405 protein-coding genes, 4 other RNA genes, 12 pseudogenes, 1 CRISPR repeat array and 1 riboswitch are annotated in these 461,373 nt (G+C 34.7%); of the genes and pseudogenes, 206 read left to right on the forward strand and 215 right to left on the reverse strand.

Translation table 11 applies throughout. The features are described 5' to 3' along the window. Positions 1–23: 23 nt before the first annotated feature. From trhA to gap, 3 genes are all read left to right on the forward strand, one after another. Positions 24–653 (forward strand): PAQR family membrane homeostasis protein TrhA, encoded by a 630-nt coding sequence (gene trhA / locus P700755_RS00485; protein ID WP_015022793.1) that lies wholly within the window; start codon positions 24–26, stop codon positions 651–653. 214 nt (positions 654–867) lie between these two features. Further along, positions 868–1,767: a lipoyl synthase gene (gene lipA / locus P700755_RS00490; protein WP_015022794.1), complete on the forward strand. Its 900-nt coding sequence runs from the start codon at positions 868–870 to the stop codon at positions 1,765–1,767. A 2-nt stretch (positions 1,768–1,769) separates the two neighbouring features. Continuing rightward, positions 1,770–2,771 carry a type I glyceraldehyde-3-phosphate dehydrogenase gene (gene gap, locus P700755_RS00495; RefSeq protein WP_015022795.1) on the forward strand — a complete coding sequence of 334 codons (1,002 nt, stop codon included), beginning with the start codon at positions 1,770–1,772 and terminating at the stop codon, positions 2,769–2,771. On the opposite strand, the gene cmk is transcribed toward gap, so the two are convergent. Further along, entirely contained in the window at positions 2,752–3,459 is a 708-nt protein-coding gene (cmk, locus tag P700755_RS00500; RefSeq protein WP_015022796.1) for a (d)CMP kinase, read from the reverse strand. The two genes, gap and cmk, sit on opposite strands and share 20 nt — an antisense overlap. A gap of 1 nt (position 3,460) precedes the next feature. Beyond that, on the reverse strand, positions 3,461–5,503 hold the full coding sequence (locus tag P700755_RS00505; RefSeq protein WP_015022797.1) for an HD family phosphohydrolase: 2,043 nt from the start codon (positions 5,501–5,503) through the stop codon (positions 3,461–3,463). A gap of 183 nt (positions 5,504–5,686) precedes the next feature. Here P700755_RS00505 and P700755_RS00510 point away from each other — a divergent pair, with 183 nt between their 5' ends. Both P700755_RS00510 and P700755_RS00515 read left to right on the forward strand, forming a co-directional pair. Further along, a complete protein-coding gene (locus P700755_RS00510) occupies positions 5,687–6,862 on the forward strand; it encodes an acetyl-CoA C-acyltransferase (protein ID WP_015022798.1) in 1,176 nt (391 codons plus the stop codon). 16 nt (positions 6,863–6,878) lie between these two features. Continuing rightward, a complete protein-coding gene (locus tag P700755_RS00515) occupies positions 6,879–7,622 on the forward strand; it encodes a C40 family peptidase (RefSeq protein WP_015022799.1) in 744 nt (247 codons plus the stop codon). Here P700755_RS00515 and P700755_RS00520 read toward each other — a convergent pair. Further along, positions 7,619–11,347, reverse strand: a complete 3,729-nt coding sequence (locus tag P700755_RS00520; RefSeq protein WP_015022800.1) for a metallophosphoesterase — start codon at positions 11,345–11,347, stop codon at positions 7,619–7,621. The two genes, P700755_RS00515 and P700755_RS00520, sit on opposite strands and share 4 nt — an antisense overlap. A gap of 42 nt (positions 11,348–11,389) precedes the next feature. Between P700755_RS00520 and P700755_RS00525 the strand changes: the two genes are divergently transcribed. Next, positions 11,390–12,571, forward strand: a complete 1,182-nt coding sequence (locus P700755_RS00525; RefSeq protein ID WP_015022801.1) for a Pycsar system effector family protein — start codon at positions 11,390–11,392, stop codon at positions 12,569–12,571. A gap of 82 nt (positions 12,572–12,653) precedes the next feature. Here the strand turns inward: P700755_RS00525 and P700755_RS00530 are convergent, their stop codons facing one another. Continuing rightward, positions 12,654–15,032, reverse strand: coding sequence for a GAF domain-containing protein (locus tag P700755_RS00530; RefSeq protein ID WP_015022802.1), 2,379 nt, complete (start codon positions 15,030–15,032; stop codon positions 12,654–12,656). Between the two features lie 152 nt (positions 15,033–15,184). On the opposite strand from P700755_RS00530, the gene P700755_RS00535 reads away from it, so the two are divergent. After that, positions 15,185–16,294 (forward strand): TlpA disulfide reductase family protein, encoded by a 1,110-nt coding sequence (locus tag P700755_RS00535; RefSeq protein ID WP_015022803.1) that lies wholly within the window; start codon positions 15,185–15,187, stop codon positions 16,292–16,294. A 73-nt stretch (positions 16,295–16,367) separates the two neighbouring features. Here the strand turns inward: P700755_RS00535 and P700755_RS00540 are convergent, their stop codons facing one another. Further along, positions 16,368–17,663 carry an NAD(P)/FAD-dependent oxidoreductase gene (locus P700755_RS00540; protein WP_015022804.1) on the reverse strand — a complete coding sequence of 432 codons (1,296 nt, stop codon included), beginning with the start codon at positions 17,661–17,663 and terminating at the stop codon, positions 16,368–16,370. An 86-nt stretch (positions 17,664–17,749) separates the two neighbouring features. Between P700755_RS00540 and P700755_RS00545 the strand changes: the two genes are divergently transcribed. Beyond that, positions 17,750–18,244: an RNA polymerase sigma factor gene (locus P700755_RS00545; RefSeq protein WP_015022805.1), complete on the forward strand. Its 495-nt coding sequence runs from the start codon at positions 17,750–17,752 to the stop codon at positions 18,242–18,244. A gap of 2 nt (positions 18,245–18,246) precedes the next feature. After that, a complete protein-coding gene (locus tag P700755_RS00550) occupies positions 18,247–18,852 on the forward strand; it encodes a hypothetical protein (protein WP_015022806.1) in 606 nt (201 codons plus the stop codon). Positions 18,853–18,855: 3 nt separating this feature from the next. Here P700755_RS00550 and xerD read toward each other — a convergent pair whose 3' ends face one another. Beyond that, complete coding sequence (xerD, locus tag P700755_RS00555; RefSeq protein WP_015022807.1) at positions 18,856–19,752, reverse strand: site-specific tyrosine recombinase XerD; 897 nt, start codon at positions 19,750–19,752, stop codon at positions 18,856–18,858. Positions 19,753–19,781: 29 nt separating this feature from the next. Further along, positions 19,782–20,231, reverse strand: a complete 450-nt coding sequence (gene bcp / locus P700755_RS00560; protein ID WP_015022808.1) for a thioredoxin-dependent thiol peroxidase — start codon at positions 20,229–20,231, stop codon at positions 19,782–19,784. A gap of 30 nt (positions 20,232–20,261) precedes the next feature. Here bcp and P700755_RS00565 point away from each other — a divergent pair, with 30 nt between their 5' ends. Then, entirely contained in the window at positions 20,262–20,930 is a 669-nt protein-coding gene (locus P700755_RS00565; protein WP_015022809.1) for an endonuclease III domain-containing protein, read from the forward strand. Between the two features lie 30 nt (positions 20,931–20,960). On the opposite strand, the gene P700755_RS20220 is transcribed toward P700755_RS00565, so the two are convergent. Both P700755_RS20220 and P700755_RS00570 read right to left on the reverse strand, forming a co-directional pair. Continuing rightward, the gene (locus P700755_RS20220; RefSeq protein ID WP_015022810.1) at positions 20,961–21,110 is read right to left on the reverse strand and encodes a hypothetical protein; all 150 of its coding nucleotides are present in this window, start codon (positions 21,108–21,110) and stop codon (positions 20,961–20,963) included. 53 nt (positions 21,111–21,163) lie between these two features. Beyond that, the gene (locus tag P700755_RS00570; RefSeq protein WP_015022811.1) at positions 21,164–21,751 is read right to left on the reverse strand and encodes an RNA polymerase sigma factor; all 588 of its coding nucleotides are present in this window, start codon (positions 21,749–21,751) and stop codon (positions 21,164–21,166) included. 216 nt (positions 21,752–21,967) lie between these two features. Here P700755_RS00570 and uvrA point away from each other — a divergent pair, with 216 nt between their 5' ends. Next, on the forward strand, positions 21,968–24,760 hold the full coding sequence (gene uvrA / locus P700755_RS00575; RefSeq protein ID WP_015022812.1) for an excinuclease ABC subunit UvrA: 2,793 nt from the start codon (positions 21,968–21,970) through the stop codon (positions 24,758–24,760). Between the two features lie 110 nt (positions 24,761–24,870). On the opposite strand, the gene P700755_RS00580 is transcribed toward uvrA, so the two are convergent. Genes P700755_RS00580 through P700755_RS21440 form a run of 4 tightly spaced genes read right to left on the reverse strand, consistent with a single transcriptional unit; the run spans position 24,871 to position 30,314 of the window. Then, on the reverse strand, positions 24,871–26,337 hold the full coding sequence (locus P700755_RS00580; protein WP_015022813.1) for a lipopolysaccharide biosynthesis protein: 1,467 nt from the start codon (positions 26,335–26,337) through the stop codon (positions 24,871–24,873). Between the two features lie 6 nt (positions 26,338–26,343). Further along, the gene (locus P700755_RS00585) at positions 26,344–27,615 is read right to left on the reverse strand and encodes a glycosyltransferase family protein (protein WP_015022814.1); all 1,272 of its coding nucleotides are present in this window, start codon (positions 27,613–27,615) and stop codon (positions 26,344–26,346) included. A 2-nt stretch (positions 27,616–27,617) separates the two neighbouring features. Continuing rightward, positions 27,618–30,038 (reverse strand): YfhO family protein, encoded by a 2,421-nt coding sequence (locus P700755_RS00590; protein WP_015022815.1) that lies wholly within the window; start codon positions 30,036–30,038, stop codon positions 27,618–27,620. Between the two features lie 30 nt (positions 30,039–30,068). Further along, on the reverse strand, positions 30,069–30,314 hold the full coding sequence (locus P700755_RS21440) for a DUF4834 family protein (RefSeq protein WP_015022816.1): 246 nt from the start codon (positions 30,312–30,314) through the stop codon (positions 30,069–30,071). 103 nt (positions 30,315–30,417) lie between these two features. Between P700755_RS21440 and P700755_RS00600 the strand changes: the two genes are divergently transcribed. From P700755_RS00600 to P700755_RS00630, 7 genes and pseudogenes are all read left to right on the forward strand, one after another. Continuing rightward, positions 30,418–31,338, forward strand: a complete 921-nt coding sequence (locus tag P700755_RS00600) for a transporter (RefSeq protein ID WP_015022817.1) — start codon at positions 30,418–30,420, stop codon at positions 31,336–31,338. Between the two features lie 1,006 nt (positions 31,339–32,344). Further along, positions 32,345–32,614, forward strand: a complete 270-nt coding sequence (rpsO, locus tag P700755_RS00605; protein WP_015022818.1) for a 30S ribosomal protein S15 — start codon at positions 32,345–32,347, stop codon at positions 32,612–32,614. A gap of 159 nt (positions 32,615–32,773) precedes the next feature. Continuing rightward, positions 32,774–34,908, forward strand: a pseudogene (locus P700755_RS00610) (polyribonucleotide nucleotidyltransferase). A 243-nt stretch (positions 34,909–35,151) separates the two neighbouring features. Beyond that, positions 35,152–35,955, forward strand: coding sequence for a pyrroline-5-carboxylate reductase (gene proC, locus P700755_RS00615; protein ID WP_015022820.1), 804 nt, complete (start codon positions 35,152–35,154; stop codon positions 35,953–35,955). Positions 35,956–35,971: 16 nt separating this feature from the next. Further along, positions 35,972–36,742 (forward strand): glutamate 5-kinase, encoded by a 771-nt coding sequence (gene proB, locus P700755_RS00620; protein ID WP_015022821.1) that lies wholly within the window; start codon positions 35,972–35,974, stop codon positions 36,740–36,742. Positions 36,743–36,757: 15 nt separating this feature from the next. Next, complete coding sequence (locus P700755_RS00625; RefSeq protein ID WP_015022822.1) at positions 36,758–37,957, forward strand: glutamate-5-semialdehyde dehydrogenase; 1,200 nt, start codon at positions 36,758–36,760, stop codon at positions 37,955–37,957. 165 nt (positions 37,958–38,122) lie between these two features. Then, positions 38,123–38,986 (forward strand): sigma-70 family RNA polymerase sigma factor, encoded by an 864-nt coding sequence (locus P700755_RS00630; protein WP_015022823.1) that lies wholly within the window; start codon positions 38,123–38,125, stop codon positions 38,984–38,986. A 91-nt stretch (positions 38,987–39,077) separates the two neighbouring features. Here the strand turns inward: P700755_RS00630 and P700755_RS00635 are convergent, their stop codons facing one another. Continuing rightward, positions 39,078–42,089: a tetratricopeptide repeat protein gene (locus P700755_RS00635; protein ID WP_015022824.1), complete on the reverse strand. Its 3,012-nt coding sequence runs from the start codon at positions 42,087–42,089 to the stop codon at positions 39,078–39,080. Between the two features lie 152 nt (positions 42,090–42,241). Here P700755_RS00635 and P700755_RS00640 point away from each other — a divergent pair, with 152 nt between their 5' ends. The 4 genes from P700755_RS00640 to P700755_RS00655 are packed head-to-tail and all read left to right on the forward strand — an operon-like array spanning position 42,242 to position 46,906. Next, complete coding sequence (locus tag P700755_RS00640) at positions 42,242–42,934, forward strand: cell division ATP-binding protein FtsE (protein ID WP_015022825.1); 693 nt, start codon at positions 42,242–42,244, stop codon at positions 42,932–42,934. 12 nt (positions 42,935–42,946) lie between these two features. Beyond that, entirely contained in the window at positions 42,947–45,085 is a 2,139-nt protein-coding gene (locus P700755_RS00645) for a M3 family metallopeptidase (RefSeq protein ID WP_015022826.1), read from the forward strand. Between the two features lies 1 nt (position 45,086). Next, complete coding sequence (locus P700755_RS00650; RefSeq protein ID WP_015022827.1) at positions 45,087–45,977, forward strand: glycosyltransferase family A protein; 891 nt, start codon at positions 45,087–45,089, stop codon at positions 45,975–45,977. Further along, positions 45,974–46,906, forward strand: a complete 933-nt coding sequence (locus tag P700755_RS00655) for a glycosyltransferase family 2 protein (RefSeq protein WP_015022828.1) — start codon at positions 45,974–45,976, stop codon at positions 46,904–46,906. The genes P700755_RS00650 and P700755_RS00655 overlap by 4 nt, the downstream gene beginning before the upstream one ends. Here the strand turns inward: P700755_RS00655 and P700755_RS00660 are convergent, their stop codons facing one another. From P700755_RS00660 to P700755_RS00680, 5 genes are all read right to left on the reverse strand, one after another. Beyond that, the gene (locus P700755_RS00660) at positions 46,907–48,514 is read right to left on the reverse strand and encodes a sulfatase-like hydrolase/transferase (RefSeq protein WP_041758092.1); all 1,608 of its coding nucleotides are present in this window, start codon (positions 48,512–48,514) and stop codon (positions 46,907–46,909) included. Then, a complete protein-coding gene (locus tag P700755_RS00665; RefSeq protein ID WP_015022830.1) occupies positions 48,504–49,319 on the reverse strand; it encodes a glycosyltransferase family 2 protein in 816 nt (271 codons plus the stop codon). Before P700755_RS00665 ends, P700755_RS00660 begins: the two co-directional genes overlap by 11 nt. Then, positions 49,316–50,605 carry an O-antigen translocase gene (locus P700755_RS00670; protein ID WP_015022831.1) on the reverse strand — a complete coding sequence of 430 codons (1,290 nt, stop codon included), beginning with the start codon at positions 50,603–50,605 and terminating at the stop codon, positions 49,316–49,318. The genes P700755_RS00665 and P700755_RS00670 overlap by 4 nt, the downstream gene beginning before the upstream one ends. Before the next feature lie 126 nt (positions 50,606–50,731). After that, positions 50,732–51,784, reverse strand: coding sequence for a YncE family protein (locus tag P700755_RS00675; protein ID WP_015022832.1), 1,053 nt, complete (start codon positions 51,782–51,784; stop codon positions 50,732–50,734). Positions 51,785–51,794: 10 nt separating this feature from the next. Further along, entirely contained in the window at positions 51,795–53,630 is a 1,836-nt protein-coding gene (locus P700755_RS00680; protein WP_015022833.1) for a TonB-dependent receptor, read from the reverse strand. Between the two features lie 34 nt (positions 53,631–53,664). After that, positions 53,665–53,877, reverse strand: a riboswitch (cobalamin riboswitch). A gap of 110 nt (positions 53,878–53,987) precedes the next feature. Between P700755_RS00680 and P700755_RS00685 the strand changes: the two genes are divergently transcribed. From P700755_RS00685 to P700755_RS00695, 3 genes are read left to right on the forward strand one after another with little or no spacing between them, the layout of a single operon-like run. Next, positions 53,988–55,124: an ABC transporter substrate-binding protein gene (locus tag P700755_RS00685; RefSeq protein ID WP_015022834.1), complete on the forward strand. Its 1,137-nt coding sequence runs from the start codon at positions 53,988–53,990 to the stop codon at positions 55,122–55,124. Beyond that, positions 55,117–56,139 carry an iron ABC transporter permease gene (locus P700755_RS00690; protein ID WP_015022835.1) on the forward strand — a complete coding sequence of 341 codons (1,023 nt, stop codon included), beginning with the start codon at positions 55,117–55,119 and terminating at the stop codon, positions 56,137–56,139. The genes P700755_RS00685 and P700755_RS00690 overlap by 8 nt, the downstream gene beginning before the upstream one ends. Position 56,140: 1 nt before the next feature. After that, complete coding sequence (locus P700755_RS00695) at positions 56,141–56,950, forward strand: ABC transporter ATP-binding protein (protein ID WP_015022836.1); 810 nt, start codon at positions 56,141–56,143, stop codon at positions 56,948–56,950. Here P700755_RS00695 and P700755_RS00700 read toward each other — a convergent pair. Beyond that, on the reverse strand, positions 56,947–57,843 hold the full coding sequence (locus P700755_RS00700; protein WP_015022837.1) for a Brp/Blh family beta-carotene 15,15'-dioxygenase: 897 nt from the start codon (positions 57,841–57,843) through the stop codon (positions 56,947–56,949). The genes P700755_RS00695 and P700755_RS00700 overlap by 4 nt on opposite strands. 96 nt (positions 57,844–57,939) lie before the next feature. Between P700755_RS00700 and P700755_RS00705 the strand changes: the two genes are divergently transcribed. Then, a complete protein-coding gene (locus P700755_RS00705) occupies positions 57,940–58,671 on the forward strand; it encodes a bacteriorhodopsin-like (protein ID WP_015022838.1) in 732 nt (243 codons plus the stop codon). 718 nt (positions 58,672–59,389) lie between these two features. Here the strand turns inward: P700755_RS00705 and P700755_RS21165 are convergent. Both P700755_RS21165 and P700755_RS19785 read right to left on the reverse strand, forming a co-directional pair. Next, a pseudogene (locus P700755_RS21165) lies at positions 59,390–59,887 on the reverse strand (transposase); the annotation flags it as partial. 112 nt (positions 59,888–59,999) lie between these two features. Further along, entirely contained in the window at positions 60,000–60,209 is a 210-nt protein-coding gene (locus P700755_RS19785; protein WP_157609231.1) for a transposase, read from the reverse strand. Between the two features lie 464 nt (positions 60,210–60,673). Here P700755_RS19785 and P700755_RS18555 point away from each other — a divergent pair, with 464 nt between their 5' ends. Then, a complete protein-coding gene (locus P700755_RS18555) occupies positions 60,674–63,781 on the forward strand; it encodes an ice-binding family protein (protein ID WP_015022839.1) in 3,108 nt (1,035 codons plus the stop codon). 38 nt (positions 63,782–63,819) lie between these two features. Here P700755_RS18555 and P700755_RS20480 read toward each other — a convergent pair whose 3' ends face one another. Beyond that, positions 63,820–64,020, reverse strand: a complete 201-nt coding sequence (locus tag P700755_RS20480; protein WP_245535980.1) for a monothiol bacilliredoxin BrxC family protein — start codon at positions 64,018–64,020, stop codon at positions 63,820–63,822. A 637-nt stretch (positions 64,021–64,657) separates the two neighbouring features. Between P700755_RS20480 and P700755_RS00725 the strand changes: the two genes are divergently transcribed. Both P700755_RS00725 and P700755_RS00730 read left to right on the forward strand, forming a co-directional pair. Further along, positions 64,658–64,909: a hypothetical protein gene (locus P700755_RS00725; RefSeq protein WP_041758094.1), complete on the forward strand. Its 252-nt coding sequence runs from the start codon at positions 64,658–64,660 to the stop codon at positions 64,907–64,909. Positions 64,910–64,929: 20 nt separating this feature from the next. Further along, a complete protein-coding gene (locus tag P700755_RS00730) occupies positions 64,930–67,791 on the forward strand; it encodes an ice-binding family protein (RefSeq protein WP_015022840.1) in 2,862 nt (953 codons plus the stop codon). On the opposite strand, the gene P700755_RS00735 is transcribed toward P700755_RS00730, so the two are convergent. Both P700755_RS00735 and P700755_RS20485 read right to left on the reverse strand, forming a co-directional pair. Beyond that, the gene (locus tag P700755_RS00735; protein WP_245535981.1) at positions 67,770–68,021 is read right to left on the reverse strand and encodes a monothiol bacilliredoxin BrxC family protein; all 252 of its coding nucleotides are present in this window, start codon (positions 68,019–68,021) and stop codon (positions 67,770–67,772) included. The two genes, P700755_RS00730 and P700755_RS00735, sit on opposite strands and share 22 nt — an antisense overlap. Further along, complete coding sequence (locus P700755_RS20485; protein WP_245536064.1) at positions 67,991–68,191, reverse strand: hypothetical protein; 201 nt, start codon at positions 68,189–68,191, stop codon at positions 67,991–67,993. Before P700755_RS20485 ends, P700755_RS00735 begins: the two co-directional genes overlap by 31 nt. Positions 68,192–68,659: 468 nt before the next feature. Between P700755_RS20485 and P700755_RS20490 the strand changes: the two genes are divergently transcribed. Continuing rightward, positions 68,660–69,940, forward strand: coding sequence for a hypothetical protein (locus tag P700755_RS20490; RefSeq protein WP_015022841.1), 1,281 nt, complete (start codon positions 68,660–68,662; stop codon positions 69,938–69,940). 71 nt (positions 69,941–70,011) lie between these two features. Beyond that, entirely contained in the window at positions 70,012–71,709 is a 1,698-nt protein-coding gene (locus P700755_RS20495; RefSeq protein WP_015022842.1) for a T9SS type A sorting domain-containing protein, read from the forward strand. Between the two features lie 11 nt (positions 71,710–71,720). Here the strand turns inward: P700755_RS20495 and ytxJ (P700755_RS00750) are convergent, their stop codons facing one another. Further along, positions 71,721–71,999, reverse strand: a complete 279-nt coding sequence (ytxJ, locus tag P700755_RS00750) for a bacillithiol system redox-active protein YtxJ (protein ID WP_342626352.1) — start codon at positions 71,997–71,999, stop codon at positions 71,721–71,723. A 43-nt stretch (positions 72,000–72,042) separates the two neighbouring features. Here ytxJ (P700755_RS00750) and P700755_RS00755 point away from each other — a divergent pair, with 43 nt between their 5' ends. The 3 genes from P700755_RS00755 to P700755_RS00760 are packed head-to-tail and all read left to right on the forward strand — an operon-like array spanning position 72,043 to position 73,369. After that, positions 72,043–72,384, forward strand: coding sequence for an ISAon1 family transposase N-terminal region protein (locus P700755_RS00755; protein WP_015022843.1), 342 nt, complete (start codon positions 72,043–72,045; stop codon positions 72,382–72,384). A gap of 10 nt (positions 72,385–72,394) precedes the next feature. Continuing rightward, positions 72,395–72,523: a hypothetical protein gene (locus P700755_RS21170; protein WP_425357612.1), complete on the forward strand. Its 129-nt coding sequence runs from the start codon at positions 72,395–72,397 to the stop codon at positions 72,521–72,523. A 9-nt stretch (positions 72,524–72,532) separates the two neighbouring features. Next, positions 72,533–73,369, forward strand: coding sequence for an ISAon1 family transposase (locus P700755_RS00760; protein ID WP_051007913.1), 837 nt, complete (start codon positions 72,533–72,535; stop codon positions 73,367–73,369). A 96-nt stretch (positions 73,370–73,465) separates the two neighbouring features. On the opposite strand, the gene P700755_RS00765 is transcribed toward P700755_RS00760, so the two are convergent. Next, a complete protein-coding gene (locus P700755_RS00765; RefSeq protein WP_169314456.1) occupies positions 73,466–73,630 on the reverse strand; it encodes a hypothetical protein in 165 nt (54 codons plus the stop codon). Between the two features lie 306 nt (positions 73,631–73,936). Here P700755_RS00765 and P700755_RS00770 point away from each other — a divergent pair, with 306 nt between their 5' ends. After that, positions 73,937–76,804 carry an ice-binding family protein gene (locus P700755_RS00770; RefSeq protein ID WP_015022844.1) on the forward strand — a complete coding sequence of 956 codons (2,868 nt, stop codon included), beginning with the start codon at positions 73,937–73,939 and terminating at the stop codon, positions 76,802–76,804. An 11-nt stretch (positions 76,805–76,815) separates the two neighbouring features. Here P700755_RS00770 and ytxJ (P700755_RS00775) read toward each other — a convergent pair whose 3' ends face one another. Further along, a complete protein-coding gene (gene ytxJ, locus P700755_RS00775; RefSeq protein ID WP_015022845.1) occupies positions 76,816–77,223 on the reverse strand; it encodes a bacillithiol system redox-active protein YtxJ in 408 nt (135 codons plus the stop codon). A 325-nt stretch (positions 77,224–77,548) separates the two neighbouring features. Between ytxJ (P700755_RS00775) and P700755_RS00780 the strand changes: the two genes are divergently transcribed. Then, the gene (locus P700755_RS00780; RefSeq protein ID WP_015022846.1) at positions 77,549–78,238 is read left to right on the forward strand and encodes a phosphoadenylyl-sulfate reductase; all 690 of its coding nucleotides are present in this window, start codon (positions 77,549–77,551) and stop codon (positions 78,236–78,238) included. Between the two features lie 49 nt (positions 78,239–78,287). Here P700755_RS00780 and P700755_RS00785 read toward each other — a convergent pair whose 3' ends face one another. Both P700755_RS00785 and P700755_RS00790 read right to left on the reverse strand, forming a co-directional pair. After that, positions 78,288–79,700, reverse strand: coding sequence for an MBL fold metallo-hydrolase (locus P700755_RS00785; RefSeq protein WP_015022847.1), 1,413 nt, complete (start codon positions 79,698–79,700; stop codon positions 78,288–78,290). 117 nt (positions 79,701–79,817) lie between these two features. After that, positions 79,818–80,738 (reverse strand): AraC family transcriptional regulator, encoded by a 921-nt coding sequence (locus P700755_RS00790; RefSeq protein ID WP_015022848.1) that lies wholly within the window; start codon positions 80,736–80,738, stop codon positions 79,818–79,820. Between the two features lie 103 nt (positions 80,739–80,841). Here P700755_RS00790 and P700755_RS00795 point away from each other — a divergent pair, with 103 nt between their 5' ends. Continuing rightward, positions 80,842–82,341: an aldehyde dehydrogenase family protein gene (locus tag P700755_RS00795; RefSeq protein WP_015022849.1), complete on the forward strand. Its 1,500-nt coding sequence runs from the start codon at positions 80,842–80,844 to the stop codon at positions 82,339–82,341. Positions 82,342–82,472: 131 nt separating this feature from the next. Then, positions 82,473–82,832, forward strand: coding sequence for a DUF779 domain-containing protein (locus P700755_RS00800; protein ID WP_015022850.1), 360 nt, complete (start codon positions 82,473–82,475; stop codon positions 82,830–82,832). A gap of 258 nt (positions 82,833–83,090) precedes the next feature. Here P700755_RS00800 and yaaA read toward each other — a convergent pair whose 3' ends face one another. From yaaA to P700755_RS00820, 4 genes are all read right to left on the reverse strand, one after another. Continuing rightward, positions 83,091–83,852, reverse strand: coding sequence for a peroxide stress protein YaaA (gene yaaA, locus P700755_RS00805; RefSeq protein ID WP_015022851.1), 762 nt, complete (start codon positions 83,850–83,852; stop codon positions 83,091–83,093). A gap of 86 nt (positions 83,853–83,938) precedes the next feature. Continuing rightward, positions 83,939–84,976: an RluA family pseudouridine synthase gene (locus P700755_RS00810; protein WP_015022852.1), complete on the reverse strand. Its 1,038-nt coding sequence runs from the start codon at positions 84,974–84,976 to the stop codon at positions 83,939–83,941. Between the two features lie 32 nt (positions 84,977–85,008). After that, complete coding sequence (locus P700755_RS00815; protein ID WP_015022853.1) at positions 85,009–85,566, reverse strand: PASTA domain-containing protein; 558 nt, start codon at positions 85,564–85,566, stop codon at positions 85,009–85,011. Between the two features lie 70 nt (positions 85,567–85,636). Further along, positions 85,637–86,284 (reverse strand): rhomboid family intramembrane serine protease, encoded by a 648-nt coding sequence (locus tag P700755_RS00820; RefSeq protein WP_015022854.1) that lies wholly within the window; start codon positions 86,282–86,284, stop codon positions 85,637–85,639. Between the two features lie 53 nt (positions 86,285–86,337). Here P700755_RS00820 and P700755_RS00825 point away from each other — a divergent pair, with 53 nt between their 5' ends. Continuing rightward, entirely contained in the window at positions 86,338–87,219 is an 882-nt protein-coding gene (locus P700755_RS00825) for a lysophospholipid acyltransferase family protein (RefSeq protein WP_015022855.1), read from the forward strand. Positions 87,220–87,226: 7 nt separating this feature from the next. On the opposite strand, the gene glmM is transcribed toward P700755_RS00825, so the two are convergent. Beyond that, positions 87,227–88,612, reverse strand: a complete 1,386-nt coding sequence (glmM, locus tag P700755_RS00830; RefSeq protein WP_015022856.1) for a phosphoglucosamine mutase — start codon at positions 88,610–88,612, stop codon at positions 87,227–87,229. A 102-nt stretch (positions 88,613–88,714) separates the two neighbouring features. On the opposite strand from glmM, the gene P700755_RS00835 reads away from it, so the two are divergent. Further along, the gene (locus tag P700755_RS00835) at positions 88,715–89,311 is read left to right on the forward strand and encodes an acyl carrier protein phosphodiesterase (RefSeq protein ID WP_015022857.1); all 597 of its coding nucleotides are present in this window, start codon (positions 88,715–88,717) and stop codon (positions 89,309–89,311) included. Then, a complete protein-coding gene (locus tag P700755_RS00840; protein WP_015022858.1) occupies positions 89,308–90,009 on the forward strand; it encodes a hypothetical protein in 702 nt (233 codons plus the stop codon). Before P700755_RS00835 ends, P700755_RS00840 begins: the two co-directional genes overlap by 4 nt. Here P700755_RS00840 and P700755_RS00845 read toward each other — a convergent pair. From P700755_RS00845 to P700755_RS00865, 5 genes are all read right to left on the reverse strand, one after another. Next, complete coding sequence (locus P700755_RS00845) at positions 90,006–90,374, reverse strand: DoxX family protein (RefSeq protein WP_015022859.1); 369 nt, start codon at positions 90,372–90,374, stop codon at positions 90,006–90,008. The two genes, P700755_RS00840 and P700755_RS00845, sit on opposite strands and share 4 nt — an antisense overlap. A gap of 80 nt (positions 90,375–90,454) precedes the next feature. Next, positions 90,455–90,988 carry a DUF4252 domain-containing protein gene (locus P700755_RS00850; protein WP_015022860.1) on the reverse strand — a complete coding sequence of 178 codons (534 nt, stop codon included), beginning with the start codon at positions 90,986–90,988 and terminating at the stop codon, positions 90,455–90,457. 1 nt (position 90,989) lies between these two features. Then, on the reverse strand, positions 90,990–91,523 hold the full coding sequence (locus P700755_RS00855) for a DUF4252 domain-containing protein (protein ID WP_015022861.1): 534 nt from the start codon (positions 91,521–91,523) through the stop codon (positions 90,990–90,992). A 4-nt stretch (positions 91,524–91,527) separates the two neighbouring features. Next, positions 91,528–91,962, reverse strand: a complete 435-nt coding sequence (locus P700755_RS00860) for a hypothetical protein (protein ID WP_015022862.1) — start codon at positions 91,960–91,962, stop codon at positions 91,528–91,530. Beyond that, complete coding sequence (locus tag P700755_RS00865) at positions 91,949–92,458, reverse strand: RNA polymerase sigma factor (protein WP_015022863.1); 510 nt, start codon at positions 92,456–92,458, stop codon at positions 91,949–91,951. Before P700755_RS00865 ends, P700755_RS00860 begins: the two co-directional genes overlap by 14 nt. Before the next feature lie 97 nt (positions 92,459–92,555). On the opposite strand from P700755_RS00865, the gene P700755_RS00870 reads away from it, so the two are divergent. Continuing rightward, positions 92,556–93,971, forward strand: a complete 1,416-nt coding sequence (locus P700755_RS00870) for a S41 family peptidase (protein ID WP_015022864.1) — start codon at positions 92,556–92,558, stop codon at positions 93,969–93,971. 2 nt (positions 93,972–93,973) lie between these two features. Continuing rightward, positions 93,974–94,669 (forward strand): hypothetical protein, encoded by a 696-nt coding sequence (locus P700755_RS00875; RefSeq protein WP_015022865.1) that lies wholly within the window; start codon positions 93,974–93,976, stop codon positions 94,667–94,669. Here the strand turns inward: P700755_RS00875 and P700755_RS00880 are convergent. Next, positions 94,666–95,313 (reverse strand): response regulator, encoded by a 648-nt coding sequence (locus tag P700755_RS00880; protein WP_015022866.1) that lies wholly within the window; start codon positions 95,311–95,313, stop codon positions 94,666–94,668. The two genes, P700755_RS00875 and P700755_RS00880, sit on opposite strands and share 4 nt — an antisense overlap. A 177-nt stretch (positions 95,314–95,490) precedes the next feature. Between P700755_RS00880 and gcvT the strand changes: the two genes are divergently transcribed. From gcvT to P700755_RS00900, 4 genes are all read left to right on the forward strand, one after another. Then, positions 95,491–96,573: a glycine cleavage system aminomethyltransferase GcvT gene (gcvT, locus tag P700755_RS00885; protein WP_015022867.1), complete on the forward strand. Its 1,083-nt coding sequence runs from the start codon at positions 95,491–95,493 to the stop codon at positions 96,571–96,573. Positions 96,574–96,657: 84 nt separating this feature from the next. Further along, a complete protein-coding gene (locus P700755_RS00890) occupies positions 96,658–97,470 on the forward strand; it encodes a sugar nucleotide-binding protein (RefSeq protein WP_083858460.1) in 813 nt (270 codons plus the stop codon). A 48-nt stretch (positions 97,471–97,518) separates the two neighbouring features. Then, positions 97,519–97,806 carry a 4a-hydroxytetrahydrobiopterin dehydratase gene (locus P700755_RS00895; RefSeq protein WP_015022869.1) on the forward strand — a complete coding sequence of 96 codons (288 nt, stop codon included), beginning with the start codon at positions 97,519–97,521 and terminating at the stop codon, positions 97,804–97,806. Positions 97,807–97,897: 91 nt separating this feature from the next. After that, positions 97,898–98,521, forward strand: coding sequence for an NAD(P)H-dependent oxidoreductase (locus tag P700755_RS00900; protein WP_015022870.1), 624 nt, complete (start codon positions 97,898–97,900; stop codon positions 98,519–98,521). Between the two features lie 390 nt (positions 98,522–98,911). Here the strand turns inward: P700755_RS00900 and P700755_RS00905 are convergent, their stop codons facing one another. After that, a complete protein-coding gene (locus P700755_RS00905; protein WP_015022871.1) occupies positions 98,912–100,117 on the reverse strand; it encodes an NAD(P)-dependent oxidoreductase in 1,206 nt (401 codons plus the stop codon). A gap of 276 nt (positions 100,118–100,393) precedes the next feature. On the opposite strand from P700755_RS00905, the gene ssrA reads away from it, so the two are divergent. After that, positions 100,394–100,795, forward strand: a transfer-messenger RNA (tmRNA) gene (gene ssrA, locus P700755_RS18950). A gap of 690 nt (positions 100,796–101,485) precedes the next feature. Here ssrA and P700755_RS00915 read toward each other — a convergent pair. The 7 genes from P700755_RS00915 to aceB form a co-directional block, all read right to left on the reverse strand. Then, positions 101,486–102,025 carry a hypothetical protein gene (locus P700755_RS00915; RefSeq protein ID WP_015022872.1) on the reverse strand — a complete coding sequence of 180 codons (540 nt, stop codon included), beginning with the start codon at positions 102,023–102,025 and terminating at the stop codon, positions 101,486–101,488. A gap of 140 nt (positions 102,026–102,165) precedes the next feature. Further along, on the reverse strand, positions 102,166–102,879 hold the full coding sequence (locus P700755_RS00920; protein WP_015022873.1) for a hypothetical protein: 714 nt from the start codon (positions 102,877–102,879) through the stop codon (positions 102,166–102,168). 175 nt (positions 102,880–103,054) lie between these two features. Next, complete coding sequence (locus tag P700755_RS00925) at positions 103,055–103,984, reverse strand: hypothetical protein (RefSeq protein WP_015022874.1); 930 nt, start codon at positions 103,982–103,984, stop codon at positions 103,055–103,057. A 206-nt stretch (positions 103,985–104,190) separates the two neighbouring features. Further along, a complete protein-coding gene (locus P700755_RS00930) occupies positions 104,191–104,634 on the reverse strand; it encodes a hypothetical protein (protein ID WP_015022875.1) in 444 nt (147 codons plus the stop codon). Positions 104,635–105,096: 462 nt separating this feature from the next. Then, positions 105,097–105,474 carry an RraA family protein gene (locus P700755_RS00935; RefSeq protein ID WP_157609232.1) on the reverse strand — a complete coding sequence of 126 codons (378 nt, stop codon included), beginning with the start codon at positions 105,472–105,474 and terminating at the stop codon, positions 105,097–105,099. A gap of 28 nt (positions 105,475–105,502) precedes the next feature. Beyond that, positions 105,503–107,128: an isocitrate lyase gene (locus tag P700755_RS00940; RefSeq protein WP_015022877.1), complete on the reverse strand. Its 1,626-nt coding sequence runs from the start codon at positions 107,126–107,128 to the stop codon at positions 105,503–105,505. Positions 107,129–107,271: 143 nt separating this feature from the next. After that, positions 107,272–108,870: a malate synthase A gene (aceB, locus tag P700755_RS00945; protein ID WP_015022878.1), complete on the reverse strand. Its 1,599-nt coding sequence runs from the start codon at positions 108,868–108,870 to the stop codon at positions 107,272–107,274. Positions 108,871–108,989: 119 nt separating this feature from the next. Between aceB and P700755_RS00950 the strand changes: the two genes are divergently transcribed. Further along, positions 108,990–110,468, forward strand: coding sequence for a helix-turn-helix domain-containing protein (locus tag P700755_RS00950; protein WP_015022879.1), 1,479 nt, complete (start codon positions 108,990–108,992; stop codon positions 110,466–110,468). A 343-nt stretch (positions 110,469–110,811) separates the two neighbouring features. Here P700755_RS00950 and P700755_RS00955 read toward each other — a convergent pair whose 3' ends face one another. The 13 genes and pseudogenes from P700755_RS00955 to P700755_RS01010 all read right to left on the reverse strand — a co-directional run bounded on the left by P700755_RS00955 (position 110,812) and on the right by P700755_RS01010 (position 125,155). Further along, the gene (locus tag P700755_RS00955; RefSeq protein WP_015022880.1) at positions 110,812–111,513 is read right to left on the reverse strand and encodes a M48 family metallopeptidase; all 702 of its coding nucleotides are present in this window, start codon (positions 111,511–111,513) and stop codon (positions 110,812–110,814) included. Then, on the reverse strand, positions 111,513–114,635 hold the full coding sequence (locus P700755_RS00960; protein WP_015022881.1) for a type I restriction endonuclease subunit R: 3,123 nt from the start codon (positions 114,633–114,635) through the stop codon (positions 111,513–111,515). Before P700755_RS00960 ends, P700755_RS00955 begins: the two co-directional genes overlap by 1 nt. Positions 114,636–114,982: 347 nt before the next feature. Beyond that, on the reverse strand, positions 114,983–115,525 hold the full coding sequence (locus P700755_RS00965) for an REP-associated tyrosine transposase (protein WP_015022883.1): 543 nt from the start codon (positions 115,523–115,525) through the stop codon (positions 114,983–114,985). 122 nt (positions 115,526–115,647) lie between these two features. Further along, the gene (locus P700755_RS00970; protein WP_015022884.1) at positions 115,648–116,115 is read right to left on the reverse strand and encodes a type II CBASS E2 protein; all 468 of its coding nucleotides are present in this window, start codon (positions 116,113–116,115) and stop codon (positions 115,648–115,650) included. Then, a complete protein-coding gene (locus P700755_RS00975; RefSeq protein ID WP_015022885.1) occupies positions 116,105–117,193 on the reverse strand; it encodes a CBASS cGAMP synthase in 1,089 nt (362 codons plus the stop codon). Before P700755_RS00975 ends, P700755_RS00970 begins: the two co-directional genes overlap by 11 nt. After that, a complete protein-coding gene (locus P700755_RS00980; protein ID WP_015022886.1) occupies positions 117,194–118,219 on the reverse strand; it encodes a CBASS cGAMP-activated phospholipase in 1,026 nt (341 codons plus the stop codon). It abuts the gene before it with no gap. Positions 118,220–118,221: 2 nt separating this feature from the next. Beyond that, positions 118,222–119,547 (reverse strand): restriction endonuclease subunit S, encoded by a 1,326-nt coding sequence (locus P700755_RS18560; RefSeq protein WP_015022887.1) that lies wholly within the window; start codon positions 119,545–119,547, stop codon positions 118,222–118,224. Next, positions 119,540–119,890 carry a hypothetical protein gene (locus P700755_RS00990; RefSeq protein WP_015022888.1) on the reverse strand — a complete coding sequence of 117 codons (351 nt, stop codon included), beginning with the start codon at positions 119,888–119,890 and terminating at the stop codon, positions 119,540–119,542. The genes P700755_RS18560 and P700755_RS00990 overlap by 8 nt, the downstream gene beginning before the upstream one ends. A 1-nt stretch (position 119,891) precedes the next feature. Further along, on the reverse strand, positions 119,892–120,914 hold the full coding sequence (locus P700755_RS00995) for a virulence RhuM family protein (protein WP_015022889.1): 1,023 nt from the start codon (positions 120,912–120,914) through the stop codon (positions 119,892–119,894). Then, positions 120,907–122,424: a type I restriction-modification system subunit M gene (locus tag P700755_RS01000; RefSeq protein WP_015022890.1), complete on the reverse strand. Its 1,518-nt coding sequence runs from the start codon at positions 122,422–122,424 to the stop codon at positions 120,907–120,909. The genes P700755_RS00995 and P700755_RS01000 overlap by 8 nt, the downstream gene beginning before the upstream one ends. A gap of 1 nt (position 122,425) precedes the next feature. Next, positions 122,426–123,013: a restriction endonuclease subunit S gene (locus P700755_RS01005; RefSeq protein WP_015022891.1), complete on the reverse strand. Its 588-nt coding sequence runs from the start codon at positions 123,011–123,013 to the stop codon at positions 122,426–122,428. Positions 123,014–123,728: 715 nt separating this feature from the next. Next, positions 123,729–124,018 (reverse strand): annotated as a pseudogene (locus tag P700755_RS19795) (DUF4372 domain-containing protein); the annotation flags it as partial. Between the two features lie 393 nt (positions 124,019–124,411). Next, entirely contained in the window at positions 124,412–125,155 is a 744-nt protein-coding gene (locus tag P700755_RS01010) for a helix-turn-helix domain-containing protein (RefSeq protein WP_015022892.1), read from the reverse strand. A gap of 110 nt (positions 125,156–125,265) precedes the next feature. Here P700755_RS01010 and P700755_RS01015 point away from each other — a divergent pair, with 110 nt between their 5' ends. From P700755_RS01015 to P700755_RS18565, 13 genes and pseudogenes are all read left to right on the forward strand, one after another. Continuing rightward, a complete protein-coding gene (locus tag P700755_RS01015; protein ID WP_015022893.1) occupies positions 125,266–125,661 on the forward strand; it encodes a YbjN domain-containing protein in 396 nt (131 codons plus the stop codon). 23 nt (positions 125,662–125,684) lie between these two features. Then, on the forward strand, positions 125,685–126,383 hold the full coding sequence (locus tag P700755_RS01020; RefSeq protein ID WP_015022894.1) for a PspA/IM30 family protein: 699 nt from the start codon (positions 125,685–125,687) through the stop codon (positions 126,381–126,383). Between the two features lie 134 nt (positions 126,384–126,517). Continuing rightward, positions 126,518–127,066 carry a DUF4178 domain-containing protein gene (locus tag P700755_RS01025; RefSeq protein ID WP_015022895.1) on the forward strand — a complete coding sequence of 183 codons (549 nt, stop codon included), beginning with the start codon at positions 126,518–126,520 and terminating at the stop codon, positions 127,064–127,066. A gap of 40 nt (positions 127,067–127,106) precedes the next feature. Next, the gene (locus P700755_RS01030; protein ID WP_015022896.1) at positions 127,107–127,904 is read left to right on the forward strand and encodes a hypothetical protein; all 798 of its coding nucleotides are present in this window, start codon (positions 127,107–127,109) and stop codon (positions 127,902–127,904) included. 23 nt (positions 127,905–127,927) lie between these two features. Continuing rightward, positions 127,928–128,797: a DUF350 domain-containing protein gene (locus P700755_RS01035; RefSeq protein WP_015022897.1), complete on the forward strand. Its 870-nt coding sequence runs from the start codon at positions 127,928–127,930 to the stop codon at positions 128,795–128,797. Continuing rightward, positions 128,785–130,341 carry a polyamine aminopropyltransferase gene (locus P700755_RS01040; RefSeq protein ID WP_015022898.1) on the forward strand — a complete coding sequence of 519 codons (1,557 nt, stop codon included), beginning with the start codon at positions 128,785–128,787 and terminating at the stop codon, positions 130,339–130,341. The genes P700755_RS01035 and P700755_RS01040 overlap by 13 nt, the downstream gene beginning before the upstream one ends. 11 nt (positions 130,342–130,352) lie before the next feature. Continuing rightward, positions 130,353–130,661 (forward strand): S-adenosylmethionine decarboxylase family protein, encoded by a 309-nt coding sequence (locus P700755_RS01045; RefSeq protein WP_015022899.1) that lies wholly within the window; start codon positions 130,353–130,355, stop codon positions 130,659–130,661. A 143-nt stretch (positions 130,662–130,804) separates the two neighbouring features. Beyond that, a pseudogene (locus tag P700755_RS21060) lies at positions 130,805–131,029 on the forward strand (ion transporter); the annotation flags it as partial. Between the two features lie 119 nt (positions 131,030–131,148). After that, a pseudogene (locus P700755_RS01055) lies at positions 131,149–132,743 on the forward strand (IS5 family transposase). Positions 132,744–132,970: 227 nt separating this feature from the next. Further along, positions 132,971–133,192, forward strand: coding sequence for an ion transporter (locus P700755_RS20505; protein ID WP_425357616.1), 222 nt, complete (start codon positions 132,971–132,973; stop codon positions 133,190–133,192). Positions 133,193–133,377: 185 nt separating this feature from the next. Next, positions 133,378–133,911 carry a rhomboid family intramembrane serine protease gene (locus P700755_RS01065; RefSeq protein ID WP_015022901.1) on the forward strand — a complete coding sequence of 178 codons (534 nt, stop codon included), beginning with the start codon at positions 133,378–133,380 and terminating at the stop codon, positions 133,909–133,911. A gap of 552 nt (positions 133,912–134,463) precedes the next feature. Beyond that, a pseudogene (locus P700755_RS20510) lies at positions 134,464–134,843 on the forward strand (IS1595 family transposase); the annotation flags it as partial. 934 nt (positions 134,844–135,777) lie between these two features. Beyond that, a complete protein-coding gene (locus tag P700755_RS18565; protein ID WP_015022903.1) occupies positions 135,778–140,325 on the forward strand; it encodes a M36 family metallopeptidase in 4,548 nt (1,515 codons plus the stop codon). Positions 140,326–141,093: 768 nt separating this feature from the next. Here P700755_RS18565 and P700755_RS01080 read toward each other — a convergent pair. Continuing rightward, the gene (locus P700755_RS01080; protein WP_003435341.1) at positions 141,094–141,606 is read right to left on the reverse strand and encodes a VOC family protein; all 513 of its coding nucleotides are present in this window, start codon (positions 141,604–141,606) and stop codon (positions 141,094–141,096) included. A gap of 122 nt (positions 141,607–141,728) precedes the next feature. Here P700755_RS01080 and P700755_RS01085 point away from each other — a divergent pair, with 122 nt between their 5' ends. Next, positions 141,729–142,037, forward strand: coding sequence for a winged helix-turn-helix transcriptional regulator (locus P700755_RS01085; protein WP_015022906.1), 309 nt, complete (start codon positions 141,729–141,731; stop codon positions 142,035–142,037). A gap of 78 nt (positions 142,038–142,115) precedes the next feature. Next, positions 142,116–143,315, forward strand: a complete 1,200-nt coding sequence (locus P700755_RS01090; RefSeq protein WP_015022907.1) for an outer membrane beta-barrel protein — start codon at positions 142,116–142,118, stop codon at positions 143,313–143,315. An 81-nt stretch (positions 143,316–143,396) separates the two neighbouring features. Here P700755_RS01090 and P700755_RS01095 read toward each other — a convergent pair whose 3' ends face one another. Both P700755_RS01095 and P700755_RS01100 read right to left on the reverse strand, forming a co-directional pair. Further along, the gene (locus P700755_RS01095; RefSeq protein WP_015022908.1) at positions 143,397–144,068 is read right to left on the reverse strand and encodes a hypothetical protein; all 672 of its coding nucleotides are present in this window, start codon (positions 144,066–144,068) and stop codon (positions 143,397–143,399) included. Between the two features lie 339 nt (positions 144,069–144,407). Further along, positions 144,408–144,863, reverse strand: a complete 456-nt coding sequence (locus tag P700755_RS01100; RefSeq protein WP_245535984.1) for a gamma-glutamyltransferase — start codon at positions 144,861–144,863, stop codon at positions 144,408–144,410. A 690-nt stretch (positions 144,864–145,553) separates the two neighbouring features. Here P700755_RS01100 and P700755_RS01105 point away from each other — a divergent pair. Then, positions 145,554–146,315, forward strand: a complete 762-nt coding sequence (locus P700755_RS01105; protein WP_041758100.1) for a hypothetical protein — start codon at positions 145,554–145,556, stop codon at positions 146,313–146,315. A 123-nt stretch (positions 146,316–146,438) separates the two neighbouring features. Here the strand turns inward: P700755_RS01105 and ggt are convergent, their stop codons facing one another. Together ggt and P700755_RS18965 are read right to left on the reverse strand one after the other, a co-directional pair. Beyond that, the gene (gene ggt, locus P700755_RS01110) at positions 146,439–148,175 is read right to left on the reverse strand and encodes a gamma-glutamyltransferase (RefSeq protein ID WP_015022910.1); all 1,737 of its coding nucleotides are present in this window, start codon (positions 148,173–148,175) and stop codon (positions 146,439–146,441) included. Positions 148,176–148,347: 172 nt separating this feature from the next. Next, a pseudogene (locus P700755_RS18965) lies at positions 148,348–149,596 on the reverse strand (IS4 family transposase). Positions 149,597–150,323: 727 nt separating this feature from the next. Between P700755_RS18965 and P700755_RS01125 the strand changes: the two are divergent. Next, positions 150,324–150,890 carry a type 2 periplasmic-binding domain-containing protein gene (locus P700755_RS01125; RefSeq protein WP_015022911.1) on the forward strand — a complete coding sequence of 189 codons (567 nt, stop codon included), beginning with the start codon at positions 150,324–150,326 and terminating at the stop codon, positions 150,888–150,890. 68 nt (positions 150,891–150,958) lie between these two features. On the opposite strand, the gene P700755_RS01130 is transcribed toward P700755_RS01125, so the two are convergent. The 3 genes from P700755_RS01130 to P700755_RS01140 form a co-directional block, all read right to left on the reverse strand. Beyond that, positions 150,959–152,182 (reverse strand): Nramp family divalent metal transporter, encoded by a 1,224-nt coding sequence (locus P700755_RS01130; protein ID WP_015022912.1) that lies wholly within the window; start codon positions 152,180–152,182, stop codon positions 150,959–150,961. Beyond that, positions 152,179–153,285, reverse strand: a complete 1,107-nt coding sequence (locus P700755_RS01135) for a DUF2891 domain-containing protein (protein WP_015022913.1) — start codon at positions 153,283–153,285, stop codon at positions 152,179–152,181. Before P700755_RS01135 ends, P700755_RS01130 begins: the two co-directional genes overlap by 4 nt. 83 nt (positions 153,286–153,368) lie before the next feature. Next, positions 153,369–154,316 (reverse strand): calcium/sodium antiporter, encoded by a 948-nt coding sequence (locus P700755_RS01140; protein ID WP_015022914.1) that lies wholly within the window; start codon positions 154,314–154,316, stop codon positions 153,369–153,371. 102 nt (positions 154,317–154,418) lie between these two features. Here P700755_RS01140 and P700755_RS01145 point away from each other — a divergent pair, with 102 nt between their 5' ends. From P700755_RS01145 to P700755_RS01200, 12 genes are all read left to right on the forward strand, one after another. Further along, a complete protein-coding gene (locus P700755_RS01145; protein ID WP_015022915.1) occupies positions 154,419–155,171 on the forward strand; it encodes an SDR family NAD(P)-dependent oxidoreductase in 753 nt (250 codons plus the stop codon). A 1,119-nt stretch (positions 155,172–156,290) separates the two neighbouring features. Further along, complete coding sequence (locus P700755_RS18570; RefSeq protein WP_051007915.1) at positions 156,291–156,647, forward strand: TolB family protein; 357 nt, start codon at positions 156,291–156,293, stop codon at positions 156,645–156,647. An 84-nt stretch (positions 156,648–156,731) separates the two neighbouring features. Next, positions 156,732–156,920, forward strand: coding sequence for a type II toxin-antitoxin system HicA family toxin (locus tag P700755_RS01155; protein WP_015022916.1), 189 nt, complete (start codon positions 156,732–156,734; stop codon positions 156,918–156,920). A 4-nt stretch (positions 156,921–156,924) separates the two neighbouring features. Then, positions 156,925–157,320: a helix-turn-helix domain-containing protein gene (locus P700755_RS01160; RefSeq protein WP_015022917.1), complete on the forward strand. Its 396-nt coding sequence runs from the start codon at positions 156,925–156,927 to the stop codon at positions 157,318–157,320. A gap of 213 nt (positions 157,321–157,533) precedes the next feature. Continuing rightward, positions 157,534–157,758 (forward strand): hypothetical protein, encoded by a 225-nt coding sequence (locus tag P700755_RS01165; protein WP_015022918.1) that lies wholly within the window; start codon positions 157,534–157,536, stop codon positions 157,756–157,758. 492 nt (positions 157,759–158,250) lie between these two features. Next, positions 158,251–158,457, forward strand: a complete 207-nt coding sequence (locus tag P700755_RS01170) for a helix-turn-helix domain-containing protein (RefSeq protein WP_157609233.1) — start codon at positions 158,251–158,253, stop codon at positions 158,455–158,457. After that, entirely contained in the window at positions 158,457–158,780 is a 324-nt protein-coding gene (locus tag P700755_RS01175; protein WP_015022921.1) for a HipA N-terminal domain-containing protein, read from the forward strand. The genes P700755_RS01170 and P700755_RS01175 overlap by 1 nt, the downstream gene beginning before the upstream one ends. Positions 158,781–158,863: 83 nt before the next feature. Continuing rightward, entirely contained in the window at positions 158,864–159,766 is a 903-nt protein-coding gene (locus P700755_RS01180; protein WP_157609234.1) for a type II toxin-antitoxin system HipA family toxin, read from the forward strand. Positions 159,767–160,264: 498 nt separating this feature from the next. Then, positions 160,265–160,504 (forward strand): hypothetical protein, encoded by a 240-nt coding sequence (locus tag P700755_RS01185; protein ID WP_015022924.1) that lies wholly within the window; start codon positions 160,265–160,267, stop codon positions 160,502–160,504. Positions 160,505–160,740: 236 nt separating this feature from the next. Beyond that, complete coding sequence (locus P700755_RS01190) at positions 160,741–161,217, forward strand: DUF6155 family protein (RefSeq protein ID WP_015022925.1); 477 nt, start codon at positions 160,741–160,743, stop codon at positions 161,215–161,217. 860 nt (positions 161,218–162,077) lie between these two features. Then, positions 162,078–162,569: a DoxX family protein gene (locus tag P700755_RS01195; RefSeq protein ID WP_015022926.1), complete on the forward strand. Its 492-nt coding sequence runs from the start codon at positions 162,078–162,080 to the stop codon at positions 162,567–162,569. A gap of 552 nt (positions 162,570–163,121) precedes the next feature. Beyond that, on the forward strand, positions 163,122–164,585 hold the full coding sequence (locus tag P700755_RS01200) for an aminoacyl-histidine dipeptidase (RefSeq protein WP_015022927.1): 1,464 nt from the start codon (positions 163,122–163,124) through the stop codon (positions 164,583–164,585). A gap of 1,711 nt (positions 164,586–166,296) precedes the next feature. On the opposite strand, the gene P700755_RS01210 is transcribed toward P700755_RS01200, so the two are convergent. From P700755_RS01210 to P700755_RS01290, 18 genes and pseudogenes are all read right to left on the reverse strand, one after another. Continuing rightward, on the reverse strand, positions 166,297–166,602 hold the full coding sequence (locus P700755_RS01210; protein ID WP_015022929.1) for a GIY-YIG nuclease family protein: 306 nt from the start codon (positions 166,600–166,602) through the stop codon (positions 166,297–166,299). A 1,340-nt stretch (positions 166,603–167,942) separates the two neighbouring features. Next, a complete protein-coding gene (locus tag P700755_RS01215; RefSeq protein ID WP_041758554.1) occupies positions 167,943–169,085 on the reverse strand; it encodes a TonB-dependent receptor in 1,143 nt (380 codons plus the stop codon). A 91-nt stretch (positions 169,086–169,176) separates the two neighbouring features. Then, positions 169,177–169,833: a hypothetical protein gene (locus P700755_RS01220; RefSeq protein ID WP_015022931.1), complete on the reverse strand. Its 657-nt coding sequence runs from the start codon at positions 169,831–169,833 to the stop codon at positions 169,177–169,179. Beyond that, a complete protein-coding gene (locus tag P700755_RS01225; RefSeq protein WP_015022932.1) occupies positions 169,820–170,383 on the reverse strand; it encodes an RNA polymerase sigma factor in 564 nt (187 codons plus the stop codon). The genes P700755_RS01220 and P700755_RS01225 overlap by 14 nt, the downstream gene beginning before the upstream one ends. Positions 170,384–170,746: 363 nt before the next feature. After that, on the reverse strand, positions 170,747–171,526 hold the full coding sequence (locus P700755_RS01230) for an erythromycin esterase family protein (protein WP_015022933.1): 780 nt from the start codon (positions 171,524–171,526) through the stop codon (positions 170,747–170,749). A 700-nt stretch (positions 171,527–172,226) separates the two neighbouring features. After that, an RNA gene (gene rnpB, locus P700755_RS18930) (RNase P RNA component class A) lies at positions 172,227–172,544 on the reverse strand. Between the two features lie 149 nt (positions 172,545–172,693). Further along, positions 172,694–173,026 (reverse strand): annotated as a pseudogene (locus tag P700755_RS20520) (type II toxin-antitoxin system PemK/MazF family toxin). After that, the gene (locus P700755_RS01240) at positions 173,016–173,246 is read right to left on the reverse strand and encodes a hypothetical protein (RefSeq protein WP_015022935.1); all 231 of its coding nucleotides are present in this window, start codon (positions 173,244–173,246) and stop codon (positions 173,016–173,018) included. The pseudogene P700755_RS20520 and the gene P700755_RS01240 overlap by 11 nt, the downstream one beginning before the upstream one ends. 159 nt (positions 173,247–173,405) lie before the next feature. Then, on the reverse strand, positions 173,406–174,314 hold the full coding sequence (locus P700755_RS01245; protein WP_015022936.1) for an SMP-30/gluconolactonase/LRE family protein: 909 nt from the start codon (positions 174,312–174,314) through the stop codon (positions 173,406–173,408). Between the two features lie 108 nt (positions 174,315–174,422). Next, positions 174,423–175,343 (reverse strand): glycerophosphodiester phosphodiesterase, encoded by a 921-nt coding sequence (locus tag P700755_RS01250; protein ID WP_015022937.1) that lies wholly within the window; start codon positions 175,341–175,343, stop codon positions 174,423–174,425. After that, positions 175,343–176,299 (reverse strand): alpha/beta hydrolase, encoded by a 957-nt coding sequence (locus tag P700755_RS01255; protein ID WP_015022938.1) that lies wholly within the window; start codon positions 176,297–176,299, stop codon positions 175,343–175,345. The genes P700755_RS01250 and P700755_RS01255 overlap by 1 nt, the downstream gene beginning before the upstream one ends. Before the next feature lie 307 nt (positions 176,300–176,606). Next, a complete protein-coding gene (locus P700755_RS01260) occupies positions 176,607–177,500 on the reverse strand; it encodes an IS1595-like element ISPto10 family transposase (RefSeq protein WP_015022939.1) in 894 nt (297 codons plus the stop codon). A gap of 377 nt (positions 177,501–177,877) precedes the next feature. Next, positions 177,878–179,803, reverse strand: a complete 1,926-nt coding sequence (gene nagB / locus P700755_RS01265; RefSeq protein WP_015022940.1) for a glucosamine-6-phosphate deaminase — start codon at positions 179,801–179,803, stop codon at positions 177,878–177,880. Between the two features lie 307 nt (positions 179,804–180,110). Continuing rightward, positions 180,111–180,956, reverse strand: coding sequence for an N-acetylmuramic acid 6-phosphate etherase (gene murQ / locus P700755_RS01270; RefSeq protein ID WP_015022941.1), 846 nt, complete (start codon positions 180,954–180,956; stop codon positions 180,111–180,113). After that, complete coding sequence (locus P700755_RS01275; RefSeq protein WP_015022942.1) at positions 180,956–182,407, reverse strand: sodium:solute symporter; 1,452 nt, start codon at positions 182,405–182,407, stop codon at positions 180,956–180,958. Before P700755_RS01275 ends, murQ begins: the two co-directional genes overlap by 1 nt. Before the next feature lie 155 nt (positions 182,408–182,562). Then, entirely contained in the window at positions 182,563–183,621 is a 1,059-nt protein-coding gene (locus P700755_RS01280; RefSeq protein ID WP_015022943.1) for a DUF1343 domain-containing protein, read from the reverse strand. A 107-nt stretch (positions 183,622–183,728) separates the two neighbouring features. Then, entirely contained in the window at positions 183,729–185,036 is a 1,308-nt protein-coding gene (locus tag P700755_RS01285; RefSeq protein WP_015022944.1) for a RagB/SusD family nutrient uptake outer membrane protein, read from the reverse strand. A gap of 9 nt (positions 185,037–185,045) precedes the next feature. Beyond that, complete coding sequence (locus tag P700755_RS01290) at positions 185,046–188,132, reverse strand: SusC/RagA family TonB-linked outer membrane protein (RefSeq protein WP_015022945.1); 3,087 nt, start codon at positions 188,130–188,132, stop codon at positions 185,046–185,048. A gap of 207 nt (positions 188,133–188,339) precedes the next feature. On the opposite strand from P700755_RS01290, the gene P700755_RS01295 reads away from it, so the two are divergent. After that, positions 188,340–189,095 (forward strand): DeoR/GlpR family DNA-binding transcription regulator, encoded by a 756-nt coding sequence (locus tag P700755_RS01295; RefSeq protein ID WP_015022946.1) that lies wholly within the window; start codon positions 188,340–188,342, stop codon positions 189,093–189,095. Between the two features lie 1,130 nt (positions 189,096–190,225). On the opposite strand, the gene ald is transcribed toward P700755_RS01295, so the two are convergent. Both ald and katG read right to left on the reverse strand, forming a co-directional pair. After that, on the reverse strand, positions 190,226–191,311 hold the full coding sequence (gene ald / locus P700755_RS01300) for an alanine dehydrogenase (RefSeq protein ID WP_015022947.1): 1,086 nt from the start codon (positions 191,309–191,311) through the stop codon (positions 190,226–190,228). Between the two features lie 300 nt (positions 191,312–191,611). After that, positions 191,612–193,924, reverse strand: a complete 2,313-nt coding sequence (gene katG / locus P700755_RS01305) for a catalase/peroxidase HPI (RefSeq protein WP_015022948.1) — start codon at positions 193,922–193,924, stop codon at positions 191,612–191,614. 290 nt (positions 193,925–194,214) lie between these two features. On the opposite strand from katG, the gene P700755_RS01310 reads away from it, so the two are divergent. Further along, entirely contained in the window at positions 194,215–194,634 is a 420-nt protein-coding gene (locus P700755_RS01310) for an ABA4-like family protein (protein ID WP_015022949.1), read from the forward strand. A 517-nt stretch (positions 194,635–195,151) separates the two neighbouring features. Here the strand turns inward: P700755_RS01310 and P700755_RS01315 are convergent. Further along, on the reverse strand, positions 195,152–197,236 hold the full coding sequence (locus P700755_RS01315) for a M28 family peptidase (protein WP_015022950.1): 2,085 nt from the start codon (positions 197,234–197,236) through the stop codon (positions 195,152–195,154). A gap of 319 nt (positions 197,237–197,555) precedes the next feature. On the opposite strand from P700755_RS01315, the gene cas9 reads away from it, so the two are divergent. The 5 genes from cas9 (at position 197,556) to cas2 (ending at position 204,944) form a co-directional block, all read left to right on the forward strand. Beyond that, complete coding sequence (gene cas9, locus P700755_RS01320) at positions 197,556–202,085, forward strand: type II CRISPR RNA-guided endonuclease Cas9 (protein WP_015022951.1); 4,530 nt, start codon at positions 197,556–197,558, stop codon at positions 202,083–202,085. Positions 202,086–202,435: 350 nt separating this feature from the next. Next, positions 202,436–202,756, forward strand: a complete 321-nt coding sequence (locus P700755_RS01325) for a hypothetical protein (RefSeq protein ID WP_051007916.1) — start codon at positions 202,436–202,438, stop codon at positions 202,754–202,756. A gap of 263 nt (positions 202,757–203,019) precedes the next feature. Beyond that, positions 203,020–203,658, forward strand: a complete 639-nt coding sequence (locus P700755_RS01330; protein WP_015022952.1) for a hypothetical protein — start codon at positions 203,020–203,022, stop codon at positions 203,656–203,658. 21 nt (positions 203,659–203,679) lie between these two features. Beyond that, on the forward strand, positions 203,680–204,582 hold the full coding sequence (gene cas1, locus P700755_RS01335) for a type II CRISPR-associated endonuclease Cas1 (protein WP_015022953.1): 903 nt from the start codon (positions 203,680–203,682) through the stop codon (positions 204,580–204,582). Between the two features lie 56 nt (positions 204,583–204,638). Continuing rightward, positions 204,639–204,944: a CRISPR-associated endonuclease Cas2 gene (gene cas2, locus P700755_RS01340; RefSeq protein ID WP_041758104.1), complete on the forward strand. Its 306-nt coding sequence runs from the start codon at positions 204,639–204,641 to the stop codon at positions 204,942–204,944. A 95-nt stretch (positions 204,945–205,039) separates the two neighbouring features. After that, positions 205,040–206,904: direct repeats of the CRISPR family, unit length 46 nt; unit sequence CCTGTGAATTATCACTAAAAATACAATTTTGAAAGCAATTCACAAC. Between the two features lie 374 nt (positions 206,905–207,278). On the opposite strand, the gene P700755_RS01345 is transcribed toward cas2, so the two are convergent. The 3 genes from P700755_RS01345 to P700755_RS01355 form a co-directional block, all read right to left on the reverse strand. After that, complete coding sequence (locus P700755_RS01345; RefSeq protein WP_015022955.1) at positions 207,279–207,632, reverse strand: hypothetical protein; 354 nt, start codon at positions 207,630–207,632, stop codon at positions 207,279–207,281. Positions 207,633–207,668: 36 nt separating this feature from the next. Beyond that, positions 207,669–209,264: an IS5-like element ISPto9 family transposase gene (locus P700755_RS01350; protein ID WP_015022956.1), complete on the reverse strand. Its 1,596-nt coding sequence runs from the start codon at positions 209,262–209,264 to the stop codon at positions 207,669–207,671. Positions 209,265–209,353: 89 nt separating this feature from the next. After that, positions 209,354–209,950, reverse strand: coding sequence for a phospholipase D-like domain-containing protein (locus P700755_RS01355; RefSeq protein WP_015022957.1), 597 nt, complete (start codon positions 209,948–209,950; stop codon positions 209,354–209,356). Positions 209,951–210,136: 186 nt separating this feature from the next. Between P700755_RS01355 and P700755_RS20225 the strand changes: the two are divergent. Then, a pseudogene (locus tag P700755_RS20225) lies at positions 210,137–210,428 on the forward strand (IS1595 family transposase); the annotation flags it as partial. Positions 210,429–210,479: 51 nt separating this feature from the next. On the opposite strand, the gene P700755_RS01360 reads toward P700755_RS20225, so the two are convergent. From P700755_RS01360 to P700755_RS01380, 5 genes are all read right to left on the reverse strand, one after another. Then, entirely contained in the window at positions 210,480–210,767 is a 288-nt protein-coding gene (locus P700755_RS01360; protein ID WP_015022958.1) for a hypothetical protein, read from the reverse strand. Between the two features lie 587 nt (positions 210,768–211,354). Beyond that, positions 211,355–212,215: a DUF7281 domain-containing protein gene (locus P700755_RS01365; RefSeq protein ID WP_015022959.1), complete on the reverse strand. Its 861-nt coding sequence runs from the start codon at positions 212,213–212,215 to the stop codon at positions 211,355–211,357. After that, on the reverse strand, positions 212,215–215,913 hold the full coding sequence (locus P700755_RS01370; RefSeq protein WP_015022960.1) for an ATP-binding protein: 3,699 nt from the start codon (positions 215,911–215,913) through the stop codon (positions 212,215–212,217). The genes P700755_RS01365 and P700755_RS01370 overlap by 1 nt, the downstream gene beginning before the upstream one ends. Continuing rightward, positions 215,897–216,469 carry a condensin complex protein MksE gene (locus P700755_RS01375; protein WP_015022961.1) on the reverse strand — a complete coding sequence of 191 codons (573 nt, stop codon included), beginning with the start codon at positions 216,467–216,469 and terminating at the stop codon, positions 215,897–215,899. Before P700755_RS01375 ends, P700755_RS01370 begins: the two co-directional genes overlap by 17 nt. A gap of 5 nt (positions 216,470–216,474) precedes the next feature. After that, complete coding sequence (locus tag P700755_RS01380; protein ID WP_015022962.1) at positions 216,475–217,671, reverse strand: hypothetical protein; 1,197 nt, start codon at positions 217,669–217,671, stop codon at positions 216,475–216,477. An 816-nt stretch (positions 217,672–218,487) separates the two neighbouring features. Between P700755_RS01380 and P700755_RS01385 the strand changes: the two genes are divergently transcribed. Together P700755_RS01385 and P700755_RS01390 are read left to right on the forward strand one after the other, a co-directional pair. Continuing rightward, the gene (locus P700755_RS01385; protein WP_015022964.1) at positions 218,488–218,889 is read left to right on the forward strand and encodes a hypothetical protein; all 402 of its coding nucleotides are present in this window, start codon (positions 218,488–218,490) and stop codon (positions 218,887–218,889) included. After that, positions 218,886–219,083, forward strand: a complete 198-nt coding sequence (locus P700755_RS01390; RefSeq protein ID WP_015022965.1) for a helix-turn-helix transcriptional regulator — start codon at positions 218,886–218,888, stop codon at positions 219,081–219,083. The genes P700755_RS01385 and P700755_RS01390 overlap by 4 nt, the downstream gene beginning before the upstream one ends. Positions 219,084–219,278: 195 nt before the next feature. On the opposite strand, the gene P700755_RS01395 is transcribed toward P700755_RS01390, so the two are convergent. Beyond that, entirely contained in the window at positions 219,279–221,945 is a 2,667-nt protein-coding gene (locus P700755_RS01395) for a zinc-dependent metalloprotease (RefSeq protein WP_015022966.1), read from the reverse strand. Between the two features lie 272 nt (positions 221,946–222,217). Between P700755_RS01395 and P700755_RS01400 the strand changes: the two genes are divergently transcribed. From P700755_RS01400 to P700755_RS01410, 3 genes are all read left to right on the forward strand, one after another. After that, positions 222,218–223,033: an HAD family hydrolase gene (locus P700755_RS01400; RefSeq protein ID WP_015022967.1), complete on the forward strand. Its 816-nt coding sequence runs from the start codon at positions 222,218–222,220 to the stop codon at positions 223,031–223,033. Positions 223,034–223,704: 671 nt separating this feature from the next. Next, positions 223,705–228,069: a T9SS type B sorting domain-containing protein gene (locus tag P700755_RS01405; protein WP_015022968.1), complete on the forward strand. Its 4,365-nt coding sequence runs from the start codon at positions 223,705–223,707 to the stop codon at positions 228,067–228,069. Continuing rightward, complete coding sequence (locus tag P700755_RS01410) at positions 228,066–229,025, forward strand: PorP/SprF family type IX secretion system membrane protein (protein WP_015022969.1); 960 nt, start codon at positions 228,066–228,068, stop codon at positions 229,023–229,025. The genes P700755_RS01405 and P700755_RS01410 overlap by 4 nt, the downstream gene beginning before the upstream one ends. Before the next feature lie 438 nt (positions 229,026–229,463). Here the strand turns inward: P700755_RS01410 and P700755_RS01415 are convergent, their stop codons facing one another. Then, on the reverse strand, positions 229,464–230,342 hold the full coding sequence (locus P700755_RS01415) for a DUF808 family protein (RefSeq protein ID WP_015022970.1): 879 nt from the start codon (positions 230,340–230,342) through the stop codon (positions 229,464–229,466). A 266-nt stretch (positions 230,343–230,608) separates the two neighbouring features. Here P700755_RS01415 and P700755_RS01420 point away from each other — a divergent pair, with 266 nt between their 5' ends. The 4 genes from P700755_RS01420 (at position 230,609) to P700755_RS01435 (ending at position 235,514) form a co-directional block, all read left to right on the forward strand. Beyond that, positions 230,609–232,027: a glycosyltransferase family 2 protein gene (locus P700755_RS01420; RefSeq protein WP_015022972.1), complete on the forward strand. Its 1,419-nt coding sequence runs from the start codon at positions 230,609–230,611 to the stop codon at positions 232,025–232,027. A gap of 957 nt (positions 232,028–232,984) precedes the next feature. Further along, positions 232,985–234,463 carry a carboxypeptidase-like regulatory domain-containing protein gene (locus tag P700755_RS01425; RefSeq protein ID WP_015022974.1) on the forward strand — a complete coding sequence of 493 codons (1,479 nt, stop codon included), beginning with the start codon at positions 232,985–232,987 and terminating at the stop codon, positions 234,461–234,463. 128 nt (positions 234,464–234,591) lie between these two features. Next, positions 234,592–234,987: a nuclear transport factor 2 family protein gene (locus P700755_RS01430; RefSeq protein WP_015022975.1), complete on the forward strand. Its 396-nt coding sequence runs from the start codon at positions 234,592–234,594 to the stop codon at positions 234,985–234,987. Positions 234,988–235,205: 218 nt separating this feature from the next. Continuing rightward, complete coding sequence (locus P700755_RS01435; protein ID WP_015022976.1) at positions 235,206–235,514, forward strand: hypothetical protein; 309 nt, start codon at positions 235,206–235,208, stop codon at positions 235,512–235,514. Positions 235,515–235,699: 185 nt separating this feature from the next. Here the strand turns inward: P700755_RS01435 and P700755_RS01440 are convergent, their stop codons facing one another. Continuing rightward, a complete protein-coding gene (locus P700755_RS01440) occupies positions 235,700–235,996 on the reverse strand; it encodes a hypothetical protein (protein WP_015022978.1) in 297 nt (98 codons plus the stop codon). Between the two features lie 209 nt (positions 235,997–236,205). Here P700755_RS01440 and P700755_RS01445 point away from each other — a divergent pair, with 209 nt between their 5' ends. Further along, positions 236,206–237,240, forward strand: coding sequence for an IS630 family transposase (locus tag P700755_RS01445; protein WP_015022720.1), 1,035 nt, complete (start codon positions 236,206–236,208; stop codon positions 237,238–237,240). 24 nt (positions 237,241–237,264) lie between these two features. Here the strand turns inward: P700755_RS01445 and P700755_RS01450 are convergent, their stop codons facing one another. The 5 genes and pseudogenes from P700755_RS01450 to P700755_RS01470 form a co-directional block, all read right to left on the reverse strand. Further along, positions 237,265–237,582, reverse strand: coding sequence for a hypothetical protein (locus P700755_RS01450; RefSeq protein WP_015022979.1), 318 nt, complete (start codon positions 237,580–237,582; stop codon positions 237,265–237,267). A 183-nt stretch (positions 237,583–237,765) separates the two neighbouring features. Continuing rightward, complete coding sequence (locus P700755_RS01455; RefSeq protein WP_051007917.1) at positions 237,766–238,152, reverse strand: RHS repeat domain-containing protein; 387 nt, start codon at positions 238,150–238,152, stop codon at positions 237,766–237,768. Positions 238,153–238,472: 320 nt separating this feature from the next. Continuing rightward, a complete protein-coding gene (locus P700755_RS01460) occupies positions 238,473–238,973 on the reverse strand; it encodes a hypothetical protein (protein ID WP_015022980.1) in 501 nt (166 codons plus the stop codon). Positions 238,974–238,984: 11 nt separating this feature from the next. Then, on the reverse strand, positions 238,985–239,452 hold the full coding sequence (locus P700755_RS01465) for a hypothetical protein (protein WP_015022981.1): 468 nt from the start codon (positions 239,450–239,452) through the stop codon (positions 238,985–238,987). A gap of 3 nt (positions 239,453–239,455) precedes the next feature. Further along, positions 239,456–239,776, reverse strand: a pseudogene (locus P700755_RS01470) (hypothetical protein); the annotation flags it as partial. A gap of 157 nt (positions 239,777–239,933) precedes the next feature. Between P700755_RS01470 and P700755_RS01475 the strand changes: the two are divergent. Continuing rightward, complete coding sequence (locus P700755_RS01475) at positions 239,934–240,956, forward strand: sensor histidine kinase (RefSeq protein ID WP_015022982.1); 1,023 nt, start codon at positions 239,934–239,936, stop codon at positions 240,954–240,956. A gap of 100 nt (positions 240,957–241,056) precedes the next feature. On the opposite strand, the gene tnpA is transcribed toward P700755_RS01475, so the two are convergent. Further along, a complete protein-coding gene (tnpA, locus tag P700755_RS01480; protein ID WP_015022983.1) occupies positions 241,057–241,512 on the reverse strand; it encodes an IS200/IS605 family transposase in 456 nt (151 codons plus the stop codon). Positions 241,513–241,607: 95 nt separating this feature from the next. Here tnpA and P700755_RS01485 point away from each other — a divergent pair, with 95 nt between their 5' ends. The 5 genes from P700755_RS01485 to P700755_RS01505 all read left to right on the forward strand — a co-directional run bounded on the left by P700755_RS01485 (position 241,608) and on the right by P700755_RS01505 (position 245,198). Then, entirely contained in the window at positions 241,608–242,357 is a 750-nt protein-coding gene (locus tag P700755_RS01485) for a LytR/AlgR family response regulator transcription factor (RefSeq protein ID WP_015022984.1), read from the forward strand. Between the two features lie 158 nt (positions 242,358–242,515). After that, positions 242,516–242,779 carry a hypothetical protein gene (locus P700755_RS01490; RefSeq protein WP_015022985.1) on the forward strand — a complete coding sequence of 88 codons (264 nt, stop codon included), beginning with the start codon at positions 242,516–242,518 and terminating at the stop codon, positions 242,777–242,779. A gap of 37 nt (positions 242,780–242,816) precedes the next feature. Further along, positions 242,817–243,506 (forward strand): DUF2490 domain-containing protein, encoded by a 690-nt coding sequence (locus P700755_RS01495; RefSeq protein WP_015022986.1) that lies wholly within the window; start codon positions 242,817–242,819, stop codon positions 243,504–243,506. A gap of 11 nt (positions 243,507–243,517) precedes the next feature. Then, positions 243,518–244,123, forward strand: a complete 606-nt coding sequence (locus P700755_RS01500) for a hypothetical protein (protein ID WP_015022987.1) — start codon at positions 243,518–243,520, stop codon at positions 244,121–244,123. 322 nt (positions 244,124–244,445) lie between these two features. Then, positions 244,446–245,198, forward strand: a complete 753-nt coding sequence (locus P700755_RS01505) for a carbonic anhydrase family protein (protein ID WP_015022988.1) — start codon at positions 244,446–244,448, stop codon at positions 245,196–245,198. 162 nt (positions 245,199–245,360) lie between these two features. On the opposite strand, the pseudogene P700755_RS01510 reads toward P700755_RS01505, so the two are convergent. From P700755_RS01510 to P700755_RS01515, 3 genes and pseudogenes are all read right to left on the reverse strand, one after another. Continuing rightward, a pseudogene (locus P700755_RS01510) lies at positions 245,361–246,556 on the reverse strand (GTP-binding protein). A gap of 172 nt (positions 246,557–246,728) precedes the next feature. Then, positions 246,729–246,881 (reverse strand): hypothetical protein, encoded by a 153-nt coding sequence (locus P700755_RS20230; RefSeq protein WP_169314457.1) that lies wholly within the window; start codon positions 246,879–246,881, stop codon positions 246,729–246,731. A 97-nt stretch (positions 246,882–246,978) separates the two neighbouring features. Further along, positions 246,979–248,349, reverse strand: coding sequence for a TlpA family protein disulfide reductase (locus tag P700755_RS01515; RefSeq protein WP_157609236.1), 1,371 nt, complete (start codon positions 248,347–248,349; stop codon positions 246,979–246,981). Positions 248,350–248,519: 170 nt separating this feature from the next. Here P700755_RS01515 and P700755_RS01520 point away from each other — a divergent pair, with 170 nt between their 5' ends. Continuing rightward, complete coding sequence (locus P700755_RS01520) at positions 248,520–250,151, forward strand: ABC-F family ATP-binding cassette domain-containing protein (protein WP_015022990.1); 1,632 nt, start codon at positions 248,520–248,522, stop codon at positions 250,149–250,151. 73 nt (positions 250,152–250,224) lie between these two features. Here P700755_RS01520 and mltG read toward each other — a convergent pair whose 3' ends face one another. Genes mltG through dapF form a run of 3 tightly spaced genes read right to left on the reverse strand, consistent with a single transcriptional unit; the run spans position 250,225 to position 252,563 of the window. Next, positions 250,225–251,268, reverse strand: coding sequence for an endolytic transglycosylase MltG (mltG, locus tag P700755_RS01525; protein ID WP_015022991.1), 1,044 nt, complete (start codon positions 251,266–251,268; stop codon positions 250,225–250,227). Continuing rightward, complete coding sequence (locus tag P700755_RS01530) at positions 251,258–251,785, reverse strand: GNAT family N-acetyltransferase (protein ID WP_015022992.1); 528 nt, start codon at positions 251,783–251,785, stop codon at positions 251,258–251,260. The genes mltG and P700755_RS01530 overlap by 11 nt, the downstream gene beginning before the upstream one ends. After that, positions 251,772–252,563, reverse strand: coding sequence for a diaminopimelate epimerase (dapF, locus tag P700755_RS01535; protein WP_015022993.1), 792 nt, complete (start codon positions 252,561–252,563; stop codon positions 251,772–251,774). Before dapF ends, P700755_RS01530 begins: the two co-directional genes overlap by 14 nt. Positions 252,564–252,689: 126 nt before the next feature. Here dapF and P700755_RS01540 point away from each other — a divergent pair, with 126 nt between their 5' ends. The 4 genes from P700755_RS01540 (at position 252,690) to obgE (ending at position 256,387) form a co-directional block, all read left to right on the forward strand. Next, positions 252,690–254,096, forward strand: a complete 1,407-nt coding sequence (locus P700755_RS01540; RefSeq protein WP_015022994.1) for a trypsin-like peptidase domain-containing protein — start codon at positions 252,690–252,692, stop codon at positions 254,094–254,096. A gap of 142 nt (positions 254,097–254,238) precedes the next feature. Continuing rightward, a complete protein-coding gene (gene hpt / locus P700755_RS21065) occupies positions 254,239–254,778 on the forward strand; it encodes a hypoxanthine phosphoribosyltransferase (RefSeq protein WP_015022995.1) in 540 nt (179 codons plus the stop codon). Further along, positions 254,771–255,358: an adenylate kinase gene (locus P700755_RS21070; RefSeq protein ID WP_015022996.1), complete on the forward strand. Its 588-nt coding sequence runs from the start codon at positions 254,771–254,773 to the stop codon at positions 255,356–255,358. The genes hpt and P700755_RS21070 overlap by 8 nt, the downstream gene beginning before the upstream one ends. 9 nt (positions 255,359–255,367) lie before the next feature. Next, positions 255,368–256,387: a GTPase ObgE gene (obgE, locus tag P700755_RS01555; protein ID WP_015022997.1), complete on the forward strand. Its 1,020-nt coding sequence runs from the start codon at positions 255,368–255,370 to the stop codon at positions 256,385–256,387. On the opposite strand, the gene P700755_RS01560 is transcribed toward obgE, so the two are convergent. Further along, complete coding sequence (locus P700755_RS01560; protein WP_015022998.1) at positions 256,374–257,525, reverse strand: sensor histidine kinase; 1,152 nt, start codon at positions 257,523–257,525, stop codon at positions 256,374–256,376. The two genes, obgE and P700755_RS01560, sit on opposite strands and share 14 nt — an antisense overlap. Before the next feature lie 117 nt (positions 257,526–257,642). Between P700755_RS01560 and P700755_RS01565 the strand changes: the two genes are divergently transcribed. From P700755_RS01565 to P700755_RS01575, 3 genes are read left to right on the forward strand one after another with little or no spacing between them, the layout of a single operon-like run. Further along, on the forward strand, positions 257,643–258,803 hold the full coding sequence (locus P700755_RS01565) for a 5-(carboxyamino)imidazole ribonucleotide synthase (RefSeq protein ID WP_015022999.1): 1,161 nt from the start codon (positions 257,643–257,645) through the stop codon (positions 258,801–258,803). Positions 258,804–258,807: 4 nt separating this feature from the next. Further along, positions 258,808–259,287: a 5-(carboxyamino)imidazole ribonucleotide mutase gene (purE, locus tag P700755_RS01570; RefSeq protein WP_015023000.1), complete on the forward strand. Its 480-nt coding sequence runs from the start codon at positions 258,808–258,810 to the stop codon at positions 259,285–259,287. Between the two features lie 54 nt (positions 259,288–259,341). Next, positions 259,342–259,860 carry a DUF4136 domain-containing protein gene (locus P700755_RS01575; protein ID WP_015023001.1) on the forward strand — a complete coding sequence of 173 codons (519 nt, stop codon included), beginning with the start codon at positions 259,342–259,344 and terminating at the stop codon, positions 259,858–259,860. Positions 259,861–260,009: 149 nt separating this feature from the next. Here the strand turns inward: P700755_RS01575 and P700755_RS01580 are convergent, their stop codons facing one another. From P700755_RS01580 to pyrR, 8 genes are read right to left on the reverse strand one after another with little or no spacing between them, the layout of a single operon-like run. After that, the gene (locus P700755_RS01580; protein ID WP_015023002.1) at positions 260,010–260,903 is read right to left on the reverse strand and encodes a Ppx/GppA phosphatase family protein; all 894 of its coding nucleotides are present in this window, start codon (positions 260,901–260,903) and stop codon (positions 260,010–260,012) included. 9 nt (positions 260,904–260,912) lie between these two features. Next, positions 260,913–262,982 (reverse strand): polyphosphate kinase 1, encoded by a 2,070-nt coding sequence (ppk1, locus tag P700755_RS01585; RefSeq protein WP_015023003.1) that lies wholly within the window; start codon positions 262,980–262,982, stop codon positions 260,913–260,915. Further along, a complete protein-coding gene (locus tag P700755_RS01590) occupies positions 262,982–263,467 on the reverse strand; it encodes a SixA phosphatase family protein (RefSeq protein ID WP_015023004.1) in 486 nt (161 codons plus the stop codon). Before P700755_RS01590 ends, ppk1 begins: the two co-directional genes overlap by 1 nt. Position 263,468: 1 nt before the next feature. Then, entirely contained in the window at positions 263,469–264,116 is a 648-nt protein-coding gene (gene pdxH / locus P700755_RS01595) for a pyridoxamine 5'-phosphate oxidase (RefSeq protein WP_015023005.1), read from the reverse strand. 57 nt (positions 264,117–264,173) lie between these two features. Then, positions 264,174–265,082 (reverse strand): ribonuclease Z, encoded by a 909-nt coding sequence (locus P700755_RS01600; RefSeq protein ID WP_041758564.1) that lies wholly within the window; start codon positions 265,080–265,082, stop codon positions 264,174–264,176. A 4-nt stretch (positions 265,083–265,086) separates the two neighbouring features. Continuing rightward, positions 265,087–265,419, reverse strand: a complete 333-nt coding sequence (locus P700755_RS01605; protein WP_015023007.1) for a hypothetical protein — start codon at positions 265,417–265,419, stop codon at positions 265,087–265,089. Beyond that, positions 265,409–266,347 carry an aspartate carbamoyltransferase catalytic subunit gene (locus P700755_RS01610; protein ID WP_015023008.1) on the reverse strand — a complete coding sequence of 313 codons (939 nt, stop codon included), beginning with the start codon at positions 266,345–266,347 and terminating at the stop codon, positions 265,409–265,411. The genes P700755_RS01605 and P700755_RS01610 overlap by 11 nt, the downstream gene beginning before the upstream one ends. An 8-nt stretch (positions 266,348–266,355) precedes the next feature. After that, positions 266,356–266,895, reverse strand: coding sequence for a bifunctional pyr operon transcriptional regulator/uracil phosphoribosyltransferase PyrR (gene pyrR, locus P700755_RS01615; RefSeq protein WP_015023009.1), 540 nt, complete (start codon positions 266,893–266,895; stop codon positions 266,356–266,358). 137 nt (positions 266,896–267,032) lie between these two features. Between pyrR and P700755_RS01620 the strand changes: the two genes are divergently transcribed. Further along, positions 267,033–268,268: an Nramp family divalent metal transporter gene (locus P700755_RS01620; RefSeq protein WP_015023010.1), complete on the forward strand. Its 1,236-nt coding sequence runs from the start codon at positions 267,033–267,035 to the stop codon at positions 268,266–268,268. 50 nt (positions 268,269–268,318) lie between these two features. On the opposite strand, the gene dnaK is transcribed toward P700755_RS01620, so the two are convergent. Beyond that, the gene (dnaK, locus tag P700755_RS01625; protein WP_015023011.1) at positions 268,319–270,229 is read right to left on the reverse strand and encodes a molecular chaperone DnaK; all 1,911 of its coding nucleotides are present in this window, start codon (positions 270,227–270,229) and stop codon (positions 268,319–268,321) included. Between the two features lie 189 nt (positions 270,230–270,418). On the opposite strand from dnaK, the gene P700755_RS01630 reads away from it, so the two are divergent. Continuing rightward, positions 270,419–271,858, forward strand: a complete 1,440-nt coding sequence (locus P700755_RS01630) for an L-serine ammonia-lyase (protein ID WP_015023012.1) — start codon at positions 270,419–270,421, stop codon at positions 271,856–271,858. 59 nt (positions 271,859–271,917) lie between these two features. Here the strand turns inward: P700755_RS01630 and P700755_RS01635 are convergent, their stop codons facing one another. After that, a complete protein-coding gene (locus P700755_RS01635) occupies positions 271,918–272,853 on the reverse strand; it encodes a peptidylprolyl isomerase (RefSeq protein ID WP_015023013.1) in 936 nt (311 codons plus the stop codon). A gap of 751 nt (positions 272,854–273,604) precedes the next feature. Between P700755_RS01635 and P700755_RS01640 the strand changes: the two genes are divergently transcribed. Then, positions 273,605–274,522 (forward strand): T9SS type A sorting domain-containing protein, encoded by a 918-nt coding sequence (locus P700755_RS01640; protein ID WP_015023014.1) that lies wholly within the window; start codon positions 273,605–273,607, stop codon positions 274,520–274,522. Positions 274,523–274,528: 6 nt separating this feature from the next. On the opposite strand, the gene P700755_RS01645 is transcribed toward P700755_RS01640, so the two are convergent. From P700755_RS01645 to P700755_RS01670, 7 genes and pseudogenes are all read right to left on the reverse strand, one after another. Continuing rightward, positions 274,529–275,146: a Smr/MutS family protein gene (locus P700755_RS01645; protein ID WP_015023015.1), complete on the reverse strand. Its 618-nt coding sequence runs from the start codon at positions 275,144–275,146 to the stop codon at positions 274,529–274,531. Next, a complete protein-coding gene (locus tag P700755_RS01650) occupies positions 275,136–275,345 on the reverse strand; it encodes a hypothetical protein (RefSeq protein WP_015023016.1) in 210 nt (69 codons plus the stop codon). Before P700755_RS01650 ends, P700755_RS01645 begins: the two co-directional genes overlap by 11 nt. A 31-nt stretch (positions 275,346–275,376) precedes the next feature. Then, positions 275,377–275,580: pseudogene (locus P700755_RS19660) on the reverse strand (hypothetical protein); the annotation flags it as partial. Continuing rightward, on the reverse strand, positions 275,529–275,846 hold the full coding sequence (locus tag P700755_RS01655) for a hypothetical protein (RefSeq protein ID WP_041758107.1): 318 nt from the start codon (positions 275,844–275,846) through the stop codon (positions 275,529–275,531). The gene P700755_RS01655 and the pseudogene P700755_RS19660, both read right to left, overlap by 52 nt. Positions 275,847–275,874: 28 nt before the next feature. Next, a complete protein-coding gene (locus tag P700755_RS01660; RefSeq protein ID WP_015023017.1) occupies positions 275,875–276,582 on the reverse strand; it encodes a hypothetical protein in 708 nt (235 codons plus the stop codon). Then, positions 276,566–277,696 carry an acyltransferase family protein gene (locus tag P700755_RS01665; protein WP_015023018.1) on the reverse strand — a complete coding sequence of 377 codons (1,131 nt, stop codon included), beginning with the start codon at positions 277,694–277,696 and terminating at the stop codon, positions 276,566–276,568. The genes P700755_RS01660 and P700755_RS01665 overlap by 17 nt, the downstream gene beginning before the upstream one ends. Positions 277,697–277,749: 53 nt before the next feature. Beyond that, entirely contained in the window at positions 277,750–278,349 is a 600-nt protein-coding gene (locus P700755_RS01670) for an ankyrin repeat domain-containing protein (protein ID WP_015023019.1), read from the reverse strand. A gap of 235 nt (positions 278,350–278,584) precedes the next feature. Between P700755_RS01670 and P700755_RS01675 the strand changes: the two genes are divergently transcribed. From P700755_RS01675 to P700755_RS01685, 3 genes are all read left to right on the forward strand, one after another. After that, positions 278,585–280,636 (forward strand): helix-turn-helix domain-containing protein, encoded by a 2,052-nt coding sequence (locus P700755_RS01675; RefSeq protein WP_015023020.1) that lies wholly within the window; start codon positions 278,585–278,587, stop codon positions 280,634–280,636. Positions 280,637–281,328: 692 nt separating this feature from the next. Next, on the forward strand, positions 281,329–281,610 hold the full coding sequence (locus P700755_RS01680) for a hypothetical protein (RefSeq protein ID WP_041758108.1): 282 nt from the start codon (positions 281,329–281,331) through the stop codon (positions 281,608–281,610). 123 nt (positions 281,611–281,733) lie between these two features. Beyond that, positions 281,734–282,555 (forward strand): helix-turn-helix domain-containing protein, encoded by an 822-nt coding sequence (locus tag P700755_RS01685; protein WP_245535985.1) that lies wholly within the window; start codon positions 281,734–281,736, stop codon positions 282,553–282,555. A gap of 542 nt (positions 282,556–283,097) precedes the next feature. Here the strand turns inward: P700755_RS01685 and P700755_RS01690 are convergent. Both P700755_RS01690 and P700755_RS01695 read right to left on the reverse strand, forming a co-directional pair. Further along, positions 283,098–283,433 (reverse strand): protein adenylyltransferase SelO family protein, encoded by a 336-nt coding sequence (locus P700755_RS01690; protein ID WP_245535986.1) that lies wholly within the window; start codon positions 283,431–283,433, stop codon positions 283,098–283,100. Positions 283,434–283,651: 218 nt separating this feature from the next. Continuing rightward, positions 283,652–284,179, reverse strand: a complete 528-nt coding sequence (locus P700755_RS01695; protein WP_051007918.1) for a S8 family serine peptidase — start codon at positions 284,177–284,179, stop codon at positions 283,652–283,654. A 122-nt stretch (positions 284,180–284,301) separates the two neighbouring features. Between P700755_RS01695 and P700755_RS01700 the strand changes: the two genes are divergently transcribed. Further along, positions 284,302–284,826, forward strand: coding sequence for a T9SS type A sorting domain-containing protein (locus P700755_RS01700; RefSeq protein ID WP_245535987.1), 525 nt, complete (start codon positions 284,302–284,304; stop codon positions 284,824–284,826). A 78-nt stretch (positions 284,827–284,904) separates the two neighbouring features. On the opposite strand, the gene P700755_RS01705 is transcribed toward P700755_RS01700, so the two are convergent. From P700755_RS01705 to P700755_RS01715, 3 genes are read right to left on the reverse strand one after another with little or no spacing between them, the layout of a single operon-like run. Next, complete coding sequence (locus tag P700755_RS01705; RefSeq protein ID WP_015023022.1) at positions 284,905–285,450, reverse strand: Smr/MutS family protein; 546 nt, start codon at positions 285,448–285,450, stop codon at positions 284,905–284,907. Further along, positions 285,440–285,649, reverse strand: a complete 210-nt coding sequence (locus P700755_RS01710) for a hypothetical protein (protein WP_015023023.1) — start codon at positions 285,647–285,649, stop codon at positions 285,440–285,442. Before P700755_RS01710 ends, P700755_RS01705 begins: the two co-directional genes overlap by 11 nt. A 31-nt stretch (positions 285,650–285,680) precedes the next feature. Continuing rightward, positions 285,681–287,198 carry a GH3 auxin-responsive promoter family protein gene (locus tag P700755_RS01715; protein ID WP_015023024.1) on the reverse strand — a complete coding sequence of 506 codons (1,518 nt, stop codon included), beginning with the start codon at positions 287,196–287,198 and terminating at the stop codon, positions 285,681–285,683. Between the two features lie 71 nt (positions 287,199–287,269). On the opposite strand from P700755_RS01715, the gene P700755_RS01720 reads away from it, so the two are divergent. Next, positions 287,270–288,067, forward strand: a complete 798-nt coding sequence (locus P700755_RS01720) for a DUF2797 domain-containing protein (protein ID WP_015023025.1) — start codon at positions 287,270–287,272, stop codon at positions 288,065–288,067. A gap of 55 nt (positions 288,068–288,122) precedes the next feature. Here P700755_RS01720 and rpsU read toward each other — a convergent pair whose 3' ends face one another. Both rpsU and P700755_RS01730 read right to left on the reverse strand, forming a co-directional pair. Next, on the reverse strand, positions 288,123–288,317 hold the full coding sequence (rpsU, locus tag P700755_RS01725) for a 30S ribosomal protein S21 (protein ID WP_015023026.1): 195 nt from the start codon (positions 288,315–288,317) through the stop codon (positions 288,123–288,125). A 90-nt stretch (positions 288,318–288,407) separates the two neighbouring features. After that, on the reverse strand, positions 288,408–289,139 hold the full coding sequence (locus P700755_RS01730) for a biotin--[acetyl-CoA-carboxylase] ligase (protein WP_015023027.1): 732 nt from the start codon (positions 289,137–289,139) through the stop codon (positions 288,408–288,410). Positions 289,140–289,229: 90 nt separating this feature from the next. Between P700755_RS01730 and rsfS the strand changes: the two genes are divergently transcribed. From rsfS to P700755_RS01760, 6 genes are all read left to right on the forward strand, one after another. Beyond that, entirely contained in the window at positions 289,230–289,601 is a 372-nt protein-coding gene (rsfS, locus tag P700755_RS01735; RefSeq protein WP_015023028.1) for a ribosome silencing factor, read from the forward strand. Positions 289,602–289,617: 16 nt separating this feature from the next. Continuing rightward, the gene (gene ftsH / locus P700755_RS01740; protein WP_015023029.1) at positions 289,618–291,717 is read left to right on the forward strand and encodes an ATP-dependent zinc metalloprotease FtsH; all 2,100 of its coding nucleotides are present in this window, start codon (positions 289,618–289,620) and stop codon (positions 291,715–291,717) included. Between the two features lie 231 nt (positions 291,718–291,948). Next, complete coding sequence (locus P700755_RS01745) at positions 291,949–292,437, forward strand: LUD domain-containing protein (RefSeq protein ID WP_245535988.1); 489 nt, start codon at positions 291,949–291,951, stop codon at positions 292,435–292,437. Positions 292,438–292,440: 3 nt separating this feature from the next. Next, on the forward strand, positions 292,441–293,241 hold the full coding sequence (locus tag P700755_RS01750; protein ID WP_015023031.1) for a phosphatidate cytidylyltransferase: 801 nt from the start codon (positions 292,441–292,443) through the stop codon (positions 293,239–293,241). Further along, entirely contained in the window at positions 293,231–293,884 is a 654-nt protein-coding gene (locus P700755_RS01755) for a phosphatidylserine decarboxylase family protein (RefSeq protein ID WP_015023032.1), read from the forward strand. Before P700755_RS01750 ends, P700755_RS01755 begins: the two co-directional genes overlap by 11 nt. A 1-nt stretch (position 293,885) precedes the next feature. Beyond that, entirely contained in the window at positions 293,886–294,191 is a 306-nt protein-coding gene (locus P700755_RS01760; RefSeq protein ID WP_015023033.1) for an acyl-CoA-binding protein, read from the forward strand. Positions 294,192–294,248: 57 nt separating this feature from the next. Here P700755_RS01760 and P700755_RS01765 read toward each other — a convergent pair whose 3' ends face one another. After that, positions 294,249–296,876 (reverse strand): valine--tRNA ligase, encoded by a 2,628-nt coding sequence (locus P700755_RS01765; RefSeq protein ID WP_015023034.1) that lies wholly within the window; start codon positions 296,874–296,876, stop codon positions 294,249–294,251. 114 nt (positions 296,877–296,990) lie between these two features. Between P700755_RS01765 and P700755_RS01770 the strand changes: the two genes are divergently transcribed. Continuing rightward, on the forward strand, positions 296,991–297,362 hold the full coding sequence (locus P700755_RS01770; RefSeq protein WP_015023035.1) for a DUF1573 domain-containing protein: 372 nt from the start codon (positions 296,991–296,993) through the stop codon (positions 297,360–297,362). Positions 297,363–297,369: 7 nt separating this feature from the next. Here the strand turns inward: P700755_RS01770 and P700755_RS01775 are convergent, their stop codons facing one another. Then, positions 297,370–298,704 carry an aspartyl protease family protein gene (locus tag P700755_RS01775; RefSeq protein WP_015023036.1) on the reverse strand — a complete coding sequence of 445 codons (1,335 nt, stop codon included), beginning with the start codon at positions 298,702–298,704 and terminating at the stop codon, positions 297,370–297,372. Positions 298,705–298,847: 143 nt separating this feature from the next. On the opposite strand from P700755_RS01775, the gene P700755_RS01780 reads away from it, so the two are divergent. The 6 genes from P700755_RS01780 to P700755_RS01805 all read left to right on the forward strand — a co-directional run bounded on the left by P700755_RS01780 (position 298,848) and on the right by P700755_RS01805 (position 303,041). Further along, positions 298,848–300,041 carry a pyridoxal phosphate-dependent aminotransferase gene (locus P700755_RS01780; RefSeq protein WP_015023037.1) on the forward strand — a complete coding sequence of 398 codons (1,194 nt, stop codon included), beginning with the start codon at positions 298,848–298,850 and terminating at the stop codon, positions 300,039–300,041. After that, positions 300,042–301,058 carry a UDP-N-acetylmuramate dehydrogenase gene (gene murB / locus P700755_RS01785; RefSeq protein ID WP_015023038.1) on the forward strand — a complete coding sequence of 339 codons (1,017 nt, stop codon included), beginning with the start codon at positions 300,042–300,044 and terminating at the stop codon, positions 301,056–301,058. It abuts the gene before it with no gap. Positions 301,059–301,137: 79 nt separating this feature from the next. After that, positions 301,138–301,344, forward strand: a complete 207-nt coding sequence (locus P700755_RS01790) for a hypothetical protein (protein ID WP_015023039.1) — start codon at positions 301,138–301,140, stop codon at positions 301,342–301,344. A gap of 199 nt (positions 301,345–301,543) precedes the next feature. Then, positions 301,544–302,023, forward strand: a complete 480-nt coding sequence (locus P700755_RS01795; protein ID WP_041758111.1) for a glycosyltransferase family protein — start codon at positions 301,544–301,546, stop codon at positions 302,021–302,023. A 53-nt stretch (positions 302,024–302,076) separates the two neighbouring features. Next, positions 302,077–302,637, forward strand: coding sequence for an RNA polymerase sigma factor (locus P700755_RS01800; RefSeq protein ID WP_041758573.1), 561 nt, complete (start codon positions 302,077–302,079; stop codon positions 302,635–302,637). Continuing rightward, positions 302,634–303,041 carry a DUF4174 domain-containing protein gene (locus P700755_RS01805; protein ID WP_015023041.1) on the forward strand — a complete coding sequence of 136 codons (408 nt, stop codon included), beginning with the start codon at positions 302,634–302,636 and terminating at the stop codon, positions 303,039–303,041. Before P700755_RS01800 ends, P700755_RS01805 begins: the two co-directional genes overlap by 4 nt. Here the strand turns inward: P700755_RS01805 and P700755_RS01810 are convergent, their stop codons facing one another. Together P700755_RS01810 and P700755_RS01815 are read right to left on the reverse strand one after the other, a co-directional pair. Beyond that, complete coding sequence (locus P700755_RS01810) at positions 303,042–303,992, reverse strand: phosphoribosylaminoimidazolesuccinocarboxamide synthase (RefSeq protein WP_015023042.1); 951 nt, start codon at positions 303,990–303,992, stop codon at positions 303,042–303,044. A 3-nt stretch (positions 303,993–303,995) separates the two neighbouring features. Beyond that, positions 303,996–304,949: a PhoH family protein gene (locus P700755_RS01815; protein ID WP_015023043.1), complete on the reverse strand. Its 954-nt coding sequence runs from the start codon at positions 304,947–304,949 to the stop codon at positions 303,996–303,998. A 95-nt stretch (positions 304,950–305,044) separates the two neighbouring features. On the opposite strand from P700755_RS01815, the gene P700755_RS01820 reads away from it, so the two are divergent. From P700755_RS01820 to gldG, 4 genes are read left to right on the forward strand one after another with little or no spacing between them, the layout of a single operon-like run. Beyond that, entirely contained in the window at positions 305,045–305,875 is an 831-nt protein-coding gene (locus P700755_RS01820) for an SAM hydrolase/SAM-dependent halogenase family protein (RefSeq protein WP_015023044.1), read from the forward strand. 1 nt (position 305,876) lies between these two features. Beyond that, positions 305,877–306,173: a putative quinol monooxygenase gene (locus P700755_RS01825; protein ID WP_015023045.1), complete on the forward strand. Its 297-nt coding sequence runs from the start codon at positions 305,877–305,879 to the stop codon at positions 306,171–306,173. 1 nt (position 306,174) lies between these two features. Beyond that, the gene (gene gldF, locus P700755_RS01830; RefSeq protein WP_015023046.1) at positions 306,175–306,906 is read left to right on the forward strand and encodes a gliding motility-associated ABC transporter permease subunit GldF; all 732 of its coding nucleotides are present in this window, start codon (positions 306,175–306,177) and stop codon (positions 306,904–306,906) included. Then, positions 306,903–308,576 carry a gliding motility-associated ABC transporter substrate-binding protein GldG gene (gene gldG, locus P700755_RS01835; RefSeq protein WP_015023047.1) on the forward strand — a complete coding sequence of 558 codons (1,674 nt, stop codon included), beginning with the start codon at positions 306,903–306,905 and terminating at the stop codon, positions 308,574–308,576. Before gldF ends, gldG begins: the two co-directional genes overlap by 4 nt. Here gldG and P700755_RS21175 read toward each other — a convergent pair. After that, positions 308,573–308,680: a DUF5652 family protein gene (locus P700755_RS21175; protein ID WP_425357617.1), complete on the reverse strand. Its 108-nt coding sequence runs from the start codon at positions 308,678–308,680 to the stop codon at positions 308,573–308,575. The two genes, gldG and P700755_RS21175, sit on opposite strands and share 4 nt — an antisense overlap. 213 nt (positions 308,681–308,893) lie before the next feature. Here P700755_RS21175 and folP point away from each other — a divergent pair, with 213 nt between their 5' ends. Together folP and cdaA are read left to right on the forward strand one after the other, a co-directional pair. After that, positions 308,894–309,721: a dihydropteroate synthase gene (gene folP / locus P700755_RS01840; protein WP_015023048.1), complete on the forward strand. Its 828-nt coding sequence runs from the start codon at positions 308,894–308,896 to the stop codon at positions 309,719–309,721. 6 nt (positions 309,722–309,727) lie between these two features. After that, the gene (gene cdaA / locus P700755_RS01845; protein ID WP_015023049.1) at positions 309,728–310,504 is read left to right on the forward strand and encodes a diadenylate cyclase CdaA; all 777 of its coding nucleotides are present in this window, start codon (positions 309,728–309,730) and stop codon (positions 310,502–310,504) included. Here cdaA and P700755_RS01850 read toward each other — a convergent pair. Both P700755_RS01850 and truA read right to left on the reverse strand, forming a co-directional pair. Further along, entirely contained in the window at positions 310,501–312,270 is a 1,770-nt protein-coding gene (locus tag P700755_RS01850; RefSeq protein ID WP_015023050.1) for an ABC transporter ATP-binding protein, read from the reverse strand. The genes cdaA and P700755_RS01850 overlap by 4 nt on opposite strands. 21 nt (positions 312,271–312,291) lie before the next feature. Beyond that, positions 312,292–313,026 carry a tRNA pseudouridine(38-40) synthase TruA gene (gene truA, locus P700755_RS01855; protein WP_015023051.1) on the reverse strand — a complete coding sequence of 245 codons (735 nt, stop codon included), beginning with the start codon at positions 313,024–313,026 and terminating at the stop codon, positions 312,292–312,294. An 83-nt stretch (positions 313,027–313,109) separates the two neighbouring features. On the opposite strand from truA, the gene P700755_RS01860 reads away from it, so the two are divergent. Next, positions 313,110–313,625, forward strand: a complete 516-nt coding sequence (locus P700755_RS01860) for a metallophosphoesterase family protein (RefSeq protein ID WP_015023052.1) — start codon at positions 313,110–313,112, stop codon at positions 313,623–313,625. A 61-nt stretch (positions 313,626–313,686) separates the two neighbouring features. On the opposite strand, the gene P700755_RS01865 is transcribed toward P700755_RS01860, so the two are convergent. Beyond that, positions 313,687–314,097 (reverse strand): DUF4293 domain-containing protein, encoded by a 411-nt coding sequence (locus P700755_RS01865; protein WP_015023053.1) that lies wholly within the window; start codon positions 314,095–314,097, stop codon positions 313,687–313,689. Positions 314,098–314,268: 171 nt separating this feature from the next. On the opposite strand from P700755_RS01865, the gene rho reads away from it, so the two are divergent. Beyond that, positions 314,269–316,065: a transcription termination factor Rho gene (gene rho, locus P700755_RS01870; protein WP_015023054.1), complete on the forward strand. Its 1,797-nt coding sequence runs from the start codon at positions 314,269–314,271 to the stop codon at positions 316,063–316,065. Between the two features lie 302 nt (positions 316,066–316,367). On the opposite strand, the gene P700755_RS01875 is transcribed toward rho, so the two are convergent. The 7 genes from P700755_RS01875 to nadC all read right to left on the reverse strand — a co-directional run bounded on the left by P700755_RS01875 (position 316,368) and on the right by nadC (position 324,393). Then, positions 316,368–317,891 (reverse strand): SulP family inorganic anion transporter, encoded by a 1,524-nt coding sequence (locus P700755_RS01875; protein WP_015023055.1) that lies wholly within the window; start codon positions 317,889–317,891, stop codon positions 316,368–316,370. Positions 317,892–318,093: 202 nt separating this feature from the next. Further along, on the reverse strand, positions 318,094–319,047 hold the full coding sequence (locus P700755_RS01880) for a LysR family transcriptional regulator (RefSeq protein WP_015023056.1): 954 nt from the start codon (positions 319,045–319,047) through the stop codon (positions 318,094–318,096). A gap of 86 nt (positions 319,048–319,133) precedes the next feature. Next, a complete protein-coding gene (gene priA / locus P700755_RS01885) occupies positions 319,134–321,596 on the reverse strand; it encodes a replication restart helicase PriA (protein ID WP_015023057.1) in 2,463 nt (820 codons plus the stop codon). A gap of 17 nt (positions 321,597–321,613) precedes the next feature. After that, entirely contained in the window at positions 321,614–322,039 is a 426-nt protein-coding gene (locus P700755_RS01890; RefSeq protein WP_015023058.1) for a DUF2147 domain-containing protein, read from the reverse strand. 3 nt (positions 322,040–322,042) lie between these two features. Continuing rightward, positions 322,043–322,603, reverse strand: a complete 561-nt coding sequence (locus P700755_RS01895) for a chalcone isomerase family protein (RefSeq protein ID WP_015023059.1) — start codon at positions 322,601–322,603, stop codon at positions 322,043–322,045. A gap of 7 nt (positions 322,604–322,610) precedes the next feature. Then, the gene (locus tag P700755_RS01900) at positions 322,611–323,534 is read right to left on the reverse strand and encodes a YihY/virulence factor BrkB family protein (RefSeq protein WP_015023060.1); all 924 of its coding nucleotides are present in this window, start codon (positions 323,532–323,534) and stop codon (positions 322,611–322,613) included. Position 323,535: 1 nt separating this feature from the next. Next, on the reverse strand, positions 323,536–324,393 hold the full coding sequence (gene nadC, locus P700755_RS01905) for a carboxylating nicotinate-nucleotide diphosphorylase (RefSeq protein ID WP_015023061.1): 858 nt from the start codon (positions 324,391–324,393) through the stop codon (positions 323,536–323,538). 47 nt (positions 324,394–324,440) lie between these two features. Between nadC and rlmH the strand changes: the two genes are divergently transcribed. Beyond that, the gene (gene rlmH, locus P700755_RS01910; RefSeq protein WP_015023062.1) at positions 324,441–324,914 is read left to right on the forward strand and encodes a 23S rRNA (pseudouridine(1915)-N(3))-methyltransferase RlmH; all 474 of its coding nucleotides are present in this window, start codon (positions 324,441–324,443) and stop codon (positions 324,912–324,914) included. A gap of 51 nt (positions 324,915–324,965) precedes the next feature. On the opposite strand, the gene queA is transcribed toward rlmH, so the two are convergent. The 10 genes from queA to P700755_RS01960 form a co-directional block, all read right to left on the reverse strand. Then, positions 324,966–326,015 carry a tRNA preQ1(34) S-adenosylmethionine ribosyltransferase-isomerase QueA gene (gene queA, locus P700755_RS01915; protein ID WP_041758575.1) on the reverse strand — a complete coding sequence of 350 codons (1,050 nt, stop codon included), beginning with the start codon at positions 326,013–326,015 and terminating at the stop codon, positions 324,966–324,968. A gap of 96 nt (positions 326,016–326,111) precedes the next feature. Beyond that, entirely contained in the window at positions 326,112–327,341 is a 1,230-nt protein-coding gene (locus P700755_RS01920) for a 3-phosphoshikimate 1-carboxyvinyltransferase (RefSeq protein ID WP_015023064.1), read from the reverse strand. Beyond that, positions 327,338–327,595, reverse strand: coding sequence for a hypothetical protein (locus P700755_RS01925; RefSeq protein WP_015023065.1), 258 nt, complete (start codon positions 327,593–327,595; stop codon positions 327,338–327,340). The genes P700755_RS01920 and P700755_RS01925 overlap by 4 nt, the downstream gene beginning before the upstream one ends. Next, the gene (locus tag P700755_RS01930; RefSeq protein ID WP_015023066.1) at positions 327,596–327,922 is read right to left on the reverse strand and encodes a nucleotide pyrophosphohydrolase; all 327 of its coding nucleotides are present in this window, start codon (positions 327,920–327,922) and stop codon (positions 327,596–327,598) included. Positions 327,923–327,928: 6 nt separating this feature from the next. Beyond that, positions 327,929–329,902, reverse strand: a complete 1,974-nt coding sequence (locus P700755_RS01935) for a DUF3857 domain-containing protein (protein ID WP_015023067.1) — start codon at positions 329,900–329,902, stop codon at positions 327,929–327,931. Between the two features lie 310 nt (positions 329,903–330,212). Next, positions 330,213–332,174, reverse strand: a complete 1,962-nt coding sequence (locus tag P700755_RS01940) for a transglutaminase domain-containing protein (RefSeq protein ID WP_015023068.1) — start codon at positions 332,172–332,174, stop codon at positions 330,213–330,215. A gap of 34 nt (positions 332,175–332,208) precedes the next feature. Continuing rightward, positions 332,209–334,101, reverse strand: coding sequence for a DUF3857 domain-containing transglutaminase family protein (locus P700755_RS01945; protein WP_015023069.1), 1,893 nt, complete (start codon positions 334,099–334,101; stop codon positions 332,209–332,211). A gap of 43 nt (positions 334,102–334,144) precedes the next feature. After that, positions 334,145–334,597 (reverse strand): D-aminoacyl-tRNA deacylase, encoded by a 453-nt coding sequence (dtd, locus tag P700755_RS01950; RefSeq protein ID WP_015023070.1) that lies wholly within the window; start codon positions 334,595–334,597, stop codon positions 334,145–334,147. A gap of 1 nt (position 334,598) precedes the next feature. Then, positions 334,599–335,555 carry a ribosome small subunit-dependent GTPase A gene (rsgA, locus tag P700755_RS01955; RefSeq protein WP_015023071.1) on the reverse strand — a complete coding sequence of 319 codons (957 nt, stop codon included), beginning with the start codon at positions 335,553–335,555 and terminating at the stop codon, positions 334,599–334,601. A gap of 31 nt (positions 335,556–335,586) precedes the next feature. Further along, positions 335,587–336,666, reverse strand: a complete 1,080-nt coding sequence (locus P700755_RS01960) for a bifunctional 3-deoxy-7-phosphoheptulonate synthase/chorismate mutase type II (RefSeq protein WP_015023072.1) — start codon at positions 336,664–336,666, stop codon at positions 335,587–335,589. A gap of 145 nt (positions 336,667–336,811) precedes the next feature. Between P700755_RS01960 and gldA the strand changes: the two genes are divergently transcribed. The 4 genes from gldA (at position 336,812) to P700755_RS01980 (ending at position 340,466) form a co-directional block, all read left to right on the forward strand. After that, on the forward strand, positions 336,812–337,711 hold the full coding sequence (gene gldA, locus P700755_RS01965) for a gliding motility-associated ABC transporter ATP-binding subunit GldA (RefSeq protein WP_015023073.1): 900 nt from the start codon (positions 336,812–336,814) through the stop codon (positions 337,709–337,711). Positions 337,712–337,793: 82 nt separating this feature from the next. After that, a complete protein-coding gene (locus P700755_RS01970; RefSeq protein WP_015023074.1) occupies positions 337,794–338,738 on the forward strand; it encodes a DUF368 domain-containing protein in 945 nt (314 codons plus the stop codon). Then, positions 338,716–339,741 carry a DUF368 domain-containing protein gene (locus P700755_RS01975; RefSeq protein ID WP_015023075.1) on the forward strand — a complete coding sequence of 342 codons (1,026 nt, stop codon included), beginning with the start codon at positions 338,716–338,718 and terminating at the stop codon, positions 339,739–339,741. The genes P700755_RS01970 and P700755_RS01975 overlap by 23 nt, the downstream gene beginning before the upstream one ends. Next, on the forward strand, positions 339,738–340,466 hold the full coding sequence (locus P700755_RS01980; RefSeq protein ID WP_015023076.1) for a shikimate dehydrogenase family protein: 729 nt from the start codon (positions 339,738–339,740) through the stop codon (positions 340,464–340,466). Before P700755_RS01975 ends, P700755_RS01980 begins: the two co-directional genes overlap by 4 nt. A 5-nt stretch (positions 340,467–340,471) precedes the next feature. Here the strand turns inward: P700755_RS01980 and P700755_RS01985 are convergent, their stop codons facing one another. Further along, complete coding sequence (locus tag P700755_RS01985; RefSeq protein ID WP_051007997.1) at positions 340,472–343,648, reverse strand: cytochrome c biogenesis protein; 3,177 nt, start codon at positions 343,646–343,648, stop codon at positions 340,472–340,474. A 312-nt stretch (positions 343,649–343,960) separates the two neighbouring features. On the opposite strand from P700755_RS01985, the gene P700755_RS01990 reads away from it, so the two are divergent. The 8 genes from P700755_RS01990 to P700755_RS02025 all read left to right on the forward strand — a co-directional run bounded on the left by P700755_RS01990 (position 343,961) and on the right by P700755_RS02025 (position 352,501). Further along, complete coding sequence (locus P700755_RS01990; protein ID WP_015023078.1) at positions 343,961–344,716, forward strand: Rossmann-like and DUF2520 domain-containing protein; 756 nt, start codon at positions 343,961–343,963, stop codon at positions 344,714–344,716. After that, entirely contained in the window at positions 344,703–345,206 is a 504-nt protein-coding gene (locus P700755_RS01995; RefSeq protein ID WP_015023079.1) for a KdsC family phosphatase, read from the forward strand. Before P700755_RS01990 ends, P700755_RS01995 begins: the two co-directional genes overlap by 14 nt. Positions 345,207–345,279: 73 nt before the next feature. After that, positions 345,280–346,122: a geranylgeranylglycerol-phosphate geranylgeranyltransferase gene (locus tag P700755_RS02000; RefSeq protein WP_245535989.1), complete on the forward strand. Its 843-nt coding sequence runs from the start codon at positions 345,280–345,282 to the stop codon at positions 346,120–346,122. Beyond that, entirely contained in the window at positions 346,119–346,700 is a 582-nt protein-coding gene (locus tag P700755_RS02005) for a Maf family nucleotide pyrophosphatase (protein ID WP_015023081.1), read from the forward strand. The genes P700755_RS02000 and P700755_RS02005 overlap by 4 nt, the downstream gene beginning before the upstream one ends. 5 nt (positions 346,701–346,705) lie before the next feature. Then, positions 346,706–347,587: a hypothetical protein gene (locus P700755_RS02010; protein ID WP_015023082.1), complete on the forward strand. Its 882-nt coding sequence runs from the start codon at positions 346,706–346,708 to the stop codon at positions 347,585–347,587. Positions 347,588–347,590: 3 nt separating this feature from the next. After that, entirely contained in the window at positions 347,591–348,136 is a 546-nt protein-coding gene (locus tag P700755_RS02015; protein ID WP_015023083.1) for a mechanosensitive ion channel domain-containing protein, read from the forward strand. A 61-nt stretch (positions 348,137–348,197) separates the two neighbouring features. After that, positions 348,198–350,678, forward strand: a complete 2,481-nt coding sequence (locus P700755_RS02020; protein WP_015023084.1) for a PIG-L family deacetylase — start codon at positions 348,198–348,200, stop codon at positions 350,676–350,678. Between the two features lie 119 nt (positions 350,679–350,797). Next, positions 350,798–352,501: a sodium:solute symporter family protein gene (locus P700755_RS02025; protein ID WP_015023086.1), complete on the forward strand. Its 1,704-nt coding sequence runs from the start codon at positions 350,798–350,800 to the stop codon at positions 352,499–352,501. A 347-nt stretch (positions 352,502–352,848) separates the two neighbouring features. On the opposite strand, the gene P700755_RS02030 is transcribed toward P700755_RS02025, so the two are convergent. Beyond that, positions 352,849–353,691 carry a DUF2911 domain-containing protein gene (locus P700755_RS02030; protein ID WP_015023088.1) on the reverse strand — a complete coding sequence of 281 codons (843 nt, stop codon included), beginning with the start codon at positions 353,689–353,691 and terminating at the stop codon, positions 352,849–352,851. 140 nt (positions 353,692–353,831) lie between these two features. On the opposite strand from P700755_RS02030, the gene kdsA reads away from it, so the two are divergent. After that, positions 353,832–354,650, forward strand: coding sequence for a 3-deoxy-8-phosphooctulonate synthase (gene kdsA, locus P700755_RS02035; protein ID WP_015023089.1), 819 nt, complete (start codon positions 353,832–353,834; stop codon positions 354,648–354,650). Here the strand turns inward: kdsA and xseB are convergent. From xseB to P700755_RS02055, 4 genes are read right to left on the reverse strand one after another with little or no spacing between them, the layout of a single operon-like run. After that, on the reverse strand, positions 354,647–354,865 hold the full coding sequence (gene xseB / locus P700755_RS02040) for an exodeoxyribonuclease VII small subunit (RefSeq protein ID WP_015023090.1): 219 nt from the start codon (positions 354,863–354,865) through the stop codon (positions 354,647–354,649). The two genes, kdsA and xseB, sit on opposite strands and share 4 nt — an antisense overlap. Then, positions 354,852–356,252, reverse strand: coding sequence for an exodeoxyribonuclease VII large subunit (gene xseA / locus P700755_RS02045; protein ID WP_015023091.1), 1,401 nt, complete (start codon positions 356,250–356,252; stop codon positions 354,852–354,854). The genes xseB and xseA overlap by 14 nt, the downstream gene beginning before the upstream one ends. 7 nt (positions 356,253–356,259) lie before the next feature. Next, positions 356,260–356,781 (reverse strand): DinB family protein, encoded by a 522-nt coding sequence (locus P700755_RS02050; protein WP_015023092.1) that lies wholly within the window; start codon positions 356,779–356,781, stop codon positions 356,260–356,262. A 1-nt stretch (position 356,782) separates the two neighbouring features. Further along, entirely contained in the window at positions 356,783–357,976 is a 1,194-nt protein-coding gene (locus P700755_RS02055) for a proline dehydrogenase family protein (RefSeq protein ID WP_015023093.1), read from the reverse strand. 92 nt (positions 357,977–358,068) lie between these two features. Here P700755_RS02055 and aroB point away from each other — a divergent pair, with 92 nt between their 5' ends. Continuing rightward, positions 358,069–359,139, forward strand: coding sequence for a 3-dehydroquinate synthase (gene aroB, locus P700755_RS02060; protein WP_041758112.1), 1,071 nt, complete (start codon positions 358,069–358,071; stop codon positions 359,137–359,139). 60 nt (positions 359,140–359,199) lie between these two features. Here the strand turns inward: aroB and trxB are convergent, their stop codons facing one another. Continuing rightward, positions 359,200–360,183: a thioredoxin-disulfide reductase gene (trxB, locus tag P700755_RS02065; RefSeq protein WP_015023095.1), complete on the reverse strand. Its 984-nt coding sequence runs from the start codon at positions 360,181–360,183 to the stop codon at positions 359,200–359,202. Positions 360,184–360,391: 208 nt separating this feature from the next. On the opposite strand from trxB, the gene P700755_RS02070 reads away from it, so the two are divergent. Further along, positions 360,392–361,294, forward strand: a complete 903-nt coding sequence (locus P700755_RS02070; RefSeq protein WP_015023096.1) for a tryptophan 2,3-dioxygenase family protein — start codon at positions 360,392–360,394, stop codon at positions 361,292–361,294. A 73-nt stretch (positions 361,295–361,367) separates the two neighbouring features. Then, complete coding sequence (locus P700755_RS02075) at positions 361,368–361,817, forward strand: hypothetical protein (RefSeq protein WP_245535990.1); 450 nt, start codon at positions 361,368–361,370, stop codon at positions 361,815–361,817. 1 nt (position 361,818) lies between these two features. On the opposite strand, the gene P700755_RS02080 is transcribed toward P700755_RS02075, so the two are convergent. From P700755_RS02080 to P700755_RS02100, 5 genes are all read right to left on the reverse strand, one after another. Then, positions 361,819–362,661: a CvfB family protein gene (locus tag P700755_RS02080; protein ID WP_015023098.1), complete on the reverse strand. Its 843-nt coding sequence runs from the start codon at positions 362,659–362,661 to the stop codon at positions 361,819–361,821. 60 nt (positions 362,662–362,721) lie between these two features. Then, positions 362,722–364,470: a 2-succinyl-5-enolpyruvyl-6-hydroxy-3-cyclohexene-1-carboxylic-acid synthase gene (menD, locus tag P700755_RS02085; RefSeq protein WP_015023099.1), complete on the reverse strand. Its 1,749-nt coding sequence runs from the start codon at positions 364,468–364,470 to the stop codon at positions 362,722–362,724. A gap of 50 nt (positions 364,471–364,520) precedes the next feature. Then, positions 364,521–365,621 carry a chorismate-binding protein gene (locus P700755_RS02090; protein WP_015023100.1) on the reverse strand — a complete coding sequence of 367 codons (1,101 nt, stop codon included), beginning with the start codon at positions 365,619–365,621 and terminating at the stop codon, positions 364,521–364,523. Beyond that, on the reverse strand, positions 365,621–366,040 hold the full coding sequence (locus P700755_RS02095; protein WP_041758578.1) for a PaaI family thioesterase: 420 nt from the start codon (positions 366,038–366,040) through the stop codon (positions 365,621–365,623). Before P700755_RS02095 ends, P700755_RS02090 begins: the two co-directional genes overlap by 1 nt. Before the next feature lie 107 nt (positions 366,041–366,147). Then, a complete protein-coding gene (locus P700755_RS02100; RefSeq protein ID WP_015023102.1) occupies positions 366,148–367,170 on the reverse strand; it encodes a glycoside hydrolase family 113 in 1,023 nt (340 codons plus the stop codon). Between the two features lie 55 nt (positions 367,171–367,225). Here P700755_RS02100 and P700755_RS02105 point away from each other — a divergent pair, with 55 nt between their 5' ends. Beyond that, complete coding sequence (locus tag P700755_RS02105) at positions 367,226–367,876, forward strand: alpha/beta hydrolase (RefSeq protein ID WP_015023103.1); 651 nt, start codon at positions 367,226–367,228, stop codon at positions 367,874–367,876. Positions 367,877–367,879: 3 nt separating this feature from the next. Here the strand turns inward: P700755_RS02105 and P700755_RS02110 are convergent, their stop codons facing one another. From P700755_RS02110 to P700755_RS20235, 4 genes are all read right to left on the reverse strand, one after another. Beyond that, positions 367,880–368,374, reverse strand: coding sequence for a GreA/GreB family elongation factor (locus tag P700755_RS02110; protein ID WP_015023104.1), 495 nt, complete (start codon positions 368,372–368,374; stop codon positions 367,880–367,882). Positions 368,375–368,470: 96 nt separating this feature from the next. Continuing rightward, positions 368,471–369,007 (reverse strand): DUF4136 domain-containing protein, encoded by a 537-nt coding sequence (locus tag P700755_RS02115; RefSeq protein WP_015023105.1) that lies wholly within the window; start codon positions 369,005–369,007, stop codon positions 368,471–368,473. Positions 369,008–369,009: 2 nt separating this feature from the next. Beyond that, entirely contained in the window at positions 369,010–371,034 is a 2,025-nt protein-coding gene (locus tag P700755_RS02120) for a urocanate hydratase (protein WP_015023106.1), read from the reverse strand. Positions 371,035–371,036: 2 nt separating this feature from the next. After that, the gene (locus P700755_RS20235; protein WP_169314458.1) at positions 371,037–371,204 is read right to left on the reverse strand and encodes a C1orf53 family protein; all 168 of its coding nucleotides are present in this window, start codon (positions 371,202–371,204) and stop codon (positions 371,037–371,039) included. A 63-nt stretch (positions 371,205–371,267) separates the two neighbouring features. Here P700755_RS20235 and P700755_RS02125 point away from each other — a divergent pair, with 63 nt between their 5' ends. The 6 genes from P700755_RS02125 to P700755_RS02150 all read left to right on the forward strand — a co-directional run bounded on the left by P700755_RS02125 (position 371,268) and on the right by P700755_RS02150 (position 375,506). Further along, positions 371,268–372,218, forward strand: a complete 951-nt coding sequence (locus P700755_RS02125; RefSeq protein WP_015023107.1) for a 1-aminocyclopropane-1-carboxylate deaminase/D-cysteine desulfhydrase — start codon at positions 371,268–371,270, stop codon at positions 372,216–372,218. Further along, positions 372,215–373,042 (forward strand): glucosaminidase domain-containing protein, encoded by an 828-nt coding sequence (locus P700755_RS02130; RefSeq protein ID WP_015023108.1) that lies wholly within the window; start codon positions 372,215–372,217, stop codon positions 373,040–373,042. The genes P700755_RS02125 and P700755_RS02130 overlap by 4 nt, the downstream gene beginning before the upstream one ends. A gap of 3 nt (positions 373,043–373,045) precedes the next feature. Further along, positions 373,046–374,335, forward strand: a complete 1,290-nt coding sequence (gene hemL / locus P700755_RS02135) for a glutamate-1-semialdehyde 2,1-aminomutase (protein WP_015023109.1) — start codon at positions 373,046–373,048, stop codon at positions 374,333–374,335. Between the two features lie 68 nt (positions 374,336–374,403). Continuing rightward, a complete protein-coding gene (locus P700755_RS02140; RefSeq protein ID WP_015023110.1) occupies positions 374,404–374,727 on the forward strand; it encodes a CD225/dispanin family protein in 324 nt (107 codons plus the stop codon). Positions 374,728–374,759: 32 nt separating this feature from the next. Next, entirely contained in the window at positions 374,760–375,140 is a 381-nt protein-coding gene (locus P700755_RS02145; protein WP_245535991.1) for a DUF2752 domain-containing protein, read from the forward strand. A 6-nt stretch (positions 375,141–375,146) separates the two neighbouring features. Further along, on the forward strand, positions 375,147–375,506 hold the full coding sequence (locus P700755_RS02150; RefSeq protein ID WP_015023112.1) for a DoxX family protein: 360 nt from the start codon (positions 375,147–375,149) through the stop codon (positions 375,504–375,506). Here the strand turns inward: P700755_RS02150 and P700755_RS02155 are convergent. Together P700755_RS02155 and P700755_RS02160 are read right to left on the reverse strand one after the other, a co-directional pair. Beyond that, complete coding sequence (locus P700755_RS02155; RefSeq protein ID WP_015023113.1) at positions 375,503–377,299, reverse strand: SLC13 family permease; 1,797 nt, start codon at positions 377,297–377,299, stop codon at positions 375,503–375,505. The two genes, P700755_RS02150 and P700755_RS02155, sit on opposite strands and share 4 nt — an antisense overlap. A 70-nt stretch (positions 377,300–377,369) precedes the next feature. Next, the gene (locus tag P700755_RS02160) at positions 377,370–377,807 is read right to left on the reverse strand and encodes an RrF2 family transcriptional regulator (RefSeq protein WP_015023114.1); all 438 of its coding nucleotides are present in this window, start codon (positions 377,805–377,807) and stop codon (positions 377,370–377,372) included. A gap of 81 nt (positions 377,808–377,888) precedes the next feature. Between P700755_RS02160 and recQ the strand changes: the two genes are divergently transcribed. Beyond that, positions 377,889–379,973, forward strand: coding sequence for a DNA helicase RecQ (recQ, locus tag P700755_RS02165; RefSeq protein ID WP_015023115.1), 2,085 nt, complete (start codon positions 377,889–377,891; stop codon positions 379,971–379,973). Here the strand turns inward: recQ and P700755_RS02170 are convergent, their stop codons facing one another. The 14 genes from P700755_RS02170 to P700755_RS02235 form a co-directional block, all read right to left on the reverse strand. Next, positions 379,974–380,615, reverse strand: coding sequence for a hypothetical protein (locus tag P700755_RS02170; RefSeq protein WP_245535993.1), 642 nt, complete (start codon positions 380,613–380,615; stop codon positions 379,974–379,976). A 71-nt stretch (positions 380,616–380,686) separates the two neighbouring features. Next, positions 380,687–381,214 (reverse strand): 4'-phosphopantetheinyl transferase family protein, encoded by a 528-nt coding sequence (locus P700755_RS02175; protein WP_015023117.1) that lies wholly within the window; start codon positions 381,212–381,214, stop codon positions 380,687–380,689. Next, a complete protein-coding gene (locus P700755_RS02180; protein WP_015023118.1) occupies positions 381,211–381,465 on the reverse strand; it encodes an acyl carrier protein in 255 nt (84 codons plus the stop codon). Before P700755_RS02180 ends, P700755_RS02175 begins: the two co-directional genes overlap by 4 nt. 197 nt (positions 381,466–381,662) lie before the next feature. Further along, entirely contained in the window at positions 381,663–381,893 is a 231-nt protein-coding gene (locus P700755_RS02185) for a hypothetical protein (protein WP_015023119.1), read from the reverse strand. Continuing rightward, on the reverse strand, positions 381,874–383,160 hold the full coding sequence (locus P700755_RS02190) for a beta-ketoacyl-[acyl-carrier-protein] synthase family protein (protein WP_041758114.1): 1,287 nt from the start codon (positions 383,158–383,160) through the stop codon (positions 381,874–381,876). Before P700755_RS02190 ends, P700755_RS02185 begins: the two co-directional genes overlap by 20 nt. 2 nt (positions 383,161–383,162) lie before the next feature. Then, positions 383,163–383,600, reverse strand: a complete 438-nt coding sequence (locus P700755_RS02195) for a 3-hydroxyacyl-ACP dehydratase FabZ family protein (protein WP_015023121.1) — start codon at positions 383,598–383,600, stop codon at positions 383,163–383,165. A gap of 68 nt (positions 383,601–383,668) precedes the next feature. Continuing rightward, a complete protein-coding gene (locus tag P700755_RS02200; RefSeq protein WP_015023122.1) occupies positions 383,669–384,451 on the reverse strand; it encodes an SDR family oxidoreductase in 783 nt (260 codons plus the stop codon). 51 nt (positions 384,452–384,502) lie between these two features. After that, positions 384,503–385,555: a type III polyketide synthase gene (locus tag P700755_RS02205; RefSeq protein WP_015023123.1), complete on the reverse strand. Its 1,053-nt coding sequence runs from the start codon at positions 385,553–385,555 to the stop codon at positions 384,503–384,505. Then, the gene (locus P700755_RS02210; protein ID WP_015023124.1) at positions 385,552–386,262 is read right to left on the reverse strand and encodes a methyltransferase domain-containing protein; all 711 of its coding nucleotides are present in this window, start codon (positions 386,260–386,262) and stop codon (positions 385,552–385,554) included. The genes P700755_RS02205 and P700755_RS02210 overlap by 4 nt, the downstream gene beginning before the upstream one ends. After that, on the reverse strand, positions 386,259–387,374 hold the full coding sequence (locus P700755_RS02215) for an NAD(P)/FAD-dependent oxidoreductase (RefSeq protein WP_015023125.1): 1,116 nt from the start codon (positions 387,372–387,374) through the stop codon (positions 386,259–386,261). Before P700755_RS02215 ends, P700755_RS02210 begins: the two co-directional genes overlap by 4 nt. Before the next feature lie 66 nt (positions 387,375–387,440). Next, positions 387,441–388,136: a YiaD family glycine zipper/OmpA-like lipoprotein gene (locus tag P700755_RS02220; protein ID WP_015023126.1), complete on the reverse strand. Its 696-nt coding sequence runs from the start codon at positions 388,134–388,136 to the stop codon at positions 387,441–387,443. 3 nt (positions 388,137–388,139) lie between these two features. Next, positions 388,140–388,613 (reverse strand): lipocalin family protein, encoded by a 474-nt coding sequence (locus P700755_RS02225; RefSeq protein WP_015023127.1) that lies wholly within the window; start codon positions 388,611–388,613, stop codon positions 388,140–388,142. 305 nt (positions 388,614–388,918) lie between these two features. Continuing rightward, on the reverse strand, positions 388,919–390,895 hold the full coding sequence (locus P700755_RS02230) for an alpha-ketoacid dehydrogenase subunit alpha/beta (protein WP_015023129.1): 1,977 nt from the start codon (positions 390,893–390,895) through the stop codon (positions 388,919–388,921). Between the two features lie 42 nt (positions 390,896–390,937). Continuing rightward, a complete protein-coding gene (locus P700755_RS02235; protein WP_041758579.1) occupies positions 390,938–391,915 on the reverse strand; it encodes an IS30 family transposase in 978 nt (325 codons plus the stop codon). Between the two features lie 232 nt (positions 391,916–392,147). Here P700755_RS02235 and P700755_RS02240 point away from each other — a divergent pair, with 232 nt between their 5' ends. The 4 genes from P700755_RS02240 (at position 392,148) to P700755_RS02255 (ending at position 395,342) form a co-directional block, all read left to right on the forward strand. Continuing rightward, a complete protein-coding gene (locus tag P700755_RS02240; protein WP_041758115.1) occupies positions 392,148–393,098 on the forward strand; it encodes an isopenicillin N synthase family dioxygenase in 951 nt (316 codons plus the stop codon). A gap of 3 nt (positions 393,099–393,101) precedes the next feature. Continuing rightward, on the forward strand, positions 393,102–393,437 hold the full coding sequence (locus P700755_RS02245; protein WP_015023132.1) for a translation initiation factor: 336 nt from the start codon (positions 393,102–393,104) through the stop codon (positions 393,435–393,437). Between the two features lie 170 nt (positions 393,438–393,607). Continuing rightward, positions 393,608–394,480 (forward strand): nucleoside phosphorylase, encoded by an 873-nt coding sequence (locus tag P700755_RS02250; RefSeq protein ID WP_015023133.1) that lies wholly within the window; start codon positions 393,608–393,610, stop codon positions 394,478–394,480. A gap of 1 nt (position 394,481) precedes the next feature. Beyond that, positions 394,482–395,342: a substrate-binding domain-containing protein gene (locus P700755_RS02255; protein WP_015023134.1), complete on the forward strand. Its 861-nt coding sequence runs from the start codon at positions 394,482–394,484 to the stop codon at positions 395,340–395,342. Between the two features lie 270 nt (positions 395,343–395,612). On the opposite strand, the gene P700755_RS02265 is transcribed toward P700755_RS02255, so the two are convergent. Continuing rightward, complete coding sequence (locus P700755_RS02265) at positions 395,613–396,278, reverse strand: uracil-DNA glycosylase (protein WP_015023136.1); 666 nt, start codon at positions 396,276–396,278, stop codon at positions 395,613–395,615. A gap of 44 nt (positions 396,279–396,322) precedes the next feature. On the opposite strand from P700755_RS02265, the gene P700755_RS02270 reads away from it, so the two are divergent. Together P700755_RS02270 and P700755_RS02275 are read left to right on the forward strand one after the other, a co-directional pair. Beyond that, entirely contained in the window at positions 396,323–398,497 is a 2,175-nt protein-coding gene (locus tag P700755_RS02270) for an endonuclease MutS2 (RefSeq protein ID WP_015023137.1), read from the forward strand. After that, positions 398,494–398,910 (forward strand): thiol-disulfide oxidoreductase DCC family protein, encoded by a 417-nt coding sequence (locus P700755_RS02275; RefSeq protein ID WP_015023138.1) that lies wholly within the window; start codon positions 398,494–398,496, stop codon positions 398,908–398,910. The genes P700755_RS02270 and P700755_RS02275 overlap by 4 nt, the downstream gene beginning before the upstream one ends. Before the next feature lie 2 nt (positions 398,911–398,912). Here P700755_RS02275 and fahA read toward each other — a convergent pair whose 3' ends face one another. After that, positions 398,913–400,193: a fumarylacetoacetase gene (gene fahA, locus P700755_RS02280; protein ID WP_015023139.1), complete on the reverse strand. Its 1,281-nt coding sequence runs from the start codon at positions 400,191–400,193 to the stop codon at positions 398,913–398,915. 116 nt (positions 400,194–400,309) lie between these two features. On the opposite strand from fahA, the gene P700755_RS02285 reads away from it, so the two are divergent. After that, the gene (locus tag P700755_RS02285; RefSeq protein WP_015023140.1) at positions 400,310–401,593 is read left to right on the forward strand and encodes a serine hydroxymethyltransferase; all 1,284 of its coding nucleotides are present in this window, start codon (positions 400,310–400,312) and stop codon (positions 401,591–401,593) included. Between the two features lie 57 nt (positions 401,594–401,650). Here P700755_RS02285 and P700755_RS02290 read toward each other — a convergent pair whose 3' ends face one another. Continuing rightward, positions 401,651–403,201, reverse strand: coding sequence for a hypothetical protein (locus tag P700755_RS02290; RefSeq protein ID WP_015023141.1), 1,551 nt, complete (start codon positions 403,199–403,201; stop codon positions 401,651–401,653). Positions 403,202–403,239: 38 nt separating this feature from the next. After that, entirely contained in the window at positions 403,240–404,286 is a 1,047-nt protein-coding gene (locus P700755_RS02295; protein ID WP_041758580.1) for a glutaminyl-peptide cyclotransferase, read from the reverse strand. An 87-nt stretch (positions 404,287–404,373) separates the two neighbouring features. Here P700755_RS02295 and ffs point away from each other — a divergent pair. The 3 genes from ffs (at position 404,374) to fsa (ending at position 406,025) form a co-directional block, all read left to right on the forward strand. After that, an RNA gene (ffs, locus tag P700755_RS18975) (signal recognition particle sRNA small type) lies at positions 404,374–404,471 on the forward strand. A 73-nt stretch (positions 404,472–404,544) separates the two neighbouring features. Next, a complete protein-coding gene (locus P700755_RS02300; RefSeq protein ID WP_015023143.1) occupies positions 404,545–405,348 on the forward strand; it encodes an SDR family oxidoreductase in 804 nt (267 codons plus the stop codon). Positions 405,349–405,371: 23 nt separating this feature from the next. After that, on the forward strand, positions 405,372–406,025 hold the full coding sequence (gene fsa, locus P700755_RS02305; RefSeq protein ID WP_015023144.1) for a fructose-6-phosphate aldolase: 654 nt from the start codon (positions 405,372–405,374) through the stop codon (positions 406,023–406,025). Positions 406,026–406,297: 272 nt separating this feature from the next. Here fsa and P700755_RS02310 read toward each other — a convergent pair whose 3' ends face one another. Beyond that, the gene (locus tag P700755_RS02310; protein ID WP_015023145.1) at positions 406,298–407,317 is read right to left on the reverse strand and encodes a threonine aldolase family protein; all 1,020 of its coding nucleotides are present in this window, start codon (positions 407,315–407,317) and stop codon (positions 406,298–406,300) included. An 81-nt stretch (positions 407,318–407,398) separates the two neighbouring features. Between P700755_RS02310 and prfB the strand changes: the two genes are divergently transcribed. The 3 genes from prfB to P700755_RS02325 all read left to right on the forward strand — a co-directional run bounded on the left by prfB (position 407,399) and on the right by P700755_RS02325 (position 409,887). Then, a protein-coding gene (gene prfB, locus P700755_RS02315) for a peptide chain release factor 2 (protein WP_157609239.1) occupies positions 407,399–408,506 on the forward strand; the annotation gives its coding sequence in 2 pieces (ribosomal slippage) (positions 407,399–407,461 and positions 407,463–408,506; 1,107 coding nt in all). After that, positions 408,503–408,844: an arsenate reductase (glutaredoxin) gene (arsC, locus tag P700755_RS02320; protein ID WP_015023147.1), complete on the forward strand. Its 342-nt coding sequence runs from the start codon at positions 408,503–408,505 to the stop codon at positions 408,842–408,844. Before prfB ends, arsC begins: the two co-directional genes overlap by 4 nt. A 62-nt stretch (positions 408,845–408,906) precedes the next feature. Next, positions 408,907–409,887 carry a PCIF1 family methyltransferase gene (locus P700755_RS02325; protein WP_015023148.1) on the forward strand — a complete coding sequence of 327 codons (981 nt, stop codon included), beginning with the start codon at positions 408,907–408,909 and terminating at the stop codon, positions 409,885–409,887. Between the two features lie 52 nt (positions 409,888–409,939). On the opposite strand, the gene fumC is transcribed toward P700755_RS02325, so the two are convergent. Then, a complete protein-coding gene (gene fumC / locus P700755_RS02330) occupies positions 409,940–411,331 on the reverse strand; it encodes a class II fumarate hydratase (protein ID WP_015023149.1) in 1,392 nt (463 codons plus the stop codon). 583 nt (positions 411,332–411,914) lie between these two features. Then, positions 411,915–414,344 carry a TonB-dependent receptor gene (locus tag P700755_RS02340; RefSeq protein WP_015023151.1) on the reverse strand — a complete coding sequence of 810 codons (2,430 nt, stop codon included), beginning with the start codon at positions 414,342–414,344 and terminating at the stop codon, positions 411,915–411,917. A gap of 209 nt (positions 414,345–414,553) precedes the next feature. Between P700755_RS02340 and P700755_RS02345 the strand changes: the two genes are divergently transcribed. Then, positions 414,554–416,680: a DUF349 domain-containing protein gene (locus P700755_RS02345; protein WP_015023152.1), complete on the forward strand. Its 2,127-nt coding sequence runs from the start codon at positions 414,554–414,556 to the stop codon at positions 416,678–416,680. Between the two features lie 865 nt (positions 416,681–417,545). On the opposite strand, the gene P700755_RS02350 is transcribed toward P700755_RS02345, so the two are convergent. From P700755_RS02350 to P700755_RS02365, 4 genes are all read right to left on the reverse strand, one after another. After that, positions 417,546–418,907 (reverse strand): tetratricopeptide repeat protein, encoded by a 1,362-nt coding sequence (locus tag P700755_RS02350; RefSeq protein WP_015023153.1) that lies wholly within the window; start codon positions 418,905–418,907, stop codon positions 417,546–417,548. 79 nt (positions 418,908–418,986) lie between these two features. Then, on the reverse strand, positions 418,987–420,183 hold the full coding sequence (locus P700755_RS02355; RefSeq protein WP_015023154.1) for an aspartate aminotransferase family protein: 1,197 nt from the start codon (positions 420,181–420,183) through the stop codon (positions 418,987–418,989). Beyond that, positions 420,173–421,879, reverse strand: coding sequence for an OstA-like protein (locus P700755_RS02360; RefSeq protein WP_015023155.1), 1,707 nt, complete (start codon positions 421,877–421,879; stop codon positions 420,173–420,175). The genes P700755_RS02355 and P700755_RS02360 overlap by 11 nt, the downstream gene beginning before the upstream one ends. 109 nt (positions 421,880–421,988) lie before the next feature. Then, entirely contained in the window at positions 421,989–423,566 is a 1,578-nt protein-coding gene (locus tag P700755_RS02365; RefSeq protein WP_015023156.1) for an NADP-dependent glyceraldehyde-3-phosphate dehydrogenase, read from the reverse strand. Positions 423,567–423,872: 306 nt separating this feature from the next. On the opposite strand from P700755_RS02365, the gene P700755_RS02370 reads away from it, so the two are divergent. From P700755_RS02370 to P700755_RS02430, 13 genes are all read left to right on the forward strand, one after another. Next, positions 423,873–424,235, forward strand: coding sequence for a hypothetical protein (locus P700755_RS02370; RefSeq protein ID WP_245535994.1), 363 nt, complete (start codon positions 423,873–423,875; stop codon positions 424,233–424,235). Between the two features lie 36 nt (positions 424,236–424,271). Then, a complete protein-coding gene (locus P700755_RS02375) occupies positions 424,272–428,597 on the forward strand; it encodes a CusA/CzcA family heavy metal efflux RND transporter (RefSeq protein WP_015023158.1) in 4,326 nt (1,441 codons plus the stop codon). A 4-nt stretch (positions 428,598–428,601) separates the two neighbouring features. Continuing rightward, complete coding sequence (locus P700755_RS02380; RefSeq protein ID WP_015023159.1) at positions 428,602–429,753, forward strand: efflux RND transporter periplasmic adaptor subunit; 1,152 nt, start codon at positions 428,602–428,604, stop codon at positions 429,751–429,753. Between the two features lie 2 nt (positions 429,754–429,755). Beyond that, positions 429,756–430,433 (forward strand): response regulator transcription factor, encoded by a 678-nt coding sequence (locus P700755_RS02385; RefSeq protein WP_015023160.1) that lies wholly within the window; start codon positions 429,756–429,758, stop codon positions 430,431–430,433. After that, a complete protein-coding gene (locus P700755_RS02390; protein ID WP_015023161.1) occupies positions 430,433–431,812 on the forward strand; it encodes a sensor histidine kinase in 1,380 nt (459 codons plus the stop codon). The genes P700755_RS02385 and P700755_RS02390 overlap by 1 nt, the downstream gene beginning before the upstream one ends. An 82-nt stretch (positions 431,813–431,894) precedes the next feature. Further along, a complete protein-coding gene (locus P700755_RS02395) occupies positions 431,895–432,323 on the forward strand; it encodes a thioredoxin family protein (protein WP_015023162.1) in 429 nt (142 codons plus the stop codon). Beyond that, positions 432,313–433,293, forward strand: coding sequence for an FAD:protein FMN transferase (locus tag P700755_RS02400; RefSeq protein WP_015023163.1), 981 nt, complete (start codon positions 432,313–432,315; stop codon positions 433,291–433,293). Before P700755_RS02395 ends, P700755_RS02400 begins: the two co-directional genes overlap by 11 nt. Further along, entirely contained in the window at positions 433,290–433,502 is a 213-nt protein-coding gene (locus P700755_RS02405; RefSeq protein WP_003437259.1) for a DUF4266 domain-containing protein, read from the forward strand. Before P700755_RS02400 ends, P700755_RS02405 begins: the two co-directional genes overlap by 4 nt. Before the next feature lie 7 nt (positions 433,503–433,509). Continuing rightward, positions 433,510–434,805, forward strand: a complete 1,296-nt coding sequence (locus P700755_RS02410) for a DUF3570 domain-containing protein (RefSeq protein WP_015023164.1) — start codon at positions 433,510–433,512, stop codon at positions 434,803–434,805. A 44-nt stretch (positions 434,806–434,849) separates the two neighbouring features. After that, a complete protein-coding gene (locus P700755_RS02415) occupies positions 434,850–435,806 on the forward strand; it encodes an NAD-dependent epimerase/dehydratase family protein (RefSeq protein ID WP_015023165.1) in 957 nt (318 codons plus the stop codon). After that, the gene (locus P700755_RS02420) at positions 435,793–436,515 is read left to right on the forward strand and encodes a glycosyltransferase family 2 protein (protein WP_015023166.1); all 723 of its coding nucleotides are present in this window, start codon (positions 435,793–435,795) and stop codon (positions 436,513–436,515) included. The genes P700755_RS02415 and P700755_RS02420 overlap by 14 nt, the downstream gene beginning before the upstream one ends. Further along, on the forward strand, positions 436,509–437,138 hold the full coding sequence (locus P700755_RS02425; protein ID WP_015023167.1) for a lipid-A-disaccharide synthase N-terminal domain-containing protein: 630 nt from the start codon (positions 436,509–436,511) through the stop codon (positions 437,136–437,138). Before P700755_RS02420 ends, P700755_RS02425 begins: the two co-directional genes overlap by 7 nt. Further along, positions 437,131–438,738 (forward strand): ArnT family glycosyltransferase, encoded by a 1,608-nt coding sequence (locus P700755_RS02430; protein WP_015023168.1) that lies wholly within the window; start codon positions 437,131–437,133, stop codon positions 438,736–438,738. Before P700755_RS02425 ends, P700755_RS02430 begins: the two co-directional genes overlap by 8 nt. Here P700755_RS02430 and P700755_RS02435 read toward each other — a convergent pair. Genes P700755_RS02435 through P700755_RS02450 form a run of 4 tightly spaced genes read right to left on the reverse strand, consistent with a single transcriptional unit; the run spans position 438,735 to position 443,974 of the window. After that, positions 438,735–440,006, reverse strand: a complete 1,272-nt coding sequence (locus P700755_RS02435; RefSeq protein ID WP_015023169.1) for an adenylosuccinate synthase — start codon at positions 440,004–440,006, stop codon at positions 438,735–438,737. The genes P700755_RS02430 and P700755_RS02435 overlap by 4 nt on opposite strands. 3 nt (positions 440,007–440,009) lie before the next feature. After that, positions 440,010–440,471, reverse strand: a complete 462-nt coding sequence (locus P700755_RS02440; RefSeq protein ID WP_015023170.1) for a Fur family transcriptional regulator — start codon at positions 440,469–440,471, stop codon at positions 440,010–440,012. An 18-nt stretch (positions 440,472–440,489) separates the two neighbouring features. Further along, positions 440,490–442,709 (reverse strand): RelA/SpoT family protein, encoded by a 2,220-nt coding sequence (locus P700755_RS02445; RefSeq protein WP_015023171.1) that lies wholly within the window; start codon positions 442,707–442,709, stop codon positions 440,490–440,492. Positions 442,710–442,735: 26 nt separating this feature from the next. Beyond that, positions 442,736–443,974 (reverse strand): M48 family metallopeptidase, encoded by a 1,239-nt coding sequence (locus tag P700755_RS02450; protein ID WP_015023172.1) that lies wholly within the window; start codon positions 443,972–443,974, stop codon positions 442,736–442,738. A gap of 134 nt (positions 443,975–444,108) precedes the next feature. Between P700755_RS02450 and P700755_RS02455 the strand changes: the two genes are divergently transcribed. The 4 genes from P700755_RS02455 (at position 444,109) to rny (ending at position 446,464) form a co-directional block, all read left to right on the forward strand. Next, the gene (locus P700755_RS02455) at positions 444,109–444,399 is read left to right on the forward strand and encodes a hypothetical protein (protein ID WP_015023173.1); all 291 of its coding nucleotides are present in this window, start codon (positions 444,109–444,111) and stop codon (positions 444,397–444,399) included. Position 444,400: 1 nt separating this feature from the next. Then, entirely contained in the window at positions 444,401–444,691 is a 291-nt protein-coding gene (locus P700755_RS02460; RefSeq protein WP_015023174.1) for a cell division protein ZapA, read from the forward strand. 51 nt (positions 444,692–444,742) lie between these two features. After that, positions 444,743–444,856, forward strand: a non-coding RNA gene (ssrS, locus tag P700755_RS18980) — 6S RNA. Positions 444,857–444,901: 45 nt separating this feature from the next. Next, positions 444,902–446,464 carry a ribonuclease Y gene (rny, locus tag P700755_RS02465; protein WP_015023175.1) on the forward strand — a complete coding sequence of 521 codons (1,563 nt, stop codon included), beginning with the start codon at positions 444,902–444,904 and terminating at the stop codon, positions 446,462–446,464. A gap of 75 nt (positions 446,465–446,539) precedes the next feature. Here rny and P700755_RS02470 read toward each other — a convergent pair whose 3' ends face one another. Together P700755_RS02470 and P700755_RS02475 are read right to left on the reverse strand one after the other, a co-directional pair. Further along, positions 446,540–446,959, reverse strand: a complete 420-nt coding sequence (locus P700755_RS02470) for a nucleoside-diphosphate kinase (protein WP_015023176.1) — start codon at positions 446,957–446,959, stop codon at positions 446,540–446,542. A 65-nt stretch (positions 446,960–447,024) separates the two neighbouring features. Beyond that, positions 447,025–448,083, reverse strand: coding sequence for an alkaline phosphatase D family protein (locus P700755_RS02475; RefSeq protein WP_015023177.1), 1,059 nt, complete (start codon positions 448,081–448,083; stop codon positions 447,025–447,027). A gap of 67 nt (positions 448,084–448,150) precedes the next feature. On the opposite strand from P700755_RS02475, the gene P700755_RS02480 reads away from it, so the two are divergent. The 5 genes from P700755_RS02480 to P700755_RS02500 all read left to right on the forward strand — a co-directional run bounded on the left by P700755_RS02480 (position 448,151) and on the right by P700755_RS02500 (position 452,750). Beyond that, positions 448,151–449,164, forward strand: a complete 1,014-nt coding sequence (locus P700755_RS02480; protein WP_015023178.1) for a DHH family phosphoesterase — start codon at positions 448,151–448,153, stop codon at positions 449,162–449,164. After that, a complete protein-coding gene (gene gldI, locus P700755_RS02485; protein WP_015023179.1) occupies positions 449,161–449,703 on the forward strand; it encodes a gliding motility-associated peptidyl-prolyl isomerase GldI in 543 nt (180 codons plus the stop codon). The genes P700755_RS02480 and gldI overlap by 4 nt, the downstream gene beginning before the upstream one ends. A gap of 1 nt (position 449,704) precedes the next feature. Beyond that, the gene (locus P700755_RS02490; protein ID WP_015023180.1) at positions 449,705–450,754 is read left to right on the forward strand and encodes a peptidylprolyl isomerase; all 1,050 of its coding nucleotides are present in this window, start codon (positions 449,705–449,707) and stop codon (positions 450,752–450,754) included. 299 nt (positions 450,755–451,053) lie between these two features. Beyond that, positions 451,054–452,172: an esterase-like activity of phytase family protein gene (locus P700755_RS02495; RefSeq protein WP_015023181.1), complete on the forward strand. Its 1,119-nt coding sequence runs from the start codon at positions 451,054–451,056 to the stop codon at positions 452,170–452,172. After that, positions 452,169–452,750 (forward strand): histidine phosphatase family protein, encoded by a 582-nt coding sequence (locus tag P700755_RS02500; protein ID WP_015023182.1) that lies wholly within the window; start codon positions 452,169–452,171, stop codon positions 452,748–452,750. The genes P700755_RS02495 and P700755_RS02500 overlap by 4 nt, the downstream gene beginning before the upstream one ends. On the opposite strand, the gene P700755_RS02505 is transcribed toward P700755_RS02500, so the two are convergent. Beyond that, positions 452,737–453,486 (reverse strand): DUF6503 family protein, encoded by a 750-nt coding sequence (locus P700755_RS02505; RefSeq protein WP_015023183.1) that lies wholly within the window; start codon positions 453,484–453,486, stop codon positions 452,737–452,739. The two genes, P700755_RS02500 and P700755_RS02505, sit on opposite strands and share 14 nt — an antisense overlap. A gap of 86 nt (positions 453,487–453,572) precedes the next feature. Here P700755_RS02505 and smpB point away from each other — a divergent pair, with 86 nt between their 5' ends. Then, complete coding sequence (gene smpB, locus P700755_RS02510; RefSeq protein ID WP_015023184.1) at positions 453,573–454,037, forward strand: SsrA-binding protein SmpB; 465 nt, start codon at positions 453,573–453,575, stop codon at positions 454,035–454,037. A gap of 23 nt (positions 454,038–454,060) precedes the next feature. After that, the gene (locus P700755_RS02515) at positions 454,061–456,535 is read left to right on the forward strand and encodes a DUF5686 and carboxypeptidase regulatory-like domain-containing protein (RefSeq protein WP_015023185.1); all 2,475 of its coding nucleotides are present in this window, start codon (positions 454,061–454,063) and stop codon (positions 456,533–456,535) included. Between the two features lie 8 nt (positions 456,536–456,543). On the opposite strand, the gene P700755_RS02520 is transcribed toward P700755_RS02515, so the two are convergent. Then, positions 456,544–457,185 carry a protein-L-isoaspartate(D-aspartate) O-methyltransferase gene (locus tag P700755_RS02520; protein WP_015023186.1) on the reverse strand — a complete coding sequence of 214 codons (642 nt, stop codon included), beginning with the start codon at positions 457,183–457,185 and terminating at the stop codon, positions 456,544–456,546. A gap of 355 nt (positions 457,186–457,540) precedes the next feature. On the opposite strand from P700755_RS02520, the gene P700755_RS02525 reads away from it, so the two are divergent. From P700755_RS02525 to P700755_RS02540, 4 genes are read left to right on the forward strand one after another with little or no spacing between them, the layout of a single operon-like run. Next, the gene (locus tag P700755_RS02525; RefSeq protein WP_015023187.1) at positions 457,541–458,506 is read left to right on the forward strand and encodes a Gfo/Idh/MocA family protein; all 966 of its coding nucleotides are present in this window, start codon (positions 457,541–457,543) and stop codon (positions 458,504–458,506) included. A 19-nt stretch (positions 458,507–458,525) separates the two neighbouring features. After that, positions 458,526–459,416 (forward strand): 3-hydroxyacyl-CoA dehydrogenase family protein, encoded by an 891-nt coding sequence (locus P700755_RS02530; protein ID WP_015023188.1) that lies wholly within the window; start codon positions 458,526–458,528, stop codon positions 459,414–459,416. 2 nt (positions 459,417–459,418) lie between these two features. Further along, the gene (locus tag P700755_RS02535; RefSeq protein WP_015023189.1) at positions 459,419–460,657 is read left to right on the forward strand and encodes a DUF1015 domain-containing protein; all 1,239 of its coding nucleotides are present in this window, start codon (positions 459,419–459,421) and stop codon (positions 460,655–460,657) included. A gap of 11 nt (positions 460,658–460,668) precedes the next feature. Then, a complete protein-coding gene (locus P700755_RS02540; protein ID WP_015023190.1) occupies positions 460,669–461,325 on the forward strand; it encodes a YggS family pyridoxal phosphate-dependent enzyme in 657 nt (218 codons plus the stop codon). Positions 461,326–461,373 lie beyond the last annotated feature (48 nt).

Genomic DNA, 461,373 nt, shown 5'->3' on the forward strand with positions numbered 1-461,373 from the left:
GAGATCTAAGTCCACTGTATTTAATGGAGTACCAACTCACTCAAAAAGAAGAATTCTGGAACACCTTAACCCACGCTTTTGGATTTATTTTAGCCCTCTCTGGCGTTTGGTGGCTATGGTACAACATCGACTTTCATAACGATAAACTTTTACTTGGTCTTTCGCTCTATTCGGTTTCGCTTGTATTGCTATACACAGCCTCTACCTTATATCACTTTACAACAAAAATCCGTTTAAAGCATAAACTGAGAGTTTTAGATCATATCAGTATTTATTTTCTCATTGCAGGAACCTATAGCCCTATTGTATTAACAGTATTAGAAGATAGCTATGGGACTTTATTATTTTATCTCGTTTGGAGTATCGCAGCCTTAGGAGTGATTCTTAAGCTTTTTTTTACTGGTAGATTTGAAAAAATTTCTCTTCTACTCTACTTGGTAATGGGTTGGCTCATCACTTTAGATGGCTTCTCCCTTTTTGAAAAATTTTCAAGTTTAGAACTTGCAATGCTTATCGCTGGAGGCCTATTTTATTCTGTAGGCATCTATTTTTATGTCAAGCACTCTATGCCTTACAACCATGTGATTTGGCATATTTTTGTTCTTTTAGGAAGCTTCTTTCACTACCTGATGATTTACTTCTCCATCGTTTAATACAAAATAATTAAATTGAAGCTTAACAGTTTCTTCCCTTAAACCATCTACTTAAGATTCAGAATAAATAATAATCAATGAATTTCACCTTGCCTTTAGGTATAAATAAACCCAGGTTAAAATTATCTTAGAGTTTCTATAATTGAAGCATTGTGAGCCACAAACAAATGCTTAGCTACTCTTTATTTATTACATTTGTATAAAATTGCTAAATATGGATACTGCAGTATTAGAAAAAGAGAAATTAGCTACAGAAAATAAAACCAAAACAAGAAGCGGCAAGCCTAAATGGTTGCGTGTAAAATTACCAACTGGTGAGAAATACCGAAACCTTAGAAAGCTTGTAGATAAATATGATTTGCACACGATTTGCACCTCTGGGAGTTGCCCAAATATGGGTGAATGTTGGGGAGAAGGGACGGCCACGTTTATGATTTTGGGTAATGTCTGTACTCGCTCTTGTGGTTTTTGTGGTGTAAAAACAGGAAGACCTGAAGATATTGAGTGGGATGAACCAGAAAAAGTGGCGCGTTCTATAAAAATTATGAGCGTAAAACACGCTGTAGTCACTTCTGTAGATAGAGATGACTTAAAAGATATGGGTTCCATTATCTGGGCTGAAACTGTTAATGCCATCAGAAGAATGAATCCAACTACAACTCTAGAGACCTTAATTCCTGATTTTCAAGGAAATAAAAGAAATATAGACAGGATTATAGAAGTAGCACCTGAGGTTGTTTCTCACAATATGGAAACGGTGAGACGTCTAACAAGAGAAGTGAGAATACAAGCTAAATATGATACAAGCCTTGAGGTTTTAAGATACTTAAAAGCACAAGGCATTAAAAGAACTAAATCTGGTATCATGCTTGGTCTTGGTGAGAGAGAAGAAGAAGTCATCCAAACCATGAAGGACCTAAGAAGTGTAGACGTAGACGTTGTCACAATCGGTCAATATTTACAACCGAGTAAGCAACATTTACCTGTACAGGAATTTATTGTACCTGAGCAATTTGAAACTTATAAGCGAATTGGTAAAGAACTAGGATTCAGACATGTTGAAAGTTCTGCACTGGTAAGATCTTCTTACAAAGCTCACAAACATTTAGAATAAGAATGCAAAACCATATTAGAGTAGGAATTAATGGCTTTGGTCGTATCGGTCGAAGCCTTTTTCGTTTATTATACCAACATCCTAATATTGAAATAACAGCTATCAACGATTTATCAGATGCTAGAACGCTTTCTCATCTCCTTAAATACGATAGCGTTCATGGTCAATTTCCTTTTGAAGTGTCTTACAATAAAGAAGGCATTCTAGTAGAAGGTGAATTATTCCCTTTAACGAGTAGTTCTAAACTACAAGACTTAAAATGGTCGGACTTTGGAGTGGATACATTAGTAGAATGTACGGGTCAATTCAAAACTGGAGAAAAGCTAAAATACCATCTTTACGCGGGAGCTAAAAAAGTGATTTTAAGTGTTCCACCAAGTGATGACTCAGTAAAAATGATAGTGCTAGGCGTAAATGACCATGTTCTGGAAGAGGATGATATCATGATTTCTAATGCATCTTGCACAACCAATAATGCTGCTCCAATGCTAAAAGTAATCCATGATGCTTTTCAGGTAGAGCAAGCTTATATTACCACTGTACATTCTTACACATCGGACCAGAGCTTACAGGATAAGCCCCACCGAGACTTGCGAAGAGCTAGAGCTGCAACACAATCTATTATTCCTACTACCACAGGAGCCGCTAAAGCATTGACCAAAATTTTTCCAGATTTAAATAATGTTATTGGGGGTTGTGGCATACGAGTTCCTGTCCCAAACGGTTCGCTAACCGATATGACTCTGAATGTAAAAACATCTACAAGCATAGAAGAAGTCAATGAATTATTTAAAAAAGCTTCGGAAAATGAACTCAAAGGGATTTTGCAGTATACAGAGATCCCTCTAGTGAGCATCGATATTGTTGGCAATCCTTATTCCTGTGTTTTTGATGCCGAAATGACCTCAGTGATCGGTGGAAACCTCATTAAACTAATTGGCTGGTATGATAATGAACGAGGATATAGTAGTCGCCTAGTAGATCTTATTTTGAAGATGAATTAATTTGATTTATTTTTTGCTTAGCCAAGATAATTATTTTATCAAACTGCTCCTTCTGTGATAAATTACTATTATCAATTTTGATAGCATCTTCTGATTGTATTAAAGGTGAGTTTTTACGGTTTGAATCAATCTCATCTCTATGTTCCACGTTTTCTAACACCTCCTCAAACAAGATGTCTTCTCCTTTATCTTTTAATTCTGAATAACGGCGTTTAGCTCTTATTCCTGCGCTTGCCGTCATAAATATTTTTAGCTCCGCTTCAGGAAATACAACACTCCCAATATCTCGGCCATCCATCACGATACCCTTTTGGTCTCCCAGTTCTTTTTGAATTTGAACTAGCTTTTTTCTAACCTCATCAATTTTTGCTACACTACTTACATGTTCAGAAACTTTCATAGCTCTTATTTCTCGCTCTACATTTTCTCCATTTAAAATCACATCATTAGTCCCTTCTTCTGGATTATATTCAAAATTGATATCAATAGAAGGCAAACTATTTATAATGTGAGCTATATCCGCAGACCCTTCTTCAATCCAGTTATGCCTCATGCTATAAAGTGTAACCGCTCTGTACATGGCACCTGTATCCACGTATTTATATTCTAAAGCTTTAGCTAATTGTTTGGCAACTGTACTTTTTCCAGTTGAAGAATGGCCGTCTATGGCAATAACGATGGGTTTCATATTAATCTGGGTATTCAATTCTTAAATGGTAGATGTTATTCAATTTTGCCTTTAAAATCTTCTTAATAGATTGAATTTCTTTAAAGGTGATATTGGCGTTGATAAACTGATCTTCTTCAATCTGTTTGTTGATAATTTTTTCAACAAAATCATCAATCAATTGTGTGTTGGGTTCTTTTAAGGATTTACTAGCAGCTTCTACTGCATCACACATCATTAAAATAGCAGTTTCCTTGCTAAATGGAATTGGACCAGGATATCGAAAATCATCAATAGCAACCTCCCCATCTTCCTCCTCTTTTTGTTTAGCATAGAAATAATAAACAGTAGAGGTCCCATGATGAGTTCTTATAAAATCAATAATTCGATCTGGGAGATTTCTACGCTTGGCTATTTCTATACCTTCCAATCTATGACCAATAATAACCTCTGCACTTTCGGTAGGCGATAATTCGTCATGAGGCGAAACAGAAGTAGTTTGATTTTCTGTAAAATAAATTGGACTTTTCATTTTACCTATATCGTGATATAAGGCTCCAACTCTTATTAAGAGTGAATTGGCACCAATTTCGTTGGCTGCTGCTTCAGCCAGATTGGCTACGTTTAAGGAGTGGTGGAAAGTCCCCGGAGCAACATTGGATAATTCCTTCAATAATTTTGAATTCGTATCTGATAGTTCTAAAAGAGATAGGTCTGATACCAAACCAAAGACCTTTTCATAAGCGTAAATAAGGGGTTGAACGAATAATAAGCCAACGCCGCTCAATAAGAAATAAATAAAGTTGTTGTAATTAATCTCTGCAATACTAGCTTCTTTGATCATATTGAAAGCGAAATATGCAAAAATATATACTAAGGTGATCTGAACTACAGATATAAATAAGTTTGCCCGTTTATACAATTCTGAAACCGTCAAAATGGTTACAATTCCAGCAATGATTTGAAGAAACATATATTCAAAGCTATTAGGGACAACAAGTCCAAGAATAAGTACTGTGATCACATGTGTAAAAAGCCCTAGCCTCGCATCAAAAAAAGCTTTTAAAGTAAGGGGTAAAATACAGAGAGGAACTACATAAATATAATCTGTATCCAATCTCATAATCAATAAGGTGAGAAATACTAAAAACAAAATATTGAAAAATATAAAAGTGATCTTGTTGTTATTATCATAGATATCTGGTCTATACTGTCTTATGAAAAGCAACAACATCAAAAGAGACAAAAGTACCAAAAAGGTATAACCAGTGACAACTACTACAAAAGCTGAAGATTCTAGACTTTGAGACTCATATTCATTTTTAAGAGACCTCAACATTCTTAATTTTTCACCTTCAATAGTTTCTCCTTTTGCAATAATTTTACTGCCCTTACTCACCCTACCTCTAGTGTAAGAAATCTGGTCGAATTTGGATTGGATTTGATTTTTATTGAGCGCTTTGTCATACTCCACATTGACTTTGAAAACTTCAAAGAAAACTTCTAGTAAATCATTTCTAATCGATAAGAGATCTGACTCGTTAATTTTTAAATTCAAAAAAGGTTTTAAATCTTCTTGTGTGAGTATATCTTTATATAGAACTTCGTTGACGACTTTATCTTTAATTAAAAAAACGATAGTATAGTTGTTAACACTTTCATCTTTAATACGTATCCCATTTTCATAGACCTCATCTATAGTTCCAGAAATAAATTCTGAAATGGCTAGGTTGTTTATAAGTAAAGAATCCTGAGAGGTGTTTAATTGGTTTTGCCAGCTGCTTTTTACCTCCTTTCCCGTATTAACATCGTAGTTAAAATAAGGGATATGGGTTTCTATGATTTTAGATTTTTCTGCAGAAATTTCTTCGTTAGACTTTAAAATCGCAAAATCAAATGGCGCATACAAGTTTTCATATTGCCATGGTTTACTTTTTATGATTTCATATTTGAATTGACCACCAGTTGGAAAAAAGTAAACAATCAGGAAGACACTAAACGCTAGAAGAAAAGACTTGTAGATTATAGATTGATTTTTATAAAGATTGTCTAAAAGGTTCTTCATAACTTAAAGTTGCTCAAATTTAAAAAATAATATGGTGTAAGGCTCTATCTAAATTTAATAGTTTTTTGAAGTAACCAATTTGAAAAAAGAAAAATAAGACTGATAATTATAACTTAAGATCTCCTTTAACCTTATTGAATTAGCATAAAATTCATAAATTCGCTATAATTAAATAAAACTCTTATGTCCAAAGAAATCGTTATAGTAAGTGCAGTAAGAACTCCTATTGGAAGCTTTTTAGGAAGCTTAGCCAATATTCCTGCTACTAAATTGGGAGAAATTGCCATAAAAGGAGCTCTTTCCAAAATCAACTTAAAACCAGAATTGGTAGATGAAGTCCTCATGGGTAATGTTGTACAAGCCAATAATGGCCAAGCACCAGCAAGACAAGCAGCCATGGGTGCTGGTATTCCAAATACTGTCCCTTGTACCACCGTCAATAAAGTTTGTGCTAGTGGTATGAAAGCTGTAATGCAAGCCGCTCAAGCTATTGCGTTAGGTGATGCTGAAATCGTTGTTGCCGGTGGAATGGAAAATATGAGTATGATTCCTCATTACTTGCATTTGAGAAAAGGTCAAAAATTTGGACCAGCTCAAATGGTTGACGGCCTACAAAGGGATGGTCTAGTGGATGCTTATGACAATAATGCCATGGGAACTTGCGCGGACTTATGCGCCACAGAACACCAAATTTCTAGAGAAGAACAAGATGAATTCGCTAAAGAATCTTACAGAAGAAGCGCTGAAGCGTGGAAAGCTGGAAAGTTTGATGATGAAGTTATTCCTGTAGAAATTCCACAGAGACGCGGCGAACCTGTCATTATGAAAGAAGATGAAGAATTTAAAAATATCAATCTTGATAAAATTTCTAGCTTAAGGCCTGCGTTTAGCAAAGATGGCACTGCAACAGCTGCAAATTCCTCTGGTATAAATGACGGTGCTGGTGCCGTGATTTTGATGACTAAGGAAAAAGCTGAGGAATTGGGGCTTGAAATTTTAGCAACTATAAAAGGCTATGCTGATGCTGCTCAAGAGCCTGAGCGTTTCACTACTGCTCCTGCAAAAGCATTGCCTCTAGCACTTAAAAAAGCAAAAGTATCCAAAGAAGATATCGACTTTTTTGAATTTAACGAAGCCTTTTCTGTTGTTGGTATTGCCAATACTAAATTGCTAAGCTTAGACAGTAGTAAGGTTAACGTAAATGGTGGTGCGGTTTCTTTAGGACATCCATTAGGCTGCTCTGGGGTAAGAATACTGATTACGCTTATACATATTATGAAACAAAATAATGCTAAGCTTGGAGCTGCTGCTATATGCAATGGCGGCGGAGGTGCTTCTGCTATGATTTTAGAACGATAAATCTTAATACTTCAAAATGCTATACGGAATTTGTCCTCTAAGTGTTGTGCCTGTAAGAGCAGAAGCTAACGATACTTCAGAAATGGTTACCCAGTTGCTTTATGGGGATCATTTCGAGATTACTGAAATAAGACCAAAATGGATTAAAATTCGTATAGCTTTTGATAGTTATGATGGCTGGATAGATGAGAAACAAGCTTTCAAAATCGATGAATTGACATTTCAAAACCTTCAAAAGACATCGACTTATTCTACAGATTTAATTGGTTTAATGACCACCTCTTCCAGTCAATTGATGCCTGTTTGCATTGGTTCTGCGGTTCACGCTTCAGAACTCCTTAGTCATCACTTCGATGGCTCTACCAATGCGAACTATAACAAAACACAACTTGTAGATACAGCTATGCTTTATCTCAACTCTCCTTATTTATGGGGAGGTAAATCTCCATTTGGAATTGATTGTAGTGGATTTACTCAAATGGTTTATAAAATAAGCCTCATACATCTTCATAGAGATGCTTATCAACAAGCTAAACAAGGTCAAGCTCTTTCTTTTATCGAAGAAAGCGAACCTGGCGATCTAGCCTTTTTTGATAATGAAGAAGGAGACATTATACACGTTGGGATTATAATGAAAAATAATTATATTATTCATGCCCATGGCAAAGTGAGGATCGATAGGATTGATCATTCAGGTATTTTTAATGAAGATATCAATCGCTATTCACACAATCTAAGAGTTATCAAAAAAATAGTTTAAAAGCTTGTTCCAAAACCAAAAGAGAACCAAAATCCTTCTTCACTATGGAAAAAATTGAAGGTTCCCGCGAATAAATCAGCGCCATTCACCCAAAATCCAAGTCCATAATTATTTCTCCACTGGTTAGATTCTGGAACATCAGACCAAACCCTACCTACATCTAAACCGCCAAACACTCCAAACTGAAGAGGCATCACACTAGTCCTTATAGTATTGAAGCTATGTCTCAAATCGACATTACCTACTAAGCTTTGCTGACCTATAAATCGATCTCTTCGAAAACCTCTTAACCCATTATTTGCTCCCAATATAGCTGCTTGATAAAATTCATAATTATCATCGAAAAGAAGCTGAGAAGCTGCTTTGGTTCTCAGCACCCATTTCTTATCTAAAGAAATAGGATTATAAAATTCTAAATATGGATTCAAAAAGAAAAAATGCTGATCTGTATTTTCTACATTCATAGTCGCACCAGCTTCAATTTTAAAATCCATTCCACGCTTAGGGTTTAAGTTATCATCCAAGCTTTTATATTGATAGGAAGACCTGTAAGACACAAAATTTTGAGTATCAAAAAAATCAGGATTATTCGATAGTAATTCTGCACTAGCTTCGTCAATAAATCGACCTTCAGTTCTTTGGACTCTATAGTTTTGATAGCTCAATTTATGTTCAAAAATACTACCATAGGCAGATGCTTTTCTAAGACCGATTTCAGCTTCAATGCGTCTTATTTTAACCCTGTTATAGTCTTTACCCAACTCATCATCACGGTTTTCTGAATCATTTCCAATTCCAAAAAAGTTCCTAGCAAAATTTGGGCTTGTATAGTCTATACTAGTCACAAAATTATAATTCCCTATCACGTTAGCGAACTCCCCTTCATAACCAAGATCGAAACCACCCGTAGAAGTGTATAATCCTGCTCTTAATTTGTGCCGATATGTAAACGGATTGACTTGAAATCCGTTAAATGCATGTGTGGTTTGTAAACCAAAAAGCAATCCATCATCTGGGTTAAAACCTAGCCTTGGTAAAAACGTATTGGAAGAGGATATTTTTCTATTTTTGTTGAAGAGATTTTGTTCATAATCATCAGACTCTACAACTCTAGCCTTCGACTTCTTTTTTACTGTATTTTCAAAAGATTTATAATCGTAAATTATAGTTCGTTGACCAGAATTTATAGTATACTCATCCTCGTCATGCCCTCCAATTAATCTTACTTTTATTTTGCTTTTAAAATCGCCATTAACGTAAAACTCATCCGTTTCATCTAAACCATAAATCCATAATTCTTTGGTCTGTTCGGAGTCAAAAGTTTTATCAATCATCAAACTTTCACGATCTCCACCTTTGTTTCTATATACTCGAACTCGAGTCTTTCCATTTTCAAACCTGTCAACATCAATAATATCGTCTTTATCCGTAGCACTCAAAATAGCATATTCATTTAGGATATTGCTATAGCGTTTTGCTATAGACTCTAGATTTCCGAGTCTCTCTTTAAAGGTTTTGATTAAAACTTTAGTATTTCTTTTATTGATTTCTTTTGGGAAATGACTGAAGGCTTTTTGGATCACCTCCTCAGACAAGTGATTTTGAATATAAAGAGCTTCTTTTATCCAATCTTCTTCAGTTGCATTCCGTATGATAATTCTATCGAGTCCCAATCCAGAATTATTGAACCATCTTAAGTATTTAATATCACTAGTATAAGGATGATAAATTTTAGGAAAGCTACTAATAGTCCGAATCGCATCAAAAAAACCACCATCGAAATTGGCGAAAACTTGATCTCTATCTCTTGGAATAGGTTTGAAAGTATGATTTCCATCTTCATCTTCAAACTCAGACCAACGCCATTGATCTGAGTGCCTGTCCCAATCCCCTAATAGCATATCAAACAACCGAGCTCTTAAATAACCAGATTCATCGACACTGTATTTTTCATCACGACGAAGGCGTTCTATCAAATCTGCTGTACTAACTATATCGTGATTGGGGTTTCCAAACATACCTTCTGTTCCCATCCAGTTACTTTCTGGACGTTCCTCTATCATGTAAATTGCATCACCATGTTTAACATTAAACTCCCCTAAAGCTTTTTGTTTTGGAATGTAAACTAATTTTGGATTGGTGTGGTATATATCTAAAGCTTTTGCTAGATCTGGTACTGCCATAAATGAAAATGGGTGTGCCGAGGTTAGAAAATCTAGTAATAACTCTTCTACTGCAGTATCGTCAAATTCCCCAGTTAAGTTCTTATCTGGATAGACGAACTGCTGCAATAAACGTATAGGATTTTTCTTAATTTGCCTTATATTATATTGACGGCCTAAACTATCTTCTAACCTTAAAGAATTGGTTTGCATGCCGCCCCCTAATCGAATTGGAAGAAGACCTCCGTATGCAGAGTCCAAATTAAGAACTGGCATTTCAATAGATCTTCCGTACATATCTCTGTACCGCTCTCCCCATATACTTTCAAAAAAATTGGTTTGCTCTAGTTTAAACTCTTCATAAATAGAAGCTTTTACTGTTTCTGGAAACTTCTCTGAAAACTGATTTAAATCAAAAATCTCATCTGGACTATAAACCTCCTTCTGAAATATCAGTTGTGATTCATCTTCGTTAGCTGAGTAAAATTGTACCCAAGAGGAACCATCCTTGAAAACATCAAAAATAGCAAAACCATAACCAGGATAGGCGAACTCACCATCACTTCCTAGTTTGACATAAGACACTTTAGATCCAGAACCAGAAACAATCTGCTTTACCAAATCGTGCTCAATGTATTGCAGATTATGCTCATGGCCAGAAGCGAAAATGACTTTATTCCAACGACTTGCAATAGCAGAGATCCTATCTACCATCTCTCGATATTGATTATTTTGAGTGTCTTGTACAGAAATCCCCCCTGTGGCCCTTATCATATTAGCTAAAGATCCCAAAACAGGTAAAGGAACTTTGCGTTGAGAAGGAAACAAATGCTTTACAAATTCGAAAGTCCCCCCGTGAATTCCATTGGTATACAAGGGATGATGAAGTGCTACAAGTGTCGTTTTATTCTGATTTTTTTTGAGCTCGGTTTCAAATTCACCGTAAAATTGATCCCGCGTTTTAATGTCTTCACAATCTCTATTGATTTGTGGTGTGTTGTCCCAATTTTGTAAAACCCATTGAGAATCTAGAATAATAAGATGAACATCGTCTGAAATGTCTACGAAAGACATCCCACAGCCTGGCCTTGGCAACCAAGGTGAATCTTGGTTTGGCAAAGCGTCTTCAATTCGCTCCTTCTGGTTTTCTAAAGACTGAATACCTTCTGAATACCAATCGTGATTCCCTGGAATAAAATGAACATCCCCTTCAAAAAAGTCAAGACTTGACGTTTGCCTGTCGATAATTTGTTCTGCTTGCACCCTATCGTCTTCCCCTTCACTTGGCAAACCTGCAGGATAAATATTATCCCCCAAAATAATAAGCTTATCTGTTTGGGTATCTATTTCCTCTGCAAATTTTCGAAAAGCTTGAAGGCCTGGTGGAACAGAATCTAACTTTTCATATCCTGTATCCCCTATAAGATAAAAGCGCTGTAACCTAGTTTTATCCTCAGGATAAAAAATCGATTCGAATTTTTCTAAGTTTTTATACTTAACTTCGTAAGTTGCACAGGAAACAAAAACCAGGCAAAGCACAATCAATTGTATTTTTTTTCTCATTCTTAAATAAAACTTAAATTATAGTCTCTTAAATATAGAAAAATGGCAGATTTACTTTCTAAGGTTGAAACTTTTGTTTTGCATTTATTCAAAGATAAGTTATCTAATATATATGTATACCATAATTTCAATCATACTAAAAGAGTTGTTGAAAATGCTGAGTTTCTAGCGGAGAAAAAAAACCTAAGTCCTCAAGATAAAAACTTGCTCCTTCTTGCCGCATGGTTCCACGACACAGGACATACAAGGTCTAATGAAAATCATGAAAAAGAGAGCAAACTGATAGCAAGGAGCTTCCTGAAAGAGCATAACCTGTCTGAAGATGATCTTTCGATTATTGAAAAAGCTATTGGTATCACAAAACTTGGTGTGCAACCCACAACGGATATTGAGAAAATCCTAAAAGATGCCGACTGTTCTCATTTTGCTAGAGAAGACTTTAAAGAGATAAGCGAATTATTGAGACAGGAATTTTATTTACAAGGAAATTCATACAGTCCTAAAGAGTGGCTTGATCTTAATATCGATATGCTTTCAAGTCAGCATCAATTTTATACAGATTATGCCATTAAAAATTGGAATACTTTAAAGCAAAAGAATTTAATCGATCTTATTAAAGATAAGGACAAGAAGAAGAGAAAAGAGGAAAAAGGAAAATTAAAAGAAAAATTTAAGGCTCAGTACAAAAACAGCAATCCAGAAAGGAGTATACAAACCTTATTTAGGGTCACCTTAAGAAATCACATTAAGCTAAGTGATATCGCCGATACAAAAGCAAATATTCTCTTATCGGTAAATGCGATTATCATTTCTTTAGCTTTGGCTAATATCATCCCAAAATTAGATAACCCAAGTAACCAACATTTAATGATTCCTACTCTTATTTTGATCTGTTTTAGCGTAGCATCAATTATTCTGTCGATATTATCTACAAGACCCAACGTGACTTCTGGAGAATTCACCAAAAAACAAGTAGAAGATAGGGATGTGAATATTTTATTTTTTGGGAATTTTCATAAAATGAGCTTTAAAGACTATTTATGGGGAGTAAAGGAGATTATAAAAGACAAAGATTATGTCTATGAAGCTTTGGTAAAGGACCTTTACTTGCTAGGAAAAGTATTAGAAAGAAAATATCGCCTCCTAAGGTTGACTTACACAACATTTATGGTAGGTATTATTATCTCTGTAGTTAGTTTTTTTATCGCTTTTAATGTTTCTTGAATTCGAGCATAGAAACGAATTAACTTCAGACAATCTTTGATCTATTAAATTAAAGAATTTATTTTTTCAATTAATTTAAATTTTAACTCCTTAAAGATTCTATCAGATCTTCATAAGTTAAACCAGAAGCTTCGCTTTTGTCGGTATGGTATAAAATCCCAACCCTTAATGCTTTTAGACCTGAAACCCCTTGTAAATCTTCAACATTAAGCACCTCAACATTCTCATCTAGATACTTCTTCCTCTGCAAGTAATGAATATATTTCAGGTATTCTCTTTCAGATTCTTTTTGAGAGTAGACAATAGCTAGTTTCCCTTTGGAGGTAATACGCTCTTCGGTATGCTTTATAAAGGCTTTATCTATTCTTTTTTTGATGATTTCATAACGAGCATTATAGGATCCGTCGACATCAAAGTGCTTTTCATCCATTCTATAATTAATACTTAAGGTATTATTGAACGCTAAAATCAAAGATCTAGAACTTAACTTTAAGACATTAGAATCTTGCAATTTATAAAATTTGTTTTCCATCTCGCACATCACATTGAGTTGCCATAGTCTCAAATTTTGAAGCATTACTTCACTAAATTTTTGTTCCCGAGTAATGGATTGACCTATGTACATATTATGTTCAACACCATCAGTCTTGTAACGATCAAAATAATGCGGAAATATTTTTTGTGCTTCCACTTGCTTCAAATCGATATAGTTGGCCATGCAAGAGTTTAAGGTAGAAACCGTCTCATCAAACTCATCTCTTTGTTCATGAAAAGCTTTGGCACCTGCTTCTACTTTTTTTAAGTAAGTAGTGACTATAAGTTTGCAGTCTGGAACATTATTTTTGATGTGCTCCAAGATAGGTAGAATATCATTTTTTAAAAGGTTATCGGTTTTCTGCTCTGTTGAAGCTGTGATTCCCTCCATTAAACTTGAAAGATTATCTGTAATTCTATATCCCATTTGCTCGTAGACCGGAATAGGTTGAGCTTCAAAGGCTGAATTAATTATATTTAGAACTTGATTGAGTTGTTGAATTAAATCATTTTGAATCGCAGAATTTCTTTGGGTTGACGATTCTGCAATGTCTATTTGGCCAAAAAGTGGATAAACCTTTTTAAAGGTAATCTCATCTAAGTTAGCCTCTTCCTTATTTGCATAACCTTCTAAAAACTTTTCTGCTTCTTCTTGAAATTTCCATTCTACACTCGGGTGTATTGAGGTGTATTCACTTTGAATGACTGCCTTTATGCGGTTTTGCTTTTCTTGTTTGTAATTTTCTACGGTCTCAGCGATGTAAGGAACGATATCATCAAGCTTTGTAGCATTGATATTATTTAAATCATTTTTGGAATAGCTCACCAGTTCGAGAATGGCTAGAAGCTTTTCATTTTTAATCACCGGTGCTAGTATAGCTGATTTTATAGATTTTTGATGTAGATGATTTGCGAATTTATTAGTAGGATTTTTCTCAGCATAATTTTCCACATCTGGAATACTAAAATAAGCATGTCGAGTGACAATAGAATTATAAGCTCCTTCACAAAAAGCTTCTCTACATCCATTTTCAGAAACTGAATCTAAAATAAAACTTTCTATATATTTTATATTTATATGTTGAAATTTCTCTTCGACATCATCAAAAAGAGCAAAGCCAAATTTTAACTTGGGCAGACTAAAAATAGAGCTTAAAACATCTCTCATTTTCGTAGAAATAATCTTTGAATCTGAGAGTATATTGTTGTTTAATAACAGGGTTTTAATTTCAGAAATGCTATTGTCTGCTGTAACATCAGAAAGATTTAGAATTGCAAATCCTTTGAATATCCATGAGTTTGGAGGAAATTTTTCCTTCCAAAAATCAATATCATCATAACGATTTAAAAGCTCATCTATATCTTTATCTGTGATATCTAAAGCCTCTTTTGTGGGGATGAGTTCAATAAAATCAGCATTTATAAAAAGTCGATAATTCTTTAGGTTGCCATTTGCATCTGGTACATCATAATATTCTGGGCGGAAAAAATCAATATTATAGTTGTAATACGTATTTAAAATTATGATACAAGCTAAAATATAATCCTTTTCGATATTGAAATTTCTAGGTAGAAATTCAAAGTCTTTATCTTTTACTGAATTCAGTATGGATTCAAATCGCTTGGTTTTTCTAAACATTTTAGAGCGAAAAGGAACTGTAGCGACTTTTATCTCATTGTAAGTTAACACATCTGGAAACAGATCATCAAGAAGAATTTTTATTTGATCTTGGTAGACATCTAGGTTTTCAAAGTCTTCGATACCTTCAAATAACTCTGGGTAAGATTTAGAGTATTCTAAAACACCTTTTATATATGTTTTGGAAATAGGATTGGTTTCAGTTTCCAAGCGTTGGCTGAAGTTATCCAATATTTTTTGAAAACTCAATTTTATTCTAAAAGGATAAATATCTTTATAGTGATCCATAGTTAAATATACAAAAATACAATACTATTTATAACGGGAAGATTTGATAGTTCACTTAAGATACTTTTATAAGTTTTGGCTATTTTATTCTTAAGTAATTCTTCTACTCTTTTAGAGTTGTCTATTTTTGTACAAAATCAAAATTAAATTAAATGAAAATTTTATATGCCTTTTCGATCTTAGTTCTTCTTTTAGGATGTAACTCATCCTCTCCAAAACTCGAAGCATCTATTGATGAAGTTCCTGATGGAACCAATGTCTACTTGGCTCTTTTAGGTCCGCAAAATGTTCCTGTCCCGATAGACACGACTCAGGTGAATAACAATTCTTTTGAATTTGATTTAACTACCTCCAAAATTCAAGATATCAATCTTATTCAAATCGAAGGTGTGGACGGTAACATCATTTTTATTAATGATGCTGAAACAATAAAGATTGATGTTTCAAATGAAAATTTGAGAAATTCTAAAATAAAAGCAGGTGAACATAACATCTTATTAAAAAACTATATCAGCATCATCACCAATTTTGCAGAAAAGAAAAATTTCATTAAAAATCAGCATACACAGGCTACACAGAATCAAGAAGAAATTGCCATTCTAGATGCTAGATTAGATATGGATGCCTTGGCAGAAGAATCAAAAAAAGCTACTTTGGATTTCATTAAGTCTCACACCAACTCTATAGTGGGAATGATGGCTTTGTCTGATGTGATGAATTCTAAATCTGTTCCCTCTAATAAAATGAAATCCCTTTACGAAGGCTTTATTGATATTGTAAAGGATACCCCCCTAGGTAGAATGTTGGGCCAAAATATTGCAAAAATAGGCGCTACTGATGTTGGAGCAGAAGCTCCGAAATTTTCAGGACCAACACCAAGCGGAGAGGAGCTAACTCTTGATGAAGCAATGGGTAAAGTAACCCTTATTGATTTTTGGGCTTCTTGGTGTAGACCCTGTCGTGTCGAAAATCCTAACATTGTAAGTATATATAAAGACTATAAAGATAAAGGGTTCTCTGTAATAGGTATTTCTTTAGACAAGCCAAATAGCAAAAATTCTTGGTTAAAAGCTATTGAGGATGATCAATTGGAATGGAATCATATTTCAAACCTAATGTACTGGCAAGAACCAATAGCCCAAAAATATGGAGTAAAAGCTATCCCAGCAGCATTCTTAATTGATGAAAAGGGCGTTATTGTTGGTAAAGACCTTCGAGGTCAAGCTTTACGAGATAAGGTAAAAGAAGTTTTAGAAAAATAAATCTTATTAAACTTCCACTTAAAAAGGGACTTTTCACTATGGTGAAAAGTCCCTTTTTAAGTATTCATAACACCTAGTCGGGAGATCTTATTTTCTCCGCTTTAAAAGGCCTCACAATTAGGCGAGCCGCTCTATCGTAATTGATATAGCTGTAAGTCCAGTTAAAAAAAGTGACTATTCTATTCCTGAATCCAACTAGGAACCACAGATGAACAAACATCCACACAAACCAAGCAAAGGGACCACCAAATTGGATTTTACCTATGTCAACCACAGCTTTATTTCTTCCTACTGTTGCCATGGTTCCTTTATCGAAATATTCAAAAGGAGTAAGAGATTGCTTATTTATAGTTCTCAACAAATTTTTTGCCAAATGCGCACCCTGTTGAATAGCAGGTTGGGCAACCATAGGATGGCCTTTCGGATACTTTGCGCTTACCATTAAAGCAATGTCACCTATTGCAAATATAGTTTCATAACCTTCTACTTGGTTAAATACATTTACATTGTATTGGTTTGATTTATCCATCAAAGCTCCATTCTTAAGTCCTTCTACAGATGCTCCAGTTACACCAGCACTCCAGATAAAAGTTTCTGTAGGAAAAGAGAGGTCTTTGTTACTTGTCCTAACGATATGGTCGTCATAAGATTCAACGAAGGTATTGAGGTGAATTTCGACACCAAGTTCTTCTAAGTATTTCTTTGCATTTTTAGAAGATTTTGCACTCATTGGAGGTAGCACTTTATCCATCCCCTCTATTAAATGAATATGAATATCCTTAGGATCGATATCTTGATAGTCTTTAGGAATTACATTTTTACGAAGTTCTGCAATGGCACCACTAAGTTCAACGCCTGTGGGCCCTGCACCTGCAATAACAAAATTCAGTAAAGCTTTTTTTCTTTCAGGATCTTCTGCTATTGTAGCTTCTTCAAAATTTTCCAAAATCAAACTCCTCAAGTTTAGAGCTTGGGGTATTGTTTTCATCCAAATAGCGTTGTCCTCTACACTTTTATTTCCAAAGAAATTAGTCTTTGACCCAGTTGCAATCACCAAATAATCATAAGTAACCTCTCCTATGTTTGTATGGATTAATTGTTTATCGGAGTCGATATGCTCGACATCTGCCATTCTGAAATAAGCATCCTTATTATTTTTAAGAATCTTTCGTATGGGATATGCTATAGAGTCAGGCTCTAGACCAGAGGTTGATACTTGATATAATAAAGGTTGAAAAGTGTGATAATTCCTCTTATCTAGCATAACCACCTGAAATGGTTTTTTCTCTAGATCATTTACTAAGCTTACTCCACCAAAACCAGCCCCTATAATAACCACCCTTGGCAAATCTGTAATTGGAATGTTCATAACTTTTTTTTTTAAAATTACTATCTTTTCCTGTTTAGGATGTAACTTTCGGTAAATTTAACGACATATAAACGTAATGTATAGTTTTGAAGACCTCCTTAGAGAAAAAATTTATCGACCTATTAGAAAAGCATCAGAACATTGCTCATAAAATCTGTAGGATGTATACTTATGATGCTGATTCACATAAAGATTTGTTTCAGGAGATAACCGTTCAACTTTGGAAAGCTTACCCTAAGTTTCGGGAAGAATCTAAGTTTAGCACATGGATGTATCGTGTCGCTTTTAATACAGCGATAACTCTTTACAGAAAGAAAAAAAGAAGGGTGCAAACTTCGCCTTGGGAAGACTATGATTTTAAGATTTCTTCTGAGGGTTATGATTCAACTTTAGATGATAACTTAAAATTGATGTATGCAGCCATTAAAGAATTAAATGATATTGACAAAGCGCTGGTCCTGCTTTACCTGGAAGACAAACCTTATACTGAAATATCTGAAGCTTTAGGAATTTCTGAAGTTAATGCTAGAGTGAAAATGAATAGAGTGAAAACAAAATTAAAAAACATATTGAATCCTTAATTATGGATGAATTAGATCTTATAAAAAAGGACTGGCAGAATAGAACAAAAAATTTGCCCAACTACTCAAAAGATGAGCTATTTCCTATGATTCATAAGAAGTCTTCTTCTAATGTGAAGTGGATTTTGATTATCAGTATTTTAGAATTTTCATTTTGGATTATTGTAGAGTTACTAAGCTTTTCTCAAGATTATAATTCTGTTATTGAGAGCATTGGATTTAATTGGTTTCTAAGACTATCTTCGATCATTAATTATACAGTCCTTGTTGGATTTATTATTGTTTTTTTTAGAAATTACAAACGTATACAAGTCAATGATTCTGCTAGACAACTTATGAAGCAGATCATCAAAACACGCTCAACTGTAAAATACTATGTGCGCTATAACATTATATTTCTAGCTATTATTTTTATAATAACGTCCACAAAAATCATTTTAAGTCAAACTGAGTTAGATCCTACAGAAATATGGATTATAACAGGAACCATGGTTTTTATCTTGTTGATTATCCTCGCCTTCTTCTTGCTTCTCTATAGATTACTTTATGGGATATTGACCAAGCGTCTTTACAAAAACTATAAAATATTAAGTAAAATAGAAGTTTAGCAATTAAGCTCTTGGATGGTAATTTTCTAAAACTGACTTAAGGTGAGTTTTATCCAAATGCATGTAAATTTCTGTTGTTGTGATGCTTTCGTGACCTAGCATTTGTTGAATAACTCTTAAGTTGGCTCCATTCTCCAACAGATGAGTTGCAAAAGAATGCCTAAAAGTATGAGGGCTAATGTTTTTTTGAAGATTTATTTTTTTAGCCAATTGTTTTACAATCGTAAAAATCATAGCACGAGTTAACTGAGCCCCTCGCCTATTCAGAAATAAAATATCTTTAAACTCTGATTGCTGATTCAGATGTATTCTAAACTCCTCTTTATAAATACTGATGAATTTCTGTGTGTACGTATTGATGGGAACTAGTCTTTCTTTATTTCCTTTTCCAATTACTTTTATAAAACCTTTCTCAAAAAAAAGATCTGAAATTTTAAGTTCTACGAGTTCACTGACACGCAGGCCACAACCGTACAATGTTTCTATAATAGCTTTATTGCGGTGACCTTGCAGATGTGAAAGGTCTATAGCTTCAACAAGTTGATCTATTTCATCCGTAGACAGCGTATCTGGCAACCTCCTTCCTAATCGAGGGGATTCAATAAGCTCCAAAGGGTTGGTTTTTCTATAATCTTCGAAAATGAGATAATCAAAAAAACTTTTTAAACCTGAAATTAATCGGGCCTGAGATCGTTCATTGATAACTTTTGAAATAGAGTAAATGAAACTTTGAAGGGTCTCTTCATCAACGAGCTCTGGGGTAAGAGTCGCATTATATTCTGAAATATAGTTGGCTAGTTTTAAGATATCTAGCCGATAATTTTGAACAGTATTATCGGCTAGTCCTCTTTCTATTTTAAGGTAATATGTAAAATCTTGAATTGCTTCTTGCCATTTCATGAAGGCAAGTTAAGATGATTATTTTAAAATTACAGAATTTGTTCAGCGTGAGTTTTGGTTTTCACCTTTGTAATCACCTCATCTAAAACTCCATTTTCATCTATAATAAAACTGGTTCTATGAATACCGTCATATTCTTTGCCCATAAATTTTTTGGGTCCCCAAACTCCAAAGGCTTCAATAACCGATTTGTCTTCATCTGCGAGAAGTGGAAATGGGAGCTCATATTTATTTTTAAAATTTTGTTGGCGCTTCTGTGAATCTGCACTCACCCCTAATATATAATAACCTTGAGCTTGTAAAGCTTTCCAGTTGTCTCTCAAGTTACAAGCTTCTGCAGTACAACCAGGAGTACTCGCCTTGGGATAGAAAAAAACAACAAGTTTTTTTCCTTCATAATCTTTTAAGCTATGTATGTTTCCATCCTGATCTTTAGCTTCAAAATTTGGAGCTTTATCTCCTGCTTTTAATGTTGTCATAATTCCTATTTTTGTATAAAAGTAAAGCAAATGAAAAAATCTGAAAAAGTAGATTTTGTTATAAATACGTTAGAGGAAATTTACCCAGAAATTCCAATACCTCTAGACCATAAAGATCCTTATACTTTATTGATTGCTGTGTTGCTTTCTGCACAAAGCACAGATGTAAAGGTAAACCAAATTACTCCACTTCTTTTTGAAAGGGCCGATAATCCTTGGGACATGATAAAAATGAGTGCTGATCAAATACGAGAAATAATTAAGCCCGTTGGATTATCGCCTATGAAATCTAAAGGTATTTATGGTCTTTCTCAAATTATAATCGAAAAATACAATGGGAAAGTACCTCAAAGTTTCGAGGGTTTGGAAGAATTACCAGCTGTTGGTCATAAAACTGCTAGTGTAGTTTTAGCACAAGCTTTTGGTGTTTCCACTTTTCCTGTGGATACTCACATCCACAGATTGATGTACCGCTGGGGGCTTACTACTGGTAAAAATGTTCAAAAAACAGAAAAAGATGCTAAGCGATTGTTCCCTCAAGAGGTGTGGAACGATCTACATCTACAGATTATTTGGTATGGACGACAATATTCTCCTGCCAGAGCATGGGACTTGGAAAAAGATATCATCACAAAAACCATTGGACGAAAGTCTGTAATCGATGACTACAACAAAAAAAAGGCTTCTAAATTTAAATAAAGAAGTCTTTTCGATTTAAGGATTAATCCATTAATTTTGAACACTATCGAACTGAAGGTTTTTGTAGGTCACTACAGTAAAAGCTTTAGAAAAATCCAAAATTAATCTAACTGTTTTTGCTGAAGGTTTCATACTCTTTGAAGGAGTTCGAGATGCTTCGTTTAAGTAAATTTTTGCCATATCTGTAAATTTAAGATATTACAAAAACGCAATTTTTTACGAATTATTGTAGACTAATTGGTCAAGACGACTTGGTGCTTTTCTATAATTTTTCTCAAATTGATAAGGGCATAACGCATACGGCCTAATGCTGTATTGATACTAACATCTGTTTTAAAGGCAATTTCCTTAAAACTCATCTCTTTAAAAATTCGCATTTCCAAAACTTCTAGCTGATCTTGTGGAAGTTCTTTAATTAATTCATGCAAATCAGTTTCAATCTGAGTTTTTATAATTTGCCGCTCAGCGTTAAGATCACCATCGGTCATGAAATCTAAAATTTCAAAATCTCCTTTCCCTTCAAACTTTGGCATCCTGTTACTTTTTCTGAAATGATCTATGACCAAATTATGAGCAATTCTCATTACCCAAGGAAGGAATTTACCTTCTTCATTATACTTGCCGCGCTTTAAAGTTCTAATTACTTTAATGAAGGTATCTTGGAAAATATCTTCAGCTAAATCTTTATCATAAACTTTAGAAAAAATGAAACTAAAAATTTTTTGTTGATGCCTATTGATTAAAGTAGAAAGAGATTTTTCATCACCGTCTATGTATTGCTTTACTAATATAGCTTCCGAAGAAATTGGAGTTCTATTCATGTCCTTTACTTAAATAAACACCTATCCTGAAGTGGTGGCGTTAATAATTAAAAATATTTTTAAGTAAAAGTGTTATATAGGCTATTATTTATAGAGCTAATATATAAATATAAGTTAACACATCACACACCGTTAATAAATTTAACACATTATACGGTTGTATTCAACTCCAATTTGGAGTGACATATCTTTATATTTGCAACATTCCATTAGTCTATGAAACAAATAAATTTAGATAAATTCGATCCCAAAGAGTATATTATTATTAAAGGAGCGAAACTTCACAATCTTAAAAATATTGATGTTGTTATACCCAGAAATAAGCTAGTCGTTATTACAGGACTATCTGGCTCTGGAAAATCTACATTAGCATTCGACACTCTATATGCAGAAGGTCAAAGACGCTATGTAGAAAGCCTTTCAGCTTATGCTAGGCAATTTCTTGGCAGATTAGATAAGCCTAAAGTAGATTATATTAAAGGTATTTCACCCGCAATAGCTATTGAACAAAAGGTGAATTCCACAAATCCCAGATCTACAGTAGGAACCTCTACTGAAATCTATGACTACCTAAAGTTACTATATGCCAGAGTAGGAAAAACGCTCTCTCCCATTTCTGGCAATGAAGTTAAAAAACATAGAGTCACCGATGTGATTGACTTTGTAAAGTCACTCGAAGAAAAACAAAAATTACTACTTCTTGCTCCTGTAAGTTTAGAAAAGAATAGAACTATAGAGGAAAAAATAAAAATACTTCAGCAACAAGGCTTTAGCCGAATTAAGGTTGATCATAAGATCTTAAAAATAAGTGATGCTTTAGAGCAAAAAATATCTGAAAAGAGCGAACTTTCTATAGTTGTAGATCGAATTGTTGTCAAGCATGACGAAGATTTTTATAACCGATTAGCAGATTCAATTCAAAATGCTTTTTACGAAGGCAAGGGAGAATTGAATATCGAAGATGTAGCTTCTAGCCAACTCACCAATTTCAATAATAAATTTGAGCTCGATGGCATGCAATTCACAGAATCCAGTGTGCACCTTTTTAGCTTCAATAATCCTGTTGGGGCTTGTCCCAAATGCGAAGGTTATGGCGATATTGTAGATATTGATGAAGCTTTAGTTATTCCAAATACTGGCTTAAGTGTATACGAAGGATGTATTGCTCCATGGAATGGAGAGACTTTAGGTTGGTATAAAAAAGAGTTGATAAAAAATGCTCATAAATTCGATTTTCCAGTTCACACGCCTTATTTTGAATTGACAGACGAACAAAAAAATATAATCTGGAATGGAAATCAGTACATAACTGGTGTCAATGAGTTTTTTGTAGTGGTAAAATCCAAAGCCTATAAAATTCAAAATAGGGTTTTATTATCCAGATACCGAGGACGAACCAAATGTCCAGAATGTAAAGGAAGACGACTTAAAAAAGAAACCACCTACGTCAAAATTAACGACGTTAATATCACAGACCTAGTCGATTTACCTATTGATAAAGTCAGTGAGTTTTTTGAAAATCTAAAGCTTAACGAGCACGATACAATTGTTGCCAAGCGCTTATTGAGAGAAATCAATAATAGGCTTAAATTTTTAATAGATGTAGGTTTAACCTACTTATCGCTTAACCGAAAGTCCAACACCCTTTCTGGTGGAGAATCCCAACGTATTAATTTGGCTACCTCTTTAGGAAGTAGTCTGGTAGGTTCCATGTATATTCTTGACGAACCTTCCATTGGTCTACATTCTAAAGACAATAAACGCTTAATTGAAGTTTTAAAAAACTTAAGAGATCTGGGCAATACAGTTATTGTGGTAGAGCATGATGAAGATATAATGAAAGCTGCAGATTATATCATAGACATTGGCCCAGAAGCTGGAACTCATGGAGGGGATCTCGTCGGCAAGGGAAGTTATAAAGAGATTCTAAAAGGATCCTCACTGACGTCTTCGTACCTCAATGGAAAAAAAGAAATCGAAATCCCTAAAAAAAGGCGTAAGACGAAAGCTTTTGTAGAACTAAAAGGAGCCAGAGAAAACAACTTAAAAAACATCAATGTTAAAGTTCCTTTAGATTGTTTTGTAGCTATCACAGGAGTTTCTGGAAGTGGTAAAAGTACACTTGTTAAAAGAATTCTATACCCTGCTATGATTAAGCATAATGGAGGCTACGGAACCAAAGCTGGACAGTTTGATGGTATTGACGGAAACTTCAAGCACATCAAACATATAGAATATGTAGACCAAAATCCGATAGGGAGATCCTCTAGATCTAACCCTGTGACCTATATCAAAGCTTATGATGATATTCGGAATTTATTTGCCAAGCAAAAGCTTTCTAAAATCAGGGATTTCAGACCAAAACATTTCAGTTTTAATGTAGAAGGAGGTCGTTGCGACACTTGTGAAGGTGAAGGTGAAGTGACTATCGAAATGCAATTTATGGCAGATGTTCACTTAGAATGTGAAGCTTGTTACGGAAAGCGCTTTAAACAGCAAGTTCTAGATGTGAAGTTTGAAGGTAAAAATATAGATGACATCTTATCCATGACGATTGATGATGCTATGGAATTTTTCTCGTCTCATAATGAAACGAAAATTTCCAATAAGCTGGAAGCTCTACAAGAAGTAGGTTTGGGGTATGTCGCTTTAGGACAAAGTTCGTCTACTTTATCTGGTGGTGAAGCTCAGCGTATCAAATTAGCTTCATTTCTTACCAAAGGTAAAAATGCAGATAAGACCCTTTTCATTTTTGATGAGCCCACTACAGGACTTCATTTTCATGATATCAGTAAATTGCTGAAATCTTTTGAAGCACTTATAGAAAATGGCCATAGTGTAGTGGTTATTGAACATAACATCGACTTAATAAAATGTGCAGACCATGTGATCGATCTTGGTCCTGAAGGAGGAATAAACGGGGGTAAATTACTTGCCGAAGGAACTCCGGAACAAGTCGCCCAAGTAAAGTCCTCATTTACTGGTCAATATTTAAAGATGAAAGTGTAAAGATTCAGAAATTTTTACGACTCACTAATGGTTAGAGTGTATGTCGAGGCCTTATGCCTTAAAGTAATTTTTGGTTGATTAATTCGGAAAACTCCTTAGTCTTAAATAGGCTAAGGAGTTTTCTTTTTAAAGATCAAATGATAAAATTTGGACAAGTCTTTAGATAGCTCTCCCTTTAAACTTGCAATAAGATATAAGCTAGTAATCATAATAGATTTAAGGATAATATTGACTAAAGCGTGAACTACTGCAAAATCCCAGAAATAGAAGCTAAGGCTCAAAAGTGATATGATTATTGAGATATAAAGACTCTTCTTATTAAAAGGATGAATTCCAAAAGTGATTTTTACAAAAATTAATTTGAAAATATTATACACCATAAAAGAAATAAAGGTTGCATAAGCTGCTCCGTAAATTCCAAATGTTGGGATTAACCACATATTTAAAAGAAAAGCTATTCCAACAACGACAAGGCCAACTATCAGGATAGTTTTATAATATTTTGAATTAAAAATAATGCTGTTGTTATTCCCTAAAATATTGTCTGACAGCTTTACAAGACTGATCAAAAAAACAATACTCACTCCGATCCTGTAGGGCTCTGGAATGATTTGATAAAGCTGATGCACATTGGTGACGATAAGTGTAAAAATTAATCCACTAATTAAGAAAAGGGTATTAGAACTTCTTACATAAAGATCTTTCAAAAGAAGAAAATCTTGAGAATTTAAATATTTAGCAGTAATTGGATTTGTAATTTGATGCATTGCTTTAGAGGGTACTGCTATTACAGTAGCGATATAGATAGCAATTCCATAAATAGAAACATGTTCTATAGGCATAAAGTATTCAATCATAACTTTATCCAGATCGAAAAGCGCAACAGCTACTGTTCCTGCAATAAAAATAAGCAGGGAATAGCTAATTATATCCTTCAGTTCTCTAGGGAGTTCAAAGCTAAAGCGGGGAGTATACAATCTAAGCGCATAGACCATCATCACCAATGTTCTCAAGAAGAAAACAAGTATGAGTAGATAAATAAATAATGAAACGTCAATAAATTCAAAATAAAGAAAGATCAGTAAAATAGAAATAGCTATCCTATGAAACAATTCTCGCATCAAAGTTCCAAAGACACTTTTGTAGTAGACTTTTGCCCAAGCAAAAAAAATTTCAAAATAAGCAGTGGTCATAGCAATCACAAAAATACCCCACACATAAGGTTGGACTAAATCATTTTCACCTTCAAAATAATTCAACAAGCTATCGTAAACTAAGACTCCTACAAAAGCCAACAAAACTCCTAATCCCAAAGGCAGTAAAAGAGCAAAGTTAAAAAGCTTATCAACGTCTTCTTTTAAGCTATATCTGCTAAAGTATTTAACGATTGTGTTGTGAACACCAAGAGCCATAAATGGCCAGAATAAATTTCCAGCCGATAGTAAAAAAGCAACTAAACCGTAATATTCTACGGTTAAAAACATCGGGTAGAATATCAAAACATTAATCGCTCCAATCCCAAAACCCAAATAGGTTGAAATCAAGTTTCTGAAGGATTGTTTGGCGACTATTCCCATGGGAGATCATTTGATAAGTTTTACCAGCTTTTGAGTTAAATTCTTGCGGTGATATTGATCGATGTTTTTAGTATTAGATTTCAATTTACCATTTAAAAAAGCCTTAAAAGCCTCTTTGACATAGCTTTTTAGGCTTGTTTTTTCATCGTAGTTAAAACATTTGCCTGAATGGGTTTCAGAAATAATTTGGTTGACATCCCAACCCTTAGGACCAATGGCTAAAATAGGGCGTCTGGAGGCTAAATACTCGAAAATTTTGCCTGGGACAATACTCTTATTTTCTGGTTTGTTAATTTCAATGAGCAAGAGCATTTGAGAACTTCTTTGGCTCTCAACAGCATCTTTATGGTCCAAATAACCAATGATACTCACAAACTTTTTTAAACCAGATTGATAGGCCGATTCTAAAACACTATCACTGACTTTACCAATTAATTTTAGTTCAAAGAAGTCTTTAAAGACTAGATCCTCTTCTATCAATTCTGCAAAAACCTCCCACAAAACTTTTGGATTTCTATCATTAAGCAGTGAGCCTATATGAGAGATTGTAAAGTTTTCGCTAAGCTCAACATACATCGATGTATCTTCAAAGCCGTTTGTGATCACGTCTACAGGAGTTTTAGTTTTGGTTTCAAACTCGCCTTTAGTTTGAGAACTAGTCACTATAATTTGATCTGCTAAGTCTAATACTTCCTTTTCTAATGCTTTATGTTTAGCTTGAGAAGAGACGGTAAGTTTCAAGGCGGAATGGTAACCTATGGTTGTCCAAGGATCTCTAAAGTCTGCGATCCATTGAAGATGAGGATTGGCCTGTTTTAAAGCTTTCCCTATAAGGTGCATACTATGTGGAGGACCCGTTGTAATTATGGTGTCTATCTGACTATTTGAAAGAAACTCTTTCAAATAGTCAACAGAGGGCTTCACCCAAAACTTTCTTGCATCGGGGATAAAAAAATTACCTCTGATGTAAAGCATTAACTGCTCAGACCAGGATTGTCTAGCTTTTGATTTAATAATACCGCTACTAATTGTTTTAGTGTCATCTTTCGATAAAAGGTTGGCCATTGCATAGGGTTCAAAAATAGGTTTTTCAAGAACCACAACTTCTGAACTCACTTCCAAAGAAAAATCAAGAATAGGATAACTTGGATTTTTGGGTTTATAAATAATAGGCTGAATACCAAATTCTGGCAAATACTTGGAGAATTTAAGCCAACGCTGTACTCCTGGACCTCCTGCTGGCGGCCAATAATAGGTCACAATCAATACTTTTTTCATTGCTAAATTTGCTTGTACTTTACTCTATAAATGATTCCTCCTACTGCTACTAAAACTAAAATTATAAAGCTTACTAAAGATACTCTTCCGCCAAACTTTATGACATCTGGTTGAAAGCTAAAAGTGATTTGATGCTTTCCTGCAGGCAATTCCAAAGCTCTTAAGACATAATTAGCCCTAAAGTGTGGAACTTCTTCTCCATCGACGGAAATCTTCCATCCTTGTGGATAATAAATTTCTGAAAACAAAGCAAGACGCTCTCCTTGACTATCATAAGAATAAGTCAATTCATTTTCTGAATAGGATTCCAGTTGAATCTTATCTGACGATTGTACATCGTAAGTTTTAGCCGACTTAGAAAATTGATTGGACTCTACTATTGCTGTAGTACGAGGATTGATTGTATCTAAAGCCAAGATAGCTTGATTGGCATTTTCCACAGGAATCAATTGGTCAACAAACCATGCATTCCCTAAATGGTCTGGGTTAGGTTGAGCCTTTGGCTGACCTTCATCATCAAAAATAAAGTACTTCACATTCAACATATTCAAGATACTTTGCTTGCCTTCATAAATGTAAAAGTCAAACAACTCTTGTGTGCGTCCAGGCTTTGCTGCATGATAACCGCCAATAGACTTATGAAAATAAGAAGCCCTTGCAGAGTTTAAGGGATTGGAAGTTAAATCATAAACTCTGTAATGAGAATCGTCGGTAAGAATATCCCGATCTGCTTGAGTAGGCTGGAAAGGTCTTGCCATCACAGAAGCTGCTACAAAATCATCTTCATTCACATATCTAGAATTCACTCCAATCAAATCTACAAGTATAAAAATTCCTATAAGACCTAAGAGCATTGTTTGTTTTAAGTTTTTCTTTAGATATAAATAAAATACTGAAGCTAATAGCAAAACAAACACCAGAGATCTTATGGTGTCTGAGGTAAACATTGCCTTTCTATCTTCTTTAAGAGCTCTTACAAATTTTGCTCCATATTGTTCCAAAAACATAGAATCGGTGTTACCGCTGAAATCAAAAAGCATTGACTTAAGTAATAAAAACAGTAAACTTAATACTCCAAGAATAAGCGTGGTATTCTTTAGTGCATTCCATTTTGACTCATAAGACACTGTAGAACTTAAGAATTTGGAGAGTCCTAAAATTCCTAATACAGGTACGCAAAACTCTATGATAACTTGTATAGAAGATACCGCTCTAAATTTGTCATAAAAAGGAACAACGTCTACAAAGAACTTTGTCAATAGAGAAAAGTTATCTCCCCAAGATAAGAGCAAAGCAAGAATAGACCCTGCCACAATCCACCATTTAGTTTTACCCTTTATAAGAAAGAGGGCTAGAACAAATAGAAATAGTATGGATGCTCCAATATAGGCTGGTGCCCCAATAAAGGTTTGGTCTCCCCAATAAGTTGGCAAATTCTTACTAAACTCTAAAGCCTGAACTGGAGACGCTCCTAGTTGTATTATTTCATTATAAACTTCAGAGTCTTTGCCTAAAGACTCACTACTAGATCCTCCCATGAATCTAGGGATAAACAAGTTAAAGGTTTCCATAACACCATAACTATATTCGGTGATGTAGTCGTAATCTAAACCAGATTTCACTTTTTCAGTTCCGTTGGGTTCAATCGTTAGACCTGTTTCACCTCGCGTACTAAAATCGGCGTACTCTTGTGTCGCCAATAAATTGGTCATATTAAGCAAAACAGCCAATATGATAGCTGGGATAAAACTTACGGCAGCCTTGAAATAAGATTTCAATTGTTTGTTTTTATAGGCGTTTACAGCATACACAATAACCATAACAAAACACAGCAACATAAGATAATAGGTCATCTGGAAGTGATTGGTCATCAATTCAAAAGCCAACCCTACACAGAAAAGGAGGTTTCCCCAAAATAACTTTTGTCTAAAAACGAGAACCACACCACTTATAACTATGGGAAAATATGCAATAGCATGAGCTTTAGAATTATGACCAACTCCTAGAATAATAATAAGGTATGTGGAAAATCCAAAAGCAAGTGCTCCTAAAAAGGCCAATTTATAATTCACCTTGAAACACAACAACAAAATATACATACCTATAAAATACAGGAACAAATAATCTGCAGGTCTTGGTAAAAACCTAAGTTGACGATCGATTTCTTTTATAAAATTATAGGGATAGTTTGCACCTAATTGGTAGGTAGGCATTCCTCCAAAAGCAGAATTAGTCCAGTATGGCTCTTCTCCCTGACTTGCTCTAAAATCGTTTTGAGCCTTTGCCATTCCTGTATACTGCACAATATCACTCTGGTATATTGTTTTTCCCTTGAGAACAGGATAGAAAAAAGCTAAAGCAGCTACTATAAATAGGACAATCACCAAAAGGTGCTTCCAAGAGTTCTTAAACAAAGACTTCATAAATAGATTTAATTTGAAAAAACCTGAAAGTTAATCAATTTCTTCATAATCTACGTACTCTCCTACTTTGCTTTCTTTGGGTTTAGATTTAAAAGTTTTGGAAGTTTCAGTCTCTTTGTCTTGTGTTTGAGACTGAGCAGAATTGAATTTATCTTCCATATTTTTTCTGACTTTTTTGAAAACGTATTTCAGCAAAATCGGCCCAAGATACCTCGCCATCAATTTAAGGCCAAAAAAGACCAAAAGTATAATAAGTAAAGTCTTTAAAAATACCATAGTATTATATTGATTTACAAAAATACCACTATCTAACTGTAACCTGAGAAGTAAAGCTCAAAAAATCAGATTTTAACTTATATTTGGGCTACAAATTCTATCTATGAAACTGAAGCTAATTAGTCTTTTAACTTTTATCTCCTTAACTGTAAACGCACAATATACAGATGTGATTAATTCAAATAGACCAGGAGAATCCTTTGGAGCTTATTCCGTAGGCACTAATGTTTTACAATTCGAAACGGGATTGGCCTTTAGCAAAGACAATCACGTCTCCCCTTTAATTCCTGACCGAACTTTGTTGGAATATCAATATCAAATCAGATATGGATTATTAATGGAGCGCCTAGAAATCTTATTGGACGGAACTTTTGCTAACGTTGAAGATCAATTATTAAGAGGTGGAACTCAAACGACCTCAAACTTCAGTAATTTTGAAAGCAATACATTAGGAGTCAAATATTTACTATACGATCCTAATATTCAAAAAGAAATAGATGGGCCTAACCTATACAGTTGGAAGAAAAATAATCTTCCCCAGTGGAGTGATTTGATTCCTGCAGTATCTATTTATGCTGGATTAAATTTGAATTTTGGCGATAATCCCTTCAAATTTGAAGGAGAACCTAATGCTTCCCCGAAAGCAGCTATCATAACACAACACAATATTGGAAGCAAATGGGTCTTTGTATCCAATCTTATTGCCGATAAACCCACTACCGATTTTCCTGCTTATGCAGGAATCTTTACGCTCACCCATTCTATTTATAAGCAAACAGGAATTTTTGCTGAATTCCAAACTTACATCAGCGATCTCTACAGCGATGAAATTTTAAGGGGAGGTGTTGCCTTTTTAGCTGGTAAAAACCTTCAAATTGATGTTTCTGGACTTGTTAACTTCAAAGATTCTCCTGAACGTTGGAGAGCTGGCATAGGTGTTTCTTATAGAATTGATATGCACGATTCTGACGAATATATTTTCAAAAATGATAAAGAGCGTGAGCTTTACCTTGAAGAACAATAAAATCATAGAAAAGAAAAAGAACGAAGTCTACAAATTCAGTTTAATTGAAACTTTCAGTCAAAAAATTCCCCAATTATAAAATTGGGGATTTCAAGTTTGCTATATATCTGGATTTATTTTCAAAACCTTTAAGTATAGTTATAATCATATTCACACAATATATCAATTGTTCTTTGTTGATCAGTTAATGGTGGTAAAAGTATGATGTTACCATGTACCCGTTTTGCTAGTAAACCATTATTTTTAAAGCGTCACATTGGTTCCAAGCTTTAGGGCTGTCTTCAGAATCGTTGATGATCGATATAATTTAGAGAGTTTCAAAATATCATTGACATCTTTAAACTATTTCCTTTTTTATCAGTTTAATTTACCATTTGTTCTCGTGGTAAAATAGTTTGAACATAAAACTTTCACTTATGAATATTAGTTTCATAAGCAGGATAGTTGTGGTAGTCTATCTGTTTAAAATTTTTAATTCCACTGCTCTAGGTTAATACTCTTGATTTAGTTTACACTTACTTTCTACTAGTCGGGATTGTTCATCTTATACCAAATTAGACCTATAATTTGGTATAAGAATGGTATAAACTTAAATCAGGGTCTAAAGATGACTACAGTTTTGAAAAATTACTTTTATGCTAATTATTACTTGCGCCGTGACTTATATCACCCTCTTCATTATTATTCATCACATCAACTAAAAAAATAGAATTAGCCCCGTTCGCATTTGCCATTCATTCATCTCCAAAATCAATAGAATCCTGTAATACCAATTTAAACCTATAATGTCGCAATAAAGCTTTAAAAAAGGATATTAAAATTACTGGTTTAATGAGTACACACACCATTTTAAATCAACTGAGTTTATACTTGGATCTGATCTTGAATCCACCAGTGAGGGCTTATTTTTTATAAATTTGATATTTAGATTCAATATAAAAGGGTACTTTTGCACGATTGAATAGAAAATCTATTTTAGCATAAAAATTATTGAAATAATATTGGCATGTACTTAACACAAGAAGAAAAAGGCGAATTATTCGCCAAACACGGTAAGGATAGTAAAGATTCCGGATCTGCAGAAGGTCAAATCGCATTGATGACCGGAAGAATTGAATTCATTTCTCAACACCTTAAGACAAACAGAAAAGATTATAATTCTGAACGTTCACTAGTAAAACTTGTAGGTAAAAGAAGAAACCTATTGGATTATCTTATGAAGAAACATATTATGAGGTATAGAGCTATTGTAAAAGATTTAGGATTAAGAAAATAAATTTAAAGGGGCAATTTTGCCCCTTTTTTAGTTTAAAAGCGTTCCCTAGAACAACTTCCATTGGTTTATACCTTTTTTCTAAACAACAACACAACAACTATTTTCTAGAAAATGTATAACCTTAAAATCATTAGTTTATGATCCAAAACATTTAGTGAAATTATCGATCTCGGCGATGGTAGAGAATCAAGCTCGAGACAGGTAAATTAGCAAAACAAGCACACGGTTCTGTAGTCGTACAGATGGGTGACACTATGTTACTTTGTACAGTAGTGTCGTCTTACAAAGAAAGTAAAATGGATTTCTTTCCATTAACTGTAGACTATAGAGAGAAATTTGCAGCAGCAGGTCGATACCCAGGAGGATTCTTCAAAAGAGAAGCAAGACCAAGTGATGGTGAAGTATTAACAATGAGAATAGTAGATAGAGTTTTACGTCCACTTTTTCCTTCAGATTACAGAACTGAAACACAAGTTATGATTCAACTTATGTCTCATGATGAAGATGTAATGCCAGACGCCTTAGCAGGCCTTGCCGCTTCTGCGGCCATACAACTTTCAGATATTCCTTTTGAAACGGCTATTTCTGAAGCTAGAGTTGCAAGAATAAATGGGGAATTCGTTATCAATCCAAGCCGAAGTCAGCTTAAAGAATCGGACATCGATATGATTATCGGTGCTTCTATGGATTCTGTGATGATGGTAGAAGGAGAGATGAAAGAAATTTCTGAAGAAGAAATGGCAGAAGCCATTCAGTTTGCTCACGAGCATATCAAAAAACAAGTGGAAGCGCAATTGCGTCTAGCGGAAGCTTTTGGTAAAAAACCGGTTAGAGAATATGCTGTAACTGAAGATAATGAAGATTTTGAAAAGAAAATTCATGATTTAGCTTACGATAAAATATATGAGATTGCTAAGGGTGGTCACAGCAAAAAAGATCGTGGAGAAGCTTTTTCTGCAGTAAAAGATGAAGCCATGGCTTTGTTTTCTGAAGAGGAATTAGAAGGAAACGAAAAGTTGATTAAAAAATACTACAATAAAACCGAAAAAGCTGCAGTAAGGGAACTTACTCTAGCTGAAGGCTTACGTCTAGACGGAAGAAAAACAGACGAAATTAGACCTATCTGGTGTGAAGTAGCCTATTTGCCTTCTGTTCATGGTTCAGCTATATTTACTCGTGGAGAGACTCAAGCTTTGGCTACAGTAACTCTTGGAACTTCTAGAGAAGCCAGCACAATAGATATGCCAACTCACCAAGGTGAAGAGAAGTTCTATTTACATTATAACTTCCCTCCTTTTTGTACAGGTGAAGCTTACCCTATCCGCGGGACTTCTAGACGAGAAATAGGTCATGGAAATCTTGCTCAAAGAGCCTTAAAAGGAATGATTCCAGAAAGCAATCCCTACACGGTAAGAATTGTATCTGAAGTTTTAGAATCTAATGGATCGTCTTCTATGGCAACCGTTTGTGCGGGAACTATGGCTATGATGGATGCAGGAATAAAAATGAAAAAACCTGTTTCTGGAATAGCAATGGGATTGATTTCTGATGGAGATCGCCATGCTGTTTTATCCGATATCTTAGGAGATGAAGATCACCTAGGAGATATGGATTTTAAAGTGACAGGGACTGCAGACGGTATCACTGCTTGCCAAATGGATATTAAAGTAAAAGGTTTGCCTTACGAAATTCTTGTAAAAGCTTTACAACAAGCAAGAGCGGGTAGATTACATATTCTTGAGAAATTGACTGATACTATTTCACTACCAAATGAAAATGTAAAAGCCCACGCTCCAAAAATTATCACTAGAAGAATTCCAAATGAATTTATTGGTGCATTAATTGGACCTGGAGGTAAAGTTATCCAAGAACTACAAAAATCAACAGGAACAGAAATAGTTATAAATGAAGATCCTGTTACTGAAGAAGGAATTGTTGAAATCCTTGGTACAAAACAAGAAGGTATAGACAAAGTCTTAGCTAAAATTGATTCTGTAACCTTCAAGCCAGAGAAAGGGAGTGTTTATGAAGTCACTGTCGTTAAAGTTTTAGACTTTGGTGCAGTTGTAGAATATAACGATGCCCCTGGAAATGAAGTTTTATTACACATTTCAGAATTAGCTTGGGAGCGTACAGAAAATGTTGCTGATGTTATGAAACTAGGTGATGTTTTAGATGTAAAATACTTTGGAGTAGATCCTAGAACTAAGAAACCTAAGGTTTCTAGAAAGGCTCTTTTAAAAAAGCCCGAAAGACCTCAGAAAAATGAGGAAGATTCAAGTAAATCTGAATAATTCAGATAAGTTTTAAAAAACGGTTTAGAATACTCTAAGCCGTTTTTTTTGTTTGCTGACAACATAGCATCACTGACATATTTTCAGAGCTTGTTTTGTTGAGTATATTGATGAAAAATAGGTTTATTTCATAAAATAGGTTTAATAATTCAAAATAAAATAATAAAATAGGTATTTTAGTAAATGTGCATGATCATTGCACTTTACAAGTAAATCATTTTTATTAATCATTAAAAAAATAGAATGAAAGTATTAGTAATTGGAGCGGGTAACATGGGATTAACTTACTCTGAAGGAATGGCAAAATCCCCTTTATTAAATAGAAAAAATCTAATGATTCATGACGTCTCAGAAGACTTATTGAAAAAACTTAGTGAAGTGTCTTACTATGACACCTTCGATAATCTACAAGATTGTGTGCCTAACGCAGATGTCGTCTTTCTAGCGGTTAAGCCTTACCACAGTGAGGAATTGTTTGAAAGAATGAAACCGATGCTGGATGAACAACAAATCATTGTATCTCTGATGGCGGGCGTTACCATCGAAAACATTCAAAATGGACTCAATGTTAAAAAAGTAGTAAGGACTATGCCCAACTTACCTGCAAAGGTTGGTAAAGGGGTAACTTCTTATACGGAATCTAAGGAAGTCTCCAGAGTAGAGTTACTTATGATTAGAAACTTACTGGATACTACAGGACAATCAATTCGTGTAAAAAATGAAGATTTTATAAATAAATCCACAGGTATTTCTGGTAGTGGACCAGCTTATATATTTTACTTTATGGCTTCCATGTTGGATGCTGCTAAGAAAATGGGATTTTCAGATCATGATTCCAAAATATTGGTGAGCAATACCTTTGAAGGTGCCGTTCATCTATTTAATGAATCTGATTTATCTCCAGAAAAGTGGATGGATCGCGTTGCATCTAAAGGTGGTACAACTAGAGCAGCACTGGACTCTATGGACGATAATAATGTAAAACAGCTCATTCAGGATGCTGCCTACGCAGCCTTTAACAGAGCTGTAGAACTTGGGGATGAGTAATTTAAATCTTAAAAATATGCATTCAAAACGTATTGTTGTAAAAGTTGGAACCAATGTGATGACCAACAGAAACAATAGAATTGTAGGTCCAATTCTAAAAAACTTAGTGAGACAAATCGCTTATTTATATGAGCGTGATGTCATAACAGTTCTTGTGTCTTCTGGATCTGCCATAGCTGGAAAAGAAGTCTTAGGGTCATGTTCTTCAGACGATAAGTCTATTAGAAGACAAGTATATTCTTCTGTAGGACAACCTAGAATGATGAGACATTATTACACGATGTTTCATGATTTCGGGATGCGTTGTGGGCAAGTATTAGCCACTAAACGGGATTTTGCACCTGGGAAATATCGCGAAAATATGATCAATTGTTATGAAGGCCTTTTAAAAGAGGGCATCGTTCCAATTGCCAATGAAGATGATGCGGTATCCCTTTCTATGTCTATGTTTTCCGATAATGATGAGTTAGCCAGTTTAGTTTCAGAATTGGTTAAGGCAGACATGTTAATTATGCTTACTGATATCGAGGGCCTTTATACAGGTCATCCAGATCATGAGGATTCCAAAGTGTTAAGACATGTAAGAGTCCACGATAATGTTGAAAAATATGTTCAAGAAAATGAAAAAGGAGAAGGTGAAGGCCGAGGTGGTATGGAGTCCAAGCTAAAAATAGCTAAGATGACCGCAAGTAAAAATATTCCTACTTTCATAGCCAACGGAAAGGATGAGAATATCATTATAGATATATTAGAAGGTAGAGAAGTCGGTACTAAATTTACTGTTTAATCTTAAAAACAATTTATGAAGTTATTAGATACAAAAGTTAAAAACGACGTTCTTCAATCGATGATAACTATTATCGATAAAAGAAGAGATGAGATTATAGAAGAAAATAAAAAAGACTTAGAATCTTTCAATAGAAATGATCAGGCCCTTTACGATAGATTGGTTGTGAATCAAAGTAAAGTTGACGGTATGATTCAAGCTATTAAGGAAGTGAAAGAACAAGAGGATCCTGTTGGAAAAACTATTTCTGAAAAAACCTTGGATAATGGTTTAAAGATTGTCAACAAAACAGACCCCTTTGGTACTATCATGATCATTTATGAATCTAGGCCAGATGTAACCATTGAAGCAGCAGTTTTAGCCTTTAAAGCGAATAATAAAATATTCTTAAAGGGTGGGAAAGAAGCGAATCATAGCAATATCATTTTAGAAAAATGCTGGCATGAAGCCTTAGAAGAAAATGAATTGTCTACAGATTGGATTTCTCTACTTCACCTCAACCGTGAAGAGACAAGAGAGTTTTTAAGCAATCCACCAGAAAAAATAGATCTAGTAGTTCCTAGAGGTGGTGATAAGTTGATAGATTTTGTAAAAAGAACAGCTAAAGGAGCTGTACTGGTTAGTGGTAGAGGAAATAACTTTTTATACGTATCTCCCGATGCAGATTGGGATACCGCTAAAAAAGTAATCATCAATGCCAAAACAGATAAAATCTCTGGATGTAATGCTCTTGATAAAGTATTAATTGACTCTCACTTGCCAGATTTTGAAGTTAAGGTTAAGGACTTAGCAGAGACTCTAGAAAATGATTATAAGGTAGAAATTCTTGTCGATGGTAAAGTGGAAGATGTTTTAGATAAACCTACACTTCCAACAAAAGATACATGGACAGAGGAATTTTTAGCTTTAAAAATAGTTTTATCTTCCGTAGAATCGTTTGATGAAGCTGTAGAGAAAATAAATACTTACTCTGGAGGTCATTCTTCTGTAATTATCACTGAAGATGATAATAAAGCTTTAGAATTTATGCAACAAATTGATTGTGCTGCTGTATATCAAAATGCGTCTACTCGATTTACAGACGGTGGACAAATGGGAGTTGGTGCAGAACTGGCAATTTCTACAGATAAATTGCATCACAGAGGACCCTTAGGACTAAAACAACTGGTCACCAACAAATATTATATTTGGGGTAATGGACAAATCAGAGAATAAATATTAGAATTTAAGATACCTAACAGCCTGCTTTACAATCTAAAGCAGGCTTTTTTGTGAAAGATAAAGTAGGTTTTAAAAATAATTTGATGCCTCCGTGTAACATTTTCTCCTTTTAGCTCGTAAAATAATATGTAGATAAACGATAATTGAGGACATAGCTAAATGAGACAACTTAAAATTACCAAACAGGTTACCAACAGAGAAACTGCATCCCTAGACAAGTATCTTCAAGAAATTGGAAAAGTAGACTTGATTACGGCGGAAGAGGAAGTTGAGCTTGCACAAAAAATTAAAGCTGGAGATGATTTAGCTTTAGAGAAATTGACCAAGGCCAATTTAAGATTTGTGGTATCTGTATCAAAGCAGTATCAAAATCAGGGTCTTACCCTACCCGATCTTATTAATGAAGGAAATTTAGGGCTCATTAAAGCTGCAAAGCGCTTTGATGAAACAAGGGGTTTCAAATTTATTTCCTATGCGGTGTGGTGGATTAGACAATCCATCCTTTCAGCTTTAGCTGAGCAATCCCGTGTAGTAAGATTACCTTTAAACAAAATTGGTTCTATTAACAAAATCAATAAGACTTTTGCCATTCTAGAGCAACGCCATCAACGACCACCAAGTCCAGATGAAATTGCAAAAGAATTGGAAATGACCGTTAATGACGTTAAAGAGTCTTTAAAAAATTCTGGCCGTCACTTATCTATGGATGCTCCGTTGATTGAAGGTGAAGACTCCAATCTATATGATGTTTTAAAATTTGGAGAATCTCCAAATCCAGAAAACGATTTGCTACATGAATCGCTTCAAACAGAAATAGAAAGAGCTCTAGAAACATTAACCACACGTGAGGCTGATGTAATCCGCCTTTACTTTGGATTAGGAAATCAACAACCTATGACTTTGGAAGAAATTGGAGAGACTTTTGGACTTACTAGAGAAAGAGTAAGACAGATTAAGGAAAAAGGGGTTAGACGTTTAAAACACACCTCTAGAAGCACTATACTCAAAACATACCTAGGATAGGTTTAGGTTTAGGTTTAGGTTTAGGTTTTGAATTTTACTAAAAAAGCCCTCTAATTGAGGGCTTTTTTATAGTGATTTCTGAAAGAACCAATTAATTTTTATCGACCTCAATAGACGAATTGGTTTCTGCAGCTTTACTCTTGATTTGTTTTAGTAATTCTTCAGATTCAGAAATAATTTCAGGGTATGACTGAAAGTTTTTAATAATATTTTCTAAAATATAAGTGGCCTGATAGTCATCCCCTAAAGCATTAAAATTTTTAGCCATCAATAAAAGTCCTTTAACTCCAAATTCTCTATATCTAGAATAATTTTTTGTGAGATCCTGAATAACGAGTGTAGAGGCTTCGTAATTCTGTGACTTATTCTTAAAGTAAGCATCATAATATAAAGCCTCAGCTTTTAGTTTTCCTGTGGCCGTCGTTGACACTTCTCTATAAGCAGTTTCCGCTCTCTTTTCATCACCAACTTCCAAAGAAGCTCTAGCGATGAATATTTTTGCATCACTAAGGACCTCTTCGTCTATATTGTCTTTTGATAAGATCAATTCAGCATAAATGACAGTTCTATCAAAATTCTCAATTTCATAGTAGGCTTTCATTAGATTGGACTGAGCAAACACTACATTTTGAGAAAAATTGGCTTCTGTCTCTAACCTATTTAAACTGGTAATCGCTTGATCATAGTTCTTTTCAGATAAATAGATTTGAGCTAATCGCCTCAAGGATTCTTCTGTAAACTCACTAGATCGGCTATTGATGACTTCTTCGTAGTAAGGAACAGATGCTTGGCGTTGATCGCTGTTAAACAAAGATTGAGCGAGATAGAAATTGGACTTCAAACTGTTTTTTCCATTAGGAAATTCTTCTAAGTATTTTTTAAATCCTTCAATTGCTTTATCAGTTTCATTATCTAGAAATTTATTCTCTGCAGCTTCGTAAGTGGCTTCTTCAATATCAGAATCTGCAACTTCAACAAAATCTAAGCCTCTTACCCAAGTAGCATACTCGTCTGTTTGGCCAAGATCTATATAAATTAGCCTAGCAGTTTGAACAGCCTGGAGGGCCTCCTGAGAGTTTGGGTATTCCTTGATCAACTGTTTTAACCTCATTAAAGCCTCTTGATTTTCTCCTTTGTTGAAATAGATTAATGCCAGTTTTGACAAAGCTTTAGGGTAATATATGCTTTGCTTGTAATTGGTTAAAATGTTTTGATAAGTTGTAATTGCCGCTTGGTCTTCATTTTCTGCTACGTAGGTATTACCAAGCTCAAATAGAGCATCATCCTTGTAAATAGATTTCGGGTAACTCTGGACAAATAGATTTAAATTTTCTATTTTTTGTGCATTCCTATCCACAAATCCATAGCTATAAGCCTTTTGAAAAAAAGCATAATCACTATTGTAATTCTTCATTGCAATAGCGCTATTATAGGCCTCCATTGCTGGCCAATATTGTCCTAATGCAAATTGTGCATCTCCTAATCTTACATAGGCATCATGAAGTCGTTGTGATGGCCTTTCAATAGCAATAAAGCTTTCAAAGAAAGAAATAGTAGATCTATAATTTTTTATTTTAAAATATGCATACGCAATATTGTAGTCTGTAGAGTAAAACTCCGACAATTGCTTTGCCATGGGCATCCCTTTAAACTCTTTATAACCAATCAAGGCCATATCATAGTTTCCCAAGGCATAGTCCACTTCTGCCTTCCAATACGTAGCTTTCGCAGTAAACTCTGGATCTAAGCGTTCAGCTAAGGAACTATTGAAATAGTCTTTAGCGGCTTTAAGTTGGTTATCTCTAAATAATTCAACTCCATAATAATAGGTTACTTTTTGTAAAGCCAATTTATTTTTATACTCCCGACTTCCTTCTAGCATAGAAATCGCTTTCTCGTAATTTTTTGACGTTAAATAAGAATCGATCAATAAGTCTTTAATTAGATCAGATTCTTGAGACGTTGGGTAGTTTTCAATAAACGCCTGCAGCACTTCAGGAACAGATTGGTACGTATTTCCAATTTCATAACTCAACTTTGCATAATTTAAATAAGCATCTTCCTTTAGCTTGTCATCAAAGTTCATTTCTGTCACATTTTTGAAAGCATTTAGCGCTTGAATTTTCTTATCGGTTTTCAAGTAAGCCTTAGCCAGATGGTAATATGCATTTTGAGCTACAAAATCTTGACCATCTAAGATTTTAGAAAATTCATCAATAGCCAATTCATACTGTCCCGTTTGATAATAAGCGTAACCAAGTTGGTAATAATCTGTGTTATTCCACTTACCTCTATCCCCTTTATAGTCCTTTAAGTATTGAATAGCACTAGTATAATCCTTTAAATTGAAATAACTTTCTCCTATAATTTTATTGAGTTGAGAGCGTTCGCGAGTATTGGATTTTGGTAGCTTTTCCATACCTAGATCAATCGCCTTTTGAAAATTACCAAGTTTAAAATTCATATCACTTTGGAAATAAGATATGTTATTTCCCTGAATACCTTCACTCCTAGCCTCATCAAATAATTCTGAAGCAGACTCGTATTCGTTTTCTTCATAAGCTATAAAACCTATATAGTATTTGGCCTGAGCTCCATATTTTTTATCATTTCTAACTCTATTAAAGAGTTGCTCTGCTTGGTCATAGTTCTTACTTTTGAAACTTGTATACCCATAATTAAACTCATAAGTATTAAGTTCATCCCTCGATAAGGAACGAGTATTCACTTGGCTAAACCATTTATTGGCTTTTAAAAAATCTCTCTCTTGGAAATAATAATTTCCAACTTCAAGATAAGCCTTGTTGGTTTTTAAACTTGTAGGGTTTGCCTTTATAAAGTCTTCCATCTGCTCATCTGCAGTTGGTTCGCCTAGTTTAATGGCGCAATTCGCTAGATAAAATTTAATATTAGACTTTAACTGATCACTGTCCAAGGACCTATTTATTTGCTTAAAAGCCTTAACTGCAGCAGCAAATTGATTTTGATCATATAAATGAAGGGCGTCTTGATACTCTCCAAGGGCATCCTCAGAATATTGAGATTGCTGAGCTTGGACTAAAAAGGTTAAGAAAAGAAAACAAATGGTTAAAAACTTAGACATAAGTTGTGTGATTTTGATAACAGTCAAATATAAAGTTATATAGTCATATAACGTTCCAAGCTCATTTTAATTATAAGTAAAAAACAGTAGATTTTTCACGCTTCACAAATTAATCCTATCTTTATCATTAATAATTTTTTCTCTAAAAGCCAATGTCAGATACCATTCTAGAACTCAATAATGCCAGTATATTTCAACGAGAAAACCTTATACTTTCTGATGTAAACATAGAAATTAAAAAAGGAGAATTCGTTTATCTTATAGGTAAAACAGGAACTGGTAAGAGCAGCTTTATGAAAACACTCTATGGAGATTTACCTCTAAAAAGTGGATCTGGACAAATTGTCGATATTGATTTACAAAGCTTAAAAGAAAAGGAAATTCCTTATCTAAGGAGAAAGCTAGGAGTTGTCTTTCAGGACTTTAAGCTATTAAACGATAGAAATGTCAAGGAAAATTTAATATTCGTCTTAAAAGCTACTGGTTGGAAAGACAAGACTAAAATGGATCAGAAAATTGAGGACGTTTTGGATAAAGTAGAGATGAAAACCAAAAGCTTTAAATTTCCTTACCAACTTTCTGGTGGTGAACAGCAGCGTGTAGCTATAGCTAGAGCTTTACTTAATGATCCAGAACTCATCTTAGCAGATGAGCCTACTGGAAACTTAGACCCACAAACCTCTGTGGAAGTTATGCAAGTCTTACAAGACATAAATAAGAATGGAAATACGATTTTGATGGCTACTCACGATTATGCTTTGTTGCTAAAATACCCTTCAAAAACATTAAAATGTGATGGACAACGTCTTTTTGAAGTAGTTCAAAAGAAACAACAACAGCATTAAAAATAATTCACTATGAAACCTCTTAAACTCACTGCAATCGCCTTACTTATGACATGTTTTGCTTGCAACACTGAAGATAAATCAAAAGACAATATGATGGCAGATAATACTTTACTAAAGAAATGGGAAGGTCCGTACGAAGGTGTACCAGATTTTGATGCTATGAACCTAAAAGATCTTGAGCCTGCTATGGATGCTGCTATAGAAGAACACCTTAAGGAGATTGATGAGATCGCTAATGTTAAGGAGACCGCTACGTTTGAAAACACCATTAAAGCTATGGAACGTTCTGGTAAAACTGTAGATAGAGTCTATACCTATTACGGGATCTGGAGCAGTAATTTATCTTCTGAAGAATTTAGAGATATCCAACAGAAATTATCTCCAAAATTATCGGATTATCAATCTGAAATTCGTCAAAATGAAAAACTTTTCAATAGGATTAAGTCGGTTTATGAGTCTAGTCAAAAAAATCCTTTAGAGCCCCAAGCTCAAAGAGTTGTAGATTTAGTCTATAAATCTTTTGAGATGAATGGCGCCAATTTAGATGACGAAGGAAAAACACGTTATGCTGAAATCAATAAAGAATTAGCCAAGATTTATACCGATTTTTCAAACAACATACTTCATGATGAAGAAAACTATGTCACCTTTCTCAATAAAAATCAACTAAGTGGTTTATCGGACTCCTTCATTAAATCTGCTAAAAAAACAGCCGAAGAACAGGGGAAACCAGATCAATATGCCATTGTAAACTCAAGATCCTCTATGGATCCTTTTCTCACTTACTCGGATGAAAGAAAACTCAGAAAACAAGTTTGGGAAAATTATTATTCTAGAGGAGATAATAATGATGAATACGATAACAATGCTCTCATCAAAGAAATTCTGAAATTGAGAGACGAACGGGTCAAATTATTGGGCTACGATAACTTTGCAGAGTGGAGACTTCAAGACAGAATGGCTAAAAATCCTGAAAATGCGATGGATTTATTAATGGCAGTTTGGCCATCGGCCATTGCTAGAGTTGAAGAAGAAGTAGAAGATATGCAAAAGGTCGCCGAGCAAGAAGGAGCAGATTTTGAAATTGAAGCATGGGATTACAGGTATTATGCTGAAAAAGTTAGGCAAGAAAAATATGATTTAGATTCGGAGGAGGTAAAGGAATATTTAGTCTTAGAAAATCTAACAGATGCTATTTTTTATGTAGCTGGAAGACTTTTTGATTTTGAATTTTCTGAAATTACAGACGTTAGCGTTCCCCTATTTCATGAGGATGTTAAGGTTTTTGAAGTTACTGAAAAATCTAACGGAGAGCATGTTGGTGTGTTCTACCTAGACCCTTATGCTCGAAAAGGCAAACGGTCTGGGGCTTGGGCTACTACCTATAGATCTTACACAAATTTTGATGGAGAGACAAATGTTTTAGCGTCCAATAACTCCAACTTTGTGCAAGCAGCAGAAGGTGAACCAATTCTAGTATCTTGGGATGATGCAGAAACTTTTTTTCATGAATTTGGACATGCTCTACACTTTTTGAGTGCAGATGTAAAATACCCAACATTAAATGGAGGCGTAAGAGATTATACAGAATTTCAATCTCAACTTTTGGAACGTTGGATTTATACCGATGAAGTTATCAATAACTTTCTAAAACATTATAAAACTGGCAAGCCTATGCCGGCAGAACTTATAGCCAAGATTAAAAATGCTTCTAAATTCAACCAAGGTTTTGCAACCACAGAGTTTTTAGCATCAGCCATCATGGATATGAAATATCACACAACAGATCCTAAAACTATAAATCCAAAAACCTTTGAAAAGGAAACCTTAGACCAATTAAACATGCCAGATGAGCTTGTGATGCGTCATCGCTCACCACAATTTGGTCATGTGTTTTCTGGCGAAGGCTATGCTACAGGATATTATGGATATCTATGGGCAGATGTACTTACCTCGGATGCTGCAGAAGCTTTTGCGGAAGCTGAAGGTGGTTTTTATGATGAAACGCTGTCAAAAAACCTAGTGGACTTTCTATTTGCGCCCCGAAATGCTATAGATCCAGCCGAAGCGTATCGACGATTTAGAGGAAGAGATGCAGAAATTGACGCCTTGATGCGAGACCGAGGTTTCCCAGTCCCAAAAAAATAAAATGCTTTCTATACTTATCAGGTCTTTTGATAATCCATTGATTGATATTGTGTCTGTTTTATATACAGAATGTCAATTTTTGGATATTGAATTTGAAATTCTTATTTCTGATGATGACTCTAATGGCAAAAATTTAGACCACCATAAGCTTAGTCAATTTCCGATGGTAACCTATTGGAGAAACAAAAAAAACCTAGGGCGCTCCAACAATTTGAATAAATTGATACGTAAATCTAAATTCAACAGTGCATTACTCATGGATGCGGATGTAATTCCATTAAAAACTGATTTTATCAAGCTATACATGGAAGCCTTGAACACAAAGTGTGTTGTCGCCTATGGTGGACTTGCTTACGAAAAAAATCCTCCAGAAACTTCTGAACTATTAAGGTGGGTTTATGGCCACAAAGAAGAAGCAAAGCCAGCAAGCTTAAGACAATCTCGATATCCTTATAACATCTTAGTCTCTAACCTACTCATTAAAAAATCTGAATTTGAACAGCCCATTTTTAATACTGAATTAAAAACTTACGGGTATGAAGATTTGGTTTTCTCTGAGTTTTTGAGAGAACACCAAATTGATGTACTGCAAATTGAAAATCCAGTTATCCATAAAGGTCTTGAAACCTCTATGGTGTTTCTTCAAAAAACTGAAACAGCCTTAGACAATTTGGTCAGTTTAATTCAAAAAGGAACTTTAAGTCAGGAAGCCACAAGCCTTTCGACCTTATATTTTAAACTTAGAAGATACAAACTTAATAGTGTTATTTATAAATTTCTGAACGCTATTGAAAGAGCACTTAAGACTAATTTAGTATCTAAGAAACCGAGTTTAATTTATTTTAAACTTTATAAGCTTTACCATTTTTCAAAATCATATCAAAAACAATGATACAGTTTTCAGTCGTTATACCCTTATACAACAAGGCCAACTACATTCAAAACTGCCTAGAAAGCGTTTTAAAACAGACTCATAAAGAGTTTGAAGTTATCCTTGTAAACGATGGGAGTACAGATGGTTGCGAAACTGTAGTTGAAAGATTTCAAGACTCACGCATACGTCTGGTGCATCAAGAAAACAAAGGAGCTTCAGCGGCTAGAAATAAAGCTGTTTCTTTGGCTAAACACGGCTGGATTGCCTTAATCGATGCAGATGATTATTGGTACCCAAATCATTTAGAGGAATTGCAAAACACCATTGAACAATTTCCAAAAGCTGATGTGGTTTGCAACAACTATGAAATATTGCTTGAGAAGGATTATGTTAAACATCCTACTTTCTCTATTGAAAATCCTCTTAAAGCTCAATACATCAAAGATTATTTTAAAGGGAGTTTAATAGATCCCATCGCTTGTATGTCTTCTATATGTTTTAAGCCTTCATTTTTTAAACAAGTTGGAGGATTTGATATTGATATTAAATCGGGTGAAGACACCGATCTTATGATAAAATTCGGGTTAAAAGGCATTATTGCCTTTAATCCAAAAATTGGGGCGCGTTACATTATAAACAGTGAAAATAATTTAGCAAAATCTAATTTTTTCATAAACAGCATAGATTTTATTTCAAAATATAAAGCCCAAGAAGATAAAAATTCATCTTTAAAAACTTATTTAGACATCAACAGATATGCTTTAGTTATAAGATATAAATTAGATTCAATTCCTTTATGGAAAGAAATAATACATGAAATAAATCCTAAAAATCTAAACTATAAGCAAAAGATTTTACTTGGATTACCTGCAAAAATTCTAATATCAATCAAGAGATTCCAGAACTATTTAATAGATAGAGGACTTTATATAACTCCTTTCCGTTAATCAGTGCAGACTATCAATTTTAGATTTAAAATAGTTATCATAATCCAAGCGCTGTCCTATAATTCGCTTTACAGGTCTAAAATCCTTAGAAAATATACTTTTTTTGAATTCCTTTTCATTAAAATCTATTTTTGATAAATCAGAAATAGAATGCAATAAGTGTTCAATGGAAAAAGGGGTTTCTGGCTTAAAGTCAATAGTGTAATTTGACTTATACTGAGGGGATAGCCATACCACAAATGGAATTTCGAACATAGAGCGAGTAGGTTCTTCCAAATCATTATGCCCAAAAAAGTCACGATCTGTAAACACCTCTTCTCCATGATCTGAAAAGTAAACAACAAAACTATTTTTATTTTGGGAACTCACCTTCTTAATAACTTGATCTACCAGATAATCTACGTAAGAAATTGAATTGTGATAGGTATTTATTATTTCAAAATTGGCCTTTTTTGGGAACCGAGTTTTAGGTATATCTTTAAAAATATCAAATTTATCAGGATATCTTAACTTATATCTTCCATGAGTTGCCAAGAGATGAAGTACGATGAATTTATTTGGGGAGTCATCGTTAAGTGCGATGTCAAGGTGTGGTAACAGAACTTCGTCATAAGGTGTTTTGGAACCATAATCAGTTGTATTTGTAAACACATAGGAGTCTGATGCTTTTGCTACCTTACTTAATAAAGTATCATAAATACCTATCGGTATTTGATTCGATAACCAAAAGGTTTTAAAACCCGCCTGATTCATAAGTTGAATAAGGGTAGATTCGGTGTCTTTTTTAAAATTATCTAAAGATAAAGCTGCTTGTAAGGATTCTATAGTATGAGATTCTGAACTTATAACATCTTTATAAATTAATAGGTCCTCTTTAATCTGACTGAGTTTAGGAGTCGTAGACCTATAGAAATCATAAATACCAAGATGATGACGAGTTGTAGATTCTCCAATGATTAATACAAACGTATGAGAATCAGAATTTCCTTTAAATTCTACATTTCTAAAATTTCCAAAGGAACTTTTAATGTTGAATTTTTCATATTTTCTTATCTCATTAAAATACTCAGCCCCACCTTTAATAAATTGATAGGGAAAGTTTGCAAAATATAAACCGGAATATGTAAGTAGGAAAAAAGTTGAAGTAAGAAATAGGCATTTATATTTTGTTTTAAATGAGGGTGATTTGACTAAGACCGGAACATATCTTTTAATACTATAAGCTATAATAAAGACCAGATCAATAAACAAAAGAAGAATTATTTCGAAGCTTACATAGTTAAAGAAAAACTCTGAAGCTTCAGCATAATTAGTTTCTAAAATGATAAAAATAGCTGAGGCTGAAAAAAAGGTATCAAAAATGTAAAAATAGGCACTTTCTATGCCCATAGAAAAAACGAAGATCACATATAAGATTTTTGATAATACGCTTTTGATATTTTTTTTTGGGATTAAAGATATAAACCCAAGTATAAGTGATAGTGATAAGAAATTTTCAATACAATTTTTAAAATTATATCCTCTGAATTCTGAAGACAAAAACTCAAATATAAAGCTCACCAAAATTGGAGATACCCACATTAAAAGCGATTTATAGTTAACCTTCATGCTCTAGAGTTTTGATTTCATGTATGGCTTTAAACCCTATTTTAAATGCTCTTAGTTGTTCAAAAAAAGAAATAAAATCATACCTGTATAAGAAGAATACATATTTAAATAGCCATAAGTAAGTCCAATGCCGATGAGTTAAAAATTTTTGGGCCGTAATTGCCCTTATAAATCCTGGTGCTCCTTGATTGGAAGCAGATATTTTTCCACTATGTTTTAGTATGGGTTTAGCATGAAAAGCAACTCTTAAGCTATGTCTTAATAGTGAGTCTTTAAAAATTTGCTCTTCAGCTGAAGGAAATGAAGTTCCAAGTCCGAAATTTTCATTCATTCGTATTCCTTTTTCTCTAACATCTTTTACCCTAAATGTCATTTCCACTGAAGATAATGGTTGTTTTGTAGATGTCGTATACCCTTCAGATTTTGGATATTTTTTTTGAAGTTGATCGTTTTCATCCAAAAATTGAAATGAAATTAAACTTGCTTGATCATATTTTTTATAGGCTCGCAAGATCGTTTTATCAAAATCTGGTAAATACTCTATATCGTCGTCTGCAATGACTAGGATATCTCCGATAGCATTTTCAATTGCCAGATTTCTACTTTTACTCAATCCAAACTCTCTTGAATTGATCACTCGTATGCCTTCAGTAGTAGACACTAAATCCTGGTTTAATTTGGTCTGATTAACAATTAAAATGGAATATGAACTCAGATCCATCTCAGGAAAAATCCCTCCTAAAAAAGAAAGGTCACTCCTATTCATGGTAGATATCATTATTTCCAAGTTAGGTTCTATGATCATCGTTTATAAAAAATTAAACTCTTTCTAAAAATAAATAATATAATGAAAAAGTAAACTATATAGGTTAAAGCATGTCCCAAAACAACACCTTCAAGACCAATTTTTGGAACAAGATATATGGCACTTAAATATAGACTTAAAGCTAAAAATAAATCTGTAATAATATAATGCCAAAGCATTTTCTTAGCATGAAATTGATAAACCATCACCATTGCCAATACTCTAAAGAAATCTCCTACTATTTGCCAAAAAAATAAGTCGGCCGCTGGTAAAAAATCTTTTGAAAAAATTAGGGTCACTATCCAATCTCTTAGAACATATACCAAGATCAATCCCACTATAAAAAAAGGTAGAATCTGTTTATAGAAATTGAAAACAATAGCTCTAAATTCCGATGTTTTTTGAGCTTCAGCCATTTTAGGTAAAATAAATAAATTCAATAAAGACAAAATAAACAAAAGATAGTAACTAGATATTCTTACTGTAGATTCCCAAAAGCCTGCATTACTTTCTCCAAGCGAGTCGATAAGTAAGTTTCGAATCCCTAGAAAAACCAAAGGAAAACTCAAGCTTGAAATTAAGGTCATAAAGGCATACTGACCTAAATTTTTAAGAACTGGTGTTGAAAATTTGCTCCATTGAAACGAGGTGATTGCTCCAAACCAAGATTGAACATAGTACAAAGTAAAAATCAACATTGCAGAAGGAACAATCACAATGGTTAACAAAGCACCTTCAAGATTTAGCCAATACACCAGCAATGCAAAAGCTATGATATTCAAAAAATGAGAGGCAATATTGATTTTAATGACTTTACTAAACTCATTTAAGCCTTGTAAAATAGAAATCAAATACAGATTAATGACGTGAAGAGGTAAGACAAAGGCCAACAAACGAATAACCGACACGAAATTTCTAGAACCAAAGATTAGCGTGTTGATAAATTCTGAGAAAACAAGAATCACAGTTATGGTAAGCAAACACATCACCAATCCAGACCAGATCAAGGTGGATAAAAAAGAGGAAAATGCTTTGGGATCAGATTTGTGTTCTGCGGAGTATTTGACGACTGCATTGGCTAATCCTCCACTTGAAAACTTATGAAAAATTTCTAAAACATTTCTCAAGTTTCCTAATATCGCAATGCCTTGTGGACCAAGATAAATAGCTGTTAGCTTTGAAACGCCAAGACCCGTAATCATTTTAATAACAACGGATAGTCCATTGAAAGAACTCACCTTCAATAGAGTAGATTGTTGAATTACAGATTTTAAACGTTTAAGCACTTATATCATTCCTATACATAAATCGAAAGTACAATTTTTAAAAATTTTGAATATCATTTCAATTCACTTATAAACAACAAAAGCTTCTGTCGAAACAGAAGCTTTTGTTGTTAGTTAAAAATTTGATTACTGAAAGTAAAAACTGTTGGGTGAAATACCAACACTAAACTCTTTTACTAATTGTCCTTCCAAAGAATAGATGAATACAAATCCATTGGAGGTGAAGTCTCCTGCATCCCCAACATAAATCTGACCTTCGTTCACTTCAAATCCCCGAAAAGCACCAAAAGAAGAGTCACTCCCATAATCGAAAATAACTTCAGAAGATAATTCTGTTGATGAAATTGACGTGGTATAAGCAGCTGTACCTGAAGTGTAATAAAATTGATCATTTTCAATTCTCAAATTACTAACAGAGGTTAAAGCATCAGGTTTATTTATTTCAGTTTCCACACTAAAAGTTGCTAGATCAATTTGCTTTACTCCTTCAGAATCCAAAGCATAAAGCTTTTGGTTATAAACTTGTATAGAATTAATCCCCTCTCCTACTTCAAGGGTTTCTGTAATTGTATTGGACATTGGATTTAATTTTGAAATGGTATTACCAGATCCAAAAGAACCATTTTGTATAAATATCTGTCCGTTACTTTCAACAATCCTTTCAGCAATTAAACCAACGGGAATAGTTATATCAACATTTAAAGTTTCAAGATCTATAACGGCAACAAAATCATCTTTTGGATCGTTTGGATCTGATTCAAATTCACCTGAATTCGTTACATATGCTTTTCCATCAAAGGCTACACCATAACGAGGATTTTGAAGATCTAGATCAATCTCTTCAATCAGTTCGAAAGTGTATCTATTTACAACAGAAATGAGATCTGACCCCCCAGCAATTATATAAGCCTTTTCACTATCAAAAAATATGGATTGAAGAAAAAGACCTGGTCCTTGCCCATCATTGGCATCTGCGAAAATATCATTCATAACCTCTTGTTGATCAGTACCCAAAAAAGATACAGAACCTCCAGCACTTCCTCCTTCATTAAGAATTAAAACCCCGTTAAAATAGTCACCATCGGGAATAACTGGCTGTGGGTTGTCATCATCACTACTACAAGAGATAATAGCAAAAGCTGAAATGGCGATCACTAAAAATTTAAAATAAGTGTTCATTGATTTGGATTTAAAAGTTAATTAAAGTTTGAATAAAAAAATGCCTCCCCGGCATGGGTCTGTTTTCTATAGTTTGGTAAGCAACATCGGTTATGTTCCTGACTTGAAAGGATAACTTAAGATTTTGGATCTTAGGGAATTTATAAGATAGCCCTGAGTTCCAAAGCAAATAATCTTCAAGAATGTCACCTTCGCTATTGTTAGATCTTGTAAAGATTTCACTGATGTATTGATTTTGTATTTCAACTGAAAATCGGTTCCATGAGTATGTAAACCCATTTGTCAACTTATGTTTTGGAACATAAGTAAGTTGAAATCCTGTTTGTTTGTTTTCAGAAATAGTATACCCATATAAAGAGTTCAACTGGAATAAATGTTCTCCAAATTTAAATGTTGACTCTAGTTGTGCTTCAAGGCCATAGGTTTCTACTTCATCTACGTTTTCTGGCTCCCAGATATTATTTACATTGGGTATCCAACGGATTAAGTTATTGATATCGTTATAATATCCTGTCAATGAAAACCTATGATTTTTTTTAGCATTAGAAAAGATCAAAGAGCTCTCCAACTGATTAGAAGTTTCAGGCTGCAAGTCGGTTTGACCACTTCCCTCCCAGTATAAATCATTGAACGTGGGGATTCTAAAGTTCTTTGAAACCTTAGCTTTAGCCTCTACATAGTTTGAAAACACATAATTAAAACCTGTACTAAATAAAAATGGACTGTCATATACATTAGAATATTCCTGTCGAAAACTCACTTCAGATGTCAGTTGCTTCCATTGGTGTTTAGCGAGAAAAGCAAAACTCGCAATAGTTCGACTATCAGCTTGAACATTATCACCATCTGCTGTGCTATAATTATATTCACTTAAGGCATTAAAATCGAAGTCATTATAAGTATAAAACAAACTATATCTAGCTATAGCAGTTTGAGCTCCAGCACCGGTGGGATTTGGGTTATTTATATTGGCAGTATATTGAAAGTCCTCTCCAAAATAGGCCATTTTTAATACAGAAGTTAAGTTTGAAAATTCTTTCTCCCATTCCAACATATGCCGATGGTCTTCATTGAGATAATTTGATCGCGGATCTGATGGAAACAACAAGGAGAAATTTCTATCCCCATTAAAATACATTCCATGATAAGTTAGCCTATGTCCATTACCCAATTTTCTGGAAAGGCTCAAATTGGCATTGTAATGTTCGAAATCTCCATTCAGATTTTTCCGATTAGTCGTAGGCCAATCGTAATCATTTTCAGAAGAAAACCTAGATAAAGCTAGAGATAAACTCCAACGATCTGTGGATGTAGAAGCTTTTAATAAATTTTGAAAAGTTGAAAAACTTCCTGTTCTAGCACTTAATACCGCTGAAGTTTCACCGTCAAATCTTAACTGATTGCTGAGATGAATACTGCCTCCAATGGCCCCTGTTCCATAGATGATACTCCCTCCACCTGGCCTTACAGATAACTCATCGAAACCATCTACCAATAAAGTATTAAAATCGGTTTGACCATTGAACTGTGAATTGATATTAAAACCATTCCAAACCACAGCAGTCTGTTGAGCAGTTGTTCCTCTAAAAGTTGGAGAAGATACCATCCCGTACCCATTTTGCTTAAAAAATATAGTGGTTTCTTGTCCTAAAACATCGGTAAGTAAGCCAGGGGTATTTTGAAGAATCGAGCTGGAAATGTTTTGAACACGCTGCCCTGTGGAAAATCGACTGATTTGTCGATCCACAACGATCACCTCTTCCAGCTTTTGGATAGAGTCCAATTGAGCAACAGTTGGGGATGTCCAAAGACACACCAAAATGCATAAGTAAATATAATGCTTCATACACCACTCGACTTTTATCCCGAAAGTCTTCGTTTTTAAATTATACATTGAGGCAGGTCTCCTGGCTTGCGTCTTTACTTAACCTTCCCATCTTAACAGACAGTGGTTATAAAGTTTTAAAGTAAAGCATACGCACAAAGCGTACAAAGCGCACAGTTGCGGGAACAGCTTTCGATTTTAACGAAATTCCCTTTTAATCTTCAAAAGTTGAAATACACCTTTGAGAACCAAAATGCGTCGCAAAATTAGACATTTCTTAAAGAATGATAGCTTTTTCTGAATTTAATTTTAATAAGCTTGAATTGAGGAGTTTAAAATTTGGAATAATTAATCATACTTTTGTCAAAATTTGTAGTGATGAAAAAAATTCTATTGGCATTAATTCTTATCGGTTTACTTTCTTGTGTCGATAACACAAAAAAAGAAGAAGATCTAGGAAGCTTTACTGAAGTTGAGATCACTTACGCTGAAGGATTTTCAATATATCATTACAAGGACTTTACTAAAGTCATTGTCCATTCTCCATGGCAAGAAGCCGAAAAAGGGTTGGTCTATATTTTAAAAAATAAAGAGATTGAATTACCTAACTCATTGGTCTACGATGCGATTATTGATTTACCTATCGAAAAGCTAGTCACAACCTCTACGACCCACATCCCCTCATTAATCGCACTGAATAAATTAGAAAAACTTGTTGGTTTCCCCAATCTCGATTACATTTCTTCTAAAGCTGCTAGAGAATTTATAGATGAAGGAAAGATCAAAGAACTGGGTAAAAATGAAGCGATAAATACCGAAATTGTTTTAGAACTAAATCCTGATGTTATTTTTAGTTTTGCATTAGAAGGACAAAATAAAGCCTTAAGCAAATTACAAGAGTCTGGAATACCTGTGGTCTATAATGGAGACTGGCTTGAAAAAAGTGCCCTTGGCAAGGCTGAATGGATTAAATTTTTTGGTGTTTTTCTTGGAGAGTTAGACCAATCTATAAAAGCTTTTGAAGACGTTGAGCAATCCTATCACTCTCTAAAAGTCTTAGCCAAGACCTCCAGTAAAAAACCAACTGTTATATCGGGAGCTATGCATCAAGACCGCTGGTATCTTCCCTATGGAACTAGCTGGCAGGCTCAATTTTTTGAAGATGCTCACGCAGATTATATTTATAGTCACACTCAAGGAAAGGGCAGCGCTGCCTTTGCTTTCGAAACAGTCCTGCAAGATGCTAAACAAGCTGAATTTTGGATATCGCCAGGACAATATACCACTTATGAGCAATTGACGGAAAGCAATACCCATTATCAAGAATTTGATGCCTTTCAAGAAAAGAATATTTTCACAATGGCGAGAACTACAGGGGAAACTGGGGGAGTTCTTTTTTATGAACTAGGTCCAAATCGGCCTGATTTAATTTTAAAAGATCTAGTAAAAATTTTCCACCCCGATTTGCTCAAAGATGAAGATTTTACCTTTTTTAAGCCCCTAGCCATTGAATAGAAACATAGCAAATAGTCTAGGTCTTGTGGTTTTACTGCTTTTTGGAATTGGACTGAGTCTTTCTTTGGGCTCTGTCTCTATTCCCATAGATGAAGTCTTGAAAATTTTACTTGGCCTTACTACCGAAAATTCAACCTGGGAATACATCATAGTCAATTATAGACTACCAAAAACACTTACAGCTTTGCTTATTGGCTCTGGTCTCGCTATAAGTGGATTGCTAATGCAAACCTTATTTAGAAATCCTTTAGCTGGTCCTTATGTCCTAGGCTTAAGCAGTGGTGCAAGTTTAGGAGTTGCTATTCTATTGATGGGTGCAGGACTGTTTTCTGGTATTTTTGGAGAGTTTATGTTTTCAAAATGGTCCATTATTCTCGCCGCTAGTTTAGGGAGTATTCTAGTTATGCTTGCGGTGCTAGCGACGGCCCAGAAAGTAAAAGACACGATGACGCTTCTTATTATTGGGTTGATGGTAGCAAGCTTAACTTCTGCTGTGGTTAGTGTTCTTGCCTATTTTAGCAATGCAGAAGAACTTCAATTATATATTTTTTGGTCTTTTGGTAGTTTAGGAAATTTGGCTTGGGGAGAGGTAGGCCTATTAAGTCTTTGCTGGTGCATTGGACTTGGACTTGCTCTTATTTGTCTCAAAAACCTAAACGCTTTGCTTTTAGGGGAAAATTATGCCAAAAGTATGGGTGTGAAATTAAATAGAAATCGAATCCTGATTATCTTATCCACTTCCATTTTTGCAGGAAGCGCTACCGCTTTTGCAGGTCCAATTGCCTTTGTAGGCTTAGCAGTTCCGCATTTAGTAAGACAGCTCGTCACTACTAATGACCATAAAGTTTTACTTCCCAATATTATTTTTGGTGGTGCTTTTTTAATGATTCTTTGCGATATTATAGCCCAATTACCAGGTAGTGAAAGCACATTACCTATTAATGCTGTAACCTCTATATTTGGTGCGCCAGTTGTTATCTGGCTTTTGGTTAGAAAGCGTAAACTCAAATTTTAAAATGTCTTCTAAAGTTAAATCTACCCCCTCAATACTAACGGCAAATTCTTTAAGCATAGGCTATAAAGATAAGAGGGAGACTATTGAAATCGCAAGTCAAATAAATTTTGAAATTCAGCCTAGTGAACTTGTCGCTTTAATTGGAATTAATGGTTCTGGAAAATCCACATTATTAAAAACTTTATCTGGAATACTCCCAGTACTTACAGGTGATATTTTAATTGATAATACCCCTATTTCTAGTTTACAAAACAAAGATTTAGCTTCTAAGCAAAGTTTGGTATTGACCAATGAAACCGTATCTAAACAACTTTCTGTATTTGAACTAGTTGCCTTAGGAAGACATCCGTATACCAACTGGTTGGGACACTTAAGTCAAAAAGATTTAACTCTTGTAAATGAAGCCATAAAACAAGTTGGATTACTACAGAACCAACATAGAATCTGCGATGCTCTAAGTGACGGACAGTTTCAAAAAGTTTTAATTGCCAGAGCTTTGGCTCAAAATACACCTCTAATTTTGATGGATGAACCTACAACTCACCTAGACATGTATCATAAAGCTTATGTGTTGCAACTTCTAAAATCGATAGTGAAACGCTCTCAGAAAAGCATTCTTTTTGCTTCTCATGAAATCAATTTAGCGCTCCAACTATGCGACAAGATTGTTCTTATCGATCAAGGGAAAGTCACTTATGGAGCTCCTTCAGAATTAATTCAAAAAGGAACATTCAATTCTCTATTTCCAAAAGATTTAATTGTTTTTGATGAAGTAAGTCAAAGCTTTCGAATGAAAATCAATACAGATTAATTTTTATCAAATAGTTTTCTCATTATAAATACATGTGGAAAGGTAATAGCAGCTATAAAAGCAAAAAGAAGTGATAAAAAGTTTTTAGAATCCTTAAACAGCCATACAACAACGAGCATACCTATAATTGAGGCTAACCAATACGGAAAGGCTTTTTTAAAATAACTTAAAAAATTTTCAAAATTAAAGGTTCCGTATAGAGAATTAACCTGATCCTTTAAAGATGGTATGCTATGCCAAAGGACAAAATAACTAGCAAAACCCCAGACTACGTTGCTAACAGCGAATAAGGCCATAAATAAAATAAGATATATCACGTTTGGAAAAAGTGAAGACTTAAGTTTAGGGTTTGTTTTGGATAAAAATATAAATAAACCTATACTTCCTAGTGCTGAAATAAAAAGAACAATATTTAAAAACTGACTGTCAATAAGTAAACCCGTCATATCTTGTACAATGAGTATAACTTCTTTTGAATTTAAGCTTAAAATTAAAAATAAAACCAGTAATCCATAAAATAGAAAAAATAAGGAAGACCAAAAAGATTGAGTGTTTTGTAACTTATGGTGAAAGTGCTGTTCTCCAAAATGATAAGAACTTATAATGACAAATGCAGCGATAGCAAAAATGGGGATAAAATAAAACACAGCTACAAAGGACAAAACAACTCCCAAATAAGCAAATAACGACTTGTAAAAATTTGGTTTCTGGGAATTCGAGTTTAAATTTTCAATAACAAATAAGTCATTAGACCCGTGTAAAATACCTAAACTAAAAATACCCAAAAGAGCTATAACATATTGAATTTCTGATATAAGAAGTTCTGAGCCTAATATAGCAAGCAAACTAAAAAGCATTATGTAATCGTAAAATTTTATCCTGTAAAGTTTCATATTACGCAAAATTAATTGAAAAAATTTCTTAAAACTAAAATTTAGTGTTTAATTTATTACTACATTTGATTAAACAAACTTAAATTTTATAACGCTATGAGAACATTTATGTACTTTATGGCCGACGTATCAAAGCTCGCAAATGACGACTACGTTGGTTTCACTTTTTTTGTAGGTAGTATGGCCATGTTGGCTGCATCTGCCTTCTTCTTTTTATCATTAAGTCAATTTGATAAAAAGTGGAGAACATCAGTATTAGTATCAGGTTTGATTACTTTTATTGCAGCAGTTCATTATTTCTATATGAGAGATTATTGGGATGCATTTGGAGAATCACCTACTTTCTTTAGATATGTAGACTGGGTTTTAACGGTACCACTTATGTGTGTTGAATTCTTCCTTATCTTAAGAGTGGCTGGAGCAAAAGCTAGTTTAATGTGGAAATTGATTTTCTGGTCAGTGGTTATGTTAGTAACTGGTTACTTTGGTGAAGCTGTTCAACCAGATTTCTCTTGGCAGTGGGGTCTTGCTTCAGGTATAGCTTACTTTGTTATTGTCTACATTGTATGGTTTGGTGAAGCTAAGAAACTAGCAGTATCAGCTGGTGGAGAAGTTTTAAAAGCTCACAACATTTTATGTTGGTTCGTACTTGTAGGATGGGCTATCTATCCTTTAGGATACATTTTAGGAACTCCAGGTGGATTATTTGGATTTGATTTTGGAGTAGACGCTTCATTTATGGATGTTGTTTATAACATTGGTGATGCTGTGAATAAAATTGGATTTGGATTAGTGATTTTTGCTTTGGCAACTAAATCTTCTGAATAATTTTTTATAATTAAAATTATCAAGCCGAATCTTATGATTCGGCTTTTTTTATACCCTATATTGAAATAAACAGTGATTGAAGTAATTGCTGTATTCGTTTTAATCCAAGCTTTTTAGCTTGGATTTTTATTGTGAAACCATCTTTGCCTCCTAAAAAAAGTCAACAGCATAATTTAGTATTACATCCACTAACTCTTGATGCATAAAACTAAACGCATAAATTAATGCCATAACTCCTTCTGTATAAATTATACCAAATTAGACCTATAATGACGCAATAAATCGTTTTACCGATACGAATTCGGCACAGGCTTTTTTCACTTGCTTTTCATCAAAAATAATTACCGTAGCTAAGGCTATGCTAGTTATTTTTGATTTCAATCAATAAATCAAAAAACCTGTGCTGAGCTACGTCGAAGTGTAATTCAATTTATTCATACGGCATTATAAATATAATTTGGTATTAGATCTACATTAGCATTATCTTCTAGAAACGACTCTTAAGTTTCGGTATTACCTATATAACTCACTCCCATTAAACTTTATGAACTCTAACATGTTGAACCTCTATATTCTGATCTTTAGTAAGCAAGTAAAAATTGTTGCATAATAGAATGATTTCGCAATAATCTCTTTTTTATGCTGATTATTTTTGGTATTTTATATAGAATCTTCATTTTAAGCTCTATTTCTAGCCTTTGCAGTTACTTTTTTTTTCCTAAATTTTAAATTTATACGCAATTATCTCTGGACTTCTATACAAATTGTAACACATGGCTTCCATAAGATTTTGGGTATGCATTTTTTCTATTTCTCGATATCTTGCTAATCCTCCGTTAAACCATCTTTTTATTCCTCCAAATGTACGCTCTACCTTGAATCTTGTTTTGCCTATTAATTTATTGAACTTCCTTTCTCAACGTGTTAAAGGTTTGTTCTTGTAAGCTTTTCTTAGAATATGATTTTTTAGATTTCGCTTTTTGAGTAGTCCTGCATTTTTCTTTGACTGATACCCTTTATCTGCTTTTAATGGGATGCCTTTTGGTAAATCTATAGTTACTGTCTCTAGCACGTCTTCTAAATTGGCTATCTCATTTTTACTTGCCGTGGTGGTTGAGACTCTTATGACAAGTCCTTCGTTATCAGTTACATGATGTTTTTTTAATCCAAAATGATACTTCCCTCTTTTCTTTAGCCATGTTCCATCTTTATCTACACTGTCAGCATACTGCTTTTTTACCCTTACCTTTTCTTCGCTGTGATTTTGGTTACCTTATGGTTCGTTTTCCCTTTTGGTCAAAGTTGTGTATCAATACCACTAGCATCGACTATAATTCCCTTTTTAACAATGATGTTGTGAGCTTCCAATTGTGCATTAATGATGCTGAATAACTTCTCAAAAGTTTTAGTTTGGTTAATGCAGTTCTAAACCTACTAAGAGTACTATGATCTGGCGCAACTTCATCTATATTCATCCCACAGAAATAATCGAAAGAGATACTGTCGTTCAACCTATCTTCTACTTCATAATCACTCAATCCATACCAACTTTACAAAAGACACATTTTAAACACTAGTAGACCGCTATAGGAAGATTTATCTACAACACTTTTACCTCTAGAATAATCAGCGTCTATTAGCTCTTCGATGTTATCCCAATCGATTAACTCATTTATTTGGCTGAAAAACGTTCTTTTATTTTTCTTGATCGCAAATCACAAATCATGTCTGCAAAAGTAGGCTGTTTCTGTAGTTTCATATATTAAAAACAAGACTTAATACCTTTGTATACAGAAGATTAAGGTGATTTAAAAACTTTATTTATTTATTAGATTTCACCTTTCAACAGTCTGTCATCGGTAATAAAGTGCCTTAATTTATCATATATGCTGTTCATCTGCAAAATCCCACCCTCTAACGATCCTCTAATTACACTCAACGAATATTAAATTAATTTATCCTAAAGGTTTTTAGTTTTAAAAGATTATAAAATATAAAAACCATGAAAACAATTATTCTTTCAATCGCTATTATCGCATATAGTTTTAGTTCTATAGCGCGAGATGAACAGTCACCAATAGATATCTATCTTGGCACGGCGGCTGATTTTATACTATTTACAGGAGCCGAAGCAATCGCTAATACTGGAATTTCGGACATTACCGGTGATGTTGGATCACACGTAGGAGCGATAGCTGGGTATGGACCACCTACAATTTTAGATGGAACTATACAAAACACCAATTCTATTACTGCACAAGCTTTATTAGTTTTAGCATCAGGAAGTTCTTATGAAATTGCAACAGATATTTCTACGAGAAACATAAATGCAGCAGGATACAATCTAGTAGATGGAGATATTTGGGGATCTTTTAGTTCACCCGAAATGAAAGTATTACCTGTTTCTGATACAAATCCCGTTTTAAGTAATATTGAATTGTCCAGCAGTGAAACATTCTGTGCAACCCAAGCTACAGCGGATTTGATAACTTTATACAACGAATTAATAGCATATCCAGGCGGAGTAACTCACCCTCTAGTTTTTGGTAATGGAGAAGTTTTGTCTCCCGGAGTCTATGACATAGGTGGAGCACAATCTATTTCTGGAACACTTACAATGGATGGAGGTGGAGACCCAAATTCCTTGTTTATTATTAGAGGCCCTGGGGCATTCACTACAGTAGCGGGTTCAACTGTAGTATTGACAGGAAATGCAAAACCAGAAAATATATTTTGGGTGAGTAGTGCAGCCATGTCTACGGGCGCTAGTACCATAATGAAAGGTACATTGGTTGGTGGAGGTGGTGGTGCTGGAGCAGTGTCATTAGGTGCCAATACCAACCATGTAGGAAGGATGTTTACAAAGTTAGGTGCAGTAAGCGTAGGTGCAAGCTCTATTCTTGCTATCCCAACGGGTACTCCTTTTTTTAATTTAAGAAGTCTTTCCACATTTGTAATGTGGTCCTCTGGTGGTGCGCTTTCAGATTCTGCAAGTTCTGACATCACAGGAGATGTTGGTACTGCATCAGGAGCCCTTGCAATTGCTGGGACTCATAATGGAGCAGTGTATCATCCAGGTATAGACTATTGCGCGCTAAATCCTACCATTTGGATTGGTGAAGTTTCTACAGTTGCTGAAAATATAAATAATTGGACTAAGGGTTTCCCTAACAGAGATATTGATGTTGTAATTAATATCACACCAAATGATCCCATTTTTTCAGAGAATATAGAAATTCAAAATTTATCGATCGCTACCGGTGCCAGTGTCTCACAAGCCAATGAATCACAAATTGATGTTTATGGTGATTTTCAAAATAATGGCACCTATAATCCAGGAAATTCAACTTTGGCATTTAAAGGAGATGAAATTCAAAATTTTTCTACAAATAATACTATATCAGTGTATAACTTGACTATTGATAACGACAATAGCTTAAACCTATTATCTGGTAATGTTGATGTGTTCAATAGTCTAAATTTAACGACTGGTGATTTAATTACAAATTACGACCATACTATTCCTGGTAATAACCTAGTAACTTTTAAATCTAGTGCTACTAACACAGCTATTATTAGTGAAATTAAAAATAGTAATACTGTCGTTGGTGAAGTTATGATTGAGCGTTATATTCCTATGCGAAATAGAGCTTTTAGATTCATGACTACTTCTGTAACCACCACAACTTCCATAAAGGATAATTGGCAAGAAGGAGTTAACAATACAGTTAATGATTACGAACAGAATTTAAACCCAAATACTGGTTACGGCACACACATTACAGGTAGTACAACCGGCGATAATGGATTTGATGCCACCTTCACAGGAAATCCATCTCTTTTTGAATGGGAATCACAAAATGGAAGTTGGTCAACAATCTTAAACACAGATACTAACACTTTAGAAGCAGGTAAAGCCTACGGAATTTTGATTAGGGGTGATAGAGCTACAAATATTTATGTAAATAATAATTCTAGAGGTGGAGATACAAACTTAAGATCTTTGGGGATTATTTTAACTGGTGATGTAAACATAGATGCCGATTTAAATCCTAACCCAGATGGCTTTTCTTTAATTGGTAATCCATACCAAGCTGAAGTTGATATGAAAAAAACTCTAGCAAATAGTTCAAAACATTTGGACAAGAAGTTTTATTATGCTTACAGACCAAATTTGGGTACTAGAGGGGGTTTTGTCGCAGTTGATTTAAATGCTAATCCAGTAGAAGGCGTTCCTAATGATCCCACTGACGAGAATACAATTGCAGCAAAGTTCCGTTATTTACAGGTTAATCAATCTGTATATGTTCAGACTGATCAAAACATTCAACCAACCCAAGTCCCTTTATTGACTTTTAAAGAAAAATTTAAAACAGACCAATCTTCAACTAATGTAGTTTTCAGAGATGTTCCTACCTCAAAAGTAGATTTAAATATCTTCAGCAATTCTAATAATAAATTGATGGATGGTGTAAGATTTAAATTTGATGCTACTTACGATGAAGAAGCTGGTACTGATGACGCTTTAAAATTCTGGAATGATGATGAAACTATAGGAATTCAATCTGATGGAAATTATTTAGCTATCGAAAAAAGGCCTTTTCCTAAAGACGAAGATATATTTAGTTTTTGGATTGGCAATTACAGAGATATAGATTATATCATGAATGTTGAAGTTGAAAGTATGTCAGATTATGTTATCTTTTTAAAAGACACTTACACTGAAGTGGATCATCAATTGAATGAAGGTGAAAACGATATTGCTTTTAGCATTGACTCTTCAGTTCCAGCTTCAATAAATTCAGATCGATTTAAAATTCAGTTTGAGAAAACCACCCTAGGTACATCACAAAATGAGATGGCAGGAAGTTCACAAATTTATCCAAATCCTTCAAATTCTGGATTTGCTTATCTTTTACATAATCCAGATTTCAATAGTGAATTAAAGGTTTCTGTTTTCAATATACTAGGACAAAGTATAGCAATTCCAAAAGATCGCCTGTCTTCTTCAGAATTAAAATTGAACACTAGCAGTCTTAACTCTGGAATTTATTTGATTAAGTTGACCTATCAGACTCAGACTACTACCCACAAATTAATTATAGAGTAGCAAAACTCAGACTACGAGGGTAACAACTCTTTGATGTTTTATATTCCAATAGCTGAATGCGAAGCATGATGCATAGCCTCCTCATCTTGAATCACTAAAATTTGGGGAGATTGGTGCAAAACTTGAAAACGACGAGTAAGTTCATTGGAGGTGTCTCTATTTGCTATTAAATCGAGATACAACATTTCAATATGCTCATTGGTAAAATCTATGTTATTTTGAAACTGATACCAAACCATATTGCTGATTTCATAAGACACTGAATGCTTAAAATCACAACTAGTCTTTCTTTAGAAAGTTGTTCTACAGCATCGAGCTGGGAGAGGTCTTCTAGTTGACGCCTAAATAATACCAAATTAGACCTATAATGACGCAATAAATTGTTTCTTTTTCGCCTGCTTTTCATCAAAAATAATTACCGTAGCTAAGGCTATGCTAGTTATTTTTGATTTCAATCAATCAAAAAATAATTCAATTTATTCATACGGCATTATAAATATAATTTGGTATAACTCCCCATTAAAGCCGTATGACCTCTAATATGTTGAGCCTCCATTTTCTGGTCTTTAATAAGCAGATACTCTATCGTTTTTATCTCTCCAAAATATGGAGCAAACAATAAAAGATTAAAGCCTCATTCACCTTTAGAGTTAATCAATATTGCTTTTTTTCAACCTTATAAAACTTGTCAATCAAAGTAATTCGATATCATCTTACTAAGAATACGAAATAATAGAACAAGGACTACAAACAAAGCTATAGCAACGATATAATCGAAAAAACATTAACTTTATGAAGAAATAATAATGAATTATAAGCATTTATTAGTAACATGTATTTTCATCTTATCGATAAATTTGTGGAAAGTTTTTTATTATGAAAATTTTAATTTTTACTAGTGTTATTTTAATCTCAAATTTATTTTCAATAAATACTTATTCTCAGGATATAGATTTGGATTGCGACTGTGATTATGTCATTGATAGTTCTGATGAAAAATGGTCTAATGGTACTTTAAACTCCTATGATGGTGCAACAACAAATTTAATTGGTAGCAATACCAACTTTGACAGTGGTCTTATTAACGTTTCTATTGGTAGTGTCCATAGCGAGCTCTATTTTTTATAAAAGATTTATACATACAAATCATGAATAATTTACGATTTACAACAACAATTATTAGTTTTATAATAAGTCTTGCCTCACTGGAGGCATCAGTTATTAATTCTATCACTGAAGGTGATATTGTAACTAATAACCCTACTCATAATGTGTCGGTGTCAGAAATGACGATATTTCCTGTTTCTGGTACAGACCCCGTCTTATCTAATGCCGAATTGTCCAGCAGCGAAACATTCTGTGCAACCCAAGCTGCAGCGGATTTGATAACTTTATACAACGAATTAATAGCATATCCAGGCGGAGTAACTCACCCTCTAGTTTTTGGTAATGGAGAAATTTTGTCTCCCGGAGTCTATGACGTAGGTGGAGCACCATCGATTTCTGGAACACTTACAATGGATGGAGATGGAGACCCAAATTCCTTGTTTATTATTAGAGGCCCTGGGGCATTCACTACAGTAGCGGGTACAACTGTAGTATTGACAGGAAATGCACAACCAGAAAATATATTCTGGGTGAGTGGTGCAGCCATGTCTACGGGCGCTAGTACCATAATGAAAGGTACATTGGTTGGTGGAGGTGGTGGTGCTGGAGCAGTGTCATTAGGTGCCAATACCAACCATGTAGGAAGGATGTTTACAAAGTTAGGTGCAGTAAGCGTAGGTGCAAGCTCTATTCTTGCTATCCCAACGGGTACTCCTTTTTTTAATTTAAGAAGTCTTTCCACATTTGTAATGTGGTCCTCTGGTGGTGCGCTTTCAGATTCTGCAAGTTCTGACATCACAGGAGATGTTGGTACTGCATCAGGAGCCCTTGCAATTGCTGGGACTCATAATGGAAGAATCTATTTTCCAGGTGTAGACTATTGTGCATTAAACCCTACGGTTTGGACTGGTGATATTTCTACTGATGCCGAAAATGTAAATAATTGGACTAAAGGTTTACCTGACAGAGATATCGATGTTTTGATCAATATTTCAGTTAATTATCCCACTTTTTCTGAAGATGTAGAAATGAAAAATTTGTCAATAGCAACTGGCGCCATTGTCTCACAAACCAATGAATCACAAATTGATGTTTATGGTGATTTTCAAAATAATGGCACCTATAATCCAGGAAATTCAACTTTGGCATTTAAAGGAGATGAAATTCAAAATTTTTCTACAAATAATACTATATCAGTGTATAACTTGACTATTGATAACGACAATAGCTTAAACCTATTATCTGGTAATGTTGATGTGTTCAATAGTCTAAATTTAACGACTGGTGATTTAATTACAAATTACGACCATACTATTCCTGGTAATAACCTAGTAACTTTTAAATCTAGTGCTACTAACACAGCTATTATTAGTGAAATTAAAAATAGTAATACTGTTGTTGGTGAAGTTATGATTGAGCGTTATATTCCTATGCGAAATAGAGCTTTTAGATTCATGACTACTTCTGTAACCACCACAACTTCCATAAAGGATAATTGGCAAGAAGGAGTTAACAATACAGTTAATGATTACGAACAGAATTTAAACCCAAATACTGGTTACGGCACACACATTACAGGTAGTACAACCGGCGATAATGGATTTGATGCCACCTTCACAGGAAATCCATCTCTTTTTGAATGGGAATCACAAAATGGAAGTTGGTCAACAATTTCCAACACAAACGAAAACACTTTAGAAGCTGGTAAAGCCTACGGAATTTTGCTTAGGGGTGATAGAAATACAAATATTTATTCAAATAATTCAGTTGTGGGCGGTGATACAAGATTGAGATCTTTGGGGACTATTTTAACTGGTGATATGAACATAGATGACGATTTGAATCCTAACTCAGAAGGCTTTGCTTTAATTGGTAATCCCTACCAAGCTGAAGTTGATATGAAAGCAACTCTAGCAAATAGTTCAACACATTTGGGCAAAAGGTTTTACTATGCTTATAAACCAAATATTGGTGATAGAGGTGGTTATGTTACAGTTGACTTAGATTCTGAACCTGTAGAATACATTCCTGAAGTTTCTTCAAACAACAATACGAATTCAGAAAAATTCCGCTTTTTACAAGTCAATCAAGCAGTATTTGTTAAGACTGATGAAAATCTTCAACCAAATGAAGTCCCTTCATTGACTTTCAAAGAAGAATTTAAAACAGACCAAACTTCAACTAATGAAGTTTTCAGAGTCAATTCTAACTCAAAAATAGATTTAAATATCTTCAGTATCTCTAATAATGAATTGATGGATGGTGTGAGATTCAAATTTGATACTACTTACGATGAAGAAGCTGGTCCTGATGATGCTTTAAAATTCTGGAATGATGATGAAACTATCGGAATTCAATCTGATGGAAAGTATTTAGCTATCGAAAAAAGGCCTTTTCCTAAAGACGAAGATGTATTTAGCTTTTGGATTGGCAATTACAGAGATGCAGATTATATCATGAACGTTGAAGTTGAAAACATGCCAGATTATGATGTCTTCTTAAGAGATACTTATACTGAAGAGGATCATCAATTGAATGAAGGTGAAAACGATATTGCTTTTAGCATTGACTCTTCAATCCCAGCTTCTGTAAATTCAGATCGATTTAAAATTCGGTTTGAGCAAATCACCCTGGGTACTTCAAAAAATGAGATGACAGCTAGTTCACAACTTTATCCAAACCCTTCAAATTCGGGATTTGCTTATCTTAAGCATAATCCAGATTTCAACAACGAATTAAAGGTTTCAGTTTTCAATATGGTAGGACAAAATATAGAAATCCCAAAAGACCGTATCTCTTCTTCAGAACTAAAACTGAACACAAGCAGTCTTAACTCTGGAATTTACCTGGTTAAGTTGACCTATCAAACTCAGACTACTACTCACAAATTAATTGTAGAGTAAAAACTCAAACTAAGAGGGTAACAACTCTTTGATATTCGTATGGCTGAATGTGAAGCATGATGCACGACCTTCTTATTTTGAATCACTAAAATTTGAGGAGATTGGTGCAAAACTTGAAAACGACGAGTAATTTCGTTGGAGATGTCTCCATTTGCTATTAAATCGAGATACAACATTTCAATATGCTCGTTGGTAAAATCTATGTTATTTTGAAACTGGTGCCAAACCATATTGCTGATTCCACAAGACGCTGAATGCTTAAAATCACAACTAGTAGTTTTTCTTCAGAAAGTTGTTCTACAGCATCGAGCTGGGAGATGTCTTCTAGTTGACGCCTAAATAATACCAAATTAGACCTATAATGACGCAATAAATTGTTTCTTTTTCGCCTGCTTTTCATCAAAAATAATTACCGTAGCTAAGGCTATGCTAGTTATTTTTGATTTCAATCAATCAAAAAATAATTCAATTTATTCATACGGCATTATAAATATAATTTGGTATAACTCCCCATTAAAGCTGTATGACCTCTAATATGTTGAGCCTCCATTTTCTGGTCTTTAATAAGCAGATACTCTATCGTTTTTATCTCTCCAAAATATGGAGCAAACAATAAAAGATTAAAGCCTCATTCACCTTTATAGTTAATCAATATTGCTTTTTTTCAATCTTGTAAGACTTGTCAATCAAATTAATTCAAAACCGTCCCACTACGAATACGAAATAGAACTAGGACTACAAACAAAGCTATAGCAACGATATAATTGAAAAAACATTAACTTTAGTAAGGAAAATAATAATGAATTATAAGCATTTATAGGTGACATGTAATTTCATCTTATCAATAAATTTGTAGAAATCTTTTATTATGAAAATTTCAATTTTTACTATTGTTATTTTAATCTCGAATTTATTTTCAATAAATACTTATTCTCAGGATATAGATTTGGATTGCAACTGTGATATAGAAATTACTAGTAAGAATGATGAATTACCAGGAGGTGGTAATTCATACGATCTTACTAGAAATAAAACTATTTGCTTTATAGGTGAATTTGACTACAAAATAGATTGGGCCAAGCTTGGAGATAATGTAACACTATGTGTAGGCGAAGAAGTAAAATTTAAATCCAAAGGATTATATTTTGAAGGTTCTAAAACCATCTATAATTATGGTGAATTTGAATACGGCCAATCCTTAAAACTAGATGAAAACTCAGAAGTCGTCAACTATGGTGAGATGGAGTCTAAGTTTGGTTTTGAAGGAGGCTCTTTAAATAATTTAAATGGCGCTGAACTAAGTATTGAAGGTTATAGTCACTTCAGTTCTGGAAGTCTTTTCAATGATGACTCTTCTACCTTTGAACTGAAGCAAAAAGGATATATCAGTTTAGGAACAAACATGGTTTTTGAATCTCGGGGAGAATCTGAATTCGAAGGAGATATCGATAATAATGGTCGATTAACATTATCCGGAAAGACTGAATTCAAAAAAAAATTAATCAATAATGGATTCGCTACATTGTCAGGTGAATTAGAATTTGAAGAAGGTTACAATAGCAACAGTCCTCAAGCTGTGACAGAAGCCAATAGTTTTCTTGAAATTGATGGTGAAGTCAACTTATGGAAAGGACATCTAGAAGCCAGTGCTGGTTTAGAGTTTGGAGGTGAAACCACTGTTGATGAAGGGGCATCAATTCATTTCTTAGGAAGTGCTAAGTTTGATGAGCTTACTTTAAGAGGTGAACTATATACTGAGCTCAACTGTAACACCTTAGAAATTAAAAAAGCGAAAGGATGGGGTGGTAAAATCAGTGCAAATTCAGCAAGTACGATATCTGTAAAAAACTTGAACAAACTACCATCCGATTGGATACTTCAAGGTAATGTTACTTCAGAAAAGTGTAATACTAATGGAGAAATTGTGGTTTGGCTGGGAGCAAAATCCTCCGATGCAAAAGACAAAGACAACTGGTCAGCTAAAATAAAAAACAAAAGTGTCCTAATTCCAAAGACTAATTACAATCCTGTTTTCAGTAAAAATGCTAGTTTATTCAATGTTATCATTAAAGAGGGAGCCGTTCTTACCAATTTAGCTGAAATTGAAATCAAAGGCAACCTATTTTCTAAAGGAGATTTAACTCAATAAATGGAAACTTTTCTTTTAAAGGAGCTGGAATTCAGTATTTTTCTACAGATAGTACTACTTCAGTATACAACTTGACTATCGATAACAGCCACAGCTTAAATCTTGTATCTGGTAATGTTGACGTGTTCAATAGTTTAAATTTAACGACTGGTGATTTAATCACAAATTATGACCATAGTATTCCTGGTAATAACCTAGTAACTTTTAAATCTAATGCCACTAACACAGCTATTATTAGTAAAATTGAAAACGGTAATACTGTCCATGGTGAAGTTATGATTGAGCGTTATATTACTATGCAAAACAGAGCTTTTAGATTTATAACCACTTCTGTAAACACCACAACTTCCATAAATGAAAACTGGCAAGAAGGTGTCAACAATACTGTTAATGATTACACAGAAAATAAAGACCCAAATCCTGGTTACGGCACACATATTACAGGCAGTACAACTGGCGTTAATGGACTTGATGCCACACCCACTGGAAATCCATCTCTATTTTCTTGGGATTCACAAAATGGGAGTTGGTTAACAATTTCCAACACAAACACAAACACTTTAGAAGCTGGTAAAGCCTACGGAATTTTGATTAGGGGTGATAGAGGCACAAATATGTATTTAAATAATTTAGCTAAAGGCGATGATACAAGGTTGAGATCTTTGGGGACTATTTTAACTGGTGATGTAAACATAGATAACGATTTGAATCCTAACTCAGAAGGCTTTGCTTTAATAGGCAATCCATACCAAGCTGAAGTTGATATGAAAGCAACTCTAAAAAATAGTTCAACACATTTGGACAAAAGGTTTTACTATGCTTATAAATCAAGTATTGGTGATAGAGGTGGTTATGTTACAGTTGACTTAGATTCTGAACCTGTAGAACACATTCCTGAAGTTCCTCTTAACAACAATATGGGTCCGGAAAAATTTCGTTTTTTACAAGTCAATCAATCTGTATTTGTTCAGACTGATGAAAATCTTCAATCAAATGAAGTCCCTTCATTGACTTTTAAAGAAGAATTTAAAACAGACCAAACTTCAACTAATGAAGTCTTAAGAGTCAATTCTAACTCAAAAATAGATTTAAATATCTTTAGTATCTCTAATGAGAAATTGATGGATGGTGTGAGGTTTAAATTTGATACTGCTTACGATGAAGAAGCTGGTCCTGATGATGCTTTAAAATTCTGGAATGATAATGAAACTATCGGAATTCAATCTGATGGAAAGTGTTTAGCTATCGAAAAAAGGCCTTTTCCTAAAGACGAAGATGTATTTAGCTTTTGGATTGGCAATTACAGAGATGCAGATTATACCATGAACGTTGAAGTTGAAGGCATGCCAGATTATAATATCTTTTTAAGAGATACTTACACTGAAGTAGATCATCAATTGAATGAAGGTGAAAACGATATTGCTTTTAGCATTGACTCTTCAATCCCAGCTTCTGTAAATTCAGATCGATTTAAAATTCGGTTTGAGCAAATCACCCTGGGTACTTCAAAAAATGAGATGACAGCTAGTTCACAACTTTATCCAAACCCTTCAAATTCGGGATTTGCTTATCTTAAGCATAATCCAGATTTCAACAACGAATTAAAGGTTTCAGTTTTCAATATGGTAGGACAAAATATAGAAATCCCAAAAGACCGCATGTCTTCTTCAGAACTAAAACTGAATACAAGCAGTCTTAACTCTGGAATTTACCTGGTAAAGTTGACCTATCAAACTCAGACTACTACCCACAAATTAATTGTAGAATAGCAAAACTCAAACTAAGAGGGTAACAACTCTTTGATGTTTGATAGTCGTATGGCTGAATGTGAAGCATGATGCACGACCTTCTTATTTTGAATCACTAAAATTTGAGGAGATTGGTGCAAAACTTGAAAACGACGAGTAATTTCGTTAGAGATGTCTCTATTTGCTATTAAATCGAGATACAACATTTCAATATGCTCATTGGTAAAATCTATGTTATTTTGAAACTGGTGCCAAACCATATTGCTAATTCCACGAGACACTGAATGCTTAAAAATTGGGTCAAGATTTATTTTAGGGGGTTTCGTTTATCTTAGCCTTATAAAATAATAGAATTTGAGTCTAGATTTAGTTAGTTATTTATTGCCAGAAGGTATCTTAGAGTACTTTGATATTACAAAACATGAGTCTACTGAAGATAAGATTCATTTTTATTTGGAAGAGAAAAATACACTACCCCAAGACTATGAATCGGAACTCTCTCATTCCAAAGGTTTCTCCCCTGAAATAATAATTGAGGATTTTCCACTCAGAGGAAAATCAGTATTACTTCACATAAAACGTAGGCGCTGGACGCTTGTTGATACAGGTAAGATTGTAAAAAGGGATTGGGATTTAATAGCAAAAGGCACTCGTATCACCAGCAAGTTTGCCTCTTTTTTAAAAGGTATCGCTTGATACCCACGCTGTGAGTGCCAAGCGTTTTGGAGATTATTATAAAATCAATGGTAGGGTTCTTCAATATCATTACAAAAACCATCTTAGCGATTTTAAAGATTGGATACAAAAAGAACATGCACAAGATTGGCTACTCTAACCAGAGAATATCGGCACCTATTTAAGTCTAGACGAAACCTCTTTATCTAATGGTGAGCTATACACCATCTTAACCAACAAGAATGCTCAGGGTAAAAAAGGGAGTATAGTTGCTATTGTAAAGGGAACTAGAGCCATTGATGTCATTAATATACTCCATAAGATCCCTCTAGAGAGACGAAATGTGATAGAAGAAGTTACAGTTGATATGGCAGGTAGCGTGAATTTAATTGCTAAAAAATGTTTTCCTAAAACAGAACTAGTTACCGATAGATTTCATGTCCAAAAATTAGCCTCAGAAGCAGTACAAGAAGAGCGTATAAGATTAAGATGGGAAATCATAGAGCAAGAAAATAATGCTATACTAGAGGCTCGTAAGAAAGGACGTACATATAAGTATGAACTTCTGAGCAATGGAGATACGCACAAACAACTACTCGCTAGAAGCAGATATTTATTATTTAAATCCAAAACAAGATGGACCGTAGAACAGAGAGAAAGGGCTGAAATTCTATTTAAATTATACCCAAGCATTGAAAAAGCATACAATTTAGCGCAAGGATTAACCTATATCTTTGAAAACAATACACATAAAGATAAAGATATTGCCAGATTAAAGTTAGCACATTGGTATGATAAAGTTGAAAAATCTCAGTTCAAATCATTTAGTACGATTGCCAGGTCAATCCAAATGCATTATGTACCCATATTAAATTACTTTAACAATAGAAGCACTAACGCTTCAGCAGAATCTTTTAATGCTAAAATTAAAGAGTTCAGAGCGCAGTTTAGAGGTGTTAGAGATGTGAAATTCTTTCTATATAGATTAACTAAATTATTTGCTTAATGGGGACTGCTCCCCTAAAATAATGTTTGATCCTAAAAGTCACTACTATTTTTTCTTCAGAAAGTTGTTCTACAGCATCGAGCTGGGAGATATCTTCTAGTTGACGCCTACATAAAACCCCATTAAAGAGGTATGACCTCTAACATCTTGAGCTTCTATAATCGGGACTTTAGTAAGCAAGTACTCTATCATTTTTATCTCTCCAAAATATCGAGCAAACAATAAAGGAGTAAAGCCTCGCCCACCTTTAGAGTTAATCAATATTGCTTTTTTTTTCAACCTTGTAAAACTTGTCAATCAAATTAATTCAAAATCATCTCACTGCGAATGCTAAACTAGTAGAACAAGTACTACAAACAAAGCCATAGCATCGATATAATTGAAAAATTATCGACTTTATAAAGAAATAATAATGAATTATAAGCATTTATAGTAAATATGTTTTCTTACGTTATCGATAGATTCGCAAAAATTTTAATTATGATAATTATAAATTTTATTACTAGTGCCAATATTGATCTCTATACTTTCAATTCTTTTTTTACAAAAAATTAATACATACAAATAATGAAAAATTCACTATTTACAACAGCAATTATTAGCTTTTTAATAAGTTTTGTTTCACTGGAGGCATCAGTTATTAATTCTAATACTAAAGGTAATATTGTGAACACTACTTCTATTAGTCATATGTTAGTGCCAGAAATGATGATATTACCCGTTTTTGATACAAATCCCGTCTTATCTAATACACGACTGTCTAGCGTTGAAACATCTTGTGCAAATCAACTTGTTGCGGATTTGATAGCTTCACACGCCGAGTTATGGGGGCTAACAAGCACAGCATCTCACGGTGCAGCTTTTGTTAATGAAACTTTATCTCCTGGAGTCTATGATGTAATTACAGCAGCAACAATTTCTGGAACACTTACATTAGATGCAGGTGGAGATCCAAATGCTTTGTTTGTTATTAGAGTCGTTGGGGCATTATCTACAGCAGTTAATACAACTGTAGGATTGACAGGAAATGCAAGGCCAGAAAATATATTCTGGGTTGCTAACGGAGCTATTTCTACGGGCGCTGGTACCACAATGAAAGGTACTTTGATTGGAGGACCTCCGGGTGATGCAGCAGTGTCATTAGGTGCAAATACAAACCATGTAGGAAGGATGTTTACATTGGGAGGTGCAGTAACTTCTGGGGCAACCGGCACTATTCTTATTATTCCAACAGGTACTTCCGTTATTAATTTAAAAAGTCTTTCCACATTTGCAATGTGGTCCAACCTTGGTGCGATTGCAACTGGTGCGGATTCAAATACCACAGGAGACATCGGTACTTTTGCAGGAGCTATATCATTTGGTGCTAATAGTATTCATAATGGTACTGTATATAGTCCAGGTTCAGACTTTTGCGCATTAATCCCTACCGTTTGGATTGGTGAAGTTTCTACTGTTGCTGAAAATATAAGTAATTGGACTAATGGCTTCCCTGACAGAGATATTGATGTTCTAATCAATATCACACCAAATGATCCCATTTTTTCAGAGAATTTAGAAATGAAAAATTTGGTGATCGCTATTGGTGCTAGTGTCTCACAAACCAATGAATCTCAAATTGATATTTATGGTGATTTAGAAAATAATGGCACCTATAATCCAGGGAACTCAACTTTGGCATTTAAAGGAGATGGAATCCAGAATTTTTCTACAGATAATACAATTTCAGTCTATAACTTAACTATCGATAACGACAACAGTTTAAACCTATTATCTGGGAATGTTGATATATTCAATAGTCTAAATTTAACGACTGGTGATTTAATCACAAATTATGACCATACTATTCCTGATAATAACCTAGTAACTTTTAAATCCAATGCTACTCACACAGCTATTATTAGTGAAATTAAAAATAGTAATACTGTCCATGGTGAAGTTATGATTGAGCGTTATATTACTATGCAAAACAGAGCTTTTAGATTTATGACCACTTCTGTAAACACCACAACTTCCATAAATGAAAACTGGCAAGAAGGTGTCAACAATACGGTTAATGATTACACACAAAATAAAAACCCAAATCCTGGTTACGGCACACATATTACAGGCAGTACAACCGGCGTTAATGGACTTGATTCCACACCCACTGGAAATCCATCTCTATTTTCTTGGGATTCACAAAATGAAAGTTGGTTAACAATTTCCAACACAAACATTAATACTTTAGTAGCTGGTAAAGCCTACGGAATTTTGATTAGGGGTGATAGAGATACAAATATTTATTCAAATAATTTAGTCATGGGCGGTGATACTAGATTGAGATCTTTGGGGACTATTTTAACTGGTGATGTAAACATGGATAATGATTTGAATCCTAACTCAGAAGGCTTTGCTTTAATCGGCAATCCCTACCAAGCTGAAGTTGATATGAAAGCAACTCTAGCAAATAGTTCAACACATTTAGACAAAAGATTTTATTACGCTTATAAACCAAGTATTGGGGAAAGAGGTGGTTATGTTACAGTTGATTTAGATTCTGAACCTGTAGAACACATTCCTGAAGTTCCTCTTAACAATAATATGGATTCGGAAAAATTTCGTTTTTTACAAGTCAATCAATCTGTATTCGTTCAGACTGTTAGTGACCTTCAACCAAATGAAGTACCTACACTGACTTTTAAAGAAGAATTTAAAACAGACGATACTTCAACTAGTCAAGTCTTAAGGGTCAATTCTAACTCAAAAATAGATTTAAATATCTTCAGTAACTCTAATAATGAATTGATGGATGGTGTGAGATTTAAATTTGATGCTACTTACGATGAAGAAGCTGGTCCTGATGATGCTTTAAAATTCTGGAATGATGATGAAACTATAGGAATACACTCTGATGGAAATTATTTAGCTATCGAAAAAAGGCCTTTTCCTAAAGACGAAGATGTATTTAGTTTTTGGATCGGTAATTACAGAGATCTAGATTATACCATGAACGTTGAAGTTGAAGACATGCCAGATTATGATATCTTTTTAAGAGATACTTACACTGAAGTGGACCATCAATTGAACGAAGGTGAAAATGATATTGCTTTTAGCATTGACTCTTCAATTCCAGCTTCTGTAAATTCTGACCGATTTAAAATTCGGTTTGAGCAAATCACCCTAGGTACTTCACAGAATGAGATGGTAGCTAGTTCACAACTTTATCCAAACCCTTCAAATTCAGGATTTGCTTATCTCAAACATAATCCAGACTTCAACAACGAACTAAAGGTTTCAGTTTTCAATATAATAGGACAAAATATAGAGATCCCAAAAGACCTTTTGTCTTCTTCAGAACTAAAGCTGAATACAAGCAGTCTTAACTCTGGAATTTACTTGGTTAAGTTGACCTATCAAACTCAGACTACTACCCACAAATTAATTATAGAGTAGCAAAGTTCAAACTACGAAGGTAACAATTCTTTGATGTTTGATAGTCGTATGGCTGAATGTGAAGCATGATGCACGACCTCCTTATTTTGAATCACTAAAATTTGAGGAGATTGGTGCAAAACTTGAAAACGACGGGTAATTTCGTTAGAGATGTCTCTATTTGCTAATAAATCGAGATACAACATTTCAATATGCTCATTGGTATAATCTATGTTATTTTGAAACTGGTGCCAAACCATATTACTGATTCCACAAGACACTGAATGCTTAAAAATCACAACAAGTTTTTCTTCAGAAAGTTGTTCTACAGCATCGAGCTGGGAGATATCTTCTAGTTGACGCCAGATAAAATTAGATTCTGAAGTTGACTCTTCTTGTTGTGTTGACTTCGTATTAAATAGTTTATCAAAAAAACCCATTGAATGTATATATATATAAAATTAAAAGTTATTCAGTTTTTGACGAGTAATACCAATTTAGTTTTAAATGTTGCATTAAAAATTTGAATTATACTACGACGTAGCTCAGCACAGGTTTTTTACTTAGTTGATGAAAAAAATATAAGCATAACAGTAGCTATGGTTATATTTTATGACAATTATTAAGTGAAAAAGAAACTCATTTTATACGACATTTGAATGCTAATTTAGTATAAACCTCAATGTATTGAAGTTTACTCGTCAAATTTAAGACAAAAAGTAAACAGTTACTTATATTTGCAAAGTTAAAATATCTAGAGATAGAATGAGCGAAATTGCGGAGAAGAGAATCATTTCTGAAAAAGAAATACAGAAATTAAACAAAAAATATAAGACTTTAAATTTAATAGATCGCATCAAAGCTTTGTATGAAGATTTTGATGAATCAGAGATAATGCTAACAAGCTCTTTTGCAGCAACTTCAGCATTCTTATTGAAATTATTTTCTGAAGTAAATACAGATCAGATTATTTACTTTATTGATACAGGCTATCATTTTGATGAGACTATAAAATACAAAAAACAACTTTCTGAAACTTACAATCTCAATGTAAAATCTGTTAAAGCTTTGGCTCATGAACATGAATTTACGACCAAAGACAAGACCTGGTCCGAAAACCCAGACCTCTGCTGCTCTATTAATAAAGTAAAACCTCTAGAGGTGATTAAAAATAAATACACAGTCTGGGTATCAGGATTGATGGAATGGCAAAGTGACCATAGAAACTCACTAGATATTTTTGAACAAAGAGGTGACATCCTTAAATTTTATCCTCTTGTAGATGTGAGCAAACAACAAAGAGACGATTTTATAAAAGCACATGATTTACCCTTTCACCCTTTGGTGAGTAAAGGATATAATTCTATCGGTTGTCAACACTGCACTGTTCCTGGAGAGGACAGAAGCGGTCGCTGGAACAATAACCCTAAAACAGAATGTGGATTACACCTATAAAAAAAAAGCTTCATTTGAAGCTTTTTTTCTTTATAACCGAGTTTGTTTTTTAAAGTAAAGTTGTAGGACAAACATAGTTGCTTGTTGGTATCTCATCTTCTTCAAGGATTTCCTCAAAGCCACCTACAACATCCACAACATTGTCAAAACCTCTCTGCTTAAGAATAGATGCTGCTATCATACTTCGATACCCTCCTTCGCAATGCACTATAAATTCTCCTTTTGGAAATTCAGATAAATGCTTATTTAAAAGGTTTAAAGGTATGTTCTCAGCACCTACCACGTGTTGAGATTGGTATTCACTCGACTTTCTAACATCAAATACTTTAACATGATCAGCCATTTTTTTCTTCAATTCTGAAACTGTAAGTCTATTGATATGATCAACTTCTTTACCTGAATTAACCCAGGATTCTATTCCACCTTTCAGATAACCGATAGAATGATCATATCCCACGCGTGCAAGTCTTATGATGCTTTCTTCCTCATTTCCTGAATTGGTAACTAATAAAATCTGCTGTTTTATATCTGGAATCAACTCTCCGACCCATTGTGCAAAATTATTATCTAAACCGATATTTATACTGTTAGGAATAAAAGCCTTGTGGAAATCTTTAGCCTCTCTCGTGTCAAGTATTAAGGCCATAGTTTCGTTGGCGACAGCTTCAAAAGCATTAGGCTCTAAAGGCTTCTCTCCCCTCTCTATGATATCATCAATACTTTCGTAGCCTTGTATATTCATCAGCACATTTTTGGGAAAATACCCAGGAGGTGGAATTAATCCTTCAAGTAATTCTTTTATGAATTCCTCTTTAGTCATATCTGCTCTTAGTGCGTAATTAGTCTCTTTTTGATGACCTAGTGTGTCAGTAGTCTCCTTACTCATCATTTTACCACATGCACTCCCAGCACCATGATTAGGATAGACTATCAAATCATCTGACAATGGCATAATTTTATTTCTAAGAGAATCAAAAAGATGAGCTGCTAGTTTTTTTTCAGTAAGATCAGCAATCACATGTTGCGCTAGATCTGGACGACCTACGTCGCCAATAAATAAAGTATCTCCTGTAATAATACCATGATTCTTTCCGGTTTCATCTATGAGTAAATAAGTCGTCGACTCCATTGTATGTCCAGGGGTATGAATCGCTTTAATCGTATACTCTCCAACTTTAAATTCTTGATTATCTTCAGCAATAACTGCTTCAAAATTAGGTTGAGCAGTAGGACCAAAAATAATATTGGCTCCTGTTTTTTTAGCTAAATCTAAATGACCACTCACAAAATCAGCGTGAAAATGGGTTTCAAAAACATACTTTATTTTAGCAGCGTCTACGTTGGCCTTGTCGATATAAGGCTGGACCTCTCTCAACGGATCAAAAATCGCTGCTTCCCCATTACTTTCTACATAATAAGCCGCATGAGCTATACATCCTGTATAAATTTGTTCAACTTTCATAATTACAGTTTTAAAATTATACGGCTAAATTAAGAGATATCTGAAAAATTAAATGAAACAAAAGTTACAAATATACTGGAAATGAGTGAAGTATGATATATATCAGTTTCTGCGAAACTAATATAGAATTGATTTTCTAAATTGACTAGGCGTCATACCTTCCTGTTTTTTGAATTGAGTAACAAAATAGCTAGAACTATTAAAACCAGTAGAAAAAGCTATTTCAGATAGCTTGGATGAGGTTGTTCTTATAAGTTTTTTTGCTTGTTTTAATCGCTCACTATTCAAATACTCCATCGGGGTTTCACCCAGAGTGTTTTTGAAGCTTTTGTAAAAATGAGATTTGCTCATACAAGCCTTGTCAGCCAAATCCTCGACCGTAATATCATCTTTATAATATTCTCTAATATATTTTAGGACAAAAGCCATTCTATGGTTATCAAACAAATAAGAATTTTCATCTAGTAAGGCTCCTCGAGCATTGGTTTGGAGTAGACGGAGTATGAGCTCTTTTATCATAACATCCAATAGCGCGTCTTTAGACTTGTGCCCACTGCTAAAAGTTTGCAAAAGCCTCTCTAGAAGATGTTGTACTTGAGTATTATTATTTAGGTGTAACGGAGATAAGTTAAGGTTTGAGCCTAAAGTAAAACTTTCTTCTATTTCAGTTGCATTTTGGTATACATCTATAGTTTCTTGAATTTTTTGAGAATCAATTCCTAGCGCCATACATCGAGTAGGAGAATCTAAGGTTGCATCTGGGAAATCAATGATCATTTTCTTTTTAGCTGGAAGTACGACAGACTCTCCGGGTAAAAAATCAAAAGTAGCCTTGTTTTTTAAATGAATGATTTTTCTTCCAGAAATCATACTTGCAATAATAGGACATTCAAACTCTAGATAAACCTGTTTCGCTTTTTTATGTGTTTCATAAATATTCATTTCGGCAAATTCAGCAGAATAAACTGTTCTGTTTTCTACTAAAGTTTCAATCTTTCTATAATTTATATGATTGTGCAAAGTTGAATCTAAGGACATTTTAAATAAATAGATTAATGATATTTAAAGATAGTATTATTATATTTTAAATAAAATTTATAGTCTATTTTTAACTAATTCTAATTTTTAAACATATAATATTATGAATCACTCAAAACCAAAATTCAAAGAAAAGTATGGCAACTATATCAATGGAGAGTTTGTAGATCCTATTGGAGGTCAATATTTTGAAAACACGTCACCCACCAACAATCAATTGATTGCAAAATATCCACGATCTCAGAAAGAAGATGTAGAAAAAGCAGTAGATGCAGCCAATGCCGCAAAAGTGGCTTGGGGAAATACATCGGCAGCTCATAGAGCTTCTATTCTTCAAAACATTGCTGACGTTATAGAGGAAAATTTAAACGAATTTGCGGCAATAGATACTTACGATAATGGTAAAGCCATTAGAGAAACTGTGAATGCAGATATTCCCTTGGCTGTAGATCACTTTAGATACTTTGCTTCTGTGATAAGAGCGGAAGAAGGAAATGCTACAGAACTCAATGAAAATACACTTTCATTAATCATAAAAGAGCCTTTAGGTGTCGTTGCTCAAATTATACCTTGGAACTTTCCAATGCTTATGCTCGCATGGAAAGTAGCACCTGCACTAGCTTCTGGGAATTGTGTAGTTTTAAAACCCGCAGAACAAACACCAAGTTCAGCAACTTTCCTTATGGAAAAAATTGGTCATTTATTACCGCCTGGTGTTTTAAATGTCATCCATGGTTTTGGTCCTGAAGCCGGTAAACCATTAGCTTCAAGTTCAAAAGTTAATAAGGTTGCATTTACTGGCGAAACCACCACTGGTCAATTAATTATGCAATATGCATCCAAAAACCTCAACCCAGTGACTATGGAATTGGGTGGGAAATCTCCAAACGTATTCTTTAATTCTGTCATGGATCATGATGATGCGTTTTTGGATAAATGCATCGAAGGGGCTGTTCTTTTTGCCTTTAACCAGGGAGAAGTTTGTACATGTCCATCGCGACTTTTAGTTCAAGAAGACATTTATGACAAGTTTGTGGAACGTGTTGTAGAGCGTACAAAAGCAATTATACAAGGAGACCCATTCAACATGAATACTCAAGTAGGTGCTCAAGCGTCCAACGATCAATATGAAAAGATTTTATCTTATATGGATATTGGTAAAAAAGAAGGTGCCAAAGTGCTTTGTGGTGGAGAAGCTTTCAAAGCTAGTGGAGAATATGCTGATGGTTTTTATATTCAGCCAACTATCTTGGAAGGTCACAACAAAATGAGAATTTTCCAAGAGGAAATTTTTGGTCCAGTACTCGCAGTATGTAAATTTAAAGATGAAGCTGAAGCTTTGGAAATTGCCAACGATACACTTTATGGGCTAGGTGCTGGAGTATGGACACGAGATGCCCATCAACTATATCAAATTCCAAGAGCTATAAAAGCTGGTAGAGTATGGGTCAACTGCTACCACGATTACCCAGCTCATGCACCATTTGGAGGTTATAAAAAATCTGGATTTGGTAGAGAAAATCACTTGATGATGCTCAATCACTATCGCCAAGCTAAAAACATGCTTATTTCTTATGATAAAAATAAGCTTGGATTCTTTTAGATTTAATTTGGTATCAGTCAATTTAAAATCATATTCAACATGCGCCTTGACTTTTTAATTTATTCTAATTTTATTTGTGGAAATTTAAAAAGTTGAGATGTATGTTTTAATCCTATTAGAACAGAAATATTATGGCGTATACTAGAGTTGATATAACTGAAAATGCTGAAAAAGCATTAAAGGAGTTGAAATTAAAGCATGGGAGTGTTATTTTCCATCTAAGTGGTGGCTGTTGTGACGGCTCATCACCCATGCTTTTACCTAAAGAAGACTTTTACTTAGACGAATCTGATATTTTTATGGGCGAAATTGGAGGAGTTAAATTTTACATGAACGAAGCTCAATTTGAATATTGGAAACATACTCACCTTACCATTGATATAACAGAAGGTCGAGGTTCTAGCTTTTCACTAGAAATACCCGAAGGCTATAGATTTGTTGTTAAATCTAGATTATTGACTAAAGAAGAAGAGCACCATTTTAATAAATGACCTTGGTCTTTTTTAATACTTATACTTACTTCATCTTTTTAAAATAGTTTACAACTATTTTAAACGTGTTAGAAGTTCCATTGAGGTAAACAGAGAAATATCAAGTATTTCCACTAATTGGTAATTTAAGTTAAGGTTTAGCAAATAGCACCATCGACATTTATATTTACCAAATCAATTTGATAGATCAGAAAATAAATAATTTTGAAAAAAGTCTCTATTGATAGTAATGCTATGATCGTATTAAATCACTAACAATTACCTGATAAATACGGGATCATCCTCATTTTCCGTGTATTCTTCAGAGAAATGATAGTTATCGTAATTAAACCCTTTAATTCCTTCTAAAGTCTCCACATCCTTATCCAAAATATACCTTACCATAGAGCCTCTTGCTTTCTTAGCATAAAAACTGATTATTTTCAATTTTCCATTTTTGAAATCTTTGAAGACAGGAGAAATTAATTTTGCCTTAATTGTTTTGGTATCTAAGACTTTAAAATATTCTTGACTTGCTAAATTTACAAGTAACTCCCCTTCTGTCATTTCTGAATTTAGTTGATTTGTGACTTTTTCTTTCCACACAGCATACAAATCTTTGTCTTGTTCAATAGGCAACTTAGTGCCCATCTCCAATCTATAAGGCTGCATAAGATCTAAAGGTCTTAAGACTCCATACATACCTGATAAAATACGAAGAGATTTTTGTAAGGCCTCTATCTTATCTTTTGGAATTGTGTAAGCATCTATACCGCTATAGACATCACCATCAAACATATAAATAGCTGGTCTGGAATTATTCGAGGTATGAGAATCTTTAAAGCTTTGATAACGCCCATAATTGAGATCGGCAAGTTTATCACTTATACTCATCAATTCGGCTATCCCATCTTTGGTCATCTTAGATAGCTCATGATTGATTTGAGCAGCTAAGTCCTCAAAAATTGGTGTTGTATGTTTATGGGTTGGTAGCTTATCATTTTCATTTAATGATTTAGCTGGTGATACTATAAGTTTCATGTTTTATTTTAAAAATAATCGAAATCAAACAACTTGAGGATCTAGTTAACTAATTATTAAAAATACAGTTATCAAAGAAATTGATACTAAATATTTTCTTTGCTGTTTTTAGCATAATTTTTCCAACGCTCAATACATTGAGTCATGTCTTCGGGAATTTCTGAATTAAATTCCATCCATTCTTTAGTTGTTGGATGTTCAAAAGCTAATTTTTTAGCATGTAAAGCCTGCCGTGGTAGAACTTTAAAACAATTATCAACAAATTGTTTGTATTTAGTAAACGTGGTTCCCTTAAGAATTTTATCACCGCCATAGCGCTCGTCGTTAAATAAGGTATGCCCTATATGTTTTAAATGCACACGGATCTGGTGGGTTCGACCTGTTTCTAATTGACAAGAAATAAGAGTAACGTATCCTAAGCGTTCAATCACTTTATAATGAGTTACCGCAGGCTTACCTTGATCTGCATCATCTCCAAGATAAACTATGTTCTGAAGTCTGTTTTTCGGATTACGTCCAATATTTCCTTCAATAGTTCCCTCCTCTTCATTGAGATTTCCCCAAGCTATTGCCACGTATTCCCTTTTGCTGGTCTTATGAAAAAACTGTCTAGAAAGATAAGCCATAGCAGCTTCGGTCTTAGCAACCACAAGAAGTCCACTGGTATCTTTATCGATGCGATGAACAAGCCCCGGTCGATCACTACTATTGTTAGGTAGATTTTCAAAATGATAAACAAGAGCATTAATTAAGGTCCCTGAATAATTTCCATGACCTGGGTGAACAACCATACCAGCTGCCTTGTTCACCACAAGCAAAGCATCATCTTCATAAACGATATCCAAAGGAATATCTTCAGGAGTCAATAAATTCTCATAAGGAGGATAAGCTAAAAGAACTTTGACTTCATCCCCCGCTTTGACTTTATAATTTTGTTTTACAGGAATTCCATTTACATAAATGTTACCATCCTTAGCGGCCTGTTGCACTTTATTACGTGTTGCATTTTCAATGAAATTCATTAAAAATTTATCTACACGAAGGGGCTCCTGACCTTTGCTTGCTTTAAAGCTATGGTGTTCATAAAGTTCGTCGTTTTGGTCTAAGTCCTCCTGTGTTTGCATACTAATTATCTTGTAAACTCTTATTGATTATTTTATCTTAAACTACCATCTCCGACCACTAGGTCTATAGTACTGCTCTTCTGAAGAAAATCCCCAGCCTCTATGGTCTCTCCTTTATGTCTTAATTCTAATATAGCTCCCTTAGCAATATCGGGTCTCATTATAATCTTTCCAATTTTAAAACCCAAAGCTATTAAGGTAGGCTCTACCTGTCGCCTTGTTTTTCGAATTAAATTTTGAGGAATTTCAACATCGATATATCCTGAAGGATTAAGCGTAATGTATATTTTTCTATTTACTTTTACCCGTTTTCCTGGTTTTGGAACTTGATCCAGGACAGAAAATGGTGGGTATTTTGGATTAAAACTAGCTGAGTCTAATATTTCTCTTCTCAGATTCATTTCTTCAAGTTTCTTGTCTACGATGTCCAATTGAAACTTTGAAAGGTCAGGAACCTCAATCGTTTCGTTGTGATTGGTAGTTACATCAAGGTACTTTAAAGCTCCAAATATCAAAGCGACTAAAACAACAACTGCTAGAATCAATTGAACCAAAAAAGTCTTACTGAATATAAATTTAAAGAGTTTCATAGGTGAAATTAAATACAAATATAGATAAGCGAATTATAGAATGAAATGAACTAGACATATATTCTTAAAATTATAGTTTTCCCATCTTTTGTAAAACAAACAAAACTAAAATAGGAACCGCTAGCAGAATAACCATGAGTAGGTGTTCTTTTAATACCCAAGGCGATAGCAATAGAGTAATAAAATACCCTCCCATCGCTCCACCAAAGTGGGCATCATGACCTACATTATCTCTTCTAGCTTTCATTGCCCAAATGGAATAAAACAAATAGCCTATTCCAAATACATACGCTGGCATAGGAATAATGAAGAATAAACCTAACATCATATCGGGCTGGAGCAGAATGGCTGCGTAAAGGACTCCTACAACAGCGCCACTAGCTCCAACTGCAGTATACCCATAGTCATCTTTGTGAAAATAAAGAGACAATAGATTTCCTATAATCAAACTTCCAAAATAGACCAACAAGAATCCCGTTGTCCCTAAAAAACTTGTAACACTAGAAGCAAAAAAATAGAGGGTCAACATATTTACGAAAAGATGAGTAGTATCCACATGAAGAAATCCCGAACTCAAAACTCTTATTTTATCACCGGCCTTTATGGAAGACACGTCAAATTTATACTTATTGAAGAATTGAGAATCCTTAAATCCTTTAAAAGACATCAAAACATTTGCAGCAATAACCGCTATAATAACTAAATCGATTCCACCCATAATTTTAAATCAGTAAACGCCAAATATACCTATCTTTGGCGAAATTTTGAGTGATGCATGCACTGGTTTTTTATTTAGTTTATCCCTTTATTTGGTTGATTTCGATTTTACCCTTCAAGGTTTTATATTTCCTTTCTGATGTCTTTTTTATTGTGATTTTTAAAATCTTTAGATACCGTAAAACAGTCGTTCTTGGAAATTTGAATTTAGCCTTTCCTAAAAAATCGAAGCAAGAGAAAGCAAAGATTGCTAAAGAGTTTTATAAACATTTTTGTGATTTGATTTTTGAATCAATCAAATCTTTAACCATTTCTGAAGAAGAAATCAAAAGACGCTATTCACTTATTAATATTGACGAAATTCAAAAAATTGAGAACGAAGGGAAAAGCGTTGTTGTAATGATGGCTCATTATGGTAATTGGGAATGGATTTTTATTATGCAAAGACATCTAAAATCTAGAGGTTATGCTGTTTATAAAAGATTAAAAAATAAATATTTTGATAGACTCATTAAAAAAACTCGAGCTAAGTACAACAGTGATCTCATTACTACAAAAGAAATTATTCCAACTTTATTAAAGGCTAAAGCCGAAAATAAAACATCTATCAGTGGTTTTATTTCTGACCAATCTCCTAAAATCGATAAAGCGTATCACTGGCAAAAATTTATGGGCATAGAAGTTCCTGTTCATACCGGTGCAGAGATGATAGCTAAAAAATTAGACTCCAGTATTGTTTTTTGTAGTGTCAAAAAAATTAAACGCGGGCATTATGAAGCCACGTTTAAGACAATTGTCAAAGAACCCATAGGTGTTGCTGATTTTGAGATTACCGATCAATTTTTAAAATTCGTTGAAAATCAAATACTCGAAGCTCCAGAGTATTACCTCTGGACCCATAAGCGCTGGAAACACAGGCGAGTTTCCAGCGAATAGATTTAATTTAGCTACTAAGCTCCCTGAGTTCAAAAATAAAACGCTTGGCTAAATTATCAGCTTCGTCCTGACTTTTAGCTTCCGTATAAATTCTGATGATAGGTTCTGTATTGGACTTTCTTAGATGAACCCAGTTCTCTTTAAAGTCAATTTTCACACCATCAATAGTCGTTATATCTTCAGTTTGATATGTTTTAGCGATAGCCTCCAACACCTTATCGACATCCAAGTCTGGTGTAAGCTCTATTTTTTCTTTAGCCATAAAATAGGAAGTATAAGTCTGTCTGAGCTCCGATACTTTTATTTCTCGTTCAGCCAATAAACTTAAAAATAGGGCAACCCCTACCAAGCTATCTCTTCCGTAGTGAGACTCTGGGTAAATGACTCCTCCGTTACCCTCTCCACCAATCACCGCTTTCACTTCTTTCATCTTAGCGACTACATTAACCTCTCCTACAGCACTTGCAAAATACTCACAGCCATGCTTTTCTGTAACATCTCTCAAAGCCCTAGAAGAAGATAAATTGCTCACCGTCGCTCCTTTTTTACGACTTAAAACATAATCAGCTACGCTCACTAAGGTATATTCCTCTCCAAACATCTCCCCTTTTTCATCGACCAAGGCCAGTCTATCGACATCGGGATCTACAGCGATGCCCAAATCTGCATGTTCTTCCTTAACCAACTTGGATAAGTCTTGAAGGTTTTTAGCCAAGGGTTCTGGATTATGAGGAAACTCTCCCGTGGGCTCACAGTATAATTTCACGACCTCTACCCCTAGCATTTCCAAAAGAGGGGGTATAGAAATACCTCCCGATGAATTTACGGCGTCGACTACCACTTTAAATTTGGAATTCTTAATCCGGTCGACTTCTACCAAGTTGAGTTTTAGCACCTCTTCTATATGTAAATCTATGTAAGCATTATGAAATGATATTTTTCCTAAATCGTTAACCTCTGCAAAATCAAAATCTTCCTCTTCTACAAATTTTAAAATCTGTTCACCCTCTTCTGCATTTAGAAACTCCCCGTCTTTATTGAGTAACTTTAAGGCATTCCATTGTTTAGGATTATGGCTTGCCGTAAGAATAATGCCGCCGTCGGCATGTTCCATAGTCACAGCAACTTCTACAGTAGGTGTCGTAGACAGTTCCAAATCCACCACATGAATACCCATTCCGGATAAGGTCTGCATCACTAGTGATTGAACCATTTTTCCGGAAATTCTGGCGTCACGACCAACAACAACTTTGTAATTATCTTTTCTTCGTTGTGTTTTGATCCATTTTCCATAAGCTGCAGAAAATTTAACAACATCTAAGGGGGTTAAATTCTCACCCACTTTGCCGCCGATAGTACCTCGAATTCCTGAAATAGATTTGATTAATGTCATATTTGTTTGGATTTAAAAAGTTTTTAAGTGTAAATATACAAGTCCATAGATTTAACTCCATAATAATTTGCTAAAAGTGATAAGAAAATATACTTTAGAGCAATGAATTATTTAGCTCACATCTACCTTTCTGGAAATGATGATTTTTTAAAACTAGGAAATTTTATCGCCGATGAAATCAAAGGAAAGTCTTACAAAAAATTTCCAAAAGACATTCAAAAAGGGATCATACTCCATAGAGCTATAGACGATTTTACAGATCACCACCCTTTAGTCTCAAAAGGGTCCCATCGCTTCTTTGATGCTGTAGGACACTACAACGGTGTTGTTATCGATATGATTTATGACCATATATTAGCAAAAAATTGGAACACCTATTCCAAAATGGACTTAAACCTGTTTGCAGAGGATTTTTATCTGCTTCTAGACGCAAATATGGATACCTTACCTAAGAAAATATCCAGAGCTGTTCCATATATGATAGAACATAACTGGCTGGTGAGTTATGCAAGTATTGAAGGTTTACGCGAAATTTTAAAACAAATGAACAACAAGACTAAGCATGATACTGCTCTTCAAAAGGGAGTAGATATTTATATAGATCATCAAAAAGAATTTGAAGACGAATTTGAATCGTTTTTTGAAGACATAAGAGCGTTTTGTAAAGAAAAAATTAAAAGTATCAATCAGAATTTATGAAATGGATTTGGAAGACACTTAAGTATATTGGAATTATCATCCTCTGTATAGTTGTAGTACTAACAGCAATTGGAGTGATCATTTCTGAAGACTTGCCAGAAGGCACAGAAGGTGCTAAAGCCGATGAATTTGCCAAAAAGATTTTAAAAGAGCTTAACTATGATGCTTACAAAAACACCAAGGTGATTAGCTGGACGTTTGCGGGAATGCATTCTTATGAATGGCATAAAGATCAAAATTATGTGCTGGTAAAATCTGGTGACGAGGTGGTGAGGCTAAATTTAAAAGATTATGAGGCTAGTCAAATTATATCTCCTAAAGTTATGGACGACAAGATACGTCAGCAACACATCCAGAGGGCTATTAAGAACTTTAATAATGATTCCTTTTGGTTAATTGCACCTTATAAACTGATGGGTGATGAAGTAGAAAGAAAAATTGTGAATGTGGAAGGAAAAGAAGCCTTATTAGTAACCTATACCTCGGGAGGATCTACACCAGGTGATTCCTATCTTTGGATTGTCGATGAAAATTATAGACCTAAAGCTTTCAAAATGTGGGTTTCAATAATTCCTATAGGTGGAGTTACTTCTAAATGGAAAGACTGGGTAGAAACCCAGTCTGATATGATTTTGTCTAAGGAAAAAACGATTTTTGGTTTGCCCATTTCTATTACAAACCTTGAAACTTCAAACTAAAATAAAGCGATAATAGCGGACATCACAAGCATTAAAAAAGCGGGTAATGAACGCTTGAGAGTATCTTTAATTTTGACGTGCATACCAATAGCTCCTATCATTAAAACCCCCATACCTACGGCTCCAATAAGACCAAGATTTGCATCCGTTTTGAAAATACTTATAACTAAAAGTGCAGCAAAACCTATTTTAAGAAAACCAATTACAGGAACAAACCAACTAGGCAAGCCATAATTACTGAATTCTTCATTCATATTACTAGCTCCATTCCCTCTCCATTCCGTTTTAGTATTAAACCTTAATAACCAGACATTTAAAATGCCGATAATAATAATGATTTTTAAAATTATAATAAAAATATCCATAAATGTTTAATTTTTCATAAATATCTTAAATAAATTCAAAGAACAAGAACATATAACAAAATTTTAATCGCTCTTTAAGTTTATTGCATCGAATCTTCCATAAGACCTTCAAAACCAGAAATTGCTCCTAGATTAAGTTGATCTCCCATTTGGGTTATTTTAAATATATCGTTGGGTTCAATATTACTTCCCCTCATTCTCAGCAGCAACATCCCCATTTTGACATCGTATCCAAAAAAGACAATTTCTTGAATATCCCCTTCATTACCAGAATACAGAAATTTAGCCTCCCGGTCTGCTCCGTTAAAATTGATAAGAGACTTGTATTCTGTTTGGTTTAAGATGGTTCGCAATGCAGTCCTTTCTTCTTCTAATGTGAATTCTCCTTTATCTTTAAGAAGAGCAAGAACATTTATTTTTTCGATTTTCTGTACACTCTCCTTTTCCTCTAGACTTAAGCTGTCTAGGTTTTGAATAAGAAGATCCATTGATAAACTTGCTGAAATAAATTCAGGATTACTTTCTTTTTCAACTAAATACTTTTGAAGACTTGGGTTGGAATCACAAGCCAACAAAGTACTTAAAGCTACTAAACCTATTATGAATGATTTCATCTTACTTATTTTTTATGTTTTCTAAAGATTTTGCTCCAGGGATATTCATTTGACTGGTTAACTTTGATATGTTTTTCAAGTCAATATTTCCGTTGATGACCATCAAAACCGATTGCGTATCTGAAGCTTCTGATGAATTAATAAACATCAAGAGTTGACTCACATAGTCATCTGTTTTACCGGGTTTGATATAAAAGTTTACATTTTTACCATCATCTTTAATTCGCATCAATTCCTCTAAGTTATTCTTAGATTTTAAGATGTTAAAATCAGCTTGAAGCTGTTTTCCATAGTCAAGACTTTCGGTGGTATATACCTTTATGTCCTCTAGATTTTCTACTAGCTCCAAATAGGACTTCACGTCTTCATCATCACTGCCGAGATCGAGTTTACTCATTAATTTAAACATGCTTTTATTAACAACAATAGAGGTGATCTCTCTTACATTATCATATTTACTAAAATCCTGAGCCACTGCAGTTGTGCTCATACAAGCGACGGCCATTATTAGACCTAAAATTTTAATTCGTTTCATAGCTTTATTTTATTATTTTGTTTTTTTGAGTGTTGAATACTTCTATATATTCCAATTTTTCCAAACCTTCATTCATATTAAAGGACAGAAAGTTCAGTGCATTTTGTGTTTTTTCGAAAGCTATTCTAGCTTCTTGCATATCCTGTTGCTTTTCATAATATGTAAAAAACCATACAGCACCGATAACAACAACTATACTCGCCGCGATGTTGAGCCATAAGAACTTATTAGGCTTAGGAGATTCAACATCAAGTTTTACTTTTGAAGTGGTTTTTGATTCAGTTTCAAAATAGCTGAATAGAAGAGCGTAAGGCTCGAAGTCTTTATCGTAAAACTCACTAGCAAAGTAAGACTTTAAGTCGCGTTCTTGTTCTAAAGTTGTTTCTCCATCGTCATAAAGATCCAACAACTTGGTTATATATGCTTTACTGAAGTCCATAGGCAGACGTTTTTTTTAATTCGTTCATAATCTTTTTTCTAGCTCTCGATAAGGCCACTCTCACGGATGTAGAGTTCATTCCCATAATTTCTTCAATTTCTTTATTCGAAAATTGCTCGACGTCTCTTAACTGTATGATAGCTCTTTGCTGATCTGGCAAAGCATCAATAAATTTCTTGACCAAGTCAACTTCGTCTCTAGCTTCAATTTGAGATCCAAGTCCTGAGTCAGTTTCAGAATAAGAATTATGGACCAACTCGAGCGTTTTGTGGTGTTTCGATTTTAAAACATCGTAACATAAGTTTTTGGTCATCGTCATGGCATAAGCTTCCACATTGGTTACCGCCGATAACTTCGCTTTCATATTCCATAATTTCATAAGAACATCTTGGGTTGCATCTTTAGCTCCAGCTTCAGAAGACAACAAACGCAGTGAAAACCTAAATATTTTATCACTTACAGGCAGTATATGTTTGTTATAATCTTCAGAAGTCATATTGAGTCTGTTTTTAAAGAAGACGATGCAAGATATGTTTTGTTACATTCTTAAAGAACTTTCGCAAATTTGTTTATTTTTATCTAAAATTTGACAAATGAAAATATTAAAACTTTTTGTATTTGTAGGTCTATCCCTCTTATTCTTGAATTCTTGCCAAGATGACCGGGATGATAATATTACCAATATCAACGAGCTCGCAAATCAAGAAGATATAAAAGATTACATGTGGAAGGCTATGAATACATTTTATGTATACAAAAGCGATTCTCCAGATTTGGCAGACGATAGATTTGAAAACACTCCCGAGTATAGAGACTTTTTGAGCAGTATAAAACTACCAACAGAATTTTTCAATTCTCTATTGGCAGACCAGGATCGGTATAGTTTTCTGGTATCAGATTTTGTTACACTTGAGCAAAATTTAGATGGAATTTCTCTTGATAATGGAATGGCATTCGGTTTAATTAGATTTATAGGAACGAATACGGTTTTTGGCTATGTGAGATACGTTATTCCGGGTTCCCCAGCAGACTCTGCAGGTTTGGAAAGAGGGATGATTTTTAACCGTATAGATGGCATAATCTTTTCACCAGATACAGATTTCAATCCACTCCTAAATCCTGCAAGTTATACCCTTGGGTTGGCAGAACTTCAAGGTGGAGACCTCGTTCAACTTGATCAAGAAGTCGCATTAAACAAAGTTCAATTGACAGAAAACCCAATCCATGACCAACGTGTTTTGGATATTGAAGGCCTTAAAATAGGTTATCTGATGTATAATAACTTCAGGACGCCATTTAATACGGAGCTCAATGCTGTATTTGCAAATTTTGCTTCTGAAGGTATTAGCGACCTAGTTTTAGATTTAAGATATAATTCTGGTGGGAGTATCGAAACGGCCAAAGACTTATCGAGTATGATTACTGGACAATTTAACGACCAAGTTTTCGCTCAACAGCTTTTCAACGCCAATTTTGAACCCAGAAATCTCATCTTTGATAACCAAATCAATACAGGTGAAGCCATCAATAACTTAAACTTATCTCGCGTTTTTATCTTAACCACAGGCTCTTCAGCCTCTGCTAGTGAACTAGTCATCAATGCGCTAAACCCTTACATCGATGTGGTCCAAATTGGCGACACAACCGAAGGAAAGTTTGAAGGCTCTGCCACTCTTTATGATTCTGAAGATTATACCAGAAACAATGTAAGTTTAGAACATACCTACGCCATTCAGCCGCTAATTTTAAAGACAGCCAATAAGGATGGATTCACTGACTTTTTCGATGGTTTAGATCCAGATATTGAGTTAAATGAAAGTTTTTCAAATCTTGGTATACTAGGTGATCCTAATGAAACTTTACTCAATAGAGCTCTTCAGGAAATTATCCCTGGGTTTGCTCCGACGTCAAATGAATCAAAATCAATACACTCTATTGAACTTTTAGGGGAAGACGACATGAGTTCTCCAAGCTTTCAAAGAATGTATATAGAATATAAAAATAAATAATCTTGGAAGAGGAAAACCAGCTGATATTTAAAAATTTACAGCGGCAAGTTGAGATGTCACTCTTGTTCATAAATCTAAAAGCAGAATATAAATCGTTATTAAACAAAGTATCTCACGACTTAGCCTCTCCACTTAGTTACTTAAAATTTTCTTCGGAAATTCTTCAATCTCAAATCGGTAGTAAAAATCAAGAAGACTTAATAGAAACAGGCCGTGTTATTTCTTCCTCTACTACCATACTTAGCGATCAAGCCAAGCAACTAGTCACGGAAGGAAAGTCTATACTGCATCTAACTGGGTTACCGAAAACGAGCCTAATAGAACTCATGACTTCAAGCCTAGACTTGCTGAAGATAGACGAAAAATCCATAAACCTAAAAGGAAACCTGACTGCTAAAATTGTTAATTTCCCAGAGCTATATCATTATCTCTTATTTTCATTGATCAAGGAATTAACGAAGATTGAATTCCAATTAATATCAATTGAAGTGATGCCTTGTAAAAAAGATCTGAAAATTACTTTAAGTGGAGATTTAAGTCAGCCTTTAGATGACACAAAGATTGATATTATAATTAACGACTTAAAACACCAACCTCTAGTCGACTCGGTATTGAATGCAATGCAAGCAAAAATCAATTATACCAAAACTCTAAAACTGCTTTGTGTGGAAGTAGTGCTATCTAAGGCAATGTCTTAATCGACAAAGTTATTGAAGCCTGTTCTATACGCATCCACTAACCCAATATTATTATTGATATTTAGCTTTTGCATAATGCGTTTCTTATAAGTACTCACCGTTGATTTCTGAAGATTAAGCTCACCTGAAATATCTATGTTTGACTTCCCTTCTGCCAAAAGAGCTAATATCTGAAATTCCCGATGGGACAAAATATTAGATAAGGATAGATCATTTGCTCCATTATTGTTAAACACCTCATCTTCGATATTTTCATCTACAAACCGTTTATCGTTTTCTAAAACTTTAATAGCTAAGGCTATTTTTTGAAGTGGTTGTGATTTTCCTAAGTATCCATCTGCCCCATTTCTAATAAAATTGATGGCATATTGAGGCTCTTCATAAGCAGAATACATCAAAATTTTGGTTTCAGGATAATTAGCTTTTATGTTTTTTACAGTCTCCACAGTATTCCCACCAGGCATTTTGATGTCCAAAATGATAAGATGAATATCTTCATGACACAACATTTGATTTCTTAACTCGTTGACAGAAGATACCTTTATAATTTCTGGACCAGAGATAGTTTGTCGTAAAATAGACTCTACCCCATGCTTGACTACATCATGATCGTCTGCTAGAATAATTTTAGTAATTTTTTTCAAATTATTTAAATTGGGTATAAATTTATACTAAGGTATGAAAAGTAGTTTAAATACTACAACTTTATTCACGCTTAGATGCGAAAAAAATAAAACCAAGGTTTTATTTGATGAAATGAAAGATTTGCTGAGCTAAATCTTGATTTAAATTTTAAATTTGCAATTTCTAAAATAAGCGATATGAAATCAACTGCACTTACCGAAATTCATAAACAACTTGGAGCTAAAATAGTCCCTTTTGCAGGTTATGATATGCCCGTATCTTATACCGGAGTAAATGAAGAACATGAAACCGTAAGGCAATCTCTTGGTGTTTTTGATGTCTCCCATATGGGTGAATTTTTTATTGAAGGAAAAGAAGCTTTACAGCTTATTCAAAAAATAACCAGTAATGATGCCTCCATACTTATCGATGGTCAAGCACAGTACACGTGCATGCCAAACGAGACAGGAGGAATTATAGACGATCTCATCATCTATAAGTTTCACAACGAAAAATTTATGATGGTAGTAAATGCTTCCAACATAGAGAAAGATTGGAAGTGGGTAAACCAACACAACACATTTGATGCTATTCCTACAAATTTATCTGATGAGTATTCTTTGTTAGCTATACAAGGCCCTAAAGCTTTGGAAGCCATGCAAAGCATATCACCCCTAGACCTATCTGCTATCAAATTTTATCATTTTGCCGTAGGTGAGTTTGCGGGAGCTCAAGATGTGATTATTTCGGCCACGGGATATACTGGAAGCGGTGGATTCGAAATTTATTTTAAAAATAAAGATGCTGAGTTGATTTGGACTTCAGTATTTGCCGCTGGAAAAGACTTTGGAATTAAGCCTATTGGATTAGCCGCTCGAGATACGTTGCGTTTAGAAATGGGCATGTGTCTATATGGTAACGATATCGATGACACAACCTCTCCAATTGAAGCTAAGTTAGGTTGGATTACTAAATTCACCAAAGACTTTATCAACGCTGAGGCTTTGAAAGCAGAAAAGGAAAATGGTCCTTGCAGAAAGCTTGTTGCTTTTGAACTACAGGAAAAAGGTATACCAAGACATGGTTACGCTATTGTAGACGAAGAAGGCCATGACATAGGTCATGTCACCTCAGGTACAATGTCCCCTAGTCTTAAAAAAGCTATCGGTATGGGTTATGTTAAAACAGAACACTCTAAATTTGGAACTTCTATTTGTATCCAAATAAGAAAGAAAACAATAAAAGCGACTATTGTAAAGCCCCCATTTTACAAGGCTTAAGCCTGAATTTTATATAATCTTAGGCTATTTCTAAATTTCGGAAATAGCTTATTAAGTTTTAAGTATATCAAACACACCAAAAAAATATTAATTCTCGGTGCTAGTGGTTTTCTAGGCAATGCCCTCTTCAAAGAATTGTCTCCTTATTATGATGTCTATGGCACTTTTACAAGAGACCATGCTGACTTAGAAAAAAACAAACGCATGTTCCAATGGGATGCTGAAACGGAATCCGTAAATCTATTGTTGCAGGAATTAGCTCCAGATCTTATTATTACTTGTATTAGAGGTGATTTTACAGCCCAAACTCACGCCCATTTTGAGATTATTGCTTATTTAATCAAGTTTCAGAAGAAGTTGATTTTTTTATCGTCTGCCAATGTTTTTGATGTGTTTAGCAACTACCCTTCCTATGAGTACGACAAAACTCTATCTGAAAGTATTTACGGCAGATTTAAAATAAAGATTGAAAATGCCTTATTCAGAATTCCTAATCACCTTTATAACATTGTAAGGTTACCTATGATATACGGTCATAATTCCCCACGGGTAAAAGAATTGAAGCTTTTATATGACTTAAAAGAACCTATTGAGGTATTTCCAAATGTGGTCATGAATGCTACCACTCACGATAAGTTTTCTCAACAAGTCCATTACCTTATCAATCGCGATCTTGAAGGCGTCTATCATCTTGGCAGTCAAGACCTTATTCATCATAAAGAATTAGTACATGATATTTTAAAAGGTTTAGGTTTGGAAAATCCAATTTTTAAAAATGTATATAACTCCAACCAAGACCGGTATATCGCCATTATTCCTAAAACGCATATCTTACCAAAAAATCTACAAATCACCATTGAAGAGGTCGTTGAAAATTCAACAAAGCTTAAGTCGTAATAATCAGTTTTTTTTTGTATTTTAAGAATTCACAAAAAAAGAATTTTTATGACACCATTATCCCAAAAAGAAGTTGAAAGCCATTTAGAATCATTAGAGGGTTGGTCTTACAACGAAGACGCCATTCATACCACACTAGAGTTTAATGATTTTAAAGACGCATTTTCTGCCATGACGAGAATTGCTTTTGAAGCTGAAGCTCAACAACACCATCCCAACTGGTTTAATGTTTACAACACCTTAGAAATCAGTTTATCGACTCATGATGCAGGTGGCGTTACTGAAAAAGATTTTAAAATGGCTAAAACTATAGAATCTATTGTTTCTGAAAACTAGGATATTTAACAAAAGTTGAGTTAATTGTATTAAAACTTAAACACTTTACTAAGTTAAGTTTTACATTTGTCCTAATTAAAATATGACAACAATGATTGATGCCCTAGAATGGAGATATGCAACCAAAAAGTTTGATAATACCAAACGTATAGATTCCTCTAAAGTGGAAATGCTTAAAAAAGCTTTTAACTTAACGCCTACGTCTTACGGTTTGCAACCTTTAAGATTAGTAGTGATTAAAGAACAAGAACTTAAGGATAAACTTTTCGAGAATAGCTATAATCAAATTCAAGTAAAATCTGCCTCTCACGTTTTGGTAATATGTACCGAAAATATAGTTGATGAGCCATTTATCAACCATAATTTTGAACTGCAGAAAGAAATCCGAAATACAAAAGATGAGACCGTAAAATCTTTTCGAGAATTTTTGATCAAGGACTTTGGAAAAAAGTCTGATCAAGATATTAAAAAATGGGCGATTAATCAGGCGTATTTAGCCTTGGGTAATTTATTGACTATCTGTGCTGCAGAAAAGATTGATGCCTGTCCAATGGAAGGATTTGATAGTGCGGCTTACGATAGGATTTTAAACCTCAATGAAAAAGGTATTTCCTCAGCTCTAGTCGTACCCGTGGGTTACAGAGCAGAAGATGATAAATTTGCTGGTTTTCAAAAAGTAAGACGTCCTCAAACTGAAACGATTATTGAATACTAACTTTCAGCTATTTAGACTACTTTAAAAGACTTTTCAGACCCCTGAAAAGTCTTTTTTGGTTAGAACTGAAAATTAATTCCATCGAGATATTCTGGATTGATTCTTTACTCTGTTAGAAATTGAAACCGAATATAGTTCCAAATTAAATTTGTAATGTCCTATGAATAAATTGAATTAAACTACGACGTAGCTCAGCACAGGTTTTTTTATTGATTAAACTTAAAAATAAGTAGCATAGCCTTAGCTACGATAATTATTTTTGATAAAAAGCAGGCGAAAAAAATGATTTATTGCAACATTATAGGTCTAAATTCAATTAGATCATTGAATTTTAAAATTTATCAATGTTAGTGTCACTAACATTGATAAATGAATTCAGACCGTTTTAAATTATTCTTTTCCATCTACGAAATCCTGTAAATAGCTATAGCGAGGCGTAAGCTTTCCATCCTTAGTCATTCTAGCCCGTTCCAATACTCCATCAAGGTCTCCATTAAAAAACGCAGGAATCACATGTTTTGCAAACATATCGCCAAAGCCTTCACTAGCATCTTTAGGAAGCTCACAGGGTAGGTTATCGACTGCCATTACAGTAATTGCACCTTCAGCATCGAAGGCGACTTCCGACTCGGTTTGTGGATCATAACCATAAAACGGATCGGCAATAGTAGAAGGTCTTAAAGTGGACGCCACTGGTCCATCAATATCACAACTGATATCTGCAATAAGATTGATCTTAAAGTCAGATCGCTTAGCGTCTTCTCGTGTTATTAAATAGGGAGCATGATCACCGTAAAAGTGCCCTGCTATAAAAAAATCGGTTACTTGGGCAAAACGCATAAAAGTGGACTCATAAAACGTAGGATCAAAAAAGAAATCTGAGGTCTTTCCAAGTTTGCCATCTTTGCGCTGGTTATAGTCCATCACATGAATAACGGTGTATACTGGTTCATCAAAAGTTGTATTGAGGTACTGCTCTATCCCTACTTTTTTAATCTGAAGATAATCTAAAATTTCCTTGGCGCCTTTGGCGACTTTCCCTAAACCAGACAGACAAATCTTTAAGTTTGGAATTTTAATAGTGTCCAACTCTTGCTGAAGGGCTTTTAAGTCTTCAAGACCCTCTACTTTAGGTAAATTGAAAAGACCATCGCGTAAGCCTAAAGCCCGAAAACCATTATAAGCCCCAACCAGACCTGCATAGCGACCAAAGCCAATAAGACGTCCTCCTGTGGGACTGGTAATCACTTCATGATCGTAAAGCTCTATGTTTTTCTCTAAAACGGCTTTGAGTAAATCTCGGTTGTAAGGTTGTTTTTTGATAGTATGAGAAAAGAAAAAATAGGACGCCTTAGGAATTAAAGCCTCAATAGGAACTTCTTTGACTCCCAAAAGCACATCACAACTGGACAAGTCGTCCGTAATTTCAAGACCTTGCTGCTCATATGCAGTGTCTGGGAAAATACGAATGTTTGAAGATTCTACTTTAAATTCCAGATAGGGATATTGATTTTGGACTGTTTTAGCTTTCTCAGGAGAGAAGACCACACGACGATCTGGTGGCGTTTTGCGTTCTTTGATAAGTCCAAATTTCATAGGCTTTATTTTAAGATGTTTTTTGCTTCAAAGATAGTATTTATATCTACTTTTGCGCTTCAAGTTTGAGAGGTTACTTCTTTTTAATAATCGAAGTCGCTCGCGTTAGGGATAGAAGCGGCATCCCTCATTGCCGATAGGTATCGGAAATGAGGATATAGCATATAGCCCGACGCTTTGGAAGGCTAGAGTCGACCAAAGGGAAACGCCCAACTTAAGATCATTGACAGATAAAGTGATAGAAAATTTAAGTTCAATTACTGACTTTGTAAGTATGGGGTCGATTTGGTTTTGACAGCAAGGCCAATTGGATGGTAAGCACGTCGAGCGCTGGAATATAGCTCGTAAATCTCATGTTTCACACTTTTTTAAACGGCGAAGATAACTACGCCTTGGCTGCATAATCCGAATCACAGTAGGATATGTTTAACCGTTACCAGGTAACGGGCTAAGATGTCTCGCAAAAGCCTTGATTTACGGCGTTTGCACCAGAGGCACCGGTAAAGTAAATATAGCTAAAACAGGGTCTTGATGTTTTTGTGAAGCTCAATTGAGAATAAGGACACGGTAGGTGGTTTTCAGCCAGTCTTGTCTCGAAAATTCAAGAGAAAACTAAGCGTGTAGAAGACTATTGAATTGCTTGTTTGGACGGGAGTTCGAGTCTCCCCGACTCCACCATAAACCCTCATATACCCAGTGTATATGAGGGTTTTTTTCGTTTTTCAAATTAGTTAACAAAAATTCAGTTTCCCACTTTTGAAAGTTTGTGCATAATCGGTTAGTTATTATGTAGCTATATTTTTATAAACTGATTGAGTAAGATACAGCGTATTCAATTCGTTTTTTAATCCAAAAAAACTGATTCTATACTTATTTATATATATTTTTCTTGTGACTTTGTTTAATTGTTCTGTAAGCATTAAAGATCAAAAGGGTGTTTAAAAACCAAAACGCTTTAACTAACCAAACATTAATTGAATATCCAAAAAATATTTCAGGTTCCGAATTGAACATAGTATCAATAAATATTAATAATGATATTATTCCGCCAATCAATAAAAATATTTTTTTGCACATTTTTTTTATTTAATTAATTCTAGTTCAAAGTAAAATAGATTGCAACAACAAGTATGTTTTATGTATCCAGTAGAGTTTTCACACCAAGAAAGAGCTATCCCAATAAAAAGCACCTTATTTAGATAACCAACTGAAAAAAAAGGGATACAAAGCACTCTAAAAACAACCTTCTCCTCCTGTAAGGTTCTTGACAACTCCTCAAATTCCCCCTTATTTAAAAATCTCGGATCAGACAACAAATTATATAGCTTTGGCCTATCGACGAGCCATATGCTTAGTTATTGTGAAACGTTAATTATTCATTAGTGACACTTGCTTATTGATGAAGTTTTGAATTTGAAATTTATTTTGTATTCCTAAACTACCTCTGTGAAATAAGCCTTCCTCAAGCATAATGATTTCAGATTCTTTATGAGGGAAAGGAAACCTACCAGCCCAAACAGCGTGTGATTGAAAATTTTTTAATAATTCAATTTCTGACGAATCAAGTTTGATTTTATAATATTCAACGATTTGTAGATAATCATGGCCATTACTTTTGCCTTTCCATTTTTTCATAAAATCATAAAAAGTTTTTATTTGACCACTTTTAATATTTTCTTTTTCAATGAAAAGGGCGCGTGCCTTTATAATTAATTCAATTGATAGCGAATACAATAACATTATAGATCGACTTAATCCAAGAGTTTTTATTCTGTCATTTTCTGTAAACCAATTTTCAACAACTTCTAAGAATAAATCTAAATTTTCATCTGCTGCTAATTTTAGACTTTCAGCATGCTCAATATAGGTATAGAAGTGCAATGAATTTCTAGTATCAAAATCATCCATAATTTATTCTTAATTTTTTAAAACGTTGTTGTACTAGATTAGTTTTGTGATTAAGCAATAAATTTAATAAATAATAACTGTATAGAAAGTCCACAAGGACTTTCCTAAATAAGCCAAAACCAAGGCAATTAATTTTTAATTTACTTAATTATATATTCCATAAATCTTTTTCCTAATTCTGTCGTTTTAACTGAAGGTTTCTCGTATGTACTGTTATACAATATATAGTCATTAACTCCAAAATCTATTAAACCTCCATTTGTTGTAATTAGACCTTTATTCTCCAAGTCAAGACAATAAAACTTAAATTCAGATTGCTCAATTACTATTCTTTTATTATACTCATTGTATCTTGAAAAGAAATTGTCGTAGGTTTCAATTTTATCTAAAATTTCTTCACTGGAATTAATGTAGGAAATTATTATTATTTGAATTGGTGATAAATTCACTAAAAAATTGAGAAATAATCTATTTACACTTAATTCATAATTTTCTTGAGTCATAATAGAATCCATAAATACGTTTGCTAATGTGATTCTTATTTTTTCATCTCTAATTCTCATTGAGGATTTCCAAAAATTTATATTAAAATCATAAAAGTCATCACTTTCTATATATTTTTCAACTAATTCGTCATTTTCAATATTTCTTACTTTTTCTTGTAAAATCTGAACGGTTTCATTAATCCTCTTTTGTTGGATTCTGTTCGGAACTTGAATAAATATTTCATTCATTACTGAACCAAGCCAAGGAATTGTAGAAATTACCCCACTAATTATTCCGTCTTGCATTTCCTCAATTCCAGTTGCTTTTTTTAAAATTTCTGATGGTAATTTTCTTTCTTCTTTTCCCACTCAATTATTTTATTTTTTAATTTTCGGATTTTTTTTAAATTACAGATAGCGTTTAGTAAATAAAACTAGGCGATTTCGAGGCATTAAACTTTCCGTTAAACACAAAGTTTGATATGAAACAAAACTTTGATTTTATGATTACTTCGCCTGTTTTTTATATAAGTTGTTATGTCCTTTATTCTTTATAATTAATTCTACTGTAAACACATTCATTATATTTTGAAATCCAATTAGCAAGAACCCTGTTAAATATTCTGAAAATTTCTTCAATATCATTTGGGACATTTCCTAAATCTTTTCCAATTACAATGAATAAACCATCTGGATGGTCGTCATCACATACTATTGGTATTGTAGAAGACAATAAATAATATTCTTCGCCATTTATTTTGAATTTACCATTTTCAAAACGATTGTTATTAATTGACAAACGAAGAATATTTTGAATCTCCTGTTTTTCAGATTTTAAATCAGTTCTTTCTAACAAATCCCATATCAATGATTCTTTAATTTTAAGTTCATCTTTTAGGACATATATACCAGTATTGTATTCAACAATATCCTGTTTAGGTGTTTCACTAGCAATATTTTGTAAATAAGTTGCGACTGTAAATTTAGAGTTGAAGCTTTCTAGAACTAAATGTAAGTTAGTTATAAAAGGTCGAAGCAAATTTAATACACCATCTTCAATATCTTTCTCACACATCCGATTAGATATTTCTTCTTCAGTAGCATAATTTGGGACAGCTTTATTAGTTAATTTGCAAGTCTGGTCGTTTAGTCCAATTAAAGTTGATGCAATTGCATCATTAATTAGAGATTTTCTAGCAAAGCTTTTTGAAAGGGTATCCTCATTTATCTCGTTTTCAATATTTTCAATTAGCAGTTTTGGGAAATTCTTTTCGTTGAAATATTTAAAAATATTTATGGCAGTGAAGACAATAATTGAAAAAATTAAAATTCCAAACCAAAGAGAATCAATAGCCTTAATTTGACTCGAAGCGATGGCCATTATAGCGCCTATGATTACTTCAAAAACTATTATAAATGGGCCTAACTTTATAATAGTATCAATCCATTTTTTTAGTGCTTCAAGGTTTTTCATTTATTATTGGGCATAACAGTTTTGTATAAGATTAGTGTGGAAGGTAGGCAATCGAAGAATTGTCAACCGAGCCGCAAGCTTATACTTATTTTATGTTTTTACTTTGTCGATTTAAAAATAATCAAATAAGTATGAGCGACACTATTAACATGTACAAAACTTTGATTAAGCCAAAAACCCCACATTAATTTTATACGTTGTTGTACTTAGTTGTTTTCCATCATTGTCTTAATTTTATTTCTAAAACTAAGGTGAGCAAAAATTCTGGTTATTAGATTCCCTCCGAATCCTACGATAAAAAAATAATTTAAAATCATGAAATCAGTTTCATCAAATGTTGAGTATTCAGATTTTCCGAGTAGAATCAGAATTAAAAACGGTAAAGAGATTAGGAAAACCATCCAATTTCCATTTATTATTTCAATCACACCATTTGTTTTCTTTATTTTCACAACTCCACTAACAAGAAAAGATTTGAATTTCCAAGAAGTCCAACCGTCAGCTTTATGAAATATTATTTTATCAGATTTTCTCTTGATGTAAAAGAATCTTTCATCGTTCAAGTATTCTTCAATTATGTCAAGAATCTCTTCCTCTTTTAGGAGATTAGATTTAATTCTTGTCCGAAATTGTATAGGTAAGAATGTCATTTTTTTAATTAAGTACAACGTACGGATAAAACAATAATTTATGTTATATCCATTATTAAAATACTAATCTAAGGGATTTTTTATTGTTTTAAGAGTGTTTGTTCCCACATGAGTGTAAATTTTTGTCGTTTTAGTTGATAGGTGTCCTTATAAAACCTGTATTTGTCTTAAGTCAACTTCCCAGCCTTTGGCTAAAAGCTCGTTTAATTGCTGCTCTAGTAGGCTATCATTTGGTGAGGTTAAAACTTTTATATTCTCATAATCTCTTACTTAAAATGCTATTCGTATTAAATTCAATATACTGAAGGTTAAAGCTTAACATTACTGGAAGCCAATCGTTCCACTTTACATAATTTTCTTCGTTCCTAGTAACGTCCCTGAATTCAAAGCCCAATTTTCTAAACGAATTCACATAATCTGTAATACCTCAAACTCAATTGGACCTGGAATCATTAGTAATTTCTACCTTTTATTTTTTAATATTTTGTGAATCAAATCATATTTGCAAACAAGAATACCATCTAAATCTACATAGATATAATCACCAGAAATAAAATAAACAACACCAAGTTTTACTATAGAGTCTATTTCTCCACTATTGTGTTTAATGCTTTTAACTTGAGAAGTGTTTAGAGCTCTTATACCTATTTCCATAAAATTAATGAGTTGACTATCGCGAAGACACGCATTTATAGTAATGCCATTCCACTTGTTTTCTATCGCCAGTGTAACTAGCTGATCACTTAGTAATTGTAATATTAATAAATAGTGGCTGGTCGGAAATAGACAAATTTTATAAAATGAATTATTTTTAATTTTGCTGTATTTCCGTCCAGACACTACATACCACATTCATCACTACATGGAATTATTTATCTGTAACAAGTTCTCTTTTTTCAACCTTTTTATCAATTTCAAACTGATTACTTGTATTCTTTCCTCCTCCTGCTTTTATAGCTTTGTCTCCAGCAAAAAAACTTTTGTGATCGTCTCCTAAGTCAGATCCTGCCATACGTTGATGTTTAACACAAGAAACCTTATTACGGATTTCTTGTCTCTGTACCCCTTTTACATAAGCCAACATGCCTTCTTCTGAAAAATATCCTTTGGTTAAGTCATTCATATGAAGAGCGGTAGTATGATAGGTTGGTAAAGTAATTAGGTGATGGAAAATCCCTGCATCTCTTGCACTATCTGTTTGGAAGGTCTTAATTTTCTCATCTGCACGATAGCATAATTCTGTAGCATCATAGTGTGAATCCATTAGATTATTCCTATCATAAGCTGTCATATTTTCACCTTCTGCAAGCATTTCTTCATAGACTTGATGACGGAAGTTTAATGTCCAGTTAAAAGAGGGCGAGTTATTGTAAACCAATTTAGCCGTAGGAACCACTTCTTTGATTCTGTTTACCATATGTGCAATCTGTTTCACATTTGGAGTTGGCGTTTCAATCCATAAAAGATCTGCCCCGTTTTGAAGACTTGTAATACAATCTAATACAACTCTATCTATATTAGATCCCTCTTTAAATTTATACAACCCATTGGCTAGTCTTAAAGGTCTCACTAATTTGCCATCCCTTTTAAGAAGGACATCATCTTGTTTGGCCTCTTTTACATCAATTTCTTCGGCTTCTACAAAGGCTAAATATTGAGAAGCTAAATCTCCGGGTTCTTGACTAACGGGCAATTTTTGAGTTAAACCAGCTCCTTCAGAATCTGTTCTAGCGACTATAATTCCATCTTCTACACCTAATTCTAAAAACGCGTATCTAATCGCATTTAGCTTCGCAATAAAATCTTCATGAGGCACAGTTACTTTTCCATCTTGATGACCACATTGTTTGGCATCAGAAACTTGATTTTCAATCTGAATAGCACAAGCACCAGCTTGAATCATTTTTTTGGTTAACAAGTAGGTTGCTTCTTCGTTTCCAAAACCAGCATCGATATCAGCTATAATAGGAACTACATGGGTCTCAAAATTGTCAATTTGATCTTGCACATCTTCTCCTCTTTCAAGTCTTTTAAATAAATCATTTAACTCAATAGCATCGGCTTGGCGTAAGAAGTCATAAATTTCACTTATCAAAGCTGGAACTGCTGTTTTTTCGTGCATAGATTGATCTGGCAGTGGTCCAAATTCTGAACGTAACGCAGCAACCATCCAACCAGAAAGATATAAATACTTTTTACTGGTCGTTTTGTGATGCTTTTTAATAGCTATCATTTTTTGCTGCGCTACAAAACCATGCCAGCAACCAAGAGATTGAGTAAATTTAGACGAATCTGCATCGTAAGCTGCCATATCTTTTCTCATGATGGCTGCTGTATATATGGCGATGTCTAAACCTGTTTTAAAACGATTCTGAGTAGCCATTCTAGCTACGCTTTCAGGATGTATGGCGTTCCAACTCTCTCCGTACTTTTCTTTAAGGGTTCTTACAGTCTGTAATGCAGAGCTGTAATTTGTTTGTGGTAAATTTTTCATAGTTTTGTATTGATTATTAGGGTTATTCTAGATTTTGATAATTAGTGACTGGTCGGAAATAGAAACATTTTTAATTTTGCTGTATTTCCTTCCAGACGTTACTTAAGTCTCGTAAACTATTGCAGTAGTTGCGAGACATTTTTTTAAATGTGTTTATACGCTAAGAGGGTTAGAAACTCTACAAATTTTTCTGAAACAACTAACTCATCAAAAACATTGAAAGCCAATTCAAACTTGCTGTTCTTCATGTGTTCTTCACCAAATTCAGCCTTAATTTTTTCGACTTCATCGTTAAATAAGTCTTTATATAATTCCATATTAAATTTTCTACCATCTTCGAGTTTTACTTCATTTTTTAACCACTGCCAGACTTGAGTTCTTGAAATTTCTGCGGTCGCTGCATCTTCCATTAAATTATAGAGGGCGACAGCGCCATGACCTCGCAACCAAGCTTCTGTATAGAGTACCCCAACATTAATGTTTTTTCTAATTCCGGCTTCTGTTACAGTGCCTTTAGGAAGTTCAACTAAATCTTTTTCTGTAATGTTGATGTCGTCACGAGTGATATGTAATTGATTTGGCATTGGCATGTGTTTATTAAATTCCTCCATAGCGACTTCAACTAATGCAGGATGTGCAACCCATGTCCCATCATGGCCATTTTTAACTTCACGCTCTTTATCTTGACGAACTTTTTCTAAAGCAGCAGTATTGGCTTTTTCGTCATTTTTAATTGGAATTTGAGCTGCCATCCCTCCTATCGCAAGGATACCACGTTTATGACAACGTTGAATCACAAGTTTAGAATACGCATCCATAAAAGGGGTTGTCATAGTCACTTGATCACGGTTTGGCACCACAAAGTTTGGATGGTTTCTGAATTTTTTGATGTATGAAAATATATAATCCCAACGGCCACAATTTAAACCCACGATGTGATCTTTAAGTTCAAAAATGATTTCGTCTAACTGAAAACTTGCCGTGATAGTTTCTATTAAAACAGTTGCCTTAAATGTTCCGACAGGAACATCGAGGTAGTCTTGTGCAAATTCAAACACTTTATTCCACCATCGCGCTTCTAAATAATGCTCTAATTTCGGTAAGTAGAAATAGGGCGCAGTTCCATTTTCTAACATTGTTTTGACGTTATGAAATACATACAGGCCAAAATCAGTTAAACTTCCTGAACTTTCTTGATCATTGATTATGATATGTCTTTCGTTTAAATGTAAACCCCGAGTTCTTACCATTAAAACTGCTGTTTCTTGATTCAAATTATAAGATTTACCTCGTTTTGAATCTAGCAATGAAATGGTTTTATCATTAGCGTCTATTAAATTTTGTTGCCCTTCAATAGTGTTTTTCCAACTAGGTGCAGTGCTGTCTTCCAGATCTGCCATAAATGTTTTAGTTCCAGAATTTAAAGCATTTATTATCATTTTTCTGTCTACTGGACCTGTAATCTCCACACGCCTATCTTGTAGATCGTGCGGGATATTGCCAGCTGTCCATTCCCCTTTTCGAATAGCTTCAGTTTCTTTTGGGAATTCAGGAAAATGACCTTTGTCAAATAATTTTTGTTGTTCTAAGCGATTATTTAATAAGTCTAATCGCTCTGAATTAAATTTTTCATGAAGCAACGTTAAAAAGTTAAGCGCTTCATCTGTAAGAATGTCTGGATAATAATTAATTACATCTTTTGAAAAATTTAATTTGGGTTGTTTTAAGTGTGTGTGTTCCATAGTATTGTTGATTTACATTACAATAGTATAACAAAGATTCAAAATACACAAGCGAACGTTCGCTAAATGTGAATATTCGCAAAATAATAATAGTCGCAAAAAAGCCTATATTTGTTTTTATGGAAGAAGATTATATCAAACTCATATTTGGCTTAAAGCTAAAGCAGATAAGGACTGAAAAGAAATTATCTTTATTCGGATTGTCTAAACTTTCTGGTTTATCAAAGTCTTATTTGAATGAAATTGAAAATGGAAAAAAATATCCTAAGCCAGATAAAATCGCTACACTTTCAGAGAAACTGGAAGTTCCTTATGACCAAATGGTTTCTTTAAAGTTGGATAAAAATTTGGCCCCTATAGGTGAATTGTTGCAGTCTAAAATATTTAAGGAAATACCTCTAGAGCTTTTTGGAATTAAGGAAAGTAATTTAATAGATATTGTAGCCAATGCACCTGTAAAAGTAAACGCATTTATAAGTACTATAATTGAAATTGCACAGCACTATAACTTTAGTAGAGAAAGTTTTTTTCTAGCCTCTGTACGTTCATTTCAAGAGGCAAATAATAATTATTTTGATGATTTAGAACAACAGGCCTTAAATTTTTCAAAAGCCTATCAAGTGGATTTAACAAAATCTCTCTCCTCCAATGATCTAGAAGACATATTAATTGAAGAGTATGACTACATTATTAACAATAGAGAATTAAGTAAATATGAAGCTTTAGGGAATTTGCGTTCTGTTTTTGTGCCTAAAACCAAAACCCTATTACTTGCCAATGGTATTGATGAAGGACAGCGAACGTTTATTTATGCTAAAGAAATCGCCTATAATTATTTAGAAATTACGGATAGGTTACACACTTTTCCATGGATTAAATTCCAGAGTTTTGAACAGGTGCTCAATAATTTTTATGCCTCCTATTTTGCTGGTGCACTTATGATTCCTAAAAATGAATTGACCTTAACCTTAGAGACCATTTTTGAAAAAGAAACTTTTGATGAAACTCTATTTCTTAAAATGTTGAGAGGTTTCAACACTTCACCAGAATCATTCTATCAACGTTTGACCAATATTTTGCCCAAAGCATTTAATATTAAGAATTTATTTTTTCTAAGGTTTACACATAAAGCAGGTTCTGAAGAATTTCACTTAAACAAAGAACTTCATTTATCACATCAGCACTCACCTCGGGCCAATGAAAGCAATGAGCATTATTGTAGACGTTGGGTCTCCTTGAACGTTTTAAAAGAAATTAGTGAAAGTAAAAGTTCTCATGAATTTGATATTCAAATTTCTAATTACCCAGGTCATGACACAAAATATTTAGTCCTCTCATCTGCAACTAAAGATCCTTTTAAACACAATCAATATAGAAGTATAAGTATTGGGTTACTAATGAATAAGCAATTGGAACGTAAGTTGAAATTTTTAGAAGATCCCACTATTAAAAAACAAGAGGTTGGCGTAACCTGTGAACGTTGTGCGATTATTGACTGCAAAGTGAGGCAAGCTCCAGCAGTAATTTTGGACAAAGTCGATAGAAATAAAAAAATAGAAGTAATCGTTGAAGAATTAAATGCCAAGTTTCAGAGTTAGGGTCTGTTCTGAAGTAAAGCTTTCACTAAGCAGAAATAAGTCATTGAAACAGCTTTTTCTTGGTATTTGGTGTAAATTTTATACATTTTAATGGAAAAGCAAAGGTGAACTGAGGTGAATTTTAATGCTTTTTTAAAAACATAGATTGAAATTCTATTTGCGTGTTAGCAAAGAATAGTGGTTGTTAGAATGTAATGTCTATAGACAAGCAGGTAAGAAATGGACATAACTAGTATTGCACCCTTAGACTACGCTCAGGAAATACTCTACTGGAAGCTCTTGCGATTTAATGGGTGAATCTTTTCATGAAACGAAAGAATAAGTAAGTGTTGGAAGTGTTGAATTAAGCTAACTTATGTTCCAATTTATCTTTCCATTTTCCCCAAGTAGGCATAACAGCTGTTAAGGTATTATAGAACTTTTTAGTATGATTAGGAATAACTAAATGACACATTTCATGTATCAAAACGTATTCAATGCATTTTGATGATGCCTTGATAATTTCTGGATTTATTGTGATTTTATCCACCGTATTACAACTACCCCACCGTTTAGACATTCTTCTAATTTCAATTTTTGGCATTTTGAAATCGTATTCTTTAAATCTAGAATAAGCTTCCAAGGCAAGTATGTTGAATTTTCTTTCAGCGTGTTGGTAATACCATTGTGCTAAAAGCTTTTTGACCGTTTCTTGTTTTATTTCGTCTTTACAAATCACTTCTAGTTTACCACCTTTAAGCTTTACTTGGTTTATAGATCCTAAGTTTACCTTTAGTAGATAAGATTTACCTAAATAGTAATGTGTCTCACCGGAAACGTATTTGCGTTCTGGTGTTCGTGGTAAAAACTGTTCGAAGTAATGTTGTTGCTTAATAATCCAACTCGCTCGTTTTTCAACTTTTTTGTCGATGTCTTGCATTGAACTATCTTCAGGTGCGATGATATGTACTGAACTATCTGGATGCACCTCTATTGCTAGTGTTTTACGACCAGACCTTTGTAATTCAAAGAAAATCTCTTGGGTACCGTAATTTATACTCCGCATTAAAAATTATTTTTTGCAACTCTTAAACATTTAATAAGGATAGCATCAATTTCATCAAAGCTTATTTCTATGCCCAATTGACTTCGTTTACCGATTAAGTAATCTTCAATTTGGTTTTCCATTCTATTTTGAATGTCAACATTCTTTTTCCAATCTGTTATAATCAGATTATTAACGATTTCTTCAATCTCGAGACCAGCTTCTGCAACCTTATTTTTACTGATTTCTTTATCTAGTTTTTTATTAAGCACTTCGTTTAATGCTCCATAAAAAGCACGTGCACGTGGATTATTTTGAAGGCTATCTGGTATTCCGTCTTGATAACCACTCGCTAAATCATCTCGAGTTTTTTGCATCGCTTCTAAATATTCTTTTTCGGTAAGTCTTCCGTCGTAGAAATCTTTAATAATTTCTTCTATGAGTTCTGAGAACTTCTTATAGAAAGCTTCATCTTTTTCCATACTTTCTGTAATCACCTTTTTCATTTGATGTGCAATAAAGTCTGCTTTTGATGCTGGTGTTTTTCCATAAGTCTCTAGAGCTTCTTCTACCATATCTTTATCAAATATGTTTATGTCTCTAGTGAGAACTTGTATTTCATCTGCATTTATATAGGTGTCTAAAAGTTTACGAACTCTTGGTTCATACTCTTTATAAGACACTTTTTCTGCATATCTGAATTGTACTGATAAGCGTAAACTTTGAAATTTCTTTAGCTCACTTTTATAAAACCCTATTTGTTCCATATTAAATTCAATATAAAAGTCATCTGAAGCTAGCGCAGTTTGTAATATTCTTGCAAATGCAGAAACGCGCTCGTAAAATTGATCACGCACATCTTTTTCTGAAATATGCCTTTCCAAAGCTTCAATGTCAGTTTTGTTATAAACACCATTAAATATGTCCCAGACCTCAGCGTGACGAATAGGTACTTTTCTTATTTCATCCTTGACATCTATTACAGTGTTTTTTAAATCCTCTTCATCAAAATCTTCTAGTGCACTATACTCTGTTAATGCTTCGTCTAACTTCCCTAAAACACCTACATAATCTATAATATGACCATATTCTTTTCCTTCAAACAATCTATTTACACGTGCAATTGCTTGTAATAAATTATGGCCTTTAAGTGGTTTTGCCAAATACAATACTGTGTTTCTAGGGGCATCAAAACCGGTCAATAACTTACTTACCACAATTAATAATTCAACTTCGTTGCTTTTTTCTTTGAAACGGCCAATTGAATCTGATTCATAAGCCTCCTGGTCGTTATAGCGTTCTAGAATTTGTTTCCAATACTTTTGTGATTCACTGGTGGTTTCAGACCAAACATCATCATTGTTTTGTCTGCTATCTGGCGGAGTAAAAACAACTCTCGTGTTAATTTTTAAATCTGAATCTGTCTGTGACTCAAAATACTTTTGATATTTAATTGCTGTATCAATTTTAGGAACTGCAAGTTGCGCCTTAAACCCTGTTCCTTTCCAGTTTTCGCTAAAGTGCTTTGAAATATCATATGCAATTTCTTCAATGACGTTGTCGGATTCATAAATCTTAGCAATGGTAGCAAACTTCTTTTTTAAATCTTTTCTGGCTTCTTCATTTAAAGGTGCAGCTAGACGCTCAAATCCCTTATCGATTTGCTTTTTATTGATGGTCAATTTTGCAGATCTACCTTCATACAATAATGGTAGTACTGCGCCATCTTTTACTGCTTGATCTATAGTGTATTTGTGAATGAAACCACCAAATTTCTTAGAGGTACTCTTTTGAGATTTCATTAATGGTGTTCCTGTAAAACCAATATATGAAGCATTAGGAACAATGCGTTTCATATTAGCGTGAGCCGAACCGTATTGACTTCGATGACTCTCATCTACAAGGACAAAAATATTTTTAGAGCCATCTTTGAATGATACTCTTTTAGTCGCAATTTCAAATTTATCTATAATGGTGGTTATGATTTCGTTGCCTTTATCTTGTAGCAACTCTACTAAATCATTACCACTTCTTGCTTTTTTAACGTGCTTACCACAGTTGACAAACGTTTTAAAGATTTGTTTGTCCAAACTTATTCTATCAGTCACAATAATTACTCTAGGTGATTCTATAGACGTATCTAGTGCTAATGCTTTTGAAAGCATCACCATTGTTAAGGATTTACCACTACCTGTAGTATGCCATATCACACCACCTTGACGGTTTCCTTCTTTGTTTTTTGTTTTTACGCGTTGTATGGTTTCTTGTACTGCAAAGTACTGCTGATACCGACATATTTTTTTATCTGGACCATCAAATACGATGTACTTATAGGTTAAATCTAAAAGACGTTTTGTACCACATAAAGCATATAGGCCTTTATCTTGTTCCGTTACTAAACGGTCTTCAGCTACTGTTGTATTTGTTTTCTTTTTTAAAAGTTTTAAAACTTCTTTTTCTACATCTTCTTTCCAGACTGACCAAAACTTTGCAGGTGTTCCCGTTGCTCCATATTTTACTTCATTAGGATGTATTGCTAATAATAGTTGCGCATAATAGAATAATTTAGGAATGCCTTCTTTTTCTTTTTGATTTCTGATATTTTGAAAAATAGCTTCGTCTAGTGAATCGTTTTTATCACGACGCTTGTTTTCAATGACTACGAATGGAATACCATTAACAAAAAGCACAATATCTGGACGACGTTTTCCTTTACCACCTTCGACTTCAAATTCTTCAGTTACGTGGAATACATTATTTTCTGGATTTTGCCAATCTATATAGTTAATTGTATACGCCTTGCGATCACCCTGAACAGTTTCGTTAAAACTTTTACCAAGTGTTATTAAATCATAAACACGCTCATTTGTTTGCACTAAACCTTCGTTAGGCACATTCTTCAATGCATTAACCGCTCCTTGAATACTTCCTGTAGAGAAATTATAGGACTCACCTCTATAACCAAACTCATTAATTTTTGACAATTGTTTCGCTAAAATAGTATCTAGTAAAACATTACTAAACATATCTCCACGCGCTTCAAAAACTTCTTCGGGTGACATATATTGCCAACCCATTTTTTGAAGCAAATCCAAAGCTGGTTTTTGTGAGTCGTTATATTCGCTATAATTTACTTTCATCATTTCTGTATTAATTATTTTCGCCTTTTAGGGAATTTTATATGTTTTTGGGGAATTAATTTTAGTTTTGGGGAATTGAAAATTATTCTAAATACTCTTATAACTTATTCCTAAACCCATCAAAACCCTTATAAAGCCTATAAAAAAACTACTATCATTAGTTACACCTTCTATTACACTATTAACTCTATTGTTTCTTTTTGGGGAATTAATATATGTTTTTGGGGAATTGACTTAAGCATCTTTTAAAAGATTAGTTATATTATTTAAATCAATCACACCATCTTTAAGACCTCTGCTGGCGCAAGCATCTTGCTTGTGCCATAAACCAACTATATTATTTCTCCCCCTCATATATCTATCTCTAAAACTGTTTGGTCGTCTTGGTAATTTCTTGCACTACTATATTTCCAATCTATGGGGTTAGTAACGAAACCACTTTTTACTGGGTTATTGTGAATGTAGTTTATCTTTTGTTGTATTACTTTTTCACTCCATAATTCTACCGGTTGATTGTGCTGTTGCCAAAATTGATGCTGTTTTACATTGCTTTTAGTTTTACCTGCACGTTCCATCATAAATAGTAGCCATTCTTTTCTACTTTCTTGAGGATTTTCTTCTATTGCTTTAATTAGCTTTCTTGCTGTAAATCCTTTAAAATCTCTGATCAATCCAGATGGATCTTCATTACTCGACCTAAAAATTAAATGCACATGACTTGGCATAAAGCAATATGCATACACTTCCATTCCTTTTTCTGCTCTGCAATATTCTATACTTTCTTCCAATACATTAAAATAGACTTGTCGGGTAAAAATATCTAACCAATATACCGTGGCAAAACTTATAAAGTATGCACCTTGTTTATTATGAAATTTATATTTTCTACTCATTTTAATTATTGTTGCTATTCTATCTATAATAACGGCACGCGCGTGACGCTCACGCTAGCAGAGGTCTTTTATAATACCATTTTTAGTGTTCTTTAATATGATTATTTTATCCTGCATATTTTCTAATTATCGTCTTTAACCCTTCTATGAGCTTTAAATGGATGTTCCCATTTACCAGTAATCAGGTATAATTCGTAATACACAAACCATTCTAGGGTCCAAGGAATTATGGTGTCAAATATGTTGTGTTTTCTATAATCCCAGAAGAAATTATCTGTTTCGGGATGATACAAGCATAAATTCTTTTCTTTCGGATAAATATGTATATCATCATGATATTCTATTTCTGGCTCAATCAGATATACTTTAGGGCTATTAATGCCTTCATAATCAATTCTTATGCTATACTCTTTAGAATATTCTGTTGGTTTAATAATGCCTTTACATATTAATTTATTTTGCTTTATTGTACATTTTAAAAAATCATAATTTGATTTAATGAGTTTTTTCTCCCTGATAAGAATTACTCTTCGAGATAGATTTTGCCCACTTGATTTGAACCTATTTTTATGAAATTTTCTAACCGCCATAATTTGTATGAGGTTTATTTTTAGCTCTAGTAGGTTCAGTCGAAATTGTTCCTGAACTTTGAGAATAGGCAGCACCTTTTAATACGTTCTCTGAAATTCTTTTCAATGCAGCTTCCTTAGCATCAGTATCTTCATCTTCACCAAATGGAAAATGAATACCTAAATGTTTACGCCAAAGCCTACTTGCTTTTAATTGATTTGGCTCATTATCGAGCGCTTGTTTTGAGTCTTTAATAAAATCATCCAAATTAGACAGGAAGTTATTTTTCCTTGTAGCATCATAATTTTCAAATAAATCATCTCCAGGTGTTGCAGGAACAATACATGCGAAATCATTGTCTAAAGTTTCTTGAATTTCTATTAATGTATTTTTAAGTGCAATGTCGTCCCTATCATTAGGCTGTATATTGTTAGCCGCAAGAATAGTCATCGCTAAACCACTAGGCATTTTGTTTCTTTTATGATCCCCCCAACCTTTTAAGTGTTTTACAATTCTATTAAGTTGTATGTTTTTTGCTTTTTCGACCTTATACCACTCTACAACTTCTTTAGGGTCACTTTCTTCAAAACCATTATTTTTAACAGCCAAAGAAGGATCATTATCATCTTTAGGGAAAATATAAACCGGAAAATCAATATGATAGTCCCCTTTATAAATTACTCTCAAACATTTAGATCTGTGCTCAACAGATGAGCTAGTAGCTCCATCTAATGCATCTTTTACCCATTTTTGTAGTGTTGTAGCTGTAACATCTGCTTCTCTTCTAAAGTAAACACCATCATCTAAATCACAATCATCGTCTTTTGTTAAAATAGTTGTCCCCATTTTATAAGAACCTTGAATATAAAATTCAGGTTTATATTCTGGATGGTTGTCTTTAAAATGCTTCCGAATTCTCTCACGAAGCACTTCTTTAGATTCTTTAAGTTTATCTTTTTTCTTTTTTGGTATATTCAGATTATTATCATAATCTGAAAACAGTTTATTACAATTTGCCATATTTCCTATTTTTTCTTCTTTATTTTTAGTTGATAGTAACACAACGCTGCCTATCAAGATTACTGGTATCCACCACATCTACTTTATTATATATGATATATCTGTTTTAAAAAAATTCATTATTGCCCTGTTATTTGCTAATTCAAATCCATCCTGATCACCTAGAGCTTTTAAAGTTTCAATTGCTTTTTTATCTGCTCTATCCATCTGGATAACTTTCATCTGAGCGGGTGATAATGAGGGTGCTTTTATCCTTTCATAAACAGAATTTGCAGCAATTAATTTAATTGTATTCTTTAAAAAATAATCTGTAAAATAAGACTGCCCATCCATTGATGTTTGAAATAGTTTATCCGTCCAACCAATAAAGGACCTTCTTTTTCTACTTTTTGATACCCACCCGCTTGGTGTTGTAACACAAGGAATTGAGAGGATTTCGATATGTGAGTACTCTTTATCTTCACCTACAAAATATTGTATCGCCTCAGCTACAGCGCATAAACTTGGGTTATTTGCCCAAACACCCCCATCTACATATAACACGTTGTCATATTTATGTATTGGCAGGTATGTAGGCGCGGCAGAAGTAGCTAACGCTGCATCTACTATAGGGATATGCTTATCTCTAAAAAAGTCACCTTCCTTATGAGGGTACTTAAAAACCCGTGGCATTCCATTAACTAAATTGAAACTGGGTATAACCACTAAATTACTAAGTTGACCTAATTCTTTTTCACCAAACTCATCGACTAGTGCTTTTTTGAGATTTTGAGCACTATACTTTCCAAATAAAAAAGTCTGCTTGCTAAAGTGAAATATTTGTGATTGAAACCATCTAATTAATTTATAGTTAGAAGTAGGGAAAATTGATTTTCCAAATTGTTCATATAGATTAACTAAATCTTTGGATGGTTTTTCTGCTGCCAAACCCAAAGCAATTAAACCTCCAGTACTTGTACCTGCAATTAAATCAAAACAATCACCTGCTTTTTTACCTGCCTTTTCTTCAAGCCTTGAAAGCAATGCTGCTGTATATAGGCCTTTTATGCCACCTCCGTCTAATGCTAAAATTTTGAAAGGTTTGTTTTTCTTTTCTGTCTCCATAATTACCCCTTAACTCGTTTCTCGCCAGTTAACAACTGCTGCATTAAACCTTGTTTTTGTTTTTTTAAATGTTTACCCTTATTAATCAAATTATCTATTTCATTGTCAAAACTTTCAATAACGGATACAATCTTTTTTTGCTCCTCATAACCTGGGATAAATACTTTCTTTTTCGCTAAATCTTTTATACTAATATTCGGCGGATCAGTTCCAGCCATCATTGCGTTCATAGTGTATATAAAATATGGTGTTTGATGTATGTAATAAATAAACTTCAAGTCATTTTTATTTTTAGAAATTAACTTAGCAACTCTTTGATTTAATAAAGCAATACCATCCTCTTTATTAAAGACAGCGATTTTTAATTTATCATTTAAAATTGGTCTTGTAAGCGCCATAACTGCATCACCAGCTTTCAAAACATATTTAGGATTTTCATCTATAAAACTTGTTGGTAAAAATGTAGTGCTATCTCCCCATTTTACTACACCAATGCCAACATTTGCAATCTTTAACCATCTAACACCATTTTCAACTTGATTTGTACTTTTGAAGGCCTCCCCACCTAAATATTTTACAATATCATTCAGAGATTTTTCTTCCCACTCCTCCACAAACCCAGCAAATCGTTTCTTTCCAGTCAGTAACTGCTGCATCAAGCCATTTTTAAGCGCTTGTTTTTGCGCAATGAGTTTTTCTTGAGCAGCTATGGCTTTATCCCAAGTGTTGAGAATACTGGCTATTTTTTGTTGTTCAGGAAGTGGCGGAATAGGAACTGAAACTTTTTTTAAACCACTAGAATAAATATGTACAACAGAATGACCTTGTCCAATTTTATAAAGTTGACTTCTAACCACATCATTATTAAATAAATACCCCAGAAATTGGGGATCTTGATTGTGATGCTTTAATATACAAATATCACCACCTGCATAAGCCGTTTCTTTATTTAAGTAAGCAATTGATTTTCCAATATCCTCTAATGTTTCCCCAGACCCTGCAAATAATATATCACCACAATTTATTGGATTACTATTTGCAGCAGATTCTTGATTTATCTTTGATTTTAATACTGTAGTGTTGTAATGGTAAATTGTATAGATTTCGGCATATCTAACGCAAGGCAAACCACCAACTTCATCTTCTAAAATATCTTTTTTGGTAATTCCTTTTCCTTTAGAAAACTCTCCTAATTGATCTAAGGATTTTACATTCCAATCCTCAGGAATCCAACCTAACTTCGTTTTCTTATAACCAACCCTTTTACCTTCCAATCCTGTGCTGAGCAAAGTCGAAGTAGCAACATCATACTGTTTGTGTTTACTCATAATGTTCCGTATAAAGAGGTTCATCGGTAAGATCTGTAACTATAGAGGATCTATGCAACTCAAACCATTCTGTAAAGCGTTTCCATGTTAATGCAGGAAAGGTGTTTTCGTCTGTACACTGTCCAAAAAGCTCATTTGTAAAAATGTTTTTCCAGTATTTTTTGAGTTCGGTTTTGGGGTCGTCTAAAAATAGCTCATCTTTTAGCAAGTAGCTGTTGTAATCGTCAAAACCTGCCCTATTGGTTTGTGCTAAATTTGGAAATAGGGCATTGCTCCAATCGTAAAAGGCTTGTTTTGGTATCACTAATAATACGCTTCGGTTTAGGGTTGGGTAGTGTTTCATTTTACTTTTTATTTTTAATATTTTGCAAGGTGTCATCAAAATCACTATTAAAATTTACGTCTTGCTGTTTTCTAAATAGTTCGAAAGTTTCTTCGGCTATTTTTTTAGCGATCACACTGCTCATTTGGCCTGCATTTTTTAAAACTTTATAATCATTAAACACCAAGAATGCATCTAGCTTTTTTGTCCAGTCTGTCATTTGCATAGGAATATTTCGTTTGGCCTGATTTTCGGCATAATCTAAATACATGACCACAATCCGGTTAAGGGCATCTAATTCGTCTTCTTGCAAATAATTTTTTGCAATTCTAACATCGCTTTTCAATATTTTACCCTTAGGACTGTTTTTCCAATGGGTCAATCCCATACCTCGTTTTTTTGCATTTACTCTTTTTGAAATAAGTTCCGCTGCTGTAGCTCCAGTAATTGCCCAATGTAATTTATTTTGTACAGTTTGGTAAAACGTTCTAGTGATTTCGCTTTTAGCATTGTAATCTATACTACATTGCGCATAAATGTCTGTGATCTTTTGATAAAAACGTCGCTCAGAAGCACGTATTTCTCTAATACGTTCCAGTAATTCATCAAAATAATCTTTCCCAAACTGTTTGCCTTGTTTTAGTCGTTCATCATCTAGTACAAAGCCTTTGATAATATAATCTCGTAGTGTTTTGGTTGCCCAAATTCTAAACTGTGTAGCTTGTTTAGAATTTACGCGATACCCTACTGATATAATGGCATCGAGATTATAAAACTGTGTGTTGTAGGTTTTACCGTCGCTGGCAGTTATTCGAAATTTTCGAATAACTGAATCTTCCTCTAATTCACCGCTTTTAAATACTTCTTTTAGGTGATAATTAATCGTATTTACTTCTACACCAAATAAAGATGCCATTTTCTTTTGTGACAACCAGAAAGTTTCATCTTCATATAAAACCTCGATGGTACTTTTTTCTAATGCTGTTTCATAAAACAAGATTTGCAATTGATTATATTGCTCATCACTTTTGTCTTCTTTACTCATAGCCTAATTCCTTTAAATGTTTTTTCATTTCTGAACGCACTTCAACCAATTCAGCTTCTAGTTTTTCTATATTTTGCTGTACTTCTGCTATGTCTACAGGCTCTTCTTCTTCAAAGGTATCTACATATCGAGGTATGTTCAAGTTGAAGTCATTCTCGGCTACTTCTGCTGGCTTTACTACTGAACTGTATTTTTCTATCGTTTTAAAATCCTTGTAAGTGGTTACAATTTTATTAATGTCTTGTGTACGCAATACGTTCTGTTTCTTGCCATCATCAAATTCTTTACTAGCATCCATAAATAGGATATCTTCAGTAGTTTTAGCCTTATTAAAAATTAGAATCGCTGCAGGAATACCTGTACCATAAAATAGATTAGTAGGCAAGCCTATCACTGCTTCTAGTAAATTTTCTTCAATCAGTTTTTGTCTTATTTTTTGTTCTGCGCTTCCACGAAATAACACACCATGAGGAACAATAACACCCACTTTACCTGTAGGCAAAGTCGTTTCTATCATATGCAGAATAAAAGCATAGTCTCCTTTAGACTTAGGGGGTACACCACGAAGAAAACGTTTGTAACGATCTGCTTCTGCATTCTCATGTCCCCATTTATCAAGGCTAAACGGTGGGTTTGCTACCACAATGTCAAACTTCATTAAGGCATCACCTTCTTTTAGCTTTGGATTATTTATGGTGTCACACCATTCAATTTGTGCAGAATCCATAGTATGTAAGAAGCAATTCATCTTACTTAATGCCCAAGTATCGCCATTGCTTTCTTGACCATAGATGGCAAAATTATTTGTTGTATTGCCTTTAGCATCTTTGGTTTCTTCTGCCACTTTAATCAATAATGAACCAGAACCACACGTTGGGTCAAAGATGCGATCACCTTCTTTTGGCGATACCAATTTTGCTAATAAACCAGACACTTCTTTTGGTGTGAAAAATTCCCCTCCTTTTTTACCAGCTCCTGATGCAAATTTCTCCAACAAATACATATAAGCCTCTCCAAGAATATCTTGCTTTCCTTCCCATAATGATGGGCGGAAGTCTAACTCTGGTTTTGCAAAATCGTTAATCAAGTTTTTAAGACGACGATTACGGTCTTTTGTCTGTCCTAATTTATCAGAATTGAAGCTGATGTTTCTAAAAACACCATCTAATTTTTCAAGATTACTCTCTTCAATTTGCGCAAATATCTTATCAATTTTTTCACCTATGTCTGTGTCATTTCTATGCTCGTAGATATAATCGAAAGAACACTTATCAGGCAAAACAAAACGCTCCCGCTTTAATTTTCTTTGAATCAACTCTTCGTCATCTCCATACTGCTCTTTTAGTGCATTGTAATGGTCTTTCCAAACATCACTTAAATACTTAATGAACATAAAAACCAAAATGTAGTTTTTGTATTCTGAGGAATCAACTGCACCTCTAAAAGTATCACAGGCATTCCATAATGCTGCATTTATTTGATCTTGTGTTGGCTTTATTTTGTTTGACATTTTATAGTATGTTTAAAAGTTGAGTGGTTGTTAATTTATTTTTTAGTTCTATTATTTTATTACTAAGTGCCAACTCCTGATTATGCAGATTTGCAATTTTAGCTATTTTGGTTTGTATTTCTAATGATGGAAGCACAATAGGTGTTTCTTCTAGTGTGGTTTTATTAATGCTGGTATTATAAGTTCCAGCTTCATTGGTTTTGAAATAATTCTGAACTTCTGACTGATTGATATACCAAGCAATAAAGTCAGGATTAACCAAGTTCTTGTCCACTTTAAGCACAAATAATGCGGACGATGCAATGGTTGGTAAATTATCGATACTTTTAAATACTAGCGCAAAATTGTTAGTCCCTTTCCCTATAAAAAGGATATCTCCAGTTTTTAAATAGTACTTACTTTTTATGGTATCGCTATCAACAAAATAACAGTCATCACCTAAATAGGTGTAATTTTCCTCAAAGTCTTTTAGCTGTATCACTCGAACACCTCCATTATAAATGTTCTTGATCTTGCCCCTGAAAGAGTATCCAGAAGATAATCCTTGGTAGATTAAAATTGATTTTAAATTGACTATCTTGCTTTGCATATTTATAATTACATAATCATTACGATGCAAATATACTTAAAATTTATTGATTAAACAAGATTATTTACGCATAATCGTTATGATGCATTTTATTTAGCATTATTTAGTGAATGTAATCAAACTGAAATTAAGGCAATTTATATTGAAAATTCTATTTGTATGTTGAGCCGTTAACAAGCATTCAGAGACTACTGAGGATTATTTTGCTTCAAAATATAGCAACTACAAATTTTTGAGTACTGCCACTAATGTGAAGAAAAGGAGGAACTACAGAACCAATTCAAGATTTATTAGAATGGGCTGTTGTAGTCTATGTGACTTGAATCCAGCATCCTATAAATATATATGTTTTTCTAAATATATAGTTTCATTATTTCTTTATCTGAATCATTTTGTCGGTATGATGCATTTTAAAATGATTTTCTCAAGTTCGTAGTCATATCAATCTTTTGTTCTTTAAGACCTAAATTTTTTATTAAAAGCAATCAGAATTATCTATAGTTTTTTTTTCTAATCATATATATTGAAATCAGTCGAGCTGCAACAATTATTATTCCAATTAAAACTAATAAAACTCCAATTTTGTAAAAAGCTTTGTTGTTATTCACTAGCGTCCGAAAGTTTTTAGAAAGAAGTAAAAAACATGTTTCTATTCCAATGTTTACATTAAAAAGCTCACTTTACCCAGAAAATAAGTCCCTCTCTAACACTACTACTTTTTGTTGCCATCGCTCATTGTGGAACGAGCAGGGCTTTGGCTTAAACCTAAGATGTTTATAAAAATCTCGCTAACTCCAATACCTGCTGATATACCATTGAGCCTCTGTCACTTATTAAGCTGTCCGAAAGTTAAAGCAACAAACTGGTCGTAAGTTATATACTTATGTACACCTTCATCTGTTTTGAAGGTATTGGTGCAACTTCTAAATAACCAATGGGGTACTAAATTTAGAATTTGTCGAATGACTGGTTTATTGTTATTTTTTTTCGCCTGAAGAGTCTTATACCAAATTAGACCTATAATGACGCAATAAATCGTTTTACCGAAATGAATTCGGCACAGGCTTTTTTAGCCTGCTTTTCATCAAAAATAATTACCGTAGCTAAGGCTATGCTAGTTATTTTTGATTTCAATCAATCAAAAAACTTGTGCTGAGCTACGTCGTAGTATAATTCAATTTATTTATACGGCATTATAAATATAATTTGGTATTATATTTGAAGAGCTTTTTGTGAAACTCAAAAATACGTAATTCTGAGAGCTTTTTAAAATCTCGACTTTAGGATGCTAGTGATATAAGGAAATGATTTTACAGTCATCTTTTGAGTGTGAATTGATCTCAACATGCTAACACGAATTTCAAACGAAAATAATACTCCTAAAAAATCCTGCACAAACTATTTTGACAGAAGCTGTGTTAACTTTGTGTCTAGTTCATTTATTTTAACGGTTAGTTTTGATGTAAATTTCGGATAGCGTTTTAAAAACACAAAAGATACTTTCCAAAAATAAATAGCAGCATCGAAGGAAATATCAATTGATGGAATATGAGTATGGTCTGTTAATAATTTATACCCTTTATCCGAAATAGTGTACCTTCTAATCAATAATTCATGGTTGACTAAAACAACTACAACATCACCCTGAATAAGAGCATTGGAATCTCTACTTTCTCCTATAACCACATCATTAGGAAATAAGGCTTCCTCATCGGATACCATAAATAAATCCGTTACCATAAAGGCTAAAAAATCTAAATTACCTTCCACAGGGACTCTAATTGTTGGCAATGCACTGTAACTTTGAGATGTCTTAAAATTTTCTATAAATAACTTGACATTCAATGAATTCACAAAAGGAATCTCTTTCAAAGATGCCTTCACTATTTGATTTATATCCGTTGTTATTCCCCCATTAAAACGCAATAATTGGTTTACTGTAACTTCCTTTGTTAAGAAATCATCAATAGATATGCTAAAATAATTAGCAACCTTTATAATGGTGTCAATCTTCGGCTCACTCCTACCCTCTTCATAGGCACCTAATGTTGCTCTTTTCAGCGAAAATAGCTCTGCAAAAGCCTGCTGACTAAGTCCTTTAATCGCTCTTATTTTTTTAATGTTTTTTCCAAAAAAGGACATAATTTGCTAATTTTATTTGCAATATAGTAAGTATTAAGTATATTTGAAGCATCAACGAAAAAAAGCACCCTCTAATCGCTAGAAATATTTCAGAATAAAAAACAAAATACATGAAAGAACCATTTAAAACTATTAAAAATTACCTGATTGAATTAAACTATAATATCACGCACGAAGACGAGGACGAAGGCGTGATCATAATTCAAGATCATGACAAGGGTATCAATAATTTAATATTAGGAATTGCAAGTCCCATTTTAATTATAGAGCAATATATTTTTAAAATTTCAAATCCAAATAAGGCTGTTCTTCAGCAATTATTGCAAAAAAACAGAGACATTGTTCACGGCGCTTTTGTATTAGACGAATCTGGAGAAAAAGTAATCTTTAGAGATACTCTACAAATTGAAAACATTGATTTAAACGAACTAGAGGGATCTATAAATTCTTTAAGTTTATTATTAAGTGAGTATTCTGAAAATATTATCCAATTTTCAAAATCATAAAAACAAAACAAAAACAAAATATCATGAGTATATTCAAAAGATTATTTAACGTTGGGAAATCTGAAGCGCATTCTGCGATCGATAAAATGGAAGACCCAATAAAGATGACAGAACAAGGCATAAGAGACATGAAAAATGACTTGACAAATGCTTTAGAAGGTCTTGCGCAAGTAAAAGCAATGTTGATCCGTTCGCAGAACGATAAAACTCAGTTTGACAACAAGGCAAAAGACTATCAAAACAAGGCAATGCTTATCTTACAAAAAACTCAAAAAGAAAGTATTTCAGCAGAAGACGGAGATCGTTTAGCCAGAGAGGCTTTGGTAAAGAAAGAAGAAAATACAGAGCACTCAAAACGTTGTGGTATTGAAATAGAAAAATTCTCTAAATCAGTTTCTCAATTGGAAACCAATGTAAACAGTTTAAAGAACAATGTTGGTAAATGGGAAAATGAACTAAAAACCCTAAAAGCGCGTGTAAAAGTGTCTAACGCTACTAAGAACCTGAACAAGCAAATGGCATCAATTGACAGCTCTAGCACCGTTAATATGCTAGAAAAAATGAGAGAAAAAGTGAGTGAAGAGGAAGCTTTAGCAGACGCTTATGGAGATATTGCCAATGAATCAAAAAGTGTTGATGATGAGCTTGACCGCGTTTTAAACAATACTTCGGCAAGTGCAGAAAGCGATCTTGACGCACTCAAAAAACAAATGGGCATGTAATTCGTGTGCACTTCAGCATCTTTACAACACTAAAAAGCGCTTCTTTTATTAAAGAGGCGCTTTCCTGCTACTAAAGAATCACTGCAAATAATTTAGAAGGAGTATCCTTCCACAATAAAATCATAAAACTACACATGGGCATATTTGATATTTTTAAAAAAAAGGAAAAGGAAAGACACTTCGACCCCACCAATATTACCATTAGAGATTTGGGGAAAGGATATATTTTTGAATATGCAATTGAAACATGGACCGTTACTGCATTGTTCGAGTATGATTGGGGAGAGAATTATTTTACCAGAGAATTTGTCATCAAAAACGGTGCAACTGAAAAATTTTTAAACATTGAGGATGATGGTGGCTTGGTGGTAACTTTATCTGAAAAAGTAAAACTAAGAAAACTTGGTGAAGTAACCTGTGACTATATGGATGCGCATCAAAAACCTCCTAAAAAAATAAAATATGAAGGCGTAAAATATTACTTGGATGAAAAGTCACCAGGCTATTGTAAAGAAATAGATGCCGATAACTGGGAAGAGTTGGTTTCTTATGATTATCTAGACGAAGAGGAAGAAAAAACACTCTGTATCGAGCAGTATGGCGAAGAAGAGTTCGAAGTAACTAAAGGAATTATTATTGATGCACTTGCTATTTCTAACATTTTACCTAAAGGAGACAATTAATAGTCTTAAAAACTTTAAGTTTGGTTTTAAATTCATATTTATGAAAACATTCAAAACACTCATTATTTTAGGTGTATTCCTGCTGCTGAACTCTTGCAGAGAAGCACCTAAAAAATACATAAGAACTCCCTTAGATAAGATCGTTACTACTTACATGAATACACAAAATTACAGTGTTATTCTAAAGGATATGGATTTTAATAAAGACACCAACAAATACTTACATAAATATAAAATTATCCTTGAAGAAAAGGTAAATACAACTGCTTCTTTAGAAGATGATTTCACCGTAAAACTAACCGACTGGGAAGAAGTTTCAGCAATTACTTTTGAAGAGTATCAAAAAGATTTAGGGATGACCGTTTTGTCAAAGAAAAATGGTGTTCTTGACAAAAAATCTATGCCTGCAGGCTATAATAGTCACGTTGGAAACTCAAAGTACGGCGATTGGCAGCAACAAAGTAACGGTTCTTCTTTCTGGGTATACTACGTTCAATATCGTTTTATGAGTTCTCTTTTCTATGGTTCTAGCCATCGATACTACAGAAATGATTACAACTACTACAGAACAAACCACTACGGAAAAAGCAACTACTATGGAAAAACTAATACCTTTGGAACCTCTACCTATAAAAACACGAATGCTAGCTGGAATTCGAAATCACAAACCTTTAAAAACAATGTAAGAAGTAATGTCAAAAGAAGTTCTTCCGCATTAAAATCTAGAGGGTATCAGAGCAGCAGAAGCTATAGCAATTCCGGAAAAACTTCAAGAAATAGTAATAGATACAGCAACTCAGGCTCTTCTCGCTCACGTAGTGGAGGATTTGGTAAATAACATACAGTAAACAATCATAAAGTATGGAAAAATATATAAATATTATAGATTTATCTCACTCTCTTGGATATACCGTAAGTGGCTTGATTATTTTTATTATTGGAAAAATTGCCTATAAACTGATACATCCAAAAATTAACATTCAACAGGAATTAGTTGATAAAGATAATTTTGCATTCATCCTCTCTTATGTTGGATATTTTGCCGCTTTAATCATTCTTATTGGAGGTACAATTGTAGGAGAAAGTTACGATTTTGCCACAGATATATTACTTATTTTCGTGTACGGAATCATTGGGATTGCCTTACTGCTCATAGCAGCATGGATTAGCAATAAATTAATTCTAACGAAATTCGATTTAAAGAAAGAAATTATAGCAGATAAGAATGAAGGATCAGGTATCATAGAAGCTGCCATCTATATTGCAAATGGTCTTATTTTATATGGTGCCTTAATCGGTGAGTCCGAAACACTCTTAAGTGGGATAATAACTTTCTTGATTTATTGGATCATCGGAAATTTCGTTCTTATTATCGCTTCTAAAACCTTTACTTCTTGGATGAGTTACGATATTCATACCGAGATAGAAAATGACAATGTTGCAGCCGGAATTAGCTTTGCAGGCGCAATACTTGCCATTGGTATTATTACAATGAATGCCATTTTAGACCCTTTTGTAAACTGGACCACTACACTGGTAGATATAAGCCTACAGACGGTATTAGGCTGTATATTACTACCTGTAATACGCCTTTTTGCAGACAAAATATTATTGCCAGGAAGAAAACTTACAGATGAAATTGTCAACCAAGAGAAACCAAATATTGGTGCTGGATTGATCGAGGCTTTTGCCTACGTTGCTGCTGCTATATTGATTACATGGAGTATTTAAAAAGGAATTCATTTATTTTAAAATCAGCTATTTTTGCCACAGGCTTTGCAGGAATTGTGGCTGAATATACCCTATCTACATTAGCAACCTATTTTATTGGTAATTCAATTTTTCAATGGACTATGATTGTTTCCTTGATGCTTTTTTGCATGGGATTAGGAAGTAGATTGAGTAAGTTAATTACAAAAAATTTAATTCAAAATTTTCTAATTTTAGAAACCTCACTTTCTTTAATTGTTGCCTTTTCTTCTGTATTGGTGTATACCTTGGCGTCTATAAGTGAATACTACGGAATTGTCATTTATTCTTTAAGCATGCTTATTGGATTGTTAATAGGACTAGAAATCCCCTTAGTTGTTCGGATAAATAAAGAATACGAAGACCTGAAAAGTAATATTTCTTCCATTTTAGAAAAAGATTATTACGGCAGCCTTATTGGCGGCATCTTTTTCGCCTTTATTGGGCTGCCGATAATAGGCTTGGCCTACACGCCCTTTGTACTAGGTATTATTAATTTTTTAGTAGCCTTAATTGTATTTTATCGCTTTAAAGATAAAATCAACAAACGCAGTACCGTTCGATTGCAAGCTATTTTATTGATTGTTTTTGCAATTTTAATTACGGGTATCTCTTTTACAGAGCCAATTATTCAATGGGGAGAACAAAAGAAATATAAAGACAAAGTTGTCTATTCGGAGCAAACTGAATATCAGAAAATTGTATTGACCGAATGGAAAGACGAACACTGGCTTTACTTGAACGGAAACTTACAATTTTGCTCTATTGATGAGAAAATGTATCACGAACCACTGGTGCATCCGATAATGCAGTTGCATCCAAAACCACAACGCATACTTGTTCTTGGCGGTGGTGACGGCTGTGCCGTCAGAGAAATTTTAAAGTACCCCAGTGTTGAAAGAATAGACATGGTAGACTTGGATCCAAAAATGACAGATTTAGGGCGCAACCACCCTGTTTTAATTGATATCAATAAAGGAAGCATGCACAGCGACAAGCTAAAAATTTATAATAAAGATGCGTACATTTATCTCGAACAGAATACCAGTGATTTTTATGATATTATAATTGCAGATTTACCCGATCCAAGAAGCATTGAGTTGGGCAGACTTTATTCCCACGAATTTTATTCTCTTTGTAAACGGAAATTAAGACCAAATGGATTGCTTATTACGCAAGCGGGAAGTCCCTATTTTGCAACTAAAGCCTATAATTGCATCGATAAAACAATGCAATCTGCAGGTTTCAAAACCGTAAAACTTCACAATCAAGTGTTATCTATGGGCGAATGGGGCTGGGTTATTGGAACCAAAAGCAATGACATAAATTCACAGCAACTAAAAGAAAGATTACAAAACATCGCCTTCAAAGACCTCGAAACAAAATGGATCAATACAGAAGCAATGCAATTGATGACCTCCTTTGGAAAAGAATTCTATAAACCAATCGATAGCCTTGAAATAAACAAAATTCACAACCCCGTGCTTTACCAGTATTATTTAGACGGGAATTGGGATTTATATTAACTATGAGCACAATGTATAAGCATACAGAAGCAAATATTTACAGCAGCAAATTTTGGACCGTTTGCACGGAACCAGAAGAATTGCGGAATACTTTTGAACGCGTATTAAAAGAAGTTGACTTTAAAATTGTACTTTTTAATGAGCACCATTTTACAGCACAAGGATACACCTGTTTTTGGCTTTTAGGTGAAAGTCATTTAGCGATTCATACGTTTCCTGAAAGTGGCAAAAGTTATGTAGAACTTAGCAGCTGCAATAAAATAAAATTAGACTTGTTTATTCTTAAAATAGCCATACTAAAAAATATAAGCACAGAATAAAATACATAAAATGAAAAAAAGTAGGGGATTTTATCAATTATAACAAGTATTTTATAAAATTCATTTATACCCTTATTGTTTTAAATGTACTGACCTTAATTCTTTAATCGTCTAAAGAATTAAATGATAATTATAGTCTCTTTTTTTATTCTTTTGAAATCTTTTCGATAGCGATTTTTACTTTGGAATATCTCATTCGAATTAGGGTTTCTGACAAAACGAAAGAAAACAAAAAAGAATTAATTAATTTTGCATTTTCTACCTTAGGAATTATTGATTTAATTGCAATTATTCCTTTTAATTTTCCTTTTATTTTTCCTTTCGATTTAAGAATTGTTCGTATTCTTCGTTTATTTAGGGCTTGCTGATTTTCTTATAATTATCATCTATTAAATTAAGCATCAGTGTTTTACGCATAAAAATACACGTTTTTTTCTTGCGTAATTGCATGGTTTTTCGTATCTTTTACTCATAAACCTATGCAGTTATGATAAAATATACGCCTTCTAATCAGTTAAGTTTATCCGATTTTTCACATCCCTTCGAACAAGAATTGTTATCTGATAATCGCTGGGTAAAATTATCACAACTCATCCCTTGGGATGCTTTGGCAAAGGTATATTCCAATAAACTCAATGCACGTAATGGTAGAGAGAGTATTGATGTCCGCGTGGTTATAGGTGCAATTATTGTAAAGCATAAGATAGGGCTAAACGATAGAGAGACCGTTGCGATGATTAGCGAAAACATCTACTTGCAATATTTCTGTGGATTAAAGTGTTTTCAAACCAAACCCCCTTTTCACCCCACTGTACTTGTAGCTATTCGTAAACGAATGGGGGCAGTAAATTTTGACTCTTGGAATACTCTAATCATTGAAAAAGCAGATAGCTTGAAGCCAAAAAGGGCAAGGAATATTCAAAAGAACACCGAGGAAGAGGCCCCTAATCAATGTGTCTCTGATAGTAAACACAAAGGCAAACTAAAGATTGATGCTAGTGTGGCTGATCAAAGAATAGTGTTCCCTACCGATGCTGGTCTGCTTAATACAGCACGCAAAGAAAGTGAGCGAATTATAGATTTGCTTTACGAGCAAACCCAAGGAGTTAATAAACCTCGAGATTACCGTCGAGTAGCAAGAACAGAATATCTTGTATTTTCTAAAAAACGCAGAAAGACAACCAAACAAATAAACAAGTTCATTCGAAAACAACTAGGATATACCAGGCGTAACCTATCTTATATTGAAAAACTGTTAGACCAAATAGAAGATCAAAAAAAGGAGGAACACTTGCCTGGCATGTTTACAGATCTTAGAACTGCTTATCCCTGTAAATTCCCTTTACCAAAACGGGACCAAAAGATTTACTGGGTGCTTCAACTCATCTATGAACAACAATACTATATGTATCACGAAAAAGTTAATAGTGTAAAAAATAGAATAGTCAATATTTATCAACCTTACGTTCGCCCTATCCCAAGAGGAAAGGATAAAGTATCGACAGAATTTGGAGCAAAGATTAGTGCTAGTGAGATAGATGGAATGAGTAGAGTAGAACATATAAGTTGGGATCAATTTAATGAATCTAAAGATTTAGTATTACAAGTAGAATCCTACAGAACCACCTTTGGTCACTACCCAGAATTACTACTAGCGGACCAAATATACCTTAACAGAGAGAACAGAAAATGGCTCAAAGAAAAAGGGATTAGAATTGTGGGAAAACCATTAGGGAGACCGCCAAAACAAGAACTTTCTGCCTATCAAAAGCGAAAACTCAAAAAAGAGCGAAACCAAAGAAACCTAATAGAAGGAAAGTTTGGACAAGCAAAAAACGCATACGGACTTAACAAAATAAAAGCCAAAAGAAAAGACACATCAGAAAGCTGGATAAGTGCCATTTTCTTCATAATGAACTTAATAAACTTATCAAAAATAGCAGATAAATATGCTATTTTTTGTGCCTTATTTGAAAATTGGATATACGCTAAGCTAAATCCCAAAATAAAAGGGTGTTTCTATAATACTGATGTCACTAAACCCTTTTTATTCAAAATTACATACCTCTTGAACTAAAATAAGCTTGAGTAAATCAGCAAGCCCTATTTATACCATTTTAGCATTCAAATGTCGTATAAAATTAGTTTCTTTTTCACTTACTAATCGTCATAAAATAGAACCGTAACTATTGCTATGCTTATATTTTTTTTCCTCAACTAAGTAAAAAACCTGTGCTGAGCTGCGTCGAAGTATAATTCAAATTTTTAATGCACCATTTAAAAACTAAATTGGTATTAAACTGCTCCGAATTTTCAAACTTAGTAGATATTCGAAATCATTGAAAACAATACAATATATTTTTAAAGAAACAAAAGCAGAACTGTCCATTACTGTATTTGTAACTTTTGTGTTGATGATCTTGTCCTCTACTCTTATATATTATATAGAACACGATACACAACCAGAAAAATTTGCGAGTATTGGCGATGCTGTTTGGTGGGCGGTTGCAACCTCAACCAAGGTAAGCTAGGGAGATATGTATCCTGTTATCGCTTTGGGTAAAATATTAAGTGGTATTATTGCTTTGATAGGAATTGGTTTTGTAGCACTTCCCTCGAGAATCATTAGTTCCGTTTTTATTTAAAAAATTCAAGCTGAAAAGAAGTAAAAAAAAATAAAGACTGTTGTCCAACCTGAGGAAAAAACTTTTAAAATATGATTTCAACTAAATATATTCTTCAATTTGCAGCATTGCTCTATGTTGTTTATTTTATTGGTCTTTTTATTCCCATCACAGAATTTGGCATTGTACCGCGAACTACAAGTGGCCTTATTGGCGTTTTTACTGCACCTTTTTTACATGGCGGAATTGGACACTTACTATCAAACACAATTCCTTTAATTACACTATTAATAGTACTAAATACCATTTACCCAACAAAAACACTGGCCGTATTTTTATTTGTAACGCTTGCGGGCGGACTACTTGTTTGGATCTTTGGCCGAAATGCAAATCACATTGGCGCTAGTGGATTAATATACGGACTTGTAGCTTTTTTAATTGTTTATGGAATCCTAGAAAAAAAATACATTCCAATAGGCATATCAATAGGAGTAGCCGTAGTGTATGGTGGATTAATTTGGGGAATATTCCCGTTTGTAAAAAGTTACATCTCCTGGGAAGGACACCTTTTTGGCGCCATTTCTGGAGTTATTATTGCCTTTTTGTTAAAAAACCATAAACACTAATACCAACTAGAAAAACAGCGATTTTTATAGAAAACCAAGCATACCCGAACATGATTTAAACTATTAAATCATCTTTTTTAAACATAGGAGCTTGTAAATTCACGAAAATAATTAAACTACACCGTTTAATTGAATTACCCTTTCTACTTCTAAAATACCGCTATAGTCGAGCATTATAAAGTGAAAAATGGCTACTGTTTTCAATTAAAAAGACCATTACTCCACTCGTGATTATAAAAAGTGAACATTAACCTTCGAAAGAAAAGCTTTGTTCACCTCAGTAGGTCCAATTAGAATTTGGCAACTGTTTATCTATTTTTGATACGTAATGGTGTCTTATAGCAGTACCCTTTTGGGATAAATTGAACTGGAAAAAATTCTAGAAAATTATCTTCCAATAATTAATGACCTTAAAAGATATAGCAAAAATTAGGAGAGGAACCTTTGGTCTTTAAAATAAATAAAACATCAGGTAAGATAACATGATCTGTAAAAAAAAATAGAGATCAGTAGATAAATACTTATCTTGAATACCGATAAACATTACAAATTATGGACATATTTAAGAGTTAAAATCTCCTAGAGTTTTTGATCGGTTTAAAACTGACTTGAACTGCAAAGAATATCTATCTGGTTTAAAGAAACAACATACTTATCATTGCATTAAGTGTAATCATAATGCATGTCAGATTAAAATTGATTTTGAACAACAATGTAATGTCACTGGGCACAAGGAATCGGCTATTGTCAACACATTATTTCATAAGGTTAAATTTGGTATTAAGAAGGCTTTTTTCATTTGCTTCGAAATGTCTACGAGTATTTAAAGCTTATCAGCAAGTTATATGGGTCTTCGTTACGGAGTAACCTAGAAAACGGCTCGTTTTTTTATGCTAAAGGTAAGGGAATCAATGTCTTCAAGCGGCAGTAATACCAAATTATATTTATAATGCCGTATGAATAAATTGAATTATACTACGACGTAGCTCAGCACAAGTTTTTTGATTGATTGAAATCAAAAATAACTAGCATAGCCTTTGCTACGGTAATTATTTTTGATGAAAAGCAGGCGAAGAAAAAACGATTTATTGCGTCATTATAGGTCTAATTTGGTATAACCCATAGATGGTAATGTGCCTGTAGATGTATTTGTTCTGGGAGGTATAGCGCAAGGCAAGATTGGAAGTAGTTATAATAGTAAGAAAAAGAAGGCAGTTACGGCGGTTGAACTTACAAAAGATGGCAAAAACAAAATTTCCGATATCGTATACTACGTAATACCATAATAACAGATATATAACACCCCTCTAGTTAGCATTAAGCATGAAAAAGCGGCTTTAGGTTACTACCAAAGCCGGTACTATTTATAAGTTGTATTCACTTTGGATAAACTTAGTTTTTAGCCTCATGCTCCGAATAAGAAATGCTAACGTCCTTCCTTTTTATAGTATAATACCAATTTAGCTTTTAAATGTTGTATTGAAAATTTGAATTATACTACGACGTAGCTCAGCACAGGTTTTTTGATTGAAATTAAAAATAATTAGCATTGCCTTAGCTACGGTAATTATTTTTGATAAAAAGCAGGCGAAAAAGAGACGATTTATTGCTATATTATACATTTGATTTGGTAGAAATTCCCGAAGGCAGATCAGCTAATCTGTTATGTTCTAAATTTATTCTTGCTTTTTTTTTTACAAAAAAAATAATCAAATTCGATAAAATTACTTTTATAATGGGACTTCTAAAATCTAAATTAAATGTTAAAAATAATGAGTTTGATAAGTTTTTTTTAAGAAATTCCAAATTATCGAAGTTTTAAAAGACAAATAAAATATATTTGTTCACACTAATTTTTTTTATTCTATGAAAAATATTTTATTACTTGCATTTACATTTCTGTTTTTCTCATCTCAAATCTTATCTGCACAATCCCAAAACAAACACATTGAAACATTCCTTTCCTCTAAAGTTTCCTCAAAAAAATTAGCTCAAAATGATATTTCTGAATATGTGATTACCTCACAGCATAAGAGTAGTATTTCAAACATTGAACATATTTATTTTAGACAATCAATCGATGGCGTTAGCATAGTAGGAACTGAAAGTAGTATCCATGTTTATCCTGACGAAACTTTACTAAGAGCAAATTTTGGTTTTAAAAAGTCTATAGCCGATAAAGTTATTGGGGCAAAAACACCAAAATTATCAGCTGAATTAGCTATTCGGCGCGTGGCACAGCAAATGGGATATTACCAGTCAGGTGGATTGAATAGTTTACCTAAATCAACGATTCCTAACTCAGACTACGTGTTTTCGGGAGCTGGAATTTCGGAAGTAAATATTCCTGTAAAACTTGTTTATGTAAAATTGGAGCAAAGTAAGTTTGTGCTGGCTTGGGAGCTATCCATAAAAGAAACTAAGAGTAGCGATTGGTATAATTTCTATGCTGATGCCTCCACTGGAAAAATTATATCAAAAAACAATTGGACCGTAAATTGTCTTGAAGGGCACGATCATTCTACCCATAATGAATCAGAAAAACCAAAAGCATTTGTAAGCGTTAAAAATAAACCAACGACTACAAATTCAGGATTAAGTCAAGGCACCTATAACGTATTTCCGCTACCAGTTGAAGATCCGTTTAGCGATCCAAGGGAACTTGTATCAAACTCAAACAATGCACTGGCTTCACCATTTGGGTGGCACGACACCAATGGAAGTATTGGAGCAGAATTTACAGTGACCAGAGGAAATAATGTAAATGCTTACGAAGATGGTAACAACCAAGGTTTTCAGCCAGATGGTGGGTCGTCTTTATCCTTCGATTTTCCTTTTAATCCTGATTATAGTTTTGGAGACCAATCAGAATCTGCTGCAATAACCAACCTTTTTTATTGGAATAATATTATCCACGATATCATCTATCAGTATGGGTTTGATGAAGCTAGTGGTAATTTTCAAGTTAACAACTACGGCAATCCAGGAGTTGGAAACGATCCCGTATTGGCCGAAGCTCAAGATGGTGGTGGGACTTGTAACGCCAACTTTTCAAGAGCACCAGAAGGAATATCTCCTGTTATGCAGATGTACATTTGTAATAATAGAGATGGTGATTTTGATAACGGAGTGATTATTCATGAATACGGCCACGGTATATCAATTCGCCTTTCTGGTGGAAGTAATAATTCTAATTGTCTTTTAAACGATGAGCAGATGGGTGAAGGCTGGAGCGACTGGTATGGTGCTATGTTAACCATTAGAGATGGAGATACAGGCACAGATCCACGTCCAATTGGAAACTGGCTGTTTGGAAATGATGAAGATGGTGCAGGTATCAGAGCGTTTCCCTACAGTACAGATTTGGCTGTAAATCCACAGACCTATGACGATATAAAACCAACCTTTGGTCCACACCCCTTAGGCTCAATCTGGGCAACTATGCTCTGGGAAATGACGTGGGGTCTAATAGACGATCATGGATTTGATCCTGATTTTTATAATGGCTCTGGTGGGAACAACGTCGCCTTAGCTATCGTTACCGAGGCTTTAAAACTCCAACCTTGTAGCCCAGGTTTTGTTGATGGTAGGGATGCAATCTTGGCCGCAGACCAAGCTTTATATGGAGGACAAAATTTTTGTACAATTTGGGATGCTTTTTCAAAACGAGGCTTGGGGATGAGTGCAGACCAAGGGTCATCAAATAACAGAACAGATGGTACAGAAGCTTTTGATTCACCTTCAACAATGCTAACCACTCCTGAAACCATTTTTTGTATTACTGACAGTAACCAAAATCTAAGCGGTGGCTTACCACTTGGAGGGGTTTATAGCGGCTCTGGAGTTACAGATTCTGGCGACGGAGAAAACTATACCTTCAGTCCTTTAGAAGCTGGTATTGGTGTCCACACTATAACCTATGCCGCCGAAAGTGATTGCAGTAGTGCTAACCAAGCTTCAGATACTATTGAGGTGAAAGATGAAAACCCTATCATTGAATGCCAGAATATTTCTGTGGCTTTAGATGAGGATGGAACAGCGACAATCATACCTCAAGATATTGTGACCAATTTTGAAGCATCTGATGGCTATACTTTAGACCAATCTGGAACTTTTGCCCCAGAAAATATCGATGATGTAGATACGCAGATTTCCTTAGGAGATGACCAAGTTGCATCAGGATTGTCACTAGGGTTTGACTTCAATTTTTACGGCACTGATTATTCAGCCTTTGGAATTTCATCTAATGGATACCTCAGCTTTTCAGATAATTTTGATTCTGGATGTTGCTCAGGCCAAACTCTACCTAATTCAAATTTACCTAATAACTTAATTGCACTGGGGTGGACCGATCTTAATCCTGGAAATGGAGGTTCAATCTCTTATGCAACGATTGGTAGCGCCCCAAATAGAATTTTAATAGTTCAATTTGATAATATTCAAAATTATGGAGACTCTTCAAAAACAGTCACCTCACAGATCAAACTATTTGAAGGATCAAATCATATTGAAATCCATAGTGAGAATGTCGAGGGTAACAATATGACCCAAGGTATAGAAAATACTGATGGTAGCATGGCATTACCTGTACCAGGACGAAATAGTGAAACACTGTCATTATCCAATGATTTTGTGTCTTTCATTCCAAATACAGGAAGCTTCTCCGATAATTGTGGTTTAGAAACTATAGTTACTTTAGACATTAACTCATTCGACTGTAACGACCTTGGTGAGAACATTGTTACGGCAACTGCTACGGACACAGCTGGTAATTTGGCATCCTGTATGGCAACCGTCACAGTAACTTCTGATTTAGATGTTACTTTTTCTGATGTAGACGAAGAATTCTGTATAGACCAAAACCCAATAACAGGACTAAATGGTGGTCTTCCAGTGGGAGGTTTTTACAGCGGTAATGGTGTTACAGATGATGGTAATGGAGAAACTTTCACCTTTAATCCAAGTGTCGCTGGAGAAGGAACAACAACTATTACCTATAACGGAGATAATTCTTGTAGTGCTGAAGGATCGGCGACAATAGATGTAGAGATCCAGTCGGCAATACCTGTCTTAGACTGCCAGGACATTACCGTACCTCTCAATATTGACGGATTGGTCACTATAACCGTTGAAGATGTTTTTGGTGCTGATTCAATTCCTGTTGATAATTGCGTTGGCGAACCCCTAACATTTTCAATATCTCCAAATACCTTTGGCTGTGATGATGTAGGGGAAAACATAGTTACGGTAACTGCAACCGATAACGCCGGAAATTCACAAACCTGCACATCAACAGTAACTGTGGAGGATACAGCACCCTTACAGTTCGAATGTATAAACAGTATAGAGTTGGTTCTCGATGAGAATCAGACTGCCACAATTAAGGAAGATGATATTTTTGAGAGCTTGCCACAAGATTCTTGTGATAACGGCTATAGTGTCTCAATTTCACAATCGAATTTTAATTGTGACGATTTGGGCAATAGCAGCGTAGAAGAAATTTTGATAAATGGTAGTTTTGAAAATGGCTTGACCGGTTGGACGTCCACAGTAGAAGATGGTCTAGATGATGATAGCCCCGGCAGCTGTGAGCAAGCTTGGAAACCTCTCGAGGATTCTTCAACGATTTGTTGTTGTGTCGATAATATAGTTCCAACAGAAGGAGCTAGCGCAAGCTTTACTTCATTTGATGGGCAAGCTGGTACAAAATACATCCTAGAACAATCATTTATTGCCACTTCAGGAGGTAATGCAATCTTGAGTTTTGACTGGGTCGCCGAGTTCAATCTTAATACTGCTGATATCGACAGAAGTTTTGAAGTTGGCATTTTTGATACAAATGGTAACTTAATTGAAACCATCTACACAGAATCTATTACTGCCGGTGAAACTACTAGCATCAATAGTTCTTTATCTTTTGATATAAGCAGCGTTCTTTCACTCCTTGATGGAGAAGAGGTTGTTTTAAAATTCACAGCAACAATACCAGAGACACTTTCAGGGCCTTCAAAAGCAATGTTAGACAATGTAAGCCTGATAGTAGATTCTTCAACTATACCTGTTGAAATAACGGTAACTGACGCTTTTGGAAATAGCAATACATGTATTGTTCCTGTAACAGTTACAGACCCTAACGAGGAATGTATCCTCTCAACTGATGATCGTTTCTTAGAGAACTCTTTAAGCTTGTATCCAAATCCTGCAGATACCTCTTTTACAATAACTTGGAATCAAGATGTTACGGTGGAACGTTTAGAAATTTTGGATATGACAGGAAAATTGATACTGCAAAGACGCATTAACATTTCAGATAGGCAAACTTTGGTAGGGGTCTCAAGCTTGTCATCAGGAGTTTACTTTGTGAAGGTTTCCTCTAAGAACGGACAATCTATCAAAAAACTGCTAGTCAAATAACTCCTAAATCCATTAAGCTATAAAAACCTGCAATCTATAAAATTGCAGGTTTTTTAATGTTTGTAAGAAATAACGAACTGAACACCATAAAATGGATTGCTTTGCAAACCACTGATCAACTTCAATTTTATTTTTTATTTCTCTAGTATGATACAGATAGTAAAGCCTGAATAAAAAAATAAGTTTCAAAAACCCGCCTCTAGCATTAAGCATGAAAAAGCGGCTTTAGATCACTACCAAAACCGCTTTTTATAAATTGTATTCACTTTTGAAAGAGCTTAGTTCTAGCCTTATGCTCCCAATATGCACCGCTAATATCTGTCATTTTTACAGTGTAAATCCCCTTAGGCAAATCGGTTAAGCTTTTACATTTTAAACTTCTTTGATGCTGAAAATTTATAAAAATAAGTGCAGAAATAATTATTATCGGTTTCCTAATAAAAGTTAAGAGATTTAAGATGAATAATACCAAATTATATTTATAATGCCGTATGAATAAATTGAATTATTTTTTGATTGATTGATTGAAATCAAAAATAACTAGCATAGCCTAAGCTACGGTAATTATTTTTGATGAAAAGCAGGCGAAAAAAGCCTGCACCGAATTCATATCGGTAAAACGATTTATTGCGTCATTATAGGTCTAATTTGGTATAAGAAAGCATAGGTTAATGCCAAGTCCTAACATAGGGAACAGAGCAAATTATTTGAATCTGTTCCTCTATGTTAGGGTCACTATCGATTTAATTACAATAGTCTCAGGTTGACTTATTCTGAATAAGCTCCAGAGGAATAGGTCAATTCATAACTATGGGTGTAAATTTCAAAGACGATCCCAAACGGATCTTCGACATAGCACATTTTAAAGGGTTTATCCTTTGGATAATATTCTCTTATTGGCATGCGCTGTTTTCCACCATGGGCTACTATGCTATCAATGAGATCTTCAATATTTGGATCTTGTATGCAAAAATGAAAAAGGCCAGTGTTGAAAGGCTTGAATTCAGGAGCGGCTTTATCTCCGTGAGGAAAGCAAAACAACTCAATGCCAGTCCCATCGGAGGTGGACATATGGGCGATTTCAAAGGTATCCCATTCTTCACCAAACACATCAATACACATCATACCTATAGCTGTATCACTTTCTTTTTTGACCAAAGAGGGCTTCATAATAGTATACCATCCCATAACATCAGAGTAAAACTTTACAGCCTCTTGGATATTGGGAACAGTAAGACCTATATGGGAAAAGGACTTTGGATAATTTTCTTTTGTTTTCATGCTTTTTCTTTTTTAAAGTGCAAATTAAGGATATATTCACCTCTTAAACAATATGTTACCTAAATGTTATATAGGGTACTAAACGAGTTAATTGCTGATAATCAATACGTTAAAATTTAAGAATGTCTAAAATTTTTTGTCCTTTACACCTCACAATGCAGATCATCGGTACAAAGTGGAAACCGCTAGTATTATTTCACCTTTTAGACGGACCGCTTCGGTCTGGGATCCTGCAAAAAAAAATTCCTGAAATTTCTATTAAAATGTTTACCCAGACGGTTCGCGAATTGGAAAGAGATGGGCTTATCCAAAGAACGGTCTATCCAGAAGTCCCCCCCAGAGTCGACTACACCCTAACTCCAGAAGGACAATCACTAGACTCTATTTTAAAAAGCCTGGACACCTGGGGAAGAGAGCGATTTAGTTCATAGGCATTAAAAATAGTAACTTGGATAATGCATTTGCATACCAGATGTGACACATTAATTTTTTGAACTAAACTTTTTTTTATGAAATACGTACTCATTACATTCCTAGTATTTTTATATGGTCTAAAGTCCTATACGCAAACCACATTTAAACCTGGCTATTATATCACACCCCATCAAGACACCATACAAGGTTTGATTAAAGACTATGACTGGAGAGGAAACCCAGATCAAATTAATTTTAAGGCTTCTAAAAATGGGGCTGAGAGAACTCTTTTGGCCAAAGACATTCTTCTCTTTGAAATTCTAGACTCATCAAGATACGTTTCTGTTAACGTGGATATAGACACATCAGATGATAAGCTTACAGAACTTGATAACACTAGAACACCCAATTTTGTTAACCAACGCCTTTTCTTAAAAACACTCTTAGCGAGTGAGGACGCTTCGCTTTATAATTACTCTGAGGGAAGTTATATCAAATACTTTTACAAGATGGATCAAGGCCCTATTCAGCAATTGATCTATAAGAAATACCTAAACAAATTCAAAAAAGTTAGAGAAAATAATAATTTTCGCCAGCAGCTATTAAACGCCTTAAAGTGTGAAGAAGTTTCAGAATCCAAGCTGAAAAATCTAGAGTATAAAGAAAAAGAAATCACAGAATTGTTTAAGATATACAATTCTTGTAAGGTCGCTTCCTATATAACCTATGAGCGACCGAAGTCTGAACAGAGTTTTTTCCTCTCTATTCGTCCAGGAATTCAAATAGCCTCTCTATCCACAGACGGGCAAATTAGCTCACAAAACACTTCATTTGATTCGGAATTTAGTTTTAGGATAGGACTCGAAGCAGAGCTTATTTTACCTTTCAACAATCAAAAATGGTCTCTAATTTTAGAGCCTACCTATTATAACTATTCATCTAGGAAAGACAAGGAGACCTTCCTAACCGATAGCTATAGAGAAGTCGATTACACCGCTATTGAAATTCCCTTTGGAGTGAGGTACTACCTGTTCTTTAGTTCAAATTTACAAGTTTTTTTCAATGCAGGATTTACCTATGCAATTGCTTTTGACTCTGAAATTGGAGGAACCACGGGACCTAGACTAGATATAGGATCTGAATTCAATTTTTTTTTAGGACTTGGCTTAAGAGTCAAAGACCGTTATAGTTTTGAAATTCGTTATCAATCAAGTCGTGATTTTTTGGGTGACTATTTTATAAGAACCTCAAATTATTCTTCAATTTCATTTGTGCTGGGATATCGTTTTTTATAGATGCATTTCCTTTTAAAATATCACAAAAAGTCCTGTGCATAAAAAGTGTTATTTGCCTTTAAGCCTGAAAAGCCATAAAATTTAATCCAATTGATACTGAACACCAAACACCGGAAATTTGGCAAAGTTTCGAAGTGGATTACTAAACCCAAAATCACTCCTATCTTCAAAATTGGGGTCACTGGAATAAAAATAAACCAGATCTCTAAAGGTGAAAGATAACCACCAGTTTTCGAGTAATTTTAAAGTAAGTCCGATGTCGTTATAAGCATTTATATACCCGTTTGACTCAAAGCGATTGGATTCTAAGAAGTTTTGATTTGCTCCGACTTGAGTAAAAACAGATATCATAGGTGTGATTTCAAGATAGTACCGAAAATAAGTTCCAAACTGATAATTATTTAAATTAACCTGTTGGTTGCTTTCTTTTATTTCATAATCTAAATATCCAACACCTACATTGAAACCCACAAAAAAATTCCTTGCCAAACTGTAGTTGATATTGAATAGCATTTGAAGTTTTATAGCATCTTCGAAAGTAGGCTCCTGTTCTAAACTCAAAGAATTGTCTACTATCGCCAAATCACTCCACAGATAAGAGAGCCCAATTTGAGATTCTACATACCACTGCTTCGCCTCAAACCCCTTGGTACTTTGAGCATTGGAAAAGTTAGTGAATACTAGGAAAAGACATAAAACCCATCCATAACAATTTAGGTTTAAAATAAGTTTACGATTCTTATTACAATTCAAAGGCTATGTTTCTAATATTTATCTAGAGTTTTACTAATTTACGAAAAAGTTATAAATATGACTTCCATTTTATAATGAGTAGATCTTTTTCCCTTCAAGTAGAAAGAAAAACATGTTACATCGATCTAAGGCCCTTTTATTTAAAATCCGTCAAAAACCAACACCAAACTACTAAGACTTAGAAATATCAGGAGGGGTTATTATTTATGATGTAAACTAAAATTTTCATTAAAAAAATACCTTTCACAACTGGAAATGAGAAATAATTATTTTAAAAAATTTTCTGTCCTGTAATAGTATACAAATCATAGCAAGATTAAACTAGAGACCATAAGTCTATTAGCCAGCTGCTTGACCATCCACTCTAGATTCTGAAGTGCCTAAATACACTCCGTTTTTATAATCGCTCATAATGCCTTTGTTCCTTCCAAAAAAGCTATTCCCCACTTCAACTTGGTGTCCTTTTGCTCTAAGTTGGCGCACAACTAAGTAAGGAATTCCAGACTCTAAGTTCACTTGATCAGTGGTGCTCAATGTGTCCGTGAGTTTCCCTGTAGGTTCCGATGATCCTGAATGATCCCATCGCGCAGCATCACCAGCCTCTTGTACATTCATTCCAAAATCAATGATATTGATTAAAATACTTAAATGTCCTATGGGTTGATAAGCCCCTTGCATGTTTCCATAACTGAAAAATGGCTTGTCATCCTTCATAACAAACCCTTGTATAATCGTGTAAAAAGGATGCTTTCCTGAGACATATACATTAGGGTGCTTGAAGTCGGTAGAAAACAATTCACCTCGATTTTAAAGCTAAATCTAAGCCCAGGCACTACAAAATCAGTTCCATTCCTCTAAAATTACTTTGTATTAAAGGCAGCATATTGCCTTCACTATCAGCAGTGGTCGATTATTCTGTGTCTCCATTTTCAATGACCTCAACACCAATGCTAACCTCTTTTATCGCGTGTTATCTATAAAATTTTCTGCGAACTCCTAGCAGAAAGACCCCACTCTTCCTCTTTATCAAGTTTGAAATAAATCGACTTTAATTTTCTTTTGTTGATTATTGACCTAAATATTTATGCCATTTACAAGTTTATTCTTACCGCAACATTTATCATTGGTTCATCAAACTGCTTAAATGAAACTAAAAACGGTTCATTTTAGGCTGTAATTGACCTCAATATTCGATTTCTGAAATTAATAATTCTAAATGTCATGTTTGACATCGCGATGCTGAGAATGAGAAATTTAGTAACATATATAAGTATCTGGATTTTCAGATGGAAGGACCTACCTTTTCCTCCCGCATTACTTGATTTTGCTTATTTCTAGAATGCTTCTTACTGGCCAAGATGGCGGTTGATCGTTAAGGGCTTATGATGGCATAGGAATAATAAATAACGTTCATGGTTTAACGAATTTTTAAGGAATTACACCATGCTCTATTTCCTTTTTTTCAATATATTATCTTAGAAAACAATGATCAAAAAAGTTTCCATTTTTAGCTTGATAATTAGCATTTTTATGTCATTTCCTTCAGTTTTTGCTCAGACTACTTCAATAACCGTTCGCGCTAAAGCGAAAGATGCCAAATTTATAGGCACTTCTATTGGCGGTGCACAAATTATCATAAAGAACGCCAGTACCGGGGAAATTTTGGCCGAAGGAATCACATCTGGAAGCACTGGTGATACCGAAAAAATCATGAAAACCCCGCTTAAACGTGGTGAGTCAATGACAGATGATAAAACAGCCGGCTTTACTGCCAATTTAGACCTAAAAGAACCCGTTTTTGTAACCGTTGAAGCCTATGCACCAGTGCTCAAAAAACAGGCCGCAGTGCTTAGTTCTACCCAATTATGGCTCATTCCGGGTAAGAATATAGAAGGCGAAGGTCTTGTTCTGGATATTCCAGGTTTTGTGGTCGATATTCTGAGTCCACAGACGCATGAAGGCATTTACGCCGGCGGTGAACTAGTGCTTAAAGCAAATGTGGTCATGATGTGCGGCTGCCCCACTTCCCCAGACGGAATCTGGGATGCCAATCACTACGAGGTAAAAGCATTGATCCAGAGCGATACCGGAAACAGAACAGAAGTTGAACTTAAATTTGCAGATAAACAGAGCACTTTTTCCGCAACTACCTCCTTAGAAGAAGGGATTTATCACATCAGTATCTATGCCTATGATCCCAAAACTGGCAACACAGGGCTTGATCAGACTTCAGTGATCATTAAATAAAATAATCTTGAAATAAGCTTTTGTAAGGAATCCTCAAAAAACGGAATCTATTTTTTGATTTCGCTTTCTTCTGTCCTGCAATAGTATACAAATCGTAGCAAGATTAAACTAGAGACCATAAGTCTAGTAACCAGCTGCTTGGCCATCCACTCTAGATTCTGAAGCACCTAAATACACTCCGTTTTCATAATCGCGCATAATACCTTGGTACCTTCCAAAGAAGCTATTTCCCACTTCTACTTTGTGTCCTTTTGCCCTAAGTTGACGCACAACTTCGTAAGGAATTCCAGACTCTAAGTTCACTTGACCAGTGGTACTCAATTTGTCCGTGAGTTTCCCTGTAGGTTCCGATGATCCTGAATGATCCCATCGTGCTGCATCACCGGCCTCTTGTACATTCATTTCAAAATCAATGATATTGGTTAATATACTGATATGTCCTATGGGTTGATAAGCCCCTCCCATGTTTCCATAGCTAAAAAACGGCTTGCCATCTTTCATCACAAACCCTGGTATAATCGTGTGAAAAGGACGCTTTCCCAGGGCATATACATTAGGGTGCTTGGAGTCGGTAGAAAACAATTCACCACGGTTTTGAAAGCTAAATCCAAGCCCAGGTACTACAAAACCAGTTCCCATCCCTCTAAAATTACTTTGTATTAAAGACACCATATTGCCTTCACTATCAGCAGTGGTCAAATACACAGTGTCTCCATTTTCAATGACCTCAACACCAGTGCTAACATCTTTCATTGCGGTTTCACCAATCAGCTTTCTACGTTCAGCGGCATATTCTTTTGAGAGCAAAACATCATAAGGCACCTCTTGGAAATCAGGATCTGCGTAATGCTTGGCTCTGTCTTCGTAAACCAGCTTTTTGGTTTCTATAAAAGCATGTAAGGTTTCTACTGTACCATACCCCATAGACTTCAAATCATAGCCTTCCAAAATATTCAGCATTTGTAAAACGGCTGTTCCTTGGACATTCCCCCCAACTTGATAAACGTCATAACCTCTGTAGTTGGTTGTAACAGGTTCCACCCATTCAGAACGGTGATTTTCAAAATCTGTATAGCGTAGATAGCCCTTATTTTTTACCATCCATTTATCTATCTTTATTGCGATCTCGCCATTATAAAAAGCATCTCTTCCCTTTTTCGCCAACACTCTTAGCGTGCTTCCAAGATCGGGATTCTTAAAGATTTCACCTTTGTGAGGGCCACGACCGTCAATAGTGAATGTGCTTTCAAAAGCTCCTGGCTGAGTTTTTAAAAAGGGGACACTACGCCTCCATCCAGCAGAAATAGCTTCTGTTACAGGAAATCCATTTTCAGCATAGTGAATTGGAGATTTGAGAATTTCTTCCATCGGTAGAGAGCCAAATTTTTTATGCAACTCAAACCAACCATCTACAGCGCCTGGCACAGAGATAGAAAGTAAATGATAAGGAGGAATACTTTCCTCGTCGATTTCATCTAATTCTTTTAGTAGATCGTCATAAGACAAGCCCAAAGGTGAACGCCCACTGGCATTTAAAGCATAGAGCTTTTGAGTTTTCTCATGCCAGACAATAGCAAATAAATCACCTCCAATGCCGTTCCCTGTCGGTTCCATAAGGCCTGTAGCGGCATTTGCAGCTATCGCCGCATCTATAGCGTTGCCACCTTGCTTTAAAATATCCAATCCAATTTGAGTGGCTAAAGGATGACTTGTCGCTACCATCCCATTTTGTCCTATAACTTCAGATCTTGACGCAAAATTAAGCCCATCAGCTTCCCTATCGCCTTGAGCATAAGTATGGTAAGTTATTAGGATCAGTAGAGTTGTTAATAGACTTAGGGGTTTGAGATATGGATTCATAAGATTAATTTTTTTAAATATAAAGCAATAAATTTTTAACGTAAATCTAATTGTCAATTTATAAATTCTAGAGCTGATACCTTTTTTCTATTTTTATCACTAGCGTCCGAAAGTTTTTAGAAAGAAGTAAAAAACATGTCTCTACCCCAATGTTTACATTAAAAAGCTCACTTTACCCAGAAAATAAGTCCCTCTCTAACACTAATACTTTTTGTGGTGAAATCGTCACTTTACGAACACCTTCTCTGACTTCATTGCACACATAGTCTAGTGATAGGTAGTGATACAAGCAAAATCTCACTTTTTCTGTCAAATTAGAAAAAGCAACTGCTTTTTTGGAAATAGTTCGTTTTATAAGCTCTAAAAGTAGATAATTTATCAGCGCTACATATATTTGTGATTTTACTGCATTTTCACTGGTTCCCCAGAATGTTTTTACTTGTAGATTTTGCTTTAAAGCTTTAAAGAACAATTCAATATCCCAACGTTTCTTATACAATGCTGCAATGGTATTGTATTCCCAATCAAGTTGGTTGGTAATAATGGCAATTACTTTGTTTTCATCTTCTTTATAAACATGTACCAATCTTAGTTTATGCTCTGAAATACCCGTTTCTATCGCCCTATCTGAGGTAAGTTGTATTATTTCATCTTTAAGAATATGTTGGTCAACATCATCAGCAAGCTCTAGCTCTTCTATCGTTTCATACAAAGTGTTGGACTTAATTCTAGTAACAAATACATTTTCTGCTTTTATTCTATTGAGCATTAATTCAAAATCGAAATAAGCTCTGTCTTCAACTATAATCGTGTCTTTAGTGAAAATTAGTTGCTTTAATCCATATCTGTCATGAACCTTTGCTTCTGTTATATTTACTACATCGGGTATCATTAAATTATAATCCCAACTAGTGTGCAATTTAATACCTCCTTTAGCTGTCCGTCCCGATAGCGATCGGGACTGCCCAATCAAACATAGCCAAACACAGTGAAATCGTTGAGCTATCTATTAGTTTAACTACCTTGCCCTTAATCTCTTCTATAATATGGGTGTTGTGATGCTGTTTTAGCACCGATTTATAGTGACTTAATAAACGATAATACAAGCTCTCAAACACCTGCCAGTCACGCTTTTTATTGCCATCGCTCATTGTAGAACGAGCAGGGCTTTGGCTTAAACCTAAGTCGTTTATAAAAATCTCGCTAACTCCAATACCTGCTGATATATCATTGAGGCTCTTGCACTTATTAAGCTGTCCGAAAGTTAAAGCAACAAACTGGTCGTAAGTTCTATATTTATGAACACCTTTATCTGTTTTGTAGGTATTGGTGCAACTTCTAAATAACCAATGGGGTACTAAATCTAAAATTTGTCGAATGACTAGTTTATTGTTATTTTTGTTTCGCCTGAAGAGTCCCATATTTGAAAAGTTTTTGGTAGAACTCAAAAATACGTGATTCTGAGGGCTTTTTAAAATCCCGACTTTCGGATGCTAGTGTATTTTTATGTTAGATTATCTTTGGAGTAAAAATGAAATAAATTGAATGAAAAATTTAGTTTAGAAGATTCCTTCATTTTTTTAATGTTAAACATTAGGCTTACTTTGTAAAAAATTAAAACACGCTAAAATCAATCTTTCTTATATGTATTCCACGATGCTTATTCTCCTAACTATTCATTTTATACCAAATTAGACCTATAATGACGCAATAAATCGTTTCTTTTTAGCCTGCTTTTCATCAAAAATAATTACCGTAGCTAAGGCTATGCTAGTTATTTTTGATTTCAATCAATCAAAAAACTTGTGCTGAGCTACGTCGTAGTATAATTCAATTTATTCATACGGCATTATAAATATAATTTGGTATTAAAACTCTCTAGTTCTGATAAAACACACTCACTCTAAAATAGATATCTTAACTGTTGATTTCTGGAATGGCAACCGGTCAGAGATTAGACAAGATTATGAAAGGGAAGTTCTAGAAGCTGTTCTTGAGGCTACAACTTTAGAATTTGGACCTTGGGAAATTTCAGAAAGTCGAGCTGACTATCCCGGAAAAGAGGAATCGCTTGCTTTTAGTAAAAAAAATCATGATCTCCTAGTCACTATTGCCGGTAACCAGAAGTTTAAGCCTGAAGATATCCTTATGATTTCTAAACCCCTTGCTAGAAATTTATTGGGGTATCGCATTCTTATAATTAAAGACAAGGATACCTTTAAGTTTAAAGAGGCAAATTCAAAAGACATAAAACAGCTAACGCTAGGTATTCCAGAAACATGGAGCGATGCCGATATTTTTAGAACTAACGAATTTAAAGTAAGTGAAAAAGGGAGTTTTGATGACGTTTTTAATAGGCTAGTATCTGGAGAATTTGACTACACTACTTTTGGTGCAAATGAAGTGGAAAGCATTTTTAAAAACAGAGCTTCTCAACACGCTGACTTAAGCATAGAAAATAGCCTGATGTTTTTTTATCCGTTCCCTTTGGTGTTTTATATCAATCCCGAACAACCGCAATTAGCCGTGCGTGTTGAAAAAGGTCTAGAAAATATAGAAAATAATGGAGTCTTAAGTGGTATTTTTGATTCTTATTACAAGCTTTTAATTGAGGATTTGAATTTAAAACACAGAAAAATAATATCCCTAAATAATCCATTAATTCCCGATGAGTTTGCTGATTTGAAGCCAGATTTAAAATCATTAAGTCTTTAGTGGGTATATCTAATTTACTTTAGATAAAAAACTTTGCTACTGATAAAATCTAAAGTTTATAAAACCTTCTACCCGTTAAACATCATAAAAAAACTCTTTAAACTCAAAAACAGGCAAAACAAGATAATCAGAAGGCCTACTAAGTTTTGAATCCAAGTGTTTTTATGTTCTCCCATCAACTTTTGGTTGGAGACTATCACCAAAAGTAAAACGGCGATAAAGGGCAGTAAAATCGCATTGCTCACTTGGGCGATTTGGATGAGTTGAATCGGATTGATCCCCAAAGACGAAAAGAAAACGCCGAGAAAAAGGATACCTCTCCACGTCCATTTAAATTTTGGATGGGAGGTGCTCACCTTCCAACCCAAACATCCTCTTAAAACATAAGCTGCTGCCAAAGCGGCGGTTAATGTTGAAGTAATCCCTGCCGCAAACATACCAAAGCCCAATAGATACTTAGCATAAATCCCATACAAGGGCTCGAGTGTTTCTGCCATATCCAAAATAGAAAGCAACTCCTGCTTAGGTAACCTGGAAGCGGCAACGACCACCGCTATGGAAACTAAACCTCCGAGACCTATAGCTATAGCCGAATCCCATCGGGCTGACTTTAATCCTTTTAGACCCTTCCATTTTTCCTGAACAATAGACGAGTGTAAAAACAAATTATACGGAACAATCGTGGTTCCCACTATCGCCAAAAGAGTGGTTAAAGATTCTGAAGGCATTTTAAATAAAACCAATCCTTTTAGTAAAGCTGTATAATCTGGTTGGGTTATGACTGCGGTTGCCAAAAAAGATAGACTCATCAACACGACCAATACTATTAAGATGCTTTCAATTTTTTTATAAGAATTCAAATTCAGAATAAAAAAGCAAATGGTTCCAATGACAACTGGCAAATAATCCACTTGGAAATTACCAAAATGGATTTGGGTGTCTGCATAGATGACGGAGAAGCCCATCACAGCTCCACTTATGTTTCCTGCTTCATAAGCTGCATTTCCAAAAACAATAGCAAGAACCACCAAAAGCATTAGAATTCCTTTTAGTAAAGGATGCTTTACCACATGCCGCATAGCCGTTCCCAGATCTTTTTGAGTTACCAAACCTACCCGAGCAGACATATTTTGTAAAACGATCGTGGCAAGTATAGACAATGCTAATGCCCAAATCAAATCCATCCCAAACGTCACCCCTGCAATGGAACAGATGGTAATAGTCCCGGGACCTATAAAGGCAGCAGCCACAAAAGTGCCAGGACCAAAGTATTTTGAAAGACGTTTAATCATTCTGGGCGTTTGTCTAGGGCATATAAAGCAAAAGTCCCTAACCAATGTGACCCCTCGTAAGTATCTCCAAAAAGATGAGGATAGGCCTTTACAAAATGCTTATCACCAGTAGTTTTAAGATGATACAAAGCTTCATACCGATTGGCTAATTTGTATAAATTCCAAGCTCGACTAAAGTTTAAACCCTCCAGATGCACCAACTTGCCATCACTCCTATCGCTCACCTCAGCGACCTCAAGACTAAAGTATTTTGAGAATAGACTTGGCATAAAAGCTCTAGCCCGAGACTCAAATTCCTGTTCTGGTAGAATCTTACTCATCAAAGAAACTTCCTCAAGACAAGGCGACAGAAAATCATAGCCACTAGGTTCCCAAGTTAAGGGACAGCCTCTATCCTTTAGGTAAAAATCTTTAGAACGCTTAATAATTAGGGCTTTAATCTCAGCCTTTTCAAAAGTCTCTGCATAATCTAAAGTGAGTGACAAGGCAAAAGCAGTATTGGGGTGCTCCCCTACTCGTACCGGATAAACAAGCTTAGGCAAAAACTCAATCATTTTAGTTTCCAACACCTCTACCAATGGCATTATAGTGTTTAACCAGACCTTAGCTTGAGGATCTTCCCAGGTCTTCAGTTCTTTAGCAAGAGTAAACAACCACGCCCAACCGTAAGTTCTTTCAAAATTTTTATTATGTTCAGTTTCAAAGAATTCTATTTCTTTTTCTATGTTTTCCTTAGTGAGGCGTTCAGAAAGGGCAGATCGGATGGAGTCTCCTTGCTTAAGCTCTGGGAACTGTTTTAGCAATTTTACAAGCGACCACTGGCTATGCACTGCAGAATGCCAATCGAAACAGCCATAAAAGGCAGGGCGTAATTCTTTAGGCCTTGCTAAATCATCTTCAGAACCCAAAACTTGGCCTAACTTATTTGGAAACTCTTGAGTGATGCACTCCAAAGGGAGTTCCACTAACTTTTCGGCCTCGGCGATGCTAAATTCAATAAAATTTTTATTCTCAAAAGGAGATTTACTTCCACCCTCTTGTTTTGGAGAATCTTGGCAACTCCATAAGGTTATAGAAAGAATAGATATCCAAATAAACTTCATAAGCCGTTTTTATGGCCAAGATAATAAATTGAAGTAGAATACCTTTCATAGAATAAATCTAGGCTTTAAGTAAAAACACCTTATCAAAAAAGCATATACAGAGTATACCCTACAAAACTAAAGATAAGCACCAAAGCTTCCCACCTATCCAGACGTTTAGCTTTTCCCATAAACATAGCTATAAACAAGAAAACGCTACCGCCTAGCAACACAAATAGATCTAAGTTGAAGGAGGAATTATAGGCTATAGGATGAATCAAGGCGGAAATAGGAACTATAAGCAGCACATTAAAAATATTAGAGCCTATGACATTGCCAATGGCGATATCAGCATTGTTTTTAAGGGCTGCAACAACTGAAGTGACAAGCTCTGGCAAAGAAGTCCCCGCCGCCACAATAGTGAGCCCTATTACTTTATCACTCACTCCAAAACTCATTGCTATGTCGGTAGCGCTAGTGACCACCAAATGTCCGCCCAAAACCAAACCGCCGAGGCCGAGTACCATAAAGCTTATCATTTTGATAGTGGGGTAGATCTTTTCAGGTGGAATATCTTCAGAAGACTCTTTTGCTAAGCCTTTATAAATATAAAACATAAAGCCAGCAAATAAGACCAACAACAGTAGAGCATCTACTCTGGAGACCGAGGCTACCTCAGCTCCCAATAGTGCATTGGAGAGAACAAAAAGAATAGCAACTACCCCTAGAGAAATAGGGATCTCGATCCAGACCATTCCTTTTTGAACGGTAATAGGTTTAAGGAGGGCTACCAAACCCAGAGTAATAAACAAGTTGAAGTTGTTACTCCCTATCACATTGCCCAAAATCAAGTCGGATTGTTGATTTAAGGAAGCCGCCGAACTCACCACCAACTCAGGGGCTGATGTTCCAAAAGCCACAATGGTCAAACCAATAGCCAGATCGGACATTTTAAGGCGTTTAGCTAAAGCCGAAGCCCCTTTCACCAAAGCATCTGCTCCAAAAATGAGAAGGACAAAGCCCAGAATAATCCAAAGTAAAGCCACAATCATACAGGTCAATTTATAGAACAAATGTAAAAGCAATTACAATCTGTTGTTCGAGTTTCACCCAAAATCTTTACAAAGAATTCCTATCTTTAACCCAAAAAATATATGACACCTATAGCCTTTATAACAGGAGCCACAAGCGGCATTGGCCTAGCCACTGCCCATAGATTTTCTAAAGAGAAATTCAAACTCATTCTTTGCGGCAGACGGGAAGATCGGCTTAAAGCCCTACAAGAAGAATTATCTGCCCATACCGAAGTGACGACCCTTTCTTTTGATGTCAGAGATCAGCCTGCCGTTCAACAAGCGATAGAAAGCTTGCCTCCAGACTTTCAAGATATCAGCATCCTTATCAATAATGCTGGTAATGCACACGGTTTAGACTTTATCCAAGATGGGGATACTGCAGACTGGGATGCCATGATAGATATCAACGTCAAAGGTCTGCTTTATGTGTCTAAGCCTATCATCCAAACTATGATCAAAAACAAAAACGGTCACATTATCAATATTGGCTCGACTGCAGGTAAGGAAGTCTATCCCAAAGGCAATATATATTGCGCAAGCAAACATGCCGTGGACGCCATCAACCAAGGGATGCGTATGGACTTATGCGAGCATGGTATTCGAGTAGGTGCCATCAATCCAGGCTTGGTAGAAACCGAGTTTAGCAAAGTCAGATTCAAAGGAGACGATGAGCGTGCCGACCAGGTTTACAAGCGTTTTAAAGCCTTGCAACCCGAGGATATTGCAGATATCATTTGGTTTACGGTGACTCGTCCTTATCACGTCAACATCGCCGATTTGGTGGTGATGCCAACTGCTCAGGCTAGTAGCACAATGATAAAAAAAAGCTAAGCATTTTCTTTTGATTTTGGGATAAGTGAGCTTCAAAGTTCTACGATATCACTAGCTTCTAACTTGGCGTTGGCCTTATGTTGGAATCTAAAGAGGTCGTTAACTTTAAAAGACAAATTCAACTATAATTTATACCAATTTGGCATTTAAATGTCGTAAAAATAAATTGAATTATACGACGACCTCACTGATCGCAGGTTTTTGGATGAATTGAAGTTAAAAATAATTAGCGTAGCCTCAGTCACGCTAATTATTTTTGATGAAAAGCAGGTGAAAAAAGCCTGTGCCGAATTCGTTTCGGTAAAATGATTTATGGCGATATTATAGGTTTAATTGGTCTAATGCTTTATTTTGATTTGGACATAAGGAAAATAAATCAAAATAAAAAGTTTTGGCTAAGTGATCAGATGAAAACGAAAAGTTTTCTTGCCTCCGCACTAAGTATAGCTAAACCCTTGGTGGCAATTTAGCCCGATGAGAAAACAGTAAAATATGAAACTATGTAAAATTTAGTACTACTCCTTTTTTTATTTTTAATAGCTTTTTTGGATATTCGCAGGTTCAGTCATCATTAGTAATATATGATTTAGAAACTAAAACGAGAACAATAGTTTTCATTGAAGAGAGTCATCTTGAAGCACCTAATTGAAGTGAAGATGGAAATCATGTTATTATTAATAGCGAAGGAAGATTATTGAAGATGAATATCACTACAAAAGTGAAATCTGAAATCAATATTGGCTTTGCTAATATGATTAATAATGATCATGGTATTTCCCCGATGGATCTCAAATAGTTATAAGCAATTTCAGAGCGCATGATATAACTAAAGAAAGCGATTGGATGATTTTTGATAACATAGATTGGCGATCTTCAGATATCTATGTATTGCCTTACTCGGGTGGAATTCCAAGACCTATCACTAACAAAGCCCTTTCATTTTGGCATGGGTAGTCACCAAACGATGAAGAACTGATCTATATTGGATTTAGAAATGGAAATTTTGATATCTTCATTATTTCTGTAGCAGGTGGAGAAGAGAAAAAATTAGCTTCTCCAAAGGATAATGTAGATGGCCCAGATTATTCCTCTGATGCAAACTATATTTATTACAACTCAATGAAGTCTGGACGTATGGAGCTATGGCGTATGCTAACAGATGGAAATGATCAAATACTAATAACAGATGATACATATTCAAATTGGTTCCCTCATCCTTCTCCTAACGGTGATGTTATTGTTTTTCTCGCCTATCTAGAAGATTTAGGGCATGATCATCCCGCTATGAAGAAAGTGGCTTTAAGGCTTTATGACATTAAGTCAAAAAAACTAAAACTTTATTTGAGTGTAAAGTTGGACAAGGAACAATCAATGTTCCTTCTTGGTCAGCTGATGGGGATAAATTTACTTTTGTATCTTATAAGTATCCTGATAGTAAGAAATAAAAAGCCACTAACGCGGTGCAGCAAATGCTAAAAATCCATTTTAGCATTTAAATTCCATTTGTAAAAAAGTAAATTATAGTTTACCTCTGGGTCTTGAAATCAAAGTGAAAACTGAATGAAATGTTCTCAACTCTACCGAGTACTGACAAAACACGGTTGGTATGCGGTTTCCCAAAAAGGTTCGCACCTAAAAATGAGATACGAGACGAAAGAGGGAATAATCATCTTTCCAAATCTCGGAAGTCAGGAAATGGGTAAGGGATTGGAAAAGAAAATTCTCAAGGACGCTGGAATTAAAAAATAAGATTATGGCCAAAAAGAAAAAAATAACAATGACCGTTGAAAAAACCGATACTGGATTTTCAGCATTTTCAGAAGATTATCCAATTTTTACGACTGGAAAATCAATTCCTGAACTGATTAACAACACTTACGAGGGAACCGAACTGCATTTTGAAGAAGAGATTGTAAAATTTGAACATAGCAACATCAAATTTGAAATCGATTTTAAGCAGTTTTTCAAATTCTACAAAGTAATTAACGCCAAATTTCTTGCAGAGAAAATTGGTATGAACGAAACATTACTATCCCAATATGTGCAGGGACATAAAAAACCATCTGCAAAACAGACAGAAAAAATATTGAGTGGAATTCACCAAATCGGACAGGAACTTTCTGGAATTAATCTGTTGCAGACTACATAAGATTCTGGAAAAAAGTTGCTACAACAAAACCATGCGTAATGTGGACTAAGGTAAAAAAACAATGGTTTGCGTATATTTATATGGTTGCGAAATTTTTTAGATTCCGCTTTATATAAGAAAAAATAAAACTGAAAGATTTCGCTAAGCGCTATGGCGGAATAGGAGTTGCTTCCCATCTCCCACACTACGCATAGCTTGGACGTTAGGAAAATTATGAGAAAGAACTTTGCAATCATTTTAATTAGTTTTTTATCAACTATTTTAAGTTCTCAAACAAAGCTGAATTTAGCGGATTTATCGACATTGGAAAATGCGAAAATCGTAGTACTTAGACTTGAAATCAATGCCACCCCCAAAAATGCTGGTAAACTTGGACAAAAATTGATGAGTAAAATCTTAAATAATAATAGCAATACAAATTATGACATTGTACCATAACAAGAAAATTATAAAAAACGACACGCCAACAAAACCTAAAAATAACCCTGCGGATAAGCAAGACTTTTTAGCCATGACGCCGGCACTTATTATTAAAATACAAGCAATATGAAATCATTAATCCTGACAATAGGAACTATCCTGATAACGGCGACCTGTGTTGACTCTTCAGATACTAATTCAGAATCGACAAAAACATTACAGCATGTTTAAATGCTGAGACTTTTAAGGCAATAAAAATCATTAAATCTATACTTTAAACAAAATGAGGATATCACAATTTGTGTTGTTATTCCCATTTTGAATGCCCTACTCTGAATATTATATTAAAATTAAATACCGCTAAATATCACATTACAATGTGATATTTAGCGGTATTTCACTCCTCTTAAACAAAATACACCCATATATCACACTAAAATATGATTTTAGACGCATTATATGTTTGTTTTCCATATATTTATATTAAAATCACATTATAGAGTTATAAAAATGGTAGGGAAAAGTGTAAAAGAGCGAAGAAAAACACTTCGAGTTACGCAGCCACAAGTCGCTGAACTTGCTGATATAAGTGTTAACACTCTTTATAAAATTGAAAGAGGACAAGCAAATCCTACTTTAGAAACATTGACTAAAGTTGCAGATGTATTAGGTATGGAAGTAATTCTTCAGGTTAAGAATTTTCAAAAACTTAAATAATGAGACAAGCTGAAATACACTTTAAAGGCGAAAAAGCTGGCTTACTAACTCAACTGGATAGTGGTCATTTTGTATATGAGTATAACGATATATGGATGGCTGACACTAGCAAATCTTCAATAAGTTTGACATTACCAAAAAGTAACACTAAGTATGAATCGGATTATTTATTTCCCTTTTTCTACAACATGCTTCCCGAAGGAACAAATAAACAAGTTGTTTGCAAGCATATGCGAATTGACACTAACGATTATTTTAGTTTACTCCTTATTACAGCTCGTTATGATACGATTGGTGCCGTTACAGTAAAGAAAGTAAATTAAGTATGAGTCTAAGAACTATAGAATATTGTCCTGGAACTCTAACTAAGGGTCATAAAACATATAGTAGAACATGTTTAAGAAGAATGTTTAATGGTCGTAAAGTAAATCATATTCTTCCATATGAGTCACCTTCAAGTAATGAAACAACTGACGATCTTTTTATTGAAAATAGAAAACGAATCTCAATATCAGGTGTACAGGAAAAGTTTTCAGTATTACTTGAGAAAAATAAGCTTCGGCTTATTGAAGAAGGTGAACGAGGTGGATATATTCTTAAATCTATTCCAAATGCTGGTAAAAATATTAATCAGATGCCAGCTAATGAACATCTTACAATGCAGATAGCTAGACAAGTTTTCACTATTGAAACTGCTGAAAATGCATTGATTTTTTTTAAAAATGGTAAACCTGCATACATAACACAAAGATTTGATGTTAAAGACGATGGCTCCAAATTAGCTATAGAAGACTTTGCTTCGTTAGCAAGTCGTACTCCCCAAACACATGGAGAGAATTATAAATATTTAGGTAACTATTTAGAAATGTTCCAATTGATGAAAGACTATTTACCTGCTTACAAGCTAGAGGCTCCCAAATTGTTTACATTAATTGTCTTTAATTATTTGTTTTCAAATGGTGATGCTCATTTTAAAAATTTCTCCCTATTAGAGACACCTTTAGGTGATTATCGATTGAGTCCTGCCTATGATTTACTTAATACTGGTATACATATAGAAGATTCAGATTTTGCATTAGATGATGGGCTAGTACCAAAAAACATAGCAGAAGAAAATGTATGGATTCAACTAAATTTATTGGCTGATAAAGCTGGACTTAATAAGAGGCAAAAAGATGATATTTTTGATAATCTACTTTCAAAATCAGAAGAAGTTGAAAATCTGATTAACGCATCATTCCTAAATGAAAAAACAATGCGAAATTATGCACAAGCATATCAAACAAGATTGAAAAGGCTTAAAAAGTGAGGCATAAAGCTAAGTACTGTGGTAAAAAAAAGTAAAATTAGTCTATTAAAAAATAAGGAAAAGGATCACAAATCAACAATTCACAATTTCACGTATTCTTTGATAAGCTTAGATTAAATGAAAAGTAAAAAGGCGAGATGAGTGAACCAATAAAGTTTCTTAAACAGAAGAGATAAAGAAGATTTTTTTTGAAGTTGAGAATACCAGAAATAGAATAAAAACCAACTTACAACAATCGCTAAAAAACATAACCAAGCTAAGAGTTTTGCGTTTTTTAAGATAGTGTTGGACTTCATTAAAAACGGTTTAGAAAAAAATAAATTCTAAATTAAAAAAATAAGAAATTGAGGGTAATTGTACGCCTCTTTCAAGAGCTTTAAATTTGCATTCAATTAGAATAGTAATAAAGTTCTGATGATAATGACATTATAATTAAAAAAGCATAAAAGATTGATCAGATTAACTCATTCAGATGAATACAAATTATAAAATAAATATATGATGTGGATAAGAACACAAGATAAAGAACAGCTGTTACAGGTTGGTAATTTTTCCTTGACCAAAAATTTAGGAGGAAAAAAAAAGTTTGCCATAGTGGGTATTATTGTTCAAAATAGTTTTTTTGGCAGTCAAAAGGTTTTAGCACTGTACGATACAAAATCCGAAGCAATCCAAGAATTAGATGGAATTCAAAAATACTTAGAAAGTAGTGATAAAAAAACTTATCAAATGAGTTAAAAGGGGAAAAATATAGTTTGTGAGAAAGATGAATTAGCAAACGATTTATTGAAGAGAATTAATAAATAACCCCAACAATGCGATGGATAATCAATTGCTTTGGCGAATGATTATCTGGAAAATTCCGCTGGAATTTTATCTAGTCCGTATTTGTTTACTAATTTAGTTACTTAATCACTCAGCTAACCATATGCATCACTTTGGAAGCAAACACAAACTGAAAATAGAACTTAAAAATGGCTTTAAATGGATTAAAAAGAGAACTGACCAAAATGGAAAAGACTGAAATTATTAAACTGATTTCAGAATTATATAAAAAAGTACCCGAAGCCAAAAACTACTTGGATATTTTCGCAACTGGAGACATTAAAGAACTTGCCGAAAAGTATAAAAAACAGATTCAAAAATATATTTACCCTAATGGCAGAAACATGGACTTACGCGAAACCGAAGCACGAAAAATAATTCGGACAGTTCGAAAAATGAAAATCACGGAATTAAACGTGGAATTAGAATTGCATTACGTAAGTTGTTGTTTAGAAATTATCAAAGATTTAGGATATTGGGACGAGAATTATTATATCGCGATAGAAAAAATGTTTGACAACGCGATAAATGGGATTTCCGAACTTGGAATGCAAGATAAGTATAACAATAAATTAATAGTGTTGTCTTCAAAAGCAAGTGAATATGGAATTGAATTAGATTATTAGCGGATGAAAGCCAATGGCTAACAAAGAACTGAGGTAAAAAACAACACTTTTCTCCATTAATCTTGAAGTCCTGTTACTCTAGACTTAGAGATTCACATTTGTGATTTTTTGAGTTTCTTTGTTGTGTTTTCCTTTTACCTATCTAGGTAAAAGGAAAAAGTACATTTCATCATAAGGCTTACCCGATTTTGCGATAGCAAAACAATGGTTGTGTAGCTTGTTGGCTTCGTCAATTAATGCTAATTTTTTACTCTTTCCTTTGCGCTACTATTCTTTCATGAAGATCCCTAAAGCCTTGTTTTAACTGACTACCTGCAGATACAACAAGTATTAAAACTACAGATAAATAATAAATTATGACGTTTTTGAAAGGACAATCTACATGAGTTTCAACATTACTAAGACAAGCTTAGTACAGGCTTAAAATTAAGGTCTAAAAGCCTCATATTGCCGATAGATATCAGAAATACAAAATCTGTGTAGAAAAGAGAGAGCACTTTTCCATAGGCTTAGGGATTGACGAGATCATAGTCTCTAGGTGTAAAGCAACCTTAATTCTCTCTTTTGTTCTTTCTGATTAATAAATAAAACTAAGTGCTTTATTTATTAATCAAACTTAAGACGTACTGTGGTATAAGACATAGCTAAAAAGTACTAAGTCGAAAGGTTTGTGCTTATTTGCAAAGACCGCCAAATATTTAATTTGACTTTTAAAAATGAAAAGTTAAAAAACAAAAAGTTAAAATTCAGTTCATGCATAATCCAAAAAGTTAGCGTCTATTTGTATACCACGTTTCATATGCTAGACGTTATCTTTAATTAAAACAACAGTTCCTGAACTTAAAATTCTAAAATTAATCATGAAAGAAATTATCAAAAAATTTAGCGGAGAAATCATTGGCAAGTTAGATGAGGGAGCTATAAAGGTTATGAAAAACTCGAGCAGCATTGCAATTCGCCTATCATTTGGTATCATATTTATTTGGTTTGGACTGTTAAAACCACTACATCTTTCACCCGCGGAAGGTTTGTTAAAGGCAACCGTAGCATGGCTTCCCTTCGGCTCTCCAGAAAATTGGTTGATAATTATTGGCTGGTGGGAAGTGGTTATTGGGATTTGCTTTCTCTTTAAAAAAACAACAAGATTAGCAATTATCCTTTTACTGACCCAGATGGTAGGAACCTTTATGCCTTTAGTTTTTCTTCCTTTAGTAACTTTTCAATCAAATAATATTTTACTTCCTACTTTAGAAGGGCAATACATCATTAAAAATTTAATAATTATTTCAGCTGCCTTGGTTCTTGGTGGTGAAATTAACAGACAAAAAAAACAGGAGATAAAATACAAATAACAGTTTAGGCTTAATTAAGCCTAAACCAACGGTGAGACCAACGGGTTTTAACGAAGAGATATCCTTTTTCTAAATATTCATCTTTCAAAACCCTTATCAGTAAAAACCAAAAAAAATGGTATTCTGCGCTTATCAAAAATGATTAAGCAGTGAATTATAATCCGTTTATTGACTTTATATATGCTCCACGTAATTGATCTTTCTATAAATTAGTTAGTGGACAAAAATCAAAAAAACCTTATTTCTAAAAAGGCTTAAACATTTTATAATGCTCAAGTAAAAAAACGAAAACAAGAAAAAAGTATAGTATTGTTTTTAAAGATATATCAATAGCTACGTCAAGCCGAGATATGAGAACAGGTGCAGACTTAAAATTATTGAATAACAGATAAAAAGTATAAAATTACCTACAATACCAAATTAAGCTAATAAATTGGGTAATCTTCTAAGATTAAAATTGAAAAGGCCTTAATCCTTGATGCAAATTTATCACTTCCTTACCATCCGTATTGAATCAAGCTTCATAACTTTGCCACAAATTAAAATTTAAGCATGAGTACATCTATAAAAGACTTGGAGCCCAAAGCTATTTGGAAAAATTTTTCAGAACTGAATGCTGTTCCGAGAGCATCTAACAAAGAAGAGCAAGTGATTCAATTTGTGCTTGACTTTGGCAAACGACTCGGACTCGATACCCAAACCGACAAAATTGGTAATGTGATCATCAAAAAATCAGCAACCAAAGGAATGGAAGATCGTAAAACAACAGTTTTGCAGTCACATTTGGATATGGTACACCAAAAAAATAATGCAACTAACTTCGATTTTTCTACCGAAGGTATCCGTATGCATGTAGATGGTGATTGGGTAAAAGCCGATGGAACCACTCTAGGTGCTGATAACGGCCTAGGAGTAGCAACCATCATGGCGATTTTGGAAAGTCAAGATGTTCCACATCCAGCTTTAGAAGCTTTATTTACTATAGATGAAGAAACGGGTATGACTGGTGCTAAAGAACTTGACGATTCTATTCTTAAAGGTGACATTCTTCTCAATCTAGACACCGAGGAAGATGATGAAATTGGAATTGGATGTGCTGGAGGCGTCGACCTTACCGCCACGCGATTTTATATCGAAGAGTCTATCCCAGAAGACGCTATCGCCTACTCTATTACCATTAATGGCTTACAAGGTGGGCACTCGGGTATGGATATCATCAAAGGACTTGCAAATGCAAATGTGCTGATGAATCGTATTCTTTATACAGCCTACATCACTGTTAGTTCTCGTATGGCAAGTATAGAAGGCGGTGGTCTTCGTAATGCCATTCCTAGGGAGAGTCATTCAACACTCATCATAAATAAGAGACATAAAAAAGAATTCGATGACACCTTGGAGAGTTTATTTAAGACGGTCCAAGAAGAATATAAGACCCTAGAGCCTCAGATGGCGTTTCACTTAGAGGAAACTGAACTGCCTAAAAAAATTATGAGTAGCGATGTGCAAGATGCTTTTTTAAAATCAATCTATGCCGCCCATAATGGAGTGTATAGAATGAGTCCAGATATCGATGGTCTGGTAGAAACCTCCAACAATATCGCTAGAATTTCCGTTGCCGATGGTAAGATAGAAATCTTGTGCTTAACGCGCTCTTCTGTCGACTCTTCCAAAGATGATCTAGTTAATTCACTATCTTCTGCCTTTGACCTTGCAGGATTTCAGGTCGAACTTTCCGGAGATTATCCAGGCTGGACACCTAATCCCGACTCGGACATCCTCAAAATTGTTGATCGAATTTACCAAGACTTAAACCATGAAAAAGCAAATGTAGCGGCGTGTCACGCTGGTTTGGAATGTGGAATTTTGGGAAGCCACTATCCTAAGATGGATATGATTTCCTTTGGCCCAACTATTCGTGGTGCCCATTCTCCAGACGAACGCGCAAGCATATCTAGTACTCAGAAGTTTTGGAAACTAACTCAAGAAGTTCTAAAACAAATCCCGAAAAAAGATTAACTATAAGGACATAACTTTCTAGTATAAAAAATCCTGTTCCTAAGTAGTGGAACAGGATTTTTTAGTTGGAATGACAACACACTAATGTCATTCTGAAGGAGTTTTTGACGACTGAAGAATCTCTCTATCTAAAGCATAAAGGTTCCTTGTTGGAATAAAAGATTCCTCGTCGAAGCAAAAACTGCTTCTCTATCGGAATGACAACACGCTGCTGTCATTCTGAAGGAGCTTTTCCCGACTGAAGAATCTTTGCCTATCGAAAACAAAGAGATTCCTCGTCGAAGCAAAAACAGCTTCTCTGTCGGAATGACAAAACGCCGCTGTCATTCTGAAGGAGTTTTTGACGACTGAAGAATCTCTCCTTTTCGAAAAGCATATAGATTCCTCGTCGAAGCAAAAACAGCTTCTCTGCCGGAATGACAAGGAGATTCCTCGTCGAAGCAAAAACAGCTTCTCTATCGGAATGACAACACGCCGCTGTCATTCTGAAAGAGCTTTTCGCGACTGAAGAATCTTTGACTGTCGAAAACAAAGAGATTCCTCGTCGAAGCAAAAAACTTCTCTGTCGGAATGACAAAACGCCGCTGTCATTCTGAAGGAGCTTTTCGCGACTGAAGAATCTATCCCTATCAAAAGCATAAAGATTCCTCGTCGAAGCAAAAAACTTCTCTGTCGGAATGACAAAACGCCGCTGTCATTCTGAAGGAGCTTTTTCGCGACTGAAGAATCTTTGCCTGTCGAAAACATAAAGGTTACGTGTTGAAAAAAAGATTCCTCGTCGAAGAAAAAAACTTCTCTGTCGGAATGAGAAAGAGATTCCTCGTCGAAGAAAAAAACTTCTCTGTCGGAATGACATTTCGAAAGTGTCATTCTGAAAGAGCATTTTGCGACTGAAGAATCTATCCCTATCTTAAGCATAAAGATTCCTCGTCGAAGCAAAAACTTCTCTGTCGGAATGACAAAACGCCACTGTCATTCTGAAGGAGCTATTTAGCGACTGAAGAATTTCTCCTTTTCGATTCCTAATCGAAGCAAAAACAGCTTCTCTACCGGAATGACAACGAGCCATTGTCATTCTGAAGAAGCTATTTAGCGACTGAAGAATCTCTTTCTATCTAAATCATAAAGGTTCCTTGTTGGAATAAAAGATTCCTCGTCGAAGCAAAAAATTTCTCTGTCGGAATGAGAAAAAGATTCCTCGTTGAAGTAAAAAACTTCTCTGTCGGAATGACATTTCGTAAGTGTCATTTTGAAGGACCCATTTGGCGATTGAAGAATCCCATTTTCTAAACATAAAGATTCCTTGTTGAAACAAAAAGATTCTTCGTCGAAGCAAAAAACTTCTCTGTTGGAATGACAAAAGATTCCTCGTCGAAGAAAAAAATACTTCTCTGTCGGAATGACAAGTAGATTCCTCGTCAAAGCAAAAAACTTCTCTGTCGGAATGACAACGAGATTCCTCGTCGAAGTAAAAACTTCTCCTTCGGAATGACAACACGCTGCTGTCATTCTGAAGGAGCTTTTCGCGACTGAAGAATCTTTACCTATCGAAAACAAAAAGATTCCTCGTCGAAGCAAAAACAGCTTCTCTGTCGGAATGACAAACAGATTCCTCGTCGAAGTAAAAAACTTCTCTGTCGGAATGACAACGAGCCATTGTCATTCTGAAGGAGCTTTTGACGACTGAAGAATCTTTCCTTTTGAAAGTGGATTAAATCTTATCGTTCAAAAACTCCCACTCTGGATTAATATTATTAATTAATGTTTCTTTTTTTGATCTACGATACCCTTTAATTTGCTTTTCCCTAGCAATTGCTTGATTAATATCATAAAAATGTTTGTAATAAATCAAAAAATAACATTTGTATTTGGTAGTAAACGCTTTTGAAAGTGCGTTTGGATTTATATGGTAGTAAAGCCTTGCTTGCAAGTCGTTTGTAACACCTGTATAAAGCACCCTTTTGTTTTTATTTGTAAGGATATAAACGTAATAATTGTGTGTCCCAAGTGTTTTCATTTTACTGACTTATAGAAACAAGTTTATCTAAAGTAATGAAAAGATTCCTCGTCGAAGTAAAAGACTTCTCTGTCGGAATGACAAAAGATTCATTCTAGCATCGGAATGACAAAATGCTACTGTCATTCTGAAGGAGCTTTTCGCGACTGAAGAATCTCTTTCTATCTAAATCATAAAGGTTCCTTGTTGGAATAAAAGATTCCTCGTCGAAGCAAAAAACTTCTCTATCGGAATGACAACACGCCGCTGTCATTCTGAAAGAGCTTTTCGCGACTGAAGAATCTTTGACTGTCGAAAACAAAAAGATTCCTCGTCGAAGCAAAAAAACTTCTCTGTCGGAATGACAAAACGCCGCTGTCATTCTGAAGGAGCTTTTCGCGACTGAAGAATCTTTGACTGTCGAAAACAAAGAGATTCCTCGTCGAAGCAAAAACAGCTTCTCTATCGGAATGGCATGTCGCAAGTGTCATTCTGAAGGAGCATTTTGCGACTGAAGAATCTATCCCTATCTTAAGCATAAAGATTCCTCGTCAAAGTAAAAAACTTCTCTGTCGGAATGACAACGAGATTCCTCGTCAAAGTAAAAAACTTCTCTGCCGGAATGACAACACGTCGCTGTCATTCTGAAAGAGCTTTTTCGCGACTGAAGAATCTTTACTCGTCGAAAACAAAGAGATTTCTCGTCGAAGTAAAAAACTTCTCCTTCGGAATGACAACACGCTGCTGTCATTCTGAAGGAGAAGTTTAGCGACTGAAGAATCTCTTTCTATCTAAAGCATAAAGGTTCCCTGTCGGAATGACAAAGAGATTCCTCGTCGAAGTAAAAAACTTCTCTGTCGGAATGACAAAGAGATTCCTCGTCAAAGCAAAACAGCTTCTCTGTCGGAATGACATTTCGAAAGTGTCATTCTGAAGGAGCTTTTCCCGACTGAAGAATCTTTACTTGTCGAAAACAAAGAGATTCCTCGTCGAAGCAAAAAACTTCTCTGTCGGAATGACAAAGAGATTCCTCGTCGAAGTAAAAAACTTCTCTGTCGGAATGACAACTGGATTCCTCGTCGAAGCAAAAAACTTCTCTGTCGGAATGACAACTGGATTCCTCGTCAAAGTAAAAAACTTCTCTGTCGGAATGAGAAAGAGATTCCTCGTCGAAGAAAAAAAACTTCTCTGTCGGAATGACAACACGCTGCTGTCATTCTGAAGGAGCATTTTGCGACTGAAGAATCTTTCCTTTTCGAAAAGCATATAGATTCCTCGTCGAAGAAAAAAGCTTCTCTGTCGGAATGACAAAAAGAATCCTCTACCATTGTCATGGTAAAGGATTCTCTTTGTTATTAACCTTAATTCTGATGTCTTCTATCCATAAGCAACCTAACGCCTATTTGGAAGTTGTTTAGATCTGTTACATTATTGGTGAAAATAGGATTTAAATTATATTGAGCAAAGATCGCGACCGTCTCCCAACCTACGAAAGCACTCAAACCGTATAACAAATTATTGGTGTTGAAATCGTCACGCTGCTTAAGTTTTTCATCTCTACGTCCATCATCAAATTTCAGTTTTTGAGTGTTCAGCAAGTTGATCCCAACAAAGCCTCCGAGACCCACCTTAAAGTCCTGGTCTGTAAATCGTTTATTTCCATTGTCTAAGACTGTAGTTTTAGAATTACCAAATTGAAGGTGAACGGGAAGGATCAAATTGTCCATTCTGAATTTGGCTTTTTCCAGATCAAACTCAAAAGGTTCCAACACAGTTTGTTCACCATTTGCAACAAAAATCGTATTGTTCTTAGGCTTTAAGCCATTAAACTGAAAGGAAACTCCATAATTGATACGTAGAAAGTTACTTTCTTTAAATAATCGAGTACTCCATTCGTAACCAATTTCAAAACTACGGCTTCCCCCAAATTTAAATGACGTATTATCTATACTTCCTCCGTCCAACACTGCATTATTAAAAGAAATACTAATAAATAACTCACTTAAAGTTCTCGGTGAATAAGGCAGGTCTCTCTCATTTAATGGCTTACGCTTATTTTTCTCTTTGGGTGAATTTTTAAAAAAATTAAAATCAAAATTAAATTTTGAAGGATTCAACCCCATCTCATTGATGACCAATAGATAAGAATCGTAATCTCCAAACTGGTCTATCTCCACCTCTCCATATTTTTCTTTTTGAAATGATGCCCAGTCAAACACTAAATTTTGTGCATCTGCTATGGTCTTTGCCGTTTGTTCTGCTGCCAAAATTTTAAGGTCTTGCGCCTCATCTGGCGAGAGATTACCCTCTTCCAATCTGGTATTGAGGTCTTTGACTTTGGTTTTTAAAAAGCTTTTCTCTTCGGTTTCTACTCTATTGAGGAGCTGCTTCAATCCAATGGTTTCTTCTTCAGAAAAGGCGGAGAAATCGCGATCTTGAGCTTGCAATTGTAAACAGAACAAGCTGGACATAAGCGCTATAATTAAAGTGATTTTTGCTAACATAATTTTAAGTTTTTGGGGATTAATTTGAGTCATATATAAGTCGATATGCTTTTAAAAGATTGGCGCCAACATATATACGGGTATTCGAAAGTTATCGTGTTCCTAGACTGGTTTTGAGTTCTTTAAAGTTCACTTCTATCAACTTCCAAATTTTGTCTCTCAAGGATGTATTATCCTGTAAGTCAACTTCAGCCAAAAGAGATTCTGCTGTTATCTTTGTCATAAGATCTCTATCGGTTTTATTGGAAAGCTTTGCTCTAGCTTGTGCCAGTAAAAGTTCAGTTTCATCTAAATTTTTCTGACTAAAGCGTTCAGCCTCTAACTCTTGCTCTATTTCGGCAAGCAAAGACGTAGCTTTTGTTGTAATAGAAGATGGCTGCTGATCCAACTCAAATTTTGGGATTTTTATAGGTAATGAAGGCTGAGAAAAATCAAATTGTATGTCTTGAATCCCATGGGGTTGGAGCTGACTCAAACTTTCTATAGGGGGTCTAAGGGTCTCACTTGTGGATTCCTTTTCTGCTGAATTTACCACCGATGGCACAGAGGTCGTCGACAAATATAAAGGGGAAAGTAAAACTAAAAGCCCGATAAACCCAGCGGCAATACCGCTCCATAACCAAAGGCTTTTAGTCTTGCTCGTCTTAGAAGTGGCTAATTCTCCTGTGATTTTTCCCCAGGCTTCGTCAGTAGGTTGGATTTCCCGCTGATCGAATTTATGTTGTAGGTCGTGTTTAAACTTGTCCATGAGAGGAAGATCTTAAGGTTTCTAATTTTGTTTTGAGGAGTCGTTTAGCTTTAAACAACTGTGATCTGGAGGTCGCTTCAGAAATACGAAGGGTTTTTGCTATGGCTTTATGCGTATAATCGTCTATGACATGCATGGTAAAAACCACTTTATAGCCTTCTGGCAATTCATCAATAAGGCCTTGTAATTCTTCTACAGACCATTCGTTTATACTTGGCATCTCAACAGTTTCAAACTGTTCTACCACATCCGTAGAAAACTCGATGCGCTTTTTCTGTCTTAAAAAATCGATAGCCGTGGTCACCATAATCCGACGGACCCACCCTTCAAAACTGCCTTTATTTTCGTACTGCTTTAGATTTTTAAATACTTTTACAAAAGCCGTAGACATGACATCTTCAGCATGATGGAAATCTGAAATGTAAATCCTACACACCGATAGCATTTTGGGAGCGAATCGCTTGTAAAGGCGATACTGTGCCTTTTGGCTATGCTGCTGAGCATCTTGGATGTCTCGCTCTAAATCTCTATGTAAGTTTATCAGTTTCATAGGTTTCAATGGGGGGTCTATAAGTAAAGACGATCAAAAAGCCTTTAGCGTTGCCTGGAGATTGGATTTTTTAGGATTTATGTTTAAACTCCATTCTCACCAAGCTTCCGTTTCAACACAATCCCGGTCATTTTTGTTAAGCCCTATTGGCATTATACTAATTTAGACCTATAATATCGCAATAAATCGTTTTACCGATACTAATTCGGCACAGGCTTTTTTCGCCTGCTTTTTATCAAAAATAATTACTGTAACTAACGCAATGCTAATTATTTTTAATTTCAATAAATCAAAAAACCTGTGCTGAGCTACGTCGTAGTATAATTCAATTTATTCATACGACATTATAGATTTAATTTGGTATTAGTTTTTTATCTCTTGGAAATAAACTAGATAATCAAATTGATTATCATTTTTTAATTTCATTATACCCGATGAAATTCCATGATTTCTAATTGTTAATTTTCCGATATCTTTGGTTTCAATGAAGTTTATGTTTTTGTTTGCATTAAAAGTGATTTTGTTGGCAATCCAATTGCTCTTTTTTAGTGGAGAGAAATCATTACTAAGCGTTTTTTTCTTAAAATCAAGTCCTATAGCAAGATATTCCGATTTGAAATTTTCGTACAAGTGGTATCCAATTGGTTTGAACCATAATGATTTGGACTTATCAATATGTCTATTGTGAGCCCACATTAAAACTGGCTTTGTTTTATTTTTAATTATTTCTTTGATAATAATAGCCCTATTTCTATCGCTAACATTAAGAAAGTTTAATGGATTTGAGTTTCCATATTCCCAAGCGTGATTTAATGAAAGTAAATCCATATGAATGTCTTTGTCAAGGGAAACTTCCTTTTCAAATAATTCATTCATTTTTTTAAGTGTATGTTCCGTTAAGTCTTGATCATCTTTGTTGAGCTTTTTTAAATTATAGCCTTTTTGAAGGAATATTTTAAAAAGTAATTTAAGACCTTCGTTTGAAAGTTTAGTTTTTAATTCAGGTTGGTGATTATTTATGAAGCTTAAAACTTCTTTCATTGCACAAGAACCGCATTGAGAATCAAATCCGATAAATTTAATTTTATCTGCTTTTGATTTATCTCTATTAAAATTTTTAGACCATTCAATAAATTCTTTCATAGTATTATACCAAATTAGACCTATAATGACGCAATAAATCGTTTCTTTTTCGCCTGCTTTTCATCAAAAATAATTACCGTAGCTAAGGCTATGCTACTTATTTTTGATTTCAATCAATCAAAAAATAATTCAATTTATTCATACGGCATTATAAATATAATTTGGTATTACTTCGCCAAACCCCATAGAGATTTTCCTTCATCAAAATGTCTATGTCAGTAGTTTGTAGTTCGCCAGAGATATATCTATTGATTTGCTTAGAATTTGAAAAATCATTTTCAAGCATAAAAGTTGTTATAATATCATTTTCAACTAATTCTTTAAAAAAATTGATATTCCATTCTGCAAAATCCTTGATAGCGTAAATAGAAGCTCCTACTACAATTATTTTTTTGTTTTGTAAGTTTTCAAACTTGTCAATAAAAGTATTTTGCGCATTTAAAATTGATGTGAAACAAAAAAAAACAATATGATTAATGTTTTTCTTTTCATTTTTACATTTTAAAATTAATGTTAATAGGTTTCAGTGGGATGTCTATAAGTATAGACAATCAAAAAACCTTTAGCGTTGCCTGGAGATTGGATTTTTTAGGATTTATTTTTAAACTATCTTATAACCAAGCATCCAATCCTAGGCTATACAAAGCATAAGATCTTATCTTGATCCAATAAAGATATCTAAAATAAATTCAGAAAAAATAAAAAAAGCAGGTCTATAAGCCGGGTTCTGTCATTCAATGGAAATTGAATGCCCTATCATTTATCTAGGATTTTCGTTACCAAAAACCTCCATCTGTTTACCCTCCAAGATTGGGCGCACAACCCTCGAGCCTTGGTTTACATAACATTTCACCACATAGAGTTTACCGATTTCACTACAGCCGTACTGTACTTGCTTTCTGTTGCACTGGTCCTTTCATGCCTAGGGCATGACGACGGGTGTTACCCGCTATGTTTGTGCTATGGTGTCCGGACTTTCCTCCTTGTTCTGAACTTGATTCAGAATCGATTAAACTTTGAAACAAAATTTAACTAGATGCCGAAACGAGTTCTGCACACGGCGATAAGGCGACCTGCAGTGCAAAAGTAAGGCTATTTCTGGAAGTATAGTGTAATGGAGAGTCTTCTTATTGGACAAAATTGAGATAAATTTTTAATCTATATCCATTACAATCTTGATGTTTTTTTTACCAATTCCGATAGGTCTTCTGGTAAGTATCCTATTTTTTTGGTAAGTCTTTTATTATCTATAGCGCGCATTTGATCTATCATGATGTCACAGGATTGATGAACATTGACCTGCCCTTTTTTAATATGAACTCTCAATATGTCAGGGCTTTTCTTAACATTTGTGGTTATGGGACAGATCAATGTTGAAGGATGCGGAATTTTATTGAGTAAATCGGTTTAAATGACTAGAACTGGTCGTGTTTTCTCGGGTTCGGTTCCGAGTTGGGGATTCAAATCAGCAATCCAAATTTTAAATTGCTTAATCTGCATTTTCAATATTTTCAAATTCTTTGAGGACAGACATAGAGTCTTCTTGAACAAGCTCTGATTCTTTCTTTAGTTTTTCCTCCATGATTTGCTTACGCTGCAATTTATTATAAAAATCTAGAGCCTCATTAATATACCGATGACGTGGTTTTTTTATTCTAGCGAGAATCTTTTCGGTTTCACCGAAAATAGATTCATCTATTTTAAGAGATATAGTTTTCATTATTAAATCATATACTATAAAGTTACATACTTTTAGCCTATGATAAAAGCATATGTTGCATTTATGACTTGAATCCAGCTATAAATTGACTTGTAGACAAATATAAAGGTAGAATAGTTAAATGACACAATTGTCCCATTACAGAACTTTTCTTTTAAATTAATTTACCCCCCTTTTATTCAGTACAACTCTATAGAGAGATGTTCTAGCGGTGATATATAGTTGGTTTCTTTCTTTTCCTCCAAAACTCACATTAGAGGGTTGTTCTGGGACTTTTATGGTTTTTAATAATTCACCTTGGGGTGAAAAAATATCCACTTGTGGTTTCCCACTCGTCGTAAGATATACATTCCCTTGCTTATCTATGGTCATTCCATCGCCACCAAATTCAACAAACAGCTTTTTATGGGATAGCTTGCCGCTGTTTTCGATAGTATATTGATACGTTTTTTCAGCTCCTGGGTCGGTGATGTAAAGGGTTTTACCATCGGGTGTTCCTATTAGCCCATTGGGTTTTATAAGATCTTCCGTCACACGACTAACAGAATTATTATCAGAACTGATATAGTAAACTTGCATACTCCCTTGAGGAAGTTGATGTTGATCATTTCCATATTTGGGATCTGTAAAATAAGCTCCGCCTTTTGGATTGATCCAAATATCATTGGTTCGATTAAATTCCTTTTCGTTGTATTGAGTGGCTATTGGGGTATACTCTCCCTCTAGACTTGTCCTTGTGATTCTTAACTTTCCACCCTCACAGGCCCATAAATTCTGATCTTCGTCAAAATAAAGTCCGTTGGCTCCATTACTCTCTTCTCTATAAATCTTTAGACTATCTTCTAGTGTCCAGATATATATCTTATAGTCTGGAATATCAGTAAAATAGACATTCCCATAAACATCAGCCGCTGGGCCTTCAGTAAATTTGAATTCACCAGCTAGTTTTTCTAACTCTTTAAGAATCGTTATTTCAAATTTACTTTCTTTGACTTGACGCTTTTCTTTAGTTTTCGTTCCACAAGAGAAGAGTGCAAAAGCGATTAAAAAACATCCGATAGTTTTCATGAGGTTTAGATTTTGTGTTTTAAAAATTTCAAAGTGTCATTCACATTATTATTAGTCACCTCAAAAAAAGTTGGCGAAAAAGTTTAAAAAGGATTCAAGACCAAGTTACTATTTTTTATTACTAATCCCTTTTTTGAACTTTAAAGCTCTATCAGGATAATCGGTAATGAGTCCGTCTACTCCTAGTTTTAATAGGCTTTTCATCTGTTCTGGCTCATTGACAGTCCAGGGAATCAATTTCATCCCTTTAGAATGCACAGTTTCCACCATACTTTTATTCACTAAAGGAAAATAAGGACTATAAATCTCTGGTACAAATCCCAATTGCTCTAAAGCCGTATCTAAATCGATTTCATAGACCAAAACAGCTAGACTAACCTCTGGATGGGAGTGGTGTAATTCTTTTAAAATCCTGAAGTCAAAACTTTGTAAATTCACTCTTGTCATGTTGGTTTCTTGCTGAAGAAGATCCATGACCAGATTTACAAACACTTGTGGTTTTGGATGATAAAGTTCATCCCCTTCTGATGAGCTTTTTAGTTCGATATTGAAGTTGATCTTCTTACCGTGATTTTTGCTAATGCTATCTGCCATATGTAACACCTCTATGAGAAGGGGTTTGTAAGCGGTCTCCAACTGCTGTTCTGGAAATACTGGATTATATTTACTTCCGCAGTCGTAAGTCAATACCTCTTCGTAGGTCATTTGATAGATATTGTAGTCCTTTTCACTTTTTTTAGTCATAGAATTGCCATCAGGACCTAAACAGATATCGGCATTCATCCAAGGCTCATGAGACACGACTATTTGATTGTCTTTAGTCACTACCACGTCCAACTCCAACGTATTAACTCCAAGTTCCAACGCCTTTTGAAAGGCGTGTAAGGTATTTTCAGGAGCTAAACCTCTAGCTCCGCGATGGCCTTGTAAATCGAAAGTATGTGTTGATAATTTTGAAATGGTTTTGTCTTTAGTGGTTTGAGCTGTTAATGAGGGAAACGCTAATATAAAAACAAATAGATATTTCATCAGTTCTGGATTTGAGATTTAATAAATTTTTCACTAGCATCAAGCACCGACATCCAATCCTTGGACCTCAGGTCACTCGCAATAACGTGATTTCCTGTTTCAGGAAAAGCTTGCTTTTGTTTCTGGGAGTCTAAAGTTCCCAGCTGATTGTACATATCCAACATAGCTGGAACCGAAACAACTTGATCTTGCTCCTTCTCATTTTTATAGTAGTACGCCATAAAAACCGGACACTCAACTGCCTTAAAGGTCTCTAGTGTCATCGTTTGTTGAAGCATACCAATTAAGGCTACATAAGCATTAATATGGTATTGTGTGGACCAGAACTTATTCTCAGATTCAGAGCGATCTATTTTTTGGACTTCACCACCAATCATAGATTTAAACAGTTCACGACCTTCTGGAGTGGTTATTTGATTCATCATAGGATTTTTAAGACCTACAAAGGGAGAATACAAGATTAAGCCTGCAAGATCTTTATAGTGGGAAGCTAAATATAAACTTAGTGTACCTCCAGTAGATGTACTGATGAGAACTACTTTTTTACCAAGTAGTCGACCAATATCTAAAGCCTCTTTAGCTGATACTAAGTATGTCTCTTTGGTGAGTTCTTTAAAGCCTTGGGTTCCACTTCTCCCATGACCTTTGAGTCTGGCGTAATAAACGTTTGCCTTAAACGTTTTAGACAACTTGGAAATCACTGGTTCTGCCTCCATCCTACTCGCTCCAAAACCGTGGAGGTAAACGAAAGCAAGATCTGTTTGCTTATTTGGTTGATCTGCCCACGAAATCATAGCATTGTTATCCTTCTTTAAGTCATCTACCGATGCTTCCTTCTCTTGAAGCCATTGGTTTACGGAATCTAAAGTATAAGGGACACTCGACTGGGCTTGAAGCTGGAGGCTTAAAAGGGATAGTAAGATAAATCTAATAAGCATATTCATTTTCATAATCATTTTAGTAAGTTTTAGATAAAGATACTACACATTTTGACTTAGAATCTTACTGAAAATTGAACTCCATAAAACCGTGGAGGTCCAGCGATAAATGTTGGTATTCCAAAAGCCTGACCAGTATTTCCTGCATCTATGATAATACCAATTTAGTTTTTAAAAATTGTATTAAAAATTTGAATTATACTTCGACGCAGCTCAGCACAGGTTTTTTATTTAGTTGAGGAAAAAATATAAGCATAGCACTAGTTACGGTTCTATTTTACGACGATTAATAAGTAAAAAGGAAACTGATTTTAGAGGTAGCTACTTAAGTACATATTAATTTGGATTGATATAATTTCGGTTTTTGCATCATTCTAGAAACAAGGTTATGAAAGATGGTTTTCTTACTTCTAGACCTATTCAATCGATAACAAAATTCATCAAAATATCCACTAATATGGAAAGAACTTACATATGAATAGGTAGTTCTAATCCACGATTTGATTTGATGAATCATAGTGTGTAATATTTTGAAGTTTTTCCCAGAATTACTAGGTATCTGTTCGATATTATATTCTTTAGCTATAGGTCTATATCCGCGCCACAAATCCGTGTTGATACTTGCCGTTTTTGAGATATGCTTATCAAATATTGGACGCAATTCTTTAGCAGAAAAGTCATTTATTTGATTCACGTACATTCTTTTCACTTTTCCATTTTCTGTTAGTTCAAGGGCTACTACAGCTTTTTTTTTCTTGGTATTATAGCTTCTCCCAACCTTACCATCTTCTTTTCCACCTACCACAAATTCATCTACCTCAACGCGATTCATCATTGGAAAGTTCTCACTAGACTTCATAGCATCACGAACCTTGTACATGAACATTCGGGCAGTATAAGGTGTAACTCCTACTCGTTTTGCCAAATAACTTGCTGATAAACTACGAGTAGTCGTTGCCATTTCAAAACAGATGATAAAAGCCTTATCTAATCCAAATTTTACTTTATGAAAAAGCGTGTTTGCAGATGCTGATTCTGTATGACTACATTTATTACAGGTACGATCATAATTGGAACGAATTTGACAAGCACTATGACTACATTTTACACATTTGAAACCATTTTCCCATTTTATTTCTGATAGGTATTCCTTACAAGAAAGCACAGAATTGAACCGAACATAAAACTCTTGGGCATTTTGCCCTTCAAAATTAATCATACAACTCTTATTTTATTCACATTCAAGATACAAAAAACTATGAAACTAAATAGCTACCTCTAACTGATTTTATACAACATTTGAATGCTAATTTAATATTAACCTCTTATGGTCACTTTAAAGTATCTACCTCCTGATCTATCACAAATTACCACTACAGCTACTTTTTCATCAATTATGCCTGCTCGCTTTTTTGGTTTTCTACCTAAATGACATCCCTCTTTTTCTGAGTAGACAAAAAAATTTACCGCTTGCGACTATGACCTCAAATCTAAAGGGATCATATCTATATGGTTCTGTATTATAATATAAGACATATTCATCCTAGAACACAGCTACATCTTATTAGAAAATCGTGAATCTTAATCTTTAATAGTCTAATTTTCAAATTTCCATCTCACAAACGCCTCCATGGCCTCATAGTTTGCAAGACCCAGTTTATTGTAATTAACAGCGGTTTCTCGGTTCCTCTCTTCCGCTCTTATCCAAAATTCCCGCTCGTCATCACCTGGGAAAACAGGGTGATCTTTCTGGGACTGGTGCTGGAAAATTGCGTTTCGTTTCTTATTTACTTCCATCGGAGAAAGTGGGACAGCCATTTCAATCTCATGGGTTTCAAATTCATCCCAAGCTCCACGGTACATCCACAGCCAACACTCTTTTGCCCATTCTTCAGTCTTCCGAAGTTGTTTTAACGCTTCTAAAATTATTTTAAAACAAACTTTATGGGTTCCATGTGGATCATCAAAATCCCCTGCCGAAAACACCTGATGCGGTTTAATTTTTTGTAATAACTTAGTTGTTAATTGTACATCAATTTCCTTGAATGGATTCTTTTCGGTCTTACCTGTTTCATAAAACGGCAATGTCATAAAATGGATATTTGAATCTTCTAGCCCTGCGTATCTAGCTCCTGCGTAAGCTTCCGATTTTCTAATAAAGGCCTTCACATCTCTAATTTTTTCGAGATCTATTTCATTGGGTTTTTTTATTTTTAGGAAAGTTCGCATATTTTCATAGATGCGCTCAAGAACCGTGGTTTCCTGCCCTATACTTTTATTGAAATCAATTGCAAATTCTACATATCTTAGCACGTCTGTATCCCAAACTGCGGTATTACCAGAAGTTTGATAAGCGACATGGACGTCGTGTCCTTGGTCAACAAGCCTTATGAATGTTCCTCCCATTGAAATCACATCATCATCTGGATGCGGGGAGAAAATTATAGAACGTTTTCTTGCTGGTTCAGCTCTTTCAGGCCTTTGAGAATCATCTGCATTGGGTTTTCCGCCGGGCCATCCTGTAATACTGTGCTGTAACTGATTAAAAACACTAATGTTGATATTGTATGCCGGTCCCTGTTCTGTTACCAGTTGTGCCATTCCATTGTTGTTGTAATCTTCATCTGTAATCTTCAAAATGGGTTTTCCTACTTCCGAAGACAACCAAATAAGTGCTTTTTTGATTAGATTATCATCCCAAATACAGTCTTTTACTAGCCAAGGAGTATTGAACCTCGTTAACTCTGAAGCTGCATCTTTATCGAGAACAAATTTTACGTTATCTGAAAGTTGTAAATAAGTTGCCGGTACATTTCCAGTGATCTCACCCTCCACAGCTTTCATAATAATAGAAGATTTTCTCTTGCCCCAAGCAATCAAGATGATCTCTTTAGCTTTGAAAATCGTTCCAATTCCCATAGTGATCGCTTTTGTGGGAACGTTTTCCTTCCCTCCAAAATCGCGAGAGGCATCCCTTCTAGTAAGGTCGTCGAGAGTTACTAACCTAGTTCCTGAATTTGGTGCCGATCCCGGCTCGTTAAATCCTATATGACCTGTTCTACCAATACCCAGAATTTGGATATCCAGGCCACCATATTCGCCAATTTTATGTTCATATTTAATACAAAAATCAGCAATATCTTCTTTTTTTAAAGTCCCATTAGGTATATAAATATTTTCCCTTTTTATATCTATATGGTTGAACAAATGCTCGTCCATAAATGAGACATAGCTTTGCTTTGCATCAGGTTGCATAGGATAGTATTCATCTAAATTGAAGGTGACTACATTCTGAAAACTCAATCCTTCATTTTTATACATATTTACTAAGTTTTCGTAAACTCTAACTGGTGTTGCACCTGTAGCTAGGCCTAAAACGGCTATTTCACCCTTGGCTTGCTTATCTTTTATTATTTCAGCAATGTGTCGTGCAACTGTTAGTGAGGCTTCTTTTTCGGTAGCATAGACACTCACTGGTAGTTTTTCAAACCGTGTTTCTTCGAAGAAATTTAATCGTCCCATATTTTTAAAGTTTTTTCCTAATAATCCTTGTTTTATTTATTTTTAAGTTTTCAAATTTGAAATTATTGAAGACTTATACTTATATCAAGTTAAACCTATAATGTCGTATTAAATCGCTTTACCGAAACGAATTCGGCACAGGCTTTTTTCGCCTGCTTTTTATCAAAAATAATTACCGTAACTAAAGCTATGCTAATTATTTTAACTTCAATTAATCAAAAAATCTGCACTGAGTTACGTCCTAGTCTAATTCAATTTATTTATACGACATTATAAATTTAATTTAGTAATACCTATATAAGGAAAACTATTCCTTTTTTAAAGTTTGTGAACCTGAATCACGCTTATGTATTTCTAAAATTTTTCTCACGTTTTTATACTTTTTCAAGAGAACTGAAGCTGATTCTTTATCTATTCCAAGTTCTTCCATGAGTATCTTAATACCTCGAATCACCAATTTTTTATTGGATAATTGCATGTCGACCATTTTGTTTCCATGTACCCGCCCTAATTGGATCATGACGGTAGTCGAAATCATGTTTAAAGCAAGTTTCTGTGCTGTTCCGGATTTCATTCTAGTGCTACCAGTTATAAATTCAGGACCGACGATCAATTCGATTGGATAATCGACATTCATGGACAACACAGAATTTTTGTTGCATGAAATACTGCCTGTAATGACTCCGTTTTCCTTAGCTTTTAAGAGCCCACCTAATACGTAAGGCGTTGTGCCCGAGGCTGCAATTCCTAATAGTACATCTTTATCGCAGATATTGAATTTAATTAGATCTTTCCAAGCTTGTTGCATATCATCTTCAGCATTTTCTACAGCTTTTCTTAAAGCCCCATCACCACCAGCTATAATCCCTATAATCCAATCTTCTGAAACGCCAAAGGTAGGTGGACATTCGGAGGCATCTAATACTCCCAATCTTCCGCTCGTGCCTGCCCCAATGTAGAATAATCGACCTCCCAATTGCATACGGGAAACAGTCATTGTTACAAAATTATTTATGTGCGGTATGGCCTTTTCAACGGCTAGAGGAACTGATTGATCTTCCTTATTTATATTAAAAAGAAGTTCAGATATTCCCATTTTTTCAAGACCGTCATAGTTAGATGATTGCTCGGTAGTTGGTTTGGTAGTCTTCATTATGTTTTTTTAATTAGTATCAACCCCAGCATCGTTAATAAAGCATTAACAGCTATATTTATGAAACCGAAGTCAAAATGAAAAGTATTTTTGAAATACCAACTCAATATATAAGTGCATATAGGGGCAAGCAAACAGATTATCGGAACCCACTTATCTCTAATTCTTATAGTGCTGAACATTCCGAAAAGATAGAGACCTAGAAGAGGGCCGTAGGTATATCCTGCTACTTTAAAAATGAGCGAAATAATATCTCCCCGGCTATTTGAGAAGATCATTATTATTAGAAAAATAATAAATGAAAAACCTAAAAGCACCCAATTTTTTAATATTTTCTTTTCTTTACTGGACTTGTGAGACCTATCGAGAAAATCATACGTAAATGAAGTTGTCAATGCAGTTAGTGATGAATCGACGCTCGAAAACGAGGCTGCTGTAATACCCAACACAAAAAATAGACCTGCAAAAGTTCCAAGGTGGTTCAGAGCCAAATTCGGAAACAACGTATCGGTGTCCAAAAGGCTACCGTTTTCATCCATAGGCAAAGCTATACCTTGATTTTCAGCATAAATATAAAGTAAAACTCCTAATCCCATAAAAAGGAACTGTGTAATGGCTAATATAAAACTATAGGTCAAGGTGTTTTTTTGAGCATCCCATTGATTTTTGCACGTCAAAGTCTTTTGCATCATATTTTGATCTAGCCCTATCATGGCTATTGACACTAAAATACCAGCAACAAATTGCTTATAAAAATTGTTTCCTGAACTGCTGTCCCAATTGAAAACAGTAAAATATTCATGGTTTACAACCTTTTGAATGGATTCACCCAATGTTAAATTCAATGAGGTTAAAATGCTATAAATGGTTATTACCGCTCCCAATATTAGAAATGTAGTCTGCAATGTGTCAGTCCAAACAATTGTTTTAATGCCCGATTTGTTGGTATACAGCCACACCATAAACAAAATAATAATAACGGTCACGAAAAATGGAATATTAAACTTATCAAATAGTGCAAACTGAAGGATTTTAGCCGCCAACAACAACCTTAAGGCCGCACCAAAGGATTGGGAGACCAGAAAAAATAAGGATCCAGTCTTATAGGTTTTATTTCCAAACCTTTCCTGTAGATAAGAATATATAGATACTAATTGTAGTCGGTAATAAAGCGGAATCAGTACGAACGTTATGAACAAATACCCAACGACATTACCGAGTATGAATTGATAGAAAAAAAAACTGTTATTTCCTACCATTCCTGGCAATGAGACGAAGGTAACCCCTGAAAGTCCTGCTCCAACCATACCAAAAGCGACTAAAAACCATGGAGATTGTCTATCACCGGTAAAATACGTTTCGTCATTACGATTCCTAGACGCGAAATATGAAATTATCATCAAAAAGGCAAAGTAGATGGCAATTATCACTAAAACAAGTAGTGGATTCAAATTATAATGAGTTTATATTGATGATGTTCTGTATAGCATTATTTCTTTAATAATGTTTTTGTATTCAACTAGATTTTTCAAAGTGTCCAGCATTTCTAAAGATTTATTATTTTCAATCCAATGGCATAGTTTGTCCGAACCCTATATTATGTCTATTAGTTTTGGGCGTAGTTATATTTATAAGGCGGATGTTTCTCTATAAAATTATTCACTAAATAAGGGTATAATTCACCTATCAAGAGTTGAGCTACACGCCAAGGCCTAAAGTTTGTCTTGTCGGTAACAAAGATTTCAAATCCCCCACATACCTTTCCAAAATACTTTTGAAAAGTGAGTAAAAAGATAATTGGACGCCATGTGAATACTCTTAGTTTTTCATTTTTGAAAACGCTTTTAAGGTGGTTCTTGTAAGATGAATAAGGCTCGTTTTTTGGATGTTCGATAATTTCAAGGGCTTTTTTTGTGCCACGGCTCTCACTTAATTTCGTCCCTTCGAAAAAGACCGTGCTGGGAAAAGTACAAGTACTTTCTGCTCTCGCTAAATTCGACAAAGGTAGAATCCATGGCAGTCCAGTATCCTCAAAGAACAGATTACGTTCCCAGTTCTGCATTTTTATCACAGTAAGATTAGCTTTTCCCTGTACCCGTTTTTTTTGATGTAATAGAGCTATTTCACCTATGGTTAAAGCATGTCTAGCTGGGAGGGCATGACGTCCAATTTGAAACTCGAACTCAAGATTCAATATATGTCCTTCAATGTCAATTCCGTTTAGCAGTTTGGGACGATCCAGTGCTATGATTTCGGTGTTTTTATCGATACATTTATACAGTAAAAGAGAAAGGGTGTAATTGTAGGTATCCATTCTGCAACCCATGTCTTGTAGATCAATAAAAAGATGATCGATACCCTCTAAGATGTCATCGGCAGGAATGGGTGTTTCCGAATATAGAAAATAGACAGGAATATTGAAATGAGAATTTTCAATATAATTGAATACGATCATATTATCATGAACGTCTGTAGCGAAACCGCGTTGGAATCCAAAAAAATTTATAAATCTAAAGCCTACTAATTTTCTAAAGTTTTCAGCAGCACTTGAATAATCAGAGACCATTAAAGCCTTTTGACAAAATAAAGCTACATTTTTCTTAGACCTAGTATCGATGTCGGGAGAACTCAATACTACGTCAAGTCTTGTCTCAACCTCTTTCATTACATAAGTTTAGGGGGTTAGAATTTAAGTAAAACTTCAACACTTTAAAGAGTTCAAGGGTAGCTATTTAGATACCCCGAACACTTTAACTACCGTTTACAGATCTTTTATGACGATGGATTTGATGGCGTATTGGTATTATTATCCCTTTCTGCATTGGTATAGGGATAGTAGTTCCTATTTCTTTCGGCATTAGGCTCAGTGGCTCCTGGTCTTCCGAACCTTCTGGAGTCCTCCAAGGAAAGTCCACTCAAATAAAGTTCAATACGTCTGTTTTTATAAATTTCATTCAAAATTTCCTCCTTGGTTTGAGAACCCGAATAAGGGGCGAGGTTTGCTCCTAATCCAAAAGAATCGAAGGCAGACGTCTTGGTCAACACTTTGTTCAATTCGGTGACGGCATTGGTAAGGTCATCTTGCCTTGCATACGCCTCGGCTTTAATCAATATGATCTCTCCAGGAAGATAAACAGGTATTTCGTCCAAATTGTCATTGTAAAATCCTACCACTTGATAATTTGGGCTTGGGGCGTTTAGATCTTCAGCAGTTATGTAGAACGGTATCCGCTCATCCTCTGTATTGGGAAGTAGACTTGAGGGTAAACCGAATGTCAAATCTTTGGCTTGCGTCACATTTTGTGAACCAAACCAAAATGCCAGAGGGTTGGGTACAGCCGCATCATAAGCCCAAGTGGACTGAACCGATAGATCTACTGCACTAGCAGACGTTATTGACGCATTGTAATTCCCTGCCATTAAATTAAAACGAGCTAATAAGGCATTTACAGAATTCTCTATCTTCACAGAATCAAAAATCTCTGAAGTTACTGTCGAGGAAAGTCCTGCACTGATATATCCTTTAGACTCTTCAAGATCTGCAATGGCATTTTGCAGTATGGTCTCCCTGTTTTTGAATGGAGCGTCTTCTACAATCTCCAGTGGAATGCTTTCAAAAAATTGGATCAAGGTACCATGAGCCAATGCTCTATAGAAGAGGGCATAAGCCTTCAAGGAATTTGCTGTAGTCATATCTTCCGTTGAACCATCTGCAACTTCGATTACAGTCGTTGCTTCTTTTCTAGTCAGCATGGAATTGGTCCACATATTGTTTAAAAGTTCATTTCCGCCATTGACGTCGTCGCCACCTAACAGAATTTCATTTTCACCTAGATTACCTGGATTCAATAATCGCAACTCACCTGTGTTGAGGCCCGAAATAACGATTGTGGTATAAATTAATCCAGCCCTATCGGTACTCCATCGTTGTTGCGCGCCGTTAATCAGCTTTACTAAATTCTCTGTGCTATTGACTACGTCAGGTTCTAAAGTCGAATTTGGATCTAAATACTCGCTATCACATGATGACATGACAACCGTAGTTAGAATAAAAGCAAATAGTTTTGTTATATTTTTCATCTTTATTTTTTAAAAGTTTGCACTTAATGATAAGGAAAAAGTCATTGGTATAGGGACATTTCCAAAATTTACTGATCGCAATAAATTTGATTGTCCACCAGCATTAGTCTCTGGGTCATAACTGAAAAAGTTATCAAATGAAATTAAATTTCTTCCAATCAATGCTATCTTGACATCTTTAAGATGGTCAATAAACAGCGAGGGAAATTGATAACCAATAGACACTTCCCTAAGCTTTACAAAAGACCCGTCTTCCATTCTAAATTCCTCGATAGGATAAATTCCGGCGATATAACCCCTAGGGAGTTCCCCAGTAAGTTCCTGTTCGGCCAATCGACCTAATCCAACACCCTGTCTTGTTCGCTTGTCCGCATCAAAGACATCAAACCCTTGAACGGCTTCCCAAAGCATAGAGAAAGTGAATTTTTTATATGCAAAGTCTGTACCTACTGCTAATATGTAATCTGGATTCGGATCTCCAATAACCTTTCTTAAGAGGTCTCCTATAGGCTGTCCGTTAGCATCGCGCTGTGGTGATCCTGTAGCGAGGTCACCTCTTTCAGGCTGAGGTACACCTTCTGGAGCACCTGTGGTCGAAGAGCCAGACAAGATCAATTCTCCATTGCCATCTCTTGCAAAATAAGTACCGAAAAACACACCCAAAGGTTGTCCTTCCTGCACAACGGGTGGCGCACCTGATACAGTTACAATGCTTATATCCCCACCGATGGTTTTCAGTACTTCGTTTTTATTACTGCTAAAATTAAAATTCACGTCCCAAACAAAATCTTCCCTTTTAATGGGAGTAATCCTTGCATAAAGCTCGATACCGTCGTTTCTCATGGTACCCACATTTTCGGTTCTAGAGGATCCTCCTATCGATGGAGCCAAAACACGGCTAACGATCAAATCCTCAATGTTCTGTCGATAATATGTAAATAATAATGATGCTCTATTGTCAAAAAAGCTCAGATCTGTACCTATTTCAAATTCCTTAGTCCTTTCGGGAGCCAAGTTTTCATTCCCCAACCTATTGTTTTGCTGAAGAGTTGTATTGCCAAGAAAGTCATTGGAAGTATAGCTGCTAAATCTTTCATACGGTGATATGGCGGTAAGGTTACCTGCCTCTCCATAGGAAGCCCTTAACCTAGCCGAGTTGATAAAGCTGTCATCAACCCAAAACGATTCATTGGAAAGCACATAAGAACCTGATATCTTGGGATAAAAATTAGATCTTTGATCCACATCAAAATTGGTAGCTCCGTCTATACGGCCAGCTAAGGTCAAAAACAATTTATCTTTATAAGAAAGGGTTTCTTGAAGGAAAAAGCCGAAAATGTCTAATTTGGTGTCTATGGGCTGTGTTTGTAGGGAAACCGTGGGGTCATTATTAGAATCTAGATCACGCCCCTGCACTGCATCAAACTCCAGCTTGCTTGCCTGAAAACTATAGCCTACAGTGGTCTGGGAACTTAAGTTTTCATTAATATCAGTATCAAAAGTTGCGTTTATATCATAGTTCCAATTAAAAATCTTAGCCTCCGCCTGCCCAACGAACCCTTGGTCGAAATATGCAGGGTTTACACCTTCGTACGGATAGACTGGAATAAAAATATTTCCTTTTTGACTGTAAGTATCAATTCCTATTATCTGGTCAATAATAAAATTCTCAAACGGAATTATTTTCATGTGTAAATTAGGAATGAAATGATTGACCTGTTGTGTAATATCAAAGGTTTCTATGATTGACAGTGGGTTAATCCTTGTATTTTCTACAGCCAGTAAATTCCCGTTTGCATCCCTTCGTGTTATATCAAAGACGTTGTTGGTTATGTTTAGTGAATTTATAGGGCTCCAAAAAACATTGCCATCTGGTTTTTCATCCGATTGACTATTTGCATAATATAGCCCTACGTCGTATGAAAGCCAATCAACAGGATTGTGATTGAAATTGAATCTGGCCGAAAACCTATTAAAGTTGGTGTTTTTTATAATCCCTTCATTAGTCAAATAACCAATTGAGGCCATATAGTTCATTTTTTCATTTCCATCCCTAGCCGAAAAATAATTGTCCGTACCAAATCCGGTTTGGAAAATCTCGTCTTGATAATCATATCTTGTCGTATCAAATTTATTCGAATCTAGATAGTTGAATGGAGTAAGCTCCCCAGTATCGGGATTAAAACCAAAAATTGGCCATAATCTTCCAGATAAAGGACTGTCGGCAATAGTCTCAAATTCTTCACCCCTCAAATTTAAGTCCAGTTTTTTTCGTATCGTACTTACATTAAAGGTAGATTTAAAGTACAGTTCTGGGCCATCTTTGGTGGAAAGACCCCTTTTTGTTGTTATTACCACTACGCCGTTCGAAGCTCTCGACCCGTATATTGCAGCGGCAGCTGCACCATTAAGGATGTTGATGCTCTCAATATCATTAGGATTTATATCTACCATCCTATTCTGTCCAGGTTGGGCATCACCTGCAGTTACATTAAGATTGGTCACATTGGTCGTAAGATTACTAGTGATTACGCCGTCTACGACATATAAGGGTTCCGATGAACCTTTAATGGTACTTGGACCTCTAAGTCTAATTGAAAATCCCCCTGCAGGATCTCCAGAATTTTGGGTAATCTGAGCTCCAGGCACCTTTCCCTGCAATGAAGTCGTAATATTAACAGGAGCCCCTTTCACCAGTTCTGTCGATTTAATGGTAGTGACAGCGTTACCTAGTTTTTTTCTGGATTGGGTGAGCGACGACCCTACGATAATCACTTCGTCCAACGCATTGGAATCTTCTTCAAGTATAACATTCACAGTTTGATTCTCTCCAGTAAGCTTTACCTCAGCTGTTCGAAAGCCGATATAACTTATGGCTAAAGTTTTTCCTGTACCATCCGCTACATTAATACTGAAATTGCCATCAAAATCCGAAATCACCCCTTTCGAGGTACCTTTTATTAAAATGGTTACCCCTGGCAAAGGAATCCCATTCTCGCTTGAAATGGTTCCTGAGATTGTAGCTATTTGAGCATACGAACTGTGCGCAAAAAAGACCATTAAAAACAGAGATAGTAAATAATACGTTTTTTTCATAAGAGTTACTTTTGATTAATAATTAAATAAATATATAGTAATAATTAAATAAATATATGATAATATTTATAATTTTGCAATGTTTTATTGCAAAAAATCTTAAAACTATGTGAAAATTAATCTAAATCCTTACATGTGCAATGTTATATTGCATTTTATAACCTTTTATTTTATTAATATATTTGTAAACTATTAAAATAAACACAATTGGAAAAGCTTGAGCGACATCAAATTATTTTGAACGAAGTCCATATCCATAATAGGGTACTTTTAACTGATTTATCGGGGATTTTGAATGTTTCTATGGACACCGTACGAAGGGATGTCAAAGAACTTGACAAATTCAATAAATTGAGAAAGGTACATGGGGGGGCCGTTTCAAATGGATTTAATATAATTACCGACCGATCCAGGGATATTTATGAACAGGCTAGCAAAACAAAAATTGCTCAAAAGGGAATTTCTCTGCTTAAAAATGGCGATGTTGTCCTTATTAGCGGAGGTTCCACAAATCTAGAATTTGCTAAATTGATTCCTAAAAGAATGGATCTTACCTTTTTTACACCTAGCCTACCAATGGCCATTGAATTGTTAGATAGTACGTCCTCTCGTTATGATGTTTTTTTTGTAGGTGGAAAATTATCCCGAGGCTCTCAACTTGCGACTGGAGGAAGTTCAATAAACATCCTCTCAGAAATTACTGCTGATATCTGTTTTTTAGGTACTGGATATCTTGATGTAGATAAGGGAATTACGGAAACTGACTGGGAAATCGCTCAAATGAAAAAGGCGATGATCTATGCCTCAAAACGAGTAATAGCCCTTACCATTTCTAAAAAACTCAACACCTTCAACCGCTATAAAATTTACAACATCAAAGGGCTTGATACTTTAGTTACCGAACTGGATCCAGATAATGTCAGCTTAGATAAATATAGAGCGCAAAATATAGATATATTGTAATTTTCTATACCATCTATAGATGTTCAAAAACAGATTAAATTTAGAATTCTTATTTGCTGTCACATCAAAAGATCCATCTATTAAAATATCGCCAGAATAATTTGTTTTGGAATTGGTGGATCGCTCCGAGTTAAATTCTTTTAAAGTAGCTCCTGTAAATAACCAAAAAGTAGGATCATTTAGATTAAGGTTTTGAGTCTTGACCTCGAGCTGTCACTTCGAGTGATTTTCGATAGAAAATTGTATCGAGAAGTATTTTGGGCTTTTTGAATTCTCGCCCTGTCACTTCGAGTGTTTTGTTTGTTTTACAAAAACAAGCAAAATGTATCGAGAAGTAAGACGAGGCTTGTTGAGTTCTCGCCCTGTCACTTCAAGTGATTTTCGGTAGAAAATTGTATCGAGAAGTAGTTTGGGATTGTCGAGTTCTCGATACGATTTCATGGGATTTCTTTCGAATCCCATCAAATCACTCGAGCTGACAAAGTGTTGCGTCAATGTCACTTCGAGTGATTTTCGATAAAAAATTGTATCGAGAAGTAAGACGGGCTTGTCGAGTTCTCGCCCTGTCACTTCGAGTGATTTTCGGTAGAAAATTGTATCGAGAAGTAATACGAGGCTTGTTGAGTTCTCGCCCTGTCACTTCGAGTCTTTTGTTTGTTTTACAAAAACATGCAAAATGTATCGAGAAGTAAGACGGGCTTGTCGAGTTCTCGATACGATTTCATGGGATTTCTTTCGAATCCCATGAAATCACTCGAACTGACAAAGTGTTGCGTCAATGTCACTTCGAGTGTTTTGTTTGTTTTGCAAAAACAAGCAAAATGTATCGAGAAGTAAGACGGGGCTTGTCGAGTTCTCGACCTGTCACTTCGAGTGATTTTCGATAGAAAATTGTATCGAGAAGTAGTTTGGGATTGTTGAGTTCTCGATACGATTTCATGGGATTTCTTTCGAATCCCATCAAATCACTCGAACTGACAAAGTGTTGCGTCAATGTCACTTCGAGTGATTTTCGATAGAAAATTGTATCGAGAAGTAGTTTGAGGTGGTTAACATCAATTATTTTAAACCCTATCGGTTTATGACTCTATTGATGAGATGAAGTAAAAGTCTCAAACCTCATCCATAAATTAGACTACCATCTCTTTTAAAATCTCTTTACAAATTACTTTTCCATGATCCAGACTCAGGCCCTTTTGAAGTGAAGGATCACTATTACAAGCCTCTTTCCATCCTTTTTGAGCGATATCTAGCACATATGGAAAGGTGACATTGGTAAGTGCTAAGGTAGAGGTGTAAGGCACCGCACCTGGCATATTGGTTACACAATAGTGAACCACATCATCGATAATATAGGTAGGATCCTCATGGGTCGTTGGTCTTGTTGTTTCAAAACACCCCCCTTGATCTACCGCTACATCCACCATAACCGTACCTGGTGTCATGTCCTTAAGCATATCTCTAGTAATCAATTTTGGAGCTTTGGCTCCAGGAATCAATACTGCACCAATAATTAGATCTGCCGTTTTAATATGTTTCCTGATGTTATATTCATTGGAAAAGGCAGTTACCACATGACTTGGCATAATATCATTCACGTACCTAAGCCTTTTCATATTGATATCAAATATCGTGACGTGAGCTCCAAGACCAGCAGCCATTTTTGCAGCTTGAATTCCAACGACTCCAGCGCCCAGAACTAAAACTTTTCCGGGAGGCACTCCTGGAACTCCTCCTAAAAGAATACCTTTTCCTCGAATGGGTTTCTCCAAATATTTGGCGCCTTGCTGAGTTGCCATACGCCCAGCGACCTCAGACATGGGCGTTAGCAAAGGTAAACTGCCATCCTCATCTTCCACGGTTTCATAAGCAATACACACTGCTTTAGAAGCAATCATAGCCAGCGTTAAAGCCTGACTAGAAGCAAAATGAAAATAGGTGAAAATAATTTGACCTTCTCTAACAAGCGCGTATTCCTTTTCTATAGGTTCCTTGACCTTGACGATCATCTCTGCTTTTTCATACACAGCGTCTAGGCTTGATAAAATCTCTGCACCTGCTTCTATATAGTCCAAATCTTCAAAACCACTGGCCAAACCAGCTTGAGTTTGGACATATACGTGATGTTTTCTTTTCGTCAATTCAAAAACACCTGCTGGGGTGATAGATACCCGACTTTCATTATTTTTGACTTCAATGGGAACTCCTATTTTCATAAGTACTTTCTTTTTAATCACACCCTATAAATTTAGGGGTATATTATTATTATAATAGGCTAAATGTAATTATTACCCCCCTATTTTAATACATATATACTAATTAATTATAAAAATATATTTCACACCCCCTATTTTACATAAATTAAATTCAGAAGGAATGAGTTTCAAGGGTTAACTGTCCCTAAGGTGAAAAAGAAAAAGTAGGAAACTGATAAAAAAATCTAGGTCATGATTTTGCACCATAAAAAAAAGCCCTGCAATTGCAGAGCCTTTTTTTTATACTAATAGACGAAAGAATTACATCTTCACATCGAATCGGTCTAATTGCATAACTTTAGACCAAGCCGATACAAAATCAGTTACAAATTTTTCATCGGCATCTTCAGTAGCATAGACTTCTGCTAAAGCTCTCAACTCCGAGTTTGATCCAAAGATCAAGTCAGCGCGAGTAGCTGTCCACTTCGTATCTCCTGTTTGTCTATTTTTGGAAATAAAGACTTGTTCTTTATCGTCTTTAGGTTCCCATTTATGACTCATGTCTAAGAGATTTACAAAGAAATCTGTGGTTAGCTCTCCAGGACGATCTGTAAAGACCCCATGTTGCGCATTGCCATGATTGGCTCCTAAGGCTCGCATCCCTCCTATGAGAACAGTCATTTCTGGTGCAGTTAGGGTAAGCAACTGAGCTTTATCTACCAATAACTCTTCTGTGGTTAAGGTGTATTGCTTTCCCTGATAGTTTGTAAATCCGTCGGCCATAGGTTTAAGCAATTGCATGGATTCCACATCGGTTTGTTCTTGTAACGCATCGGTTCTTCCCGGCATAAAGGGCACTTCAATAGTATGACCAGCTTTTTTGGCCGCTTGTTCAATAGCTACATTCCCTCCGAGGACGATTAAATCTGCCATAGACACCTCTTTGTTGTTATACTTTTTATTAAAATCCTTTTGGATCATAGTCAGTTTAGACGCCACTTTATCCAATTGCTTAGGATTATTAGCTTCCCAGCTGCGTTGTGGCTCTAGTAGAATATGTCCTCCATTAGCTCCCCCACGACGATCGGAATCTCTGTAAGTGGATGCTGAAGTCCAGGCTGTCTCTACCAACTCTGATGTATTTAGACCTGACTTCAAAATTTCAGCCTTTAGTGCTTTAATATCTGCGGCATTGACCATTTCATATTTTGCTTTTGGGATGGGATCTTGCCATATAAAATCTTCTTTTGGAGCATCAGGTCCTATATAAGTTGACTTTGGCCCCATGTCTCTGTGGGTTAACTTAAACCAAGCTTGAGCAAAAGTTTTATTGAACTCCTCTGGATTCTCATAAAAGAACTTGGAAATTTTCAAATAATCAGGATCTTTAATCATCGTTAAATCTGTGGTCAACATGGTTGGTCTGTGCTTTTTCCCTTCAATATGAGCATCAGGATAGATTTCTTTAGAATCCTTGGCAACCCATTGGTAAGCTCCTCCGGGGCTTTTGGTCAATTCCCACTCATTTTCAAATAAGGACTTGAAATAACCCTGGCTCCATTCTGCTGGAGTGTTAGTCCATATTACCTCCAATCCAGAAGTGATGGCATCTTCCGCTTTTCCAGATTTATAAGAACTCATCCATCCTAAGCCTTGTTCTTGGATAGAAGCTGCTTCTGGGGCTGGACCTAGAGATGCATCGCCTGCTCCATGGGTTTTACCTATAGTATGACCTCCAGCAATAAGAGCGACTGTTTCTTTATCGTTCATTCCCATTCTTCCAAAGGTTTGGCGAATTCCATCTGCTGCAAGTGCTGGATCTGGATTTCCATCCGGACCTTCAGGGTTCACATAGATCAATCCCATTTGAACAGCAGCTAGAGGTTGCTCAATATCTCCATTATCATCGTAGCGCTTATCATTTGCTAACATTTCATTTTCTGCTCCCCAATAGACGTTGCTGGAGGGCTCCCAGGTGTCTTCACGACCACCACTAAATCCAGCTATCTCTAAGCCCATATCTTCATAAGCAAGAGTTCCTGCAAGAATCATTAAATCGGCCCAAGAAATACTCTTGCCATACTTCTGCTTAATTGGCCATAGCAGGCGTCTTGCCTTATCCAAATTGGCATTATCTGGCCAGCTATTAATCGGCGCAAATCGCTGTTGACCATCTCTAGATCCACCTCGGCCATCCGCTGTCCGGTAAGTTCCGGCACTGTGCCAAGACATCCGAATAAAAAACGGACCATAATGACCATAGTCTGCAGGCCACCACTCTTTAGAATCTTTCATCAGTGCGACTAAGTCAGTTTTTAAAGCTCCATAATCTAGGGCTTTAAAGGCAGCCCGATAATCAAAATCTTCACCCATAGGGTTAGATTTTTGAGAATGCTGTCTCAAAACACTTAAATCTAAAGAGTTGGGCCACCAGTCTTTATTCCCCATTCGTTTGGGTGTCATTTCTTCTGTTACTGAAGATTTATCCTGCATCTTAGCATGAGGATTTTCACCATCTTTAACTTTTATCCTGATACCTGTTACAGGACAGGTCTTATATTCAGGTTCGGTGCTTTGCTGAGCAAAAGCGACCACAACAAACAAACTAAATGCTGCAATTAATAATTTTTTCATGAGTATAAATTTATTTATGATAGTCAAAAGTAGTATTAAACCCTAACCTAAAGACTTACTTAAAATTACAGTTTTTGATAGACATATTAGAATTTCTAATAGTTAAATGTTATTGTATTAGATAAGCCTATAAATAAGAAGGATACTTATTTGGAAATTATGTCGCTGGTTACTCTTTTTTTTGGGATGGCATGCGGATCCGTTGTCGGTGAATAACACTAAAGATAAATGTGAAGTATTTTTTGACAATCCTAAATTAATAGTAAATTTAAATCAAAAAACCAAAGCTTATGTCACCTTCAGTCATCTTTCAAATCGTTAATACCATCGTTCTTCCCGCCTGGTTGATCTTGATTTTTTTTCCAAACAAATCATGGAAAAATCCAGTAATCAACGGCCTTACCATAGCGATGTCTCTGGTCTATGCTTTTTACGTTGTGACGGGTTTGGGTGATTTGGATATGGAATCCTTCAATGAGCTTGAAGGCGTAAAAGCCATGTTTACGACAGATGTAGCTGTTCTCACCGGTTGGGTACATTATTTGGTTTTTGATCTCTTGGTGGGAAATTGGATTTTAAACCAATCCCAAAAACACAAGATCAATCATTACCTTATAATTCCGTGTCTGTTGCTTTGTTTTGTGTTTGGCCCCGCGGGGTATTTGGTGTATTCCATCATTAAAGTCGCTAAAACGAAGCGTTTGGATTAAAGTTTTGGGCTTCGGTACATTTCGACAAAGCTCAATGCGGCGCGATTCTCCTGATGTCGAATCACTCAGCCACCACTAAGGTCTGGTCGTTGAGTGTTCTGACGATAGTCAGAATGTATCGAAACGACATTTCGCAGTTGGGCTTCGATACGATTCTCCTACTGTCGAATCACTCAGCCACCACTAAGATTTGGTACTGGGGCTTCGATACGATTCTCCTACTGTCGAATCACTCAGCCACCACAAAGATTTGGTCGTTTCGTACTGGGGCTTCGATACATTTCGACAAAGCTCAATGCGGCGCGATTCTCCTGATGTCGAATCACTCAGCCACCGATTAAAATTTGGTACTGGGGCTTCGATACGATTCTCCTGCTGTCGAATCACTCAGCCACCACTAAGATTTGGTCGTTTCGTACTGGGGCTTCGATACGATTCTCCTACTGTCGAATCACTCAGCCACCGATTAAAATCGTATCGAGAACTCGACAACGCTCGAACTGACAAGGCCTAAAACCTATAAACTTTCCAACATGTCTTTTAACTTATCGTCCAGTTCTTTTATGGCTTTGGCATATCGCTGGTCCCACATTTTTAGGTCTTGAGTGGCTTCAGTTTCAATTTGATACTGGATACCTGGCAAAATCCAAGAGGCATAGCCACTAAATGGATCTGAGGAGGCATAAAGTGATTTATACCAGTCGCCGTAAGGCATCCCTTTGGGATCCAAAAAGCTTTTTTCTAGCGCGAGCAGCTGAGCATTCAGTTGATTCTTTTGGCGTTTGGATATTTTTTCAGTGGAGAGGAGTTTCTCGAGGGCTTTCGCCACTGAGGTAGTCGAGAGTTTTAAGCTGGATATCGCTTGACTTGAAGCTGTAAACCCAGTAAAATCAGAATAAAAAGAATTTACCTGCTGAGTCGCATTTTCAAAATGGAGTTCCAAATCTGTAGCATACCGCTCTATATCATAAGGAATAAACTCTGCATTGGCCAACCTTAAGCTCAAAATACCCATCAGTTTTTCGACCATAGGTCCCATCTGAAATTCGGGATCTACGAAATTCTCGTAATAATAAAAGTCATCGTAATTGGTATGGTATAAGGTAGGTCCGCTGGCTCCACCACTTAAAGACGGCACGCCAGCAAACATATAAAAAGCAATATGGTCTGATCCCCCGCCCAGGTTTCCAATGTTGGGCTCTGGCTTCTTACCCGCCCAATGCTCATAAACGGTTTCCTCTGTATAGGGATAATCTACCGCTTTGGAAGCTTCTAAAATAAGAGTCTTAAGACTTGGTGCTGAAGAGGCTCCAAAATTTTTCCCAGATACCGCTCCATCTAAATTAATATAAGCGACCGCTTTGGCTTTTAGCTCATCCTTCATTTGCTCCACCCATTCGCTAGAGCCAATCACACCATGTTCCTCGGCATCCCAATGGGCAATCATAATAGAGCGGTTGGGTCTATCGCCAGCTTCGGCTAAACGCCCTAATGATTCTGACAAGCTCAACAGCATGGCGGTTCCCGAATTGGGATCTGTCGCTCCAAAAGCCCACGCATCGTAATGGCAACCAAGAATCACCCATTCGTCAGGTTGTTCTTTGCCCTTTAAGGTCGCAACGACATTATAAATCTTGGTCATTTTTTTGGGTTGGTCGACTTTGAGTCTCACTTTCAAGTCCTTTCCACCGTTCACTCTATAGGTATAAGGCAATCCGCCTTGCCAAGTTTTAGGAACCACCTCACCTTTCATATGTTTAAAAATAGACTCTGCGGCACCATAACCAATTGGTGTTACGGGAATAGTGTGCAATCCTGCATCTTCTGGCGCTAAACGCTCTGGAGTGTCCTTATGGTCTAGTGGTAAGGCGGGTTGGTAGGGCGTCAACGGATCTCCAGTCCAGTCGGCGGTAAGCAAAGAGCCACGTTGGATTGCACTAGGGTTGTAATACACGCCTTCGGGGAAGGTTAAGCCTTTGGTAAACCCAGAATCTTTAGGATCGGTGTAGATAATAAGTCCGACTGCTCCATGAGCTTCGGCAAATTTGGCTTTATACCCACGGAAGTTACCACCGTATCTCGCAATAACGATTTTATCCTTAACCGATACACCGAGTTCTTCCAGCTTTTCAAAATCGGCTTTGGTACCATAATTGGCATAAATCACCTCAGCAGTCACGTCTCCACTTCCCGAATAGGCATTCCAGCCTTTTACAAGAGTGGCGTTTTGCGAATAGGGATCTTCTTCCAGAGCTTCCTCTTTTTGATCGAGAAGTATGGATACTGGCGACACTACTTCTACCAATGAGGTTCCAGGACCGCTACTCATATACACTTCGTAAGGATAGGTATCTACAGACCATCCAGCCTTATCCATCGTTGCAACCATATAATCTCTCACCTTTTCGTTGGCGGGCGTCCCAGCGATGTGGGGCTCTTGGGTTAAGGTTTTTAGGTGGGTTTTAAAGTCAGCCGGCTTCACCTGATTTAAAAAATCAGTTTCCTGCTGAGCTTGAGTTTCGGCAGAGGCTGGCGTAAAGCCTGTATAGGTTTGTGCACTTAAGCTAGCACTAGCCAATAGAACTATGATAAAATATCGCATGGGTTATGGGGTTTAATAATACTATTGTGAATTTAGATAATTTTTAGACTCTTGATCGGGGGAGAAGTTAAAAATTTGGGGGGAAATAAATAGGTTGGCTTCTTAATATCTTAAAAATAGGAGAATATTGATTTAATTTCATATCCCTCGCGTTAGATGTTGTGAGTTTGTAAAGAATTTATTAAGTTTAAGTTCTTTAAAAAAAGAAAGCGACCCGTAAAGGCCGCTTTAAATGTTTTCACAACGGAATAATCCTTATTGTGAATTGCTTCAAAATTGTGTACCAAATATATTAATATTATAAGACAACCAACATATTATGAAAAGAATTTTAGGGTTAGATTTAGGAACAAACTCGATTGGGTGGAGTCTAATTGAACATGATTTTAAAAATAAGCAAGGACAAATTGAAGGATTAGGTGTTCGTATAATTCCTATGAGTCAAGAGATACTAGGTAAATTTGATGCTGGGCAATCAATCTCTCAAACCGCAGATAGAACAAAATATAGAGGCGTTAGACGATTGTATCAAAGAGACAATCTTCGAAGAGAACGTCTACATAGAGTGTTAAAAATTTTAGACTTTCTTCCAAAGCATTATAGCGAAAGCATTGACTTTCAGGATAAAGTAGGTCAATTCAAACCTAAACAAGAGGTTAAACTCAATTATCGCAAAAATGAGAAAAATAAGCACGAATTTGTTTTTATGAATTCATTTATTGAAATGGTAAGTGAATTCAAAAATGCCCAACCAGAGCTTTTTTACAATAAAGGTAATGGAGAAGAAACAAAAATACCATATGACTGGACATTATACTATCTCCGTAAAAAAGCCTTAACTCAACAAATTACTAAAGAAGAACTAGCCTGGTTAATTTTAAATTTCAATCAAAAACGAGGCTATTATCAATTACGTGGAGAAGACATAGATGAGGACAAGAACAAGAAATACATGCAACTTAAAGTCAACAATTTGATTGATTCTGGTGCAAAAGTGAAAGGAAAAGTATTGTATAATGTAATTTTTGATAATGGGTGGAAATATGAAAAACAAATTGTCAATAAAGATGAATGGGAAGGAAGGACAAAGGAATTTATTATTACCACTAAAACACTGAAAAATGGTAATATTAAAAGAACATATAAAGCTGTAGACTCGGAAATAGATTGGGCTGCGATCAAAGCTAAAACTGAACAAGACATTAATAAAGCAAATAAAACAGTAGGCGAATATATTTACGAATCTCTATTAGACAATCCTTCTCAAAAAATAAGAGGGAAATTGGTTAAAACTATAGAACGAAAATTTTATAAAGAGGAATTTGAAAAGCTACTTTCTAAACAAATTGAATTACAACCTGAACTATTTAATGAGTCACTGTACAAAGCTTGTATTAAAGAATTATACCCTAGAAATGAAAATCATCAAAGTAATAATAAAAAACAAGGGTTTGAGTATTTATTTACGGAGGATATTATCTTTTATCAAAGACCACTTAAAAGTCAAAAATCTAATATTTCTGGTTGTCAATTTGAGCATAAAATTTATAAGCAAAAAAATAAAAAAACAGGTAAGCTTGAATTAATAAAAGAACCTATAAAAACCATTTCCAGATCACATCCCTTATTTCAGGAATTTAGAATTTGGCAATGGTTACAAAATCTTAAAATCTATAATAAAGAAAAAATAGAAAACGGAAAGTTAGAAGATGTAACAACTCAACTATTACCTAATAATGAGGCCTATGTTACCTTATTTGATTTTTTGAACACTAAAAAAGAACTTGAGCAAAAGCAATTTATCGAGTATTTTGTAAAAAAGAAATTAATAGATAAAAAAGAAAAAGAGCATTTTCGTTGGAACTTTGTAGAAGATAAAAAATATCCTTTTTCTGAAACCAGAGCCCAATTTTTATCACGCTTAGCCAAAGTTAAAGGAATAAAAAATACTGAAGATTTTTTAAATAAAAATACGCAAGTAGGAAGCAAAGAAAATAGTCCATTTATTAAACGAATAGAGCAATTATGGCACATCATATATTCGGTTTCTGATCTAAAAGAGTATGAAAAAGCACTCGAAAAATTTGCAGAAAAACACAACTTAGAAAAGGACTCCTTTTTAAAAAACTTCAAAAAATTTCCTCCATTTGTTAGCGATTATGCCAGCTACTCTAAGAAAGCTATATCAAAACTATTACCAATTATGCGCATGGGTAAATATTGGAGTGAAAGCGCCGTTCCAACCCAAGTGAAAGAGCGTTCCTTATCAATTATGGAAAGAGTAAAAGTCTTACCCTTAAAAGAAGGTTACTCTGACAAAGATTTAGCTGATTTGCTTTCAAGAGTAAGTGACGATGATATACCGAAGCAATTAATAAAAAGTTTTATTTCTTTTAAAGACAAAAACCCATTAAAAGGCTTAAATACATACCAAGCCAATTATTTAGTATATGGTAGACACTCAGAAACTGGAGATATACAACATTGGAAAACACCTGAGGATATTGACAGGTATTTAAATAATTTCAAACAGCATTCCCTACGCAATCCTATTGTAGAGCAAGTGGTTATGGAAACCTTGCGTGTAGTGAGGGACATTTGGGAGCATTATGGTAATAATGAAAAAGACTTCTTTAAGGAAATCCATGTGGAATTAGGCAGAGAGATGAAAAGCCCTGCTGGTAAACGAGAAAAATTATCACAAAGAAATACCGAAAATGAAAACACTAATCATCGTATCCGGGAAGTTTTAAAAGAATTGATGAATGATGCCTCTGTTGAAGGTGGTGTACGCGATTATTCTCCGAGCCAGCAGGAGATTCTTAAACTTTATGAGGAGGGCATTTACCAAAATCCCAACACCAATTATTTAAAAGTTGATGAAGATGAAATACTAAAAATACGCAAAAAGAATAATCCTACTCAAAAAGAGATACAACGCTACAAACTATGGTTAGAACAAGGATATATCTCACCTTATACAGGAAAGATTATTCCCTTAACAAAACTGTTTACTCACGAATATCAAATTGAACATATCATACCACAATCTAGGTATTATGATAATTCTCTAGGAAATAAAATCATCTGCGAAAGCGAAGTCAATGAAGATAAGGATAATAAAACAGCTTATGAATATTTAAAGGTTGAAAAAGGAAGTATTGTTTTTGGGCATAAGCTTCTCAATTTGGACGAATATGAAGCTCACGTGAACAAATATTTCAAAAAAAATAAAACAAAACTAAAAAATTTATTAAGCGAAGATATCCCTGAAGGTTTTATTAACCGACAACTTAATGATAGTAGATACATCAGTAAGCTGGTAAAAGGACTATTGAGTAATATTGTACGAGAAAATGGGGAACAAGAAGCAACATCAAAAAACCTTATTCCAGTAACTGGTGTAGTCACCTCAAAACTAAAACAAGATTGGGGGCTTAATGATAAATGGAATGAAATCATTGCTCCTCGTTTTAAGCGATTAAATAAACTCACAAATTCAAATGATTTTGGTTTTTGGGATAATGACATTAACGCCTTTAGAATTCAGGTTCCAGATAGTCTTATCAAAGGTTTTAGCAAAAAAAGAATAGACCATCGCCACCATGCCTTAGATGCCTTGGTGGTAGCTTGTACTTCAAGAAATCATACACATTACTTGAGTGCATTAAATGCCGAAAATAAAAATTACAGCTTGCGTGACAAACTTGTAATCAAAAATGAGAACGGTGACTATACTAAGACCTTTCAAATACCGTGGCAAGGTTTTACAATAGAAGCTAAAAACAACTTAGAAAAAACGGTTGTAAGCTTTAAAAAGAACCTGCGTGTTATTAACAAAACCAATAATAAATTTTGGTCTTACAAAGATGAAAACGGAAATCTAAACCTTGGAAAAGATGGAAAACCTAAGAAGAAACTTCGCAAACAGACCAAAGGTTATAACTGGGCGATTCGCAAACCTTTGCATAAAGAAACTGTATCGGGAATTTATAATATTAATGCGCCAAAAAATAAAATTGCAACTTCAGTAAGGACTTTATTAACAGAAATCAAAAATGAAAAACATTTAGCAAAAATAACCGATTTACGTATTAGAGAAACGATTCTACCTAATCATCTAAAGCATTACCTAAACAATAAAGGGGAAGCAAATTTTAGTGAAGCATTTAGCCAAGGGGGTATTGAAGATTTAAACAAAAAAATTACGACTTTAAACGAAGGAAAAAAACATCAACCTATTTATAGAGTGAAAATATTTGAAGTAGGCAGTAAGTTTTCAATTTCAGAGGATGAAAACTCTGCAAAAAGTAAGAAATATGTAGAAGCTGCAAAAGGCACCAACTTGTTCTTTGCTATTTATTTGGATGAGGAGAATAAAAAACGGAACTATGAGACCATTCCGCTTAATGAAGTAATCACCCATCAAAAACAAGTAGCAGGTTTTCCTAAATCTGAAAGATTATCTGTACAACCTGATTCTCAAAAAGGCACATTCTTATTCACCCTTTCTCCTAATGATTTAGTTTATGTACCAAATAATGAGGAACTTGAAAATCGTGATTTATTTAATTTGGGGAATTTGAATGTCGAACAAATAAGTAGAATTTACAAATTCACTGACTCAAGTGATAAAACTTGTAATTTTATACCATTTCAAGTATCAAAATTGATATTTAATTTAAAAAAAAAGGAGCAAAAAAAATTAGATGTTGATTTTATTATTCAAAATGAGTTTGGCTTAGGAAGTCCTCAATCTAAAAATCAAAAATCAATTGATGATGTTATGATAAAAGAAAAATGCATTAAACTCAAAATAGACAGATTAGGGAACATTTCAAAAGCCTAGTTTAAACTAGAAATACGTTATCCGAACTGAAAAACTCTTCAATGCTTATCAACCCTTAAAGAGTTAAAAGTCGGTGGAAATTATAAATGCTATACCTGCAACGTCTCAAAGACCTTGCAGGTATAAATAAATTAAAAAAAATGACAGACACTGCTTCTCCTATGTTTCCAGAACACATCTATCATATCTACAACCGAGCTAATGGAAGGTATGTTTTGTATAAGAAGAGAAGAGTTTTTCGTTTTTATTTAAAGCGTTAAACACCTGTCAGGTTTTATAAACCTGTCAGGTGTTTAAGTAATAATCCTTATGGATATTTGAAATAGTAAAGGAGTGTTAAAAACAAAAAAATGGCAAGTACAAAAGCAATTTTAAGCACAGACAGCATCTATCACATTTACATCAGGGCAAATGGTAATGAACTTCTTTTTAAAACAAAAGATTATTACCACTATTTTCTTCAAAAGTATGATTCCTATATTTCCCTAATTGCAGAAACATACTGCTATTGTTTGATGCCCAATCATTTTCATTTTTTGGTTAGGATTAAGAGAGAAAATGATTTAACGGAGAATTCTAAGATAAAATTAGAAAAGACAACCATAAAGACCAGACAGGTTTTGAAAACCTGTCTGGTCTGGTTTCTTGCCAATTTAGTAATTTATCGGTGAAAATTATAAATGCTATACCTGCAACGTCTCAAAGACCTTGCAGGTATAAATAAGTTAAAAAATGAAAGAAACTGCTTCTCCTATGTTTCCAGAACATATCTACAACCGAGCTAATGGAAGTGATATTTTGTATAAGGGAGAGAAGAGTTTTTCGTTTTTATTTTAAGCGTTGAACACCTGACGGGTTTTAAAAACCTGTCAGGTGTAGAAGTAATAATCCTTATGGATATTTGAAATAGTAAAGGAGTGTTAAAAACAAAAAAATGTCAAATACAAAAGCAATTTTAAGCTCAGACCGTATCTACCACATTTACAATAGGGCAAATGGTAATGAACTCCTTTTTAAAACAGAAGATAATTACCGCTATTTTCTTCAAAAATATGACTCCTATATCTCCCTTATTGCAGATAAATACTGCTATTGTTTGATGCCCAATCATTTTCATTTTTTGGTTAAGGTTAAGGGAGAAAATGATTTAACGGAAAATCTCAGAGATAAGATTAGAAAAGACAATCATAAAGACCAGACAGGTTTTATAAACCTGTCTGGTCTGGTTTCTTGCCAATTTAGTAATTTATTTAATGCTTATTCAAAAGCCTTCAACAAGCAACAAAACAGAAAGGGAAGTCTTTTTATAAGACCTTTTAAACGCAAACAAGTTACAGATGAGCAGTATTTAAAAAAGCTTGTACACTACATTCATTACAATCCTGTTGAGGCAGGTCTTGCTAAAAATCCTGAATATTGGAAATTTTCATCTTATAAAAGCTTCGTATCTAAGCAAACTACAAAACTTAAAAGAGCAGACGTAATCAGTTGGTTTGATGATTTAGATAACTTCATATACTGCCATCAGCACCCACCTACTTTAACAGGTATAGAAAAACACATTCATTTATAAGCTTATGTAAACCAAAAAACCATGATTAAACGCACTCTATTTTTTTCAAACCCAGCCTACCTAAGTACCAAACACCAACAATTATATATTCGTTTTCCTGAAGACCATAAAGAAGACAAAACAGTTCCTATTGAAGATATTGGAATGCTCATTTTAGAGAATCAACAAATAACACTAACCAATGGCTTAATTACCAGACTCATTCAAAACAAAACAGCTATTGTCAATTGCGATCAATTCCATTTACCCATCAGTTTATTACAACCCCTCAATGGGCATAGTGAACAGATGGAACGCATCCGGTATCAAATAGATGCCAGTATTCCTTTAAAAAAGAATTTATGGCAACAAACCATTACCTTTAAAATAAGGAATCAAGCCCATCATCTAAAAAAAAGAGAAAAGAACGGACTTAAATTGATTAACTGGAGTAAGCAAGTAAAAAGTGGTGATCTTGAAAATCATGAAGGGGTTTCTGCGGCTTATTACTGGCAACACTTATTTGATATTCCCAACTTTAATAGAACTCCTAAAGGGATTTCACCAAATCATTTATTAAATTATGGCTATGCCATTTTAAGAGCTTCAACAGCAAGAGCAATAATAGCGAGTGGTTTACTGCCCAATCTGGGTATTTTTCATCGAAATAAATACAATGCTTATTGTCTAGCTGACGATTTGATGGAACCCTATCGCATTTACGTCGATGATCTGGTCTATGATATTATTAAAGATTTAGATGATCCAGATATTGAAATGAATACTGAACTTAAAATGAAGCTATTACAAATTCCAGTCTTAGACGTTACTATTGAAGGACAAAGAAGTCCTTTGATGAATGCTTTAAGCAGAACCACTACTAGTTTATTTTTCTGTCTTGAGGGAAGTTCAAGACGGCTCTTATATCCTGAATTTAATTCATAACCAAATAATTATGGAACGTGGAAAACAAACTATCGAGATTAAATCAATATAGAGTTATGTGGGTAATGGTATTTTTTGATTTACCTACAGAAACCAAAGTGGAGCGAAGCGCAGCCACAAGGTTTAGAAAATCATTGCTAGATGATGGATTTAGGATGTTTCAATTTTCCATCTATACGCGATTTTGTGCCAGCCGAGAAAATATGCAAGTACATATTAACAGAGTTCAAAAGTCACTGCCAAAAAAAGGGAAAGTAGGGATTATGCAAATCACCGATAAACAATTTGGGATGATAGAATTGTTTCACGGCAAAAAAGAAGCTAATATTGACTCCCCATCTCAACAATTAGAATTGTTTTAAAGCTAGTGTTCATTCCTTATAATATTGAAAAACATCATTTTACCTAGCCTATTTATTGCATAAAAAACAGGATATCAGCCTTTTATAGCTTATACCCTGTGAATTATCACTAAAAATACAATTTTGAAAGCAATTCACAACAGAAATCTATTTCATATTCTTTATATTCAACCTGTGAATTATCACTAAAAATACAATTTTGAAAGCAATTCACAACCAGACCCACCTTACGGAACAACTGCATGCACCTGTGAATTATCACTAAAAATACAATTTTGAAAGCAATTCACAACCCATCTGAACTGCTATTAATAGTTACGCTACCTGTGAATTATCACTAAAAATACAATTTTGAAAGCAATTCACAACATCTAGGGCGGTGTAATACGCCGCCTTTTTCCTGTGAATTATCACTAAAAATACAATTTTGAAAGCAATTCACAACATATACCAATTCCTATCGTGCAACCCTCTGCCTGTGAATTATCACTAAAAATACAATTTTGAAAGCAATTCACAACCCCTGTGTCGTTGTAAACAATAGGGTATAACCTGTGAATTATCACTAAAAATACAATTTTGAAAGCAATTCACAACAACATTACATGAACCCATATAAACCAGCTTCCTGTGAATTATCACTAAAAATACAATTTTGAAAGCAATTCACAACCCATCAAGACTATTAATAGTTACGCTAGTACCTGTGAATTATCACTAAAAATACAATTTTGAAAGCAATTCACAACATGTGAAACAATGGAAGAGTTAAGCGGATTCCTGTGAATTATCACTAAAAATACAATTTTGAAAGCAATTCACAACACACTATTTATAAGGATAAGTACCCAGAAGCCTGTGAATTATCACTAAAAATACAATTTTGAAAGCAATTCACAACCAAACACTTTGCAGACTTCTATCCATTCGCCTGTGAATTATCACTAAAAATACAATTTTGAAAGCAATTCACAACATTTTTAAAAGCAAGAATGTCTCCTGTTAACCTGTGAATTATCACTAAAAATACAATTTTGAAAGCAATTCACAACATATTGCTATTTATCCTTTTTAGATTTTCTCCTGTGAATTATCACTAAAAATACAATTTTGAAAGCAATTCACAACACAATCTATACAACAAACTAAACAGGGGTACCTGTGAATTATCACTAAAAATACAATTTTGAAAGCAATTCACAACCTACCAGTAAGTTTAGCTTTAAATGTTCTTCCTGTGAATTATCACTAAAAATACAATTTTGAAAGCAATTCACAACAAACCTTCTTGTGTTAAAAAGTTATGTGCTCCTGTGAATTATCACTAAAAATACAATTTTGAAAGCAATTCACAACACACCGTCATAGTAAAAGTGATCTTCATTCCTGTGAATTATCACTAAAAATACAATTTTGAAAGCAATTCACAACCGCTCTTTTTGTTACTATGTCGAGATATTCCTGTGAATTATCACTAAAAATACAATTTTGAAAGCAATTCACAACAAATAGCTTGTGTGGATATAAGTGTTCTTTCCTGTGAATTATCACTAAAAATACAATTTTGAAAGCAATTCACAACATAAGATGAAGAAAGATAAATAACGCTTAACCTGTGAATTATCACTAAAAATACAATTTTGAAAGCAATTCACAACAGAAAACAACGACTGTATAGACTATGTAAACCTGTGAATTATCACTAAAAATACAATTTTGAAAGCAATTCACAACGGTATTAGAGACGGTCAAGGCGGTTTAAGCCTGTGAATTATCACTAAAAATACAATTTTGAAAGCAATTCACAACCTATTCTATTACTACTATAGTATATTATTCCTGTGAATTATCACTAAAAATACAATTTTGAAAGCAATTCACAACCAGGCTAAAACTTTAGTTGATCCCGATCTCCCTGTGAATTATCACTAAAAATACAATTTTGAAAGCAATTCACAACAACGGTATATTAGTTTCCGTGCCGTTGTCGCCTGTGAATTATCACTAAAAATACTTCCGATGTTTCGGAATGAAAGCAATTCACAACCAATAGGTGCAGTTTACTTTCATTAAGTACCTGTGAATTATCACTAAAAATACAATTTTGAAAGCAATTCACAACCGATTTCGGTTTGCCTTGTAACTTGGTGCTCCTGTGAATTATCACTAAAAATACTTCCGATGTTTCGGAATGAAAGCAATTCACAACGGAGATGTAGAGCTATATGCAACCCTAAGCCTGTGGAATCATCAATGAAAATAATGCCGTAGTTGTTAGAGAGGTAATTCCAGACGAGAAGGAATATCAAATATTTTAGTTGATGTTTAAAATATTTATTTACCAGAAATGTTACGATATTTTTTTATTAATAAATCAATCCCTTGTTTGAATTTTTTCATTATAAGCTTATTGTTTTTTTCTAGAACATCCCAATCAAAACGTTTGTCTTTATAAACATAAATGGATGATTTATGATAATTCCAATAATACTTAAAACCTTTAAACTCATATTCATTATAACTCTTCTTCCATTTATTAAAAATAATTTCAAGATCTTCTTCTGGCAGATTTATCTCAATTCCAAAGCGATTACCTTCAAAAGTTACATCTATGTTATCAAAATAATTTTTGCATAAAGGCAACCAGTAATGCCCTTTTATTTGGACAGGTTTAAATCTTTTATTCAAGAAAAAATTATTTAGGGCTTGCTGATTTACTCAAGCTTATTTTAGTTCAAGAGGTATGTAATTTTGAATAAAAAAGGGTTTAGTGACATCAGTATTATAGAAACACCCTTTTATTTTGGGATTTAGCTTAGTGTATATCCAATTTTCAAATAAGGCACAAAAAATAGCATATTTATCTGCTATTTTTGATAAGTTTATTAAGTTCATTATGAAGAAAATGGCACTAATCCAGCTTTCTGATGTGTCTTTTCTTTTGGCTTTTATTTTGTTAAGTCCGTATGCGTTTTTTGCTTGTCCAAACTTTCCTTCTATTAGGTTTCTTTGGTTTCGCTCTTTTTTGAGTTTTCGCTTTTGATAGGCAGAAAGTTCTTGTTTTGGCGGTCTCCCTAATGGTTTTCCTACAATTCTAATCCCTTTTTCTTTGAGCCATTTTCTGTTCTCTCTGTTAAGGTATATTTGGTCTGCTAGTAGTAATTCTGGGTAGTGACCAAAGGTGGTTCTGTAGGATTCTACTTGTAATACTAAATCTTTAGATTCATTAAATTGATCCCAACTTATATGTTCTACTCTACTCATTCCATCTATCTCACTAGCACTAATCTTTGCTCCAAATTCTGTCGATACTTTATCCTTTCCTCTTGGGATAGGGCGAACGTAAGGTTGATAAATATTGACTATTCTATTTTTTACACTATTAACTTTTTCGTGATACATATAGTTTTGTTGTTCATAGATGAGTTGAAGCACCCAGTAAATCTTTTGGTCCCGTTTTGGTAAAGGGAATTTACAGGGATAAGCAGTGCTAAGATCTGTAAACATGCCAGGCAAGTGTTCATCCTTTTTTTGATCTTCTATTTGGTCTAACAGTTTTTCAATATAAGATAGGTTACGCCTAGTATATCCTAGTTGTTTTCGAATGAACTTGTTTATTTGTTTGGTTGTCTTTCTGCGTTTTTTAGAAAATACAAGATATTCTGTTCTTGCTACTCGACGGTAATCCCGAGGTTTATTAACTCCTTGGGTTTGCTCGTAGAGCAAATCTATAATTCGCTCACTTTCTTTGCGTGCTGTATTAAGCAGACCAGCATCGGTAGGGAACACTATTCTTTGATCAGCCACACTAGCATCAATCTTTAGTTTGCCTTTGTGTTTACTATCAGAGACACATTGATTAGGGGCATCTTCCTCGGTGTCCTTTTGAATATTGCTTGCCCTTTTTGGCTTCAAGCTATCTGCCTTTTCAATGATTAGAGTATTCCAAGAGTCAAAATTTACTGCCCCCATTCGTTTACGAATAGCTACAAGTACAGTGGGATGAAAAGGGGGTTTGGTTTGAAAACACTTTAATCCACAGAAATATTGCAAGTAGATGTTTTCGCTAATCATCGCAACGGTCTCTCTATCGTTTAGCCCTATCTTATGCTTTACAATAATTGCACCTATAACCATGCGGACATCAATACTCTCTCTACCGTTACGTGCATTGAGTTTATTGGAATATACCTTTGCCAAAGCATCCCAAGGGATGAGTTGTGCTAATTTTACCCAGCGATTATCAGATAACAATTCTTGTTCGAAGGGATGTGAAAACTCGGATAAACTTAACTGATTAGAAGGCGTATATTTTATCATAACTGCATAGGTTTATGACTAGAAGATACGAAAAACCATGCAATTACGCAAGAAAAAAACGTGTGTTTTTATGCGTAAAACACTGATGCTTAATTTAATAGATTATAATTATAAGAAAAACAGCAAGCCCTATTTAGTTCTTCACATTTTTCAAACGTCAACTCTTCTTCATTTTTTGCTATCTCTATTTCGAAAGGAGAATCTTTTTTATCATCATTCAATTTTTCAATGGTACTTCCATTTATTATTTCTTTTATTTCTTCTACAGCATCTAAAAAAATAGTGCCAAAATCACTGTCTACTAAAATTTCTTTCTTATGATAAATTCTTTCTTTGGTAAACAAAGTTCCCATTTCTCTATTATTCAACTCTGAATATTCATATAAATTCATAGAGCATAAAATCAACTGTGCTCCATTATAATAACATTTACAATGAATATTTGGATGATGAAGAATAGTTATATTTTTCAATGAAAAGAGTTTGATTTTCTCTTTTTCATTTAATTTGTTTTCTCTGTAAATCAAAATTATTTCAACACCCCTTTCATCTGCATCTTGAAGTGATTCAAAAATATTATTAGATGTTTTTATGTATGGAACTATTAAGATCAATTCTTTTTCAGCTCCACTAATTATTTCATTTAACCAATATGATATTTTTTGTGTATTTAAAAATAGTGCCATTTAAAATTTAATTCAAAATTTGAATCCACTAATTTAAAAAATTCTTGCTTTAATAAAACATAATTTCCTGCTGCCTTTCAGAAAAAATGTAAAACAAACTTGACATTGTCAGTTAATAAATGACACTTATAAAGTCTTGTTGACATAACGTATACTCTTGATGACTTTTTCTATGAAAACCAAGAAACAACAGATAAATGGAGAGGATATAGACCCATTTCAAAAGCTTATGACGTAATACAAATCTAAAGTAATAGAGGATTAAATTTAAAAGCGCCCCATACATGGATACGTCAAGTTAAATCTTGGATAAAAACCACCTTTTCTTGAATAAGTGATGATAATATCACTAGATATTTCAATGAATTCAAGTTTTAAAATAAATCGCTCACAAAATAAAGCAACTATATTCAATGATGTCATTTTCGAAATCGTGGATGAGGACAAATTATATCAATCAGAATCAATGAGTAACTAACTACTAACCTCTAAATCATTATTTAAGTAGATATTGTATGGGTAAAAACGTTTAATTCACCCTAACTCTTACATCAACATCTCTCTGACCTTGATTCATTTTAACAAGCTTGTTGTCGTAAAAGTAGTAGAACATAACGTTTTGAGCGCTGTAACCGTAAAAAACTCTGTAAATAGTCCATCCACTATCCATAGAAACAAGCTCTTCATACTTAGCCTCTTTAATAAATTCTCTTACAGTCATGCCACTCCATATCTGCGGAGCTTTTATAGAAACGCATGAGGTAAAAAGCATTAAAATTAAAGATAGTAACACCAATTTTTGTAGTAAAGTTTCCATGTTCCAGACTTTAAAATTTTGAAACTAAATTACTAAAAAATATAGTGCGAACTTCTTAAGCACATTATAGTCATATCCAACCCAACCCACGCCGACTTCAGGCGAGTTAAAAGGGTTTAAAGTTTATAAACATTCAAGAAAACTTCCCCAAGAGATCCCAAATTGTAGGTGAACGTGAGTGTTTTAGGCTTATCATCTAAGCAATTTTAGAGTTGGCATGAGCAAAATCAAAAGAGAAAATACGTACGCCTTTCAATGGCCTTTCAGAAAAAATGTAAAATAAACTTGATATTTTCAGTTAATAGATTACACTTATAAAGTCTTATTGATATAATGTAAACTCTTAATGACTTTTACTATGATAACCAAGAAACAACAGAAAACAGAGAATTAAAGATTATCCAGAACCTGTGAATCATCACTAAAAATACTTCCGATATTTCGGAATAAAAGCAATACACAACCTGTCAATCGCAATAGTTACATGCGTATCCCTACGTGTCATTAATGAAAATACTTCCGGAGGTGATAGAGTGGAAATTCCAAGTGAGAAAGAGTATAAATAAGAATTAAATTTTAACGATCAATCACTTCCCAATAAAAAACTCTTGATCTAAACCCTTCTTCTCCAAAATGATTAAGTAAACCAAACCCAGAAGCTTCTTATCTTCAACATCTTCAACATCTTCTTGATTAAAATTCATCTTTTGAATATCAAAACGCTTTCTGTTCCCGTATTTATCCAAAATGGTAGCAATATTTTTAGGAATGAAAAATGATGATTTTCCAATAATTTTCTTTTTATATTCATTCAAATAAATACCTATTCCAGCAAAGTCAAAGTCGCCAAAATGCAGGTAGTCATTAGAAATTGAATTTATCCACTTTATAAAATCCTTATTTTGGTTTTGTGGATACCGTGAAATAAACAAGGGTTTTATATGCGTAAATAAATATTTCTGCTGTCTGATTTGACTGAAGTTCTGAGCATTTTCAACTCCTACAATGGTGATATTTTTAGGGATTTTAAAGCTTTCATAGTCGGAAATAAAAAGAAAGCTGCCTGCACTAGGATTGATGATTAGCTTTTCATTGTTTAGTTCTGCTTTTATAGGGTGATAACTGTTAACTAGAAATCCTTTAAATGCTCTTTCTTTAGAATTTTTAGAATCGGTTGTGATTTTTACAAAATCTCCTCGAGATGATTCTGTGTTTTCTAAAGCTGAGATATAATTGTTCAAATCATTAATTTGCAATTGATTCGCTAAATAAATATGCAAGTCTTTTTCATTGATGAGCTCCAAAGTCTTTCTATGTTTTCCTTTGCGAAAAATGATGTTTTCGAATACTAAATCATCAATTAATTTACTTTTTGCTGAGCTCGCAGGAATGGAGTCACCTGTAATGAGTTGGACCAATACCTTTGCTATTTTTAATGTTAACTTCATTAATTCAGAACTTTTGAATTGACTTTCACCAATCGGTTAATTTTCGTAATATATTTCTTGGAATCCAATTTTGATTGCACTTTGGCTAATTTATAGGTGTATTTGTAATCCGTTGCGTTTTGACTTGTCGGTGACCCGTTAATCAATAAAATGTTTCTTTCATTCGCGAATCTTAAAATTCCTTTTACATTATTGGGATGGAGCCTTCCTATCTCATCCATCATACAATGCAATTTAAAATCTTTGAATTTCTTTGAAGCGCTGTCCTTAAAAACATTGAGAAGCAAAATATTTATCATGGCTTTTACCAAAACGTCTGTTCCTTCACTTCCAACATTTGATAGTTTTTCTACCCAGCCAGAATCGTTATCATTTTCTACAATTTTGAACTGCAAATCAAAAGACTCTGAAAGCGTAAGTGTTGAACTTTTGTATTTCTCAATCGCTTTCACCAGTTCCTTTAAAAGTTCCACTGCTTTTTGATTTTTAGAGTCACTGGCATCCGAAGTGAAAAGACTGGCTTCCCCTAAAACCATACTATTCTCATCATTAAACTCTTGGATTTTAATCAATAATCTAACTATCGGATTTGAACTTGCTAGGGTTCTAATTTCCATCTCTTTGATGGCTTCTACAAAGTTTTTACTGCTGAAATCATCATTGATTTTTTTAATGATTTTCTCGATATCTCCTTTTTTGGAATTTAATTCAGTTGTTTCTCGACCTATCAACTGAATAATATGAGCAAACCGTTCATTTACCCTTTTTTCAAATTCATTAATTTTATCTTCTTCAATAAATTCTTTTAATTCTGATGCAAAATTTAGGAAATCCGCATCACTATTCAAATCAGTTTTAAAATAGAAGGTGTTTTCGTTGGTGAAATTGCCGTTGAAAGCATTGATATTTTGTTGTAATCCCTTGAAGTTATCAATTCCTTTGTAATACTTCCCTTTGATTTCTGAAATAATAGATTTGGCTGTTTTCAGGTCTTTATCTTCTATAACCGACTCAGAAAAATAAGTTTGAATATTTATAAAAGCATCAGATTTCTTGAATTCAATAAACTCTTCTTCGTCTGCCTTGAATTCGTTTATTTTTGATTGAATACCATCAACTATAGCTTTCTGTTCTTGATGTTTTTTTTCGAGTTTGACTACTTCCGTTTTGTGTTTTTCTATAATTAAATTCTGCTTTTTTTCGAAAGTTACTTTATCCGCTTTTAAGTCAGGAATGCGATCAAAAAGCTCTCTTTTATCCTTCTTATATTCAATGACCAGCGCTTCATTTCTTTTGATGTAATCAATTGCCTTTTCAACATCCATTAATGTATTTTCAATTACAGAAATTCTATTGGTGTCGGCTCCTTTGTTTTCGAGTTTTGAAGTTTCTTCTTTTCTCAGCTCCTGAACTCGTTTCTTCGATTCTTCCTTATGATTTGAAATAGAAAGCTGTATTTCATCTGTTTTAGTTTTAGTTAAACCTTGCAACCTTAAAACTTCGGCATTTCTTTCATTTTCTTTTAAAGTTATTTTACGCTTTATCCCTTTCTTAATTCGATCTAGATGTTCCTGCGCTTTTAATTTCTGAACCGTCACTTCATTCAAAGTATTTTCAATCTCTTCTAGAATAGATTTTTTTTCTGATGTAGATTTCTCTAGCCATTCATTTAATTCAACTAGATTTTTCTTTAGCTTTTGATCTGATTGAGCTATAATGTATTCATTTTCTGCAATAGCTTCCTTAAAGATTTTCAACTTTTTCTTAAACTTCACTTTTAGCTTTTGTAAGAAATCTTTCTTTTCTTCATTTAAATGAAGATGTGATTTTTTAAGTTTATCTATTTCTGCTTTATAGCCTTCAATTTCATTACTGTATTCTTCAACAGTTTTAATGCGATTAGTTAACCCGTTTAAATTCAACTCCACCCCAAAGAAAGTATCTGAATTTGTGTTGACCAATTTAGGATTCAATTGAGAATTAAAAAGAACACTTTCTTCATCAATCACTTTACCAATAGTTTCTTCCCAATTGGGAACGGTATCATTTAACCATCCATAAAATGAAGATTTACTTTGAGCAATTTTATTCTCTATCGACTGGATTTGATTAGAATATTTCTGTTTCTCTTTATTAACCTCATCAACTTTCAATTCTGTTGATCTCTTTATTTCTTTTTCTTCAAGTTCCCATTGCTTTCTCAAGGTATTTACTTCATTCTTTGAGTTAAGAATAATGCTTTTTGAGTTTGAAATTTCACTATCAACAGCTTTTTGATCTTCTTTAGACTTTTCAATTTCAGCCGTATAAAAAACTTGGTGTTTTAACTCTGATTTCTTTCTTTTAAGAGCGTTTATCTTTTCAACAATTCCATTTACGTCATTAATGGCATTTTCTTTGTCTAATTGATTGTCACTTTTAACTTTATCAATCAACTTTTCGTGGGATTTAAAAAGGTCATCTTTACGATCTCCAGTTTCACTCTTAATCCTATTGATTTCTGCATTTTGATGATTCGTTAGTTCTAGATGTTGATTTTGAACTTGTGAAATTAACGCTTCATATTTTTGACTGATTTGACCAAAAGCAGATTTTAGCAAAGCCTTTTCTTTACCCAAATTTTTAAGTTCTCTTTCTAAGGCTTCTCTTTCAGCAACTTTTTGAATTAGTTCATGGATATTTCGATTGCTATATTCAGTTTGTTTTTTTGCTGCTTTGGAGAGTTCTTTCTTTATATAATCGATATCGGAAATTAATTTCTGTTCTCTATTTAAATGAAGATCTTTTAAGTTTTCCTTCTTTTTATAAAGCTCTGTAAAAGCATTATTTTCCTTTGAAAAATTGGAAATTAGCAATGGCTTTTCTTTTTCTATAAAATCCATTCTAGACCTTAATCCATAAGCCAGTTGTTTTTTCTCTCTATTCAAATAACCATATGTACGGTATTTTTCAATAACCCTATCTGCTTGATGACGAACAATTATCTGACCTTTTTTATTTTTCTTGAACCAGATTCTGATATCATTAATTTCATTTTCAAACTTCCTTAAATGTCCTTTGGAATAATTTTCAATATCAATCGTGAATTCATCTTCACTCAAAGAATTAATGATCGTATCTTTAATAAACTTTGCCTCCAAATTAGAGTTTAAAAGAACGTTTTGAATGGTTCTGGGAATGTTCTGGTATTGTTTGCTCTCTATAAGTGCATATTTTCTAAAATCAGGTTTTAAGCCTTTATTGTCCCCATAAATAATCCTACGGAACTCTTCATAGCTGGATACAATAGAAGTATAATGAATCCCTTTCCCTAAAGCACTCCGAATTTTATCCCAACTTTCAAATGCTCGGTTGCTTTCATCAATAAACAATTCTCTTTTATAGCTGAAATTAAAAAATCGAAAAGCTACTTTACCATTCACTTTGTAAGCCAATACACAAAAAGGGACTGCGTCCTTTTCAACTTCATAAATAATGTATGAGTTTTGATATGGAAAGTAATAATCGTCAAATCCTTTCTTCTCTCTTGGTATTCCTAATTTAGATTTATTTGCATTGTAAAAGAATAAAATAGCGCGCAACAAAGTACTTTTCCCAACTCCTTGCGTCCCTATCAAATGAACATTTCCATCCAATTCAATCTCAGCATATTGAACTGTTGCACTATTTATAAATACAATTTTATTTAGGTATCTCATTTTCTATTTCTTCTGGAATATTAATGGCCGTAATAATGTCTTTTAGGTAATTGAAAGAAGTCAGCACTTTGTAAGTTTCGGATATTTCATCTTGTAGCGTGATAAAATTATCCCTTTCTAACCTTTCAATAATTTTTTTGATTCTGTCTGAATGACTCTTTTTATCTCCAGTTATTTTTTTGAGACTATCGAGTTTTAACGCTAAATCTGCATTGTTTTTTAGCTGATTGCTAATGTCCGAAGGTGTAAACCTAAAACCTACATCAAAAGACGAATCAAATGTTTTAAAGAAATCCAAAATATCAATCCAAGTAAATGCTTTTTCTAGCTTCCTATCTAAATCCACATTTTTTTCTTCCCTACTAAAATAGAAATACTCGTTCCCATGTTCCAGTATGTAATTGATTTCAAAAAAATAGGCATGCAAATCTTCAAAGGTATTTTCATCTTCTAAAACCCTGTAAAGTGTTTGTATTTCTTCGTTTGGACTATTGGAACAAATGAACTGACCTCTGCGTAGGACATCAAAAATTTCTGAAGTGTATTTTGTTATCATAAGTCTTATTTGGGGTAAACTAGGGCAAATTCGACACCATTAGTTATTTGAAAATCTTCTTCTACTCTCAACTCTCGTTCGTATTGCGAGGTGATTTGACAAAAGATGGTGACTCGCTCATCAAAGTCAACCTGTTTTAAAAAATCATAATTCATGATGAAGTTGAATAAATTATCGCTTGTTGCTAAGAATTGATTTCTAACCTCCTCTAAGTTAATCATTACCTCTTCTTCAATATTGTTTTCTAGATATTCTGAAGAAATTTGACTTGCTATTTCTGGTTGAAACTGTGTCCTGTCTTTGTGTGTTCTTGCAATTCTTTTAATTACTTCAAACACTTTTTCATTTTCTCGAATAAATTCAAGTGACAAATTCAAAGGTTCAGGTATTCTCTTTTCAAAAATGACCTGATTTTTATGAGCAATCATTTGTTTAATATCTGTTTCTGCTTCAATAGTAAAGTGATCTTTTAAATACTTTAATTTTCTTAGTTTTTCTATGAATTTTCCTTGGTGCTTAATTTGATTAAGATAATCAATTATCTGTTTTTCTATTTCTATTAAGTTGTGTGAACATTCTCTAAGTTGAAATTTCATATCCACAATTACTCTCTTTAATTCTTCATCTAAAGCTCTATTGAAAAAAGTAAGTTCTTCTTGATCAATCAAAAGCAATGTTTGGATAATCAGTTTTTCAACTAAATTTCTTTTTTGATCTAAATTTTCAAGTTTTAGTTGCTTGTTCTTATAGTTCGCTTCATTTTTGAAAGTATTCTCAATATTTCTTCGAATATCTACCACACTTCTGAGGGTTATAATTCCAATTTTTCTGAATGTTTTTTTGATAAACTTTAAATAACTGTACCTTCTGGTTTCATTGTTCTCATTCAGAAAGTAACCGATATTTTCTTTGATGTTCTTGATATTCTCATCGATGTAGGAAAGGTTTATTTCTTCGTTTACATCCAATATCTGTTCAAAAAAATCTAAGAATTGGTCATCAAGTTCTAAACAGCCGCCATTTTCTCTAATGACTGATCTTTTTATCAAGAAATCAATTCGATTTTCGTCATTATCCACCAACTCAATAGCATCGCTGTACTTATAATCAATAGCTTTTCTTTTGCTAAACATTTCAGCAATTAATTTTTCCTCTCTTTTTAGAGTGGAAACCAATTCTTTTATGTCATTGAAAGTGTTCATCTTTTTATTTTACTAGAGTAGCCGAAAAACTGCTCTTTTAGATTTTAAAGTCCTGTTTTTGTGTTGGAAAAACAAAATGTAATGTTGGGAGTCTTAAATTTAAAAAAAACACCACTTTTTTCAATTTTAAAATTACATTTTAATTTGAAAAAAGACATGGATGTTACAACAAAATCTGTTTTTGCTATTTCTGTTATAAAAAAATAAAGCTAAGGTTTTGGAACAAGAATGGTACAACGTTAAGGGGCTGTTTTTACAGTTTCTCTTATAGATAATAAAAAAACGTTTGGAATAAAAAATGGTACGAAGGTTCTGGCGTATTTGGTGGTAAAGATTTCTTTGAATTGGTTGCTGAAATGAATGGTAATACAAAATTAAACCTCAAAAGAAGATGCTGTAGAATTATATCATGAAGGAGATGAGACATCTCTTTTATTTCCAAACCTTGTTCAAAATGACTTAGGTTGGAAATGGAAAAACAAAAAGAGTGTCTGTACCAAGGTCATTTTTATAAGGACAAAAAATAACCTCATCCACTTCATCCTCTTCATCCTACTCACGCCGACTTCAGGCGAATTAAAAGGGTTTAGAGTTTATAAACATTCAAGAGAACTCCCCCAACAGATCCCAAATCGGAGGTGAACGAAAGAGTTTTAGGCTTATCATCTAAGGGCTTATAGGGTTGGCGTGAGCAAAATCAAAAGAGAAAATACGCGTGCCTTGTAATGGCTTTTTCAAAAAAATGTAAAATAAACTTGACATTGTCAATTATTAGATTACATTTGTAAAGTCTTATTGACATAATGTAAACTTTTAATGACTTATTCTATGAAAACCAAGAAACAACAAGTTTTAAATTTAGCGGGCTGGACGTGGTCCTGGGTCGCTACGCTAGCTCTAGCTACCTTTGGCCCTCAATTTATTTGGGACGACCACCAACTGCTCACCATTCTCTTTGTGGGGCTGAACTTTGCCAATGGTATTGCCATGGTTATTGCCAACCGCCATTTCTTTAATAGCCTAGACGAGCTGCAACGTAAAATTCAACTTGAGGCCTTGGGGATTACTTTGGGTTTAACCGTTATCATTGGGATTACCTATTCATTGCTAGACACGACCAATCTAATTGGTGCAGATGCTGAAATTGGTTTTCTAGTGGGCATAATTGGGATTGTTTATATGGTGAGTACGCTCATCATAAGAAAACGCTACGCATGAGAAACAAACTCAAAGTATTACGCGCAGAGCATAACCTTACCCAGGAGCAGCTTGGGAAAGCGGTAGAGGTGTCCCGACAAACCATAAATGCGATTGAAAAGGAAAAATTTGATCCTAGTTTGGTGCTGGCCATCAAGCTGGCGAGGCTCTTTAAAACCGAGATCGAGTCTATTTTTATCTATGCTAAGGACTAATGTCAATTTAAATCTATGTGTCGCCATAAATCGGTTTTCTGAAACGAATCCGCACAGGCTTTTTTCACCTGCTTTTTATAAAAAATAATTACTGTAGCTAACTAAGCAGATTATTTTTAATTTCTATCCATCAAAAAACCTGTTTATTTATACGACCTTATAAATTTAATTTGATATAAATAAACAGGTATAAGCCTATTTTAAGATCAATTTTTTTGAAATACTTGTGTTACCTTGTTTTACTTTAACTATATAAACACCAGATTGAGTATGACTTAAGTCTATTGTTTTTTCAAAGTTAGTCTGGCTATTGTTTTGGGTCTCTTGGTAAACAAGTCTTCCTGTAATATCGAAAACTTCAACTTGAACTTTTTCAGTCGTTGTTGTGTTAAATTTTAAAGTAAACTGCCCACTACTTGGATTCGGATAAATACTCAAATTATCAAAAGCCACAAAACCTTCAGTGGACATCGTATTTGGAATAGCTTCTTTGCTACATATAGATAGTGTCATAGAGTTTAGTGTAGATACGTTACCATCAACAATTATATCACCTCCAAACAATATCCAGTTTCCATTAGGATTTTGGCCATCTGCCTGTGAAAGCGGTTCCAAGGGAAGTACACGATCTCCATTATTTATGGTACTACAGTCTAGTGCAGAGCCTTCGTCATCGAAAGTCAGTTTCATCCCTGTAGTTCCTGGGCAAGGATAAGTCACGAGACTATAAACATTCTGTATGTCAAACGGAGGGCGTAAGAAAAAAAATAGTGAGCTGTTATCCGCATTACCACTTACATCTATACTCACATTTAAATCTGTTATGTCTATATTTTCATCGATTTGGAATGGGAAACTCGTAACAGTATTTGAACTTTCTGGTAGTTGTAAATTAAAATTCACGGTGATATCTTGACAGTCTTCTTGGTAAGAATAATCACCGATAGCAAAAAAAGCAGCGTTTATATTAAAAAATATATTGTTTGTTGATTCTACCATCAATCTACATTTTGGCTCGTCAATATCAGGGACAACGAGATCGTAGGAGCCATCATTTGGAACATTTGCAGCTAAAACAGTTTCATATGTAAGACCTTCATCTGTAGAAAGCAAAATAGTTACATTTGCTTCATTAATGCCGTTTGCAGTAGTGCCAGCAACATCCCAAGTGATGGTTTCTGTTGTTCCAGGCGTCCAAATAATCTGATTTGGCGTATTTTGAGAAGTCACTACAAAAGGCCCTGCTGCTGTTGTTACCGTTGCAAGCATATCGTCAGAATCTGTTTGCCCTCCTCTTAAGTCATTATCTCTTACCGTTAATCTAAAGTTTATATCCCGGTCTACATTCACTAATTTTTCCCAGTCTGATGATCCTTGAACATATAAAAGATCCAATAAGTTTGGTAAATATCTAGTAGGATTATTGGTTCCTTGAAAAGATCTCACTAAAGGACCTGCTAGGGTTGTCTCTGTAGGAGCTCCAGCTGGACCAAGATCATTTTGTTCCCATGTAAATGTGTGTGTCTCAACACCATCTGTATCTGTTGAATTGCCATTCAATTTATAAGGTGTTCCTTGTGGTATTAAATAATCATTTCCAGCGTCCGCAACGGGAGCATTGTTTCCTGTTGTAGTTTGCAAAATAGGGCATTCTCCAGAATTAGTGATGTGATTCCACATAGTAAATAAACTAATCTGGTTGTAATATAAATCACCTTGAATTTGAACATTCTGACTATTACATAGACCGGGGTAAGACATAAGTGTAGAACCACTTCCGGGTTCTACTGCTGTAACTTCTGAAATATTAGGAGCACACGATCCCTCATCACCATTAAATGTATGTGGTGACCCAAATTGATGACCTAACTCATGTAAAAACACAAAAATAAAGCGTTGCCCGTCTGGATTTGAACTCCCTGTTACGCCCCAAGCCTTAAAACCAGATAAACAACTTGTTAGTAAGCCTGCAACTCCTCCTCCAGCTGTATTAAAAACATGGCCAATATCATAATTATCATCACCAACAGTAGCATCGATTAATGCTTGGTTTTGATCTAATAAAGCAATATTATCAAAGTTATCGAAGGGATCTGTATCAGGGTCAAAAAATATTAAAGATGTATTATCAACTAGCGTTAGGGTAACAGATAAATCTCTTTCTAAAACTGCATTTGCATTGGATACTGCAATGCTCATAGCGGCAATAACATCCTCTAAGTTACTATTGTAAAAAGCACTGAATTCTCCTGTAGATGATAAAGCAAGTCTATAGATTCTTAAAATACCATCATTGGCATTAAATGAACTATTGTTTGGGTTGTCCATAGAAGAAGTCCCCACTTCTATAAGTTCACATCCAAAAGTATCTTCATCGGGACTTACATCTTTATTGAGAAAAGACGTGTATAAATTTCTGGATAAATCATACGGTTTTATGTGTTGTGTTCCGTTTGGCGTTCCTAAAATTAGAGCTTGAAAACCTTTTGGGGTTATAGTAAACCTCAAGGTTTCTTGGGGATTTGTTACACCTTGACCAGCGTAAGATTTTATAGTGGGGTAATTTTCTTGAAATTTGGGCTCCAAAACAGGGGCTTCAAATATTTTATATTTTTTAAATTTTCCATTTTCATCTGGCAAGCTTAGTATTTTATATGTTGAATTTAGTCTATCTCCACTATCAACTAAATAGAGTTTAAGAGCGTTTATATCCAAATTTAAAAAAGTCTCTTTAAGTGGACTATCTAAACGTTTATCATTATTTATTTCTACAGTGATGACTGTATTTTTTGTAAAAAAAGAAGTCTGAGCATAACTAGTAAGACTAAAAAATAAGACTGTTGGGATAATATATTTTAACATTTTTTGTTTTTTAAGACGTTAATTAACTGTGGATCAAACAATTTCAATAGCGTTACAACAAGTTTAAATAAAGTTTAAATTAAATAAACCAATTTTTCTTTAAATATCCCCGCTAGACTTTTATTAAAGTTTGTTAATTTTTTATGATTCAACTATAAAATAATACTACAACACTAAAATAGAGGACTGAAAGTATCCTACCTATAGAATAATTGTTAACTTTTATTAATACTTAAAAAGTAAAAATTATGTTTGTAGTCTAAAGCTTTATTATGGATTTTTCTGATATTAAACTTATTGTTACTGATATGGACGGTACGCTCCTAAATGAAAAGAATGAGGTAAGCACTCGATTTTTTCAACAATTTGAGGAGCTTAAAAAACATGATATTCATTTTGTAGCAGCAAGTGGTAGGCAATACCAAAGTATTTTAAGCAAACTCGAGCCCATTAAAAATGAGATTAGCATTATTGGTGAAAACGGAGGTATCATGCAACATGCTGATGAAACTAAAGTTTTACTAAAGCTAACTGATGACGATGTGCAACACTGCATCACTCTCCTTAGGTCTATAAAAGATAGCTTTATTGTACTGTGTGGCAGAAAGAGCGCCTACATCGAAAGTTCTAGCACCAAGTTTATGACTCAACTCAGCAGCTTTTATAGCGAAGTTCAAAAGGTTGATGATTTGACCCAGGTTACAGACGACGATTTTGTAAAAATAGCTGTGTATCATTTTGATTCTTCAGAAGCTTATATCTATCCACAGGTTCAAAATCTAATGGATAGTTATCAAGTCGTTGTTTCAGGGCAGAATTGGCTCGACATATCACATAGAGACGCCAATAAAGCCTATGCCTTAAAAATTATACAACAGGACTTGGGCGTTACCCTAAATGAAACCATGGTGTTTGGAGATTATAATAACGATATTGGTATGTTAAAATTGGCACGTCTTAGTTTTGCTATGAAAAATGCCCATCCAAACGTCATAAAAATCGCCAATTATCAAACCAAAAGTAATACAGAAGAAGGCGTTGAAGATATCCTTGAGAAATTATTGACATCTAGACTACCGAATTCATAAGGTTGTAAATTATAAATTAGGGTCACCTATTGATAAATAGAAAACGTTTTTCTCACTTCTAACCTCAAACAATTTCAGAATTAAGATTTGTTTTAATCAACTCTTTTTTTTCACTTTTATACCGATTACGATTATAAATTTCTTTTGTCTCGGGTCAACTATTTAAAGTCCTTGACGGCTATTATACCAAATTAGACCTATAATGACCCAATAAATCGTTTTACCGATACGAATTCGGCACAGGCTTTTTTCGCCTGCTTTTCATCAAAAATATTTACCGTAGCTAAGGCTATGCTAGTTATTTTTGATTTTAATCAATCAATCAAAAAACCTGTGCTGAGCTACGTCGTAGTATAATTCAATTTATTCATACGGCATTATAAATATAATTTGGTATTAGATGATGCTATACGAGTTTACTGAAGTACTAATTGCAACTCAAGTTCCATTCATCAAAGGGATTTTTAGATAGCTGGCTAGGCAACTTTTAATTTTGAGTAAGTCTTGTACCAAATTAAATCTATAGCGATCGAGATTCAAAAAAGAGTTTTATTAAAAAGCCTTAAATTACGCATAACTTAATGATGTAAAAATTTGTGGCAAAAAAAGAGTTTAATGTGAATTATATTGTTAAATAAATGTATAATTGATGAATTATATCAATTCGCAAAATGAAGACGGTCATAAAACTATGCCTATTACTACTTATATGTTCTGAATTCACTTTCGGAAAAACACCGCCTGAAACTACTAATGATAGTTATACCACTCGAATAGATAGGACTTTGGAGGTCGATGCTGCCATCGGATTGATGCAAAATGATGCTGATAGTTTAGCCCTCATAAGTTTCAAAATAAATAATGTTGATTATTCAGCTGGACAAACAGCGACAATTCCTGAGGGAAGTATAAATAGTAATACAGATGGTAGTCTGTCTTACAACCCCACCCCCAGATTTAAGGGTAATGTGCCCGTTAGTGTTTATGCAATAGCAGATGAAACGTCTTCAGCTACAGGGAATTTGTTTTTATCGATAGCTCCTATTGCTCGAAACGATTACGCTACTGCAAATATCAATACACCTTTAACTGTACCCGCCTCAGGTGTTTTAGGAAATGACACTTCTGAAAATGAAAACCCGTTAACCGTCATTTCATTTACTATCAACGGCACCGTATACACTGTTGGGAATACAGTAAATTTAGATGAGGGGGATTTTACCCTTTTTGCTGATGGTAGTTATACATTTGAACCATTTCTTAATTACAGTGGGGGTGTTCCGCCTATAACCTATACTATTTCTGATGGAACAGATGAAGCATCGGCAGACCTTTTTTTAATTGTTGAAGACGTTGGAGATTTAATAGAGTTTTTAAGTTTCTCGTCTTGTAACCAAGGGTTTAGCACAGATGGGAATTATAAAATACTATACAGTTTTAGGTTTACAAATAAAAGTATTGCAAGAGATTCCAATCCTCTTAGCTTGATTAGGGATATTGAAATATTTAAAGATTTTGATGAGATTTACGGTTCGGGTTGTGTGACATCTGTTGATGATGTAACTATAACAACTACTAATCCTGAAAATTTTAGAGAACCTCCTTATCCCCTAGTGTTTAGTAACACTATTACCGTAAACCCAAACTTTCTGGACGTTACCTCTGGTGCCTTATTCGATACGGAATCGATAAATGATGCCATATTGTATCCAAGGCAAATTACAACTATTTCTTATTGTATATCTGTAAATCCATTTTGTGGTGGCAGACCCGATCCAACACCTTCACCTTCTGGGATTGACTTTGAAGCTGTTTTAGACCTTACATCTTCAGCAGGTAGTGATGATACTTCGTTAAATCTTACAGATTTTCATACCACCGAAGCCATTATCATAGCAGAACTAGACATTCCCGTTATTAGCCCAGAAGTAAACCCAGACGGGACTTATAATTTCACAAATACAGTTACCATTACCAACGAAGGAACGGGGACGGCTAGTAATGTCAACTTTAATATGGGGCTAGGTAGTTTTTTAGACAATCGATTAACGTTTAATGAACTTAACATAACTCAGGTTTCAGTAACACCAGTGAATGTAAATTCGAATTATGATGGTGACTTAAATACCACATTATTAGAATCCGGTACTACTTTAGAATCTGGCGAATCTATAGTTTTAGAAATATTTCACTTAACGGCACCTGTCAATAATTCCATTGATAATAACTTTAATCAGATTACGCCCTCCCAGACGCAAGGACCTTTAGATGGTTTTGATGAGGGTACTTCAGTAAATAGAAGGCTATTTTCTTTTGTGACTTGGGAAGATGGATTAGGAGAGCATTTAGACAGGTATTATGATCCATACATAATATCAGTACCCGAAATTGATAACCAGTGCCGTTGTGATTCTCTTGGGATGTCTTTTCTATTTACTTCATCAGCATCTAGCGAAAAAGTCATAACTGAAACCAATACTGCGCCAAACGGAATTTTGGAACATGAAGAATTTACATTTCAATTATCGTTTACAAATACGAGCCCACTGGTAGACTTAGTGGACTTACAATTGGAAGAGAATCTCGCTGATATATGTGGAAAACCCCCTGTATCCTTTACTACTCCTGTAATAGTTGAAAGTGAAAGTAATGCTACCATTAATCCTGGCTCAAATATGAGCTTTAATGGCGATGGCGATATTAACATTTTTGATGGAACTTCTGGACTTTTACAGGCAGGTGAAACTATAACTATTGAAATTACTGTTGTTTTAAATGAGGATTGTATTGGGGAAAACATAATAAAATTTTCTGGTACAAACCCACTAGGTGATGTTGAAAGTACGGAAAGCGAAGTAGATGTTAATGCTTCAACAGACACAGATAATGACGGTATTTCTAACGCAGTTGATATTGATGATGACAACGATACTATTTTAGATGTTGAGGAGTCCAACGGAGCTGATCCCTTGGATGATGCTGATGGCAATTCTATACCAAACTATAGAGATATAGGTCTTGGACTGGATGCTAATAATGATGGAATTGTTGATAGTTTTGATTTTGATGGTGACGGTGTACCCAATCATTTCGATTTAGACTCCGATAACGATGGTATTTTTGATATTAACGAAGTTGGTAATTCTGCTACCGATACTGATGATGATGGCCAAACTGATAATTCCGTTGGCCTAAATGGATTAGATGATACTGTAGAAATTGATGATAGCCCTACTACACCTGTCACTTACCAGATTGCGAATACGGATATGGATGCAAATCCAAATTACTTGGATATAGACTCCGATGCTGACGGTATTGTGGATAATATAGAAGCACAACCAACGGATACTTATATACCTCCCAGTACAACATTTACAGAAAATGGCGTAAATACAGCTTATACTAACGGCTTAAGCCCAATAAATACGGATGGTGACCTTGCTTTTGATTATATAGATATTAACTCTGATAATGATATAAGAGAGGATTTTATTGAAGGCTGGGACTTTACTAACGATGGTTTTCCAGAAACTGAACCACTTGGTAGAGATGCGGACAATGATGGCTTAGATGATGGCTATGACACTGATAACAGCAGAGTAAATCCAACAAACGGACAACGACCAACAGATTTTCCAAATGTTGACTATTCTACTACCCCAGAAAGAGACTGGCGAGAGATCATGGCCATTGTAGTCTTATTAGATGACGTTAATGTCGTTGAGGGAAATGACTTACAATTTACTTTTTCTTTGGTTAGATTCAATGACAATACCATTCCAGTACAATCTGCAACTCCAGTGGAAATTGACCTTTTCACAACAGACGGAACAGGTACAACCACTATATACGATGTCGCTATTTCGCCTTTTGATTATAATGCAGTTGTCGATAATCAATTTGTGATTCCTGTTTTTACTGAAACTTTTCCTTTTGAGATCGCTTCCAATGAAGATGACATTTCTGAGTTTGATGAATTATTTACCTTAACTGCTACTATTACATCTGGCAACACCATAAATACAGAAGCAATTGGCATAGGCACTATTCTAGATAACGATCTGCTGCCAAATATAACCATGAATGATGTCATTGAAATTGAGGGGGAAGATTTAGTCTATACTATTATCTTAAGCAACCCGAGCTCTAGACCTACAGATATTGATATTGTAAGCGAGGATAATACGGCACTATCTCCAGAGGATTATATAGCCATAACAGATACCTTAAATATAATAGGAACCATAGATCCAGGTAATCCTAATGATAGAATTTCATTTAATATCACCACCCTCTTAGATAATCTAAATGAGCCCGAAGAAGAATACCTAAATGTATTTGGAAACGTTATCTCAAATAATGTAGGTAATGAAGATTTGACAAAGACAGGGACAATTTTGGACATCGACCCAGATCCATTTATGGTTATAACAAATCCAACGGTTGTAGAAGGTAGCCCATTGGTATTTATTGTGACGCTTATTAATGAAACAACCGGTGCATCTATGGGTAATTTTTTACCAATAAATTTTAATCTTAAAACCGAAGATATTACAACAACAATTAACAGTGATTATCCTTCCTTTTTTGCGAGTACGTCCATACCCGCTTTAGAAACTTCATTTACCCAGGATATTCCAACGATAGATGATAGTTTGAATGAAAAAACCGAAACTATGAACTTAACTGCTGAGATAACATCGGGTCAGATATCTAATTCATCATCAGGAATCAGGGGATTAGGAACACTTAAGGATAATGATTTCCCAAATTTATTTTCACCAAACAATGATGGTCGCAGTGATGTTTTTAAAATTGATGGTTTAGAAGATTTCCCAAACTTTAAGTTGGATATTTTTGATAGATGGGGAAGTGAACTATATAATTATAGTAATAATGGCAGTTTAAGTCCTATTTGGTGGGATGGAACTAATAATGGAAAGCGGATTGTTGAAGGTGTTTATTTTTACTCCTTAGATTATAATGATGGCGTTACCAAACCTAAAACTGGATTTATCCAACTTATAAGATGACAAATGTTATAATCACACATATAAAATTCACAAGTAAATTGAAGATTAGAATCTTTTGTTTTCTGTTGCTAAATGTGTTTTTTGTAAATGCGCAACAGGCACCACACTACGCACAATATTTTTATAACATGCAAGTACTGAATCCCGCATTTGTAGGGTCTAAATCAGATTTAAATGCTGCACTACTTACACGTAGACAATGGATTAATGTTGAAGGCGCACCAGAAACAAGCACATTTTCGGTAAATACTAGGATTAATTCAGGGTTTGGTTTTGGAGCTACGGTTATAAGTGATAAAATAGGTTTGGTCGATAACACCAGCCTTAATTTTGACGTTTCCTACACGATACCCACATCTGAGTTCGGACGCTTGTCTTTTGGAGTAAAAAGTGGCGTAGCTTTTTTTAATAATGACTTGGCAAGTGGCATCACAGTAGATGACGAAGTATATGCGTCCACAACAGGACAATATGGGAATCTGGGGTTTGGATTTTTATACAGTTCAAAAGATTTTTATGTGGGCTTATCTTCACAAAATTTATTTGAATCCCCAGTTTTTAGATTACAAGATGATATTCAGACCGTTAGAGGCTTAGAGCGTGGTAATTATTTTTTTACAGGCGGCATGTCAATAGAGCTTTCAAAATTTAATGATGTTGTTTTTAGACCTTCTACGATGATAAAATACACTCCCACTTTGCCTGTATCTCTAGATATAAACGCAAATTTTATTTTTAATAAAAAATATGAGATAGGCGCGTCTTATCGCCACCAAAATTCATTGAGTGCAATGGTATCTCTAATTGTAAACGAAAAATACAGAATTGGTTATGCTTATGAAAATTATCTCTCTAGCATTGGTCAGAATCTAAACTCCCATGAATTGATTTTAAGAATTGATTTAAAACTAGAGCGAAATAAACGGTGGCTTAATCTAGATTGCTGCTATTTTTAATGGATGCCTTTTATATTACAAAACAGAAGTGTCCGATAAAAAAAGCCTGTGCAGAATTCGTCCTGGCAAAACGATTTATTGCGACATTATAGGTTTAAATTGGTATAATACCAATTTAGCATTCAAATGTCGTATAAAATCAGTTTCTTTTTCACTTACTAATCGTCATAAAATAGAACCATAACTATTGCTATGCTTATATTTTTTTCCTCAATTAAGTAAAAAACTTGTGCTGAGCTACGTCGTAGTATAATTCAAATTTTTAATGCAACATTTAAAAACTAAATTGGTATAATAGACTATTAGAATTACAAAAGAGAATAAATAAAATAAGCGAACGCTAAAAATCATACTCAACTGCTCATTTTCTTAAAACCGAGATCAAGTCTATATTTATTTATGCTAAATATTGAAAATCTCCCCCCCCTAGTCTTTACCTTAATTTGGTATCAATTGCTTTTTAAGCATCACCGCTAGATTGATCACTAATAAACACATAAAACCGATGACCAAGCCGATTAACAGTTCCGTCACCAAGGAGGGCAAGAAAGGAATAAGATCATGAAAAGCATCTATATGGTGTGCAAAAATACCTCCGGACACCAGCAATAAAGCTATGGTACCGATCACCGTTAAACTTTTGATGACTTTGGGTAAGGCTGCTACTAAAACGCCACCGAGTTTTGCTTTAAGGCTTTTTTTACTCTTGCTATTTTCTATGAGTTTATACCCAGTATCGTCCATCCGAATTATAAGGGCAACGATGCCGTAAACGCCAACGGTTGCAATAAGAGCTATTATCGTTACTACAGGGATTTGTATGCTTAAGCCTTCCTTAGCCACTGTCCCCAGAGCAATAATGATAATTTCTACCGAGAGAATAAAGTCGGTCACAATCGCCGATTTGATGCGCTCCTTTTCCAAGGCTATGATCTCACTTTTAGTTTTGGCGCTTTTGAGTTCTTCTTTTTTGGAATGCGGATGTGGACCTATAAAGTGATAGATTTTCTCTGCACCTTCATAAGCCAAATACAAACCTCCCAGCAGAAGAGCTATAGTAATAGCTTCAGGCAAAAAGGCACTCAGTAAAAAAGCAATAGGTAGAATAATCACTTTATTAAGTAAAGAGCCTTTGGTAATAGACCATAAGACGGGGATCTCTCGTGAGGAGATAAAACCAGAAGCTTTTTCTGCATTGACGGCAAGATCGTCACCCAAAATTCCAGCTGTTTTTTTGGCAGCCACTTTACTCATGACCGCGACATCGTCCATAAGCGCGGCAATATCATCTAGAATGGCAAAAAATCCTGAAGCCATACATTGTTTTATTTTAAATTATTAGAGGTGACGAAATTAGTTTTTTAAAAAAGTTCCTAACTCTATTTTGCACAGAAAGTTAAGATTGATTTGGAGAAAATAACTAATCACCTTTTTAGCTAAAGTTAAAGCTCTTGATTGAATCAACAGAAGAGCTTCCATTCCTACCACACTCTGTGGATAAAGTCCACAGAGTGTGGTCTTGTCCATATCCAAACTAGCTAGAAACAGTACAAACTTAATCACGGTATATAAATTGGTTATAGATGACGAAATCATCAGCTATGGATACCGATTTAAATAGTGCCCAAACCTCACCGAGACCTTCATTTTCAAAATTATTTTCGATAAAATCCCTCTCCTCTAGAGATGTCCTCATTTTTACAGCAACATTTATACTGCTTGTCGGTGCTTTGATGACAGTTATTCAATTGCAACCTGCCTTTGAACAACTTCACCTAGAGAGAATCAATACGTTTTGGGGAAGACTGCTTATCTATGTTTCCATTGGATTACTTGCTTTTAAGATTGGTTTTTTGAGCTTTATCTTTTTTCTACGTCTAAAGTACCATCCAGTTGAATCTGTAACCAATGAAAAATTGCCAGTGCTTACAGTCATTGTCCCTGCTTACAACGAAGGCCAGTTGGTTTGGAAAACCCTTCACAGCTTGGCAGGCAGTCATTATCCTGAACATAAAGTTCAAATCATCTCTATAGATGACGGGAGTCAAGACGACACCTGGGCTTGGATGCAAAAAGCTAAACGCGAACTTGGAGATCGCTTATCTATTTTTCAACAACCCAAAAACAGGGGTAAACGCCATGCCTTATACCGAGGCTTTAAATTGGGTACAGGAGATGTGTTTGTTACTGTCGATAGCGATTCTATCGTGAAAACGGATACGCTTAGAAATTTGGTTTCTCCATTTATGGTAGATTCTAAATGTGGCGCGGTAGCGGGTAATGTGCGGGTCCTTAACAATGAGAAAGCGATGATTCCTCGTATGCTAAATGTGAGTTTTGCCTTTAGTTTTGAATTTATCCGTTCAGCACAAAGTCAGCTGGGATCTGTCCTCTGTACTCCTGGAGCTTTGGCGGCGTATAGAAAAGAGGCTGTGCTTAATTGCCTTGAAGATTGGATGCACCAAACTTTTATGGGTAAAACAACCGATATTGGGGAAGATAGAGCGATGACCAATATGATTTTAAAACAAGGCATGCATGTTCGTTTCCAGAGTAATGCCGTTGTCCTGACCAATATCCCAGAGCGGTATAAAAACCTATATAAGATGTTTATCCGTTGGGAGCGAAGCAACGTGAGAGAAAACATTAAGATGAGCAAATTCGCTTTTACAAATTATAGAGAAGAATCGAAGGTAGGACCACGAATTTTATTGCTTAACCAGTGGATCAAAGTTATTTTTGCTTACCCATTTATGATTTTGATGCTTATTTTTATAGTGCTGTATCCGGTTTTATTTATCAGTTCAACCCTAGCAAGTATTCTTGTCTTCTCTAGTATCCCTGCCTTGTTTTATGCTAAATCTTATAATGTTGGAGAGTCGCTATGGATATATTGCTACAGCTTATTTTATACTTTTAGTTTGTTTTGGATCACCCCTTATGCGATTGCAACAGCCAGTCGACGAGGTTGGCTAACCCGAGATTTACCTAAAAAAGTTTGATTTGTAACTGCTGAATTTAATCCAGTTCGCTTATTGGTTTAAAAATAACTTATTAACTCCATCAAACTTGAATACTCCACGTGAGAAGTCAAATTTTTAACTGAAGAGGACTCATTTTGTCATTCCGACAGAGAAGTTTTTTACTTCGACGAGGAATCTACTTGTCATTCCGACAGAGAAGCTGTTTTTGCTTCGACGAGAAATCTTTTTGTCATTCCGACAGAGAAGCTTTTTTTGCTTCGACGAGGAATCTTTTTGTCATTCCGACAGAGAAGCTGTTTTTGCTTCGACGAGGAATCTCCTTGTCATTCCGACACGCAAAGATTCTTCAGTCGTCAAAAACTCCTTCAGAATGACAGTAGCGTGTTGTCATTCCGACAGAGAAGTTTTTTTCTTCGACGAGGAATCTTTATGCTTTCGACAGGAAGATTCTTCAGTCGTCAAAAGCTCCTTCAGAATGACAGCGGCATATTGTCATTCCGACAGAGAAACTGTTTTTGCTTCGACGAGGAATCTCGTTGTCATTCCGACAGGCAAAGATTCTTCAGTCGCGAAAAAGCTCCTTCAGAATGATAGCGGCGGATTGTCATTCCGACAGAGAAGCTGTTTTGCTTCGACGAGGAATCTCGTTGTCATTCCGACAGAGAAGTTTTTTACTTCGACGAGGAATCTTTTAATTTCAACAAGGAACCTTTATGCTTTCGACAGGCAAAGATTCTTCAGTCGTCAAAAACTCCTTCAGAATGACAACGGCGTGTTGTCATTCCGACAGAGAAGCTATTTTGCTTTGACGAGGACTCTTTTTGTTTTTGATAGGCAAAGATTCTTTTGAAACCATCACAAAATAAAAACAAGAATCTAGGTACGACATAAATTTTGAAAGTCTAAATATCAGATTAATTAGTCTCGCCTCTGTAACAATCTTTTGCCTTCTTCGTCTTACTAAAAATTATCCAAATGAAACACATTTTAAGTTCTGCCCTACTCCTACTGATTTTTAATGTTCAACTTTCTGCACAAAGTCTTCGAGGTCGTATTATTGAGGCTAATACTCAAAATGGAATCCCCTACGTTAATGTGCAATTGGGTAATCGCTATGGAGTCATTTCCAATGAGGAGGGGTATTTTGTTCTACAACGTAAATCAACAGATGAAAACACAGCCATATTATTTTCATCAATGGGTTTTGAAACTCTTGAAATTCTATTAAGCGATTTTAAGAATAACCAAATCATACTACTGAAACCAGCTACTTATGAGCTGGATGAAGTTTTTCTATCTGATAAAAAACTAACTGCGGAAGAAATCCTAGAAAAGTTTAAAGCTGGAATTAAAGAGAATCATGTTCTCAATGCCGCTCAGATTCAAATCTTCACCCGTCTTAATGATGATTATAAAGCTGAAACTTTTGGAATAGATGTAAAGAAGGCTTCCTTTATGAGCAAAGCGGAACGAAGGGAGATAAATGAAAATATGAAAAGAATTGGAAAAAAAATTACAGGAAATTCGTCTATATCTTATCAGGAACGGCTTTCGGACGTCTTTATATTTGAAGATACCCTTATGACTAAACATCAAAAAGCACTAAAACTGATCAATAGAGATAAAACCTTTGATGCGGATGATATCCAAGAGCAGGTTTTTTTCGAATTGCTGAAAACTTTAAAATCTCCTCACTCCTTCAAAGTTAGAACCGGAATTATCCCCATAGATAAAGACGTTTCGTTGAATGAGATGATAGAAAGTTTAGAAAATAGTCAAGAGAAAGTCCCAGATACCTTGTATAACAAATACAATTGGCAAGGTGAGAGCTATAAAAAATTCGCCACCAAATTTACCAACGATTTTTTTACTAGCCCTAAATATTATACCTACGAGCTTAAAGGAGTTACCACCGTTTATGGTGAACCTTGTTATCATATTCAATTTACTCCAGATCGAAGAAAAGCAAAATATATAGGAGACCTTTACATACATACTCGTGATTTTGGCATGGTGAGTTATAAATACGAACTAGAAGAAGGCAGGAAAGCCATGAACCTCAATTTAAAATTTGTCTTAGGCATCAAGGTCAACGCCTATACTGATAGTGGATTTTATGTGTTTTCTAAAACTGATGAAGACAGTTATTATCCTAAATACATCAAACAAATTGATGGTAATTACGCATACATTAATCGAAGTCTAGCTTTTAAAGAAAACAACCCTAAAAGAAGTGAACGCAAAAAGCTGAATTTTGAATTTGAGCTAGAATATAATACGATAGAGACCATCGAATACGTCGGGGTCCAGTATCAAAGCATTTCTCCAGAATCAGCCTCCACACTTAAGCTTGAGGATTACATTCTTATCGATGAAGTAGACCAATACGATCTCGATTATTGGAAAGATTATAATATTATAGAAGCTACAGAAGCAATTAAGACTTACGACTAGTCTGTTTTTGGAGTTTTATTAAACCTTAAGGCACACCAAAAAGTGCTCTAAAGGAATAAGAGAACTATAAATAACCATCGTAAAAAGACATGTTTTAAAACGTTTATCTTTAATCGTAAAACAATACTATGAAGTCTATTATAATAAGTTTAAGCATATTAATTAGTTTCCAATGTTTTTCACAAACTCCTCGAGAAGTTGTACAACTTCAGTTGGACGCCTATAACAAAGGAGATATAGAAGCTTTTTTAGAAGTGTTTGCAGAAGACGCTGAAGCCTATAATTACGGTGATACTGAACCTTTTATTAAAGGGAAAGCCAATTTTAAAACGACTTACAGAAAATTATTTCAATCGTCTCCAAACCTTCATAGCCTAGTAACGTCTCGACAAGCTCTAGGTCAAACCGTCATCGATTACGAATATATCACCGGACGATCCAATAGTGAAAAGCCTGTTTTAATAATAGCTATTTACAAAATAGAGAATCATAAAATTATAAGATGTGATTTTATAAGAGAGTAAATGTTTATTTTTTGTGTGGAATCTTCAACATCCTGTAGAAGATTAAATCACATTTAATTTAAATAGACCTCAAAATTAAGCGGCTTCTAGACATTCAATATAGCTTACCATTAACGTATTACTAACAAAAGTAAAGCATTCCTCTTAAATTTCACGTAAAGATAGTAGGAACAAATAGAATTGGAATTAATTTTGCAGATACAAACAAAAATAAGAACATGGAAGAGACAATTGAAATAATTTATGGATCAGCGAACTTTACTAGTGCAGGCACTTCTCAATTGTCTGTAAAGACATCTTCGGGAATAGAACACGCTTCGGTAGAAAACTTATCAGAATTAGACTCTGATTATGACCACTCAGATCTTGGTAGACTTTTTAAAGAAAGCCCTGAAAATTTTGCGAATATTCAAAAAGTGATATTTCGCGATCAATTCTTTTTCAGTTGTTGTTTCAGCTCTGGAGATGTTATGAATAAGCTAAAATTTGATGCTGAAGGAACTTTAATGGATAATAATGACTTCTAGATCTAGGAGTCAAATATATCTTCAATATGAATTTCATCATTTAATTCTACACAGGTTACTATTAATTACCATGAACAACAAATTAAAGCAAATTAAGTCTTTTGCAGTCATATTATTTTTCACGGTTACAACTCAAGCACAAGCCAATACAAACAACTTAATTTTAGAGGTTTCTGTTTAAAAGTTCAAAGTTTAAAGCCCAAAGACTTTAAGCTTTTAAGGAATTGATAGGGTTTCCAATACCAAAATGTTATAAATTCTGGGTAGCTTGAGACTTTATGACTGATTTTAATGCCTTCAGCTAAAATTGGTAACCAAGTCATTGATTTAATGTCATGAATATCCTCCTTTGGGAATATATATTTATTTTGAAAGATCGTCTTAAGAATAAGTTCAGACTCCGTAGTAGTTAAAATAACCAATGGCCAAGTGTAATTTACACCTCCGAGTCTAGCACCTCCTATAAATTTGATTTTTCTCATAGTATTATTTTTCTTTAAATAGTGCGTCATACAAATCCGAAAAAGTGAGATCTAACGGATCCTTTTCGTTTGGATCAGGAAGCCTAAAAATTAGAGTATCTTGTGTCTTAACTAATTTTATAATCCAAGAATTACTGTCTTTTATCAGTAGGTATTAACTTCGAATCAATAGTTCTTTATTTATAGTTAAATATTTCGTATATTTATAGATGGAAAAAATAGACTTAAGGAGTGTTTCTGATCAGGAAAGAGGTATAATTCGAAGGGATGCTGTAAAAATGATAAAACGTGGAGATAAAAAAAAAGACATAGCTCTGTTTTACGGTGTTCATGTAAATACTGTTAGAGATTGGTGGAAGCTTTACAATAAAGAAGGTCATAAATCTTTGTCATATCAAAAACGAGGAGTCAAATCAGAAGATCGAAAACTACTCAATAAAGATCAAGAAGCTGCAATCCAAAAAATGATTATTGATGTAATGCCCGATCAACTAAAGTTAGATTATGCTTTGTGGACTACAAGGGCAGTAAGGGATTTGATAGCAAGAGAGTTTAGTATTACAATCGGAAGAAGAGCTGTCGGTAATTATCTCAACGCTTGGGGATTCACGCCTCAAAAGCCAAAAAAGAGAGCTTATGAACAATGTTCCAAAAAAGTTCAAAAATGGTTAGACGAAGAATACCCAGCAATAAAAGGGAAGGCAAAACAAGAGAAGGCAACTATCCATTGGGGGGATGAAACGGGTGTAAAAAACAATAATCATCATGGACGTTCCTATGCTCCAAAAGGAAAAACTCCTGTTAAAAAACATATGTCGAAGCGGTTTTCAATCAACATGATTTCTACAGTTACAAATCAGGGTTTAATTCAGTTTATGATATATAAAGAAAATATGAACTCAGATGTATTTATTCAATTTTTAGAACAGCTCATCAAATCGCAAGAAACCAAAGTATTCTTAATCCTTGATAATTTACGAGTCCATCATAGTAAAGTTGTAAAGAAATGGGCGGAAGAAAATGGCGAAACCATAGAACTATTTTACCTGCCATCATACTCACCTGAGCGAAACCCAGATGAATATCTGAATTGCGATTTAAAGTATGGACTCTCGGATAAACCGGCACCAAAAACACAAGAAAAAATGAAAGAAAATTTAGAGAATCATATGAAAATGCTTCAAAATGATAGCGAAAGGGTAGCAAAATATTTTAAACATGAGAGCATCAAATATGCTGCCTAAAATTAAAGATCTTTAAGTGCGAGGTTAATATGGAGCATTGATGTCTGCTATATTGAGTTTGAACTTTGAAGCTTGTTGATAAGAGAAACTATCATCTTTTACACCCTCTTCAAGCTTAGTATAAGAAGGAAGCATCAAACTATCATTTAAAATAACTATACTTCTATCTACATATGCTTTATCAACATGAATATCAACCTCTGAAGATTTAATAATCATCGATATGCGGTCATACTTTTTTGAATCCTTATAATTAGTATAAACAATAACTATAAGCATAATAGGTATAATAGTAATTAAATAATATTTTCTCCAGCCTTTTATTTTCTTAAATCCTGTCATGATAATATTTACTTAATTTTAAAAATTCACAGATTTTATAGGCTTGTGTTTACCACTCCGGAAATATCTTCCATCTTTTGTAGCTCTTATTCCACCTGAAAGACCACCTAACAATCCCCCTGCAACTGCACCCAAAGCTCCACCAATAAACCATCTCCAAAATTAGAACCATTTACCAGGCCATTACCCGCAGCACCAACAAAACCACCTGCAAAACCACTCATCGCGCCTATACCTGCTCCTGCACCAAATCCACTTAAGGCTCCAGAGCCAAAAGCCACCTACACCAGCGCCAACACCAGCGCCAACACCACCAGCAATACCCCCTACTACAGCTCCTAAAAGTATATCTCCAAAATTACCTCCTTGAATGGCAGAAGACATCCCTCCAATAAATGCTCCTGCGGCAATTGCGAACCAGAACAACTCACCACTAGGATCACTGTACATTAAAGGATTGTTATACACATACCCATATCTATTAAAATTTTGAGTATTGTAGGGGTCTTGTATGTGATTATCTGGAGCAATAAATCTTCTTAAGATAGGATCGTAGAGACGACCATTCATATTCTTACCTCCCTTTATAAGTGCAATCCTAACATATTTTGTACAATAACCAGAAGATTTATTTAGTGCATTTTTATTTAAGGCAGCAACTGAATCATCAATATTTAAACCAGGTCTAGAAAACCTTATTGATTGATTGGTTGGATGTTATATTTTCAGTGAAAGAACTCAATTTAATCTAATTGATATTAGTTGTTTCTAAATTTACATTATTATTTATAGCAACCATACCATTTGACTTTAAAACGTTAACAATCAATATAATGCTATGGAGACTATTTAATTACTTGTTTCAATTCATAAATATCTTTTTTGTTTTTTTAAAATAAATCTATACTTGCTTTTGAATGATGAATTGTAAAACTTGGGAGAAAATTATCAAACACAATAAGGAGGTGATCGTCTGTAATGGATTGAAATAAGAAAACATCATTTGTTTCTATTTTTCCATTAAATAATTTTTTATTAAAAGTAATTAATTCTTTTTTATCATCACCTGATATTATTCTTCCAAAAACCATAATTTTATTAATAGGCCCACAATTAATGGGAATAGATTCTTTATAATCTACATGATTTTTTAAAATATCATAGTCGTAAATCACATTCCCGCTTTCTAAATCGTAGAACCCTATTTTATAGTCGCATACCATAGCTACATTTTTCAAAATACAGTCCTTTAATTTGAAATTAAAAGCCATCTTTAAAGAATTCATGTCTCCTTTTATATTAACTTTAATGCCTGGAGATGATACTTCTATTATACAAGATCCAAGAACTAACTTTAAAATTTCTATTGTATTTTTATTTAAACTAATCATTTGTATTTAATTTAAGGATGGAAAAACCTAATGTGTTCAGCTGGTATTTCCACAATCGGAGGTTTAGGAAAAGTAGTAATTATTTTTATATTCCAACCAGTTGGATTCTCCTTTCCTCCATAATAAAACTGTGAATTTATTGTTGAGCCATCAGGCATCTGTTTTGAAAAGCCATCAGGGAAACTGCTGGGTTGGTCAATTTTGTATTGATTTTTAATATTATTCCATTTTTTTAAAGCTTCGTTATAATCTGAATCAAAGACATTTGATCGATATTGATTTTTTATTAATTTCGTTTGAGATAATTTCAGCCCTTCCTTTCCTTTGTCATAAGGGTTTAACTTTCCAATAGACTTCAATTCTGAAATGGATTCGATTGCTGGACGAATTCTATTTCCTGTCCATATATTATGACTTTTAGGTGTTGTAAAACCTCCTATAGCACCTCCAACTACTGCTCCCGATACAGCACCAATCAAAGCTCATTTTAATCCATTCGAAAAGCCGTTTCCATCACCTCCTGGCAAATATGACATACCAAAACCTATTGAATTAAAAAGTTCCCACATCCCCCTCCGAACACGATTACCATTGCCTTCTTCGAGTTCCACTGCGTTAAGGTTGGTAGTGGCGTGAGTCTTGGTTTTATGTTTGGTTTTTAGATATAATTCGTAACGAGATAAAAGCACTTCGCTCATTACGTTCAAATCCTTACCATAAAACGTTCCGGCAGGTTCGATTCCTAAATCATCAAAACAGATAGAGCTACTATCGCTATAATCTTCAATTGTTTTATAGCCCAAGATGATTAAATAAAACCTTAAGAATTTGTTTTGAACACATTAAACTAGTCATAATAACTTTCAACTTCAACTCATCTACCTTATTTTACAACTCATCAATTTTTTAGGTTTCTTTGTATCTTAATCTTCTATTTTTGAGTTCAGAAAAAATTCACTTATGAAAACGAAACCTTTACAGCAGTTCTTAAGATTTTTATGGATCTCGGCAATAATTGCTATTGTTATCCAATTCATCAACTATATGGGCGGTGGTTATGATTATAATAAGCTCCTAGACTATAAATCTCTTATTGTCAATTTCTCTTATGCTTTTATTATAGGAACCTTCAACATTGTTTTTTTCACATTAATTGAGCTCAAATTTTCATGGAGTAAAGACCCGAAAACACTCACTGCTTTAGGAATTCCAGGTTCGGTTATTGTTTCGGTCTTGGGATTTTTGACAGCTCGACTCTTACATAGCGTTTGGATTTATGGGAATACCTTTGAAGGTTTTTTATCTAATCTAAGTTTTTGGGATTATCTATTTCCAGTATTTATAGCTCTCATTGTTACTCTTTCTTTTCACGCCTATTACTTTTATAAATTTGGTGTGGAAGCTGAATTAAAAGTCCAACGTGAAATCAATGAAAATACCAAAGCCCAACACAGAGCCTTAAAGGACCAGCTCGACCCTCACTTTTTATTCAATAGTCTTAATGTACTTTCGGCACTTATTGAGGAGGATCCCAAAAAAGCTTCCGAATTCACCAATGCCATGTCTAAAGTTTACAGGTATGTTCTAGACCAGCGCCAAGAAGATTTGGTTTCTTTAGAGTCTGAAATTAAATTTGCAAAAACTTACCTCAACTTATTGATGATGAGATTTGAAGATAGTCTGCTTTTTAAAATTTCTATTTCAGATAACACCTTCCAAATTATCCCCCTTTCTCTTCAGCTTTTATTGGAAAATGCCATCAAACACAATAAAGTGACTGAACACCAACCCCTACACATTCACATTTATATAGACGAAAACTACTTAGTGGTTGAAAACACATTAAACCTTAAACCCAAGACCTCGAATAGGAAGGGCATTGGTCTAGATAATATTATAAAGCGTTTTGCAGTCTTTACCGATAAAGAAATTTTATTAGAAGAGAATTCGACTCACTTTAAAGTGAAACTTCCTCTAATTTAACCTCAAAACGTACGAGCTCAAGCCTAGGAAACAGACAAAAAATAAAAGACTACTTTAAATGAACTACCTCGATGCAAGCATACGAGGTATCCAAAAAAAATCAGAACAACCTCATCTGATCTTTTTTATGTAGCACATCATATTCCTTATCCATTCCCTGATCACGAACGTATTTCGATATAGCACTCTCCATCCCGAATTTACTCACAGTGTTCACAAAATAACCGCTAGACCAAAAAGCTCCACCCCATACTATTTTCTTTACTTCTGGATGCCTTTGAAATATCTCTCTGACCGTACTACTTTTCAACATCTTCACTATTGACTTGGGACTTTTCAGCGGAACCGATTGCAACAAAAAATGAGCGTGATCCTTATCGATACCTATCTCTAAAGAATGAATCTCATAGCGTTTTTCAATTTCAAGACACACCTCTATCAAGGTGTGATCCACTTTTTTGTCAAAAACTAACCTTCGATACTTTGCAGGAAAAACAAAATGGTACAACAATACTGAAACATTATGTGATTTGTGTATATATTTACTATTGGTCATACAAAAATCTAAAACTTACGCTGCAAGCAGCGGGGAATTAAACCCTAAGTGATTAAAAAATTGAAAACTAATAGTATAAACCTAATTTTATTGAGATGAAAACCCTTGTAATCATAGAAGACGAAAAACCTGCCGCTAGACGTTTAGAACGCATCATTAATGACTTGGGTTATGAGGTTCAGCAAAAGTTACATTCGGTCGAAGAGTCTATTGACTGGTTTCAACATCAACCTAAAGTGGATTTGATATTTCTCGACATCCAATTGAGCGATGGATTATCTTTTGAAATTTTTGAAAAGGTGAAAGTAGAAGCTGATATTATTTTCACAACAGCCTACGATGAATATGCCTTAAAGGCTTTTAAGTTGAACAGTATCGATTACCTCCTAAAACCCATAGATGTCGAAGAACTTTCGCATGCCCTCCAGAAATTCGAAAAAAGACATATTCCAAAACTCATCGATCCAGAGGCTTTAAAGAATTTGATGCAGGAGCAAACTTCAACATCTTCTTTTAAAACAAGGTTTTCAGTCAAAGTAGGAGACCATATTAAAACCTATCCGATAGACGAGATTGCCTGTTTTTATAGCGAATACAAAGCAACTTCCCTCGTTACATTTGAAGGTAAGAGTTATGTTATCGATGATTCTTTGAACACCTTAGAACAGCAATTGCCAACTACCGATTTTTTTAGAATTAATAGAAGCCATTTTATTAATTATAAAGCCATACAAGATCTGGTGAGCTATTCTTCAAGTCGGATCAAAGTCAATCTTAAGGGAGTAAAGGAACCAGCCATAGTGAGTAGGGAGCGTGTCTCTGACTTTAAGAAATGGATCGGATAATATGGAGTAAACATCTTCTAGTTCAGTCAAATAAAGATTCTATAAACTCTAAAACCATCTTTAAAAAATAGTGATACTTTTTAGGTTTTAGTTAAATATATTTTAACGAATCAAGCAAATTAATAGTTATAGTTTAAATTTATACTATAATTTAAGAAATGAGACTTATCTATTTCATCTTAGCTTTATCGCTATTCACATCCCAAGTCGATGATTATACGATCGATGTTACTGAGGTGAATCTTACTATTGAGGTTGAAGAAAGAAAAGTGTTTAATGAAGAAGACATCTTTATAAATTCATTTCTAAACCCCAATTTTAAATTCCTTTTTATAAAAAATAGAAAGTTTAAATTTTGCCTACTTAGTTTTGATCAAATCCACTTAGAATTAAAACTGATTCCCCCAGATGTATTGAGTTAACAGAACTGAAGCTTCTTTTTAACTTAAATACGATTCAATGAAAATTTATTTTATTTTAATAGGATTTTTCCTATCCTATAACTCCTTAGCCCAAGTTGAAGAATCTAAACTTGGTGCATGGTACATGTATTTTTACAACGTAAATTTGAACGAAAGTGCTTGGGGTATTCAAGGTGACTTTCAATACCGTCATTGGAATACCATTGGTGATCTCGAACAATTATTATTGAGATCTGGGTTGACTTATACACCCAAAAACACCACTGCTGTTTTTACTGTAGGTTATGCTAATATTACAACTGGCACACCAGGTGAAAGCGATAACACCTTCGGCGAAAACAGAATATATCAAGAAGCACTGATACCTCAAAAAATCGCTAAGCGCTTTTTTTTAACGCATCGCTTTAGGTACGAGCAACGGTGGGTAGAAAACCAAGACTTTAGAACACGTTTGCGTTACAATTTATTTTTGAACATTACTTTAAATGGTACAGAATTAAAAAAAGGAGTGTTTTACGCCGCATTTTATAACGAACTGTTTATGAATGGTGAGCGCTCAAATGGTGTATCCGATCTTGAATTATTTGACCGTAACAGGACCTATTTTGGTTTGGGCTATGCCCTAAGTTCTAGTTCCCGTATTCAATTAGGTTGGATGCGTCAAGAAACCAATAATTGGACCAAAGGTCAACTCCAATTTAGTTTACATCAAAACTTAAACTTTTAAAACAACAAATTATGAAACGATTATTTTATACAATCACACTATTCTCAGCTTTAGGTTTAGTGAGTTGTACAAATACAAGCACAACAGCTGAAGAGAAAAAAGGTCAAGAAACTTCAAATGAAGAAAAAGCGCTATTATATTCAGATGAATGTATTTCTGAATTAGAAGCGGTAAAGGCCCAAAAACAATGGGGCGATGGCATTGTGCGGATTGGTAATGTATATACTGAAGGTGGCGATTACTCCAATGAAGCAGCCGAATTTATACAAGATAAGTACGGCTATGATTTAGGGAGTGTATTATTTAAACCAACATTAGCCTCCGAACGTCAGTTTAGACCAAGTTTTGATGCTGCGCTTTCCTATTTTGTAGGGGACAACGATGCTTACCCAGAAGATAATGGCTTTGCAATTAAACCCTATAGCAATGTTAAGTTTGAAAATATTGGTATTATCAACAATAATTGTCGAGTGGCAATAGCTATGGGAAACTATTATTTTACAATGGATGATGGTAGCGATGTAAAAGTCGAATATACCTTTGCCTATGTTAAAGATAAAAATGGGAAACTAAGAATAGCAGCTCACCAATCGTCTTTACCTTATTCGCCAAATTAGTATCAACAACAGCTTAATGATTAAAAACCATCTAGAAAGGACAAAATTTAATCATTATGCTATAAAACCACCTAAGTATTAGAGGCTAAAGCAGAAAACCTGCTTAAATCTAACTACCAATAGGTATTTGCGTCCTCAAAAATAAATTAAGCTCATAAAACTAACAATTCTCATTAAATGGTTAATATTTAGTTTTATAGCCTTCAATAATTAAATGATTTATTGTAAAAAATCAGCTTTGTATTAACAAATAGAGCTACTACGAATCCTAGCCTTTAAAAATAAGATTAATAATAAATTCAATCAAACTCAAAAACTAAATATGATGAAAAACCCTTTAAAAATTATAGTAGTTACATTTACTTTTTTCTCTTTATTAGCCTGCAATCTAGAGAAGAAGACAAATTTGGAAGAATCAAATTCAGAAGCGAAAACCCAATCTGAAGCCCTGGTTGAAAAAGTATTATCCAAGCAAGAGCAAGACGCCTTAACTCCAGACCAGGTCATCAAATCGCTTAAAGAAGGAAATGTTCGTTTTACAAATAATGATCTTACCAAAAGAGACCATTCCAAACAGGTTAGAAATAGCACGCTTTCACAGTTTCCTAAAGCAATAGTGCTATCCTGTGTGGACAGCAGAGTACCTGTTGAAGATGTTTTTGACCGAGGAATTGGCGACCTATTCGTCGCTAGAGTAGCTGGTAACTTTGTGAATGAAGATATCTTGGGTAGCATGGAATTTGCTTGTAAAGTTTCCGGTTCAAAACTTATTTTAGTAATGGGTCACGAACACTGCGGCGCCATAAAAGCAGCCATAGATGATGTGAAATTGGGAAACATAACCTCTATGCTAGGAAATATAAAGCCCGCTGTGGAAAGCATAGAATATGCTGGAGAAAGAACGTCTAAGAATGAAGAATTTGTACATATGGTCTGTGAGAGCAATGTAAAAAATACTATAGACCAAATTAGAATAAACAGTCCTATTCTAAAAGAAATGGAGGCTAACGGAGAAATAAAAATTGTAGGTTCCGTTTATGATATGGATAATGGGAAGGTTGTTTGGTTAGAATAGAGTCCTATTGAAACAAAATATCTATAATGTAGAATATTTAAGTGCCATCTTAAAATTTAGAACTTTTACCATTTGGATCTTCGTTTAATTTAAATCAAAAAGCCTGTTTAAGAAATTAAACAGGCTTTTTTTTAGTTTATATGGTTCTAAACCAAATAGAATTTAAATAATCTTATATTTTTTTCTATCCATTTCCTTCAGGTATACTTTTCTAATTCTCAAGTGTTTTGGGGTTATACCAAATTAGACCTATAATGACGCAATAAATCGTTTTTTGGTTTTAGTGATGTTGACGGTCATATCGTCAGATCTTGAATTTTCACCTATCACCTGACCTTCATAAATTTCTTTGCCTGGTGTGACAAAAAACTTGCCTCTGTCTTGAAGCTTCTCGATAGAATAAGGAATAGCTTTTCCTTTTTCCATAGATACCAACAAACCATTTTGACGTTGAGAAATATTGCCTTTGAGAGGTTGAAATTCTTTATAAAAGTGAGCTATAAACGCTTTACCAGCAGTAGCAGTCATCAATTGATTTCTTAAACCAATGATACCACGTGAAGGGATTAAAACTGAATAGTCATTCGGTTTCCTTTACCTTCCATACTTAGCATTTCACCTTTTCTCAAGGTTATCATTTCAACGGATTTACCTGAAATATCTTCCGGTAAATCAATAGTCAATTCTTCAATCGACTCACACTTAACACCGTCAATCTCCTTTATAATTACCTGAAGTTGACCGATTTGAAGTTCTTAACCTTCTCTTCTCATTGTTTCAATAAGAAGAGATAAGTGCATGACACCACGTCCAATAGCTATACGACCCATTTAAGACGAAAAGTCTAAAGAGGTAATAAGTAGTTGTGTTTTTCCTTCTCTAACCTCAGCAGAGTCAACATGTTCAATAACCATGTCCAATAGAGGTTCACTATTTTCAGTTTTTTCTTTCGGGCTATCACTCATCCAGTTATTAAGTGCCGAACCGTAAACAGCGGGAAAGTCCAATTGCCATTCTTCTGCACCAAACTCAAACATCAAGTCAAACACTTTTTCGTGTACCTCTTCTAGAGTACAATTAAGCTTATCGACTTTATTGATAACAACACATGGCTTAAGACCTAAATCTAAAGCTTTTTGTAAAACGAAACGCTTCTGTGGCATAGGACCTTCAAAGGCATCTACCAATAGCAAAACTCAATCGGCCATATTCAAAATACGCTCTACTTCTCCTCCAAAATCGGTGTGACCAGGAGTGTCAATACTATCTATTTTGGTGTCTTTATAGACTACAGAGACATTTTTAGATACAATAGTAATTCCACCCTAACGCTCCAAATCATTAGTATCTAATACCAAATTATATTTATAATGCCGTATGAATAAATTGAATTATACTACGACGTAGCTCAGCACAGGTTTTTTGATTGATTGAAATCAAAAATAAGTAGCATAGCATTAGCTACGGTAATTATTTTTGATGAAAAGCAGGCGAAAAAAGCCTGTGCCGAATTCGTATCGGTAAAACGATTTATTGCGACATTATTGGTCTAATTTGGTATAAGATAAGATCTCCTGTTGATTCGTTGTCGCGAAACAATTTACAGTAATGCATAATTTTATCTCCCAAGGTTGTTATACCGTAGTAGACGTGAGCAATAATAGCAATATTCTTGATGTTCATAAAAAGGCATAATTTAAATGCTTTAAATTATGCCTTTTTATGATATTGTCCTGTTTTATGATGTGAAAATAACTAGACACCAACACCTTACAAGATTTTAACGATTTAATAAACTCAGGATATGATTCTCTAACTTAGGATCATTTAGGTTCAAAGAATTATCTGTAATTGTAAAAGATTGATCAACAACATATACTTTATTGAGATAATTTCTAAAAAAAGAATACTTACTAAAGGGGGCATCAGAGATAATTTGAAATTCGGTGCTATATTTAAAGTCGAGTTGTTTTAACGCATTTTGCCAAAGAGCTCCGTTTTGAAAATCTAAGTTTATACTTAAAAACTTAACTTTAGGATATTTATCTCTCAACTCATCGATTTTTTTCAAATTGCTTTTTTTGGCCTCCAAGGATAAAGCGGACCACGTATACAAAACCACAGGCTGTCCTTGAGCAAGAGATTTAAAACTTAGAGTGTCTGAACTGGTGGATTTAAATCTTGCCTCTTTCAAGCTACTCCCTATTAGATATTGACTTTGAATAGCTGTTAATTGATGTAATTCTTCTTCATCTAATGTAGGGCGATCAAATTTCTGAATGATGGATAAGGTTTCTTCTAGCTGAGCTTTAGTTTGAGAAAAAACAATTTCGCGCCGAATTAGTCGATTAAAAAAGTTGGTTTTCAAATAGTCATTTTCAAATAACTCGTGAACTAAATTCAACCGTCGCTTTAGGTTTTTATGGTCATTCAAATCGAAGCACTCTCTGTTGGAAGGTTCACAAACTTCAATAGAATAATTTTTAAGATAGTTATCCAAAAATCGCATATAACTAAAGTTGGAAACTAAATCGGAATCATTAAAATTCACATCTTCTCGATAGCTAAAATAATCTTTTGGAAATTCTTTAAATTTTACTGGGATGTATTTCCTTATGAGAAATGCGTAGCGTTCTCGCATATCATAATGTTCATAATTAATAGTACTTAAGGCGATATTCTTAAAGTAAGGACTAAAATTCGATTTACTCTCTAGAGTGTTGAATTTTGCCAGTCTTAATGCCCTCAAAGAGTCAGTTTTTTTGGTAAAAGCGTCTGGAGATATTCTATAGTAGGAAAGAATTAGATCGTTATCCTCTTCATTAAGAAGAAACATGTTGATCAAAAAATTATTTTCTTCTGAAGAGTCTCCATCAAAACTTAAGGATTCGTCAAAGGCCATAGTATTCACCCTTAATACTGAACTATCTCCGGGCTTCAAATACATCGATTGACTTTCTGGATGGTGCTTAAAAGTATAAACAGATTCTTTATCTATAGAAAATCTGAAACCGAAGTTATTGTTAGAATCTAAAGCAATGGTGTCAATAATGTCATCATTATGTTTAAGAGTGACGTAATTAGTATTTGGGTTAACAATTCTACCACCGACATAAGTTTCCTTATCTTCAGTGTGATTTGTACATGACAAAAAACTTAATATTAGTAATAGGTAGGTATATCTCATAAAAACTGAACAATCCACACAAATCTAACTTTACCAAATCGTTGAATATGTTAACTCACAGTTAAAAAAGCAGTTTTGTTAATCCTTCATGAATTGTCATAAATTGATTACTTTTGCAAAAAATTAGATTTATTATGCTTTCAGTTTCAAATCTTTCTGTGCAATTTGGTAAACGTATTCTTTTTGATGAAGTCAATACGACCTTTACCACTGGGAATTGCTATGGTATTATTGGTGCCAATGGTGCTGGAAAATCAACGTTCCTAAATATCATTTCTAACAAAATGGATCCCACTTCTGGCAATGTCACCTTAGAGTCTGGTAAACGGATGTCTGTCTTGGAACAAGATCACTCCATGTTTGATAATTATAATGTCCTAGAGACGGTCGTAATCGGGAATGAGCCGCTTTACAAGATCAAAAAGGAAATGGATGAGATCTATGCCAAAGAAGATTTTAATGATGCTGATGGTGAACGCGTTGGAGTCCTTCAAGTTGAATTTGAAGAAATGGACGGTTGGAATGCCGAGAGTAATGCCGCTGCCCTACTTTCTAATTTAGGTATAGAGTCAAGTTCTCACTATACATTGATTAAGGACTTAGATGGACCACAAAAAGTGAGAGTACTCTTAGCTAAAGCTATTTTTGGAAATCCTGATGTATTAATTATGGATGAGCCTACCAACGATTTAGATTATGAAACTATATCTTGGTTGGAGAATTTCTTAGCAAACTTCAATAACACCGTTATTGTGGTTTCTCACGACCGTCACTTCTTAGATGCGGTTTGTACTCATATCTCTGATATAGATTTTGGAAAAATCAACCATTATAGCGGTAACTATACCTTTTGGTATGAGTCGTCTCAACTCGCTGCCAAGCAACGTGCACAGCAAAACAAAAAGTCTGAAGAAAAGAAAAAAGAACTTCAACAATTTATTGAGCGTTTTAGTGCTAACGTGTCTAAGTCGAAGCAAGCGACGTCGAGAAAGAAAATGTTGGACAAATTGGACTTCCAGAATATCAAACCTTCGAATAGAAGATATCCTGCTATTATTTTTGAAAAAGAAAGAGAAGCTGGAGATCAAATTTTACATGCTGAAAACCTATCGGCTAGCATAGACGGTGAAGTCATTTTTAAAAATGTTCACATCAATTTAAACAAAAGTGATAAAGTGGTCTTTTATTCAAAAGATTCTCGTGCTACCAGTGCTTTATATGAAATCATCAATGGCAATGCAGAACCAGATACAGGCTCTTATAAATGGGGAGTCACGACCAATCAATCCTACTTACCTAACGACAATAGTGACTATTTCGAAAGTAAATTTTCTCTTGTAGATTGGCTAAGACAATGGGCTAAAACTGAAGAAGAGAGAGAGGAAGTTCACATCCGTGGGTTTTTAGGCAAAATGCTTTTTAGTGGCGATGAAGCACTAAAGACTTGTAATGTACTTTCTGGAGGTGAAAAAGTAAGGTGTATGGTTAGTAGAATGATGATGACTAGAGCCAATGTTTTGATTTTAGATGAACCTACCAATCACTTAGATCTTGAAACCATAACCGCTTTCAATAATTCTTTAAAGAATTTCAAAGGAAATATTTTACTTACTACTCATGATCATCAATTTGCACAAACAGTAGGTAATAGAGTGATTGAACTCACACCTAATGGCATCATTGACAAATTTTCAACATTCGATGAATACATGTCGGATCCCAAAATCAAAGAACAACGTGAAAAGATGTATGCCGTAGAAGCCTAAAAGCCAATACATCATCAACTAAAAAAGACTTCGAGATTCGAGGTCTTTTTTAGTTGATAAAGGAGATTAAATTTTATCTATAAATCTTTTGCTCATTCACCCAGTTTTGATAGATCCGAGCATTGCGGTTATGCTGTGCATAAGTTTTAGCAAATTTATGATACCCCATATTTTCTGTATCAGCAACGAAATACAAATAGTCATGAGATTCTGCATTCAGCACAGCGTCTATAGAAGACACATCCGGCATAGCGATAAGCCCTGGAGGTAATCCTTTGTTCTTGTAAGTGTTATAAGGAGAGTCCAAATCTAAATCCTTATACAAAACACGTTTAATTGGAGTTTCAAAATCTTGATTTTGGTTTTGGATGGCAAAAATTACCGTAGGGTCTGCTTGTAACTTCATTCCAATGCGAAGTCTATTTAAATAAACTCCAGCAACCTTAGGTCGCTCCTCTACTTTAGCGGTTTCTTTTTGAACTATAGCCGCTAAAGACATGACTTCTGTAGGTGTCAAATTGAGAGCGTTAGCCTTTTTAGTTCGGCTTGTATTCCAAAATTCAGTATAATAATTGACCATTCTATCCCGAAATTCTTCTCCAGAGGTATTCCAGTAAAATTCGTAGGTATTTGGAATATAAAATTTTAGGCTTTCTAGAGCTGTTATTTGTAGAGAATCCAAAAAAGTACTATCCACCATTGCAGATAATAGAGATATGCTGTCGGCTTCAATTTGTTCTGCAATTCTTCCAGAAAGTTCTTCTAGCCTATGTTGGTTGTTAAAGCTAACTTGTATGGGAACATTCCTAGATCGTAAAGTGTTGACAATTTTGTTATTATTCATTCCTTTTTCCAACACAAAATGACCGGCTCTTATTGAATTTTGATAGCCTTTCTTTTCTGCCACAGTAATAAAATCCTCTGTGTTTCTAAGTAAAGGATGAATCTGATCAACAACCTGCTGAAGACTACTCCCTGTTAAAATATAAACCGATTGCTTTTCAGTTTCGAAAGTGGTATTTGGAGAGAAAATAGTTGTGTAAATAGCGTAACTTATAACACCTAGAATAACTAGACCTACCGCAGAAGCTGCGATTAATATTTTTTTAATGTACATGCATTATTTTTTGAAGTAAATATTCACTTTGAAATTTACCAGCATTAAATCTCCAATCTTTCTTAAGACCAATTTCTTCAAATCCAAAGCTTTTAAAAAGCCTTAAACTATTTTTGTTATTTTCTATAATTGAAGCGAATATTTGATGCAAATCCAAGACATCAAAAGTATAATCTAACATCAATTCCAAAGCTTCTGTACCATAACCTTTAGCCTGGTAATCCTTAAGAATTAGAATACCAAGACCGGCTCGCTTATTCTTAGGATCAAAATCATAAAGATCTATAAATCCAATAGGTTGCTTATTATGCAAGGCAATAACCAGTCGCATTTGCTTAACTTCATAAATATCTTTGTAAGCATTTTGTAAGTACTCTTTTAAGACCGATCTAGAGAAGGGCTGAACCGTATCACTTAAATACCAAAAGTGTTCATCATTTTCCACCAGCTCAAGAAAATCCAAATCTTCTAAGATCAAGGCTCTAAGTAAAATGTGTGAACTTTTAAGTTTTATCATTATAATTTCCTTCAAATACGAATGTAGCAGGTCCCTTTAACCAAATATTTTTAGCTGCATTTAAACCTTCAATTTCAAAATCAACTTCCAAAGATCCGCCTTTAGTAAGAACCTTCACCGGCAAATCTTCAACTTTATTGGCCATTTTTGATGTTATAGCTGCAGCAGTAACTCCGGTGCCACAAGAATAGGTTTCATCTTCCACTCCCCTTTCATAGGTTCTTACATGGACATCTCCGTCAATAACTTGAATAAAGTTAACATTGGTTCCTCCTATAGCCTCATAGTTGGGAAGATTTCTTATTCTGCGACCCTGTGCAAAAACATCAAAATCTTTCACATCATCCACAAAAGCTACGTGGTGTGGAGAACCTGTATTCATAAAAGAAGCTTCTCTACTTAAATTTACAGTGGGAACGTCTATCATTTTTAAACTGACTGTTTCCCCTTTAATTATAGCAGAATGTAAGCCATCTACAGCTTCAAAAGTTGTTTCAGAATCGATAATGCCAAGTTGTTTTGCAAAAGCAACTATACATCTCCCACCATTCCCACACATGCTGCTTTCTTTGCCATCTGCGTTAAAATAAATCATTTTGAAATCTGAAATAGAATCGGATGGATTTTCCAGTAAAATAAGACCGTCCGCTCCTACACCAAATCGTCTATCACATAAGCCTTGGATGAATTTGGCATCGTTTTTGAAAATTGGGATCCTGTTATCAATAAGTACAAAATCGTTTCCCGTTCCCTGATATTTAAAGAAATGTAAGTCCATTAATAGTAATTGTAATCTGCAAATATAGGATAATAATAAGGGAAACGCTTGGGTTAAAAATGGGTTAAATTCATTCTTAATATAAAGACATAAAGTAATTTTAAATTCACTAAAATAATACTAGTCATGAAAAAAAACATTAAATTTTTTGTTCTAGCTCTAATGGTCAGCTTTCTTAGCATTGGTGTATATAAAATCTTTTTTGAGGCACCGCCCTTAATTTCCGAATCTTACCAAGTACCCTGGCAACAAGATAGTATGAATCCAACAGCGCAGCTTACTTCAGCTCTAGAAGAAAAGTCTGAATTAAATTTCACTGAGGCTGCAGAAAGAACCGTAAACGCCGTTGTTCACGTAAAAAATGTAGCCACTACAAGGCAACCTAGAAGTTTATTTGACTACTACTACGGAAGCGGAGAAACTCAAAAAGCAATAAGAGGTGCCGGATCCGGAGTAATCTTGAGTCCCGATGGATTAATAGTCACCAATAATCATGTGATTAAAGGAGCCTCTGAACTTCAAGTCACCTTAAATAATAACAAAACCTATGTGGCAGAAGTCATCGGCACTTCATCTCAAAACGACATTGCTTTATTAAAAATAGACGCGACAAATTTGGATTATCTCCCTTTTGGAGATTCCGATCAAATTAAGGTTGGCGAGTGGGTCCTAGCCGTTGGTAATCCATTTAACCTCACCTCTACAGTAACTGCAGGTATTGTAAGTGCAAAGGCTAGAGATTTGAGTGGAAGTGATGATCAATTTCAGTCTTTTATACAAACAGACGCCGCAGTGAATCCTGGAAATAGCGGTGGTGCTTTGGTTAACACACGAGGAGAACTCATAGGTATTAACACCGCCATCACTTCTCAAACCGGCTCCTTCGTAGGCTATTCTTTTGCTATTCCAAGTAACAATGCCAAAAAAATAGTTGAAGATTTAATCGAATTTGGTAATGTAAGAAAAGCAGTACTAGGGATTAGAGGAACCGACTTGAGTAGCGAGACAGCAAAACAACTGGAAATCGAAATATCACAAGGCTTTTATATCGATGGAGTAGACCCTAAAGGTGGTGCCTATAAAGCAGGTCTTAAAAAAGGTGATATTATTAAATCTATCGATGATATTAAAATCAGAAAGTTTGCAGATATGACAGGTTACTTAAGTTCGAAAAATCCAGGAGAAACTGTGACTATTACTTACTTGAGAAATAATAACGAACGTGAGTCTAAAGTAACCTTGGATATCTTTAAAGTCTACCAGATTGAAGATATCGGTTTAGAAGTATCAGAGATTTCAGAAGATCAACTTCAAAAATATGGTGCGTCTTCGGGCGTTGTCATCAGTAAGGTTTTACCAAATAGTTTTACTAAAAACGATATCACGGGTGTATTGATTACTAAAATTAATGACAAGGAGGTTTACACAATTGAAGATGTAAAGTCTATCATAAAAAATAAAAATCCTGAAGAACCTATGCTAGTGACCTTTCTAACCCCAAAAGGACAAGAAAAAACGTATGTATTTAGGTAAATGGAATTAGCTTTTTCAATTCAAAATAAAACTCTCAATCTCATAGATTGGGAGTTTTTTAATTTTACTTTCCTATTCACTGAGTTGTACCCATTAATAGGTTATGAATTCCTATATTTGCGCTTTTATTAAATTCAACAGAATGATCAAACTTCACGATTTAGAATTCGAACCCTATCTAGGTCCTGAAAAGATTCAAGATACTGTAAAGCAACTCGCTGAAGAACTTTCCAAAGACTACTCTTCAAAAACTCCTATTTTCTTAGGAATTTTAAATGGTGCCTTTATGTTTTTATCTGACTTATTGAAATATTACAAAGGAGATTGTGAAGTCAGTTTTACTAAATTAGCTTCCTACAAAGGAACTTCTTCTTCGGGTGAAGTGAGCACATTGCTTGGAGCGGGAAACTTGAAAGACAGAGACGTTATTGTAATTGAAGATATCGTAGATACAGGACTTACGCTAGAACATATTGTTAGTCAATTAAAAAAAGAAGGGGTAGCTTCCTTCAAAATAGCAAGCCTATTTTTTAAGCCAGAAGCTTATAAGAAATCCCTTCCTATAGATTATGTTGGGCTGGAAATTCCAAATAAGTTTATCGTAGGTTATGGATTGGATTATAATGGATTAGGAAGAAATTTGCCAGAAATATATCAACTTAAATCAAGTATAGATGATTAACATCGTGTTATTTGGCCCTCCAGGCGCTGGAAAAGGAACACAAGCAGAACACCTTAAGGAGAAATATGGACTTGTACATATTTCAACAGGAGATTTGTTTAGGTACAATATCAAAAATGAAACTGAACTTGGAAAACTAGCCAAATCTTATATGGATAAAGGTGCTTTAGTTCCCGATGAAGTCACCATTAAAATGCTCAATGCCAAAGTTGAAGACCATCTCGATAGCAAAGGGTTTATTTTTGATGGGTTTCCAAGAACTCAATCACAAGCTAAGTCTTTAAACAAATTAATGATTTCAAAAAACTCTCAAATTAACTCAATGGTCGCTTTAGAAGTTGCAGATGGTGTTATTGTTGAGCGGTTATTGGAACGAGGCAAAACCTCGGGGCGTAAAGACGATGCCAGCGAAGAAGTGATTCGCAACAGAATAAAAGTATATTATAATGAAACGGAAATTCTTAAGGAATTTTACAAAAAAGAGGATAAATACTTTGGTGTGAATGGTGTGGGCTCAATTTCTGAGATTACTCAACGCATCAGTAAAGTCATTGACTCTTTATATAAATCGAGCATTTAGCTTACTATTATGACAGAAGGTAACTTTGTAGACTATATCAAAATACACTTAAAATCTGGAAATGGAGGAAAAGGCTCCGCGCATATGAGACGGGAAAAATATATCCCGAAAGGTGGTCCAGACGGTGGTGATGGTGGTCGTGGTGGTCATATCATTTTTAAAACGAATAAAGATCTCTGGACCTTGTTTCATCTTAAGTTTAAAAGACACATTAGAGCTACACATGGAGGACACGGTGGTAAGGAAACCAGTACGGGTGCAGGAGGTGAGGATCAGTACATAGAAATCCCACTAGGAACAGTTATCCGTGATACAGTAACTAATGAAGTTATTAAGGAAATGACGGAGCATGAAGAGGAATATATCGTTGCACAAGGTGGAATGGGTGGTAAAGGTAATTCTTATTTTAAAAGTTCGACCAACCAAACTCCACGCTATGTTCAACCCGGTATTCTTGGTCAAGAACTAGATATTACTTTAGAGCTCAAACTTCTTGCAGATGTTGGATTGGTTGGATTTCCAAATGCAGGCAAGTCCACTTTACTTTCAGTTATAACCGCTGCAAAACCAAAAATTGCAAATTACGAATTCACCACACTAAAGCCCAATTTGGGTATTGTACAATACAGAGATTACAAAACTTTTGTAGTTGCAGACATTCCTGGAATAATTGAAGGAGCTGCAGAAGGAAAAGGATTAGGATATAGGTTTTTAAGACATATTGAAAGAAATTCAACCTTATTATTTCTTATTCCTGCGGATGCTGGAAGCGTTAAAAAACAATATGAAATCTTATTAGATGAACTTAGGCGTTATAACCCTGAACTCTTGGACAAGTCTAGAGTTATTGCGATTACCAAGTCTGATCTTTTGGATGATGAGCTAAAAACTGAATTGGCTGAAGAAATTGAACATGCGTTTGATACTATTCCACACGTCTTTATCTCATCTATCGCACAGCAAGGATTACAACCTCTGAAAGATTTGTTATGGAAAACATTGAACGAAGATAAGATTAAGAAAGCTTAGGTAGTCTTATTTCAAAGGTAGTCCCCTTCTCTGCAGAACTGGTTAAAACCCGAATTTTACCATAATGATAATCTTCTACAATTCGTTTAGAAAGTGAGAGTCCAAGACCCCACCCTCTCTTTTTTGTGGAATAGCCAGGCTGAAAAATAGTTTTAAATTTTGAAGCTGGAATTCCTTTTCCAGTATCCTTGATATGGATTTTAAATCCATTCTTTTCTTCAAATAACAGAAGACTTAGTTCCCCCCTACCCTTCATAGCATCGATAGCATTTTTGGTGAGATTTTCTATCGTCCAACTTAAAAGGACTGGATTCAGTTTACAAGTGAGTTCCTTATCTGGTAGCTCAACTGAAAATTCAATCAATTTAGAACTTCTATCTCTTAGGTAATTAAAAGAATGTTCCACCACTGTATTAAGGCTAGCCTTTTCTAAGGTGAGCTTTGAGCCTACTTTAGAAAAACGCTCCGTAATTGTTCTTAGGCGATCTATATCTTTTTCAATTTCCTTAATATAGTCTGGATTGACATTTTCTGATCTTAAAATTTCCATCCAACCCACAAGTGAAGATAGTGGTGTGCCTATTTGGTGTGCAGTTTCTTTAGCCATCCCTGCCCAAAGTTTATTCTTCTCACTATTTTTTGCAGTGATATAATACAGGTAAATTAACCCTAGCAAAAGAAAAATAATAAGCAAAAGGATGAAGGGATAATATTTAATTTTAGTGAGCACAGCAGAATCACTATAATATAAATATTGCTTACCAACCTTATCTAAGTCAATGACTATAGGTTGATTTTGGGCTTTAACAGATTCAAAATATCGCCTGAGTTTTGTAGAGTCTTTTGAAATGCTTTCTGGAATATTATTAACTTCCTTAAATTGATTGGACTCATCAACAATAAACATAGGAATATCATTATTGGCATTCAATATCTCCAGTTCGAGATTCAAATCTTGCTCTTCTCCTGCTTTATTTATCGATTCTTGGGCGTAAGACCATATCCTCATTTTTTCTCGCTCTTCCTGTTTCACACCCTCATAAAACACAGAAATATTCCAGACAACAACCCCAATAACAACAAAAGAAGTAATTAGAATAAAAAGTCTAGCGTAGACGGTGTTTTCAAAAAATTTCATGGATTTATTATTTACACAATAATAACGAAAAGCGATATGATGTAGTATACTTCTTTTAAAAATGAAATTTTTTGGAAAAGCACTCACCACAGTAAGTAATTCTCTTATTTTTGTGTCATGACACATTACTTCTCATCCGACTTTAAACTTGGTATTTTAGGTGGAGGACAGCTAGGTAAAATGATGCTGTACGACACTAGAAAACTTGATATCCAAACCTATGTTATGGATCCAAACCCAGAGGCACCCTCAAAAATTGCTTGTAACCATTTTGAGACTGGTGATCTTATGGATTACGACCGTGTCATGGAATTTGGAAAACAAGTTGACGTACTGACTTTTGAAATTGAATTTGTAAATGTCAAAGCCTTAGAAGACCTAGAGGCTTCCGGGGTAAAAGTATACCCCTCTGCTGCTACTCTAAATAAAATTCAAAACAAATCTGTACAAAAGGAATTTTATAAAGCCAACCAAATACCTACAGCAGATTTTACGACTTATCCATCTCTAGAGGCTTTGAAAAAAGATGTTTCTGAGGGAAAAGTCAAATTCCCCTTTGTTTGGAAAAGCAGTACAGGAGGTTATGATGGAAAAGGAGTAAGTGTTATTAAATCTGAAAAAAATCTAGAGGCTTTGCCCAATGGTGAATGTCTTACTGAAGAGTTGGTAGATTTCAAAACTGAAATCGCTATTATAGTAGCAAGAAATGTCTCTGGAAATATCAAAACTTATCCGGTGGTGGAGATGGAGTTTAACCCCGATACCAACCAAGTGGAATATGTGCTTTGCCCAGCAAGAATAGAGCCTTCTATTGCTGAGAAAGCAAGAAATTTAGCACAATTAGTATCCAATAGATTTGAACATGTAGGCTTGTTGGCCATAGAAATGTTTCTAACTCAAGACGATGATATCATTGTTAACGAAGTTGCTCCAAGACCACACAATAGTGGTCATTTTAGCATTGAAGGCAGTTATACAAATCAATTTGAACAACACTTAAGAGCAATCCTCGATTTACCTTTAGGAGAGACTTCCAGTAAAACCAACTCGGTTATGGTCAATTTAGTTGGTGAAGAAAACCACACTGGAGATGTGGTTTACCAAGGCATCCAAACCATTATGGATATGCCAGGGGTAATTCCTCATATTTATGGTAAAAAACAGACACGCCCTTTCCGAAAAATGGGACATGTCAACATTATCCATAGCGATATAAAAGAAGCTCGAAAAATTGCCGAACACGTCAAATCCACAATTAAAGTTATTTCTAAACACTAAAGCTATGGGTAAAGTTGCTATTATCATGGGAAGTAAAAGTGATCTTCCTGTTATGCAGGGGGCTATTGATATTTTAAAAGACTTTAAGATTGAAATAGAAGTCGATATCATATCCGCTCACCGAACACCTGAACTTATGATGGAATTTGGAAAACAAGCTCACCATAGAGGAATAGATGTTATTATTGCCGGGGCCGGTGGCGCTGCTCATTTACCAGGCATGGTAGCTTCTTTAACGCCGCTTCCCGTAATAGGTGTGCCTGTAAAATCGAGCAACTCCATAGATGGGTGGGACTCTATTCTTTCCATTCTGCAAATGCCTAATGGCGTTCCAGTGGCTACAGTCGCACTTAATGGGGCAAAAAATGCAGGTATATTAGCCGCTCAAATCCTAGGAGTGAAGGATCAAAGTATCCAAGAAAAAATATTAAATTATATGAATCAACTCACAGTAAAGGTTCAGGAAATGAGAGATGATCTTTAGTATTAAGGTAAAAAAGAAGTCGGTTAACAAACAAAAAACTAAATATTTAAAAACATGAGAGTCAGCTTTAGCCTATTATTAATTATCCTTTTAATGATTTCATGTAACGCACCAAAGGTATTTACCGACTATGCCGCAGAAACCAATTTTGAAGAATACAAAAATTTTAATTTTTATGCTATAGAAAATTCTGGCCTATCGCCTTTAGATGAAGACCGGGTTTACGTCACTCTAGTAGATAGTCTAGTTGGTAAAGGTTTTGAAGAAAAGCTTATTCCAGACTTCAAAATCAATTTCTTCGCTGAGGTATTTAATCAAACTTCAAATAGCAATTTTGGAATAGGCATTGGAGGTTATGCTGGTGGAATAGGAACTACGGTCTCTCCACAAAACTCTAAACGAACCATTGCTCTGACTGTAGAATTTGCAGATGGATTAACCAATAGTTTATTTTGGCAAGGAGTCGTAGAAGCACGCTTTAAGGAAAATTTAAAAGGTAAAGCTAGGGAGAAATTTATTCAAAGCCTTGTTAGCGAAATACTTCAAAAGTATCCACCAGAATCAGAAAAATAATTTATCAACTTATAGAGATTTAAGTAAACCCTATAAGGACCCCGCTGGTTTTTTAAATCAGCCTTATACCAACCTATCCTTCAAATGTTGCATTTTATCTTTTGCTTTTTCTTCAAAAGCCTAAGAACTCATTTTTCAAAACAATAGGCTTAAGACTTTGAGTTGTTATACAGAGATTTTATAATTCCATCGACAAGACCAATCTTAGGCACATGTACAGATTTCGATCTACTCCATTTCATTGCTGATAAATAAATCTTTGTCGCAGGTATGATCACATCTGCTCGATCTTCGTTTAAGCTCAACTCCGAAATTCGCTCTTCATAGGTCAAAGAGTTTAAAAGTTGGTAGTAAGAACTTAAGTAGAGATAGGACAAGGGGTTTCCTAGCTTTTTATTGCTGGATTTAAAAATGTTATTGATATTTCCACCAGATCCCACCATTTCAATTCTAGAATACGGTTTGGTAATAAACCTTACCCAAGCCTCCGCTTCCTCCCAGACATCATCATTTATAGTATTGTTTAGAATACGAACTGTCCCTAGTTTAAATGACCTAGAATCGATGATTTTCCCGTGAGAAAACAAAGTAAATTCTGTACTTCCTCCACCCACATCAACATACAGATAAGTTTTATTGTTACCGACTAAAGTATGCAAGTCTGAGGCCGCAATAATAAAGGCTTCATCACTTCCATCAATTATTTCAATATCGATGTTGGCCTCTTTAGAGATTAAGTTTACCATAGCTTCACCATTTTTCGCATCTCTCATTGCAGAAGTTGCGCAAGCCCTATAGTCTTCAATTTTATGAGATTTCATCAATAAACCAAAAGCTTTCATGGTATCTACTACCCGTTGGCTGTTTTCATCTGAGATATAGGCTTTTGTAAACACATCTTGACCAAGCCTTATAGGCACTCTGACTAATGATGTTTTTTTGAAAGTTACTGGTTTATTATCTGGTTCAGTGATGGTAGAAATTAAAAGCCTAACGGCATTAGATCCAATGTCGATGGCTGCAAATTTTTTTATCGAAAGCATATACGATTACTATTTAGTTTCTGCGGCTTGCAGTTTATTTTTATAATACGAGTAAGTTTCAAATTGACTTCTAAAATCTGGTCCAGACTTTGGCCTATAAGCGTTTTCTCTATTAGAAGAGAAATCCCTTGCTTTTACATTATCCTTCCAAGAAATATTAAAGGTCTCTATCAGTTCTTGTTTAATGTCATTATCGTAAATAGGGCAAGTCACCTCGACTCTATGGTCTATGTTTCTAGTCATCCAGTCTGCAGAAGAGATGAATACCACTGGGTTATTATCATTCTCAAAAATATAAAGTCTAGGATGCTCCAAAAATTTATCAACGATACTTATAGATTCAATGTTATCGCTCATACCTGACACTTGAGGGATAAGGCAGTTTATTCCTCTTATAATCAATTTGATTTTTACACCAGCTCTACTAGCCTCATAAAGTTTATCGATCATTCCGTAATCTGATAAACTATTCATTTTAATAGAAATCCCAGATTTTTTTCCTTCTTGTTGATTTTGAATTTCTTGATCAATCAAAATTGAAAATTCTGTCCTCGTGTAGTGAGGCGAAACAATAAGGTGCTTGTATTTTTTAATTTTATAATTCACTTCAAAGAAATCGAAAACCTTGATGATATCTTTTAGAATCCCTTGGTGTGCAGTAAACAAAGTATAATCTGTATAAACCTTTGCTGTTTTCTCATTAAAATTCCCCGTACTTATAAAACCATAATATTTTATTTTCCGATTTTCTAAGCGTTCAATAATACAGGTTTTGCAATGTACTTTAAGACCCGTTACCCCAAAAATGAGCTTAACGCCTTCTCTTTCCATTTTCTCTGCATACTTTATGTTATTGGCTTCATCAAAACGGGCTTGAAGCTCGATAGAAACGGTAACTCGTTTTCCATTTTTAACCGCATTTATCAAGGAACTCGCTATATGAGAAACAGATGCCAATCGATAAATTGTAATCTTTATTGACTTTACTTTAGGATCTAGTGCGGCCTCTCTTAAAAATTTGACGGTATAAGAAAAAGTTTGATAAGGAGTGTATTGCAAGAAATCCTTTTTAGAAATTTTTTCCAATAAACTCCCCTGGATTTCAAGTCCAGGAATTGGAAGAGGTACTATTCTATCGTACAATAAATGGGTAGCACCAAGGTCTGGAAAATTCATGTAATCTCTTCGATTATGGTACTTTCCTCCAGGAATTAGACTATCGGTAGTCTCAATTTCCATTTTATTCAATAAAAAGTCCAAAGTATCTTGTTCAATTTCTTTATCATACAAAAATCGAACTGGGTCGCCCTCTAGCCTATCCTTTACACTATCCATAAGCTTTTCTATATAGCTTTTGCTCAAATCCCCTTCAAGATCCAACTCAGCATCCCTTGTAATTTTAATCATATGCGCAGAGATACTGGTATAATCGAAAATATTGAAAATGACATTGAGGTTAAATCGAATTAAATCATCCAAAAGAATAACATACTTCTTTCCGTCGTCAGAAGGAATTACAACAAAGCGTTCTACACTCGACGGAATCTCTATTAAAATATATCTATTTGACAACCTGTCTTTTTGAAACTGAACCATTTTCACAGCTAAATAAGCTTTTAAATCTGTCAAATTTGGAACTTTGTCAATATCATTCAACATTATTGTGACTAGGGCTGGACTCACTTTTTCTAAGAAAAATTCTTTTAAAAATTCAGCTTGATCCAGTGTGACTTCTGTTTCGTCGATGATAAAGATATCATGGTCCTTAAGTTGATGCTGGATAGAGGCCAAAATATCTAAGCTTTCTGCTTGATTTTTGATCACAATTTGTGTGATTTCTTTTAGCAGTCTACCAGCATTAAAGCCGCCCAAAACTTTCTTACCTGATTTACCAGCTAGATCTATTCGCTTTACAGTGGCATAGCGTACTTTAAAAAATTCATCTAGATTATTAGAGAAAATCCCAAGAAATCGGAGTCGTTCAATTAAGGGAACGGATGGGTCTGCTGCTTCTTGTAACACTCGCTGATTGAATTTCAACCAACTTAATTCTCTATTATCGTATCTATTGTGATGCATTATCTCAAATGTTTTGGAAATAAGTATAAATTGGTTTGCCCTGACTGGACTTTCTTCCATGAATCAATTTCAAAAAGGATACTTACAAGACCCGTTGTAGGCAAGTTTTGTATAGGTAAACTTCCCAAAGTATTAACAAGCTCAGTATAGGCTGGATTATGGCCGAAGAGCATTATAGTTTCAACTTCATCACTTCTCTTACTTATAAACTTTAAAACATCGTTTGCATTGAAAGTATAGAGCTCGGGTTTGATATGAAAGTGATTCTCTGTTATGTGTAACTCTTTTTTGAAGAGTTCCGCAGTAGTTAATGCTCTTTTAGCATCACTCGTAAAGACCTCGACAGGAAAATCTTTATAACTTTTAAAAGCAGAAATAACATGTTCTGCATCTTTAAATGCACGGCTTGATAAAGGCCTTTGCCTATCTTCTACAGGAGAATCCCAAGATGATTTTCCGTGCCTTACAAAAATTATTCTTTTCATATTACGGAGCTAAACGTTCAATCTTCCAATCTAAATCATCAATTAGAGTAAACCTGAATCTGTCGTGAAGTCGATTAGGTCGACCTTGCCAAAATTCCATACTCTGTGGTCTCACTAAAAAGCCTCCCCAACTTTTTGGTCTTGGGACTTCTTTATTTTGGTATTTGTCTTCAAGGGATTTTAGTTCATTTTCCAAAACTTCTCTATTTTCGATTATCTCACTTTGATTGGATACCAGAGCACCAAGTTGACTCCCTTTAGGTCTTGATGCAAAGTAATTGTCTGAAACAATGTCTGGAAGCTTTTCCGCCAAACCTTTTATAATGACTTGTCGTTCCATATTTGGCCAAAAAAAAGATAAGCAAGTCTTAGGATTATCAATCAAGGCTTTGCCCTTTTCACTCTCGTAATTGGTATAGAATACAAAGCCATTTTCATCGTAATACTTTAAAAGTACGATTCGGCTTTTCGGAAAATCGTCTGCTCCAATTGTAGAAACAGTCATAGCATTTGTCTCATCTGAACCGCCTGATTTTTCAACATCGTTGAACCATGATCTAAACTGCTGTAGTGGATTTTGATTTAAATTTCCTCTATCCAAACTCGATTTTTCGTAAGATTTTCTGTAATCGTGTAAATTGTTGTCCATGCTAGCAAATTAAAAAATTAATGGATGAGAAACAATGTAATTCATAAAAGATTCCTGCTAATCGTACCTGAATATTTTTCCGGTTTCCGCGTTTTCAGCATTATCAAAAACCACTTTAGCCTCTTTTTCAAAGAGAGATAAATCTTTATAACGCGCCGAAAAATGACCTAAAATTAATTTGTGAACTTGTGCTTTTTGTGCAATAATCCCCGCCTGTTTTGCAGTGGAGTGTTTGGTCTTGTTGCACAAGTGTTCCTGCTCCTCAAGAAAAGTAGATTCATGATATAGCAAGCTCACACCTGTAATTTGAGGAACTATATTTGGTTTAAAAGCCGTATCGCTGCAAAAGGCATAGCTAAGCACAGGTTTGGGATCTTCAGTTATATCTTTATTGTTTATCAACTCTCCATCTTTGGTTTCGACATCTTTACCCTTGACGATACTTTTATAATAAGCCTTATCGATATTTAGATCAAGAACTTTGTCGATGAGAAGTTTACGGTCGCCAACTTTAGCCTTAAATAGAAATCCATTGGTATAAATTCTATGGTCTAATGGAATGGTTTCTACTGTCAATTTCTCATTATCCAAAATCATTTCAGACTTTGAAGACGATAGAGTATGGAAAATTAAGGGGTAAGACATATAAGAATGACTGGCTTTAAACTGTAACTTTAGAATCTCCTCCAAACCTTTGGGAGCATGAATATGAAGTTCTGCAGTTCTACTTAATAAACTGAAGGTAGATAGAAGTCCTATGAGACCGAAATAATGATCTCCATGTAAATGAGAGATAAAAATATGGCTCAAGCGAGAAAATTTTACTTTTTGCTTACGGAGTTGAACTTGTGTTCCTTCCCCACAATCAATGAGCATAAGCTCCCCATTTATATCAAGAATTTGAGCTGTGGGATGAGCATTTGCTCTAGGGGTAGCAGAATGGCAACCTAAAATGGTGAGTTGCATCATCTTAAAAGCCTAAATCTCTTTCGAGCTCTTCTAAACCAATGAGGTCCTCGGCTTCTTGCAGAGTTGGAACGACATGTATCTCCTCTGGAACTAAATCTATGTTGATAGTATCATTAACAATCACAAAGGATTTTTTTCCTTTTCGATGAGTAATCGATAATTTTAAAAACATAAGAAGCTCTTCTAAAGTGAGCTCTCCATACTTGGTGATGTCCGTAACGATGTTTTTATCTTTGAACCGATCTTGTATTTCAGTTAAGAACTCAGCAAAGTCATTGACATCCTCTTTTTCATCTCTAAGTATGGTATAATTATCTTTTTCTTCAGTTTTCATATTGCTTAATTTTTGAAGCTAATAGATACATGACTGCCATCCGAATAGCGACACCGTTTTCTACTTGATTAAGGATTATGGAATGTTCAGAATCGGCTACATCACTAGTAATCTCAACGCCTCTATTAATAGGGCCAGGATGCATAATCGTGATAGGTTTGCTAAGAGTATCGAGAAGAGCTTTGTTAACTCCATATTGCTGAACATATTCTCTGGTACTAGGAAAATAAGAATGTTCCATTCGTTCATGCTGTACTCTAAGCATATTAGCAATTTCACACCACTCTAGAGCAGCTGCAAGGTTGTATTCAACCTCAACCCCTAAGCTTTCAATATGCTTTGGAATAAGCGAATTAGGACCGCAAACTTTTACTTTAGCCCCCAATTTTTTTAAAGCAAATATATTGCTCAAGGCGACTCGAGAATGCATGATATCTCCAATAATCACGATTTTCTTTCCTTTTACATCACCGTATTTTTCTCGAATTGAATAGACATCTAAAAGAGCTTGTGTAGGATGCTCATGAGCTCCATCACCTGCATTGATAATACTCGCCCCAATATGCTTTGAAAGGAAAACTCCAGCTCCAGGGTTAGGATGACGCATGACGACCATATCTACCTTCATAGCCAAAATATTATTGACTGTATCCACCAAGGTTTCCCCTTTTGTTACTGAGGAAGAGGAGGCAGAAAAGTTAATAATGTCTGCACTCAATCGCTTTTCTGCCAATTCAAAAGACAAACGCGTACGGGTACTATTTTCAAAAAATAGATTAGCAATTGTGATATCTCTTAAACTCGGAACTTTTTTAATCGGTCTATTGATGATTTCTTTAAACTGATCCGCAGTTTCAAAAATAAGGTGAAGATCTTCAGTGGTAAGATATTTTATTCCTAGTAAATTTGAAACACTAAGTTCTTTCATAATTGGCTTTAGTTATTCATAAGATAAATGGCATCTTCTCCGTCATTTTCTTTCCAACACACTTTCACATGTTCATCATTAATGGCGTCTACCTTTCTGCCATTATAATCTGGCTGAATGGGAAGGTGCCGGCTAAATCGTCTATCGATAAGAGTAAGCAATTCAATTTTTGAAGGTCTACCAAAAGATTGTAGTGCAGTTAAAGCGGAGCGAATACTTCGTCCTGTAAAAAGAACATCATCTATCAAGACGACATTTTTATTTTCGACAATAAAATCAATTTCAGTTTCATTAGCTTTTAGCATCTTATCGCCTCTTCTAAAATCGTCTCTATAAAAGGTAATATCGAGTTTACCGAATTTTAAGGCATTCAATCCATAATCTTTGTCTAGGATATGATATAATCTCTGTGCTAAGAAACTTCCTCTAGGCTGAATGCCTATGAGGGCTGAATTTTGAAAATCTTTGTGGTTTTCGACTAACTGACAAGCTAAGCGTTGAAGAATAATGTTGATTTCTTTTCCGCTAAGAAGCAATTTTTGACTCATCCCGATTTTGTTTAGTGACGCAAAAGTAATTAAAATAAGCTGTAATGATAAAAAGTAATTTCACTTTATGATTTAACTAATGAAATTGTGACATTTTGAAAAAATAGTAATAAGATTGTCAAAATTTAGAACTCCATTTGAAAGCTCTACTTAAATACATCGGACCAGGTTTTTTATTGGCAGGCGCAGCTATCGGGGTTTCACATTTGGTTCAAGCTACAAGAGCAGGTGCTGATTATGGCGTAGTTTTAATTTTTGCAATTTTGATTGCTTGTCTTACCAAATATCCTTTTTTGGAATTTGGATCAAGATATGTCTCCTCCACTGGAAAAAATTTAATAGAGGGCTACAGAACTCTTGGGCGATCTTACGTCGTTGTTTTTGCGTTAATCACCATTTTCACTATGTTTATTATCCAAGCCGCTGTAACAATTGTTTCTGCTGGTTTAGCTGAATATTTGTTTGGTTTTGGTTGGTCAAATTTTACTTGGTGTCTAGTATTGTTGATATTCTGCATTCTGATTCTACTTATAGGAAAGTATAAAAGATTGGATTTATTGATGAAAATTGTCATAAGTCTTTTAACCATTTCAACGCTTTTTTCTGTTATCATTGCTGGCTTTCAAGTTGATTTTTCAACCATCAGTTTCAATAAATCTTCCGAATTATGGACCCTTAGTGGTATTGGTTTCATCATTGCATTGATGGGATGGATGCCAATTCCTATAGATGCAGCGGTGTGGCATTCCTTATGGGCAAGAGAAAAAACCCTTCAAACCAAATACCAGCCAAATTCTAGAGAAGCAAGTTTAGATTTTAATATTGGTTATATGTCAGCAACTTTTCTAGGTGTCTTATTCTTTCTGATGGGACTTTTGTTAATGAATAGCAGCGACATAAAATTTGCATCTGCTAGTGTGACTTTTTCTGCACAATTAATAGAAATGTACACTCAAACTCTAGGAGAATGGAGTAGAATTTTAATTGCATTTATTGCTTTTATCACGATGTTCAGTACCACCTTAACGGTAACCGATGCCTTTCCAAGAGTGATGTCAAAATTGGTACAAAGCGAAAAACAAACTCAGAAAAAATTCAATGCTTACCATGTCTTTATATTCATCATACCGATGATAGCGCTTATAATTCTTTATTTTTTGAATAGCACTTTTACAGTTTTGGTAGATTTTGCGGCCGGATTATCATTTTTAGCATCTCCAGTTTTAGCTTGGTTTAATTTGAAATTGATTATTCAGAATAAAAACAAAAATCTTATTAAAATTAGCCCTAACTATATACTGTTTTCTAGAATTTGTTTGTTCTTTTTAGTTTGTTTTGGCTTAGGATATCTAGTTTTTAAATTTTTATCATAAAAAAACCGCTCAAAATTGAGCGGTTTTAGTACCATTAATGTGAATCTATTTTATTTCACTTCTTCGAAATCTACATCTTCAACATCGCTGTCTTCGGCTTTTTTGTCATCACCAGCATCTTTATCTGGTTGTTGAGCTCCTCCACCTTTTTGAGAATCAGCTTGTGCTTTATACATTTCTTCGGAAGCTGTTTTCCAAGCTTCATTTAATTTATCTAAAGCTGGAGTAATTGTCTCTAGTTCTTTAGTTTCGTATGCTGCTTTTAGCTCTTCTAAAGCATCTTCAACAGGCTTTTTATTATCGGCTGAAATTTTATCTCCAAATTCACTCATTTGGCTTTCAGTTTGGAAAATCATAGCATCAGCTTCATTGAGCTTATCTACTTTTTCTTTAGTCTTCTTATCTGCTTCAGCATTAACTTCTGCTTCTTGCTTCATCTTTTTGATTTCCTCTTCAGTCAATCCAGAAGACGCTTCAATTCTGATGTCTTGAGACTTACCAGTTGCTTTATCTGTAGCGCTTACTTTAATAATACCATTGGCATCAATGTCAAAAGTAACTTCAATTTGAGGAGTTCCACGTTTTGCTGGTGGTATACCGTCTAAGTGAAATCTACCAATAGTATTATTGTCTTGTGCCATTGGACGCTCACCCTGTAGAGCATGTATTTCTACACTTGGTTGATTGTCTTGAGCGGTAGAAAAAACCTGAGATTTTTTAGAAGGAATCGTTGTATTAGATTCAATTAACTTGGTCATCACACCACCCATAGTTTCAATACCTAAAGATAATGGAGTCACATCCAATAGCAATACATCTTTTACATCTCCTGTTAACACACCACCTTGGATACCTGCACCTATAGCAACAACCTCATCTGGATTTACACCTTTACTTGGTTTCTTACCAAAAAAGTCTTCAACAGCTTTTTGAACAGCAGGAATACGAGTAGAACCACCAACTAAGATGATTTCGTCAATATCGCTTTTGTTTAAACCTGCAGCTTTAAGCGCTTTTTCACATGGAGTAATGGTTCTTTTAACCAAACCAGAAATCAATTGCTCAAATTTTGATCTAGAAAAAGTTCTTACCAAGTGTTTTGGTCCGCTTTGAGTAGCAGTGACATAAGGAAGATTAATTTCAGTTGAACTAGAAGAAGATAATTCAATTTTAGCTTTCTCAGCAGCTTCTTTCAATCTCTGTAAAGCCATAGCATCATTTCTAAGATCTATGTTTTCATCTTTGATAAATTCTTCAGCTAACCAATCAATAATCACTTCATCTACATCATCACCACCTAAATGCGTGTCACCATCTGTTGCTAATACTTCAAATACGCCATCACCTAATTCAAGGACAGAAACATCATGTGTACCTCCACCAAAGTCAAATACTGCAATTTTTTGATCTTTATCCTTTTTATCCAAACCGTAAGCCAAAGCTGCAGCTGTAGGCTCGTTTATAATTCTGCTTACTTTTAACCCAGCAATCTCTCCAGCTTCTTTAGTCGCTTGTCTTTGAGAATCGTTGAAATAAGCAGGCACTGTAATGACAGCTTCGGTAACCTCATGACCTAAATAGTCTTCAGCAGTTTTCTTCATTTTTTGAAGTATCATTGCCGAAAGCTCCTGAGGTGTATACATTCTACCGTCGATATCTACACGAGCAGTATCATTTTCACCCTTCACCACTTTGTAAGGGACTCTTTTTATTTCTTTTGTAGATTCTGAGAATTTGTTTCCCATAAATCTTTTGATAGAAGCTATCGTTTTTTCTGGGTTAGTGACTGCCTGTCGTTTTGCAGGATCACCAACTTTAATTTCACCATCTTCTACGAAAGCAATTACAGATGGAGTTGTTCTTTTACCTTCAGCATTAGGAATAACAGTTGGCTCATTACCTTCCATTACGGAAACACATGAATTGGTTGTTCCTAAATCTATTCCTATAATCTTACTCATAATTAAATATTTTAATATTCTTAAAAATTGATTTCATTTACAAAAAGTCAATCATTATGCCATCAAAACACCTATGACATACTGTCATATTCAATAATGGCTTTTCTTTCTACACATTTTGAAGAATTATGAATTTAATCTCGAAAAAAACTTGAATATTTGTAGATCGATAAACAAAGCTTAAAAGAAATGAAGAAAATTGAATGTATTAGCGTTTTTGATATGTTGAAAATAGGCATTGGGCCCTCGAGTTCTCATACACTTGGACCGTGGCGTGCCTCTCAACGATGGATAGATGAATTGAAAAAGGATGGACTTATAGATGAAATTGAGAAAATAGAAATTCACTTATATGGTTCTCTGTCCTTAACTGGCAAGGGCCATGCTACAGATATTGCTGCCACACTTGGCCTTTGTGGTCATGATCCTGTAACTATGGATATCAACCTGATAGACGTTGAAATTGACAGGATAAAGAAGGATGGAAATTTAAATTTTAACAAAACACGCTTTATCAACTTCGATTTCAATAACGATATAGTGTTCTTAAAATCATTTAAAGAATTTCATCCTAATGGAATTACATACCTAGGAACTTTAAAAAATGGTAAAACTGTTGAATCCACGTTTTATTCTATTGGTGGAGGCTTTGTTGTAAAGGAAGATAGAGAAAATGCAAAGCAAAAGAACGAAGAACTTAAAAATTTCCCCTTCCAAATAGACTCCGCTTTAAAGCTGATGGAACACTGCAAGGCTGAGAAAAAAATCATTTCTGAAATTGTTCTAGAAAATGAAAAGTCTTTGAGAAGTGAACTCGAAATAGACTCTGGTCTTCAGAAGATATGGGAAACCATGTTGGAATCGATGTACATAGGTTGTCATACAGAAGGCACTTTGCCTGGAGGACTAAATGTAAATAGAAGAGCTGCTAAGATGAACAAGAATTTACTAGCAGATAAGTTTGAAACTTACAGCACACCACAAGAATGGTTAGAGACTATTCGAACTAAAGAAGTCAAATTTAGGCAAATCCTGCAGTGGGTAAGTTGCTTCGCCATTTCTGTAAACGAAGTTAATGCTTCTTTGGGAAGAGTTGTGACAGCACCAACCAACGGCAGTTCTGGAACTATGCCTGCCGTTATGATGTATTATATGGTTATCGAAAACCACGATGCTACTTTTGAAGACCTTAAACGCTTTATGCTTGTTGCAGGCGAAATAGGAAGTTTATTTAAAAAAGGAGCCACTATTTCTGCGGCTATGGGTGGTTGTCAAGCAGAAATTGGTGTGTCTTCCTCTATGGCAGCTGGAGCCCTTACAGAATTGATGGGCGGATCTCCAGAACAAGTTCTAATGGCCAGTGAAATAGCTATGGAGCACCACTTGGGTCTTACCTGCGATCCTATTGCTGGACTTGTTCAAATCCCATGTATTGAGCGCAACGCAATGGGAGCTATAAAAGCGATCAACGCTGCAGAAATCGCAATGGAATCTGACGCTTCAAAGGCTAAAGTTCCTATGGACAAAGTCATTGCAACCATGTGGGAGACGGCTCAAGATATGACCTCCAAATACAAAGAAACCTCCGAAGGTGGATTGGCTATACAAGTAAATATGAGTGACTGCTAATTAAAAACCCCTTTTGAATCTCAATTCAAAAGGGGTTTTTAGTTTATAAGTATCTCTTATTAAGATTTAACCTTCATCAATTCCAAGTCAAAAATCAAGATAGAATTAGCCGGAATAACTCCCCCTACTTCCTGGTCACCGTAGGCTAGGTTTGGTGGGATTACGAATTGAGCTTTCGTCCCTTCTTTCAGCAACAATAAACCTTCATCCCATCCTTCAATAACATGCCCCGCTCCTACTGGAAACTCAATTGGCTCTTTTCTCTTATAAGAAGAATCAAACACATTACCATTGACCAAGCTTCCTTTATAATGAACACTTATGTTTTGACCTTTTTTAGGGTGTGGGCCACTTCCTTCATTAATAATTTGGTAACGCAAACCGCTTTTAGTCTTTTGAAATCCCTTTGAAATAGTTTCTAATTGTTCTTCATGCTCAGCGTTTTGCTTAGCTTCTTTTACATTTTTTGAATCCTTAAAATCTTCAAAACTTTCCAAAGCGTCAAAAGCTTTGGCTTCATCACCAACGCGTTCTATCTCTACAGAGTTTAAAGCATCCTTCATCTCTATGCTATCCACGACATCTTGCCCCTCTAACACATAGCCAAAAACTGTATGCTTACCATCTAACCAACCCGTAGGACCATGAGTGATAAAAAACTGACTCCCATTGGTTCCAGGACCTGCGTTTGCCATGGACAAAACTCCAGCTCGGTCGTGTTTTAATTCGGGATGAATTTCATCATCAAATTGATAACCTGGACCTCCAGTACCGTTGCCCCTAGGATCTCCACCTTGTACCATAAAGTTCTCTATGACTCTATGAAACTTCAAATCATTATAATAAGGGGTTCCTAAGTCTTTTGCTGTATTTTTTATCTTTCCTTCTGCTAATCCTATAAAATTCCCGACGGTGCCGGGAGTTTTTTCAAAGGTCAACTGAACTATAATTTTACCTTTGCTCGTATTAAAATGAGCATATATTCCATTTTCCATAACTTACTTTTTTTGCAAATTTAAGATTAAATCTTATTTAGATGTGGCTATTGTCAAATTAAGTAGTAATTCAGTATTAGAAATAAATAGCTTCAGATAAAATATAATTTAGAATACTGGTTAAATAAATGTAGAATTTGGTATCTATTTTATTTTTAAAATGTGAATTTTTATGAGGTATGTACAAAATATGTAATAAACATTTCAGATAAAATTTAAATTTTTAAAAAAAAATTAATTAAAAGTGAATATTGTTTTAATTTTATATCTAAGAATTATTCTTAATGTATTGATTGTGAATAAAATTTACTTTATTTTTATTTTGAATAAACATAATTTATGCTCAAGTTGATTATTGTGGTACAGATGATAATCCTGCATTGAACTTAAATGACAATAATAATTCCTGTAGTATTCATAATCTTTCAAATTATTTAGGTTTTAACGTCAATACTCATTTATTAACTGAAAATAGCTCTAATACCAAATTATATTTATAATGCCGTATGAATAAATTGAATTATTTTTTGATTGATTGAAATCAAAAATAACTAGCATAGCCTTAGCTACGGTAATTATTTTAGATGAAAAGCAGGCGAAAAAGAAAAGATTTATTGCGTCATTATAGGTCTAATTTGGTATAATATCAAAATTAGCACAAAGGGTATGGTAAATGGAGTTTATATCATTTCTTTAATATACATGGAGGTAAAATTATAGATTCTAAACAACTTATTAAAAAATAAAAAATATGTATTACAGTAAATTAATTATTATGTTCGGAATTATCTTTATTTGTATACATTTTGGATATTCACAAACAACAAAAATTCCTGATGAAAATTTTGAACAAGCACTTATTGATCTCGGTATTGATAGCGACGGCATAGTCAATGGTCAAGTTTTGACCGCTGATATTGTGAATGTAACAGAATTAGATCTATCCGTTGATTCATTTAATGACCCTGATTATTCTGATTTAGATATTACTGGAATTTCAGATTTTACAGCATTAGAAATTCTAAATTTAGGAGAACAACCAATTAATTGGAATATAGACGATGAAAATATACTAAATTCAAATCTTAACTTGAGGGAAATCTATATTAACAAGGAATCTATAGATGTCGGCTACACTATAGCTATTGAAAGTTTAAATCTGGGTAATCTCCAAGATTTAGAATATGTTGACTTGGGAAATGTTTATATCAATTCCATAATTCTAGATAATCCCAATTTTGATTATGAAAATTTGACATTGAATTTATTTACAGACTATGATTTGACCCATAATTTTTGCATTCAAGTTAATGATCCAGTTGCAGCAAATAATAATAATAATCCTCCTTACGATACTTGGACAATAAATTTTAATGATTTCTATACTTCATACAGTTTCACTTCAAATTGCACGTTAAGTACGGATGATTTTGAGAGCTTCTATTCAATTTCACTGTTTCCAAACCCAGTACAGGAACGTTTGTATTTTGAAAATCCGAAGCAGATTACAATAAACGAAGTCGAAATCTTTAATATGGAAGGTAAGTTAGTAAAAACATTTTCTGAAATTAAAAATGGAATCAACTTAGTAAACTTAGGTCGAGGTGTTTATTTTGTAAAAGTGAAAAATCAAAAAACAACAGAAACATTTAAAATTTTGAAACAATAAAAATCTTTAATTCAGGTTAAATAGCATGTTTTTATTCAGTAATATCCTTTTATTTATTGAATGTGTTTTGAACTCTTCTCGATTATCGTAAATATAGATCTCAGTAGCTCCTAAACCGTATTTTTGGTAATCTGCATCGTAAAATTCAACCTGGTCATACCGTCTAAAAAGAGTGTGTAATTCTGCTTTTAGAACACCTTGCCCAACGCCATGAATAAAAACAATGCGTTTTATTCTCTTTTCGAGAGCAAATTCGATTTTCTTTCGAGTGTGTTCTAGTTGAATATTTAGCATTTCAAAATTAGAAAGGTGTCCAGATCTATCGACCAAGTTATGAATATGAAGATCTACTTCCATCGCTGGCTGTTGTCTTTTAGGTTTTTGAGAGGGTTTCTTTGGTTTTCGGTTGAGATCAGCATTCAGTTTTTGAATTAAACTATCGTCTCCCATATCAATATCCAAGTCACCTTCAATCTTTATCACTAACGAAAATGGAACTTTCATTTCGAAGCCATCAGAGGTTTCAAAAGTAACTTCATGGCCTTCTACTTTTATAACAATACCAGACACGTTATCGTCGAGAAGTTCTACACTATCTCCTATCCTAAAATTTCTATTGCTCATCTTCAGAAGATTCTTCGTTATCTTTAGGGTTGTCTCTTGTCCACTGCTTGGTCGAATTATATAAACCCACCATGAGAATAACCAAGCCTCCAATTTTTATAAATACATTATCATCCGTATCGATAAGATCGAAGATAAGAAGACCTGCTCCAATAATAATAAAAGCTGTATAAATAGCTTGTCTTTTAGTATTGATCATGTTTAAAGATTTTTAAAAATCAAAGATAAGTTCAATTTCTGTTTAGAGACAACAATTCCTCTAGGTATTGCCGATCATTGGATAATCTCGGAATTTTATGCTGGCCTCCCAATTTATTATTTTGCTTTAACCAATGCTGAAATAGCTTAGGTCTAGCTTCATGAAGCGTCAATAGATCTAGAGTCATATTATTATAACGCTTAGCTTCATAGTCACTGTTGATGTCTTGTAAATTTTGAATAAAGCATTAGGATTGGCAGGGATTTTATGTTCTCGGTTATGCCAACCCGCTGTATAAAATGCTGGTGGCTTGCCTGCTTCGTCAACATAAACAATGACACCATCAAAACCATAACTTAATGACTTATCCACTTGCTCTTGAACCGTATCTGGTAAAGGTAATATCCATGCTTTTACTAAAATCCAGGGTACGAAATATAATGAGGCTAGGCTTGCCATAATAAATACTATTCTGAGTATTTGCTGTGTTTGTTTCTTCATAATCTTATAATTTTTCTGGCAGTTGTTTCTAATTATTGTTACCTATTATGGTTAATGTGTTTTTAAATTTCTTTAAGGATTTAATTGAATTGGCATAAGCATCTTGATTTTGTTTTATTGTAACCAATCTCGATAAAACCATGTTTTCAAAATATACCTCCTTCCCATAATTTTCTGAAGACATGCCCATAAACCTAAATCTTACATTTGGCATCAAAAAATTTTCATAAAATGCTGCGATTCCTTGATGATCCAAAGATTCAAACCTTTCTATAGGGTGGAATGTTTCGTATGTTTCAGATATAGAATTACGTAAGTTTAAATCGTCAAACAATTTTAGGTCGCCAGAAAACTTTAAATTTTCATAGGTGATCATTATTGGGTAAAATTTATTAGAGGCAAGGAGTACGAATGATTTTAATGATAATTTAGGATTATCGTATTCTTTGTTTTCTAATAATTGAAACAACGTGTCTAGCTCTTTAAGCATTTTAATTGCTTCATTTTCATACTCGGTTAATTGTTTAATGTTGCGATCTGCTTCATCATTTAACTGAATAATATATACATCTCGTAACGCTAAATTGTTTTTATTTTTCGATTGCTCATTAATTGCTAACGCAATAAGGATTCCAATAATTACAAGAATTATTTCTCCAATGGCATAGGCTAGATACTTTCCAAACTTGTTCTCCACTATGAGGTCTTTTCTTATAGTTCTAAAAATTTTTTTCATAATCCAATGGCTTTTTTATGTTCAACACCTCTTTTTTAGAGGTGCTATTATATTCTAATTTGTTGAATTCCCATTTCAGACCAAATAAAGGTCTTAAGAAACCAATCCTTCTAATGATGAATTCGTAAATGAGGTAGCAGGCTAAACCAGTAAAAGTTACGATAGCTATAAATTTTAGCATAATAGGCAGATCCAACGGTAATATAAACAGGGCAACGGTATAGAGTACAAACATGTGAATAATGTACACCGGATAGGCTGCTTGGCTTAAGTAGCTTAAAGTTTTACTGGGTTTGTTTAAGTACTTATAACCAAAACCGAAAACTCCAAATATCCAACAATTAGACTCAATAGCCATGAGGTACCCAGGCGCTTCAAATTCAAATAATCCTAATCTAATCCCATACATAATAATCGCTAAGCTAGTATTCAACCATCTCCATTTTAAAACGGTTTGCCAAAACGGTTTACCACTATACACTACAAGAAAACCGAAAAAGAAAGCCAAAAACCCATTAAAAAAGCCATGCCAAGTCTGGGCATACAATGCAAACAGCTGCGGCTTTACCAGCAAAACTTCAAGGACAAAAAATAAGGATATCAACATAGGTCCGCTAGGATGGCTCATTACAACCGATAGTACTCTTTTGATTTTACCGTTCTCATGCTTTTTCAGATAATAATAGAGTGGTAAAAGTAAGAGTACATACACAAAGATGTTTCCTAAGAACCATAAATGACCTTGATGTGGATAATATCCCAAGGGCATATGATAGTATTTCTGAAAAATAAATAGATGCAATGGGGTAATGGCTATTATACCAAAAGTAAAGGGCAATAAGATTCGTTTTGTCCGTTCCAAAAGCAATTGTTTCCAGTTTCGTTTTCGCATGGCGAAATAAAGCCCCATTCCTGATACGAAGAATAAAAGTGGAATTCGCCAAACGTTTAACATGGTCATGGGTGTCCATAAAGCGACTACTGGTTCGTCACTCTTTATAAAGCCAATAAACATGGCCCAAGGTTGAAAAATGATGGCGATGTGGTAGATTAATAATAAACCAATGGCAATCACTCGCAACCAATCGATATCGTGTCTTCTTTCTGATGTCATTTTAGTACTGTTTTTTAAAATAATTAAAGTCTGTATATAAAATCAATTTTTAACTATTGTAGCATCATAGCTATCACAGGACGCGTTTTTTCTATCTCGTTTAAATCAAATTCCAAACCAAATGGTCCCAATTGTTGTTGAAGCATTTCATAGAAAGGTTTTATCTCTGCGAATGGACCCATCACACTTTCCCTTGGTGTCATACCAAAATTGTTTTTTAGGGTCTTATCTGCTTTGGCAGCAATAAGCAGTTGTACGATTTCGACGTGACAAAAGAATGCAGCAACGTGCAAGGCTGTTGCGCCATCGTTATTTTTAAAGGACAAATCTGTTTTAGCAGCAATTAATACTTTAACAATACTAGTTTTGCCAAAGGTCACAGCCGAGATCAGAGGTGTCGCCCCACTCATTTGATCTTTCTTATTAATATCAGTTCCCGCTTTTATATGTTGTTTAACCATTTTGAGGTTGTTGGACATAATTGCTGTTTGGAGGTCAATTTTTGGTACAGCTACTATTGTTTTGGCTTTAGCATTATTTTCCGTGGGAGTCTTATCATTCTTGCCTGATTCAGCGCAAGAACTCAATAATAAAAAGATACCTAAAGAGAGAGTTAATCCTGTTTTAAAGGAATTAATTTTGTGTGTTTTCATGATTTTTGTTTTTAATATTTAATATTATTTTTTTTTGTTGTGCAAAGATGGGGGAAGTGTGGAGACCTTACCTATGAGCTATGTAGCAACAGGTATCAAGTTTGAGGTCGAGATAAAAACTATGGCGCAAGGATATAAATTATGATGCAAAAATTGTCTTTTTAAATAATTATGCCTGTAATCTTATAACCCGTATCTGAATAATTTTGTCTAATTTAGACTAATCAAAAACTGCATGTCAAGCACATCAATCACTGAATCAGACTTTATTAATCAGGCAAATACCATTGTTCTGGAGAATATCTCCAATGAGCAATTCGGAGTTTCTGGATTGGCAGAAATGATGAATATGAGTCGTTCTAATCTGCTCAGAAAAATTAAAAAGGAAACACAACTTTCTCCGAGTCAATTTATTAATAAAGTGCGCCTTATAAAAAGTATGGAAATGTTGGAGCAGCACAAATGGACTATTTCTGAGATTTCATACCAAGTAGGTTTTGGAAGTACATCCTATTTTATTAAATGCTTTCGAGAGTATTATGGACATCCGCCAGGAGAGGTAGGAAAAGGAATCTTGGTTGATGAAAATAGCGCTATTGAGGTCAATGTTTTGAGCAGATACAAGTGGCAGATGCTTACAGCGTTGTCTTTAATCGTAATTCTTATATCCGTTTTGCTACTTCATAAGGAAAGTACAGTTACTAATGAAATTGAAAAATCTATTGCGGTGTTGCCTTTTAAAAATGAAAGCAGCGATTCTTTGAACCTATATTTCGTTAATGGGCTCATGGAGTCTGCTTTGAACAAGTTACAGAAAATTGGTGACTTACGCGTTATTAGTAGAACCTCGGTAGAGAAATATAGACATTCGAATAAGGATATTCAAGAAATAGCTAAGGAGCTCAATGTAAATTACTTGGTAGAAGGCAGTGGCCAGCGCGTCGGAGATCAAGTGTTGCTCAATATCCAATTAATTGACGCGTCAAATGATCGACCGATTTGGGTGGAACAATATAGTCGTGAAGTGAGAGATGTATTTGCGCTTCAGAATGAAGTGGCTAAGAAAATAGCATCTGCTATTGAGGCCACTGTGACGCCAGCTGAATTGGAACAAATCGAGAAAAAACCAACCGAAAACCTGATCGCTTATGACTACTATTTACAGGCACTTGACCCATTTCTAATGCGAACAGATAAAGGCCTTGAAAAGGCCATTGGATTATTTGAAAAAGCGATTGAACAAGACCCTGAGTTCGCACTGGCTTTTGCCAATATCGCTATCTCATACTATCTTCTTGAAATGGACCATATCGAAAAACAGTATACCGATAAGATTAATAGTTATGCCGATAAGGCCTTACTTTATGATTCAAAATCCGACGCAAGTCTGATCGCCAAGGCTTTTTATTACATACAAATAAAAGAGTACCAATTAGCCTTGCCACATCTTGAGAAGGCCTTGAACTATAATCCAAATTCATCTCTAGCAGTGCAAATGCTTGCGGATTTCTATTTTCGTTTGATTCCCAATACGAACAAGTACCTAGAGTATGCCCTAAAAGGAGTGCAGCTTAATGTTGCTAATGATTCTGTCACACAGAGCTATATTTATTTGGGTCTTGGTAATGCACTCATCGAAAACGGTTTTGTAAATGAGGCGATGACATACATCAATAAATCTCTAACCTACGATCCTAAGAATTACTATGCTCCGTATTTAAAAACGCTGATCTTATTTGCTAAGGACAGTAATATCGAAACCGCTACAAAGTTATTAGAGCGAGAGTGGCAAAATGATACTACCCGCTTGGATATCTTACAGGACGTCGCTAATTTTCATTATTACCAAGAGAATTATAACAGGGCCTTTTTTTACTTTGAGAAATTTATTAAAGCAAAAGAAACCTACGGATTAGATATTTATCCCCACGAAGACATAAAAATCGGTATGGTTTATAAAAAGATGGGCTTGGACACACAAGCTGCCAAATTTTTTAGTGCATACGCTGAATTTTGCGAAACAGATCAATCCATCTACAAGAGTGCTAGTCTGGTTACAAAGTACGTCCAAGAGGGTGAAAATGACCAAGCAATAGATCAGCTCAAGGTATTCGCAACACAAGATAATTACAAGTACTGGTTTTTGGTCTTCATGGAAATTGACCCGTTAATTAAACCTTTGAAAAACCATCCAGAGTTTGAGCAAGTCATGCAAAAGATCAAAGACCGCTTTTGGGAAAATCAGTTGAACTTGAGAAAGTCGCTTGAAGTGAAAGGACTGATTTAATCAAGTAAACGATAAATATTCCACTAAACTTTTATTTGATTAGCCATCCAAAGCACAGCACTTCTGCCTGTTTTATTTAATAATAAAGTCGTGCATCTTATTCTTCGATTTCCATTGCTCTCCTATTTTAGCTTCATAAAAAGAGTGTTTACCCTGAACCTTTTTTATTTTATAAATAGGTGCTTGTGAACCCAGAATAAGTTTGGCTAGCGTATAATCTCTTTCTTCGGTTTCATTAATATCGTGAAGAAACTGTAGGATAAATTTTTTTAATAAACTGTAGAATAACTTTCGCTTTTTTCCAAATCGAGAAAAGAAGATTCATGAACTCCATGCTATAAAATATAAATCTTGTGAGCAAGGCTCAAGTTACATAAGACAATAATTTAATAGTACATTTTTAATTATGGATGATTATGAGGGTGGAGCTATTTATAAACAAATGATGTGCTGTATAAATTATAAAATCATATTTATCATTCTGATGCTAAAACCGAGTAAACTATAAATGGTCTCTAAATGCCTTTCGTTAGTACTGATTAAAAAATCAACTCCTTCCCTCCTATTGTCCTAGAAATAATCGCTTAAAAAATTAGTGATTTTATCCTAATTTTCTGCATCAAATTTTACTTTTACACTACGAATGTTTAAGTGTTTTTCCAGTATTAAGTGTGATTTTTGGACTGGTCTTAATGGTTTTTATTCTTTTTAATAAATTTGGACTTGGAAAGAACAAAAAGATACGTTATGTTTCACCTTCCTTACTATTTATTTATGTAGTTAAGGCATTAGACTATCATCTTTCGATTACTAACCAAGTAACTGCTACCTATTCGGGAGTTACCTACTTTTTCTATCATTTTACAGGATTATTATTTTACTATTTCATCGCACTTTATACCAAATCTGAAATAAATATTAAAAAATGGGGGCCAGTAGTTATTGGGTATACCTTATACCAATTTAGTTTTTAAATGTGGCATTAAAAATTTGAATTATTTTTTACTTAATTGAGGAAAAAATATAAGCATAGCAATAGTTACGGTTCTATTTTATGACGATTAGTAAGTGAAAAAGAAACTGATTTTATACGACATTTGAATGCTAAATTGGTATTACTCCGTATTATAGTATTTTTTCCTTTTGATCACAATCAAAATCTACAAGATTTTGTAGCAGCATTAGAGACTTCAAACTACGGAATATTCGTCTTAGTGGAATATATCTTGGTGAGTTCTATCAATATTGCGCTTATGTTTCTTGCCTATAAGAAATTGAAAAATGCTCCACTACAAATTGAACTAAATGAAAGTCAAAAAAACCTTTACAAGTGGATTAAGATTATCATAATCGCAATTGTACTCCTTCAAATTCTAGTTTTTGTGACCACAATTCTAGGTAGCTTAGATATTGGTCATTTTAACCTCTATCTAAAATTTGAAACTTTTATCTATTCGATATTCTTCTTCATATTCGCGTTTTCTATACTGCATTTTCATGTATTTGCGTATTCTGGAAATTTCGAAGATTTACCCACGGCTACTATCGAGAAATATGCAAAGTCATCCTTATCTGATTCTTCAGCTCTTTTTAAGAAAATAAAAGCTATCGTAAATGAGGAAAAGATGTACTTGGACTTCGATTTAAAATTGAATACCGTCGCTGAAAAATTAAATCACTCCATTCATCATATATCACAGGCTATCAACCAAAATGCAAAAAAGAGTTTCCCCGATTTTATTAGCAGCTTCAGAATTGAAGAGGCTAAAAAGAAACTTATGGAGCCTAAACCAGATACCATATTTACTATTTCTTTAGATGTAAGCTTTAATAGCAAAGCTGCTTTTTACACTGCTTTCAAAAAACATACACAACTGACTCCTACCGAATTTAAAAAACTTTACAAATCTACAGATTGATATAAGGTGTTGATTGTATTATTTTTAAATACATAAAGAGCATCTTAACGATAAACGAAGACACTTTTTTTGTTTGGTATTATAAGGAGAAACACTATTGTGATTCTTCTAAAATATATTTGCATCTTAATTTAAAATATATCAATTATGATAAAATTAGGTATAGTATCAACTATTGTTATTTTCGGAATATCAAATGTAATCAATACTCTAAATATTGATTTTAGATTTAAAACAGATATTAACATATCAAATTTATCAGGAGGTGCAACAGGTACAAGTATCTTAGGTTGTTTTTTACTTTGGTGAACATGCCGAATGTAAGATAAATGAAAAAAAATCACTTCAACCGGAACTATTGTTTTCTAGACAAGGTTCGAAAATCGAAAAAAGAAACATTTTTAATTTTGCTGTAGTTGCGACCAGACACTAATTGCATCACTAAAATTAAAACATTCATAAAATGAGTTTCACACGATTAGTATCTTTATTTGAAGGGTCTCAAATAATGACCTTCATTGCCTAATTTTGTATTTTCAAAATTAGCCTAATTGTCCTACCCAATTTCCAAATTGATGACCTGCATAGCACATAGCATATGGATTTGGTAGAACTACTGCTCCTGATAAAACGTGTAAGAAATTTTTTGTTTTACCATCTTCTTCTAAAAGTCCAACATGCGCTAACATCTTTGGCAATGTACGCAGTAAAGACAGATTGTTAGGGGTTTTAGCTCTTACATAAGAAAAGCGAGCTTCTTCAACCTGTCTTCTAGAATTTTCTAAAATTGAATCTGCTGGCAGCTTTTTATTGAACGTGTCTTTTATATTGAATTTTACTGCCATACTAATTTTCTCTCCTATTTGCAAAGTTAACACACAAGTCCTTTTGTACTACATTTTTATGGTATCCTAGTATTCCAATGCTTACTACTTGTTGCTATAGCTTTTATGTGTGCACAGACCGTAACTGCTTAATAATTTAAATTATATGTTACTCGAAGGTTTTTTTACCCATACCTTTAGTTTGCATAAAGACATGAAAAAACCTCCCTTTTTGTAGAACGGTTTATACCTTTTTTATGATTGAAGAAATATTAATGAACAATAATTGTATCAGAATTATTATCTGGATCATTATTTACAGTTCCATCAGAACTCGCATTACCCAATAGTAAAACTCCTGCTGCGTGAGGCGCAGCCATTGAAGTACGGTTTTGTATAACATACCCCCCGTTTTTATAAGTAGATAAAACAGAAGACACTGGATCACAATAATCTACTGGAGGATTTCCAAAGTTTGAAAAGCTTGACCAGTTATCACCCTCAGACATGGAAGAGATTGTGTAAATATTATCTCCATTAGCTCTTGCTGGTGAATTATTGTTTGCATCTCCAGAATCATTACCAGCAGCTAATATAAAACGAACTCCGGTTTGAGCTGCTGCAGCGACAGCCGCATCTAGTAACGTATAGTTAGAAACTGCTCCCAAACTCATATTTGCGACATCTCCGTCATTTCCGTTTGCTGCCACGTAATCTACACCGGCAATAACACCAAACCAAGTTCCATCACCTTCAGAATTTAAAACCTTTACAGGTATAACACTTACTCCTGCTGCCACTCCTATGACTCAAAATCCATTATCTAAGGCTCCAATAGTTCCCGCTACGTGAGATCCATGTCCCATAAGATCATCAAATGACAGTCCATCTATTCCAGATGTAAAAGCATTGAAACCACTCGATGCGTCTACATTTAAATCTGGGTAATCTCCAAGATTTAGAATATGTTGACTTAGGAAATGTTTATATCAATTCCATAATTCTAGATAATCCCAATTTTGATTATGAAAATTTGACATTGAATTTATTTACAGACTATGATTTGACCCATAATTTTTGCATTCAAGTTAATGATCCAGTTGCAGCAAATAATAATAATCCTCCTTACGATACTTGGACAATAAATTTTAATGATTTCTATACTTCATACAGTTTCACTTCAAATTGCACGTTAAGTACGGATGATTTTGAGAGCTTCTATTCAATTTCACTGTTTCCAAACCCAGTACAGGAACGTTTGTATTTTGAAAATCCGAAGCAGATTACAATAAACGAAGTCGAAATCTTTAATATGGAAGGTAAATTAGTAAAAACATTTTCTGAAATTAAAAATGGAATCAACTTAGTAAACTTAGGTCGAGGTGTTTATTTTGTAAAAGTGAAAAATCAAAAAACAACAGAAACGTTTAAAATTTTGAAACAATAAAAATCTTTAATTCAGGTTAAATAGCATGTTTTTATTCAGTAATATCCTTTTATTTATTGAATGTGTTTTGAACTCTTCTCAATTATCGTAAATATAGATCTCAGTAGCTCCTAAACCGTATTTTTGGTAATCTGCATCGTAAAATTCAACCTGGTCATACCGTCTAAAAAGAGTGTGTAATTCTGCTTTTAGAACACCTTGCCCAACGCCATGAATAAAAACAATGCGTTTAATTCTCTTTTCAATAGCAAATTCGATTTTCTTTCGAGTGTGTTCTAGTTGAATATTTAGCATTTCAAAATTAGAAAGGTGTCCAGATTTGTCGACCAAGTTATGAATATGAAGATCTACTTCCATCGCTGGCTGTTGTCTTTTAGGCTTTTGAGAGGGTTGTTTGGGTTTTCGGTTGAGATCAGCATTCAGTTTTTGAATTAAACTATCGTCTCCCATATCAATATCCAAGTCACCTTCAATCTTTATAACTAACGAAAATGGAACTTTCATTTCGAAGCCATCAGAGGTTTCAAAAGTAACTTCATGATCCTCTACTTTTATAACAATACCAGACACGTTATCGTCGAGAAGTTCTACACTATCTCCTATCCTAAAATTTCTATTGCTCATCTTCAGAAGATTCTTCGTTATCTTTAGGGTTGTCTCTTGCCCACTGCTTGGTCGAATTATATAAACCCACCATGAGAATAACCAAGCCTCCTATTTTTATAAATACATTATCATCCGTATCGATAAGATCGAAAATAAGAAGACCAGCTCCAATAATAATAAAAGCTGTGTAAATAGCCTGCCTTTTAGTATTAATCATATTTAAAGGTTTTTAAAAATCAAAGATAAGTTCAATTTCTGTTTAGAGACAACAATTCCTCTAGGTATTGCCGATCGTTGGATAATCTCGGAATTTTATGCTGGCCTCCCAATTTATTATTTTGCTTTAACCAATGCTGAAATAACTTAGGTCTAGCTTCATGAAGCGTCAATAGATCTAGAGTCATATTATTATAACGCTTAGCTTCATAGTCACTGTTGATGTCTTGTAAATTTTGATCTAAACATCTTCTGAAATCGTTTAAGCAGCAAGGGGGCGTCCTAAATTCAATAATCCATTCATGCGCGCCTTTCTTTTTACCTTCCATAAATATAGGAGCCGCTGTATATTCAATAACCTCGCAATCAAATTCGCAAGAGGTTTTCTTAATGGCAGCTTCTGCATTTTCAATAATTAGCTCTTCACCAAAGACATTAATGTGGTGTTTAGTCCTCCCTGTGACTCTTATTCTAAATGGATCCAAACACGTAAACCGGATTGTATCTCCAATTTTATAACGCCATAATCCCGCATTGGTTGTAATCACCAATGCATAATTTTCATTCACTTCCACTTCACTCAAGGGAATTACTTTTTCATAAGGAGTGCCGTGAGTAGACATGGGGATGAATTCAAAGAAAATCCCATAATCCAACATCAAAAGCAAGTCATTGGAATCATTTAAGTCTTGAGCGGCAAAAAAACCTTCCGAAGCATTGTAGATTTCATAATACTTCATTTTAGAGCTTTTAATAAGTTTGTCATATTGATTTCTATAGGGTTCAAAACTTACACCTCCATGAAAATAAACTTCTAGATCTGGCCACACTTCATCAATAGATGATTTCCCAGTTGTTTTGAGCACATCGTTCATTAGCACTAACATCCAAGAGGGTACACCAGCAAGACTTGTCACTCGCTCTTTTATAGTTTCGTCCACTATAGCTTGCATTTTTGTTTCCCAATCGCTCATCAAAGAAACGCCACTACCTGGAGTACTGCTGAAACTTGCCCAAAAAGGCATATTATAAATAAGCAAAGCAGAAAGATCTCCATAGGAGGTTCCATTGCTTTGGTAAATTTCTTTACTTCCACCAAGCCTAAGGCTTTTACCTGTAAATAGTTTGGAATCGGGATTATTATTGAGATAAATACAAAGCAGGTCTTTGCTTGCGGCATAATGGCAGTCTTCGAGAGACTCTTGGCTCACAGGTATAAATTTGCTTTTGGCACTAGTGGTCCCACTAGATTTGGCAAACATTGTAATAGGTGTAGGCCAAATAAGATTACTTTCACCACGTCTGCTACGCTCAAAAGTAGGCTCTAAGTCTTCATAAACTTGAATAGGAAGCCTCTCTTTAAAAGTATCATAATTTTTTATGCCATGAAACCTATATTTTTTTCCAAATTCCGTATTTTGGGCTTTATAAACCAAATCCATAAGTAATTCGTTTTGGACTTCATTAGGATGTTTTTTAAACAATTCCATATGATGAATGCGCTTCTTCAAAATCCAAGAAGCTATAGAATTTACAATCGGTATGGCCATACAATCAATATATTTAAATTCTGAATTCTTAACTTAGTTTACTGTTAACAATTCATCAAACTTAATAAAAAATGCAATATAGAGGAGTCTTAAGAAAAATGAAAACTGAGAATAATGAAGAAGTCGATTATTTTCTAGAATTTGAAAATGATATTGTTCACATCAATCAATTACTAGATAGAGAATTAGCGATTTATTTTGTAGAATATCAGTGTTTAAACTGCGGAAAAAATAAAAAAATATTCAGACAAGGGTTTTGTTACGACTGTTTTCAAGAAATTCCTAGTGCAGGAGATTGGATTATGCGTCCAGAATTAAGCAAAGCTCATCTAGGGGAAGAGGATAGAGATTTGGACTACGAGAAAAAAGTACAATTGAAACCTCATATTGTTTATCTAGCTAATTCCAGTAACGTAAAGGTAGGAGTAACTCGAAAAAGTCAAATTCCGACGCGTTGGATAGATCAAGGCGCTCATAAAGCGATTGTTATCCTTGAAACTCCAAATCGATATCTAGCCGGCATAACTGAGGTAGCCCTAAAAAAACATGTCGCCGATAAAACCAATTGGCGAACCATGTTAAAAAATGAAATCGAGGACAAAAATTTAGCAGAAGAACGCGATAAGCTCAAAGAATTTATACCCGATGAAACCAAAGAGTTTTATCTTAAAGACGCACAAGAATTTTCTATGAATTTCCCCGTCATTGAATATCCAAAAAAACTAAAAAGCTTAAACTTAGAAAAGGATAACTCCTTTAAAGGAAAACTGAAAGGAATAAAAGGCCAGTATTTGATTTTTGAAAACGATGTAGTCTTCAATGTTCGGAATAGTGAAGGTTATGTTGTGGATTTTGAAATAGTATCCTAAACAAGAATACCCTGTGATTATAAATCACAGGGTTTATATATCCATGTAAAAAATACTACATATTATCCTTCTCTCTCAGAGTTTGGATATATTGAGCTTTTTTCATATTTTGTCTTTTTTCAACAGATTTTTTCGTGAATTGTTTCTTATCACGTAGAGTTTGAAGAACTTTAGTATCTCTAAACTTTCGCTTAAGACGCTTTAATGCTCTTTCAATTTTCTCACCATCTTTTACTTTTACTACTAACATATAATGATTAATTATTTACGGTTGACATAAATTTTCGAATTGCAAATATATATAATTCAAACTTTCCAACCTTCTATAAATTAATAATTTTTAATATTTAATTTGAATTTCTTTTATATCAAAAGAATCTATTCTATCCTCCTCAAATTCAACAATCAACCGACCGTAATTATCTACACCCCTAAGTAATCCTTGTATAAGACTCCCGTCTGGATATTGATACATACCAACTTTATTATATTTGAAAAGATGAGAATAATACAACTCCAATACATCATGATAACTAAAAGTATTGAACTTTAAAGGGATGTTTTCAATTTCAAAGAGCAAATCTTTCAGGAGGATCTCCAAATCGAAAGTGCTTCGGGTTATAGATTTCAAAGAAGACGCTTTAGGCAGTCCTGGGAACTCATCTTGATTAACATTGAGACCGATACCAATTATGCTAGCTCCAGCTCGGTTTTGGTTAAACATATTTTCTATCAATATCCCTCCTATTTTAAACTGACGTGACAGTATGTCGTTAGGCCATTTTATTGATAACTTAGGAGTAAAATACTTTTCTAGAGTCTTTATAAGCGCTAAAGCAACCAATGCACTGAGCTTAAAAGTTTGTTTGTGTATATCCTCTAAACCAGGAAGATAGACACTGAAAGTTAAGTTCTTCCCCGCCTGACTTTGCCAAGCTGTTCCACGTTGTCCTCTACCAGAAATTTGGTTGTCTGCCACCAAACAACATGGTACTTTTATAGAATTCAATTTTACATAGTCCTTTAAATAACTATTTGTTGAACTTGTGGCATCAACTTTGACTAGTTTCATAGAGAGCTTATATATCGAATAATCTTTTGTTAACTGTGGCAAAAAAAGGGATTAAAAACCTATTTTTGCGTTAAAAATCAAGGAATTTTAATGGGTACGAAAAAAGAAAACTTAGACCAACTTATTACACATATTATACAAGGTATAGAAGAAGTTAAAGGAGATGATATACAAATTATAGATTTGAGAGAACTTGAAAATACGGTTTGTGATTATTTCATAGTTTGCTCTGGTAACTCCAACACACAAGTGAATGCTATTGAAAGTTCTGTAAGAAAAGCGGTGAGCAAAGCACTACACGACAAGCCATGGCACGTTGAAGGACTCGAAAATTCCCAGTGGGTATTGATGGATTATGTGAATGTCGTTGTTCATGTTTTCCAGAAGCAAATTAGAGAATATTACGACATAGAAAGCTTATGGGGAGATGCGAAAATAACATCTGTACAATCTAATTACTAAATAAGAGAGCGAGAAAATGGCTAAAAAAGCAACACAAAAGAAATCAACAAATAAAGAATCGAAGAAACCAAAATTCAATTCATATTGGATTTATATCGGCATTATAGTCATTTTCTTGGGAGTTCAATTTTTTGGAGGAAGCGGTTTTAGTGAACCCGATAAAACTAGTTTAGCTCAATTCGAGAGTTTTCTTAGAGATGGCGATGTTGAAAAAGTAAATATTGTCAAAAATTCTAGAATTGCAGAAGTCTTTTTAACCACAGAAGCAAAAGCTAAACCCAAACATAAAGGAACTGGTGAAGACCCAGTTTTCGCCTCTTCTGGCAATCCTGATTATAATTTTGAATTTGGTGATTTACAAAACTTTGAAAATTCCATTGAAAAAATTAAAAAGGATGAAAATATAAACACCAGTGTTTATTATGAAACACGTTCTAACTATTTCAGTGAAATCCTTATAGGTTTACTTCCTATTATTTTAATAGTCGGTATTTGGATTTTTATCATGAAACGCATGAGCAAAGGTGGCGGAGGTGGCCCTGGTGGTCAAATATTTAATATTGGTAAATCCAAGGCGAAACTTTTCGATGAAAAGAAAGATGTAAAAACATCTTTTAAGGACGTCGCTGGACTAGAAGGTGCTAAAGATGAAGTACAAGAAATTGTAGATTTTCTAAAACACCCTGATAAATACACTAATCTTGGTGGTAAAATACCTAAAGGAGCCTTATTGGTAGGTCCTCCTGGAACTGGTAAAACACTTCTTGCTAAAGCTGTTGCAGGTGAAGCAGGTGTTCCATTTTTCTCTTTATCAGGATCAGATTTTGTCGAAATGTTCGTTGGTGTTGGAGCCTCAAGAGTAAGAGATCTTTTCAAACAAGCTAAAGAAAAATCGCCTTCTATTATTTTTATAGACGAAATCGATGCCATTGGTCGCTCTAGAGGTAAAGGAGGTATGTCAGGTTCAAATGATGAACGTGAAAACACCTTGAATCAACTCTTAACTGAAATGGATGGGTTTGGTACCAATACAAATGTTATTGTCATTGCAGCCACAAACCGTGCAGATGTTTTAGATAAAGCATTAATGAGAGCAGGTCGTTTTGATAGACAGATTTATGTAGACCTTCCAGATGTTAAAGAGAGAGAAGAAATATTTGAAGTGCATTTAAAACCACTCAAAAAGGCAGAAAATGAGCTTGACACTATGTTTTTAGCAAAGCAAACTCCTGGATTTTCTGGAGCCGATATAGCTAACTTATGTAATGAAGCCGCATTAATTGCCGCAAGAAATAACAGTAAAGCTGTTGGAAAACAAGATTTCCTTGATGCTGTAGATAGAATTGTGGGCGGACTGGAAAAGAAAAATAAAATTATGTCCAAAGATGAAAAGAAAGCCATTGCTTTTCATGAAGCTGGACATGCCACGGTAAGTTGGATGTTGGAATACGCGTCCCCTTTGGTGAAAGTTACTATTGTACCACGTGGTCGATCTCTTGGTGCAGCTTGGTATCTTCCAGAAGAAAGACAAATTGTACGTACAGAGCAAATATTGGATGAAATGTGTGCTACAATGGGTGGTCGTGCCGCTGAAAAAGTGATTTTTAATAAAATATCGACTGGAGCTTTAAGTGATTTAGAAAAAGTGACGAAGCAGGCTAAAGCGATGGTAACTGTTTATGGTCTGAGTGAAAAGATAGGAAATTTAACCTATTACGATTCTTCAGAACAATCGGATTACAATTTCACAAAGCCTTATAGTGATAAAACTTCAGAATTAATTGATGAAGAAATTTCTAGAATTATTGAAGAACAATATCTAAGAGCAATTGGTATTTTAGAGAAACACAAAGATCAATTGACCCAACTTGCAGATTTATTATTAGAAAAAGAGGTTATATTTAAAGACGATTTAGTAAAAATCTTTGGGGAAAGACCTTTTGTCAAGCCAGAAATGATTGATAATACCGAAAGACAAAAAAAGAAATCGGACGATAGAGAAGCAGATCAAAAGGCTTCAGAAGAAAAAGCTAAGCAAGAAAAAGAATCAGAAGATAAAACAGACGAAGACAATAACGATGATTCTAAAAAGGATGACAAAGTGGAAAGCAATTAAATAGACACTTAAGACCCTTTATAAACTTATAAAAAAAGCCTGATTTGGACTTTGTCAAAATCAGGCTTTTTTTACATTAATTAAAATGTACATTTAAATAAAATTTGCGCAATTTTTAAACACTTCATAAAACGCCTTTTAGGCCTCGAGACAAAAAAAGATACCGACGAGTATGGAAATGAGATAGGTAAATTTATGCCTAAACCTGAAATACCCGTTGATGAGGAGTTTATGATAAATTTTAAAAAAAATGGTGGTAAGTTTTTGTACTGTGAAGACGAAAATGAATTGAGACTCAATTTTTTTGAAATCTTAAAAGAAAATCAGTGGGAAAAATGTGAAGCTTATTGTAGCAATTTAGAAATTCCGAAAATTTTTAAACACACAAAATTAAAATTCAACAAAAACTTAAGTGCTTGTGTATTCTTGTCTGATTGTGAATTTTTAATTTCAAATACAGGAGCAATTCTAGTTAGTTCTTGCCAAATGGGAGATAAAAGATTAGCAGATCTTCCTCTTAATTTTATCATAATTGCTAAAACTAGTCAGATGATTAAAACCATAGGCGAAGGACTCCAAAAAATTAATAAAAAACACAATAGAATACTACCTACTAACATCACAACTATTAAAACTTTTGAAGAAAAGAAAGATTCTGATTTTATGACCTATGGAAGTACTCCAAAAAATTTATATTTGCTCCTTTTAGAAGATCTATAGCAAATGTCTGAAATTCTCAAAAGAAGCATCACTGGTGCTTTGTATATTATCATAATTGTATCTACTGCCTTTTTAAGTCACTATCTACTTCTTGTATTTTTTACAGTAGTGGGTCTTATTTGTTTAAGAGAATTTCAAACCCTCTTGCAATTTAAAAATATAATGTCGTACTTTTCTCTAGTAGTTCTTTTGTATTACTTCAATTTTACAGAAACCTACTTACCGGTTCTAATTGCCTATTTGGCCATGACCTTGGTTGTAAAACTATTCCTTTTAAAAGATTTGTATACCTTAAACGACATTCCTATTTTTGATGGGAAAAAGCATTTGCTTACTTTATTTTATATCGTCCCCTCCATTATTTTTTTAACAATGATTCCCGTTTATAAGGAAAATTATGAATATGTCCTTATAGGAACTTTTGTACTGATATGGACGAACGATTCTTTCGCCTATCTTGTGGGTAAGAACTTTGGAAAACATAAGTTATTCGAAAGAATTTCACCAAAGAAAACAATTGAAGGTTTTATTGGAGGAGCAGTTTTCACAGTCGCTATGAGCTACTTAATATTTACTTATATAGACATGTTGCCTTGGTGGGCTTGGATTATTTTAGCGCTAATTGTAAGTGTTTTTGGAACACTTGGAGATTTGGTTCAATCCAAATTTAAAAGAAAAGCTGATGTTAAGGATAGTGGAAAAATAATGCCGGGTCACGGTGGTATATTTGATAGGATGGATAGCATGCTTTTTTCGAGTACTTTTGTTTTTATTTTTATTTTATTCGTTGATTATGTTTCATAGAGAAGGTTATAAAATTTTAGTTTCGAGTTTGATTGGATTAATTGTTATTAATCTTCTGTCAAACCTGCTTATAAATAAACAGTGGATTGTGACCACAATTTTCTTGGCCACACTTGTCATGTTTATTCTTGTTGCACAGTTTTTCAGAAACCCAAAGCGGCATGTGAAAAAGAATAAAAAAAATATCTTATCGCCAGTCGATGGCAAAGTTGTCGCTATAGAAAAAGTATTTGAGCCAGAATTTGTAAACGAAGAGCGCTTACAGGTATCTATATTTATGTCTCCATTAAATGTCCACGTAACCAGATATCCCATTGGTGGTAAAATTTTATATACAAAATATCACCCTGGTAAATTTTTTGTCGCTTGGCATCCAAAGTCTAGTGAAGAAAACGAGAGGACCACGGTTGTTGTTGAGACACAAAATTTTGGAAATATTTTATTTAGACAAATAGCAGGTGCTGTAGCAAGACGAATTGTAAACTATGCTAAGGAAGACAAAATAGCAGTTCAGGGAGAGGATTCTGGATTTATAAAATTTGGATCAAGAGTTGATTTATTTCTACCTGTGGATTCAGAAATTTCTGTATCTATCAACGATAATGTGAAAGGTGGGGAATCTATCATTTTAAAAGCCAAGTAAAATGGATCTAGAAAAGCTTACGGAACAGGAGGTTGAAAAGCTTTTTGAACATGCTTATCAAAGGGTAAGTGAAACTGATAAAAAATTCCCTCAAGATGTTCTTTTGTACTTTTATGCCTATTATAAACATGCTAAAAACGAATCCGATTTAAAAGTCACTCAAAGCCCAATTAATGGGGAAGAACTAGTCAATGCTTTTAAAGCGAATGCTATGTTTCAAGTGAAAACATTTTCTCAACAAGAATCCAAATTAAAGTATATCCGACTTGCTCAACTTCAGCTCGGAGACGAATTTGATCCTGAATAAAAAAGGTCAATTTTTCATTAAAATTGACCTTTTTTAGTATATCATTCTACTTAAAAATTATAAACTTTCTAAGCTCGCTGTAATCGTTTGAATTTGAGCTAGAGCATCCGCTTTCTTTTGCTTCTCGAGATTAACCACTTGTTCCGGAGCATTGTTAACAAACCTCTCGTTGGCTAACTTTTTATCCACAGATATCAAGAAACCTTTGTAATACAGAAGTTCCTCTTTTAACTTTGCTATCTCTGCTTCTATATCAATAGCCCCTTCTACAGGAATAAAGTACTCGTTAGATTTGACTCTAAAGGTTAGACTCCCTTCAATTGCTGAATCTACGTAAGTAAGGTTTTGGAGATTACCCATTTTTGTAATAACAGAATCGAAGGCCTTTGATGCTGACTCGTTATTGATAATCAAAAAGTCAATTTCATTTTTGAAAGCTATATTTTTTTCTTTACGTATAGTTCTTATCCCTGAAATCACTTCAGCAGTAAAAGCAAATTCAGAAATAATAGACGAATTATATTTCCTTTGCTCTGGCCATAAAGATACAGTCAAGGCCTCTGAGGGTTCTCTTTTAGTAATTTGATGCCATATTTCTTCTGTTATAAATGGCATAAAGGGATGTAATATTTTGAGATTATCTTCAAATAAGGCAATAGCAGATTCTAGTGTTTTTTGATCAACAGGCTGTTCGTAACCTGGCTTTATGATTTCTAAAAACCAAGAACAGAAATCATCCCAAACCAGTTTATAACTAGTCATTAAGGCATTAGAAATTCTATATTTTGAATAATGATCTTCTAGCTCACGTAATTTATCTTGAAATACAGCTTCATACCATTGTATTGCAATTTTAGAAGATTCTGGCTGCTCTATAGTTTCACTTACTTCCCAAGAAGTAATCAATTTAAAAGCATTCCAAATTTTATTGCTAAAGCCTTTACCCTGTTGGCATAAGGCTTCATCAAACAAAAGATCATTCCCAGCAGCATTACTCAATAGCAGGCCTACTCTTACGCCATCTGCGCTATAATTCTCAATCAGTTTTAAAGCATCTGGAGAATTCCCTAAAGATTTAGACATTTTTTTCCTTTGCTTATCTCTTACTAAGCCTGTGAGATAGACATTTTCAAAAGGCTTCTGACCTGTATACTCATATCCTGCCATAATCATACGGGCTACCCAGAAAAATAAAATATCTGGACCAGTCACCAAATCGTTGGTTGGATAATAGTATTGGAATTCTTTATTTTCTGGATTTCTTATCCCATCGAATACGCTTATAGGCCATAACCAAGAAGAAAACCAAGTATCCAGAACATCACTATCTTGAGTTAAATCTGATAGTGATAATGATTTTCCTGACTTTTCTTTTGCTAAGTGTAAAGCGTCTTCTTTTGTCTTTGCAACTACGTAGTCATTTTCACCATCCCCAAAATAATAAGCTGGAATTTGATGTCCCCACCAAAGCTGTCTCGAAATATTCCAATCACGGATATTTTCCATCCAGTGTCGGTATGTGTTTTCAAACTTCTTGGGGTGAAGATGAATTTCATCTGACTCCAATACAGCAGTAATCGCAGGTTTTGCAAGATCTTTCATCTTCAAAAACCACTGATCTGATAACCTTGGCTCTATCACTGCTTTTGTTCTTTCCGAGGTCCCCACTTTGTTGGTATAATTTTCGGTTTTAAGCAAAGATCCCTGTTTTTCTAGTGCTTTAACAAAGTTTGTCCTTGCTACAAAGCGATCTTGACCTTCATAATCTAGTCCGAAACTATTTAAGGTAGCATCCTCATTGAAAATATCGTAGACCTCTAGGTTGTGTTTTTCCCCTAATACTTTGTCATTTTCGTCATGTGCCGGAGTCACTTTAAGACAACCCGTTCCAAACTCGATATCCACGTAGTCGTCCTCAATAATTGGAATATGTCTTCCCACGATTGGAACAATGGCCTTTTTACCTTTAAGATGAGAAAATCTAGTATCATTGGGATTAACACAAATAGCAGAATCTCCGAAAATAGTTTCTGGCCTTGTGGTTGCTATGGTCAATTTTTCTTCAGAATCTACTAGTTGATAAGACACGAAGTAGAGTTTACCTTGTTTTTCTTCATAAATCACTTCTTCATCAGACAAGGTGGTCTTAGCTTCTGGATCCCAATTTACCATGCGGTAGCCCCGATAGACCAAGCCTTTATTATGAAGGTCTATAAAGGACTGCACAACCGACTCGTACATGTTATCGTCCAATGTAAATTTAGTACGTTCCCAATCACAAGAGGCTCCTAGCTTTTTTAGTTGATTCAAAATTCTACCGCCGTAGTCATCGGTCCATTCCCAAGCGTGTTTTAAAAAATCCTCTCGACTCAGGTCCGCTTTAGAAATTCCGTCTGCTTTAAGCTTAGCAACCACTTTAGCTTCAGTAGCAATAGAAGCATGATCCGTTCCTGGCACCCAACAGGCATTTTTACCCAATAATCTAGCTCTTCTTACCAGAACATCTTGGATAGTAATATTAAGCATGTGGCCCATGTGTAAAACTCCTGTCACATTTGGTGGAGGAATAACTATGGAATAAGGTTCTCTCTCATCCACCTCAGAGTGAAAAAAATTATGCTTTTCCCAATAGGAATACCATTTTTGCTCTGCTTCTTTAGAATTATACTTAAGTGTACTTGACATGTTGACTGAATATTTGAAATCGTAAAATTACTGATAAGTCCACAAACTAAAAGAATTAAGATTTAAATTATCCGAAGAATTTTAAGTTTTAAAATTCTTGACTATATTTACTTTATGAAAAACTTTACATTCCTCTGTTTTCTATGGTTTCATTTTATAACGTTTGGACAAAACCCTGAAGGTTTGAGCTTCGAAACATCAACTTATGATTTTGGAATTATAGATTCACAAACCAAGGCAAAAGCAGTATTTAAGTTTAAGAATAGCTCAAATTCTACTATTGAAATTTTAAAAATACACGGCAAAAGCCATTGTATAAAAATCGACTCTTCTAGTTTAAGAACTTATGCCCCAAAAGAGGGAGGTGAAATTTTAATTTCTTACAATACTAGTTGCAAGGGTCCTATCCGAAGAACGGTAAGTGTATTTACATCTCAAAAAGAACATACGATTACTTTAAAACTTATTGGAAAAGTCTCTGAGTAAAATCTATTCAATTGAGCTGGGATCTCAAAATGATAGTTCTTTTTAACGTCACATCTCCCCTTTTCAAGATTAACTTAACTCGGTCTCCCTCGTCACCACTAAGTAACTGATTAATTTTATCAAGACCTAAAGAAGTGATTGATCTGCCGTTCATCTTCAAAATCCTATCCCCTATTTGAATATCAATTTCTGAAGATGAAGAGTTGGGTCTTATATTAGCTACGTTTAGAATTTTAGAAATTTGTAATCTAATACTAAATTGTTCTGGTGAAGTTGTTTTGGCATAAACTGACTTTTCTTTATCATATATCTTAACTCGAATAGGCGTTTTGATGGTATTAATTTCTTCTCCTATATATTGTAGGAATAATCCACTCCTATCATAATTAAAATTATCGTTGAAACTCCTATTGGACTTTAAATATAAATTTTGATTTTTATAGTCAAAAAAAATTACAAATCGTCTTAAAACTTCAGCACCCAAAATACCATCTTTATACCGATCTGCGGTAAACAATTCAGCTGAGACAGAGTCTACATAGGCTGTCCTAGGTTCTTTTAATTTGTAGTCTCCTAATTGAACTGACTTAGCTTTAGACCTCATCCCTTCAATCACACTTTCTAAACCATAGCCTATGTAATCAAAAAATGAATTCTTAGGAGCAACCACGTCTTTATTTTCAAAAATCCAAAAAGCATCACTAGAACCAGCATCAATTAAGAAAACTAATTCTTTTACTGTACCATCTTTAAATTCTATTGGAATTTTAATGTGAGGCTTTTTTCTTATAAACCGAAAATCAATTTTATCAAAATCATTAAGTTTTCTATTGAATTTATCGTGTTGATACAGACGAAGTTTATTTCGGTTATAATTTAACCTTAGAATAAAATCTTTTAGAAATTCATACCCTATGATACCTTGAACATTTATACCCAGTTTACTAGAAAGATCAAATCTAGGGTCAGTAATAAAGTAAACTTCCTGTTTTTCTCCGCGTATGGGTCCAAAATCTATGATATTATTTGTCGTTCTAAAAGCTTTTACTGGCTCTGAACTTCCTAAGCTCCTTAACGAAATATATTCTGCCTCTACTAAAGATAAAGAATCCTTGACTTGACCAAATACCTTGGTCTTATTGACACCCGTATCGAGTAAAAAATTAACTAATTCTCCATTAAGCAAGGCTGATAAAATGATAAGATTGTTAACTGATCTGAACTTTAAATTCACAGCTCTATCGCCTTCATCTTTAAATTTGAATTGATTTTGAGTAAAGCAATAGTGATGATAAAATAAACTACAGAAAACAAGACTCCAAAACCAAGTATTTTTCTTCATAAATTTAAAATACAAAACATTTAAAATTCAGTAAAATATAAACTTTAATTTTAATTAGTATTTAAGACTTTTCACATGGATTTGAAGATTGTGAATCTTGCAATTACTAATTAAAATTACGACATTTACACAAAAATTACACTATGCCTAAAATATCTTCTAAGGGGCTTAACATGCCTCAATCTCCAATACGTAAGTTAGCTCCTTTTGCAGATAGAGCAATAGAGGAAGGAAAAAAAATATTTTTCCTAAATATTGGACAACCAGACATTTCAACTCCAAAAGCAGCCTTGGATGCTGTCAAGAATAATAATCTTGATATTTTATCTTACAGCCCCTCATCGGGATTTGATTCTTACAAAAAGAAGTTGGCCAAGTATTATGTAGAAAATGGTATTGATATTGAAGCCGATGACCTTATCGTCACTACAGGAGGATCTGAAGCACTTCTTTTTACTATGGGAAGCATCACAGACCCCGGAGATGAAGTTATAATACCTGAGCCTTTTTATGCAAATTATAATGGCTTTGCAGTAGCCTCTGGTGTTGTTGTAAAACCAGTAGAGTCCAAATTTGAAGATAATTTTGCCTTACCTTCAATAAGCGAATTTGAAAAGCAGATTACAGAAAAAACAAAAGCTATAATTATTTGTAATCCAGGAAATCCTACAGGATATTTATATACAAAAGATGAGATTCAAAAGCTTGCAGATCTTGCTATAAAACATGATCTTTTTATTGTAGCCGACGAAGTTTACAGAGAGTTTGTCTACGATGGTGAAGAACACCATTCTATTATGAGTTTGCCAGAGTTAAAGAATCATGCAATTATGGTGGATTCTGTCTCTAAGCGTTATAGTATGTGTGGAGCTAGAATAGGATGTATGGTTTCTAAAAATAAAGAGTTAATAGCTACAGCTCTAAAGTTTGCTCAGGCCAGACTAAGTCCTCCTACCTTTGCTCAAATTGCCAGTGAAGCCGCCCTGGATACCAAGAAAGATTACTTCATTGAAGTCAATGAAGAATATAAGAGCAGAAGAGATACCCTTATCGAAGCTCTTGAGGATATTAAAGGTGTAAAAGTCGCTAAACCTAAAGGGGCCTTTTACTGTGTTGCAGAATTACCCGTAGAAGATAGCGAAGATTTTGCTAAGTGGATGTTGTCTGAGTTTGATTTAAATGGTGAAACCGTTATGGTAGCTCCAGCAGCTGGCTTCTACTCTACTCCCCACACGGGAATGAATCAAATTAGAATTGCTTATGTTATTGAAAAACAAAACTTACTTAAAGCAGTAGCCATTTTGAAAATGGCCTTACAAGCCTACACAAAAAGATAAATGAAATTGAAAAAAAATATTTCTTTAAAGTCTTATAATTCCTTCGGAATAGATGTAAAGGCTCATCAATTCATCTCCGTAAAACGCGAGGATGAATTGATTGGAATATTGAAACGATTTTATGCTTCAGAATTGTTTGTCTTAGGCGGCGGAAGTAACATGCTACTAACCAAAGATATTAAAGATACTGTTCTCCATATTAATTTAAAAGGTATTGAAGTTATTGAGGAAACAGACTCTCATGTTTTAGTAAAAGCGGCAGCAGGTGAAGACTGGCATGACTTTGTCACCTATTGTCTTGAAAAAGACTATGGTGGTCTTGAAAACCTATCGCTTATCCCTGGAAATGTTGGGACTTCTCCTGTTCAAAACATCGGAGCTTATGGAGTCGAACTAAAAGATGTAATGTCTTATTGTGAAGCTGTAAACAGACAGACTTTAGCTAAAAAAAGATTCAACACAGAAGACTGTAAGTTTGACTATAGGAATTCCATATTCAAAACAAAGCTTAAAAATCAGTTTATCATCACGAGTGTAATTTTTAAATTAACCAAAAACAACCATCATCTTAAATTAGATTATAGTTCATTAAAAACCGAGCTTGAGTCTCAAAATATTACTCAGCCAAGCATAAAAGATGTTTCTAAAGCTGTTGTCTCCATTCGCCAATCGAAGTTACCAGATCCAAAAGAGATAGGAAATAGCGGGAGTTTCTTTAAAAACCCCATTGTAAACGAAAAAGCTTTCAATAAAATTCAGAGTGAATTTCCAAATTTACCTCATTATAAAATAGATGCTAAATCTATTAAAATCCCTGCAGGTTGGCTTATAGAAAATGTTGGCCTTAAAGGTTACCGAAAAGGAGATGCTGGAGTTCATAAAAAACAAGCCTTAGTCTTAGTAAATTACGGGGAAGCAAGTGGAAAAGATATTCATGCAGTTTCTAAACTGGTTCAAAAAGAAGTAGAAAACAAATTTAATATCCATCTTGAGAGTGAAGTCAATATTTACAAGTAGGAAATAAAGGGTTTGTTAAAAATTAGAGATAAATTTCTATTTCCTTAAAGATGATCTCAACTTTCATTAAATTTGATTTATGAAATTATTATTGATTACAATTATACTTTTAGGATTAGCAGTTGCAGGAATTGCTATAAAAATTTGGGGAAAGAAAGAAGGTAAATTCGCTGGCACCTGTGCAAGCCAAAGTCCTTTTTTAAACAAAAGTGGGGATGCTTGTAATTTCTGTGGTAAAATGCCAGATGAACAAACCGATTGTAACGGTTCAGAGAAAAGCAAGTAACCGTCTTGGTACTTAAGGTTGAAATTTATACGATTCCAATTTATAATATCAGCTCCGATTTCTATAGTCTTACAGTTCAACTATTCTAAACGAATTTTAAATTGGAATAAAACTCCCTTTAAACACTATCAAGATACACTTCCTGTTAGAGTAACTGTTTGTGCTGAAAACGTAAAACTCTTCAAACAGTAATTTTTTCATGTATCCAGATTTGTCTCATAAGGCTTATAATTCGATTGGTAGAACTGTGATGTATCAGAAATCAACTTTTTTAGAAAGTGAAAATTTTAAAAATAAAATAAACCTTACTTCAGATGACGATAATTTACTAACTCAGAATATCAAAAACAAGTCTAAATTCAACTTGTCCCTAAATCCAGAAAGCTTTGTTTTAAGCCAACCAAAAACGACCTGTAAATTATGTTGTAAACAAATATACTACTCTACCTCAACGTTTTACAATAAATCAAGTCGGCTATTTCTTGGTGAACACTATTTTTCTCAATTTTTATTTTGGTCGATATTTTTTATACTTTGTTTGAGCAAAGAGTGGATCCCAGTCTTCCTTATATTTGGAATAGCAATTGGTACTAAATCCTTAATAGCAGTTCAATTTCAAAAGGTTTTTAAAGTTCCAAAGTCTGTTTTATGGATATGGCCTAACTTTGGGGCGAGTTGACTCATTTTAAAAATGAGAATAGGAATAAGCAGAATTTTTCAAAAACAAAAAACTTGGCAGTAAAACTAAATATTTCAAACCTTATCGAAAAAGCAAGGTATGGAAATCAAAATGCCTTTAGATCTTTATTGAATCACTATTGGGAGGATGTCTATAGATTTCAACTCAAAAGAACTAAAAATGCTTATGAAGCCGAAGAAATTACAGTACAGACTTTTGCTAGGGCTTTCGACAGAATTGAAACTTATGAAAATGCTTTCAAATTTAAGACTTGGCTCATCACCATCTCTAAGAATATACATATTGACCTCACTAGAAAGCAAAAACTAAAAACCTCTGAGATCGACACTAAAAGAGTTTCGCAAATCGCTGATCTTGAACCTACTGTTGAAGATAAAATTATAAAAGAACAAAATTTAAGCAATTTGCTAAGGCAAATAAAAGAACTTCAACCTCATTATCAAGAGGTTATTGAATTAAGGTTTTTTAAAGAAATGAGCTATAAAGAAATAGCGGAGAAAATAGATCAACCCATCACAAACGTGAAAGTGAAATTGTTGAGAGCCAAAAAATTATTAGCTGAAATTATTAACCAAAAGTCAGACCATAGATGAAATTTTTAATAGGTTTTATACTCTTTAATTTTATGATGTCATCGCAAGGATTTAACGACAAACGCATTCTAGTTTTAACCGCTAAAGAAATGACTTCTGAAGTGACAGAACAACTAGATAGATTACAAAAGAATTCTCTGGAAGTCGAAAAACGTAGGCTTGCAATTTTCACACTTATAAACGGAAAGGTAAAAGCTATTATCAATTCTAGCGATAGAAGCCTTGAGTTTGTTACTAAAAATAAAGATGACTTTACAGAAACCTCAACTCTAACCCTGTATTTGATAGGGTTAGATCAAGGTTTAAAAAACACCTTTAAAGGATTAGAAAATCCTCAACAGATTTTTAGACACATCGATAACATGCCGATGCGACAAGCCGAAATTAGAATAAACAGAGAGTAATTACTTACTTAGGTGAGTTTTTATATTGGCTAATATTCTAGCTTCAATATCTTCAACTTTGGCTTTGCGAAAAGCTTTTCCTGTAATTTTCTCATACAGCTCAATATACCTCTCGCTAATAGAGTTAACAATTTGTGGTGTAAGTTCTGGTATCTTCTGACCTTCTTTTCCCTGAAATCCATTTTCCATCAACCATTCTCTCACGAATTCCTTAGACAGTTGTTTTTGCTTTTCGCCTTTAGTTTGTCTTTCATTATAGCCTTCTTTATAGAAATATCTGGAGGAATCTGGAGTGTGAATTTCGTCTATCACTACAATTTTACCATCAGGGGTTTTACCAAACTCATATTTGGTATCCACTAGAAGTAAACCTCGTTGATCAGCAAGTTGGGATCCACGTTCAAAAAGTTTTAAAGCGTAATCCTCCAAGACTTTATAGTCTGAATGGCTGACGATGCCTTGGGCTAAAATTTCTTCTTTTGAAATGTCTTGATCGTGATCACCTTGCTCTGCTTTGGTGGTAGGTGTAAGTATTGGAGAATCAAACTTGTCATTGACTTTCAAACCTTCTTTCAAATTTACTCCACAAAGCTTTCTATTGCCAGCAGTATATTCTCTAGCGGCATGACCTACAAGATAGTTTCTCACAACCATTTCTACTTTAAAAGTGTCACATTTCACTCCTATACTCACGTTAGGATCGGGAACAGCCTCTAGCCAATTGGGAACGATATCTTCCGTAGCCTTCAACATCTCTGAAGCTATTTCATTCAAAATCTGACCTTTATAAGGAATTCCTTGAGGTAAAACTACATCAAAGGCGCTAAGACGATCTGTAGCTACAATCACTATATTATGATCGGCAAGCGTATAGACTTCTCTCACTTTTCCCTTATAGTAATCGACTTGTCCTGGTAAATTGAATTGGGTTGATAGAAGAGTTGAGCTCATATTTTAGTCTTGATTTTCAATAGCTTTGTAAGCGGAAATTACTTTTTTAACAAGTCGGTGGCGAAGAACATCTTTATCATCGAGATAAATCATTCCTACCCCTTTGACATCTTTTAAGACCAAAAGAGCCTCTTTAAGCCCAGAAATAGATCGTTTGGGGAGATCCACTTGCCCTGGATCACCTGTAATCATAAATTTAGCATTCTTACCCATTCGTGTCAGAAACATCTTCATCTGTGGATGGGTGGTGTTTTGAGCTTCGTCCAATATTACAAATGCATTATCTAAGGTTCGCCCTCTCATAAATGCCAAAGGTGCAATTTGAATAGTTCCCTTTTCAATATAGCTTTCCAACTTTTCTGGAGCAATCATGTCCCTTAATGCATCGTAAAGTGGTTGCATATATGGATCTAGTTTCTCCCTTAAATCCCCGGGTAAAAACCCTAACTTTTCACCAGCTTCAACTGCTGGGCGAGTTAAAATAATTCTTCGAACTTGTTTATTCTTCAGTGCTTGAACCGCTAAAGCAACTCCCGTATAAGTTTTGCCAGTACCCGCTGGACCAACGGCAAACACCATATCGTTGGTATTCATCAACTCTACCAGTTTTCTTTGATTGGCAGTTTGAGCTTTTATAAGACGACCACCAATACCATGGACAAGAACAGCTCCAGAAGTTATAGGAGCATCATAATCTGCTTTAGACTGACTTGTCAAAATACTTTCGATAGCATTTTCATCTAAGGAATTAAATTTTGAAAAGTGATCGATCAACATTTCAAAACGCTGTTCGAATTCTTCTAAACGCTCGTCTTCACCAAAGACTTTTATTTTATTACCTCGCGCTACAAATTTAAGCTGAGGATAATATTTTTTAATCAGTTCAATATTCGAATTGTGGTGTCCAAAAAATTCTCTTGGATTAATTTCTGAGAGTTCTAAAATTAGTTCATTCAAAAGCGGTAATTTTTGGTTAAAAATAATAGATTCGCATAGCAAATTTACGCATTTTTTTGGCGAAATTTAGCTTCAAAATATTAACTGTGTATTAAATGCCCATTATAACTTTAACTACCGATTTTGGCTTAAAAGATCATTCAGTGGCTGCTGTAAAGGGTGCCTTGCTATGCAAATTGAAACAACCTCAAATCGTAGATATCTCTCACGATATTTCTCCTTTTAATTATACCGAAGCAGCTTACATCATCAAAAATGCTTATCATAATTTTCCAGAAAACACCATCCATATCATCGGGGTAGATTCAGAATTAACTCCTGAGAATAAGCATCTCGCTATTTATTTAGATGGCCATTATTTTATTTGTGCTAATAACGGAATTCTATCCTTGATTTCTTCAGAAATTAAACCTGACAAGATTGTAGAGATTAATATTCATGATACCCTAGAAAAGAAATTTAGTGTTTTAGATGTTTTTGTAAGTGTTGCAGCTCATATTTGTAGAGGCGGAGATTTGGATGTGATTGGCAAACCTATCCTTAGTATGCAAGAACTCATTTATGTAAAGCCCTCTGTTAATCAACAAGAAAACCAAATCATAGGTCATGTAATTTATATTGATAATTTCGGAAATGTAGTTTCTAACATAAGTCAAAAATTGTTCAATACCGTTGGCAAAGGAAGAGAGTTTATTATTTCTGCTAGGTCTACGAAATTTCATAAGGTATATAAGAATTACTCAAAGGCAATTAATTATGATATCCCTAAAGAAAAAAGAGAAATGGAAGGAAAAAAACTAGCCTTGTTCAATTCATCAGCCTTTCTAGAATTAGCGATTTATAAGAGTAACCCGTTAAGTGTGGGTTCTGCTGCAAGTTTATTTGGTTTGAAATATTTGGATACCCTCACCGTTAAATTTTTATAACATGCTCGTAAGAATTGTGAAGATGAAATTTAAGGAAGAAGCTGTTGAAAAATTTCAGGAGTTATTTCAAAATAGCAAAGAAAAAATCCGCCATTTTGAAGGTTGTCAACGGTTAGAGCTTTACCAAGATCAAAAAGACAGTTCTCAATTTTTTACCTATAGTTATTGGCTTTCCGAAGAGCATCTAAATAACTACCGCAACTCCCCTTTGTTTGCTGAAGTATGGAAAGCGACCAAAGCAGGGTTTTCTGAAAAAGCACAAGCTTGGAGCTTGGATAAACTCGTAGAATTAGACTAATATGCTAGCCATTTTTCTTAAAGAATTCAATAGTTTTTTTTCCTCAGCTATAGGCTTTGTTGTCGCTGGGCTATTTCTGCTAGCGACAGGAGTTTTGGTATGGGTCTTGCCTGGAAGTTTTAATATTTTTGACCAAGGGTATGCTAATCTTACACCTTTTTTTGAAGTTTTACCTTGGATTTTCTGTGTATTGATTCCTGCGATTTGTATGCGGAGTTTTTCTGAAGAAAAAAAACAAGGCACTTTAGAGCTTTTGTTGACCAAACCTATTTCTATAAATCAACTTATTGCTGGTAAATTTTTGGGTAGCTTTTCATTGAGTGTCATAGCTTTACTTCCTACTTTATTCTACATCATCAGCATTTCAGCATTATCAGCTGAGGGAGTACAGGTTGATTATGGAGTTATTTTTAGTTCTTATGTTGGAGTTTTTCTCCTCATGTCTTGTTTTACGTCCATAGGGACTTTTGCGTCTTGCCTCACCGATAACTCGTTGATTGCTTTTGTTATCGGTACATTTTTAAGCGTGTTGTTGTATTTCGGATCAGTGGGTGTTAGCTCAATTCCACTTTGGGACTCTCAATTATATACATTGGAATATTTTAGTCTAAGCCATCATTTCCAAAGTATCTCAAGAGGCATTTTGGACAGTAGAAATCTTATTTATTTTATAAGTATTAGCCTTTTCTTCTTAGTGCTTACCCACTTACAACTAAAATCTAATTTGAAATGAAGTTAAACGCTAGCCACAAAAAAGCCTTAGGAATTATTGTTCTGCTTGTGTTTATCAATCTAGTAGCCACTCAATTTTTTAAGCGCGTAGATTTCACTTCAGATGGTCGCTATACCTTAACGGAATCTTCTCTTGATTTGGTTAAAACCATAGATAAGCCTGTACTTATCAAAGTTTTTCTAACGGGTGATCTCCCTTCAGAATTTAAAAGACTCCAAACTGAAGCCCGCTATATTCTGGAGGAATTTAAAGCCTATAATAGCAATATAAAATTTGAATTTGTCGATCCGCTTGAAGGCGACCTAGATGCTATGGAGGTGGCTAATCAATTTTATGAGAATGGCATGTCGCCGGAGTCTCTCAATATTCGTGAAAATGGAACATTGACTGAACGCCTTATCTTTCCATGGGCAATGGCAGAGTATGGAGGTATGCAAATTCCCATACAACTCTTACAAAAAACACTCACGCAAAGCAATTCTGAAATGATCCAAAGGTCAGTTCAGAATTTAGAATACGCCTTTATCGATGGAATGACGAAGTTGAGTAGAGAGCGAACCAAAAAAATAGCGATCATTAAAGGTCAGGGTGAGCTTGCAGATAGATATCTAGCAGATTTTCTATCTACACTTAAAGACTATTATCTTATAGCACCATTCACTTTAGATTCTGTAAACACCTCCCCGCAAAAAACATTGGACGTTCTAAATACGTACGATTTAATTATTGATGCTAAGCCTACCAGAGCATTTACAGACGAGAAGAATTACCTCTTAGATCAATACCTCATGAATGGAGGGAAAGCTATATGGCTTACGGAACAGGTCATTGCAGAAAAAGATAGTCTCTACAGAGCTTCCAAAAAAACAGTGGCTTTTCCTAGAAACTTAAACTTGTACAGCCTATTTTTTAGATATGGAGTACGCATCAATCCGCAATTGGTCAACGACCTTTACTCTGCTCCTATTGTTTTAGCCTCTGGCAGTGGTAACTCTACCCAACTGACAAGGTTTCCATGGTTTTATGACCCTTTAGGCAATCCTGCTGACAACCATCCTATTACAGAGAATTTAAGTCCTGTAAAATTTGAATTTGCAAACCCAATAGACACTTTAGAGTCAAATCTCAATAAAACAATCTTACTGGAAAGTTCAAATCTATCACGAGTGATTGGAACTCCCTTTGAAGTTACTTTGGATGAGATTACAAAAGAACCTGACCCAAGATTATACACCACAGGTCATTTTCCACTAGCAGTACTCGTAGAGGGTGAATTCAACTCTGCTTTTAAATCTAAACTAAAGCCTTTCACTCTTCAATCTCCTAAAGACAAAAGCCCACAGACTCAGCAAGTATTTATTTCTGATGGTGACCTTATTAAAAATCAGTTGGAATCTGGAAAACCTTTAGAATTGGGCTTCGACAGATACACTGGACTTACTTACGGAAACAAAACCTTTCTACTGAATGTGGTTAATTATCTATTAGGAGATGAAAGTTTAGTAAAAACACGAAGTAAGTCTATACGCCTAGATGAAATGAATCACGAAGAAATAGAGTCTACTAAATTGAAATGGCAACTTTTTAATGTGATAGTCCCTATGTTAAGCATTATTGCTTTTGGACTGGTTGTAGTGTATTGGAGAAAAAAGAAATATAAAAGCTATTAATGTTTGAATTTATATTTGCTTCTGTTAAGCCTTAAATAAATTACTAATAGAGTTCTCAAAGAATTGACTAGGGCTAAGACAATAAACCAACCGATTTGTTTTATTCTTAAAGGCTGTCATAAAGCAATGAGTTTTAATATGGCATCACCAACTGCGAAAAAAAGAACTAGTCCTAAAAAGAATACATAATCGTCGAAGGAAGTTGTGTTCATGTTAATAGATTTTAAGGATCTAATTTTATATAAAACAAAAAATAATCTGCATTTATATTAAAAAAGTAAAACTAGGATGAGAATAAAATATTTAAATTTGTCGATATGACCATCAATTGCAAAGGACGTTTACTCGATTTATCTACCCCTAAAGTTATGGGTGTACTCAATTTAACTCCCGATTCTTTTTATGACGGAGGCAAATTCAAAAATGACAAAGAAGCTTTAGAGCAAGTAGAAAAAAATATTCAAGACGGGATGGATATTTTAGACATTGGAGCTTATAGCTCAAGACCTGGAGCAGACCACATCAGTGAAGAAGAAGAATTAAAGAGGCAGAGTTCAGTTTTACAACAAATTACCAAAGAATTTCCAGACCTTATTATTTCCATAGACACTTTCAGAAGCGAAGTTGCTAAAGCAAGTATAGACCAAGGTGCTCATATCATTAACGATATTTCTGCTGGAAATCTAGATGCTAACATGATGGATTTCATAGCAGATTCTCAAGTTCCTTATATTATGATGCATATGAGAGGTACGCCGCAAACCATGAAAAGCATGACCTCTTATAAACATCTGGTCACCGACATAATTTCTTATTTTTCGAAAAAAGTTTTAGAAGCAAGAGCTAAAGGAATTAATGATCTTCTTATAGATCCAGGATTTGGTTTCGCAAAAACCATAGATCAAAACTTTGAGCTATTAAATCACCTTAAAGCCTTAAAGAGCTTGAACCTACCTATACTTTCTGGAATTTCTAGAAAATCTACAATCTACAAAACATTGAATATCGATGCTAAAGAAGCCTTAAACGGAACAACTGCCCTCAACATGGTCGCTCTTATGAATGGAAGTTCTATCTTAAGGGTTCATGATGTGTTGGAAGCTAAGCAATGCATTACCTTGTACCAAAAATTAATCGAGAATTAAATTTTTATGGCCTTAGATTTTTTAGACTTTAGAGTTTTAGACATCCTAGATATTCTACTGGTAGCCGTTTTGCTATATTATATCTATAAGCTTGTAAAAGGCTCTGCAGCGATTAATATCTTTATAGGAATTGTTATCATTTACTTGATCTGGAAACTAACTCAGCTCCTACAAATGGAGATGCTAAGTAGTGTTTTAGGAGAATTTATAGGGGTTGGGATGTTTGCCTTAATAGTGGTCTTTCAGCAGGAAATAAGAAAATTTTTATTGATGATTGGCTCAACCAACTTTAGCAGTAAAAACAACTGGTTTCAACTTAAATTCTCCAATCGAGAAAACAAAACGCTCAATTATGTAGACATTATTGTCGAAACTTGTAAAAAATTAGGAAGTACCCAAACTGGTGCCTTAATCGTCATTAAAAGGAATACAAAACTAGATTTTGTAAAAAATACTGGAGATACTATGGACATCAAAGTAAACCGTCCTATTATCGAATCCATTTTTTATAAAAACAGCACATTGCATGATGGAGCTATTATAATCGAAGATGGAAGAATCACGGCAACACGTGTGATCTTACCAGTCTCCAACGACAGAGATATACCTCTAAGGTTTGGATTGCGTCACAGAGCCGCTGTAGGCATAAGTGAAAAAACTGATGCTGTTGCCTTGGTCGTAAGCGAAGAAACTGGACAGATTTCTTATTTAAAAAACGGAGAATTCAATATTTTCGATGATTTTGAAAATCTGGCAGAACAAATTAAAATGGACTTGAGTTAATTCAACTCTTCTTCGTGTTTAAATTGTGCTTCATACAAATTTCTATAATACCCTTCTTCTCGTTGAAGTAACTCTGAATGGGTTCCTGTTTCTACAATTTTGCCTAAATCCATCACGATGATTTTATCTGCATTCTTAACGGTTGCCAGACGGTGTGCAATCACAATTGAAGTTCGCCCCTTGGTCAACTTCTCTGTGGCGTCTTGAATAAGCTGCTCGCTATAGCTATCGACTGAAGATGTAGCTTCATCTAGGACTAAGATACTAGGCTTAGTGACATAAGCTCTTAAAAATGCAATGAGTTGGCGTTGGCCAGAAGACAACATGACTCCTCTTTCTTTGACATTATAATGGTAAGTGTTGGGAAGTGAAGAGATGAAGTCATGAACCCCAATTTCCTTTGCAGCATCAATAACTTGTTTTTCAGTCACATCTTCTTTATTGAGCGTAATGTTATTGAGGATGGTATCTGCGAATAAGAAAACATCTTGAAGAACCACTGCAATATGTGTTCTTAAGGTCGCAAGCTCGTAAGTTTTAAGATCTTTGCCGTCCACTTCTATTTGACCGCTGTCTATTTCATAGAATCGACTTAGTAAATTGATTATTGTACTTTTACCCGCCCCAGTAGCTCCTACAATTGCGATAGTTTCTCCTGGCTTTACATCAAAAGAAATTCCTTTTATGATCTCTTCTTCGGGGATATAGCTAAATCTAACGTCTTTAAAAGAAATATGGCCACTTAACTTTTTGGAAACTAAAGTTCCATTATTCTCTATTTTAGAATCCGTATCTAGAATATTGAATACGCGATTGGCTGCAACCATTCCCATTTGTAGGGAATTGAATTTATCTGCAATTTGCCTTAAAGGTCTAAACAGCATTTGTGATAACTCTATAAACATCACGATAATTCCAAGAGATAGAGCATCTGATTCCACGACTCGTAGACCTCCAAACCAAACGATTAATCCAATAGTAATAGAAGTGGACATTTCTGCAATAGGGAAGAATATGGCATTGTACCAAACAGTTTTAATCCAGCCCTGTCTATGTTTTCTGTTGATATCTTTAAAACGTCTGTATTCTTCCTGTTCTCTATTAAAAATTTGAACAATTTTCATACCCGTGAGATGTTCCTGCACAAATGAATTAAGATTAGACACCTGAGTTCTCACTTCTTCAAAAGCAATCTTCATTTTCTTTTGAAAGACACGCGTGGCATAAAGAATAAAAGGTAAAACAGTAACCACTAGAAGAGTTAGCTGCCAGCTTTGCCAAAACATGAAACCCAAAACGACAATCATCTTCAATAAATCGCTAATAATCATGAATAAACCTTGGCTAAAAATACTAGCGATGGTTTCAATATCACTTACAGCTCGAGTCACCAACCTACCTACAGATGAATTATCGAAGTATTGCTTTTTGAAATTCATCATGTGTTTAAAAAGCTTCACACGAATATCCCTAATCACTTCCTGTCCGAGCCAGTTGGCATAAAAAATAAAGCTGAATTGAAAAAGCACTTCAAAGATGAGGACAACTAGCATTGAACTTACGTAGAAGATTAGGCTTTCAGAATCGCTTTCGATAATTCCCTTATCAATAGTTAGCCTGAGTAAATACGGTCTTAAAACTGCTAGAACAGAGAGCATTATGGCCGCAAAAACCACAAAATAAAACGTTTTCTGGTAAGGTGTTGTGTACTTTAAAAGACGCTTAAAAAGTTTTGTATCGAAGGCGTTACCGCTGTTATTTTTCATTTGTATCACTATATCTTTATCCTATACTGGATATTTTATGTTTGTTAAGACCAAAGCATGTGCTGGAACCGACTTACCAGCTTTACTTCTATCCTTAGCAAGGATAATGTCGTTAAATTCTTCAACTGATATTTTTTCCAACCCAACCTCAATAAGGGTTCCTACTATTGCTCTTACCATATTTCTTAAAAAGCGATTGGCAGTAATTTCAAAAAAAAGATGATGACCCTCTTTTTGCCACTCTACCTTTTCTATATGACAATCAAATGTATAAACATCAGTTTTAACTTTTGAAAAAGATTTGAAATTTTTATGATTAAATAAGAGATTTGAAGCGTTTTGCATGACTTGCAAGTTAAGTTCGTTTTTTACTAAATAACTCCTTCCTACAGAAAACGGGTCTTTCGTTTGGATTATCGAATACCTATAAGTCCTAGAGATTGCATCGAAACGGGCATGAAAATCGTCTTTTACGCCAACCACACTTTGCACTGCTATATCTGGAGGTAATATACTATTCAACTTAAAGGCTAACATTTTAAAATCAAAGATTTTCTGGCTACTATCAAAATGGGCCACGTATCCCGAAGCATGTACTCCTGTATCTGTCCTCCCTGCCCCTACAACGTCAACAGTCTCTTGAAGGGCTGTTTTCAAGGCGAGATTCACTTGAGACTGAACACTAATTTCATGCACTTGTTTCTGCCAGCCGTGATAACTAGTCCCTAAATAAGATAGTCTTATAAGATATCGCAAATCTCTAATTTTATAGCGTGCAAATATAAGAATACAGCTACGACTTAAACCTTAAGCTTTACTTATATTGTACCAAAAAAAATATGTCAAAAGCTATCTTATTACTGAGTGATACTCATGGATATATAGACGATAGAATTTTAGAATGGGCCTCCAAAGCTGATGAAGTGTGGCATGCTGGAGACATTGGAGATCAAAAAGTTACAGATGCTCTTCTAGCCGTAAAGCCTTTGCGAGCAGTATATGGTAATATTGATGGGCATTTATTAAGAAGTGAGTTTCCGCTTCATAACCGATTTACTCTTGAAGGTGTGGACGTTTGGATAACTCATATTGGAGGTTACCCTCACAGATATAGTAAAGATATAAAAGAAGAGATCAAAAAAAATCCCCCGAAATTATTCATTAGTGGTCACTCTCATATTTTGAAGGTAATGAATGACAAACAACTAAAATTGCTACACATGAATCCTGGAGCTGTTGGTGTACAAGGGTTTCACCAAAAGAGAACAATGCTTAAATTTAATTTAGACCAAGGAACCATTAAAGATTTAGAAGTTATCGATTTTGGTAAGCGGGGTGAAAAGACCTCCTCATAAAAACAAAAAACCCCGAATGGCTTCGGGGTCTCAATGCACTAACATTACTAAGATTTCAGGATTATCGCAATCGATCCACAGATTTTACAAGATCTTCGTCCTTTTTGATAGCCTTATTGGCTAGAGCAATAAAAACGATAGAAATTATTGGAAGAAGCATCCCAATACCCTTCTCAGAAATTTCCATTTCTCCAGGTAAACTTAGCGTCCAATATGCAAAAACACCTACTAAAACAAAGTTCAATATGATATTAATTCGTCCTATGACAAATTGAAGTTTTCTTTTTTTGAATAAAAAAATTGTGATGAACGTAATAATAACTGATAAAAAAAACAAAGATATAGCTATGGGTTGAGATAGAGCATATATTTCTTGATTTTTTGAATTTATCCACAATGGCAAGTAAAAACTCAACACACCATTAAGGATAATAACCATAAGCAAAAATAAACTTTGTACTCTTTGTATCATTTGTTGATTATTGAGAGACAAAAATAATAGAATATTTGGGAATTGATATTTATAAATAAAATAAAGTTGTATAATTGCAATGTTTACGATCGACTACTTGCTTAAGTAGTTACAAATCATCAATTTAAATTCGATTCTCCTTCGAAACCATTTTAATTTCAAAAAATATCAATGTTAGAAATTATTGAACTAAAGTCTAGAAAACTTTCAGATTTACAAGAAATTGCTAAAGAATTAAAAGTTCCAAAATTTAGAAGCCTTAAAAAGTTAGATCTTATCTATCAGGTTTTGGACTATCAAGCAGCTAATCCCGACAAAATGAAAGAGATTCTTAGTAAGGAAAATAACACTAAGACTTCAACTCCATCACCGTCTAAGGAAGCCCCTCAACAAGATAGTAAGTCAAAGCAACCAGAAAAATCTGATTCTTCGGATACTTCAAAAAAGCCAAGAAAGCGAGTTAACAAAGGTGAGCCTAAAAAAGCACCTAAAAATCCTTTCAAAGATGATGACAGGTCTAAACGGGAACCACAAAAAAATCCTCCAGAGAAAAAAGAGGTAGAAGAGGTAACAGATGAAAATCCATCCCCTCCACTAGAGAAACAAAACACTCCAGAAACTCCGAAACCTCAACAAGAGAAAAAAGAACAGACGAAACCCACTCCTCAAATAAAGGAGGTTAAACAGCCTGTTTCTAAGCCAACCAACAAGGAGGATTCACAAAAAAAATCTCCATCTCAAAAGCCTCAGAATCAAAAAAATCAAAATCCTAAATCTAGGAATGATAATAGGTCTAATGACAAAAACGGAAATAGAGATAACCGAAATAAATACAAAGATCCAGATTTTGAATTTGATTCCATCATAGAGAGTGAAGGCGTCCTAGACCTTATGCAGGATGGATATGGATTTTTAAGATCTTCAGATTACAATTACTTGTCTTCTCCCGATGATATTTATCTATCCCAGTCTCAAATTAGACTCTTTGGATTAAAGACTGGAGATACAGTATTAGGAGAAGTAAGACCTCCAAAAGAAGGCGAGAAGTACTTCCCCTTGATTAAGATTAAAAAAATTAATGGCCTTGATCCAAAAATTGTAAGAGATAGAGTTTCTTTTGAACATTTAACTCCCCTTTTTCCACAGGAGAAATTTAGATTAGCTGAAAAACAAAGTACGCTTTCTACACGAATCATTGATTTGTTTTCACCGATTGGTAAAGGGCAAAGAGGCATGATTGTTTCTCAACCTAAAACGGGTAAAACGATGTTGCTAAAGGATATTGCAAACGCCATTGCAGCAAATCATCCAGAGGTCTACCAAATTGTTCTTCTCATCGACGAACGTCCAGAGGAAGTAACAGACATGCAGCGTAATGTTAGGGGTGAAGTTGTGGCATCCACTTTTGATAAAGAAGCTCACGAACACGTTCGTGTCGCGAATTTAGTAATTGAAAAGGCTAAACGTTTGGTTGAATGTGGTCATGATGTAGTGATACTCCTAGACTCTATTACACGTTTAGCTAGAGCTTACAACACAGTACAACCTTCTAGTGGTAAAGTCTTGAGTGGTGGTGTAGATGCAAATGCCCTTCACAAACCAAAACGTTTCTTTGGAGCAGCAAGAAATATCGAAAATGGAGGTTCGCTTTCTATCATAGCTACAGCCTTAACCGACACTGGTTCTAAAATGGATGAGGTCATTTTTGAAGAATTTAAAGGGACTGGTAATATGGAACTACAGTTGGATAGAAAAATTGCTAACCGTAGAATCTTCCCTGCTATAGACCTAACTTCTTCAAGCACAAGAAGAGATGATCTTTTACTTGGTAATCATCAAATTCAAAAGATGTGGATCATGAGAAAATATCTAGCGGACATGAATCCTATTGAAGCTATTGAATTCTTAAATGCAAGAATTAAAGACACCAAATCAAATGAGGAATTTTTAATGTCGATGAACGGCTAAAGTCCCTAAATTTATTGATAATAAAAACTCCCCGTAAAATTAAATTTTACGGGGGGTTTCTATTTAAATATATTACCTAATGCCGCCTATGATTTAACTTTGATTGAAAAGTGATACCAAATTAAATTAATAATGTCGCATAAATAAATTGAATTATACTAAGACGTAGCTCAGCACAGGTTTTTTGATTGAGATTAAAAAATAATTAGCATAGCCTTAGTTACAGTGATTATTCTTGATAAAAAGCAAGCAAAAGAAAACGATTTATTTCGACATTATAGGTGAGTATAAATAGTATAAACTTAGTCTGAAACTACTTTATAGTTAGGATCTTCAATAATATTTACTTCTATAATTTCTTCAGCATTTTTCAATAGGCGCCTTGAATCTGGAGAGAGATGCTTTAAATGGATTACTTTACCATTTTTTTGGTAACGCTCAGTTATCTTATTTAAGGCTTCTATAGCAGACATATCTACAACTCTGCTTTCTTTAAAATCAATGACCACCTCATCTGGATCATTAGCAACATCAAACTTATCAGAAAAAATAGTTGTAGACCCAAAAAATAACGGTCCATAAATCTCGTAATGTTTTACGCCGTCTTTATCAATACTTTTTCTAGCTCGTATTCTAATCGCATTATCCCAAGCGAATACCAATGCTGCAATAATGACTCCTACAAGAACTGCTAGAGCTAAATTATGAAGTATAACTGTGACTAAAGTAACAAGAACCATGACCAAAATATCGGACTTTGGCATGCGTTTCAGTGTTCTTAAGCTTGCCCATTCAAAAGTACCTATGGCCACCATGATCATAAGTCCGGTTAGGGCTGCCATAGGAAGTTGCTCTATTATACTAGCTCCAAACATTATAAAGGCAAGTAAAGCGACTGCCGCAATAATTCCAGATAACCTTGCTCTTGCACCGTTGGAAATATTGATTAAACTTTGACCAAGCATTGCGCACCCCCCCATTCCAGAGAAAAAACCAGATATAATGTTGGCACTACCTTGAGCAATAGCTTCGCGATTCCCATTACCACGGGTTTGTGTGATTTCGTCGACAATATTTAGCGTTAATAAGCTTTCAATAAGACCCACACCTGCAATGATAGCAGAATAAGGTAAAATTATTAATAAAGTCTCGAAAGAAAGAGGAACTTGTGGGATATGAAACGGAGGAAAACCACCGCCAATAGAAGCTAAATCTCCAACGGTATTGGTCGAAATTTCTCCAAAATACACTATTCCAAAAACAACAAGTATGGCGACTAAAGAGGCAGGCACGGCTCTAGTGAGCTTAGGTAATAGCCAAATAATAAGCATCGTTAATACAACAAGACCTAAAAGAATAAACAAGTTACTTCCGGTTAACCAGGCTCCAGAAGCATCCTTGAACTGGTCTAACTGTGACATAAATATTATAATTGCAAGGCCATTCACAAAACCAAAAATTACTGGATGAGGCACTAAACGCATCAACTTACCTAGTTTTAATAATCCTGCAAGCGCTTGAATTATTCCTGCAAAAATAACAGCAGCAAAAATATATTCAACTCCGTAGTCCATAGATAGTGTTACTAGAACAACGGCAATTGCACCAGTAGCACCAGAAATCATCCCTGGTCTACCTCCAAATATGGAAGTAACCAGTGCCATTACAAATGAGGCATACAAACCTGTAAGTGGAGATAAACCTGCGATTAAGGAAAAGGCAACAGACTCCGGAATAAGAGCCAAAGCAACCGTTAAACCAGACATAATTTCAATTTTGTAATCTACTTTTTGCCTAAAATCAAATAAATTTAATAACTTTTTCATCAGTGTTGCGTGCTTGAATTAAAATACTCCTAATTGATTACGAAATAAAGTTAGATAAAAGACAAAATCTTCCATTGGAGCTAACGGTATTTACAGTCGTAAAAAGTTTGCAAATGTAGAATTAAAATTCCGACTGATGGAAAGGATCAGCTTTAATTCACATTCTAGAAAAAAAGGATTTAACACGCTGAATTACAGTAATTTATTTTTGTTTAAATTGATTCAAGGGACTTATAATTTCGATATCCTGAAATTGAATAGCAGCTCTAACGATTGAGTTGATCGATTCTTGTAAAGCTTTTATAATATGTGATTTCAATTCATTTTTATGATGAACCAAACTTATCTCTCTAGAGGGATATGGTTTTTTAAAAAACTTCACATATTTTTGTTTTTCATCTTTCAAATCTAGGGTATGTAAATAAGGAAGCAATGTCATGCCAAGTCCTTCGTCTGATAGTTTTATCAAGGTTTCAAAACTACCACTTTCAAGATAGAATCGTTTTTGATCCGGATGGTTTTGGACGCTCTTACAAAGGTTAAGAATATTATCTTTAAAACAATGTCCATCTTCTAGGAGCAAAACTTCATCTACATCTAAGTCATCTACAACTATTTCTTTTTGATTAAATAACCTATGCGACTCTGGTATATAAGCCATGAACGGCTCGTAATATATGGGTTTTTCGATAATTTTTTCATTGCCAAGTGGAGTTGCAGCAATCCCTGCATCTAGATGACCATCAATGAGTTTGTCCACGATCACATCCGTATGAAGTTCTTCAATTTTCAAATTGATTTTAGGATACTTTTTTACAAAATTATTGAGAAACATGGGTAACAACGTCGGCATAACTGTAGGGATAATTCCTAGCTTAAATTCTCCACCCACAAAGCCCTTTTGTTGATCTACTATATCTTGTATCCTTACACTTTCATTGACGATATTTTTGGCCTGCTCAATAATTTTCTCCCCAACAGGAGTTAGCTTTATGGGCTTTTTGGTTCTATCAAAAATTTTTACATTCAATTCTTCTTCTAGCTTTTGAACTTGCATACTTAAGGTAGGCTGAGTTACAAAAACCTTTTCTGAAGCTTTGGTGAAATTTTTATATTCCGCTACAGCGAGAACATACTTCAGTTGTGTAATTGTCATTAGTAAGTTGTTTTATGTAAAAATACAATTCTACTAGAAAATCTAATACATGTATAGGATTTGTTAATAAATAAATGTGAAAATTTCTAATAAGGGTCTACGTTAATAACCACCTTAACTGATCGAAATTGAGCAATCACCTTAAACTTATCTACACCCGCTTCAATGTATTTTTTAGAGTTTTTCAAGGATTGGTTTTCTGGGATTTTTATAATAAGGTTTTTATGATACTCATTTCTTATTCTTGCTATAGCTGGAAATTCTGGACCTAAAATATTGGTTTTAAAAATTTGCCTATAATACAAAGCTAGCCAATCTGAGGCTTCATTGAGTTTGTTGAAGTCCCTAGACTTAAATGTGATTTTAATCATCCTAAAAAGTGGTGGATACTTAAAATGCCTCCGCTCATCTAGCTGTTCTTTGAACATTTCTTCAAAATTGTTGGTGGTGACTTGTTGTAATATTTTATGATAAGGATTGTACGTTTGAATTAAAACTAAGCCTTGTTCTTGCGTTCTTCCAGCTCTGCCAGCAACTTGAACCAGTAACTGGAAACTTCGTTCGTGTGCTCTGAAATCTGGGAAATTCAGTAGGCTATCTGCATTCATAACTCCAACGAGTTTTACATGCCTAAAATCCAATCCTTTTGTAAGCATCTGAGTCCCCACCAAAATATCGATCTCTCGGTTTTGAAAAGCGGAGATAATATGTTCATAAGCGTACTTTCCTCGAGTAGTATCCAAATCCATCCGCTTAATCACTTTATCCTCAAATAGAGAATTTAACTCCGTCTCTATCTGCTCTGTACCGAATCCTTTAGTACTCACATCTACAGAACCACAAGCCATACACTTGGTTTTCATTGCAGTATGATAACCACAATAATGACATCTTAGAGTGTTATTATGCTTATGGTAAGTTAGGCTTACATCACAATTAAGACATTGTGGAGCATCCCCGCAGGTATTACACTCCAAAATCGGAGAATACCCTCTTCGATTCTGAAATATAATCACTTGCTGATCTTGGTCTAAAGTTTCCCTAATAGCCTTAAGTAGGGTTTCAGAAAAGTGACCTGTCATCTTTTTTTTACGTTGCTGATCTTTTAAATCTACAAGCTCAACAGCTGGGGGTTTCACATTCCCAAACCGTCTGTTGAGTTGAACAAAAGCATACTTCCCCTCCCTTACATTATTGAAACTTTCTAAGCTAGGAGTGGCTGTTCCCAAGAGTGTTTGAGCTTGAAATACAGAGGCTAAAACAATCGCTGTATCTCTAGCATGGTATCTAGGTGCTGGATCAAATTGTTTGAAACTACTTTCATGAGCTTCATCTACAACGATGAGTCCGAGGTTTCTAAAAGGAAGAAAGATAGAAGAACGAACACCAATGACAATTTTTCCTTTGGTTTCATTCAAAACATGTCTATAAACTTCTACTCTTTCATTGACCGAGTATTTACTGTGATAAATAAGAACTTGATCCCCAAAATAAGCTTGTAAACGCTGGATAAGTTGCGCTGTAAGTGCAATCTCAGGAAGCAAATAAAGGACTTGTTTACCTTCTTGAACGGCTTTATCGATTAACTTAATGTACACTTCAGTTTTCCCTGAAGATGTGACACCTTGCAATAAACAAACAGGATGTGTTTTAAACCCGCTTTCGATATCGTCGTAAGCTTTCTGTTGAAACTGATTAAATTGAATGCTAGGCTTATCTTGATGGCCTTCAAACTTTACCCTATCTGTTTGGACTAGATATTCTTCTAAAATAGATTTACTGACTAAGGCTTTTATCACAGAATCAGACACCTCTGCTTTTTCTTTTAAGTCTTTAAGAGAAATCTGTTTTTGGCTTTGAGCGCTTAAGCTGAAAAATTTCAGTAAGGCTTCCTTTTGCTTTGGAGCTCCACTCAGTTCTTCTATGAGTTTAGGCAAATGCTCTTCGGAACCTAAACTTTCCTTTACTTTTAAATATTTCTTTAATTTCGGCTTGTATTGCCTATTAAATTCTTGATTGACAAGGATTAAACTTTTTTCTGCCATTGCATTTATAACAGGAAAAATAGTCTTCTTGTTTAGTATAAGGACAATCTCACTAATTTTGAGTAAAGACTGTTTTTGAAGTGCTTGTAAGATTAAATACTCTTCATCTGTAAGTGTATCGTTTTCATCTATAGTTTGAATATCAAAATCGGGATGCGGTTCAATAGCAGTTTCACTTTCAATTAATAAAGAACTAGGTAAGGCCGATTTTAAAATTTCACCTTCTGTACACAAGTAATAATTCGCTATCCATTTCCAAAGTTTTAATTGTTCAGGAGTAACCGTGGGAGTGTTTTCCAAGATTTCTTCAATCGGTTTGGCCTCATAACGCACAGGTGGGTTTTCATGTATTTTGGCGACTATGGCAGTGTAAACTTTGCGCTTTCCAAATGGGACAGCAACACGCATGCCTATTTTAAGGTGCTCACTTTCTTGCTGTGTTATAGAATATGTAAATCTTTGTTCTAAAGCAATAGGAACAATTACATCAATATAGAAAGGCATCTCTCCACTTTTAAGAATTAGTCATCAATCCTTTTCCATTCTTGTGTTCTGTACAGAAAAGATAAATATCCTCTTACCATCAAAACGTTTGGATCATCCTCATTAAGCCACATTTTGGCATCGTAAGTTTTTCCATTTTCAGGATCGGTTACAGTTCCATCTTCGTACTTGTCTTTATCTTTAGACAAATCCTTTAAGATCAACATCCCTTCTACTTTTTGATTTTTTTGGTCACCTTTACAATGTACACAGCGCACATCTCGCTTGTCTTCTTTTAGTATTTTTTTGATCCGACCAAAGACTTTACCGTTTTGCTCATAAACCTCTACTATAGATTTTGCTAACCCAGTATTATCATCAATAGTTTTCCACTCACCAAAAACCTCTTGAGAGGATACAAGGTTCCCAAAAAGAAAACCTATAGCATATATTAAAATCTTCATCTATTATAAACTTAGCATTCCATTCATCAGGTCTTCGTCTGCTGGTTTGTCGCAAAACCAGATTCCAAAGAGTGCTTTTTTATAATCTAAACCTTCTATGGTTCCCAACTCCTTATTATTTTTAAATACCACAACTCCTTTAGAAGGTAAATAGGTAATATCAAAAACATCCCCAACTGAAATTTCATCAGAAAAAAACGAAATAAATTTATCTATTTTTGGACGAAAAGGTTTTGTATTACCTTTGGTAGAATTTTGGAAACCTTCCTCCACTGCAGAACTCATTTTCTTACTAGAAATTAGACCAGAAACAATATGAAGTTCAATAGCCATGAGGGCATCCTCATTCATTACTTTTGAAGCTTCTGTCATTTTTACATTGGTATACAGACCTCCAGCGTACATATCCATCCAGAATTTTTCTCTTACTCCTGCTCCGTTTAAAGTTAATTGAGTTTCTCCAACTTCTAATGTGTTAGGGAGGTTTACACCTGCAACTTCAGTTTGAGCGATGGCTGGCATAGTCATTAAAAAAGCCATCATAAGAACATAAATAAATTTCATAATTTTATTATTTAGATTTTCGTTTTAAATTATATAAGGCTCCGTTGAGTTCAAAACCTAGCAGCAAAATATTTGAATTTAACCAAATATATAACATCAGTATTAACAAAGCTCCAATGGAACCATATAGTTTGTTGTAGGCACTAAAGTTTTCAACATAAATGGAAAATAAGTAGGTAGTCAAAACAATTAAAATAGTTGTAAAAAAGGATCCAGGAGAAAGAAAACGGGTTTTCCTACCTTCCCTTGTTCCGAAGTAATATAAGATAGAGATTCCAAGAATCAAGACTATTATCAAAATAGCAAACCGACCGTATCTAGCCAGCACTAGAGAATCTCCAACAACTCCAATACTTGTAAACTGATCTATAACAAAGCTAAAATAAACTGTCGCTATAACAGCAATTAGTAATAGTATAGCAACAATTATAGCAACACCAACTGCTGCTATATATTGTCTAATAATTGTCCTGTTTATTTTGGTATGATACGAAAACTCAAAGCCTGTGAAAATTGCGTTTACTCCATTAGACATAAGAAAAATGGATAAAACAAAAACAAAAGACAGGAGTCCGGCTCTAGGGTTGTTGGCTATATCAAAAAAAATATCCTGAAATAAACCTGAGGTTTGAGGTGGCAATAATTCTTCAAAATAGTTAAGTAATTCTTGCTGGAAATCATCTATAAACCAGACAAACGGTATCAGATTTAGAACAAAAAGCAGAAAAGGAAAAATAGCCATAAAAAAGCTAAAAGCAATGGACCCCGCACGGGTTGAGAACGTTCCTTTGATAATGCCAGAGATATACAGACTCAATAAGTCATACAATGTAAGACCACCTAAACCTGGGAGTTTTAGTTGATTTGACCAGTAAGCTACTCGACTTATAAGTGGTATTTTCTTTAAGGTATCACTTATTTCAGAAGCCATATTATATAGCTTTAAGGCTAAGATCTAGATTATGGACAGAATGTGTAAGTGCCCCACTAGAGATATAATCTACACCACATTCTGCGTAGTGTTGAGCTGTTTCTAAGGTAATACCACCACTAGATTCTGTCAAACATTTTCCATCAATAAGGTCAACTGCTTTTTTGGTTTCTTCAAAATTGAAATTGTCCAATAGGATTCTATAAACCCCCTCATTTTTAAGAATTTCCTCTACTTCTGAAAGCGATCTTGCTTCTACTACTATTTTAAGATCTAAATCTTTGGACTTAAGGTAATTTAAGGTTTTCTGTATAGCCTCTGAAATACCACCAGCAAAATCAATGTGGTTATCTTTAAGCATGATCATATCGTACAAAGCAAACCTGTGATTTTCTCCACCTCCAATTTTTACAGCTTGTTTCTCTGGAGCTCTAAAGCCTGGTGTGGTTTTACGAGTATCTAAAATTTTGGTTTTATAATCTTTTAAAAGTGAGTAAAATTGATGTGTTTTAGTTGCAATTGCACTCATTCGTTGCATGGCATTGAGTGCTAGGCGTTCAGATTTTAGGATGGACCTACTCGAACCTGATATATAAAAAGCAATATCCCCATAAGACATGGAGTCTCCATCTTGCATCAGTTTATCCATCTTTAGGGAAGGATCGACATAATTAAAGACTTGCTCTGCAAAATTAATTCCAGCTATAATCCCTACATCTTTTACCAATAATTTAGCTTTTCCCATGACATTTTCTGGAATGCAAGCTATGCTAGAATGATCTCCTTCTCCGACGTCTTCTCTAATAGCATTTTGAATGATAATCTGAACTTCTTCTGCCAATTGCTTTTCACTAATCATTCTGTTTTCTATTTTTGTCTCCAACAAAGTTAATCTTTTTTATACGGATGACCATCACATTGCTCCTAGTCGGTAAGACCGACAACGCTCAGCTTCAAAACCTGGCCGCAGAATATCAAAATCGTCTTTCTCATTTTGTAAACTACAAAGTGGACGTTATTCCTGATTTAAAAAAAACCAAAAATATGGATATCGCTCTTCAAAAAGAGAAAGAAGGAGAACTCATTTTGAAAAAAATATCCACTTCAGATTTTTTGGTTCTTTTGGACGATAAAGGAGCCGAATTTACATCACTTAAATTCTCCGATTGGATACAAAAACGGATGAACTCAGGTTTGAAGCAATTGGTTTTTGTGGTTGGAGGACCTTACGGTTTTTCTGAAGCCGTTTACAAAAGAGTAAATCAAAAAGTGTCGCTGTCCAAAATGACATTCTCCCACCAGATGATCAGATTATTTTTTACAGAACAACTCTATAGGGCTTTTTCCATTTTAAACAACCTCCCTTACCATCATGAATAAAAAAGGGGCTATCTAAAAAGACAGCCCCTTTTTTATTCAATAAGAAGGATGTTATATGATTAGCATAGCATCTCCATAAGAGTAAAACTTATAGTTTTCTTCTATAGCTTCCTTATAAGCTTTTTCCATTAGTTCATGACCTGCAAAGGCAGATACCATCATTAACAATGTTGATTTTGGCATGTGAAAATTAGTAATCATGCAGTTTGCAATTTTAAAATCGTAAGGAGGAAAAATAAACTTATTGGTCCAGCCAGTAAATTCATTTAGCCTACGATTAGAACTTACAGTGCTTTCTATTGTTCTCATTACGGTTGTACCTACCGCACAAATTTTTCTTTTTTCTGACTTGGCGTTGTTGATAATAGATGTTGCTTTTTCATCTACCTTAATTTGTTCGCTGTCCATTTTGTGTTTAGATAAATCTTCAACCTCTACAGGGCTAAAAGTCCCTAAACCTATATGAAGGGTAACTTCTGCAAAATCAATTCCTTTAATTTCTAAACGCTTTAAAAGGTGTTTGGAAAAGTGAAGTCCAGCGGTAGGTGCAGCAACAGCCCCTTCTTCTTTTGCATAAATAGTTTGATAACGTTCTGCATCTTCTGGCACTACATCTCTTGTGATGTATTTTGGAAGTGGAGTTTGTCCAAGCTCAGTTAACTTAGCTCTAAAGTCTTGGTAAGAACCATCGTAGAGAAAACGTAGAGTTCTTCCTCTATTAGTAGTATTATCAATGACCTCTGCTACTAAACTTTCATCTTCACCAAAATAAAGTTTGTTACCAATTCTTATTTTTCTGGCAGGATCTACCAAAACATCCCAAAGTCTGGTTTCAGGATTGAGTTCTCTAAGCAAAAATACTTCGATTTTTGCACCGGTTTTTTCTTTGTTACCGTAAAGTCTTGCAGGAAAAACTTTGGTGTTATTGAACACCATGACGTCCTTCTCATCAAAGTAATTGATAACGTCTTTAAATATTTTATGCTCAATTGAACCATCTTTACGGTTTATCACCATCAACTTAGCTTCGTCTCTATGTTCTGAGGGAAATTGTGCTAAAAGGTTTTCAGGTAAAGTATATTCGAATTGTGAAAGTTTCATTCCCATAGTCTGATATTTTTTAAAAATGCAAATATACTATCGTGAGATAGGCGATGTCAAGTGTTTTATTGTTTATTTAGCTTAATAAGTTTCAAATCAGCGGTTTTGCTGGATACCAAGTGCTTTTATTTTTTCCCAAAAGTCTGGAAATGATTTTGAAACAACCTCTGGATTTAATATAGTCAAATCTACTTTTATAGCTAAGGGGGCAAATGCCATTGCCATTCTATGGTCTTGGTAGGTCTGTACAGAAACGGATTCCTTAAGATTCGCCTTAGGGCTTAACTGCAAAGATTCGTTGGAAATTTCTACTTCAGCTCCAAATTTTTCAATTTCAGTCTTAAGAGCCACCAGCCTATCAGTTTCTTTCACCTTCAAAGTATGTAAGCCAGTTAAATTACAGGCTATATTAAGCCCTAAACAAGTTACTGCAATAGTTTGAGCAAGATCTGGAGTGTCATTAAGGTCCAATTCAATTTTTTCAGGAAGCAATACTCCTGCTTTCTTTGAAATTAATATAGAATCCCCTTTAAATCGAGTTTCAATACCGAAAAGTTTATAAAACTCTGCTACTTTGGAATCGCCTTGTAGGCTATTTTTTTGGAATGTAGAAAGTTCAAATTCTCCCTGATCCATCAAAGCTAAGCAGCTGTAAAAATAAGATGCTGAGCTCCAGTCTGATTCTACAGCTATAGTTTTGGGTTCAATTTTGGTCTTCGGATGTACTTGAATATGAGATTCCTGTAAATCCACTTCAACACCAATAGATTTTAATGATGCGGCGGTCATCATCAAATAAGGCTTTGAAGTTACCTTTGACTGTAAGTAAATAGTGAGTCCATTTTTAAAAGAAGGAGCAATTAACATGAGGGCAGTAATATACTGACTGCTGACGCTAGCAGGTATAGAAATTTTATCCTTTTGTAGGGATTTTCCATGAATCTTAAGCGGAGGGAAACCTTCGCTGCCCAAATATTTGATATGACCGCCAAGTTCTCGCATAGCTTCTACCAAAATACCTATAGGACGCTCATGCATTCTTTTACTCCCTTTTAAAACAACTTCTAAGTTAGGCAACGAAGACAAGTAGGCTGTCAAGAATCTCATGGCAGTCCCAGCATGGTGGATATCTATCTCATCCCCTTTTTCTTTGAGGGTTGTTAAAGCTTTATGTAATACACGCGTATCATCACAGTCGGATAGACCACTTAATTCAATATTAGGAAACTGGGCCTTTAAAATCAAATACCTATTGGAAATACTCTTAGAACCAGTGATATGAAGCTTGAATTTGCTTATTGATGATTGACTAAAGCTAAGCTTCATTGATTTTCATTTTTCTTGATTTGCCCTCTAAATTTCAAAAAGGTGACTACAAATCCATACACAAAGCCACTCATTATGTTGGCAACAAAAAATCTCAATAAATTGTCCTTTGAAAATCGCTTTTCTACAAATAAGGAGAGGTCAAAATCATAGCCAAACCAGATATCTATAAGGTTATAAATCACAATAAAGCCTACAGCTAGTGTGATGACTGATCGCCAAAATCCTTTGGCAGAAATAACTTTTTGAAACATTTATTTAAGTTTTGGATTATTTTTATGACGATCGTGATCCCGTTTGGTTTTAAGATCTAATTTCTTGTCGAACGCCTCTTGCAAATCAATTCCTGTTTGGTTTGCCAAACATAAGACAACAAACATAACATCGGCTAACTCCTCTCCCAAATCTTTTGACTTATCGCTTTCCTTTTCACTTTGTTCGCCATAGCGCCTAGCGATGATTCTTGCAACTTCACCAACTTCTTCCGTAAGTTGAGCCATGTTGGTAAGTTCATCAAAATATCTTACGCCATGAGAATTTATCCATTCATCCACTTCTAGTTGAGCACCTTTAATGTCCATAAATAATTATGATTTAACGAGAACAATTTTTTCGTTCTCTTTATTCATCAAAGAAATATAAAATTCTCGCAATAAGCTATAATCTTGAGGTAAAAATAAGGCAACATTGACCTCTAGGTTTACCTTGACTAAAATCATATTATTATAAACCTCTATCAGATAGGTAAGTTTTGCAACTCCATCACCTAATTTTAAGATTCCTTTTTTTGGTAAATAATCTACTTTATATCCCTCGGGTATTTTAAGTGATATCACATGCTCGAGATTTCTTGGGAATGTGAAATCGACAGGATATATCCTCGTTTCACCTTTAAAAGGATTCTCTTTTAGCTTTAAAAATAGCATTGGTGATACATAAAGTTTATCACCAATTTTCTCAACAAGTTTTGCTTTTCCTGAAAAATTAAATTCTTCTACCAAAGGCTTTGAAGGGGCATTTAAATTTTTAGTTTTAATATCACTGATTTGATCTATACTAAAGTAATTTTCATAGTTCAGCCTTTTTTCATCGTCACTTTTATTATTTAAAGATCTTCTAGACTCCCAACCGTATTGATCTCGTGAAATTATTCTACAGAACCCACTTATTTCACCTTGAGTGTTAAGTTCTGCCTTCACTTGATATTTTTTTAATGAATTTGTCGATGGAAAAATATCCAGCGCTTGGAATCCATTAGGTTTAATTAGTGTCCCCTTCCAGTTTAAAGCACGACTTGGTAAAATATTTGGAGAAGCAAATTCATCTGTTGCATCTAATAAATATATTTCTCCTTTAATATTGACATGAGTAAATACATAATTTAAACCCGATATAGTGGGGAATAATGGAATGCCATTGGATATTGTACTAGATAATACGGGATTAGCATCTAGGTTAGCCTCCCTCAACATAGCTGTTAGCATAATGTTAATATCCGCTGAATTCCCTACACCCTCGCCGTATATTTTATTGAGCTTATTACTAGTATATCGCCTCTCTTCATCATTCCAAGTCATTTTATTTTTTACAAAATTAAAAACAGCAATCATCTTATCTTTAGGAAGACTCTTATCTTTCAGAATAGAGTCAAGATCATTCTTAAAATATCTTGTTCTAGAAATTTCTTTTTTATATGTATCCGTTTCACTTAAGGTTTTAACCACATCATCCCAGGTTTGGGAGACGACTTTAAACGGTTCTAGCAGTCGATTTTTATAGGATGATAGCTCGTAGCCTACGGATGGAAAATAGTTTGAAATTTTGTTTACATAGGGTTCGTTCTCAATTTTAGGCAAATTAGTTCCAACATATGTAATTTCTCTAATAGGAGTATCTAGGTTTGTTCCTTCATATTTTACGTATAACGAGCCTTTTTTAACTTTATCTATGGTTTCAAAAGGATAATAGCCTTTAGTTCTAACATTGTAAGCCAAGTAATCTATCGGTATACTTGTTTTATATTCAGAATAACGAGTTGGTATACTATTTTGAAAAATCCAGTTTGACAACTTACTGATATGTGGGGAATCAATTGAGTAGGAATACTGAAGGATTACACCATCTTGAACTTTAGGTAAAGTGAATTTTTTAGCTTTCCAAAACTCGCTTAAATCCACATCAAAGATATCGCTCTCTTCTAATTCTTCCTTTTCAATTTTACCATCTTTTTCATAGTAAACAGCACCCTTAATATTAGATAATGTTTCTTTGTCTGGGTTTCGTTCTCCAATATAGTAGGGAAGTTGAACATTGGCTTGACTATAGCCTTCTTTGGTATATATTTTTATCCTTTTGACTACCACAAATTTATATTCCCAAGAATTCATGATAGAAAAAGAAATTTCTCCTTTGTTATAAAGAACTTCAGCTGAGGTGGTCGAGTCTAGAGTGCTTTGGGTTTCCCTCAACATGTCTAAGGTAATATCTTCAAGGGTCTTGGTCTGAGAAAGGGCAAGATTAAAATAAAATAAAACTAAAAATGATGTATAAATTAATTTCACGTTTAAAAGATCTAATTGGAGTTGTAATTATAGATTAGTAAAATTTGCTTTTCAATTGATAGACACTAAATTTAGATTTTAACTAAGAACATAGCACTCTATCTATAAATATATATAAATTAAAAAATCATCTCAATTTATAAATCTCCATAGACATAAACTAAAGTAAATTCAAGGATAGATAAACACAAAAATCATTGGATTTATCGCTCCTTTTCCCCTGTGATACCCCTCCGTAATAAAACCTTGAACGATTGGAGTTTATAAATTTATCGAATTGTACTTGAGCCCCTTTAATGTCCTTAACTAGTTATGATTTAACGAGAACAATTTTTTCATTCTCTTTATTCATTAAGGAAATATAAAATTCTCTCAATAAGTTATAATCCTGTGGTAAAATTAGCGACGCATTGATTTCATGATTAACCTTTACTGAAATTATATTGTTATATTCTTCTATCAAATAAATCAATTGCGCAACACCACCTCCCAATTTTAAAATTGCTTTTTCTGGTAAATAATCTACTTGATAGCCTTCAGGAATTTTAATAGTAATAAAATGTTCTACATTTCTTGGAAAGGTAAAATCGATTGGATATACCCTTTCTTCTTCTTTAAAAGGATTCTCTTTCGATTTTAAGAATAACATTGGAGATAAATAAAGTTTATCTCCAATTTCCTCAACGAATTGCTCTTTTCCAGAGAAATTAAAACCTTCTAATAATGGTTTCGAAGTGTCTTTCAGATTTGAATTTGATATCTCTTCAATTTTGTTGACACTATAGGCACTCTCATATTTCAATTTTAATTCATCATTGCTTTTATTATTTAAAGATCGTCTAGATTCCAAACCATATTGATCCAAAGAAATTATTCTGCACATTCCATTCACTTCTCCTTTTAATGTAAGTTCTGCTTGCACTTGGAATTTTTTAGTTGAACGAGTAGAGGGAACAAGGTCTAAAGGTTGAAATCCGTCTGATTTAAGAATAGTTCCTGTCCAGTTAAGGGCACGCTTAGGCAAAATATTTGGAGATGTATATTCATCTGTCGCATCTAAAAGATAAATTTCACCATTGATATTGACATGAGCAAATACATAATTAAATCCTGATATAGTTGGAAAAAATGGAATGCCATTAGATATTGTACTAGACAGGACTGGATTAGCATCCAAATTAGCCTCTCTTAACATTGCTACTAGCATAACATTAATATCTGCTGAATTCCCTATACCCTCTTCATAAACTTTATCTAACTGATCACTCGTGTATCTTCTTTCTTCATCATTCCAGGTCATCTTATCCTTTACAAAATTGAAGATTGTATTCATTTTATCTTTTGGAAGAGTCTTGTCTTTTAGTATAGCTTTTAGATCATTTTCAAAATAATTTGATCTTGAGATTTCTTTTTTATAAGTGTCTGTATCACTTAATGTTTTTGCCACATCATCCCAGGTTTTTGAGACTGACTTATTAGCTTCATGCTGGCCAGTTTTATAAGACGATAACTCATAACTAATAGAAGGTAAATAGTTTGAAACATTATTAACAAAGGACTCATTTTCAATTTTAGGTAGATTTGTACCAATATGCTTAGACTCTTTTATTGATGTCCTCGCTCGAAATCCTGCTAATGAACTCTCCTTTATATCGCTGAAAGTTTCAAAGGGATAGTAGCCTTTTGTTTTTATACTATAGGCTAAATACTCCCCTGGGATTCTTGTTGCATATTCAGAATACCGTGTCGGTATAGTATTTTGGAATACCCACTTTGGTAGATTGAAAATATTTGGAGAATTTATAGTATAAGAATATTCAATAATAACACCATCTTGAATTTTAGGCAAAGTAAATTTTTTAGCTTCCCACTTTTCGCTTAAATCCACATCAAAGATATCTCGATTTCTTAGTTTTTCCCGTTCAATTTCTCCATCCTCCTCATAGTAAACATAGCCATCTATCTTGGATACAGATTCTTTATCTGCATTTTTGTCCCCTATATAATACTGGATTTGGACATTGGCTTGATTATAACCTTCTTGACTGTATATCTTTATTCTTCTAATGACCTCAAATTGATATTCCCAAGAATTCATTATAGAAAAGGATATTTTTCCTTTTTCATAAAGGACTTCAGCAACCGCAGAAGAATCTGAAGGGCTTTGGGTTTCCCTCAGCATTTCTAATGTAATATCCTCAAGTTCCTGAGATTGAGAATAACCAAAATTGAAAGCAAGTAGAGTAAATAATGATGCGAAAATTAATTTCATTTTTAAAGTTTTTAAAATTTGGTATATAGAAAGGTTAGGTTAATTTTAGACTTAATTTAGTGTTGTCATACTTCGAAATTTGTGAAAAGAATTCAACAAATTTTTCGTAATCAGATTTTTGATAATTATTCTTATTCAACTTAAAGTATCTTTTTACGATTAACACATTGCCCTTAAGTTCAAAACTTAGTTGATAGGAACCAAACTCGGAGTCTAAACTAATATCTTTAAACTCAGTGTCTACTGTGAGGTTTTCTAAATTGAAAGTGAATTCATCCTCGTCGACGAATCCTCTTGATACATTAAATGGAGTTTGTCTTACTTTATAATTAGGAAGATTAACTTGAAATTTATTAAACGGATTAACATCTAGAATAAGATCATTCCCATAAATTTTGACATAGTTATCTGCTTTAAGTTTAACCTTCTCAAAGAAGGTCACGTCTTCTTTATTGTTTGAAAATTGATGACTTATCAATGTCATTTCCTTTAGGTTATCCCAATACGACAAATAATGTGAGTTTATATCTTTCTCATTTTTGACGTAAAGACTGTATCTGTTGTTATATTGTGTACCTCTGGTCTTAATTTTTACATCAGCAGTAATTGCCTTTTCAATAATATTTATTTCTGCTGTGGTTTTTTGGTAGTTATCTATTTCTGTATAGGCTGGAGTTCGTAATATTTCTCCCCCACTAGGTTTTACAGCCAAAACTTTTCTATCGTCTGTAAAGGTGCCTAAAAAATTGAAGGGGATATCTTGGCTTGTACATTCCAGCCAAATATCTTCTTCATTTTCTTGAGGTATATTTAGAATAACATGATCCCCCTGCATAGAAGTAAAATCTTCTGATATATCTTGAATTTCAGAACCGGAATAAACAACGCAATAATTAGATTCAATATCGACCAGATTGAGTAAAGCCTTTGTATAATTCGTCAAGCCTTTACAGTCCCCATACTTTTTATCATCAACTTCTTCTGCTGAGATTGGCTTCCAACCTCCTAAACCAATTTGAACACTTATATATCTCGTATTATTTTGGACATACTCATATATTGCCTTAGCCTTTTCTCTTGTAGTTTCAAGGTTTTGAGTAAGTAATTTAATTTCGGAAATTGTAGATTCTGGAAGTTGATCTAAGCCTTTAAGTAAATTTTCGTGTTGCCATAGACCTAATTCCTTCCAATTGCTCACCTCTCCTCTTTCCCCTGCAAGCTCAAACGTTTGTAAAGCAAACATAACCTTTGGTGTAAATGTTTCAAATGAAGGGCTATAAACTTCTCTAGATACAGACGGCAAATTAGAAACTGAATAGGTTAGTAAATTAGGGTTGTCGTTTTCTATCGAAACCTCTTCCATAAACCCATTTTCTGAAGATCTCAAAACAATTTCAGACTTGTTTTCTATTTGGAAGGTCGATGACTTAATAGACTGATAATAATCGACATAAGGAGTAAAACTTTTTATAAAAGCTGTATTACTTGTCTTAATTTCTTTTTCAAAATGAATGGTAACAGGGTAACTTACAGGTGTATACTCGAGGTATTTAACTCTATCATCTGTATATAAACTAACTGAACCTACAGCACTAACATCCATAAAATCCCTCTCTTTAAAAGTTTCGATTTCAGAACCTAAAGCATCATAAATTGTAACTTCTAAGTTTCTAATCTTAGTGGATTTATTATAGAAAGCATAAGCATCTAAAGCTGACATCCCTTTTTCATTAAGGATAGTTATTATTTTATCCTCGCTTATGGTCATATCATCATAGTCATCTATAATGACTCGAATGTCTTGTTGAATAATAACTGAATTGGATTTTTCTATCAACTCAGCAGTTAGATTTGCTATCGAATATTTTTCTTGTGCACTGGAAATAAATATCACAAAAAAAGATGCTAGGAATAAAGTATTTTTCATATCAATCAAAAATATAAAAAATTCTTAAAGTTTCTAATAAATTCTATAATTTAACCTTAGAATCTAGTATGAATGTTAAAGGTCCGTCGTTGATTAATGAAATTTGCATATCTGCTCCAAATCTTCCAGTTTGGATTTTGGTAATACTACCTTCTTGAAGCGTTTCTAAGAAATCTTCGTAGAGTTTTTTGGCTAACTCTGGTTTAGCAGACTTCGTAAAACTAGGTCTATTTCCCTTTTTTAATGAAGCATGTAAAGTAAACTGACTCACGACAAGCAATTCACCTTCGATATCTTTAAGGCTCAAATTCATCTTACCCTCATCATCAGGAAAAACTCTTAGATGTATTATTTTTTTGACCAGCCAAGCTATATCCTCTTGCCCATCTTCATGTTCAATACCCAAAAAAATAAGCAAGCCTTTATTTATAGTTCCTGAAATTTCATTTCCTATTTTAACTGAAGCTTCCTTTACTCTTTGTACAACTATTTTCATATTACCTTAAGTCTTGATAGGGATCCTTCCTGAAATTTTCATCTTCATCTCCCTCCATAATTTGTAAATAGCTCTTGTATCTAGAATAAGCAATTTTATCCTCTGTTAAATCCTCTTTGACGGCACATTTAGGTTCATCCACATGTATGCAATTATTAAATTTACAGTTGGGCTTAACTTTAAAGAATTCTGGAAAATAATTGTCCAAAGCATACTTATCAATATCCACAACTCCAAAACCTCTAATGCCTGGTGTATCGATAATCTGTCCACCAAAATGAAGTTCATGCATTTCTGCAAAGGTGGTCGTATGTTGGCCTTGTTTGTGTTGAAGAGATATTTCTGAAGTCTTAATGTTAAGACCGGGCTCTATTGCGTTGACCAAAGTAGATTTGCCAACTCCACTATGTCCAGCAAAAACACTGACGTTATCTTTCATAAGTGCTTTTACTTGATCAATATTTTCTCCAGTTTCAGCAGAAATACCAATACACGTATACCCTATTTTCCTGTAGAGTTCAGCTAAATATTTCATCTCTGCGAACTCTTCTACAGAATAATCATCCACTTTATTAAATAAGAGTACTATAGGAATATGGTAGGCTTCTGCTGTGACCAAAAAACGATCTATAAATGTTGTGCTTGTTGGTGGGTTATTGTAAGTCACTAATAAAAAAGCTAGATCAATATTAGCCGCAATGATATGAGTTTGCTTAGATAAGTTAACTGACTTACGGATAATGTAATTCTTTCTATCATAAATCTCTTTGATGATTCCTATAGTTTCATCACCTTTAGTTTCGGTATCGATCTCCACATGATCTCCAACAGCTACAGGATTTGTGCTTTTAATATCTTTAAGCCTGAACTTACCTTTGATTCTGGAATTATAAATCTTTCCATCATCAGCTTTTAACAAATACCAACTTCCCGTAGATTTGTAGACGACCGCTCTCATAAACTCGTTTTTGAATTTGATTCACTTGATATCACTGGCTTATGATTTTATGTTGATGAGCAATCGATTCTTCATGCATAGCTTTAGTTAGGCGCTCTACAAAACCCTTAGACAAGTCTTTGTTTTCTCCTTCAATAGACAGGCGGTGTAATACTTTATTCCAACGTTCAGGTTGAAGAATAGCTACATTATTTTCCTTTTTAAGTTCTCCAATCTCGTCAGCAACCTGCATTCTCTTTCCCAGAAAATCTATAAGTTGATTATCGATGATATCAATCTTAGACCTCAGTACATTCAACTTTTTGTTGAATTCTTCTGCACCCTCCTTATTCCTGATACGCAAATCAATAGTCATTTGCTTTAGGAAATCTGGGGTAATTTGTTGCGCAGCATCACTCCATGCTTTATCAGGAGTATGATGTGTTTCCACAATCATTCCGTCGTAATTAAGATTTAAAGCAGTTTGACAAATATCAAACACTAAGTTCCTATCACCTCCAATATGAGAAGGATCTACAAGCAAAGGCAAGTCTGGAAACTGATTTTGTAAGTCGATAGCAATCTGCCACTCTGGGTTATTTCTGTATTTTATTTTCTCATAGGTAGAAAATCCTCTATGGATCACACCTAAGTTCTTAATATTTGCATTGTATAAGCGCTCCACTCCACCTAGCCATAAGGCTAGATCAGGATTTACAGGATTTTTAACCAATACAATTTTATTTGTACCTTTTAAAGCATCTGCGATTTCTTGAACAATAAATGGACTCACTGTACTTCTAGCCCCTATCCATAGAACATCTACATCTGCCTCTAAAGCTAGATCTACATGTGTTTTATTGGCGACTTCAGTAGCAATCATCAGCCCTGTTTCTTCCTTTGCTCTTTTCAACCACTTCAAACCTATCGCTCCCACCCCTTCGAAGTTTCCTGGACGTGTTCTAGGCTTCCAAATACCAGCACGCATCACTGTAGCATCAGAATCTTTAAGTTGGTGGGCAATTTCAAGCACCTGTTCTTCAGTTTCGGCACTACAAGGACCTGCTATGACTAAGGGATGGTCTAAGTTCATCTCCGTTAGCCAATTTCTTAGATGTTTTTCATTTTTCATATCTACAAAATTAACTTTTAATGTCAGAATTCAAAGGCTTTTAGCTTGGTTTTAGTGAATTCAATATTCCTTAAAAAACTTTACAAGTCAGTGATTTTTGAACTCATTAAAAGATATAATTTGTATTTTTGATTAAAACTATCGAATGTCTATTGAAGTCAAATCCATTTCAAAATCCTATAAAGATCAATTTGCTTTAAAAGATATTAATTTCAAAATTTATAAAGGTGAAATTGTAGGCTTGCTAGGGCCAAATGGCGCTGGAAAATCTACTTTAATGAAGATTTTAACTGGATTTATAAGTGCTAGTTCTGGTGAAGCTAGTATTAATGGAATAAAATTAAGTGAAGCAAAAACTGATATTCAACGCCAAATCGGCTATTTACCGGAACACAATCCAATCTATTTAGAGATGTATGTCAAGGAATATCTTTCCTTCCATGCGAGGATTTTCAAAAGTAAAAAAGAAAGAATTAAAAAGGTAATAGAACAAACCAAGTTGACCAAAGAAGTTGACAAGCGCATCCATCAATTGTCAAAAGGCTATAGACAGCGGGTTGGGCTTGCTGCAGCTTTACTTCATGATCCTAGTGTTTTAATTCTTGATGAACCTACCACAGGTCTTGACCCCAACCAATTAATAGAAATAAGGGAGTTAATCACTTCCATTAGTAAAGAGAAAACAATTCTTCTTTCTACGCATATCATGCAAGAAGTAGAAGCAATTTGCGATAGGGTCATCATCATAAACAAAGGGCAAATTGTGTCAGATAAAAAACTTTCAGACCTTAACGATCCCGAAGAACAGGTCATAGAGGTAGAATTTAATTATAGAATTGAAGAAGTGGCCTTAAAGGAAATTGGCAAGGTGATTAGCATCAGGAATTTAACGCGGTTCCGATACGAAATAACATTTAATACGCCTTTAGATAAACGACCAGATATTTTTGATTTTGCATACGACAAGGGTTTAAAAATACTCGAACTTCACAAAAAAAATAAAAATCTTGAAAGCTTATTTATAGATTTAACTAAAGATAATTAAATGGTTTTTGAATAAACCTGAACTAATTAAACGCCATATTCATCTATAACTTTATCTTGCTTATTTGTTATCTAAACTTACTATGAAGAGAAATCTAAAATCCTATATTACCATTAGCCTAAAAGGCTTAGCAATGGGAGCGGCCGATGTTGTTCCCGGAGTATCTGGGGGAACCATTGCTTTTATTACAGGAATTTATGAAGAACTAGTGACGACCATCGCCAATGTAGACATTTCTCTTTTTAAAACATGGAGGCAAAACGGTTTCGCTGCGATGTGGGCGCATCTTAATGGTGGTTTTATTATTGCGCTACTAACAGGTATTTTCATCAGTATATTTACTGTTATGCAATTAACCAACTACTTATTGGACACCTACCCCATTGTGGTCTGGTCATTTTTTTTCGGCCTAGTAGGTGCCAGCGTTTGGTATGTAGGAAAACAAATTGAAAAATGGAATCCGAAACTAATCGGGGTTACTATTCTAGGCTTTATCGTCGCCTTTGGTATTACGAAACTCACCCCAGCACAGGGCATCGATCATCCGCTTTATTTTCTTATGTGCGGAGCAATAGCGGTCTGTGCCATGATTTTACCTGGAATTTCAGGAGCCTTTATTTTGGTCCTGCTTGGCGGATATAAATCAATTTCAGCAGCGGTATCTGAATTTAATATCCAAGTTATTGGCCTTGTGAGTCTTGGAGCAGTTATTGGATTATTGAGTTTTTCTAGAATTTTAAAATGGTTATTTACGAACTTTAAATCGCTTACCTTATCGGTTCTCACAGGATTTATAGCAGGTTCTCTCAATAAAATTTGGCCCTGGAAAGAAGTTATAAACTCAGAAATCATAAAAGGCAAAGTAGTTATTTTAAAGGAAGTTTCTATTTTACCCACTCAATTTGACGGAGATCCTAAACTAGTGTACGCATGTATAGCTGCTATATTAGGATTTTTACTTATTCTTTTACTCGAAAAAATAGCCAAAAAACAACCCCTTTCAAATGCAGAGCACAAGGACATTTAGCGATAAAATCTTCCTTTTCTTAAAAGGTCTTGCTATGGGCGCTGCCAATAAAGTTCCTGGAGTTTCTGGTGGTGTTGTTGCTTTTGTTACTGGTTTTTATGAAGAATTTATTTATTCTCTCCAGAAATTTAATTTCAAGTCTTTTAAGCTTCTATTCAATGCTAGGTTTAAGAGTTTTTTCCAATATATAAACGCTAAGTTTCTAGGCATATTGATTCTTGGAATGGTCGTGAGCTATTTCAGCATTTCAAAATTATTGGATTTCTTAATTGAAAGCTACGAGCTTAACGTTTGGTCTACCTTCTTTGGTATGATTGTAGGCTCTATCTATTACATCGGTAAAGATTTTAAAATAAGATCAATTAAAACAATTGTTTTTATAAGCCTAGGCGTTGTGGCAGGACTGAGCATTAGCTTTTTAAAACCTGCTACAGAAAATGATAATCTCTTATTTGTGTTTTTTTGTGGGATTATAAGTGTGTCAGGGATGACCCTTCCGGGTTTATCGGGCTCATTTATACTAATCCTATTAGGCAATTACGTCTTGCTATTGGTAGATTCTGTAAATGCCCTTTACGATACTATTGCTGATGTGGTGAGGCTTGATTTTAGTTTTACACAAGACCCTAAAAGAACTAGGCTACTTCAAGTTTTGGGATCGTTTACCGCTGGTTCTTTTTTTGGACTTATTACCCTATCCCACTTATTAAATTACGTTTTGAAATATTATAAGAAAATTGCATTTTCAATTATTATTGGATTTATAACTGGCAGCCTAGGAGTGGTGTGGCCCTGGAAGGAGAAAATTTTTAAAACAGACCCATTAGGAAGTACTATTTTAGATACTAGTGGAGACCCCATTTTAGACAATTACTCTCGGTATTGGCCAGAATTAAGTCAACTTAGTACTTGGGTTGGTTTCTCTTTTATACTAGTAGGAATTTTAATAGTTTTGGGCTTAGCTTGGTATGGCAACAGTAAAAATAAAATTAACTATTCATGACAACATACGGACTTTTAGGAAGAAATATTGATTACTCATTTTCAAAAACATTTTTTAATACCAAATTCCACAACGAGGCCATCAGAGCTAAGTATATCAATTTCGATATTGAGCATATTGAAGAAGTTAAACAAATCGCAAGTAACTCTTTGGATTTAAGAGGTCTTAATGTGACTATACCCTACAAAGAAGACGTAATTCCTTTTCTGGATGAAATAGACCCTCAAGCTGAACAAATTGGCGCAGTAAACACTATTAAAATTGAAAATAAAAAATTGATTGGTTATAATACAGATGTATTTGGTTTCACAAAATCTATTTTTAACTTAGTTGCTCCCAACCATGAAGCCGCCTTAATTTTGGGAACTGGGGGCGCATCCAAAGCAATAAGACATGCTCTGGTCTCTATGGGATATCATATCAATATGGTATCTAGAGAAAAAGATAAAGGTGATTTTACTTATAAAGATCTTACCTCAGAAATTATAAAAAGCCATCAACTTATTGTTAATTGTACACCTCTAGGTACTCATCCTAATGTCAACCAATCCCCACCAATTCCTTACGAATTCATTGACGAAACGCATTTGCTTTACGATTTGGTTTATAACCCCTCCCTCACTAGATTTTTGGCTCAAGGAAAAGATAAGGGCGCGCAAATTATAAATGGAGAACAAATGCTTATTTCCCAAGCAGAAAAAGCTTGGGAAATCTGGAATCAGTAATTTATTTAGTAGTATTTTTTGTATTTATATCTAGCTGCAAAGCCTATTAAAACCCAAACTATTAGGGCTATAATGATAAACTGATAGCTGATAATTTGATCACCACTAGCGTAAGAATGTAGTCCTGAAAGGTAAAAGTTCACTCCAAAGTAGGTCATCAATATAGATCCAAAAGCGATAACTGCAGCCCAGTTGAAGGCAAACAATCCTCTTAAACCTGGAACCAATCGCATGTGGATCACAAAAGCATATACAAAAATACTGATTAGAGCCCAAGTTTCTTTTGGATCCCAGCCCCAATACCTACCCCAACTTTCATTGGCCCATTGGCCACCTAGGAAATTTCCTATGGTAAGCATAATCAAACCAACTGTTAATGCTAATTCATTAATAATGGTAAGTTCCTGAATATTTAATTTCATCTTTTTAAAGTTGGACTTGTTGGTCGCTATTATTAAAATAAGAGACACCAAACCTATGATAGCACCTAAAGCAAAAGGACCATAACTTCCAACAATAACGGACACGTGAATCATTAGCCAATAGGAGTCCAAAACTGGTTGCAAATTACCAATACTTGGGTCTAACCAGTTCCAATGAGCCACCATCAAAATAATAGAAGTCACAAAAGCTGTAGAGCCCATGGTCAAATCGCTTTTCCGTCCAAAGGCTAAGCCAAAAAACATAGTGGCCCAAGCGACGTAAATCATACTCTCGTAGGCATTACTCCAAGGAGCATATCCAGAAATATACCATCTGGCGGCAAGGCCACCCGTATGTACTAGAAAAAGTGATACCAATAAAATTTTACTTATGGTTATAGTAATTTTATTGAGTTTGTTTTGCTTGAAAATACTCAAAATCACAAAGACGATCATAATCAAGCTCGCATAAAGGTAAAGCTGAAACAAGAGATTGAAAATATCTATTTTATTGTAAAGGATTTCAGCTTTTATCCTACCCTCCTTTGGCATCACTTCTCCACCGTATTTATTTTGGAAAGATTTTAAACTCAAAAGCAGTTCGTTAGACTGCTCATAATCTCCCGTTTGTCGTGCACTTCTAAGGGACTGCATGTAGAGAGGGAGAATTTGTTTTGTGTATAAAGTATCTACACCTGCGAAATATTTCTCGTCGTCCAATTCTGAATAAGAAACCCATTTATTATTAGAATGTTCTGGGACAGGAAAAATTCTAAATTGTTTTCCCTGTAAAGTATTATAGATCAAGTTCACCTTTTCATCGACGGTGATGAAGTCTTTTTGGAACTGATTTGGCACTGGAGCTTTGTATGCTGCATCTAAATACTCACCTAATTTATATTGACCGTCCATCTTAAAAAAGTCGGTCAAGGATACATATTTTTTATTTTCTTGAACTCCTAAGACGTGATGTAAGCTGTCATTTTTAGCTTTTATGGAAATCAAGGGCGCAGAATACCAAATTGCGGGATTTTCAATCATGGATAGCAGAACTTGATCGCTATTCAAATCATTATAATTGTCTTTTTTACCCAGCTTTCTAAGCAATTCTGAAGAATACGTATTGATCGGTTTCATTCGACCTCCAAAATCTTGAATAACCAATTCCCCAAATTTGGCAGCATGGTCTTTATCAACCGTATTGGCTTTAATCAATTTTATAACCTTTTCATAATCCACTTCCTGGATCATGTTAGGATCATGATTGGATGAAGTCACTTGGGTGTCTTCTGGCTTATTAGAGTCTTCTACAACATTTCCATTTTGAGTCTGAGCAAAGCCACTTAATCCCAAAAACAAAATTAATATACCCGCTAATCTTTCTTTTTTCATCTTAATTTTTTCCAATTTCTTCCTCAAATCTCCAAACCTAGACCCTCTATCAAACATAATAGCCATCATTCCTAGATAGAGCAAAAAATATCCTACATATGTAATCCAAGTTCCCCACCAATCGTTATTGACAGATAAAATAGTACCTCCTTCATCTGGATCAAAAGACGATTGAAAAAAACGATACCCTTGGTGATCTAGAACGTGATTCATATAGATGTCATAAGGATATGAGTCACTTCCATCCACTACCTCTACTTTACTCATAAAAGACTCATAACTCGGCTGAGGTCTATCTTCAGTACCTGGATGTTTTTTAGCTATAAAATCATTGAGCTTTAAGGCAAAAGGCAATTCAATGTTTTTACTTCCATAGCTCAAATACACATCATGATCTCCTACATTCACCTTTTTCATATCCATCTGAAACCCTTTACCACCAAGCAAACCAACTTTTTCTGTTTGTCCATTGGCAGTAATTTGCATGAAAATACCGTCTGGATCATTGTTTTTTGCAATTTCCTTTTGAACCAAATCATAACGCCCCTTAATGGATGGATCTGGGATCACAAATTGCATGCCTCCAAGATTATACAAAGAACGCATCTGTAAATCTTGAATTGAATCTTCGACCAATTGCCCGCGTTCTTGGTCTGCCATACGCATCCAATCTCCATTAAAAGGAGAGTCTATAGTAAATCCACTCTCATTGGTACCTATGATGTTAATAGCACCGTCCGTCTGTTTATTAAATGCAAACAAGATATTATGAATATTGGCGACTTCTCCTGTTTCCAAATAATGATCATGCCTTTCTCCCTCACCAGATTCTACGATTTTAAGAAAATTGACCCCTTCCTCATCCTCAATTATACCTTCTTCTGCACCTTGGATAAATTCTAAGAACTCAATTTGAACAGAATTGCCATCATAATCTGTATTAATTTTTTTTCCCTCTGTAATCCCAGGCCCTAAACTAATTCTAAAATCCTCTTTTTTTCTTAGAGGCTCACCATCAATTTCTCCATCTATAAACGTGGATAAATATGTTTTTTCAGATAGCATTGTACTTGCAACCTCCCCCTCTCGGATAGGCATTATACCTTCTTCACCTAGATATCGTGTGACCCAGGCCCCAACAAGAATCAAAATAAAAGACAAGTGAAGTAAAAGAGTAGTGAGTTTCTTTTTTTGAAATAATTTAAATCTAAATATATTTCCCACGAAGTTGATAACAAAAAAAACCATGATTATTTCAAACCACCACGCATCATAAATCCACTCCCTAGCTGTAATCGTGGTATAGGAGTTTTCAACGAAAGTTCCTACAGCCATAGACACTGCATATACAATAAACAAGACGGCCATCAATCTTGTGGAAAACAATATACTTTTTATTTTTTTCTCTAACATAGCTTTAAAATAATGAATACAAATATAAGTAATATGAGAGGATTTATTAATCTCTCTATCGCTTCCTAACGTTGAAGTTGTGTTAATTAAACTCATAAAACAGTACTACGCCAACTCTCTAAAAAAACTAAAGAATTATCAGTTATAATTAAAAATATGTGCTTATAAGACAAATCGTTAATATGCCATAGAAAAGTTTTAAAACTGATAAATTTTACTTTCAAAAAATGAACATTACATTTGCACCTAAGAATTTAAGATATTTCAATGTATTCAATAGTTATTTTAGGGAGCGGTAATGTGGCAACTCATATGTTTCAGGCTCTTCAATCTTCCAAAACTTGTTCAGTTATTCAGGTTTATAACCATAAAAGAAGTTCCCTTTTGAAGTTTGAAAACTCAGTTCCCCTTACAACTGATATTTCTGCTTTAAAACCTGCAGACCTCTATCTCATTTGTCTTAAAGATGATGTCATAGAGTCTACTGCTGAACAAATTAAAACTAAAGCTGGAATTATTGCACATACCTCAGGAAATCAAGGCCTGTTAACCTCTCCTAAAAATTCCGGTGTTTTCTATCCGCTTCAGACCTTTTCAAAGACGTCTGAACTAGACTATTCTACAATTCCATTTTGCCTCGAAGCTAATTCAGAAGAAAATTTATCGCTTTTGAAATCTATAGCCTTAAGCATTTCTCAACACCAGTATGAAATTAGTACCACACAAAGGCAAACCTTACATTTGGCTGCTGTGTTTGTCTGTAATTTCACAAATCACCTGTATGCGATTGGAGAAGATATCTGTCTACAAGATGATATCCCATTTGATATTTTGAAGGCCTTGATTAAAGAAACTTCAGATAAAGTTCAATCTCAATCACCATCTGAAGTGCAGACAGGACCAGCTGTAAGGAATGATGAAAAAACAATAACAAATCATTTGAAACAATTAAATTCAAAAGATTACAAAGCAATTTATAACCTAATGACAACCTCTATATTAAAAAAGCATGACAAACTATAAAGAATTACTCAACCACATTACCACTTTCGCCTTTGATGTTGACGGTGTTTTCACCAATGGCACTCTTCAGATTTCCTCTTCTGGGGAACTCCTTAGGACTATGAATGTAAAAGATGGTTTTGTAGTAAAAGAAGCCCTAAAAGCAGGATACGAGATCATAGTAATTTCTGGAGGAACCAATGAAATGGTAAAGACTAGGCTTAAAGATTTGGGTATAACCAATATTCATCTAGGAGTTGCAGATAAAGTGGAATGCTTAAATGAATTTCTAGAGGTGTATAACATCAAACCAGAAGCGGTCGCCTATATGGGAGACGATGTCCCAGATGTATATCCTATGAAAATGGTGGGTTTACCAACTTGTCCTCAGGATGCAGTTCCAGAAATAAAAGCAGTCTCTGCCTATATCTCTCATAAAAATGGCGGCGATGGATGCGTAAGAGATCTCATTGAGCAGGTGATGAAGGCTCAGGGGAAGTGGAAATTTTAGAGCTGGTCTAGTAAAATTATTTATGGCCTTTCTCAATCTTATACGCTGGAAAAATTTAACCATAATTGTTTTTATGGCTATGACGATAAGGTATGCTCTGCTGCCTGGTTTTGGACAAAAACCTAGTATTGGCCTTCCTTATTATTTACTTCTAATTCTAACTGTAGTGTGCCTTGCAGCAGCAGGACATATTATTAACGCTATTTTTAATGTGACCACAGATAGCATCAATAAGCCAAATAAGATTATCATCGATCAAGTTATAAAACGAAGAATAGCTTTTAAACTATATTTTGGACTCAATGTCTTGGGACTTTTCACGATACTGTTTATTCTCCTCTCGAATCCTTCTAAAAGCTTGTGGATTGTTTTTAGCATTTGTGTTTTATCACCCATAGCCCTTGCTATTTACTCTATTTGGTTAAAAAAAATAGCGCTTCTTGGAAATATCCTCATTAGCATACTTGTGGGAGCTAGTATTTTCTGCTTTGGGCTAGCTCTTGTAGATAATGACCAAAGCCCTGTGTTTTACTTTACTATTCTAACGTATGCTCTTTTAGGCTTTAGCTTAAATTTGAGCAGGGAATTGATAAAGGATGTAGAAGATCTAAGAGGCGATTATTACTGCAAGATGAAAACTTTACCTATTTTGATTGGTAGAAAAAGATCTAACCACATAATTTTTGGACTTCTAACATTTACTATTTTAATACTTCTTACGATTCTGCTTAATTACTTTTTATCACTCAACATTTTTATATTTTATGTATTTGTATTTGTTCTTATTCCTCTCATCCTTATTTCTAAACGAATTCTGAAAGCCAAAAATCAAAAGGATTACACTAGCATTAGTTTCCATTTGAAACTCGTATTTTTGATTGGTATTTCTTCTATGTTCACATTTTTAAACCTATGATTTTAGAAAATTTAAAACAAAAGCGCATAATTTTAGCATCAGGATCCCCAAGGCGGCAGGAAATCTTGACCTCCATAGGTGTGGATTTTGAGGTAGAATTACGGTCAGTTGATGAAGTGTTTAGCGAGACCTTACAACATCATGAGATCAGTGATTATTTAGCTCAGTTGAAAGCAGATCAATTTCAAAATTTAAAATCAGACGATATAGTCATTACTGGAGATACCATTGTTTGGCATCAAGACAAGGCGCTGAATAAACCTCAAAACAGAAATGAGGCTATCGAAATGCTGAGTTCCCTCTCCGGCACAGCTCATGAGGTAATTTCTTCGGTTTGTATAAAAACCCAAGACAAAACTGAAACCCTCTATGATTCTACAGAAGTTACCTTTAAAGCTCTTTCGAAGGATGAAATCTCGTACTATATCGACACCTATTCGCCTTATGATAAGGCAGGAGCCTATGGCATCCAAGAATGGATAGGTCAGATTGGTATTTCAGAAATAAAAGGCTCGTTTTATACCGTTATGGGGTTTCCAATTCATTTAGTATATTCTGAATTATCGAACTTAAAATAATAATCATGAGAACTCTACCGCTCCTTCTTCTTATCTTACTAATAAGCTGTCAAACTAAGACCGAAAGTAACTCTAATGATGACAATTTTGAAAAAAGAAATCTATCTACTGAATTCAAATCGTATTGGTATGATGGAAACGCTGAATTGACCAGTTATGATTTGGAATTTTATAGATATGGTGAAAAGCGACAAGGCAAAGCCATGCTTATATTTGTGACCGAAGACTTTTTAAGTGAAGTACAAGTTAAAGCCAATTCCAAATCTGAAACTACACGTTCCGTCATGAAGCTTAATTCCACAAAAAAGTTCAACACGGGGATTTATCCTTACAGCATAATGCAAAGCGCTTTTTTTCCACTTGGTGAACAGAGACCTCTTTTAAAGTTGACCTCTAGCGTTCAAGAATGGTGCGGACACTCTTATGCTCAATTAAATCATAGAGGTGATTTTCAATTAGAAACACATTCCTATTTTGAAGGTGAAGCAGATTCAACATTTACACTAAAGCCCGTCTTATCAGAAAATCAAATTTGGATTCAACTCAGAATAGCTCCAAAGGAGTTGAAACTTGGAAAACAGGACATCTTTCCAGACTTTTCCTTTTTACAGCTCAATCATGAAAAGTTTAAAACGTATTCAGCGTCCATAGAACAAAGAGAAGACGACTACCTTACTACAACCTTAAGGTATAATGAATTGGGAAGGGTTTTGAAAATCTACCAAGAAAAGTCTTTTCCATTTGAAATTGAAAAGTGGGAAGAGATGGAGATTCAAGGAAAGGATACATTGATTTCTAAGGCCAAAAAATTGAAAACTTTAAAGACAAAATATTGGCAAAAAAACTCAAACAAATATCTACATTTGCGGGATAGTTTAAGACTATAAGTTATGCTTGAAACTCTTTTTTTTCAACATGAGTCCCAAATCATCTGGACTGCTATAGTTGTATTTCTTATTTTATTATTAAGGTTTACCTTAAAGCAATCTGCAAAGCGAATCGCAAAACGAGATGAACTCAATTTTGTAAGAACTCGACTCATTTTTAAGTACATTAATGTGTTGGTGTTTTTTATAGCTGTGTTCGGGCTTTTACTCATCTGGGGAGTAGAAATAAGAGAACTTGCGCTCGTTTTTTCTTCTGTTTTTGCCGTATTAGGTCTTGCCCTTTTTGCAATTTGGTCTGTGTTGAGCAATATAACTTCTGGTATTATTATGTTTTTTTCTTTTCCATACAAATTAGGAGATAAAATTAAAATCCACGATAAAGACTTTCCCATTGAAGGGATCATAGAAGATATAAAAGCCTTTCAACTTCACTTGCGTACAGATGAAGACGAACTGGTGACCTATCCCAATAATTTAATCCTACAAAAACCAGTAACCCTGCTTAAGAAAGATGCCCTTCTGGACAAGCCTGACTACGGAGATCGTTAAAAAAATTTGAATCCACCGCAAAATGATATTTAGGTATTTATATTTGGTGAAAATTAAGGCTATGACAAAAACATTATTATGCAGTATTTTTTTATTTTTAAATGCAGTATGCTATAGCCAAACCCCACAAAAGCTAGCCTCTTCAGAAATATACCAACAGATAAAATCACTCAATTTTCTAGGCAATGTTTTGTATATCGCAGCTCATCCCGATGATGAAAACACAAGCTTAATTACTTATTTTTCTAAAAAGCGCTATGCCAAAACCACCTATCTATCGCTCACTCGTGGTGATGGAGGCCAGAATTTGATGGGTTCTGAGCTTAGTGAAAAGCTGGGTATGATTCGCACACAAGAATTACTGAAAGCGAGAACTATAGATGGAGGACAACAGTGGTTCTCTAGAGCTATAGATTTCGGCTATTCAAAAACGCCAGAAGAAACTTTAAACATCTGGGATAAAGAAAAAATACTTTCTGATGTTGTGTGGGCTATAAGAACACATCGACCAGATATCATTATCAACCGTTTTAATCATAGGACTTCTGGAGGCACTCATGGTCACCATACCTCATCTGCTATACTTAGTACTGAAGCATTCGATCTTGCTGGTCAAAGCAATAAATACACTTCTCAATTAGGACTGGTTGAACCTTGGTCTCCAAAAAGAGCTTTCTTTAATACCTCTTGGTGGTTCTATGGAAGTCAGGAAGCATTTGACAAAGCCGATAAAACTAATTTTATTGAACTGGAGATCAATGCTTTTTATCCTTTAGAAGGTTTATCCAATAATGAAATTTCTGCTTTAAGTAGAAGTCAGCATAAATCTCAAGGCTTTGGAAATACAGGGTCTAGGGGAGAGAAGACGGAATACATTGAATTAATAAAAGGTGAAAAACTTGCAGGAAATGATCCTTTTCATGGAATCGATACGTCTTGGAGTCGTATTCCAAAAGGAAAAGCTATTGGGGATATTCTATATAAGGTTGAAGAAGATTTTGACTTTAAACAACCCTGGAAGGTTATTCCTCAATTGCTAGAGGCAGAACAACTTATCCATTCTATTGAGGATGAGTTTTGGAGATCTCAAAAAAGCAAGCATATTCAATCTGTCATCCAAGCTTGCTTAGGTCTTTTCGTAGAAGTCCAAAGTGGAATAGCCTATGCCAATCCCGGTGATGCTATTGAGATTGAAATGGAACTCATAAACAGAAGCCCAATTGATATTCAATTAAAGTATGTTTCACTCGGAGGAAAACCTATCAACGTTAAGCAAACTGTGCTCGAAAACAATAATGACGTCAGATTTTCGACAGTGTTCAACTTGAGTTCAGAAGAAAATTACACTACACCTTATTGGCTAAAGGAAAAAGCAAAATTAGGTATTTATAAGGTTGAGAATAGGGCTCTCATAGGTTTACCAGAATCGCCAAAACCTATTCAATTTACATTCAATTTTGAGATTGAAGGAAAATCCTTTACTCTTAAAAAACCTCTAATTTACAAGTACAACGATCCAGTGAAAGGAGAGGTGTATCAGAATTTTGAAATCCTACCTGAAGCCTCTTTGGGTTTTGATAAGTCAGTTTATGTCTTCAAAAATTCTGAAACCAAGATCATTCAAGTCAACGTCAAAGCCTTCAAAGAATCGGTTGTTGGGCAACTCAAATTAAATCTTCCAAATAAATGGAAAATCTCGCCCAACTCGCATGAGGTTAGTTTAAACACTAAAGGTGAAAGCAAAAGCTTCAATTTTGAAATTACTCCTTCGTCAATTTCTGAAGCAATGATTTCTCCCGAATTAAAACTCTCTAAAACCACCTTAAACAAATCAGTTACCACCATAGAATACGATCACATTGGGGCACATAACCTTATTGAAGATGCCTCCGCAAAACTGGTGAATCTAGATATCAAACTTAGCCAAAAACGCATAGCTTATATTTCTGGAGCAGGTTCTAGTGTAGCTTCCAACTTAAAGGATCTGGGCTTTTACGTAAAAGAATTTTTACCTACTGATCTTACTCAAGAAAAGCTTAAAGATTTTGACGTCGTCATCATGGGCATAAGAGCATACAATATCCATGAATCCTTGGCCTACAAACAATCCTTTATATTTGAATTTGTGCAAAATGGAGGGACTATAATTGTTCAATACAACACCAATAGAGGTTTAAAAACAGATGAGATTGCCCCTTTTCCTATGCAAATGTCACGGGATCGGGTGACCGAAGAAACAGCTGAAGTTAGATTTTTAAACCCCAAGCATAGGGTTTTGAATATCCCCAACAAAATCGACAAGTCAGATTTTGAAGGTTGGGTACAAGAGCGAGGACTTTATTTTCCTGACCAATGGTCGGAAAAGTTAACCCCCATCCTCTCCATGAATGATAAGGACGAAACCCCAAAAGAGGGAAGTATTCTTGTGGGTAAGTATGGGAAAGGTCATTATATTTATACAGGCTTAAGTTTCTTTAGAGAATTACCCGCGGGTGTTCCAGGGGCTTATAAGCTGCTCTCTAACTTAATTTCCATAGAATAGAATGTCAAAATCGCCTCAAAAATACGTTTGGAAAACTGCCTATACTTGGGTTTTGATTTTAAACGCTTTATATATTCTAGGATTTTATGTATTCATGAATTGGTTTCAAAATTAAATTCATGGAAGTTTTAGATTTTATTATTCTTTTTGGAACCCTCGCTTTTATTGTTATTTATGGCAGCTTAAAGTCCCGAAAAAATGAAAATGTTAACGATTTCATTAGAGGTGGTAATAAATCGGAGTGGTGGACTGTTGGGTTGTCTGTAATGGCAACACAAGCAAGTGCAATAACTTTTTTGTCTACACCAGGACAAGCCTTTCATGATGGAATGGGCTTTGTTCAGTTTTATTTTGGTTTGCCTATTGCTATCATTATTATCTGCGTGGTCTTTCTTCCGATTTACCACCGTCTTAAGGTATATACAGCTTATGAATATCTGGAGTCTCGCTTCGATTTAAAAACAAGGACTCTCACAGCAAGTTTGTTTTTAATACAACGAAGTTTAGCTGCAGGTATCACTATATACGCACCTTCTATCATACTTTCAGCTGTTTTAGGGTGGAATTTATTATATCTCAATATCATTATTGGTATACTCGTGATCATCTATACCGTTACAGGTGGAACCCAAGCCGTAAATGTGACTCAAAAGCAACAAATGGCTGTTATCTTGATTGGAATGATCATCGCTTTTATAATGATTTTTTCTTTTCTGCCAGAAGATATCACTTTCAATAAAGCCATGAAAATCGCTGGAGCTAACAACAAGTTAGATGTCCTTGACTTTTCATTTAGCTTTGATAATCGATACACATTTTGGAGTGGAATTATTGGAGGCACTTTCTTAGCTCTTTCCTATTTTGGAACAGACCAAAGTCAAGTCCAGCGTTATCTCTCCGGGAGGAGTTTAAGGGAAAGCCAAATGGGACTTATCTTCAATGGAATTTTAAAAGTGCCGTTACAGTTTTTTATCTTATTGATTGGCGTGATGGTATTTGTGTTTTACCAATTCAATTACTCTCCGATCAACTTTAACCCAGCAGGAAAAATTGCAGTTGAAGAGTCCGAATATGCGTCAGAATTTGAAACCTTAGAAACGCAACTTAAATCTGTTCAGGATAAAAAGAAGAACTTGGCCAATCAGTTTTCTATGGACGTTTCAGAAATCGAAAGTCAAAACCTACAGAGTAAATTAAAAAATCTCAACACTCAAGAAGTTCGGCTTAGAGATGATGCGAAAACCATAATATCTAAAGTGGATAGTAAAATTGAAACCAATGACAAAGATTATGTTTTCATTCACTTTATCCTCAATAATTTACCTAGGGGTTTGGTGGGCTTGCTTCTTGCCGTGATTCTATCAGCAGCAATGTCCTCAACAGCTTCAGAATTGAATGCTTTAGCTTCCACGACGACAATTGATTTGTATAGAAGAAATAGAACTCCTGAAATGAGTGAAAGGCATTACTTATATTCTACAAAGTGGTTTACACTTGGCTGGGGAATCTTTGCTATTATAGTCGCGTGCACTGCCAATTTATTTGACAACCTGATCCAACTTGTAAATATTATAGGCTCCATCTTTTATGGCAATGTATTGGGTATATTCTTGCTTGCCTTTTTCATAACGTATGTGAAGAGCAGAGCTGTTTTTATCGCTGCCATCATTACTCAAATTATCGTTATTTATGGCTATTTTAATGACTGGATGCCCTATTTATGGCTGAATTTATTTGGCTGTGGATTGGTTGTTATGATTGCTATTCTCCTACAAGCGCTCACAAAAAAACCGACTCAAAACATTGAGTCGGTTCAAGGATAATTTAATAACAAATTTTATTTAGCGTTCCATTACTTCAATGAAACTTATACCAAATTAGACCTATAATGACGCAATAAACCGTTTCTTTTTCGCCTGTTTTTCATCAAAAATAATTACCGTAGCTAAGGCTATGCTAGTTATTTTTGATTTCAATCAATCAATCAAAAAATAATTCAATTTATTCATACGGCATTATAAATATAATTTGGTATTAAGTGTCTTTCCGAAAGAGAAGCCTTTTTTTGCTTCGACGAGTAATCTTTTTTTTGAAAAGAAGATACTTCAATCTCTAAAACGGTTCCATCAGAATGACAACATAGAGTTTGAAAAGCCTCTTAAAAGATAAACTATTTAGCGTTCCATTCTTTTAAAGAATCTTCGTTCATCTTAATATAATCTGCATTCCCAGCTTTTTTAGCACCTTCCAAAGAGGCTTTAGCGGTTACTATAGCTTTATCTTTTTTACCATTGGCAGCATAGATCAATGACTGCTGTCTTAGCATCCAAAATGGTTTAACTTCAACCATAACCATTCCCTTTTCCATCCACTCTTCTGCTTTATTCATATCCTTACCAGCATTGAGGTAATATATGGCAGAATCGAAATAATCGTTAGCGGATGGACCACTCATTATAGCGGTTACACTTTCCATAACAAGATCATCTGTTGGGAAACTGATTGGTACTTCAACCATTGTCTTCTCCCAAGACATCTGAAGATGTGCTTTATCCATCCGTAAAGCTCCTAAATCGATACTTAGAGTTTCAACCATATGGTTTAATGATTTTACAGGGACATTTACCATAGCAGCTACAGCATCTTCATTCCATGTTTTTGGCAAGCCCCAATTGTCTGTGTCTTCATAAAAAAAGACATCCCAACTCTCTTTTTTAGGAGTACTGTAGACCGCATAACTTCCAGCTTCTAAAGCTTGTTCACCAATTTTTACGTCCGTAGAAAAAGTGATGATTGTATTTTCATTGGCCCCTGTCCTCCATCGCTTATTGAAAGGAACAAGATTTCCAAACACAGCTCTTTCATTTGCAGAAGGTCTAGAGTAAGCAATTGATACTTCAGACAAACCAACCATTTGGGTTGTGTTCGAATTTGGACTTGGTTGTGGAGCCTCCAATTGAGCAAAAATGGACATGGAGAACGTTAGCACTAAGGCTGTTAAAAATGTTTTCATGGTGTTTTTATCTTTAAATTTTTGATTTAACAATTAAATTTAAAGATAAGTAAATATATGTCCTAGAAAATATTTGTCTTACTAAAATACTTGAACAGAAATCCTACTACAAATCCTTATCTTTGAAAAAAATTAAAAAAATGGATTTGCAACTTATTCCTAAACTTAAACATACCAACTCCTACAACTTTTTCTTATTAGCTGGACCTTGTGCTATAGAAAGTGAAGATATGGCTATGAGAATTGCCGAACGCATCTTGGAAATTACTGATAAACTAGAAATCCCTTTTGTATTCAAAGGCTCTTTTAAGAAAGCAAATCGAAGTAGAATAGATAGCTTTACAGGAATAGGGGATGAAAAAGCCTTAGAAATCCTCAAAAAAGTAAGTGAAAAGTTTGATGTACCGACAGTCACAGATATTCACCAAGAAAGTGACGCTGCTATGGCAGCAAAGTATGTGGACATTTTACAAATTCCTGCTTTCCTAGTGCGTCAAACTGATTTGCTAGTCGCAGCAGCAGAAACAGGTAAGGTCATCAATCTTAAAAAAGGACAATTTATGAGTCCTGAGAGTATGCAGCATGCAACACAAAAGATAAAGGATTCTGGCAATGATAAAGTGATGATTACAGATCGTGGAACCATGTTTGGGTATCAAGACTTAATTGTAGATTTTAGAGGTATTCCAACGATGCGGCGTTATGCTTCAACAGTTTTAGATGTTACCCATTCTTTACAACAACCCAACCAATCTTCTGGAGTTACTGGAGGAAGGCCCGAAATGATTGAAACCATTGCTAGAGCTGGAATAGTCAATAATGTAGATGGACTGTTCATTGAAACTCACTTTAATCCAAGCGAAGCTAAAAGTGATGGCGCCAATATGCTCAATATAGATTTGCTAGAAGGGATTCTAACACGTTTGGTTAAAATAAGACAAACTATCAACCAATTTTAATCGTTGGAGTCCTCGTTTAGATCCACCATATCATCCAGAGCAGAATTGACTTCGGTCTCGGTTTTGGTCAAAACTGTTTTGCAATACTTCATCAACTCCGAAGCTCGTTCTACCTTTTTGGTAAGTTCGTCTACAGACACTGAGTCATTTTCGATCTTGGAAACTATAGTTTTTAGTTCGCTTAAAGCAGTTTCGTAATTTTTAATTTTTTCCATTGAGTTTTGTTTTTATCACTTTACTTTCAGCATAACCGTCTGCAAACATAGTCTTTAGTTGATCCCCAGTTTTTAAATCAGAAGCGGATTTTATAATCTTATCGTTAACTAGATTCAATGTATATCCGCGTTTAAGAATTTGTTCTGGTGATAATAATTTTAGATTAGAAGATAAATAATTCAGAGTGTTGTGATTATTTACCAACACGTCTGAGGTTTCCCTCTTTAAGGTATTTGAAAGCCGCCTTAATTGTTGATTTTCAGTTTGAAAGCCTTGTTTGGTCATAAACTTAAGTTGAAAACTCAACTGAGTTAAGCCGTCAAACCGACTTCTTACATAAGAAGGTAGTGTAGATTTGATTCGTTGTCGCTGTTGTTTCAACATAAAGTCATGCCGTTGTAAAAGCGTGTCGACTTGAGATTTAAATTTTAGGTGCAAAGCTTTTAATTCAAACTGTTCTTCCTTCAGCTTATACTTTACTAATCTATTGAAATCTGAATGCAGCATATTCAGCTCCTCAAAGCAATCCATAAATCTATCGATAAAAAAATAGGCGACATCTGTAGGAGTGATTTTATTGGTATAGGTTACCATTTCGACTAGAGTTTCATTGGTGGAATGACCAATCCCAGAAATAACTGGCAAGGGGAATCTTGCCACTTTAGAGGCTAAAATAAAACTATCATAACAGCTTAAACCTACATCCCCGCCTCCACCTCTTATAATTGTGACTACATCAAATTCAGATGTTCTTGTTTTGATAAGCTCCAATGCTTCAGAAATAGAAGTGATGGCTTTATCACCTTGAAGCAAAGCAGGAAAGAGCTCCAACTCAAATTTGAACCCGTATTTGTTATGCGAAATAATATTCAAAAAGTCTTGATAACCTTTGCTGGTTTCCACAGAAATAATAGCAATACGCTTTGGAACTTTCGGAAAAGTAAGAGTCTTATTTAGGTCAAACAAGCCTTCAGTTTTTAAACGCTTAAGGCTTTCTAGCTTTTCTTTGGCCATCTCACCTAAGGTAAAACTAGCATCAATATCTACAATATTCAAAGAAAACCCATAATTGGGATGATAGGTAACTTTAGCTAAGATCATAACCGTCATCCCCTCAGACAAGGGTTTTCTGGTGACGTCTTCAAATTGTTTTGAAATAGTCTTAAAAGTATCCGACCATATAATAGCTCGCATTTGAGCCAATACTTGTCCGTTCTGTTTTTCGACTAAGTCTGGATAACAATGTCCGCTTTTAGTATATGCGTTTAACTTGGCAATCTCGGTTTTAATCCAGTATGGCTTGTGGTAATGCGTAGAAATCATCCGTTGTAAACTCTTACCAATATCTAGTAAAGTAAATACAGAAGTTGCAGTTGAGTTTGACATTGAATTCTTATAAATAACGCTCTTTAATAATATGGATATGATGCTTTTGATGACCACATAAAATAAAAGGTAAAACTCTTACAGAAAATGGACCTCCACTGGCTTGACCAATATTGGTGAGCATCTCATTTTCAAAACTTTTAAATAGATATATGCTAGATATCCTCAAAGCCTGAAATTCTTCTACTAAATCTTCTAAAGTCCTATGATTAGAAAAACAGTGTTCCGCATAGTCGTTTTCATCATAACTTGGCAACTCTGTAAAGTCCTTTCTTGCAAACCTCAAAGCCCTGTTCATGAAAATACGCTCGGTATCGATGAGATGCTGAAGAATCTGCTTTGGCGTCCACTTATTGGGTGCATATCTAAAACCTAATTTGTTCTTTGGGATAGTATTGAAGAAATTAATTAACTCTTCTTTTTGGTCCAAAGCTTCTAATAGGTTGGTCTCTGAAGAAACACGTTGAAGATACAAGTCGTAATATGGTTTATACTCTGTTTGATAAATCTCTGCTTTTGTAACTTCCATATTATTCAACTCGTTTTACAAATTGGCCAGCTCTTCTTTGCTTTTCTTCTCTTAATAAAGCTAATTCACGACCGGTCTGACCTCGAACAGAAGAATTTTCTTGAGCTCTTCTTATCAAATACGGAATCACATCTTTAATAGGACCAAATGGTAGGAGCTTAATTGCATTGGAATTTATTCTACCAATGTTGAAACTGATATGGTCGCTCATCCCATACAATTGTCCAAACCAAATTCTGTCATCTGAAAGTGAAATATCTTTTTGGCTCATTAACTGTAATGCCATATAAGTACTCACCTCATTATGAGTTCCTATAAATTGCGAAATTTGATCTATATTGTCTATACAATAACACATCACTGCATTAAAGTTAACATCGGTAGCTTCTTTATCCTCACAGATAGGGGTTAGATAGCCTTTACTCTTGGCCCTCGCATTCTCTTTTTCCATATATGCACCTCGAACTGTTTTAAACCCCAATTTAAAACCATCCCTTTGAGCTCTTTCATGTATAGCCTTTGTGTAAGACAATCTGTCCCAACGGTAGCATTGCAGCGTATTGAATATGATTGCTTTTTCCTTATTGAATTTTCTCATCATATCCTCAGCAAGATTGTCTGCTGCATCTTGCATCCAGGTATCTTCTGCATCGATAAGAAGTTTGGTGTCATTATCGTAAGCAGCTTGGCAAACCTTTTCAAACCTAAATTTTATACTGTCCCATTCTTGTTGTTCTTCTTCCGAAAGGACGTCGTTGGCAGTGACTTTCTCCCATATAGCAAAACGTCCTAAACTCGTTGGTTTTGCTACAGCAAAAGGAATTTCTTTTGACTTAGAGGCATATTCTATAATCTCTATTTTTGAATTTGCAGCTTTATCAAATTCCTCTTCGGTTTCCTTGCCTTCTACAGAGTAATCCAAAACACTGTACACATTTTCTGCATACATTTTTTTCACAAGTGGCATGCATTCATCTTGGCTTTCACCTCCGCAAAATTGCTCGAAAATAGTAGCTCTCACCAAACTATCGATAGGTAGTTTTAAGTCTAGAGCTAAATTGGTTGCTCTTGTAGAAATCGGAACAAAAAAAGGAATGTTCATCATAGTAAAGAGAAACAGGGAACGCTTCAAGTCTTTATCTGATTTTAAGACAAAGGCGTGTTTGGTATCGTTGAATATTTTAGTATCGATCATATTGAAAAATTGTATTCAAATATAGGAATTGATGTAGTATTTTCGCGGTAGCAACTTAGCTATTTCAAGAATCTTAACAAAGCTTTTTAATGATGAATACGATAGAGCTAGAAAACTATACCATAGCATTTCAAGAACAGGCGTATACTGAACTCAATTTACTAATAAACATCAAAGCCTATTCTTCCATTTATATTTTGGTCGACTCCAATACTCAGGAGAAATGCTCTAAATTTCTTTCAGAAAAAATTGAAGCAGACGTCAGAATTGAATGGATCGAAATTGAACCTGGAGAAGAATTCAAAACTATTTCGACTTGTTCGGAAATCTGGAAAACCTTATCTGAAACTGGGGCTGATAGAAAATCGCTTTTGATAAATCTCGGTGGTGGAATTGTGACAGATATCGGTGGGTTTGTAGCCTCTAGTTTTAAGAGAGGGATTGACTTTGTCCATATTCCTACAACTCTACTCGGCATGGTAGATGCTGCGATAGGGGGAAAGAATGGTGTAAACCTTGATAGTTTAAAAAATCAAATCGGACTTATACGTCCACCTCAACTGGTTGTTGTAGATGTTGGTTATCTCTCTACTTTACCTTCTGAAGAAATGAGGAGTGGGTTAGCGGAAATGCTTAAACACGGCTTAATTGCAAATGAAGACTATTTAGACAGCTTTAAAGATTTATCTCAATTTCAAGTAGACAAACTGCCAGAGTTGATTAGAGATTCAATCCGAATCAAAACTAAAATAGCCGAAGAAGATCCCTTTGAAAATGGATTGAGAATGGCCTTAAATTTCGGGCATACCCTTGGGCATGCTATAGAATCCTATCAGATGGAATCGCCCTCTAAAACGAAACTACTTCACGGAGAAGCTGTGGCCATAGGAATGATTTTAGCACTAAAGCTATCTGCAGATATATTAAAATTTACAGAAGAAAAATGCGACAAGGCGAGTCAACTTATCAGCCAATATTTTAAACCAGTCACTTTCACTTCAGAGGATGTGTCCAAGATAAAAACTTATCTTAAACATGATAAGAAAAATTCTAGTGGTAATATCAACTTTGTTTTATTAGAAAAAATAGGTCAGCCAAAACTAAATTGCAGGGTGAGCGATGATCAAATAAATAAGGCCTTTGCGTATTACAAAGACCTTTAGTAAATTTTAAATCATCATATAAACTCACTATTAAATTTTATTTATAAGTGAGTTTAAGTGTTAGTTAGCCACTGCCTCTTTTTCATTTTCAAGTATTCCTTCTAGGCTCCCTAAGTAACGTTCTGCATCTAGAGCGGCCATGCATCCAGTTCCTGCCGCTGTAACTGCTTGTCTATATTCTTTATCTTGAGAATCACCACATGCAAACACGCCAGGATAATTTGTTTTAGTAGATTTTGGTTTTGTGATAATATAACCAATCTCATCCATATCTAAATAGCCTTTAAACATGTCGGTGTTAGGCTTATGTCCAATAGCTATAAACAAACCTGTGATTTTTATTTCTTCTTTTACACCTGTTTTGTTATTGAGAATTCTTAAGCCTTCTACAACTTGTTCTCCAAGTACCTCATCGATTTCAGAGTAATATCTAAGATCGATATTTTTTGCTTTTTCAACACGATGCTGCATGGCTTTAGAAGCTTTCATATCCCCTTTCCTTACCAACATGGTGACTTTAGTACAAATATTAGATAAGTATGTTGCTTCTTCACAAGCGGTATCTCCACCACCTACAATCGCAACATCTTGTCCTTTATAAAAGAAACCATCACAAACCGCACAAGCAGAAACTCCTCCACCTCTTAACCGTTGTTCACTTGGTATTCCTAAATATTTAGCTGAGGCACCAGTCGAAATAAGGACAGTTTCAGCTTCAACCCACGTTTTATTATCAATCTGGGCTTTATGAATACCCCCTACTTTATCAGACAGTTCTACCTTGGTTACCATACCTATGCGAACATCAGTTCCAAAACGCTCCGCTTGTTGCTGTAACTCTACCATCATTCTTGGACCATCAATTCCTTGAGGATAACCAGGGAAGTTATCAACTTCTGTAGTGGTTGTCAATTGCCCTCCAGGCTCTATTCCTGTGTAAACCACTGGGTTCATGTCTGCTCTTGCAGCATAAATCGCAGCTGTATAACCAGCAGGACCTGAACCTACGATTAAACATTTTATACGTTCTATAGTATCTGACATAGTTTATATTTTTTTACAAAGGTAACAAGTTTTTAGGTTTTCTAGGACTTCAAAAATTTGTTCTTAGTATATATGTATCAGCTTACTTTATGGTAAGAAAAGTTTTGATCCTGATATCACAACAAGTTGATGATTTGGTCAACCTTATTTAATCAAATTGACCTTTAGCTTGACTAAATTTAATAAATTTGGATAAAAACAAAAGTCGATGAATGAAGAGCTTTTAAAGCAACTCAAAAACAAGTACGAAGCCTTAGGAGAGAATCCTGAAACTTACTTAAAAGGTCTTCTCCATTCCAAGCCTCTTAATTATTGGGATTATATTGAGGTAGATACCTTGTTGTCTTTACAAAAACCTAAAACAGATTTTAAGGACGAAACTGTTTTTATTATTTATCATCAAATTACTGAGCTTACACTAAAACTCATGATCCATGAGGCTCAACAAATTACAGAACTTAAAGACTTTACTGAGGAAGAGATATTTATGGATAAGCTCAAACGGCTTATGCGCTATACCGATATGCTTATCACTTCTTTTGATGTTATGAAAGATGGCATAAATTACGACGATTACAGTCAGTTTCGATTATCTCTAACACCGGCTAGTGGATTCCAAAGTGCACAATTTCGTCATTTAGAATTGATGTGTACACCTCCCATCAATTTAGTGAATGAAAATGGAAGAAAAGAGCTCACCTCCTCTCCTAGTTCTGATGAAATTTTTGAAAATATATACTGGAGAGATGCTGGCTATGACAAAAACACAGGCAAAAGCAGCTATACGCTTAGGGCTTTTGAAGAAAAATACCTCAAAGGTTTTAAAGCTTTAACAATGAATCTTCAGGGTCACTGTATCTTGGAACAATATTTAAAATTTGAGAACCCTAGTGATAAGTTGAAAATTAGGATGAAAGATTTTGACCATCACTACAACGTAAGATGGCCAATGGTACACCTCAAAACTGCTGCAAAATATTTACAAAAAAAAGGAAAAGTAAAAGAAGCGACTGGTGGTTCCGACTGGAAAAAGTATCTTCATCCCAAATACCAGCAACGCTCTTTTTTCCCAGAATTATGGAAAGAAGATGATATCTTAAATTGGGTATAATTTTTGATTAATTTTAAGCATGAAGTTTTCAAAGCTTTTTTTAATAGCCACTTTTGTATTAAGCTTTCATTTTTTGAAAGCTCAATCTGATTTTGCCATGTTTGAGCCAAGACTACTTACCTCCTTGAGTTTTAATGAAGACCCTTTTAGCATAAGAACAATGGGAAGACAGTTTAACTTACCAGAAGTTAATATTTTTAAGGACCCCTTTTCCTCAAGGCCAGAGATAAACATGGTAGAAGCAGCAAATAGAAAAGCTTACAGGGCTAAGCAACAACAAGAGCAACAGTTTTCTTTTGTAGACAGACAAACTGCCATGTTTACCAATTTCAAGCCGAAAATAGACAACAGCTCGACTTCACCTTGGGCGCCTTCTTATCACAATCAAGCCATATATTCAGATCTTCATAGAATCAAAAATTCTAGCTATAAAGATTTAGGGGATCAATATCAATTCATATCTCCGTTTTATCAATTATCACCTTACAGAAGATCTTCAGGAACAGGATTCTACTTTAGGTAATTTATTTTTGAATATAAATCCCCACCCCATTTTCAATAGTAATTTGCCTGTTTTTATAAAGCGTCCCTATCGCTTTTTTAAACGCTTTCTTACTGAGATGAACCGTATCATAAATAAGCTCAGGTTTAGATTTATCATGTAAGGAAAGAAAACCATCCTCAGTAGCCTGAAGAACCTCCATTATCTTGTCCGCATTGGGCTCAATACCTCTATAACCTGGGCGTTGAAGAGAGACATCTATCTTATTATCAGGTCTTATTTTTTTAATAATCCCTTTAAGTATATCTCCTGTTTTTAAATCTTGAAAGACTTCATCTTTGTACAATAAACCCGAATGAATTTCATTAATGATAACATTATATCCCATATCAGTAGGATTGGTAACGATCAAATCTACTTCATCAAAATGCTCTACTGTAAGGATGGTATTATCTACAAATTTATTAACGCGACTAGAGGCGACTAGACGGTTAGTTTGCTCATCTAAGTAACAAAAGATCAAATAATGATCCCCTTCTATCATTCTGTAGGCTTGCTCGATATGAGGTACAAACAAATGTTTTTCTAGTCCCCAATCCAAAAAAGCACCAAAATCATTACTGTCGACGCACTTTAAAAAAGCAAATTCATCTAACATCACTTTAGGCTCCAAGGTAGTTGCTACTGGACGCTCATCGAAGTCTAAATAAACGAACACCTCCAACTGATCTCCAATTTCAAACTGCTCTGGTTTGTATTTATTAGGGAGAAGAACTTCTTCTTCAGTAGAATCTTGTGTTAAAAACAATCCAGGAGGAGTGTCTCTATCAATCGTTAAGGTATGCTTTACGCCTAAGTCTAACATTAAATTTAATTTATGTACAAAAGTAAGTAAAATTAAGCTTGCTTATAAATTAAGCCGTCACTAAGACTCCAAAGATTTAAAGTAAAGCATAGACTTAAAATTAATATTATTTTTTAGAAAGTCAAAATAATTCAATAAGACTTTGTTATTTTTTAATCGAGGTGTAAAGATTTCAATAAGTTGTGGACTATCATTTCTTTCAAAAAAAGCTGGCAACTCCTTGTTCACCTCTTCTTGATCGTGAGCAGTTACGTAGTTTATGCCATACATAGCACATAAATGCTCAGCATTAAGTTGATGGGTAGTCTCAAAGAAATTTTCAAAATAGTCCTCTTCTTTATGGCCTGGTAGAATTCTAAATATTCCGCCACCAGCATTATTCAAAAGAATGATTTTAAAATTCTTTGGAATATACTGATTCCAAAGCGCATTAGAATCGTAAAGAAAACTCAAATCTCCAGTTACCAAAGTGGTTGGTTCTTGGCTAGCTACAGCATAACCTATTGCTGTAGAGGTGCTACCATCTATTCCACTAGTTCCCCGATTGGCAAAGGTTTTTATAGGACGCTTAGAATCAAATAAATTTGCATACCTGATACTTGAACTATTAGCGAAATGAACGATTTCATCTTGAGGTAAGGTCTCAAAAAGACTATAGTAAAAGGCAAAATCTGTAAATTCTATTTGTTGCCTGTAAATCTCTCTAAACTCTAAGGTTTTTAACCTAATAGCATTCCAAGATTCAAAATAGGAGGAATGAACGTTATCTAACCTAGGCATTACCGTTTTAAAAAAGGAATTCACCGAAGTTTCGAAATGCTGAGTCAAGGAAAAAAAGGTGTCATTTGCTTCTCTTGGATCAATATGGAAGTGCTGTTTTGGCTTGTATTGTCTTAAAAATTTCTTTATTTTTTTGGAGACAATCAATCCGCCAAAAGTAATAAGCATTTCTGGCTGCAGAGCTTCAAAAAGTAAAACCGAATCTGACTCCTGCTCTATTGGAGCCAGTATAGAGTCGATATTTGTAAAAAAATTAGCATCGGAAATATTGGAGGTGATTTCTGTCATCACAATAACCGAAGAATCTTGAGACAACACCTTCAAAACCTCTTTGTCTATTTTTTCATCGAGATTCACCCCTACCAAAACCAATTTTTTCTTAGAAGAATTCCAAGCTTTTACAAATCCAGAATTATCAAATTTAACCGGCTGAAGATCAAAGGCTTTTTGTGTTAAAAGCTTAGCACTCAATTTCTCAACTTTATGATACAAGGGCTCGTCAAATGGGGCATTGATATGAACAGGACCTTGTTTTAGAATAGCTGTTTGTAGAGCCTTATGTGTTTCCTTAGCATTAAAATCATGAACAGATTGATCTTCAGAATTATGAAAGTCTCCTTTAAGATTAGCCGAATAAAGGATATGATTTTTAAAGACATTTGTTTGTCTTATAGTCTGTCCATCACCAATATCAATAAGGTGTTCTGGTCGATCTGCAGAGATAACTACCAAAGGCAAATTGCTATAAAAAGCTTCTGATACAGCCGGATAATAGTTCAAAAGAGCTGAACCTGAAGTGCAAACTACCGCAACTGGGGTATTAAAACGCTGAGTCATTCCTAATGCAAAAAAAGCAGCACAGCGTTCATCAACGATACTATATGCTTTTATTTTAGGATGGTTAGCAAGTGTAATAGTAAGAGGGGCGTTGCGAGAACCAGGAGAAATAACGACATGTTCAATGTGATTTTTCACACAAAGTTCTGTTATAATTTGAGCTGTAGGAATTGAAGAATAAATCTGCTTCATGACACAAAAATACAAGGAACTATGCCTTTACCTAAGGGTTATTCAAATTCTTATAGCACTTTTAACATCGTCCTAGATTTATTTACCGTTTCGGTCCATTCCTCTTCAGCAATACTATCTTTAGTAATTCCTCCACCTATGTATATATGGACCTTCCGATGCTTAAAACTCATACATCTTAAATTCACATATAAATTGGAGGCTCTCACAACTGATTTGTAAGCTTGGTTTTCTTGGTTCCTAGTCCTATTGGATCGCTGTGTTTGCTTAGCCACATTCAATTCTCCAAAAAAGCCAGTGTAAAACTGCCTATCATAGCCTTCATTCTCTTTTAAGAATTTGTAAGCCTTTGCTTTTGGAAGGCCACAAACAGCTGGGGTGGGGTGTAAATCTTTTAAGACTAAGCCCAATTTGGAAGAATCGAAATCTGTTGATATATCTGTTCTAAGATGAAATAAATCGCCAGCCCGATCGGTTATTCTGGGGTGAACTTGAACATTTTGGGTATGGTTTTCCAAGGCACTTACTATTTCATCGGTTACAATTTGCTGCTCATCTAGCTCTTTTTGTGTCCACTCCCGATTTTCATTTACTCGCTTTGTTCCAGCTAAAGCCATCGTTTCAAATTTGGTCCTGTACGTTTTGGCAAATATTTCTGGTGAAGCTCCAGCCCATAAGCCTATTTCTGGATGAAACCAGATATAAGTAAAAGCTTCTGGATAAAAATGTATCAACTTCAAAAGCAACTCTTCTGGATTTTCCAACGTATAATCCTCGGTCATTACCCTAGAAACCACTACTTTTTTATACTCCTCGTTCTTGACTGCTGTAATGGTGTGCTGCAATAAATCGATGTATTTATTCTTATCGGATAGAGTATTCTTAAGGCTGAATTTAGAAACATACTCTATTTCAGAATCGATGAGTTCATACTTAAGAACATCGGAGTTCTCTTCAGAAAAAAAGACGGGTTGAGAAGTAGCTTCAAAAGGTGAAAAAATGAATCCAGTTTCTTTATAATTCTGAAGATGACTTAAAGTGGCGTCTTTTTGAAAAAAACAGGTTACTTCACGAGAATTCGGAAAATGATAGGCGACAAAAGGCAAATTAGAAGCCCATTGTTTCTGTATATCTTCTTTTAGTTCTTGCATTATTTAGCTTTTGGTAAAGCGATCGTAGTCAACTTTACAGCAGAGATAAGTCTTCCTTCCACATCTTTAAGTTTGATGTCCCACACCTGCGTTGTTCTTCCCTTATGGATGAACTGGGCTGTTGCAAATACGTCTCCACTCCTCAAGCTTCTTACATGATTAGCCGAAATTTCTAAACCGCGAATCATAAAATTTTTGGTATCCAAAAAAACAAAACAGGCTGCGCTCCCTACACTTTCAGCTAGAGCCACCATAGCGCCGCCATGTAAAACTCCATCGGGTTGATGCACTTTTGGGGTTACAGGCATCTTAGCCACCAAAAAGTCATCACCTACATCAACGTAAGTGATATCTAGAGTTTCCATTAACGTATTCTTACTATGGGCATTGCACTGCTCCAGTATCTTTTCTTTATTCATGATTGCTTTGTCAGAATTCAAAATTACAAAAAGGAAATCCATTGCTTACTAGAAGTAAGTCGATTTTAAAATACTTTTATAACTTCTATTAAACATCAACAAGCGATTTAATGGTCAGCATAAAATTCTTTGAGATAGGCTTCAGATTTTTTCCCTTGGATAGAAAACCGATTTCGATGTCGATCTGCTTTTAAATTATAATAAGGAAACCACTTCCATAAAAATCCACCAGCAAACCAATCTTCTTTCCATAAACTTTGATGTAAAGCCATTAATAGGTTGAGTTGAGCATTTTCATTTGCTTTATCTTCTACTCTTTTGGAAACCCATGGCTTCTCTCCTGCAAAATCTATACTCCTGTATCCATATTCTGTGAATAAAATTCGTGTTTGAAAATCTTTAGAATAGGTCTTGAGATCTTCTTTTAAAATTTCCCACTTCAAAAAAGCCTCTTCAATGCTAGGAGTTTTAGAATTAGAAATGGGGAAATAAGCATCGATGCCTATAAAATCTAGACTATCCCAAAAGTGAACTTCGGTATGAGTATCCCAATTTTCTGCATAAGTGAGATCACCAGAATAAACGGATTTGACTTCATCAATAAGTGAACACCAAAACACAGGTCTTTGATTTACAAAGCTATTTAGTTCAGTACCCATGCAAAACAACTTAACCCCCATAGATTCTGCTAGATGCGCAAACGCTAAAATGTATTTTTTGTAATTTTCTTCAAACTGAATCCAATGCTCTTCAGAGAACATCTCGATATCTCCTGTGAAATCACCGTTCCAGACCCAAATGTGAGGTTTTAGCATAACGTCTAACTTTTGAGCCTGTAGCGTTTCGATATCTGCTTTGATACCATTCATGGTTTCACCAACCCATTGCTTATTCTTATCAAAAATAAGTTCTGGTTGAGAGAGTTTAGGCATAAAAGCGTAAGGCATAACACTTACAAAATTTGAATTTAAATGAACTATCGCATTCGCGTGATTTTGAGTGATCGTATTTCTGGAGGCTACCATACTTATTCCATTGATCTTCGTGTTTTCTTTAAATTGGGAGTGAAGTGAAGAACATCCAAGATAGAAAATAAAGAAAATTGAAAAATAATGTCTTAGATAGCTCATGTAAAGCGAAATTAATCAATTACTTTGATCTCTGTAAAGAGAAAAAAAATCAAGAATGAGCCATCAGAATCAAGTGAGTTACCAAACAACCAATACTTACTCTACCCTCAATAAACTAACCGATAAAACTAAAAACATATGGATAGCCTGCCATGGAATCGGCTTTTTGAGCAAGTATTTCATCAGTTACTTTGAGGATTTAAATCCAGAAGAAAATTATATTATCGCACCTCAGGCTCCTTCTAAGTACTACCAAACCAAAGCTTATAAATATATAGGGGCTTCTTGGCTCACCAAAGAAAACAGAGAGCTTGATACAGAAAACATCCTAAACTATTTAGATGCACTGCTTAACAAAGAATCTCTTCCAACCGATAAAAATATAATTTTGATGGGGTTTTCCCAAGGCGTTTCTGTTGTTACACGTTGGATGGCTCAACGCCATATAACTTGCGATCATTTGGTTCTTCATTCAGGGAGTATCCCTAACGAATTTGATGCCCGAGATTTTAACTATTTACCAGAATTGAAAACCAGTATTATTTATGGATCTAAAGATGAGTATTTAACCGAAGAGAAAATCCAAACTCAGTTGAAAATAGCCTCTACTATTTTTCCTAATGCAGCTGAAATTTTAAAGTTCGAAGGCAAACATGAAATGCATAAAGCAAGTCTGGAGAAAGTAGCTAGCGCTATAAATCTCTAATGATTAATAATTAATTCCTAAAATTTCAATAGGCCGAGAGTCTTGACTTAATTTAAATTCAAAATTATCTCCTTTCTTTTTAGAAGTCATCGCCATAGCCAAAGGAGAAGTAAAGGCTATTTTCTTTTCTTTGATGTTGGCCTCATCCACTCCTACAATTTTAAAATCTTGAATGGAGCCATTCATTTTGAACTTTACATGCGCACCAAACCTAATTTCGCTTTTATTTTGTTGTTCTGGATTTAGAACTTGAGCACTATTTAATCTTTCATCGAGCAACTTTAATTTTCCATCAATTACAGTCAATTCTCGTCTTCGCTCGGTATCGTCTTGGATAGTAAGATCGGCTCTTTGCTTCTCTAGTTTTGATTTTTCTTCTCTGAGCATCTCTTTTCCTTGAGGAGTAACATAATTGGTCACACCGTCAGGTAAGGAAGCTCTTGGTGGGATTATAGGTGGTTCTTCTTGATCGCTTTCCTTCACAAATCCTCTACTCATAATAATAATTTGACTTCATTATAACAATAAAGCTGTACAAAATGAACTTTCACTCTGTACAGCTTCATCTAACAAACTAAATAAACAACCATGAACTTACTTCTGGTCTCTTTCAGGAGGATATTCCTCCAAAATTTTATTTACTATTTTATTAATTTTTTCTTCTTTCTTTTTCATGTCAAGGCTTAAAATACCCGTTCCTAATCCTTGCCAAACTAACTCATTTTTTCGAGCATCAATAAGATCAATATACAGCGTCCCTTCTATATTACTTGAGACTATATTGTTTCCACCAAATCCGGAGAAATAGGGATTCCACCCCCATCCGAAACCAAAATTATTTTGGTGAATATTTACATTTTCTCTGGTTTCTGTGAAGATGCTTATAAGTAAGTCTGGATTAGAAACCTTAAACATACCCTTAACTTCTAATTCTCTTTCTATAGCTCTTAGAATTCTTTTTTTATCTAAATCAGAAATTTTGGCTTCATCTATGCCAGGTTTAAAAAAAGCAAACGAATTATACACTTTAAAATCTACTTCTTTATCGTAATCTGCTGCCACTCGAACTGACGAACATGACATTAAAGACATAATTCCTAATAAAAGCAAGACTTGTACATAAACTTTCATGATTATAGTGTTTTAAATATTGAATCTTCTACATGAAACGGTAAGGTTACTTTTAGCTTGGGTTCTTGACTCATAGCCCTTTTTATAGCGATTTCTGCACCTTCATTCCTAGCCCAAGATCGTCTGGCTACACCATTATTTACATCCCAATGCAGCATAGATTTTAATTTCTTACCTGCTTCTATACTACCATCAAGTAACATGCCAAAACCTCCGTTGATAACTTCTCCCCAACCTACACCTCCTCCGTTATGTATACTCACCCATGTAGCCCCTCTAAAACTGTCTCCTATGACGTTTTGAATTGCCATATCTGCTGTAAATTTACTTCCATCATAAATATTTGAAGTTTCTCTATAAGGTGAGTCAGTTCCAGAAACATCATGATGATCTCTGCCCAAAATAATTTCACCAAGATCACCTTCAGAAATAGCTTTGTTAAATGCATCTGCAATCTTCATTCTCCCCTCAGCATCGGCATATAATATTCTCGCTTGAGAACCTACTACCAAATTGTTGGCTTGAGCTCCTCTTATCCAAGTAATGTTATCTCGCATTTGTTGTTGAATATCTTTCTCGGAGGTTTTCATAAGCTCTTCTAGAACTTGAGTAGCAATAGCGTCTGTCTTCTTCAAATCTTCAGGTTGTCCTGAAGCACAAACCCATCTAAAAGGTCCAAACCCATAATCAAAACACATAGGTCCAATAATGTCTTGAACATAACTAGGATAAGCAAACTCTTTTGAATTTGATTCTGCATCAACTAAACTAACACGCTGTCCTTTATCATTTTTATGAACTTTAGCCCCAGCTCTAGATGCCTCCAATAAAAAAGCATTTCCATAATCGAAAAAATAAGTCCCCCGTTCTGAATGAGTATTTATAGAATTAACATGACGTTTTAAGGTGTTTTCAACTTCAGTTTTAAAAATTTCAGGTGAATTCACCATAAGTTCGTTGGCTTCTTCGTAGCTAAATCCTACAGGATAATACCCTCCTGCCCAAGGATTATGAAGCGAAGTTTGATCTGATCCTAAATCGATATGGATATTTTGTTCTTCAAATTTCTCCCAGACTTCAACTATATTCCCTTGGTAAGCAATGGAAAGTGCTTCTTTATTTTTCTTTGCTTGTATTACTCTTTCGACTAAAAAATCTAAATCATCAATAACCTCATCTACCCAGCCTTGCTCATGTCGTGTTTGGATAGCTTTTGAATTTACTTCAACACATACGGTTACACAACCCGCTATATTCCCAGCCTTAGGCTGCGCCCCACTCATTCCTCCAAGGCCAGAGGTTAAAAACAAACCTCCTTTTGGTGATTTATTGATTTTTCTAAATCCATTTAGAACTGTAATTGTCGTCCCATGAACTATTCCTTGAGGGCCTATATACATATAGCTTCCAGCTGTCATTTGCCCATATTGGGAAACTCCAAGGGCATTAAACCTTTCGAAGTCATCTGGTTTAGAATAATTAGGAATAGTCATTCCATTAGAAACCACTACCCTAGGTGCTGAAACACTGGAAGGGAAGAGCCCTTGCGGATGACCAGAATTCATGACTAGCGTTTGGTCATCTGTCATTTCTGCCAAATATTTCATAGTTAACCTATACTGAGCCCAATTTTGAAAAACTGACCCGTTGCCTCCATAAGTAATCAATTCATCGGGATGTTGAGCGACTGCCTTATCTAGGTTGTTCTGAATCATCAGCATAATAGCCTTAGCTTGTTGACTTTGGCCTGGATACTCTGAAATTGGTCTAGCATAAATTTCAAAAGTTGGCTTAAATCGAAACATATAAATCCTGCCATAAGTATCTAGCTCTTCTTTGAATTCTTTTGCTAAAGTCTTATGAAAGTGTTGTGGAAAGTATCTTAGCGCATTTTTAAGGGCGAGAAGTTCTTCTGGAGCAGTGAGGCATTTTTTTCGTTTCGGGGCGTGATTAAGCTCATTATCATAATTTCTTAGTAATGGCAATTGTGATGATATTCCTTCTAAAATTTCTTCGCTAAACGTCATATTTATGAATTATTTTTTTCCTTTTTATAACCGTATGGACAATGTCTACAACCACTTTTACAACAATAACCTCGCTTGAGGTGGTACTGTTCAGTAAAACACCTATAGCCTTCTTTTGTTATGTAATAGTCACCCTCTTCCAACGGTAATTGCTTTTTAAAATTAATCATTTCTATAAATTTAAATAAACCAGACTACAAATTGAATTTAAGACTGTAATTTTGAATTTTATTATGAATTTACCTATGTTTTCCACCTCTTTTTTTTCTAAAAATTTCTCATCACCTAACCAATTTATAGGAGAGTTTAATGGCGTTGAATTATTTGTAAAACGAGAAGATTTAATTCATCCTATAGTCTCAGGCAACAAATTTAGAAAACTTAAATATAATATTCTAAAAACTCAGGATGAAGGATTTACTAAAATCCTAACATTTGGTGGAGCCTTCTCAAATCACATTGCGGCAACGGCGGAAGCCTGTCATATTATCGGTTTAAAGTCTATCGGAATTATACGTGGACAAGAACTTGGAGAAGATTTGCAGAAAACACTCGCCAGTAATTCAACTCTTAATTTTGCATTCCAAAAAAACATGGAATTGTTTTTTGTGACCAGAAAAGACTACAGACTTAAAGAACATATTCCCTATATTGAGGATCTATTTAAATCGGATTTAACTCTTTATTCTATTCCAGAAGGAGGCACTAACGCTTTAGCCATAAAAGGCTGCACTGAAATATTAACCACAGAAGATGACAATTTCGACGTTATTTGTTCGTCGGTTGGGACTGGTGGAACAGTTGCTGGACTTATAGAGGGTACAAAATCTCACCAACATGTCTTAGGTTTTTCTGCTTTAAAAGGGAATTTCCTTCAAAATGAGATCTCCAGATGGACTTCAAAATCCAATTGGTCACTTCAAACCGACTTTCATTTTGGAGGCTATGCTAAAGTAAATTCAGAATTGATAGACTTCATAAATTCCTTTCAAAGTAAATATCAAATTCAACTGGACCCCATTTATACCGGGAAGATGTTTTACGGCATTTTCGAATTAATATCCTCAGGTTTTTTTTCCAAAAATACTCGTATTTTAGCAATTCATACGGGAGGCCTTCAAGGTATTGAAGGTATAAACCGTAGCCTAAAACAAAAAGGACTTCAAACCATTACCCTTTTATGAAACTTAAAGCCAGCCTCTATATCCTCTTAGTGATTTTTATATCATCCTGTGGATCTTCAAAAAAATCAGCAGCAACTACATCTAGAAAGACCGAAGCTTCAAGGGAAGTGCCTAGAGCTTATCCTCGGTCAAAAGACGAAAACAATGTGGTTTCTAAAGCTGAGATAAACCTTGCTAGCTTAAGCCCAGTCGAGCTATATATATACAATTATGCGAGTATTGCCAAAGAAGAAATGAGGCTCTACGGTATCCCTGCGAGCATTAAGATTGCTCAAGGAATTCTGGAATCTGGATCTGGAAATGGCCCGCTCACAAGTCGCTCTAATAATCATTTCGGAATAAAATGCAACGGCTGGAAAGGCGAGAAAGTCTATCATGATGATGATGAAGATCAAGAGTGTTTTAGAAAATACAATGACCCCAAATATTCCTTTAGAGATCATTCTTTATTTTTATTTAAAAGAAATAGATATGCTTTTTTGTTTGATTATAGAAGCGATGATTACACATCTTGGGCTAGAGGATTAAAACGTGCAGGCTACGCCACAGACCCAAGATATCCTCAAAAACTGATAAGTCTCATTGAACGGTATAACCTTAATGAGTTTGATAAAGAGGTGTTAGGAAAGAATGTGGATATGCCCTTACCGAAGCCAAAAAGAATTTCAAAGAGCGATTTAGAATTCTATCTCGTCAAAAAAGGGGATACACTTTATAATATTTCTCAAAAATTTGACATTACTGTTGAAAAATTAAAATTAATTAATAGATTAAAGAATGACCAGATTCAAATTGGTCAAGAATTAAAAGTAAAAACAAGATAACATATGATTTACAAACGAAGTAGTGCATTGTTTAATGAAGCCAAAAAGTACATTCCTGGGGGTGTAAATTCTCCTGTGAGAGCTTTCAATGCTGTAGGTGGCGATCCTATTTTCGTAAAAAAAGCAAAGGGAGCTTATCTATATGACGAAGACGATAACAAACTGATTGATTATATCTCATCATGGGGCCCTATGATTCTTGGGCATGCGCATCCAGCAGTTGTTAAAGCAATCGTGGAGCGAACAAAAGACGGAACATCTTTCGGCATTCCTACTGCTCTAGAAACTGAAATTGCTAAACTTGCAGTGAGTATGGTTCCAGGAATTGATAAGATTCGATTTGTCAATAGTGGTACTGAAGCCTGTATGAGTGCGGTAAGATTAGCAAGAGGTTATACCAAAAAAGATAAAATTATAAAGTTTGCAGGATGCTACCACGGTCATAGTGACTCATTTCTTATCCAAGCTGGAAGTGGTGCCGTAACTTTTGGTGAACCTAATTCTCCAGGAGTTACCAAAGGAACTGCGAAAGATACTCTGTTAGCACATTACAATAATTTAGAAAGCGTTGAAAAACTAGTAGAAGAGAATAAAGGAGACATTGCTTGCATTATCATAGAACCTGTCGCTGGTAATATGGGCTGTATTCTTCCCAAAAAAGGATTTCTTGAAGGTCTGAGACAAATTTGTGATAATAACGAGATCTTACTGGTATTTGATGAAGTGATGACAGGCTTTAGGCTTGCACCAGGAGGTGTCCAAGAATTATTGGGGGTTGAAGCCGATATTGTGACGTTTGGAAAAGTTGTAGGTGGGGGTCTTCCCGTTGGGGCTTTCGCTGGAAAATCAGACATCATGAATCATCTTTCTCCAGACGGCCCAGTTTATCAAGCAGGCACTCTTAGTGGTAACCCCTTAGCCATGGCGGCAGGATATACGATGCTTAAAGAGCTGAACAACAATAGAGAAATCTTTGAAAGCCTTGATAAAAAGACGGCATATTTACATGAAGGCATGGCAAAGGTGCTTAACGACGCTAATATTGATCACCAAATCAACAGAATAGGTTCTATGATTTCTATTCACTTCTGCAAAGATCCTGTTATGGATTTTGAAACGGCTGCTCACGGAAATAATCCTAAGTTTAAAACCTACTTTCATGGTATGCTAGACCGAGGTGTGTATATGCCTCCAAGTGCCTTTGAGAGTTATTTTTTAAATGATGCTTTATCTTATGAAGATATAGACCACACTGTCAATGCTCTTTCTGAATTTGTTCATGAGTTAAAATAACTTTTTTCAAGAATGCTTAGGTTATGATTAACTAAATGTTAATTTTATGGAAATAAATAAATAATCCAATGGAAATTAATCAAAATAAACCTCCAATGCCCTCTAACCATCTGTTATTGGCTATTATTACTACTATTTTATGCTGTTTACCAGCTGGAATTGTAAGCATTATTTATGCTTCTCAGGTCAACACAAAGTATAATGCAGAAGATTACGAAGGCGCACAAAGGGCTTCTAAAAATGCGAAAACATGGTGGATTGTTGCTCTTATCCTTGGACTTTTGATTGTGGTTGCTATACCATTAGTTGTTTTTCTATTTGCAGGTGATGAGTTTATGGAAGAATTCACGAAAGCTTATAATCAAGAATTAGAAAAAAGTAGCCAAAACTAAAAATGACTAAAGGTTTTTCACAAATATTAAAAATGAGCATACCCATCGCGATTCTAGCATTGGGTATACTTTATTTTAATTTAAACCCAAAGTCTTTTGCCTACTTTCCTAAATGCCCCTTTTATAGTTTTACCGGTTTATACTGCCCTGGATGTGGATCCCAACGTGCTTTTCATGAAATGCTCCACGGAAATTTATGGGTAGGCCTCCAACATAATTTTCTTATAATCTTAGCTCTTTTGGTTATCTTCTATAAGTTTTATGTATTTTACCAAAATAGTTTTCAAAAGGAAAACACAGTTAAAAACATACTTTACCACAACGCAGCACCATGGGTGATTTTGGTAGTTGTGGTAAGTTTTTGGATTTTGAGAAATATACCGATGGACCCATTCATTATTTTGGCTCCTTGATTTTATATGATTGTATTACATATTTTAGTTTTATTTATAAGTGTTTCTTTCTTTTTTTATGGATTAGGATGTTTTTATAGTCCTACCATGTATAAAGAATTTAAACGTTTTGGTTTATCTAAGGGACAGAGGAAAATCACTGGATTTTTTCAAGTCTTAGGAGCTTGTGGTCTGAGTTATGGATTTTATTTGAATCCTATTATAGGTTTCTCTGCCGCCTTAGGTCTAAGTCTTTTGATGAGTCTTGGATTTGGGGTTCGACTAAAAATTAAAGACAACTTCGTACAATCTTTTCCTTCTTTCTTTTTTGCACTGCTCAATTTATTTGTCGCTTATCAATTCTATGCCTTGCTCATTTCAGCTTAAACCAAGTTGAAATACCAAGGAATCATAAAACTCGAAATCACCCAAAATATAAAATTCAACATAATCCCTACTTTAAAAAAATCTTTGAATCTATAATTTCCAGCACTATAGACCATAGTATTGGTTTGATAACCAATGGGTGTCATAAAAGTAGCTGAAGCTGCAATCATAACAGTCACCAAAAAAGGTAAAACTTCTATACCAGAGGTATGAGCTACAGCTATAGCGATGGGTGTCATGAGAGCTGCAGAGGCGTTGTTGGACATCACTTCTGTCAGCAAAGAGGTGACTAAATATAATCCAGAAATAACCGCAATAATTCCCATGGGCGCAAGTTGATCTACCAAAGCTTCTGCGATAAGTAAATCAAGCCCTGTTTTATTTATAGCTAAACCTAGACTAAGTGCCCCAACCAATAAAAATATAATTTTCCAATTAATAGCTTCATAAATTTCTTGCATGTTTAGAATCTTAGCCAAAACAAGGATGATTACAGCTGAAATGGCCCCTACCATAATATCTAAAATTCCAAGACTCGCTAAAACAACCATAATAGAAATAAGACCTATCACAATACCAAACTTCTTTTTATCAAATTCTGTGATATGATTTTCTGATAAAAGAACAAAAGGTGTGTTTTGACCAGCTTCTAATTTATTTAGTTCTTTGACATAATGTGATTTTACTTCAGCCAGAATGATATCTCCGGCGCTCAATTTAACATCGTATAAATCATCATGCTTGATATCTTCTTTATGCTTTATCGCCAGCGGTATAGCTCTATAACGCCTTCTAAAATCCAACTCTTTTAATGTTTTACCGTGAATTTCTGAAGAGGAAGTAATCACCATTTCTACCAAAGCTGAATTCTTACCAGATAGATCACTATCACCAATTTTTAAAGGAGACACTGCTAAAGTTTTCGTTTTTCCTTTTAGGGATTTTAACTTTTCCACATCACATCTCACTTTCAGAATATCACCCTTATTTAATTCAAAGTCACCAGGAGGTAAAGTAAATGAGTTGCCGTTTCGCCTTACTTCAATAATATCTATATTGAATTCTGTCACTAATTCAGAGTCCATAATTTTTTTTCCTATGGAATCTGAATTGGATAACAACTCGACTAAAGTGATGTAATTATTGACATTAAACTTAGATTTTAAATCTTTAGAACGTCTGGATTTAGGCAATAATCTAATCCCAAAAATCGACATATACACAACCCCTACAACAAGTAATACTCCTGCAATGGGGGTCATTTGAAACATGCTTATAGCTTCTTCGCCCTCTTTTTCAGCTATCCCACTCACCAAAATATTAGTAGAAGTCCCAATTAAAGTACACATACCTCCAAAAATAGAAGCAAAAGAGAGAGGAATAAGCATCTTAGAAGGACTTTGCCCAGAAGCATGTGCAATTTGAATGACCACGGGAATAAAGACTGCAACGACAGGTGTATTATTCACAAATGCTGAAATAATGGCGATCATAAACATCATCATTAAAATCCCTGCATTAAATTTATATCTAAAAATTTTTGATAACCGATGAGCAAGAACTTGTAAGGCTCCCGTTTTAAGCAGTGCCGCACTCAAAACAAACATAAAAGCAACAGTAATGGTTGCTTTATTACTAAAGCCTTCTATCCCTTCTTCAGGAGTGATGACTCCTCCTAATACCAAAATAATCATGATAGAAATAGCTACAAGATCTATAGGTAGAGCTTCTGTCGCAAAAAGAATAATAGCAAGAACAATGACACATATGGTAATAATTGCAGCTGTGGTCATTTATTTTTTTGTTCAAATATATAATAGTCTACAAAATCTATAGACTTTATTTGTAAAAAAAATAATTTTACTATGAATCGGTAATTAAATGACTTTCCCTTTTGATGATTTCTGCTAGATTTGCCTTCTTGAGGAGTTCCACAGTTTTGTTTCTTACTTCATAAAAAATGTTCCTTATCCCACAGGTTTCCTCATCCTTGCATTCCTCACACCTTTCGTAATATTTATAGGTCACACAGGGAAGAAGTGCAATAGGCCCCTCAACAAGACGCATCACATCAGCTAAGTTGATATCTTCTGGATTTTGCAATAAATAATAACCACCACCCTTTCCTTTTTTGCTGGCGAGAACTCCAGCTTTTTTGAGATTAAGCAGAATGGACTCTAAAAATTTTCTAGGAATATGTTCTTTTTGAGCAATTTCACTAATGACAATGGGTCCTTCTCCATTTCGCTTTGCAAGATAAACCAAAGCATTAATTGCGTATTTTGTCTTTTTTGAAATCATTCTTGCAAATATATCATTATTCATCTTTAAAAAAATGAAACTGAAATTGTAATTTGCAATTTCAAATTTGAAATCCATTTCATGGCCTCCCAAGTGATAACAAACAGTCTTTCTCATCTTAAAAAATATTTCGGTTACGATAGTTTTAGAAAAGATCAAGCTGAAATTATTGAGCATGTTTTAAGCGGTAAAGATGCCCTTGTCGTAATGCCCACTGGCGGAGGAAAATCGATGTGTTTTCAGCTTCCTGCATTAAAATTTGAGGGACTTACTTTGGTTATTTCACCACTCATCGCTTTAATGAAAGATCAAGTTGATGGATTGAAAAGCAATGGAATTCCTGCAGATTTTTACAATTCGACCCAAACTCCTGAAGTTCAACTTGAGATTAAATCTAAGGTAGCCAACCGAGACATAAAACTCCTCTATACAGCCCCGGAAAGTTTATCTGGGCTTCAAGAAATTTTAAGCGAAACTTATATCAGTTGTGTAGCTGTAGATGAAGCTCATTGCATCTCTTCTTGGGGTCATGACTTTAGACCTTCCTACCAACAACTAGGATTTTTAAAAAAGTCTTTACCTAAGACCCCTATTATTGCTTTAACAGCAACTGCAGACAAAACTACCCGTAAGGATATTTTGAAGCAATTGGGAATTCCAAAAGCTAAAGCTTTTCTTTCTTCTTTTGATAGGGAAAATATTTTCCTGGAAGTCAGAGTTGCAGATAAACGCCTCAAGCAAATTGAAAACTTTCTATTGAGAAGGAAGGACGAAGCAGGCATAGCGTATTGCTTAAGTAGAAAATCTACTGAAAAATTAGCCAAAGATCTTACAAAGAAGGGATTTAAGGCGAAGGCCTATCATGCTGGTTTACCATCTGAAGAGAGGTCCAAAATCCAAGAAGAGTTTGTCTATGATAAGACTCAGATTATTTGTGCAACAGTCGCCTTTGGAATGGGAATTGACAAGTCCAATGTTCGTTGGGTGATACACTATAACATGCCTAAAAACCTTGAGGGCTACTATCAAGAAATAGGGCGTGCCGGAAGAGATGGCTTACAAGCGAATGCCCTCATGTTTCACTCTTATGCAGATGTGATACAATACAAACGCTTTATTGAAAATAGTATGAATCAAAAGGTTCAGGAAGCTAAACTGGATCGTATCAAGCAATTTGCAGAGGCTACTTCCTGTAGAAGACGTATTCTTTTAGGTTACTTCGGCGAACACCTTACAGAAAATTGTGGGTTTTGTGACGTTTGTAAGAATCCTCCTCGCTTTTTTGATGCCAAACTTATAGCACAAAAAGCACTTTCTGCTGTAGCGCGTGCTAAACAAAAAGAACCTATGGGAATGATTATAGATATTTTGAGAGGGGCAAAAAATGCAGCGATATATGACAAAGGGTATCAAAATATCAAAACCTATGGCATTGGTGACGGCATAAGTTGGAGAGATTGGCAGCATTATATTTTACAACTTACTAATTTAGGCTATATAGAAATTGCATTCCACAGAGGGAATGCTTTAGAGTTTACACCACTAGCTAAAAAGGTCTTATTTGAAGATGAACAGGTTTGGCTAACGAAGCCTAAACAAGATCAGGTTTCGTCTTCACAACCAAAGCAAACGTTGAAATCTTCTAACTTGTTCACACAGTTGAAACAATTGAGAATGCAAATATCTATTGAAGAAAACATACCGCCCTACTTAGTTTTTAACGATGCCACTTTAAAAGAAATAGAAAAAGAAAGGCCACTTGACGAAAATGAATTTAAAACCATAAGCGGTGTAAATTCTTTAAAGTCTGAAAAATATGCCGATAGCTTTATTGAAGTTATTGAGAAATTCAATACAAAAAAAATACAGAAAACATCAACTTATGACCAGACCTATGCCCTTTTTCAAGATGGAAATAGCATTGAAGATATTGCTAAAACAAGGAATTTAAAATCGACGACAGTTATTTCTCATCTGTGTACTCTAGTAGAAAAAGGTAAACCCATCGATTTAAGTAAACTTGTTTCAACTTCCGAAGTAAAAAAAGTCCAAAATATCCTAAAAGAAATTGACTACGAAGGGGCTCTAAAACCTATTTTTGAAGCTCTAAATGGAAATATGAGTTACGAAAAAATCAGGCTTGCAGTAACACTACTAAAAAAATAATTATTTATTTCTAACAATAATAGTACTCGCTTTTACGCCGGTCAACAAATTCCAAACGTTTCTAGATATCATTTTGGAACCATCTATGATCTTTAACTCTGCGGTATTGGGACCTGCTTCTCCTTGATTTAAGGCAATAAACTCTACTTTATTGAAACCGATTTCTATGGGAATAGTAAGTTCTTTGTAAGCATTATCAAGTAGAAGATTTTCAACGATAATCTTACCATTTAACCTTACCTGTACGCGATCTCCATCATACATCATATGGTCTCTACAGATAAAAACAATCTTATCTGAAGAAGTCACAAAGTCACCTAGACTCATATCTTCAGCCCATTCTTCCTTCATATTCTTATTCTCGTCCTCAGGTTTTTTATTCAATTTATCTGTCCATATATCGCTAGGATTCGTAAACTGGGTCTTGGCCTTAAAATCAACACCCTCCTCATCTTTAGCAAAAATATCTTTGACTTTACTCCTATTGGGCACCCCCAACCTATTCATTCCTGAGGAGGAATTGGAAGACTTAAATCTTGGGTTATTGATAACTTCAGATCCACGGGTGGGAAAGTCACGATTTTGAGCATTAGCCAAAAAAGAAACACACAGCAAAAGGGTTAAGAGACTGATTTTAAACATTTTCATACTTCAAATATACTTAATCTGATTGTACATAAATTATACCACACACAAAATTCTTTCTTAAACCCTTAAAATTGAATGGCAAAGTAAATACCATGATGAGTTATCGAGACTGGAATAGTCTTGGAGGCGATCTTTATGAACGGGAGGTTATTCTTCAATTTTAATAACTGTGGTTGTGACGACTCACCAAATTCCATTCTTAAGTTTTGAATAAGTTGTTCCTTGGAATTGGCAATAAAGGAACTTGAAGACGCTGAACAGGAAACACTACAATAGGTATAATTCTCTCTATAAAAAGTTGTTGTTGTTTTGACATAGTCTCCACCGAAATGCACTAAGCCGTTTTCTGAATCCATAAGTTCACAATGAAATGCAAAAGGATTGAAAACCGGTTTGGAATTAAATTTTCGCTGAAAGGCCTTATAGGCACTTTCTTTCATAGTCCAAAGCCGCCAAAAATCTTGTTCAGGCTTTGGACTTGATAAAACTAAATTTTGTTCATTTTGAGAAAGTACCTTTTCCATATACCTAGGTCTAAAGATATTTGAATCGGTTTTAGCTTTCTTTAGGTCTACAATATCATTTCCAATCACTTAGTTTCAAGTTTCTTTTGAATAACATTGACAGTCGCTTCTACGCTAATCATCTTTTCCATGTCGTCATTTTCAATCCGGATGTCGAATTCATCTTCCACGTCTAACACAACATCCACCAAGTTAGCCGAATTGATTTGCAAATCATTTATAAAATCGGATTTGGATGTCAAATTATCGAAATTTTCTTGATGATTGACATAAGGTTGAACGATAACCTTCAATTTACCCTGTATTACTTCAGCAGTCATATGATCTTTTTGGAAGCAATTTACAAATTAGTTTTCGTAAACCAAGGAGAAAGACAGAAGCCCGTAAGGTTTAAAATTGGAGACTAATTTTGATATTTCAAGTCAAGTCTCTAGCAACTAATACATCAATAAGAGGTTAAGTCTGAAAGCATCAAGCCACTACAATTGATATTCAGAATAATAATAAAAGATCACATTTATTTTTCGGAACTCAGCTTTAACTTACACCTAAAACTTTCAAAGAGAAAATTCACTCCTGTCATAATAACAATAAGTGATAGCGTACCTGCTAGAACCCACTGCCAAGTTTCTGCATCACTATGTTTCATAAAGCCACTTTCGACGATTGCCGAAAGTCCAAAACCTAGTAACCCCGTTCCTAACCCACCAAATAACCAAAATCGTTTTTTAAGCTGATTTATCTCCATCACTATATTTTTTCAAAATTACACAAGCGTTCACATCGCCAAAACCAAAACTTGCTTTAGCGATAACAGTCAAGTTCTTTTTTAGTAAGGTCCTGGGAATTTTTTCCTCATCGACTATCTCCAAAATATCTGGATGTATCGTATCGCAATTTAAATTTGGAAATATAAAGCCTTGTGATAATTCCAAAATAGAACTCACGAGCTCTAGACTTCCTGCTGCAGCCAAAGCATGACCAACATGACTTTTTAGAGAATTGATATAAGGGAAGTTTTTTCCTGATTTTTGTAAGGCCAGAGACCAATTCTGAACTTCAGTGGCGTCCATAGCGGTAGCAGTAAGGTGAGCATTAATGAGGTCTATATCTTCTGAATTTACCCCTGCCTCTATTAAAGCTTTTGAGATACAACTTTTAACTGCTGACGAGTTAGGCGCCGTCATACTCCCCTGTTCGCGTTGCCCTCCAGAATTAATACACCCTCCTAAAACTTCAGCATAAATAGGAACTCCCCTTTCTAGAGCAGATTCCAAACTTTCTATAACCATAGCCCCTGCGCCACTGGAAGGCACAAAACCAGCTGCAGATTCGCTCATAGGCTTCGAAGCTTCCTCTGGCTTTTCATTATACTGATGCGGTAAGATACGGAGAGCATCAAAACCACCCCACACATAAGGTCCAGAATCACTACAACTTCCCACTAGCATACGCTTAGCTTTCCCTGAAGAAATACGGTCGTACCCCATAAGCAAAGCCTCGGTTCCTGTGGTACAGGCGGAGGAATTGGTGGTCACTTGATTGCCACAGCCTAACTTCCCCCCCAGAAAAGCACTTATCCCGCTAGCCATCGTTTGCAGAACACTGGTACTTCCCAAGCGTCGGACTTGCTTTTGGTCTATACGATGAAAGGCTTCTCGCAACTTATCTACACCTAAAACTCCAGTTCCAAAAATAATTCCTGAGTCTGGATCTACCTCCTCAGTAATGTTCAATCCAGCATCGGCCCAGGCTTCTTGACCAGCAATTCCTCCATAAATAAGTCCCGTCGCTAACAAACCCCTTTGCTCCAAAGCAGTAAAATAGGTATCCATAAGCTCTTGAGAAATCTCAGGAATTCCTCCAATCTGACAACTAAATTGTAACTCTTTTAAATTTGAATGGAACTGAATTCCACTTTTACCAGATTTTATAGCCTCTGTAAAAGGGGAAACCCCAACAGCATTTGACGCCACAACTCCTAAACCCGTAATCACTACTCTTTGTGTCTTCATAATTAAATTAAAATAACACCTGCAATGTCTCCTCTTAAAATTAAGTCTCCATTGATATTAAACATTTTAACCAATGATTTCAATTTATTGAATCTAAAATAAATCTTCTCTGCCTCAATGATGACTTTTTCATCGGGTAAAACGGGTTTTAGAAATTCTATATTTGTACTCGTCATTGCGAGTCGAATCTTGCCTAAGTCAGAATTCTTATCTTGAGAAAGAATAAAAAGTCCTAGACTAGCTAAGCCAATCTGGGCGGCACATTCGGTAAGAATTACTCCAGGAGTAATGGGATGATCTTTAAAATGCCCTTTATAAAACCAAGAGGAGGCTTTGAAAGTGTAACTGCCTTTTATAAAATCTTCAGAGACGTTTTCAATTGTATCGACAAACAAAAAAGGGTCTTGATAAGGAAGTTGAGAGATAAGTTTGTTTTTCAAAGGATTTTAGTTTTGAATAGTAAAATTACACAGATAATTTAAAACTCCTATTCTGCAGTGCAAAGTTATTACAGGCTTTCTCCACCATCTGCTTTGATGACGGTTCCATTGATCCAATTAGACTCCTCTAAACTCAACAAATAGACCACATTAGCGACATCTTCCGGAGTAGTTAACCGTTTAAAAGGATTTCGTTTAATGGCTGAATTTTTTAGAACGTCATGTCCAGGTATCATTTTAAAAGACTGTGTTTCTACCATTCCAGCTTGAATGCAATTCGCTGTTATTTTAAAGTCAGCAAACTCTACTGCCATATACTTCATAAGCGTTTCTAAACTGGTTTTGGCTACTGAAACGGCAGCATAATGCTTCCACACCCGTTGATTCCCTTCGCTGGTGAAAGCTAATAATTTTGAATGTTCTGCAAACAATTTGGCCTCTAAGATAGCTTTTGACCAGTCGTAAAAACTATAAGCCATGGCATTGGCTGTGATTTGCAAATCGATCTGGTTGAGAGGTGAATCTCCGGTCATCGCCTTCAAATTTCCTTTAGCAATGCTGTGTAAAAGCAGTTTTATCTTACCAGATTCTCCTAAAATTTTCGGGATTTCAGTGATAAATTCTTTTCTCTTTTCTGAATTTATAGCGTCAAAATTGAATGTTTTTAATTGGACGCCACACTGCTTAATCTCTTCAAATCTGGCTTCGATTTCTGGAAAATCACTTCGCCTATCTCTATAAATGATAAGCAAATTCCAACCCTGTTGCGCTAACTTTAAGGCTGATGCATAGCCTAAACCCTGACTGCCTCCAAGGATTAAAGCATAGTTGTGTTGAGATGACTGTGGCATATGTATCCAGTTATAAATGAGTTCTTATCAAATTCCGAAGAAAAATTTACTTTACCATTGAAGCAAAATTCTTTGTGCTGAAAATCCCGGCCCAAAACTTAGCATCAGTCCCTTTTCTCCTTTTTTCATATCTTTCTTTAGCATTCTTTCTAAGACATAGAGAACTGTAGCGCTACTCATGTTCCCAAAAAGCCGAAGTACTTCTTTCGTATCATCTATGTTTTTGCCCATAGCACCAAACAAGGCTTCTACGGTATTGATAATTTTCTTGCCCCCTGGATGAAAAATAAGATGATTGATATCTTCTATTTTTGTATCGTTAGCTTTAAGAAAAGGGTGAATAATATCTGGGAAATGATCGCTTATTTTTTCTGGTACATCTATATCTAAGATCATTTTAAGACCCGAATTAGTCAAGTCGAAACCCATCATATGGGTATCATTATAAAAGTGATACATAGATTCATCTATGATTTCTGGACCTTTACAAGCCTCTTCTGAAGACATGAGTACACAAGCAGAACCATCACCAAATATGGCAGAACTTACCATATTGGCCATAGACAAATCATTGAGTTGAAGCGTGGCAGTTGGTGCCTCAAAGGAGACGATAGCAGCTCTCTTATTGGGATTGGCTTGCAAAAATTGCTTGGCATAAATCATTCCTGAAATTCCAGCGGCGCAGCCCATCTCGGTGACAGGAAGTCTTATGATATCTTGTCGCAATTCCAAGTCATTAATCAAATAAGCATCTAAGGAAGGGATCATAATCCCAGTGCAGCTTACCGTAATGATATAGTCCAAACTGTCTGGCGACCAGTCGGCTAGTTTTAAGGCCTTTTCCAAAACCTTTTTACCAAGTTTCTTCGCTTCTCGGACATAGATTCTATTTTTATCTTCAAAAGAAGTCGAAGTAAACACCTCTTCAGGATTCATAATCGAGTAGCGCCTATCTACTTGAGCACCTTCAAATATTTTGATAACCTTTCGTTGAAATCTTTCGTTTTCGTCTGCCAACCAGGTTTCAACAAAAGGAATAATATCTTTTGTTTCCTTAAAATATTCTGGGTTTTGGGTAGCAACCGTTTCTATCTTAACACTCATGAGCTATAAATAATCCACTGGTATCGGAAAGCCCAATACCATTTGATGTGGTGTTTTAGGTTTAAATTTTTGGCGTAAGTTTCTAAATCTTTTTCCTTAAAGCCTCTTAATATAGAGGTTAATCCATCTTTTTTTGCAATATCTGAATTTACAAAGACTAGACAATAGAGTTTAAAAAGGTGATATGCCAATTTGTGTCTATGCAAATCGTTAATGAGCACACCGTATTTTGCTTTTTGCTTCAGCACGGGGAGCAGTTTTTCTATAAATTGATCTTCAAAATGATGAAGGGTCAAGCAGCACGTAATAATATCAGCTTGGAAATACTCAAAGTCTTCACTAAACACGTCAATGACGCGATAAGAGATATTCTTATAATCTGCAGATAATTCTCTTGCAATTTCTATAGTATGTGGATTGGCATCTATGCCTATAAGTTGGAGGTTGAAATCTTGTGTTTTTGCCCATTTGGAGATATGACGTAGGGCATCTCCACTTCCACAGCCTAGATCGGCTATCACTAAATGCTTTTGATTTCTATCTTTTAGCAATGTTTTGATCCCCGCTATAGTTGCTCTGTGCCCTCCAAGTTGTGTATTGATTCTATCTATTGTAGCAAGGACGTGCTTAAGGTCTTCTCCCTTAAAATCGAAACCATCCATGATTTCTTCTTGCTTGCTTCTTTTTTTGGTTGAAATGCTACTCATTGAATTGGTTTTCCGTGGGTTTGCTGAATCATTTTGCGGAGCAAAAAGGGTGATTTTAAGACTATCCACATCCCATAACGGGTGAGTTGAGGTTGCAACAATATCTTTTGAAAAATAGATCCAAAAATAAGTCTTTTTTGAAAGGTTTTCTTCCAAATACGGGAATAATTTGCTTCCAGTTTATCTCGATTTTTATGCTTAAAAAAGCTCTTTATTTCATTAGAAACTAGCTTGGCAGAATGTATAGCCATTGCCATTCCATTTCCACATAAAGGATGAATAAGCCCAGCAGAATCTCCTGCCATAAGCATATGGTGTTCCACAGCCTTTTTATTTTGAAAAGAAACTTGAGAAATGGCTAAGTGCTTTTCAAAATCCATTTTAGAAGTCTCCAAAAAAGATTTCAGATGGGGGTTTTGAGATAAGATTTTATGATTAAAATCTTCAATAGAATTTGCTTTTTTAAAAGTATCGTAGTGAGCGAGATAACAAAAATTGACTGCGCCAGTTTCAGTTTTTGACAATCCGCAATACCCACCTTCAAAATTATGCAATTGGACTGAACCTTCGGGGAAATCACTTGATGTATAATGAGCTTTTATACCAATCCAAGGGGTTTTTTGAGTAATAAAAGATCTATCCATCTTTTTATCTAAGTTGGAGCGCTTCCCAAAGCTACCTATCGCTAGGATAGACATAAAGGTTTGTTGTGCTGTTTTAATGGTAAAGCGATCGTCGATAAATTCAACATCAGTTACCGTTTCAAAAACGAAATCAACACCATTAGCTTTCGCTTTTTTAAACAAGAGATGATCGAAGGCATACCTTGAAATACCGAAGCCTCCGAGTGGTAGTTTTATTTCAACAAGTTGGCCTTTTCTGTCGCTTAATTGAAGACTATGGATTTCGTCTGGTGGAGTAGTTTCAAAGTTGACACCCAAACGATTTAAGTAGGGAGATATCTCGTTGGAAACATATTCTCCACAAACTTTATGTTTTGGATAGGTCTCTTTTTCGAGAAGTAGTACTTGCAAACCGTCTTTGGATAGGTCTATTGCAGAGGTTAACCCTGCGAGACCTCCACCAATTATAATGACATCGTATGTGTTCATTCTTGAAATTTAGGCATAAAAAAAATCCTAAAATTGATTTAGGATTTTCTTGTGACTTTTTGAAGCTTATTGAGCTTTTTGTTTTGCTTCATCTTTTAATTCTTCATTCGCTACAATGGCAAGCTCTACTCTTCTATTTTTGGACCGCTCTTCTGGAGAAGTATTATCAAACTTAGGTTGCTCTTCTCCGTACCAGTTGGTCTTAATTCTTGAACTAGAAATCCCATTATTGGATAAATAGTCGGTTACTGATTGAGCTCTTCTTTTGGATAAATCCATATTATAAGAATCACTTCCTGTAGAATCTGTATGGCCTTCAACAATGATATTCGTTTTAGGATATTTTTGAAAAATACCGATTAATTTTAGTAGTGAAATTTCAGATTTTCCTTCAATATTAGATTTATTAGTAGTAAAATAGACCCCTGAATTTTCGTCGAAAGTCACGTTAATCCCTTCTCCAACTCTGGTCACTTCTGCACCAGGGATTTCCTCTTCAATTTCTTTGGCTTGTTTATCCATTGTATTACCGATGTAAGCACCAGCTGCGCCACCAACAACCCCTCCTATAATGGCACCTAGAACAGAATTATCTCCGTCTCCAGTATTATTACCAATAACTCCTCCAATTACAGCTCCACCAATAGCTCCTATAGCCCCAACTCTTTGAGTCTTATTTGTATTTTTAACTGCTTCACAAGAACTAAATAAAAAAGCAATGGCTAATAATAGTCCTAGTATTTTATTTTTTTTCACTTTCATAATTTATTGTTTTGAAAATGTCATTTCAATAATGACTTCTTTATTTTCTAAAGTAACTTTTTGCTGCCATACCATTTGGTCTTCTAACAAAGATTTAATGCTTACTCTACTCCCTTTATCTACCGCTTTAGCCTTTTGGTTTGTTGTAATTTTAAATAACATTTCTGGGGTAGAACTCTCAACAGTTTGCTTATCGATGTACCATACGAAATTCTGTTCTTGTTTATCACATGCATTGCCGTCCAAAATAAAATCACCTGTTGCATTATTTGGAACGAAACTCCATTGTGAATTTTCAAAACAAGTGACTTCAGCTAAATCGAAAATAGTGGTATCAAAAAATCCAGATGAGTTAGGGAAGCTAACTTCTTCTAAAACCCAATCTCCTTTCAATTGTTTTTCAACTTTATTTGCTAAATAAGCAGAACCACATGAGGTTAGCAATAGAGACAAAGCAATAATCGTAATGTATTTCATGAGTTATTTAATTAATTCAAAAATGTAATAAAAAATCTGTAAATTATTTTCAAAAAACAAATTTATAGATTTAATCTAGATATTGATTACTTTCTAAATAATCTTTCAATAAGGAAAATAACAAATAAGACATAAAAATGCAGAAAATAAGTTTAGCAATTTGAGCAACATCTTTTGCAATTCTGCCAAATTCTGACAAAGCGTATAATAATACACTAATTAGAAAGGTGATAACCTATCGCATCATAATTTAGGGTTTTTGATTGACCATTTAAAATAGTAAAAAAAATATAATTAATATTATTTTAATAATTGTTTAATATTTTTAGTTCATTTTCAAATTTCAGTTTTGCTAAATATTGATCCTCTAGTTCTTTGGCAAATGGTATAGGTGTGGATAAACTAGCGACTCTTTTTATAGGCGCGTCCAGATATTCAAAGCAATGTTCTGAGATAAGTGCGGAGATATCGGAAGCAATTCCTCCAAACAAAGAGTCTTCTTGGAGTATGATTACTTTCCCTGTTTTCTTTACTGAATTAAAAATAGCGGCTTCATCTAGAGGTGATAAACTTCTTAGATCCAAAACCTCAGCAGAAATCTCTGGACAACGTTCTAAAACTTCTAAAGCCCAATGAACTGCTGCGCCAAAAGTAATTACTGTAATATCGTTGCCTTCTTTTAAGAGGTTAGCTTTTCCGATTTCAATAGAGAAATAATCTTCATATACATCCTCTCTTATGGTTCTATATAAGGCTTTATGCTCAAAAAAGAGGACGGGATTAGGGTCTTCTATAGCTGCTGCCAAAAGACCTTTTGCATCTTGTGGCGAAGATGGATAAACCACTTTAAGACCAGGAATCTTAGTAAACCAAGCTTCGTTGGTTTGACTATGAAATGGCCCCGCTCCTACTCCACCACCACAAGGCATACGAATGACAACATCTGCTTTTTGACCCCATCTGTAGTGAACTTTTGCCAAGTAGTTCGCAATTGGATTGAAACCAGAAGTAACAAAATCACTGAATTGCATTTCAACTATAGATTTTATATCTTGTATAGATAGTCCCATAGCCGCTGAGACAATAGCAGACTCGCATATTGGGGTGTTTCTTACTCTGTCCTTTCCAAACTTTTCGACAAAGCCATCAGTAATTTTAAAAACCCCTCCATATTCAGCAATATCTTGGCCCATGATGACCATCGTCTTGTATTTCTCCATACTCTGCTCGAGGCCTTTCGAGATAGCATCTATAAATCGCATTTCAGTTTTACGAGAAGGTTTTGGATGTTCATCAAGAGTGAACTGCTGGTAAACATCCTCTAATTCTAACTTTTCATCTGGCTCAATACTAGGTTCTTTATTAGTTCTCTTAAGATGTTCATTTATTTCTGACTTTATGTCAGATTTAAATTTTGAAACCTCATCTTTAGTTATAAAATCAGAGTCAAGCAAGAACTGTTCATAATTTTCAACTGGATCTTGTTTTGCCCAATAGTCCATCAATTCCTCTGGAACATATTTAGTGCCACTTGCTTCTTCGTGCCCTCTCATTCTAAAGGTTTTAAACTCAATCAAAACAGGTCTAGGATTCTCTCTAACCTCTTCAACAATTTCTTTCATTTTGGTGAAGACTTCTACGATATTGTTGCCTTCTATAATATGAGATTCCATACCGTAGCCCTTACCCTTATCTGCAATATGTTCACAATTAAACTGCTCAGATACAGGAGTTGAAAGGCCATAGCCGTTATTTTCCACACAAAACAAAACGGGCAATTGCCAAACAGACGCTATGTTTAGAGCTTCATGAAAATCGCCTTCACTAGTTCCTCCTTCTCCAGTAAACACAGCAGTTACAGCTTTTTCATTCTTTAGCTTATGCGCAAGAGCAATACCGTCTGCTACACCAAGTTGAGGCCCTAAATGAGAAATCATACCGATAATTTTGTACTCTTGAGTCCCAAAATGAAAACTTCGATCTCGGCCTTTTGTAAAGCCATTTGACTTACCCTGAAATTGAGAAAATAAACGATATAAAGGAATTCCTCTCTCCGTAAACACCCCCAAATTCCTATGCATAGGTAAAATATATTCTTCTTTATTTAAAGCCTTAGTCACTCCTATTGCAATAGCTTCTTGACCAATTCCAGAAAACCATTTCGATATTTTTCCTTGCCTTAAGAGTATTAGCATTTTTTCCTCTATAAGTCGAGGCTTTAGCAAACTGCGATAAAGATCAATATGATTTTCTCTGGTAAGAGACTGATGTTTAAAATCCATAGGTGTTGTTTTGTAATTTTTCAAATTTATCATAAGCCGGATTCAAGTCATAAATGCAACTTCTGGGTTAAATAATAATTGATCCATTACAAATATAGGATTTTCATAATTGAACCTTTTTCTAGGTCTTAGATTTAATTTCTCTTGTATCTGTTTTACTTGGTAATCAGTGATTTTTGTAAAGTCTGTTTTTTTAGGTAAATATTGTCTTATCAGTCCGTTTAGGTTTTCGTTTGAACCCCGTTCCCAGGAGTGATAAGGTCTTGCAAAATAATAATCTATATTTAGCTCTTGCGCTACCACAAGGTGGTCTGCAAACTCTTTTCCATTATCCGCTGTAATAGTTTTCAAATAAGGTTTCCAATCCTCTAATAAATCTATGATTGCTAAGCCTACCCCTTTGGATTCTTTAGAAGGAACTTTTTTCATTTTAAGCATTCCAGAGCTTCTATCATTAATTGTTAGAATAGCTTGATTGTGATTTTTACCTATTATCAAATCCACTTCAAGATCTCCAAAGCGATCTCTGAGCTCCACTTTACTAGGTCGTTTTTCTATACTTACCCTGTCTTTTATAATACCCCTAGAATCCTTTGCTGCGCCTCTTTTACGATAACGCCTGCCTTGATGTCTTAGATGCTTATGTAGGGTTCCTTTATGTTTTTTATCATTCCAGATATGTTGATAAAGTGTTTCAACACTTACACTAGGTTCTTGGTGTTTCTTTAATATCCCTACTACCTGTTCTGGACTATAATCTAACTTTAAAAGCCTTTCTGAAGCTGTTTTTATTTCATTTGTAAAACAAATCTGTTTAGGTTTTGTTTTATGTCTCTCGCGACACTTTTTCACAGCTAATTCATAGCGATATTCACCGCTTCTTTGATCCTTATTACGCTTTAGCTCTCGACTAATTACTGACTTGTCTTTGTCTATACTTTCTGCAATAGCTCTATGGTTATAGCCTTCTTTGCGCATTACAGATATTGTATATCTTTGTTCTTTGGTAAGGTGACTCATTGCAACTTCTTTTTTGGCGATTTGATGCTGTAAAAATAACCTTTCCATCAAAACAAGAAAGAGGAATATTTTCCTCTTTCTTGTTTTGAAAAAGTAGCTATAATAATCAAATCTAAAAGTTGCATTTATTAGTTGAATTCAAGTAATGATAATTCATAATTAATAGGAATCTGAAAATTCTTGTTGAATAAAATTTATTAAATTTGTGTTTCTAAAATTTTCACATATGTCTATGACCAATATACCAAGTGTAAATCTATCAGATTTTTTATCTGATGACCCAAAAAGAAAACAAAAATTCGTCAATGAAATTGGTTCAGCTTACGAAGAAATAGGTTTTGTGGCTTTAAATCATCATTTTTTAGATGAAAAATTAGCAGAAGAACTTTACTCTCAAGTGAAAGCCTTTTTCGAACTTTCTGAAGAGACTAAGAAGAGGTATGAGCGTGAAGATTTGGGAGGACAACGTGGTTATGTTTCCTTCGGAAAAGAACATGCAAAAGGAAAAAAAGAAGGTGATCTTAAAGAGTTTTGGCACTTCGGGCAAGAACCAGCTCAGGATGCAAATCTAACTGAAGACTATCCAGACAATATACATATTGAAGAATTGCCTCAGTTTAATGAGGTAGGTATGCAAGCTTATAAAATGTTGGAAAAGACTGGAATTTATGTTCTAAGAGCTTTAGCCTTATACGTTGGGTTAGATGAGTTTTATTTTGATCACTGGGCAAGCAATGGGAACTCCATACTTCGTCCTATTCACTATCCACCTATTAAAACAGAACCAAAAGGGGCAGTAAGAGCGGGTGCTCATGGAGATATAAATCTTATTACTTTGCTTATGGGTGCTTCTGCTGGTGGCTTGCAAGTAAAAAGGAAAGATGGAGAATGGATTGATGCAATTCCTAAACAAGATGAGTTAGTTATAAACGTAGGAGATATGCTGGAAAGACACACCAACAATAAACTAAAATCTACAATTCATAGAGTGACTAATCCTCCTAAAGACGAGTGGGATAAACCAAGATATTCAATTCCATTTTTCTTACATCCTAGAAGTGAAATGCCTCTAGACTGTCTAGAAGAATGCACTTCTGAAGACAACCCAAAGCAGTATGAAGATATTACAGCAGGCGAATTTCTAACACAACGCTTAATAGAAATTGGCCTTATTAAAAAATAAATTATGGATCTTAAAGATCAATTAAAGGATTTATTTCCAGATCACGAACCTCAGGAGAACAGCCAGCCTGTATCCAAAAGTGAAGAGTTGAACATTTGGATGCAAGACGATCCTCTTATTTGCGAATATTCTAAAAGAAAAGGAAAAGCAAATACGCTGATAAAAGGCTATTCCGGAGCAAAGAAAGATTTTCAAAACCTGACCAAAGTCCTAAAAAAAGAGATTGGTGTTGGAGGAAGCCATAAAGAGGAGATCATCATCATTCAGGGAGATTACCGAGATCAAATCATGAAAATCCTAAAAGATATAGGTTTCAATGTTAAGCGCGTTGGAGGCTAGTCTAAACCTTGGAGTTTTATGGTTTAAATTAAAATCTTATTAAGTGGATTGACTACAGAAAAACAAGTCTATTATCGACATTAAGAATTTATTATTTCCCTAGATAATTTCAATATTTTAAATAAAACATTTGGATTGGTAGTTCATACCAATCCGTCAAAACAATTTATATGCCTTTAGCATCATCAGAATTAATCTTAAATCCAGACGGTAGCATTTATCACCTTAATTTAAAACCGGAGGATATCGCCCATACCATTATCACCGTGGGAGATCAAGAACGCGTTGCAAAAGTAACCTCCTATTTTGATGAGGTTATTTTTGAGACTCAGAAGAGAGAGTTCAAAACTCAAACTGGATTTTATAAAGGCAAAAAAATCACTGTAATCTCTACAGGAATTGGTATTGATAATATAGATATTGTTCTTAATGAACTGGATGCCTTAGTTAATATCGATTTAAAAACTAGAGAGATAAAAAAGAATCATCAGAAACTAACTATTGTAAGGATAGGAACTTCTGGGGGTATTCAACCTTTCGTAGACTTAGATAAATTTGTGATGAGTGAAGCTGGTGTTGGATTTGATGGCTTATTGCATTATTATAAAAATAAAGTGACTAATGATGAGGCTACTAAAGCTTTATGTAATCATCTAAAGGTTTCACCAAAAAAACCTTTACCATATATCGTTGACGCAGATCAGACTCTTATCGATCATTTTCTTACGGAGTCAAAGGTTATCCCTGGATATACTGGAACTAATTTAGGCTTTTATGGACCACAAGGAAGAACATTGCGTCTTGAGCTAGAAGATCCAGATTTTATAGACCAACTCGTATCTTTTAGATATAAAAATCATTGTATAACTAATCTGGAGATGGAAACTAGTGCAACTTACGGTTTAGCTAAATTACTTGGCCATAAAGCTTTATCCATGAACGCCATCATTGCCAATAGAGCAACAGGGGAATTTAGTAAAGACCCAAAAGATTCTGTAGATTCTCTTATTCGTTTCACATTAGACAAATTATCTAAGCTATAAGATGATGAATAATAAGATTAGAAACATTAGAGTGGGAGGTGTCCCAGAACATTTTAATCTACCTTGGCATTTATGCATCGAAAATAAAGAATTCGAATCTCATGATATAGACCTCACTTGGACAGATTTTCATGGCGGAACAGGAGAGATGAGTGAAGCTCTTAAAAATGGTGATGTTGATATTGCCGTTATGCTTACGGAAGGTTCTATTAAAGAAATCTGCGAAGGCAACACATTCAAGATTTTACAAAGTTATATACAGACCCCCCTTATGTGGGGTATGCATGTTGATGCTAATTCCAAGTATCATGATATGAGAGACTTAAGAGGTAAGACCGCTGCTATAAGTCGTTACGGGTCTGGATCGCATCTTATGTCTTATGTGAATAGCAATAATAATAACTGGAATCTGGAACATTTAGATTTTAAAATCATCAAAAATTTGAATGGTGCTATAGAATCCCTCACTGAAGGGACATCAGATTATTTTTTGTGGGAACACTTTACGACCAAACCTTTAGTAGATAAAGGAATCTTTAGAAGAATAGGTGATGTTCCGTCACCTTGGCCATGTTTTGTAATTGTAACCACTGAAAAGTTTATAAAAGACAATTCTGAAGTCATCCCTGATATTTTAGAACCGCTTAACCAAAAAAGCAAAACTTTCAAAACAATAAAAGACATTGATGACTTAGTTTCAAAACGTTATCAACTTAAAATTGAGGATGTTGAAGAATGGCTTTCCATAACGGAATGGAGCCAACAACAAATTTCTGAAAATGATGTTTTAGTCACTCAAAAAAAATTAATTGATTTGGGGCTCGTTTCAAAACGAAAAACTTATTCTGAAATTATTTATTAATCCACGCAACCAATCCTAATATCTAGCATCTAATTTATGAAACTAAAACTTTATCCTAAAATCAAAAAATATTTATGATCTATTTGATTATCCTCCTCTCTCTATTATTGATAAATTTCTTGTTACTGAAATTTAGCTGCGATTGCCCTGATTTTGTTTCTAAAAATTTGAAAAAGAAAGTTTCAAATAAAAAAATAAAAATCAATACTCCAAAAGTTTGGTCTGAAGAAAAATCCAGTTCAAATCCTGTACTCGCTGATAAATAAAATATTACCACTTTACCAGAGAAGTATTTTGTCTAGCTAAAATATTATTCGTTTCACTGAAATGTTTATTCCCGAACCAATAGCCTCTATTTGCGCTAAGAGGTGAAGGGTGGCCAGAAGTTAGAATATGGTGCTTTGCTGAATTGATAAGTTTCGATTTCCTCTTTGCATAACCACCCCAAAGTAGAAAAACAATCCCCTCTTTTTCTGAAGACAATTTCCTAATCACTTCATCCGTAAAAATCTCCCAGCCTTTATTTTGATGACTCCCTGCTTCATGGGCTCTAACGGTTAAAGTAGCATTGAGCAACAATACTCCTTGCTTAGCCCACGACTCTAAATTACCGTGCTCTGGAATTGGTATAGTTAGATCTTCCTTCAATTCCTTATAGATATTAATAAGGGAAGGAGGAGTCGATATTCCTTTTGGGACAGAAAACGATAACCCATGAGCCTGCTGTGGACCATGATAAGGATCCTGCCCCAAAATCACCACTTTTGTCTTATCGAATGGGCAAAACTCGAAGGCATTGAAAATGTCTGTCCCTTTAGGATAGCAGGTATAGTTTTTATATTCAGCCTTTATAAAAGTTATAAGAGACTTGAAATAATGTTTATCAAACTCATCTTTTAAGATTTTTTTCCAATTTGCTTCAATCTTTACCTCCATATATTATGCGTATTTTTGCAAGACTACAAATGTAGAATTTTAGTATGATAAACATTAGCGAAAAATCCTTAATAGATTTAGAATTTCCGACAATTTGTGGACAGTTGAGCACCTATTGTATCACAGAAAAAGGACAGCAAAAAGCTCTCGACCTAAAACCCTATACCTCTTATAAATCCATTTATTTTCACCTGAACCAGACAGAGGAATACAAGTCTTCAGGACTTCAGGAAAAACCTGTCCCCAACCACGGCTTTGAAAGTGTAGATGAAGCCTTAAAATTTTTAAATATTGAGGGGTCGGTGATGGAACTCAGCGGCTTTAGAAAGATTTTAAATTTATCTGAAACCACAAATATTCACTTAAAATACTTTCAGAAGTATAAAGAACTTTACCCTAATCTTTTCAGATCTACTCAACCTATAGAATATACAACTGATATTGTAGATGAGATAAGACGTATTATTGACAAATTTGGGGATATTAAAAATGATGCTACTCCAGAACTTTTTAGAATTAGAAAGACCATAAACGTGGCGAAAGGTAAAATAAACTCAAGCTTTTCTAAAGCCTTGTCTAAATATATCAGCTATGGTTACCTGGATGATATAAAAGAAACCATAGTAGATAACGTGCGTGTACTTGCAGTAACAGCGACGCACAAACGCAAAGTAAAAGGAGCTATGCTAGGGAGCTCAAAATCTGGAAATATAGTTTACATCCAACCTGAAGAAACACAAAATTCTGAAAGGGAACTAGATGAAGCTGAATATGAAGAAAAAGAGGAAGTCAATAAAATTTTAAAAGCCTTAACAAACTTTTTAAGACCTTATATAGACTTGCTGAAGCAGTACCAAAATTATCTAAGTGAAATAGACCTTGTTTCCGCCAAAGTAAAATATGCTGAGTTGTATGAAGGATTACTGCCAAAAATAACCACAGATAAGGAAATCTTTTTAAAAGATGCTTATCATCCTTTATTATTGATCAATCATAACAAAACTGGGGAAAAAACGTACGCACAAGATATTACCCTAAACGATTCTCAACAAATTATCGTGATTTCTGGCCCTAATGCGGGAGGAAAGAGTATAACTCTCAAAACGATTGGCTTAGTCCAGATTATGCTCCAATCTGGTATGCTAATTCCGGTTCACGAATACTCCAGGATTTGCTTTTTTGATAAAATTCTTACTGATATTGGCGATAATCAAAGTATTGAAAACCATTTAAGTACTTACAGCTATAGGTTGAAAAACATGAGGAATTTTTTAAAAGTCTGTGACGATAAGACCTTGTTTTTAATTGATGAATTTGGTACTGGATCCGATCCTGAACTTGGTGGTGCAATAGCTGAAACCTTTCTGGAGGTCTTTCATGAGAAAAAAGCCTACGGTATAATTACAACACATTATGCCAACCTTAAGATGATGGCCGATGAGAATCCTGAAATAGTTAATGCTAACATGGCTTTTGACAGTTATACCATGGAACCTTTATTTGAGCTGAAGCTAGGAGAAGCAGGGAGTTCTTTCACTTTCGAAGTTGCCCAAAAAAATGGAATTCCCTTCAGTTTAATCAATCGGGCTAAAAAGAAAGTCGAGCGAGGTAAAATCAGATTTGATAAAAGTATTGCTAAGCTACAAATGGAACGTTCCAAACTGGCTAAAATAAATTCAGAATTAAAATCTAAAACCAGCGAGACTCAGAAAGAACAGGAAAAACTCGATGAAACCAATTCTAAAATTCAACTAAAGTTAGAAAGTTATCAAGAGCTCTACGATAGCAATCAGCGTATGATTGGTATTGGCGAGAAGATGGATAAAATTGGACTACAATACTTCAATAATAAAGATAAGAAGCTGCTTTATTCCAATATTTTAAAAGTTGTAGAAAAAGAGAATTCCAAGAGAATCAAACAGACCCAGAAAGACGAAAAAATCCAAAAGCAAAAAAAGCATAAGGTCAAGGAAGAAGCCCAAGAAAAGGTTGAAAAAATAAGGCAAAAGAAGAAAAAAGAAAAAACTAAAGAGGAAGTAGAAGCTTCAAAAAAGTCTGCCAAACCTATTTTTAAAAAAGGGGATTCCGTGAGGCTACAAAATGGACGTGCGGTTGGTACTATCGATAAATTTGATAAAGGAAAAGTAGTTATCAATTATGGAATGTTTACGACCAGTGTGTCCGATGATCAACTTGAACTTGTAAAACGAGCAAAATGACCTTACCAGAAGATAAAAAAATTGTGCTTTTTGATGGTGTTTGCAATTTCTGCAACGCTTCAGTTCGCTTTATAATGGAAAGAGATAAAAAAGACCTGTATAGGTTTGCTTCTCTTCAAAGTGATCTCGGCAAAAAAATGACAGCAGAAAGAGGTATTGATTCCTCTAAGGTGGATTCTATTATAGTAATAGAACCAAGACATGCTTATTACATCAAGTCAACGGCTGCCCTCGAAATTTGTAAGGATTTAAATGGGTTATATCCTGCCTTGAGCCTGTTTTTATTTATTCCCGAAAGCTTTAGAGATTTGGTTTACGATTATATAGCTAAGAATCGGTACCAGTGGTTTGGAAAAACAGAAACCTGTCCTATGCCTTCAAAAGAAGAACAGTCCAGGTTTCTAGATACTTAAAACTAGAATTTGAAAACTGGTAAAATCTTAGTTGAGACTTCACCAAAACCAATTCTAACTTCGTGATTCTGGCAATATCCACGTAGGGTTACTGTATCGTTATCTTCAATATATCGGCGTTCTTCACCACCATTTAATTTAACTGTTTTGGAGCCTCCCCAGGATAACTCTAACATAGAGCCATAAGAATCTGGTGTAGATCCAGAAATAGTTCCACTCGCCATCATATCGCCACTATTTACTGGACATCCATTAACTGTATGGTGAGCCAGCTGCTGGCTCATATTCCAATACATAAATTTGAAATTAGATTTTGTGATAACCATTTCATCAGTATTTTCTGGCTTAATTGATACCGAGAGATTGATGTCAAAACTTTTCTTATCGGTGGTTTGTAAATACGGTAATAGTTTCTTGATAGGCTTAGGCCCCTCTACTCTAAAAGGCTCTAAAGCATCTAAAGTAACAATCCATGGTGAAACTGAGCATCCAAAGTTTTTGCCAAGAAATGGTCCAAGTGGTACATATTCCCACTTTTGAAGATCTCTAGCACTCCAATCGTTGAAGAGTACCATTCCAAAAATATAGCTTTCAGCATCTTCTACCGGTATTGGTTCTCCCAAAAGATTGCTATCGGTCGTAATAAATGCCATTTCTAATTCAAAGTCTAATTGTCTAGTGGGCCCAAAGATAGGCTCATCAGATCCTTTAGGTAATTTTTGGCCCTGTGGCCTGTGAATAGGTATTCCACTTGGCACTATTGACGAACTCCTACCATGATAACCTATTGGCGCATGCAGCCAGTTTGGCAGTAAAGCATTTTCTGGATCTCTAAACATCTTACCTACATTGGTAGCATGTTCCTTACTGGAATAAAAGTCTGTATAATCTCCAACCTGAACAGGCATTTGCATTTCAATCTCATCCAAAGTAAATAAGACAGTTTCTTTGTCTTTTTCGTTGGACTTTAATTCATCAGTATTAACGTCAAATAGTTCTGCAACTCGATTTCTGACAGATCTCCAAGTTTTTCTGCCATCTGCAATAAAATCATTTAAGGTATCCTGCAAAAAAATATCATCTGTCAATGGGATATCTTTAAAATAGCCAAGTTGATGCAAAGCACCTAGATCTATAGCAAAATCACCAATGCGTGTTCCTATGGTAATAATATCATCTCTGGTAAGAAAAACACCAAAAGGAATATTCTGAATAGGGAAATCTGTATTATCGGGGATATCCAACCAAGTTTTTCGAGAAGGATCATTAGCTTTTAAAGACATAGTATGATTTTAGTATGTTGAAATTAATCTTAAATCTTCCTTCAAATATATTATTTTATGCGAATTAACCGTTCCAAATAATTAAATTTGGAGCATATTTAACTTTAAAATGTAAAATGAAAGACAAAGCGATTTCAGACTTGATTCTTGAAGAAAAAAACAGACAAACTAATGGTTTAGAATTGATTGCAAGTGAAAATTTTGCAAGTCAAGATGTATTGGATGCTGCTGGTTCTGTACTCACCAATAAATATGCTGAAGGTTATCCAGGCAAACGGTATTACGGTGGATGTGAAGTCGTAGATAAAGTTGAAGATCTGGCTAGAGAGCGTGTTAAAAAGTTATTTGGTGCCAAGTATGCTAATGTTCAGCCACACTCTGGTTCCCAGGCGAATACTGCTGTTTTTTCCATCTGTTTAAATCCAGGAGATACTATCCTTGGTTTCGATCTTTCTCATGGTGGTCACCTTACCCATGGCTCTCCTGTTAACTTTTCTGGAAAGCTATACAGTCCTGTATTTTACGGTGTAGATAGAGAAACTGGCCTTATCGATTATGAGATGGTAAGAGAAATGGCTCATAAAGAAAAACCAAAAATGATTATAGCAGGTGCATCTGCGTATTCTAGAGAAATCGATTATAAAATATTTAGGGAAATAGCCGATGAGGTTGATGCTATTTTGTTAGCAGATATGGCTCATCCATCTGGTTTAATAGCTGCTGGACTTTTACAAAGCCCGCTACAACATTGTCATATTATCACATCAACTACTCATAAAACTATTCGGGGCCCTAGAGGTGGTATTATTTTAATGGGTAAAGATTTTGAAAACCCATTTGGTCTCAAATTTAAGAATGGAAACTTAAAGAAAATGTCTAGTTTACTAGATAGCTCAGTTTTTCCTGGAAATCAAGGTGGTCCATTAATACATATCATCGCTGCTAAAGCAATAGCTTTTGGTGAAGCGCTTTCTGAAGATTTTGTGTCTTACCAAAAACAAGTTATCAAAAATGCCTCGGCAATGGCAAAAGCATTTATGGACAAAGATTATAAAATCATCTCGGGCGGAACAGATAATCACATGATGCTTATCGATCTCCGAAATAAAAATATTTCAGGCAAACAAGCTGAAGAAGCTCTTGGCGCTGCTGGTATAACAGTCAACAAAAACATGGTCCCATTTGACGATAAATCTCCATTTGTTACTTCAGGAATAAGAATTGGTACCCCTGCCATAACCACTAGAGGTGTGATGGAAAATGAGATGTCTAAAATTGTAGATCTTATAGATGATGTTATCGTTAATCATGAGAATACGTCACATTTAGAGTCAATAAAGGAACAAGTCCACGCTATGATGAGCCATAGACCTTTATTTACTGAAGCAGTAAAGAGCTAACAAATACATTAAAAACCTAAGTGAGAAGAGCCACGTTAATACCGTGGCTCTTCTTGTTTATTGCTCTTCAAATTGAATACTCTGATATGCACCCACATCAGGATTCTGAGTTCTATCCACGCCCAAAATATCAAACGGAACCTGGTTGGCAGTACTTTGCCCTCCCAGGTTATTGGCTGCAGATTCCTCTCCGATAATTAACTGGTTATTTTGAGCATCAAGAAATTGTGGAGATTCGTTCAAAAGTATATTTTCAAATAGAGAAGTATTATCAAAATCGTATAATTCATTTTCAGAAAATTGGTTATTAAAATCACGAAAACGAACTAAGCAATTTTTAAAATTATAATTAAACGCGGCGTCTTCTACTCTATTAAACAGAAGTTCAATAGATTCATTCCCATAAATAATGCAGTTGCTAAAATTGGCTTCTATTAAATCTGAAATAAATAAGGTTTCCCCTGACTGAAGATTATTTTCTATCAAGACTGAAGGAAACTGGCGAAAACTATTTTGCCAATAATTAGCAAACGTACTGTGACGAAAATTATAACGTCCCCCAAGAGACAAGTTTAAAGACGCTTGACCACTATTGTTGATCACCAAATTTTCTGCATCTATAAATCCAGTTCTAGCTAACAAACCGACGTTTGCAGAATTATAAATTTGTGTATTTTTAATGGTGAGTGTAGGTTGTGCTGAGCCATCATTGGAATCCATTAAAATTCCAACTGTAGAGTTTTTAATAGTCACATGTTCAAAGTTATGGTTTGTACTTCCTTCTGTTAACCAAATTGAGGCCCATTGTCCTGGAATATTCGAATATTCTGGTTCTAAGCGGTCTCCTTCAAAAATAATTTCATTTTCTAGTAATTCAGGATCAGAACTTAGACCCCCAATAGCCTGTACAGAAGCATTATTTGCTGCAATAATTCCACTATTAGTGTGAAAGTGGATTCTGGCACCTGCTTCTATTGTAAGTGTCTCTCCAGAAGGAACTCCAGCGAAACCATAGATAACATATGGTTTTTCCTTGGTAAAGGTAAGATGTTCAGCATCCAAAATAAATCCATCAATTTGAATAGCTTCTCCTTCTTCATCTATGCCCAAAGTTAAGGTTTCTGAAGATCCATCTTCAAAGCGTTCAGGAAATAAAAAAATAGCATCTTGAACAAGAGTAACAAGTTCGACTTGCTGTAAATTAACTCCAGAGTCGAAGTTGATTTGATCTGAATATAAAAATGATAATTCATTTTGAGATAAATCTTGAATATCCGCCGTTACTTCAACGAATACAAAAATGCTATCTTTTGCCAAAACATTGATATTTGAAATCGACTTTCCTGCAACACCATCTACATTAAGTCTAAAGTTTGAACTTTCTCCTTGGTTGAGTTGAACGTTAGGAATACTAATATCTTGGCTACTCCTGTTGTACACTTTAAAACTGTAAGTACTAGAGCCTATATCGGTAAAGACAGTGTCTAGATAAACAGTATCTCTAGAAAACTCCAAGCTACCAAAACTGGGCTCTGTTTCAAAATCATCTCGACATGAAGTCATAGATAGTAGACCAAGCGCTACTAGAATAAAGCAAATTTGTTTCATAAAAATGATATAAAATGAATAACGCTGTGCGTGATGTTTTATTTCTCTAAAATTTTAACTTCAAAAAGCTTATCCCAATTTTTCCCTGTTACGAAAAGTCGTTTGGAAGCCTTATGGTAAGCAATACCATTTAAAACATCGAGCTTAGAATGCTGTTTTACGTTATCACGAAGCCCTCTAAAATCAATTACACCTTCGACTCCACCATGATCTGGATTTATAATCACTACACCATCTTTCTGGTAAGTATTGGCATAGATTTTACCTTCAACCCACTCCAATTCATTAAGTTGGTTAAGAATCATTTTGTTCGTAGTAGGTTGAATATATTCTTCCTCTTCAAGAGTTTCAGAGTTTAACGTCCAAATTTTATCGGTCCCATCACTTTTAAATAGTTTTTTCTCATTATTACATAGCCCCCAACCTTCTTTACTATCTGTGTAAGCAAATTTATTAAGCAACTTCATTGTCTGTAAGTCGTATACGAGACCTTCCTGAGATTGCCAAGTAAGTTGGTAAATTTTATTGTTTAAAATAGTCAAACCTTCACCAAAGTAAAACTGGTCTAGCTCCATTTCATTCAAAACCTCACCAGTTTTATAATCCACTTTTCTCAGTGAAGATTCTCCACGTTGTCCTGTACTTTCATATAAAGTATCTCCATGAAATTCTAAACCCTGAGTGTATGCCGAGATATCGTGAGGGTAGGTGTTTACGATTTCATAAGTATAAAGTTTAGGTGAAATACTGCTCAAAAGTTTTATAGATTTTGAAATCTCAACCTTTTCCCCATTTACTTTCAAATTAACTTTTAAATCATGGTTTCCGAGTTTAAATTCTGAAAGATCCACTGAAAAAGCTTCAAGACCCTTTGAATTTAAAATGATTTTATCTTGAAATTTAATCTCTACTGAACTTACCTCATGATCTTTTAGAGCTTTTATACTGCCGTTAAGCAGATCCGAATTAGTGAAGGATTTGGAGTTGCTTTGAAGAATAATTTTGAAGTCTTTCGATAAATCCTCATCGCAAGACATGAAAACTATGGCTAAAAATATGATTGCCAATGAATTAAAAATACGCATCATAATTAAATTAAATTGTGGAGTAAAAATAGGAAATTTGACGAGAAAACGACTTGTTGCAATTAAATAAGATTGTATATTTGCCACTGGCAAGTCCTACACAACTAGCTCCTGTCGAATCCCCCAGAGCGGGAACGCAGCAAGGGTAGATAGTTGAGCGGTGTGATGTAGGTCGCTTGCCTTTTTTTTTATTTCCAAAACTATCCCTCATTTTTTTATTAATACTATAAGTTAGATATTTGCCTAAATTAAATTTTAATGCAAAATGTAGTATTGATTACCGGAGCTTCATCAGGAATTGGAAAATCTATAGGCGAATATTTAGCCAAACTCAATTACAAAGTATACGGTACCAGTAGAAACCCAAAGCAGTCAGAATTAAACGGGATTCACTTTCTTAAACTTGATATTACCGATCTGGAAAGTACTCAAACTGCCATTGGTAGTATTATTTCAAAAGAAAAAAAAATAGACTTTCTCATCAATAATGCAGGTGTTGGTATTTCGGGCCCTTTAGAAGAAATTCCAGAAGAAGAGCAAAAAAAAATATTCAACACCAATTATTTTGGACCAATAAGAGTCATAAATACTGTTTTACCTCATATGAGGGCTAGACAATCAGGATTCATAATCAATATCACCTCAATTGCCGGACATATGGGCTTGCCTTTTCGAGGATTCTATTCCGCTTCCAAGGGGGCTTTGGAGTTAACTACAGAAGCTTATCGAATGGAATTAAAAGCTTTCGGTATAAAAATGACTAATGTTGCCCCTGGAGATTTTGCTACAAATATCGCTGCAAGTAGATACCACGCCCCGATTAAAGAGAATTCTCCTTATAGAGAGGTTTACGAACGAAGCTTGAAACTTATGGATGCACATGTGGATGAAGGCAAAGATCCAAACCTTATAGCTAAAAGCATATATGGCATCATGCAAAAGTCCAATCCAAAGATTCATTATAAAGTTGGAGATTTCACGCAGAAAATTTCAGTGTTTTTAAAACATATTCTTCCTGATAAAGTTTTTGAAAATCTCTTACTTAAGCACTATAAACTGTAAATTTGTAGCTAAAATGTATTTTTATGAAATTTTTTATTGACACAGCAAATATTGACCAGATTAAAGAAGCTCAAGACTTAGGTATTCTTGATGGCGTCACCACCAATCCTACGCTTATGGCGAAAGAAGGTATTACTGGAGAAGAAAATATCAAAAATCACTATATCAAAATCTGTGAAATTGTAGATGGTGATGTGAGTGCGGAAGTGATTTCTACAGACTTTGAAGGTATGGTTAGAGAAGGTGAGGCACTAGCAAAGCTTCATGACCAAATTGTTGTAAAGATTCCTATGATAAAAGAAGGCATAAAAGCCATTAAATACTTTTCTGAAAAAGGGATACGTACCAATTGTACCTTGGTCTTTTCTGTAGGCCAGGCTCTACTAGCCGCAAAAGCTGGAGCTACTTATGTTTCTCCTTTTATTGGTCGCTTGGATGATATCTCTACAGATGGATTGAATTTAATTGAAGAAATCCGTTTGATTTATGACAACTACATGTTCGAAACTCAAATCCTTGCTGCATCAATAAGACATACCATGCACATTATAGATTGCGCAAAAATTGGTGCAGATGTCATGACAGGTCCATTATCTTCTATTGAAGGTCTTTTGAAACACCCATTAACCGATAGTGGTCTAGAGAAATTCTTAGCAGACTACAATAAAAACAACTAGTACTTTATACCAAATTAGACCTATAATGACGCAATAAATCGTTTCTTTTTCGCCTGATTTTCATCAAAAATAATTATCGTAGCTAAGGCTATGCTAGTTATTTTTGATTTCAATCAATCAAAAAATAATTCAATTTATTCATACGGCATTATAAATATAATTTGGTATTATTTATTATTATTGAATAGACTGTCTAAAATACTTTTATTAATTAAGATTCTGAAATAAATTCAGAATGACAAAATTTTAGGATTTTAGACAGTTTTTTTGTTTTACAAAGCCTTAATGGTTTCAAGAAAAAAGCCATGTTGGTCTTCGGTGTAATCTAAATGGGTAACTAGTCGCATTTTTCCATTTCCCATATTGCTTATTCGTATCCCTTTTTCCTCTAGATCTCTCATAAATTGGATTTCATCCAAATGAGGCTGAAGATAAAAAATGACAATATTGGTTTCTACATGATCTACCGCTTTTATTAACGGATGTTCAGACAAGGCTTTTTCAATGTCTTTGGCTCTTTGATGATCTACGCTCAATCTATCCACATGATGATGTAACGCATAATAAGCAGCTGCTGCCATGTATCCTACTTGCCTCATACCACCTCCCAAAACTTTTCTAACGCGTATAGCCTTTTTCATAAGGTCTGAATTTCCCATCAACACAGTTCCCATGGGCGCTCCAAGACCTTTGGAAAGACATAACGAGATGCTGTCGAACATATGGCCAAAGTCTTTAGGATCGTGGTTATTGGCGACAATGGCATTATATAATCGGGCACCATCCAAGTGAAGACCCAATCCATTTTTATCACACACCGCTTTTATAGATCTAATAGTCTCTAGGTCATAGCATGCACCTCCACCTTTGTTAGTTGTGTTTTCTAAACAAACCAAAGAGGTTAAAGGGCTATGGTAAAAATCTGGTGGATTAATAGCTTCTTCAACGAGTTGAGCTGTGATCTTACCTTTATCTCCATCCACGAGTTTACAGGACACTCCACTATTGAAAGAAACGCCTCCGCCTTCATAATTATAGACATGAGCCCATTTATCACAAATAAGTTGCTCACCAGGTTGAGTGTGGAGTTTGATAGCAGCCTGATTGGACATGGACCCTGTTGGAAAATACAAAGCTGTATCCATCCCGAATAGATCTGCCAAATAAGATTCAAGCTTATTTACAGAAGGATCTTCTTTATAAACATCGTCTCCAACCTCAGCCTTCATCATATAGTCGAGCATTTCAGGGGTAGGTCTAGTAACGGTATCGCTTCTTAAATCGATTTTCATGCTTATACTTTTTATTCGAAAATAAACATAATTAGGATGACGGCGCTTCAGATAATTTTTAAATTTGACAAAATTTTAATCATGATCAATTCTGACTCAATAAAAACTATCAACGAACGTATCATTTCTCTAAACCAATATCTTTGACTTAGATGCAAAACGCATAAAAGTTGCCAACGAAGAAGAAAAGACATTTGCTCCAAATTTTTGGGACAAGCCTCAGGAAGCTCAAAAACTAATGCAAGCCATCAATGATGAGAAGCAGTGGGTCAAAAGCTTCGACTTTGCAAAACAACTGGTAGAAGACCTAAATGTTTTATTTGAATTTTTTGAAGAGGGAGATGTTTCTGAAGACGAGATTAAAGAAAAATATGCCGAGGCTTTAGAGTTAATTGAAGATTTAGAATTCAAAAATATGCTTTCTGAAGAAAGCGACCCCTTAACGGCAATCCTTCAGATCACAGCTGGAGCTGGTGGAACAGAAAGTTGTGACTGGGCAGAGATGCTCATGAGAATGTATATCATGTGGGCCGATCGCAGAAACTTCAAAATAAGGGAACTCAACCACCAAGGCGGTGATGTAGCAGGAATAAAAACTGTTACTCTAGAAATTGAAGGAGAATATGCCTTTGGTTGGTTAAAAGGGGAAAATGGAGTCCATAGATTGGTTAGAATTTCTCCTTTCGATAGTAATGCGAAACGCCATACTTCTTTTGCGTCGGTATATGTGTACCCACTTGTAGATGACACCATTGAAATTGACATCAATCCCTCAGAGATTAAATGGGAGTTTGCTAGATCTGGGGGTGCTGGTGGGCAAAACGTTAATAAAGTGGAAACCAAAGCTATATTAACACACTATCCCAGCGGTATAGTTATACATAATTCAGAAACAAGATCACAGTTAGAGAATAGGCAAAAAGCGATGCAAATGTTGAAATCTCAGCTATATGAAATTGAACTGAAAAAACAACAAGCAGCCAGATCTGAGATAGAATCTGAAAAGAAAAGTATAGAATGGGGCTCACAAATTCGCAATTATGTGATGCATCCCTACAAGCTTGTCAAAGATGTTAGGACTGGTTTTGAGAGTGGTAATGTTGATGACATCATGAATGGCCATATCGATTCATTTTTAAAATCCTATTTAATGAGTAGTGGACAAAAAAAAGAAACCGATAGTTTATGATAAATATATACCACAATCCACGTTGCAAAAAATCTAGAGAAGGCCTATCTATCTTGGAAGATTCTGGACAGGATTTCAAAATCATAAAATACTTAGATGATATCCCTTCTCAAAAGGACTTAAAAAGTATCGTTAAAAAACTAGGCATTAAACCCATAGACCTGATTCGCAAACAAGAAAAAATATGGAAAGAGAACTTCAAGACTAAGGATCTTTCCGATTCTGAAATTATTAACGCTCTCCATGACTTTCCCAAACTTATAGAACGACCTATAGTCATAAATGGAGAGAAAGCAATCATAGGAAGACCTCCAGAAGATATTAAAGGTATTCTTTAGGATTTGTAATAATAGATGTATATGGGATATTTATAATTTACCATTTTTAAAATTTAAAATACATGGATCACTATACCACTCAAGAAAATGTTCAACACGAATATCAAAACTGGAAGCTTTCTCAACTTATACTTAAAGAAATAGCTAATTTTTTAGGTTCAAAAGCTAAATTCCAACATGTTAAAGCAGGTCTTGAAAATACACTTATGAACACCTTGGGAGATCATCAAGTCCATGGAGTAGAGCTTTTTCAAAAAATTGATCAGCAGTATATATCTTCAGGGTTTAGCTATGCTGATATTTCGCTTGATGATTCTGAGTGCAGTTCTTGCTTAGAGATTATCACTACAGTAATCGATGAACATTTTAAGGACATCGAAATACCTTCTGAAGTTAGTTCTTCTCCTGACACTTTAAGTATAGATGATTTTGAACTTAAAAGAAATCAGTATATCGATAAAGCTTATCATTTTGTAAACTCTGAAACTGACGATGCTACGGCTACCAATGCAATCTTAAGATCTGCATTGCGATATGGATCTATTTATGCTGAAACGCGACATATAGGACCTCCTCAGAAAGTTTACGACTTATTTTATAAGTGGGGCGTCCGCAATGAAGGCTTTGCCTCCCCATTTAATGCTAGATTATTAGGTAAACCAAAAGCTCAATTTTATAGTCTTTTTGAAAATACCGATGAGATTTTTGGGAGCGGTGGAAGCTTTTTCAATTTAAATAGTCCTGAAAATCCTGGGCACTGGTGCTTAGACCCCCCCTTTACTTCAGAACTTATGATAAAAGTAGACTCTATTTTAGCCTCTTGGTTGAAAACCTATACGGATCTGAGTTTTTTACTTATTATTCCACAAAGCCATACTCCTTCGAACAAACCCGATGAAACAATAACTCTTAAAAAAGATCTTCATTATTATGAAGGTTTGGAAGGTGTTTTAAAGCCACTACCGGTCAACGTTTGTATACATAGGTATGGAAATATAGAAGGCTTCTCTTCAGATGCAATCCTGGAGGGATATTCCAAATAAAAAAAGCTGCCTTTTTTAAGAGGCAGCTTTTAAGTAGGGTTCATAAATTCATTTAAGAATTTGTCATGTCTTCAGGTCTTACCCATTTATCGAATTCTTCTTCAGTGGTATACCCTAGATTTACAGCCTCTTCCTTTAAAGTAGTTCCATTTTCGTGAGCTGTATTGGCAATTTCCGCAGCTTTATAATAGCCTATCTTTGGATTTAAGGCTGTCACCAACATCAAAGAATTTCTCAATAATTCATTGATGCGGTCTTGATTAGGCTCAATTCCAGCAGCGCAATTTTCTTCAAAAGACACACACGCATCTCCAATTAATTGGGCAGACTGTAATAGATTGGATGCCATTACTGGCTTAAAGACGTTAAGCTCAAACTGACCTTGCATTCCTCCTACTCCAATAGCCACATCATTTCCCATAACTTGAGCACAAACCATGGTGAGCGCTTCACACTGAGTCGGGTTTACTTTACCAGGCATAATTGATGAGCCTGGCTCATTAGCAGGAATTGTAATCTCTCCTATTCCACTTCTAGGTCCAGAAGACAACATTCTTATATCATTACCTATTTTATTTAAAGAAACCGCTAATTGTTTTAAAGCTCCATGAGTTTCTACTAAAGCATCATGAGCCGCTAAAGCTTCAAATTTATTTTCTGCAGTAACGAAAGGAAGCTTAGTAAATTCTGCAATGTAATGAGCTACTTTTTCTGCGTAGCCTTCTGGTGTATTAAGCCCAGTTCCTACTGCAGTTCCTCCTAAAGCTAATTCCTGTAGGTGAGGCAGGGTATTTTCTAAAGCCTTTAGACCGTGGTTTAATTGGGAGACATAGCCACTGAATTCTTGTCCTAAGGTTAAGGGAGTAGCATCCATAAAGTGAGTTCTTCCAATTTTCACAATGCCTTTAAAAGTCTCTGCCTTTTTCTGAAGCTGGTCTCTCAGTTGTTCAATACCAGGAATCGTGACTTCTACAATTTTTTTGTAGGCGGCAATATGCATTCCTGTGGGGAAGGTATCATTAGACGATTGAGATTTATTAACGTCATCGTTTGGGGATACAAATTTATCACCTTTGCCTAGTTCATGACCTTGTAGTTGATGAATCCTGTTGGAAATCACTTCATTCACATTCATATTACTTTGGGTACCAGACCCCGTTTGCCATATCACCAAAGGAAACTGGTCATCGTGTTGTCCCTCTAAAATTTCGTCGCAAACTTTAGCAATCCAATCTCGCTTTTCTACTTCAAGAACTCCGAGTTCTGCATTGGTATATGCAGCTGCTTTTTTCAAATAAGCAAAGCCGTAGATTATTTCGAGGGGCATAGAGGCAGGGGGACCTATCTTAAAATTATTCCTAGAACGTTCTGTTTGTGCAGCCCATAATTTGTCTGCAGGAACTTTTACCTCTCCTATGGTATCTTTCTCAATTCTATATGACATTGTATTGATTTTAATTTTTCAAATTTAAGAAATTATAGCTTTAGATACGTTTAATGCCAAATTAAACCTATCATGTCGCACTAAATCGTTTTAGCGATATGAATTCGGCACAGGCTTTTTTCGCCTACTTTTTATCAAAAACAATGACCGTAACTAAGGCTATGCTAATTATTTTTTATTTCAATCAATCAAAAAACCTGTGCGGAACTAAGTCGTAGTATAATTCAATTTATGTATACGATACAATAAATTTAATTTGGTGTAACTTTTTATTTCCACGCAATTATTTTTATCTTTTATAGGTTTGTAATTTTAAGTTTATTTATATTTGTAAAAATAAACTTTTTCTGATGTTCGAATTTGATCAATATTTAGGTTTTTTACTTTTCTTACTTATACTAACCATTGGCTTTTGGTTATTGATTTTTCTAACGGCTATCATTCCTTATTGGATTGGAGGCTCGCTAATCGAACGTTTGAAAGAAATTAAAGAAAGCAAAAAGAACAAAAACAAATAGATTACACTATTTATAAAGAAAAAGCAGAATCTTTCGATTCTGCTTTTTCTGTTTGGTGCCTAAAGCTACGATCCACCGAAGTCTCCGTCATCATTGTTACTTCTTCTGTTTTGTTCTCGCTTTTGTTGATTAAACCTATAAACTAGAGTAGCTGTTACTTGTCTTACCCTCCATTGGAAAGAACTATTTGATGTAAAATTTTCCGTAATAGTGAATTGATCTCTTTTTCTTGAATTAAATAAATCTCTAACGTTTAAAGAAATAGTTAGATTATCATCTTTTAAAAAATCTTTACTAAGGGCTAAATCAATAGAGGCTATAGGGTCTGTTTCAGTTTGGGCATTTACCCTAGGACCTCTATAAAAGGCATTGGTTTGCCATTGGATTTTACCTGGTAGAACAACGTTAGAACTAAATCTACCAAAATAACTTTCATTAGTAGCACCATATTCAATACCCTCAAAAGATCCCTCACTTTCGAATCTAAAGTAATTAAAACTCAAATTGGTTCTTAACCACTTGGTAGGATTATACAATACACCAACTTCAGCACCATAACGCTGTTCAGTAGCCAAGTTAATGGGTATGTTTTCAATAATGGGAATACCATCTTCTTCGGTTAACCTTCCTGTATCTCTCTCAACGCGTTCAAAAGCATCAGTTTCTCTTTGAAAATAAATTGAACTTGTGAGGGTAAGTTTCTCCCAACGTTTTAAATAACCTAAATCAAAGGCATTAGCAAAAGAAGGGTCTAAATCTGGATTACCTTGAAATACATTTATTCTACTTGACTGAGATGGAAATGGATTTAAAAACCAGCTTCTTGGCCTATTGATACGTCTATTGTATCCAAGAGTAACATTTTCATCTTCTCCTAATTCATAAACCAAATTGACGGTTGGGAAAAATCCTCCAAAATTTTTATCGAAATCAAAAATTCTATCAGAATTTCCAGAAACCAGCGGCGTTGTTGTTCCCTTCAGTTGAGTATGCTCGTACCTCAAGCCAAGAAGAAAAGAAAATTGCTCAAATTTATTTCCATACTGTGAATAAACGGCTGTAATATTTTGCTGAAAATCAAAATCACTTGAAACAAACTCATCTGTTTCAAGATTACCTGTTTCGAGATTTTGCCTTTGAACCAAAAATCCTTGAGTTTGATCTGAATAATCTCCTCTAAATCCAACTTCAAATTGAGCATCACCCATAGGCTTTACGTAATCTGCCTGTATGAGATAACTATCCCGTTTTTCAGTTTCTAAGTTATCTTGGAAAGCTACTAATGAATCACTGGGAAGGGTTTGATTTTCATTGATGATTCCATTTTTTGTCTCATTACTACTAGAGTATTGAAGGTCTGCTGTTAACTTATGATCACGATTTTCTTTATCAAATCGTTTTTCGTAATTCATCGAGTATTGAAAACTCTTATCATCTTCTAATTCGTCTTCAATTCTAGCCGTAGTACTATTTTCAATTCCATTTACAAATCGTCTGTTAGTATTGGTCGTCATATCTCTATCATCACCAAACCTAGTGAATAAACTAGCGGTAACTGAGGACATGTCATCGATGAAATACTCAACCCCAGCATTAACATTAAAATTTTGACCAGTTCTATCATACTCCCGGTCTTCTATAATCCTATCAAAATTAGAAATACCTGTATATTTAGTGTCAAAAAATGCGTTACCAGGTCTAGTCCTATCGGTATATCCAAGGCTTGTAAAAATATTGAAATTTTCAGTTCTTAAATTTAAGTCAACAAAAGCACCTGAATTTTTCGGATCCCCAAGTGTTCCTCGAATAGATCCGTTAAAACCAAGGGTTTTTTCTCTTTTTAGAATAATATTTATGATTCCAGCAGTACCTTCGGCATCATACCGTGCAGAGGGGCTTGTAATTACCTCAACAGATTCAATAGCTTCTGCAGGAAGTTGTTGAAAAACATCTTGATCTCCAAATCCAGCAACAGAAGAAGGTTTACCATTTATTAAAATTCTTACATTATTATTACCTCTTAAACTGATAGCTCCATCAATATCTACTGTTACAGAAGGGACATTTCCTAAAGCATCACTTACAGTTCCTCCTGCTGTAGTTAGATCTTTTCCTACGGTGTAAATCTTTTTATCAAGTCTCACTTCTACTTGAGTGGTTTCGGCGACGACGGTCACTTCATCAAGATTGTCTGGCCTAATCCCCAATTTTATTATTCCAAGGTTTGTATCCTTATCTATAGTAAAATTTGAAAAAACTTTAATTTCAAAAGAAATATATTCAATCTCAAGATTGTAAGTCCCTTTTTCTAGCTTTATAGAAAGCCTACCTTCTCTGTTGGTTACTCCTCCATTAACAATACTCCCATCTTCAATACTTTTAGCTGAAATTGAAGCGTATTCCAATGGAAAATCCATTGAAGCATCAATTACTTTTCCTGTCAATTCATACTCCTGTGCAAATCCAATAATAGGAAAAAATGCCAGTATGCTCATTATTTTTTTAAACACTAGTAGTTAATTTAAATTCAATACTATGACTAGTTTATTAAAAGGTGGTTTAATTGAAGCCCGTTAAAGTAGAGTTAACATTAGGCAATTAGTATACGAATGAAGTCTTATCACTGAATTCACTCATTTTTTTTGTGAGGTAACCTACTAGTTGTTATATTTCAACGAATTTAAGAACCTTAACATTGAAAGACATGTCAGAACAAGAAGATCCAAAAAACCAAAACGAAGAAAACCAAGGTGAATCTAAAGAACTTAGTTCTGAGGATGCCCATGTTTTCTTAGATAAAGAAGAAAAGTCTACTCCTAAGGAGAAAGAAACTTCGGAGAAAGAATCTAAAGTTGAAGAGCAAGACATAGAAGATGCCAATGCTAAAGATAGTAAGGAAGAGAAGTCTACTCCTAAGGGAAAAGAAACTTTGGAAAAAGAATCTAAAGTTGAAGTGCAGGACATAGAGGATGCCGACGTCTCTTTAGATAAAGAAGAAAAGTCTACTCCAAAGGAAGAAGAAACTTTGGAGAAAGAATCTAAAGTTGAAGAGCAAGACATAGAGGATGCCAATGCTGAAGATAGTGAGGATGCTGATATTTCAAGACGGCATGATATTGAAATGAAAGATTATCATGCGATGTCTCTTGATGAGTTGGTTTTAGAGATTGAAAATCTTGTTAAAAAAGAGAAAGTACAGTCCATAAAAGATCATGTAAGTAATATTAAAATTGAATTTGATAAAAAATTCAATGAAGTTATAGAAGAGAAAAAAGAAGAATTCCTAGCCGAAGGTGGAAATATTATAGATTTCCATTATTCTTCACCTGTAAAGAAAAACTTCAATACTATTTATTTCGATTATCGTGAAAAAAGAGATCATTACTATTCTCAATTAAAAAAGAATCTCAACACCAATCTTAAAACTAGACTTGGTATCATTGAGGAACTTAAAAGTATGATAGGCTCTGGGGAAAGTATGACTTCCAGTTTCAAACAATTTAAAGAATTACAAGAGCGATGGAAAAATGCAGGGTCAGTTCCAAGAAACGACTACAATACTGTATGGAATAATTACCACCACCACATAGAAAGATTTTATGATTTTTTACATCTAGACCGAGAGTTTAGAGATATGGATTTTAAGTATAATCTAGATCAAAAACTCAAAATTATAAATCGGGCCGAAGAACTATCACAAGAAGAAGATGTCAACAGATCTTTTCGGGAACTTCAATTGCTCCACAAAATGTGGAAAGAAGAATTAGGTCCAGTAGCACGAGAATACAGAGATGAAATTTGGGATAAATTTAGTGAAGCTACCAAACTAATCCATGAAAAACGTCAAACTCATTTTGAAGAGTTAGACCAAAAACGCGAGGAACACCTGTTGGTTAAAAAAGAAATTATCCAACAGATAGAAAAGCTGACTGAAAAAGAGATCATCCAACATAAGAATGCTCAGGACCGAATCAAAAATGTAGGTCAACTAAGAGATTTATTTTTTAAAGCTGGAAGCGTTCCAAAATCTAAGCAGGATGAAACTTGGGATGCTTTTAGAAAAGTGACCAGAGAATTCAATAAAAAGAAGAATGATTTCTATAAAGATCTTAAGAAAGACCAATACGATAATCTTGAAAAGAAGAAAAAACTTATAGAGATTGCAGAAAATCATAAGAATAGTGAGGACTTTAAAGTGACTACTCCACTTATGAAAAAAATTCAAAACGATTGGAAAGACATAGGTCATGTGCCTAGAAAAGACTCAGATAAGATTTGGAAACAGTTTAAAGCTGCTTGCAACGATTACTTCGACAAATTCCACACGCATAAAAACGATGAGAACAATGGAGAAATACAGGCTTTTAATGAAAAAAGAGACCTTATCACAAAACTTAAAGACGAAGTCTTAAGCGATGATGACGAGGTAAACATTAAGCTTGTAAAATCTTATATTTCTAAATGGAATGACATCGGAATGGTGCCCAATCAAAAACGCTATGTAGAGAATAAATTCAACAGGGCTTTAGATCAAATTTTCAAAAAAATAGATGTAAGTAAGACGGATGCTGAATTGATGAAGTATCAGAATAAACTCCAAAACCTTGAAAATACTGATGACTCCAACAGTATCTACAAAGAACAAACTTTTTTAAGGAAAAAGATTGATGAAACAAAATCTGAGCTCCAGCAACTAGAAAATAATCTTCAGTTTTTTTCCAATGCAGATCGAGAAAACCCTTTAGTAAAAGATGTTTATAACACTATGGACAAGCTGAAAGAAGATCTGGAGATGTGGAAGACTAAATTGCAAAAAATAAAAGCTTTGTAAGGCAAAATCCTTCGGATAAGCTAAAATTTATCTTGTCCGCTTTGTGAGAAACAAGCTGATTATTTTTAAAAAATGGGTCGAAAAGGCAGGTTCTATTACTAGTGTTCAACCTGTTAATCTGTCTTTTTGATTCCTAAGAAATATATAGATCACCCATCAAGACGTGCTAGCTATGAAGAGCATAATTATGGCATAAATCACCTAAGTATTTAGAATTTACAAGCTCAATTAAAGGGTTACTCAGGATCAATTTTCTATCACCAGTGTAAAGGTTTGAATTCTGGATACAAAACTGGGCTCATAGCGCTAGTTATTCTAGAAGATTTTTGGCTTTAAAACTGTAGCACTCTACGATTTTTTTTATCCTGATGAACGATACCTTTCCAAATCCTAGAATTATATAATTTGTTGCGAGGCAATGAAGCATTTCTATTATCAGAAAAAAAATTCAAAATTGACTGATTTACTTAAGCCAAATTATATTTATAATGTCGAATAAATAAATTGAATTATACTAGGACGTAGCTCAGCAAAGTTATTTTGATTAATCGAAATTAAAAATAATTAACATAGCCATCGTTACAATAATTATTTTTGATAAAAGCAGGCGAAAGAGAAATAAATTATTTCGACATCATAGGTTTAAATTGATATTAAACCTTCCGGAGATTATTTTACCAAAAAAGTCTTTTAAAAAGTAAATCTATTTCAGAAGAGTTTAGTTATTGATGGTTTTAGCTATAACTAAACTCATGTCTTTTTTTTACACTGTAGAAGCTTTAAAGAATATATCAAAACACTTTGAATTTAATCCTGTGTAAAGTATGTAACCCAAGTTTATCACCTTCAGCTAAAAAGTTAGATTTTAGTCAAGTTTAAAAGAAGGGAATAAATCATTCAATACAAAATTATAATGAATGTTTAGTTGCATGGCTTTATTATAATGCAATTTTGAATTTTTGTAATCTCCCAATTCAAAATAAACACCTGCATATCTGTATTCTAATTCCGCAAAATCTGTAAAGAAAACCTCGGCCTGTTTTAAAGTTTGTAAGGCATCTTTAAAATGCTTTAGTTCTATAAGAATATCCAAACGAGTAATCCACGTTTCTAGCTCATAATTACCGAGTTCAAGGCTTTTTTTAAAACCAAGAGCAGAGTCTTTAATATTATCTAATTCTAGATTTATAATAGCAAAGTGCTTCCAATACAGAACGTTTTCTTCATCGATATTAATAGCTTTATTGATGTAGTACAAAGCCTTCTTGTAATCTTTAATTTTGACGTGATAGTCGGAAAGCGCTAACCACACCTTATCCAACAAAGGATCTTCATGTAGCGCTTTTTTATAATGCTTTAAAGCTTTTTCAGGTTCATTCAACTTGAGAAAACACTTTCCAATTCTCAAATAGGCGAAAGCAGTGGGATCATCAATTTGAAGGGTGAGGACATAGCATTCTATAGCATCCTTATATCGCTTAAGACGCTCTAGCACCTTCCCTTTCTCTAAGTACGCCCCTATAAAATATTCATCTGAGATAATTGCATATTCAAAAGCCTCTAGGGCATTATCGAACAGGTTATTTTCGAAATATATCTTTCCGAGTTGATGCCAAGCGACTTCGCAGTAAGGTTGACGATCCAGAAAAGATTTTAAAAACTGAATTGCTTCTTCGTTTTGATTTAAAAAATCAAAACAATAAATAATATTATATAAGGCGGTAGAGTCGCTTTCATCGTTCTCTAGACATTTGATATAACTTTGCTTAGCATTTTCAAAATCTTCTAAAAACATATACTCCATTCCCATAATGCTATGGATTTCTAGGAGATCATCAGCAAAGTTTAAAGATTCTTTTAAAATTTTGATAGCATCTAGATGAAGATCTTGCTTAGAGTAGATGTTTGCAATAAGAATGTATATTTCTTCATTATTGGGCTCCAAAGACTTAAGGCTTTCCAACAAATCCATAGCTTTTTCGAACTTATCTTCAAAAGAAAACAATTCTGCCTTCATCAAAAGTAAATTAACCGACTTTGGGTGTTGATCTAAAGCAAGTTTTAAGGCCTTTTTAGCTAAAGCCAAACGACCGCTATCTATATAATGACCTATTATATTTTCAAACTCCGTCGCGTCAAAAAACAATATCTCATTGGTTTTCAACATCATTTCAAATTTCTCTATAGGAAAATCGAAGTCATCGTGATGAGAGGATCCTAATTGCATACAAAATGATTTAAGTTTTGGTTAAGGTAAAGGTCTTTTTTCAATTTAAAAGCAAATTTAATAAAATGTTATCCACAAGTTATTCTCCTTTTTTTAATTTAGTATATTCATTTAATAGATCAATAATAATGCCACAGCCCTTAATAATTTCTTCCTCTGATATGGTTAATGGCGGAGAAATTCTTACGGCTTTTGTTTCATACAGCAACCAAAATAAAATAAGGCCTCGGGTCTTAGCTTCTAGCACTAAATAATTAGCAATTTCATCACTTTTAAATAGCGGAGCTAGCATTAGTCCTATACCCCTTACTTCTTCTATAAGGTCATGCTGAAGCAACTCTCTAAATAGTTTTTCTTTACGATCTACATCCTGTATGATGGATGTAGAAAGAAGCACCTCTAACGTAGCTTTACAAGCTGAAGCAATCACAGGATTACCTCCAAAAGTAGTAATATGGGCTAGTTTCGGGCTGTCACTTAATAGGCTCATTAGAGCTTTAGAAGCTGTAAAAGCGCCTACTGGTAATCCAGAAGCCATAGCTTTTCCTAAAACGAGTATATCCGGGACCACATCAAAATGCTGAAAGCCAAAAAGCTTTCCTGTTCTCCCAAATCCAGGTTGGATTTCATCCAAAATCAACAAGGCTCCCACCTCTTCACAGCGTTGCTTTACTTTTTTTAGATAATCATTTTGAGGCAAAATAAACCCGGCTCCCCCTTGGATAGTTTCTAATATAACAGCTGCAGTTCGCTCTGTTATAATATTGAAACAAATTTCTGTATTAAATTGTAGGTGAGTGATATCACCAACTAACGGCCTGAACGGTGCTACACGCTCCTCATAATCCATCAAACTTAACGCCCCATAAGAATTACCGTGATAGCACTTTTTGGCAGCTATAATCTGACTTCTACCAGTAGCCCTTCGAGCCAACTTCATCGCTCCATCAATAGCTTCTGTACCGCTATTTACCAAGTAAGTTTGTGATAAAGGCTCAGGTAATTGCTGTGCTAAAAGCTTTGTAAATTCTACCGCTGGAGATTGTATGTATTCCCCATATACCATGACATGCATATATTGATCTAGCTGATTTTTTATAGCTTCAATCACTTTGGGATGTCTATGACCCAAACCGCAGGCAGAAACACCTGCCACAAAGTCTAGATATTGGGTTCCATCTTTTGCATAAATATAAGAGCCTTCTGCAGAGACTACCTCAACTCCTAAGGGATGGGGAGTCGTTTGTGCCTGGAAGTCTAAAAAATCACTTTTCATCATCTATTTTTACAGCTTTTATTTTTCTTAAGGGCAATTTTTTATCCTCCGGAACTTTACCTGTATTTGAGGGTTTTAAGTCCGCTTTTTCTAAATTTGAATTTGAGTTTAACTCTCTTATTCCTTCAAAAAAGTCACCGTAAATATCAGGATCTTCTAGACCCTTTATTTTAGTTAAAACCAAACTATCTCTCCCTTTAAACAAGTCCGCTTTACTCATCAGCCGCTCATCTCCTCTCCAACTAAAGTCTTTTAATTTTCTTGCATTTTCTGGAAACATAGAACTTGGATGCGTTTGGGAATCCACCTCATTGTAATAGTAGACATCTGAGATTTCTTGTTTTTCGAATAAAATTTTAATTTTAGCCGAGATCGATTTGTTAATGCCTAAAAGATCAGAGGTATCATCCCTCAAAAAGAATAAGGATTCTGTATTTCGAATGATATTAACTTCATAGATTTCGTTATTCTTAAATAATCCAAAAAGTTCCTTCCCCTTAATTTGATTATAGCCGTCTATGGAGTCTTTTTGGATCATAAACGCATTATAAAAAACCTTAAGAGAATCTAATTGTTCCGTCTCTGTATTACTGATTAAATGAATGGTATCTCCAGTAATTTGACTTTCACCTGACCACAGAATTGGATCTCGAATCAATTTAGTGAGTCCAGTGGCTTCGTTACTATGTATAGAATCTGCTTTCCCACTCAAATCCGATTTATACAATCTAGCATCATAAAAAGCACGAATATCTCTATTTCCAGTCTTTCCTGTAACCATAAGTGTATCACTTGCTATAAAGACTGAATCCTGCTCTTGTTTTATAGCGGCGAGTGGATTTTTTGTAATGAATAGCGAATCCTTCATCCTAAATACCTCCGCATAATGACCTTTTATAACCGATTGATTCACCGTGTCGGTGACTTTAATATTGTTGGTTGCAGAAGCGAATCCAGTAGGCCTATCAAAATAAATACTATCCCCTTCTAGCAATCTATTTTCGTAATCTATTTTTGAATTTTTGACAAAAAAACCATTATCCTTTCGCGTATCATAAAATCCTCTCTCGCAAAACACTGTACTCGTTTCGCTTGTTATCGTAGAAGGACCATACAAAAAAGCATGGCCTTTCTCAGAATAAAAATCTAAATAATCTGAGTCAATATCATACTCTGGATTTCTAACTTTAACATCTTTCCGAAACGAAAATTTTTCTTGATTCATAAAATATCTACCTATCACGCTTGTAATAGTAGATGCTGAATCCTTTACAGCTCCACCACTTCTGTAAAAAGCCTCTTGCTTAAGTCTGTTGAAAAACAAGGAATCTGTCGTGAGTCTATTACTAGGTGTAGTTAATACAACATCTTCACTAGCAAAGGCAAATTGGGTATATCCGTTATACTCGGCATACTTACTAGTCATATTAACCGTATCGCCCTGCTTCATTCTTACATTCCCAAAAGCTCTAAAAAAGTCGTCCGTTTGATAAAAAATAGCTCGATCGCACCAAACCTCAATACCGTCATGAAGAAAGTAAACCTGATTATTGACTTTCGATAAGATAAAAGCACCCGGATAGTTCACTTCATCCACACGAGTTCTATCGCTAGTGTAATCTATTTTTTTTCCGTGTTGAGAATACGAAATGTTTACAAAAAGCAAAAAAGATACTAAAACTATAAGGTATTTCAAATCGATTACTTTAGGCTGGCAAAATTACATTTTTATTAAAACAAAAGCAGCAATAAATTGCTACTTTAAGTATAACAAATAACTTCAAATTAAATCCCTTCAAAAACTATTAAAGAAGATAATCTGTACTCACAAAGTTGGACGTTTTACTTTCCAAAAGTTTACGAATAATATCATTATTATGAGGGTTGTCTTTTGATGCTAAAAAAGTTCTTATAGAAAATGACCTTAAGGCATCATGAACACTCAAAGTTCCGACTGCAGAATCCTTACGCCCAGTAAATGGTAAAACATCAGGTCCTCGTTGGCAAGAGCTATTTAAGTTGACTCTACATACCAAATTTACCAATACATCTATGAGCGGTGCAAGGGTATCGACATTTTTGCCAAATAAACTGACCTGCTGTCCATAATTAGATTTTGCTATTTCATCCAACAGTTCTTGTATATCATTAAAGGATTTTATAGGCACCACAGGGCCAAATTGCTCTTCTTGATAAACACGCATAGATTCGTTGACGGGGTATAATACCGCAGGATAAATATAATTATCGGTAACAGTTCCTCCTTTTTTATTGAGAATCTTAGCTCCTTTTTCTTTGGCATCCTCGATTAACTCCTTAATATAAGCGGGTTTGTTTGGCTCTGGAAGTGGTGTCAATTTTACGCCTTCTTCCCAAGGCTGACCAAACTTAAGCTCATCCACTCGTTTTGAAAATCGTTTATTAAACTCATCCTTAATATCATCATGGACATATATGATTTTAAGGGCTGTACAGCGCTGTCCATTATAAGATAATGATCCATTAAGACACTCTTCAATAGCTAAGTCTAAATCTGCATCTGGAAGAATAATAGCTGGATTTTTGGCTTCTAAACCGAGTATAAGCCTCAATCTATTTTTGTAAGGATGTTGATCCTGAAGAGCAATGGCAGAAGTTGAGTGTCCTATAAGTGCTAAAACATCAATCTTACCTGTTTTCATGATGGGAACTGCAACTTCTCTCCCTCTTCCATAAATTACATTTATAACTCCGGCAGGGAAACTTTTTTGAAAAGCCTCTAGCAAAGGAGATAATAAAAGAACTCCGAACTTGGCAGGTTTAAAAACAGCAGTATTTCCCATAATCAGAGCTGGGATAAGCAAAGCAAAAGTTTCATTCAATGGATAATTGTAAGGTCCTAAACATAGAACCAAACCGAGCGGTCCTCTTCTAATATGAGCGTTGATCCCATCTGTTTTCTCAAACTTGGCACTATCCCTGTCCAGCTGTTTGTAATTATCTATTGTGTCATAAATATACTGAACAGTCCTATCAAATTCTTTTTCTGAATCTGGTAGCGTTTTTCCTATTTCCCACATCAGTAGTTTTACAACTTCAGTTCGTTTGGTTTGCATATGCTCCACAAAGGATTTCATACATTCAATTCTATCTTTTACGCGCATGGTTGGCCACTGTCCTTTTCCTTTATCGTAGGCATTCACAGCCGAATTTAAAACTGCCAAGGCTGTTGGCTCATCCATATGAGGGACAGTACCAAGTAAGGTTGGCTTGTATTCTGAACTCGTAGAAATTGTTGAATATACCTCATCCATCTTTCCATCCCAGTTGACTAGTTTACCGTTATCTAAATATGTATTTTGATGAAGTAATGAATCAATTGTATCTAAATTTGTATTTAACATAATATTTTAAGGGTTTTATTGAAATATGTCACAATTTAATAAACTAACTTATCGATCTATTATAACTAAGTAAAATGATTTGTTAAGCTTTAGTAATGCATCCGTTTTGATAAAAATCAGCACACCTATCTCAAACCACTAAGTGTATAAAAAATAGAGCCGAAATTCCAGAGACAAAGATTAACTCTAATTGAAGAATTTTACGTTTCGCTTAGAACAGGCATTATTAGGCAAATCTTAAGTTTACAAAATTAAAAATACACTATATTTGCGACTATGAAGAATGTGTTTTCATATCTACTAGTCATGCTTTTTACCTTACAATCGTTTGGTTTAAATGCTGCTAATTTAGCCAACCTCAATAATTTGGCAGAGCATTACGAGCTTCATAAAACCGAACATCAAAATTCATTTTTAGAGTTTTTTGACTTACACTATGGTAATCAAAAAGAGGCGCACGAAAAAGAACACGATGAACATCAAAACCTTCCTTTTCAAAAATGCCAGCATTACTCCCACATTTTTTTCTTTGAATTACCTCAGGTCATAAGTCTAAGGCTAACAGCCCCTCTCGAAATAGTCCTGAATAATTTTAATTATACTTCACAATTTGATTTATTAATTGAAACTGATATTCTTCAGCCACCGAAACAGTATACTCTGATATAATTCAAGTTTATTGTTTCATTTTCAATTTAAAATTTCATGTTATCAAAAATTATTGAATTTAGCTTAAAGTCTAAATTCTTTATCCTATTAATGGTGAGTTGTATTGTTGGTTTTGGGGTTTATTCCTTAACCCAAATACCAATTGGTGCCGTTCCCGATATCACCAACAATCAAGTACAAGTGATCACAACATCACGGAACCTCTCTACTACTGATGTTGAACAGTTTATCACCTATCCCGTCGAATTGGAGATGGTGAATCTACCAGGTGTTAAAGAAATACGATCGGTCTCTAAGTTTGGCCTTTCAGTGGTTACCATAGTCTTTGAAGATGATTTAGGCACGTATTTACCACGTCAACTCATTGCCGAAAAACTAAAATCTGCAGCTGAAAAGATACCATCAGGGTTTGGCACTCCAGAAATGGGACCTATTACAACTGGTTTAGGCGAAATATATCAATATACTTTAGAAACCAAACCAGGCTACGAGGACCAGTATGATGCTACCGAATTGCGTACCATTCAAGATTGGATTGTTCGCCGACAATTATCTGGAATTCCTGGTGTCGTTGAAATTAATACCTGGGGAGGCTACTTAAAGGAATACGAGGTTAGTATTAATTCCAAACGCTTACAAGCTAATAACATCACTATTGCTGAAGTTTTTCAAGCTCTTGAAAACAATAATTCTGTAGCTGGTGGCAGTTATATCGAAAAAAATGAAGAAGCCTATTTTATAAGAGGTGAAGGACTTATTAAAAGTTTAGAAGATATTAAAAACATAAGTGTTACCACTCGCAACAATCAACCTGTTTATATCAAGGATATTGCAGAGGTTGGTTTTGGTTATGCCAGACGCTTTGGCGCTGTTACTGGTAATGGCGAAGGTGAAAAAGTTCTAGGGCAAGTGATGATGCTGAAAGATGCCGACTCAAAACGTGTCATTGATGCAGTAAAAATACGCATAGCAGAAATTGAAACTACTTTACCTGAAGGGGTGTATATTAATGGCTTTTTAGACCGCTCAGAATTAATACAACGCACAACCTATACTATTGCTGAGAATTTGTTGTTAGGGTTTTTGGTGGTTGCCTTTATTGTGGTTTTACTCATTGGAGATTGGCGTGCTGGTCTAGTGATCTCCTCTATTATACCGCTTAGTTTTTTAATAGCAATCAGCCTGATGTATATCTTTGGCGTTGACGCTAATTTAATGAGTCTAGGTGCCTTAGACTTTGGAATCATCATTGACGGTGCAGTGATCATAGTTGAGTTTGTCGCTTTTAAATTATGGCAACGCTCCAATGAGTTTTCCAACAAAACATCGACTGAAATCAATATATTAAAAGACAAAATCACTTCTAAGGGGGCATCCAAAATGCTAAATTCAGCCATTTTTGGTCAGTTAATCATCTTGATTGTCTTTATACCTATATTGTCATTAAGTGGCATAGAGGGTAAGATGTTTAGGCCTATGGCCCTCACCTTCAGCTTTGCACTCATTGGTGCAATGATTCTATGTTTTACCTGGGTCCCAGTAGCCTGTAGTTTGATTTTGAAACCACAATCTAAGTCAAGTTTTACTATATCTACTAAACTCCTCAATGGCGTTAAGCGATTGTATTTGCCTTCCATTAAATGGGCTTTAAATCATACTAAACCCGTACTGATTTCAGCGGTAGTTTTACTTGCACTTGGTGTGTTTACATTTACTAGAATGGGTGCTGAATTTGTACCCACACTTGATGAAGGTGACTTTGTAATTCAACCCATTTTAAAAACAGGCAAATCCTTAAAAAGCACAGTTGAACGCACTACTGCTATAGAAAAAATACTCCTTGAGCAATTTCCTGAAGTAACGCAAGTGGTCTCCCGTATTGGTGCTGCTGAAGTACCAACCGATCCAATGTCGATGCAGGATTCTGATATAATTGTTCGCCTGAAACCCAAATCGGAGTGGACGTCGGCAGATACCAAAGAAGGCTTAGCCGAAAAAATTGATGAGGCGCTATCGGTTTTTCCTGGAATGGATCTTGAATTTACGCAACCTATTGAAATGCGTTTTAATGAATTAATTACTGGAGTACGCTCAGATATAGCTATAAAAGTGTTTGGAGAGGATTTAGATGTTTTAGCTCGGAAAGGGAATGAAATCAAGTCTCTTATTGAAAATGTAGAGGGTGCTGCTGACATCTCCGTAGAAAAAATTGTGGGCTTACCACAAATGCTGGTCAATTATAAACGGGATAAGATAGGTCGTTACGGACTGGATATAAAAAGTATTAATGAGGTTATAACAGCAGGATTTGCTGGTAGAACAACTGGTGTTGTTTTTGAAGGCGAAAAGCGATTTGATTTAGTGGTGAGACTTCAGGACACTGAACGCCAAGATATCGATGATCTAAGGAATTTGATGATTGATACTCCAGGTTATGGTAAAATTCCATTGAATGAAGTCGCCGATATTACTTTTGATAGAGGTCCTGCCAAAATCTCCAGAGATGAATCCAAACGCCGTATTGTGGTAGGCGTAAATGTTCGTAACCGGGATTTAGAATCTGTCGTTACAGATATACAAAAAATTATTGATGAAAATCTAGACTTACCCGTTGGGTATACCATGACTTATGGAGGCCAATTTGAGAATTTAGAAAGTGCCAAAGCACGTTTAAAAATTGCAGTACCCATCGCCTTAGTCTTGATTTATATCATGCTATTTTTTGCCCTAAGAACTCATAAGGACGCGTTGCTTATTTTCACCGCTATTCCATTTTCTGCTGTTGGTGGTGTGTTCTTATTATGGTTAAGAGATATGCCGTTTAGTATTTCGGCAGGGGTCGGTTTTATTGCCTTATTTGGTATAGCCGTATTGAACGGAATCATTTTAGTAGAATATTTTAAAGATATCTTAAAAACCCACGATAAATTGAGTTTACAACATATAATAGATGCTACACAAGATCGCCTAAGGGCAGTTTTGTTAACGGCTAGTTCTACAGCTTTAGGCTTTTTACCTATGGCTATTTCAACTGGTGCAGGTGCAGAAGTTCAACGTCCGTTAGCTACAGTAGTGATAGGAGGCTTGATAACGTCTACCCTACTCACTTTAATAATACTTCCAGTGCTTTATGCCCTAAAAAATAATGTAACCAAATTAAGGCTAAATCCTAAGCCGAGTCTTTTTATTCTGATGATGGGTTGCGCTGGTTTTACAGCAAATGCTCAAGACGATGAATTTGAAAGTCTGAAAACACAGATGCTCGATAACAATAAACAGTTAAAAGCAGCTCAACTTAGAGCGGAAAGCACTGAAGCTGCCGAAGGACAGGCTTTTACTTTTAATAATGCCCAGATTTATCAAAATTATGATGAATCTGAGGCAGATCCTATTGCGAATCAACCTTTGTATCAATGGGGTATTATTCAGCAATTTGACTTCCCAACAGTCTATGGGAGCCGATTGAAGTTGAATAAAGTTAAAACGAAGCTGGCAAGGACGCAATATAGTATTGTAGAAATCAGAAAGATTAAAACCCTTCAAGTTAATTATCAAAATTATCTTGAAGCTGTGGCAAAACTGGAAATATATGATAGTATTTATAAGATCTATACCGACTTCTCGCGCATGGCTAAACGAAAGTTTGAAGAAGGAGAATCAAATTATTTAGAAAAGATCACCGCGCAATCCAAAGCCAATCAAATCACTATTGAACAAGAACAGCTAAAGCAAGAGTTGACCCATAGCATACTCGCTATAAAAGGCTTGCTGCAGAGCCAAGAAAGTTTGGTCTTGAGGGAGAAAACGCTCTACAAGCTTCAACTGAATATGGAGAACACCAGTTCTGAAAATCTGAGTTTGTCAGCATTAGAATTAGATCAAAAATTAGCAAAACGCAACTCAGCTTTAGCTAAAAATGAGTTACTGCCTGGGATTTCCGCCAGTTATTTTATCAGAAGTAATTCGGCTATCGATAAAAATTTTAACGGGTATCAAATTGGCTTAAATATCCCCTTATTATTTTTCGGGGATCGGTCTAAGATTAAATCTGCAGAAATCACTACCCTTGCAAAACAGGCGGCTCTTGAAGATGCTCAAATCGACTTAACCCAGCAAAAAGACCAATTGATCAATCAGCTTTCAGTGCAGCAAGACGCCTTGAATAACTATGAAGAAAATCAACTAAAAATTGCCGATGAACTATTAAAAACGGCTAAGCTGAGTTATAAAGCTGGTGAAATCGATTTTTTTAGATATGTGCAAAGTCTAGAATATGCCCAGCGCATTCAACTAGATTATTTGACAAAACTGCGTGATTATAATCAGACTATTATAGCCTTAAATTATTTTTTACTAAACTAAACTTATGAAACGATATATATATACAAGCCTATTCCTATTCAACTTGCTATTTTTATCCTGTAATGATAGCACGTCTACTTCAGATGAAGAAGAGCACAGTGAAAACGAGGATTTAATAGAGGTGACAAGCGAGCAATTTAAAACAGTGCTATTAAAATTAGGGAATTTAAAACAAAATAGATTTTCAGAGCAATTTCAAGTGACTGGAATGATAGATGTTCCCCCCGAGAATCGAGCTACTGTGAGTTCTTATTTTGATGGATATATTTCTGAAACTCGACTTTTAATTGGTGACGAAGTTCAAAAAGGTGATTTATTAGTGACCTTAAAAAATCCTGATTTTATTAAGTTTCAACAGAATTATGCAGAAGCGATAAGCAACATGGAATTTGTAGAATCAGAGTTTGAGCGTAAAGAGAACTTATACAACGACAAAATCATCGCTCAAAAAGTCTTTCAATCTACAAAAAACGACTTTCTGCAAGCTAAAGCGCAACTTCAAGCAACAGTTGAGCAAATTAAATTAATGAACCTAAATCCTAAGCAAATCGCTGAGGGGAATTTCACATCAGAAATTAATATTTACGCTCCTATTAGTGGTAAAATTTCAAAATTGAATGTCGCCCAAGGTAAGTTTTTATCTAAATCTGAAATGATCATGGAGATTCTTGATGTCGATCATATTCATCTTGAACTGGATGTCTTTGAAAAAGACATCTTAAAGATCCATAAAGGGGATACCTTAAGCTTTAAAATTCCTGAAATTTCCGATCAAATTTTCAATGCTTATGTGAAGTTAATTGGCGCTGAAGTGAATGAAAACAGGAGCGTTCGCATTCATGCACATCCCAAAAATGAGAACGTCAACTTTTCGGTTGGCATGTTTGTAAATGCCTATTTCAAATCTGATTCTAAAGACTATTTAGCTTTGCCTGAGACGGCTTTTACTGAGGTTGATGGGGAAACCTTCGTCTTACAACTCAATTCTAAAACCGATAATTTATACACCTTCAATAAAATTGAAGTGGATACGCATTCGCCTCAAAATGGGCTCAAACCTATTTTAAACTCAGAACAAGTCGATACAGAAGCTCAGTTTTTAATCCGAGGCGTATTTGATATTATTACAACAGGTGGCGGTGGTCACAGTCATTAATTATGAACAAGGGAAATTACACCATTTTAATAGCAGAAGACCAAGTTGATATTGCTAAACTCTTGAAAAAAGGCTTAACCGAAGAAGGTTACCAGTGTTTGGTGGTTAAAAACGGTGAAGAGGTTTTAAAACTTGTAAAACACAATTCCATCAGTTTAATTTTACTAGATTGGATGATGCCAAAACTAAAAGGCATTGACGTTTGCAAACAATTGAGAAGTGAACACATTTCAACACCAATTATTTTTTTAACCGCTAAAGATACCATAGAAGATACTATTGAAGGCTTAAAAAGCGGTGCTAACGATTACATTAAAAAACCTTTTAATTTTGAAGAGCTTCTCGCAAGAATTGAAACTCATTTGCGTTTATATTATAAGATAGATGAGGTATTGCATCTCGGTGACTTATCCTTGAACATGAGTAAACATCAGGTTTTAAAGTCGAAAAAACCCATCAATTTAACCGATAAAGAATTTAATTTTTTGGCTCATTTAGTTCGCCACAAAGGACAAGTATGCACCAGGCAATCTATTATTGAAGACGTGTGGGATATTCACTTCGACTATGATTCTGGGGTCTTAGATGTCTATATGAATGCCATACGGAAAAAAATGAAGCTTGATAGAAATGAACTTATCAAAACCGTTCGCGGGGTTGGTTTTATAGCTGATGAGTAATGAAATTATCGATTAAAAGTAGGATTGCTTTATATTCAGTTTTAGGTATTGCAAGCATATCTATTGTTGTATTTATTGCTATTTATTTTACCGTTAAAAATACTGTCTTTAGTGAAATCGATGTGGCATTAAAATTTGAAGCCAAGAAGCACATCAATGAAGTAATGTTTAGCAAAGACAGCGTTTATTTCGCCTATAAAGATGAGTGGCTAGAGCGTGAGCATATAGAAATTGAAGTCTATCCCTTATTTGTTGAGTTATACAACGCCAAAGGTCAAGGTTTAGACAAATCGCCAAATCTTCGTGAAAGCAGCCTAGAAATCGATCTTCAACAAGAGAATACCTTTATCGGCAATCAAAATTTGGATGGTGAGAACATCAGGCAAATTCAATTTCCGCTTATAGAGAACAACACCATTCAAGGCTTTATTGCCATCGCCATTCCTTTGGGCGACGCAGAGTTAGTCATAAAAACACTTTTAGATACCTTATTGTTTATCTATCCTATTTTACTGGTCATTACATTTTTCATGTCTAGACTCATATCGCAGATCACCATTAAGCCTGTGACTTTTATAGCCAAAACCGTAAATGAAATTAGCTCGAACAACCTCAACAAGCGCATTCCTGAAACTAGTAATGGTGATGAATTAGAAACTCTGTCTAATGCTATTAACAACTTTTTAAACCGAATAGATGCTGCCGTAAAACGCGAAAAGCAATTCACGGCAGATGCTTCTCACCAACTCAGAACACCGTTAGCAATTCTCAAGGGAAATCTGGAAGTTTTAATTAGAAAAAAACGTGAGCCAGAACAGTATGTCGAAGAAATTAAAAACAATATTAATAAAATTGACGACATGTCTGATGCCGTTGAAAAATTACTCATTCTTGCTAGATTAAACAGCCATACCCTTAAGAATCTAGAAACCGAGGAGCTGTGTCTGTACGACGAAATAGAGGCCATTTTAATAAACTACAAAAAGGATATTTTACAAAAAGGCATCAGTATTACACTAGATAAATCTGAAGATTGCCAGATACAAACCCATAAAACTTATTTAAGGTTAGTCCTTGATAATTTGATTTCTAATGCGGTAAAGTATGGCGAAGACCAAACTAGGATTACTATTTCACTAGAACCGACACCCCATCACTTGAAGCTTTCTATTTGTAATAAAGGCAAAAAGATTCCAGCCGATGAAATCAACGACATTTTCAATCCCTTTTTCAGAAACAGGTATCACGAAAATACTGAGAAAGGTTATGGCTTAGGTCTTGCCATCGTTGCTAAAGCCATAGATTTATTAAAGATTAAAATCCATGTAAGTTCTGATGAATGCACTTGTTTTAGTCTTAAAATTCCAAGAACACCTTGAAACTTAAGATTCGCTTAAGATCTGTTCATTCCTAGAGTAAATGCTTTTTCTTGACGTTATTTTGTAAGTAAAAATAAAACTTATGAAGTTAACTGCGTTAATCATGTTTCTATGCCTAGGTCTCACAAGTTTTGCACAAGACTGGACCTACGATATAGAAGAAGCTAAAACACAAGCCAAAAAAAATAACAAAGACATCTTGCTTCTATTTTCAGGTTCAGACTGGTGTGCCCCTTGTATTAAACTTGACCGCCAAATCTGGCAAAGTGAACAATTTAAAGCTCATGCCAGTGAAAAATTGATATTGGTACGCGCAGACTTTCCTAGGCGTAAAAGCAATAAGCCGTCCAAGGCTATACAAGATAAAAACAATGCTCTTGCAGCAGAATATAATACTAGTGGATACTTCCCCTTTGTATTATTGCTAAACAGCGAAGGTGAAGTCCTTAATAAATTAGGTTATAAAAACATATCACCAAATGATTACATAACTGCCATATATGCGAAGTAAACTAATGATTTTGCTTGTTTTAATAAATTTTGCCGCTCAGGCTCAGGATATTTTTAAGAGAGAGTTGGGCTTAATGGGAAGCAACTTTGATATTACCGTTATAGCTGATTCAAAAAAAGAAGCAGAAAATTACATAGACTTAGCTGTTGTAGAGATGCAACGCATCGAAGAATTGATATCCTCTTGGAAATCTACCTCTCAAACGTCTGCTATAAACCGTAATGCTGGTCTTAAGCCGGTTCAAGTCGATAATGAATTGTTTCAGCTTATCAAACGGTCCATTGCTATTTCAAAAATAACCGACGGTGCTTTCGATATAAGTTTTGCGGCCATAGATAAAATATGGGTATTCAATGGCGAAGAAACACAAGTACCAGATAAAGCTTTGATCTCTTCCTCCGTAAATGCTATTGGATACAAGAATATTAAACTAGATGAAAAAAATTCAACTGTTTTCTTAACTCAAAAAGGAATGAAAATCGGCTTCGGCGCCATTGGTAAGGGCTATGCAGCAGATAAAGCTAAAAGCCTACTGATGGAAAAAGGAGTGTCTGGAGGAATTATAAATGCCTCTGGAGATATGAATGCCTGGGGGCTTCAACCTAAGGGTGAACTCTGGAAAGTTGCAATTACCAACCCTATGGATAACTCTAAGAACTATGGATTATTCGACCTAAAAAATAATGCCGTTGTCACTTCTGGCAATTACGAAAAATTTCTGCTCATCGATGGGGAGCGCTATGCCCATATTATTGATCCTCGAACAGGGATGCCCACCAAAGGTATATTGAGTGTTACTGTTTTTGCTCCTAAAGCAGAATTAGCTGACGCTCTAGCAACCTCCATTTTCGTAATGGGTAGCGAAGTAGGATTAAATATGATTAATCAACTTCCCGATGTGGAAGCCATTATTGTAAAAAATGACGGAAGCCTAGCCACGTCAACACATATAAATATTACAACACCATGATTAAAACACTCACAAAATTGACGCTCATAAGTTTCTTCTTTATGTCTTGTGTAGCCGTAAAAGAATACGAAAAAATCAATATCAACGATCCTGATATGCGATTATCAGAGCGAGATTTAGATAAGTATAAATCAACCTTTCAATCCTACCGCGAAGCAGCAGCTGGAGCAAATGGAGGTAAAACAGGCGGCGGTTGCGGCTGTAATTAAAATAAATATGAAGAAATACATAACTTTTTATAGCATCGTCTTACTACTTGTTTCAGGACATATAATGGCACAAGAAGAAGAACCCACTGAGTATAAAAAACGAGTACTAGAGTCGGTAGAAGTCAACTTATTGTCCAGTTATTATACTCAGGATGGCGAAAATGCTGCTGTTACAGGAGGTCGAGGCACAGAAGAATTAACTGATATTGCCCCATCCATCAACATATCTATTCCTTTAAACGATGATGATGTTTTGACTGTAGATGCAACCGTTTCTGCATATACTTCAGCCTCTTCTAGCAATATTGATCCTTTTGATGGTCCACAACCTGCAGACCCATTTGTGGCCTCATCGGGAGCGTCAGAACAAGATACTTGGTTTGGTCTAACCGCCAATTATGCACATTCATCAGACGACCGAAATACCATCATAAGTGGAAATGTTTCTTTTGCCAATGAATACGACTACAGCTCGATTGGTTTTGGAGGGAGTATCACCAAACTATTCAACGAAAAAAACACTGAATTACAACTTAATGTCAACGCTTATTTTGATTCATGGAGACCGCAATATCCTATTGAATTTAGAGAAGGTTTCAATTTATCTGATTATTCCTTTAGTGGAAATCCAAATTTCTCAAGTAATTATACACAATTTCAAGATGAGAGTAGGAACTCTTATAGTATTGGAGTAAGTCTTTCACAAATTCTTTCAAAATCTATTCAAACGTCTTTTATAGGAGATGTAGTTCTTCAAAACGGCTTGCTATCTACACCGCATCAACGTGTCTATTTTGGAGATTTTGAAGATACAATGGTCGAGAACTTTACTTTAGGAAACGATATTGAGCGTTTACCAGATACACGTACAAAAATAGCCTTGGGTAACCGTACTAATTTTTACTTGAATCAAAATTTCATTTTAAGAACGTATTATCGTTTTTACACAGATGATTGGGGAATAGATTCACATACCTTTAAAGCAGAACTACCTATAAAACTAGGATTGAATTATACACTTTATCCTATGTACCGTTACTATACACAAACCGCAGCAAACGATTTTGGAGAATACAATACTATAGTTTCAACACAAGAATTTTATACTTCAGATTATGACTTGGCAGAATATGATGCCCATCAATATGGCATAGGCTTTAAGTACTATGATCCTTTAAATAAATTAAACATTGGTGGCTTTGGTTTGAAAAGCATAAATCTAGAATACAATTATTACGAGCGGACTACTCAGAATTTTAATGCAAACATTACGTCGCTCAGTTTTAATTTCGTAGCAAACTAGCATTCTTAAATGATCAAATTTGATTGATTTTTAAATTGTTTTAAATGAAAGTTTTAATTACCGGTATTGCAGGTTTTATCGGCTCGCATATGGCCGAATACCTTAATAAAAAAGGGTATGAAGTTGAAGGTGTGGATAACTTCAACCCTTACTATTCTGTTAAGCTGAAAAAGATAAATGCAGATAATCTTATTAAAAAAGGGATTTCCGTTATCGAAGGCGATTTACGAAACGACACCTTTTATGACAGACTAGAAAAAGATTATCGATTCATTATTCATTTTGCTGCTCAACCTGGGATTTCGGCAACGAGCAGTTTTGATAGTTATCTAACTAATAACGTGGTTGCGACCCAGAAGCTCATTGAGTTTACGAAAAAACAAAAGTCTTTCATTCAATTCATAAATATTTCAACCTCATCCGTTTATGGAGATTATGCCACTAAAAGTGAAAAGGCAGTTCCTCAACCAACTTCATACTATGGTGTTACCAAACTCGCGGCAGAACAGCTCGTTCTTGCTGAAGCCAGAAAAAAAGAATTCAGAGCCTGTTCATTGCGCTTGTATTCAGTATATGGACCAAGAGAACGACCCGACAAGCTATACACCAAGCTTATTAAAGCTAGTTTAAACAATACTCAATTTCCTTTGTTTGAGGGGAGTAAGCAACATAAGCGAAGTTTTACTTATGTTGAAGACATTGTTAATGGCATCTATTTATGTTTGAAAAAACAAAAATTAACCAATTTGGAAATTATAAACATAGGCCATCACAAACAGGAAACTACAGAGCAAGGGATCTTATACGTAGAAAAATTATTAAAAAAACATATTTCAATTGAATTAAAGCCAGCACGGGAATCTGACCAAAAAGAAACTGTTGCGAATATTACTAAAGCACGAAATTTATTCGGCTATAACCCTAAAACCGATTTAGAAAAAGGTATTCAACACCAGATCGATTGGTTTAAAACGACCATTGAAGACCATGGAGAATTTTAAATTAACCATTATTGTCCCCGTTTATAATGAAGCTGAAAATTTGCATAGACTTGCTGATGTATTTAGGGCCTATTTTAAGCAGTCAAATCATAAAATGAAACTGCTGTTTGTAAATGATGGTTCTAAAGATGAAAGCTTGAACATCATAAAACAATTATGTGAAGAAAACGATTGTTTTCAATACCTCAACTTCAATAAAAATTATGGATTAAGTACTGCTATAAAAGCAGGATTCGATCACGTAACCACAGAGTTAACCGGATATATCGATGCGGATTTACAAACTCACCCAGAAGACTTCGACCTTCTTTTAGAACATGCCCAAGAGTATGATTTGGTAACTGGAAATAGATCTAAAAACAGAAAAGATAGTATGGTCAAAAATTTGAGTTCAACTATAGCAAATGGAATAAGGCGCCTATTTACTCAAGATGGTATGGACGATACTGGTTGTCCTTTAAAAATCATAAAAACAAGTTATGCTCAAAACATTCCAATGTTCAGAGGTTTACATCGGTTTTTACCTGCTATGATTTTACTTCAAAATGGAACGGTAAAACAAGTAGATGTGAGACATTTTCCCAGAATAGCTGGAACAGCAAATTTTGGTTTAATCAATCGACTTGTAGGGCCTTTAACGGATTGTTTTGCATATCTGTGGATGAAGAAAAAATATATCAATTACAAAATAGAGTCTAAATCATGCTAAGTTCATCCATCGTGATTTATGCCATTGGTTTTGCAGCGCAGTTACTTTTTTCCAGTAGAACCTTTTATCAATGGGTGAGTTCAGAAAAGCAAAAGAAAGTGATTGCCCCACGTTATTTTTGGCAGATAAGTTTAATGGCTTCTTTTCTCTTGTTTGTCTACGGCTATCTAAGAAATGATTTTTCTATTATGTTAGGTCAAAGTCTAACTTATTTTATATATATCCGAAACATTCAACTCCAAAATCAGTGGCATAAATTCCCAGTAGTGTCTAGGGTTTTCTTGCTGCTTTTTCCTTTAGCCGTTGTAATTTACTATTATAACAATAACACCTTTGATATTAATAATCTATTGGTAGACAATGGCTTTTCAAACCAACTCTTATGGCTTGGGATTGTAAGTCAACTTATTTTCACCTTTCGTTTTATTTATCAATGGTTGTATTCTGAACGTTTAAAATTATCGAAGTTACCCAGCGGGTTTTGGATTTTAAGCTTACTGGGATCTTTACTTATTTTGGTTTACGGAATTTTAAGAAGCGACCCTGTTTTGATAGTAGGTCATAGCTTTGGAATTATCATTTACACTAGAAACCTTTATCTTTTAAAACGGGAACATGCTTAAACTTATTTATAAATATCCTGTCATCACTCTCATCATAGTATGTGTGATTTTATTTTTCTTCAACTTGAGCGTACTTCCAGTCAGTATTATGGAAGCGAGAAACTTTAATGTTGCCAGAGAAATGCTTACTGAAAATAATTGGTTATTGACAACCATGAATGCTATACCTCGTTATGAAAAGCCGCCCTTTCCTGCATGGTTTACTACCATGTTTAGCCAATTTGACATTAAATCGGTTTTTCTATATCGGTTGCCCTCGAGTATCGTAGCAACTTTAGGAGTTCTCTTTAGCTACTACCTCTTTAAAAGTTTAGCAAAAACCAAAAAAATAGCCCTTATTGCCTCATTGGTTCTTTCCACCTCCTTCTACTATATCGCTATTCGGTTTGAAGCACCTTCCGATACCTACACTCATGCATTTATGATTGCAGGCTTACTCTTTATGACTAAAGCCATTCAATCTTCAACCAAAAGCCTACTTTATAGTTTTCTTGCGATTTTAGGCATAGGCATTTCAGTATTATCCAAAGGCCCCGTTAGTTTATATGCGCTCTTTCTCCCTTTTATAATTGCTTACTTTATCGCATATTCCTCTTCAAAAAAAGCGATCATAATTAGCATTTCGACTTTACTCTTAGGTATTGCCTTGGGAGCTACATGGTATTTGTATGTAAGATTAGCAGATCCTAAAGTTTTTACAGAAATTGCAGCTCAAGAAACCTCCAACTGGTCGAGTTATAATGTTAGACCCTTTTATTATTATTGGAGTTTTTTCATTCAATCGGGAATATGGACTGTTCCCGCACTTATTAGTTTAGCTTATCCTTATTTTAAATCTAAAGTGGATAACAAAAAACTGTATAAGTTCAGTTGGCTATGGACTGTTCTAGCAGTAGTTTTATTATCGATTATTCCAGAAAAGAAATCCCGATATTTAGTTCCCGTATTAATTCCTTTAGCCTTGAATCTAGCTCAAGTTTTACTTTATCAGTTTAGAACTAAAAAAATGGATATCGTGAGCAGAATTGCTATGAAATTCCACTATGTTTTAATTTTCTGTATTGGAATTTCGGTGGTTGCCATTCCCTTGATTATAGAAGTAAGAACCACTTCATTTTGGATTTGGTATTATACTTTAGTCGCCTTGATGTTTGCTATTTCAGCAGTCATCTTTTTTAACTACAGCCCACTAAAAAGCAAGGTGCTGTTTGTATCCAATATTCTTTTAATAATGGTGGTCACAAGTGTGGGGATTTACGGCATTCAATTTTTCAAACAAAATGATAAGTACAACACCTTAACGTCAGCAGAGCTTCAACAAAGTCATCTTTATTACTACAAATCGATTCAGCCTGAGGTGATTTGGGACTCTAATAGAGTTTCACAACCACTTGATTTTTCTAAGAGCTTCCCGTCACAACATAACGTTCAGGTGATTGTGGAAAATGGGTATATGGAAGAATTCAAAAAACAAATTCCCTCGGAATATGAGATTAAATCGGTAAAAACTTACGACAGGAATTACTTTAAGAGCGCTGAAGACTATAAGCATCGTGGTCGCAAAGTAACTTACCTGTACACCTTAAAACGAAAGAATTAACGTAAAATGGTCTCAGTTCGGTCTGGTCCCACAGAAACAATACTTATTTTAACCCCAACACTCTCTTCGATATAGGCCACATAATCTTTCAAGGTTTGTGGTAATTTTTCGAAATTATCTCCAGATGAAATATCCGCTTGCCATCCTTTAAATGACTTATAGATAGGTGTCACGTTTTCTGGCTCTATATTGAAAGGCAAGTGTGAAATTTCTTTTCCTTTGTAATTATAAGCGGTACAGACTTTTAAGGTTTTAAAACCACTTAAAACATCGGCCTTCATCATAATAAGTTCAGTCACACCATTGACCTGAACAGCATATTTCAAGGCTACAAGATCTAACCACCCACAACGTCTTGGCCTACCTGTTGTAGCTCCAAATTCGTTTCCAACTTTGGCCATTCTAGCACCATCAGCATCAAATAGTTCGGTAGGGAAAGGACCACTTCCTACTCGAGTAGTATAAGCTTTAAAAATTCCATATACATCCTTAATTTTATTAGGCGCAATACCCAAACCTGTACATGCTCCAGCAGCAGTTGTGTTGGATGAAGTGACGAATGGATAAGTTCCAAAATCAATATCTAGTAAAGACCCCTGAGCACCTTCAGCCAAGATAGTTTGATTATTGGTTTGTGCATTGTGTAAATAGTCTTCAGAATCTATGAAGGTAAGTGATTTGATAGCCTCAACGGCTTCAAAAAATTCATGCTCTAGCTCCTTTAAATTATATTGTACATCTACGTTGTAAAATTCAATGAGATCTTGATGCTTATTGGCTAACTGTCTGTACTTGTCTTTCCAAGAATCCAATTCCAAATCGCCAATTCGTATTCCGTTACGACCTGTTTTATCCATGTAAGTTGGACCAATTCCTTTAAGAGTCGAGCCAATTTTAGCTTTCCCTTTAGAAGTTTCAGAAGCTGCATCTAGCAGTCTGTGGGTAGGAAGAATGATATGAGCTTTCCTAGAGATTAACAGGTTTTTCTTAAAATCAATATTGAATTTTGATAAGGCCGTCAACTCTTTTTGAAAAATAACAGGATCGATAACAACTCCGTTACCCACAACATTTATGGCCTCTTTATGAAAAATTCCAGAAGGAATTGTATGGAGTACATGTTTGATACCATCAAATTCCAAAGTATGCCCGGCATTTGGGCCTCCTTGAAATCTTGCTATAATATTATAATTTTTGGTAAGATAATCTACAATTTTTCCTTTGCCTTCATCTCCCCATTGAAGTCCTAGTAGTAAGTCTACTGCCATGTTTTAATCTGTCTTTGGTTGGTTCTTTGTTCCATAGAAATATAATGAATGGCGTTCTATTGAAATATCAAACACCTCTTCAATCGTTTTTTTAATAGATTCAATCCTTGGATCGCAAAATTCAATAACTTCTCCAGTATCTGATAAGATCACATGATCATGCTGTTTATCGAAGTAAGATTTTTCGTACTGAGCTTGATTTTTACCAAATTGGTGCTTTCTCACTAGTCCACAATCCAACAGTAAATCTATAGTATTGTATAAAGTTGCTCTGCTGACTCTATAGTTTTTAGTTTTCATTTTAATATATAAAGACTCAATATCAAAATGATCGTCACTTTCATAAATTTCCTGAAGGATAGCAAATCGTTCTGGAGTTTTACGATGACCATTATCTTCTAAAAATTTAGTAAAAACGTTTTTTACAACCGCTAAATCGTTTTTTAAATTCTCTTTATTTATCATATTTACAAAAATAGACTTTTATTGACGCTTAACCTTATCGATTCCATCGATTTTTTCTAATCTTTCGATAAGTTTATTCAATATAGATAAATTCTTAACTTTTACCACCATTTTTCCTTCAAAAATGGAATCGTTACTTGTAAAACTAATACTGAGAATATTGACGTGGAGATTTTTTGAAATCTCATTTGTGATCATACTTACTAGACCAAGATCGTCTATTCCAGTGAGTTTAAGTGTGGCACTAAATTCTTCTTGACTAGAGTCTATCCATCTGGCCTTAAGTATTCTGTAAGCATAATTACTTTGAAGTTGAATAGCATTTGGACAGTTCTTCTTATGAATTTTAATCCCATCTTTTATGGTTGTAAAGCCAAAAACTTCATCTCCTGGTATTGGGCTACAACAAGCTGAAAGTTTATAGTCTAGCTTTTGTTCATCATCTCCAAAGACAAGTTGATCGTAATTACTCGATACATCATCTTGGTCTATTAAACTACCCTTTTGGGGCGAACGTCGTATTTTATTTTTGAAAAACGACAACAAAGCGTTGCTTCTGGAAGATGCAAAATCCTTTATTTGTTTGTTATCTATAGCCCCAATGCCTACTCTATAAAATAAGTCTAGACTGGTTTTTAATTTAAAGAAGACAATCATTTCGTTAATGGCTCTTTCGTTGAGACTTATACGCTGAGACTTCAGTTTTCGTCTTAAAATCTCTTTCCCTTCTTCAGCAACTAGCTTGCGTTTTTCTCGTAAGGCAGACTTAATTTTAGTCCTTGCTCTGGCGGTAGTGGCATAGTCCAACCAGTTTTTGGTAGGCTTGGCGGTTGAAGATGTAATTATTTCTACCTGATCACCACTTTTTAAGACACGACTTAAGGCCACAATCTTTCCATTAACTTTAGCTCCACGGGTTGTGTAGCCGATGTCGGTATGAATGGCAAAAGCAAAATCGAGCACAGTAGAACCCTTGGGTAGGGATTTAAGGTCACCTTGGGGGGTGAACACAAATATTTCTTTGGAGTATAGATTAAGTTTAAACTGCTCCACAAAATCAACAGCATTCATTTCATTATTCTCTAATGCCTCTTGTAACCTATTAAGCCATAAATCTAAGCCTTGCTCATCTTGAGCTTCACTTTTATGTTTATACTTATAATGAGCAGCATACCCTTTTTCTGCGATTTCATTCATGCGCTCACTCCTAATCTGTACCTCTACCCATTTTCCTTTTGGCCCCATAATAGTGATGTGGAGAGCTTCATAACCCGTAGTTTTTGGAGAAGAAATCCAATCCCGTAGCCGAGTTGGATTAGGCCTAAAATAATCTGTGACTATAGAATATATCTTCCAAGCTATGAATTTTTCATTTTCTGGATTGGATTTATAAATGATTCTAATGGCAAACTTGTCGTAGATTTCTTCGAAAGAAATGTTTTGAGCTACTATTTTTTTTCGAATAGAGTAGATAGACTTTGGTCTTCCTCTTACCTCTACTTCTAAATCTTCTTTTTCTAAAGCAGTTAAAACAATCTTGGAAAAGTCATGTATATATTGATCTTGTTGTTCTTTACTTTCCTGAAGTTTATCATTTATATCATGATAAACTTCAGGCTCAGTATACTTTAAACTTAAATCTTCAAGTTGAGTTTTGATATTGTACAACCCGATTCTGTGAGCCAGAGGCGCATAAATAAATAAGGTTTCACTGGCAATTTTAACCTGCTTATCTGGACGCATAGCATCCATAGTTTGCATATTATGAAGTCGATCTGCAATTTTTATAATAATGACACGAATATCATCATTCAAAGTCAGCAACATTTTCCTAAAGTTTTCTGCTTGCATAGAGATATCGCCATCTTTTTTAAGACTGGAAATCTTAGTCAATCCATCAACGATTCTAGCCACAACCTCCCCAAACATTTGTTCGATATCTGTAAGAGAGTACTTTGTGTCTTCCACTACATCATGAAGCAAAGCAGAGGCTATTGAGGTAGCATCTAGCCCTATTTCATGAGCTACAATTTTGGCAACAGCTATAGGGTGAAATATATAAGCCTCCCCAGATTTTCGACGCTGATCTTTGTGGGCCTCAACTGCTGTTTCAAAAGCTTTTCGGATTAGTATTTTATCTTCAGAACTTAAAGTCCTGTAGCTAATGCGCAAAAGCTCCTTATATTCTTTGGCAATTTCTTTGCTTTCTTGCGCTAAATACGCATCTGTGATCTCCATAGCTTTCGGCTCTAATTAAAATAAAATTACGATTTATTTTTTAAATTTTTCAATCTTTCTTTCAAAGATGGGTGTGAGAAATGAAAAAACACATAGGCTGGATGAGGGGTTAAATTACTGAGGCTTTTCTTAGACAGCTTTTTTAAAGCAGAACTTAAGAAGTCCCCAGAATAGGTAAAGCTAGCAAAATCATCTGCCTGAAATTCAAAAACCCGGGATAGGTGATTTGTCAATAAGCCAGTCACTAGGGAAATAGGAGCATATAAAAAACTGAAAACTACTAAACCTACATGAAAGCTCGGCAGCTCAATACCTAGAGCTTGAGATAAAACAGGCTCTTCTATAAAAAAAGAAAATAACCAAAGCATGAACCCCGAAGAGATTAAAGACACAAAAAGATTTAAGATGATGTGATGCTTTTTATAATGTCCAACTTCATGAGCTAGAACAGCCACAATTTCTTTGATGTCAAGGTCCTTAATTAAAGTATCAAAGAGTGTGATTCGTTTTTCATTTCCAAATCCTGAAAAGTAAGCATTGGCTTTCTGACTTCTCTTAGAACTGTCGATTACGAAGATATTTTTCAAATTAAAATTCATAGAAGAAGCATAATCTTGGATTTGCGACCTTAGCTCTCCTTCTTCAAGCGGAGTTTGTTTATTAAATAAGGGAACTATAAGTTTAGCGTAGAACATATTCATAAAAAAAGAAAATAACGCAATTAAAATCCAAGCGTACCACCAGAAATCGGGACCCACGGCAGAATAAACTATTAAGATTAGACCTAAGATAATTCCTCCTAAAGTTAATACAATAAAGAGGGACTTAAGCTTATCCAACCAAAATAGGCGCTGAGTAGAGGTATTGAATCCATAGCGCTCTTCGATTTTAAAGGTGAAGTAATAGTCGAATGGAGTACTTATAAGTTCTTCACCCAAAAAGAGGATGAATAAAAAAGAAAGCGAAACTAAAATGGGATTATCAAAAAGACGGTGAGCGATTTCATTAACAAATCCAAAACCTTCCAGGCTTAGAAAGACCAGAATTAAAGTAATAGATAAAATAGACTGGAGAGTACCGAACTTAAATTTATCTTTTTTATAGGCTTGTGACTTTAAGTAGTCCTCTTTGTCGTATAAATTTCTTAAGCCTTCAGGAAGCTGAGCATCAAATCTAGAGGCGTTTAGGCAATCTAGAGTTGTTTCCAGAATGAAATTGAAAACCAGAACACCAACAATGAGATAAAAAATAAATTCTGAGGTCATTTTATAATTTTAAGCAAATTTAATTCATGTGAATTGAATCTAGTCTAGAAATTGATTTTGAATTTTTAGCCAACAGGGTTGCCTTATTCATTAATTGATGCTAAATTTGCTTCATAGCAATGCGAAGATTGTAGATGAGTAAATTGGTAGAAAGCATCAGATTTTTAGAAGATAATTTGAAAAAATTAATCTTTGAACATCAAGGTTTAAAAGTTAAATACAAGACTTTAGTTACCCAATTTGATTCTGAAAGCAATTCTATTTCTGAATTAAATTCGAAAATAGAGATGCTTCAAAAAGAAAATAAAACACTTAGAACAGCCAACGCACTGCTAGGCAGTACCGAGTACAAAAGAGAAACAAAACTAAAAATAAATAGTTTAATTAAAGAAATAGATAATTGCATTATTCAATTGGCTGAATAAAATGGGAGATAAACTAAAAATAAAATTATCGATTGCTGATAGAGTTTATCCGCTCAATATAAGACCTGAACAGGAAGAAGGCTTAAGAAAAGCAGCCAAACGAATAAATGAAGTTATTAAGAAATTTGAACAAGATTATGCAGTAAGAGACAAACAAGATGTCTTGGCGATGAGCGCTTTACAATTTGCTGCTGAAATTGAACAAAATCAATTGTCCTCTACTTCAGAATTACAAGAAGCCGAAACAAAGCTTGTAGAACTGAGTGAGATGATAAAAGAGCAGTTAAACTAACGTTCATTACATAAATCGACACTGCCTGTATTAGTCGTACCTTTTTGATAAACTCAACATTTACTATTTAAAAAGGGTGAGTTTCAGTTGCTAAAGCAAGCCGCCACTTCGGTGCAGCGGATCCTTGATCAGCTGGGTATCCCTAAACCTGTTTACACGGAGTTTTATACAAAACTAGGCTAGTACAGGCTTTTTTTTATATATATAATTATGGATATAACATTTATTATAATAGCAGCTATAGCTGGCCTTATCATAGGATTTTTAATATCAAAAGCCATAGATAGCAAAAGTGCAACAGGGACTGTAAAAACAGCTGAAAAAGAAGCCAATAAACTCTTAAAAGAAGCTGAGAAAGAAGGGGTGAATATCAAAAAAGATAAAATCCTTCAGGCTAAAGAAAAATTTATAGAGCTTAAATCTGAACATGAAAAAGTAATTCTTTCTAGGGATAAGAAAATTAATGAAGCTGAAAAAAGAACGAAAGACAAAGAATCTCAAATTTCTAATGAGCTCTCAAAAACTAAAAAATTAAATGCTGAAGTTGAAGAAAAACTCAAAGATTACTCCTACAGAACTGAATACCTAGAGAAAAGGCAAGAAGAAATTGATACGATTCTACAACGTAAAATCAATCAACTAGAAGTGGTAAGTGGACTTAGCGCTGAAGATGCAAAAGCCCAACTTATGGAATCTCTTAAAGAGACCGCAAAAGCTGAATCGATGCAAATGATTCAAGACACGGTAGAAGAAGCTAAACTCACCGCTCAACAAGAAGCCAAGAAAATTGTCATTAACACTATTCAAAGGGTGGGGACGGAAGAAGCTATAGACAACTGCGTTTCTGTCTTTAACCTTGAGAGCGACGATGTTAAAGGTAGAATTATTGGTCGTGAAGGAAGAAATATTAGGGCAATTGAAGCTGCAACTGGTGTAGAAATAATTGTTGATGATACTCCAGAAGCTATCATTTTATCTTGCTTTGACTCCATACGTCGTGAAATTGCGAGACTCTCTTTACACAAATTGGTAACTGATGGTAGAATTCATCCTGCCAGAATCGAAGAAGTCGTAAAGAAAACAAGAAAGTCGATAGACGAAGAAATTATAGACATAGGGAAACGAACTATTATTGATTTAGGCATACATGGCTTACACCCAGAACTAGTAAAGATGGTAGGCCGAATGAAATATAGATCTTCTTATGGTCAAAATTTACTCCAACACTCTAGAGAAGTGGCTAAGCTTTGTGGCATTATGGCTTCAGAACTTGGGCTTAACCCGAAACTAGCCAAACGTGCTGGTCTTCTTCATGACATTGGTAAAGTACCCGAAACAGAAACAGAACTTCCTCACGCTATATTAGGAATGCAATTGGCAGAAAAATTTGGAGAGAAACCAGAAATTTGTAATGCCATTGGTGCTCACCACGACGAGATAGAAATGACTTCCCTTCTCTCCCCTATTGTACAGGTATGTGATGCCATAAGCGGAGCTAGGCCAGGAGCTAGACGCCAGGTTCTAGACTCTTACGTAAAGCGTCTAAAAGATCTTGAAGAAATTGCCTTCGGATTTGGAGGGGTTAAAAAAGCTTATGCTATTCAAGCTGGTAGAGAATTGCGGGTTATTGTGGAAAGTGAAAAGGTAAACGACGAAAAAGCTTCTGCCCTTTCGTTTGAAATTTCCCAAAAAATTCAAACCGATATGACATATCCAGGTCAAGTGAAGATTACGGTTATTAGGGAGACTAGAGCTATTAATATTGCTAAATAAGCAACTAGATAACGATAATTAAAAAAGGGCTGTTTCTTTCGAAACAGCCCTTTTTTAATCAAGACATATAACGTATTAGAATTGCTCTCTTCCTGCAAAATGAAAATTGCTTTCAATCGTAGCGTTTTCATCACTATCACTTCCGTGAATTGCATTTTCGCTTATAGACGTCGCATAGTTTTTACGAATCGTACCTTCTGCAGCTTCATCAGGATTGGTCGCCCCAATTAAGGTTCTAAAATCATCTACAGCATTTTCTTTTTCAAGAATTGCTGAAACAACTGGACCACTGGTCATATAGTCTACAAGCTCACCGTAAAAAGGACGTTCTTTATGAACTTCATAAAAAGCTTTAGCATCATTTGTGGTCATGTGCGTCATTTTAAGCGCTACAATTTTAAAACCTGAGCCTGTAATTTGTTTAAGGATATCACCAATATAGCCTTTAGATATTGCATCTGGCTTAAGCATAGTGAATGTTTTAGTTCCTGCCATTGTAATTTATTTTATTTTCGTGCAAAAGTAATCATTTCAAAAGATATACAAATCATTTGATAACATTAGAAGTCTAGGTGCAGTTCACTAATTGTATGTCCATCTGTAGTAGATTTAATTCTCAGTTCAGCTTCTTCAGTGACCAAGTTTAGATCTATAATACCATAACTTGTTTGTGCAACAACCTCGCCTACTCTATATTGATTAGGCTCACCACTATAACTACTATAAGAATGCGTTAGACCACTGGACGTAAAGTCGGTTAAAGGATAAGCTAGGCCGTCAATTTTCTTTTGGGAAAACTCTGAAATATGCCTGTCACCACTTAAAAGAAAAATATTTTGAAGGGGATACTCGAGCCATAAGTTTTGCATTTTTTCAATTTCATTCGGGAAGTTACCCCAAGTTTCAAAGCCATGCTCGCTGGATAAAAACTGAATGCTGCTCACAATAATATTAAAATTAGCCTTCGAACTTTTAAACTCATTCTCTAGCCATCGCCATTGTTGCTCGCCTAAAAGCGAAGAATCTTTAGAGGTATGCGGTTGATATCTTTTACCAGGCACCTCAGCCTTGACCAATCCATCTCTAAAGTATCGACTATCCAGCATGTAAAATTTGATCGATTTGTTACCTAAAGCAATAACTTTAGAATAATAAGTTCCGCCTCTATTGGCCACAGCTTGGGTTGAATCGATATCCAAAAAATCTAAAAAAAGTTCTTTTGCCTCCTCTTTGTAAGGCCATTCTTTACCCGCATCGTTTTTGCCGTAGTCATGATCGTCCCAAACTCCTAAAGGAGCATTTGGTAAGCTCTTTATAAAAGATTGGTAATAGGGATCTGACTTTATGCTGTCGTATTTTTCTCCCATAAGATCCATGTTTGGCGTGTCTGCATAAATATTATCCCCACCCCACACAAAGATATCTGCCGAATCTTTCTCTATAATAGACCAATACTCTTGAGGTAAATCTTGACGATTGCAACTGCCAATGGCTATTCTAAAGGTTTTAGGTTGAATTTCAATAGGTTCGCTTTCTGTTTTTTTATCACTGGTGTTCGGTTTACACGATGCAAACAAGATCACTGCTAAAGTAAGAATCCAATGTATTTTTTTCATCATTATATTTTTTTCAAAACTAGGGATTCCTGTGTTACTTCATTATTAAGAATTTGTACATTTGAATTCTATGAGAAAAAACACATTGGAAGGCTTAAAAGATCAACTGAATCCCACTTCCAAAATCAGTATTATTAGTCATAAGAATCCAGATGGAGATGCTTTAGGGTCCTCATTGGCCTTGCATCTGTTTCTTAAACAACTTGAGATTCCCTCCCAAGTCATCATGCCAAACACTTATCCAGATTTTTTAAAATGGTTACCAAATAATCAAGACATTTTGTGTTACGACTCCAAAGAAGCAGAATGTAAAGCTAGGTTAGAAGCTTCAGATTTTATTTTTACGCTGGATTTTAATCACTTAAATAGAGTTGGAAGTTTAGGGGATTTCCTAAGGGACTTGAAAGCTACGTTTGTGATGATAGACCACCATCAAGAACCATCAGACTATGCAGACTATATGCTAGTAAACACTCAAATCGCCTCTACTTGCGAATTGGTTTATGAATTTATCACTTCTCAATATCCAAACACCTCTGTAAGCGCTGATGTGGCCAGTTGTTTATATACTGGAATTATGACAGACACAGGGTCCTTCAGGTTTCCATCTACAACTAGTGAGACCCATAGAATTATTGCAAACTTGATAGATGCTGGCGCTGATAACAGTCAAATCCATCAACATATCTATGACAATAACAACATAAGCCGACTTCACCTTTTGGGAGTAGCTCTCAATAACCTAAAAGTCGTTGAAGAGTTAAATACGGCCTACATCTTTCTATCTCAAGAGGATTTAAATTTAAATCACTTCAAAAAAGGAGATACAGAAGGTTTTGTAAATTATGGCTTATCGATAAAAGGTATTAAGTTTGCAGTTATATTTATTGAAAATAAAGCTGAAAATATTATTAAAATATCATTAAGATCAATTGGTGACTTTAACGTTAATGCCTTTGCTAGAAAGCATTTTAGCGGCGGTGGACACAATAATGCAGCAGGAGGCAAAAGCGATTTAGATTTGAAATCTACCTTAGCTGAATTTGAAACTACATTGAAACACTATAAAGAAGACCTATTATGAAGAGCATCTTATATGTGATATTATGTTTTTGCATGATTTGTAGTTGTAAATCGCCTGAGCCTAGAAAGCCTGTTTCAAGAGCTTCAAAAAGTTTTACAACAAAATCTTTAAAGCTTAATAAAGCTATAGTCAAAAAAGAAGAATCCTACATTAAGGAGATGATAGACGCAGACTCTACTAATAAGTACATTAGTTCTGCCGATGGATTTTGGTATTACTATAATTTAGAAAACAAAACGGATAGTATCACACCAAGTTTTGGAGATGAGGTTGAATTTAATTATAACCTATTAACGTTACAAGGTGACACCATATATTCTAGAGAAGAACTTGGGGAACGCGCTTACACAATAGACAAAGAAGAAATTTTTACAGGCTTGCGTCAAGGCTTAAAGTTAATGAAAGAAGGAGAAACGGTTACTTTTTTATTCCCTTCCCACCAAGCTTATGGCTACTATGGCGATAATGATAAGATCGGGACCCACGTCGCTTTAAAATCTACTGTAACTTTAAATGAAATAAAACCAAAAACTGAATAACATGAGAACTTTAAGATTATCATTTGCTGCATTAGTTGGAATACTGCTTTTTAGCTGTTCTTCCCAATACCCAGATTTAGAAGATGGATTATATGCTGAATTCCAAACCTCTATGGGAGATTTTGTCACAGAACTTCATTACGACAAGGTCCCTATGACTGTTGGAAATTTCGTTGCCTTAGCAGAAGGCGAACATCCATTGGTCGATGAAGAGTATCAAGATCAAAAATTTTATGATAGTATTATTTTCCATAGAGTGATCGATAAATTTATGATCCAAGGAGGTGATCCACTAGGGACTGGCCAAGGAGGACCAGAATACGAATTTGCAGATGAAATTGATTCTGTTTTAACCCATAAAAAAGGAGTTTTATCTATGGCCAATGCTGGAGCAGATACTAACGGAAGTCAATTTTTTATCACTCTTGTTCCTACTCCACATTTAGATGGGAAACATAGTGTTTTTGGAGAATTGGTAGTCGGAATGGAAGTCGTAGATAGCATAGGGAAAGTAGAGACTAAAAAGCCAGGTGACAAACCTGTTGAAGATATCGTTATTGAAACAGTTAATATCATAAGAAAAGGGAGCGATGCCAAAAATTTTGATGCTGTAGACGCTTTTACTACTGGTGCTGAGAAAGCCAAAGTAGCCAAAGTCGAGGAAGAAGTTGCAAGAAAAGCTGTACTTGAAGAAGCTAGTGAGGGCTTTAAAGTCACCGATAGCGGATTACGCTACTTGATTACTGAAAAAAATCCAAACGGAACGTCTCCAAAAGCTAAAGATATGGTAAGTGTACACTACACAGGCTACCTTCTAGATGGAACCAAATTCGATTCTTCTTTAGACAGAAACCAACCTATAGAATTTCCAGTAGGAACTGGTCGTGTGATTAGAGGATGGGACGAAGGGATAATGCTTTTAAAGACTGGTGAAAAGGCAGAACTTGTCATCCCATCAGAATTAGCTTACGGCCCAAGACAGACAGGACCAATTCCTCCAAATTCAATTTTAAAGTTTGAGGTTGAGCTTATAGATATAGTAAATAAATAAATTAAAAATCCCTGTTATGATATTATGACAGGGATTTTTAATTTTAATAGAAGTTAGAATACAATCCATTGATTTCCTTCTCTAACTCTTCCTTAGTATTTACTGTTTTAGCTTGAAGTTTATCAAGCATTTCTTCAAACTTAGCTTCAGCATATTATAAATTATTATCTATAATATATGTTGCATATTTTTGTTTCAATTCACCCTTACTCTTACTAAATTTTATCTCTAATTGATCTAATTTTTAATGATAAGTTTTTTTATAGTTTACATAAACATAATAAACAATTGCATTTTTTATGTTGACATCCCAACATTTGATTAAATTTTTAAGCTTAAGTGCTTTTACATTTTTAATAACGAGTTGCAGTACCACTAAAGCCTTGGATGACAAATTGTATGACGTTCAGTTTTTAGATGAATACATTATACCAGCAAATTTCAAATTTCAAAATGAAATTTATGGTGGAATCTCAGGAGTAGATTATACTAAAGGTGAACTTCTTATGGTAAATGATTCGCCTTCCAACCCACTGATTTTTAGAGCAATATTAAAACTGAAGGGGTTTCAAGTGGACACCATCACCTTCAAGTCGGTTACTAGACTACAAAACAATACCTTCTTTGAGAAAAATGCATTGGATATGGAGTCCATAAGATATGATGGAGATGGGTATTTAATTTCTACAGAAGGAAGTATCAATTTCGGTTTATCGCCAAGAATTTTCAAAGTAAGCAAGACGGCAGAATTTATTGAAAGTTATTCGTTACCAAGTTATTTTCTGATCAAGGGGAATAACCAACCTCGTCATAATGGTGTTTTCGAAGGCCTATCGAATGGCAAAAATTCTTCCGGATTTTGGTTTGCTAACGAATTACCCTTAGAAAAAGATGGTAAAACACCAAAACTATATAACACCAACTCCGCTATTCGATTGAGTTTCTTTGATCATAAGGCAAAAAAAGTCACCCGCCAATATGCCATGGATTTGGATAGGATCACCAAAATCCCGTTGCTTCCTTTTTCCATCAGTGGTCTTACAGAGATTTTACAAATTAGCCAAAATACTTTTTTGGTCCTGGAACGCTCCTATTCTGCAGGACACAAAAGCCAAGGCAATAGAGTGAAGTTGTATCTGGTAGATGTGAGTAAGGCGACAGACATTCACGACATAGCAGAACTAGAAGCCGCTTCTTCAGAGGATATTATTTATGCAGAGAAGAGTTTAGTGTTCGACTTTAAGTCGATCAAGAGAAAATTAACTGAAGGTATTGTCGATAATTTAGAGGGGTTATGCTTTGGACCAACACTTCCTAATGGTAATTCTTCCCTTATTGTCGTTTCTGACAATAATTTCAATAAATTTGGGACACAATTAAATCAGATTATTTTATTAGAACTAAAACAAGTCCAATGAAAACATTTCATTATTTAATTTTGAGTATCACGATACTTTGCCTGTCTTGCCAAGAGACTCCATCAAAAAATAAAGATTTTCAATTTGATATTCCAGAAGGCTTAGAAGCACAAAAGACCACTTACTATTTTGTAAGACATGCTGAAAAAGACACCATGGATAAAAAGAATAGAGACCCTCAACTTACAGAAGAAGGGATTCGCAGAGCAAATTTTTTAGCAACTTATTTTAAAGATAAGTCCTTAGACATGTTCTATTCTACGGATTACGGTAGAACCCTTCAAACCATCATCCCTACACTACATCAATTTAAAGGGAACATCAAAAGCTATACTGCTGGAAAGGATACATTATTTGATGCTGAATTCTGGAAATCAACCTACGGCAAAAAAGTATTAGTCCTAGGACACAGCAACACAAGTCCTAGATTCATGAATGAAATTCTTTCAGAATCGGTGTATGATGACCTGGAAGAAAACACCTATGATATCTTCTTCAAAATGGAAATTGATAAAGATTTGTATTTAAAAGACACTTTGATTCAGCTTAAAGTTCCAAAAGAATTTAGTTACAATTAAGGGCAGAAGGCTCTAAAATAACATTTTCATTTTCGATTTTAGAGAGAAGTTCTAAATCTCCCTTTTCCCAAAACTGACCTAGATCTTCTAATTTTTGAGAGGTCTTTTTGGGTGTGTAATTTTCATAATCCTGAAAAACAACACCATCAATCGTCCTTTGGTTAATCGCCTTTCTGAAGCGTAATCCACCTCCATTGACTAAAAAGCTATAAGCTATAAAGTCCATTGAAAAATCTGAGGTATCGAACCAATAGATGTAAGCATCTTCAAAATCCTCTCCACCATCATTTTCTGTGAACTTAACCTTCAATTTATGGTAAATCTTGGCGTTGATTTCTTCTTTGCCTAGATAAGAGGGGCGTACAGCAGCATCTTCTAAACGAAGAGGTAGCTGAGTAAAATAGTGGACAGAATTAACAGATTCATAATAAGAAAATGCAGTGGTATCTGCCAACATTACAATAGAATCTTGATAAAAACGCGTCAATTCTCCATTTTTTACAACATCTCTTGTTGGTGAAGTTATCGAAAGTCTTTCAAACTGAAGTCCTTCACAGGTCGGCATCGCTTTATAAGAATAGTCTCTAAATTTGAACTTTAATACATTCTCATTAAGTTTTGATTTACCAGAAAACTCAATAGCTTTCTCTATAACCTTTGAAGGTTCAATCGTTTTTTGTTCAGATTTTTGACATCCTAGCATACTCAGTAAGATGAATCCAATTAAATACTTCATATCATTATTAATTTAAATATAAACACTGTCGTTAATTCTAGCTTTCCTTTCAAAAGTCTTATTTTTGAAATATATATTTTAGTTCTATGGTTAAAAACAAAATCAATATAAAAAATAAAAAAGCCAGATTTCAATATGAAATTCTGGACAAATATACAGCTGGAATTGTATTAGCTGGCACCGAAATCAAATCTATCCGGGAAGGAAAAGCCACAATCACTGAAAGTTTTTGTGAATTCAATGAGCAGGGAGAATTATTTGTGATTAATATGGATGTTCAAGAATATTCCCATGCAACCCATTTTAACCATAAGCCTAAAAACGCCAGGAAACTTTTACTTAATAAAAAAGAGCTGAAAAAACTTCTCAAAGAAGTCAAAAACAGCGGTCTTACTATTATTCCCTTGCGCTTATTTCTTAACGACAGAGGCTTTGCAAAATTGCAGATCGCCTTGTCTAAAGGTAAAAAGCTTCATGATAAACGCGAAACTATAAAGGATCGTGATACCAAAAGAAAGCTCAACAGAATCAACAAGACCTTTAATACATAGGTTTTCTATCTTATATTAAATTTATGAAGCCTCCATATCTACTTATTTTTTTATTGCTGTCTTTTTTAACTAGTCATTCTCAAATTACAGGAAAAGTGACTGATAGCATCGGTAATCCTTTACAAAATGTAAATGTTTATGATGAAGGCACCTTCAATGGAACCACTACCAATGCCAATGGTGAGTTCAAATTAAAGGTTGAGCAAACTAAAGAGTCTTATCTCATTTTTAAATTTTTGGGGTTTCAAACTGAAAAAAGAAAGATAGAAACCTCTACCGATACCATCACTATACAATTAACAGAAAAGGTAACGAGCTTAGACGATGTTTTTATTACCAATAACGAGGATCCTGCCTATTCTATTATCCGCAATGCCGTGGAAAATAGAAAGAAAAACCTATCAAAAATTCAAGAGTATAAAGCTGATTTCTATTCCAAAGGGCTCTGGAAAATCGAAAATGCCCCAGAAAAAATATTAGGCCAAGAAGTTGGTGACTTAGGAGGTGGTTTGGATTCCACCCGAAGTGGCGTGGTCTACCTAAGTGAAACCTTTTCAAAGATTTCATACAAAGCGCCAAACCGTTTCAAAGAAAACATCATCGCTTCCAAAGTTAGTGGGAACGATAACGGATTTAGCTTTAATTCTGCAGAAGATTTCAATTTCTCATTTTACGAAAATACCATCGACTTAGGCAAAAATCTGGTCTCTCCAATTGCTAATTTTGCCATGCAATATTACAACTATGAGCTGGAAGGAACTTTTTATGAAAATGATAAATTCTTGATCAATAAAATAAAGGTTATACCTAAGAGACCTAACGATGCTGTATTTAGCGGATATATTTATATCCTAGAAGATACTTGGGAAATTTACGGTGTTGACCTTATGACGACTGGCAAATCACTTCAAGTCGAGGTGGTGGAAGAACTCAATCTCAAACAAACCTTCAACTATAGCGAGGAGTATAAATTCTGGACTCTTATTTCCCAAGATATTTCTTTTAGTTGGGGGATTTTAGGAATTTCTGGAGGTGGTAATTTTGTAGCTTCTTATAAAAACTATGAGTTCAACCCTCAGTTGACCAAAAAGGATTTCTCGAATGCCATTATTACCTTCGATGAGGAGGCGAATACCAAGGACAGTTTGTTCTGGGAACAAAATAGGCCTGTTCCTCTTACTAGTTTAGAACAAGAAGATTATACCTTTAAAGACAGCCTACAGATCCTAAAAAACTCTCAACCTTATAAAGATTCTATAGATACAGTAAGTAACACCTTCAAAGTAACAGATCCTTTATTTGGCTACTCTTGGCAAAATTCAACGACCAATCAAGAAGCTGGATTCACTGGCTTAACCGATCTTAATTATAACACCGTACAGGGATTTAATATTAAATCGGGAGTTTACTTCAGACAAAAAGATACTGCTGGAACCTTCAGAACCTATTGGGAAATTCGATCTGATTTAGATTATGGATTCTCTGAAGAAACTCTGAGACCTAGCTTTACTTTTACGAAAAAATTTAATAATTTCTCAAAACCTTTTTTGATTATTTCTGGTGGTGTCAAAGCTGAAGAAATCAATTCTACCAATCCTATCAACGAGAGATTATCCTCCATTGCTTCAGTATTTTTTGAGCGTAATTACCTTAAGTTATTCGAAAGGATTTTTGGCAAAGCCACTTATAGTCAAGACGTGTTTAATGGCTTTCGACTCAGTGCCGAATTGGGTTTTGAAAGAAGACGTTCTCTTATCAATTCTACGAATTCACCAATTATTGAAAATAAAAATGGAGGCTTTACCTCCAATAATCCTCTAGCGCCTGAAGCTTTTGGATCTCAATTGTTCCCTTCCCATACTATTGGTAAGTTTAGAATTGCAGGACGTATAAATTTTAATCAAAAATATGTGCTAACGCCTAATGGGAAATACGACACCTTTAGTGATAAATTTCCTGTATTTAGCTTTGCTTATGAGAAAGGCTTTGCTTCAGATATAAGTGATTTTAATTTTGATGTTGTAAAAGCAAGACTCACTCAAACCAAAACGATTTCTAGGTTTGGAGAACTGGCTTATAGTCTTAACGGTGGTTTATTTTTTAATGCAGAAAACATCTCCTTTTTGGATTTTAAGCATTTCAACGGAAACCAAACTCGAATAGGAACCTCAGATAGTTATCTTAATCAATTCAACCTGCTGCCTTATTATGAACTGTCTACCAACTCAGATTATGCAGATGTTCATTTAGAGCATAATTTTAAAGGATTTCTCCTTAATAAAATTCCGCTTCTCAATCAACTGAATTTCAATATGGTCGTAGGGGCTAAAAGCTTATTTACGGACTCTCATAAACCCTATTCAGAATTTTCGGTAGGTTTAGACAATGTTGGCTTTGGTCAATTTCGATTTTTTAGAATCGATTACGTCAAACCTTATCAAGGGGGTTGGCAGAGTGGAGCTTTGGTTTTTGGACTTAAACTACTGGATCAATTTTAAGGGAATCCCTAATTTTTATCCTCCAAGAGTGGCACAAAACGAAATTCGCCAAAGGTTTCTTTTTGAAAGCTTTTAGCAGAAGTCCTTTTCAATAAAGTCATAATTTGTGGGTCTTCCCCAACGGGAATCACAAGTCTACCTCCAATTTTCAATTGAGACATTAAAGGTTTGGGTATAAAAGGCGCCCCAGCAGTCACGATAATTTTATCGAAAGGGGCGTACTCTGGCAAACCTTTGTACCCATCTCCAAAACTCATAAATTTAGGTCTGTAGCCTAGTTTTTGAAGAAAGTTTTTAGTTTTCTTATACAGTTTTTGTTGTCTTTCTATGGTATATACTTTTGCTCCCAGTTCGCATAAAACGGCGGCTTGGTAACCGCTTCCCGTCCCTACTTCCAAAATTAGATCACCGCGTTCTACCTGCAAAAGCTCAGTCTGAAAAGCGACCGTAAATGGCTGAGAGATTGTTTGTCCGGCAGCGATAGGGAAAGCCTTATCTTGGTAAGCATGATCTTCAAAACTGCTATCCATAAAAAGGTGTCTAGGAATTTCATTTATCGCTTGAAGGACTTTTTCATCTTTAATTCCCTTTTCTCGGACCAATTCTACTAGTAATTTACGTTTTCCTTGCTGTCTATAACTGTCTTCCAAGCTTTTATATTTAATACCGAATTAAATTTATAATGTCGTATAAATAAATTGAATTATACTTCGACGTAGCTCAGCACAGGTTTTTTGATTGATTGAAATAAAAAATGATTAGCATAGCCTTAGCTACGGTAATTATTTTTGATAAAAAGCAGTCAAAAAAGAAACAATTTATTGCTGCATTATAGGTTTAATTTGGTAAAGGTCTTAATAATAGCAAAATTAGAAAAAAATGTTGGATACATCCATTCAGGAAGCTATTATTAGTTTGGGAGTTTTTAAAAGAAATCTTATAAAAAGCCTATGCTCACAGTTAGCTTAAAAAGAAATGTTACTTTTGTGTAAAACCATATAATTTATGCTAAAAGTTGGTGTTTTGGGCGCAGGACATCTCGGAAAAATTCATCTGAGATTGCTCAACGAATCAAAGAAATATAAACTTATAGGATTTCACGATACAGATCAGACTCACGCAAAGAAGATCGAAAAAGAATTTGGTTATTCTTGCTTTGAGGACTATGCTGAACTACTGAGCAATGTAGATGTTATTGATATCGTCACTCCTACCACCTACCATTATAGTATGGCAGAACAAGCCATAAAAGCAGGTGTTCACGTTTTTATAGAAAAGCCTATCACCTCTACGGTAAAAGAGGCAGACGCTCTTATAAAACTGGCTAAAGCTCATAATGTAAAAGGGCAAGTTGGACATGTTGAACGTTTTAATCCAGCTTTTAGAGCTGCTATAGGCAAAATAGACACTCCCATGTTTATTGAAGCGCACCGACTCGCAGAATTTAACCCAAGAGGAACAGATGTTCCTGTTGTTTTAGACTTGATGATTCATGATATTGATGCTATCTTAAGTATCGTTAATTCTAAAGTGAAAAAAATTAATGCAAGTGGTGTCTCTGTTATTTCTGAGACTCCAGATATCACCAATGCAAGACTTGAATTTGAGAACGGCTGTGTGGCTAATCTTACAGCAAGTAGAATATCGCTTAAAAACATGCGTAAGTCAAGGTTCTTCCAGAGAGACGCTTACATTTCGGTAGATTTTCTTGAAAAAGTAACCGAAGTTGTCAAAATGAAAGACGCCCCTCAAGACCCAGACGATTTTGCTATGATTCTTCAAAACGCTGAAGGCGTAAAGAAACAAATCTACTTTGATAATCCAGATATAAGTCCAAATAATGCTATTTTGGACGAATTAGAAACATTTGCAGAAGCTGTTGAAAATGACACGGTACCTATTGTAACTTTAGAACAAGGTACTGAGGCTTTAAGAGTGGCCATGCAAATCATAAAAGCATTCGACGAGTAATCATTTTAAAAATAAAATCATGAAAAATATAGCTATAATAGGTGCAGGAACTATGGGAAATGGTATTGCACATACCTTTGCTCAATTCGATTATAATGTAAGTTTAATAGATGTCTCAACAGATAGTCTGGATAAAGGTATTGCAACCATCACTAGAAATCTAGACCGCATGGTTAGCAAAGAAAAGATAAGCGAAGAGGACAAGAAAAGAACACTGGGAAATATCACCACTTTTACAAGTATAGCAGACGGGGCAAAAAATGCAGACCTCGTCGTTGAAGCCGCTACAGAAAATGAAAAAATCAAGCTCGAGATTTTTAAAGAACTCGACAGCCTTTGTCCAGCTAAAACTATTTTAGCAACAAATACCAGCTCTATTCCAATCACCAAAATTGCTGCTGTCACGGGCAGACCTAAACAAGTGATAGGAATGCACTTTATGAATCCAGTACCTATCATGAAGCTTGTAGAAATCATAAGAGGCTACAATACTAGCGATGACATTACAAATAGAGTTGTAGAGCTAGCTAAAAATCTTGGTAAAGTCCCAACTGAAGTTAACGACTACCCTGGTTTCGTAGCTAACAGAATTTTAATGCCAATGATTAATGAGGCTGTAGAAACTCTATACAATAATGTAGCGGGTGTTGAAGAAATTGACACTGTAATGAAGCTAGGCATGGCTCATCCTATGGGTCCCCTTCAGCTTGCCGATTTTATAGGATTGGATATATGTTTATCTATTTTGGAAGTGATGTATGAGGGCTTTAAAAATCCAAAATATGCCCCTTGTCCTTTACTCGTTAACATGGTGAGAGCAGGCAAACTTGGAGTGAAATCTGGAGAAGGATTTTATGACTATAGTGAAAGCAAAAAAGCAGAAAAAGTATCCTCACAATTTGTATCTTAAGGATGCCTAAAGTTATTCCATTTCAGGCGACTAGACCTACTCGAGATAAAGTAGGTCTAATCGCTTCAAAGCCCTACGAAACCTATACCAAAGCCCAAGTTGAAGCGAGATTAGATAACAATCCCTTTTCATTTCTGCATATCGCAAATCCTGGATATAAGTACAATAAAGAAATTTCTGGAAAAGAACGCTTTAGCCTTGTCAAAAACAGGTTTGAAGAGTTTAAAGAAGACGGTAGTTTCCGGCAAGATGGGAAACCCTGCTATTATCTTCATAAAATCATTTATAGAAATGAAATAGAGTTTGTAGGCTTTGTAGGTGCAGCAAGTGCTGAAGATTATGAAAATAACCTCATTAGAAAACATGAGGATACGCTAACTGAAAAAGTAGAGGTGTTTACCGAGTATCTAAAGACAGTAAGGTTTAACGCCGACCCTGTCCTTCTCACCTATCCAGATAATGAAGTCCTTGACAGCATTTCAAAAAAATTGATGCAGACTCGACCAGAATATGAATTCACGACCACCTCTAGAGAAACGCATCACTTTTGGGTGATTGAAGACCCAAAGCTTCATGAACAAATTCAAAAAGAATTTGAGGAGATGAAACATATTTATATAGCCGATGGACACCATAGAAGTTCCTCTTCGATTGACTTAAAAAAAGTACTTGAGGCTGAAAATGATCACCACACAGGGGAAGAAGCCTATAACTTTTTTATGGGATTTTTTATTCCAGAAAGTCACTTGAGAATTCATGAATTCAACAGACTTGTAAAGGACCTAAACGGTTTAAGTAAAGACGAATTTCTTATTAAACTGGATGAACAATTCAAAATTGAAAATTTAAACCAGAATTATTACAAGCCTAAAGAAGCTCACTATTTTAGCATGTATCTCGATGGTGATTTTTACGAATTAAATTTAAGAGATAGAAATTACGACTTTAATAATGCGCTATCAAGATTGGATGCTCAAATTTTATTTAATACAATTTTAAAACCAATTTTGGGAATTCAAGACTTGAGAACTAATTCTAGATTGATGTATAGTCAAGGTCAAAAAGACATGGCTTTCGTAAAAGGGGCTATAGACCAAGGAGACTATCAGGTTGGATTCGGAATGTACCCTGCAAGTATTGAAGAAATGAAAACTATAGCAGATGAAGGAATGAAAATGCCTCCAAAAACAACCTATATTGAACCTAAGTTGAGAAGTGGGATTACGATTTATGAATTTTAAAAATTAAAAGAATGGAAGGGTCAATTAAAGAACATATCAAAACATTTACAGACGAATTAGGTGAGAATATTGACCTAGTTGCCGTATCGAAGACCAAGCCTAACGAAGACCTGCTTGAAGCTTACAAGGCTGGACAGCGAATTTTTGGGGAAAATAAGGTTCAAGAAATGACGGACAAATGGGACGCTTTACCCAAAGATATTAAATGGCATATGGTGGGTCACGTACAAACCAACAAAGTGAAATACATGGCTCCCTATGTAGATTTAATTCACGCGGTCCAAAACATGAAATTACTTAAAGAAATCAATAAACGTGCAGTGGAAAATGACCGAGTAATCGACTGTTTATTACAAGTAAAAATAGCTGAAGAGGAGTCTAAATACGGCATGTCTCCAGAGGATTTAAAGTTATTCTTAAAAGATGACAAACTCGCTGAATTAAAAAACGTAAGACTGAAGGGCTTAATGGCCATGGCTACGTTTACAGAGGATGAAGAGCAGATTCATAGAGAGTTTAAAATTCTTGAAACACTTTATAAGGAGACTTCACAAACTCAAAAAGACTTCAGTATCCTATCCATGGGAATGAGCGGAGATTATAAAATCGCCATGCAACATGACACTAACATGGTAAGAATAGGCAGTTCTATTTTTGGAGCTAGATAAATAGGAATGCCATACCACAAGACTACTGATGTTTAAATTCAATGACTT

This window comes from Psychroflexus torquis ATCC 700755, from assembly GCF_000153485.2.
Classification (GTDB): Bacteria; Bacteroidota; Bacteroidia; order Flavobacteriales; family Flavobacteriaceae; genus Psychroflexus; species Psychroflexus torquis.

Excerpts from the sequence above, each read along its gene's own strand:
- P700755_RS02400 (WP_015023163.1), top strand. The coding sequence starts at position 432,313 with ATGCGAAGTAAACTAATGATTTTGCTTGTTTTAATAAATTTTGCCGCT.
- P700755_RS02145 (WP_245535991.1), top strand. The coding sequence starts at position 374,760 with ATGAGCATACCCATCGCGATTCTAGCATTGGGTATACTTTATTTTAAT.
- P700755_RS02180 (WP_015023118.1), bottom strand. The coding sequence starts at position 381,465 with ATGACTGCTGAAGTAATACAGGGTAAATTGAAGGTTATCGTTCAACCT.
- P700755_RS02205 (WP_015023123.1), bottom strand. The coding sequence starts at position 385,555 with ATGAGTGTTAAGATAGAAACGGTTGCTACCCAAAACCCAGAATATTTT.
- P700755_RS01415 (WP_015022970.1), bottom strand. The coding sequence starts at position 230,342 with ATGGCTTCAGGATTTTTTGCCATTCTAGATGATATTGCCGCGCTTATG.
- fumC (WP_015023149.1), bottom strand. The coding sequence starts at position 411,331 with ATGTCATATAGAATTGAGAAAGATACCATAGGAGAGGTAAAAGTTCCT.
- P700755_RS01520 (WP_015022990.1), top strand. The coding sequence starts at position 248,520 with ATGCTTTCAGTTTCAAATCTTTCTGTGCAATTTGGTAAACGTATTCTT.
- P700755_RS00535 (WP_015022803.1), top strand. The coding sequence starts at position 15,185 with ATGAAAATTTTATATGCCTTTTCGATCTTAGTTCTTCTTTTAGGATGT.
- ppk1 (WP_015023003.1), bottom strand. The coding sequence starts at position 262,982 with ATGCATCACAATAGATACGATAATAGAGAATTAAGTTGGTTGAAATTC.
- P700755_RS01030 (WP_015022896.1), top strand. The coding sequence starts at position 127,107 with ATGAAAACATTCAAAACACTCATTATTTTAGGTGTATTCCTGCTGCTG.
- P700755_RS02455 (WP_015023173.1), top strand. The coding sequence starts at position 444,109 with ATGAGTAAATTGGTAGAAAGCATCAGATTTTTAGAAGATAATTTGAAA.
- P700755_RS01900 (WP_015023060.1), bottom strand. The coding sequence starts at position 323,534 with ATGGCTTCTGAAATAAGTGATACCTTAAAGAAAATACCACTTATAAGT.
- P700755_RS02530 (WP_015023188.1), top strand. The coding sequence starts at position 458,526 with ATGAAAAATATAGCTATAATAGGTGCAGGAACTATGGGAAATGGTATT.
- P700755_RS02410 (WP_015023164.1), top strand. The coding sequence starts at position 433,510 with ATGAAGAAATACATAACTTTTTATAGCATCGTCTTACTACTTGTTTCA.
- P700755_RS00520 (WP_015022800.1), bottom strand. The coding sequence starts at position 11,347 with ATGAGAAAAAAAATACAATTGATTGTGCTTTGCCTGGTTTTTGTTTCC.
- rsgA (WP_015023071.1), bottom strand. The coding sequence starts at position 335,555 with ATGAGAGCGGTCGTCTACAAATCTACGGGAAGTTGGTATTTGTTAAAA.
- P700755_RS02440 (WP_015023170.1), bottom strand. The coding sequence starts at position 440,471 with ATGATAAATAAAGAGAATTTAAAAAACGATTTAGCGGTTGTAAAAAAC.
- cas1 (WP_015022953.1), top strand. The coding sequence starts at position 203,680 with ATGATTAAACGCACTCTATTTTTTTCAAACCCAGCCTACCTAAGTACC.
- P700755_RS00900 (WP_015022870.1), top strand. The coding sequence starts at position 97,898 with ATGATTGATGCCCTAGAATGGAGATATGCAACCAAAAAGTTTGATAAT.
- P700755_RS01325 (WP_051007916.1), top strand. The coding sequence starts at position 202,436 with ATGGCAAGTACAAAAGCAATTTTAAGCACAGACAGCATCTATCACATT.
- bcp (WP_015022808.1), bottom strand. The coding sequence starts at position 20,231 with ATGACAACATTAAAAGCAGGAGATAAAGCTCCAAATTTTGAAGCTAAA.
- P700755_RS01165 (WP_015022918.1), top strand. The coding sequence starts at position 157,534 with ATGAGAAAGAACTTTGCAATCATTTTAATTAGTTTTTTATCAACTATT.
- P700755_RS01635 (WP_015023013.1), bottom strand. The coding sequence starts at position 272,853 with ATGGAAAATGGAATATATGCTCATTTTAATACGAGCAAAGGTAAAATT.
- xerD (WP_015022807.1), bottom strand. The coding sequence starts at position 19,752 with ATGAAATGGCAAGAAGCAATTCAAGATTTTACATATTACCTTAAAATA.
- P700755_RS01975 (WP_015023075.1), top strand. The coding sequence starts at position 338,716 with ATGCAGAGCACAAGGACATTTAGCGATAAAATCTTCCTTTTCTTAAAA.
- P700755_RS02070 (WP_015023096.1), top strand. The coding sequence starts at position 360,392 with ATGAATGAAGAGCTTTTAAAGCAACTCAAAAACAAGTACGAAGCCTTA.
- P700755_RS01015 (WP_015022893.1), top strand. The coding sequence starts at position 125,266 with ATGAAAGAACCATTTAAAACTATTAAAAATTACCTGATTGAATTAAAC.
- P700755_RS00540 (WP_015022804.1), bottom strand. The coding sequence starts at position 17,663 with ATGAACATTCCAATTACAGATTTGCCAAGGGTGGTTATTATAGGGGCT.
- P700755_RS02460 (WP_015023174.1), top strand. The coding sequence starts at position 444,401 with ATGGGAGATAAACTAAAAATAAAATTATCGATTGCTGATAGAGTTTAT.
- hemL (WP_015023109.1), top strand. The coding sequence starts at position 373,046 with ATGATTTACAAACGAAGTAGTGCATTGTTTAATGAAGCCAAAAAGTAC.
- P700755_RS01420 (WP_015022972.1), top strand. The coding sequence starts at position 230,609 with ATGACGAAATCATCAGCTATGGATACCGATTTAAATAGTGCCCAAACC.
- P700755_RS01860 (WP_015023052.1), top strand. The coding sequence starts at position 313,110 with ATGTCAAAAGCTATCTTATTACTGAGTGATACTCATGGATATATAGAC.
- P700755_RS01610 (WP_015023008.1), bottom strand. The coding sequence starts at position 266,347 with ATGAAAGAACTTAGTGTTTCAAATTTACTAGGAATAAAATATCTTACC.
- P700755_RS01765 (WP_015023034.1), bottom strand. The coding sequence starts at position 296,876 with ATGTCAAGTACACTTAAGTATAATTCTAAAGAAGCAGAGCAAAAATGG.
- P700755_RS01925 (WP_015023065.1), bottom strand. The coding sequence starts at position 327,595 with ATGTTTCAAAAAGTTATTTCTGCCAAAGGATTTTGGCGATCAGTCATC.
- P700755_RS01745 (WP_245535988.1), top strand. The coding sequence starts at position 291,949 with ATGATAAATTTTAAAAAAAATGGTGGTAAGTTTTTGTACTGTGAAGAC.
- P700755_RS02430 (WP_015023168.1), top strand. The coding sequence starts at position 437,131 with ATGCTTAAACTTATTTATAAATATCCTGTCATCACTCTCATCATAGTA.
- P700755_RS02365 (WP_015023156.1), bottom strand. The coding sequence starts at position 423,566 with ATGTTAAATACAAATTTAGATACAATTGATTCATTACTTCATCAAAAT.
- P700755_RS00635 (WP_015022824.1), bottom strand. The coding sequence starts at position 42,089 with ATGTCTAAGTTTTTAACCATTTGTTTTCTTTTCTTAACCTTTTTAGTC.
- P700755_RS02275 (WP_015023138.1), top strand. The coding sequence starts at position 398,494 with ATGACCTTACCAGAAGATAAAAAAATTGTGCTTTTTGATGGTGTTTGC.
- P700755_RS01330 (WP_015022952.1), top strand. The coding sequence starts at position 203,020 with ATGTCAAATACAAAAGCAATTTTAAGCTCAGACCGTATCTACCACATT.
- P700755_RS01605 (WP_015023007.1), bottom strand. The coding sequence starts at position 265,419 with ATGAAAACTGAAGAAAAAGATAATTATACCATACTTAGAGATGAAAAA.
- P700755_RS20235 (WP_169314458.1), bottom strand. The coding sequence starts at position 371,204 with ATGATTAATTTTAAAAAGCAATTACCGTTGGAAGAGGGTGACTATTAC.
- P700755_RS02185 (WP_015023119.1), bottom strand. The coding sequence starts at position 381,893 with ATGGAGATAAATCAGCTTAAAAAACGATTTTGGTTATTTGGTGGGTTA.
- P700755_RS01970 (WP_015023074.1), top strand. The coding sequence starts at position 337,794 with ATGAAGAGAAATCTAAAATCCTATATTACCATTAGCCTAAAAGGCTTA.
- ggt (WP_015022910.1), bottom strand. The coding sequence starts at position 148,175 with ATGAATCCATATCTCAAACCCCTAAGTCTATTAACAACTCTACTGATC.
- P700755_RS01680 (WP_041758108.1), top strand. The coding sequence starts at position 281,329 with ATGGTTTTTATTCTTTTTAATAAATTTGGACTTGGAAAGAACAAAAAG.
- P700755_RS02270 (WP_015023137.1), top strand. The coding sequence starts at position 396,323 with ATGATAAACATTAGCGAAAAATCCTTAATAGATTTAGAATTTCCGACA.
- P700755_RS02225 (WP_015023127.1), bottom strand. The coding sequence starts at position 388,613 with ATGAAATACATTACGATTATTGCTTTGTCTCTATTGCTAACCTCATGT.
- P700755_RS01385 (WP_015022964.1), top strand. The coding sequence starts at position 218,488 with ATGACTTATTCTATGAAAACCAAGAAACAACAAGTTTTAAATTTAGCG.
- fahA (WP_015023139.1), bottom strand. The coding sequence starts at position 400,193 with ATGTCTTTAAAAGCTAATGATCCTTCTCGAAAAACTTGGTTGGATATC.
- P700755_RS00905 (WP_015022871.1), bottom strand. The coding sequence starts at position 100,117 with ATGAAATTTGGACTTATCAAAGAACGCAAAACGCCACCAGATCGTCGT.
- P700755_RS01250 (WP_015022937.1), bottom strand. The coding sequence starts at position 175,343 with ATGAAATATCTATTTGTTTTTATATTAGCGTTTCCCTCATTAACAGCT.
- P700755_RS00505 (WP_015022797.1), bottom strand. The coding sequence starts at position 5,503 with ATGAAGAACCTTTTAGACAATCTTTATAAAAATCAATCTATAATCTAC.
- P700755_RS01405 (WP_015022968.1), top strand. The coding sequence starts at position 223,705 with ATGAAGACGGTCATAAAACTATGCCTATTACTACTTATATGTTCTGAA.
- arsC (WP_015023147.1), top strand. The coding sequence starts at position 408,503 with ATGATAAATATATACCACAATCCACGTTGCAAAAAATCTAGAGAAGGC.
- P700755_RS00955 (WP_015022880.1), bottom strand. The coding sequence starts at position 111,513 with ATGCGGAGTATAAATTACGGTACCCAAGAGATTTTCTTTGAATTACAA.
- P700755_RS01130 (WP_015022912.1), bottom strand. The coding sequence starts at position 152,182 with ATGATTAAACGTCTTTCAAAATACTTTGGTCCTGGCACTTTTGTGGCT.
- P700755_RS20490 (WP_015022841.1), top strand. The coding sequence starts at position 68,660 with ATGAAAATTTCAATTTTTACTATTGTTATTTTAATCTCGAATTTATTT.
- P700755_RS02480 (WP_015023178.1), top strand. The coding sequence starts at position 448,151 with ATGAGAAAAAACACATTGGAAGGCTTAAAAGATCAACTGAATCCCACT.
- P700755_RS01795 (WP_041758111.1), top strand. The coding sequence starts at position 301,544 with ATGTATCCAGATTTGTCTCATAAGGCTTATAATTCGATTGGTAGAACT.
- P700755_RS01455 (WP_051007917.1), bottom strand. The coding sequence starts at position 238,152 with ATGAATGGTCGTCTCTACGATCCTATCTTAAGAAGATTTATTGCTCCA.
- P700755_RS01280 (WP_015022943.1), bottom strand. The coding sequence starts at position 183,621 with ATGAAAGAGGTTGAGACAAGACTTGACGTAGTATTGAGTTCTCCCGAC.
- P700755_RS00585 (WP_015022814.1), bottom strand. The coding sequence starts at position 27,615 with ATGAAAAAAGTATTGATTGTGACCTATTATTGGCCGCCAGCAGGAGGT.
- hpt (WP_015022995.1), top strand. The coding sequence starts at position 254,239 with ATGATCAAACTTCACGATTTAGAATTCGAACCCTATCTAGGTCCTGAA.
- P700755_RS01080 (WP_003435341.1), bottom strand. The coding sequence starts at position 141,606 with ATGAAAACAAAAGAAAATTATCCAAAGTCCTTTTCCCATATAGGTCTT.
- P700755_RS01245 (WP_015022936.1), bottom strand. The coding sequence starts at position 174,314 with ATGAAAACTATCGGATGTTTTTTAATCGCTTTTGCACTCTTCTCTTGT.
- P700755_RS02250 (WP_015023133.1), top strand. The coding sequence starts at position 393,608 with ATGCCTTTAGCATCATCAGAATTAATCTTAAATCCAGACGGTAGCATT.
- P700755_RS00795 (WP_015022849.1), top strand. The coding sequence starts at position 80,842 with ATGAATCACTCAAAACCAAAATTCAAAGAAAAGTATGGCAACTATATC.
- kdsA (WP_015023089.1), top strand. The coding sequence starts at position 353,832 with ATGGATTTGCAACTTATTCCTAAACTTAAACATACCAACTCCTACAAC.
- P700755_RS01440 (WP_015022978.1), bottom strand. The coding sequence starts at position 235,996 with ATGAGAAAAATCAAATTTATAGGAGGTGCTAGACTCGGAGGTGTAAAT.
- P700755_RS01090 (WP_015022907.1), top strand. The coding sequence starts at position 142,116 with ATGAAATACGTACTCATTACATTCCTAGTATTTTTATATGGTCTAAAG.
- P700755_RS00785 (WP_015022847.1), bottom strand. The coding sequence starts at position 79,700 with ATGAAAGTTGAACAAATTTATACAGGATGTATAGCTCATGCGGCTTAT.
- P700755_RS01665 (WP_015023018.1), bottom strand. The coding sequence starts at position 277,696 with ATGACATCAGAAAGAAGACACGATATCGATTGGTTGCGAGTGATTGCC.
- P700755_RS20480 (WP_245535980.1), bottom strand. The coding sequence starts at position 64,020 with ATGGTTTGGTATCAGTTTCAAAATAACATAGATTTTACCAATGAGCAT.
- P700755_RS01540 (WP_015022994.1), top strand. The coding sequence starts at position 252,690 with ATGAAAAAAAACATTAAATTTTTTGTTCTAGCTCTAATGGTCAGCTTT.
- P700755_RS00645 (WP_015022826.1), top strand. The coding sequence starts at position 42,947 with ATGAAACCTCTTAAACTCACTGCAATCGCCTTACTTATGACATGTTTT.
- P700755_RS01715 (WP_015023024.1), bottom strand. The coding sequence starts at position 287,198 with ATGGCCATACCGATTGTAAATTCTATAGCTTCTTGGATTTTGAAGAAG.
- rny (WP_015023175.1), top strand. The coding sequence starts at position 444,902 with ATGGATATAACATTTATTATAATAGCAGCTATAGCTGGCCTTATCATA.
- P700755_RS02025 (WP_015023086.1), top strand. The coding sequence starts at position 350,798 with ATGGAAGTTTTAGATTTTATTATTCTTTTTGGAACCCTCGCTTTTATT.
- P700755_RS02055 (WP_015023093.1), bottom strand. The coding sequence starts at position 357,976 with ATGATCGATACTAAAATATTCAACGATACCAAACACGCCTTTGTCTTA.
- P700755_RS21440 (WP_015022816.1), bottom strand. The coding sequence starts at position 30,314 with ATGGTATTTTTAAAGACTTTACTTATTATACTTTTGGTCTTTTTTGGC.
- P700755_RS00565 (WP_015022809.1), top strand. The coding sequence starts at position 20,262 with ATGAAAAAATCTGAAAAAGTAGATTTTGTTATAAATACGTTAGAGGAA.
- P700755_RS02105 (WP_015023103.1), top strand. The coding sequence starts at position 367,226 with ATGAGCCATCAGAATCAAGTGAGTTACCAAACAACCAATACTTACTCT.
- P700755_RS02030 (WP_015023088.1), bottom strand. The coding sequence starts at position 353,691 with ATGAAAACATTTTTAACAGCCTTAGTGCTAACGTTCTCCATGTCCATT.
- P700755_RS02170 (WP_245535993.1), bottom strand. The coding sequence starts at position 380,615 with ATGTTTAAAATCAGTCTCTTAACCCTTTTGCTGTGTGTTTCTTTTTTG.
- P700755_RS00570 (WP_015022811.1), bottom strand. The coding sequence starts at position 21,751 with ATGAATAGAACTCCAATTTCTTCGGAAGCTATATTAGTAAAGCAATAC.
- P700755_RS02500 (WP_015023182.1), top strand. The coding sequence starts at position 452,169 with ATGAAAACATTTCATTATTTAATTTTGAGTATCACGATACTTTGCCTG.
- P700755_RS02200 (WP_015023122.1), bottom strand. The coding sequence starts at position 384,451 with ATGCCACAGTCATCTCAACACAACTATGCTTTAATCCTTGGAGGCAGT.
- P700755_RS02420 (WP_015023166.1), top strand. The coding sequence starts at position 435,793 with ATGGAGAATTTTAAATTAACCATTATTGTCCCCGTTTATAATGAAGCT.
- P700755_RS00975 (WP_015022885.1), bottom strand. The coding sequence starts at position 117,193 with ATGTGGTGGATACCAGTAATCTTGATAGGCAGCGTTGTGTTACTATCA.
- P700755_RS02395 (WP_015023162.1), top strand. The coding sequence starts at position 431,895 with ATGAAGTTAACTGCGTTAATCATGTTTCTATGCCTAGGTCTCACAAGT.
- P700755_RS02005 (WP_015023081.1), top strand. The coding sequence starts at position 346,119 with ATGATTTTAGAAAATTTAAAACAAAAGCGCATAATTTTAGCATCAGGA.
- P700755_RS02115 (WP_015023105.1), bottom strand. The coding sequence starts at position 369,007 with ATGAAAGTTTATGTACAAGTCTTGCTTTTATTAGGAATTATGTCTTTA.
- recQ (WP_015023115.1), top strand. The coding sequence starts at position 377,889 with ATGGCCTCCCAAGTGATAACAAACAGTCTTTCTCATCTTAAAAAATAT.
- P700755_RS02160 (WP_015023114.1), bottom strand. The coding sequence starts at position 377,807 with ATGATTTCAAAAAAGACAAAATACGCAATTAATGCTTTGGTTTATCTT.
- P700755_RS01010 (WP_015022892.1), bottom strand. The coding sequence starts at position 125,155 with ATGTCCTTTTTTGGAAAAAACATTAAAAAAATAAGAGCGATTAAAGGA.
- P700755_RS02215 (WP_015023125.1), bottom strand. The coding sequence starts at position 387,374 with ATGAACACATACGATGTCATTATAATTGGTGGAGGTCTCGCAGGGTTA.
- P700755_RS02000 (WP_245535989.1), top strand. The coding sequence starts at position 345,280 with ATGGCTATGACGATAAGGTATGCTCTGCTGCCTGGTTTTGGACAAAAA.
- P700755_RS00660 (WP_041758092.1), bottom strand. The coding sequence starts at position 48,514 with ATGAAGGTTAACTATAAATCGCTTTTAATGTGGGTATCTCCAATTTTG.
- P700755_RS01760 (WP_015023033.1), top strand. The coding sequence starts at position 293,886 with ATGGATCTAGAAAAGCTTACGGAACAGGAGGTTGAAAAGCTTTTTGAA.
- P700755_RS01180 (WP_157609234.1), top strand. The coding sequence starts at position 158,864 with ATGTTTAATGGTCGTAAAGTAAATCATATTCTTCCATATGAGTCACCT.
- folP (WP_015023048.1), top strand. The coding sequence starts at position 308,894 with ATGACCATCAATTGCAAAGGACGTTTACTCGATTTATCTACCCCTAAA.
- P700755_RS00870 (WP_015022864.1), top strand. The coding sequence starts at position 92,556 with ATGAAAATATTAAAACTTTTTGTATTTGTAGGTCTATCCCTCTTATTC.
- P700755_RS02090 (WP_015023100.1), bottom strand. The coding sequence starts at position 365,621 with ATGCAAGAACTAAAAGAAGATATACAGAAACAATGGGCTTCTAATTTG.
- glmM (WP_015022856.1), bottom strand. The coding sequence starts at position 88,612 with ATGACATTAATCAAATCTATTTCAGGAATTCGAGGTACTATCGGCGGC.
- P700755_RS01365 (WP_015022959.1), bottom strand. The coding sequence starts at position 212,215 with ATGAAGTTAACATTAAAAATAGCAAAGGTATTGGTCCAACTCATTACA.
- gldG (WP_015023047.1), top strand. The coding sequence starts at position 306,903 with ATGAAGTTAAACGCTAGCCACAAAAAAGCCTTAGGAATTATTGTTCTG.
- P700755_RS01590 (WP_015023004.1), bottom strand. The coding sequence starts at position 263,467 with ATGAAAAGAATAATTTTTGTAAGGCACGGAAAATCATCTTGGGATTCT.
- P700755_RS01670 (WP_015023019.1), bottom strand. The coding sequence starts at position 278,349 with ATGAAAACACACAAAATTAATTCCTTTAAAACAGGATTAACTCTCTCT.
- P700755_RS02350 (WP_015023153.1), bottom strand. The coding sequence starts at position 418,907 with ATGCAATTAGGATCCTCTCATCACGATGACTTCGATTTTCCTATAGAG.
- P700755_RS00515 (WP_015022799.1), top strand. The coding sequence starts at position 6,879 with ATGCTATACGGAATTTGTCCTCTAAGTGTTGTGCCTGTAAGAGCAGAA.
- P700755_RS02450 (WP_015023172.1), bottom strand. The coding sequence starts at position 443,974 with ATGACCTCAGAATTTATTTTTTATCTCATTGTTGGTGTTCTGGTTTTC.
- gcvT (WP_015022867.1), top strand. The coding sequence starts at position 95,491 with ATGAAATCAACTGCACTTACCGAAATTCATAAACAACTTGGAGCTAAA.
- P700755_RS01780 (WP_015023037.1), top strand. The coding sequence starts at position 298,848 with ATGCCTAAAATATCTTCTAAGGGGCTTAACATGCCTCAATCTCCAATA.
- P700755_RS01315 (WP_015022950.1), bottom strand. The coding sequence starts at position 197,236 with ATGCGATATTTTATCATAGTTCTATTGGCTAGTGCTAGCTTAAGTGCA.
- P700755_RS20230 (WP_169314457.1), bottom strand. The coding sequence starts at position 246,881 with ATGAACATCAAGAATATTGCTATTATTGCTCACGTCTACTACGGTATA.
- P700755_RS00990 (WP_015022888.1), bottom strand. The coding sequence starts at position 119,890 with ATGAAACACTACCCAACCCTAAACCGAAGCGTATTATTAGTGATACCA.
- trxB (WP_015023095.1), bottom strand. The coding sequence starts at position 360,183 with ATGTCAGATACTATAGAACGTATAAAATGTTTAATCGTAGGTTCAGGT.
- P700755_RS02150 (WP_015023112.1), top strand. The coding sequence starts at position 375,147 with ATGATTGTATTACATATTTTAGTTTTATTTATAAGTGTTTCTTTCTTT.
- P700755_RS00705 (WP_015022838.1), top strand. The coding sequence starts at position 57,940 with ATGAGAACATTTATGTACTTTATGGCCGACGTATCAAAGCTCGCAAAT.
- P700755_RS02155 (WP_015023113.1), bottom strand. The coding sequence starts at position 377,299 with ATGACCACAGCTGCAATTATTACCATATGTGTCATTGTTCTTGCTATT.
- P700755_RS00530 (WP_015022802.1), bottom strand. The coding sequence starts at position 15,032 with ATGGATCACTATAAAGATATTTATCCTTTTAGAATAAAATTGAGTTTT.
- P700755_RS18555 (WP_015022839.1), top strand. The coding sequence starts at position 60,674 with ATGAAAACAATTATTCTTTCAATCGCTATTATCGCATATAGTTTTAGT.
- P700755_RS01805 (WP_015023041.1), top strand. The coding sequence starts at position 302,634 with ATGAAATTTTTAATAGGTTTTATACTCTTTAATTTTATGATGTCATCG.
- P700755_RS01190 (WP_015022925.1), top strand. The coding sequence starts at position 160,741 with ATGGCTTTAAATGGATTAAAAAGAGAACTGACCAAAATGGAAAAGACT.
- P700755_RS01880 (WP_015023056.1), bottom strand. The coding sequence starts at position 319,047 with ATGACAATTACACAACTGAAGTATGTTCTCGCTGTAGCGGAATATAAA.
- P700755_RS01240 (WP_015022935.1), bottom strand. The coding sequence starts at position 173,246 with ATGAAAACTATATCTCTTAAAATAGATGAATCTATTTTCGGTGAAACC.
- P700755_RS01230 (WP_015022933.1), bottom strand. The coding sequence starts at position 171,526 with ATGAAAGAATTTATTGAATGGTCTAAAAATTTTAATAGAGATAAATCA.
- P700755_RS01995 (WP_015023079.1), top strand. The coding sequence starts at position 344,703 with ATGACAAACTATAAAGAATTACTCAACCACATTACCACTTTCGCCTTT.
- priA (WP_015023057.1), bottom strand. The coding sequence starts at position 321,596 with ATGCCTTTCTATATTGATGTAATTGTTCCTATTGCTTTAGAACAAAGA.
- P700755_RS02120 (WP_015023106.1), bottom strand. The coding sequence starts at position 371,034 with ATGACGTTTAGCGAAGAAATTTTAGAAGGAATATCATCACAATTGCCA.
- P700755_RS01285 (WP_015022944.1), bottom strand. The coding sequence starts at position 185,036 with ATGAAAAATATAACAAAACTATTTGCTTTTATTCTAACTACGGTTGTC.
- P700755_RS01435 (WP_015022976.1), top strand. The coding sequence starts at position 235,206 with ATGGAAGAGACAATTGAAATAATTTATGGATCAGCGAACTTTACTAGT.
- P700755_RS02535 (WP_015023189.1), top strand. The coding sequence starts at position 459,419 with ATGCCTAAAGTTATTCCATTTCAGGCGACTAGACCTACTCGAGATAAA.
- P700755_RS01025 (WP_015022895.1), top strand. The coding sequence starts at position 126,518 with ATGGGCATATTTGATATTTTTAAAAAAAAGGAAAAGGAAAGACACTTC.
- P700755_RS02015 (WP_015023083.1), top strand. The coding sequence starts at position 347,591 with ATGCTTGAAACTCTTTTTTTTCAACATGAGTCCCAAATCATCTGGACT.
- P700755_RS01040 (WP_015022898.1), top strand. The coding sequence starts at position 128,785 with ATGGAGTATTTAAAAAGGAATTCATTTATTTTAAAATCAGCTATTTTT.
- P700755_RS01530 (WP_015022992.1), bottom strand. The coding sequence starts at position 251,785 with ATGATAAAACTTAAAAGTTCACACATTTTACTTAGAGCCTTGATCTTA.
- P700755_RS02525 (WP_015023187.1), top strand. The coding sequence starts at position 457,541 with ATGCTAAAAGTTGGTGTTTTGGGCGCAGGACATCTCGGAAAAATTCAT.
- ald (WP_015022947.1), bottom strand. The coding sequence starts at position 191,311 with ATGAAAATAGGAGTTCCCATTGAAGTCAAAAATAATGAAAGTCGGGTA.
- P700755_RS00850 (WP_015022860.1), bottom strand. The coding sequence starts at position 90,988 with ATGAAATCATTCATAATAGGTTTAGTAGCTTTAAGTACTTTGTTGGCT.
- P700755_RS00510 (WP_015022798.1), top strand. The coding sequence starts at position 5,687 with ATGTCCAAAGAAATCGTTATAGTAAGTGCAGTAAGAACTCCTATTGGA.
- lipA (WP_015022794.1), top strand. The coding sequence starts at position 868 with ATGGATACTGCAGTATTAGAAAAAGAGAAATTAGCTACAGAAAATAAA.
- menD (WP_015023099.1), bottom strand. The coding sequence starts at position 364,470 with ATGAAGCAGATTTATTCTTCAATTCCTACAGCTCAAATTATAACAGAA.
- P700755_RS00860 (WP_015022862.1), bottom strand. The coding sequence starts at position 91,962 with ATGGACTTCAGTAAAGCATATATAACCAAGTTGTTGGATCTTTATGAC.
- P700755_RS21070 (WP_015022996.1), top strand. The coding sequence starts at position 254,771 with ATGATTAACATCGTGTTATTTGGCCCTCCAGGCGCTGGAAAAGGAACA.
- xseB (WP_015023090.1), bottom strand. The coding sequence starts at position 354,865 with ATGGAAAAAATTAAAAATTACGAAACTGCTTTAAGCGAACTAAAAACT.
- aroB (WP_041758112.1), top strand. The coding sequence starts at position 358,069 with ATGAATACGATAGAGCTAGAAAACTATACCATAGCATTTCAAGAACAG.
- P700755_RS02285 (WP_015023140.1), top strand. The coding sequence starts at position 400,310 with ATGAAAGACAAAGCGATTTCAGACTTGATTCTTGAAGAAAAAAACAGA.
- cas2 (WP_041758104.1), top strand. The coding sequence starts at position 204,639 with ATGTGGGTAATGGTATTTTTTGATTTACCTACAGAAACCAAAGTGGAG.
- P700755_RS02235 (WP_041758579.1), bottom strand. The coding sequence starts at position 391,915 with ATGAGTCACCTTACCAAAGAACAAAGATATACAATATCTGTAATGCGC.
- P700755_RS02340 (WP_015023151.1), bottom strand. The coding sequence starts at position 414,344 with ATGAGCATACTGGCATTTTTTCCTATTATTGGATTTGCACAGGAGTAT.
- mltG (WP_015022991.1), bottom strand. The coding sequence starts at position 251,268 with ATGTACATTAAAAAAATATTAATCGCAGCTTCTGCGGTAGGTCTAGTT.
- P700755_RS02505 (WP_015023183.1), bottom strand. The coding sequence starts at position 453,486 with ATGAAGTATTTAATTGGATTCATCTTACTGAGTATGCTAGGATGTCAA.
- aceB (WP_015022878.1), bottom strand. The coding sequence starts at position 108,870 with ATGGAACACACACACTTAAAACAACCCAAATTAAATTTTTCAAAAGAT.
- P700755_RS00650 (WP_015022827.1), top strand. The coding sequence starts at position 45,087 with ATGCTTTCTATACTTATCAGGTCTTTTGATAATCCATTGATTGATATT.
- P700755_RS01035 (WP_015022897.1), top strand. The coding sequence starts at position 127,928 with ATGGAAAAATATATAAATATTATAGATTTATCTCACTCTCTTGGATAT.
- P700755_RS01225 (WP_015022932.1), bottom strand. The coding sequence starts at position 170,383 with ATGAAACTGATAAACTTACATAGAGATTTAGAGCGAGACATCCAAGAT.
- queA (WP_041758575.1), bottom strand. The coding sequence starts at position 326,015 with ATGAAACTTTCACAATTCGAATATACTTTACCTGAAAACCTTTTAGCA.
- P700755_RS00700 (WP_015022837.1), bottom strand. The coding sequence starts at position 57,843 with ATGAAACTTTACAGGATAAAATTTTACGATTACATAATGCTTTTTAGT.
- P700755_RS00915 (WP_015022872.1), bottom strand. The coding sequence starts at position 102,025 with ATGGATGATTTTGATACTAGAAATTCATTGCACTTCTATACCTATATT.
- P700755_RS00940 (WP_015022877.1), bottom strand. The coding sequence starts at position 107,128 with ATGAAAAATTTACCACAAACAAATTACAGCTCTGCATTACAGACTGTA.
- P700755_RS00865 (WP_015022863.1), bottom strand. The coding sequence starts at position 92,458 with ATGACTTCTGAAGATTATAACAAACATATACTGCCTGTAAGTGATAAA.
- P700755_RS01290 (WP_015022945.1), bottom strand. The coding sequence starts at position 188,132 with ATGAAAAAAACGTATTATTTACTATCTCTGTTTTTAATGGTCTTTTTT.
- P700755_RS00550 (WP_015022806.1), top strand. The coding sequence starts at position 18,247 with ATGGATGAATTAGATCTTATAAAAAAGGACTGGCAGAATAGAACAAAA.
- P700755_RS01930 (WP_015023066.1), bottom strand. The coding sequence starts at position 327,922 with ATGGACATTAAAGGTGCTCAACTAGAAGTGGATGAATGGATAAATTCT.
- P700755_RS02300 (WP_015023143.1), top strand. The coding sequence starts at position 404,545 with ATGCAAAATGTAGTATTGATTACCGGAGCTTCATCAGGAATTGGAAAA.
- P700755_RS01755 (WP_015023032.1), top strand. The coding sequence starts at position 293,231 with ATGTTTCATAGAGAAGGTTATAAAATTTTAGTTTCGAGTTTGATTGGA.
- P700755_RS01350 (WP_015022956.1), bottom strand. The coding sequence starts at position 209,264 with ATGATAAAATATACGCCTTCTAATCAGTTAAGTTTATCCGAGTTTTCA.
- P700755_RS01145 (WP_015022915.1), top strand. The coding sequence starts at position 154,419 with ATGACACCTATAGCCTTTATAACAGGAGCCACAAGCGGCATTGGCCTA.
- P700755_RS01310 (WP_015022949.1), top strand. The coding sequence starts at position 194,215 with ATGTCACCTTCAGTCATCTTTCAAATCGTTAATACCATCGTTCTTCCC.
- P700755_RS01400 (WP_015022967.1), top strand. The coding sequence starts at position 222,218 with ATGGATTTTTCTGATATTAAACTTATTGTTACTGATATGGACGGTACG.
- P700755_RS01155 (WP_015022916.1), top strand. The coding sequence starts at position 156,732 with ATGAAATGTTCTCAACTCTACCGAGTACTGACAAAACACGGTTGGTAT.
- P700755_RS01000 (WP_015022890.1), bottom strand. The coding sequence starts at position 122,424 with ATGTCAAACAAAATAAAGCCAACACAAGATCAAATAAATGCAGCATTA.
- P700755_RS02375 (WP_015023158.1), top strand. The coding sequence starts at position 424,272 with ATGTTATCAAAAATTATTGAATTTAGCTTAAAGTCTAAATTCTTTATC.
- P700755_RS00810 (WP_015022852.1), bottom strand. The coding sequence starts at position 84,976 with ATGCAAACACAGGAGGACTTAGACCAAAACGACGAACTTTATGAACAC.
- P700755_RS02540 (WP_015023190.1), top strand. The coding sequence starts at position 460,669 with ATGGAAGGGTCAATTAAAGAACATATCAAAACATTTACAGACGAATTA.
- P700755_RS02010 (WP_015023082.1), top strand. The coding sequence starts at position 346,706 with ATGAGAACTCTACCGCTCCTTCTTCTTATCTTACTAATAAGCTGTCAA.
- pdxH (WP_015023005.1), bottom strand. The coding sequence starts at position 264,116 with ATGGACAACAATTTACACGATTACAGAAAATCTTACGAAAAATCGAGT.
- P700755_RS01390 (WP_015022965.1), top strand. The coding sequence starts at position 218,886 with ATGAGAAACAAACTCAAAGTATTACGCGCAGAGCATAACCTTACCCAG.
- dapF (WP_015022993.1), bottom strand. The coding sequence starts at position 252,563 with ATGGACTTACATTTCTTTAAATATCAGGGAACGGGAAACGATTTTGTA.
- P700755_RS01490 (WP_015022985.1), top strand. The coding sequence starts at position 242,516 with ATGAGACTTATCTATTTCATCTTAGCTTTATCGCTATTCACATCCCAA.
- proC (WP_015022820.1), top strand. The coding sequence starts at position 35,152 with ATGAAAGTATTAGTAATTGGAGCGGGTAACATGGGATTAACTTACTCT.
- P700755_RS01630 (WP_015023012.1), top strand. The coding sequence starts at position 270,419 with ATGAAGAAAATTGAATGTATTAGCGTTTTTGATATGTTGAAAATAGGC.
- gldF (WP_015023046.1), top strand. The coding sequence starts at position 306,175 with ATGCTAGCCATTTTTCTTAAAGAATTCAATAGTTTTTTTTCCTCAGCT.
- P700755_RS01770 (WP_015023035.1), top strand. The coding sequence starts at position 296,991 with ATGAAAAACTTTACATTCCTCTGTTTTCTATGGTTTCATTTTATAACG.
- katG (WP_015022948.1), bottom strand. The coding sequence starts at position 193,924 with ATGAAAAAATTATTAATTGCAGCATTTAGTTTGTTTGTTGTGGTCGCT.
- P700755_RS01485 (WP_015022984.1), top strand. The coding sequence starts at position 241,608 with ATGAAAACCCTTGTAATCATAGAAGACGAAAAACCTGCCGCTAGACGT.
- P700755_RS00790 (WP_015022848.1), bottom strand. The coding sequence starts at position 80,738 with ATGTCCTTAGATTCAACTTTGCACAATCATATAAATTATAGAAAGATT.
- P700755_RS01985 (WP_051007997.1), bottom strand. The coding sequence starts at position 343,648 with ATGGCCGTCTTGTTTATTGTATATGCAGTGTCTATGGCTGTAGGAACT.
- rpsU (WP_015023026.1), bottom strand. The coding sequence starts at position 288,317 with ATGTTAGTAGTAAAAGTAAAAGATGGTGAGAAAATTGAAAGAGCATTA.
- P700755_RS01700 (WP_245535987.1), top strand. The coding sequence starts at position 284,302 with ATGCGTCTACATTTAAATCTGGGTAATCTCCAAGATTTAGAATATGTT.
- P700755_RS02130 (WP_015023108.1), top strand. The coding sequence starts at position 372,215 with ATGAAACTTAAAGCCAGCCTCTATATCCTCTTAGTGATTTTTATATCA.
- P700755_RS02490 (WP_015023180.1), top strand. The coding sequence starts at position 449,705 with ATGAGAACTTTAAGATTATCATTTGCTGCATTAGTTGGAATACTGCTT.
- P700755_RS02050 (WP_015023092.1), bottom strand. The coding sequence starts at position 356,781 with ATGGAAGTTACAAAAGCAGAGATTTATCAAACAGAGTATAAACCATAT.
- P700755_RS01045 (WP_015022899.1), top strand. The coding sequence starts at position 130,353 with ATGTATAAGCATACAGAAGCAAATATTTACAGCAGCAAATTTTGGACC.
- P700755_RS01790 (WP_015023039.1), top strand. The coding sequence starts at position 301,138 with ATGAAATTATTATTGATTACAATTATACTTTTAGGATTAGCAGTTGCA.
- P700755_RS00835 (WP_015022857.1), top strand. The coding sequence starts at position 88,715 with ATGAATTATTTAGCTCACATCTACCTTTCTGGAAATGATGATTTTTTA.
- P700755_RS00725 (WP_041758094.1), top strand. The coding sequence starts at position 64,658 with ATGAAAATTTTAATTTTTACTAGTGTTATTTTAATCTCAAATTTATTT.
- P700755_RS01890 (WP_015023058.1), bottom strand. The coding sequence starts at position 322,039 with ATGAAGATTTTAATATATGCTATAGGTTTTCTTTTTGGGAACCTTGTA.
- P700755_RS01475 (WP_015022982.1), top strand. The coding sequence starts at position 239,934 with ATGAAAACGAAACCTTTACAGCAGTTCTTAAGATTTTTATGGATCTCG.
- P700755_RS02190 (WP_041758114.1), bottom strand. The coding sequence starts at position 383,160 with ATGAAGACACAAAGAGTAGTGATTACGGGTTTAGGAGTTGTGGCGTCA.
- P700755_RS01705 (WP_015023022.1), bottom strand. The coding sequence starts at position 285,450 with ATGAGCAATAGAAATTTTAGGATAGGAGATAGTGTAGAACTTCTCGAC.
- P700755_RS02380 (WP_015023159.1), top strand. The coding sequence starts at position 428,602 with ATGAAACGATATATATATACAAGCCTATTCCTATTCAACTTGCTATTT.
- dtd (WP_015023070.1), bottom strand. The coding sequence starts at position 334,597 with ATGAAAATAGTTGTACAAAGAGTAAAGGAAGCTTCAGTTAAAATAGGA.
- P700755_RS00780 (WP_015022846.1), top strand. The coding sequence starts at position 77,549 with ATGAGCGAAATTGCGGAGAAGAGAATCATTTCTGAAAAAGAAATACAG.
- P700755_RS01450 (WP_015022979.1), bottom strand. The coding sequence starts at position 237,582 with ATGACAGGATTTAAGAAAATAAAAGGCTGGAGAAAATATTATTTAATT.
- P700755_RS02435 (WP_015023169.1), bottom strand. The coding sequence starts at position 440,006 with ATGGCAGTAGACTTACTACTAGGACTTCAATGGGGAGATGAAGGCAAA.
- P700755_RS01260 (WP_015022939.1), bottom strand. The coding sequence starts at position 177,500 with ATGATTAATTTTGAAGGGCAAAATGCCCAAGAGTTTTATGTTCGGTTC.
- P700755_RS01360 (WP_015022958.1), bottom strand. The coding sequence starts at position 210,767 with ATGGAAACTTTACTACAAAAATTGGTGTTACTATCTTTAATTTTAATG.
- P700755_RS00930 (WP_015022875.1), bottom strand. The coding sequence starts at position 104,634 with ATGACATTCTTACCTATACAATTTCGGACAAGAATTAAATCTAATCTC.
- rpsO (WP_015022818.1), top strand. The coding sequence starts at position 32,345 with ATGTACTTAACACAAGAAGAAAAAGGCGAATTATTCGCCAAACACGGT.
- P700755_RS01160 (WP_015022917.1), top strand. The coding sequence starts at position 156,925 with ATGGCCAAAAAGAAAAAAATAACAATGACCGTTGAAAAAACCGATACT.
- P700755_RS02245 (WP_015023132.1), top strand. The coding sequence starts at position 393,102 with ATGGATCTTAAAGATCAATTAAAGGATTTATTTCCAGATCACGAACCT.
- P700755_RS02020 (WP_015023084.1), top strand. The coding sequence starts at position 348,198 with ATGACAAAAACATTATTATGCAGTATTTTTTTATTTTTAAATGCAGTA.
- P700755_RS01820 (WP_015023044.1), top strand. The coding sequence starts at position 305,045 with ATGCCCATTATAACTTTAACTACCGATTTTGGCTTAAAAGATCATTCA.
- P700755_RS02515 (WP_015023185.1), top strand. The coding sequence starts at position 454,061 with ATGAAGCCTCCATATCTACTTATTTTTTTATTGCTGTCTTTTTTAACT.
- P700755_RS01020 (WP_015022894.1), top strand. The coding sequence starts at position 125,685 with ATGAGTATATTCAAAAGATTATTTAACGTTGGGAAATCTGAAGCGCAT.
- murQ (WP_015022941.1), bottom strand. The coding sequence starts at position 180,956 with ATGAAGACTACCAAACCAACTACCGAGCAATCATCTAACTATGACGGT.
- fsa (WP_015023144.1), top strand. The coding sequence starts at position 405,372 with ATGAAATTTTTTATTGACACAGCAAATATTGACCAGATTAAAGAAGCT.
- P700755_RS00735 (WP_245535981.1), bottom strand. The coding sequence starts at position 68,021 with ATGGTTTGGCACCAGTTTCAAAATAACATAGATTTTACCAACGAGCAT.
- P700755_RS01895 (WP_015023059.1), bottom strand. The coding sequence starts at position 322,603 with ATGAAATTTATTTATGTTCTTATGATGGCTTTTTTAATGACTATGCCA.
- P700755_RS01775 (WP_015023036.1), bottom strand. The coding sequence starts at position 298,704 with ATGAAGAAAAATACTTGGTTTTGGAGTCTTGTTTTCTGTAGTTTATTT.
- P700755_RS01375 (WP_015022961.1), bottom strand. The coding sequence starts at position 216,469 with ATGATAACAAAATACACTTCAGAAATTTTTGATGTCCTACGCAGAGGT.
- P700755_RS00580 (WP_015022813.1), bottom strand. The coding sequence starts at position 26,337 with ATGGGAATAGTCGCCAAACAATCCTTCAGAAACTTGATTTCAACCTAT.
- gldA (WP_015023073.1), top strand. The coding sequence starts at position 336,812 with ATGTCTATTGAAGTCAAATCCATTTCAAAATCCTATAAAGATCAATTT.
- P700755_RS00655 (WP_015022828.1), top strand. The coding sequence starts at position 45,974 with ATGATACAGTTTTCAGTCGTTATACCCTTATACAACAAGGCCAACTAC.
- P700755_RS00800 (WP_015022850.1), top strand. The coding sequence starts at position 82,473 with ATGGCGTATACTAGAGTTGATATAACTGAAAATGCTGAAAAAGCATTA.
- P700755_RS00855 (WP_015022861.1), bottom strand. The coding sequence starts at position 91,523 with ATGAAACGAATTAAAATTTTAGGTCTAATAATGGCCGTCGCTTGTATG.
- P700755_RS02220 (WP_015023126.1), bottom strand. The coding sequence starts at position 388,136 with ATGAAAGTGAAAAAAAATAAAATACTAGGACTATTATTAGCCATTGCT.
- P700755_RS20220 (WP_015022810.1), bottom strand. The coding sequence starts at position 21,110 with ATGGCAAAAATTTACTTAAACGAAGCATCTCGAACTCCTTCAAAGAGT.
- P700755_RS00965 (WP_015022883.1), bottom strand. The coding sequence starts at position 115,525 with ATGAGTAGAAAATATAAATTTCATAATAAACAAGGTGCATACTTTATA.
- P700755_RS00630 (WP_015022823.1), top strand. The coding sequence starts at position 38,123 with ATGAGACAACTTAAAATTACCAAACAGGTTACCAACAGAGAAACTGCA.
- cdaA (WP_015023049.1), top strand. The coding sequence starts at position 309,728 with ATGGCCTTAGATTTTTTAGACTTTAGAGTTTTAGACATCCTAGATATT.
- P700755_RS01875 (WP_015023055.1), bottom strand. The coding sequence starts at position 317,891 with ATGAAAAAGTTATTAAATTTATTTGATTTTAGGCAAAAAGTAGATTAC.
- P700755_RS00625 (WP_015022822.1), top strand. The coding sequence starts at position 36,758 with ATGAAGTTATTAGATACAAAAGTTAAAAACGACGTTCTTCAATCGATG.
- P700755_RS01865 (WP_015023053.1), bottom strand. The coding sequence starts at position 314,097 with ATGATACAAAGAGTACAAAGTTTATTTTTGCTTATGGTTATTATCCTT.
- P700755_RS02415 (WP_015023165.1), top strand. The coding sequence starts at position 434,850 with ATGAAAGTTTTAATTACCGGTATTGCAGGTTTTATCGGCTCGCATATG.
- P700755_RS01650 (WP_015023016.1), bottom strand. The coding sequence starts at position 275,345 with ATGATCAATACTAAAAGACAAGCTATTTATACAGCTTTTATTATTATT.
- P700755_RS02405 (WP_003437259.1), top strand. The coding sequence starts at position 433,290 with ATGATTAAAACACTCACAAAATTGACGCTCATAAGTTTCTTCTTTATG.
- P700755_RS01660 (WP_015023017.1), bottom strand. The coding sequence starts at position 276,582 with ATGAAAAAAATTTTTAGAACTATAAGAAAAGACCTCATAGTGGAGAAC.
- P700755_RS01940 (WP_015023068.1), bottom strand. The coding sequence starts at position 332,174 with ATGAAATTAATTTTCGCATCATTATTTACTCTACTTGCTTTCAATTTT.
- P700755_RS00590 (WP_015022815.1), bottom strand. The coding sequence starts at position 30,038 with ATGAAGTCTTTGTTTAAGAACTCTTGGAAGCACCTTTTGGTGATTGTC.
- P700755_RS02325 (WP_015023148.1), top strand. The coding sequence starts at position 408,907 with ATGGATCACTATACCACTCAAGAAAATGTTCAACACGAATATCAAAAC.
- P700755_RS01675 (WP_015023020.1), top strand. The coding sequence starts at position 278,585 with ATGTCAAGCACATCAATCACTGAATCAGACTTTATTAATCAGGCAAAT.
- dnaK (WP_015023011.1), bottom strand. The coding sequence starts at position 270,229 with ATGAGTAAGATTATAGGAATAGATTTAGGAACAACCAATTCATGTGTT.
- P700755_RS01380 (WP_015022962.1), bottom strand. The coding sequence starts at position 217,671 with ATGAACACTTTCAATGACATAAAAGAATTGGTTTCCACTCTAAAAAGA.
- P700755_RS01565 (WP_015022999.1), top strand. The coding sequence starts at position 257,643 with ATGACACATTACTTCTCATCCGACTTTAAACTTGGTATTTTAGGTGGA.
- P700755_RS01445 (WP_015022720.1), top strand. The coding sequence starts at position 236,206 with ATGGAAAAAATAGACTTAAGGAGTGTTTCTGATCAGGAAAGAGGTATA.
- gldI (WP_015023179.1), top strand. The coding sequence starts at position 449,161 with ATGAAGAGCATCTTATATGTGATATTATGTTTTTGCATGATTTGTAGT.
- P700755_RS01135 (WP_015022913.1), bottom strand. The coding sequence starts at position 153,285 with ATGAAGTTTATTTGGATATCTATTCTTTCTATAACCTTATGGAGTTGC.
- P700755_RS00995 (WP_015022889.1), bottom strand. The coding sequence starts at position 120,914 with ATGAGTAAAGAAGACAAAAGTGATGAGCAATATAATCAATTGCAAATC.
- P700755_RS01220 (WP_015022931.1), bottom strand. The coding sequence starts at position 169,833 with ATGGACAAGTTTAAACACGACCTACAACATAAATTCGATCAGCGGGAA.
- P700755_RS02100 (WP_015023102.1), bottom strand. The coding sequence starts at position 367,170 with ATGAGCTATCTAAGACATTATTTTTCAATTTTCTTTATTTTCTATCTT.
- P700755_RS01990 (WP_015023078.1), top strand. The coding sequence starts at position 343,961 with ATGTATTCAATAGTTATTTTAGGGAGCGGTAATGTGGCAACTCATATG.
- P700755_RS00665 (WP_015022830.1), bottom strand. The coding sequence starts at position 49,319 with ATGATCATAGAACCTAACTTGGAAATAATGATATCTACCATGAATAGG.
- P700755_RS01430 (WP_015022975.1), top strand. The coding sequence starts at position 234,592 with ATGAAGTCTATTATAATAAGTTTAAGCATATTAATTAGTTTCCAATGT.
- tnpA (WP_015022983.1), bottom strand. The coding sequence starts at position 241,512 with ATGACCAATAGTAAATATATACACAAATCACATAATGTTTCAGTATTG.
- P700755_RS01600 (WP_041758564.1), bottom strand. The coding sequence starts at position 265,082 with ATGCAACTCACCATTTTAGGTTGCCATTCTGCTACCCCTAGAGCAAAT.
- P700755_RS02445 (WP_015023171.1), bottom strand. The coding sequence starts at position 442,709 with ATGGAGATCACAGATGCGTATTTAGCGCAAGAAAGCAAAGAAATTGCC.
- P700755_RS01395 (WP_015022966.1), bottom strand. The coding sequence starts at position 221,945 with ATGTTAAAATATATTATCCCAACAGTCTTATTTTTTAGTCTTACTAGT.
- P700755_RS01085 (WP_015022906.1), top strand. The coding sequence starts at position 141,729 with ATGTCTAAAATTTTTTGTCCTTTACACCTCACAATGCAGATCATCGGT.
- P700755_RS02385 (WP_015023160.1), top strand. The coding sequence starts at position 429,756 with ATGAACAAGGGAAATTACACCATTTTAATAGCAGAAGACCAAGTTGAT.
- P700755_RS01175 (WP_015022921.1), top strand. The coding sequence starts at position 158,457 with ATGAGACAAGCTGAAATACACTTTAAAGGCGAAAAAGCTGGCTTACTA.
- P700755_RS01215 (WP_041758554.1), bottom strand. The coding sequence starts at position 169,085 with ATGTTAGCAAAAATCACTTTAATTATAGCGCTTATGTCCAGCTTGTTC.
- ytxJ (WP_015022845.1), bottom strand. The coding sequence starts at position 77,223 with ATGGGTTTTTTTGATAAACTATTTAATACGAAGTCAACACAACAAGAA.
- P700755_RS02425 (WP_015023167.1), top strand. The coding sequence starts at position 436,509 with ATGCTAAGTTCATCCATCGTGATTTATGCCATTGGTTTTGCAGCGCAG.
- P700755_RS02390 (WP_015023161.1), top strand. The coding sequence starts at position 430,433 with ATGAAATTATCGATTAAAAGTAGGATTGCTTTATATTCAGTTTTAGGT.
- P700755_RS02095 (WP_041758578.1), bottom strand. The coding sequence starts at position 366,040 with ATGAATAAAGAAAAGATACTGGAGCAGTGCAATGCCCATAGTAAGAAT.
- P700755_RS02255 (WP_015023134.1), top strand. The coding sequence starts at position 394,482 with ATGATGAATAATAAGATTAGAAACATTAGAGTGGGAGGTGTCCCAGAA.
- P700755_RS02290 (WP_015023141.1), bottom strand. The coding sequence starts at position 403,201 with ATGAAACAAATTTGCTTTATTCTAGTAGCGCTTGGTCTACTATCTATG.
- P700755_RS01355 (WP_015022957.1), bottom strand. The coding sequence starts at position 209,950 with ATGGCACTATTTTTAAATACACAAAAAATATCATATTGGTTAAATGAA.
- P700755_RS01410 (WP_015022969.1), top strand. The coding sequence starts at position 228,066 with ATGACAAATGTTATAATCACACATATAAAATTCACAAGTAAATTGAAG.
- P700755_RS00770 (WP_015022844.1), top strand. The coding sequence starts at position 73,937 with ATGAAAAATTCACTATTTACAACAGCAATTATTAGCTTTTTAATAAGT.
- P700755_RS02140 (WP_015023110.1), top strand. The coding sequence starts at position 374,404 with ATGGAAATTAATCAAAATAAACCTCCAATGCCCTCTAACCATCTGTTA.
- P700755_RS00980 (WP_015022886.1), bottom strand. The coding sequence starts at position 118,219 with ATGGAGACAGAAAAGAAAAACAAACCTTTCAAAATTTTAGCATTAGAC.
- P700755_RS01500 (WP_015022987.1), top strand. The coding sequence starts at position 243,518 with ATGAAACGATTATTTTATACAATCACACTATTCTCAGCTTTAGGTTTA.
- trhA (WP_015022793.1), top strand. The coding sequence starts at position 24 with ATGGAGTACCAACTCACTCAAAAAGAAGAATTCTGGAACACCTTAACC.
- ftsH (WP_015023029.1), top strand. The coding sequence starts at position 289,618 with ATGGCTAAAAAAGCAACACAAAAGAAATCAACAAATAAAGAATCGAAG.
- P700755_RS01185 (WP_015022924.1), top strand. The coding sequence starts at position 160,265 with ATGATGTGGATAAGAACACAAGATAAAGAACAGCTGTTACAGGTTGGT.
- P700755_RS01960 (WP_015023072.1), bottom strand. The coding sequence starts at position 336,666 with ATGAAAAATGAAAAACATCTAAGAAATTGGCTAACGGAGATGAACTTA.
- P700755_RS02310 (WP_015023145.1), bottom strand. The coding sequence starts at position 407,317 with ATGAAAATCGATTTAAGAAGCGATACCGTTACTAGACCTACCCCTGAA.
- smpB (WP_015023184.1), top strand. The coding sequence starts at position 453,573 with ATGGTTAAAAACAAAATCAATATAAAAAATAAAAAAGCCAGATTTCAA.
- yaaA (WP_015022851.1), bottom strand. The coding sequence starts at position 83,852 with ATGAAACTTATAGTATCACCAGCTAAATCATTAAATGAAAATGATAAG.
- pyrR (WP_015023009.1), bottom strand. The coding sequence starts at position 266,895 with ATGAGTCAAAAATTGCTTCTTAGCGGAAAAGAAATCAACATTATTCTT.
- P700755_RS01640 (WP_015023014.1), top strand. The coding sequence starts at position 273,605 with ATGTATTACAGTAAATTAATTATTATGTTCGGAATTATCTTTATTTGT.
- P700755_RS01920 (WP_015023064.1), bottom strand. The coding sequence starts at position 327,341 with ATGAAGCTTAGCTTTAGTCAATCATCAATAAGCAAATTCAAGCTTCAT.
- nadC (WP_015023061.1), bottom strand. The coding sequence starts at position 324,393 with ATGATTAGTGAAAAGCAATTGGCAGAAGAAGTTCAGATTATCATTCAA.
- P700755_RS00815 (WP_015022853.1), bottom strand. The coding sequence starts at position 85,566 with ATGAAACTCTTTAAATTTATATTCAGTAAGACTTTTTTGGTTCAATTG.
- obgE (WP_015022997.1), top strand. The coding sequence starts at position 255,368 with ATGACAGAAGGTAACTTTGTAGACTATATCAAAATACACTTAAAATCT.
- P700755_RS01730 (WP_015023027.1), bottom strand. The coding sequence starts at position 289,139 with ATGAAACTAGTCAAAGTTGATGCCACAAGTTCAACAAATAGTTATTTA.
- P700755_RS01425 (WP_015022974.1), top strand. The coding sequence starts at position 232,985 with ATGAAACACATTTTAAGTTCTGCCCTACTCCTACTGATTTTTAATGTT.
- murB (WP_015023038.1), top strand. The coding sequence starts at position 300,042 with ATGAAATTGAAAAAAAATATTTCTTTAAAGTCTTATAATTCCTTCGGA.
- P700755_RS01200 (WP_015022927.1), top strand. The coding sequence starts at position 163,122 with ATGAGTACATCTATAAAAGACTTGGAGCCCAAAGCTATTTGGAAAAAT.
- P700755_RS01140 (WP_015022914.1), bottom strand. The coding sequence starts at position 154,316 with ATGATTGTGGCTTTACTTTGGATTATTCTGGGCTTTGTCCTTCTCATT.
- P700755_RS18570 (WP_051007915.1), top strand. The coding sequence starts at position 156,291 with ATGAAGTCTGGACGTATGGAGCTATGGCGTATGCTAACAGATGGAAAT.
- xseA (WP_015023091.1), bottom strand. The coding sequence starts at position 356,252 with ATGTCAAACTCAACTGCAACTTCTGTATTTACTTTACTAGATATTGGT.
- P700755_RS01850 (WP_015023050.1), bottom strand. The coding sequence starts at position 312,270 with ATGAAAAATAACAGCGGTAACGCCTTCGATACAAAACTTTTTAAGCGT.
- P700755_RS00680 (WP_015022833.1), bottom strand. The coding sequence starts at position 53,630 with ATGAAGCATTATATTTACTTATGCATTTTGGTGTGTCTTTGGACATCC.
- rlmH (WP_015023062.1), top strand. The coding sequence starts at position 324,441 with ATGACCATCACATTGCTCCTAGTCGGTAAGACCGACAACGCTCAGCTT.
- P700755_RS02240 (WP_041758115.1), top strand. The coding sequence starts at position 392,148 with ATGACCAATATACCAAGTGTAAATCTATCAGATTTTTTATCTGATGAC.
- P700755_RS00825 (WP_015022855.1), top strand. The coding sequence starts at position 86,338 with ATGCATGCACTGGTTTTTTATTTAGTTTATCCCTTTATTTGGTTGATT.
- P700755_RS00600 (WP_015022817.1), top strand. The coding sequence starts at position 30,418 with ATGAAACTGAAGCTAATTAGTCTTTTAACTTTTATCTCCTTAACTGTA.
- P700755_RS00845 (WP_015022859.1), bottom strand. The coding sequence starts at position 90,374 with ATGGATATTTTTATTATAATTTTAAAAATCATTATTATTATCGGCATT.
- gap (WP_015022795.1), top strand. The coding sequence starts at position 1,770 with ATGCAAAACCATATTAGAGTAGGAATTAATGGCTTTGGTCGTATCGGT.
- P700755_RS01005 (WP_015022891.1), bottom strand. The coding sequence starts at position 123,013 with ATGCAAAGCAAGATAGTCAATTTAAAATCAATTTTAATCTACCAAGGA.
- P700755_RS00730 (WP_015022840.1), top strand. The coding sequence starts at position 64,930 with ATGAATAATTTACGATTTACAACAACAATTATTAGTTTTATAATAAGT.
- P700755_RS00970 (WP_015022884.1), bottom strand. The coding sequence starts at position 116,115 with ATGGCGGTTAGAAAATTTCATAAAAATAGGTTCAAATCAAGTGGGCAA.
- P700755_RS01825 (WP_015023045.1), top strand. The coding sequence starts at position 305,877 with ATGCTCGTAAGAATTGTGAAGATGAAATTTAAGGAAGAAGCTGTTGAA.
- P700755_RS01460 (WP_015022980.1), bottom strand. The coding sequence starts at position 238,973 with ATGATTAGTTTAAATAAAAATACAATAGAAATTTTAAAGTTAGTTCTT.
- cas9 (WP_015022951.1), top strand. The coding sequence starts at position 197,556 with ATGAAAAGAATTTTAGGGTTAGATTTAGGAACAAACTCGATTGGGTGG.
- P700755_RS00960 (WP_015022881.1), bottom strand. The coding sequence starts at position 114,635 with ATGATGAAAGTAAATTATAGCGAATATAACGACTCACAAAAACCAGCT.
- P700755_RS18565 (WP_015022903.1), top strand. The coding sequence starts at position 135,778 with ATGAAAAATATTTTATTACTTGCATTTACATTTCTGTTTTTCTCATCT.
- uvrA (WP_015022812.1), top strand. The coding sequence starts at position 21,968 with ATGAAACAAATAAATTTAGATAAATTCGATCCCAAAGAGTATATTATT.
- P700755_RS02295 (WP_041758580.1), bottom strand. The coding sequence starts at position 404,286 with ATGCGTATTTTTAATTCATTGGCAATCATATTTTTAGCCATAGTTTTC.
- P700755_RS01560 (WP_015022998.1), bottom strand. The coding sequence starts at position 257,525 with ATGAAATTTTTTGAAAACACCGTCTACGCTAGACTTTTTATTCTAATT.
- P700755_RS01125 (WP_015022911.1), top strand. The coding sequence starts at position 150,324 with ATGATTTCTAAACCCCTTGCTAGAAATTTATTGGGGTATCGCATTCTT.
- rsfS (WP_015023028.1), top strand. The coding sequence starts at position 289,230 with ATGGGTACGAAAAAAGAAAACTTAGACCAACTTATTACACATATTATA.
- P700755_RS02470 (WP_015023176.1), bottom strand. The coding sequence starts at position 446,959 with ATGGCAGGAACTAAAACATTCACTATGCTTAAGCCAGATGCAATATCT.
- P700755_RS02110 (WP_015023104.1), bottom strand. The coding sequence starts at position 368,374 with ATGAGTAGAGGATTTGTGAAGGAAAGCGATCAAGAAGAACCACCTATA.
- P700755_RS02355 (WP_015023154.1), bottom strand. The coding sequence starts at position 420,183 with ATGAAAAGTGATTTTTTAGACTTCCAGGCACAAACGACTCCCCATCCC.
- P700755_RS02230 (WP_015023129.1), bottom strand. The coding sequence starts at position 390,895 with ATGGATTTTAAACATCAGTCTCTTACCAGAGAAAATCATATTGATCTT.
- P700755_RS01210 (WP_015022929.1), bottom strand. The coding sequence starts at position 166,602 with ATGAAAACACTTGGGACACACAATTATTACGTTTATATCCTTACAAAT.
- P700755_RS02210 (WP_015023124.1), bottom strand. The coding sequence starts at position 386,262 with ATGAGTAGCATTTCAACCAAAAAAAGAAGCAAGCAAGAAGAAATCATG.
- P700755_RS01810 (WP_015023042.1), bottom strand. The coding sequence starts at position 303,992 with ATGAGCTCAACTCTTCTATCAACCCAATTCAATTTACCAGGACAAGTC.
- P700755_RS00950 (WP_015022879.1), top strand. The coding sequence starts at position 108,990 with ATGGAAGAAGATTATATCAAACTCATATTTGGCTTAAAGCTAAAGCAG.
- rho (WP_015023054.1), top strand. The coding sequence starts at position 314,269 with ATGTTAGAAATTATTGAACTAAAGTCTAGAAAACTTTCAGATTTACAA.
- P700755_RS00925 (WP_015022874.1), bottom strand. The coding sequence starts at position 103,984 with ATGAAAAACCTTGAAGCACTAAAAAAATGGATTGATACTATTATAAAG.
- P700755_RS01720 (WP_015023025.1), top strand. The coding sequence starts at position 287,270 with ATGCAATATAGAGGAGTCTTAAGAAAAATGAAAACTGAGAATAATGAA.
- P700755_RS01655 (WP_041758107.1), bottom strand. The coding sequence starts at position 275,846 with ATGAAGAAACAAACACAGCAAATACTCAGAATAGTATTTATTATGGCA.
- P700755_RS02495 (WP_015023181.1), top strand. The coding sequence starts at position 451,054 with ATGTTGACATCCCAACATTTGATTAAATTTTTAAGCTTAAGTGCTTTT.
- P700755_RS01710 (WP_015023023.1), bottom strand. The coding sequence starts at position 285,649 with ATGATTAATACTAAAAGGCAGGCTATTTACACAGCTTTTATTATTATT.
- P700755_RS02475 (WP_015023177.1), bottom strand. The coding sequence starts at position 448,083 with ATGATGAAAAAAATACATTGGATTCTTACTTTAGCAGTGATCTTGTTT.
- cmk (WP_015022796.1), bottom strand. The coding sequence starts at position 3,459 with ATGAAACCCATCGTTATTGCCATAGACGGCCATTCTTCAACTGGAAAA.
- P700755_RS01495 (WP_015022986.1), top strand. The coding sequence starts at position 242,817 with ATGAAAATTTATTTTATTTTAATAGGATTTTTCCTATCCTATAACTCC.
- P700755_RS01645 (WP_015023015.1), bottom strand. The coding sequence starts at position 275,146 with ATGAGCAATAGAAATTTTAGGATAGGAGATAGTGTAGAACTTCTCGAC.
- P700755_RS00695 (WP_015022836.1), top strand. The coding sequence starts at position 56,141 with ATGTCTTCTAAAGTTAAATCTACCCCCTCAATACTAACGGCAAATTCT.
- P700755_RS01370 (WP_015022960.1), bottom strand. The coding sequence starts at position 215,913 with ATGAGATACCTAAATAAAATTGTATTTATAAATAGTGCAACAGTTCAA.
- proB (WP_015022821.1), top strand. The coding sequence starts at position 35,972 with ATGCATTCAAAACGTATTGTTGTAAAAGTTGGAACCAATGTGATGACC.
- P700755_RS01750 (WP_015023031.1), top strand. The coding sequence starts at position 292,441 with ATGTCTGAAATTCTCAAAAGAAGCATCACTGGTGCTTTGTATATTATC.
- P700755_RS00820 (WP_015022854.1), bottom strand. The coding sequence starts at position 86,284 with ATGGGTGGAATCGATTTAGTTATTATAGCGGTTATTGCTGCAAATGTT.
- P700755_RS01575 (WP_015023001.1), top strand. The coding sequence starts at position 259,342 with ATGAGAGTCAGCTTTAGCCTATTATTAATTATCCTTTTAATGATTTCA.
- P700755_RS02125 (WP_015023107.1), top strand. The coding sequence starts at position 371,268 with ATGAATTTACCTATGTTTTCCACCTCTTTTTTTTCTAAAAATTTCTCA.
- P700755_RS01065 (WP_015022901.1), top strand. The coding sequence starts at position 133,378 with ATGATTTCAACTAAATATATTCTTCAATTTGCAGCATTGCTCTATGTT.
- P700755_RS00840 (WP_015022858.1), top strand. The coding sequence starts at position 89,308 with ATGAAATGGATTTGGAAGACACTTAAGTATATTGGAATTATCATCCTC.
- P700755_RS01980 (WP_015023076.1), top strand. The coding sequence starts at position 339,738 with ATGACAACATACGGACTTTTAGGAAGAAATATTGATTACTCATTTTCA.
- P700755_RS00640 (WP_015022825.1), top strand. The coding sequence starts at position 42,242 with ATGTCAGATACCATTCTAGAACTCAATAATGCCAGTATATTTCAACGA.
- nagB (WP_015022940.1), bottom strand. The coding sequence starts at position 179,803 with ATGGGACGATTAAATTTCTTCGAAGAAACACGGTTTGAAAAACTACCA.
- purE (WP_015023000.1), top strand. The coding sequence starts at position 258,808 with ATGGGTAAAGTTGCTATTATCATGGGAAGTAAAAGTGATCTTCCTGTT.
- P700755_RS02370 (WP_245535994.1), top strand. The coding sequence starts at position 423,873 with ATGCTTTTTACCTTACAATCGTTTGGTTTAAATGCTGCTAATTTAGCC.
- P700755_RS00675 (WP_015022832.1), bottom strand. The coding sequence starts at position 51,784 with ATGAACACTTATTTTAAATTTTTAGTGATCGCCATTTCAGCTTTTGCT.
- P700755_RS01105 (WP_041758100.1), top strand. The coding sequence starts at position 145,554 with ATGATCAAAAAAGTTTCCATTTTTAGCTTGATAATTAGCATTTTTATG.
- P700755_RS02345 (WP_015023152.1), top strand. The coding sequence starts at position 414,554 with ATGTCAGAACAAGAAGATCCAAAAAACCAAAACGAAGAAAACCAAGGT.
- P700755_RS00525 (WP_015022801.1), top strand. The coding sequence starts at position 11,390 with ATGGCAGATTTACTTTCTAAGGTTGAAACTTTTGTTTTGCATTTATTC.
- P700755_RS02265 (WP_015023136.1), bottom strand. The coding sequence starts at position 396,278 with ATGGAGGTAAAGATTGAAGCAAATTGGAAAAAAATCTTAAAAGATGAG.
- P700755_RS20485 (WP_245536064.1), bottom strand. The coding sequence starts at position 68,191 with ATGAAAAGCAGGCGAAAAAGAAACAATTTATTGCGTCATTATAGGTCT.
- P700755_RS01255 (WP_015022938.1), bottom strand. The coding sequence starts at position 176,299 with ATGATTATGAAAATGAATATGCTTATTAGATTTATCTTACTATCCCTT.
- P700755_RS00895 (WP_015022869.1), top strand. The coding sequence starts at position 97,519 with ATGACACCATTATCCCAAAAAGAAGTTGAAAGCCATTTAGAATCATTA.
- P700755_RS18560 (WP_015022887.1), bottom strand. The coding sequence starts at position 119,547 with ATGAGTAAACACAAACAGTATGATGTTGCTACTTCGACTTTGCTCAGC.
- P700755_RS01945 (WP_015023069.1), bottom strand. The coding sequence starts at position 334,101 with ATGAAAAATACTTTATTCCTAGCATCTTTTTTTGTGATATTTATTTCC.
- P700755_RS01505 (WP_015022988.1), top strand. The coding sequence starts at position 244,446 with ATGATGAAAAACCCTTTAAAAATTATAGTAGTTACATTTACTTTTTTC.
- P700755_RS02080 (WP_015023098.1), bottom strand. The coding sequence starts at position 362,661 with ATGTTAGACTTAGGCGTAAAGCATACCTTAACGATTGATAGAGACACT.
- P700755_RS01580 (WP_015023002.1), bottom strand. The coding sequence starts at position 260,903 with ATGCTTTCGATAAAAAAATTTGCAGCCATCGACATTGGATCTAATGCC.
- P700755_RS00685 (WP_015022834.1), top strand. The coding sequence starts at position 53,988 with ATGAAAAAAATTCTATTGGCATTAATTCTTATCGGTTTACTTTCTTGT.
- P700755_RS01195 (WP_015022926.1), top strand. The coding sequence starts at position 162,078 with ATGAAAGAAATTATCAAAAAATTTAGCGGAGAAATCATTGGCAAGTTA.
- P700755_RS01170 (WP_157609233.1), top strand. The coding sequence starts at position 158,251 with ATGGTAGGGAAAAGTGTAAAAGAGCGAAGAAAAACACTTCGAGTTACG.